Source organism: Klebsiella variicola, from assembly GCF_000828055.2.
In the GTDB taxonomy this organism is placed as follows: domain Bacteria; phylum Pseudomonadota; class Gammaproteobacteria; order Enterobacterales; family Enterobacteriaceae; genus Klebsiella; species Klebsiella variicola.
The window spans coordinates 3,297,160-3,758,532 of sequence record NZ_CP010523.2; the positions used below are offsets into that span (position 1 = coordinate 3,297,160).

General features: G+C 56.8%; 425 protein-coding genes, 3 tRNA genes and 8 pseudogenes (2 of these 436 cut by a window edge). 195 read left to right on the forward strand and 241 right to left on the reverse strand.

Features of this window, described 5'->3' with window-relative positions; translation table 11 throughout:
* Together SP68_RS15525 and SP68_RS15530 are read left to right on the forward strand one after the other, a co-directional pair.
* A protein-coding gene (locus tag SP68_RS15525; RefSeq protein ID WP_022065495.1) for an alkene reductase crosses the window boundary here: on the forward strand, positions 1-792 show its 3' portion. Its footprint begins 318 nt before the window's first position; 792 of the gene's 1,110 nt are visible here — the last part of the coding sequence; its start codon lies beyond the left edge, outside the window; its stop codon occupies positions 790-792.
* A 2-nt stretch (positions 793-794) separates the two neighbouring features.
* Positions 795-1,388: an ester cyclase gene (locus SP68_RS15530; RefSeq protein ID WP_040976070.1), complete on the forward strand. Its 594-nt coding sequence runs from the start codon at positions 795-797 to the stop codon at positions 1,386-1,388.
* A gap of 89 nt (positions 1,389-1,477) precedes the next feature.
* Here SP68_RS15530 and SP68_RS15535 read toward each other — a convergent pair whose 3' ends face one another.
* Positions 1,478-2,227 (reverse strand): SDR family oxidoreductase, encoded by a 750-nt coding sequence (locus tag SP68_RS15535; RefSeq protein WP_040975802.1) that lies wholly within the window; start codon positions 2,225-2,227, stop codon positions 1,478-1,480.
* Positions 2,228-2,394: 167 nt separating this feature from the next.
* Between SP68_RS15535 and SP68_RS15540 the strand changes: the two genes are divergently transcribed.
* From SP68_RS15540 to SP68_RS15565, 7 genes are all read left to right on the forward strand, one after another.
* Entirely contained in the window at positions 2,395-3,300 is a 906-nt protein-coding gene (locus SP68_RS15540) for a LysR family transcriptional regulator (protein ID WP_040975800.1), read from the forward strand.
* A 439-nt stretch (positions 3,301-3,739) separates the two neighbouring features.
* The gene (locus SP68_RS26605; RefSeq protein ID WP_224224395.1) at positions 3,740-3,946 is read left to right on the forward strand and encodes a hypothetical protein; all 207 of its coding nucleotides are present in this window, start codon (positions 3,740-3,742) and stop codon (positions 3,944-3,946) included.
* Between the two features lie 316 nt (positions 3,947-4,262).
* Entirely contained in the window at positions 4,263-6,956 is a 2,694-nt protein-coding gene (mgtA, locus tag SP68_RS15545) for a magnesium-translocating P-type ATPase (RefSeq protein ID WP_012542116.1), read from the forward strand.
* 75 nt (positions 6,957-7,031) lie between these two features.
* Complete coding sequence (locus tag SP68_RS15550; RefSeq protein ID WP_040975798.1) at positions 7,032-7,256, forward strand: hypothetical protein; 225 nt, start codon at positions 7,032-7,034, stop codon at positions 7,254-7,256.
* A 14-nt stretch (positions 7,257-7,270) separates the two neighbouring features.
* Positions 7,271-8,923: a Na/Pi cotransporter family protein gene (locus SP68_RS15555; RefSeq protein WP_040975796.1), complete on the forward strand. Its 1,653-nt coding sequence runs from the start codon at positions 7,271-7,273 to the stop codon at positions 8,921-8,923.
* A 65-nt stretch (positions 8,924-8,988) separates the two neighbouring features.
* Complete coding sequence (locus tag SP68_RS15560; RefSeq protein ID WP_008807658.1) at positions 8,989-9,333, forward strand: SLOG family protein; 345 nt, start codon at positions 8,989-8,991, stop codon at positions 9,331-9,333.
* A gap of 326 nt (positions 9,334-9,659) precedes the next feature.
* Complete coding sequence (locus SP68_RS15565) at positions 9,660-10,793, forward strand: FAD-dependent oxidoreductase (protein WP_040975794.1); 1,134 nt, start codon at positions 9,660-9,662, stop codon at positions 10,791-10,793.
* A 144-nt stretch (positions 10,794-10,937) separates the two neighbouring features.
* Here SP68_RS15565 and SP68_RS15570 read toward each other — a convergent pair whose 3' ends face one another.
* On the reverse strand, positions 10,938-11,525 hold the full coding sequence (locus SP68_RS15570) for a TetR/AcrR family transcriptional regulator C-terminal domain-containing protein (protein WP_012542120.1): 588 nt from the start codon (positions 11,523-11,525) through the stop codon (positions 10,938-10,940).
* 165 nt (positions 11,526-11,690) lie between these two features.
* On the opposite strand from SP68_RS15570, the gene SP68_RS15575 reads away from it, so the two are divergent.
* Complete coding sequence (locus SP68_RS15575) at positions 11,691-13,133, forward strand: DHA2 family efflux MFS transporter permease subunit (RefSeq protein ID WP_040975792.1); 1,443 nt, start codon at positions 11,691-11,693, stop codon at positions 13,131-13,133.
* Between the two features lie 122 nt (positions 13,134-13,255).
* Here the strand turns inward: SP68_RS15575 and SP68_RS15580 are convergent, their stop codons facing one another.
* Positions 13,256-14,041 carry an SDR family oxidoreductase gene (locus SP68_RS15580; RefSeq protein ID WP_012542123.1) on the reverse strand — a complete coding sequence of 262 codons (786 nt, stop codon included), beginning with the start codon at positions 14,039-14,041 and terminating at the stop codon, positions 13,256-13,258.
* 51 nt (positions 14,042-14,092) lie between these two features.
* Positions 14,093-14,989 (reverse strand): GntR family transcriptional regulator, encoded by an 897-nt coding sequence (locus tag SP68_RS15585; protein ID WP_012542124.1) that lies wholly within the window; start codon positions 14,987-14,989, stop codon positions 14,093-14,095.
* Between the two features lie 192 nt (positions 14,990-15,181).
* On the opposite strand from SP68_RS15585, the gene SP68_RS15590 reads away from it, so the two are divergent.
* The 7 genes from SP68_RS15590 to SP68_RS15620 are packed head-to-tail and all read left to right on the forward strand — an operon-like array spanning position 15,182 to position 21,860.
* Positions 15,182-15,994 (forward strand): ABC transporter substrate-binding protein, encoded by an 813-nt coding sequence (locus tag SP68_RS15590; protein WP_040975791.1) that lies wholly within the window; start codon positions 15,182-15,184, stop codon positions 15,992-15,994.
* 27 nt (positions 15,995-16,021) lie between these two features.
* On the forward strand, positions 16,022-16,747 hold the full coding sequence (locus SP68_RS15595) for an amino acid ABC transporter permease (RefSeq protein ID WP_008807665.1): 726 nt from the start codon (positions 16,022-16,024) through the stop codon (positions 16,745-16,747).
* Positions 16,744-17,484, forward strand: coding sequence for an amino acid ABC transporter ATP-binding protein (locus SP68_RS15600; RefSeq protein ID WP_012968502.1), 741 nt, complete (start codon positions 16,744-16,746; stop codon positions 17,482-17,484). Before SP68_RS15595 ends, SP68_RS15600 begins: the two co-directional genes overlap by 4 nt.
* Before the next feature lie 13 nt (positions 17,485-17,497).
* Entirely contained in the window at positions 17,498-18,673 is a 1,176-nt protein-coding gene (locus tag SP68_RS15605; protein ID WP_008807667.1) for a M20 family metallopeptidase, read from the forward strand.
* Positions 18,670-19,770, forward strand: coding sequence for a mandelate racemase/muconate lactonizing enzyme family protein (locus SP68_RS15610; protein ID WP_040975790.1), 1,101 nt, complete (start codon positions 18,670-18,672; stop codon positions 19,768-19,770). Before SP68_RS15605 ends, SP68_RS15610 begins: the two co-directional genes overlap by 4 nt.
* Positions 19,757-20,926 carry a M24 family metallopeptidase gene (locus SP68_RS15615; protein ID WP_040975789.1) on the forward strand — a complete coding sequence of 390 codons (1,170 nt, stop codon included), beginning with the start codon at positions 19,757-19,759 and terminating at the stop codon, positions 20,924-20,926. Before SP68_RS15610 ends, SP68_RS15615 begins: the two co-directional genes overlap by 14 nt.
* 10 nt (positions 20,927-20,936) lie before the next feature.
* The gene (locus SP68_RS15620; RefSeq protein WP_040975788.1) at positions 20,937-21,860 is read left to right on the forward strand and encodes a dihydrodipicolinate synthase family protein; all 924 of its coding nucleotides are present in this window, start codon (positions 20,937-20,939) and stop codon (positions 21,858-21,860) included.
* On the opposite strand, the gene SP68_RS15625 is transcribed toward SP68_RS15620, so the two are convergent.
* A complete protein-coding gene (locus tag SP68_RS15625) occupies positions 21,844-22,941 on the reverse strand; it encodes a glutamine amidotransferase-related protein (RefSeq protein WP_040975787.1) in 1,098 nt (365 codons plus the stop codon). The genes SP68_RS15620 and SP68_RS15625 overlap by 17 nt on opposite strands.
* Before the next feature lie 68 nt (positions 22,942-23,009).
* Between SP68_RS15625 and SP68_RS15630 the strand changes: the two genes are divergently transcribed.
* Together SP68_RS15630 and SP68_RS15640 are read left to right on the forward strand one after the other, a co-directional pair.
* Positions 23,010-24,218 (forward strand): pyridoxal phosphate-dependent aminotransferase, encoded by a 1,209-nt coding sequence (locus SP68_RS15630; protein WP_040975786.1) that lies wholly within the window; start codon positions 23,010-23,012, stop codon positions 24,216-24,218.
* 386 nt (positions 24,219-24,604) lie between these two features.
* Positions 24,605-25,192, forward strand: coding sequence for a TetR/AcrR family transcriptional regulator (locus tag SP68_RS15640; RefSeq protein ID WP_022065835.1), 588 nt, complete (start codon positions 24,605-24,607; stop codon positions 25,190-25,192).
* A gap of 26 nt (positions 25,193-25,218) precedes the next feature.
* Here SP68_RS15640 and SP68_RS15645 read toward each other — a convergent pair whose 3' ends face one another.
* Positions 25,219-25,995, reverse strand: a complete 777-nt coding sequence (locus tag SP68_RS15645; RefSeq protein WP_022065834.1) for a BPL-N domain-containing protein — start codon at positions 25,993-25,995, stop codon at positions 25,219-25,221.
* A gap of 494 nt (positions 25,996-26,489) precedes the next feature.
* Here SP68_RS15645 and umuD point away from each other — a divergent pair, with 494 nt between their 5' ends.
* From umuD to SP68_RS15660, 3 genes are all read left to right on the forward strand, one after another.
* On the forward strand, positions 26,490-26,909 hold the full coding sequence (gene umuD, locus SP68_RS15650) for a translesion error-prone DNA polymerase V autoproteolytic subunit (RefSeq protein WP_008807676.1): 420 nt from the start codon (positions 26,490-26,492) through the stop codon (positions 26,907-26,909).
* Positions 26,910-26,911: 2 nt separating this feature from the next.
* On the forward strand, positions 26,912-28,174 hold the full coding sequence (umuC, locus tag SP68_RS15655) for a translesion error-prone DNA polymerase V subunit UmuC (protein WP_040975785.1): 1,263 nt from the start codon (positions 26,912-26,914) through the stop codon (positions 28,172-28,174).
* 263 nt (positions 28,175-28,437) lie between these two features.
* The gene (locus SP68_RS15660; RefSeq protein ID WP_004203750.1) at positions 28,438-28,680 is read left to right on the forward strand and encodes a DinI family protein; all 243 of its coding nucleotides are present in this window, start codon (positions 28,438-28,440) and stop codon (positions 28,678-28,680) included.
* Between the two features lie 169 nt (positions 28,681-28,849).
* On the opposite strand, the gene SP68_RS15665 is transcribed toward SP68_RS15660, so the two are convergent.
* Positions 28,850-29,986, reverse strand: a complete 1,137-nt coding sequence (locus SP68_RS15665) for a glycosyltransferase family 9 protein (RefSeq protein ID WP_162499985.1) — start codon at positions 29,984-29,986, stop codon at positions 28,850-28,852.
* Here SP68_RS15665 and SP68_RS28930 point away from each other — a divergent pair.
* The 3 genes and pseudogenes from SP68_RS28930 (at position 29,981) to SP68_RS15675 (ending at position 31,300) form a co-directional block, all read left to right on the forward strand.
* Positions 29,981-30,140, forward strand: a pseudogene (locus SP68_RS28930) (hypothetical protein). The gene SP68_RS15665 and the pseudogene SP68_RS28930 overlap by 6 nt on opposite strands.
* A gap of 95 nt (positions 30,141-30,235) precedes the next feature.
* Positions 30,236-30,736 carry a YbaK/prolyl-tRNA synthetase associated domain-containing protein gene (locus SP68_RS15670; RefSeq protein WP_008807680.1) on the forward strand — a complete coding sequence of 167 codons (501 nt, stop codon included), beginning with the start codon at positions 30,236-30,238 and terminating at the stop codon, positions 30,734-30,736.
* A gap of 117 nt (positions 30,737-30,853) precedes the next feature.
* Positions 30,854-31,300, forward strand: a complete 447-nt coding sequence (locus SP68_RS15675) for a DUF441 domain-containing protein (RefSeq protein WP_008807681.1) — start codon at positions 30,854-30,856, stop codon at positions 31,298-31,300.
* Here SP68_RS15675 and SP68_RS15680 read toward each other — a convergent pair.
* Positions 31,284-32,078, reverse strand: coding sequence for an AraC family transcriptional regulator (locus tag SP68_RS15680; protein WP_162499984.1), 795 nt, complete (start codon positions 32,076-32,078; stop codon positions 31,284-31,286). The genes SP68_RS15675 and SP68_RS15680 overlap by 17 nt on opposite strands.
* Before the next feature lie 106 nt (positions 32,079-32,184).
* Here SP68_RS15680 and SP68_RS15685 point away from each other — a divergent pair, with 106 nt between their 5' ends.
* Positions 32,185-33,360, forward strand: coding sequence for a CynX/NimT family MFS transporter (locus SP68_RS15685; protein ID WP_162494479.1), 1,176 nt, complete (start codon positions 32,185-32,187; stop codon positions 33,358-33,360).
* A 31-nt stretch (positions 33,361-33,391) separates the two neighbouring features.
* Here the strand turns inward: SP68_RS15685 and SP68_RS15690 are convergent, their stop codons facing one another.
* Positions 33,392-34,084: a CTP synthase C-terminal region-related (seleno)protein gene (locus SP68_RS15690; RefSeq protein WP_012968515.1), complete on the reverse strand. Its 693-nt coding sequence runs from the start codon at positions 34,082-34,084 to the stop codon at positions 33,392-33,394.
* Positions 34,085-34,229: 145 nt separating this feature from the next.
* Between SP68_RS15690 and SP68_RS15695 the strand changes: the two genes are divergently transcribed.
* Both SP68_RS15695 and SP68_RS15700 read left to right on the forward strand, forming a co-directional pair.
* On the forward strand, positions 34,230-34,739 hold the full coding sequence (locus SP68_RS15695; protein ID WP_040975783.1) for a 2-thiouracil desulfurase family protein: 510 nt from the start codon (positions 34,230-34,232) through the stop codon (positions 34,737-34,739).
* Complete coding sequence (locus SP68_RS15700) at positions 34,726-35,082, forward strand: DUF488 domain-containing protein (protein WP_016160702.1); 357 nt, start codon at positions 34,726-34,728, stop codon at positions 35,080-35,082. The genes SP68_RS15695 and SP68_RS15700 overlap by 14 nt, the downstream gene beginning before the upstream one ends.
* Here SP68_RS15700 and SP68_RS15705 read toward each other — a convergent pair.
* On the reverse strand, positions 35,072-35,311 hold the full coding sequence (locus SP68_RS15705) for a putative hemolysin (RefSeq protein ID WP_040975782.1): 240 nt from the start codon (positions 35,309-35,311) through the stop codon (positions 35,072-35,074). The two genes, SP68_RS15700 and SP68_RS15705, sit on opposite strands and share 11 nt — an antisense overlap.
* A gap of 301 nt (positions 35,312-35,612) precedes the next feature.
* On the opposite strand from SP68_RS15705, the gene SP68_RS15710 reads away from it, so the two are divergent.
* From SP68_RS15710 to SP68_RS27450, 4 genes are all read left to right on the forward strand, one after another.
* The gene (locus SP68_RS15710) at positions 35,613-36,626 is read left to right on the forward strand and encodes a sensor domain-containing diguanylate cyclase (RefSeq protein ID WP_023297404.1); all 1,014 of its coding nucleotides are present in this window, start codon (positions 35,613-35,615) and stop codon (positions 36,624-36,626) included.
* Between the two features lie 57 nt (positions 36,627-36,683).
* A complete protein-coding gene (locus SP68_RS27440; RefSeq protein ID WP_004150782.1) occupies positions 36,684-36,785 on the forward strand; it encodes a YoaK family small membrane protein in 102 nt (33 codons plus the stop codon).
* A 20-nt stretch (positions 36,786-36,805) separates the two neighbouring features.
* Positions 36,806-36,859 (forward strand): hypothetical protein, encoded by a 54-nt coding sequence (locus SP68_RS29115; protein WP_219725096.1) that lies wholly within the window; start codon positions 36,806-36,808, stop codon positions 36,857-36,859.
* Between the two features lie 119 nt (positions 36,860-36,978).
* Entirely contained in the window at positions 36,979-37,104 is a 126-nt protein-coding gene (locus SP68_RS27450) for a hypothetical protein (protein WP_012542130.1), read from the forward strand.
* Between the two features lie 59 nt (positions 37,105-37,163).
* Here SP68_RS27450 and SP68_RS15715 read toward each other — a convergent pair whose 3' ends face one another.
* The 4 genes from SP68_RS15715 to fraE form a co-directional block, all read right to left on the reverse strand.
* Complete coding sequence (locus SP68_RS15715) at positions 37,164-37,427, reverse strand: DUF2534 family protein (RefSeq protein WP_004203731.1); 264 nt, start codon at positions 37,425-37,427, stop codon at positions 37,164-37,166.
* Positions 37,428-37,557: 130 nt separating this feature from the next.
* Positions 37,558-38,196: a leucine efflux protein LeuE gene (leuE, locus tag SP68_RS15720; RefSeq protein ID WP_004203730.1), complete on the reverse strand. Its 639-nt coding sequence runs from the start codon at positions 38,194-38,196 to the stop codon at positions 37,558-37,560.
* An 89-nt stretch (positions 38,197-38,285) separates the two neighbouring features.
* Positions 38,286-39,200, reverse strand: a complete 915-nt coding sequence (gene lpxP / locus SP68_RS15725; RefSeq protein ID WP_008807690.1) for a kdo(2)-lipid IV(A) palmitoleoyltransferase — start codon at positions 39,198-39,200, stop codon at positions 38,286-38,288.
* A gap of 657 nt (positions 39,201-39,857) precedes the next feature.
* Positions 39,858-40,901: a fructose-asparagine asparaginase gene (fraE, locus tag SP68_RS15730; RefSeq protein ID WP_016160699.1), complete on the reverse strand. Its 1,044-nt coding sequence runs from the start codon at positions 40,899-40,901 to the stop codon at positions 39,858-39,860.
* A gap of 308 nt (positions 40,902-41,209) precedes the next feature.
* Here fraE and SP68_RS15735 point away from each other — a divergent pair, with 308 nt between their 5' ends.
* Entirely contained in the window at positions 41,210-42,418 is a 1,209-nt protein-coding gene (locus SP68_RS15735; RefSeq protein WP_040975781.1) for an HD domain-containing phosphohydrolase, read from the forward strand.
* Between the two features lie 73 nt (positions 42,419-42,491).
* Positions 42,492-44,276 carry a sensor domain-containing diguanylate cyclase gene (locus tag SP68_RS15740; RefSeq protein ID WP_012542132.1) on the forward strand — a complete coding sequence of 595 codons (1,785 nt, stop codon included), beginning with the start codon at positions 42,492-42,494 and terminating at the stop codon, positions 44,274-44,276.
* Positions 44,277-44,282: 6 nt separating this feature from the next.
* On the opposite strand, the gene SP68_RS15745 is transcribed toward SP68_RS15740, so the two are convergent.
* Complete coding sequence (locus SP68_RS15745; protein WP_008807694.1) at positions 44,283-45,173, reverse strand: LysR substrate-binding domain-containing protein; 891 nt, start codon at positions 45,171-45,173, stop codon at positions 44,283-44,285.
* Between the two features lie 120 nt (positions 45,174-45,293).
* Between SP68_RS15745 and SP68_RS15750 the strand changes: the two genes are divergently transcribed.
* Positions 45,294-46,796 carry a UbiD family decarboxylase gene (locus SP68_RS15750; RefSeq protein WP_016160696.1) on the forward strand — a complete coding sequence of 501 codons (1,503 nt, stop codon included), beginning with the start codon at positions 45,294-45,296 and terminating at the stop codon, positions 46,794-46,796.
* A gap of 75 nt (positions 46,797-46,871) precedes the next feature.
* Here SP68_RS15750 and SP68_RS15755 read toward each other — a convergent pair whose 3' ends face one another.
* Positions 46,872-47,282: a Spy/CpxP family protein refolding chaperone gene (locus SP68_RS15755; protein WP_012542134.1), complete on the reverse strand. Its 411-nt coding sequence runs from the start codon at positions 47,280-47,282 to the stop codon at positions 46,872-46,874.
* Between the two features lie 129 nt (positions 47,283-47,411).
* Positions 47,412-48,098, reverse strand: a complete 687-nt coding sequence (locus tag SP68_RS15760; protein ID WP_016160694.1) for a KPN_01159 family EAL domain c-di-GMP phosphodiesterase — start codon at positions 48,096-48,098, stop codon at positions 47,412-47,414.
* Positions 48,099-48,565: 467 nt separating this feature from the next.
* On the opposite strand from SP68_RS15760, the gene SP68_RS28430 reads away from it, so the two are divergent.
* Positions 48,566-48,754, forward strand: a complete 189-nt coding sequence (locus SP68_RS28430) for a hypothetical protein (protein ID WP_032691162.1) — start codon at positions 48,566-48,568, stop codon at positions 48,752-48,754.
* Here SP68_RS28430 and SP68_RS15770 read toward each other — a convergent pair.
* Entirely contained in the window at positions 48,733-49,365 is a 633-nt protein-coding gene (locus SP68_RS15770; protein ID WP_040975780.1) for an ECs1377 family protein, read from the reverse strand. The genes SP68_RS28430 and SP68_RS15770 overlap by 22 nt on opposite strands.
* Before the next feature lie 573 nt (positions 49,366-49,938).
* On the opposite strand from SP68_RS15770, the gene SP68_RS15775 reads away from it, so the two are divergent.
* On the forward strand, positions 49,939-50,136 hold the full coding sequence (locus SP68_RS15775; RefSeq protein ID WP_004140506.1) for a hypothetical protein: 198 nt from the start codon (positions 49,939-49,941) through the stop codon (positions 50,134-50,136).
* Positions 50,137-50,194: 58 nt separating this feature from the next.
* On the opposite strand, the gene SP68_RS15780 is transcribed toward SP68_RS15775, so the two are convergent.
* The gene (locus SP68_RS15780) at positions 50,195-50,989 is read right to left on the reverse strand and encodes an AraC family transcriptional regulator (RefSeq protein ID WP_032739974.1); all 795 of its coding nucleotides are present in this window, start codon (positions 50,987-50,989) and stop codon (positions 50,195-50,197) included.
* A gap of 77 nt (positions 50,990-51,066) precedes the next feature.
* Between SP68_RS15780 and SP68_RS15785 the strand changes: the two genes are divergently transcribed.
* Genes SP68_RS15785 through SP68_RS15795 form a run of 3 tightly spaced genes read left to right on the forward strand, consistent with a single transcriptional unit; the run spans position 51,067 to position 54,240 of the window.
* Positions 51,067-53,118: an FUSC family protein gene (locus SP68_RS15785; protein ID WP_032739579.1), complete on the forward strand. Its 2,052-nt coding sequence runs from the start codon at positions 51,067-51,069 to the stop codon at positions 53,116-53,118.
* On the forward strand, positions 53,111-53,323 hold the full coding sequence (locus SP68_RS15790) for a DUF1656 domain-containing protein (RefSeq protein ID WP_008807701.1): 213 nt from the start codon (positions 53,111-53,113) through the stop codon (positions 53,321-53,323). The genes SP68_RS15785 and SP68_RS15790 overlap by 8 nt, the downstream gene beginning before the upstream one ends.
* Entirely contained in the window at positions 53,320-54,240 is a 921-nt protein-coding gene (locus tag SP68_RS15795) for an efflux RND transporter periplasmic adaptor subunit (protein WP_023297397.1), read from the forward strand. Before SP68_RS15790 ends, SP68_RS15795 begins: the two co-directional genes overlap by 4 nt.
* Here SP68_RS15795 and cydB read toward each other — a convergent pair.
* The 6 genes from cydB to SP68_RS15825 all read right to left on the reverse strand — a co-directional run bounded on the left by cydB (position 54,234) and on the right by SP68_RS15825 (position 58,909).
* Positions 54,234-55,244, reverse strand: coding sequence for a cytochrome d ubiquinol oxidase subunit II (gene cydB / locus SP68_RS15800; RefSeq protein ID WP_012542144.1), 1,011 nt, complete (start codon positions 55,242-55,244; stop codon positions 54,234-54,236). The two genes, SP68_RS15795 and cydB, sit on opposite strands and share 7 nt — an antisense overlap.
* The gene (locus SP68_RS15805; protein WP_012542145.1) at positions 55,241-56,647 is read right to left on the reverse strand and encodes a cytochrome ubiquinol oxidase subunit I; all 1,407 of its coding nucleotides are present in this window, start codon (positions 56,645-56,647) and stop codon (positions 55,241-55,243) included. The genes cydB and SP68_RS15805 overlap by 4 nt, the downstream gene beginning before the upstream one ends.
* A gap of 55 nt (positions 56,648-56,702) precedes the next feature.
* Positions 56,703-57,590 (reverse strand): manganese catalase family protein, encoded by an 888-nt coding sequence (locus SP68_RS15810; RefSeq protein WP_012542146.1) that lies wholly within the window; start codon positions 57,588-57,590, stop codon positions 56,703-56,705.
* 16 nt (positions 57,591-57,606) lie between these two features.
* The gene (locus SP68_RS15815) at positions 57,607-58,113 is read right to left on the reverse strand and encodes a ferritin-like domain-containing protein (protein ID WP_008807706.1); all 507 of its coding nucleotides are present in this window, start codon (positions 58,111-58,113) and stop codon (positions 57,607-57,609) included.
* Positions 58,114-58,139: 26 nt separating this feature from the next.
* Complete coding sequence (locus SP68_RS15820; RefSeq protein ID WP_008807707.1) at positions 58,140-58,634, reverse strand: YciE/YciF ferroxidase family protein; 495 nt, start codon at positions 58,632-58,634, stop codon at positions 58,140-58,142.
* A gap of 89 nt (positions 58,635-58,723) precedes the next feature.
* Complete coding sequence (locus SP68_RS15825; protein WP_004150795.1) at positions 58,724-58,909, reverse strand: con-10 family general stress protein; 186 nt, start codon at positions 58,907-58,909, stop codon at positions 58,724-58,726.
* Positions 58,910-59,519: 610 nt separating this feature from the next.
* Here SP68_RS15825 and SP68_RS15830 point away from each other — a divergent pair.
* Positions 59,520-60,713, forward strand: a complete 1,194-nt coding sequence (locus SP68_RS15830; protein WP_008807708.1) for a zinc-dependent alcohol dehydrogenase — start codon at positions 59,520-59,522, stop codon at positions 60,711-60,713.
* Positions 60,714-60,820: 107 nt separating this feature from the next.
* Positions 60,821-61,048, forward strand: coding sequence for a DUF1272 domain-containing protein (locus tag SP68_RS15835; RefSeq protein WP_012542149.1), 228 nt, complete (start codon positions 60,821-60,823; stop codon positions 61,046-61,048).
* A gap of 54 nt (positions 61,049-61,102) precedes the next feature.
* On the opposite strand, the gene SP68_RS15840 is transcribed toward SP68_RS15835, so the two are convergent.
* Both SP68_RS15840 and SP68_RS15845 read right to left on the reverse strand, forming a co-directional pair.
* Positions 61,103-61,648 carry a cysteine hydrolase family protein gene (locus SP68_RS15840; protein ID WP_040975774.1) on the reverse strand — a complete coding sequence of 182 codons (546 nt, stop codon included), beginning with the start codon at positions 61,646-61,648 and terminating at the stop codon, positions 61,103-61,105.
* Positions 61,649-61,941: 293 nt separating this feature from the next.
* Positions 61,942-62,583, reverse strand: a complete 642-nt coding sequence (locus SP68_RS15845; RefSeq protein ID WP_040975772.1) for a GntR family transcriptional regulator — start codon at positions 62,581-62,583, stop codon at positions 61,942-61,944.
* A 172-nt stretch (positions 62,584-62,755) separates the two neighbouring features.
* Here SP68_RS15845 and SP68_RS15850 point away from each other — a divergent pair, with 172 nt between their 5' ends.
* Positions 62,756-63,229: an OsmC family protein gene (locus tag SP68_RS15850; RefSeq protein WP_008807711.1), complete on the forward strand. Its 474-nt coding sequence runs from the start codon at positions 62,756-62,758 to the stop codon at positions 63,227-63,229.
* A 117-nt stretch (positions 63,230-63,346) separates the two neighbouring features.
* Here the strand turns inward: SP68_RS15850 and SP68_RS15855 are convergent, their stop codons facing one another.
* Complete coding sequence (locus tag SP68_RS15855) at positions 63,347-63,928, reverse strand: TetR/AcrR family transcriptional regulator (RefSeq protein WP_040975770.1); 582 nt, start codon at positions 63,926-63,928, stop codon at positions 63,347-63,349.
* 133 nt (positions 63,929-64,061) lie between these two features.
* Here SP68_RS15855 and SP68_RS15860 point away from each other — a divergent pair, with 133 nt between their 5' ends.
* The 4 genes from SP68_RS15860 (at position 64,062) to SP68_RS15875 (ending at position 66,166) form a co-directional block, all read left to right on the forward strand.
* The gene (locus SP68_RS15860) at positions 64,062-64,493 is read left to right on the forward strand and encodes a VOC family protein (RefSeq protein WP_012968543.1); all 432 of its coding nucleotides are present in this window, start codon (positions 64,062-64,064) and stop codon (positions 64,491-64,493) included.
* Positions 64,494-64,747: 254 nt separating this feature from the next.
* A complete protein-coding gene (locus tag SP68_RS15865; protein ID WP_008807712.1) occupies positions 64,748-65,071 on the forward strand; it encodes an antibiotic biosynthesis monooxygenase family protein in 324 nt (107 codons plus the stop codon).
* A complete protein-coding gene (locus SP68_RS15870) occupies positions 65,064-65,456 on the forward strand; it encodes an amino acid-binding protein (protein WP_040975768.1) in 393 nt (130 codons plus the stop codon). The genes SP68_RS15865 and SP68_RS15870 overlap by 8 nt, the downstream gene beginning before the upstream one ends.
* Positions 65,453-66,166, forward strand: a complete 714-nt coding sequence (locus tag SP68_RS15875; protein ID WP_040975766.1) for an ArsR/SmtB family transcription factor — start codon at positions 65,453-65,455, stop codon at positions 66,164-66,166. Before SP68_RS15870 ends, SP68_RS15875 begins: the two co-directional genes overlap by 4 nt.
* 271 nt (positions 66,167-66,437) lie before the next feature.
* Here SP68_RS15875 and SP68_RS26620 read toward each other — a convergent pair.
* Positions 66,438-66,605, reverse strand: a pseudogene (locus SP68_RS26620) (NADP-dependent isocitrate dehydrogenase); the annotation flags it as partial.
* A gap of 543 nt (positions 66,606-67,148) precedes the next feature.
* On the opposite strand from SP68_RS26620, the gene SP68_RS27875 reads away from it, so the two are divergent.
* Positions 67,149-67,382 (forward strand): hypothetical protein, encoded by a 234-nt coding sequence (locus tag SP68_RS27875; RefSeq protein ID WP_136071159.1) that lies wholly within the window; start codon positions 67,149-67,151, stop codon positions 67,380-67,382.
* A gap of 379 nt (positions 67,383-67,761) precedes the next feature.
* Here the strand turns inward: SP68_RS27875 and SP68_RS29220 are convergent.
* The 5 genes and pseudogenes from SP68_RS29220 to SP68_RS26625 all read right to left on the reverse strand — a co-directional run.
* Positions 67,762-67,943, reverse strand: a pseudogene (locus tag SP68_RS29220) (IS110 family RNA-guided transposase); the annotation flags it as partial.
* A complete protein-coding gene (locus tag SP68_RS15880) occupies positions 67,912-68,913 on the reverse strand; it encodes a carbon-nitrogen hydrolase family protein (protein ID WP_040975764.1) in 1,002 nt (333 codons plus the stop codon). The pseudogene SP68_RS29220 and the gene SP68_RS15880, both read right to left, overlap by 32 nt.
* A 111-nt stretch (positions 68,914-69,024) precedes the next feature.
* Positions 69,025-70,047: an AEC family transporter gene (locus SP68_RS15885; protein ID WP_205468306.1), complete on the reverse strand. Its 1,023-nt coding sequence runs from the start codon at positions 70,045-70,047 to the stop codon at positions 69,025-69,027.
* 73 nt (positions 70,048-70,120) lie between these two features.
* A complete protein-coding gene (locus SP68_RS15890; RefSeq protein WP_224224396.1) occupies positions 70,121-72,340 on the reverse strand; it encodes a beta-glucosidase family protein in 2,220 nt (739 codons plus the stop codon).
* A gap of 16 nt (positions 72,341-72,356) precedes the next feature.
* On the reverse strand, positions 72,357-73,709 hold the full coding sequence (locus SP68_RS26625) for a carbohydrate porin (protein WP_071891592.1): 1,353 nt from the start codon (positions 73,707-73,709) through the stop codon (positions 72,357-72,359).
* A 335-nt stretch (positions 73,710-74,044) separates the two neighbouring features.
* On the opposite strand from SP68_RS26625, the gene SP68_RS15895 reads away from it, so the two are divergent.
* Positions 74,045-75,016, forward strand: a complete 972-nt coding sequence (locus SP68_RS15895; RefSeq protein ID WP_048964278.1) for a helix-turn-helix domain-containing protein — start codon at positions 74,045-74,047, stop codon at positions 75,014-75,016.
* A 329-nt stretch (positions 75,017-75,345) separates the two neighbouring features.
* Here the strand turns inward: SP68_RS15895 and SP68_RS15900 are convergent.
* The 32 genes and pseudogenes from SP68_RS15900 to SP68_RS16035 all read right to left on the reverse strand — a co-directional run bounded on the left by SP68_RS15900 (position 75,346) and on the right by SP68_RS16035 (position 107,807).
* Positions 75,346-76,445, reverse strand: a protein-coding gene (locus SP68_RS15900; protein ID WP_136071160.1) for an IS3 family transposase whose coding sequence is annotated in 2 segments (ribosomal slippage) — positions 75,346-76,190 and positions 76,190-76,445 — 1,101 coding nt in all. Because the reading frame shifts where the segments join, the coding sequence is not laid out codon by codon here.
* Positions 76,446-76,668: 223 nt separating this feature from the next.
* A pseudogene (locus SP68_RS26630) lies at positions 76,669-76,836 on the reverse strand (isocitrate/isopropylmalate family dehydrogenase); the annotation flags it as partial.
* A 634-nt stretch (positions 76,837-77,470) separates the two neighbouring features.
* Positions 77,471-78,163 carry an EAL domain-containing protein gene (locus SP68_RS15910; RefSeq protein ID WP_023297392.1) on the reverse strand — a complete coding sequence of 231 codons (693 nt, stop codon included), beginning with the start codon at positions 78,161-78,163 and terminating at the stop codon, positions 77,471-77,473.
* 356 nt (positions 78,164-78,519) lie between these two features.
* Positions 78,520-79,578, reverse strand: coding sequence for a sensor domain-containing diguanylate cyclase (locus SP68_RS15915; protein ID WP_023297391.1), 1,059 nt, complete (start codon positions 79,576-79,578; stop codon positions 78,520-78,522).
* A 422-nt stretch (positions 79,579-80,000) separates the two neighbouring features.
* Entirely contained in the window at positions 80,001-81,425 is a 1,425-nt protein-coding gene (locus tag SP68_RS15920) for a tail fiber domain-containing protein (protein WP_023339907.1), read from the reverse strand.
* A gap of 61 nt (positions 81,426-81,486) precedes the next feature.
* The gene (gpJ, locus tag SP68_RS15925) at positions 81,487-89,970 is read right to left on the reverse strand and encodes a TipJ family phage tail tip protein (protein WP_040975758.1); all 8,484 of its coding nucleotides are present in this window, start codon (positions 89,968-89,970) and stop codon (positions 81,487-81,489) included.
* Between the two features lie 62 nt (positions 89,971-90,032).
* Entirely contained in the window at positions 90,033-90,626 is a 594-nt protein-coding gene (locus SP68_RS15930) for a tail assembly protein (RefSeq protein ID WP_023159867.1), read from the reverse strand.
* 51 nt (positions 90,627-90,677) lie between these two features.
* Positions 90,678-91,025, reverse strand: a complete 348-nt coding sequence (locus SP68_RS15935) for a hypothetical protein (RefSeq protein ID WP_032429394.1) — start codon at positions 91,023-91,025, stop codon at positions 90,678-90,680.
* Positions 91,026-91,057: 32 nt separating this feature from the next.
* Positions 91,058-91,768, reverse strand: a complete 711-nt coding sequence (locus SP68_RS15940) for a C40 family peptidase (RefSeq protein WP_023317958.1) — start codon at positions 91,766-91,768, stop codon at positions 91,058-91,060.
* Position 91,769: 1 nt separating this feature from the next.
* A complete protein-coding gene (locus tag SP68_RS15945) occupies positions 91,770-92,525 on the reverse strand; it encodes a phage minor tail protein L (protein WP_023339905.1) in 756 nt (251 codons plus the stop codon).
* Positions 92,522-92,860, reverse strand: coding sequence for a phage tail protein (locus tag SP68_RS15950; RefSeq protein WP_014228916.1), 339 nt, complete (start codon positions 92,858-92,860; stop codon positions 92,522-92,524). The genes SP68_RS15945 and SP68_RS15950 overlap by 4 nt, the downstream gene beginning before the upstream one ends.
* Positions 92,860-96,195 (reverse strand): phage tail tape measure protein, encoded by a 3,336-nt coding sequence (locus SP68_RS15955; protein WP_040975753.1) that lies wholly within the window; start codon positions 96,193-96,195, stop codon positions 92,860-92,862. The genes SP68_RS15950 and SP68_RS15955 overlap by 1 nt, the downstream gene beginning before the upstream one ends.
* 232 nt (positions 96,196-96,427) lie before the next feature.
* Positions 96,428-96,793 carry a phage tail protein gene (locus tag SP68_RS15960; protein ID WP_014228914.1) on the reverse strand — a complete coding sequence of 122 codons (366 nt, stop codon included), beginning with the start codon at positions 96,791-96,793 and terminating at the stop codon, positions 96,428-96,430.
* Between the two features lie 57 nt (positions 96,794-96,850).
* Positions 96,851-97,312, reverse strand: a complete 462-nt coding sequence (locus SP68_RS15965; RefSeq protein WP_014228913.1) for a major tail shaft subunit — start codon at positions 97,310-97,312, stop codon at positions 96,851-96,853.
* A gap of 31 nt (positions 97,313-97,343) precedes the next feature.
* Positions 97,344-97,736 (reverse strand): HK97-gp10 family putative phage morphogenesis protein, encoded by a 393-nt coding sequence (locus SP68_RS15970; RefSeq protein ID WP_014907811.1) that lies wholly within the window; start codon positions 97,734-97,736, stop codon positions 97,344-97,346.
* 5 nt (positions 97,737-97,741) lie between these two features.
* Positions 97,742-98,130 (reverse strand): annotated as a pseudogene (locus SP68_RS15975) (hypothetical protein).
* Positions 98,111-98,449 (reverse strand): phage head completion protein, encoded by a 339-nt coding sequence (locus SP68_RS15980; protein ID WP_014228910.1) that lies wholly within the window; start codon positions 98,447-98,449, stop codon positions 98,111-98,113. Before SP68_RS15980 ends, SP68_RS15975 begins: the two are co-directional and overlap by 20 nt.
* The gene (locus SP68_RS15985) at positions 98,446-98,763 is read right to left on the reverse strand and encodes a head-tail connector protein (RefSeq protein ID WP_040975750.1); all 318 of its coding nucleotides are present in this window, start codon (positions 98,761-98,763) and stop codon (positions 98,446-98,448) included. The genes SP68_RS15980 and SP68_RS15985 overlap by 4 nt, the downstream gene beginning before the upstream one ends.
* A complete protein-coding gene (locus SP68_RS15990; protein WP_014907814.1) occupies positions 98,744-99,004 on the reverse strand; it encodes a hypothetical protein in 261 nt (86 codons plus the stop codon). Before SP68_RS15990 ends, SP68_RS15985 begins: the two co-directional genes overlap by 20 nt.
* A gap of 58 nt (positions 99,005-99,062) precedes the next feature.
* A complete protein-coding gene (locus SP68_RS15995; RefSeq protein WP_014228907.1) occupies positions 99,063-100,349 on the reverse strand; it encodes a phage major capsid protein in 1,287 nt (428 codons plus the stop codon).
* A 77-nt stretch (positions 100,350-100,426) separates the two neighbouring features.
* The gene (locus SP68_RS16000) at positions 100,427-101,347 is read right to left on the reverse strand and encodes a S49 family peptidase (protein WP_040975743.1); all 921 of its coding nucleotides are present in this window, start codon (positions 101,345-101,347) and stop codon (positions 100,427-100,429) included.
* Positions 101,348-101,383: 36 nt separating this feature from the next.
* The gene (locus SP68_RS16005) at positions 101,384-102,643 is read right to left on the reverse strand and encodes a phage portal protein (protein ID WP_004148010.1); all 1,260 of its coding nucleotides are present in this window, start codon (positions 102,641-102,643) and stop codon (positions 101,384-101,386) included.
* Complete coding sequence (locus SP68_RS26640) at positions 102,643-102,822, reverse strand: hypothetical protein (protein WP_032418045.1); 180 nt, start codon at positions 102,820-102,822, stop codon at positions 102,643-102,645. Before SP68_RS26640 ends, SP68_RS16005 begins: the two co-directional genes overlap by 1 nt.
* Positions 102,816-104,537 (reverse strand): terminase large subunit, encoded by a 1,722-nt coding sequence (locus SP68_RS16010; RefSeq protein ID WP_012542167.1) that lies wholly within the window; start codon positions 104,535-104,537, stop codon positions 102,816-102,818. Before SP68_RS16010 ends, SP68_RS26640 begins: the two co-directional genes overlap by 7 nt.
* Positions 104,537-104,971: a phage terminase small subunit P27 family gene (locus tag SP68_RS16015; RefSeq protein ID WP_012542168.1), complete on the reverse strand. Its 435-nt coding sequence runs from the start codon at positions 104,969-104,971 to the stop codon at positions 104,537-104,539. The genes SP68_RS16010 and SP68_RS16015 overlap by 1 nt, the downstream gene beginning before the upstream one ends.
* A 248-nt stretch (positions 104,972-105,219) precedes the next feature.
* Complete coding sequence (locus SP68_RS16020) at positions 105,220-105,651, reverse strand: hypothetical protein (protein ID WP_023289184.1); 432 nt, start codon at positions 105,649-105,651, stop codon at positions 105,220-105,222.
* Entirely contained in the window at positions 105,648-105,971 is a 324-nt protein-coding gene (locus SP68_RS26645) for a hypothetical protein (protein ID WP_023297386.1), read from the reverse strand. The genes SP68_RS16020 and SP68_RS26645 overlap by 4 nt, the downstream gene beginning before the upstream one ends.
* Complete coding sequence (locus tag SP68_RS26650; protein ID WP_032737090.1) at positions 105,923-106,285, reverse strand: HNH endonuclease; 363 nt, start codon at positions 106,283-106,285, stop codon at positions 105,923-105,925. The genes SP68_RS26645 and SP68_RS26650 overlap by 49 nt, the downstream gene beginning before the upstream one ends.
* Complete coding sequence (locus tag SP68_RS28435) at positions 106,269-106,433, reverse strand: hypothetical protein (RefSeq protein WP_023297385.1); 165 nt, start codon at positions 106,431-106,433, stop codon at positions 106,269-106,271. Before SP68_RS28435 ends, SP68_RS26650 begins: the two co-directional genes overlap by 17 nt.
* Positions 106,434-106,514: 81 nt before the next feature.
* Entirely contained in the window at positions 106,515-106,991 is a 477-nt protein-coding gene (locus SP68_RS16025; protein ID WP_048330562.1) for a DUF2514 domain-containing protein, read from the reverse strand.
* A 32-nt stretch (positions 106,992-107,023) separates the two neighbouring features.
* Complete coding sequence (locus tag SP68_RS16030) at positions 107,024-107,560, reverse strand: lysozyme (protein ID WP_048964999.1); 537 nt, start codon at positions 107,558-107,560, stop codon at positions 107,024-107,026.
* Complete coding sequence (locus tag SP68_RS16035; RefSeq protein WP_023297382.1) at positions 107,538-107,807, reverse strand: HP1 family phage holin; 270 nt, start codon at positions 107,805-107,807, stop codon at positions 107,538-107,540. The genes SP68_RS16030 and SP68_RS16035 overlap by 23 nt, the downstream gene beginning before the upstream one ends.
* 1,025 nt (positions 107,808-108,832) lie before the next feature.
* Here SP68_RS16035 and SP68_RS27890 point away from each other — a divergent pair.
* Together SP68_RS27890 and SP68_RS27895 are read left to right on the forward strand one after the other, a co-directional pair.
* On the forward strand, positions 108,833-109,168 hold the full coding sequence (locus SP68_RS27890) for a hypothetical protein (protein ID WP_064160814.1): 336 nt from the start codon (positions 108,833-108,835) through the stop codon (positions 109,166-109,168).
* 1,125 nt (positions 109,169-110,293) lie between these two features.
* Positions 110,294-110,503, forward strand: coding sequence for a hypothetical protein (locus SP68_RS27895; RefSeq protein WP_129675911.1), 210 nt, complete (start codon positions 110,294-110,296; stop codon positions 110,501-110,503).
* Positions 110,504-110,739: 236 nt separating this feature from the next.
* On the opposite strand, the gene SP68_RS16045 is transcribed toward SP68_RS27895, so the two are convergent.
* The 5 genes from SP68_RS16045 to SP68_RS16065 all read right to left on the reverse strand — a co-directional run bounded on the left by SP68_RS16045 (position 110,740) and on the right by SP68_RS16065 (position 113,558).
* Positions 110,740-111,342 (reverse strand): hypothetical protein, encoded by a 603-nt coding sequence (locus SP68_RS16045; protein ID WP_023297381.1) that lies wholly within the window; start codon positions 111,340-111,342, stop codon positions 110,740-110,742.
* A gap of 16 nt (positions 111,343-111,358) precedes the next feature.
* The gene (locus SP68_RS16050; RefSeq protein ID WP_040975739.1) at positions 111,359-112,390 is read right to left on the reverse strand and encodes a DUF968 domain-containing protein; all 1,032 of its coding nucleotides are present in this window, start codon (positions 112,388-112,390) and stop codon (positions 111,359-111,361) included.
* Positions 112,391-112,589: 199 nt separating this feature from the next.
* Positions 112,590-112,982 carry a LexA family protein gene (locus SP68_RS16060; RefSeq protein WP_040975733.1) on the reverse strand — a complete coding sequence of 131 codons (393 nt, stop codon included), beginning with the start codon at positions 112,980-112,982 and terminating at the stop codon, positions 112,590-112,592.
* A 40-nt stretch (positions 112,983-113,022) separates the two neighbouring features.
* The gene (locus SP68_RS26660; protein ID WP_071583399.1) at positions 113,023-113,262 is read right to left on the reverse strand and encodes a hypothetical protein; all 240 of its coding nucleotides are present in this window, start codon (positions 113,260-113,262) and stop codon (positions 113,023-113,025) included.
* Between the two features lie 62 nt (positions 113,263-113,324).
* Complete coding sequence (locus tag SP68_RS16065) at positions 113,325-113,558, reverse strand: DinI family protein (protein ID WP_040975731.1); 234 nt, start codon at positions 113,556-113,558, stop codon at positions 113,325-113,327.
* A gap of 654 nt (positions 113,559-114,212) precedes the next feature.
* Between SP68_RS16065 and SP68_RS16070 the strand changes: the two genes are divergently transcribed.
* The gene (locus SP68_RS16070; protein ID WP_048333319.1) at positions 114,213-115,574 is read left to right on the forward strand and encodes a YncE family protein; all 1,362 of its coding nucleotides are present in this window, start codon (positions 114,213-114,215) and stop codon (positions 115,572-115,574) included.
* Positions 115,575-115,917: 343 nt separating this feature from the next.
* Here the strand turns inward: SP68_RS16070 and SP68_RS16075 are convergent, their stop codons facing one another.
* The 6 genes from SP68_RS16075 to SP68_RS26670 form a co-directional block, all read right to left on the reverse strand.
* On the reverse strand, positions 115,918-117,681 hold the full coding sequence (locus SP68_RS16075) for a sensor domain-containing phosphodiesterase (RefSeq protein WP_040975727.1): 1,764 nt from the start codon (positions 117,679-117,681) through the stop codon (positions 115,918-115,920).
* A gap of 312 nt (positions 117,682-117,993) precedes the next feature.
* Positions 117,994-118,434, reverse strand: a complete 441-nt coding sequence (locus SP68_RS16080) for a PerC family transcriptional regulator (protein WP_021462584.1) — start codon at positions 118,432-118,434, stop codon at positions 117,994-117,996.
* A gap of 13 nt (positions 118,435-118,447) precedes the next feature.
* A complete protein-coding gene (locus SP68_RS16085; RefSeq protein WP_223168508.1) occupies positions 118,448-118,993 on the reverse strand; it encodes a replication protein P in 546 nt (181 codons plus the stop codon).
* Positions 118,905-119,888 carry a DnaT-like ssDNA-binding domain-containing protein gene (locus tag SP68_RS28935; RefSeq protein ID WP_040975723.1) on the reverse strand — a complete coding sequence of 328 codons (984 nt, stop codon included), beginning with the start codon at positions 119,886-119,888 and terminating at the stop codon, positions 118,905-118,907. Before SP68_RS28935 ends, SP68_RS16085 begins: the two co-directional genes overlap by 89 nt.
* Before the next feature lie 51 nt (positions 119,889-119,939).
* Positions 119,940-120,494, reverse strand: a complete 555-nt coding sequence (locus tag SP68_RS16095; protein WP_023297375.1) for a toxin YdaT family protein — start codon at positions 120,492-120,494, stop codon at positions 119,940-119,942.
* Positions 120,495-120,496: 2 nt separating this feature from the next.
* On the reverse strand, positions 120,497-120,718 hold the full coding sequence (locus SP68_RS26670; protein WP_004147982.1) for a transcriptional regulator: 222 nt from the start codon (positions 120,716-120,718) through the stop codon (positions 120,497-120,499).
* Positions 120,719-120,898: 180 nt separating this feature from the next.
* Between SP68_RS26670 and SP68_RS27905 the strand changes: the two genes are divergently transcribed.
* From SP68_RS27905 to SP68_RS16125, 7 genes are all read left to right on the forward strand, one after another.
* Positions 120,899-121,243, forward strand: coding sequence for a transcriptional regulator (locus tag SP68_RS27905; protein ID WP_223168509.1), 345 nt, complete (start codon positions 120,899-120,901; stop codon positions 121,241-121,243).
* Positions 121,244-121,517: 274 nt separating this feature from the next.
* The gene (locus tag SP68_RS28985; RefSeq protein WP_014228882.1) at positions 121,518-121,640 is read left to right on the forward strand and encodes a hypothetical protein; all 123 of its coding nucleotides are present in this window, start codon (positions 121,518-121,520) and stop codon (positions 121,638-121,640) included.
* A 420-nt stretch (positions 121,641-122,060) separates the two neighbouring features.
* Positions 122,061-122,255 (forward strand): DUF1482 family protein, encoded by a 195-nt coding sequence (locus SP68_RS16105; RefSeq protein ID WP_016160636.1) that lies wholly within the window; start codon positions 122,061-122,063, stop codon positions 122,253-122,255.
* A 42-nt stretch (positions 122,256-122,297) separates the two neighbouring features.
* Positions 122,298-122,642: an Rrf2 family transcriptional regulator gene (locus SP68_RS16110; RefSeq protein WP_014228879.1), complete on the forward strand. Its 345-nt coding sequence runs from the start codon at positions 122,298-122,300 to the stop codon at positions 122,640-122,642.
* Between the two features lie 141 nt (positions 122,643-122,783).
* Entirely contained in the window at positions 122,784-124,922 is a 2,139-nt protein-coding gene (locus tag SP68_RS16115; protein ID WP_016160634.1) for a 3'-5' exonuclease, read from the forward strand.
* A gap of 52 nt (positions 124,923-124,974) precedes the next feature.
* Positions 124,975-125,220 (forward strand): excisionase, encoded by a 246-nt coding sequence (locus SP68_RS16120; RefSeq protein WP_012542206.1) that lies wholly within the window; start codon positions 124,975-124,977, stop codon positions 125,218-125,220.
* Positions 125,201-126,328, forward strand: a complete 1,128-nt coding sequence (locus tag SP68_RS16125) for a site-specific integrase (RefSeq protein ID WP_023297374.1) — start codon at positions 125,201-125,203, stop codon at positions 126,326-126,328. Before SP68_RS16120 ends, SP68_RS16125 begins: the two co-directional genes overlap by 20 nt.
* 117 nt (positions 126,329-126,445) lie before the next feature.
* Here SP68_RS16125 and icd read toward each other — a convergent pair whose 3' ends face one another.
* Complete coding sequence (icd, locus tag SP68_RS16130) at positions 126,446-127,696, reverse strand: NADP-dependent isocitrate dehydrogenase (RefSeq protein ID WP_008806032.1); 1,251 nt, start codon at positions 127,694-127,696, stop codon at positions 126,446-126,448.
* 240 nt (positions 127,697-127,936) lie between these two features.
* Here icd and rluE point away from each other — a divergent pair, with 240 nt between their 5' ends.
* The 5 genes from rluE to purB are packed head-to-tail and all read left to right on the forward strand — an operon-like array spanning position 127,937 to position 132,295.
* Positions 127,937-128,587, forward strand: coding sequence for a 23S rRNA pseudouridine(2457) synthase RluE (rluE, locus tag SP68_RS16135; protein WP_023339894.1), 651 nt, complete (start codon positions 127,937-127,939; stop codon positions 128,585-128,587).
* 16 nt (positions 128,588-128,603) lie between these two features.
* Entirely contained in the window at positions 128,604-129,062 is a 459-nt protein-coding gene (locus SP68_RS16140; RefSeq protein WP_008806030.1) for an NUDIX hydrolase, read from the forward strand.
* 56 nt (positions 129,063-129,118) lie between these two features.
* Positions 129,119-130,225, forward strand: coding sequence for a tRNA 2-thiouridine(34) synthase MnmA (gene mnmA / locus SP68_RS16145; RefSeq protein WP_012542211.1), 1,107 nt, complete (start codon positions 129,119-129,121; stop codon positions 130,223-130,225).
* Between the two features lie 54 nt (positions 130,226-130,279).
* Positions 130,280-130,921 carry a high frequency lysogenization protein HflD gene (gene hflD / locus SP68_RS16150; RefSeq protein WP_004140557.1) on the forward strand — a complete coding sequence of 214 codons (642 nt, stop codon included), beginning with the start codon at positions 130,280-130,282 and terminating at the stop codon, positions 130,919-130,921.
* A gap of 3 nt (positions 130,922-130,924) precedes the next feature.
* Positions 130,925-132,295: an adenylosuccinate lyase gene (purB, locus tag SP68_RS16155; RefSeq protein WP_040975716.1), complete on the forward strand. Its 1,371-nt coding sequence runs from the start codon at positions 130,925-130,927 to the stop codon at positions 132,293-132,295.
* 54 nt (positions 132,296-132,349) lie between these two features.
* Here purB and SP68_RS16160 read toward each other — a convergent pair whose 3' ends face one another.
* A complete protein-coding gene (locus SP68_RS16160; protein WP_022065901.1) occupies positions 132,350-132,712 on the reverse strand; it encodes a cupin domain-containing protein in 363 nt (120 codons plus the stop codon).
* A gap of 83 nt (positions 132,713-132,795) precedes the next feature.
* Entirely contained in the window at positions 132,796-133,602 is an 807-nt protein-coding gene (locus tag SP68_RS16165; protein WP_008806026.1) for an AraC family transcriptional regulator, read from the reverse strand.
* Positions 133,603-133,885: 283 nt separating this feature from the next.
* Here SP68_RS16165 and phoP point away from each other — a divergent pair, with 283 nt between their 5' ends.
* The 3 genes from phoP (at position 133,886) to SP68_RS16180 (ending at position 137,230) form a co-directional block, all read left to right on the forward strand.
* Positions 133,886-134,557, forward strand: a complete 672-nt coding sequence (gene phoP, locus SP68_RS16170) for a two-component system response regulator PhoP (protein ID WP_004150807.1) — start codon at positions 133,886-133,888, stop codon at positions 134,555-134,557.
* Complete coding sequence (gene phoQ, locus SP68_RS16175) at positions 134,557-136,023, forward strand: two-component system sensor histidine kinase PhoQ (RefSeq protein WP_022065903.1); 1,467 nt, start codon at positions 134,557-134,559, stop codon at positions 136,021-136,023. Before phoP ends, phoQ begins: the two co-directional genes overlap by 1 nt.
* Before the next feature lie 85 nt (positions 136,024-136,108).
* Positions 136,109-137,230, forward strand: a complete 1,122-nt coding sequence (locus SP68_RS16180; protein WP_012542214.1) for a ribosomal protein uL16 3-hydroxylase — start codon at positions 136,109-136,111, stop codon at positions 137,228-137,230.
* Between the two features lie 509 nt (positions 137,231-137,739).
* On the opposite strand, the gene pepT is transcribed toward SP68_RS16180, so the two are convergent.
* On the reverse strand, positions 137,740-138,972 hold the full coding sequence (gene pepT, locus SP68_RS16185; RefSeq protein WP_012542216.1) for a peptidase T: 1,233 nt from the start codon (positions 138,970-138,972) through the stop codon (positions 137,740-137,742).
* A gap of 257 nt (positions 138,973-139,229) precedes the next feature.
* Here pepT and potA point away from each other — a divergent pair, with 257 nt between their 5' ends.
* The 4 genes from potA to potD are packed head-to-tail and all read left to right on the forward strand — an operon-like array spanning position 139,230 to position 143,032.
* Positions 139,230-140,366, forward strand: coding sequence for a spermidine/putrescine ABC transporter ATP-binding protein PotA (potA, locus tag SP68_RS16190; protein WP_008806021.1), 1,137 nt, complete (start codon positions 139,230-139,232; stop codon positions 140,364-140,366).
* Positions 140,350-141,207 (forward strand): spermidine/putrescine ABC transporter permease PotB, encoded by an 858-nt coding sequence (gene potB / locus SP68_RS16195; RefSeq protein WP_023322323.1) that lies wholly within the window; start codon positions 140,350-140,352, stop codon positions 141,205-141,207. The genes potA and potB overlap by 17 nt, the downstream gene beginning before the upstream one ends.
* Positions 141,204-141,989 carry a spermidine/putrescine ABC transporter permease PotC gene (potC, locus tag SP68_RS16200; protein ID WP_012968557.1) on the forward strand — a complete coding sequence of 262 codons (786 nt, stop codon included), beginning with the start codon at positions 141,204-141,206 and terminating at the stop codon, positions 141,987-141,989. The genes potB and potC overlap by 4 nt, the downstream gene beginning before the upstream one ends.
* Positions 141,986-143,032 carry a spermidine/putrescine ABC transporter substrate-binding protein PotD gene (potD, locus tag SP68_RS16205; RefSeq protein WP_008806018.1) on the forward strand — a complete coding sequence of 349 codons (1,047 nt, stop codon included), beginning with the start codon at positions 141,986-141,988 and terminating at the stop codon, positions 143,030-143,032. The genes potC and potD overlap by 4 nt, the downstream gene beginning before the upstream one ends.
* A 44-nt stretch (positions 143,033-143,076) precedes the next feature.
* Here potD and SP68_RS16210 read toward each other — a convergent pair whose 3' ends face one another.
* From SP68_RS16210 to pdxA, 9 genes are all read right to left on the reverse strand, one after another.
* A complete protein-coding gene (locus SP68_RS16210) occupies positions 143,077-144,801 on the reverse strand; it encodes an aldehyde dehydrogenase family protein (protein WP_032739561.1) in 1,725 nt (574 codons plus the stop codon).
* Complete coding sequence (locus SP68_RS16215; protein WP_023322319.1) at positions 144,798-146,426, reverse strand: long-chain fatty acid--CoA ligase; 1,629 nt, start codon at positions 146,424-146,426, stop codon at positions 144,798-144,800. The genes SP68_RS16210 and SP68_RS16215 overlap by 4 nt, the downstream gene beginning before the upstream one ends.
* Before the next feature lie 237 nt (positions 146,427-146,663).
* Entirely contained in the window at positions 146,664-148,667 is a 2,004-nt protein-coding gene (gene tkt / locus SP68_RS16220; RefSeq protein ID WP_040975715.1) for a transketolase, read from the reverse strand.
* Between the two features lie 19 nt (positions 148,668-148,686).
* The gene (gene tal / locus SP68_RS16225) at positions 148,687-149,637 is read right to left on the reverse strand and encodes a transaldolase (protein WP_004147958.1); all 951 of its coding nucleotides are present in this window, start codon (positions 149,635-149,637) and stop codon (positions 148,687-148,689) included.
* Between the two features lie 30 nt (positions 149,638-149,667).
* Positions 149,668-150,126: a ribose 5-phosphate isomerase B gene (rpiB, locus tag SP68_RS16230; protein WP_008806013.1), complete on the reverse strand. Its 459-nt coding sequence runs from the start codon at positions 150,124-150,126 to the stop codon at positions 149,668-149,670.
* A 28-nt stretch (positions 150,127-150,154) separates the two neighbouring features.
* Positions 150,155-150,529 (reverse strand): PTS glucitol/sorbitol transporter subunit IIA, encoded by a 375-nt coding sequence (locus tag SP68_RS16235; RefSeq protein ID WP_008806012.1) that lies wholly within the window; start codon positions 150,527-150,529, stop codon positions 150,155-150,157.
* Position 150,530: 1 nt separating this feature from the next.
* Positions 150,531-151,550, reverse strand: coding sequence for a 2-keto-3-deoxygluconate permease (locus tag SP68_RS16240; RefSeq protein ID WP_004204602.1), 1,020 nt, complete (start codon positions 151,548-151,550; stop codon positions 150,531-150,533).
* Positions 151,551-151,642: 92 nt separating this feature from the next.
* Positions 151,643-153,361, reverse strand: a complete 1,719-nt coding sequence (locus SP68_RS16245) for a four-carbon acid sugar kinase family protein (RefSeq protein ID WP_012968563.1) — start codon at positions 153,359-153,361, stop codon at positions 151,643-151,645.
* Between the two features lie 35 nt (positions 153,362-153,396).
* On the reverse strand, positions 153,397-154,404 hold the full coding sequence (gene pdxA / locus SP68_RS16250) for a 4-hydroxythreonine-4-phosphate dehydrogenase PdxA (RefSeq protein ID WP_008806010.1): 1,008 nt from the start codon (positions 154,402-154,404) through the stop codon (positions 153,397-153,399).
* Positions 154,405-154,646: 242 nt separating this feature from the next.
* Here pdxA and SP68_RS16255 point away from each other — a divergent pair, with 242 nt between their 5' ends.
* Together SP68_RS16255 and SP68_RS16260 are read left to right on the forward strand one after the other, a co-directional pair.
* A complete protein-coding gene (locus tag SP68_RS16255) occupies positions 154,647-155,441 on the forward strand; it encodes a triose-phosphate isomerase (protein ID WP_008806009.1) in 795 nt (264 codons plus the stop codon).
* Positions 155,442-155,476: 35 nt separating this feature from the next.
* On the forward strand, positions 155,477-156,439 hold the full coding sequence (locus tag SP68_RS16260; RefSeq protein ID WP_004140612.1) for a sugar-binding transcriptional regulator: 963 nt from the start codon (positions 155,477-155,479) through the stop codon (positions 156,437-156,439).
* A 24-nt stretch (positions 156,440-156,463) separates the two neighbouring features.
* Here the strand turns inward: SP68_RS16260 and SP68_RS16265 are convergent, their stop codons facing one another.
* The 7 genes and pseudogenes from SP68_RS16265 to SP68_RS28440 form a co-directional block, all read right to left on the reverse strand.
* Positions 156,464-156,808 (reverse strand): hypothetical protein, encoded by a 345-nt coding sequence (locus tag SP68_RS16265; RefSeq protein ID WP_012968565.1) that lies wholly within the window; start codon positions 156,806-156,808, stop codon positions 156,464-156,466.
* Positions 156,809-156,898: 90 nt separating this feature from the next.
* The gene (gene cobB / locus SP68_RS16270) at positions 156,899-157,729 is read right to left on the reverse strand and encodes a Sir2 family NAD+-dependent deacetylase (protein WP_008806007.1); all 831 of its coding nucleotides are present in this window, start codon (positions 157,727-157,729) and stop codon (positions 156,899-156,901) included.
* A gap of 14 nt (positions 157,730-157,743) precedes the next feature.
* Positions 157,744-158,655, reverse strand: coding sequence for an N-acetylglucosamine kinase (gene nagK / locus SP68_RS16275; protein ID WP_008806006.1), 912 nt, complete (start codon positions 158,653-158,655; stop codon positions 157,744-157,746).
* 48 nt (positions 158,656-158,703) lie between these two features.
* Positions 158,704-159,948 carry a lipoprotein-releasing ABC transporter permease subunit LolE gene (gene lolE, locus SP68_RS16280; protein WP_008806005.1) on the reverse strand — a complete coding sequence of 415 codons (1,245 nt, stop codon included), beginning with the start codon at positions 159,946-159,948 and terminating at the stop codon, positions 158,704-158,706.
* Entirely contained in the window at positions 159,948-160,649 is a 702-nt protein-coding gene (gene lolD / locus SP68_RS16285) for a lipoprotein-releasing ABC transporter ATP-binding protein LolD (RefSeq protein WP_002900798.1), read from the reverse strand. The genes lolE and lolD overlap by 1 nt, the downstream gene beginning before the upstream one ends.
* Complete coding sequence (lolC, locus tag SP68_RS16290; protein ID WP_046622379.1) at positions 160,642-161,841, reverse strand: lipoprotein-releasing ABC transporter permease subunit LolC; 1,200 nt, start codon at positions 161,839-161,841, stop codon at positions 160,642-160,644. Before lolC ends, lolD begins: the two co-directional genes overlap by 8 nt.
* Positions 161,842-161,983: 142 nt before the next feature.
* Positions 161,984-162,106 (reverse strand): annotated as a pseudogene (locus SP68_RS28440) (hypothetical protein); the annotation flags it as partial.
* A 39-nt stretch (positions 162,107-162,145) separates the two neighbouring features.
* Here SP68_RS28440 and mfd point away from each other — a divergent pair.
* Positions 162,146-165,592 carry a transcription-repair coupling factor gene (gene mfd / locus SP68_RS16295; protein WP_040975714.1) on the forward strand — a complete coding sequence of 1,149 codons (3,447 nt, stop codon included), beginning with the start codon at positions 162,146-162,148 and terminating at the stop codon, positions 165,590-165,592.
* A gap of 163 nt (positions 165,593-165,755) precedes the next feature.
* Complete coding sequence (ldtC, locus tag SP68_RS16300) at positions 165,756-166,715, forward strand: L,D-transpeptidase LdtC (protein WP_012542231.1); 960 nt, start codon at positions 165,756-165,758, stop codon at positions 166,713-166,715.
* Positions 166,716-166,843: 128 nt separating this feature from the next.
* On the opposite strand, the gene bhsA is transcribed toward ldtC, so the two are convergent.
* Positions 166,844-167,101: a multiple stress resistance protein BhsA gene (gene bhsA, locus SP68_RS16305; protein ID WP_022065354.1), complete on the reverse strand. Its 258-nt coding sequence runs from the start codon at positions 167,099-167,101 to the stop codon at positions 166,844-166,846.
* Positions 167,102-167,234: 133 nt separating this feature from the next.
* Between bhsA and SP68_RS28445 the strand changes: the two genes are divergently transcribed.
* The gene (locus SP68_RS28445) at positions 167,235-167,354 is read left to right on the forward strand and encodes a hypothetical protein (RefSeq protein WP_046622381.1); all 120 of its coding nucleotides are present in this window, start codon (positions 167,235-167,237) and stop codon (positions 167,352-167,354) included.
* Complete coding sequence (locus SP68_RS16310) at positions 167,351-167,986, forward strand: TetR/AcrR family transcriptional regulator (RefSeq protein WP_008806001.1); 636 nt, start codon at positions 167,351-167,353, stop codon at positions 167,984-167,986. Before SP68_RS28445 ends, SP68_RS16310 begins: the two co-directional genes overlap by 4 nt.
* Before the next feature lie 52 nt (positions 167,987-168,038).
* On the opposite strand, the gene SP68_RS28450 is transcribed toward SP68_RS16310, so the two are convergent.
* Positions 168,039-168,161, reverse strand: coding sequence for a hypothetical protein (locus SP68_RS28450; protein WP_012542233.1), 123 nt, complete (start codon positions 168,159-168,161; stop codon positions 168,039-168,041).
* 69 nt (positions 168,162-168,230) lie between these two features.
* On the opposite strand from SP68_RS28450, the gene SP68_RS16315 reads away from it, so the two are divergent.
* Positions 168,231-170,420 carry a TonB-dependent siderophore receptor gene (locus tag SP68_RS16315; RefSeq protein ID WP_040975712.1) on the forward strand — a complete coding sequence of 730 codons (2,190 nt, stop codon included), beginning with the start codon at positions 168,231-168,233 and terminating at the stop codon, positions 170,418-170,420.
* 57 nt (positions 170,421-170,477) lie between these two features.
* Here SP68_RS16315 and SP68_RS16320 read toward each other — a convergent pair whose 3' ends face one another.
* The 22 genes from SP68_RS16320 to yceD form a co-directional block, all read right to left on the reverse strand.
* Positions 170,478-171,017, reverse strand: coding sequence for a glycine zipper 2TM domain-containing protein (locus tag SP68_RS16320; RefSeq protein ID WP_008805999.1), 540 nt, complete (start codon positions 171,015-171,017; stop codon positions 170,478-170,480).
* Between the two features lie 192 nt (positions 171,018-171,209).
* On the reverse strand, positions 171,210-172,514 hold the full coding sequence (locus SP68_RS16325) for an NAD(P)/FAD-dependent oxidoreductase (RefSeq protein ID WP_008805997.1): 1,305 nt from the start codon (positions 172,512-172,514) through the stop codon (positions 171,210-171,212).
* 244 nt (positions 172,515-172,758) lie between these two features.
* Positions 172,759-173,301, reverse strand: coding sequence for an alpha/beta hydrolase YcfP (gene ycfP, locus SP68_RS16330; RefSeq protein ID WP_002900775.1), 543 nt, complete (start codon positions 173,299-173,301; stop codon positions 172,759-172,761).
* Positions 173,302-173,336: 35 nt separating this feature from the next.
* A complete protein-coding gene (gene nagZ / locus SP68_RS16335; RefSeq protein WP_162494430.1) occupies positions 173,337-174,347 on the reverse strand; it encodes a beta-N-acetylhexosaminidase in 1,011 nt (336 codons plus the stop codon).
* A 23-nt stretch (positions 174,348-174,370) separates the two neighbouring features.
* A complete protein-coding gene (gene thiK / locus SP68_RS16340; protein WP_022065356.1) occupies positions 174,371-175,198 on the reverse strand; it encodes a thiamine kinase in 828 nt (275 codons plus the stop codon).
* Positions 175,179-175,817, reverse strand: coding sequence for a penicillin-binding protein activator LpoB (lpoB, locus tag SP68_RS16345; protein WP_162499988.1), 639 nt, complete (start codon positions 175,815-175,817; stop codon positions 175,179-175,181). The genes thiK and lpoB overlap by 20 nt, the downstream gene beginning before the upstream one ends.
* A gap of 21 nt (positions 175,818-175,838) precedes the next feature.
* On the reverse strand, positions 175,839-176,213 hold the full coding sequence (locus SP68_RS16350) for a YcfL family putative periplasmic lipoprotein (RefSeq protein WP_002900683.1): 375 nt from the start codon (positions 176,211-176,213) through the stop codon (positions 175,839-175,841).
* 4 nt (positions 176,214-176,217) lie between these two features.
* Complete coding sequence (gene hinT / locus SP68_RS16355) at positions 176,218-176,574, reverse strand: purine nucleoside phosphoramidase (RefSeq protein ID WP_004204571.1); 357 nt, start codon at positions 176,572-176,574, stop codon at positions 176,218-176,220.
* Positions 176,575-176,835: 261 nt separating this feature from the next.
* Positions 176,836-178,269, reverse strand: coding sequence for a PTS glucose transporter subunit IIBC (ptsG, locus tag SP68_RS16360; protein ID WP_008805993.1), 1,434 nt, complete (start codon positions 178,267-178,269; stop codon positions 176,836-176,838).
* 296 nt (positions 178,270-178,565) lie between these two features.
* Complete coding sequence (locus tag SP68_RS16365) at positions 178,566-179,360, reverse strand: metal-dependent hydrolase (RefSeq protein WP_008805992.1); 795 nt, start codon at positions 179,358-179,360, stop codon at positions 178,566-178,568.
* Between the two features lie 10 nt (positions 179,361-179,370).
* A complete protein-coding gene (holB, locus tag SP68_RS16370; protein WP_008805991.1) occupies positions 179,371-180,375 on the reverse strand; it encodes a DNA polymerase III subunit delta' in 1,005 nt (334 codons plus the stop codon).
* On the reverse strand, positions 180,372-181,013 hold the full coding sequence (tmk, locus tag SP68_RS16375) for a dTMP kinase (protein WP_008805990.1): 642 nt from the start codon (positions 181,011-181,013) through the stop codon (positions 180,372-180,374). The genes holB and tmk overlap by 4 nt, the downstream gene beginning before the upstream one ends.
* Positions 181,003-182,025: a cell division protein YceG gene (gene yceG, locus SP68_RS16380; RefSeq protein ID WP_016160617.1), complete on the reverse strand. Its 1,023-nt coding sequence runs from the start codon at positions 182,023-182,025 to the stop codon at positions 181,003-181,005. Before yceG ends, tmk begins: the two co-directional genes overlap by 11 nt.
* Before the next feature lies 1 nt (position 182,026).
* A complete protein-coding gene (pabC, locus tag SP68_RS16385; RefSeq protein WP_012542240.1) occupies positions 182,027-182,836 on the reverse strand; it encodes an aminodeoxychorismate lyase in 810 nt (269 codons plus the stop codon).
* A gap of 125 nt (positions 182,837-182,961) precedes the next feature.
* Entirely contained in the window at positions 182,962-184,203 is a 1,242-nt protein-coding gene (fabF, locus tag SP68_RS16390) for a beta-ketoacyl-ACP synthase II (RefSeq protein ID WP_012542241.1), read from the reverse strand.
* 89 nt (positions 184,204-184,292) lie between these two features.
* Entirely contained in the window at positions 184,293-184,529 is a 237-nt protein-coding gene (gene acpP / locus SP68_RS16395; protein ID WP_000103754.1) for an acyl carrier protein, read from the reverse strand.
* A gap of 210 nt (positions 184,530-184,739) precedes the next feature.
* On the reverse strand, positions 184,740-185,474 hold the full coding sequence (gene fabG, locus SP68_RS16400; RefSeq protein ID WP_002899294.1) for a 3-oxoacyl-ACP reductase FabG: 735 nt from the start codon (positions 185,472-185,474) through the stop codon (positions 184,740-184,742).
* Positions 185,475-185,486: 12 nt separating this feature from the next.
* A complete protein-coding gene (gene fabD / locus SP68_RS16405; RefSeq protein WP_012542242.1) occupies positions 185,487-186,416 on the reverse strand; it encodes an ACP S-malonyltransferase in 930 nt (309 codons plus the stop codon).
* A 15-nt stretch (positions 186,417-186,431) separates the two neighbouring features.
* Positions 186,432-187,385 carry a beta-ketoacyl-ACP synthase III gene (locus tag SP68_RS16410; RefSeq protein WP_040975269.1) on the reverse strand — a complete coding sequence of 318 codons (954 nt, stop codon included), beginning with the start codon at positions 187,383-187,385 and terminating at the stop codon, positions 186,432-186,434.
* Positions 187,386-187,439: 54 nt separating this feature from the next.
* Positions 187,440-188,537, reverse strand: coding sequence for a phosphate acyltransferase PlsX (gene plsX / locus SP68_RS16415; protein WP_012542244.1), 1,098 nt, complete (start codon positions 188,535-188,537; stop codon positions 187,440-187,442).
* Between the two features lie 203 nt (positions 188,538-188,740).
* Positions 188,741-188,914 carry a 50S ribosomal protein L32 gene (gene rpmF / locus SP68_RS16420; protein ID WP_000290724.1) on the reverse strand — a complete coding sequence of 58 codons (174 nt, stop codon included), beginning with the start codon at positions 188,912-188,914 and terminating at the stop codon, positions 188,741-188,743.
* A 16-nt stretch (positions 188,915-188,930) separates the two neighbouring features.
* Positions 188,931-189,452 (reverse strand): 23S rRNA accumulation protein YceD, encoded by a 522-nt coding sequence (gene yceD, locus SP68_RS16425; RefSeq protein ID WP_008805983.1) that lies wholly within the window; start codon positions 189,450-189,452, stop codon positions 188,931-188,933.
* Between the two features lie 141 nt (positions 189,453-189,593).
* Between yceD and SP68_RS16430 the strand changes: the two genes are divergently transcribed.
* Positions 189,594-190,178, forward strand: a complete 585-nt coding sequence (locus SP68_RS16430) for a Maf family protein (protein ID WP_008805982.1) — start codon at positions 189,594-189,596, stop codon at positions 190,176-190,178.
* A 37-nt stretch (positions 190,179-190,215) separates the two neighbouring features.
* On the opposite strand, the gene rluC is transcribed toward SP68_RS16430, so the two are convergent.
* Positions 190,216-191,169, reverse strand: coding sequence for a 23S rRNA pseudouridine(955/2504/2580) synthase RluC (gene rluC / locus SP68_RS16435; RefSeq protein ID WP_012542245.1), 954 nt, complete (start codon positions 191,167-191,169; stop codon positions 190,216-190,218).
* 699 nt (positions 191,170-191,868) lie between these two features.
* On the opposite strand from rluC, the gene rne reads away from it, so the two are divergent.
* Positions 191,869-195,108 (forward strand): ribonuclease E, encoded by a 3,240-nt coding sequence (gene rne, locus SP68_RS16440; protein WP_040975263.1) that lies wholly within the window; start codon positions 191,869-191,871, stop codon positions 195,106-195,108.
* 38 nt (positions 195,109-195,146) lie between these two features.
* Here the strand turns inward: rne and SP68_RS16445 are convergent, their stop codons facing one another.
* Entirely contained in the window at positions 195,147-196,175 is a 1,029-nt protein-coding gene (locus tag SP68_RS16445; RefSeq protein ID WP_162499987.1) for a LysR family transcriptional regulator, read from the reverse strand.
* A gap of 16 nt (positions 196,176-196,191) precedes the next feature.
* Here SP68_RS16445 and SP68_RS16450 point away from each other — a divergent pair, with 16 nt between their 5' ends.
* Entirely contained in the window at positions 196,192-197,406 is a 1,215-nt protein-coding gene (locus SP68_RS16450) for an MFS transporter (protein ID WP_040975261.1), read from the forward strand.
* 53 nt (positions 197,407-197,459) lie between these two features.
* Here SP68_RS16450 and murJ read toward each other — a convergent pair whose 3' ends face one another.
* The 4 genes from murJ to rimJ form a co-directional block, all read right to left on the reverse strand.
* On the reverse strand, positions 197,460-198,995 hold the full coding sequence (murJ, locus tag SP68_RS16455) for a murein biosynthesis integral membrane protein MurJ (protein WP_012968575.1): 1,536 nt from the start codon (positions 198,993-198,995) through the stop codon (positions 197,460-197,462).
* A 111-nt stretch (positions 198,996-199,106) separates the two neighbouring features.
* A complete protein-coding gene (locus tag SP68_RS16460; RefSeq protein WP_155870612.1) occupies positions 199,107-200,018 on the reverse strand; it encodes a Gfo/Idh/MocA family protein in 912 nt (303 codons plus the stop codon).
* Between the two features lie 14 nt (positions 200,019-200,032).
* Complete coding sequence (locus SP68_RS16465; protein WP_012542247.1) at positions 200,033-200,686, reverse strand: YceH family protein; 654 nt, start codon at positions 200,684-200,686, stop codon at positions 200,033-200,035.
* A gap of 9 nt (positions 200,687-200,695) precedes the next feature.
* Positions 200,696-201,280, reverse strand: coding sequence for a ribosomal protein S5-alanine N-acetyltransferase (gene rimJ / locus SP68_RS16470; protein ID WP_008805973.1), 585 nt, complete (start codon positions 201,278-201,280; stop codon positions 200,696-200,698).
* 228 nt (positions 201,281-201,508) lie between these two features.
* Here rimJ and mdtH point away from each other — a divergent pair, with 228 nt between their 5' ends.
* The 7 genes from mdtH to SP68_RS16505 all read left to right on the forward strand — a co-directional run bounded on the left by mdtH (position 201,509) and on the right by SP68_RS16505 (position 206,889).
* Entirely contained in the window at positions 201,509-202,717 is a 1,209-nt protein-coding gene (mdtH, locus tag SP68_RS16475; RefSeq protein ID WP_008805972.1) for a multidrug efflux MFS transporter MdtH, read from the forward strand.
* 115 nt (positions 202,718-202,832) lie between these two features.
* On the forward strand, positions 202,833-203,393 hold the full coding sequence (locus SP68_RS16480; RefSeq protein ID WP_012542249.1) for a lipoprotein: 561 nt from the start codon (positions 202,833-202,835) through the stop codon (positions 203,391-203,393).
* A 125-nt stretch (positions 203,394-203,518) separates the two neighbouring features.
* Complete coding sequence (gene pyrC, locus SP68_RS16485; protein WP_008805970.1) at positions 203,519-204,565, forward strand: dihydroorotase; 1,047 nt, start codon at positions 203,519-203,521, stop codon at positions 204,563-204,565.
* A 73-nt stretch (positions 204,566-204,638) separates the two neighbouring features.
* Complete coding sequence (gene dinI / locus SP68_RS16490) at positions 204,639-204,890, forward strand: DNA damage-inducible protein I (RefSeq protein WP_002898994.1); 252 nt, start codon at positions 204,639-204,641, stop codon at positions 204,888-204,890.
* A gap of 304 nt (positions 204,891-205,194) precedes the next feature.
* Positions 205,195-205,449, forward strand: coding sequence for a biofilm formation regulator BssS (gene bssS, locus SP68_RS16495; RefSeq protein WP_008805969.1), 255 nt, complete (start codon positions 205,195-205,197; stop codon positions 205,447-205,449).
* Between the two features lie 126 nt (positions 205,450-205,575).
* Positions 205,576-206,703, forward strand: a complete 1,128-nt coding sequence (gene solA, locus SP68_RS16500; RefSeq protein WP_040975258.1) for an N-methyl-L-tryptophan oxidase — start codon at positions 205,576-205,578, stop codon at positions 206,701-206,703.
* A gap of 72 nt (positions 206,704-206,775) precedes the next feature.
* Positions 206,776-206,889, forward strand: a complete 114-nt coding sequence (locus SP68_RS16505) for a DUF2770 family protein (RefSeq protein ID WP_002898988.1) — start codon at positions 206,776-206,778, stop codon at positions 206,887-206,889.
* Here the strand turns inward: SP68_RS16505 and trhO are convergent.
* Complete coding sequence (gene trhO, locus SP68_RS16510; protein WP_008805967.1) at positions 206,875-207,939, reverse strand: oxygen-dependent tRNA uridine(34) hydroxylase TrhO; 1,065 nt, start codon at positions 207,937-207,939, stop codon at positions 206,875-206,877. The genes SP68_RS16505 and trhO overlap by 15 nt on opposite strands.
* Before the next feature lie 205 nt (positions 207,940-208,144).
* Between trhO and SP68_RS16515 the strand changes: the two genes are divergently transcribed.
* The 3 genes from SP68_RS16515 to SP68_RS16525 all read left to right on the forward strand — a co-directional run bounded on the left by SP68_RS16515 (position 208,145) and on the right by SP68_RS16525 (position 210,952).
* Positions 208,145-209,065, forward strand: coding sequence for a Kdo(2)-lipid IV(A) acyltransferase (locus SP68_RS16515; protein ID WP_022065198.1), 921 nt, complete (start codon positions 208,145-208,147; stop codon positions 209,063-209,065).
* Positions 209,066-209,235: 170 nt separating this feature from the next.
* Positions 209,236-210,474 carry a multidrug efflux MFS transporter MdtG gene (gene mdtG, locus SP68_RS16520; protein WP_008805966.1) on the forward strand — a complete coding sequence of 413 codons (1,239 nt, stop codon included), beginning with the start codon at positions 209,236-209,238 and terminating at the stop codon, positions 210,472-210,474.
* Positions 210,475-210,565: 91 nt separating this feature from the next.
* Entirely contained in the window at positions 210,566-210,952 is a 387-nt protein-coding gene (locus tag SP68_RS16525) for a MysB family protein (protein WP_012542251.1), read from the forward strand.
* On the opposite strand, the gene SP68_RS16530 is transcribed toward SP68_RS16525, so the two are convergent.
* The 3 genes from SP68_RS16530 to mdoG form a co-directional block, all read right to left on the reverse strand.
* Positions 210,953-211,180 (reverse strand): YceK/YidQ family lipoprotein, encoded by a 228-nt coding sequence (locus SP68_RS16530; RefSeq protein ID WP_008805964.1) that lies wholly within the window; start codon positions 211,178-211,180, stop codon positions 210,953-210,955.
* A 66-nt stretch (positions 211,181-211,246) separates the two neighbouring features.
* Positions 211,247-213,775, reverse strand: a complete 2,529-nt coding sequence (mdoH, locus tag SP68_RS16535; RefSeq protein ID WP_022065197.1) for a glucans biosynthesis glucosyltransferase MdoH — start codon at positions 213,773-213,775, stop codon at positions 211,247-211,249.
* On the reverse strand, positions 213,768-215,321 hold the full coding sequence (mdoG, locus tag SP68_RS16540; RefSeq protein WP_012968580.1) for a glucans biosynthesis protein MdoG: 1,554 nt from the start codon (positions 215,319-215,321) through the stop codon (positions 213,768-213,770). Before mdoG ends, mdoH begins: the two co-directional genes overlap by 8 nt.
* Positions 215,322-215,572: 251 nt before the next feature.
* Between mdoG and mdoC the strand changes: the two genes are divergently transcribed.
* Entirely contained in the window at positions 215,573-216,733 is a 1,161-nt protein-coding gene (mdoC, locus tag SP68_RS16545; RefSeq protein ID WP_012968581.1) for a glucans biosynthesis protein MdoC, read from the forward strand.
* A 34-nt stretch (positions 216,734-216,767) separates the two neighbouring features.
* On the opposite strand, the gene SP68_RS16550 is transcribed toward mdoC, so the two are convergent.
* The 6 genes from SP68_RS16550 to ghrA form a co-directional block, all read right to left on the reverse strand.
* On the reverse strand, positions 216,768-217,361 hold the full coding sequence (locus SP68_RS16550; RefSeq protein WP_012968582.1) for a TetR/AcrR family transcriptional regulator: 594 nt from the start codon (positions 217,359-217,361) through the stop codon (positions 216,768-216,770).
* Between the two features lie 66 nt (positions 217,362-217,427).
* On the reverse strand, positions 217,428-217,955 hold the full coding sequence (gene ymdB, locus SP68_RS16555) for an O-acetyl-ADP-ribose deacetylase (protein ID WP_008805959.1): 528 nt from the start codon (positions 217,953-217,955) through the stop codon (positions 217,428-217,430).
* 152 nt (positions 217,956-218,107) lie between these two features.
* Positions 218,108-218,590 (reverse strand): DUF1097 domain-containing protein, encoded by a 483-nt coding sequence (locus SP68_RS16560; protein ID WP_008805958.1) that lies wholly within the window; start codon positions 218,588-218,590, stop codon positions 218,108-218,110.
* A gap of 103 nt (positions 218,591-218,693) precedes the next feature.
* Positions 218,694-219,248 (reverse strand): TorD/DmsD family molecular chaperone, encoded by a 555-nt coding sequence (locus SP68_RS16565; protein WP_008805957.1) that lies wholly within the window; start codon positions 219,246-219,248, stop codon positions 218,694-218,696.
* Positions 219,249-219,270: 22 nt separating this feature from the next.
* Positions 219,271-220,008, reverse strand: coding sequence for a phosphatase (locus SP68_RS16570; protein WP_008805956.1), 738 nt, complete (start codon positions 220,006-220,008; stop codon positions 219,271-219,273).
* 88 nt (positions 220,009-220,096) lie between these two features.
* Positions 220,097-221,035 (reverse strand): glyoxylate/hydroxypyruvate reductase GhrA, encoded by a 939-nt coding sequence (gene ghrA, locus SP68_RS16575; RefSeq protein WP_022065196.1) that lies wholly within the window; start codon positions 221,033-221,035, stop codon positions 220,097-220,099.
* Positions 221,036-221,303: 268 nt separating this feature from the next.
* Here ghrA and SP68_RS16580 point away from each other — a divergent pair.
* The 3 genes from SP68_RS16580 (at position 221,304) to SP68_RS16590 (ending at position 223,449) form a co-directional block, all read left to right on the forward strand.
* Positions 221,304-221,391, forward strand: a tRNA-Ser gene (locus SP68_RS16580).
* Between the two features lie 527 nt (positions 221,392-221,918).
* Entirely contained in the window at positions 221,919-222,782 is an 864-nt protein-coding gene (locus SP68_RS16585) for an arginase family protein (RefSeq protein WP_012542255.1), read from the forward strand.
* Between the two features lie 94 nt (positions 222,783-222,876).
* Positions 222,877-223,449: a TetR/AcrR family transcriptional regulator gene (locus SP68_RS16590; RefSeq protein WP_004224069.1), complete on the forward strand. Its 573-nt coding sequence runs from the start codon at positions 222,877-222,879 to the stop codon at positions 223,447-223,449.
* 188 nt (positions 223,450-223,637) lie between these two features.
* On the opposite strand, the gene SP68_RS16595 is transcribed toward SP68_RS16590, so the two are convergent.
* The gene (locus SP68_RS16595) at positions 223,638-224,543 is read right to left on the reverse strand and encodes a LysR family transcriptional regulator (protein ID WP_004141420.1); all 906 of its coding nucleotides are present in this window, start codon (positions 224,541-224,543) and stop codon (positions 223,638-223,640) included.
* 114 nt (positions 224,544-224,657) lie between these two features.
* On the opposite strand from SP68_RS16595, the gene SP68_RS16600 reads away from it, so the two are divergent.
* The 3 genes from SP68_RS16600 to SP68_RS16610 all read left to right on the forward strand — a co-directional run bounded on the left by SP68_RS16600 (position 224,658) and on the right by SP68_RS16610 (position 226,446).
* Complete coding sequence (locus SP68_RS16600; protein WP_040975254.1) at positions 224,658-225,518, forward strand: pirin family protein; 861 nt, start codon at positions 224,658-224,660, stop codon at positions 225,516-225,518.
* Between the two features lie 18 nt (positions 225,519-225,536).
* Entirely contained in the window at positions 225,537-226,214 is a 678-nt protein-coding gene (locus SP68_RS16605; RefSeq protein ID WP_002898927.1) for an isochorismatase family protein, read from the forward strand.
* Positions 226,215-226,358: 144 nt separating this feature from the next.
* Positions 226,359-226,446 (forward strand) — tRNA-Ser (locus SP68_RS16610).
* Between the two features lie 813 nt (positions 226,447-227,259).
* On the opposite strand, the gene phoH is transcribed toward SP68_RS16610, so the two are convergent.
* The 4 genes from phoH to efeU form a co-directional block, all read right to left on the reverse strand.
* A complete protein-coding gene (gene phoH, locus SP68_RS16615; protein ID WP_002898923.1) occupies positions 227,260-228,048 on the reverse strand; it encodes a phosphate starvation-inducible protein PhoH in 789 nt (262 codons plus the stop codon).
* 504 nt (positions 228,049-228,552) lie between these two features.
* The gene (efeB, locus tag SP68_RS16620) at positions 228,553-229,836 is read right to left on the reverse strand and encodes an iron uptake transporter deferrochelatase/peroxidase subunit (RefSeq protein WP_040975248.1); all 1,284 of its coding nucleotides are present in this window, start codon (positions 229,834-229,836) and stop codon (positions 228,553-228,555) included.
* A 4-nt stretch (positions 229,837-229,840) separates the two neighbouring features.
* On the reverse strand, positions 229,841-230,968 hold the full coding sequence (gene efeO / locus SP68_RS16625; protein WP_012542259.1) for an iron uptake system protein EfeO: 1,128 nt from the start codon (positions 230,966-230,968) through the stop codon (positions 229,841-229,843).
* A gap of 51 nt (positions 230,969-231,019) precedes the next feature.
* A complete protein-coding gene (gene efeU / locus SP68_RS16630) occupies positions 231,020-231,850 on the reverse strand; it encodes an iron uptake transporter permease EfeU (RefSeq protein ID WP_008805948.1) in 831 nt (276 codons plus the stop codon).
* 270 nt (positions 231,851-232,120) lie between these two features.
* Here efeU and SP68_RS16635 point away from each other — a divergent pair, with 270 nt between their 5' ends.
* Positions 232,121-233,305: a NupC/NupG family nucleoside CNT transporter gene (locus tag SP68_RS16635; RefSeq protein WP_012968585.1), complete on the forward strand. Its 1,185-nt coding sequence runs from the start codon at positions 232,121-232,123 to the stop codon at positions 233,303-233,305.
* Between the two features lie 31 nt (positions 233,306-233,336).
* Here the strand turns inward: SP68_RS16635 and SP68_RS16640 are convergent, their stop codons facing one another.
* Together SP68_RS16640 and putP are read right to left on the reverse strand one after the other, a co-directional pair.
* Positions 233,337-233,771 (reverse strand): DUF3574 domain-containing protein, encoded by a 435-nt coding sequence (locus SP68_RS16640; protein WP_008805946.1) that lies wholly within the window; start codon positions 233,769-233,771, stop codon positions 233,337-233,339.
* Positions 233,772-233,905: 134 nt separating this feature from the next.
* Complete coding sequence (putP, locus tag SP68_RS16645) at positions 233,906-235,414, reverse strand: sodium/proline symporter PutP (protein WP_008805945.1); 1,509 nt, start codon at positions 235,412-235,414, stop codon at positions 233,906-233,908.
* 421 nt (positions 235,415-235,835) lie between these two features.
* Between putP and putA the strand changes: the two genes are divergently transcribed.
* Entirely contained in the window at positions 235,836-239,798 is a 3,963-nt protein-coding gene (gene putA, locus SP68_RS16650; RefSeq protein WP_012968587.1) for a trifunctional transcriptional regulator/proline dehydrogenase/L-glutamate gamma-semialdehyde dehydrogenase, read from the forward strand.
* Between the two features lie 251 nt (positions 239,799-240,049).
* Positions 240,050-240,445: a lysozyme inhibitor LprI family protein gene (locus SP68_RS16655; RefSeq protein ID WP_008805943.1), complete on the forward strand. Its 396-nt coding sequence runs from the start codon at positions 240,050-240,052 to the stop codon at positions 240,443-240,445.
* Here SP68_RS16655 and rutR read toward each other — a convergent pair.
* On the reverse strand, positions 240,442-241,080 hold the full coding sequence (gene rutR, locus SP68_RS16660) for an HTH-type transcriptional regulator RutR (RefSeq protein WP_002898883.1): 639 nt from the start codon (positions 241,078-241,080) through the stop codon (positions 240,442-240,444). The two genes, SP68_RS16655 and rutR, sit on opposite strands and share 4 nt — an antisense overlap.
* A gap of 285 nt (positions 241,081-241,365) precedes the next feature.
* Between rutR and rutA the strand changes: the two genes are divergently transcribed.
* From rutA to rutG, 7 genes are read left to right on the forward strand one after another with little or no spacing between them, the layout of a single operon-like run.
* Positions 241,366-242,457 carry a pyrimidine utilization protein A gene (rutA, locus tag SP68_RS16665; RefSeq protein WP_004204507.1) on the forward strand — a complete coding sequence of 364 codons (1,092 nt, stop codon included), beginning with the start codon at positions 241,366-241,368 and terminating at the stop codon, positions 242,455-242,457.
* Positions 242,457-243,167, forward strand: a complete 711-nt coding sequence (rutB, locus tag SP68_RS16670) for a pyrimidine utilization protein B (RefSeq protein ID WP_008805941.1) — start codon at positions 242,457-242,459, stop codon at positions 243,165-243,167. Before rutA ends, rutB begins: the two co-directional genes overlap by 1 nt.
* Positions 243,160-243,552: a pyrimidine utilization protein C gene (gene rutC, locus SP68_RS16675; RefSeq protein ID WP_012542267.1), complete on the forward strand. Its 393-nt coding sequence runs from the start codon at positions 243,160-243,162 to the stop codon at positions 243,550-243,552. The genes rutB and rutC overlap by 8 nt, the downstream gene beginning before the upstream one ends.
* The gene (rutD, locus tag SP68_RS16680; protein ID WP_040975241.1) at positions 243,549-244,352 is read left to right on the forward strand and encodes a pyrimidine utilization protein D; all 804 of its coding nucleotides are present in this window, start codon (positions 243,549-243,551) and stop codon (positions 244,350-244,352) included. The genes rutC and rutD overlap by 4 nt, the downstream gene beginning before the upstream one ends.
* Positions 244,349-244,939, forward strand: a complete 591-nt coding sequence (locus SP68_RS16685; RefSeq protein WP_040975239.1) for a malonic semialdehyde reductase — start codon at positions 244,349-244,351, stop codon at positions 244,937-244,939. The genes rutD and SP68_RS16685 overlap by 4 nt, the downstream gene beginning before the upstream one ends.
* A 10-nt stretch (positions 244,940-244,949) precedes the next feature.
* Positions 244,950-245,444 carry an NADH-dependent FMN reductase RutF gene (rutF, locus tag SP68_RS16690; protein ID WP_012542270.1) on the forward strand — a complete coding sequence of 165 codons (495 nt, stop codon included), beginning with the start codon at positions 244,950-244,952 and terminating at the stop codon, positions 245,442-245,444.
* Positions 245,445-245,465: 21 nt separating this feature from the next.
* Complete coding sequence (gene rutG, locus SP68_RS16695) at positions 245,466-246,788, forward strand: pyrimidine utilization transport protein G (protein ID WP_040975234.1); 1,323 nt, start codon at positions 245,466-245,468, stop codon at positions 246,786-246,788.
* Between the two features lie 1,703 nt (positions 246,789-248,491).
* On the opposite strand, the gene SP68_RS16705 is transcribed toward rutG, so the two are convergent.
* Both SP68_RS16705 and SP68_RS16710 read right to left on the reverse strand, forming a co-directional pair.
* Complete coding sequence (locus SP68_RS16705) at positions 248,492-249,430, reverse strand: DMT family transporter (protein ID WP_008805936.1); 939 nt, start codon at positions 249,428-249,430, stop codon at positions 248,492-248,494.
* Between the two features lie 162 nt (positions 249,431-249,592).
* Positions 249,593-249,766 (reverse strand): con-10 family general stress protein, encoded by a 174-nt coding sequence (locus SP68_RS16710; protein WP_002898708.1) that lies wholly within the window; start codon positions 249,764-249,766, stop codon positions 249,593-249,595.
* Positions 249,767-249,883: 117 nt separating this feature from the next.
* On the opposite strand from SP68_RS16710, the gene SP68_RS28470 reads away from it, so the two are divergent.
* The 3 genes from SP68_RS28470 (at position 249,884) to SP68_RS16720 (ending at position 251,047) form a co-directional block, all read left to right on the forward strand.
* Positions 249,884-249,985: a hypothetical protein gene (locus tag SP68_RS28470; protein WP_223168430.1), complete on the forward strand. Its 102-nt coding sequence runs from the start codon at positions 249,884-249,886 to the stop codon at positions 249,983-249,985.
* A gap of 217 nt (positions 249,986-250,202) precedes the next feature.
* The gene (wrbA, locus tag SP68_RS16715; protein ID WP_008805935.1) at positions 250,203-250,799 is read left to right on the forward strand and encodes an NAD(P)H:quinone oxidoreductase; all 597 of its coding nucleotides are present in this window, start codon (positions 250,203-250,205) and stop codon (positions 250,797-250,799) included.
* Positions 250,800-250,819: 20 nt separating this feature from the next.
* Positions 250,820-251,047 carry a YccJ family protein gene (locus SP68_RS16720; RefSeq protein ID WP_008805934.1) on the forward strand — a complete coding sequence of 76 codons (228 nt, stop codon included), beginning with the start codon at positions 250,820-250,822 and terminating at the stop codon, positions 251,045-251,047.
* Positions 251,048-251,114: 67 nt separating this feature from the next.
* Here the strand turns inward: SP68_RS16720 and agp are convergent, their stop codons facing one another.
* Positions 251,115-252,362: a bifunctional glucose-1-phosphatase/inositol phosphatase gene (gene agp / locus SP68_RS16725; protein ID WP_016160599.1), complete on the reverse strand. Its 1,248-nt coding sequence runs from the start codon at positions 252,360-252,362 to the stop codon at positions 251,115-251,117.
* 152 nt (positions 252,363-252,514) lie between these two features.
* Here agp and SP68_RS16730 point away from each other — a divergent pair, with 152 nt between their 5' ends.
* Positions 252,515-252,964, forward strand: coding sequence for a winged helix-turn-helix transcriptional regulator (locus SP68_RS16730; protein WP_040975232.1), 450 nt, complete (start codon positions 252,515-252,517; stop codon positions 252,962-252,964).
* Positions 252,965-253,079: 115 nt separating this feature from the next.
* Complete coding sequence (locus tag SP68_RS16735) at positions 253,080-253,868, forward strand: SDR family NAD(P)-dependent oxidoreductase (RefSeq protein WP_040975228.1); 789 nt, start codon at positions 253,080-253,082, stop codon at positions 253,866-253,868.
* Positions 253,869-253,888: 20 nt separating this feature from the next.
* On the opposite strand, the gene SP68_RS16740 is transcribed toward SP68_RS16735, so the two are convergent.
* Complete coding sequence (locus tag SP68_RS16740; protein WP_040975226.1) at positions 253,889-254,110, reverse strand: hypothetical protein; 222 nt, start codon at positions 254,108-254,110, stop codon at positions 253,889-253,891.
* Positions 254,111-254,366: 256 nt separating this feature from the next.
* Here SP68_RS16740 and SP68_RS27475 point away from each other — a divergent pair, with 256 nt between their 5' ends.
* Complete coding sequence (locus SP68_RS27475) at positions 254,367-254,489, forward strand: small membrane protein (protein ID WP_002898600.1); 123 nt, start codon at positions 254,367-254,369, stop codon at positions 254,487-254,489.
* A 119-nt stretch (positions 254,490-254,608) separates the two neighbouring features.
* Here the strand turns inward: SP68_RS27475 and SP68_RS16745 are convergent, their stop codons facing one another.
* Both SP68_RS16745 and SP68_RS16750 read right to left on the reverse strand, forming a co-directional pair.
* Positions 254,609-256,000 carry an APC family permease gene (locus SP68_RS16745; protein ID WP_008805929.1) on the reverse strand — a complete coding sequence of 464 codons (1,392 nt, stop codon included), beginning with the start codon at positions 255,998-256,000 and terminating at the stop codon, positions 254,609-254,611.
* Between the two features lie 353 nt (positions 256,001-256,353).
* Positions 256,354-257,775 carry a glutamine synthetase family protein gene (locus SP68_RS16750; RefSeq protein WP_008805927.1) on the reverse strand — a complete coding sequence of 474 codons (1,422 nt, stop codon included), beginning with the start codon at positions 257,773-257,775 and terminating at the stop codon, positions 256,354-256,356.
* Between the two features lie 225 nt (positions 257,776-258,000).
* On the opposite strand from SP68_RS16750, the gene puuD reads away from it, so the two are divergent.
* The 4 genes from puuD (at position 258,001) to SP68_RS16770 (ending at position 262,427) form a co-directional block, all read left to right on the forward strand.
* Entirely contained in the window at positions 258,001-258,753 is a 753-nt protein-coding gene (gene puuD / locus SP68_RS16755; protein WP_162493279.1) for a gamma-glutamyl-gamma-aminobutyrate hydrolase, read from the forward strand.
* Between the two features lie 25 nt (positions 258,754-258,778).
* Entirely contained in the window at positions 258,779-259,336 is a 558-nt protein-coding gene (gene puuR, locus SP68_RS16760) for an HTH-type transcriptional regulator PuuR (RefSeq protein ID WP_002898590.1), read from the forward strand.
* A 320-nt stretch (positions 259,337-259,656) separates the two neighbouring features.
* On the forward strand, positions 259,657-261,144 hold the full coding sequence (gene puuC, locus SP68_RS16765) for an aldehyde dehydrogenase PuuC (RefSeq protein ID WP_040975216.1): 1,488 nt from the start codon (positions 259,657-259,659) through the stop codon (positions 261,142-261,144).
* 2 nt (positions 261,145-261,146) lie between these two features.
* Positions 261,147-262,427: an NAD(P)/FAD-dependent oxidoreductase gene (locus SP68_RS16770; RefSeq protein WP_008805924.1), complete on the forward strand. Its 1,281-nt coding sequence runs from the start codon at positions 261,147-261,149 to the stop codon at positions 262,425-262,427.
* Here SP68_RS16770 and SP68_RS16775 read toward each other — a convergent pair.
* Positions 262,424-263,386 (reverse strand): LysR substrate-binding domain-containing protein, encoded by a 963-nt coding sequence (locus SP68_RS16775; protein WP_008805923.1) that lies wholly within the window; start codon positions 263,384-263,386, stop codon positions 262,424-262,426. The two genes, SP68_RS16770 and SP68_RS16775, sit on opposite strands and share 4 nt — an antisense overlap.
* 82 nt (positions 263,387-263,468) lie before the next feature.
* Here SP68_RS16775 and SP68_RS16780 point away from each other — a divergent pair, with 82 nt between their 5' ends.
* From SP68_RS16780 to SP68_RS16800, 5 genes are all read left to right on the forward strand, one after another.
* The gene (locus SP68_RS16780; RefSeq protein ID WP_032735168.1) at positions 263,469-264,554 is read left to right on the forward strand and encodes a tartrate dehydrogenase; all 1,086 of its coding nucleotides are present in this window, start codon (positions 263,469-263,471) and stop codon (positions 264,552-264,554) included.
* 586 nt (positions 264,555-265,140) lie between these two features.
* The gene (locus SP68_RS16785) at positions 265,141-266,748 is read left to right on the forward strand and encodes a BCCT family transporter (protein ID WP_040975214.1); all 1,608 of its coding nucleotides are present in this window, start codon (positions 265,141-265,143) and stop codon (positions 266,746-266,748) included.
* A gap of 36 nt (positions 266,749-266,784) precedes the next feature.
* Positions 266,785-267,909 (forward strand): carnitine monooxygenase, oxygenase subunit YeaW, encoded by a 1,125-nt coding sequence (yeaW, locus tag SP68_RS16790; protein WP_008805921.1) that lies wholly within the window; start codon positions 266,785-266,787, stop codon positions 267,907-267,909.
* A gap of 18 nt (positions 267,910-267,927) precedes the next feature.
* Positions 267,928-269,376 carry an NAD-dependent succinate-semialdehyde dehydrogenase gene (locus SP68_RS16795; protein WP_022065456.1) on the forward strand — a complete coding sequence of 483 codons (1,449 nt, stop codon included), beginning with the start codon at positions 267,928-267,930 and terminating at the stop codon, positions 269,374-269,376.
* Between the two features lie 56 nt (positions 269,377-269,432).
* A complete protein-coding gene (locus tag SP68_RS16800; protein WP_040975209.1) occupies positions 269,433-270,398 on the forward strand; it encodes a PDR/VanB family oxidoreductase in 966 nt (321 codons plus the stop codon).
* A gap of 37 nt (positions 270,399-270,435) precedes the next feature.
* On the opposite strand, the gene ptsP is transcribed toward SP68_RS16800, so the two are convergent.
* Positions 270,436-272,937 carry a phosphoenolpyruvate--protein phosphotransferase gene (gene ptsP / locus SP68_RS16805; RefSeq protein WP_040975207.1) on the reverse strand — a complete coding sequence of 834 codons (2,502 nt, stop codon included), beginning with the start codon at positions 272,935-272,937 and terminating at the stop codon, positions 270,436-270,438.
* Positions 272,938-273,245: 308 nt separating this feature from the next.
* Here ptsP and SP68_RS16810 point away from each other — a divergent pair, with 308 nt between their 5' ends.
* Genes SP68_RS16810 through SP68_RS16830 form a run of 5 tightly spaced genes read left to right on the forward strand, consistent with a single transcriptional unit; the run spans position 273,246 to position 278,208 of the window.
* Positions 273,246-274,322 (forward strand): PTS fructose transporter subunit EIIC, encoded by a 1,077-nt coding sequence (locus tag SP68_RS16810; protein ID WP_008805917.1) that lies wholly within the window; start codon positions 273,246-273,248, stop codon positions 274,320-274,322.
* Between the two features lie 20 nt (positions 274,323-274,342).
* Positions 274,343-274,663 (forward strand): PTS fructose-like transporter subunit IIB, encoded by a 321-nt coding sequence (locus tag SP68_RS16815; protein WP_004179264.1) that lies wholly within the window; start codon positions 274,343-274,345, stop codon positions 274,661-274,663.
* A 49-nt stretch (positions 274,664-274,712) separates the two neighbouring features.
* Positions 274,713-277,010 (forward strand): formate C-acetyltransferase, encoded by a 2,298-nt coding sequence (locus tag SP68_RS16820; RefSeq protein ID WP_022065193.1) that lies wholly within the window; start codon positions 274,713-274,715, stop codon positions 277,008-277,010.
* Entirely contained in the window at positions 276,976-277,851 is an 876-nt protein-coding gene (locus SP68_RS16825; RefSeq protein ID WP_008805914.1) for a [formate-C-acetyltransferase]-activating enzyme, read from the forward strand. Before SP68_RS16820 ends, SP68_RS16825 begins: the two co-directional genes overlap by 35 nt.
* Before the next feature lie 15 nt (positions 277,852-277,866).
* Positions 277,867-278,208, forward strand: coding sequence for a PTS fructose-like transporter subunit IIB (locus tag SP68_RS16830; RefSeq protein ID WP_008805913.1), 342 nt, complete (start codon positions 277,867-277,869; stop codon positions 278,206-278,208).
* A gap of 13 nt (positions 278,209-278,221) precedes the next feature.
* Here SP68_RS16830 and SP68_RS16835 read toward each other — a convergent pair whose 3' ends face one another.
* Positions 278,222-278,989, reverse strand: coding sequence for a phytanoyl-CoA dioxygenase family protein (locus SP68_RS16835; RefSeq protein WP_040975203.1), 768 nt, complete (start codon positions 278,987-278,989; stop codon positions 278,222-278,224).
* Between the two features lie 261 nt (positions 278,990-279,250).
* Here SP68_RS16835 and SP68_RS16840 point away from each other — a divergent pair, with 261 nt between their 5' ends.
* Entirely contained in the window at positions 279,251-280,084 is an 834-nt protein-coding gene (locus SP68_RS16840; protein ID WP_008805911.1) for a helix-turn-helix transcriptional regulator, read from the forward strand.
* On the opposite strand, the gene SP68_RS16845 is transcribed toward SP68_RS16840, so the two are convergent.
* The 4 genes from SP68_RS16845 to SP68_RS16860 all read right to left on the reverse strand — a co-directional run bounded on the left by SP68_RS16845 (position 280,081) and on the right by SP68_RS16860 (position 284,887).
* The gene (locus SP68_RS16845) at positions 280,081-281,001 is read right to left on the reverse strand and encodes a GGDEF domain-containing protein (RefSeq protein ID WP_008805910.1); all 921 of its coding nucleotides are present in this window, start codon (positions 280,999-281,001) and stop codon (positions 280,081-280,083) included. The two genes, SP68_RS16840 and SP68_RS16845, sit on opposite strands and share 4 nt — an antisense overlap.
* A gap of 243 nt (positions 281,002-281,244) precedes the next feature.
* Positions 281,245-282,273: an ABC transporter ATP-binding protein gene (locus SP68_RS16850; RefSeq protein ID WP_023297343.1), complete on the reverse strand. Its 1,029-nt coding sequence runs from the start codon at positions 282,271-282,273 to the stop codon at positions 281,245-281,247.
* A 1-nt stretch (position 282,274) separates the two neighbouring features.
* Positions 282,275-283,849 carry an ABC transporter permease gene (locus tag SP68_RS16855; protein ID WP_008805909.1) on the reverse strand — a complete coding sequence of 525 codons (1,575 nt, stop codon included), beginning with the start codon at positions 283,847-283,849 and terminating at the stop codon, positions 282,275-282,277.
* A gap of 21 nt (positions 283,850-283,870) precedes the next feature.
* Positions 283,871-284,887, reverse strand: a complete 1,017-nt coding sequence (locus SP68_RS16860) for an iron ABC transporter substrate-binding protein (RefSeq protein WP_004179245.1) — start codon at positions 284,885-284,887, stop codon at positions 283,871-283,873.
* Positions 284,888-285,290: 403 nt separating this feature from the next.
* On the opposite strand from SP68_RS16860, the pseudogene SP68_RS28940 reads away from it, so the two are divergent.
* Positions 285,291-285,896 (forward strand): annotated as a pseudogene (locus SP68_RS28940) (CSS-motif domain-containing protein); the annotation flags it as partial.
* A 216-nt stretch (positions 285,897-286,112) separates the two neighbouring features.
* Positions 286,113-286,826 (forward strand): annotated as a pseudogene (locus SP68_RS28945) (EAL domain-containing protein); the annotation flags it as partial.
* Positions 286,827-286,864: 38 nt separating this feature from the next.
* Here the strand turns inward: SP68_RS28945 and SP68_RS16870 are convergent.
* The 4 genes from SP68_RS16870 to SP68_RS16885 all read right to left on the reverse strand — a co-directional run bounded on the left by SP68_RS16870 (position 286,865) and on the right by SP68_RS16885 (position 291,852).
* Positions 286,865-287,203: an STAS domain-containing protein gene (locus tag SP68_RS16870; protein WP_022066071.1), complete on the reverse strand. Its 339-nt coding sequence runs from the start codon at positions 287,201-287,203 to the stop codon at positions 286,865-286,867.
* A gap of 64 nt (positions 287,204-287,267) precedes the next feature.
* Positions 287,268-289,694, reverse strand: coding sequence for a glycogen/starch/alpha-glucan phosphorylase (locus SP68_RS16875; protein ID WP_040975200.1), 2,427 nt, complete (start codon positions 289,692-289,694; stop codon positions 287,268-287,270).
* 297 nt (positions 289,695-289,991) lie between these two features.
* Positions 289,992-290,079, reverse strand: a tRNA-Ser gene (locus SP68_RS16880).
* Between the two features lie 147 nt (positions 290,080-290,226).
* Positions 290,227-291,852, reverse strand: a complete 1,626-nt coding sequence (locus SP68_RS16885; protein WP_032739475.1) for an ABC transporter substrate-binding protein — start codon at positions 291,850-291,852, stop codon at positions 290,227-290,229.
* Positions 291,853-292,120: 268 nt separating this feature from the next.
* Here SP68_RS16885 and yccA point away from each other — a divergent pair, with 268 nt between their 5' ends.
* Both yccA and tusE read left to right on the forward strand, forming a co-directional pair.
* Entirely contained in the window at positions 292,121-292,780 is a 660-nt protein-coding gene (yccA, locus tag SP68_RS16890) for an FtsH protease modulator YccA (RefSeq protein WP_002898458.1), read from the forward strand.
* A gap of 88 nt (positions 292,781-292,868) precedes the next feature.
* A complete protein-coding gene (gene tusE / locus SP68_RS16895; RefSeq protein ID WP_002898457.1) occupies positions 292,869-293,198 on the forward strand; it encodes a sulfurtransferase TusE in 330 nt (109 codons plus the stop codon).
* On the opposite strand, the gene yccX is transcribed toward tusE, so the two are convergent.
* Genes yccX through SP68_RS16910 form a run of 3 tightly spaced genes read right to left on the reverse strand, consistent with a single transcriptional unit; the run spans position 293,195 to position 294,885 of the window.
* The gene (yccX, locus tag SP68_RS16900) at positions 293,195-293,476 is read right to left on the reverse strand and encodes an acylphosphatase (RefSeq protein WP_012542291.1); all 282 of its coding nucleotides are present in this window, start codon (positions 293,474-293,476) and stop codon (positions 293,195-293,197) included. The two genes, tusE and yccX, sit on opposite strands and share 4 nt — an antisense overlap.
* A gap of 48 nt (positions 293,477-293,524) precedes the next feature.
* Positions 293,525-294,313, reverse strand: coding sequence for an AraC family transcriptional regulator (locus SP68_RS16905; protein ID WP_008805902.1), 789 nt, complete (start codon positions 294,311-294,313; stop codon positions 293,525-293,527).
* Between the two features lie 17 nt (positions 294,314-294,330).
* On the reverse strand, positions 294,331-294,885 hold the full coding sequence (locus SP68_RS16910) for a YbhB/YbcL family Raf kinase inhibitor-like protein (RefSeq protein WP_008805901.1): 555 nt from the start codon (positions 294,883-294,885) through the stop codon (positions 294,331-294,333).
* Positions 294,886-295,075: 190 nt separating this feature from the next.
* Between SP68_RS16910 and rlmI the strand changes: the two genes are divergently transcribed.
* Both rlmI and hspQ read left to right on the forward strand, forming a co-directional pair.
* Positions 295,076-296,278 carry a 23S rRNA (cytosine(1962)-C(5))-methyltransferase RlmI gene (rlmI, locus tag SP68_RS16915; protein ID WP_040975193.1) on the forward strand — a complete coding sequence of 401 codons (1,203 nt, stop codon included), beginning with the start codon at positions 295,076-295,078 and terminating at the stop codon, positions 296,276-296,278.
* A 59-nt stretch (positions 296,279-296,337) separates the two neighbouring features.
* Positions 296,338-296,655 carry a heat shock protein HspQ gene (gene hspQ / locus SP68_RS16920; RefSeq protein WP_040975191.1) on the forward strand — a complete coding sequence of 106 codons (318 nt, stop codon included), beginning with the start codon at positions 296,338-296,340 and terminating at the stop codon, positions 296,653-296,655.
* A gap of 29 nt (positions 296,656-296,684) precedes the next feature.
* Here hspQ and SP68_RS16925 read toward each other — a convergent pair whose 3' ends face one another.
* Positions 296,685-297,098, reverse strand: a complete 414-nt coding sequence (locus SP68_RS16925; RefSeq protein WP_002898434.1) for a CoA-binding protein — start codon at positions 297,096-297,098, stop codon at positions 296,685-296,687.
* Between the two features lie 153 nt (positions 297,099-297,251).
* On the opposite strand from SP68_RS16925, the gene mgsA reads away from it, so the two are divergent.
* Entirely contained in the window at positions 297,252-297,710 is a 459-nt protein-coding gene (gene mgsA / locus SP68_RS16930; protein ID WP_008805898.1) for a methylglyoxal synthase, read from the forward strand.
* A gap of 11 nt (positions 297,711-297,721) precedes the next feature.
* Here mgsA and helD read toward each other — a convergent pair whose 3' ends face one another.
* Positions 297,722-299,776 (reverse strand): DNA helicase IV, encoded by a 2,055-nt coding sequence (gene helD / locus SP68_RS16935; RefSeq protein ID WP_016160584.1) that lies wholly within the window; start codon positions 299,774-299,776, stop codon positions 297,722-297,724.
* Between the two features lie 124 nt (positions 299,777-299,900).
* Here helD and SP68_RS16940 point away from each other — a divergent pair, with 124 nt between their 5' ends.
* Together SP68_RS16940 and yccS are read left to right on the forward strand one after the other, a co-directional pair.
* On the forward strand, positions 299,901-300,347 hold the full coding sequence (locus tag SP68_RS16940; RefSeq protein ID WP_012542294.1) for a YccF domain-containing protein: 447 nt from the start codon (positions 299,901-299,903) through the stop codon (positions 300,345-300,347).
* Between the two features lie 17 nt (positions 300,348-300,364).
* Positions 300,365-302,500 carry a YccS family putative transporter gene (gene yccS, locus SP68_RS16945; RefSeq protein ID WP_008805895.1) on the forward strand — a complete coding sequence of 712 codons (2,136 nt, stop codon included), beginning with the start codon at positions 300,365-300,367 and terminating at the stop codon, positions 302,498-302,500.
* Positions 302,501-302,513: 13 nt separating this feature from the next.
* Here yccS and SP68_RS16950 read toward each other — a convergent pair whose 3' ends face one another.
* Positions 302,514-303,110, reverse strand: a complete 597-nt coding sequence (locus SP68_RS16950) for a TfoX/Sxy family DNA transformation protein (protein ID WP_012542296.1) — start codon at positions 303,108-303,110, stop codon at positions 302,514-302,516.
* 350 nt (positions 303,111-303,460) lie between these two features.
* Here SP68_RS16950 and sulA point away from each other — a divergent pair, with 350 nt between their 5' ends.
* Together sulA and ompA are read left to right on the forward strand one after the other, a co-directional pair.
* Positions 303,461-303,970 (forward strand): SOS-induced cell division inhibitor SulA, encoded by a 510-nt coding sequence (gene sulA / locus SP68_RS16955; RefSeq protein ID WP_008805893.1) that lies wholly within the window; start codon positions 303,461-303,463, stop codon positions 303,968-303,970.
* Positions 303,971-304,322: 352 nt separating this feature from the next.
* Positions 304,323-305,375, forward strand: coding sequence for a porin OmpA (ompA, locus tag SP68_RS16960; protein ID WP_008805892.1), 1,053 nt, complete (start codon positions 304,323-304,325; stop codon positions 305,373-305,375).
* A 110-nt stretch (positions 305,376-305,485) separates the two neighbouring features.
* Here ompA and matP read toward each other — a convergent pair whose 3' ends face one another.
* Positions 305,486-305,938, reverse strand: coding sequence for a macrodomain Ter protein MatP (gene matP, locus SP68_RS16965; protein ID WP_008805891.1), 453 nt, complete (start codon positions 305,936-305,938; stop codon positions 305,486-305,488).
* Between the two features lie 185 nt (positions 305,939-306,123).
* On the opposite strand from matP, the gene SP68_RS16970 reads away from it, so the two are divergent.
* A complete protein-coding gene (locus SP68_RS16970) occupies positions 306,124-307,881 on the forward strand; it encodes an AAA family ATPase (RefSeq protein WP_012968609.1) in 1,758 nt (585 codons plus the stop codon).
* 69 nt (positions 307,882-307,950) lie between these two features.
* Positions 307,951-308,469, forward strand: a complete 519-nt coding sequence (fabA, locus tag SP68_RS16975; protein WP_012542300.1) for a bifunctional 3-hydroxydecanoyl-ACP dehydratase/trans-2-decenoyl-ACP isomerase — start codon at positions 307,951-307,953, stop codon at positions 308,467-308,469.
* Positions 308,470-308,537: 68 nt separating this feature from the next.
* Here the strand turns inward: fabA and rmf are convergent, their stop codons facing one another.
* The 6 genes from rmf to rlmKL all read right to left on the reverse strand — a co-directional run bounded on the left by rmf (position 308,538) and on the right by rlmKL (position 316,457).
* Positions 308,538-308,705 (reverse strand): ribosome modulation factor, encoded by a 168-nt coding sequence (gene rmf, locus SP68_RS26735; protein ID WP_002898396.1) that lies wholly within the window; start codon positions 308,703-308,705, stop codon positions 308,538-308,540.
* A 253-nt stretch (positions 308,706-308,958) separates the two neighbouring features.
* Positions 308,959-309,522: a membrane integrity-associated transporter subunit PqiC gene (gene pqiC, locus SP68_RS16980; protein WP_008805888.1), complete on the reverse strand. Its 564-nt coding sequence runs from the start codon at positions 309,520-309,522 to the stop codon at positions 308,959-308,961.
* Entirely contained in the window at positions 309,522-311,159 is a 1,638-nt protein-coding gene (gene pqiB, locus SP68_RS16985; RefSeq protein WP_008805887.1) for an intermembrane transport protein PqiB, read from the reverse strand. Before pqiB ends, pqiC begins: the two co-directional genes overlap by 1 nt.
* Positions 311,149-312,417: a membrane integrity-associated transporter subunit PqiA gene (gene pqiA / locus SP68_RS16990; RefSeq protein WP_012542302.1), complete on the reverse strand. Its 1,269-nt coding sequence runs from the start codon at positions 312,415-312,417 to the stop codon at positions 311,149-311,151. The genes pqiB and pqiA overlap by 11 nt, the downstream gene beginning before the upstream one ends.
* A 14-nt stretch (positions 312,418-312,431) precedes the next feature.
* Positions 312,432-314,339, reverse strand: coding sequence for an ABC transporter ATP-binding protein (locus tag SP68_RS16995; RefSeq protein ID WP_012542303.1), 1,908 nt, complete (start codon positions 314,337-314,339; stop codon positions 312,432-312,434).
* A gap of 12 nt (positions 314,340-314,351) precedes the next feature.
* A complete protein-coding gene (rlmKL, locus tag SP68_RS17000) occupies positions 314,352-316,457 on the reverse strand; it encodes a bifunctional 23S rRNA (guanine(2069)-N(7))-methyltransferase RlmK/23S rRNA (guanine(2445)-N(2))-methyltransferase RlmL (RefSeq protein ID WP_040975176.1) in 2,106 nt (701 codons plus the stop codon).
* Positions 316,458-316,556: 99 nt separating this feature from the next.
* On the opposite strand from rlmKL, the gene SP68_RS17005 reads away from it, so the two are divergent.
* Positions 316,557-317,666 carry a YcbX family protein gene (locus SP68_RS17005; protein WP_012968611.1) on the forward strand — a complete coding sequence of 370 codons (1,110 nt, stop codon included), beginning with the start codon at positions 316,557-316,559 and terminating at the stop codon, positions 317,664-317,666.
* Here the strand turns inward: SP68_RS17005 and zapC are convergent.
* The gene (gene zapC, locus SP68_RS17010; RefSeq protein WP_012542305.1) at positions 317,663-318,205 is read right to left on the reverse strand and encodes a cell division protein ZapC; all 543 of its coding nucleotides are present in this window, start codon (positions 318,203-318,205) and stop codon (positions 317,663-317,665) included. The two genes, SP68_RS17005 and zapC, sit on opposite strands and share 4 nt — an antisense overlap.
* Before the next feature lie 169 nt (positions 318,206-318,374).
* Positions 318,375-319,385 (reverse strand): quinone-dependent dihydroorotate dehydrogenase, encoded by a 1,011-nt coding sequence (pyrD, locus tag SP68_RS17015; RefSeq protein ID WP_002898303.1) that lies wholly within the window; start codon positions 319,383-319,385, stop codon positions 318,375-318,377.
* Between the two features lie 248 nt (positions 319,386-319,633).
* On the opposite strand from pyrD, the gene ssuE reads away from it, so the two are divergent.
* The 5 genes from ssuE to ssuB are packed head-to-tail and all read left to right on the forward strand — an operon-like array spanning position 319,634 to position 323,878.
* Complete coding sequence (ssuE, locus tag SP68_RS17020; RefSeq protein WP_008805880.1) at positions 319,634-320,209, forward strand: NADPH-dependent FMN reductase; 576 nt, start codon at positions 319,634-319,636, stop codon at positions 320,207-320,209.
* Positions 320,202-321,164: a sulfonate ABC transporter substrate-binding protein gene (locus SP68_RS17025; protein WP_023297328.1), complete on the forward strand. Its 963-nt coding sequence runs from the start codon at positions 320,202-320,204 to the stop codon at positions 321,162-321,164. Before ssuE ends, SP68_RS17025 begins: the two co-directional genes overlap by 8 nt.
* Positions 321,161-322,306: an FMNH2-dependent alkanesulfonate monooxygenase gene (gene ssuD, locus SP68_RS17030; RefSeq protein WP_008805878.1), complete on the forward strand. Its 1,146-nt coding sequence runs from the start codon at positions 321,161-321,163 to the stop codon at positions 322,304-322,306. Before SP68_RS17025 ends, ssuD begins: the two co-directional genes overlap by 4 nt.
* Before the next feature lie 10 nt (positions 322,307-322,316).
* A complete protein-coding gene (ssuC, locus tag SP68_RS17035) occupies positions 322,317-323,108 on the forward strand; it encodes an aliphatic sulfonate ABC transporter permease SsuC (RefSeq protein ID WP_008805877.1) in 792 nt (263 codons plus the stop codon).
* Positions 323,105-323,878 carry an aliphatic sulfonates ABC transporter ATP-binding protein gene (gene ssuB / locus SP68_RS17040; RefSeq protein ID WP_012542307.1) on the forward strand — a complete coding sequence of 258 codons (774 nt, stop codon included), beginning with the start codon at positions 323,105-323,107 and terminating at the stop codon, positions 323,876-323,878. The genes ssuC and ssuB overlap by 4 nt, the downstream gene beginning before the upstream one ends.
* A gap of 97 nt (positions 323,879-323,975) precedes the next feature.
* Here the strand turns inward: ssuB and pepN are convergent, their stop codons facing one another.
* Positions 323,976-326,591, reverse strand: a complete 2,616-nt coding sequence (gene pepN, locus SP68_RS17045) for an aminopeptidase N (protein WP_008805875.1) — start codon at positions 326,589-326,591, stop codon at positions 323,976-323,978.
* Between the two features lie 325 nt (positions 326,592-326,916).
* On the opposite strand from pepN, the gene pncB reads away from it, so the two are divergent.
* The 4 genes from pncB (at position 326,917) to SP68_RS17065 (ending at position 332,734) form a co-directional block, all read left to right on the forward strand.
* Positions 326,917-328,119 (forward strand): nicotinate phosphoribosyltransferase, encoded by a 1,203-nt coding sequence (pncB, locus tag SP68_RS17050; RefSeq protein WP_040975169.1) that lies wholly within the window; start codon positions 326,917-326,919, stop codon positions 328,117-328,119.
* Positions 328,120-328,284: 165 nt separating this feature from the next.
* Positions 328,285-329,685, forward strand: coding sequence for an asparagine--tRNA ligase (asnS, locus tag SP68_RS17055; RefSeq protein WP_012542310.1), 1,401 nt, complete (start codon positions 328,285-328,287; stop codon positions 329,683-329,685).
* A gap of 591 nt (positions 329,686-330,276) precedes the next feature.
* On the forward strand, positions 330,277-331,356 hold the full coding sequence (gene ompK35, locus SP68_RS17060; RefSeq protein WP_008805872.1) for a porin OmpK35: 1,080 nt from the start codon (positions 330,277-330,279) through the stop codon (positions 331,354-331,356).
* A 187-nt stretch (positions 331,357-331,543) separates the two neighbouring features.
* Complete coding sequence (locus SP68_RS17065; RefSeq protein ID WP_008805871.1) at positions 331,544-332,734, forward strand: amino acid aminotransferase; 1,191 nt, start codon at positions 331,544-331,546, stop codon at positions 332,732-332,734.
* Positions 332,735-332,810: 76 nt separating this feature from the next.
* On the opposite strand, the gene SP68_RS17070 is transcribed toward SP68_RS17065, so the two are convergent.
* The 7 genes from SP68_RS17070 to cmoM form a co-directional block, all read right to left on the reverse strand.
* Positions 332,811-333,458: an MBL fold metallo-hydrolase gene (locus SP68_RS17070; protein ID WP_008805870.1), complete on the reverse strand. Its 648-nt coding sequence runs from the start codon at positions 333,456-333,458 to the stop codon at positions 332,811-332,813.
* 13 nt (positions 333,459-333,471) lie between these two features.
* Entirely contained in the window at positions 333,472-334,023 is a 552-nt protein-coding gene (gene mepK / locus SP68_RS17075; protein WP_004201403.1) for a peptidoglycan L,D-endopeptidase MepK, read from the reverse strand.
* A 303-nt stretch (positions 334,024-334,326) separates the two neighbouring features.
* The gene (gene ldtD, locus SP68_RS17080) at positions 334,327-336,117 is read right to left on the reverse strand and encodes a L,D-transpeptidase (protein WP_040975166.1); all 1,791 of its coding nucleotides are present in this window, start codon (positions 336,115-336,117) and stop codon (positions 334,327-334,329) included.
* A gap of 200 nt (positions 336,118-336,317) precedes the next feature.
* Positions 336,318-340,766: a chromosome partition protein MukB gene (gene mukB, locus SP68_RS17085; protein ID WP_023339852.1), complete on the reverse strand. Its 4,449-nt coding sequence runs from the start codon at positions 340,764-340,766 to the stop codon at positions 336,318-336,320.
* The gene (gene mukE, locus SP68_RS17090) at positions 340,766-341,470 is read right to left on the reverse strand and encodes a chromosome partition protein MukE (protein ID WP_004150840.1); all 705 of its coding nucleotides are present in this window, start codon (positions 341,468-341,470) and stop codon (positions 340,766-340,768) included. Before mukE ends, mukB begins: the two co-directional genes overlap by 1 nt.
* Positions 341,451-342,773, reverse strand: a complete 1,323-nt coding sequence (gene mukF / locus SP68_RS17095) for a chromosome partition protein MukF (protein ID WP_008805866.1) — start codon at positions 342,771-342,773, stop codon at positions 341,451-341,453. The genes mukE and mukF overlap by 20 nt, the downstream gene beginning before the upstream one ends.
* On the reverse strand, positions 342,770-343,570 hold the full coding sequence (gene cmoM, locus SP68_RS17100) for a tRNA uridine 5-oxyacetic acid(34) methyltransferase CmoM (protein ID WP_016160569.1): 801 nt from the start codon (positions 343,568-343,570) through the stop codon (positions 342,770-342,772). Before cmoM ends, mukF begins: the two co-directional genes overlap by 4 nt.
* A gap of 121 nt (positions 343,571-343,691) precedes the next feature.
* On the opposite strand from cmoM, the gene elyC reads away from it, so the two are divergent.
* Positions 343,692-344,471, forward strand: a complete 780-nt coding sequence (elyC, locus tag SP68_RS17105; protein ID WP_008805864.1) for an envelope biogenesis factor ElyC — start codon at positions 343,692-343,694, stop codon at positions 344,469-344,471.
* On the opposite strand, the gene SP68_RS17110 is transcribed toward elyC, so the two are convergent.
* From SP68_RS17110 to SP68_RS17170, 13 genes are all read right to left on the reverse strand, one after another.
* Entirely contained in the window at positions 344,448-345,341 is an 894-nt protein-coding gene (locus SP68_RS17110; RefSeq protein WP_008805863.1) for a YcbJ family phosphotransferase, read from the reverse strand. The genes elyC and SP68_RS17110 overlap by 24 nt on opposite strands.
* Positions 345,342-345,478: 137 nt before the next feature.
* Positions 345,479-346,225 (reverse strand): 3-deoxy-manno-octulosonate cytidylyltransferase, encoded by a 747-nt coding sequence (gene kdsB / locus SP68_RS17115; protein ID WP_040975163.1) that lies wholly within the window; start codon positions 346,223-346,225, stop codon positions 345,479-345,481.
* Complete coding sequence (gene ycaR / locus SP68_RS17120) at positions 346,222-346,404, reverse strand: protein YcaR (RefSeq protein ID WP_012542316.1); 183 nt, start codon at positions 346,402-346,404, stop codon at positions 346,222-346,224. The genes kdsB and ycaR overlap by 4 nt, the downstream gene beginning before the upstream one ends.
* Positions 346,405-346,467: 63 nt before the next feature.
* Positions 346,468-347,697, reverse strand: a complete 1,230-nt coding sequence (locus SP68_RS17125; RefSeq protein WP_040975161.1) for a winged helix-turn-helix domain-containing protein — start codon at positions 347,695-347,697, stop codon at positions 346,468-346,470.
* A 54-nt stretch (positions 347,698-347,751) separates the two neighbouring features.
* Entirely contained in the window at positions 347,752-348,732 is a 981-nt protein-coding gene (lpxK, locus tag SP68_RS17130; RefSeq protein WP_016160566.1) for a tetraacyldisaccharide 4'-kinase, read from the reverse strand.
* Positions 348,729-350,477, reverse strand: a complete 1,749-nt coding sequence (gene msbA, locus SP68_RS17135) for a lipid A ABC transporter ATP-binding protein/permease MsbA (RefSeq protein ID WP_004201387.1) — start codon at positions 350,475-350,477, stop codon at positions 348,729-348,731. Before msbA ends, lpxK begins: the two co-directional genes overlap by 4 nt.
* Before the next feature lie 36 nt (positions 350,478-350,513).
* A complete protein-coding gene (locus SP68_RS17140) occupies positions 350,514-352,778 on the reverse strand; it encodes a ComEC family protein (protein ID WP_040975159.1) in 2,265 nt (754 codons plus the stop codon).
* A gap of 205 nt (positions 352,779-352,983) precedes the next feature.
* Positions 352,984-353,271 carry an integration host factor subunit beta gene (gene ihfB, locus SP68_RS17145; RefSeq protein WP_004100704.1) on the reverse strand — a complete coding sequence of 96 codons (288 nt, stop codon included), beginning with the start codon at positions 353,269-353,271 and terminating at the stop codon, positions 352,984-352,986.
* Between the two features lie 151 nt (positions 353,272-353,422).
* Positions 353,423-355,096 (reverse strand): 30S ribosomal protein S1, encoded by a 1,674-nt coding sequence (rpsA, locus tag SP68_RS17150; protein ID WP_002898162.1) that lies wholly within the window; start codon positions 355,094-355,096, stop codon positions 353,423-353,425.
* Positions 355,097-355,229: 133 nt separating this feature from the next.
* Entirely contained in the window at positions 355,230-355,913 is a 684-nt protein-coding gene (gene cmk / locus SP68_RS17155; RefSeq protein WP_012542319.1) for a (d)CMP kinase, read from the reverse strand.
* A gap of 174 nt (positions 355,914-356,087) precedes the next feature.
* Complete coding sequence (gene aroA / locus SP68_RS17160; protein ID WP_040975152.1) at positions 356,088-357,371, reverse strand: 3-phosphoshikimate 1-carboxyvinyltransferase; 1,284 nt, start codon at positions 357,369-357,371, stop codon at positions 356,088-356,090.
* A gap of 73 nt (positions 357,372-357,444) precedes the next feature.
* A complete protein-coding gene (serC, locus tag SP68_RS17165) occupies positions 357,445-358,533 on the reverse strand; it encodes a 3-phosphoserine/phosphohydroxythreonine transaminase (RefSeq protein ID WP_012542320.1) in 1,089 nt (362 codons plus the stop codon).
* Between the two features lie 188 nt (positions 358,534-358,721).
* On the reverse strand, positions 358,722-359,414 hold the full coding sequence (locus tag SP68_RS17170; RefSeq protein WP_012542321.1) for a DUF421 domain-containing protein: 693 nt from the start codon (positions 359,412-359,414) through the stop codon (positions 358,722-358,724).
* Between the two features lie 116 nt (positions 359,415-359,530).
* On the opposite strand from SP68_RS17170, the gene ycaO reads away from it, so the two are divergent.
* From ycaO to pflA, 4 genes are all read left to right on the forward strand, one after another.
* Positions 359,531-361,291: a 30S ribosomal protein S12 methylthiotransferase accessory factor YcaO gene (gene ycaO / locus SP68_RS17175; protein ID WP_040976049.1), complete on the forward strand. Its 1,761-nt coding sequence runs from the start codon at positions 359,531-359,533 to the stop codon at positions 361,289-361,291.
* A 385-nt stretch (positions 361,292-361,676) separates the two neighbouring features.
* Positions 361,677-362,534 (forward strand): formate transporter FocA, encoded by an 858-nt coding sequence (gene focA, locus SP68_RS17180; RefSeq protein ID WP_008805853.1) that lies wholly within the window; start codon positions 361,677-361,679, stop codon positions 362,532-362,534.
* A 51-nt stretch (positions 362,535-362,585) separates the two neighbouring features.
* Positions 362,586-364,868: a formate C-acetyltransferase gene (pflB, locus tag SP68_RS17185; protein WP_008805852.1), complete on the forward strand. Its 2,283-nt coding sequence runs from the start codon at positions 362,586-362,588 to the stop codon at positions 364,866-364,868.
* Between the two features lie 191 nt (positions 364,869-365,059).
* Positions 365,060-365,800 carry a pyruvate formate lyase 1-activating protein gene (gene pflA, locus SP68_RS17190; protein WP_002898145.1) on the forward strand — a complete coding sequence of 247 codons (741 nt, stop codon included), beginning with the start codon at positions 365,060-365,062 and terminating at the stop codon, positions 365,798-365,800.
* Between the two features lie 165 nt (positions 365,801-365,965).
* On the opposite strand, the gene SP68_RS17195 is transcribed toward pflA, so the two are convergent.
* The 9 genes from SP68_RS17195 to lrp all read right to left on the reverse strand — a co-directional run bounded on the left by SP68_RS17195 (position 365,966) and on the right by lrp (position 379,794).
* Positions 365,966-367,114: an MFS transporter gene (locus SP68_RS17195; protein WP_008805851.1), complete on the reverse strand. Its 1,149-nt coding sequence runs from the start codon at positions 367,112-367,114 to the stop codon at positions 365,966-365,968.
* Positions 367,115-367,389: 275 nt separating this feature from the next.
* Positions 367,390-368,253, reverse strand: coding sequence for a dimethyl sulfoxide reductase anchor subunit family protein (locus SP68_RS17200; protein WP_012968620.1), 864 nt, complete (start codon positions 368,251-368,253; stop codon positions 367,390-367,392).
* 1 nt (position 368,254) lies between these two features.
* The gene (locus SP68_RS17205) at positions 368,255-368,872 is read right to left on the reverse strand and encodes a DMSO/selenate family reductase complex B subunit (RefSeq protein ID WP_004201375.1); all 618 of its coding nucleotides are present in this window, start codon (positions 368,870-368,872) and stop codon (positions 368,255-368,257) included.
* Positions 368,873-368,882: 10 nt separating this feature from the next.
* Positions 368,883-371,321, reverse strand: a complete 2,439-nt coding sequence (dmsA, locus tag SP68_RS17210) for a dimethylsulfoxide reductase subunit A (RefSeq protein ID WP_008805849.1) — start codon at positions 371,319-371,321, stop codon at positions 368,883-368,885.
* A gap of 200 nt (positions 371,322-371,521) precedes the next feature.
* Positions 371,522-372,814, reverse strand: coding sequence for a serine--tRNA ligase (serS, locus tag SP68_RS17215; protein ID WP_008805848.1), 1,293 nt, complete (start codon positions 372,812-372,814; stop codon positions 371,522-371,524).
* Between the two features lie 91 nt (positions 372,815-372,905).
* Entirely contained in the window at positions 372,906-374,249 is a 1,344-nt protein-coding gene (gene rarA, locus SP68_RS17220) for a replication-associated recombination protein RarA (protein ID WP_040975137.1), read from the reverse strand.
* 8 nt (positions 374,250-374,257) lie between these two features.
* On the reverse strand, positions 374,258-374,869 hold the full coding sequence (gene lolA, locus SP68_RS17225; protein ID WP_004201368.1) for an outer membrane lipoprotein periplasmic chaperone LolA: 612 nt from the start codon (positions 374,867-374,869) through the stop codon (positions 374,258-374,260).
* Between the two features lie 122 nt (positions 374,870-374,991).
* On the reverse strand, positions 374,992-379,164 hold the full coding sequence (gene ftsK / locus SP68_RS17230) for a DNA translocase FtsK (protein WP_040975135.1): 4,173 nt from the start codon (positions 379,162-379,164) through the stop codon (positions 374,992-374,994).
* A 135-nt stretch (positions 379,165-379,299) separates the two neighbouring features.
* On the reverse strand, positions 379,300-379,794 hold the full coding sequence (gene lrp / locus SP68_RS17235; protein WP_000228469.1) for a leucine-responsive transcriptional regulator Lrp: 495 nt from the start codon (positions 379,792-379,794) through the stop codon (positions 379,300-379,302).
* 532 nt (positions 379,795-380,326) lie between these two features.
* Between lrp and trxB the strand changes: the two genes are divergently transcribed.
* From trxB to infA, 5 genes are all read left to right on the forward strand, one after another.
* Complete coding sequence (gene trxB, locus SP68_RS17240) at positions 380,327-381,295, forward strand: thioredoxin-disulfide reductase (RefSeq protein WP_012542328.1); 969 nt, start codon at positions 380,327-380,329, stop codon at positions 381,293-381,295.
* Between the two features lie 114 nt (positions 381,296-381,409).
* Complete coding sequence (gene cydD, locus SP68_RS17245; protein ID WP_040975027.1) at positions 381,410-383,176, forward strand: heme ABC transporter permease/ATP-binding protein CydD; 1,767 nt, start codon at positions 381,410-381,412, stop codon at positions 383,174-383,176.
* On the forward strand, positions 383,177-384,898 hold the full coding sequence (cydC, locus tag SP68_RS17250; protein WP_012968624.1) for a heme ABC transporter ATP-binding protein/permease CydC: 1,722 nt from the start codon (positions 383,177-383,179) through the stop codon (positions 384,896-384,898).
* Between the two features lie 39 nt (positions 384,899-384,937).
* Entirely contained in the window at positions 384,938-385,642 is a 705-nt protein-coding gene (gene aat / locus SP68_RS17255) for a leucyl/phenylalanyl-tRNA--protein transferase (RefSeq protein WP_008805841.1), read from the forward strand.
* A gap of 351 nt (positions 385,643-385,993) precedes the next feature.
* Complete coding sequence (infA, locus tag SP68_RS17260; RefSeq protein WP_001040187.1) at positions 385,994-386,212, forward strand: translation initiation factor IF-1; 219 nt, start codon at positions 385,994-385,996, stop codon at positions 386,210-386,212.
* Positions 386,213-386,330: 118 nt separating this feature from the next.
* Here infA and clpA read toward each other — a convergent pair whose 3' ends face one another.
* Positions 386,331-388,610 carry an ATP-dependent Clp protease ATP-binding subunit ClpA gene (gene clpA, locus SP68_RS17265; RefSeq protein ID WP_012542332.1) on the reverse strand — a complete coding sequence of 760 codons (2,280 nt, stop codon included), beginning with the start codon at positions 388,608-388,610 and terminating at the stop codon, positions 386,331-386,333.
* Positions 388,611-388,640: 30 nt separating this feature from the next.
* Positions 388,641-388,958 carry an ATP-dependent Clp protease adapter ClpS gene (gene clpS, locus SP68_RS17270; RefSeq protein ID WP_002896520.1) on the reverse strand — a complete coding sequence of 106 codons (318 nt, stop codon included), beginning with the start codon at positions 388,956-388,958 and terminating at the stop codon, positions 388,641-388,643.
* A 325-nt stretch (positions 388,959-389,283) separates the two neighbouring features.
* On the opposite strand from clpS, the gene cspD reads away from it, so the two are divergent.
* Positions 389,284-389,505, forward strand: coding sequence for a cold shock-like protein CspD (cspD, locus tag SP68_RS17275; RefSeq protein ID WP_002896516.1), 222 nt, complete (start codon positions 389,284-389,286; stop codon positions 389,503-389,505).
* Between the two features lie 66 nt (positions 389,506-389,571).
* Here the strand turns inward: cspD and macB are convergent, their stop codons facing one another.
* The 3 genes from macB to SP68_RS17290 all read right to left on the reverse strand — a co-directional run bounded on the left by macB (position 389,572) and on the right by SP68_RS17290 (position 394,420).
* On the reverse strand, positions 389,572-391,512 hold the full coding sequence (gene macB / locus SP68_RS17280; protein ID WP_040974017.1) for a macrolide ABC transporter ATP-binding protein/permease MacB: 1,941 nt from the start codon (positions 391,510-391,512) through the stop codon (positions 389,572-389,574).
* Positions 391,509-392,624 carry a macrolide transporter subunit MacA gene (gene macA, locus SP68_RS17285; protein WP_008805838.1) on the reverse strand — a complete coding sequence of 372 codons (1,116 nt, stop codon included), beginning with the start codon at positions 392,622-392,624 and terminating at the stop codon, positions 391,509-391,511. The genes macB and macA overlap by 4 nt, the downstream gene beginning before the upstream one ends.
* 137 nt (positions 392,625-392,761) lie before the next feature.
* On the reverse strand, positions 392,762-394,420 hold the full coding sequence (locus SP68_RS17290; RefSeq protein ID WP_032735131.1) for an ATP-dependent endonuclease: 1,659 nt from the start codon (positions 394,418-394,420) through the stop codon (positions 392,762-392,764).
* A gap of 419 nt (positions 394,421-394,839) precedes the next feature.
* On the opposite strand from SP68_RS17290, the gene aqpZ reads away from it, so the two are divergent.
* The 4 genes from aqpZ to hcr all read left to right on the forward strand — a co-directional run bounded on the left by aqpZ (position 394,840) and on the right by hcr (position 399,325).
* Entirely contained in the window at positions 394,840-395,535 is a 696-nt protein-coding gene (gene aqpZ, locus SP68_RS17295; RefSeq protein WP_002896434.1) for an aquaporin Z, read from the forward strand.
* A 115-nt stretch (positions 395,536-395,650) separates the two neighbouring features.
* The gene (locus tag SP68_RS17300) at positions 395,651-396,550 is read left to right on the forward strand and encodes a LysO family transporter (RefSeq protein WP_008805835.1); all 900 of its coding nucleotides are present in this window, start codon (positions 395,651-395,653) and stop codon (positions 396,548-396,550) included.
* 143 nt (positions 396,551-396,693) lie between these two features.
* A complete protein-coding gene (hcp, locus tag SP68_RS17305; protein WP_040976047.1) occupies positions 396,694-398,346 on the forward strand; it encodes a hydroxylamine reductase in 1,653 nt (550 codons plus the stop codon).
* Between the two features lie 10 nt (positions 398,347-398,356).
* Positions 398,357-399,325, forward strand: a complete 969-nt coding sequence (hcr, locus tag SP68_RS17310) for an NADH oxidoreductase (RefSeq protein ID WP_023297313.1) — start codon at positions 398,357-398,359, stop codon at positions 399,323-399,325.
* A 207-nt stretch (positions 399,326-399,532) separates the two neighbouring features.
* Here hcr and SP68_RS17315 read toward each other — a convergent pair whose 3' ends face one another.
* The gene (locus SP68_RS17315; RefSeq protein ID WP_016160554.1) at positions 399,533-399,967 is read right to left on the reverse strand and encodes a DoxX family protein; all 435 of its coding nucleotides are present in this window, start codon (positions 399,965-399,967) and stop codon (positions 399,533-399,535) included.
* 151 nt (positions 399,968-400,118) lie between these two features.
* Between SP68_RS17315 and poxB the strand changes: the two genes are divergently transcribed.
* From poxB to SP68_RS17335, 4 genes are all read left to right on the forward strand, one after another.
* Complete coding sequence (gene poxB / locus SP68_RS17320; protein WP_008805831.1) at positions 400,119-401,837, forward strand: ubiquinone-dependent pyruvate dehydrogenase; 1,719 nt, start codon at positions 400,119-400,121, stop codon at positions 401,835-401,837.
* 38 nt (positions 401,838-401,875) lie between these two features.
* A complete protein-coding gene (gene ltaE / locus SP68_RS17325) occupies positions 401,876-402,877 on the forward strand; it encodes a low-specificity L-threonine aldolase (protein ID WP_023297312.1) in 1,002 nt (333 codons plus the stop codon).
* A 10-nt stretch (positions 402,878-402,887) separates the two neighbouring features.
* Positions 402,888-404,330, forward strand: coding sequence for an SDR family oxidoreductase (locus SP68_RS17330; protein ID WP_040974015.1), 1,443 nt, complete (start codon positions 402,888-402,890; stop codon positions 404,328-404,330).
* 87 nt (positions 404,331-404,417) lie between these two features.
* Positions 404,418-405,431, forward strand: coding sequence for an NAD-dependent epimerase/dehydratase family protein (locus SP68_RS17335; RefSeq protein ID WP_008805828.1), 1,014 nt, complete (start codon positions 404,418-404,420; stop codon positions 405,429-405,431).
* Here SP68_RS17335 and SP68_RS17340 read toward each other — a convergent pair.
* Together SP68_RS17340 and SP68_RS17345 are read right to left on the reverse strand one after the other, a co-directional pair.
* Positions 405,428-406,258 carry an N-acetylmuramoyl-L-alanine amidase gene (locus SP68_RS17340; RefSeq protein WP_008805827.1) on the reverse strand — a complete coding sequence of 277 codons (831 nt, stop codon included), beginning with the start codon at positions 406,256-406,258 and terminating at the stop codon, positions 405,428-405,430. The two genes, SP68_RS17335 and SP68_RS17340, sit on opposite strands and share 4 nt — an antisense overlap.
* A gap of 31 nt (positions 406,259-406,289) precedes the next feature.
* On the reverse strand, positions 406,290-407,429 hold the full coding sequence (locus tag SP68_RS17345) for a GGDEF domain-containing protein (protein ID WP_016160551.1): 1,140 nt from the start codon (positions 407,427-407,429) through the stop codon (positions 406,290-406,292).
* 361 nt (positions 407,430-407,790) lie between these two features.
* On the opposite strand from SP68_RS17345, the gene yahO reads away from it, so the two are divergent.
* From yahO to artJ, 7 genes are all read left to right on the forward strand, one after another.
* Positions 407,791-408,063 (forward strand): DUF1471 family periplasmic protein YahO, encoded by a 273-nt coding sequence (gene yahO, locus SP68_RS17350; RefSeq protein WP_008805825.1) that lies wholly within the window; start codon positions 407,791-407,793, stop codon positions 408,061-408,063.
* A 254-nt stretch (positions 408,064-408,317) separates the two neighbouring features.
* Positions 408,318-408,833 (forward strand): lipoprotein, encoded by a 516-nt coding sequence (locus SP68_RS17355; RefSeq protein WP_012968629.1) that lies wholly within the window; start codon positions 408,318-408,320, stop codon positions 408,831-408,833.
* Between the two features lie 226 nt (positions 408,834-409,059).
* Positions 409,060-409,788, forward strand: coding sequence for an arginine ABC transporter ATP-binding protein ArtP (artP, locus tag SP68_RS17360; protein ID WP_012968630.1), 729 nt, complete (start codon positions 409,060-409,062; stop codon positions 409,786-409,788).
* A gap of 20 nt (positions 409,789-409,808) precedes the next feature.
* Positions 409,809-410,540: an arginine ABC transporter substrate-binding protein ArtI gene (gene artI / locus SP68_RS17365; protein WP_002896390.1), complete on the forward strand. Its 732-nt coding sequence runs from the start codon at positions 409,809-409,811 to the stop codon at positions 410,538-410,540.
* Between the two features lie 6 nt (positions 410,541-410,546).
* The gene (gene artQ / locus SP68_RS17370) at positions 410,547-411,263 is read left to right on the forward strand and encodes an arginine ABC transporter permease ArtQ (RefSeq protein ID WP_002896386.1); all 717 of its coding nucleotides are present in this window, start codon (positions 410,547-410,549) and stop codon (positions 411,261-411,263) included.
* On the forward strand, positions 411,263-411,931 hold the full coding sequence (gene artM / locus SP68_RS17375; RefSeq protein ID WP_008805822.1) for an arginine ABC transporter permease ArtM: 669 nt from the start codon (positions 411,263-411,265) through the stop codon (positions 411,929-411,931). Before artQ ends, artM begins: the two co-directional genes overlap by 1 nt.
* A gap of 184 nt (positions 411,932-412,115) precedes the next feature.
* On the forward strand, positions 412,116-412,847 hold the full coding sequence (gene artJ, locus SP68_RS17380) for an arginine ABC transporter substrate-binding protein ArtJ (RefSeq protein WP_008805821.1): 732 nt from the start codon (positions 412,116-412,118) through the stop codon (positions 412,845-412,847).
* 83 nt (positions 412,848-412,930) lie between these two features.
* Here the strand turns inward: artJ and SP68_RS17385 are convergent, their stop codons facing one another.
* The 12 genes from SP68_RS17385 to SP68_RS17440 form a co-directional block, all read right to left on the reverse strand.
* Positions 412,931-414,403 carry a sensor histidine kinase gene (locus SP68_RS17385; RefSeq protein ID WP_040974012.1) on the reverse strand — a complete coding sequence of 491 codons (1,473 nt, stop codon included), beginning with the start codon at positions 414,401-414,403 and terminating at the stop codon, positions 412,931-412,933.
* Entirely contained in the window at positions 414,400-415,116 is a 717-nt protein-coding gene (locus SP68_RS17390; protein ID WP_012542345.1) for a response regulator transcription factor, read from the reverse strand. The genes SP68_RS17385 and SP68_RS17390 overlap by 4 nt, the downstream gene beginning before the upstream one ends.
* 78 nt (positions 415,117-415,194) lie before the next feature.
* The gene (rlmC, locus tag SP68_RS17395; protein ID WP_023297308.1) at positions 415,195-416,322 is read right to left on the reverse strand and encodes a 23S rRNA (uracil(747)-C(5))-methyltransferase RlmC; all 1,128 of its coding nucleotides are present in this window, start codon (positions 416,320-416,322) and stop codon (positions 415,195-415,197) included.
* Positions 416,323-416,363: 41 nt separating this feature from the next.
* Entirely contained in the window at positions 416,364-416,852 is a 489-nt protein-coding gene (locus SP68_RS17400) for a YbjO family protein (RefSeq protein WP_008805817.1), read from the reverse strand.
* 57 nt (positions 416,853-416,909) lie between these two features.
* Entirely contained in the window at positions 416,910-417,755 is an 846-nt protein-coding gene (potI, locus tag SP68_RS17405) for a putrescine ABC transporter permease PotI (protein WP_002896372.1), read from the reverse strand.
* The gene (potH, locus tag SP68_RS17410) at positions 417,752-418,705 is read right to left on the reverse strand and encodes a putrescine ABC transporter permease PotH (protein WP_008805816.1); all 954 of its coding nucleotides are present in this window, start codon (positions 418,703-418,705) and stop codon (positions 417,752-417,754) included. Before potH ends, potI begins: the two co-directional genes overlap by 4 nt.
* A gap of 10 nt (positions 418,706-418,715) precedes the next feature.
* Positions 418,716-419,849: a putrescine ABC transporter ATP-binding subunit PotG gene (potG, locus tag SP68_RS17415; RefSeq protein WP_012542348.1), complete on the reverse strand. Its 1,134-nt coding sequence runs from the start codon at positions 419,847-419,849 to the stop codon at positions 418,716-418,718.
* Between the two features lie 163 nt (positions 419,850-420,012).
* On the reverse strand, positions 420,013-421,125 hold the full coding sequence (gene potF / locus SP68_RS17420; protein WP_002896368.1) for a spermidine/putrescine ABC transporter substrate-binding protein PotF: 1,113 nt from the start codon (positions 421,123-421,125) through the stop codon (positions 420,013-420,015).
* Between the two features lie 348 nt (positions 421,126-421,473).
* Positions 421,474-421,953 carry a type III secretion system chaperone family protein gene (locus tag SP68_RS17425; RefSeq protein WP_002896365.1) on the reverse strand — a complete coding sequence of 160 codons (480 nt, stop codon included), beginning with the start codon at positions 421,951-421,953 and terminating at the stop codon, positions 421,474-421,476.
* A gap of 88 nt (positions 421,954-422,041) precedes the next feature.
* Positions 422,042-422,944, reverse strand: coding sequence for a 30S ribosomal protein S6--L-glutamate ligase (gene rimK / locus SP68_RS17430; RefSeq protein WP_012542349.1), 903 nt, complete (start codon positions 422,942-422,944; stop codon positions 422,042-422,044).
* Between the two features lie 114 nt (positions 422,945-423,058).
* The gene (gene nfsA, locus SP68_RS17435) at positions 423,059-423,781 is read right to left on the reverse strand and encodes a nitroreductase NfsA (RefSeq protein ID WP_016160548.1); all 723 of its coding nucleotides are present in this window, start codon (positions 423,779-423,781) and stop codon (positions 423,059-423,061) included.
* Entirely contained in the window at positions 423,765-424,052 is a 288-nt protein-coding gene (locus SP68_RS17440; RefSeq protein ID WP_008805812.1) for a YbjC family protein, read from the reverse strand. Before SP68_RS17440 ends, nfsA begins: the two co-directional genes overlap by 17 nt.
* 202 nt (positions 424,053-424,254) lie before the next feature.
* Between SP68_RS17440 and SP68_RS17445 the strand changes: the two genes are divergently transcribed.
* Positions 424,255-424,518, forward strand: a complete 264-nt coding sequence (locus SP68_RS17445; RefSeq protein ID WP_002896352.1) for a GrxA family glutaredoxin — start codon at positions 424,255-424,257, stop codon at positions 424,516-424,518.
* Positions 424,519-424,524: 6 nt separating this feature from the next.
* Here the strand turns inward: SP68_RS17445 and ybjM are convergent, their stop codons facing one another.
* Complete coding sequence (gene ybjM / locus SP68_RS17450; protein WP_008805811.1) at positions 424,525-424,908, reverse strand: inner membrane protein YbjM; 384 nt, start codon at positions 424,906-424,908, stop codon at positions 424,525-424,527.
* 267 nt (positions 424,909-425,175) lie between these two features.
* Here ybjM and SP68_RS17455 point away from each other — a divergent pair, with 267 nt between their 5' ends.
* A complete protein-coding gene (locus SP68_RS17455; RefSeq protein ID WP_008805810.1) occupies positions 425,176-426,861 on the forward strand; it encodes an aspartate:alanine antiporter in 1,686 nt (561 codons plus the stop codon).
* Between the two features lie 179 nt (positions 426,862-427,040).
* Here the strand turns inward: SP68_RS17455 and SP68_RS17460 are convergent, their stop codons facing one another.
* On the reverse strand, positions 427,041-427,604 hold the full coding sequence (locus tag SP68_RS17460; protein ID WP_012542353.1) for a TetR/AcrR family transcriptional regulator: 564 nt from the start codon (positions 427,602-427,604) through the stop codon (positions 427,041-427,043).
* Between the two features lie 82 nt (positions 427,605-427,686).
* Here SP68_RS17460 and SP68_RS17465 point away from each other — a divergent pair, with 82 nt between their 5' ends.
* Positions 427,687-428,889: an MFS transporter gene (locus SP68_RS17465; RefSeq protein WP_008805808.1), complete on the forward strand. Its 1,203-nt coding sequence runs from the start codon at positions 427,687-427,689 to the stop codon at positions 428,887-428,889.
* Positions 428,889-429,701, forward strand: a complete 813-nt coding sequence (locus SP68_RS17470) for a Cof-type HAD-IIB family hydrolase (RefSeq protein ID WP_012968637.1) — start codon at positions 428,889-428,891, stop codon at positions 429,699-429,701. Before SP68_RS17465 ends, SP68_RS17470 begins: the two co-directional genes overlap by 1 nt.
* A 41-nt stretch (positions 429,702-429,742) precedes the next feature.
* Here SP68_RS17470 and kdeA read toward each other — a convergent pair whose 3' ends face one another.
* Positions 429,743-430,975: a multidrug efflux MFS transporter KdeA gene (gene kdeA / locus SP68_RS17475; protein WP_008805806.1), complete on the reverse strand. Its 1,233-nt coding sequence runs from the start codon at positions 430,973-430,975 to the stop codon at positions 429,743-429,745.
* Positions 430,976-431,301: 326 nt separating this feature from the next.
* Here kdeA and ybjG point away from each other — a divergent pair, with 326 nt between their 5' ends.
* Complete coding sequence (gene ybjG, locus SP68_RS17480; protein WP_012542354.1) at positions 431,302-431,895, forward strand: undecaprenyl-diphosphate phosphatase; 594 nt, start codon at positions 431,302-431,304, stop codon at positions 431,893-431,895.
* Positions 431,896-431,997: 102 nt separating this feature from the next.
* Entirely contained in the window at positions 431,998-432,756 is a 759-nt protein-coding gene (gene deoR, locus SP68_RS17485) for a DNA-binding transcriptional repressor DeoR (protein WP_004151717.1), read from the forward strand.
* Between the two features lie 39 nt (positions 432,757-432,795).
* Here the strand turns inward: deoR and dacC are convergent, their stop codons facing one another.
* Positions 432,796-433,998 (reverse strand): serine-type D-Ala-D-Ala carboxypeptidase, encoded by a 1,203-nt coding sequence (gene dacC / locus SP68_RS17490; RefSeq protein WP_004201290.1) that lies wholly within the window; start codon positions 433,996-433,998, stop codon positions 432,796-432,798.
* A gap of 255 nt (positions 433,999-434,253) precedes the next feature.
* Between dacC and SP68_RS17495 the strand changes: the two genes are divergently transcribed.
* A complete protein-coding gene (locus SP68_RS17495) occupies positions 434,254-434,880 on the forward strand; it encodes a glutathione S-transferase family protein (RefSeq protein WP_008805804.1) in 627 nt (208 codons plus the stop codon).
* A gap of 2 nt (positions 434,881-434,882) precedes the next feature.
* Here SP68_RS17495 and SP68_RS17500 read toward each other — a convergent pair whose 3' ends face one another.
* Positions 434,883-435,992: a PQQ-dependent sugar dehydrogenase gene (locus tag SP68_RS17500; RefSeq protein WP_012542355.1), complete on the reverse strand. Its 1,110-nt coding sequence runs from the start codon at positions 435,990-435,992 to the stop codon at positions 434,883-434,885.
* Between the two features lie 115 nt (positions 435,993-436,107).
* On the reverse strand, positions 436,108-436,491 hold the full coding sequence (bssR, locus tag SP68_RS17505; RefSeq protein ID WP_012968643.1) for a biofilm formation regulator BssR: 384 nt from the start codon (positions 436,489-436,491) through the stop codon (positions 436,108-436,110).
* A 377-nt stretch (positions 436,492-436,868) separates the two neighbouring features.
* Here bssR and SP68_RS17510 point away from each other — a divergent pair, with 377 nt between their 5' ends.
* Positions 436,869-438,110, forward strand: coding sequence for an oligosaccharide MFS transporter (locus tag SP68_RS17510; RefSeq protein WP_012968644.1), 1,242 nt, complete (start codon positions 436,869-436,871; stop codon positions 438,108-438,110).
* 27 nt (positions 438,111-438,137) lie between these two features.
* Here SP68_RS17510 and SP68_RS17515 read toward each other — a convergent pair whose 3' ends face one another.
* Entirely contained in the window at positions 438,138-439,040 is a 903-nt protein-coding gene (locus SP68_RS17515) for a Kdo hydroxylase family protein (protein WP_032729750.1), read from the reverse strand.
* A gap of 245 nt (positions 439,041-439,285) precedes the next feature.
* Here SP68_RS17515 and rimO point away from each other — a divergent pair, with 245 nt between their 5' ends.
* Complete coding sequence (rimO, locus tag SP68_RS17520) at positions 439,286-440,611, forward strand: 30S ribosomal protein S12 methylthiotransferase RimO (protein ID WP_008805799.1); 1,326 nt, start codon at positions 439,286-439,288, stop codon at positions 440,609-440,611.
* 510 nt (positions 440,612-441,121) lie between these two features.
* On the opposite strand, the gene gsiD is transcribed toward rimO, so the two are convergent.
* The 5 genes from gsiD to iaaA all read right to left on the reverse strand — a co-directional run bounded on the left by gsiD (position 441,122) and on the right by iaaA (position 447,420).
* Positions 441,122-442,033, reverse strand: coding sequence for a glutathione ABC transporter permease GsiD (gene gsiD, locus SP68_RS17525; protein ID WP_040973999.1), 912 nt, complete (start codon positions 442,031-442,033; stop codon positions 441,122-441,124).
* 1 nt (position 442,034) lies between these two features.
* A complete protein-coding gene (gsiC, locus tag SP68_RS17530) occupies positions 442,035-442,955 on the reverse strand; it encodes a glutathione ABC transporter permease GsiC (protein WP_032753917.1) in 921 nt (306 codons plus the stop codon).
* A 72-nt stretch (positions 442,956-443,027) separates the two neighbouring features.
* Positions 443,028-444,569 (reverse strand): glutathione ABC transporter substrate-binding protein GsiB, encoded by a 1,542-nt coding sequence (gene gsiB, locus SP68_RS17535; protein WP_004176731.1) that lies wholly within the window; start codon positions 444,567-444,569, stop codon positions 443,028-443,030.
* Positions 444,570-444,601: 32 nt separating this feature from the next.
* A complete protein-coding gene (gene gsiA, locus SP68_RS17540) occupies positions 444,602-446,461 on the reverse strand; it encodes a glutathione ABC transporter ATP-binding protein GsiA (RefSeq protein ID WP_040973998.1) in 1,860 nt (619 codons plus the stop codon).
* Positions 446,462-446,478: 17 nt separating this feature from the next.
* Positions 446,479-447,420 carry a beta-aspartyl-peptidase gene (iaaA, locus tag SP68_RS17545; RefSeq protein ID WP_008805796.1) on the reverse strand — a complete coding sequence of 314 codons (942 nt, stop codon included), beginning with the start codon at positions 447,418-447,420 and terminating at the stop codon, positions 446,479-446,481.
* Between the two features lie 235 nt (positions 447,421-447,655).
* Here iaaA and moeA point away from each other — a divergent pair, with 235 nt between their 5' ends.
* From moeA to SP68_RS17575, 6 genes are all read left to right on the forward strand, one after another.
* Positions 447,656-448,891: a molybdopterin molybdotransferase MoeA gene (gene moeA, locus SP68_RS17550; RefSeq protein WP_012542361.1), complete on the forward strand. Its 1,236-nt coding sequence runs from the start codon at positions 447,656-447,658 to the stop codon at positions 448,889-448,891.
* Positions 448,891-449,646 carry a molybdopterin-synthase adenylyltransferase MoeB gene (moeB, locus tag SP68_RS17555; RefSeq protein WP_012968648.1) on the forward strand — a complete coding sequence of 252 codons (756 nt, stop codon included), beginning with the start codon at positions 448,891-448,893 and terminating at the stop codon, positions 449,644-449,646. The genes moeA and moeB overlap by 1 nt, the downstream gene beginning before the upstream one ends.
* 154 nt (positions 449,647-449,800) lie before the next feature.
* Positions 449,801-450,700: a glycyl-radical enzyme activating protein gene (locus SP68_RS17560; protein ID WP_008805793.1), complete on the forward strand. Its 900-nt coding sequence runs from the start codon at positions 449,801-449,803 to the stop codon at positions 450,698-450,700.
* Positions 450,701-450,704: 4 nt separating this feature from the next.
* Complete coding sequence (locus SP68_RS17565) at positions 450,705-453,137, forward strand: formate C-acetyltransferase/glycerol dehydratase family glycyl radical enzyme (RefSeq protein ID WP_008805792.1); 2,433 nt, start codon at positions 450,705-450,707, stop codon at positions 453,135-453,137.
* A gap of 180 nt (positions 453,138-453,317) precedes the next feature.
* Complete coding sequence (locus SP68_RS17570) at positions 453,318-454,133, forward strand: Cof-type HAD-IIB family hydrolase (RefSeq protein ID WP_040973996.1); 816 nt, start codon at positions 453,318-453,320, stop codon at positions 454,131-454,133.
* Between the two features lie 140 nt (positions 454,134-454,273).
* Positions 454,274-455,539: a DUF1479 domain-containing protein gene (locus SP68_RS17575; RefSeq protein WP_008805790.1), complete on the forward strand. Its 1,266-nt coding sequence runs from the start codon at positions 454,274-454,276 to the stop codon at positions 455,537-455,539.
* Here the strand turns inward: SP68_RS17575 and SP68_RS17580 are convergent.
* Positions 455,536-456,609 carry a LacI family DNA-binding transcriptional regulator gene (locus SP68_RS17580; RefSeq protein ID WP_008805789.1) on the reverse strand — a complete coding sequence of 358 codons (1,074 nt, stop codon included), beginning with the start codon at positions 456,607-456,609 and terminating at the stop codon, positions 455,536-455,538. The two genes, SP68_RS17575 and SP68_RS17580, sit on opposite strands and share 4 nt — an antisense overlap.
* A gap of 299 nt (positions 456,610-456,908) precedes the next feature.
* Here SP68_RS17580 and SP68_RS17585 point away from each other — a divergent pair, with 299 nt between their 5' ends.
* A complete protein-coding gene (locus SP68_RS17585; RefSeq protein ID WP_012968650.1) occupies positions 456,909-458,210 on the forward strand; it encodes an MFS transporter in 1,302 nt (433 codons plus the stop codon).
* 15 nt (positions 458,211-458,225) lie between these two features.
* Positions 458,226-460,589, forward strand: a complete 2,364-nt coding sequence (locus SP68_RS17590; RefSeq protein WP_012968651.1) for a glycoside hydrolase family 31 protein — start codon at positions 458,226-458,228, stop codon at positions 460,587-460,589.
* A 376-nt stretch (positions 460,590-460,965) separates the two neighbouring features.
* On the opposite strand, the gene SP68_RS17595 is transcribed toward SP68_RS17590, so the two are convergent.
* Positions 460,966-461,373, reverse strand: partial view of an ABC-F family ATPase gene (locus SP68_RS17595; protein WP_008805786.1) — the 3' portion only. Its footprint extends 1,185 nt past the window's final position; 408 of the gene's 1,593 nt are visible here — the last part of the coding sequence; its start codon lies beyond the right edge, outside the window — the gene reads right to left on this strand; it ends in the stop codon at positions 460,966-460,968.

The following is a 461,373-nucleotide window of genomic DNA, read 5'->3' on the forward strand; positions in this document are numbered from 1 at the left end:
CGGATGTCGCACGCTCGTTTTCATGCGGATGGGCAACCCGTGGCCCCGTCGGCACTGGCGCCGGACGCCCAGGTCTGGGTGGTGGATGAGCAAGGCCGGGGCCAGATGGTGGACTGCCCACCGCCGCGGGCGCTCTCCCGATCGGATATTCAGCGTATTGTCGCCGATTACCGTCAGGCGGCGCGCAATGCGATAGCGGCGGGGTTTGACGGTGTGGAAGTGCACGGCGGCAATGGCTATCTGATCGACCAGTTCCTGCGGCGTACCGCCAACCAGCGTACTGATGAGTACGGCGGTAGCCTGAGCAACCGGATCCGTTTTGCCCAGGAGGTGCTGACCGCCATCGGCGACGTTATTGGCCGCGAGCGGACGGGCATCCGCCTTTCCCCCTTCATTACCCAGCGCGGGATGAACGACCCGCAGGTGATCGACGCCATCCTTGCCCTGGCGGCCTGGTGCGAACAGCAAGGTATCGCCTTTATCCACCTGGCGGAGGCGGACTGGGACGATGCGCCAGCCGTTCCCCAACACTTTCGTGACACGCTGCGCGCGACCTTCAGCGGCACCCTGATCGTGGCCGGCAATTACGATCAGCAAAAGGCGGAACGTATCCTCACCGCCGGTTTCGCCGATCTGGTGGCTTTCGGCCGCCCGTTTATTGCTAATCCTGACCTGCCGCAGCGGCTTCAGCACCGCTGGCCGCTGGCGACCGTCAGCGATCCCGCCACGCTGTTTGGCGGGACAGAGGTGGGCTATACCGACTATCCCTTCTATACGGAGCATAAAGAGTGAAAATGACCCGCAAAATGTTACCTGCCAGCCGTAGTTTCGCTGTTGTCTGCGCGCAGGCCAGACGCGGCATCGCGCTGCGGCGCTGCGCCACAGCGCTGCTGCTTGCCGGGATATCCGGCTCCGCGTTTTCAGCCCCGCAAGGGTTGCTGAAGCCAGCCCAGCTCATCGTTGACAGCGGCCTTCCCCCTGCCACACGCGCCGCCAATGAATATGTCGCCAGGCAATACGCCACGTTCTGGAATACCGGTGATGAAGCGCTGGCCCGGGCGGCGCTGGCGGGGAATTTTATCGATAAAACGCCCCCGGAAGGGCGCCGACAAGGGCCGGAAGGCGCGATCCTCGCCTCCAGAGCGTTTCGTCAGGCGGTGCCGGATTTACGCTGTGATGTCGAACAAATGATTGTGGCCGGTGACCGGGTGGTCTCACACTTACATTTTCATGGCCACTTTACCGGGACCTTCGGCACCCGGAAGGGTAAGGGACAAAATATCGATTTTATCGCCACCGATATCTATCAGATCAGCGGCGGTAAAATTGCCGCCAACTGGCATATTGAAGATAACCTGACGCTGATGAAACAGCTGGGCGCGCAATAAGCTGCCCACCCGAGCGGTGAGTAAGCGATCGCCATAACCACGAGCCCCCCGGTATCCGCCGGGGCAGCTCGCCTGGCGACAGACTGTGCTTAGATTTGCGCCATTCCACCGTCGACATAGATCTCTGCGGCGTTAATAAAGCTCGACTCGTCAGACGCTAAAAATACCACCGTCCTGCCAATCTCCTCCGGCTCGCCCAGCCGCCCGAGCGGTACGCTGGCGGCCAGGGCGTCGAACAAGCCCTGACGGTCCGCCTCCGCGACCAGTCCTCCCAGACCCGGGGTACGCACCGGCCCCGGGCTGACGACATTGATGCGGATCCCGCGATCGTTCACCTCCAGCGCCCAGGAGCGCGCCAGGCTGCGTACCGCCGCTTTACTGGCGCTATAGATGCTGAAGTTCGCCGTCCCTTTGACCGCCGCCGTAGAGCCGGTCAAAATCACCGAGGCGCCGTCGGTGAGCAGCGGCAGCGCTTTCTGGACGGTGAACACCACCCCGCGCACGTTGGTGGCGAATATCCGCTCGATGTGCGCTTCGGTGATGGCGCTGAGCGGCAGCATATCCCCGCCGCCAGCATTGGCGAACAGCACATCCAGGCGGCCGGACTCGTCGGCAATGGTCGCAAATACCGCGTCAAGGTCGCTTAACACGGCGGCGTCGGCGCGGATCCCGCGGGCGGCGGGCCCGATGAATCTTACCGCCACATCCAGCTCCTCCTGTCGGCGGCCGGTGATATACACCTTCGCGCCCTGCTCCGCCAGCGCTTTCGCCGACGCCAGGCCAATCCCGGTGCTGCCGCCGGTCACTAACGCCACTTTATCCGCAAGTTTTTTGCTCATGGTGCATTTCCTTGGTTAGAGTATAAACAGGCCAGGCTCGCGAAAGCGCCCCGCCGGGTATGGAAAGCACTGTAATCGCCTCAAAGAGGCGGAAAAATGGCCTAATCTGAAAAACACTTTTCCCCTCCGTGGATAATGGACGCCCGCTAACCAGGATACTGCGAATAATGGACCGATTTTCAGCCCTCAAAGCCTTCACCCGCGTTGTCGAAGCCGGCAGCTTTACCCGCGCCGCGGACTCGCTGGATATGCCCAACGCCACGCTCAGCAAAACCATCAAGCAACTGGAAGCGCACCTGGGGGTTTCCCTCCTGCAGCGCACCACCCGGCGTATTACCGTGACGCCGGAAGGACGGGAGTACTATGAAAAAGCTCGCTGCCTGCTGGAAGACCTGGAAGAGATCGACGCCTCCTTCAATACCGCCCACAATAAGCCGAAGGGCCATCTACGGATCGCCATCGGTGGGTCGACCGCGTGCGATGTGCTGATCCCGCTGCTGGCGGACTTTATGACCTCCTGGCCGGATATCCGTATCGATTTACAGGTGGCCGATAAACCCGCGGACCTCATCAGCGGCAATATTGACTGCGCCATCCGCGGCGGGCCGATGGATGACTCGACGCTGATCGCCCGTAAAATCGGCGAGGCGACGCTGGTCACCTGCGCCACCCCTGGCTATCTTCAGCGCTGCGGCACACCCGCCTCGCCGGATGAACTCCATCATGGCTACCAGCTCATCAGCTATCTGTCGCCGGCCAGCGGCAGAGCGTTTCCGTTTCGCTTTACGCGTCACGGCGTCAGTACCGAGCTCAAGACAGAGCCCCATCTCGGCATCAATGAGAGCAACGCGCATATTGCCGCCGGCGAGGCGGGCTTAGGCATTGTGCAGACCTTTACCTATTCGCTAAAACCCGCGCTGGCAAGCGGCAAGCTGGTGGAGATCCTCAGCGCCTGGCGCCCGGCCCCCTATCCCTTTCACGTCGTCTATGCCCGGCACCGGCACGTGCCGCCCCGGCTCCGCGTCTTTATTGAATGGCTGGCGGCGGTTTTTCCGGCTGCGGTGCAGGGATAAAGCGCGTTATCTGACGCAGCGCAGAGGGTCGTCCACAATTGAACGCACTGACCGCTATTTTTCCTTTTTACGACCGTCCGAAAAACACCAATGATTAAATCTACGATTTGATGTTTCTACACAAAATATAAACGAAGATTTAAATTGATATGAATGGGTTGACAATAACATTGGCTATGGGTAGATTTCATGGGCCTAAGTTGTGGCCTTTCCTAATCTGACATAAGAGACTAATGGATACTGAATTTAGTAGCGGTCCGAATATGGCCTTAACGGTTATTCGGACAAGTAAACATAAAATCGATTGTGATCACTTCTTCGTTTTGGTGTGTCTCGCCGGAGCCTGATGCTCTCGTGTTGTCCCACCTCGACCAGAGTTTTCACGGTCCCGAGGTGTGTTATGAACTTCAAATCTACCCTTTTTCCTGGTGTCAAAACCATGACATCAACGCTGCGTGTCCGGCCGCCCCGCGATCGGGTGTCGTCTGCGCGCAAAAAACAGCAAAGCTCTATATTCTCTTCGAAAATCAGCGAGTTGAATCAACGCATTACTAACTGGCGCGTCAGTCCTGTCACCGGCCAGCTGGAGCGTCGTTGCCGCTTCTCTGATGGCGAAGACCCACAAAGTCGCCCCTTCGTCGCCTGATTCAGCCGTTACGCCGTAGGCCGTGTCTGCGCGCTATGCCGCAGCCCGTTTTCGTGCGTCACGCTGAGTTAAGTCACTGCTGGTACCTGTTTATTCACTGATGTATTTATACTTGTACATCGGCAGGAATAATCACGTCCAAATAAAACAAAATATAAACTTCACGCCTGTTTATTTTTTAATAGTAAACAGCGGGAAGCCCTGTGCGAAATTAATTAAAACCGATCGCTGATGCGACATCGGGCTATTTTCGGCCGCCCTTAATCCGGGTCTTACCGTAAAAAGCCTGCTGCCGCCCGGCGACAGGAGCAGCACCATGACTGTACAAATCAAGAACCGAAATAAAAAAAGCACGCTGTCTATGCGTGCCGCCCAGGAAGCCCAAAACGGTATCGCAGAAACCCTGGTCAACCTCAACACTACCCGGGAAGGGCTGCAGGAAGCCCAGGCAAATGCCCGGCTGGAGCGGGATGGCCTGAACGAAGTGACTCATGACAAGCCACCGCACGCGCTGATCCAGCTACTGATGGCGTTTAACAACCCGTTTATTTATGTGCTCGCCATTCTCGCCGGGATCAGCTTCTTCACCGACTACTGGCTGCCCACCAGCCATGGCGAAGACGGCGACCTGACGACGGTGATAATCATCGGCACCATGGTTGCCCTCAGCGGACTGGTGCGCTTCTGGCAGGAACACCGCTCTGCCAAATCGGCCGAAGCGCTGAAAGCGATGGTTCGCACCACCGCGACGGTCGTTCGTCGCGAACACGCCGGGCAAAAAGGAACGCCACGTGAAATCCCGATGCGCGAGCTGGTGGTGGGCGATATCGTGCAGCTCTATGCGGGCGACATGATCCCGGCCGACGTCCGTTTGATCGAATCACGCGACCTGTTTATCAGTCAGGCCGTCCTGACCGGCGAAGCGCTGCCGATTGAGAAGTACGACACCCTTGGCGACGTGGCGCAGAAATCCGCGCACGACAAGGCGGTTGACAACGAGAACCTGTTGGATATGCCTAACATCTGCTTCATGGGGACCAACGTTGTCAGCGGCACCGCTCAGGCGGTCGTGGTGGCGACCGGGCCGAGGACCTACTTTGGCTCACTGGCAAAAGCGATTGTCGGCACCCGGGCGCAAACGGCGTTTGACCGCGGGGTGAACAGCGTCAGCTGGCTGTTGATCCGCTTTATGCTAGTGATGGTGCCGGTAGTGTTCCTGATTAACGGCCTGATGAAGGGCGAATGGTGGGATGCCCTGCTGTTTGCTCTGGCCGTCGCCGTAGGTCTGACGCCAGAAATGCTGCCAATGATCGTCAGCGCCAACCTCGCCAAGGGCGCGGTGGCCATGGCGAAGCGTAAAGTCGTGGTTAAGCGCCTTAACGCGATTCAGAACCTGGGCGCGATGGACGTGCTGTGCACCGACAAAACCGGCACCCTGACGCAGGATAAGATCATCCTTGAGCACCACGTCGACACGCACGGTCAGAAAAATCAGTCCGTGCTGGCGCTGGCCTGGCTCAACAGCCACTATCAAAGCGGCATCAAAAACTTGATGGATCAGGCGGTCATTTACTTCTCTGAAAATGAGTCGGGCTTTGTGCAACCTCAGGGGTACAGCAAAGTCGATGAGATGCCGTTCGACTTCGTGCGCCGTCGCCTGTCGATTGTGGTGAAAGACAGCCAGAGCAATCATCTGCTGGTGTGCAAAGGCGCCGTGGAGGAGATGCTGAGCATCGCCACCCACATGGAAGAGAATGGCAAGGTTATCCCCCTCGACGATCAGCGCCGTGACGCCATGCTGGCGATGGCGAACGACTACAACAAAGACGGCTTCCGCGTTCTGGTGGTCGCTACGCGCGACATTCCGAAAGCCGAAGCGAAAAGACTGTACAGCACCGCTGATGAGCACGATCTGATTATCCGCGGCTTCCTCACCTTCCTCGATCCACCTAAGGAGAGCGCGGGTCCGGCGATTGCTGCCCTGATGGATATTGGCGTCGCAGTCAAAGTGCTGACCGGCGATAACGCGATTGTCACTACGCGGATTTGCCGCCAGGTGGGACTGGAGCCAGGCGAACCGGTACTCGGCCCGCAGATTGAGGCGTTGAGCGACACGGCCCTGCAGCAGTTGGTGGAAGAGCGCACGGTGTTCGCCAAGCTAACGCCGCTGCAGAAATCACGCGTGCTGAAGGCGCTGCAGGCCAACGGTCATACGGTGGGCTTTCTCGGTGACGGCATTAACGATGCCCCTGCTCTGCGCGATGCCGACGTGGGTATCTCGGTCGACAGTGGCACCGATATCGCCAAGGAATCGGCCGACATCATCTTGCTGGAAAAGAGCCTGATGGTGCTGGAAGAAGGCGTTATCAAAGGCCGCGAGACCTTTGGCAACATTATGAAATACCTGAACATGACCGCCAGCTCCAACTTCGGCAACGTGTTCTCGGTACTGGTGGCCAGCGCGTTCATTCCGTTCCTGCCGATGCTCGCGATCCAGTTGCTGCTGCAAAACCTGATGTACGACATCTCCCAGCTCGCGCTGCCGTGGGACAAAACGGACAAAGAGTTCCTGAGCAAACCGCGCAAGTGGGATGCAAGAAACATCGGCCGCTTTATGGTCTGGATTGGCCCGACCTCGTCCATTTTTGACATGACGACCTTTGCGCTGATGTGGTTTGTGTTCAGCGCCAACAGCGAACACATGCAGACCCTGTTCCAGTCCGGCTGGTTCGTTGAAGGCCTGCTGTCGCAGACGCTGGTGGTGCACATGCTGCGTACCCAGAAAATTCCGTTCATTCAGAGCACCGCCGCCTGGCCGGTACTGATGATGACCGGTCTGATTATGGCTATTGGAATTTACGTGCCGTTCTCTCCGCTCGGGCCGTTGGTTGGGCTGCAGGCGCTGCCGTGGCAGTACTTCCCGTGGCTGGTCGGCACCCTGCTCGCCTACTGCTGCGTGGCGCAGGGCATGAAAACGTTCTACATCCGTCGCTTCAGGCAGTGGCACTAATTCTGCGTTAAAGACGGTGATTCACGTGCCGCTTCGGCGGCACCTTTCAGGCAGGCCACACAGGCTGGAAGCATTATGGAAAAGCGACATTCCATCATTTTCCTGATTAAAAATAAGTCCATCGCGTTGATTGTCTTATTTTTAATGAAAATAACCCGCACCCTTCGCGTCCGTGCCCTGGCATGGTACGCCGGAGGGAAGATTAACTATCAACACACTAAAGCATTACTGAACCTCGCCAGCGCCATACATCGTTTTTCGATCAGGTTACTGCGTTTTATTTCACTACCCGCCCTGTAGAGGGGGAATTCATAATGTCCGGAACCACTCTGTTAATTCACCTGGCTGGCGCCATCGCATTGCTGCTCTGGGGCAGCCATATGATTTCAACGGCGCTGCAGCGCGGCTTCGGCACGCCGCTGCGCAACTGGATGGGACGCCACCTCACTAACCGCTGGACCGCCCTGCTCTCCGGCATTGGCATTACCGGCATTCTGCAAAGCAGCACGGCGGTCAGTATGATGGCGACGTCATTTACCGCCGCAGGTACGCTAAGCCTTGCCCCCGCGCTTGCGGTGATGCTCGGCGCCAACATCGGCTCCACGCTGGTGGTCCAGCTGATGAGCTTTAACATGGAAATCGCCATTCCGCTGCTTCTGCTGGCCGGGTTTGTGGTTTTCAAGCTACGCGACCATTCCAGCTTTGAAAGCGTGGGCTGCGCCCTGATTGGCCTCGGCCTGATGCTGCTGGCGCTGCATTTACTGGGTGGCACGCTGCAGGACATTGAGGTCACGCCGGTGTTTCATGCCGTGATGCAGGGGCTACAGGGCGATATTTTCATTGCCCTGCTGGTGGCGGCGCTCCTGACGCTCCTGTGCCACTCCAGCGTGGCGATGATTTTGCTGATCGCCTCCCTCGCCGGTACCGGCACGCTGACCCCGGCTACGGCCCTGGTGCTGGTGCTTGGCGCCAACATCGGCGGCGCGTTACCGCCGGTGTTAAACGCCGGGTCCGCGGTGGCCCGCCGCCTGCCGGTTGGCAACCTGATGGTCCGCCTGTCCGGCTGCGCGCTGGCGTTACTGCTTCTGCCGTTGCTGATGGCGATCGCCCGTAAATCCGGGCTGAACACGCCGCAGCTGGTGGTGTGGTTTCATACCGCCTTTAGCGTGGCGCTCGCGCTGCTGTTTATCGGCCTGAACGCGCCAATGGCTCGCTTCCTGGAGCGACTGTTTCCGGAAGAAGAGCGCGTAGGCGACCCGGGTATGCCGATGTATCTCGACGATGCGGGTCTGGAAGTGGCTTATATCGGCCTGTCCAATTCGGTTCGCGAATCGCTGCGCGCCGCCGACATGCTAACCATCATGCTGGACCGACTGCTGGTGCTGTTTGTGACCCAGGAAAAACAGGCTGCCGATGACATCCGCCAGCTGGAGCAGTCGGTCGATCTGCTCAGCGCGGCGGTTCGCGCCTACCTCGCCGACATTGGTCAGGACGGGCTGAATGATGCGGATGCCGATCGTGCCCAGGAGATCCTGATGTTCATCATCAATGTTGAGCACGCGGGCGATATTCTCTCCAGCAATCTGACCCAGCTGGCCACGCGCCGCGCACGCCGGGGAGAACATTTTAACGACTTTGAATTACACCATATTCGCCTGCTGCATGCGGAGCTCCTCACCAGCCTGAACTTAGGAATAGCGGCATTCCTGCGTGAAGACTTGTCTGCTGCCCACCAGCTGGTGCAGCGCAAAGAAACCATCCGCCAGCTGGAGGCCTCCGCCAGCCGCGAGCACTTCAAAAAACTGCGGGAGGACAAGAATGCCTGGGCGGAATCCGGCGACATTTTCCAGCGGGTGCTACGGGACTACCGCCGCGTGCATCACCATATCGCCGCCGTCGCCTACCCTGTCATTGACCGCCTGGGCGATACCTCGCTGCGGTTTATTGAAACGCCGCCGGATGTTTAAAAAACAATAACCGCCAGCGCGCGGACGAGATCCTTTTCAAGGCAAGCAACGTTAAGGTACAAAAAATGCGAGTGTTAATCTGCTCGGGTCGGTTTTATGCCGACACCCATACCATCACCCATGTGCTGGATCTCTATGCCCGTACACAGACGATTAACGTGTTGATTCACGGAGGGCACCAGGCGCTGGGCGGCGCGATAGAAAACTGGGCGCGCGGGATCGACGTTCACGTGATCCGCTACCCGGCAAACTGGGCGCTGCACGGAAAATATGCAGAGACAAGGCGCAATTTGTTTATGCTGGAAGATAGCCGCCCTGACGTACTGCTGGCTTTTCCTGGCGGAGAAGATACGGCGGAGTGCATAAAGATGGCGAAAAACAGAGGGATCCGCGTCATCGACGTCGTTTAACCTGAGTGGGTGAAGTTCGGTGACCATGGCCACAGGCTGGCGTCCGCTGAAGGGGTATTGAATGACGGCCTTGACGATTAACCAGCAATGGTCAATATAGAGAACCTTGCTCGTCTAAGTGTAAGCTGAGCGCAGAGAGGACAGTCAGGCGGGGGGCCCGGCCCCCCAATTGTCCGGGAACATTATGGGCAATACCGCTCAGCATACCCTCAGGCTTCCGTTGGTCCACGGGATGAGATTTCACGTCCACCCCCCTTATTCGCGCGGTATCGAAACCAGGAACAGCCGGACAACGACACCCGCCATACCTTACCTGGAGCGAAAAAATGACCTCATCCATTGCCATCGTCGGAGCAGGACTCGGCGGCCTCATGCTCGCACGTGTTTTACATGTCCACGGCATTTCCTCTGTGGTCTACGAAGCTGAAGCCTCTCCCGAGGCCCGCCCACAAGGTGGCTTGCTGGATATCCACGATCATAATGGCCAGCGGGCGCTGATAGCGGCAGGCCTGTACGATGCCTTCCGGGCCCTTATTCTTCCTGGTGGTCAATCCACGCGCGTACTCGATAAAGAGGGCAACGTATTGTTCGAGCAGCTCGATGATGGTTTGGGCGGCCGACCAGAAGTCTCTCGCGGCGCGCTTCGCACGCTGCTGCTGGAGTCGCTTCCTGCGGACACCGTGCAATGGGGCCGTAAAGTGGCAGATATCGTCCCCCATGATGACGGCACGCATAGTTTGTACTTTACGGATGGCGCCACCACCAGGGTCTCCCTGGTGGTGGGCGCAGATGGTGCCTGGTCGCGTGTCCGCGCTCTGGTCACCGATGCTGTCCCTGCCTATGCGGGATTTTCGTATGTCGAGCGCTGGCTTAGTCACGTTGATACTGATCATCTGGCTTGCGCGCAAGCAGTAGGCCGCGGCTCATTTTTTGCGCTCTCGCCGGGCAAGGGTATCATGGCGCACCGGGAGCCTGGCGGCGTGATCCACGTTTACATTGCTCTGTGCCGGCCCCAGGCCTGGTTTGCTGACGTGACGTCCGCTAATGCACAGGTTGACGTGCAACGCATAGTCGATGAATTCGATGGCTGGGCGCATCCACTGCAAACATTGATTACGGAGGGTGATGGTGAGCCCGTATTGCGCCCTATTCACTTTTTACCTCCCGGACTTCGATGGCCGCGAACAGCAGGCGTAACGCTGTTGGGTGACGCCGCGCATCTTATGCTGCCGTTCGGCGAAGGCGCTAATCTCGCGTTAGAGGATGGCGCTGAGCTGGGACTCGCGATTGCGGCCAATGCAGATAATCCTGAAGCCGCGCTGTCCGCTTATGAAGAACAGATGTTTATCCGCGTCGAAAGTGCGGCCAACGACGCGCAGGCAATGGCAGGCATTCTCTTTGGGGACGAGACACCCGACGCGTTGTTGCATTTTTTTAATCAATATAAAACGGGATCCTGATCCCCCGACGCTGCGGTGATTCTTGCGCCATGAACAAATCACCCTCCCGCCATCGGGAGGTCACCGTTCAGTAATGTCCGGAGAATAACACTCCGGATAAAAAATCATTAAAACGCTGTCGCAATAGCTGAAATCTGGAACGAGTTATTTTAATAACCCCTTCATGATCAAAGACAGACCGAACTCAAAACACGTATCGGGATGCTGGTGGGTAAGCGCATCGATACGACTGATTTCTGTTGAGGGTGTAGACAATCTTTCATCATCATGTCTGTCTGTACGAGACTGCTCCTCCAATACGCATCCCAGGGTATATTCGCTAATAGTGAGTAATATCATTGCGGCTTCGGCCTCAGAAAAGCCGGCCCGCATAAGGTAAGCCACCTTTGGGTAGAACGTTTCCCCTCCTACCCGCGCCGGTGTTGTCCCCGCATGGAGCAGTGCGCCATCCCGATGAGCGAGAAGCGCGCGGCGGAAACTGCGCGCGTTATTTGCCAGCCAGTCTGCCCACTCGGCCGTGTCTTCAGCCAGCGGAAGCGAATGGTGCCTGGCCAAAACAGTTGCGGCCATCTCTTCCAGTAAGCTGGCCTTGTTCCTGAAATGCCAGTACAGCGTTGCGGATTCTACCCCCAGCTTTTGCGCCAGCTTTCGCGTCGTTATCGCTTCCAGCCCAACTTCATCTAAGAGTGCTAATGCAGCATTAATGACCTGATCCCGCTGAATTTTAGCCATGGTGTTCATCCTGTTGTTAATGCATCCAACCGAGCCCGTGGTAGATGAAAAGAGATCTTCTCCTGACCAGGAGCCTACCGGCGCCATTGATGAAAATAAATCTATCACTGATAGAAAAATTGATCAATGATAGATTTTTAACGCATCGCACCTAAAGGTCATCCCATGAATATCAATCGAGATACGCAGGCTAAGAAAACAAACCATGCTGATCCCATCAATGCCATCCCGCCGGTTTTGTGGATGCAAGCCGCCATCATCAGCCTTGGGGCATTCGCTACCATGCTCTCATCCACCATGCTCAGTGCTGCGCTTCCGGCCATGGCAAAGGGCCTTGGGGTGACGGACGCCTCCATCCAGTGGATAGCCACCGCGTACCTCATGGCGCTGGCCGCAGGCGTTCCGGTTAGCGCATGGGCGGTAAAACGGTTTGGCGCCACCCAACTTTGGCTCTATGCACTTATTTTATTTGGTGTTTTCTCGGCAGTTTGCGCGTTATCCCCGAATATCGAGGTGCTGCTCACCGCCAGAATAATGCAAGGTCTGGCAGGCGGGTTACTCGTGCCGGCCGGGCAGACGATCCTGGGTCTGGTGGTCGGTCGTGAGCGCCTCGGGCGGATCATTGGTACGATAGGCGTGGCTATCGTCATTGCTCCCTTACTGGGAACGTCTCTGGGGGCCGTGCTGCTTCAGGTCTGCGGATGGCGAGTCTTGTTTTTTATTAATGTCCCCTTATCTCTCTGTGCCTGGCTTGCGGGATGGAAATTACTCCCTCGCCCGACAATAAAAAATGATAAGCCGCTCTCCCTGGACTGGATGGGGTTAATACTGATTCTTTGTAGCCTTCCCCTGCTCATGGAGGGTATTAAAGGCGTCAGCCTGAATAGTGGTGAAAATAGCGGGAACATTATCTTACTCAGCGTGGGCGCACTGTTTATCGGCTTGTTTATCTTTCGCTCTTTTCGCATTGACTCGCCTTTACTTCATCTCAGCCTTTTCAAACATCGTGGCTTCACATTATCGGCGTTGCTGATGGCTATCGGAGGTGCGGTGAATTTTGGTGGACAGTTCCTGCTCCCGTTGTATTTCCGCGACGTTTGCCATGAAGCACTGGCTGATGTGGGTTTGCTCCTTACCCCGCAGTTAATCGGTTCTGCCATAGGATTCCCGGTCGCCGGTTATTTCTCAGACCGGCTGGGTCCTCGCGTGGTGCTGATCGTTGGCGGCTTGATCTCGGTGTTAGCGACATGGCCGCTGGCCATGATTGATGGAGGCAGTAGCTACCTCCTGGTCGGTAGCGCACTCGCTATCAGAGGGTTCGGTTTAGCCCTTGCGACAGTGCCGGCGATGGCGGCAGGCCTGGCGATGGCGGGTACCCGTCATGTTTCTGATGCAGCACCGATTCTCAACATCCTGCAGCGTGTTGGCGCGATGGCTGGCGCGGCCCTGGTGACGGCGTGCTACGTCAGACTGGCGCATACGCAGGGTAGCTTAGCCGCCTTTCAGCACGCCGGGTGGATACTGATCAGCGGCGCCATACTGCTCACCCTTTCAGCACTTTTCATGGTGAACCATCAGGGATCATCAACGCGGGAAGAAACAAGATAACCGGTCTGGCGTCCTGTCCCGCACCCGGTACGCAATAGTTAACACCTCATTCTGAATGAGCGCGAGAGAGGCGTGAATGCCAGTCAACGACACCAGCGACTGGCATTGCACGCGACTCCCCACTAAACCGAACCAATCAATCCGCCATCGACCCGGATCACCGCCCCGGTAATGTAACTGGCAGGCTGGCTTGCCAAAAAGGCAGCGGTAGCGCCGTACTCATGGGGGTGGCCATAACGTCCCGCCGGAATGCTCAGACGACTCTTCTCCGCGACCGCTTCCGCAGTGGAATGTTCCCGTTTCGCCTTGATAGCATCCAGCTGACCCACCCGGTCGGTAGCAATGCGCCCAGGCACCATCACATTCACCGTGACGCCGTCGGCCGCCACTTCAGCGGCAAGGGTTTTCGACCAGCCGAGTAAGCTCATGCGCAGCGCATTCGACAGGGCGAGACCGGGAATAGGGGCAATCACACCGGACGAGGTGGAGGTAATAATGCGTCCCCAGCCACGGCTGCGCATGGCGGGCAGTAGTTTATCGGTGAGCTGGATTAACGAGGCGACCATCACTGAAAATTGCTGTTGCCAGACGGCGCCGTCCGTCCCCTGTGCCAGCGTGGGCGGTGGGCCACCGGAATTATTGACCAGAATATCGATGTCGCCCCAGTGCTCGCGGATATCGGCGATGACCGTATCAAACTGTTCCGGGACGGCAAAATCCAGCGGCCAGGCGCGGGCGGTACCGCCCAGCTGAGTGATGCGTTCCACCGTTTGCGCCAGCTTCTCTCTGTTGCGGCCTGTCACGGCGACCTTCACGCCTTCCTGCGCCAGCGAGCAGGCGATAGCCTGTCCAAGACCACTTCCCGCACCGCAAACCAGTGCCACACGCTGTTGTATCTGCAAATTCATAAATGCTCCTGATTGTATTTTCAGGAGCATTATGTGCAATAGTGATGCCAGTTATACGCGTGGGCTTTTTACATTGACCTGGTCAAACGCGTATTGCAGGTGTTTTCTCATCAACTCTGCCGCCTGTTCCTGTTTGTTCTCTCGCAGGGCATCAATGATGGCAACGTGCTCTTCGCACCACTCTTTTACGCGACGCTTATTGTGATAGCTACCAAATTCCAGCAGGCGGCGCAGCCGGTTTTGCTGCTGAATAGCCTGTAATACAAACAGGTTGCCGCTGGCCTCTGCCAGCAACTCATGAAACGCCGCATCGGTTTCGAAAATCTCTTTGGCCGGGACCTGCGTAATGTCCGGGTGGGTGATGAGTCTCAGATGCCGGGCGCGCAGACGTTTAAGCATCTGCCGGTCAACATGCAGGTTGGGCGTCAGCAACGCCATCGGTTCAATCATCAGGCGAAAACCGTAGCTATTGCGCAGAGCGATATCGGAGTTCAGGGTTTGCAGAAAGCGCCAGCCATGCCCTGCATTGCGGGCAATCAGGCCATCCTCCGATAGCTTCACCAGTGTACGGGTCAGCACGCCGCGATCAACATCATAGCGCTGGCTGATTTCGGTCTGGGTAAAGGATTCCGGCAGGATACCTGCAATGCGGTCATGGACCAGTTGCTCGTACAACTTCTGGTCATTGCTCTTGGACTGCTCAATCTCCAGCTGATCCAGCTCATTACTGCGTTTAAGGAGGAAAAAACCCTGGTTTGGCCGCGCTTCAACCGCCCCCATTCGGGTCAGTTCCTTGAGCCCGGCACGTACCGGCGTACGCGAAACACCCAACGCATCGGCAAGATGTTGCTCACGTAAATGATGACCTGGATCGAATCTTGCTTCAGATATCAGGTCGAGTATTTGCCGGGCTATCCGGCGACTGCTCGCAGTGGAGTCAGGCTGCATGAATTCACGATTCCCTGAAGTGCATTGTTGTGGTCGATATATACAATATCACGAGCAACAAAACGCAGCAAAGTAAAGCAAGGAGTGCACGCTTAACGTGCAATACGCACCAGAATGAGACGTTTTTTTCACACGCATAATTGTATTTATTGACTCACTAAATTCAATTTAAACCTTAGCCAGGAGACGACTATGTCCAGCAATTCTTTTCTGTTTCGCCATGTGCGTACTTTGATGTTCGCGCTGACCGCCCTGCCGCTGGTCAGCCATGCGGCGGTGGAAACCATCGCCAAGGGTCAACTGACCTATGGAACGGCAGCGACGTTCATGCCTTTTGAATACGTGAAAGCAGGCAAGCTTACCGGCTTCGATATCGACCTGATCAACGCGCTAAGCAAAGAGATCCAACTGACGCCAGCGCCAATGCCGATGGAATTCAAAGGGCTTATTCCGGCGCTGCAGGGTAAACGTCTGGATATCATCAACTCCGCCATGTACGTCAATCCGACCCGTGCCGAGCAGGTTGACTTCGTACCCTATCTGAAAATCGGCAGCCGCGTGGTGGTCCGCAAAGGTAACCCGGCCAACATCACCGGACGTGACCTGAGCCTCTGCGGCAAAAACATCGCCGTGACGCTCGGCGGGATCGAAGAGAGCCAGGCGCGGGCAGACAATCAGCGCTGCGTGGAGGCCCAAAAACCGGCCATCAACGTCATGACGTTCCCCGCCGCCACCGATTCCGCCGTGGCCGTCGCCCAGGGACGTGCCGATGCCGAGTTCCTCTCCACGCCGGGCACCGTCGCCCTGTTTACCGAAAAAGCCGGCATGTTCGAAGCGGTTGGCGCCGAGTTCGAAGCGAATACTCACATCGCCTTTGCCGTGCGTAAAGGCGATACCGCAACCCAGGCCCTGCTGGAGCAAGGTCTGCAGAGCCTCGTCAAAAATGGCACCTACACGCAACTGATTAAGAAGTGGAACTTCCCAGACTCCGTTGCCCTTTTCTAACCCGTTTGCCATTAACCGGAGAACGCTATGTCGATCGATTTAATGTGGCAGTACTTCCTCTCCCCCGAATTTATTCGGGGTGCGTGGATGACGCTACTGATTACCCTCTGCTCACTGTTGTGTGGCGTGGTGCTGGGCCTGGTGTTGGCGCTGTTGCAGGAAGCGCCGTTTCGCGCCGGGAAAGGGCTGGCCTTTTTCTACCTGTGGCTGTTTCGCGGGACGCCGGTGCTGTTCCAGATAATCTTTGTCTACAACGTGCTGCCAGGCTTCGGCTTACGCTTCTCCGCGTTTACCTGTGCAGTGCTGGCCCTTTCGCTCAATGAAGGCGCCTACATGGCGGAAATTCTGCGCTCTGGCCTGCAGGCGGTGAAAAGCGGCCAGCGCACCGCCGGCATGGCGCTGGGGATGACTCACGGCCAGATCATGCGAAAAATCGTTCTGCCTCAGGCCGCACGCATCGTTCTGCCGCCGATGGGTAACCAGATGATCAGCATGCTGAAATCGAGCGCGCTGGTCTCGGTTATCGCCGTTCAGGAACTGCTGCTGGTCGCTAACCAGGCCGCCAGCGCCAGCTTCCGTTACTTCGAAGCGCTTTGCGCTGCGGGCATCTATTACCTGCTGCTCACCAGCCTGTTCATGATCTTCCAGTCGTGGCTGGAACGCGTGCTGGATCCCAGGCAGCGCCGCAGCAAAAGCCAGAAGCGGCTGACTCGCCTGTTTAAATTACCGAAAACCGTCCGGGAGGAACCATGAGTGAGAAACCGCTGCTGGAGATGATCGGCATTGATAAGACTTTTGGTCGCCAGACCGTACTCAAAAACTGCTCTCTGACCGTGCAACGCGGAGAAACCGTGGTGCTGATTGGCCCGTCCGGCTCGGGAAAATCCACCCTGCTACGCTGCGTCAACATGCTCTCGCCCGCCGACAGCGGCGATGTGTTCTTCGCCAGCCAGCACATCAGCCGGGGCGATGTGCCGGCGCACAAACTGCGTCAGCGCATTGGCATGGTGTTCCAGAACTACGAGCTGTTCTCGCACCTGACCGCAGCGGAAAACATCATGCTGGCCCCGATGACGGTGTTGGGAATGAACCGTATTGATGCCCGCAAACTGGCGGACAACCTGCTGGCAAAAGTGCGCATCAACGAACGTGCAGACCATTTTCCGGACGAGCTCTCCGGCGGACAGCAGCAGCGCGTGGCGATTGCCCGGGCGCTGGCGATGAAGCCCGAGCTGATGCTCTACGACGAGCCCACTTCCGCCCTCGACCCGGAGATGATCCGTGAAGTGCTGGAAGTCATGGCGGAGCTTAGCGCAGAAGGCATGACCAGCATGGTGGTGACTCACGAAATGGGCTTCGCCCGTCGGGCCGCTAACAAGATTCTGTTTATGGAAGACGGCGAAATTATCGATCGCGCCAACACCAGCGATTTCTTCGCCGGCCATGTCAGCGACCGCGCGCAGCGCTTCCTGACGCAAATATTACATTAATCACGGAGTTCCTATGTCCAGTTATCAGGTTGACAGCGCTCGTATGAAAAAGGACTTAGCGACGCTGGTTGCCATCAACACGGAGAATCCACCGGGCCATGAGCGCGAAGCCGCCGAATGTCTGGAAGGCTGGCTGCTGACCGCCGGGTTCGATCTCTCCTTTAGCGAATACGCACCGGGGCGGACCAACGTTATCGCCGTCCTGAACAATGGACCGGGGCCGTGTTTCGCCTTTAACACCCACCTTGACACCGTTCCGGCGGGCAGCGGCTGGGCCAGCGATCCCTTCACGCTCACCGAGCGTGACGGACGCCTGTATGGACGCGGCGCCTGCGATGCCAAAGGCCCGCTGGTGGCGATGGTTGAAGCCCTGCGTCTGCTGGCTGCCAACCGTCAGCAGTGGTCCGGCACATTGATGGGGGTGTTCACCGCCGATGAAGAGGTCGCCAGCGAAGGGGCGAAATTCTACGTCCGCGATAATCCACCGGCGATTGATTTCGCGGTGATTGGCGAGCCGACCTCGAATGCCACCTTCTCCGCCCACAAAGGCAGCTTACGTCCTCGCGTGCGGGTTAAAGGCGTCACCGCGCATTCCGGTACGCCGGAGCTGGGGGTTAACGCGATTTACCAGTCAGCGCGCCTGTTAGGGTTGATTGAAGAAGCCCACCACCAGCAGGTGCGTTGCCGCTGCCACGATCTGGTCGGCAACGCCAGCCTGACGGTAACCCGCATCCACGGCGGCCATGCGGACAACGTGGTGCCAGACAGCTGTGAGCTGCTGCTTGACCGTCGCATGGTTCCGGGCGAAGACGAAGAGGTCGTCAAAGCCGAACTGCAGCAACTGCTCGACCACGCATACGCACATGCAGGTGTGGAAGCCGAAATTATCGCCTGGCAGCCCACTACCGGCGGCGCGACGCAAACCGACAGCCGCGAAGCCATTGTCGAGCAAAGCCTTGCTGCCTGTCGCCGTCATGGGCAGAGCGAACCCGGCCCGTTTGGTTTTCAGGGGGGATGTGACCTGGTGCATTTCCGTTCGCTGGGCGCAAAAGGCGTCGTGATTGGCCCCGGTTCGCTGGCCGTGGCTCACAAACCCGATGAATTTGTCCCTGTCGATGAATTTATCGCCGCGGCCTACCTCTATCTCGATATTGCGCTCGCCATGCTGCCGCCGGAGCCCGGTTTATGAAAGCACAGCTCTTTCGGGGAGATCTGCATTACGCCGGTGTGACGCTGCATACCGCTGCCTCTGGTCCGGTAACGGCGCTCGATACGCTCTGGCTGCGTCTGGAAGACCAGGGAGTGATCGGGATTGGCGAAGTGCGGCTCAACATTCGCTACCTGCATGGCTACCGCGAAGAGCAGGTGCTGAACAACCTGCTTCAGATACTTCATCGCTGGGACTGGCGCCAGGCGCCCGCCGCGCGACTCGCCGCGTTAGATGGTGAAGACTGCACGCTCCTGCCGCCATCGCGCATGGTGCTGGATATGGCCTTGCACGACCTGCTGGCGCGTCAGCAAGGGGTAAGCGTTGCCGCCTGGCTGGGGGCGCGGGATGGCCTGCCTGCGTGGCACACCAACCAGACCCTGTTCTGGGGCAGCGAGAGACAGATGCTGGAGCAGGCGCAACGCTATGTCGATCGCGGTTTCACCCAGCTGAAGTTGCGCACAGGCGTGGCGGATTTCGCTATCGACCTGGCCCGTCTGCAACGGCTGCGCCAGCGGTTCGGTCAGCAGATTTCGCTGGCGATTGACGTGAACGGCCAGTGGTCTCTGGCGCAGGCTCACGCGGCATTCCCGTCTCTGCGCGAGCTGAAGCTCAGCTACATCGAACAGCCGTTAAGCCCGGCAAACGACAGCCAGCTTGCGGAGCTGTACGCCTACGGCATCCCGATCATGCTCGACGAAAGCCTCAACAGTGATGCCGCCATCACCCGGCTGATCGCCGCCAAAGGTGCGCTGTGGGGGCATCTCAAACTGGTGAAACTGGGTGGCCTTGCGCCGACGCTGGCCGCCGCCAACCGGCTGCGACTCGCCGACGTGCCATTCATGATTGGCCAGATGAATGAAGGCCATGCTGCCACCGCCGCCGCGCTCCAGCTGTGTCGTGTCGTGCAACCGGCATTTGCCGAGCTGTATGGCGCCGATGGCTTAACGGATGATCCCGTCAGCGGGCTGGAATACCGCAATGGCCTGGTCACCGTCAATGACTCACCCGGTCTGGGCGTGCAGTTTAATGCCGCGCAGGCCCACTTACTCCAGGAGTTTACTCATGCAAGATGTTAACAATGTGATTCAGGGCAGTGAGTCCGCCTTTAGCGCTGATGAATATGCGCAACGCATTCGACGCACCCGCGAACGCTTAAGCCGCGCGGGCGTGGACGTCATGATCGTTACCGGCCCGGAAAACATTTTCTGGCTCACCGGGCAGCAAACACCGGGCTATTACACCTTCCAGGCGCTGTTGCTGCCGGTAGAAGGGGATCCGGTGTTTGTGATTCGCCAGCTCGAATACTTTAACTTTATCGCCAACACCTTTATTTCTGACGCCGCCATCTACCAGGATGGCGATAACCCGGTGGATTTCCTGGTGGGCATGCTGCAACAGCGCGACTGGCTCCACAAACGGATTGGACTGGACAAGCGCGGCTGGTTCCTGCCGGTTGCCGTCTATGAAGCCCTGCAGGCCAGGCTCGGCACCATTGCCGATACCGCGGGCGTCATCGAGCCGCTGCGCGCCGTGAAATCGGCGGCGGAGGTGGAAAAAATCGCCATCGCAGCGCGCTATGTAGACGCGGGCATGCGCGCGGGCATGGCGGCGATTCACCGCGGCGCAGACGAAAACGCGCTGGTCGCGGCGATGATGGGGGCCGCCATTGCCGCCGGTTCCGAATATGTCGGCATGGAACCGCTGGTCTCGACCGGCCCACGCAGCGGCGTGCCGCATGGGACATGGCGTCGTCGGGTGATGCAGGATAACGACCCGGTATTTCTCGAAATGTCAGCGGCTCACGACCGCTACCACGCCGCGATGATGCGCTCCGCCTGGCTGGGGCGGCCGCCCGCTATCGCCATCGAAATGGAAAAAGTGTGTCAGGAAGCCCTGCAGGCCTCCCTTGATGCCATTCGTCCAGGCGCCACCTGCGAAGCGCCGCACCTGGCCTGCCAGAAGGTGATTGATCGCGCCGGGTTCACCGAAAACTTCAAAAAACGCACCGGTTACTCCATCGGTATCGCCTTTGCGCCGGACTGGGGCGAAGGCGGCATTCTCAGTCTGTATCGTGGCGTCACCACTGAGCTGCAGCCAGGAATGACCTTCCACATTCCACCGGCTCTGCGGATCTACGGTCAATTTACCGTCGGCGTCAGTGAAACCGTGGTGGTGACCGAAACCGGATATCGTCAGCTGGGTTCCCTGGCTCGCCCTCTCACACTGCTGTAAGGAAAGAAAAATGAAAGATATCAATGAATGCCGTGAACGCCTGCGCGGTATTTTCAACATCACCGTTACCCCGTTCACCGCCAGCGGGGCGATCGACTTTCCGGCGTTACGTGAAAATATTGAACGCGTGATTGGTCTGGGTTATGACGGTCTGCTGATTGGCGGCACCTACGGTGAATTCCCGGTGATGACCGTCGAAGAACGCCGTGAGCTGTTTCATCAAGTCATGGCCTGTGTGGATGACCGCGTGGCGGTCATGCTGTGCAGCGCCAGCGCCGACCCGCGCGATGCCCGTGAGCTGACGCTGCTGGCAAGCGAGCTGGGCGGCCTGCCGATGGTGACCGCGCCCTTTGTCAGCGAAATCACTGACCAACAGATCGTCAGCTACTTCAAAGAGATGGCTCCCTTATCCAAGACCGGCATCCTGGTGTACAACGCGCCGGGCATCGGCATCACCCTCTCCCCGGCGCTGCTCGAACAACTGGCAGAGATCCCCAACGTGGTCGGCATCAAACAGGGCGATCTCACCCCCACCGCCATCGACCAGATTGCTAACCGCCTGCGTGGGCGTCTGCGCCTGTTCTGTGCATCCGATCTGGCCTTCCTCGGGCCAATGATGGCCGGGTTTGACGGCATCAGCACCACCAACAGCGGCGCGCTGCCGGAGCTAATTATCAATACCTTCCGGGCCGTGGAACGGGGCGATGCCGCCACGGCCCGCGATCTGCATCAGCTGTGGTACGCGTATCGCGCGCTGGCGCGCAAACATGGTCAGCCGCAGCTGGTGAAAGCGGCGATGGCGCTGCGCGGTTTTAACGGCGGCACCGTACGCGCACCGTTAAAACCGATCGACGACGCGGCGCTGGCGGAGCTGACTCACGTCATGTCGGCGCTTGCCAGCGACAGCCGTAGCGGCGTTACGCTTGCGCGTTAAGCGCCGCCCGTAAAAAGGCGACGAACAGCGGATGGGGCGCATCCGGGCGGGACATCAGTTCCGGGTGCCCCTGCACACCATGCCAGAACGGCAGTTCCGGCTGGGAGATGGCCTCCACGATATCGTCCGTTTGCGCACTGACGCTGACCCCGCTGCGATCCAGCGCTGGCAATAAGTCGGTGTTAAAGCAGTAGCGATGGTTGTAGTGCATTTCGCGGATATCACCGGGGATCAACCCGAAGGAAAAAGGGAATACGCCGCAGCGATGACGACCATCGACAAAGGGAACAAAGCTGTGCAGAGCCTCATCCGGAGCCACTTCGGCGGGAATGGCTGATTCGCAACCCGGACGTCGGCGCACGACTGCGGTCATCATGCTCTGCATTCCCAGGCATAACCCCAGCGTGGGCTGTCCGCGGGCAAGCGTATCTTCCGCCACGCGGATTTGTCCCTTGACGGCGGCCATCGAGGAACCGCCTGGCAACACGACGCCCTGGACGTCGTGGAGGTCGTGTAACCCAGGGGACAGACTGACCGGCGCGAAGAAATGGACCTCCAGGTTCAGCCCCAGCGACGCCGCGGCATCACCCAGTGAGCCAAGCGTGGCGGGGTAGACCAGACGGTGGTCTGACTCACGGCCAATCAGTGCGATGCGCAAGGGCGTCCCGGCAGAGGATGGCTCCCCGGCATCCCAGCGACCATAGCGATCGGCGGTGAGGTCTAACACCGTATGTTGCCCGTCGCTGAGCGTCAGGCGCTGGTTGCGGTCATCGCTGAACAGCCGTTGGCCCGGCAGGTCGGCGATAAGCGCTGCCTGCGAGGACGCCAGCACAATGACAGCATCTGACTCAGGCAGGCTGGCGATATCGCGCACCTCTTCACGCAGCGTATCGCTGCGCCAGAGGCCGCTGGTCACGCAGTACCCGGCACGAATGACGTGCTGATGGCTGTCGGGAACATCGCCGGCGAAGTCGGGGCGAAGGCTCCAGAGAGGCAGTCCAAGACGATTAGCCCACAGGCTGGCGGTAATACCGTAGCGAGCGGGCGCAGAGGTGTTATCGAGAATAAAGATCGGTGACACGGCGAGTTTCCTGCTGAGGTTGGGGACCTAATTGTATTAATTGAATCATTAGATACAAAAGAGGATTTATGAATAACAGTCAAATCGCCCGTCGTATGCAATCTGTACGCCCTTCACCGACAGCGGTCATTTCTGACCAGGTACGGGCACTGGAAGCCGCAGGCAAGCCGGTTATCAACCTGGGCGAAGGAGAACTGGATTTTGCTACCCCGGCCCATATCAGCTATGCGGGCATTGAAGCGATCGTGCATCATCAGACTAAGTATACCGCCGTTTCCGGCACCGCCGCGTTAAAGGAGGCCATTGCCGCCAAGTTCGCTCGCGACAATCAGTTGCATTACCGTCCGCAAGAGATCATCGCAGGCAGTGGCGCCAAGCAGCTTATTTTCAATGCTTTTCTGGCCACCCTCGACGCCGGGCAGCAGGTCATCATTCCCGCCCCCTACTGGGTCTCGTATCCGGATATGGTCTCTCTGGCCGATGGCGAACCGGTGATTGTGCCCTGTGATGAACAAAACGGCTGGAAGCTGACGCCGGAACAACTGGCCGCCGCCCTCACCCCATCAACGCGCTGGCTGATCCTCAACTCGCCGGGCAACCCGACGGGGGCGATTTACAGCGAGCAGGAACTGCGTGCCCTGGCTACGGTGCTGGCGGATTACCCACAGGTGCTGGTGATGGCCGACGATATTTACGAGCCGCTGCGCTATGACAATATCCCTTTTACCACTTTTGCCCAGGCCGCCCCGCAGATGGTTTCACGTACCCTGACGGTAAACGGTGTGTCCAAAAGCCACGCCATGACCGGCTGGCGTCTGGGCTATGCGGGAGGGCCGCAATGGCTGATTGCCGCCATGCAGATCCTGCAATCACAAAGCACCTCCAACCCCAGCAGTATTTCGCAGGCTGCGGCGGTCGCAGCGCTTAACCACTCAGCCAATTTCTTCGACGGCTGGCTCAACGTGTTAGATAAACGCCGCCAGCAGGTGCTGGGAATGATTGCCGCCACCGATGGCCTGAGCGCCACCGCTCCCCAGGGGGCATTCTATGTGTTTGCTAACTGCCAGGCGCTCATGGGCCGGATGACCCCTGGCGGCGAAATCCTTCGCAACGACAGCGCGCTGGCGAACTGGCTATTAGAACAAACCCAGGTGGCCGTTTTACACGGCTCCGCGTTTGGAATGCCGGGGTATTTGCGTATTGCGTATGCGATAGAAGATGGCCTGCTAACCCAAGCCTGCCAGCGGATAGCGGGCGCCTGCGCGCAATTGCGTTAAAAGCGTGTGGTGGCGCAGCGGCTACCCACGCGGCGGCAAACCACGCTCGGTCTGAAAAATGCCGTGCTTATCGCCTACCTTGCCGATAAGCACGTTGTCATCATGATAGCTCACCGGGTAATAGCGACGTTCTCTTTCCCGGTTTTCCACTCCACCGTTGCGGCCACTACCGCACGCGGCAGGAATAGCATCCTGCGCATAGCTAATAATAAAGCAACCTCCCTGCAGCTGAATTTATACCAGACCCACAAAATAGATTTTCGTTATTTTGTTAATGCTATAAAAAACACAATGCTAACAGCTATCCCCGAATGTTGAACACGTGCAAGGTTTCAGAAATTATGATATAGTTCGCGCTTTAATGGATAGTGATTAAGGTTGAAATATTGAAAACGGCCAATTTTTCTGAGTTGATAAAAATAGCTGCGCTACAACTGTTCAGAGAAAAAGGGTTTAGCAATGTCTCAACCCGTGATTTGACGCAGAAAATGAATATTTCCAGAAGTCATATCTATCACTATTATCGAGACTGGGAAACGCTCAAGAAATCCACTATTCAGTATATGTTTGAAAATGACATACAAGAATGTCATGCGTTTTTAAACGCGTCAGAAAAAATGAGCGCTAGTGAAAGAGTAAACCTCTATATCAGAACGCTGTTACCCGATGCACCTTCGGCACACTGGCTGCTCTACCTTGAACTATGGCCAATGGCAGCACGCGATGCGGATTATGCTAAATTAGTGCACGATCACTCCCTGCAATGGATCACTATTCTTGAAGGCATCATTAGCGTAGGGATGCAGGAAGGCGAGTTCCTTGCGGAAAACGCCGCTACCTCAGCCAGACAAATAAACACATTAATTGATGGGTATTCCAGCTTGCTGATCCTCGATTATTCAGAAGACAGACGCAGCATTTTTCTTAATGAAATATCTGAGCTTGCCTTTAAAATACTTAAAAAAGATTTCTGAGTGGGTGAAGCAAGGTAGCGTATCAGTTAACCCTTTTTTATATTGAGATAACTTAAAATACGCTGCATTTTACTTTCTGCCGTCGTATTCCCTGGCGCAGCGCTGTCTATCCAGGTCTCATCGGCTTCAGGATGCGGACCTGACAGGATGATGTTTCCCTTACCATACCGGTACTTACCAATGGCGATATCTCCATTCTTGTAGTAAGCGATCGGCTGGAATCCAGTACTTGAGATACTACTGTTGAGATAAGGCCCATCCTGGTAGTAAAAAGGCTCTTGTTTATTATTCCATGTCAGTTGCAGGGTATAATCGCCTTCATCAACGGCCTGCGAACCGGGTCTCCCCACCTCTGATTCTAAAGGCGCATCAATAAGCCCTATCCAGTCTTTGTCGGCAAGATAGGCTCCCATACAAAGACCAAGAAAGGATTTGCCACTTTTCACAAAATTGCGGATAGCCTCTGCCCCTTCATCACCCAGGGCTTGATAAGAGCCGGGTATATCCTGACCGCCGCCAGGTTGAATATAGAGATCGAATTTTTTCAGTGTTTGCGCATTTAATTTCAGCTTTTCTTTTTCGCCAACATAAGAGATGTGCAGAGGCAGGCCTGTCGCGACCAGCGATTTTACCACCATTTCAGAACAGCCTGGGCACCCGGCCTCCCCGCGATAAACAGCGACATTATAACTCTCTGATTGCGAGGGCTTTGCCAGCACCGATGCGGTGAAAAAGGCGAAAGAAAAGGCAACCGTTAGTATTTTTGCTTTTTTAAGTCTGGTGCCCTGGAAAAAAATTTTCATGTCAGTAGATCCCCTGGTTATGTAGTGTCATGGTTAATCACAGCGTATCACTTTTGGATCCCGCAGATGATGACAATAAATTAGAGCGATTGCTCAAATTTATCCTCAACATCAAATTTGTCAAGCCGTTTTAGTTAAAATAAATAATATTTATTTATTCTGTAAGGTAAAGGCGACAATATTTTATAAATATCTTTTAATGAGATATTCTCATATCTTATTGCCTTCTCAATAACATTAAATACCGAAGAGAGGGTGAAAAAAGAGTCGATCATGCTCCATGTAATACAGCGGTCGTCTTACCGGGCAAACGTCAACATTGGCGTACTGGTCGCGCTACACAGCGATGGCAGTTCAGCAACAACACCACATGGCATGTTTTACATAAATCATCATTATATTCATGCAGTTATAAAAACAACGTCACGTGCGCCTTGATCCATCAGCACATTCAATAATACTGTATATAAAAACAGTATTCGAGGATCGATACCATGCAGTTTACTCGGCCAACTGAGATTTCGCCCCCACTCATGCTCCCCCTCTTCTCCGAGAGGGTGCCCTGCGGATTTCCCAGCCCCGCTCAGGATTATGTTGAGGACAGGCTGGATCTCAATAAATTATTGATAAAACATCCGAGTGCTACCTACTTCATCAAAGTCAGCGGAGAGTCTATGCGTGATGCCGGCATCAGTGATGGAGACCTTTTAGTGGTTGACCGCTCACTGTCTGCCGTACATGGTGATATCGTCATTGCGGCTATCGCAGGTGAATTCACCGTGAAAGAACTTCGCACTCATCCTTTTTTACAGCTAGTGCCCCACAATCGCGATTACGCTTCCATTTCGTTTCATAATGCCGAAGAGTTAGAAATATTTGGCGTGGTCATTTTTAGCATTAAAGCGCATAAATAATTATGTTTGCCCTCGTCGATGTCAATAACTTCTATACTTCTTGTGAAACGGTTTTTCGCCCTGATTTAAAGGGGAAGCCTGTTGTGGTCGTGTCCAATAACGATGGTTGCATTATTTCTCGCTCTGCCGAAGCAAAATCCCTCGGTATAAAAAATGGCGAACCTTTCTTTAAAATAAAAAATAACCCTTATTATTCCAGTGTTCATTTTTTCAGTTCTAACTATGCGCTTTATGCCGACCTCAGTGACCGTGTTATGCAAACGCTCACGGCAATGTCTCCGTCAATAGAAATCTACTCCATCGATGAAGCCTTTATTAATTTATCCGGAGTAATGAATTGCGTCCCCTTATCCACCTTCGGCCATGAAATAAGAACTAACGTATTGAAAAATACTGGCTTAACGGTGGGCGTAGGTATTGCGCAAACCAAGACATTAGCCAAGCTCGCTAACCATGCCGCCAAGACATGGCGCGGCACTGGCGGCGTTGTCGACTTATCCAATATTGTGCGCCAACGCAGGCTACTCGCCCTTGTCCCTGTTGAAGAGGTCTGGGGCGTTGGGCGAAAAATGAGTAAAAAACTTAATTTAATGGGTATTAATACCGCTCTGGATCTGGCTGAAAGCTCATTATGGGTCATAAAAAAGCACTTCAATGTGGTGCTGGAAAGGACCGTTCGCGAACTGCGTGGTGAGCCATGTTTTGAGCTACAAGAATTTTCCCCAACAAAACAACAGATTATTTGTAGTCGCTCTTTTGGCAACCGGGTAACGCAGTATTCAGATATGCATCAAGCCATTTGCGCCTATGCTGAGCGAGCAGCAGAAAAATTACGCAGTGAGCATCAATTTTGCCGCTTCGTTAGCGTATTTGTCCGGACGAGTCCGCACGCCGTTAATGAAACATATTATGGCAATCAAGCGTCAATGAGGTTATTAACGCCATCGAATGATACCCGTGACATTATAAATTGTGCCACAAACTGCCTGCAGAGAATTTGGATTGATGGTTATCGATATATGAAAGCCGGTGTTATGCTTGCTGATTTCTTCAGTAATGGCATAGCGCAGCTAAACTTATTTGACGATAACGCTCCGCGCAAAAATAGTGCTGCGTTAATGGACGTTATCGACCAATTAAATCAATCCGGGAAAGGAAAGGTCTGGTTTGCCGGTCAGGGGATCGAAAAATCCTGGGCGATGAAGCGTGAAATGCTTTCCCCGGCTTACACCACCCGATATTCAGACCTACCCGTCGCGAAATGAATGTACGCAGGTAATGACATCGCTTCGGGTGAAGGTCACTGCGTTTACCAGGCCTACGCAATCAGCGATAACGCCTTTGCAGCGCGGAAATCCCCTCCGCTCGTCAGTGAGGCCTGCCTGACCGCCGGCGGACGAGGTGCTGCTTTTGCGCGCAGCCCGTCTACCGCACGAGGTTGCGGATGAGCAGCACCGCGGCATTCGCTTGACACTGTACATTAATACAGTAAAACTATCGCCCGCGATCAGCATACAGAGGACAGAAGATGTTTGTGGAACTGATTTATGACAAGCGCAATTTTGCCGGGCTGCCGGGTGCCAGAGAGACCATTCTTAACGAACTGACCAAACGCATGCAGCGCATTTTCCCGGAAGCGGAAGTGCGGGTGAAGCCGATGATGACGCTGCCGGCGATCAACACCGACGCCAGCAAGCATGAAAAAGAACTGATCAGCCGTACGGTGCAGGAGATGTTTGAAGAAGCGGATATGTGGCTCACTGAAGAGTGATGCCGCCCATCGTTGGCGGTGGCCATCTCTTTAAGAGCTTTCCCGGATGTGTCAGAGCTGCGGGCAACAGTACAATAGCGGCGGTTGCAGACTGGCAATGCAACCTTCGCTCACCTGCTGGCTCTTGCATACGGCCAGCAGGTGAGCCCTACCAGCCCCCCTCATCGCCTCACAGCGTCTCCGGTAGCGCCGCCATTATCCGATCCACCAGCTCGCGATGCTGATGGACCTTCCCGCATTTAACAATGATCTGCCTGGCGTTGTCATAGCCCGGGGCCCACAGCCGGTTATTGAGCAGAACGTCCTTATAGACCGCGATCAGCGGTTTGTTCCACGCCGCCGCCATATGCACCACCGAGGTGTCCGGAGAGATAATCAGCTCCGCCTGGGCAATCAGCGCCATCGCATGGTGCAGCGTGTTAAACGGATTAATCACCACCTCCGGCGGCAGCGAGATGCGGATCTCACGCCGGTGATCGAGCAGAATAACCGCCAGCCCCGGATGGCGAGCCCGCAGCTTGTCGAGCAGTTCGGCCAGCTGCGTCTGGGAGAGACTCCGGTCGGCATGGCCGGCAAAAATATTAATCACTACCGCTTTTCCGCTCAGCGACGCCAGATACTGCGCCACCTCCTGCATAATCGGCCCGGGCACCGCCAGGTCGTAAGTGTCCAGAGCGCGGGTGTCCAGTTGGAGATAGTCGGCGATCAACGCGAACGTCTTCGTTACGTGCCAGCGCTGGCAGTCAAAATCAAAAGAGTGAGAGTAATGTTTAATCGATGGCCATTTATTAAACCCGAGTACTGATTTGGCTTTTATTTGTCGAAAAAGCCGCAGGCGATGCACGGGAATATCGAACAGCGAAGGGTCAATAATAATATCGTACTTATTATTAGCCAGTTCATTAATGACGTCGCGGGGAACGTTATGGTTAAATTTACGCAAAAAATCAGCGGAATTGACCGGCTCAGCCTCATAAATATGGCGGATCCGCGGGTTATAGCGCATCACCTGGCTGTTAGAGGTCGTCAGTAGAAAATCAACGATATAACCTGACTGATGCAGGCATTTTACCAGCGCGGAATCCACCACCACATCGCCGATCGCCCCCTCATTACGCATGAGTAAGACAGTTTTCGCGGACGATAAATCCACCGGCTGACAGCGTCGGCGGTCCCAGAGCGCTTTCGCCACTCCCACCCGCAGGGCATTACGTACTTTCTTAGTAAAGTAATTCCGCCGTCTGTTGAGCTCCCTTATTTTATTAAACTTCTTGCGTGGGGAACCCTGCATGGTTGCATCGTGCATCATCCTAACCTCATTACGGCAATTATTAATATTCTGTGTCGTCCGATAGAGACTGAGCGAAATAAAAAAAGTTCGATTGAAAATGAAAATCATTCTTTTTTTTATTTACAAAACTCATCTGCTGCGCCTGCGAGATTGCACCACAGCACTGTGAAGCAATAATGAGCGAATGGTGAATTTCCCGGCCCACCGTTGGCAGGCTGACGCAACAGCGCTAAGCTGGCGGCTTGATGATGTCAGGAGGACGCTATGCTTGAAGCAGTAGAAGGTAATATCCACCAGCGCCTGTGCGCGCTGCTCGACGAACACCAGGCGCGCTACCGGGTGATGGCGCACGACGCGGTCGGTCAGTGCGAAGCCGTCTCGGCGATCCGCGGCACCGCGCTTGGCCAGGGCGCAAAAGCGCTAGTCTGTAAAGTAAAAGGAAACGGCGTCAACCAGCATGTGCTGGCGATCCTCGCCGCCGATCAGCAGGCCGATCTCGCCAGCCTGGCCCGACATATCGGCGGAAGCAAAGCCTCGCTGGCCAGTCCGGCGGAAGTGGATGCCCTCACCGCCTGCGTGTTCGGCGCCATTCCCCCCTTCAGCTTCCATCCGGCGCTGCGGCTGGTGGCCGACCCGCTGCTGTTTGAGCGCTTTCCACAAATCGCCTTTAACGCCGGACGCCTGGATCGGTCGATCATTCTCGATACCGAGGATTATTTACATATCGCCCGACCGGAGATCGCGACCTTTCGCCGCCTTAGCTAACCGGGCATCCGCCCTGATTTTCGCCGCATGGCGTGAAAATCCTGTTTATTCACGCCACGATGCGTAGAGTAAGCGGGATATTTTTTGGCTTTCTTTTTTTGGCAAGGACCTCTGTACATGTTTGATACCACCCTGTTGATCCTGCTGGGCCTGGCGGCGCTCGGCTTTATCAGCCATAACACCACCGTAGCGATCTCTATCCTCGTGCTGATTATCGTGCGCGTTACACCGCTGAATACCTTCTTTCCCTGGATTGAGAAACAGGGGCTGACTGTCGGGATCATTATTTTAACCATCGGCGTGATGGCGCCTATCGCCAGCGGTACGCTGCCGCCCTCGACGCTGATCCACTCCTTTATGAACTGGAAATCACTGCTGGCGATTGCGGTCGGGGTGTTTGTTTCGTGGCTCGGCGGGCGCGGCGTAGCGCTGATGGGCACCCAGCCGCATCTGGTGGCCGGGCTGCTGGTCGGCACGGTACTCGGCGTCGCCCTGTTTCGCGGCGTCCCGGTCGGACCGCTGATTGCCGCCGGGATCATCTCATTGTTTATTGGGAAGTCGTAGCCAGGCTGCCGTGATAGCGGCCCGGCGTCTGTCCGAGTCCTTTTTTAAACATGGTGATGAAGGCGGTGGTGGAGTCATAGCCCAGCGCCTGAGCCGTTTGCTGCACCGTCTGCCCGCGGATCAGCAGCTGTAGCGCGAGGATCAGCTGCAGCTGATGGCGCCAGCGGCGAAAGCTCAGCCCCGTTTCGCGCACTACCAGGCGGGCCAGATTGCGCTCGCTCATCGCAAACACCGCCGCCCACTGGCTCAGGGTCTGCCAGCGCGCCGGATCCTCGGCCATCATCGTCACCATCTGACGAATTTTCGGGTGGTTTGATACCGGCAGCTGCAGGTGCTCCTGCGGCTGCCGGGGCAGCTCATCAAACAGAACCTGCACCAGCCGGGCCGTGGCAGGGGCGGCCAGCAACTCCCCGCCGCGTTCCGCCAGGGTGAGGATCAGCTCCCGCACCAGCGGAGAAATCTTCAACGTACAGCAGCGGTCCGGCATCGGCGCGGCGCCCGGCTCGATGAACAGGAAACACACCTGGGCGCCGGGGGTGGCGCGGTTACTGTGGAAAAGCTGTCCCGGGACCCACACCGCATACTGCGGCGGCACCATCCACATCGCGTTCTCCACCTCGCAGGTCAAGGCGCCGTGCAGGGCGAGGATCAGCTGCCCCTTACGGTGAGAATGCGCCGGAATATACTGCTCCGCCTCCACCACCCGAATACGAAAGGCAATGGCCGATTCGTGGCCACTGTCCGGTTCATAACCATCCAGACCCAGTCCGATCATCATGTTGTCCGATATTAGCGATAATCTGTCATTTTAGCTTGATTTAAACAGAGGACAAAGTCGCTATCGTAACCCCCTCGTTAGTTACCTTGAGAATGATATGTCTTCTGTGATCTCCTCTACCGGCCGCCGCCCCGCGCTGCTGATTGCCGGTATCTTGCTCATCGCCACCACCCTGCGCGTGGTCTTTACCGGCGCGGCGCCGCTGCTGGACGCGATTCGTAGCGACTATGGCCTGACCACCGCGCAGACCGGGCTGCTCACCACCCTGCCGCTGCTGGCCTTTGGCCTTGTTTCGCCGCTGGCGGCAGGGGTTGCCCGCCGGTTCGGCATGGAACGCAGCCTGCTGCTGGCGATGCTGCTGATCTGCGCCGGCATTGCCCTGCGCTCCCTGCCCTCCGCTGCACTGCTGTTTATCGGCACGGCGGTGATCGGCTGCGGTATTGCGCTGGGTAACGTGCTGCTGCCCGGACTGATTAAACGCGATTTCTCGCAGCATGTCGCGCGGATGACCGGCGCCTATTCCCTGACGATGGGCGGCGCGGCGGCGCTCGGCTCGGCGCTGGTGGTTCCCGTGGCAATGGCCGGATTCGGCTGGCGCGGCGCGCTGTTGCTGCTGATGGTCTTCCCGCTGCTGGCGATCCTCAGCTGGCTGCCGCAGTCCCGGCACCGGGCGGAGGCGCCATTGACCGGCTCAGGCGCCATGCACAACCGGGGGATCTGGCGGTCGGCGCTGGCCTGGCAGGTGACGCTGTTCCTCGGCATCAACTCGCTGGTCTATTACGTGATTATCGGCTGGCTGCCGTCGATTCTACAGAGTATGGGCTATAGCGAAGCGCAGGCCGGCTCGCTGCATGGCCTGCTGCAGCTGGCGACCGCCGCGCCAGGTCTGGCGATACCGTTGATCCTGCATCGGCTGCGCGACCAGCGTGGGATCGCGGTGCTGGTCGCCCTGATGTGCGCCATCAGCGCCGCCGGGCTGTGGCTGCTGCCAGGGCTGGCGATCGGCTGGACGCTGCTGTTCGGCTTTGGCTCCGGAGCTACCATGATCCTCGGCCTGACGTTTATCGGCCTGCGCGCCAGCTCGGCGCACCAGGCCGCGGCGCTGTCAGGGATGGCGCAGAGCGTCGGCTATCTGCTGGCCGCCTGCGGGCCGCCGCTGATGGGTAAGATCCACGATGCCAATGGCGACTGGCATATTCCGCTGCTGGCGGTGGCGCTGATTTCGCTGGTGATGGCGGTCTGCGGCGCCCTCGCCGGACGTGACCGGGAAATCCATTCCTGAAGATGACCGGCAGCGCCCGCTGCCGGTGGGTTTATTGTGCCGCGGCGCGAATCAGCGCCTGGACCAGCGGCGAGGGACGCCCATCCAGCGCGTGGCGTTCATGCTGGAACAACGTGGCGACAAAAAACGGGTGCGTCACCAGCTCGACGGCGCGGATCTCACCCTCTTCATCCCAGCCGGTGACGCGCAGATCGCCCTGTTCCAGCTCTCCGGCAAACGCGCTGTCCACCCCGTACCGGCAGTGGTAGCCCTCTTCAATGCTCTCCCGGCCATAGGCGCGGGCAATCAGCGTATTCGCCCGCAGCTCGACGACGGCGGAGGTCTCCACCAGCGAACAGCTAAGGGGAGCGATCACCATCCGCCCTTCGCTGTCAGTTTCCGCATGACCGGCATCCTGCCAGCCGAGCACGTTACGGGCGTATTCAATCACCGCGTGCTGAAAGCCGCCGCAGGTGCCGAGGAAAGGGATGCCGTTTTCGCGGGCATAGCGGATCGCAGTAAAGGCCCCCTGCGGATGACGATACGGGCTACCGGGAACGACCCAGACGGCATCGTACTCGGCCAGCGCCTCGCCGGAGACGATCGATGGGGTGGCGAGCCAGTCATATTTCACCGGCTGCTCCAGCACGGCGGCAGCATCGTCTATCGCCAGGGGAATGGCCTGATGGGCAACAATATCGGGGTGATAATCGCCGACGAGGGCGAGGCGTAAAGGGGTTTTCATAGCAGGTTCCTTATGTCTGGACGAGACGAGCAGCACAAGGCACGTCAGGATAGCGATCCCTCCAGTGGAACACAATCCTTATTTTCGCCCCACCGCCCCCGCCGGCGGGTAAGGTATACTGGAGCAAGCGTGAAAGGGAGAAAGGATGAAAAGTAAGCTTTTGGTCAGCGCCTGCCTGATGGGATTCCAGGTGCGGTATAACGGTAGCGAGAAGGCACAGCTGGCGGCGACGCTGTCCCGCTGGCAGCAGACGGGGCGGCTGGTGATCCACTGCCCGGAGCTGGCGGCCGGTCTGTCCACGCCCCGTCTGCCGGCGGAGATCGTCGGCGGCGCTGGCGGGGATGTCCTTGCCGGCCGGGCGCGGATCGTGGAAAGCGACGGCCGCGACGTCACGGGACATTACCAGCTGGCCGCCTGGCTGGCGCTCAGTGCCGCCCGGGGAGCGGGCTGTCAGGCAGCGTTACTCACCGATGGCAGCCCTACCTGCGGCAGCCAGTTTGTCTATGACGGCTCCTTTCGCGGACGACGCAAAGCGGGCGCCGGGGTCGCGGCCGATCTGCTGCGCGCTCACGGCATCACGGTATTTTCCGACGGGCAAATCCCGCAGTTGCTCGCCTGGATGGCACAGAGGGAGCAGGATGATGATTCAATGTAAACGGGTGTATGACCCGCAGGAAAGCAGCGACGGCTACCGGGTGCTGGTCGACCGTCTCTGGCCGCGGGGGATTAAAAAAGAGGCGCTGGCCTGTGATGAGTGGTGTAAGGCGTTAACGCCTTCCGCTGAGCTGCGAAAAGCCTTTCACGGCGAGGCGATCGATTTCGCCCACTTCAGCCAGCGCTATCGCCAGGAGCTCGACGCCCACCGTGAAACGGGCCTGCGGCTGGCGGCGCTGGCGCAGCGCCAGCCGTTGACGCTGCTGTACGCTGCGAAGAACACCGAGCAGAATCATGCCCGGGTGCTGGCCGCCTGGCTGGCGGCCCTGCCGGTTACGATTTAGCCGGATGATCCCGGCGCCACAGCGCCCACTCGTCGAGGGTTTCGCCGCTGGGTAGTTTGCACAGGGTGCTAACGCCCTGCGGCGTTTGCACCGGCACCCGGGTACCGCCGGATTGCTGACAGTACACCGACGCGGGATTGGCCATGCCGATGGTTTTCGTCGGCGCGGTGGACTGCGGCTGGGCACAGCCGGCTAATACCAGTGGCAGAATAGCCAGTAACTTTTTCATCGTTCCTCCCTTTCCTGAATGCCCGGGGATTTTAGCCTGAATCTCCACGTTTTCTCCATCTTGCCTGCACTTTTCCCCCGTAGAGTAGCCCCTGTTCTCGAACTGACCAGAGAACAGATCATTCCATAATCAATGAGTTTTTCCCCGTCGCCCCCGACGGGGCTTTTTTTCCTGCCGCGTGGACAAGTATTCCCCAAACAGATGTGATAAATTTAAAAATATCACTGTTTATTCGACGCTGATGTCCGTTTGCAGCCCATTATGCTGGGGTGACGTTTGGCGTGCTGGAGCTGTATTATTCATGTCAGATTTTATTCTTGCCCGGGTGTCGCAAACCCTCGCTGCGGAACAGTCCCTGGAAACCCTGGTGCGCCAGCTGCTGGAGATGCTGGAGGCGGTGACCCGAATGGAGTCCACCTATCTTACCCGCATCGATATCAACGCCCAGCGGCAGCAGGTAATGTTCGCCCATAACAGCAGCGAAATGCAGATCCCGGAAGGATTCTCCGTCCCCTGGGATGAATCCCTGTGCAAACGCGCCCTTGAGGATCAGTGCACGTTTAGCAACGACGTGGCCCATCGCTGGCACTCCTGCATCGCCGCCCAGGAGCTGGGGATCGCCACCTTTTTAAGCATTCCCGTCCGCCTGGCCGATGGCTCGCTGTTCGGTACCCTCTGCGCCACCAGCCGACAGAAGCAACCTTATAATCTCGAAGGTGAACAGGTGATGGGCCTGTTCGCGAAGCTCATTTCCCACTACGTGGAAAAAGACACCCTGGTGCAACAGCTGCAGGCGGCTAACGTCGCGCTGGAGCTGCACTCGTCGACCGATGAGCTCACCCAGCTTCCTAATCGCCGTGCGCTGTTTAAGCAGCTGGCGCTACGCTTTGCCTCCGCCCGCGCCCAGCAGCAGCAGGTCTCGCTGATTTTTATCGATCTCGACGGTTTCAAAGCCATTAACGATCGGTTCGGTCATCCGTGCGGCGACAGCTTTCTGGTACAGGTCGGCGAACGACTCACCGCCGTCGCGCGCCGTGAGGATATCGTTGGCCGCCTTGGCGGCGATGAGTTTTTGATCGTCGGTAGTGCCCAGCAACCTGCCGCGCAGCAGGCGTATGTCACGACCCTGCGCCAGGCCCTGTGCGGCGTCTACTTCCTCGGCGAACAGCGTATCGACTATGAGGGCGCCAGCTTCGGGGTGATCATCTGCGATCCGCAGAGTATCGATGTTGAAGCGGCCTTACGCGCCGCCGATGAGGCGATGTACCAGGATAAGAAGTCCCGCCGTCAGGAGAATTTCATTCATATTGACTAAAGTACCGCGATATCCAGTATCATGCAGGGCATCATTCGTGGGTACAGGGACACTATCATGAAATTGGGTATTCTTTTCCCGGTGGCGATCTTTATCATCGCCGTCGTCTTTCTCGGTTGGTTTTTTGTCGGCGGCTATGCGGCGCCGGGTGGGGCATAATGAAAAAAAGCACCATTATTATGCTGGTTGTCGCCATCGTGGCGGTGGCCGGCAGCCAGTTCGGCTGGTGGTGATCGCGGCGGCGATATTGCGGAGTTATCCTATCCCATCAACAAGTTAACCCTTTACACTCACGTTATCCACCGCGGCATTCTCTGCCCCGGGGAAAGCAGAATAGCGGGAGAAGTAAGGGATGAAAAAACCGATCGTGTTACCGTTGATTATTGCGCTGTGCACGCTGTTATCGGGATGCATTATTGACGATGGGTACCACGCCCATCGCCATCACCACCATCATCACTATCATGACGATGATTAATCCTTCAGGCTGTTGATGGGCCGATAAGACAGGGCGAACCATGGTTCGCCCGTTGACGCTTAATCCTGGCGCTCGTCGCCGAGGAAAATAAAGCCGAGGGGGATAGCGAAGAGCGCGGTAAAGACAATGCTGTAAACCGTCACCATCGCCCCCTGCAGGAAGAACATGGACGTCGTCCACTCTGAGTACGGCATATTGTACTCGCTCACCACGCCCCCGAAGGTCGCCCGCCCCACCACCGCCAGCGCGATAGCAAACACCGCCGCGAGCGACAGACAGTATTTTTTGCAGTTTTTATTGCTGAGGAGTTTTTGCAGAATCATCGGGGCTTCCTTTATGCTGAGCGATAAACGGCTGTATATGTAACACCAATGCAATAAAAAATGAAGGGTTTTTGTTACAGGGCAGAATAAGAGACGGCGGGCCGGTCAGCGGGTAACCGGCCCGAGGGGATCAGGACTGCAGGGTAGCCAGGCGCGCGGCGAACCCAACGAAAACCAGACCAATCAGGCTGTTGCCAAGTTTGGCCAGCTTCTTGCGGGTTTTAACGTAGCGGGTGACAAACGAGCCGGAGAGGATCAAAAAGCTCATATAGCAGAAGCTAATCACCTCGAGGGTCAGCGCCAGAATAAAGAACGCCACGCCGGGCGCTTTGGCGTTGACATCGATAAACTGCACGAAAAACGACACATAGAACAGAATCGCTTTCGGATTGGTCAGACTCAGGGTCAGAGAGCGCTTGAGGATCGCGCTCGCCGGCTCCGCGCTGGCGTCGGCCTGGCCATCGCGCTGGGTCAGCACCGCGTAGAGCATTTTACCCCCCAGCCACAGCAGGTAGATCGCCCCGAGGTAGCGGACGACGTTAAACAGCACCGGCGTGGTCTTAATCAGCGTCGCCACGCCGGCAAAGGCCAGAAACATCAGCACCGCGTCGCCAATAAAGACGCCCGCCGCTGCCAGATAGCCTTTCTTCACGCCGTGGGCAATGCCCGTCTTCAGCACAAAAAACGTATTAGGGCCAGGAACGAGGATGATAAACACCGCCCCGACCAGGTAGGTCAAATAATTCAGAACACCAAACTCAGCGAACACTCTGCACTCCTTCGCGCACGACTAAAACATGATCCGGCTCACGTTACCCCAACTGTCGGGATTTTGAAAGCGCAGCCTGTGCGGGAAGGTTAATAGACGGAAGGTTCACCCAGCGGGCGGGTTTTAAAACGACGGTGCACCCACAGATACTGCTCGGGGGCACGCAAAATCTCGCGCTCGATCACCTTGTTGATATAGCCGGCAGCGATCTGCTTATCTTCACCCGGATAATCATTCATTACTTCGCTAATATGCAGGCTGTAGCCCTGGCGATCCAGCTTGCGCACCATACTGATACTCAGCATTTTCGCACCCGATAAACGAGACAGAACATAGGTGCCGTTGGTGGTCGCCGCCTGTGGGACGGAGAAAAACGGCGCAAACACGCTGCCCTTAGGACCGTAATCCTGGTCGGGAGCAAACCACACCGCTTCACCTGATTTTAAGGCATGCACCAGACCGGTCAGGTTGTTGCGATCGATCATCGCTTTGTTCGAACGCAGGCGACCACGGGTTTGCACCCACTCCATCAGCGGGCTGTTGTGCGGACGATAAGTGGCCATCATTGGACGGCACAACCCCATCGCGCGCCCGCCCAGCTCCAGCGACATAAAGTGCACACCGACCACCATCACCCCTTTGCCGCCGCTAAGCGCATGATTAAGGTTGGCAAATCCTTCGACATCAAACCATTTTTTGACCCGCTCGTCGCTCCAGAACCAGGCCATGCCGGTTTCGATAAGCCCCATTCCCAGCGACATAAAGTTTTGATCGATCAGGGTCTCGCGCGCCGCCGGCGACATGTCCGGGAAGCAGAGCTCAATATTGCGCCGGGCGATATGTTCGCGGCGTTTGAGAAAGCGTCGGGAGAGGCGACCCGCGCTGGTGCCAATAAAATGCAGCAGCGGATAAGGCAGTTGCACGATTAACCAGAGGATGCCGAGCCCAAACCAGGTCAGCCAGTTGCGCGGGTGTAAAAGTTGTTTATTAAATACGCAGGCCATGATTTTTCCTGTAAACATTAATTATGTGGTAACGCTTAAGGAAAACAGAATCCATTTATCATCATTAGGCGGTACGTACAGCAAGTTCGACAATACTAATCCGCTGAAATTCCCTCCGGCAAGTAAAAAACAACTTGCTGACAAAAAAACATAATTGCGGCACAAATGTTACCAAATGTAAACTTAAATCTTATCCTCTTCTTAATATATTCATCGTGCATATCATTTTCACGCTAATCATCAGCGTTACTAACAGGCATAACCGAAACCCGCCGCGAGAACGCCTTGTCTGCCGGGGACTGAGCCCGCTCAGCCACGTGGCCCGCAGCCTGCCCGCGTCCACAAGATCGTCGTCTGTACCGCGAAAGAATTAAAGCACTCCCGCTTCAGAGTGAAACACTTTTTATCCGTCGGCATAAGGAATATTAAAATCGCCTGAAGGGAATAATTAAGAATAGACTTATTTAAAGATGCTTTAAAAATAAGCGTCTTGCCAGTTGTTTGCACTTTAATACCGCCCACACCCGCCGTAAAAAAAATATTTCTTTACGCCTTATACGCATAAAGCGCGGCGTTTAGCGCGGACAGTGACCCGACATCGGGTCACTGTGGGGCAAACCGCAGCGAAGGCGTGAGCGACGCCCTGGCCGCAGAGGATCAGTAGGTGTGGAAATATTGCTGGATCAGCTGTGGATCTTTCGTTTGCGTCAGCGCAGTCATCAACAGAATACGTGCTTTCGCTGGGTTGAGGGAGTCGGACACCAGCCCAGGCTGGCTGTCATCCGGCGGCACGACGCCGCTGCCGGTACGGGAGGCGCGAACCACCACGATGCCCGCCTGCTGCGCTTTTTTGATGCCCGCAGCGCTACGTACCGACACCGACCCCGCCCCGGTTCCGGCGTAGATAATACCGTCGGCATGATGGGCGATCGCCGCGTCGTACATATACTCCGGGTCGTCCTGATAACCATAAATGATCACCACCTTCGGCAGGGTCTTCAGCTGGCGGACATCGAACACCGAGCGCAGGGTGTGAATTTTATCCACGCGCGTCTCGAACTGGGGTTTTCCGCCCACCACGACGCCAAGGTAGCCCTCCTCCGGCGCCCGGAAGGTATCCAGCGAAGTGGCATTGGTTTTGGTGACGAAGCGCGCCGCGCCGATGCGGTCGTTCAGCACCACCATCACCCCGCGACCCCGGGCATCAGGATCGGCGGCGACTGTGACCGCTTCCAGCAGGTTCATCGGCCCGTCGGCGCTGATCGCCGTCGCCGGACGCATCGCCGCGGTAAAGACCACCGGCTTGTTGCTTTTGACCGTCAGATTGAGGAAATAAGGGGTTTCATCGAGGGTGTCCGTGCCGTGGGTGATCACCACGCCATCGACATCATCCCGGGCCAATAACGCATTCACCCGCTTCGAGAGTGCCAGGATAATGTCGCTGGTCATATTCTCACTGCCGATATTCGCCACCTGCTCGCCCTCGACATGAGCGATTTTACTCATTTCCGGCACGGCGTTAATCAGCGTCTGCACCCCAATCGCCCCGGCTTTATAACCCGTTGTCTGGGTATTGCTGGCAGCCGAACCGGCAATCGTCCCGCCGGTGGCTAAAATAACGATATGCGGTAGACGCGTCTCGCTAAATGCCAGACTGCTCATCGTCAGTAACGCAATGGTAAGTAATGCTCTAAAATTCATACAGGTCACTCCCTTCATAGACATTAATCAAACTAACGCTTGCTTAATGCAAAGGGCTTGCCAGAATTTATTTATTTTTTGGGGGGGAAATGGTTAACTATCAGACAATAATAAGGTTCTCGCATCAACATCGCCCAAATCTGGTGCACGGCAGGCTCTGAATCGGGCAGCGCTATGAACCTGATACATTCTGGGTATTAACCTGTTCAGCAGCCAACTACACAACACGCATTGCGATCAGATTATCGACACTTCCGTCACCCGCGAGGTCATTTTTGCCCGCCAGGTAACGCGTACGGAGAACAGAAATGCGTATTGCCCTGAAATCAGCGCTAATGCTGACGACCAGAGTCATTCAGATCATTAACCCTGAACTGCACCGGCATATGCAACGAACGGCCTTAATCGCCCTGACGCTGGCGCAAAGGCTGGGGCTGCCTGCCGAGCGGCAGCAGACCATTTTTTGCGCCGCGCTGCTGCACGATATCGGCGTGCTGGGAGATAAACGCACCATTCATTCGCTGGATGCCATCGATAACATCCACGATCCGCATCAGCGCCAGGGGGCGGCGATGCTGGAAGGGTTAGTGACCTTTCTGCCCATTGTCTCCTTCATTCGCGATCACCATTTTAGCCCGGACCACCGGGGTAGCCGCGAACAGCATATTGTCTATTTCGCCGATGCCTTTGAACGGCTGCTGCCTGCCGGGAGTCACGTGGCCGGCTGGCCCACACGGGCGGTGGTGGAACAGTTCGTCTCCCTGCACCGGGAGATCGATCCGCCGCTGTGCGATATGCTGTGCGAGGTCGCTGAAAATGCGAACTTCTGGCAGCACCTTCATCCCGGCCATATTCAACGGCTGCTGGAAATTATTGGTCCCATCAACACGCTGTATCTGGATATTCATGGTCTGAAAGATATCTGCCTGCTGATTGCCAAAATTGTCGACACCTACAGCAGCTTTACCGCCACCCATAGCATCATGGTGGGGGAAATCGCCCGCCAGCTTGCCCGCTGGATGCAACTGCCGGAGCCCATCTGCCAGCAAATTCAGATTGCCGGCTATCTGCACGATATCGGCAAGATCTCTATCCCGCTCTCCATCCTCGAAAAAGAGGGCGAACTGGATGAGGACGAACTGAACCAGGTGCGCGAGCACAGCTATATGACCGGCGAGATCCTCAGCGACTACAGCGAGCTCGGCGACATCATTAACTGGGCGTCGAATCACCATGAAAAACTGGACGGCAGCGGCTACCCTCTGCATCTCGAAAAAGATCATCTGACCCTCGCCGACCGTATTATCTCTATCGCCGATATTTTCACCGCGCTGACAGAAGATCGCCCTTATCGTAAAGGAATGGCCTGGCAGGAGGCCTTACAGATTATGGAAGCGGATGTTATAAATGGCGCTCTGGATAGCGATGTCTTTCTCGTTTTGCGCCACCATGCGGAAACGCTGCACGCCATCATTCTTCAGACCCTCGAACACCCCCGCAGCGAGCACCGCCCCTGAGGCAGGCCGCCGTCATGGCGGGGGGCGAGTTCTATAATTAAAACAGCTTCATCTGCATGCAAGGAAATACAGGGTGAGAATCGCCACCATCACCAACTGGGCTTACGGGATCACCGTCGGCCTGACGCTGGCATCCGGCAGCGCCATGCTTATGGCCTCCAGCGCCGACCGCGTCGAACGCCAGGCGGTACAACAGCGCCAGGTCTTTGATACCCTCTCCGACGAGGTGGAAAACGACGCCTGGGCGCTGTCTGACCTCGCCCGGCTGTACGTGGTTAAGCCTTCGCCGGAGACGCTTACGCAGTATCAGCAACTGCAGCAGACCGACAAAAGCATTGAGCAGCGGCTGGCCGGACTGAAAGATAACGGCGCCAGCCGCGAGGAGCTGGCGCTACTCCAGGATGGTCTGCGGATCGCCGATGAGCTTCAGGATGAACAGCAGGCGGCCCTGACGCATGTCGCCCGCGGCGATGCGCCAGCGGCCATCGCGGTGCTGTACGGCAAAGCGTATGAGACCGAACTGGAGCGCATGCAGACGCAGATCGATCGCTTCCGTCAGATGCTTGAGCATCGCGCCGCCATCGCTATCGACCAGGCCACCGAGCGCTCGCGGATCTGGCGTACGCTGTCGGAAATCATGGTCGGCCTGACCGCCCTGATGTTTTTGTTTGTCCTCGGCTTCATTCTCAAACGCCGGGTGCTGTACCCGGTGGTCCGTCTGAGCGACGTGGTGCAGCGTCTCGCCTCCCAGGACTATGCGGTGGAGACGCCGCACTTCACCCAGGTGGATGAGATTGGCGATATGGCCCAGGCGATCCGCATTTTTCGCGAGAACGGCCTGGCCCGCCAGCAGCTGGAGCAGCAGCGCGACGCCGACTGGGCGATCCGTGAACTGCTGGCGCGTATGACCCAGCGTCTGCAGGGCTGTGAAACCATAGAGGATGTGATTAAGGTGGCGGAGCTGTTCGCGCCGAACATCGCCCCGACGATCCCCGGTAAACTGTATATTCTGGATACCGATCCGTGGCAGATGCGCTGCGTGGCGCAGTGGCTGTCGCCCGCCGGGGAGACGACGTCCTTTGCTCCCGACGACTGCTGGGCGATACGGCGGGGACTCAGCCATCCGCCGGTGCAGGGTGAGCCCGATATCACCTGCTATCATCTGCCGGAGGCGCACGCCGGCCAGTCGCTCTGCGTACCGCTCATCGCCCAGGGCGAAGCGATCGGTCTGCTGAGCTTTCAGAACGTCACCGCCAGTGACGCCCCTTCCCGGGCTTACCTGGAGCTGATGGCCGAAGCGCTGGGGCTGGCGCTCGCCAATCAGCGTTTACGCAGCGCCCTGCTGGAAAAAGCGTTGTTCGATTCGCTGACCGGCCTGCGTAACCGCCATCATCTTGATGAAGCGCTGCACTCGCAGATGGCGCTGGCGGTCCATACCCACACCCCGCTGAGCTGCCTGATGATCGACATCGATCACTTCAAAGCCATCAATGACCGCTACGGCCATGAAGCCGGGGATCTGGTGATTAAGAGCGTCGCGACCATTGTGCAGCGCGCGGTGCGCGATATCGGCATGGCTTTCCGCTACGGCGGCGAGGAGTTTTTAGTGCTGCTCCCCGGCATTGACGAAGCCGGGGCGCACCAGTGCGCCAGCGAGATCTACACCCAGGTGCACAATATGACGCTGCGCGATGGCCTGACCGAGATAGGCCAGGTGGATGTGTCGATTGGCATCGCCAGCTACCCGCAGCACACCCAAAGCGACAGCCTGCTGCGCGCAGCGGACGCCGCGCTGTACCGGGCGAAAGAGCTGGGCCGTTCAAGGATTGTCAGCTTTGGCCGCCTGAAGACCCGCTAAGCGGGATTATTGCTCAGCGGCATTAAGCAGCGAGATAACTTTCCGCACCACCGCCGAACGGAAATGGCGGTGGTAAACCATGCTCAGCTCACTCTCCGCCAGCCGATCCTGAAGATCGATATACACCACGTTATCAAGGCGTAAGGCCCGCGCCGAGACCGGCACCAGCGCCACCCCCACCCCGGCGGAGACCAGGCTAATCATCGAGGTGACATCGTTAATTCGCTGCACCACCTGCGGCGTAAAACCCGCGACGCGACAGGCGTCAATAAATACCTGCTCCAGTCCGGTGCCCTGCGGATCGTCAAGCGAGATCCAGTTGTCAGTGCGCAACGAGGCCAGATTGAGCGCCCCCACGCCTGCCAGCGGATGCTGTTGATAAAGCGCCAGGCAAAGTTTTTCCCGCACAAATGGCCTGACCACCAGCGCGTCCGGCGGTGACGCCAGCGGCGCGCGGATGATGGCGATATCCAGACGCAGATCCAGCAGCGCTTCGTAGAGCATTTGCACATCCCCCTGCACCAGCGACAGCTCAATCCCCGGCCAGTCAGCGCGCAGCTCGCGCAGGAGCCCCGGCAGTTTGCTGTCATACATCGCACTGGAGACATAGCCCAGATGCAATCGCCCCTGCTCGCCTCGCGCGGTGCGCTGGGCGTCCAGGACCGCCTGATCGGCCATCTCCAGCGCCAGCCGCGTCTTCTGCAAGAAGGCCTCGCCCGCGGCGGTGAGGGTCAGGCGCCGGTTAGCGCGGGAGAAGAGCACCACGCCCAGGCGCTGCTCGAGTTGTTTAATCTGCTGGCTGAGGGCGGGCTGGGCGATATGTAACCGCTCTGCCGCCCGATGCATATGTAATTCTTCAGCAACGACCACAAAATGGCGTAACGCTCGCAAGGACATGGCCGAACTCCGCGAAGTAAATTAATAATAAAAATCTTATCAATAATGCATGAATGATGCAATTGATAACCATTAGCCTGCGAAGCATACTGTGCGCATCGACACGCTAAGGAGAACATCATGACCGCACCGATTCAGGATCTGCGCGACGCTATCGCGCTGCTACAACAGCATGACAATCAGTACCTCGAAACCGATCATCCGGTTGACCCTAACGCTGAGCTGGCCGGCGTCTATCGCCACATCGGCGCGGGCGGCACCGTGAAGCGCCCCACCCGCATCGGCCCGGCGATGATGTTTAACAATATTAAGGGCTATCCGCACTCGCGCATTCTGGTGGGCATGCACGCCAGCCGCCAGCGGGCCGCACTGCTGCTGGGCTGCGAAGCCTCACAGCTGGCGCTGGAGGTAGGCAAAGCGGTGAAAAAACCGGTCGCGCCGGTGGTCGTTCCGGCCAGCAGCGCCCCCTGTCAGGAACAGGTCTTTCTGGCCGACGATCCGGATTTTGATTTGCGCACCCTGCTCCCGGCGCCCACCAACACCCCGATCGACGCCGGTCCCTTCTTCTGCCTGGGCCTGGCGCTGGCCAGCGATCCCGACGACGCCTCGCTCACCGACGTCACCATCCACCGCTTGTGCGTCCAGGGCCGGGATGAGCTGTCGATGTTTCTCGCCGCTGGCCGCCATATCGAAGTGTTTCGCCAGAAAGCCGAGGCCGCCGGCAAACCGCTGCCGATAACCATCAATATGGGACTCGATCCGGCTATCTATATCGGCGCCTGCTTTGAAGCGCCAACCACACCGTTTGGCTATAACGAACTGGGCGTCGCCGGTGCGCTGCGTCAGCGTCCGGTAGAGCTGGTACAGGGCGTCAGCGTCCCGGAGAAAGCCATCGCTCGCGCCGAGATCGTTATCGAAGGGGAACTGCTGCCGGGGGTACGCGTCAGAGAAGATCAGCACACCAACAGCGGCCATGCGATGCCGGAATTTCCTGGTTACTGCGGCGGCGCCAATCCATCGCTGCCGGTGATAAAAGTCAAAGCGGTGACCATGCGAAACAATGCGATTCTGCAGACGCTGGTAGGGCCGGGCGAAGAGCATACCACCCTCGCCGGGCTGCCAACGGAAGCCAGTATCTGGAATGCCGTTGAAGCCGCTATCCCGGGCTTTTTACAAAATGTCTACGCCCACACCGCGGGCGGCGGTAAATTCCTCGGGATCCTGCAGGTGAAAAAACGCCAGCCCGCCGACGAAGGGCGTCAGGGGCAGGCCGCGCTGGTAGCGCTGGCGACCTATTCCGAGCTGAAAAATATCATTCTGGTCGATGAAGATGTCGATATCTTTGACAGCGACGATATCCTGTGGGCCATGACCACCCGTATGCAGGGGGATGTCAGCATCACGACGATCCCCGGCATCCGTGGTCACCAGCTGGATCCTTCCCAGACCCCGGCATACAGCCCGTCGATCCGCGGAGAGGGTATCAGTTGCAAGACGATTTTCGATTGCACGGTGCCGTGGGCGCTAAAATCACACTTCGAACGCGCACCGTTTGCCGATGTCGATCCGCGTCCGTTTGCGCCGGAGTATTTTGCCCGGCTGGAAAAAAACCACGGTCAGTAAAATCAGATGATAGCCGCCGGAGCACGGCGGCATCTTCCGGGCCAGCATCACCTGCAGCGGGTGGCTGACGCAGGGTTAGTTGATCGCGGCGGAGAGGTCTTTTTTCACCTGCTCACGCTGCTCGGGGGTCAGCACCTGGCTCACGTCGAAGTAGTATTTCACACGATAATACCGCACCTGCTGGTCCAGCTGGCCAAAGGCGGCCAGCTGCTGTTTGACCTTAGCGTCATCCCATTTTCCGGAGTGAATAACGTCTGCCAGAGCACCATCCTGATAGCCGCTGATTTTAATCTGGCTTACATTATTTTCGAATCCCTGACGCAGCGCCTGGATTTTGGCGACCTGCTCTTCACTCAGCTTCAGGTGCTGGACGACCGGATCCTGCGAGACAGACGGTATATCGGCGGAGGTCGACGCCTGGCTGGCTGCCGTAAAGCAGGTGGTCAGCGCAATGGCGAGCAGGGTGTTACGCAAGCGAGTATTCACAGTGAATGATCCTTCAGAAAAGAAAATGAGAGGCGATTATCACTGCGCTAATAAAGACTATCTGTAACAAAGGGTTAATTTAAAACTGGATAAAAAAAGGATGGTAAGAAACAGAAATCAGATCCCGGGTCAGCAGCACAGAAAGATATATTCATCCTTCCAGTAACGGCCCTGTCCAATGATATCCCCGGCGGCGCTGATTAACTGTTTTTGCTTTTCGGTTTCAATCCCCTCAACGATCACATGGCTGGTCAGGGTATGAATAGATTGCAACAGCCCGGGAAAAGCGGGGTCGTTTTCTTTATCCCAGAAGTAATCTTTATCCACTTTGACGCAATCGAAGCGGAAGCGCTCCAGCAGCGGGAAGGACGTCCGTCCGCGGCCAAAATCATCCAGCCAGACCGGGCAAAGCGCCGCCAGCGTGCTCAGCGCCGTCAGCTCACGTCCGGCGATAAACTCGTGAAAGTTCTCATTTATTTCCAGAGCAATGTGTTTACAGGAGCGCAGGAAATCACAGAGATAGCGATCCGTCAGAATAAAGTGGCTTAATAAATCATCAATATTCAGCGATATCGGTTTATTATCGACCCGGGCGAAATCAAATACAGAAAGTAACTCGATTTGCCGAATAAATAGAGCAAGCTTATCGCGTTCGGTAAGCGTGGAGAAAGAAAACGTCGACGCAGAGGTGGTATTTTGTGCGGGTGCTATAATATCTTTAGTAAGCAACTCCCACGAGTGGTAGCTGCCGTCATCGCTAATAGCGGGCTCCAGAACGAAGCGATAAGAGGTATTTTTCACGTTTTCTTCAACCATTTAAAAAATACCAAAAATAAGAAAGGGTTAAAGCATGTCATATATTTTCCGCCAACAAAAATAGTTTAAAGTGATCGATAATAATCATTCGATAGTTAAAAACTATCAAGATATAATTTATTGATCGGTAAATTGAATTAATATAAATTAGCCACTGCTGTAACTCCCTCTGAAAAGTCAATTAAAATATTGTTTCAAACCAGCCAGTTACCAGAGTATTCTGCGTAAAGCCTGGTCGTCTCACGCTTTGTGCTGCCAGGTAAAAAAAGAGAGGGGTAATAAAAATGAAAAATACAAGCCGCCAGTTTTAGTCATATCATTATGCCGAATATGAATAACGCTGCGTCCTGAGGCGCCGCTTCGCCTGGCATGCCATGAGTCCTCAACAAAAAAGTGTGACTCAGTCGACAAAACGTCATATTTTCCCGCTATCCTGCAGCGAAGAAGAGTGAAGTGGATGACAGGCAGTGAAAAAAATAAACGTTATTCCGCTGGGGCTGATGCTATTCATGCTCATCGCCAGCGCATGGCTGGGCCCTGCGCCGCGGCACACCGGCAGCATGCAGTGCGTTTGGTTTGACGGGGCAATGGTGAGCTGCCTGCCGAAGCAACGACTGGGCGAAGGCTCGCCGCATCATTTACTGGTCAGACGATAAACCGGTACTCGCCGGGTGGTGTTGAACAGATTATCGCTGGCTTCCACCTCTTCCGTGACAATTCCCATGCCGGACCGGCGCAATTGCGCAATGTCCGCCGCCACCCGCTGACTGCCGAACCAGAACAGCGCATCAAGCGCGGTAACCGGCAAGCCGGCAAGTAACGCATGGCGAAGCCGCTCCCGGGCCGGCTTTATCTCGCGGGCAATCTGCTGGTACGGGGCTGCCGTCGGTCCCTGCGGATCGACGCGACGGATACGGTTTGACAGGTGGTAATGGAAGGACTCCGGAATCGGCTGTAAATCCTGCTTCAGACTGTAGACACAACCGTAACGTTTGCCGTTGAAAACGGCGGCTTTACGATTGAGCTGCAGCTGATCGCGCACGTCGGCGATCAGCTGCGGCGCGCGCACCAGCAGCAGGCGAAAAGGCAATTCGAAGCTGGTGACATAGTCGACATTCAATAGCGCAATGCGCAGACGCTCCTCAGCCCCGGCCTGCTGCTGACGACACTCCAGATAGACCTCACGCCACTGCGCTCTGAGCCGTGGCGACTCACCGGCTTCGGTAAACTGGTATTTTTCAATATCGTAATCAATTTTCCCGGCCACCGCGCATTCCTTTCTGAATCAGTCCGGCGTCATAATAACATCCTCTGGCGCAGTACCCTATGCCGAGCGTCCTCGCGCATCCCCTTCCCGGTTATTTACGATACAGATAACGGGTGATGACCACATCGAGGAGATACAGCAGGAAAATAACGCTGCTTAACCACAATAAACCTGCGAATAAATCAAGTAATTGCATCGTTGCTCCCTCACTGTTAGCCATTGCCGAATGACGCCCCTCACCATAAAGTAGTTAAGTTCTGCCTTAACAGCCACCGAATAAATTTATTTAGTCAAAAGAAAGCCCGGCGCTATTGTACGTTCATTTTACTGTCATCAATTTGTCATCATAAAATGTCTATCATCAACCCGCGCCGCAGGGTTGTCCCGCGCCTCATGGCATCCTGGGGAAACGCGCGGCCACAGGTTTAACAACATGGAATAATATCGCCCCACCGTATCCTTAATGACATTGCATCATCTTATATCAGGCGCCACTGTCATCCTGCTGAATAATCCGGAAAAACGCTTTAAACAATAAACGCCCTGCTGATTGGTTTACCATGGAGAAATAAGATGCCCAGCGAAAAAGCCCGCAGCCTTGACCATTTCTATGAATTACTGGCGACAGGACAGCACCCGAAAATTGAACTCGATTTTGATGTCGCCGCGGACGATTTTTTTAAAATCGCCACCGAGTTTGGCGACATTGGCGCGAGGATCACCCGGGTTAACGAACGATTTATTATTAAGATCAAGCCGCCGAAAGCGTAAGCGCCCCCTGCCGCCTTGTTGGGTGCCACGCCAGCCGTCGCGGCCCGACAAGGTTTTCTTAACGAGCCGCGGTCTGACGCTCGGCAAAATAGTGCGCCGGTGTCGTCCCCATCGTTTTTTTGAACATGGTAATAAAGGCATTTACCGATTCATACCCCAGCTTAGCCGCCACGTTTTGTACCGAAACGCCGCTGGCCAGCTCCTGCAGGGCAATAATCAAATGCAGCTGCTGGCGCCAGCGCCCGAAGGTCAGGCCGGTCTCCCGCAGCATCACCCGGGCCAGCGAGCGCTCACTCAGCGCCAGACGCTTCGCCCACACCGACAGGGTGCTGCGATCGTCAGGATGGCTGACCAGCCGGTCGGCCATCGCCCGAATTTTGGGATGTGCTGAGACGGGCAGATTCAGGCGCTGCGCCGGCATGGTCGCCAGTTCGTCAAGGGTCACTCGGACGAGTCTCCCGGCATGGCTATCCGCCACGTAATCCGCCCCCTCACGAGTGAGTCGCTCCACCAGCTCGTGGATCAGGGGAGAGAGCGCCAAAGTGCAGCAGCTGCCAGGCAGTGCGGCAGCGCCGGGTTCAATAAACAGATAATTGAGGCGCGCGTTCCAGGTGGCGGACACACTGTGCGGAATACCACCCGGGATCCATACCGCGCAGCGAGGTGGCACAATCCACAGGTTATTTTCCGCCCGACAACTCACTGCACCATACAGCACAATAATCAACTGCCCTTTGCGATGGGTATGCACCGGCACTTCCGCTTCATACTCGACAAAATCAAGATGACAGGCGACGGCCGGGCAGGACGCGGCGTCCGGATCGTACAGCGTATTGGCAAAAGGTGATGGCATACGATTGGCCAGATTCAGGTATTTTTTGACAGAATAGAGTATTTCGCCGCAAGCGCAAGCCAGCAATAATCCGCAGCATGAACATTAACCGCTTTCGCCAGGCCTCCTGGCTGCGTGCCGCAGGCGCCGTCGCGCGCCCTTTCATGCCGCAATCGACTTCAGCCGTCCTGCGCAGTGATGCCCAGGCAATACTCTTTTCCGCAAAGAGTTTCGCCGCGGCGATGCTGGCGTACTATCTTGCGCTATCCATCGGTCTGCAAAGGCCTTCGTGGGCCATCATCACTGTCTATATCGTGTCGCAGACCTCGGTGGGCGCATCGCTAAGCCGCAGCGTCTATCGCCTGCTCGGGACCCTCGTCGGCGCGGCGGCCACCGTCTTCATCGTGCCCACCTTCGTTAACCAGCCGATCCTGTGTAGCGCCATGCTGGGCCTGTGGATCGCGGGTTGCCTGTGTCTGTCGCTGCTTGAGCGCACGCCGCGCGGATACGCTTTTTTGCTGGCGGGCTACACCGCGAGCCTGATTGGTTTCCCCGCCGTCTCCGTGCCCGGGACCATCTTTGACCTCGCGGTCATTCGGGTGGAAGAGATCGCCATCGGTATCTTGTGCGCCGGATTGATTCACCGCTTCGTGCTGCCGGTGCGCATCGCCGGGCGGTTTAACAGCACGCTGGCACAGACGCTGGCAACCGCCCGGCAGCGGATCGCCGATACGCTGGCCGGTAAGCCGGTGGCGGCGGAAACCCTGCGGCTGGCGCTGAGCCTGCAGTTTCTGCAGGGCATCAACCACCATCTTCCCTGGGATGACGACCTCTCGGCTCCCCACCGCCAGGCCAGAAAAGCGATCCACGACCGGCTGGCGCGACTGTTAATTGTTAATGGCGAATTGTATGACCGTTTACAGAGGTGCGGGCAGCCACCTGACGACCTGCAGACGCTGCTAACGGAGGCAGAGGTCTGGCTGAGAGGTCCGGAAGCCCACAGAACGGCGCTCTCCGCCGACGGACTACTCTCCCGCTGCGAGCAGCTCATCAACCGGTGCGCCCCTGCGCAGACGCTGAACGAGGCGCTGCGCGTTAGCCTGGTGCGCCACCTGGCGGAAGCCATCCGTCTCCTGCAGCAGAGCGAACGGCTGGCGAAGGCGATTTATCACCGCCGATCGCCAACCCTGCCACCTGACGCCCGCGCGGTAAAGGGCTATGTTTTCCATCGCGATCCGCTTAGCGCTCTGCGGACCGCCTTCGGCGCCTTCGTCATCATCCTCAGCGGCTGCCTGATCTGGATAGGCTCCGCCTGGCCCGATGGCGGCACTGCGGTCTCGATCCTCGGGGTCTGCTGTAGCCTGTTCGCCAGCTTCGATGCGCCGGCGGCGCAGCTGGTGAAATACCTGATCGGCTGCGTGTGGGGCGTGCTGTTCAGCCTGCTGTATAGCTTCGCCCTGCTGCCGCAGGTGAGCGAATTTGTCCTGCTGGCGGCGATGCTCGCCCCGGTCTATCTGCTGGCCGGTTCGCTGCAGGCGCGGCCGCCGACCACCTTTATGGCGATGGGCATCACCCTGACGCTGCCGATATTGTGCGAACTGGGCCCCAGTTATCAGGGGGATTTCGCGACGGCGATGAATACCTCTATCGCGCTGTTTGTCGCCATCGGCTATGCCGCGTTTGGTATGCGCCTGCTGCAAACCGTGCAGGCCGATGCCGCTGTCCATCGTCTGCTGACGCTGTGCCGTCACGATATCCGCCGCGCCGCGCGGGGCCGACTGGCGCACAATGCCCACCGCTGGACCAATCTTATGATCGACCGGACCGCTTTACTGCTGCCGCGGCTACCGCAGAGCGGGCCGGCCGCAGGTCAGCTGCTGGACAAGATGCTGCACGATATTCGTACCGGCCTGGCGGTGATCCACCTGCGCCGTAGCTATCAGCCGATGGATCGCGAAACGGCTACCGCCGTGCAGACGCTGCTTGACGCCCTTAGACAGGAGTCGGACATAGAGGCCCTCGCGCAGCCTGTTGACGCGCTGTTGGCCCACGGTTTACCGGCTGATGCCGCCTCACATGAGCGCGCGGAAGCGCTCATTTCCCTGTATTGCGCCTTACACCGGCCTGAGGAGAGCCAAAAACATGCGTGATCTCGCGATGGGCGGGGTATTTTTCCCCGGCCTGCTGGTTGTCGGCCTTGTCGCCCTGCTCGCGACGCTGCTGCTGCAACCGCTTATTTTCTCCGTCCGGGGCCTGGGCCGCTTGCCCTGCCGCCCGCTGTGGGGGCTTTCCCTCTATATCGTCCTCTTTTTTCTGCTTCTGCAGGAAGTTAACACGCTGGGGTTTGCCGTATGACAGTCTATCTCACACTCCTGGGCCGCTACGCCCTGACCTTAGGCGCCGTTGCCGCCGCCGCGCTACTGGCTTTCATTCTCTGGAAACAGGAGGCGCAAACGCCCTGGACCCGCGATGGTCGGGTACGGGCCGACGTGGTGCAGATCGCTCCCGATGTCTCGGGACCGGTGGCCAGCGTGGCGGTAAAAGACAACCAGTGGGTCAATCGGGGAGATGTGCTCTATTCCATCGATCCGCGCTGGCTGAAGCTGGCGGTCAGTAGCGCCCAGGCGGAGGTGGAAGCCCGACGCCAGGAGATGGCGATGCGCCAGGATGCCGCCAGACGACGGGCGCAGATCCAGGGCGTCATCTCCAGCGAAGATCTGAAACAGACCACCAGCGCGGCCAGCGTCGCGGCCGCTAACTACCAGGGCGCGCTGGCGGCACTGGCGCTGGCGCAACTGAATTTAGCGCATGCCACCGTGCGGACGCCGGTGGCCGGGTACGTCACCCATCTGCGGCTACGCCCGGGCGACTATGCCACCGCCGGGGTGACGAAAGTGGCCATTATTGATGGCCAGCGTTTCTGGGTGGTGGGGTATTTTGAAGAGACCCGCCTGCGCCACATCCACGTTGGCGATACCGCACATATCACGCTGATGGGGTATGATCCGGTCATTACCGGCCATGTCGAGAGTATCGGACACGGGATCGGCGATACCAATGATGAGACCGGTGCCCTGGGCCTGCCGGAGGTCGAGCCGACCTTCAGCTGGGTGCGGCTGGCGCAGCGTGTGCCGGTACGCATCCATATCGATACCCTGCCCGAGGGGGTGGAACGGGTCGCCGGCTTGTCCGCGACTGTCTCGGTCATTCCCGCGCGGTTGGCGCGGCGCGCCGGCAAATCCTCACCTGCCGGCGCGAATCAGGCTCAGTGATAGCCCTCGCTGCCGGAGACTTTGCCGCGAAAGACGTAATAGCTCCAGGCGGTATACATCAGGATCACCGGGATAATGAGCAGCGCCCCCGGCAGCATAAACACCTGGCTGGAGGGCGGCGCGGCGGCATCCCACAGGGAGATATTCGGTGGGATAATGTTCGGCCAGACGCTGATCCCCAACCCGCTGAAGCCGAGGAAAATCAGGCCCAGCGTCAGGATAAAGGGACGAGCGTGGCTGGCGGGGCGCGCGCTCAGGCGCCAGATCCACAGGCTCAGCGCCAACACCAGAATCGGCACCGGCACGAACCAGAAGAAATTGGGTAGCGTAAACCAGCGCTCCGCCACATAGCGCCAGCCCAACGGCGTCCAGACGCTGACCACCGCGATCACCACCATCAGCGCCAGCAGCACCTTGCGGGTCAGCTCACGCATCCGCTGCTGCAGCGCGCCTTCGCTTTTCATGATCAGCCACGTGGTGCCGAGCAGCAGATAGGCCACCACCAGCCCCAGACCGCAGAACAGGTTAAAGGGGGTAAGCCAGTCCAGCGTTGAACCGGCGAAGCGGCGGTCAGCCACCGCAAAGCCGTTGATAAACGCGCCGACGACAATCCCCTGGCTGAAGGTCGCCAGCAGCGAGCCGCCGGCGAAGGCATAATCCCAGAAGGTACGATGCGAGGGAACCGCTTTAAAACGAAACTCAAACGCCACGCCGCGAAAAATCAGGCCGATGAGCATCGCCGTCAGCGGGATGACCAGCGCATCGGTGATCACCGCATAGGCCAGCGGAAAGGCGCCGAACAGCCCCGCCCCGCCGAGTACCAGCCAGGTTTCATTTCCATCCCAGACGGGCGCCACGCTGTTGACCATCACGTCGCGCTCTTCGCCATCATGCACCACGCTGAACAGCATCCCAATACCCAAATCGAAACCATCCATCACGATATACATCAGCGTGGCGAAGACGATGATGACAAACCAAATCACCGAGATATCGATGCTCATGATGCGTTCTCCTCATCACGCACCGGCTCTGCCGCCGAGAGCGGACGCGCCGGGGTGCCGGCGGTTTGCGAGGTCAGCTCCGTCACCGGTTGCGGCCCTTTTTTAATCAGCCGGAAAATGTAGTAATACCCCACGCCAAATACCGCGCAGTAGACCACGATAAACACCAGCAGGCTGATGGCCATCTGCAGCGTGCTGTGCAACGACACCGCATCCCGGGTGCGCAGCAAGCCGTAGATCACCCACGGCTGGCGACCCATCTCGGTGGTCACCCACCCGGCAACCAGGGCAATAAGGCCGGCAGGCCCCATGCAGAGCGCAAACCACTGAAAGGGACGCGAGTGATACAATCGCCGCCGATAGCGCAGCCAGGCGCTGCAGATCCCTAAGGCGATCATCAACACGCCCATCCCAACCATGATGCGAAACGACCAGAAAACGGCGGGTGAATAGGGTCGGTCCTCTTTCGGGAAGTCTTTCAGCGCCGGCACCTGCTTATGCAGACTGTGGGTGAGGATCAGGCTGCCGAGAGCGGGGATCTCGAGGCCATAGCGGGTGCGCTCCTGTTCCATATCCGGCAGGCCAAACAGCAGCAGCGGCGTGGCCTCGCCGGGTCGGTTTTCCCAGTGCCCCTCGATGGCGGCGATCTTCGCTGGCTGATGCTCAAGGGTGTTAAGACCATGCATATCCCCCACCACCGCCTGGATTGGCGCTACCAGCAGCGCCATCCACATCGCCATCGACAGCATTTTGCGGATGGCCGGCGAGTCGTTGCCGCGCAGAAGATGCCACGCGGCAGAGGCCCCGACGAACATGGCGCTGCTGAGAAACGCGGCTATCGCCATATGAAACAAACGATACGGGAACGAGGGGTTAAAGATAATCGCCAGCCAGTCCTGCGGAATGAGATGACCATTTTCGATGGTAAAACCCTGCGGCGTCTGCATCCAGCTGTTGGAGGCGAGGATCCAGAAAGTGGAGACCAGGGTGCCAAGCGCCACCATGCAGGTAGTAAAAAAATGCAGTGCCGGCGGCACTTTATTCCAGCCAAATAGCATCACCCCGAGGAATCCCGCTTCGAGGAAAAAGGCAGTCAGCACTTCGTACAGCAGCAGCGGGCCGGTTATGCTGCCAGCAAACTGGGAAAATCCGCTCCAGTTGGTGCCGAACTGATAGGACATCACTAATCCGGAGACCACGCCCATCCCAAAATTGACGGCGAAAATTTTCAGCCAGAAATTGTAGAGTGAGCGCCAGACGTTATCCCGGGTTCGCAGCCACATCCCCTCAAGCACCACAAGGTAGCTGGCAAGGCCGATGGTGATGGCCGGAAAGAGGATATGGAAGGAAACGGTAAAGGCGAATTGCAATCGGGCCAGATGAAACGCGTCGAATTCAAACATATTCCACACCCATCATTGTGAATCGCCCCGGCCGCAGCCGGGGCTCATGCGAACATCACTTAGCCGATGAGGAAGTGTTTTGCTTACCGGCGCCGAGTTCGGCGCCGGTCAAAGGATCGCCCTGCGGGTCAGACTGCGTTCGCTTCAGCATCGCTTTGCACAGCGCTTCCTGCTCTGGCGTCAGGCCGACAGTAGCGCTGCCATCTCCGCCATCCACGGCCGGCTGCGGATCCTTGACATAATCGAAGTGTTTGTCACTGTTCCAGCTGCCGCGTACTTCTCCACCTTCAGACATATTGTAGTAGGTGTTAGCGTACTCGCTAATGGGCGGCAGTTTGCCCGGTGGATAGTTGTTGCGAATCGACTGCAGCGCCTTCTCAAAAGAGAGCTGATGCGCCGCTTCGCGGGTCATCAGGAACGCCAGCGCGTCTTTCACGCCGGGATCGTCGGTCACGTTGATCAGGCGTTCATAGACGATCTTCGCCCTCGCCTCCGCCGCGACATTCGACCGCAGGTCGGCGGTGGGTTCGCCGATAGTATCAATGTAGGCCGCCGTCCACGGCACGCCCGCCGAGTTGGTCAGCGGGGGACCGCCGCCGTACAGCAGCGAGGTAATGTGGCTGTCATTGCCGTTGGCGGTGAGTGAACGATAAAGTTCCGCCTCGCTCTCGGTGCCCTCAGCCAGAGCTCCTTTGGCGCCTTTATTCAGCATGCCGACCAGGGTGCCAATGATCTCCAGATGGCTCAGCTCCTCTGTCGCGATATCCATTAGCATATCTTTGCGGCCGGGATCGTCATCGCTTAATCCCTGGGTGAAATAACGACACGCGGCGGCCAGCTCGCCCTGAGGGCCGCCAAACTGTTCGAGCAGTAAATTCGCGAGCCCCGGATTGGGTTCAGCAACGCGCACGGTATACTGCAGTTGTTTCACATGACGAAACATAGGCCTGCCTCCTGGGTTATTTTTTCGCTTCTACGCCGTCAGCATCTGAACGCAGGAGAAACTGCTCCGTGGTCTGAGGAATATGTTTGATCAGCCAGTCGGCCATTTCCCGCTCTTCCGCCAGGATAGCCTCAATAGCCGGGATGGAGGCGGTGTCGCCCGCTTTTTCAGCCGCCGCCAGCAGAGAGGTGTAGCAGGCGATCTCAAATTGTTCGAAGACGTACCCGCTGATCGAGCCTTTGACGATTTCATCGGAAGGAAACATTCCGCCGATGGACTGGCCGAGAGCCGCCATTTTACTCATCGAATCTTTAATCACCGAGCGCGAAATGTCGTTGCGGTCGAGGATCTCTTCCAGCACGGTAATTTGCCGTTTGGTCTCATTAATATGCTGTTCAATTCTGGCACGGAGATCCGGATAATTATCGATACGGCCAGCCATCGATTCCAGCATGGATTCTGCCTGCTTTTCCATGGCATGCGCATCGCGTAGCCAGTCATGATAATGTTCAACGTGATTCATGGTCATTTCCTCGTGTCAGGGAGCGTTTATTTTTCCGCTTTTTTATTAATGTTACCTACCGCCAAATCGGTTAATTTAACGTCGGTTTGCTTTTCTTCTTCCAGCGTTTCGGCCAGCAATTTGACCGCTTTTTTATAGCCCAGCTGTTCTGCCAGGGTGACCAGGGTGCCGTAACTGGCAATTTCGTAATGCTCGACCTTTTGCGCAGCGGCAATTAGCGCAGCATCTCGTACCTCATTTTTTTCCGTGCTCTCAACGACTTCATTGGCCTCTTCGATTAATCCTTCCATGGCCACGCATTTCATGCGTTTGATTTTCAGGCCGGATTCCTGCTCAATAATTTGGTCAATACGTTCAATCTGGCCCTGGGTTTCTTCGAGATGAGCATTGAACGCCGCGCTGAGTTTTTCACTGGACGCCGCTCTGGCCAGTTTAGCCAGCCCGCGGGTTAATTGTTTCTCTGCGCTGTAGGTATCTGAGAGCAGGTGGATAAATACATCTTCAATGCTTTTCATATTCATAGAAATACCTTCTGGAGTCAGAAAATAACTGCGAGTCTATACAGACTCGCAGGAGATACTTTCACTTCAGGGTGCAAGGAAAAGGATAATCAGGAATTATCGGACTTGCGGCCACCGCCGTGGCTGTTTTGTCCGCCTTTTTTACCCGCTTCGGACGCACGCTGCGGATCATTTTTAAAGTTCCCGCCGCTGTGCTGACCACCTTTACGACCTGCTTCAGAAGCTTTTTCACGGTCTTCAGCAAAATTACCGGAACCACCACGATGCTCTGCCATATTTCACCTCATGTATATCGGTTATGTCAGTACGATACGAAAATATTCCGTATCACTCGTCGTTCGATATTTAACTCTAGCGGGTAATGCTGGTTAGTCAAATTATTATTCCGTTTTCCCGACGTCTTTCAGCAGTAATTCGGAATAATTCTACAACACACATTAAAAATAACCAGACGGCACATCACCGCTAACTTACTGTGTGCAGGGAAATAATACCTACAGCCCTCGTATTATCGATACAATCGGAGTACTCCTGTTGAGGTATATAACGAAGCGGCGCGGCGAGGCTTCGTCAGCATGAAATTCAGAACTTTTCTAAAGATAACCAATAAAAAAAGCCGCTGGGGGAGCGGCTATCAAATAAAAAAATGGAGCGAATATCATGCCTGATTAAGGCTAGCCTTCTTCATCCGAATATGCAAATAACCCAACAAACCAAACGTGAAATAAGCGAAGCGTAAAATACACCCAACAACTGAAATATCACGCAGTTCCATTACTTGTACTCTACGCTTTATTTTTACGGTGGTTTATCGGTGGCCATCGCGTCAGGTCAATATGCCTTTGCACCTGATGCGGCCAGCCGTTCTCTCCAGGAGAATATGCAATGAAAGCACTCACTTATCATGGTCCCCATCATGTCAGCGTCGACACCATGCCCGACCCGGCCCTTGAAGCGCCGGACGATATTATACTGCGCGTCACCGCGACGGCGATTTGCGGTTCCGATCTTCATCTTTACCGCGGAAAGATCCCCGGCACGCACCACGGCGATATTTTCGGCCATGAATTTATGGGGGAAGTGGTGGAAGCGGGTTCCGAGGTCACCGCGGTCCGCAAAGGCGACCGGGTGGTTATCCCGTTTGTGATCGCCTGCGGAGACTGCTTCTTTTGTCGCCTGCAGCAGTATGCCGCCTGCGAAAGCACCAATAGCGGCCAGGGGGCGACACTCAACCGAAAAGGCATTTCGCCACCGGCGGCCCTGTTTGGCTATAGCGATTTGTACGGCGGCATCCCGGGCGGCCAGGCAGAATATGTACGGGTCCCCAAAGCCAATACCGGTCCATTTAAAGTGCCTGACACCTTACCCGATGAAAAGGTGCTGTTTCTGTCAGATATTCTGCCCACCGCCTGGCAGGCTGTAAAAAACGCCGAGGTCAAACCCGGCAGCAGCGTGGCTATTTTTGGCGCCGGCCCGGTAGGCCTGCTGTGCGCCTCCTGCGCCAGGCTCAATGGCGCAGAGCAGATATTTATCATCGATCATAACGATTACCGACTCGATTTCGCGCAGCAACGCTATGGCGCGATCCCGATAAACTTCGACACCCATGACGACCCGGCGCAGTGGATTATCGATAACACGCCGGGACATCGCGGCGTCGACGCGGTGATTGACGCTGTGGGCTTCGAGGCGAAAGGCAGCCTCACGGAAACCGTCCTCAGCAACCTGAAAATCGAGGGCAGCAGCGGAAAAGCCCTGCGTCAGTGCATCGCCGCCGTGCGTCGCGGCGGTATCGTCAGCGTGCCCGGGGTTTACGCCGGTTTCATTCATGGGTTTATGTTTGGTGATGCCTTTGATAAGGGACTGACCTTCAGGATGGGGCAAACCCACGTCCATGCCTGGCTGCCGGACCTGCTGGCGCTGATTGAGCAAGGGCTGCTCACCCCGGAGGAGATCGTCACTCACCATATGCCGCTGGAGGAGGCCGCGCGCGGCTATCAGATCTTTGAGAAACGCGAAGAGGCATGCCGCAAAGTCATCCTTGTGCCGGGGATGCAACCCGGGAAGGCAACGCTTTGAGGCGGAAGTTAATCCGCCCTCCTCGGCAGCCAGTCCGGGCCGTGATATAAAAACAGCATGCGTTGACCCGCCGTCTCTGATACAGCCGTTAACCACAGGAGAAGTTAATGCTCGAGTTACGCCCGAATTGCGAATGCTGTGATAAAGATCTGCCGCCAGACTCACCCGAGGCGTTTATCTGCTCGTTCGAGTGTACTTTTTGCCGGGACTGCATGACGGCGCGGCTGCACGGTCGTTGCCCAAACTGCGGCGGCGAACTGGTGCGGCGCCCTGTGCGTCCGGAAGAGGCGCTGCGGCGGCACCCCGCCTCCACCCTGCGCCGCCATGCACAGTAAAAGCGGATGAACTGGTGTGGCAAACGGGAGCCATCGAGCTCCCTTTCTTCACCCTTATTTCTCTGCAGAAAAGTGCCACTCTGCGGCGGTCGATAGCGACACAAATGGCCCGGCAAGCGTGATATTGTGATGACCGATAATGTCAGGCGCTGACAACCGTTCGTTATCCATGGTTGAGTGCGCATCCGAGATCAGCACCGTCCGCCATCCCAGCGCCGATGCCGCACGGCAGGTCGTGTCCACGCAGAATTCGGTTTTCATCCCGGCAATAACCAGCTGTTTTACGCCGGACTGGGCGAGCCGATGCGCAAGATCAGTGTGCTGGAAACAGGAGGGGTACCTTTTAATAAAGACGATATCCCGCTCGCCGTTAACACCCATCTCAGGCAGCAGTTGGGTTAATGGACTTTGTGCTGAGAACGGAGAATCGTCCGGCCCGGTATGGCGGGCAAAGAAGACGGGCACCTCAGCCTGTCTCGCTTTTTCAATCAGCAGGCAAACGTTCGCCAGAAGCGCATCGGCCTGATACGGAGAAACCGGGCCATGGAAAAGCCCCTGCTGCATATCGATAATTAAAAGGGCATGCTCAGATGAAATCATGATGGGTCTCCATTCAGTGTGTCACGAACGGAGAGGTCTCTCCCCGTCCACATTGGCGGGGAGTGAGGATCTGTTTGTCAGGAGCCGGTCACAGATACGCCCACACCACCGCTGGTTACGGTCGTGGTGGTGGTGACGGTGGTGGTAGGCTGAACTGACGTAATCATTATCTGACCTTCACTGATTCCTTACCGATAAAACATAAGCACGATTAAAACGGCTCTTTTCTTATAGCATTGAGCAGATACGGATGGCAATTTATGCGCGATCAACGCAGCCGCTTTGCACAACCATTAACGGCTTAAGATATAAGCGCGAAGGATTTCGCCTGCTGAGAGAATATGTTTCACGGTATACGCCCGCGCCTCCTGTGGATGATTTTGCTGGCAGGCCATCAGGATCTGCTGATGCTCATCCTGGAATTTCAGCGTATCCGACAGCAGTCTGTTCTGAAAAAGCTCATATCTTTCAATCTGCTCGCGCAATTCACCGATCATCTTCAGCAGGCGCTGATTATTACACTTCCCATAAAGCAGTTCATGAAACTCCCGGTTATATCTCCCCTGCTGCTCGGGTTCCGAAGCGCTGCTCAGTAGCTGATGCACCAGCGCTGCCCGGGCAAGCGTTTCCGGGTCCATATTCTCCAGGCTATGAAAAATGGCTTCGCCTTCCAGGAGTGCCCGCAACTGATAAATTTCATCGATATCAGCGGCAGTCAGCGTTTTCACCACCGCGCCACGATTTCTGTAAATCTCAACCAGACCTTCGCGCTCAAGCTGCTGTATCGCTTCTCTCATTGGGATACGGCTGACCGCAAACTGACTGGCCAGGTCCCTCTCAACGAGACGGTCGCCATCTCGCAACGACCCCTTGTTGATTAAGGCTTTTAGCTCACCGGCAAGAATATCGGCGGTCGAACGGGAAGCGGTGTTCATTTGGCTCTCTTTACATCACGCATAAATGGTATACCATTATGCCATTCACGGCGGTGTCATGACAACCTTGCGATTCCAACGGCAGCTTCGCTCAGGCAACGCAATAAAACGGGAAGATGCCTCAGCGATGAAAAGCGCATAAATCCCCCCTCCACAGAGAAAAGGCAAATCTATGCAACATGCTTATACCAGCCATATCACATGGACCGGCAATCAGGGCACGGGTACTTCGGGTTACAAGGCTTATGCCCGGACCTGGGATATCGCGGTAAAGGGAAAAGAACCCATTCATTGTTCAAATGATCCATTACTGGGCGGCGATCCCGGCAAAATGAACCCGGAAGATCTCCTGCTCTCTTCTCTTTCAGCCTGTCACATGCTGTGGTACTTACATCTGGCCTCCGATGCCGGCATTACGGTCATGGAATATCAGGACTCGCCGGTGGCAACGGGTGAAGTATTAAAAGGGGGCGCGGGTCGCTTTATTTCTGCCACCCTCAGGCCGAAAATCACCGTATTACCAGGAACCGATCTCGACGCCGCCACGGCCATTCATCAGCAGATCCATCACGTCTGTTTTATCGCCCGATCGGTCAATTTCCCGGTCAGTTACCAGCCTGAATTTATTATCTTTAACGCAGAGTAACGCGTTTCTGGCGCGGTAATCCGGTGCGCTGGCGCGTTGCCGCACGGACAGATCAGATGGCTCCGCGCGGCTACAGCCACGTGGTGCCATCCATCGGTCTGTCAGCGCCCGGGTTAATCAGGAAGCGTGCGAGGCCTTGCCGGTGGATGCCGCTAAGGCTGACAAAACCTGGGTATGGGCATAGCGTAATACTGATTTTATCTCGTTGGCAGAGATATCTGCCAGGCCAAACCCACGGAGCAAAAAAACGCCTTCCACGGCAAGAAGCGCGTGGCGCACGGTAACGTACTCCCCGCTCACCGAACGAAGCGGATCGAGGAGTGATCGGTAAAGACTTCGGACGGGTTCCAGCATGCCGGGAGCATGAACGAGCGCGGTGATAAGAAACGCCGCCATTTGGGTGGATACGTCCTCTTCCGCCAAAGCCTCTTCGATATGCGCGAGTACGAGTTCGATCGGTCCCACCGGAGCGGCAGGAAGACGCTGCCGGACTGCCTCCTGAAAACGGGCCACTTCACGCTCCAGGACAGCGTGGATCAGACCGTCCTTGGAAGAAAAGGTATACACCAGGCCACCTTTACTGATACCGGCACGCTCGGCGACGGCATCTAGGGTGAATAATCGGCCACCCGACTCAAGAATCAGGCTTTCCGCGGCATCCAACACCTTTTCTTTATCGATCTCTTTTTTACGCGTCACAACTTCCCCTTGTCTTTTTCGACTGATCAGTCGCATAATATTTTCGACTGGCCAGTCAGATTAGCACTGCGACCCGGTAGCAACAAGATTGCTACTGCATTTTTCCACTACAACATATTTATAAGGCAATGAAATGGAAGAATTTGTACCATCTGCAGCCATCGCACATTTTGTCATGAAGGTGAAAGACATTGAGTCGAGTTATGCCTTTTACCAGGGGCTCGGACTACGCGGTATCGACAAATTTCCGGAAATGGCAATCATTGAGCTTCGCGGCGGCACCCATCTCCTGTTAGCCGCGAAAGACGATCCCATGGCGGGTGCGCTTCACGCCAGCCGCGTTGGCCAGCGTCCTGATTTTATTAGCGAAAAGATTGATCTGATGATCGCCGGACACACCAGAGCCGATCTCGAAAAATATCGTGCCGAATTAATGGCTAACGGCTACTCCCCTGCGGATATTGCCGAAGCACCGCTGTATGGCCATGATTACTTCTCAATGCTGGATCCTGATGGCCATGGCGTGAGCGTCTATACCAGCCACTGTGGCGATAAGCCAGTATGAGATAACGTCGGGCGGTGATGGCCCTCCTGTCCTGCTTCCCGCCTGTCGCCATCGTCCGCCCTGCCGTAGCTTACTGCAGCCTGACGCTCGTTAACCGTGCGCCAGAGGCCGGTCTGATGTTGAAAAAGGCGTATCGGGTAGTGGTACCCACCGTCAGACCGTTTTTTTTCCTAACAGGCATATTTCGCTACAGACCGAAGCATCCTGCTTGGGCCGTCAGTAGACTGCGGGGAAATTCACCACGGAGCAGACTGATGATTGCAGTACTTTTTGAGGCCGACGCCTTACCAGAAGCACAGGAAAGATATTTACAGCTTGCGGCCGGGCTGACGCCTTTGCTTTCAGACACGCCGGGGTTTATTGCCATTGAGCGCTTTCAGAGCCTGAGTACGCCCGGCAAAATCCTCTCGCTATCCTGGTGGGAAGATGAAGCATCGGTGGCCAACTGGCAGCAAAATGAGCGGCATCTGGCTGCCCAGCGCGAAGGCAAAGCATCGATTTTTTCATACTACAGAATACGCGTCGCCCGCGTGTTCCGGGATTACGCATCGGATCGGGGAGCACAGTCAGATGTATGACATTCACGTGATTCTCAGCAACACGCCGGGCTCGCTTGGCGCAATGGGTTTGGCGCTGGGTAACAACGGCGTGGGGCTCGAAGGCGGTGGCGTATTCACCACGCCTGATGCCGGACATGCGCATTTTCTGGTGGAAGACGCTGAGAAAGCCCGCAGGGTACTGACCGAGGCCGGCTTTGCCGTCAGCAGTGTATGCCGTCCTCTGATCAGAAAGTTACCTCAGGAACGACCAGGGGAACTGGGCGACATCGCAGACACCCTTGCCCGCAATGGCATTAATATTCTGGTACAGTACAGCGACCACCGTAACCGGCTCATTCTCATTACCGATGATGACACCCGGGCAGCGGAAGTGACCAAAAAATGGGCCATACTTTCTGAATGAATCTCCTGAAAACGCAGCAAGACAGTGAGCCAGAGGAGGCGCTGGAAACCGCTATGGCGATGGTGGCCTCCGCCCTCTCTGACCCCTCAAGGGTCAGTATTCTGTGCGCGCTGATGGATGGGCGCGCATGGACGGCAACCGAACTCAGTACGGTTGCCGAGGTGTCTGCCTCCACCACCAGCGGGCATCTTGCCCGACTGCTCAGCAACGGGCTGGTGGTGTGTCTCGCGCAGGGGCGTCACCGCTATTACCGCCTGGCGGGCGCGCATATCGCCGCGCTGCTGGAAAACCTGATGGGCGTCTCTATGCAAGCGCATAAGACGCTTCTCCCCAGCACGCCAGTTAATCTTCGTTACGCTCGCACCTGCTACGACCATTTGGCGGGCGAGTTGGCGGTGAATATTTATGAGTATATGCTGCGGGAAAAATGGCTGGTGGCCGATGGACTGGCCTTGACATCAGCCGGTAAAGCCCAGCTTGAACGCCTTGGCGCAGTACTGAACACCCGCCCGCGACGTAAGCCTTGCTGTCCCTGTCTTGACTGGAGCGAAAGACGTTTTCATCTGGGAGGTGACGCCGGTTCGTCGCTGATGGCACTGTTTGAGCAGAAGGGATGGATAACCCGCACGCCGGGATATCGGGAAGTGCAAGTGACGGATAGCGGCAGAGCGGCGCTGTCCCGGCTGTTTAATCTGAAGGTGAGCGGATAGCCTGAGTTTAGGCTACATCACATTCTCGCCGAACGGCGCCGGTTTAAGCCGGTCGGGCCATCAGTAAGCCCCCTGGCGTTCAATCCATACCCACTTGCGATCTCGCGGTAAACTGAGCTATCCCTGTCACGAGGCGCATGGCTTTGATGGACATTGTGTTGCGGGAAATCGGCCATGGCACCGCACAGCGAGCGTCCGGCAAAATAACGGCCTGAATGCGATAAAAAGCGGGAGCCCATAGGCTACCCTTTTACTTAATCCACCAAGGGGATTACATGTTCGCGATAATCGCGTCGCCAAACTCGCTACATTTCAGCAGTTTAGCGCCTTCCATCAGACGTTCGAAGTCATAGGTCACGGTCTTGGCGGCGATAGCGCCTTCCATGCCTTTGACGATCAGGTCTGCGGTTTCGAACCACTGCATGTGGCGCAGCAGTACATAACAAAAGAACCATTAATCTATTGAATAATATAACTTTACTACCTTTTTACTTAACAATGTATACCCTAACTCAACAAGATTAACTTACTGAATATCCGAAATATCTTGTTTGTTTTGGGGAAATGTTTATCGTGGATGAATATTGAACTAAAGCTAAAATCTCCCCAAAAAATATGAATTGGAGGGTTTATTTTGAAAGCAAATGCAAATTCTATCCAGGATTATCTCCTCGCAACTCTTGAGAATGCTCAAGATCATTTCACTACCCCTCCCCAATTGATGTATATGGTTTACAATATGGATGAAATATTTCAGAATGAGATCCTATCTAAGGAATTAGAAATGCACTCGGCTGCTGGTTTTCTTGCTTTAAACTCCTATGTAATGTTATTAGCCGCGGTACGATAAGCCTTATCTGGCCATATAGTCTCTGTTTTCCCTATATTACGTACAGCTCTTGAATTTTCTTGTTATGCTTTCCTAATAGCTAATGATAATAGTAAGGGTCTGATTTGGTTGAATAGGCATAAGTCTCAATCCATGTTAGATAAATGCCGTAATACTTTTAGTGTAAACAAGGCAGTTAATGGATTAAAAGATAAGTCATCTGAGATGGCTGAATATGTTAAAGCCCACTATAATGCCTGTATCGATTTCGGTGCCCACCCAAACGAGAAATCCATATTTAACCATTTAACAAAAATTGATTCGCCCAATGATATGTTCGATGCATGGGAACTTACTGGTGTTTATGGCCTAATAGTTGGTATGTAAACCATACCCTACTTGCTTGCGTTGAGGTAGGCCAGGCAATTGCATTTCTTATCGCAGCTTCTTCCGAGAACCATCCGTTACTCAATGAACGACTAGATGTTTTTCAAAATTGGATGGCTGAAAAAAACAGAATGGCTGAAGAAATAAATGGCGAGCCCATTGATTACACAGGTCCTATGTACTCTTCAGTTGTGCCACCAACTACCCAAGATCATTAGATTTAAGGTGTTAGCAAAGCATTTCAACTATGTCATTGTAAACATACCCCCTAATGTTACCTGCTATTATGGGTGTCGGAGGTCGGAGGTTAAATCCCTCTAGTTCCGACCAATAAACCCAGAAAAAACCAGCATGTTAAAGGCTGGTTTTTCTGCCTACTCATTTTAGCTTTACCCCGCAGGCACATCTCGTCGTAAATATTACGCATTCGCTTATTTCCGATTTTCCGCACTGCGCGGACATGTAAAGCTTCGATCTCAACTGAGGTGGACCGATTTTACAATTAGCATTTTCGCGCGAATAGTTGAATTTATTCTTCTTCTGGATGTTCGGTATTTTCCCATGCTGCACCTTCAGGCCAAGCATGTACTCCACGGAGCGATTGAGAATTGAAGATTAACTGGGTGACATCTTTTCTGGAATAATGCCCGACTGGATCTGCAGAAATTTTGGCCATGTCACTCAACGCCAAATCAACATCAGCGAACAGTAATCCTTCTTCATTTTCACCCAGCGGAGTGCCCAATTGAGAACCATCTGGCCCGAATATACGCGCCCAGCCGCCTCCTGCTTTCAATAGCTGTTGGCGTTCTTCGGTATCACACATCAAATCTATCATATCCTGACTGACAATCGCGCAAGGCGCAATGACATAGCACTGACCTTCAACCGCATAGGTTCTTGATATCGCAATATTGACCTCACCGCTAACCGCATGAGCGATATCTTTGTAGAGTGAAAAACTCGGCCAGGCGCCAATGTGTAACTGTTCATGTTGGCTGTACATGGCATATTTTGCCAGGGGCTGTAAATGCTCCCAGCAACATAAAGCACCGACTTTTCCCAGAGACGTATTATGTACAGCAATATCGCTACCATCACCCTCGCCAAACACAGTACGCTCCATCATGGAAGGCTTTAGCTTCCGACGCGTAGCGATGGTTTTTCCCTCATCGGTAATAATGGCCTGTGAAATATACAGGCTACCAGCATCCCTTTCGGTAAAACCCATGATCACATGAATTTGATATTCCGCAGCGGCGCGCTCAAGACGTTGATATTGTTCGCTGCCAATAACCAATGCATGCTGACGATATTTAGCGAGAAATGGCATTGCCCACGCGGTTGCCCCTAACCAGACAAACCATGGATAACCCGGCAAGAAATTTTCCGGAAAGGCGATGAGTTTTGCACCGGCCTGCGCGGCCTGCGCAATCAGGCGAATTGACTTTTCAATACTAGCATCAAGATCCATAAAAATCGGTGCGGCCTGCACCGCAGCCACAGTATATCTGGTTACTACTTCAGCCATAAATCACCTCAATCTCTTTTAGATGTTTAACTTATCATCGGATATATTGTTTACTATTGCTGCGCCGCGTTTACTGTATAAATTGATTCTGTTTCCCAACTAAATGGATAATCACCTGGCAATTACCAGAACCAAGGCGATACTAAAAACAGACAACAGAGTAGAGATTAAAACGACCTCAGACGACGTTTTTTTTCCCCGCTGATAATAGTCTGCTAGCATGAAAGGCCCGGTGCCGGTTGGTAATGCAGCCAGTAGTACTGCTGTTTGAGCAACCAACGGGTCTAACCCAAACAATTTGTAGGCAAGAAACCAAGCTAACATAGGCTGCAATATTAGTTTGCAGCCAATAAGAAATCTCGAAATTGTGGGCTGTGGTTCTGAGGATTTTTGCCTAACGGCTAAACACAAGCCCAGAGTAATGAGTGCGCAGGGAGAGGCAGCGGCACTAAGCATATTAAGAAAGTTTTTGATAGGTTCTGGAACTGTGATGGCAAACAAGGAAAATGGAATTGCAGCCATGGGGGCAATCAACAATGGGTTTCGGATCAAGGATTTCGTAACTTTGGTAAACATACTTCCCGAAGTCTGGCCCACGTTTTGGCCGATTTCTATAAGAATAATCGCTATAGCGAAAAATACGCATATTGTCATAACGGCAGCAATTGTGGTGGGCAGTAAGGACTGAGGCCCCAGAATCAACAGTGCCATGGGAAATCCCATGAATCCCACGTTGGGATAACTCGCGTTCAATCCTTCAATCACAGCATCAGTCAGGTTCTGGCCGTTTTTAAATACTGAAATGCTAACGACCAGAGCCATGGTGATCAATCCAGTAAGACCAAATACAGCAATGAAGTCCAGTTGCCAAAGTTCTGACCACTTTGCCTTAGCCACAATATCGAAGAGCATGGCTGGCATCGCTAGCCAGATGACGAAACGGTTAAGTTCACCACCTGCATTAGGCCCAAGGATCTGCGTTTTTCCAGCGCTCCACCCTGCTAAAATCAAACCGAAAATTGGCACTATCGCCAGTAATGAAGACAACACGGACGAAATCATTTGATTTCCTACCCCAGGAACGATGTAAATGTGGGATTCTCTATTAAATGAATTACCTTTGCTGTTCCACATTTCCCCACGATTATGACTTATTGTCCTGATGCCCGATCAGACAGGCTTTTTAAGCCTGTCTGAAAAGAGGACATTAACGACTGACCGGGCTATCACCGAAGGTTTTGGTCGCCATCTCTACCGACTGCGTGAGTGGCAGGTGCGCTGACGAGTCTCCTGCCGCAACCCGGTAATTTCCAGAAGAAATTTTCCAACCACCATCGGGTACGGAGTAATTCGCTAACAAACGCGGATCCACTTGGATACTCACCCGTTGTGACTCACCCGGCTGCAATGCGACTTTCTGCCAACCCAACAGACGTGCCATTTGTTTACCATTAACCGCAGTAAGATAAACTTGAGGAACGGCTTTACCCGCTATTCTTCCTGCGTTGGTCACAGCGACACTGACCACTAACGGCTCATGTTGTTCAATGCGAAGATCACGGTAGGTAAATTGGGTGTAAGAGAGCCCAAATCCGAACGGGAACAAAGGTGACTCTTTCTGACGAGTGAACCATTTATAGCCAACGTCCGCACCTTCACGGTTATAGTCCACATCGACTTTAGCCGCATCCGTGCCAAATCCAGCGATCTCCTGACGAGGCAATTGCTGCAGGCTTTTCGGGAAGGTAATAGGTAAATGACCTGAAGGATTCACCTCTCCCGTTAGCACCCGGGCGATAGCTTCCCCGCCGGCAGAACCGGGATACCAGGCTTCCAGCACCGCAGCCGTTTTATCCAACCAGGGCATCAGAACCGGGCCTCCTGTTTCTAACACCACCACGGTGTGTGGATTGACATGAGCAACGCTGTCTATAAGTGCATCCTGGCCTTCTGGCAGACTCAGATCATAGGCGTCATAGCTTTCCATCATCCACTGTGTGGCAAACACGATAACCACATCAGCATCACGGGCGAGTGCAGCTGCTTCCGCCGGGTTGCGTCCGTCATTGAAGGTTATTTTGCTGTCTGGAAGTGCCTTTTTGAGCGCGTCAAGAGGAGACGATTTCAAATAAACCTGATTGCGTAATTCGGCCATCATGCCCCCCCCGCCGGTATGAATAGAGAGTGCCGGGCCCCCGACCGGAATAACCTGTGCAGACCCCGCACCTGAAATTACCCCGGCATCAGCATGTCCCCCTATCACCAGAATATGACGAGGGATATGGTTTAACGGCAGGACATTTCGCTCATTACGCAGCAGTACCATGCCCTCTTCTGCCGCATGACGTACCTGTTGCTTATGAGATTCATAATCAACAAGCGACTTTATCGGCGGATGTTCAAATAACCCTACGTCGAACATAGAGCGAAGAATGCGCCGGTTCATATCATCCAGCCGCACTCGATACTGTTCAGTGGTCTGAGCTTTATCCCGTAGCAACTTGTCAAAAAAGACATTTCCGAACAACAGATTGTCAACCTGGCTCCCCATCTCAATATCTAAGCCGGTTAACGCAGCAGCGGTGTCATGTACTGCTCCCCAGTCTGACATCACAAATCCTCTATATCCCCATTTATCTTTAAGGGTCTTCTGCAATAAGTCTGGATTTTCACAGGCGTATATTCCGTTCACCCGATTATATCCACACATCACCGCGCCAGGCTGACCTTGTTCGATGGCAATCTGAAACGCCAAAAGGTCGCTTTCGTGCATGGCCGGCTCAGAGATATTTGCAATCATGCCGAAGCGAGCTGACTCCTGATCGTTCATCGCAAAGTGCTTAATCGTAGACATCACGTGCTGGCTCTGAATCCCTTTGATACTCTGCCCAACCATGATACCGGCCAGCAAAGGATCTTCGCCGTAATATTCAAAATTCCTGCCATTGCGTGGATCGCGCGCCAGATTGATACCACCTGCTAGCAGAACATTGAAACCTTTCCTCCATGCCTCATCGCCGATTAATTGCCCGTCCTTGTAGTTAAGTACCGGATCCCAGCTTGCTGCGCTGGAAAGACCGGCGGGCAGCGCCGTGGCACCATCACCAGGACGAACATTCGCCGGGTTGGCTACGCCGAGGCTAGCGTCGGTTACCTGCCATGCAGGAATGCCATATTTTTTTTCCTCGGGGACATAACCTGCAGAGCCGATCGCACCAGCCGGAACGCTAATACCGAAAACAGGCATCGCCATTTCACTGTGTACCCGACGAATCTTTTCATCCAACGTCATTGCCTGCGTCAACGCAGATGCGCGCTGATCGGGGCTGAGTGTCTCGTCCTGCCATGCTGGTAGGGTCGCGGCATGGGAAACGGAGCTGGCGAGAGCAATGCTCATCCCCAGGGCAACATTTTTCATGGTTAACATGCTTTTTCTCTCCCTATTAAAAAGTGATACTGCTGCGCAGGCCTACGACCCAGGCGTCAGGTACATTTTTGACACCGCCTGGTGAATGGTAATATTGCAAATTAGGTTGGAAGGAGATCCAATCTGTAGCCTGCCAGCGATAGAATATTTCAGTCGTCAGTGATCCACTCCCAGGGGGAATATAGGCAGGATTGTCATAATCGCTGATACCCGACAATGAATTGGCTATAGCGCGATTTTTTGACCATCGGCTGTTAATTTTCACCCATGTAGAGGCCAGACCGATCAAATCATCAGGACGGCTTTCGAATGGACCACGATAGTACAATCCACCACCATAAGCGTATTGCAAGACGGTGGTCGATTTATCATTTAGCACGCCATTGGCAAACAGGGTCAGACCTTGTGGTTGATCGCCACTGTGGCCGGTAACCTGTTGCTCAAACCGGGCCCAGGCTGAAAGCTTATTATTATGCTGCTTATATCCTTTATCAGGATTGAGCGCTTCGGCACCGCCACTGGCACCTTCATAAACGTCATATCCGTTGACATTTGAATAAGCCACACCAATAAAATAATTTCCGGCTAAATTATTGCTTCCCCAGCGGGGAGTCCAGCCGATGAGCGTAGGATATATTTCCCCCGTTCCACCTTTAAAGCTAAGTGACTGGGCTCTGGCATTCGTATTATCACTCGGGTTCTTTTGGTATACGCCAGTTCTGATATACAGATCCGGTGTGATATTCCATGTCGTTACAGCACTCCATGATGCTACTGGCCAGCCATACCAGATACTGCTAATTCCTGGCACTGTGCCGCAGTTCATTAATGATTGAAACTCACAAGATGTGGAAAAGAAATCTTCAGCGGGTGACATTTTTCCGACTCTGAGACTAAAATTTTGTCCCAGAATATTTGCTCGTTGAAGATACGTCAGTCGTGCTAATCGGGTTACCGAACCCCCTCCCCAGATTTCTTGTGACTGCTCAGTCAACGTACCTCGCGGATCGTTTAGTCTATTGTTGTTTAATAGATTTTTATTATTTCGGTTGCTAATCGCTACACTGAATACGCCATTCACATTGTCCGTTTTATTGAGATCATAGTTTAATATTGCTACAGTTTGATCAGAGTAGTCCACAGTAGAGTGGCTGTTATAGCCACCACCGATATTAGATGCAGCTTCATTGCTATAATTTAAGAAAAAATCCATTCCATTTTCTGATAATTCATTCCTGTATCCACCCCAGTCACCTAACAACCAGGGTGAATTAAAATCAAATGCATCAGCCGCCATTGAGCTTGCCGAATAAAAAATTGATGCGATACATACTGCTGAAACAAAATGCCTATTGCTTTTTATTTTCATGCCATCTTCACCCTTCCCATCATTAAATTTATTTTTTATTAGTAAATTTAAATCATTGTGATTTAGAACGAAGACATTATTCCAATAGCCAACAACTCGGCAATAATCTGATTTACTGCAAAACTTGCTTCATTTTACTGGTTGCATTGTTGCACTATAAGGATGCATGCATTGCAACCAGATAGTGCAAGTTAGGACAACAGAGTTGAGTGAACATCAAGATTTTGCTTCTGTTTATCGAATTTTTTGTCTTATGTTCCTTTAAGCCCTTTCCATCATAATTCCAGTACGATTCTTGCATAATGCTTTAGGTGAAATTAAGAAACGGAGTAGAAATGCATCAGTACATAACCACCCAGGCACTACCACTCAATCAGCGTTTTGATTTCTGGCGGCAGACGATCTGTGACAAATTCGTTTCTCTAGATGTAGGGATCGACAAAATGGCGGTGGATGGTGGTCTGTTAGCAGAATTAGATCATTTACGGGTAGCTGAAATTGATGTGATGAAACTGGATGCTTGTAAGCAGAATGTTACCCGTAGCAATAGACAGATCCGCAACGATGATCGTGATGAGGAGTATTTTCTATTCAGCCTCCAATTGCAGGGCTGCGGTTATCTGGAGCAAAATGAGCGAATTGTTCGCATACAGCCGGGAAATTTCGTTCTATTGGATACAACCAAACCCTACTGTTTTGGTTTCGAAAATCATTTTAAGAAATTAGTACTGCGCATTCCACGCGTTCAATTGAAACACCATTTAACTTCTCCAGAACAGCTGTGTGCTTGTGCAGTACCAAGCAGTAATACAATGAATATAATTCTGACCCAGTTTCTCACTTCAATTGGAGAAAAGCTGGAAGAAATACCATCTGCTGCGCATTTATCAATATCAAATGCAATTCTTGATATGGTTGCAGGTTCTCTGCAAACTCTTCCTCAGTATAGTGAAATACAGCTAAGCAATATCAAATCCTACCATCTCAAACGTATCAAACAGCATATCAAAACTCATGTGGCTGATTCAGCACTATCCGTGTCTAAAATCGCTACTGAACTTGATATGTCCATTAGTTCTTTATACCGGGTTTTTGAATCTGAACCTATGTCTCTGGTTCAGTACATTTGGTACCAACGTCTTGAGCTTTGTCACCGCGATTTGAGTAACATTGCTTTACGTGATAGAAGCATTGCTCAAATTGCCTTTGACTGGGGTTTTATCAATTGTGCCCATTTCAGTCGTGCATTTAAAAAACAGTATGGGTGCTCGCCAAAAAACTTTCGCGATCGTATGTTTCCACGCTGAGAAAAAATAATGTAATGGTTAAATCGCCACGGATAATCTAGACACGTCGGAGCCGTTGTGGACTGACCTCACAGCAGTAGACAAATTCTGTCCTCTCGTCGAGGCCTGCTCAAGGTCCTACGGACTGGCGCCTCCCAAGTGACTGTGAAGCCTGGCCAGGTTGTAAAACACTACCTTGTCACTCCTGGCCAACGCCTGAAGGAAATCCTCTTCAAGTTAAAGGCCGCCGGCGACATGCTCAGCTCCTAATCATCATCGTGCATCAGTGTCAGCCAAGGCCCTGCCCGAACCGGAAACTGACCCTGGCCCAAATTCAGTGCAGTGCTAAATCAGAGATCTTCGTCTTTCCGGAGACTTCGGATGAATTCAGCCGGAGTCATGTCATTTAATGATGAATGCGTTCTCTCATGATTATATTCCCTGCGCCAGTTGTCGAGTTTGTCCTGCGCATCTTCCAGCGAGAGAAACCAGTGAATGTTCAGGCATTCATCCCGCAGACTGCCGTTAAATGATTCAATAAACGGGTTATCCGTTGGTTTTCCGGGGCGGGAGAAGTCCATTGTGACACCGTGCTCATACGCCCATTTATCCAGACTTTTCGAAATAAACTCGCTGCCATTATCTGTCTGAATACGTACCGGCAGGCGCTTGCCCAGCACCTGCAACCTTTCCATCACACCGACCACATCCTCACCTTTCAGCGACTTTCCGGCATGGATCGCCACACACTCCCGACTAAAATTATCCACTACAGTCAGCGCCCGGAAACGTCGTCCGTTAAACAGGTTATCCGACACGAAATCCATACTCCAGCACTGATCGACACCGGTCAGGACCGGACGTTGCTGACGATGTGCTGCACTGGCATGCCTGCGGGGGCGCTTTCTGCGCAGGTTGAGGCCTTCCAGACAGTAAATCCGGTGTGTTTTCTTGTGGTTAACAGGCCAGCCTTCCCGCCGCAACTGAATATGAATACGCGGGTAACCGTAGCGGATCCGGGTTTCCGCTATTTCCCGGATACGCAGGGTTATCGCCCGATCATCCCGCCGGCTCTGCCAGTGGTAAACGGTTCTGCTCTGCATCAGCAGTCCGCATCCCCGCCGGACACTGATACGGTAAGCCTCCCGCAGAAAATGCACCGCCTGACGCTTCTGAGCCGGCCTCAGAACTTTTGTTTCAGTACCTCCTGCAGCATTTCCTTGTCCAGACTCAGGTCAGCCACCAGTTTCTTCAGCCGCTGATTCTCTTCCTCAAGCTGGCGCAGGCGGCGCAGCTCTGTCACGCCCATGCCGCCAAACTTTTTCTTCCAGTTGTAAAATGTGGCTTCAGAGATGCCCATCTTTCTGCAGACTTCCTCCACCCGAGTGCCGGTTTCGGCCTGTTTCAGCGCAAATGCTATCTGTTCTTCGGTATAGCGGGTCTTTTTCATGGCGATGTGCCTCTCTGTGAGATGGAAGAAAGACCGGAGACTTCAGTTTAGCCTGACACTGTTTTCAGGGAGGAGATCAACTGCAGCAAAGAGTGAGTCATGAGGGATAAAAAAGCAGCGTGATTTTTAATTAGTTGTGGAGAGGAATTTTGGAAAAGATTTTCCAGACGCCAAAAAAGCGGGAGCCCATCGGCTCCCGCTTTTACTTAATCCACCAAGGGGATTACATGTTCGCGATGATCGCGTCACCAAACTCTGAACATTTCAGCAGTTTAGCGCCTTCCATCAGACGTTCGAAGTCATAGGTTACGGTCTTGGCGGCGATAGCGCCTTCCATGCCTTTGACGATCAGGTCTGCGGCTTCGAACCACTGCATGTGGCGCAGCAGTAGTTAACTAATAACGTCATTACTTATTGATTAAAAAAGGAAAATAGGTGTTTTTGATGCGTGGTTAATGTTTTTAGTCTAATCTCTAACCTATTGAAATTCATTAGTATATTTTTAGTTTTGATAACCAGCTTTGAGTCTTTCAGCTCATCTGGATAGTGAATTATTAGCCAATAATACTCACTCCCTGTGAGTCGGGTTAAATATTTCCGGTGTTATAACTCATCATTTGAAAAGAAAATAAAAAAGCCTCGAAATCCGAGGCTTGCATTGGAACCAGCAGCACCATTATATTATTTAATTACTACCTACCATGTAATGATTGCTCTTTTCCATACCATCTTCCCTTTTTTTTCTTCTTTTATATACAGAATTCTTTTCATAATGAAATATAAAATAAGCGAAAACGCAATGATAGCAATATACGTCCCGATACCGAAAGATACCAGAAACATAACCAAGATCCCAAAGAATGCTACCAGTAAAGATGTGCAGATAGATATCAAATTAATTGTCTTGCGTGCGTCTCTTGATACATAACCTTTAATCTTAAAGGCATGGCAACTGTGGCAGCGGTCCTCATTAATTAAATTTGCACCACAAAATGGACATTTATCATCTTTTGTTGTCATTTATTTTAAATCTCAATATAATAGTAATCACTCATCCACAACCTTCCCTGGCAAGCGCAATCAACAACAGAATGTACTTTATTTTTTTGTTCTATTGTCTCAACTCCCTCAACAATCACGAAATTGCAGTATGATTTTACTTTATTTATTACGTTAAAGAATTCGCTCTCACTCTGTATTTCCCAGAAATAATCTTTATCAATTTTTATACATTCAAAATTAAACATATCTATAATTGTTAAGCTTGTTAAGCCGCTCCCAAAATCATCCAGCCATACTGGACACAATTTTGAAAGACACTTTAAGTCAACCATAGAGCATTTAGTATTGAATTCATGAAAATGCTCGTTAATCTCAAAAGCAATGTTTTTTTGGTTTTTTAAGTAATCACCAATATATTTATCGTTCAAAATACAATCGCTAATAAGACTATCAACATTCAACGAAACTGGCTTGGACTTCAATTTTGATGTATCAAGTCTTTCAATTGTCAATATCTGTTTCTTAAACACATCGATTTTTTCTTTATCGCTTAATGAAGTGAAACAAAAACCAACTTCATTAGCAAGATAATCATTGCAATGCTTTTTTTTAACATTTTTCGTGAGAATTTCCCAAGAATGAATAGAACCATCTTTTTTAAAAGATGGTTCTAAAACAAATCTACAGAAATCTATTTCCACACTGTTCTTTATCATTAAAAAAACACCGGAACTAGGAATAATCCTAATCGTGTCATAATTAATAATGAAAGAGAAATAGTTTAAAATGATCGATAACGATCGAACAATAGGCGAAACCTATCATATTTCATAAATTGATCGATTATTCAAATCAAATGACTCAAAAGGGAAAAGCAATTAACACGAGACCGTCATTAATTATAATAAAATCATACAGTTAAGTGGTGCCACTAATTTGGTGGCAGGTATCAAACGTTAGTTGAGATGGTGTCTGTGGTTCCGAATAAATTTATCCGTATTGGTAATGCCGATCATAAACTATCTTTAAAATTTATAAGCATAAACTCATGAGAAAAGAAATCATATCATCTTCAATTATTCGGCATGCAATATCCATTCTTCCCGTTACGTTTAACTTCATATAGCATTTCATCAGCCTCTTTGATCCACTCGATGATTGATTCTTTATTTTCTGCGCAAGAAATACCAATACTGACAGTACAGTAAATATCTTTGTGAGAAGGTAATGAAAGATCTTTAATTTTTTTCTGAATTATATGAACCATAGCTATAACAAGCTTATTATTACTATTGTTAACAATAATAGCCAACTCATCGCCACCAAATCTTGCTGGTACGTCCTTCTCGCCAGCGCAGTCTCGTAATATTGATGATATACGAGATAACACCGCATCACCTACTTCATGCCCATAGGTATCATTAATTTTTTTAAAATTATCAACATCAATGAGCATAAGATAAGAATGCGTTCTCTTTTTACGTGTCGCACGAAAAGCACTTTCCATTTTCTGCTCAAAAAAACGGCGATTTGGCAGATCTAAGCCAGGATCCATCAGAGCCTGTTTTTCCAGTAACTCCCTTCTTTTCCTCAACTTTATAGATAAGTGCCTTGAAACAATACTCAGTAATATGGGATAACAGGTCGCCAAGGGTAAAGAAAGCAATACCGTTCGGGTACTGAATTCTATCGTATATCTGAAATCATTTACTAACCAAACTGTCAGGAAACTAATCATCATCCACATTAATGCTGGTTTTAAAATTTTCCATCCACCAGCAGCATAGCGATCAGCTATTTGAACTGAGATTATGAATAATGATGGAATTGGACTAACTTGCATTACGGCTATCCAGATTCCAGCCCAGAATGAATCAAGTATCATATTCTTCTTTTCAGTACTCAGCATATCCTTCGACATCATGCTTGCAAGATAAGCAACCGATGGCCAGATGAGTGCATTCAGAATTAACAAGGCTGTTGTTATTTTTTGATGTGACTGTTCCTGGAGGACTGAATATATAGGAATAAAGCAAAGAACGACACCAATCTGACGTAAAAAATATACTCGCTTAATGAACGATGTATTTCTATCAGATATGTACTTCTCATCCGGGAAATTTGTCAACATAGAAAGCCTATTATAAATCACTAAGAACTGCCATCACGTCAACCCACTAAATAACAAGATAAAACCTTCCTGCATTACAAAGTTATAACACGAATGTGAAAATTACAAGATTGCACTTCAATTAATGATAAACGTCTCAATAATAACATTTGGCATCCATTTTTTTGAACCTATTCTCACGATTTATATCTGATGCACAGCAATATTTTAGGGCTATATCCTTAAAAATTAATTCCCAGCAGAATTTAGCACTACTTCATTATTAATTTTGGTAGGTTATTAAAAAATAACACAACATCTGACCAGTAAAACTTTACTTGAACTTACTTATCGTTTACTGCAAATTATTCTGTGATGTACACAGCAATTAATGTCGTTTCAGTTGCCCCCGGCAAGTGCCTCCGGGGGATTTTTTATGCTCCTCAACTTTCTAGTGCGTCAACTCGCCTAATCAAATCCTGTACCACGGTCACCAAATCGGCAATGATTGCCGTGTAATCCACATTCATCACTCTGAATTTTTCACCATCGATCTCCTGCTCGATGCCGAGGAAGGTATACAAGTCGTCAACTTTTTCAGCCTGCTGGGCGATAAAGCCACGCCTCCGGCGCGTTTCGCCTTTCATATTGAACTCGCATACTCCCAGCGAGTTAATGCGCCTGCAGGCCCCTTCTTGAGGCTCCATGAACGCATCTTTCAGCCGGACATCTGAGCCGGTGGTCAGGACGTCACCCTTACCGGTGGAGATCGTGCCGCCAGCCCGGAAAATCCATGCATCGGTTCGCCCGAATCCGTCAGCGTACAGAACAAGTCGGTGTTCGGTGCCTACCTGCTCCTCCATGTACATTTGGACGTAAGCGCCATCCACGTCACCATACGCTCCTCGCCCTGCCATCAATGAGCGTACCGGATTGGAGGTCAGTTGCGTTCCGATGGCTGGGTTGGCTGGCATGGTCGATGATGCTGTGATCCTCCCGTCCGTTACCCAAAAACTTTGTACCTGCGCGTTCAGGCGGTTCTGCCTGTCGTGGATAAGGCGAGCGGTATAATCCGCACTGCTGCCGTTGTAGTGGAAGTCAATGTAAGGCGTGCTCATTGACAGCTCGATCGCCTGCGTCAGAACCTTCCCCTTTGACGTGTTATCGATGTTGCCGCCAGCTGATAACCCACCGGGCAAAGTCGTCTGGTTATCGGTCCCAATAACGAGGATGTCATCAAAGGTATCTGACGGTGACACAGTGGTCGCTCTTGAACGCTGAACTCTGAACGGTGTTCCCGAGCCAACGGCAATTGTCCCGCCTTGCCCCTGTTTTTTGAGCAGAGCCAGATCTGAGTTCTTACCGAGAATAAAACCGGCATTATCGCTGGTTATAACCTGCGAGCCGTCGAGTTTGTTTCCTCCGGTGAGTTTTGCCAGCGCGTTAAGATCCGATGCCTTCGCCATCCCGCCTATCGCCGGCACGGTTACCTGCTTTCCTGTGATCGGGTCAGTCAGGGTGATATTGCCGCTGCCGGTCAGGGCCATCGACCAGCCCTCCACCACACTACGCCAGAATGCAAATGCGCTGGCCAGCTGGTTAGCAAACGACGAGGTACTGGCGGTTTCAGCGGTAATAATGCCGTAACTGGCGCCGGAAAATGCGGTGGTGATATTCCGGGTCAGCGTCAGCTGCGTGTCACTGTCCACGGATTTGATCGCATACAGGTCAGCACTACCGCTGCGGTAGACCACCAGAATCGACCCCGGCTGTATCCCCAGCGCCACCTGTGCCCACTTTGTTGTCGCTCCTGTCACCCGCGCCTGAGATGCTGCGCCCGTGACGGTGCCGACTTCATACATCGCCATAATAAAGTTCCTCCTGGATGGTTATCCCTGGAAAAAGAAAAGGCCCCTTGCGGGGCCTCTGTTAGCTGAATGAGTTGCTGTTTGTACGGAACGCCGTGGCGGTGATGTTCTGGATCGAGCAGCTATAGTCAATCGAAGCATCGTTGCCGCGCGCCTTGATAAAGAAGCTGACATTGTTGTTATCAGCCAGCAGATCAGCAGCGAAGCGGAATTCCTGAGTGAAGTCACCAGACTGGAAACCGCCGGCGTTGGCAAAGAAGCGACGTGTTACTTCCTGCCCGCCAATGTTGAACGTGATATCAACGGAATACGACTGCTGAACATTGCCCGCGCCAGTGAGCTGGTAAACCAGTGTGCACGACAGAACAATCGTCATCCCATATCCACGGTTCTGGTATGCCCCGTTACGCTGAACAGTCTGGTTGCGGCGGAAAGCCATATCATCGTAGCGGCGAGCTACTGCGATATCACCGATAAATGACTGAGCTTCCAGGGTGCCTTTGAACTTGCCGCTTGCCGCCTCAATGTGACCACGGAAGATCCCATTGTTGAACTGCGCCCCACCATCCTTGTTGATGCTCCAGCCGCGTGCCCCGTCAACAAAGTCATCCGAGCGGATCTCTTTGCCGATCTTCGCGTTCGTGATGGAACCGTCCGCGATTTTGGTTGAGGTCAGGGAACTGTTTTTGATACGTGCCGTATCGATATACAGTTCATTGCCTTCGGCAATCATCACCGGCACTGCCGTCGCATTGTTACGGTTAAACAGCGAGAAGCGGTCGGCGTAGAGGATCATGTCGCTCGTTTCACCATTGCTGCCCAGCGTAATCCCCGCGCCAACATTCTTCCCGTTAACCGTCTCAACCTTCATCGACCACAGCGAACTCACCGTACCATTCACATCCGCCACGGTTTTGGCGGTGTTCTGAACGGAAGCGCTGAGATCCCCGACACTGGATGTCAGGGTCGTCTGCTGCGTTGCCAGCGCCTCCAGTGCCGTTGCATGCGTCTGCTGGGTACTGGTGATACTGGCCACCGATTTAATCGTGTTGTCCAGCGTCGTCTGGTTTTTGATGTTGGCGGCCGCCTGCGCGTCAATCTGCGACTGAAGCGAGGTATTCAGGCTGACCTGTGTGCTCTGGCTGTCGCTCAGCGTCTTCGCCATGTTATCGACGCGGGAGTTGGCGTTATCCACTTTCGTAGCCAGTGCCGTCTGCTGCTGCGCCTGGGCAGTGATTTTCCCTTCGGCATCCGTTACGCGCGCCGTCAGGCCACTCACGGCGCTCGCCGTCGCGTCAGAGGCATCCTGTGCTGCTTTCGCATCGGTAACATCCGTGATGACCAGATCGTCGATATACAGTGAATAGCCAGGGGTACCGTTGCCGGTGGCGCCACGGGTGGAGATCCAGACCACCGCGCGTGTTCTGCCCGCCCCGTTGTTACTGGCGATACCCGTGAATTTCACCCATTTATCGCGCGCGCCCAGAGATGCTTCGCTGACAGTGACCGCCGCCTGCCAGGCATTTTGCCCGGCAGCATTCTGTGACTGGATACCGACCAGCGTTGTCCACCCGGAGGAGGGCGCCTGATCCGCCGGCATCATGGCCCAGAACTCAAACCGGAACTTCGCGTCCTCACGGACTGACTGCCAGGTGCCAAGCTGTTTATCGCTGTTGCCGCCGTTGTTCTCATCCCGTCTCAACTTCAGGCTCTTATCGCCGGTGAATTTCTGAGACGCCACCACAACGGCGGTGCCGTTCCCGCCCAGCACCTGGCCATCGCTGTAGCTTTCAAACGTACCGTCAACCCACGGATTAGCTCCCTGAGTGCGGATGGTATTGATGGTGCTGGTCAGGGACGTGATGCTCTGCGACTGGCTGGTGATGGTGTTTTCCACCTGGCTGACGCGACCGGTCAGTGAACTCACCGCGGACGTGTCAGCCTTTTTACCCAGCTCAGTATTCATCGTGGTCAGGCTGTTCTGCAGACTGGTGAGCTGCTGCGACTGCGAATCCAGTTTACCCTCGGCAGACGTCATCCGGGTGGTCAGCCCGGTGACAGCGCTTTGCTCTGCTTTCTGACTGACCGCCGCATTTGTGACAGCCAGATCGCCGCTGAGTTTCGTCAGCTGCTGCGCCTGGGTGGTGATAGCCCCTTCCGCAGCGGTGACGCGGGTATTCATCTGAGAGATAGCCCCGGCATTAGCCGCGATATCCTTTTCATCCGTAACATCGAGGACATGGAAATCATCAAAATACATTGCCCCCGCGCTGAGGAAGGTTGTCAGCTGGAAACTGGCCGTCGTGGTCTTCGTGGCTTTCCAGTCAAACGTTACCAGTTGCCAGCCAGAACTAAACGGTCCGTAGTTTGAGCCGACCAGCAGGCCAGTGCTGTCGGCCACACGAAACTTCGTGTTACCCGCATCTTTAATCGTGGTCCCCGGGTCCTGCTTCGCCCATACCCCCATGCGGTAGGTACGGCCCTGCGTGATACTGATTTCCTGTCCGACCAGGTTCGACTGGCCGGCGGACATTTTCAGCGCCTTGTTACCCGAGTGCGGAACCTGTAAATCGGCCACCGTCGCGGTACTGCTCCAGCCGGTAAAGCCCGCCGCGCCGCGCTCAAAACTGCCGTTGACAATGAGGTTGCCCGGCATTTTCCCGCTGGCGTCAATATCCGCTGCCGTCTGGCTCAGGCTGTTACTCAGTTTCGTCAGAGAATCCCCCTGCGCACTGAGTGTTTTGCCCTGCTCCGTGACCTGGTTCTGCAGGGTGTTCATCGCGCTTGCATCCGCTTTTTTGTTCACGTTCGCATTCGTCGTGGCCAGATCGCTGCTGAGTTTTGTCAGCGCGCTGTTAGCTGCCGCGATGTCATTCCCCTGCTGCGTCACCGTGCCCTGCAGCTGCGTCACCGCTGTCGTGTCAGCCTTTTTACTCACCGTATCGTTTGTCGACCGGAGGCTGTTCTCCAGCGAGGTGGTCCGCGTGCCGATGCTGCTGAGCGTATCGCCCTGCTGGCTAACCGTGGTGGTCAGTGAATCCACCGCTTTTGCAGTCGCATCTGCGGTTTTCTGCGCACTGTTCGCCACCGTCACGTTACGCATATGCCAGTCGGCAGCGTACCAGACGGTGCCGAACGGGCTGCTCTGATTAACCTGCAGGAACGGCCGCAGCAAGCTGGTATCGGATGGCACCGTAAAGCGCCAGGTGGTTCGTTTCCACGCGGAGGTGGTCTTAGTGTTGCCCCCGGACGCTTTCGCTCCGATGCCACCGGTGGCGGTAGTAGCCCGACCGATATAGAAGTTAAAGTCAGCACTGCCGGTACCACACGCTACCAGAGCAGACATTTCGAAAACGTCGCCCGGTGTCACGGCGATATTGTTGATTTTTGGCACATGGTCTCGCCCGGCCAGCCGGACGGCATACCTGAACGGGCAGTCAGCCGGCACACCATCGGCGGTGGTCTCCACCACGTCATAACCCATGCGGTCATACGCCGGATCAAATGACGGGTTTGGAATGTAATCATCCCCGGCAGCATTCCCGGCGTTCACCGCCGCCGTCAGGCTGACGATGTTGCTGTTGGCTGCCGTGAGGCCTGCCTCGGTTTTCTCCACTCGTCCGGTTAGCGAGTTCATCGCCGTCTGATCCGCTTTGCTGGCCACGTTCGCGTCTGTCTGCGTCAGCGCATTCCGGAGCTGGGTGATGTTCTGCGAATTGCTGACCACATCGTTGCCAATCTGGCTGACATTCGAGCTGAGCACGCCGGCTGCGTTTGCCAGCGCGGAAACCCCGAGACCGGAGTACATCTCAGCAACCTTGTCTGACAGCTTCAGACCCAGGTTGATATACGCCTGGCCGGTCCACTGATTCACCAGAAACTCAACGGTGTTCCAGCCGGCTTTCAGTTCAAAACTGACGGTATTCCAGCTGGCGTTACCCCAGGCGACCTGAACCCCATTCACAAATATGGCGCCGGTATCATCAAAAACCCTGGCGCCGGGCGCCAGTGTGATGGTGGTATCTGCGGCCACTTTCACCTGGCAGGAATACAGCGCGATCAGATAGCTGCCGGCGGATGTAAAGTCCAGTTTGGCCGCGTCGGCCACCTCATCCACGACCGTTGGCGCCACGGCGCGAACATCGCTGAATGACGGGACTGTCCCGGCGGTAGCCAGCTGCACAGGATAGAGTCGACGGGACCAGCGATTCGGTTGGCCATTGACCAGCTGATTCGACAGGCTGGTGATGCTGTCAGTATTGCTGCGAATATCCTGGCCGTTTTGCTCTACCTGCTGCGTTAAGGCAGTGACCGCAGCCGCTTCGGCTTTCTTCGCCAGCGCGGCATTTGTCGTGCCCAAATCGCTCGTCAGTTTCGTGATGGACTGACCCTGGCTGGTTATCCTGTCACCCTGCTGGGTAACAACAGACTGCAGCCCGCTCAGCGCCTCATTCGTACCAGCCAGGCCCGTTTCCGTCTGGCCAACCCGGTTAGTGAGCGATGTTAACGCGGCGCCCTGCGATGTCAGCGTGGCGCCCTGTTGCTCAACTTTCTGCGTCAGGGACGTCAGCGCGGCCGCATCGGCTTTTTTCCCGAGGCTGGTTTCAAGTCCACCGATACGGCTCGCCTGCGCGTTCTGCTCTGTCGTCAGAGAACTCAGTTCACCAGAAACAGCAGCTTTGTTGTCGTTAAACTGCGTCTGCAGGGACTCTCTGGCCTTAACTTCCGCCGAGATGGCGGTAACGCGCGCGGTTTTTTCCTGGTACAGCAGCCCGGAGGTGACTTTCTCCAGATCGCTCCCATCATAGGAGCCACGCATCTGCGCCGCCAGCGTGCTGCGTGCCTGCGCTTCGGCGGTCAGCGCGTTACTCAGCGTACTGCGCACATCCTGCAGAGCCGCCGTACTGGCGCCGGGTGCTGGCCGGCCAACGGCGATCCAGTCGAATTCGATAAAGTTGCTGGTATCCTGCTGGTTCGTCAGGTCCAGGCGAATACGATCAATGTTCCCTGTCCACGGAATATCACGCACCGTCAGGGTTGCCACCCCATCGGCATATTCCGGCTCAGCAACAATGTATCGCTTCGTGTTATTGAAGTTTTCGCCGGCAGACACCCAGCGGATCTCACCCGCCCAGACGGGTTTGCCGGTTTTACGAAAGCGCAGCATGATGAAACGGTACGCCGCACCATCGACAGCCAGCCCGCCAGGAGAGGTAATGTACGGATCGGTGGCGCTGTCCGCCGGGCGTAACCAGCCATCCTGTGACACACCCGGTACGCCGGCGCTGCCGGTCCAGCCCTCGGTCGTCTGATTGTTGAAATGCCAGATAACCTGCGAGTCGAACTGGATATTAGCGCCGGCAGCGAGGCTGGACATTTCCCGCGCCAGATTTTCATCGGCGGTCTTCATCACCTGAGTCAGGCTCTCGATACTCGCCTCAATCCCCTGCGTTGCCGCCAGCAGTTCATCAGCGGCCTGTGACGCCTTCGCGTTAACATCGGCGATACGATCCGCGGTCTCCTGCTTCACCGCACTGGTCAGCGTGGTGTTGACCTGAGACAGCGACTGCTTCAGGCCATTTTCGGCAGTCTTTATCTGCGCATTCAATGCGGCATCGCCATCGGCCAGCGTTTTGCTGACCCTGGCAATCTCCAGGTCGATGGTGGCGTTGATTTCCGCAGCGGTATCAGTGACTGACTGTCTTACCTGGGTGATGCTGTCGGTCAGCGACTTATTCACAGTTGCGATCTGCTTGTTCGCATCTGCGACGGCGGATTTTGCCTCCTGAACGCCTTTGTTTGCCTGAGCCAGACCAGAATCGAGAGCCTCATTGACCGAGGTGATCTCATCCGTGATGGTTTTATTCACGGTGGAGATCTTCCCGTCAACATCAGCAGTGATGCTTTTCGCCGATGCATCAATATCCTGGCTGACCTGCTTCGCCTGGTCTTCGGCTTCCTTACGCAGAGCTTCAGCGGTCTGCTCCAGTTCCTGCTGCGTATTGCGGATACCTTCCTGCGTTTCGCTAATGGTGCGCTGCGTTTCCTCCCAGGCAGCCGTATCCTTGATCGCGTCGGTCAGGTTTTCGTAGTAGTCATCAAAGTTATCGCTGGCCATCCCCTGGACCCAGCCGGTCCACGGGCTTTCATTGCCAAGACGATCCACAAGGCGCGCCCGGTACCAGAATTCGGCGCCCATACTGAGGCCCATCTGCTGATAGCTTTTCCCCGGATAGGCCACGTCTGATAACGGCATTGGCGCACTGCCGTCCTGATTTTTGCTGTACTGCAGTTCCGTGCGCAGCGTATCCCCGGAGCCGGTCGGGAACTCCCAGCTAACCTGGACCCCATGAACCAGCGAACGGGTTGCCAGCGCCAGCGGTGCCAGCGGCTCGCCGACCTTGCCGGTCAGGGTTTTCTCTTCGGAATACGCCCACCCGCTCGAAATCTCCGCCGCATTGATCGCGCGGACGCGAACCAGGTAACGACCGGCATAAATGCCGCTGACCTCAAACGAGGTGGTCGAGCTGCGCGGTACATTAATCCAGTTCCCGTCGTTACGGCGCCACTGCGCCTCGTAGGCAATAGCACCGTTGACCGCTGACCAGTTAACCTGCATCGTTTCGACGCTGATCCCCTGATTCACGACCGAGCGGGATGTGATGACAATATCGTCAGGAGGTGACTGGTTGCCCGCCGGCAATACGCTAACCGGGCGCTGGTCGATAATAGCGCCGGTATCGATGCGGGGGAATTTATCCGGGTCATGTGCCACGCCGGTGATCGTGAGGGTGGCATCGCTGTTCTCTTTTACCCCTGTAACCCGGTACTGCTGCAGGAAGAGGTCATCAGATTCTACGGCCCAGACGCATTCCCGTTCTGGCGTCTCACTGTACGCCGTTGTGACCGTAATCTGCCGGCGTCCGTTAACGGCCTGGATGGTCCGGCTCTGTGAGATCCCGGATGGCAGGTTTAGCTGGAGGCGGTCGCCAGGTTTGGCATCCACATCACGATCCAGCGTAATCACCCGGCCATTCACCGCGCTGATCCGCCCGCCATTGACCCGTCCGGCCAGCAACTCATCCGCCAGGGCAATGATATAACCGGGTTGAGGAATGCGACCGTCCAGCCCCACATCAAACTCAACGACCCGGTCTTTGTTGTTGGTCAGTATGCCCCACAGCCCCTTACGGTGGGCTTCGCTCTGGCGCGTACAGCCAATCGCGGTCATTTCGAGCTGGTTAAAACTGTAGCGGGAAACCAGTTCCGGGATAAACGCCGGCTCCATTGCATCAGCATAAGCATTATCCGGATCAGACCAGGAAACCAGGGCGTTGGTGTACCGAACCTGGCTGCTGCTGCTCGAATAACGGGGTTTGCCGACAATATTGGCGCGCGTATAGGTAAAATCGACATCACGCGGCATATCAGCCTGCACAACAATCTGCTCACCGTTCCAGCAAGTCATGCCCCGGAAAATGGCGGCAAAGTCTCGCAGCACGGTGTAAGCATCGTTGCGTTCCTGGACGTAGACGTTACAGGTATAGCGCGGCTCCATGCCGTCACCACCGCGCCCGTCAGGAACCAGCTGATCGCAGTACTGTGCAATCTGGTACAGCGTCCATTTCGAAATATTGGCGCTGCTCAGACGATTACCGAGACCAAAACGGTCAGCTGTAACAATGTCGTAATAGATCCAGGCCGGGTTATCCGTCCAGGCCCATTTAAACCCGCCGGTCCAGACGCCGGTATATTCGCGGGTTTCCGGATTGTAGTTATCTGGCACACGAATCACGCGCCCACGCGGCTCACAGGAAATTTGCGGAATGGAGCCATTAAACTGGCTGGAGTCGAACTCGATATAAAGCAGCGCGGTGTTGGGATAACGCAGCTTCGCGTCAATCACTTCGGTATAGCTCTGCAGCGTCATCACGTCGCCAGTTTTGACACTGTTTGCATCCGGAGAGATTTTTCGCAGGCGTAGCGTCCAGGTACTGCCGGCATGGGGCAGATCAATACGATGGCTCCGCTCATAACCGGAGGTGGTTTTACCCGTGACAGCGGTTTCCAGCACCGTCTGCCAGGCGCCACCGTCGGTCTGCAGGTCAATCGCATACTTGACGGTATTGCCCACCACGTCGCCGTCATCTTCCTGTTTCATCAGGGACGGCCATTTCAGGCGGACACGAACGGCAGAAAGCTGGGTATTAGTAAAGGTATGGGTCCAGGCTGTCTTGCTGGAAACTTCCGTTCCCACACTGATTTCATTTTCAGTGCCGGGAATACCCTGAATATAAGTCTGAGCCTGCGTGCCGGGTCGAAATTCCCAGGACACGCCACTGAAGTTTTGCGAACCATCAGCATTTTCAAGCGGGGTGCCATCAAGATAAATATCTTTACCGGTTAAACCACCTGCAAATTCACCCTCACCTAATGCGAGCAGAATTTTGGCTTTCGCAACGGACTGTAAATCATCCGGCTGTTCCGTCGGTGTACGCTGCTTTGAGCCGCCACCCTTGCGCCCTTTAATTATGTTATTTGCCATATTACGCCCATAAAAAAAGCCACCGCAAGGTGGCCTGAATTGGATGGTTTACTGAATAAAACTTATTGCTGGTCTTCTACGTAAATACCGGCAGATATAATGGCGCCGCCAATTCGGCGTTTGCCATAAAGCAAAGGGACCGGGTATCCCTGAGAGGCAGTATTCGTCACGCCCCCAAAGGCGTAGGACGCTTTATTGTCAGCGGATTCTTTTCGTGCCAGGCCAGCTGGCTGTGGAGAAAGCATTTGAACGACGCCGCCGAGCATCATCGCAGCCCCCATTTTATAACCAAATGCTGACACGGGGTTGCCAGGAACAAAGTAAGAGCCGACAGCAGAGGCAACAATAATAACTGCTCCAAGAATTGTTTGAAGCAGTCCCGCCTTTTTACTACCAATTAAAACAGGAACAATTCGGATGACTTCACCACCAACAGGAAATCCTAAATCATCCTTCCCAATATTTTTTTCACCCTTAAATACCGCATAGGTTAGTCCACGCTCTTTGCTGGTAATCATGAATTTTTCGAAGCCTGGTATCGTTGCCGATAATGCCTGCCCTGCTTCATGAACAGTGCTAATTAAACGATAGTGAATTTTCCCAAAAGTTTTACCTAATACTCCAGAAAGTATTATTTTGGTCATTGTTTCTTTCATTTGGCACCTAACAGAAAAAAGCAGCATTTCAAATGCTGCTTTTTATTTAACCTATTTTTGTTTGTCTGCCTTGATTATTAAATCACACTCTTCTTTATTAAGATCGCCACTTTGACCTATACTCCTCTCTATCCTGCAATCACGGGCAAATTTCCTTACGCCCATCCTTGCATATTTATCACCATTGCTTGAAAGGAGTTGATATATAAAGTCATCGTCTGACCTATTATATCGTTGTTGTGCATCCATTAATGCCATCATGAATGCCATGCGTTTTACATAAATATCGACAGTGGCGCTTTCTTTTAATTGCGGATGGCGTGATAAATAATCATCAACTGTTCCCGCAAAAGTTGATGATGCCAGAAGTAATGTGGCTCCGAAGATAGCTTTTTTCATTCCCTATATCCTTTTGCTGTTTCAACAAAAGGTTAACATAGAGAATGATATCGAACGATTTTCATTGTCCTTTCCATCCAGTACCCACCATACGGCACGCGCTTGCTGAGATGGCCATACAGGTGATGCAGCAGCAGGTTCCCTTCCAGCAGAATCCCGGCGTGGTTCCACTTATCCGCCTGCACCTGCATGATTACCATGTCACCCGGTTGCGGTGGACCATCAAACTCACGGAACCCGCATTCATACCAGCAGTCCTGATAAAAATTGTCCGGATACTCCTTTTCCCACCACGGATAATCGACGCGGTAATCGTGCAGCTCGATGCCGTGGGTTTGCCGAAAATAGCTCATCACCAGGCCCCAGCAATCGTAGTGGCCCAGCACGAATGGTCGCTCGAGGAGCGGCAACTCACCACGCGGGTGGATGGTACGGAGATCGCCTTCTGGCCAGCTGATAATATGCCAGGGGAGAAGGGTCGCGTCGCATTGCGCTTTATCCAGTTCGCTCGGCTGGGTGGTGGCATCAGGATGGCTGTGAACAATACCGGTGATCGTTCCCCATTCTTCAACCTCCGCATAATCCTCCGGCGCCAGCACAAAATTATCTTTCGACTCTGTGGCCAGGTTCCGGCAGGGGAAATAACGCTCCGCTCGGCCCCTCTGGGCGACGAGGCCGCAGGCCTCGCGCGGATATTCTGCGGCCGCATGTTCCTGGATGGCCTTAATCGTTTTCTGACGCATATCAGCTCCTGATTAATGAAGTGCCGGGGAACCCGCCAAACGGCAGTTCGCTATTCTCACCATGACGTAATTTGCAGGCCGTGAGCGTTCCGTTGCAGACATCCTGCGACGGGTCATCAACTGGCTGATTGTCCCTGTCAAAATACCGGGTGCCGGCATAGTCGCACCCGTTACCGCTGCGGTATTGATTGCGGATACACCAGGTGCAAATCGCATGCAGCTGGCGAGTGGGGATCATCATCCCCTGCAGGGCAAACGGGCTGGAGAGAGTAAATTCCACCTTCTCATCGTCTTCATAATGCTTTACGTCGATGAAGAAAAGGCGCCGTTTCTCCTGCGTCGGATCAGCTGAGGCATTCCCTTCCGGAAAGTTCTTCGCATCGAGATACTGTTTTTGCGTGTCGTGGATGACAACCCGCGCCAGAGCCAGATCGTCGTAATGAAGACAGAGCGCGGATATCTTTCCGTCGATATTCCCTACCCGCAGCGTTGGCTGCGCGTCGCTGCCAGTGGTGGATGACTCGATCCCTTCGATTTCACATGGCCAAGCTTTATACTCCCGCCCCTGCCACCAGATGCTTTTCGCCGGCAGCTTATCCAGGTCGCCGCCAGCGGCGAGGATTTCGGCTGCAGTATGGGGAACGTTATAGCCGTGGAAATACAAAACCTCATCCAGGCCAAACGCCTGGCCATCGATCTCCAGGAGACGCACCTCATCGCCTGGCTCTAACTTCTGATAATTCGCGTTAAGGCTCATGGTTTAAATGCCTGAATAAAAGTGGCTGAAAGTGAGTAATTTCCGCCGCCCAGCGGCACCGGTTTATATTGTTCGCAGCGGAAAAGCCCCACCTCTTCCAGAGGCGGGGTCCACTGAAACGCGCGGGTGCCGGCATGACGGTCGAAGAACTGCTTAATCGGACGGATATAGTCCTCCGTACCGACAAAACTCAGCTCCCAATCCTGTGATCGGGTGTTAATACCATCGCCGGATACCTGCGTATACCCGTCACCGAACTGCGCCTTCCGGACACGAAAGTTAACGGTCTGCTGGGGATTAACCCGCGGACTCCAGGTGAATATCTCAATAGCCATTAGCGTTGCCCTTTAACTGCATTCCAGACCATCCCGCCAGGGCGCATATCCTGCGCCATCAGCTCCCTGTATTTTTTCTCCACAAACGAGCCGATCTGCTGGCCAAACTGCTCAAAACCAGACGGCGCCTGCGTTGAGGTGTTTCCGCCTTCAATCGTGATATAGACTTTTGGCCCTTCCGACGCGCCGGCGTTCTGACCACCACCGACAGCGCGTACACCCAGCGAACCATCGCCGGCACGCGTCAGTGGCATGATGGCCTCCGGCCCGGCCTCGCCAAATACGCCGGCCCCTTTTGCGAAAGCGAAGAACTGCGGAGAGTCGTAGACCTGGTTGCTGTATGCGCTCAGCGACGGCGAGTCGTAAACGCCGCCTTTGGCGTTGAACTGGAAGTTACTGGCGGCATTCTGGATCGCCGTCCCCGAGCCTGCGCCCGCAGCGCCCGTGACAACGCTGGTCCCGACACCCACCACGCCCATAATGGTTTGCATGACGGAACTGGTGACCAGCGCCTGAGCGGCCATATCAACGAGGTTTTTTATGATCGACTGCGTGAGCGAGGAAAACAGGTCAGCCATGTTCTCCTTAAAGCTTCTCGTCCGCGTCAGCATGCTCGTCAGGAAGTTGCTTGAGCGCTCATGGGCCGTTTCAAATAACCCGACGGCCAGGCTCTGGAATTCTCCCTGTGATCGGTATAACTCCAGTGACGTCTGATACTGCGCATCGGCGGATTCTTTCGTCGCCTTCTGCATCAGCATTTCGTACTGTTCTTTGCTGATCGCGCTGCCCTGGTAGTACGCCTGCAGCAATGCCTGCCGCTGCGCAAGCTGATTGCGCAGCGAGACCAGTGGATCAACTTCGCCGGCGATATCCAGTGCCGGCGCAGCGATTTCATCGGCATGCGCCTGCAGCAGCTCTTTCGCAGTATCTCTGGCCAGCGTTATTCGTGCGGCCTGGTACTCTTTTTCATCAAGAAGGCGGGCTTTGAAAAGCTCAGCCAGGTCCCGGCTGGCTTCCTGCTCTTTTCGCAGAGTTTCCTGGGCGGGGGAATACTGCGCGGCCAGATCCAGTCGCTGTTTCTGGTAATTCTCTGCGTTCATTAACAGCGTGCGCTGCAGGTCAGCATCACTGGCGCCATTTTTCTTCGCCGCTTCCTGCAGCTCCCTGTTACTGTCCTTTTCCTGCAGGTTAATTCTGGCCAGGCTGGACGCATGGGCTTCTTCAATTTGCTGCCGCAGCGTTTTGAACTGGTCGACCTTGGACTTACTGCCTTTCCCCGTGCCGGTACCGCCATCGCCGCCCCAGGGATTTCCATCTCCGGTCTCTTTGGGGGGCGTGCTTAACGCCCCTTTCAGATCGTCCGTAAGGGAGGTTATTTTTCCCGATAAACCCAGCTGAGCCAGTGTTTTTGCATCACTGACACGCTTAATGTTTTCCTCGGTTTTGCGGAGTCCCTCGTTAACGCTATCGAGATCCGCCCGTGCACGCGCCTGGCCTTTTGTTACCCCTTCCAGTTGGCCGAAGGGGTCAAACGCTTTCAGGCTGTCGATACGACTGTCGGCATCCTGAATCTCTTTCATCAGCTGGTTACGCTGCACGACCTGGTTTTCGTACTGATCCTCTAGGTCGAACTGCTTCACATTTAGCTGGTTAAGCGAGAGGCGCATCAGCGCTTCACTGGTTTCGACTACGGCATCTTTTAAATCAATGGCTGACTGCCTGGCCTCCTTTGCTTTCTCATGAAAGTAAAGGAGGCCCGAACCGGCCAGCATCGCGGCGCCGAACGGACCACCGATTAAATTTAATGCACCTCTTGCCAGCCCCACCGCAACGGAGGCCGCGCGAGCTGATATCGACAATTGCCGGTTTGCCGCCGCCAGTTTCAGTTTCGCCTGGCTGGCCAGATTGGTTTGTTCAGTTTCCTGTCGGATGAGGCGGGTAAACTCATCCTGGTAACTGATATTCATCCCGTACTGTTTAGCCGTCCGCTCCATCTGCCGGTAGTGGCCAAACTCAGCGTCGTTCTGTTTCAGGATGGCAGCTGTCGAATCCAGCGTTTTGCGGGCAATATCCGCATCAGCCTGCGCCCGTGCTTTTACCGCCGCCTGGCTTTCCCGCCAGGCCGCGATATTCTCCCGAAGCCCTGCAGTCAGTTTCGTGGATAACACGGGGATCAGGCTGTAAAGCGCCACGCTGGAGACGGTGTTGAAATTGTCTGCCAGGCTGTTCAGTGCCTCCGTGGCAACCTGAATCCCGCTGCGGAGTGGCCCGTTACTGCTCTGGCCGATCTTAATGACCATCCCTTCAAACGCACTGCTCAGCCCCAGCAAATCGCCGTTCAGGTTGTTAACCCTGATGGATGCCTGCTCATGCGCCGTTTTGGTACCGGTCAGGGAAGCGGTTAGCTCATCAAGCTTTGAACGGTTCTGGACCAGGATAGACGCCGCATTCAGGTTCTCCACGCCAAACAGTTTTACGGCCTGGGCCGTGGAGAGATTTTTCCCGGAAAGATTGGTCAGCGCCTGGCTGAGACCAACCACGGACGGCTTGAGGCTCTTGTCCGTGCCCTTTTCCAGATTCAGGATGACGTTACGCAGCGCCGTGCCGGCTTCACCGCCTTTAATTTCACGCTCTGCCAGCACCTGAATCGCGGCATTCAGCTGCTCAAAACCAACGCCGGCCTGTGCGGCTGCGACGCCACCATTTTTAATGGCGGCCGCTGTATCCACAATCTCCGACGACCCGTACTTCGCGCCGGCGGCCAGGACGTTGATATAACGATCCGCCTCCTGTGCGCTCGCCCCGTACTGGTTTAAGGAGAGCGCCAGCGTTCTGGTCGCATCGGGCAGCGTTGTGCCGGCGGCCTGCGCCAGGATAAGCGCGCTGTTCGTAGCCTTCTGCAGTCCATCGGACGTTTTTAAAAGCTCCGGTTTAGCCGACGCCATCAGCTTTAGCGCCTCGGCGGCCTGGCTGGCGCTGTACTCTGTCGTGCGTCCCATTTCCTGCGCAGCCAGATCCAGCGCTTTCATTTCAGCAGTAGTCGCACCGGTGATGGCCTGCAGGTCTGATAATGCCTGTCCATATTGTCTGGACGTGGTGACGATCGTACCGATGGAAATGCCGGCTCCTGCCAGCCCCGCCAGCCGGCTGGCCATCCCGGATATCGACAGACCGACCTTTTTATAGGCGTCCTCCGTCTTTTTCGCGTCCGCCTGGGCATTACGGTTGAACCGTCGTGACTGGTTCTCCGCATCGCCATACGCTCCCAGCAGCTGGGATTTAAAACTGGCTGCGTTCAGGTGCAGCCCGACCGCTAAAGATGCGACGTCTGCCATTACATTAATGCCCTCATGACTGCCGCGCATTCATCATCGACCCGGGATGGCGCAGGTGTGGTTTCGGTAGGTGGCGCGTTTTCATCGACAGGACGGCGGAAAGTGCCTTGTTTCAGGAAGTAGGCTCGCCAGTGGTACAGAGTGTTGGCCGGCAATGCGGCAATTTTGGATGGGTCAGGCTCGCCCCAGCGGTCGGCCAGCCAGAAGATCAGCTCCAGCCAGGGCGAGTCACTCAGTTTTTTTCCGCTTCCTCCAGCTTGCCGATTGCGTGTTGCTTCACTTTTTCCACAGCGGCCAGCAGTTCGGGGTTTTCATGGGCCTTCAGCAGCTCGGCTGCCGTGGGTTTAAATTCATCCGGAATGGCCGTTCCATCCGGCTGAACCAGTGCATCGATGACGATCTGAATGACTTGCTCCGATGCCTCGCGCGCTGCGCCAGCTTTTGCGGTTTCAGCCATTTTCTCTTCGTAGCTGATGAGGTAATCCCCGGTCAGGCGGCGGATGAATACGGTGGCGCCAAATAACTCGGTTTTAATGACGGTTGGCTCCGATTTAAGCAACGCGGATTTCAGCGTGGACAGGTAATCTTTATCTTTCACAGGTAGTCCTTAAAAATAAAAAGCCACCCTAAGGTGGCTGTTTACAGGTTAAGTTAATCAGGCGCCGCCGGAGACAGCCACGGTTCCCCAGGTGATCTTGTTCTGTTTACCCTGAACAGTGATCTGGATGACCTCATTCGCCGGAGCGGCGATTTCATTCATCTGCCAGCCGGACAGCGCCAGGAGCATCGTCGCGGTTCGCTTGTTGGGTAATTCGACGTATAACTGGATGGTCTTGCGGGCCTCTGCTGCGTTCAGCAGCGCGGCAAAATCGGTATTGCCCGGATCATCAATGAAGCCCAGCGACTTTTCAGGCCCGTCAGGCAGATCGCTGATGGACTGTTTCTGCTTATCCAGTAACGTGGTGCAGTCGACAAAGCCCCCCGTCTGCCCCATTGCACCCAGCGCTTTACAGTTAATCAGCGGTTTCAGCGCTGACGTGGCAGCGCCAGGCTCCCCGTATTTCACAATGGTGCCCGCCGGCAACATCGCATATTCAGGCGAAGTTTTATCAGCCATGTTTCTCTCTCTTTTTATACGGCAGCGGATGCTACCTGTTTTCAATGCCGTTTCGGATTTCCACGGTTAACACGCGCAAAACGGTCTGGAGGTTGTAATCCAGGGCGGGTCGGATAAAGGGGTCTGCAACCTGTTTAACCGTGCCAAACTCCTGCGCCAGCGCCTTCATATGGTGCTGCTTGCTGGGGCCGACACGGAGCGTTACAACCGCGTTCCCTTTACCCTTGCGGGTGGAAGAGCGGATTTTGATTGAGTCCCGCATGTGCGGCCCGGCGGACGTTTCGTCAAAGCCGGCATGCTGCTTCATATCTTCCTCGACGACCTTTAGCGCTTCGCGCCCGGCATCCCGCAATACCTTCGTCGCCACTTTTTCGCCCAGGGCCATTAACTGCCGCTCCAGCTCATCCAGCCCTTTAACTTCCATTCGGATCACGAGGAGTCCTCCACGTAGTGAATGATGAAATCGCGGGTCAGGCGATACTGAATGCGACGATTCGTCAGCTGGTTTTTATCCTGGTGGATACCGCCTCGCTCCACATACTGAACCGGGATACCCTCCAGCTGGCCATGAACGACGGACTTCAGTTCCGTCCAGATTTTTTTATCCAGCTGCAGCAGTGAGGTGTAATCATCGAGACGGTACAGATTCACCTGATACGGGCAGATACGATCCCCGTTCGCAACATTCCCGAGACCATCTCCGGGTCAGAGATACGCTGAAAGGTCGCTCCTTCCTGGACCATGTCCGGCAGTAAAAGCGGATACGCATTCATGCCGGTGATGCGCTCCAGCGCACCCTTAATCGCCAGCTCTATCATGCCGCCCGTCAGCCTCCCCCGTGATAATGATCCGGTCTGTTTTGCGGTCGATATTCCGGACGGTATAAACCAGATTTTTCGTCGTGATTTTCCAGTCAATATCAACCAGCACGCCCGGATAGACCGTAAACAGGCAGGTTTCCACCACTTGCTGCTGATCCAGCGTGCGGACTTTTCGCCCCGATACCAGCTCCCGTTTTGCCCACGCTTTTCCCGATTCAACCTGCTTTTCCGGTAGCGGTTCGCCCAGCGGCCCACGACCGGACTGAACGTAGCTAATTGCAATGCGACAGTTCATATCACCCGGTTTCAGGCTCATAGCGTATGCTCCTGCAGGGGGAAAAGAAGATGCCTCACCGCAGCGGTTTCCAGCCACTGTCCGGTATGGCCATTCAGATACGCATCGCTGACCAGAAACTGAATGGCCAGCCGGATATCTTCATCCGCGATAAATCCGCGGACGGTCTCCGGGAGTGCCTTCAGCTCTTCATCACTGGTGACCAGCTTGCAGTAATAATCACGCTCGATGCTCCGCTGCGCGGCGTTCACCATTTGCGTGAGCATGGCGTCATGCTCCGTGAAATCCAGTTCCAGGCGTAGCTGGGTTTTCACATCATCCAATGTCAGTATCAAAATCGCTGTCTCCCGGCTTCGGTTTCAGCGCACGTTCGGCATCCTCCGGCCATACCGCGATACGCCGCTTAACCAGTTCTTCGGCGCGCGATCCTTCAAAGCACGCGATATCTCCACGGGAATAACGGTGGTGCGGCCCAAGGAACACAACGGATTTACGCTCTGCCTGTGCGACCACGGTCGCATGGTTGTCCTGTGTGCCTGTTTCTTCCGGCTCCACTGCTTTATTTTTCGCAGCCATAACATTCTCCTGAAAAGGAAAAGCCCGCATATGCGGGCCGTATTTACTGAGGGATGGGTTAGAACAGGACGCCGGTACCCAGCACCAGGCCTTCCGGATGACGGAAGCCAATATCATGCTCAGTAACAACACGGATTAGCGACTGGTTACGGGAAAACGCAGATACCAGGGTGCCATCGGCATCGATGTAAGAGGCTTCCTTCGAGAAGTCGACTTTCATATTGCCGTCTTCAGCGATAACCACATCATTGAAGTCAGCAAAGTAAATCTCAGTCTCCTTACCCCCGGTCCCCAGATTCGCAGGGATCGCGCTGGTACGCTGAACCGGATATCCTTTAAGTAATCCCTGAGCCATTTCCGGATAGACTTTGTTGCCGTTGCCGTCACGCAGCCCAAACAACTTCATATAGGTACGGTTCGACATGCCCCAGCCGCTGCTGATCATATTGCTGTTGCCGTCCATCGCCATCAAAATGATCTTGTCCAGGTACTCGTCAACCGTGTTCAGGTTGATCGCTGCATCAGCTTCCCACGGCAGCAGGCGGTTCCACTGCGTCGCGCGCGCCTTCATACCAATCGGTGTATCGCCGGTACCGTCATCGCGCATAAAAGCTTTATCCTCACGCACTGAGATGGCGGTCAGAATATCCTGCAGGACCAGTTGCTCGACGTTGAATCCGGCGCGGCCAATCAGTGCATTGGAAATAGGCACCATCGCAATCAGAGTTTTCGCCGTAAGTTTTACATCATCAAAGCGTGTTTCTGATGTCTTGGCGTCTTTGTTTTCTCCTGTGTAGCTTGCCGTTGCTCCACCGGCCACGCGTGGTAGCGTCATATTACCGTTAGGCAGCGGAACGGGACGGGCACCCAGCTTGCGGACGATGGTTCGGTCGCTCAGTAGCTCGATCACCTCACTGTGGAGGTTCTGCGGAATAAGCACACCACCGGACGCCGCTGCGGTGGAAATGGCCATCGATACGGACTGGTCATTCAGCTCTTCTGAAGCGAATTTTGCCGCGTCCTGCAGATTCCCTGCGCCTGCGGCGACAGACATAACCAGTCGGGTCATGCCAGCACCGGTGTACTGTTTCGGCTCCTGCTTAACAATAATGCCGGGGGCCTGCTGAGTCGCTTTCACGGGTTTTGCGACCAGCGCCGCAGCACGTTCGGCGGCTTCCAGGCGTTCAATTTTGGCGCTGATATCAGTGAACTGCTGCTGCAGGTTCGCAAACTCCGTCAGCTGCTCCGCAGTCAGCGTGCTGCCGCTGGCGTCAATGGTTGCCAGGGCCTGAACCTGTTCGTTGATACCCGCACGCTGACGACGCAATTCTTCAATATGTGGCATTTTATTTCTCTCTTTTTAGACATAAAAAAAGCAGCCTGCTGGCTGCTTAAGGTGACGCGGTTTGTGTTTGCGCCGGGTTACATTTTGGTTTGCAGATCCATCGCGGCTGCCTGCATCTGAATGGAGGTTTTTTGACGGGGTTGCTGATACTTTGCCGCGATAGTATTGATCGCCGCCTGGGGGTCAGAGACTTCATCCGCCAGGCCGGCAGACACAGCGCCAGGGCCAAAATACAGCCCCGCCTGCGTATCAATGACGGCCTGCTGCTTCAGGCCACGATATTCGGCCACCGACCCCGTAAACGTCTCGTACATTTCGTCGATCATGCCCTGGAACATACCCAGCGACGCTTCACTCAGTGGTTCATGTTGGGTGCCGTTATTTTTGTTATCTCCCCGGTAAATGGTGGTGAACGTCAGCCCCATTTTTTCTTCCATCTTCGACGTATCGAGGTGCTCCATGATCACACCAATCGACCCCACGCCACTGGTCTGGCTGACGATGATTTTGCTGCAGGCCGATGCGATGAAATACGCGGCGGAGTACGCGCTGTAGTTCACAATCGCCGTGATGGGCTTCGTGTCGCGAGACTGATAAATGTAATCGGCCAGCTCCTTGCACCCCACCGCTGCGCCGCCACCGGAGTTAATATCCAGAACGATTTCGCTGATTGAGGGGTCGTTTAACGCCGCCTGCAGCTGCCCGCGGATCCGCTCGTAGCTGGTCAGCTCGGAGCACATCGCCGTAATCTGCCCCCGGCGTGGAACGAGAATGCCGTGAACGGGGATCACCGCCACCCCGCCGGTGGGCTGGACCTGCTCAGCAGCAGGTGATTTACCCGGATTCAATGCCATCTGAATGGCGGCATCTTCGGTGATTCCCTGAATACGGGGGATGAGCACCGCTTTCACGGAGTCCATTGTTTGCCGCGTCACGTAATGCGGCACGCCAAAGACCATATCTGCCAGGTGCGGCAGGTTAATTAATTTCGTTGTCATGTTGTCTTCCAGGTCATCCCGCGCGGCGGGAAATAATCAGGCTCTGGCCAGAAGGGTTTCGATTTCGGCCAGCTGTTTTGCTGTCGGCGATTTATCGCCAGGAAGGATCTTCGCGCTGTCGACCATATTGAGCGGCGTCAGGTATTTATCCCCGCCGGCAATTGGCGGCAGATTCTCCATACGCCGGATATCGTTAGTGGATAGCCATCCCCACTGGCGGCCCAGCGCATAAGATTCATAGCGTGATTTCTGATCGCCTCGCAGCAGCCCGGAAACATTGAACTCGATGTACAAATCGCGGCGTTCGCTGGGCAGAAGCAGATCGCGCTGCAGCGCACCCTCATGGCGTTTCAGCCAGGCCAGCAGCGTATACATCACGAACTGCAGGCCCTGGTGCTCGATGTTGTTGTTGGTTGCTTTCGCCAGCATCTGCACCATATGTGGCGGGATTTTATAGAGCCGGCAGACCTCTTCCACGCCCCACTGCCGCGACTGTAGCAGCTGCGCCTTTTCGTTATCCTGCGACAGTTGTTTGTAGCTCATACCCTCCTGCAGCAATGCCACAGAGAACATATTGTGAATACCGGAATGGCGCTCGGTCCATTTCGCCAGCAGGCGATCAATAGCATCCTGGCTTTTAATGGTCGCAGCCTCTTTCGGACGCTCTATCACCCCGCTCATCGTTGTCCCGCGCCGGAATGTCGCGGCCGCATGCTCCTCAACCGCCAGATTCAGCCCCAGAACATCGGCGTTCGTCTGAATTGGGGAACTGCCGATATAGCCATCCAGAGAAAAGACCTTCACATGGTGCATCATGCGCATCGGCAGAATTTCGCCGACTTCCGGGAGTTGGTAATACGGCATACCGTCCGGCCCTTTCAGCACTATGACCTTTTTCGGGTTAATGGGGATCAGCTCTTTCGGGTAGCCTTTTCCGTCCCGTTCGATGATTGAGTAGCAATTTCCCTCAAGCCCCAGCAACCCCTGCTGCTGCTCGAAATACTCGAATGAGGTGTCTTTCCTGTTGGGCTGGGAGTGAATCAGGTCATAAACCGGGTGGTCCGTCGCACGCTGGCGCCCGCCATTTTTATCCCGCCGGTAGAGTTCGCACGGCAGCTGCGCGACTGACTCCGCCAGGAGGGTGACACAGGCCCGGACCGCTGAAAGTCCAAGAGCGGTTTCCGGCGTGATTATGATGCCAGTTTTGCTCTGGCTTGAACGAACCCCGCCCAGCATGGCTTCCCAGAAGCTATTACCCGAGTATTGTCGGCCCCTGAACATCTGGGGTAGGAACATTATTTACCTCCGCCATTGCTGATGCCGGAGGAAAAGGCCCGGGTTGTCATATATGACCAGCCCAGACAAATAATCCCTCCTGTTATCAATCCCACTGATGGAGAAATAAGCCAGGCACCTGCGGATAACAATCCAGCACCAGTGAGGCCGACAATAAAACTCAGAACTGAAATTAGCATGCTATATCTTCCTCATCGTATACGGATGTCATCACTGAACTGTTGAGCATGGCGCGCCCCAGCCCCATCATTAAACCAACCGCACCATCTATCTTGTTCTGCCGCCCTTCTTTCCCGGGACGCACAATATCGTCACTTCCGGGAAGGTACTGGCCGACGATATTGGAAATACACCAGTTCATGACAGGGTGTCCGTCATGATGGAATCTCCCCGAGATGAGCGCAGCCTCAATCTCTCTCATAGGATCACTCATATGGGTAAAATTTTGTCTTATCTCGACAGGCTCAAGCCCCTCTTCCTCAAGCATGTGACGTAATGAAGTCGCGCCATAAGGATCAATGGGGCATTGGGCAATTTTTACGGTATTCCGCAGCTTCAGGATCGTTTCAAATATCAGCCTGTAATCAACTTCGCCACCATCGGTCGGGATCAACTTACCCTGCCGGACAAAGGACTGATAACGTTCTGCGGTACTTTTCAGCGCGGTCTCCTGCGAGTAAATGGTTTCTTCTGGTGCCCAGAACAGAGGAGAAACACAGTAAAAATGTGTTATTCCGTCTATTTCACGACGAAAAACTGGAACCACGGCATTGAGGTCAACTTTCGAGGCCAGATCTATACCCAGCCAGCATTCTTCCCCTTCAAAATCTGACAACTTAAGGTTTTTATCGGCTGCATCCATCCATTTTCTCAGGTCGTAATAAGCTGATTTTGCGCTTACCCAGCGATTGAAATGCTTGGTCAGAATCTTGTTTGTCTGCCCGGGCGTCGACATACCCAATAATTGTTTAGCCCGGAGAAAATCTGCTTTTACCGAAATGCCATAGTTGGGGTTTGCCTTGATTAATGCCTCAGGAGTCGTCCAGTCATCATCGTCATCAAGGCCATAAATCAGCCCAAATATGGTTTCATTTTCCTCGCCATTACGGGTTCTCCGCAGGATCTCGACAACCTGAGTACGCTTTTCATAGCAAGGGGATGTAATGTCATAGCCGGCGGTGGTGATGATCAGTGTCATCGGTTGTTCACGAGCCCCCATACCGGTGGTCATGGTAGTGTAAAGCGCATCAGTAGTATGTTCGTGATATTCATCAATGATGGCGCATGATGGCGAATCACCATCCCCCGGGTCACCGATCACAGGAGCAAAAACCGAACCGTCAGGGCGCGTCATTTTTTTTGCCCAAGGTTTTATCGAGAATTTTTGCCGCAATGCCGGCAGCTTTTTCACCATTTGCAGCGCCGGAGAAAATACCTTCCATGCCTGTTTTTCAGTCGTGGCGCCGCAATAGACTTCTGCACCATGCTCGCCATCTGCACAAAACATATAATTTCCTACAGCAGCGGCAATAGCGGATTTCCCGTTCTTCCTGGGCACCTCGATATAGATTTCAGAGAAACGACGCAGGCCTGTCTTCTTGTGTACCCATCCAAACGGTACGCCAAGAGCGAACTTCTGCCAGGCTTCAAATTCAATCCGGAGTTTACGCCGGGCCCATTCCCCTGAGGTATGAGGCATTTTCTGGGCAAAACGAAGAAATCGTTCTGCTTTGTTTTTATCGAAGCGGTAGGGCCAGTGGGGATCCTTTGCTCGTTCGAGGTCGTCCAGATGTCTCTGACAGGCAAGTACCGTTAACTGACACGCCAGAATCTTCCCGCCAACGATATCCCGCGCATACTGGTTCGCCGCATTGACGTTCGGATAGGTAGCCATCAGTCAAACTCATCGAATTCATTCCCGTCATCGTCCGGATCCTTTTGTCCGCTGGTCATGCGAAGACGACTGAGCGGATCTAACCCCAACAGAGAGCCGAGGCGGGCAAGCTGGGAAACCGAGTCATTCCGGACATTAACTGCAGGGTGTTTTTTCAAGCCCCCCATTTCACTTTCTGAGGTCAGTCCGCTGGCCAGCATTTTTTCGGCTTCGAGCATCAGATGAAAAGCATTGCAGTAAGCCAGCAACAAAGGTGCGTCCTCCAGCTCAAACACCCCTCGGTCGATGAGTATTTTGCTTTGCGTCTTCCACATTCTTATTGCCGCCTCCCCCATTAACTCAGCGGGAGGCGCAATACGTGTTAATTTGCTTTTTTGCCCGGTGGGTAAAGTGGGTTTTCGGCCACCACCGGACGATCGAATTCCTCCGGCCATAAACGTTCCTTTGATAGATGAAACCTTCCGGAAAAAAGTTTCTTATTTCTGGCGTGTAAAAATAGACTTCAACGGGCAGTCCCGAAGCGCGAAAGGGGTCAGGGATTTGCTCCCCCCTACCCCTGGCTGCAGCTGCATCTGTCGAGGTGGAGGTCGTCATTCCGGCTGCGCCGGCGGCGAATACGGTTCGCACTGCGTGGGCCGGCGTATCTCAGACGTTCAATGAACACCAGTTGTTATACCGGCGATCAGGATCCTGTCGCGGTAGCGGAGCCTCCATCGGCCTGCAGTACGCTTTCTGGTAGCCGTTCATCTAATGGCTGGTTCTCGAACACCTTCATCCCAAACTGACCGATCCAGGTGCTGACTGAGTTGATGTTCCCTGCGATGAAGTCGGTCACCTCGGCGATCAATCCTTTAACGACGACATCCGTACTCTGACGCCAGTAATTCTCAATCGCGACCAGCAACGGATCGGAACCATTACTGACAGATTGTTCACCTACGCTATACGTTTTTTTCTTCGCGCTATCGGTGATACATCGCAGCTGGCTGGTCTGGACGGCCCCAGCCTCTGCAGCGATGACCTGCATCGTCAACGTAGCCACTTTGTTCCCGTCTGCATCAGCGCTGGATGCATAGAACATGGAAAGCGTCAGATCCGTGCGTTGATACATCATTGCTTACCTCCACGACGATGACGTGAACGGCGACCACCGGGAACCATTGTCTGTTGTTCCTGCACCAGCTCCCCCTCTAAAGGCTCCTGATCCAGTGCAGGTGATGAAACAGGGGCCGGAGCAATATCATGTGCAATCGTCAGTTTCAGCAGTGGGCGGCCGCCCTGGACATGCTCAAAATGGATGCCATGTACGGCTTCATTCATTCGTGACTGACCATCCGTCTCCAGAACGGTCAAAACGCCATCAACGTATTCAATTTTGAAACTCTTCATCGGGTTCTCTCTGTTGCTGTTTTCTTGCTGTGGCAGGTCCAGCACAATGACTCCAGATTAAAGTCATCATCGGTACCGCCATGAGCTTTAGGAATGATGTGGTCGACACTTGAGGCTTTCGTGGCAATACCGTCTCGCCTGCAGTTCTGACAAAGGTATTTATCCCTCTTCATGATACGGGCCCGTTTAATTTCCCACGGTCGACCATAACCACGTTCCTGCCGAGTTTTTCCGGGCTGATAGTTACGCCAGCCATCACCAGCGTGTTGCTGCCGGTGGATCTCACAGTATCCTCCGACATCATTGGTCACAGCCGTGCATCCTCTGTGCCGGCAAGGTCGTTTAGCTCGTGGCGGCATAAACATCCTCGAGCATGAGTTGAGGGAGAAGAGTTAAAGCGGTACTGTCGATGGGAAACTCTGAAACGGGCAGCGATGAGCATGACAATCCGTCACACTCAATCGCCACCAGCTTCTCGTCTACGTATGCAATTTTTAAGTTCTTCATCGCGTTACCTTTTGCGAATAAAAAAGCCCCGCAGATGCGAGGCTATACAGTCGATATCCCCACAAAGGGATAAACACCATCTTATCCCTTGCTGGGGATAGACGTTCTTACTGATTCGTAAATCCGCTCACAGGTCATTCCTGCTGTGTAGCGTTCGTCAGCGATTGCAGCATACCGTCGAGCTTCTTCTGCAAGGTTTCCAAGCATGTCGGCGAGCACTCCGGCGGTGGCGCCGGTTGTTTTGCTTCTGACGGTAGCGGCGAGACTTGCGGTGTGGCTTGCGGCGTCCAGGCGGGTGGCAAGTTTTTTTGCCTGCTGCCGCAGCTGGCTAACAGTATCAGAGAGATTAGCGGCAGCAGTACGCGCTGCAGCTGTTTGCGCTTGAGCATTTTTTACGGCCTCATCGCGGGCGATTAAACGCCCCTGTTCAATCATCCGGGCGGCGGTTTGCGCGTTAACCTCCTGGGACGATTCGGCGCTATCACGTTCTGCCCACCGCTTTTCCCATGCCCGATCGCTCCAGGCTAAACCAGCAACAAAGGCACCAGCAATAATCATTACGGCGATAGCTGGCTTTAAGTAGGCTGCACTCACTGATCAATCCCCCAGCAAGTCAGCGCACTTTCCTGATCACGGCGTGTTACCTGCCCGTAGCAGTTATTAGAGCGCACCCGGCAATCCTTCCCTCCGTCTTTAATCCACCAGCGAATCGCTTCACATGCGCCTTTACGATCACCGGCGTTAATCCGCTGATAGAACGTAGACGGGAAGCATTTACCGGGCCCGATGTTGTATGGACAGAACGAGGCAATGCCTACTTTTTGTGGTGGGGTCAAAGGGACATGGATATTCCGATCCACCCATGCCAGCGCTTTGTCGCGCTCTATCGCGTTTACCTGATCACATTTGGCCTGGGTCAGTTTCATACCCTGAGTGACGGGTTTACCATCTATACGGGTGGCCCCGCGGCAAATTGTCCAGATCCCCTGACTGCCATCGCGATACGCTGTAAGGCTGTTTCCTTCTTTCTCATCAAGGAACTGATCCATCAATGTTGGAGCCGACGCACCAGCAGCAATGAGGGCCAGCATGGTGACGCTGAGCTTATTCCTCAACTTTGACGCCATAGCCATTCAATCTGTCCTCCCTTTCCTTTCGTCGGTAATACCAGTTGACCCCGCAGGTAATGACAGTGCATGCAATACCGACAATGATCGCCCAGTCACTCAGGGTCAGCCCCGCTATTTTGTCGGCCAAAATCCATACCTCTGTTTTGACTGCCCCGGCATATGCCTTAGTGGAAACACCGCAGCCCGTCAGTGCGGTCCCGGTGCCGTATGAAAGTCTGCTATATATGGTGCTCATTCTGGTCATAACCTCACCTCCGTTGATTACGGATGGCGCTTTGTGCGTGAAGGGGTCAGGCTCATCGGGCTGATTTAACAACGAGCCGTATCGATGATGGTTCCCGTGAGCCTGAAATAAGAAAGGCCACGCAAAGCGCAGCCTTCAAATGATGTTTACCTTTTCTTTCTGAAGCGCCCTATTGATGGCGTAAAAAAGCCCGCCTGAAGGCGGGCAGAAAGTAGGCATTCTAGGTAGTAACGAAACGAAGGCACTCCTAATAGTCCGAGCTACCGATTTACCAGGAAGCATTCACTTTTGCCGTTACGTTCTATAAACATAGAAGGGCAACCGCAAAAGTAAACCTGCCATAAATCTTAAATATGTTTAGTGGAAGTGTGGTGCCGGGTGCCTCCCGGTGAGCATTTGGTCAGCCACCATGACTCGCGCATACGGTTTAGCAGATAATAACAATGCTGTTTACGCCCCTCCGCATAGGGGGATTCACCACGCCGACAATCTATGATGCTATCACTCTTATCGTCAATAGCAGGCATTCTGTCAAAGGCATCATTTCTATGCCTTTTGCACAAAGTCACGTTTTTCTTGTAAATGACCAGCACCTGCAGACCTCCAACGCCTCGAGGATAACCAGCAGCACATCCATGAGCATGCCAGCCAGTGCCATGCTACAACCAGCACAACGGCAAACAGCGCCCAGAAACTTATTCGACCGGCCCGGCGCAGATACCCAGAGGAAGGCGTCATACTCGCCTGTGGTGAATTTCGCCAGCGAGCGCGCACCGCCTTTGGCGTTGCTCTCGACTTTGGCATAATCCTTTTCCAGCCCCTACAGATATTGACAGGATGCATAGGATCCACTGATCGGCTCACGCCTGTTAAGGCTCTGAGGATGATATGCACCGGCACAGGTGCATAGATGAAAAAGCCCGCGAATGTGAGCCATACAGGTTACCGAATTGAATAAGTCAATAGTGAACTTTCATGAACATCTAACGTCTTACCGATAAATTCTGCCAAATCAAGGTAATCACATGAACAAATTTCTTCCGGTTCTTGTCATGATTTGCATCTCCGGGTGTGATGATGCTAGATCTTCTCCCCCACCAATTCCTGACGAGCCGCATGCTAAATACGAAAATCAAGCAGGAACATGGCAACTTATCGAAAAAAAGAAAAATGCCAAAGGAGATGTGACCGAGGTTCTGTTGTTTAATACGGCTGATGGTGAGCTATGCAAAATAGCCACTATCGACGACGACGATAGGCCATCCAATTCCGCTCCCGTCCGCTGTTACTCCGCAAATGACTATGAGACAGACCGAGCACCTCCTGATGGTAATTCCGATATACACAATGACAAAGGTTAGTCAGTTCACACAAATTGGTCATAGCCCACCAGGGCCCCGGCGGTGCTCTTTAACGCGCCGTCGGTGCTGCCACCACTGAGTGGCATCTTCCAATCTGGTTCAGGACTCTGCGCGGAATGGCATTGACGTGTCGCGCAGCACAGCTCTACCTAATAGCCCTGACGGGATTGCAGTTACGTAAAAGGCCCGCGAATGCGAGCCTTTTGAGAATTATGCTTACTTCAACTCATTAATAACGAAATCATTTACGCCTGAACCAAAGGTCAATTAAAAACGTTGCGAGAACTACAAGCAATAGCCAGATTACGCCCTCTGCCAACTCAATGAGATCCACTACTCCACCTTCTTATTCTCTGTTCCTCAGGGTGGATTAAGAACCCAATCAATAAAAATGTAAAGGTTTTGCAACTATTGAAGGGGCACAGGAAAAGAAAACCCCGCAGGAGCTGGGTCTCGATACATTTAGTCACATCCCCTTTCCGGCGCTTATCCCCGGAATACGCATATAACGCGGTGTTAGCTCTTTAACGAGGCAAGGAGTGATAACAATAATCGTTATCAACTAAGGAGATAAGTTCACAGTATAACCATACTGAAAATCAATCTGTGGAAGCTCGCCACAAATTCGAGCAGATTATGAACAAAAAAACCACTTAGAGAAGCTGGAGGAAAGTCGGCTACCAAGGCAGTAACGAAAGGAAGGTGTACCTAATAGTCCGAGCTACCGATTTACCAGGAAAGCCTTCGTTTTTACCGTTACGTTCGTTAATCATCGACTGACAGACATAAAGAGCTAAGGTTTTGTCATTACAGTCACTATGTTAAGGCATCAGTGTGGTGCCGGGTGCCTCCCGGTGAGCATGCCCCAGTCGGCATGGCCCGCGCTGCATTTACAGGTTTCTGTAACTGACTGGTCGCCCCTCCGCACAGGGGGATTCACCACATCAATAATTTAGGATGCAAACATTCAAAGTGTCAATATCTGACCATACCGCCAGCGCCTCTGCCATAATATAAGCCAGCAACAGCCCACTTAAATTGTATGCATTCTAATACTTGAAGCTATTGCAAAGCCCTGACTCAATGCAGCACCCACTGATATCAGGTAAATACGAGGTAAGTAAAATGCTGTCTACTGATAACCAAAGAATTTCAGAGATTTTTGAACGTTTGGCAGAAATAGCAGCTAAAACTTCCGAATTAACAAGTAATCCCAATCTATCCCCTGCTCAAAAGCAGGCAGCGTGTGACAGTTACTTTCGCGAACATGATCAGTTAACAACCGAAGCCCTGAAGATCTTCAAAATATTACTAAAAATCCCCGGTGAACGCTGAAGCCTGTGAGATTACGTATGCAACACGACGATATGACAGGGGTATTGATGCAGCGCATCTCGCGAATACCCCTGTCGTATCGCCGGAAAGCAAAAACCCCGCACGGGCGGGGTCTTCGTTATATTCAGATTGTCGCTTTTTGTCGCTGCCGAGTGGCGCAGCTCTGCCAAGCATGAAGGGATTATCTAACTTTCTGGCCCGTTTTCAATACCAAACAGGAAACATAGCACTTTTTGCTAATCCGCATGAATCGCCTTATGAACGGAAAGGAAAGCTTTTGCTCTGAATATTTCAAGGCACCAGCGCACTCTTTTCCGGGCCTCACTGTCTGTTAACCATGGCGCCACCAGCTGTATTTCCCGTGTTATGTCTGAGATTTTTTTGCGGGTGGTGTAATAGTTAACGCCAACGAGATAAACCGGATCACCCGTTTCAAATATCGCCAGTACACATCGTTCAACAAATTCAACATCATCCTCAGTGATCGCAGCGTCAATGGCGACCGTTGCAGGCTTCGGCCACAAAATGGCATGCGCCCTGCTTAATGCCTGTCGCCCGCGATACCCTTCACTTCTTGCCTGCTCGATTGCTGCCGTAAAGCGTTCTAATGCTTTATCTGACCAGTGATCACCCTTCATTCCTCGCCAGCATGAATGTCCTGATGGTTTACGCGGGGCAGCACCTCCTCTCATCCCTTCCCCCCAAACAGTAAGCAGAGATTTTATCCAGGCGGACTGAATGCCACTAAGGGGAGTGAATCGGCCCAGCCAGCTTTTGCGCGGGGCGGCGGCCACTGTTTCTAATCCTGCACGGTGCAGACGGCGTTGACGTGGTGTCATTCTGTTCTTCTCCTTACTACGCCAGAACGCCGAGCGCGTATGCCCGGTCCAGCAATTTAATAATCAATACCGGCTGGGTGCCGTATTCACGCTCAAAAGCGGCAGGGTCATGGTGCAAAGCGCGGTGGTGCTTGCGGCATAATGGGATCGTAAAAACATCGTGGGCCTTGGTGCCTACGCCGCCCTGCCCCCAGCCAATAAGATGGTGTGCATCATCTGCAGGCTGCCCGCAGCACATACACGGCTGTTTTTTCACCCATGAGATAAAGTCAGCTGATAACCATCGGCTCCGCTTAGGTCTCGCGAATAGTGTCGCCGGTGCAACAGGATCGACGTTCACAGGAACCAAAGGTTTGCCCGGCGTTGTTATTGCCGTTGGCCTGATTGCTTTTTCGAGACGGGGAGAAAGAATGCTGGTGGCCGGTACCGACGGAACAATCTCACTCTCCCTGTAAACCGATTTAATGCCATCGTCTTTAATACGCAGGGATCGGCGCGCCATTTCTTCTGTAATTTCATCGCCAATCCCGGCGCCTACCGCCCACCAGCATAGCTCCGCCAGTGACAGTAATCGCTGAGCATCCAGCCCAAGCGCGATGCGGGCAGTGTCGATTATCCAGTCAGCGTTATTAATGCCTGCCAGTTGATCGAGGGTTTGTTCTGTTTGGTTTTTCAGCTCATTATCACAGTGCCAGCATGCGATTATTACACCCGTCGAATGGCGAAACGGGACGAGCTCATGGTGATGGTAATCGGAATGTGTCCACTGACATTTTTTAACCTGCCTACGCAACCATGACTCGAGGGCACTAACACCACCAGCCGCAGTGATAACTGCCTTCTTCATGAAAAATGGTCTGAGCCCCATATCATCCCGCAACGGCTGCCGGGCATCAGGAAGACGCCCGCTGGGTATCTTTTTCATGCTTGCCGGCGGCATTTCAACAAGAACCCGGCCGGCACCGAATAACGGCATTAATTCACTACCCGGCTTAAGCAGCACAATTCCAAGATGGCGTGCAATATCCACGTTAAGCAAAGCTCGCATCAGTCCCTCCACATCTTCTGTATGTAGGTCCTGTCAATCCGTGGCGGCTTCTTCGATTCCGGCAACAGCACGCGGATCTCCCACGATGCAAAGTCTCTGGATAAGCTCTTCTCAACCACACAGTTATTTTTACGGTATCGCTCCACCAGCTCTGTAGCCTCAGCCTCTGAAAGTTGCTCGTGTAAAAACCAACTTTTCTTCATGGCTGATCACCAAACAGTCGCAAAAACTCAATCGCTCTTTCACGCGCGCCGGGTTCTTCAGCGATCATCTCCTGCAACAGCTGCACGGCGAGCATAGGCTCCTTTCGCCCGACGATGGAAATTCCTCTGGAGACACGGCAAGAGAGTTTTATAAAATTTTTTCTCTCTAACGCACGTAGATGCAACAGAACAGCATTAGACGAGCTAACGCCGAGCATATCGGCCAGCTCAGATAGCGTAGGTGGGTAGCCATGCTGATTGATGTAGGCCACCAGCAGATCGAAAACTTCCTGCTGGCGAAAAGTTAGTTTTGAAGACGAAAGCAAACCGGCGCTCGATGAAGGAGCACCAGTCTGATGGGATTTTGATACTTCGGGGGTTTGCGTCATGGTTTCTCTCCGCGACGCAGCAGGTATAGGTTGTTCAGGCCTATGACGGGATTGTAACAGAACCAGGGGGAACCTGGTAACCAACTCCAGACTTAGCCTTTTCAATCATCTGTGAAAAAAGAGAGAGAGTCCCCACGATCTCATCCGGCTGCAAAGGCATAAACGAAACAGTGTCGCCGCGCCGGTACATCAGAGCGCGCTCACACACAGGAAAGGATGTCAGACGAGCAACTATCACCCCATCGTTGCATCTGATAATTGCATAGCCGGTGTTCGGCATTTCTTGTTTTTTACTCACAGCAAAATCCTCAAAATAAACCAGGCAAGCCACTGGACATCAACTTAACAAAACCAGTCATCAGCGCTTTCCCAGGTGTCCTGCAGGATTTCCTCTACACGTTTTTTATCTCCGTCCATTCCACCAAGCACGGTCAACCCATCAGAGCTGGCCCGACGAATCACAAGACTGCAGTTATTAAAGTTTTGATCCAATCGCCGCAGTAGCTCCTTCTCCAGAGCAGGCACAGCACCATCCGGCAATTTTTTTTGGCGATCAATTATGATTTCCACTTTCATAACTAGCTCCTCATGCAAATACTGTATAAATAAACAGTATACTTGTTAGGTGAAATGTTCAAGCGTTTAATGCCACTTTTCGCTAACCCATGCTCATGTTTAGATTGATCTTTTCTCCACAAAGGACGAAATCCGCTATCACAGGGATACAGTCATTTTTGTGGTGATCAACACCGTTGATAAGAAACGTTGCTACCTCTGGCGTACACTCGAATTTATTAAGATGGTCAGTACACAAGTGGCAACACCCGGTCACATGCTTCTGTAATGTTGGTTTAATTGACGAACGTCTTGAAATGGAATGTGCAGGAGACTTCTGCACTGATGATGCAATGCCCTGGGATGAAACCCGCTCACCTGGTAGTCATGCTGGACCTGTCGAGTCGCTTACCTCGCTTTTAAAGTGGCTGAAACTAAATTCCTGAGCGTCCGCACTTGGCACAATGCGATCCCCCTAAACTCAGCTCGCTGAACATCAAACTCCTGGCATTCATATACCACTAAAATAGTAATGATAATCATTTACATCAACGTGATATATTGAGTATGCTCATAACAAGACATATTTCTCATAGCAGAAGGTAATACTCAGTACGTGAGGAATAATCTGTGGCTGCATTGAGATGCAGCATCAATACAGTTTATGGAGATAAGATGAGAACAATTTCAGTCCGTTCAGTGCTGTTGGCCTCCACTATTACAATATCAACCGTCGTAACGGCATACGCCGATAGTCAATGGGCAGCAGCCACCACGACCTTTCCAGGTAGTATTCGTGCCGGATCTCGGGAAGTTCCTGTTAAGCCCGGAGATCACACGGTGATCACGATTAAGAACCTGCCAACAGGTGCGACTGTCACCATGCTGAATGGTGCTGAAGTCCTTACGCCGAAGCCATTGGCTGCCGATGAGAAGGGAAATCTCACTATTCCACTAAATGTTCCGGCCGACGCTGCTACAGGCCTTCATCCACTCACTGTTATCACGCAAAATCCCGCGAGCGTTTCGCAGGTTATGTTGAAATTATCCAAGGTTGTTCCCCCGAAAAACACTGAGGCTTTCAGGCTGCAAACAATTCCCGTCGGTGAGCGGGCTTACCAGTCGGCAGTGTCGGCCGATGGGAAGCTCTTCGTGACTTCTGCACGCGGCCCGAAGGATGGTAGCCGGCTGATGAGACTGAACGCAGGAACGCTGGCTGTCGAAGCGGAGGCGACGCTGCCTAAAGACAAAAAGGGAGAGCAGATTGGAGTATTCGGAGTCGGTGTTGATAATGCCCATAACCATGTATGGACGACGAACACGCTTGCCGAGACGGTGACCGTCTATGACGCAAAGACCCTTTCTGTGGTGAAAGTCTTTCCCGAAGGGTCTGTTGTACATCCACGCGATGTGATTATTGATGAAGCCCACAATCGTGCCTATGTCAGTGCAGCGCTGACCGGATTTATCGAGGTATATGACACAAAATCACTTGAACACATCGGTCAACTTGAGTTCGTAGTGGAACATGGCAAAAACATGTTTAACAATACCGATCTTGCCCTTGACAGTGCAGGAGGGAAACTTTTCGGCGTCAGCCGTGATACGCCATGGGTAGGTTGGATTGATCTCAAAACGGGTAAGAGCACGACGGTGAAAGTGCCTGAGGCGCAGGGGGCAACAGACATCACTCGCGATCCGGCGACTGGCCGTCTTTACGTTGCTTCCCAGGAAACGAACAATGTCGTGGTTCTTGATGCGGACGGTAAGGTTCTCGCAGATACTTATATTGGTGCCGGAGGCGTATCTGTCGTCTGGGATCCAGTGACGTCTCAGGTTTTCGCCGCCACGCGTGCAGGTGGAACCGTTGCTGTTCTGAACAAGGACGGTAAACTGGTCGCTAATATTCCGATGGATGAAACACCAAACCACCTGACTGCCGCGCCTGATGGCGCCGTTTATGTGGTGTCGATGTATGGCGCTGTCGGGGACAAAACTCAAACAGGTTCAGTGACGAAAATCACCCAAAAAAAATAGCGACTTCTTTATTCGCGGGCAGACCGGCCTGACATTATTATTTACCCCCTTCCGCCCGTGGAGCGGGAGGGGGTATCCGGCATACCTGCCCAGTATTCACGTATTCATCCTCGATGCTGATTGATGTCCATTGCGATCCCCAAATGCAACCCGAATCTTTCCGCACGCAAGTCTCTAAGAGGCTGCTTTGAGCGAGAAGCGGAAGCGAGAATATGTCATGATTACCCGGATGCAGGACGAGCATCGGCCTCTGATAATCAATGGAGAGCAGGTCAGGATGACCAGTTCCCTTCTTATTTGTATATTACGGGCAGGCGACCATACGTATTTACTTAATACTCGTTCACTTTAAGGCTTCGTCTCTGCCGTGATACCAGGTTTCAAAAGCATCAGGGGTCATCGGTTTGGCAAAAAAATAGCCCTGAACTTCATCGCAGCCCAGCCTTCTTAAAATATCAACGGTCCTGGCGTCCTCGACTCCTTCGGCCAGAACGATATAGTCGAGCTGCTTGAGGAGTGTGATAACGTTGCGAACAATGATGCGGCTGGCATTGTCGCCAGCAACCTTACTCACAATAGAGCGGTCAAGCTTGATGATGTCCATCGGGATTTGTCGCAGGTAATTAATGTTGCTGTATCCGGAACCAAAATCATCCAGAGATATTTTAAATCCGCGTTGTTTGAGCATGTCCAGGCCGATAAGTGCAGCGGGGCTTTCCAGCATCTTCTCGGTTTCCAGACACTCCACCCCCAGCAGGGCGGGATCCAGACGCGCGTCCAGCATTTTCTGTTCCAGCTCATCGCAGAAATCTGGTCTTGAAAAATCACTGGCAGCCAGATTAATCGACACAGGTAAAGAAACTCCACGGCTTTGCCAGGCACTCAGTTGCACAATCGTGTGATCGATAACCCATGCTGTGAGTTCACGCATCAGGCTGGTCTTTTCGACCAGAGGAATAAACACACCCGGCAACACTTCGCCGTTTTTAGGATGTTGCCATCTAAGCAAAGCTTCGGCTCCCGTCACACGCCCTGTCACCAGTGAGATTTTCGGCTGATAAACCAGATATAAGCCCTGGTTTTCTTGTAGCGCTTGCCTAACTTCAGTAAGAAGGCTGAAATCAGTCTTCTTACGGCTATCCAGTGCGTCATCATAAACTGTAAACCGGCGCCCCTGACTTATCCCTTCATGCAATGCGCTGACTGCACGGCGCAGTATTTCATTCGATGTCAGAGATTTATCGCAAAGCCCGGAGTCACCCATGTGAATATCCAGATCAAGGGGAACTTCAGGGGTAAACCTGGCCTGGATCCCCTGAAGGCTTTGAGAGATATCTTCTAATGTCCGAATTTTTTCCTTATGGGTAAAAAAGGCAAATCGTCCAACTGCCACGGCGTAGAGCGGCCCTTCTAAAGGCAGGCGGATCTGCAGCTCTGCGACCATATTACGAAGTAGATTTTCTACGGCTGTCATACCGAGGGAGCGAGCCATTTCGTAGGCTAATGGCATATCAATACAATCAATAATGACGAGCCTGAATGCGCCTTCAGTTGAAACCTCTATATCCTTCAGCAGTCGCTGCCGGTTTGGTAATAGCGTGACTATATCGAGGTAGCCGACGGAGTGCCACGAGGCCAGAAAATCCGATATAAGTCCTGCAATCTTTTCAAAAAGATCGAGCTGCTCGTCTGAAAGTTCCCTGGGCTGAGTATCGAGGATACACAAGGTACCTATGGGTACTCCATCCTGGGTTTTAAGTGGGCAGCCTGCATAAAAGCGAATGAATGGAGCCTCTTTCACCGCGTGATAGTCACGAAAGGTAGGGTGCTGATGAGTGTCATGACAAATGAATGTCTTACTCTGTTCCTGGGTCTGTACGCAAAATGCCTCGCTCAGGCTGATTTCCGTGACGGCAACATTTTGGGCTGATTTGATGTATTGCTTTTCTTCATCGAGAACAGAAACAAAGCCCATCGGCATGTTCAGCAATTGGCATATTAGATGAGTATATTTTTTTAACGCATCATCCCGGCCCTTGTCAGGATTTTTCAACAAGTCGATTGCCGCAAGTCTTTTACTTTCATCTCTGCTGAGATCGGTCAACATGGCAAGACATCCTCCGGCGCAATAGGCTTCTGGTTATTCCACACTCAAAGGTAGCATGCATCATTCTTCCAATGGCATATGGTAATACATACGCTGTGACCTGCATAAACTTTCACATTAAAATGTTTCCAGTTGATTGTCTCCCGGAAATGTCGCCCCCGGCTGCCCAGTAATCCATTTGCTGGTTGTGTTTGTGTCAGTAATGTCCGCTCCTGGCACTCAGCGGACATCTCAGCTTTGCCTCATCCCGGAATATTTGAACTTAGCTTTAACATCCCGTACCAGATGCTGTTGATTCCATTTTAGGCATAATCAGCACCTCGTCGCATTGCGCAGGCAGCGGTTACGCATTTTGGCAAGCAACCAGAGTTCGTTTGCTGTTGTAGTCATCCCAAGCATCGATGTGTAAACAGTCGCAGCCCGGCGCCACAGCTTTTTGTCTTCCAGCGTCTTCGCCAGGGACAGTGCGTTTTGGACTTTTTTCACATCCTCTTCAGATAATGGTGTTGCAGTCTGCGGCAGGGCAACATCGGGAACCTCAACGCCTGCAACAACCCGGTAGACATACTGGCAACCGTTATGGGTTCGATGGAGTTTTCCCGCGGCATGGAGTTGCCGCAGCAAGTTACCTGCTGTACTGGCTTGCAAGTCGAGCGCATCGCAGACATCCTGCAGGACGCATTCTGGCGTCCGGCTAACGATGGCAAGCACCATCTGTGCTTTGGTTACTTTGGTTTTTGATTGTTTGGCCATGGTCAAAACTCGTTTACTTGGTTAAACCTGCCGCCTTGCGGCGTTTGTACTCTTCCATCAGAATCTGTGCTGGCGTCGGTCCCGCTGGATGTCTCGGTGCTGCCAACTGCTGACGAATTGGCGGAATCGAAAACCCGTTAGCCAGGTGTTTGGTCCATTTCGTAAGTAAGTTTTCTGCCAGTTTTTTCAGCTCTCCCTCCGTCAGGTTCCTCTCAACTCCGGTTCTGCGCATCTCAATGCAAATGTGATAGAGAACATCCTGTTTCCATGGGTATTTGTCGCTGCCCGAGTATCGGTAAGACTCATTCCTCCAGCGCTTGTATTCCGCCATTACAGATTCGGATGTCAGATTGAACGGGTTAGCACCGCTGGCAGATACCAGAGCAACGAATTCAGCCAGATCCGGTGGCCATGTGTTACCCGCGGCGCAGCGCTCCATGCACTGACTGCAGACCAGAGTAATCTGGGCTTCACTCATCGATCCAATCTGGGCAATCCACATATCCGAGGGCGCCGCCCCGTTCTTCTGGGTCCACCGGTTCGAAAATATTTCCCCCATGACTGTCCAAAGCCGCCATGCCGTATCCGCCGCCAGCAAGTCCGTTTTGCTTTTCACAGCGTTCTCTGGCTGCCTGAATTTCCTGAACTGCCCGGGATGCGGTGTTAACTGGTTGAATTCCTGCATGGTCTTTTCCTCCGGTTGCTGGTTGTGGTTTAGATTTGGCTCTGGCACTTATCACGCTGCGGGCAAATTTCTGCTCCCACTGAATCTGAGTGAACACTTTCCCCTCGGATTTCCAGTACGCGGTGAACTCTGCCAACTCTGTCGGCAGGTATGCCGGTTCGGGAAGCGCTATACCCCAGGTAGCAGCCAGTCGCGGCCAGTCTTGTGACGGCAGCCAAAGGTCGTGCATGGTGAATTTTCCGATCGGAATATCCACTCCAGGCAGATACTTAGGTTGCTGGGGAAAATTTCTCTCCTGCGCATAGAGAGTGGGGTTTGATCCTTTTCCCTTCCCTTCCCTTCCTTTTCCGTCAGTGAGCCCTCCTTGAGGATTCACTGAGTCCTCATTGAGTCCTCCTTGATTAGTCACTCTCTTTTCTTCCTCTCCTGCCCTATCCTCAGTGAGTTCTGGCGGAAGAGGTATTTTTGAAGCTGAAGGCCTGTTTATTTTTTGATGCTTAAGGAAACCTTTAATCTGCAAATACCAGACATCATTCACTGAATACTCAGTGAGTAATCCATGAGTAATCAGTTCCTGTATTAGTGGTTCGCAATCGAGCGCGTCCGCAGGGAAGATTTGCATCTTCAACCGTTTTGGCGAACGCTCAAGGCATCCCATGTCGTTGGCGAAGTTGAACAACCCGATAAACAGGAGACGCGCTGGAATTGAACATTCCACCACCTTCTCATCTGTCCAGAATTCAGGTTTAACTGTTCTGATGCGGGCCATCTGAAACCTCTTATTAGCCAGCTGGTGCTGGTGGTCATTGTCAAAACTCGATTAGAAAAACTGCGGCGCTACGGCGCTGATGCTCGCCAGAAGTGGTCCCGCCGCATCTGCAGGAAGCATGTTAAAAAGTGCAATTGCTGCCTCCCGAACTTCACGCTCTAACTTCTGCAACGGAGCACCAAGCAATTTTGCCTGGTGCGCTTCGCTACACTCTTTGATTGCTTGAGCCACCAGCTCGCTTTCAGTCAATCCACGTTTCAATCCGTGTTTGCGCGCAATCTCAATAGGCATCGCATCAGCGATCGCTCCTGAAAGCTGCATGACGTAGCTGGTGTACTTCTCTGATCCGGATTCGTTTTTCAGGTAGCGGTACAGATTCTGTTTATTGACGTTTATTCCGCGACCGTTTTGTTTTCTCCATTGCTCATCCACCAGCTGCGCGATGTGGTCCTGTGCACGTCCAGGTAAAGTCGACTCCCATTCCTGAACGGCAGCAAAAATTGCTCTACTCTTCATCCGAGCCCGGCGTAGACCGGAAAACTGATTTTCTGAGTTCAGTTGCAGGCCCATTACCGGGTTATGTTTTTTAAAAGAGATGGTTTGCATACTTACTCCTTCGGTAATCCATCCGTTGGGTTTGGGTAGAGATCTGGTCTGAGTTCATGCGGAGTAACTTTCCACTCCAATGCCTTACTGACTTTCAGAACCAACTCGCCGGGAACTTTATGTTTGAACCAACCATTTACTGTTTGTGCTCGCCGATTAAGCCGCCGTCCGATTTCCGATTGGCTACACACGGCAAGTAATTTTTTTTGAAGTGATGGCTTCATGCGCTGCTCCACTAAGAACTGTAAATTTGAATTACAGTTTAATCAGTTTATTTCGATAGTGTCAAATCATTCGATATGAGGCCTGAAGAAAAAATCTGTATAATCTTTCTCATGTGTTTGTTTGGGTGGATGAAGATGAACTTTGGTGTTCGACTGCAACGAGTCTTAGATGAGATAGGAATGTCTCAATCAGAACTGGGGCGGAGGATCGGTGCGACATCCCAATCAGTGAATGGCTGGTGTCAGGCTGGAATCCTTCCCAGGAAAGAAATGCTTGAGCAACTTCCTGATATAACAGGAAAACCTTTGTATTGGTTTTTCATGACAGATGAAGACGAAGAGACGCTGCAGCCGCCAAGATCGGAAGATATCTATGTCCTTACCCCGGAGACCAAAAAGCTCATAGAAATTTACGATCAGCTTCCTCAAGTGGAGCAAGAACGATTCGTCGGGTTAATGCAGTTAAGGCTGGAAGAACTCGATGCTTTCATGAACGAATATTTAATGAAACGAAAGAAAGACTAGAACAGCCTTACCCGCCCCTTCATAAGCGCCGCCTTCGGGCGGTTTTTTTGTGCCTGCTCCCCACCTCACATCCAATTCTGAAATTTAAATCATCAGTTTTAATTGACAGATGTAGTTTATATCGATAATACTATCTCCGTCCTATGACGTCATCGAGGCAGGAAGCCCACGAAGTAGCTGCCGGCGGCATACGAAACACCGGATGAGATGACAGCAATATCAATCGCAGCAGGTTCAACGTTCGGCTGCCCGGCCTTAAGGGAAGGAAATGAGTATGGATAAAGCATATGAAGACTATTTTGAAAGCCTCTCTGAAGGTGAGGAGGCGCTGAGTTTCAGCGAGTTTACCGCGGCGCTTTCAGGTAAGCCGGCAGACTGCGCCTCTTCTGAAATGTAATGGAAATCCTGCGCGCTTCGTGGTGGTGAATTGCAGGGTGAAAAAGCTCAATCGTGAAGATCAGCGTCACGACACCACCGACGAAGCGCGTCGAAGTAGTGAAAATAAAAAATCAGGGTTTGCAATGCGGTGAATGCGGCTATGCGCACGCGACACAGTTAAAAAAGTAAACATGGCGGTTATTCACACATTGTGGGGAAAAAGTTGTCGGCGGTAGTTGTTAACTGGCTGCCGTCACCGGGAGGCACCCGGCGCCGCATTGCAAAACCACATCCTAATACTGAGTTAACTGGAGATAACTATGAAGGATTTTGCCCGAGTACCTACCGGGAACCAGGCGACCCGCCTGAACTGGTTCGAGGTGAGACTACGCCAGCTGTGTTACTTGCTGGCGCAGAAAGGAAACCCTGAGGCTGAGGCATGAATACCCTGTTTGCCCTTGTCATCAGCGTTTGTGCTCTCACTGGTGAATGCTCTGATGTTCTGATCGGTGTTTATCCATCAGAGGCCAGTTGCAACAGCAACGCCGATGAACAAAAAGTACAGGGCCAGTGCCTCCCCTACCGAAATGCACAAAACATGGCTGACGACCAACAGCCTGCAGTGAGTTTTTGAATCGAGTTTTGACCAATGGCCGTTACGGCCGGAGAAGTGATTATGGAATTTGGAATGAAACGCGTTCTGGCATCTGTCCAGGCCGCCGCCACTTTGAATAAGCTCTATGACGGCTCGCCCGTTTCACTGACGGCCATCAGTAAAGAGTCAAAGCTGTCTACTTCATACCTTGAGCAGATCTTCAAAAAGCTGCGGGCGGGTAACCTGGTAATTTCACAGCGTGGCCCAGGTGGTGGTTATAGCCCCCGCGGCGATGACATCACCGTTACAGAAGTGATCACTGCGGTATCTAAACTGCCAGCCCATAAAACTTTTGAGCCTATCCTGCGAGCGCTTGACGACGTTCGCGTATCACAGCTGCTGCGGGGCGATTCGCCAGCCCCATAAAGCACAAAACCCGCGCAAGGCGGGTTAAGTACCCGGTCAGCCGACCAAAGCTTTCCGGAATCGAGTTTTGACCAATGACCACCACCAGGGCGGCTGCCATCAGCTGCCGGGTATCTTACAATCCAAAGGAGCCCAAACGCAATGAACAACTACCCGTATCTCATTAAAGCGAAGGCAAAAGCAAACGAAGCGAAAAGTCTCTTCTGCTGGTTCTCTGCTAAATCCGATTCTCGCGCCGAGCGCAAAATCCTGGACATCCTGGAAGACGCTGAAATTAACGTTGGCCGCGGCGCCAGCCATCAGCTGCCGATCCGCACCAACTGGCTCATCGTTGATGACTTACCGGAAGAAGGTGTACTGGATGACACCTGGTGCGATCGCTACGAGCTTGGTGGTGAAGACGGGCTGACATGGCAAAAAATCGTTGCGCCAGCGGCTGCTGAACCACAGCCCTCCAGTAAACCAGAAAACGATATCTCTCCTGCAAATAGCGATGAAGAGGACTATTCGAACAATGAAGAAGCACTCTTCAACCTGGCGGAAATGTCATTCCGCACGCAGCTGCTTGCCCAGTATATGGCCGACGAGCGCCACGTGTATCACATTAGCATTCCTCATCGTAACCGCCTTTCAGCGATGGAAATGGATACGGATAATCACGGTGTGCAGAATCTGCTGCTGACGGCAGAAAATATTCCGGAGCTTAAAAAATATGATATGCCTGGCCTGTGGAAATTTACCAGTGCATTTAAGAGCGTATTTCCTGTGGGGAAACGCCATGAGCTCGGCAAGCAAATTCAGTTCGCCAAATTGTGGCTTGAAACGTCGCACATTGACCGCGGGATCCTTACAAAGGAATGGGCTGCTGGAAACTATATCACCTCAATAAACAAAACCGATGCCGGCGCCAATGCTGGCGGCGGTAACAAAACTGACCGCAATCCGGATTATCAGCATTCGCTGGATACTCTGGATATAGAGATCGCTCTTGCAACGATGCCTATGGATTTTGACATCTATAATTTTCCGGCATCAGTCCACCGCCGCGCGAAGGAAATAGTACAGAAGAAAGAAAGTCCATTTAAAGAATGGTCTGCAGCATTACGGAGCACACCAGGCATCCTTGATTATTCCCGTGCAGCGATTTTTGCACTGATCAGGGAAGCATCCAGTGGAATAACTCCTTTTCCAGATCGGTTGCGTGGCTACATCAACGCGAATCTGACTGAACATAAGCATGATACCCCGAGCGCTGAGACGCTTACCAAGGCGGGACATATTCCATCTGCTGCAGTCACTCTGGATGCAACAAACCAAGTAATCGCCGGAGAGGATAGCAGCGCAAAACTGGAAACACTCTCCTCCGACATTAAAGCAGTTGGTGCCGAACTGGTAAAAGAGGCTCAAAAGCAACGTCCGGACGCTAATCAGGTTCTGGCCGCCGAGCGCGGCGAATATGTTGAAGGGGTTAGCGACCCTACGGATCCGAAGTGGGTAACCGAAGACCTTACCAAGACCAGGCAGCCTGAAGTTTCAAAAATTGGGGACGGAGTATTTTCCATTGAAGGTCTTGTTGACGTTACGGGCAAGGTTAACCAAAAAGAAAAAACAGATGAAGTTGTTCATCAAACGGATTCTGTAGATATTGAATCCGGTCATCATAATAAGGAGGAAGATCAGCCAATTGATTATGTTCACGTTATGGTTGATCTGGAAACCATGGGTAAAAAACATAACGCCCCTATCGTCGCTATTGGTGCGGTTGTTTTTGACCCGGCAACCGGCTCTATTGGAGAAAGTTTCTATAAAGTCGTATGCCTTGAATCCTCCGTGAACTGGGGCGCCGTAATCGATCCATCTACTGTTATCTGGTGGCTTAAGCAGTCCTCCGAAGCACGCTCTGCGATCGTAAATGATGATGCTATCCCGTTGCAGGATGCATTACTCCAGTTCAGAGAATTTGTTTCTGATAATGTCGCTGGTGGGAGCAAAAAGGCGCAGGTATGGGGTAACGGTGCGTCATTCGACAACTCTATTCTGCGTTCTTCTTACGATTGCATTGCTGAAGATTATCCGTGGGAATACTGGAACGATCGGGACGTACGAACAATGGTAGAGCTCGGCCAGGCCATTAGCTTCGACCCCAAAACAACGATCCCGTTTGAAGGGTCTCGTCACAATGCCCTCGCTGATGCTATTCATCAGGCCCGCTATGTATCAGCGGTCTGGCAGCGAATAATTGCCGGCAATCAGGTGCTGCAAAAATTGATGCAAAACTGATTTTGTATTTTCAGATACTGGCCCAGCAATGGGCCATGATGAGGTAAAACATATGCTCCAGATGTTAACCCTTGAAGAGTGGGCAAACGAGAAATACAGAAGCAATCCTCCAAGTGTTTCCACTCTCAGGAATTATGCTAAACAGAATATGTTTTCTCCCCCAGCCAAAAAAGAAGGTCGATTCTGGCGCGTCAGGGAGGATGCTGAGTTGGTCGGTACATTGACCACTCCTGTAGTAAAGAAAAGCGACCCTGTTCTTTTGCAGAGGATTTTGAACGATGGCTGCCAGACCACGTAAAAATAATATATCTATTCCAAATTTATACCCGCTCTTCAGCAGAAAGGTTAATAAAGTATACTGGCGTTATAAGCACCCGATAACTGGTAAGTTTCATAGTCTAGGAACAGACGAAGCAGAGGCCACGGCAATAGCTATTGAAGCAAATAAAAGACTGGCGGAACAACAAACCCGCCAGATAATGGCAATCACTGACAGAATTTCCACCAACTCAGGAAAATCAATATCAACTAACACCTGGCTTGAACGTTACTGGAAGATTCAGCAGGAAAGATTGAAGTCCGGAGATATTAAAGAAAACACTATCAAACAAAAAGCAAAACCAGTATCTCTGCTTAAGGAACGGGTAGGAATGAAATTAATATCCGCTGTCAATGTTCGAGATGTTGCGCAAATTCTTGATGAATATTTAGCGGAGGGACAACCCAGAATGGCTCAGGTCATTCGCTCTGTCCTAATAGATGTTTTTAAAGAAGCTCAGCATGCGGGAGAAGTACCTCCTGGTTATAACCCTGCACTAGCAACTAAACAACCTCGTAGAAAGATCACTCGCCAGCGCCTCACTCTTGAGGAATGGCAAAAGATTTTTGATATAGCCGATGAAAATCACAAATACATGGGGAACGCCATGCTTTTAGCCATAGTAACAGGACAGCGACTAGGTGATATATCCCGTATGAAATTCTCGGACATCTGGGACGATCATCTACACGTTGAGCAAGAGAAAACCGGAAGCAAAATCGCTATACCATTGGCTCTGCGTTGCAACGCAATCAACTGGAGCCTCCGAGATGTAATCAGTCGTTGCCGGGATTATGCAGTAAGCCCTTATTTGGTTCATTTCTTTAGAACCACCTCACAGGCTGAGCGAGGAGCACAGGTGAAACCCAGAACACTGACCATGAATTTCAGCAAGGCAAGAGACAGTGCAGATATTGACTGGGGACAAGGTACACCGGCAACTTTCCATGAACAAAGATCGCTTTCCGAGCGGTTATATAAAGCCCAAGGTATAAACACGAAAGATTTACTTGGACATAAAACTCAACAACAAACGGATAGGTACCATGATGATCGTGGGAAGGGGTGGACAACGGTGGCCTTGTGAGGTTTTTCGGGAGGGGTTTTGATAACTTGTTTTGATAAAATTTTGATAACCGTTCGAAAACTAATAATAAAAACGGGAACCACCAGGTTCCCGTTCTGACATAATCTGGGGGCCAGATTACATGTTCGCGATAATCGCGTCGCCAAACTCTGAACATTTCAGCAGTTTAGCGCCTTCCATCAGACGTTCAAAGTCATAGGTCACGGTCTTGGCGGCGATAGCGCCTTCCATGCCTTTGACGATCAGGTCTGCGGCTTCGAACCACTGCATGTGGCGCAGCATCATCTCTGCGGATAGGATGATGGAGCCCGGGTTCACTTTGTCCTGGCCGGCATACTTCGGCGCAGTACCGTGAGTCGCTTCGAACAGCGCGCACTCGTCACCGATGTTGGCGCCCGGGGCGATACCGATACCGCCAACCTGTGCCGCCAGCGCGTCAGAGATGTAGTCGCCGTTCAGGTTCATACAGGCGATAACGTCGTATTCCGCCGGACGCAGCAGGATCTGCTGCAGGAACGCATCGGCGATCACGTCTTTCACCACGATCTCTTTACCGGTGTTCGGGTTCTTGATTTTCACCCACGGGCCGCCGTCGATCAGCTCGCCGCCGAACTCTTCGCGAGCCAGCTGGTAGCCCCAGTCTTTGAACGCGCCTTCGGTGAACTTCATGATGTTGCCTTTGTGCACCAGGGTGAGGGAATCACGATCGTTGGTGATCGCGTATTCAATCGCGGCGCGAACCAGGCGTTTGGTGCCTTCTTCAGAGCACGGCTTGATGCCGATACCGCAATGTTCCGGGAAGCGAATTTTCTTCACGCCCATCTCATCGCGCAGGAATTTGATGACTTTGTCTGCTTCAGCAGAGTCGGCTTTCCACTCGATACCGGCATAGATATCTTCTGAGTTTTCACGGAAGATAACCATATCGGTCAGTTCAGGGTGCTTAACCGGGCTCGGGGTGCCCTGGTAGTAACGTACCGGACGCAGGCAGACGTAGAGGTCCAGCTCCTGGCGCAGCGCCACGTTCAGAGAACGGATGCCGCCGCCGACTGGGGTGGTCAGAGGACCTTTGATAGCAACGCGGTAGTCACGAATCAGATCGAGGGTTTCAGCTGGCAGCCAGACATCCTGGCCATAGACTTGGGTCGATTTTTCACCGGTGTAAACTTCCATCCAGGAAATTTTACGCTCGCCCTTATAGGCTTTCTCAACGGCGGCATCAACCACTTTCAGCATCGCTGGGGTAACGTCAACGCCGATACCGTCGCCTTCAATGAACGGGATAATCGGATTGTGAGGGACGTTCAGTTTGCCGTTTTGCAGGGTGATTTTTTGACCTTCCGCCGGAACTACTACTTTGCTTTCCATTAACCTCTCCTTCGAGCGCTTCTGGTTCTGCTCTTCCCTCTTCACGCGAGCCTGGTGTTGGCTGAGTCGGCCAGCTCCAGCGTACCGGGTTTTCCCGCTAAGCGGAGCTATCGCGTCCGTGTCGCCTTCCTGCCTGTAGTGCGAATCGGTTTGAGCAATTTTTTGTTAATAATTTGTAATGAGCATGTCAATACTACCTGAATGTTTGCGTCCATGAAAGGCATTCGTAATTAGGCTATAATGCGGCAATTGATAGAGCCTGAAAATACCATGCAGAAAACTTCATTTAGAAAACATCGCGTTGAGCGATTCAGCACACAACAAGTCACCAGACAACGTAAAGAACGCCAGCCAAAAACTGTGATCTTGTTCAATAAACCCTATGATGTGTTGCCGCAATTTACCGACGAAGCCGGGCGCAGCACGCTGAAAGATTTTATCCCCGTGGCGGGCGTCTACGCCGCCGGTCGTCTTGACCGCGACAGCGAAGGGCTGCTGGTGCTGACCAACGATGGCGCGCTGCAGGCGAAGCTAACCCAGCCGGGTAAACGCACCGGCAAGATTTACTACGTCCAGGTGGAAGGCGAACCCACCGCCGAGGCGCTGGCCGCGCTACGCGACGGCGTCACGCTCAACGATGGCCCCACCCTGCCTGCAGGCGTGGAAGTGGTGGAGGAGCCCGCGTGGCTGTGGCCGCGCAACCCGCCTATTCGCGAGCGCAAATCGATCCCCACCCGCTGGCTGAAAATCACCCTTTACGAGGGACGTAACCGCCAGGTGCGCCGGATGACCGCCCACGTCGGCTTCCCCACCCTGCGTCTGATCCGCTACGCCATGGGCGGCTATACGCTTGACGGGCTGGCCAACGGCGAATGGCGTAAAGCCGAATAACTAGAAAGGAAAAGCGATGTTTAAACCTCATGTCACCGTTGCCTGCGTGGTTCACGCCGAGGATAAATTCCTCATCGTCGAAGAGACCATTAACGGCAAAGCGCTGTGGAACCAACCGGCGGGCCACCTGGAGGCCAACGAAACGCTGCTGCAGGCCGCCGAACGCGAACTGTGGGAAGAGACCGGCATTCGCGCCACGCCGCAGCACTTCATCCGCATGCACCAGTGGGTCGCTCCCGATAACACGCCGTTTCTGCGCTTCCTGTTCGCCATCGAACTTAGCGATCTGTGCGCCACCGAACCGCATGACAGCGATATCGATCGCTGCCTGTGGCTCAGTGCTGAGGAAATTCTTAACGCGCCGAATCTGCGCTCGCCGCTGGTTGCCGAAAGCATTCGCTGCTATCTGCAGGACCCGCGCCAGCCGCTGTCGCTGATTGGCGCATTTAACTGGCCGTTCACAGGGGGTGAATGAACGGTGAGCGCGTGCTAGAATACGCCGCCTCGAAGTTCAATGTAGCGAGTATTTCCATGTCAGAAAGCCAGAAAAAAGTGATCGTCGGCATGTCCGGCGGCGTCGACTCCTCGGTCTCCGCGTACCTGTTGCTGCAGCAAGGGTATAAGGTGGAAGGCCTGTTCATGAAGAACTGGGAGGAAGACGACGGCGAGGAATACTGCACCGCCGCCGCCGATCTTGCCGATGCGCAAGCGGTCTGCGATAAGCTGGGCATTGAACTGCACACCGTTAACTTTGCCGCCGAATATTGGGATAACGTCTTTGAGCTCTTCCTGGAAGAGTACAAAGCTGGCCGCACGCCGAACCCGGATATTCTGTGCAATAAAGAGATCAAGTTTAAAGCCTTCCTCGAGTTTGCCGCCGAAGACCTCGGCGCCGACTACATCGCCACCGGGCACTATGTGCGCCGCGCCGATGTCGACGGCAAAAGCCAGCTGCTGCGCGGCCTCGACGGTAACAAAGATCAGAGCTACTTCCTCTATACCCTTAGCCACGAGCAGATTGCCCAGAGCTTGTTCCCGGTGGGTGAGCTGGAAAAACCGCAGGTGCGTAAGATCGCCGAAGAGCTGGATCTGATCACCGCGAAGAAAAAAGATTCCACCGGCATCTGCTTTATCGGCGAACGTAAATTCCGCGATTTCCTTGGCCGCTATCTGCCGGCGCAGCCGGGCAAAATTCTCACCGTCGACGGCGAGGAGATCGGTACCCATCAGGGGCTGATGTACCATACGCTGGGCCAGCGTAAAGGGCTGGGCATCGGCGGCACCAAAGAGGGTAGCGAAGATCCGTGGTACGTGGTGGATAAAGACGTTGAGAATAATATTCTTATCGTCGCCCAGGGCCATGACCACCCGCGCCTGATGTCCGTCGGCCTGATTGCCCAACAGCTGCACTGGGTTGACCGTGAACCGCTGCAGGGCACCCTGCGCTGCACGGTGAAAACCCGCTATCGCCAGACCGATATCCCCTGCACCGTCACCGCGCTGGATGAAGACCGTATCGAAGTTCGCTTTGATGAGCCGGTCGCGGCGGTCACCCCGGGCCAGTCCGCAGTGTTCTATCTGGGTGAAGTGTGCCTCGGCGGCGGAATTATTGAACAACGACTGCCTCTGCAGTCCTGAACGCGCGTTATTTCCGTCGGGACGAACCGCCCCGACGGCTGACAAGGAGTATGTGTGGCGAAGAATTACTATGACATCACGCTGGCGCTGGCTGGCGTTTGCCAGGCGGCACGACTGGTTCAGCAACTGGCGCATCAGGGACATTGCGACAGCGATGCCCTGCATGTGTCGCTGAACAGCATCATCGACCTCGATCCCGAGTCGACGCTGGCGGTGTTCGGTGGCAGTGAAGCCAATCTTCGCCTCGGCCTTGAAACGCTGCTCGGGGTGCTCAATACCAGCAGCCGTCAGGGCCTCAATGCTGAACTGACGCGCTATACCCTGAGCCTGATGGTGCTGGAGCGCAAGCTCGCCGCCAGTAAAGGGGCGATGGACACGCTCGGCAACCGCATCGCCGGCCTGCACCGTCAACTGGAACACTTTGACCTGCAGTCCGAAACGCTGCTCAGCGCCATGGCAGGCATCTATGTTGACGTGATAAGCCCGCTGGGGCCGCGTATTCAGGTGACCGGCTCCCCTGCCGTGCTGCAAAGCCCGCAGGTGCAGGCGAAAGTTCGCTCAGCGCTGCTGGCGGGTATTCGCGCCGCGGTGCTCTGGCATCAGGTGGGCGGCGGACGTCTGCAGCTTATGTTTTCCCGTAATCGTCTGGTTAACCAGGCAAAGCAAATTCTTGCTCATTTAACCCCGGAGTTGTGATCTATGGAATTATCCTCACTGACCGCCGTTTCCCCTGTAGACGGCCGCTACGGCGATAAAGTCAGCGCGCTGCGCGGTATCTTCAGCGAATTCGGTTTGCTGAAATTCCGCGTTCAGGTGGAAGTACGTTGGCTGCAAAAACTGGCCGCCCACGCAGCGATCAAGGAAGTTCCTGCTTTTGCTGCCGACGCAAACGGTTTCCTTGACAAAATCGTCGCCGATTTCAGCGTCGAAGACGCGGAGCGCATCAAAACCATCGAGCGCACCACTAACCACGACGTGAAAGCGGTAGAGTATTTTCTGAAAGAGAAAGTCGCTGACGTCGCCGAGCTGCACGCGGTATCAGAGTTTATTCACTTCGCCTGTACGTCTGAAGACATCAATAACCTCTCCCACGCGCTGATGCTGAAAACCGCCCGCGACGAAGTGGTTCTGCCTTACTGGCGCAAGCTGATTGACGCGGTAAAAGATCTGGCAACCCAGTACCGCGATGTGCCGCTGCTCTCCCGTACCCACGGTCAGCCGGCAACGCCGTCCACCATGGGTAAAGAGATGGCGAACGTCGCCTACCGTATGGAGCGCCAGTACCGTCAGCTGAACCAGGTGGAAATCCTCGGTAAAATCAACGGCGCGGTGGGTAACTACAACGCCCACATCGCGGCCTACCCGGAAGTCGACTGGCATCAGTTCAGCGAAGAGTTCGTCACCTCGCTGGGCATTCAGTGGAACCCGTACACCACCCAGATCGAGCCGCATGACTACATCGCTGAGCTGTTTGACTGCATCGCGCGCTTCAACACCATTCTGATCGACTTCGATCGCGATGTGTGGGGCTACATCGCGCTCAACCACTTCAAACAGAAGACCATCGCCGGGGAAATCGGCTCCTCCACCATGCCGCACAAGGTGAACCCGATTGACTTCGAAAACTCCGAAGGCAACCTCGGCCTGGCCAATGCGGTCATGCAGCACCTGGCCAGCAAACTGCCGGTTTCCCGCTGGCAGCGCGACCTGACCGACTCCACCGTCCTGCGTAACCTCGGCGTGGGAATCGGCTATGCGCTGATCGCCTATCAGTCCACCCTCAAAGGGATCAGTAAGCTGGAGCTGAACCAGGATCACCTGCTGGACGAACTGGATCACAACTGGGAAGTACTGGCTGAGCCGATCCAGACCGTGATGCGCCGTTACGGTATCGAAAAACCGTACGAGAAGCTGAAAGAGCTGACCCGCGGCAAACGCGTTGACGCGGAAGGGATGAAGCAGTTTATTGACAGCCTCGCCCTTCCGGAAGACGAAAAAGTGCGCCTCAAAGCGATGACCCCGGCCAACTATATTGGTCGGGCAACCACCATGGTTGACGAGCTGAAGTAATCGCCCAGCCCCTCTTTCCGGCGGAAAGAGGGGCGTTTTGTCGCCGGAAAGCAATCAGATCCAGACGTCGTTCACCGCCGTCCGCTCGCCGCCCTCATGGCCGGTATTCAGCACGCCACGCGGCTCAATCAGCATGAGCTTCGCTTCCGTCTCCGCCGAGGTCTTATGTTCCACCCCGCACGGCACGACGATCATCTCCCCGGCCTTCACCAGCACATGTCCGTCGCGGAAGTCCACGCGTAATACCCCCTCCACCACCATCAGTGTCTCATCGGTTTCCGGGTGGCTGTGCCAGATAAAATCGCCGGCGATACGCACGATCTTGAACTGATAGTCGTTCATCTCAGCCACCACTTTGGGCTGCCATTGTTCGCTGAACAGGGAAAATTTCTGAGCAAGATTAACGAGTTGATACATGGGCTGTCTCCTTGTGATAAAGGCAGTCAGCATAGTTCGCCTCGCCGCGGTCACGCTTGAACGATTGTGCAACCTGAACCGCGCTAGCCGCGGATCGCCCGCAGCCAGCGGCCCGGAGAGAGACCAAAGCGGCTGATAAACTGGCGCGTCATGTGGCTCTGATCGGCAAACCCCGCGTCGGCGGCAATATCCACCAGACGTTCCCCGGCGCGCATCCGCTGGCGGCAAAAATCAAGCCGGCGCATCATGACGTAACGCCACGGGCTGGTGCCGTACAGCGTTCTGAAATCCCGGCTCAGGCTCCAGCGGTCCCGGCCGCTGACCTGCGATAAGGTGTCGAGGGTCATATCCTGCATAAAACAGGCATGGATATACTCCCGGGCCCTCTCCGCCGCCTGATAGTCAAATGCCTGGCGACGGGAACGCTGCCCGCCGACCACAGCCAGGGTCTGCGCCAGGTCGTACAGAGCATCCTCTTCCTCCAGCGGCTCGAAGGTGTCCGTGACCGCTTTTAACAACGGCTGCGCGGCGCAACGCAGGCGCGGATCCGCCGACAGGCCGCCGGGAATAAACGGCAGTGGCCTGCCGCCGAGTATCTTCTGGATCAGCGCCGGTTCGATATAGACCATGCGGTAGTGAAACCCCGCCTCGGTGCCCGCCTCGCCGTCATGTATTTCGTCCGGGTGAAGCACCATCGTTCCGCCGGGCAGGCTGTGCTGGAGTCCGCCGCGATAGTGAAAGCTCTGCACGCCGGCGATCGTCTGGCCGATAGCATAGGTATCATGCCGGTGGGGCTCATAGCCGTGGCCGCCGAAGAAGGCTTCGATGCGTTCCGTCTGACTGGGCGACTGCGCCAGCCTGACCCAGTCCGCACTTTTCTGCTGAGACATAATGGATAACCTGCGGCGTCATTGAGGGGTGATCCCAGCACTATTACACAAAAAATTAACATCACCAACCCGCGCACTGCCCGCGCTCTGCCGCTGGGCGTTTGCTGAAATTACGCATAGAATGAAGGAGTTCCATGCATTATGCGCAAAGGGCATCGCCGAAGGCTGCCCTGCCTGGCGGTGTTATGCGCCGTTGGTATAAAAAGCTTTATTTAACAGCTGTTTATATTTTGCGTATATAATGAGCGTCAGATTACTATCAACACAGGAAGGGAGAACAGTCATGCGCGTACTCGTGGTTGAGGATAACGCCCTGCTGCGTCACCACCTCAAAGTTCAGCTGCAGGAGCTGGGCCATCAGGTCGATGCGGCGGAAGATGCCAGGGAAGCGGACTACTATCTGGGCGAACATCTCCCGGATATCGCCATCGTCGACCTCGGCCTGCCGGATGAAGACGGACTATCGCTGATCCGCCGCTGGCGCAGCCACGATGTGTCGCTGCCGGTGCTGGTGCTGACCGCCCGCGAAGGGTGGCAGGATAAAGTGGAAGTGCTGAGCGCCGGGGCGGATGATTACGTCACCAAGCCTTTCCATATTGAAGAGGTTGCCGCCCGCATGCAGGCGCTGCTGCGCCGCAACAGCGGCCTGGCCTCACAGGTGATCTCCCTGCCGCCGTTCCAGGTCGACCTCTCCCGGCGCGAGCTGTCAGTCAACGATCAGCCGATCAAGCTGACGGCCTTTGAGTACACCATTATGGAAACCCTGATCCGCAACCGCGGCAAAGTGGTCAGCAAAGATTCCCTGATGCTCCAGCTTTACCCGGATGCCGAACTGCGTGAGAGCCATACCATCGACGTACTGATGGGCCGGCTGCGCAAGAAAATTCAGGCTGAATACCCGCAGGACGTCATCACCACGGTGCGCGGCCAGGGGTATCTGTTCGAACTGCGCTGATGAAGGGACTGTTGCGGCATATCTTCCCCCTGTCATTACGGGTTCGCTTCCTGCTGGCGACCGCCGGGGTCGTACTGGTGCTCTCCCTGGCCTATGGCATGGTGGCGCTGGTGGGCTACAGCGTCAGCTTTGATAAAACCACCTTCCGCCTGCTGCGCGGCGAGAGCAATCTCTTTTATATGCTGGCGAAATGGGAGAACGGCGCTATTGACGTCGATATCCCGGAAAACCTGAATATGGAAAGCCCGACGGTGACCCTTATCTACGATGAGAAGGGTAAACTGCTGTGGGCACAGCGCGATGTCCCCTGGCTGGCGAAACGCATTCAACCGGAATGGCTGAAGCGCAATGGTTTCCATGAGATCGAAGCCGATGTCGACAGCAGCAGCATGCTGCTGCGCAACAACCACGAGATTCAGGAACAGCTGGACGCCATCCGCGAGCAGGGCGACGATTCGGAGATGACCCACTCGGTGGCAATCAACCTCTACCCGGCCACCAGCAAAATGCCCCAGCTCAGCATTGTGGTGGTCGATACCATTCCGGTGGAGCTCAAGCGCAGCTATATGGTGTGGAGCTGGTTTATCTACGTGCTGGCCGCCAACCTGCTGCTGGTGATCCCCCTGCTGTGGGTCGCCGCATGGTGGAGCCTGCGGCCTATCGAGTCGCTGGCGAAAGAGGTACGTGAGCTGGAGGAGCACCACCGCGAAAAGCTCAATCCCAACACCACCCGCGAGCTGACCCGGCTGGTCAGCAACCTTAACCGCCTGGTTCGCAGCGAGCGTGAACGCTATGACAAATACCGCACCACCCTCACCGATCTCACCCACAGCCTGAAAACGCCGCTGGCGGTGATGCAGAGCACCCTGCGCTCGCTGCGCGGCGAGAAGATTAGCGTCGACGAGGCGGAGCCGGTGATGCTGGAGCAGATAAGCCGCATCTCGCAGCAGATTGGTTACTATCTGCATCGCGCCAGCATGCGCAGCGGCGGTACCCTGCTGAGCCGGGAACTGCACCCGATCGCCCCCCTGCTCGACAGCCTGACCTCCGCCCTCAACAAGGTCTATCAGCGTAAAGGGGTCAATATCTCGCTCGACATCTCGCCGGAGATCACTTTTGTCGGCGAGCAGAATGATTTTATGGAAGTGATGGGTAACGTTCTCGATAACGCCTGTAAGTACTGTCTGGAGTTCGTGGAGGTTTCCGTGCGCCAGACCACCGACAGCCATCTGCATATTCTGGTGGAAGACGATGGCCCGGGGATCCCGCAGAGCCAGCGCCGCGCCGTCTTCGACCGCGGCCAGCGGGCAGATACGCTGCGTCCCGGCCAGGGCGTGGGGCTCTCCGTCGCCCGCGAAATCGTCGAACAATATGACGGGGAGATTATCGCCAGCGAAAGCCTGCTCGGCGGCGCCTGCATGGAGGTGGTGTTTGGCCGCCAGCTGATGGAAGATAAACAGGGTTAATCATTGAGTTTTTTAACGGCGCCTGCATCGCCGGGGCGCCGCATCCGTTATAATCCCTGTCAGACACCTGCAGTGGAATATCAATATGGATTATCAATTAACGCTTAACTGGCCCGACTTTATCGAACGCTACTGGCAAAAACGGCCGGTGGTACTGAAGCGCGGCTTCGCCAATTTTATCGACCCCCTAAGCCCGGACGAACTGGCTGGACTGGCCATGGAGAGCGAGGTCGATAGCCGCCTTGTCAGCCATCAGGATGGAAAATGGCAGGTCAGTCACGGTCCCTTCGAAAGCTACGATCACCTGAGTGAAAACAACTGGTCCCTGCTGGTGCAGGCGGTTAACCACTGGCATGAACCCTCAGCGGCGCTGATGCATCCGTTCCGCGCTCTGCCGGACTGGCGTATCGACGATCTGATGATCTCCTTCTCGGTACCCGGGGGCGGCGTCGGTCCGCATCTGGATCAGTATGATGTGTTTATCATTCAGGGCACCGGCCGTCGGCGCTGGCGCGTCGGGGAAAAGGTGCCGATGAAACAGCACTGCCCGCATCCGGACCTGCTGCAGGTTGACCCCTTCGAGGCGATCATCGATGAAGAGATGGAGCCGGGGGATATTCTCTATATTCCGCCAGGATTCCCGCATGAGGGGTACTCGCTGGAAAATTCGCTCAACTATTCGGTCGGCTATCGCGCGCCGAATGCCCGCGAGCTGTTCAGCGGCTTTGCCGACTACGTTCTCCAGCGCGAACTGGGCAGCCAGCGCTACGCCGATCCGGACGTGCCGTCCCGCGACCATCCGGCGGATATTTTACCCGTCGAACTCGACCGCCTGCGCGAGATGATGCTGGGGCTGATTAATCAACCAGAGCACTTTAAACAGTGGTTTGGCGAGTTTATCACCCAGTCGCGTCATGAGCTCGACGTCGCACCGCCGGAGCCGCCGTATCAGCCAGATGAAATTTACGATGCCCTGCAGCAGGGCGACACGCTGGAACGCCTGGGCGGCCTGCGGGTGCTGCGCATTGACGGCGAGGTGTTCGTCAATGGCGAGAAGATCAACTCCCCGCACCGCCCGGCGCTGGACGCCTTAGCCACCCATCTGACGCTGCGCGCCGACCATTTTGGCGATGCGCTGGAAGATCCGTCATTCCTCGCCATGCTGGCAGCGCTGGTCAACAGCGGCTACTGGTTCTTTGGCGACTGAGCCATCATCCTGCCCGGCGGCGCTGCGCTTGCCGGGCCTACAAACAGCACGATTTCCGTAGCTCCTGTATCGGTTTGCAACGGTTTCGACCCGGGAAAAACGTTTGTTCTGTGTTATTTCCGAGCAGATTGCGCTCCCAATATGTATTCTGCGTTATGTTACTCATGAAGTAGGGAGCGCACAGGGGGCGGCCAGTCGCCGCCGCCCCCTGTACCCCCGGGCTCCGGCCAGCAAAATCGCCACTTCGTGGTGCCTTCGACTTATCCCTGCAGGCTTCGGGTCGGGCCGAGGCAGCGTCCGTGCAAAACACGGCCCTCAGCCCGCATCCATGCGGGCTGCCCCTGCCTTCCGGGAACGTCTCAGCGATTTTGAGGCCGCCAACACCGGCAGTTTCAGTCGCGCAAGTGGGTAAATTAGCATCAGATCGCACGAGTCGTAGGCCGGATAAGGCGTTAGCCGCCATCCGGCATCTTGTGCGACAAGCAGAATGACCGGCCTGGTTGCGAAGGCTATTTCCCTTTTCGTGTTGCCGTCAGCTCGGCGATACGCACGATCACCTGCACCGCCTTCTCCATCCCTTCCAGGGTGACAAACTCATGTTTGCCGTGATAGTTGTAGCCGCCGGTAAACAGGTTCGGGCACGGCAGTCCCATAAACGAGAGCTGCGCGCCGTCGGTGCCGCCGCGGATCGGCTTCATCTGCGGTTCAATATCGCAGTCCACCATCGCCTGGCGGGCAATATCGACCACGTGCGGATGGGCGATCACCTGCTCATGCATGTTGTAATAACTATCCTCGATCACCAGCTCGATATAGCAGTCCGGGTGCAGCCCCTTGCCGACCTTTTTGGCGATCTCCATCATCTTGCGTTTACGCGCCTCAAAGTGCTTGCGGTCAAAATCGCGGATGATGTAGTGCATCTCGGCCCGATCCACGCTGCCTTTGATGCTGGTGAGGTGATAAAAGCCTTCATAACCTTCGGTAGTCTCCGGCGCCTCGTCGGCCGGCACTTCGGCATGAATGCGCGCGGCCAGCGACAGCGCATTGACCATCACCCCTTTTGCGGTGCCGGGATGCACGTTATTGCCGACAATCTTAATGGTCACCGAGGCGGCGTTGAAGTTTTCAAACTCCAGTTCCCCCACGCCACCGCCGTCGACGGTATAGGCCCAGCGGGCATCAAAGGCCTCGACATCGAAATGCTTCGCCCCTTTTCCGACCTCTTCATCGGGGGTGAAGGCCACGCGGATATCGCCATGAGGGATGTTTTTCGCCTGCAGGGTCGCCAGCGCGGTCATGATCTCGGCGATGCCGGCCTTGTCGTCCGCCCCCAGCAGCGTTTTCCCGTCGGTGGTGATCAGCGTCTGCCCCAAAAGCTGATGCAGAACCGGGAACATCACCGGGGAGAGCACCTCATCGCCGATACCCAGCGCGATATCGCCGCCGCGATAGTTTTCGACAATCTGCGGATTAACGTTTTTACCGCTGAAATCCGGGGAAGTATCGACGTGAGAGATAAAGCCGATGGCCGGGATATCGCCCTCCACGTTGGCGGGCAGGGTTCCCATTACCGTCCCTTTTTCACTCAGCGTTACCTTGACCAGTCCCATTTCTTCCAGCTGCGCCTGCAACAGGCGTAACAGCTTCCACTGCCCTTCCGTGCTGGGGACCTGACGAACGCCAGGCTTCGACTGCGTGTCCAAAGAAACGTACTGCAAAAAACGCTCAAGCAATTTATCCATGTAGCCACCCTCTTCTTTTGTGACAACATTATTCATAAGCCAGAAAAGACAAATATTGCGTCAGGTCATTCTTAGCCCGTAAAGCGAAATTTAATAACGGAACCGACGTTATGGTGTAAAGGTAGACTATGCAGGCGTATCAAGGATTGGCGATTACCCTTGTTTGCCGTAGAATGCTGGCCCTTATTAAAAACGTGCAACCCCAAAGGTGGTTAATCACAAACCCCGCAGCGGTCGGAAGTTTCCGTTGCGTCTACATGGGACAGAGTCAAAAATTGAATATACAACCGCGTTCGCGTTCGCCGCTGGTGCAACTGGCGGGAATTCGCAAGAGCTTTGATGGTAAAACGGTCATCGATAACCTTAACCTGACCATCAACAATGGTGAGTTTCTCACCCTGCTTGGCCCCTCTGGCTGCGGTAAAACCACCGTTCTGCGCCTTATCGCCGGCCTGGAAAACGTCGACAGCGGACGGATCCATCTCGAAGATCACGATATCACCCATGTCCCGGCGGAAAACCGCCACGTCAATACCGTCTTTCAAAGCTACGCCCTGTTTCCGCATATGACGGTATTCGAGAACGTCGCCTTTGGCCTGCGGATGCAGAAAACCCCGGCGGCGGAAATCACCCCGCGGGTTCTGGATGCCTTAAAGATGGTACAGCTGGAAGACTTTGCCCAGCGCAAACCGCACCAGCTCTCCGGCGGCCAGCAGCAGCGCGTGGCCATCGCCCGCGCGGTGGTTAACAAACCGCGCCTGCTGCTGCTCGATGAATCCCTTTCGGCGCTGGATTACAAGTTGCGCAAGCAGATGCAGAACGAACTGAAAGCGCTGCAGCGTAAGCTCGGGATCACCTTCGTCTTCGTGACCCACGATCAGGAAGAGGCCCTGACCATGTCCGATCGCATCGTGGTCATGCGCGATGGCAAAATCGAACAGGACGGCACCCCGCGAGAGATCTACGAAGAGCCGAAAAACCTGTTCGTCGCCAGCTTTATCGGCGAGATCAATATCTTCGACGCCACCGTGATCGAGCGCCTCGACGAGCAGCGCGTGCGCGCCAGTGTCGAAGGACGGGAGTGCAACATCACCGTCAATTTTGCCGTGGAGGCCGGCCAACGTCTGCACGTCCTGCTGCGCCCGGAAGATCTGCGCGTCGATGAGATCCACCACAACAGCGACGCCGACGGCCTGATCGGCTATGTGCGAGAGCGTAACTATAAGGGGATGACCCTTGAGTCGGTGGTCGAGCTGGAAAACGGCAAAATGGTGATGGTCAGCGAGTTCTTTAACGAAGACGACCCGGATTTCGACCACTCTCTTGACCAGAAAATGTCTATCAATTGGGTGGAGAGCTGGGAGGTGGTGCTGGCCGATGAAGAACTCCAGTAAATTCCAGAATGTGGTGATCGCCACCGTCGTCGGTTGGCTGGTGCTGTTTGTCTTCCTGCCCAACCTGATGATCATCGCCACCAGCTTTCTGACCCGCGACGACGCCAACTTCGTCAAGCTGGTCTTCACGCTGGACAACTACTCGCGGCTGCTGGATCCGCTCTACTACGACGTGCTGCTGCATTCACTGAACATGGCGCTGCTGGCGACCCTCGCCTGCCTGGCGCTGGGCTACCCGTTTGCGTGGTTCCTCGCCCGGCTGCCGCAGAAGGTGCGCCCCCTGCTGCTGTTTCTGCTGATCGTCCCCTTCTGGACCAACTCGTTGATCCGTATTTACGGGCTGAAGATTTTCCTCAGTACCAAAGGCTATCTGAACGAGTTCCTGCTGTGGTTAGGGGTGATCGACACGCCGATACGCATTATGTTCACCCCCTCGGCGGTGATTATCGGCCTGGTGTATATCCTGCTGCCGTTTATGGTGATGCCGCTCTACTCCAGCATTGAGAAACTGGATCGCCCGCTGCTGGAAGCGGCGAAAGATCTCGGTGCCAGCAAGCTGCAGACCTTTATCCGCATTATCATCCCGCTGACCATGCCGGGGATCATCGCCGGCTGTCTGCTGGTGATGTTGCCGGCGATGGGGCTGTTCTACGTTTCCGACCTGATGGGCGGCGCCAAGAACCTGCTGATCGGCAACGTGATCAAGAGTCAGTTCCTGAATATTCGCGACTGGCCGTTCGGCGCGGCAACCAGCATTACCTTAACCCTGGTGATGGGCCTGATGCTGTTGATTTACTGGCGCGCGGCGCGCCTGCTGAATAAAAAGGTGGAGCTGGAATGATCGGTCGACTGCTGCGCGGCGGCTTTATGACCGCCATCTACGCGTATCTCTACATCCCTATTATTATTCTGATCGTTAACTCGTTTAACCGGTCGCGCTTTGGTATCAACTGGCAGGGGTTCACCACCGACTGGTATAGCCTGCTGATGAACAACGATAGCCTGCTGCAGGCCGCCCAGCATTCCCTGACCATGGCGGTGCTGTCGGCAACCTTCGCCACCCTTATCGGCTCGCTGACCGCCGTGGCGCTGTACCGCTACCGCTTTCGCGGCAAGCCGTTCGTTAGCGGCATGCTGTTTGTGGTGATGATGTCGCCCGATATTGTCATGGCCATCTCCCTGCTGGTGCTGTTTATGCTGATCGGTATTCAGCTTGGTTTCTGGTCGCTGCTGTTTTCGCATATCACCTTCTGCCTGCCGTTTGTGGTGGTCACGGTGTTCTCCCGACTGAAAGGCTTTGATGTGCGGATGCTGGAGGCAGCGAAAGATCTGGGCGCCAGCGAGATGACCATCCTGCGCAAAATCATCCTGCCGCTGGCCCTGCCGGCGGTCGCCGCCGGGTGGTTGCTGAGCTTCACGTTGTCGATGGATGACGTGGTGGTCTCTTCGTTCGTGACCGGTCCGGGGTATGAAATTCTGCCGCTGAAGATCTATTCGATGGTCAAGGTTGGCGTTTCGCCTGAGGTGAACGCCCTGGCCACGATTCTGTTGGTTCTGTCGCTGGTGATGGTCATCGCCAGTCAGTTAATTGCACGTGATAAAACTCAGGGGACGTTAAAATGAAAAAATGGTCACGCCACCTGCTCGCAGCCGGCGCTCTGGCAATCGGCATGAGCGCCGCACACGCGGACGATAGCAAAACGCTCTATTTTTATAACTGGACCGAATACGTACCGCCGGGCCTGCTGGAGCAGTTCACCAAAGAGACCGGCATCAAGGTCATCTATTCGACCTACGAGTCGAACGAAACCATGTATGCCAAGCTCAAGACCTATAAAGACGGTGCGTACGATCTGGTCGTCCCGTCGACCTACTTCGTCGACAAGATGCGCAAAGAAGGGATGCTGCAGAAGATCGATAAGAGTAAGCTGACTAACTTCAGCAACCTCGATCCGCAGATGCTGAACAAACCGTTCGATCCGAATAACGACTACTCCATTCCCTATATCTGGGGGGCGACGGCTATCGGCGTCAACAGCGATGCGATTGACCCGAAAACCATTACCAGCTGGGCCGACCTGTGGAAGCCCGAATACAAAAGCAGCCTGCTGCTGACCGACGACGCGCGCGAAGTGTTCCAGATGGCGCTGCGTAAGCTGGGCTATTCCGGCAACACCACCGACCCGAAAGAGATTGAAGCCGCCTATAACGAGCTGAAAAAGTTAATGCCTAACGTCGCGGCGTTTAACTCCGATAACCCGGCGAACCCGTATATGGAAGGCGAAGTGAACCTCGGAATGGTATGGAACGGCTCGGCTTACGTCGCACGCCAGGCCGGTACCCCGCTGGAGGTGATCTGGCCGAAAGAAGGCGGCATCTTCTGGATGGACAGCCTGTCGATCCCGGCGAATGCCAAAAACGTCGACGGCGCGCTGAAGCTGATTAACTTCCTGCTGCGCCCGGATGTCGCCAAACAGGTCGCGGAAACCATCGGCTACCCCACGCCAAACCTGGCGGCACGCAAAATGCTCAGCCCGGCAGTGGCCAACGATAAATCGCTCTACCCGGACGCTGCGACCATTGAGAAAGGCGAATGGCAGAATGACGTCGGCAGCGCCAGCGCCATTTATGAAGAGTATTACCAGAAGCTGAAAGCGGGCCGCTAATCCCGCAGGGCGGAACCGCGGTTCCGCCTTTTTTTGCTCTCACCTTAGCCCCTCAGCCCGCGCCAGAGGATCGCCGGCAGCTTGCGCCAGCGCGGCCGATGATAAAAATCCACCAGCTTCTGCGCCACCGCTTCCTGACCCCGGTGGGTAATAAACCAGGGCGGTAGGGGCATCAGCGTCAGTTCGCCATGCCACAGACTGCGCGGAAACGGCCGAAACGGCGCCTCAATCACCGTGCGCTCGGTTTTCTCCAGCATAAAGCTGTTATGCACCTTGCCCCGCCCGCTCTGAATATCGTCGAGCGTGTGGCCGGGAAACGCGCCCCACGGGCAAGGGGCCAACAGGAAGGCCACCCCGCTCCAGCAGTTGATCGCCACCGTGCCGTAGCGCAGCTCAGCGATTAACGCGTTAAAACGCTTACGTCCAATCGCTTTACGGGTGCGCGGATGGATCACAATATTGGCCCCCAGCGTGCCCTGCAGCCGCTGATTCGCATAGCCGATCGCCTGGCGCAGAAAACTTTCCGCACTGTCGGCCTCAAGACGAGTGACCGACAGCCCCGGGCCAAAGACCTCCTGCTGACAGAGCGCCGGGTCATCGTCGGTGTTCGCCACAATCAACGGCAGCGCGTCGCCACGCGCTATCTCCAGCGGCTGGCGGGCGCGCAGGCGAAAGTCGGTCAGCCTTTTTTCAGCGCCGGGGTAGTAGTCCGGACGGGTGTTCGCGGCGATCAGCCGGTACAGCTGATTCAGCAAGCCCGTCGCTGGCTCCCAGCCCTGCTGCAGGATCAGCACCTGGCTGGCCACGCAGTTAAACCCGCCGTTGTTCATCTTCTGCGTCGCCAGCTGCTGCGCCTGAAAAGCGATATCCGCCTCGCTCCACGGCCCGGGTACGATAATGGTAGGGCTGACGCCGCCCAGCTCCGAAGTCACCCGACGCGGGTTCAGCGGCGTCCTGGCGGCCCGACGCTGGCGAGCCGCTTCACCGTCGCCCCAGACGATGACGTCATGGGTCTCGCGAGAGCCGGTGATATGGATCTCATCGACAGCGGGATGGCTGGTCAGCCATGCTCCCGCCTGGGCGTCGCCGGTGACGATGCGGAGCGCATCCATGGCAATCAGCGGTGCCAGGGCCTGGGCCAGCAGATCGTGCAGATAATCATTCACCGGGTTGAGCTTCAGCAGGCAGACCTGATTTTCAATAAACAGCTTGTGTAGCACATCCAGTGGCGCAATCGAGGCCACATTGCCGGCGCCAAGCACCAGCGCCAGCTTGCCCTGCCGCGCGGCCGGCGGGATGTCGTATGCCCGCGCCGCATAGCGGTCGAGATGGGCCCGGGTGACGCCTGGCTGCATCCATATCTCAGCGCGAACTCCAGACAGCAACAGTCGATCCCAGAGCGTGCCGGGCACCACCCGCAGCGCCAGGCGGCCGTCCGCCAGCGTCCGCAGCGGGATCCGCCGCAGAAAGGTCTTCTCTTCCAGCTGCTCCAGGGTGGCGATGAGCCCGTTGCAGCCGACCATTAGCGCGCAGGGGCCCGCCAGCCACTCCTCCCCCGCCAGCGGATCGCCCGCCGGCAGCCCTTTGGCCGCCGCCGCCGCGGCCACCCACGCCGGGGCAATACCAGCCAGGGCATCCTTGATCTGGCGCAGCAGCGCCAGACGACGGTTCACTGAGGTTTCCGCCCAACGCTGGCGCGCCGCCGACAAGGCGTACAGGGCAGCATCATACTGAGAGCAGGTCGTCAGACCGGGTCGCGCATGGCTCATTTTCCCTCACTCATTAAAATCTCTCCGTAGGCCTGGCGCAGTTGATTTTTGAGCACCTTACCCGTGGCGCTGACCGGTAGCGCGTCGACAAATATCACCCGGTCCGGGATCTGCCACTTTGGCACCCGCGTCTCAAACCAGGTCAGCAGATCGGTCTCTTCCACTTCGCCCCCTTCCGCGCGAACGCACAGCAGCACCGGCCGCTCGTCCCAGCGCGGATGACGGGCGGCGATGGCCGCCGCGCTGCGCACCGCCGGATGCGCGATGGCGATATTCTCCAGCTCAACGGTGGAGATCCACTCGCCACCGGACTTGATAATATCCTTTGCCCGATCGCAGATCACCAGATAACCATTGGCGTCGAGCGTACCGATATCGCCGGTATCAAACCAGCCTCCCGCGGTCAGGGCGCTCGCGTCCTGACCATAGTACTGCTCCACCACCCAGTGCCCTCTGACCTGCAGATACCCCTGACTTTGACCATCCCGGGGCAACGGTTCGCCATCCACGTCCACTACCTGCAGTTCGATGCCGAATATGGGCCGCCCCTGACCGGCGCGCTGCTTTTGCTGCTCCTGTGCCGGGAGCGCGTCATGTTTGCTCAACGGCGTGTTGATGGTGCCGATAGGCGATGTTTCGGTCATTCCCCAGGCGTGGGTCAGTTCAATGCCGTAATCACGCTGAAAGGCCTCGGCCATCGACGGCGGCAGCGCGGAGCCGCCAACCAGTGCACGTTTAAATTCAGGCAGCCGGACCTCTGTCCGGCGCATCGCCGCCAGCAAGCCGGCCCAGATCACCGGCACGCCAAACCCCACCGTTACCTTCTCGGCGGCCAGCAGCTGCAGCAGGCTGTCGCCATCGAGGTGCGGCCCCGGCAGCACCAGCCGCGCGCCGACCATGGCGGCGATAAACGGCGTCCCCCACGCGTTGACATGGAACATCGGCACCACCGGCAACAGGCTGTCCTTCGCCGATATGCCGGCGGCGTCCGGCTGGTTGCCGCTCAGGGCGTGCAGGACCAGCGAACGATGGGTATTCAACACCCCTTTCGGCCGGCCGGTAGTTCCCGAGGTGTAGCAGAGCGAAGCTGGGGTCAGTTCATTGAGCTGCGGCCAGCGATAGTCTACTGTCCCCTGCTGCAACAGATCGTCAAAAAACAGCAATGAGGGCAACTGGCTGAGCGCCGCTTCGCTGCGGGGTTCCATCAGCACGATGTGTTTCACCGTCGGCAGCTGCGGCAGCAGCTGCGCCACCAGTGGCAGAAAGGTCTGGTCAAAAAACAGCACTTCGTCGGCAGCGTCGTTGAGGATATACCGCAGATGGTCAACCGACAGCCGCGGGTTGACAGTGTGTGTCACCCAGCCGCCGGAGGCGACGGCAAAATAGATCTCCAGGTGGCGGCGATTGTTCCATGCCAGGGTAGCGCAGCGGGCGCCTGGCGGCAGCCCCAGCGACGCCAGCGCCGACGCCAGCCGCTGAGCGCGGCTGGCCACCTCCCCCCAGCTGCTGCGCTCCTGCTCACCGCCAGTACTCACCGAGACAATCTCGGTCTCGCTGTGATATTGCGCCGCATGGCCGAGCAGCGCGGCAGTGGTGAGATCCTGATAAATCATCGGTGACGGCATTACGGGGTCTCCTTTACAGACTTCCGGCAGGGAACAGGGTCGCGGCGCGATCGTGCGGGCGCCTATTGAATCTGGTCTACATTTGCCGGTCTGCACAAAAAAACGTACAGAAATCAGCGGTCACGCACAAAATAGAGTAAGAAATGATTCAGGAGGAAAAAGACGAAATCATAACAGGCAGGTCATTGCTCAGGGCGGGTATCGCCCGGCAGCGGGCCGGGCGATAGCAGTGGGGATTTACAGCAGCGCTTTCGCTTTAGCGAGCACGTTGTCGACGGTGAAGCCGAACTCTTCGAACAGCTGCTCAGCCGGCGCAGACTCACCGAAGGTGGTCATGCCAACGATAGCGCCGTTCAGGCCAACGTATTTGAACCAGTAGTCCGCGATACCGGCTTCTACCGCGACGCGGGCAGAAACGGCTTTCGGCAGTACGGATTCACGATAAGCGGCATCCTGCTTGTCGAACGCGTCGGTGGACGGCATGGAGACCACGCGCGCCTTCACGCCTTCGGCAGTCAGTTTGTCCCACGCGGCCACTGCCAGCTCCACTTCGGAACCGGTGGCGATGAAGATCAGCTCCGGCTGGCCGGCACAATCTTTCAGCACGTAACCGCCACGAGCGACGTTTGCCAGCTGCTCTGCGGTACGCTCCTGCTGCGCCAGGTTCTGACGGGAGAGGATCAGCGCGGTCGGGCCGTCCTGACGCTCTACGCCATATTTCCACGCAATCGCGGATTCAACCTGGTCACACGGACGCCAGGTGGACATGTTCGGCGTCACGCGCAGGGAAGCCACCTGCTCTACCGGCTGATGAGTCGGGCCGTCTTCACCCAGACCGATGGAGTCGTGGGTGTAGACCATCACCTGACGCTGTTTCATCAGCGCGGCCATACGTACCGCATTACGCGCGTATTCCACGAACATCAGGAAGGTGGAGGTGTACGGCAGGAAACCGCCGTGCAGCGCGATACCGTTGGCGATAGCGGTCATACCGAATTCACGCACGCCGTAATGAATGTAGTTACCCGCGGTGTCTTCGTTGATCGGCTTAGAACCAGACCACAGGGTCAGGTTGGACGGCGCCAGGTCAGCGGAGCCGCCGAGGAATTCCGGCAGCAGCGGGCCGAAGGCTTCGATAGCATTCTGCGACGCTTTACGGCTGGCGATTTTCGCCGGGTTAGCCTGCAGCTTCGCGATGAACTCGTTAGCTTTGGCGTCGAAGTCAGACGGCATTTCACCTTTCATACGACGGGTGAATTCGGCCGCTTCCTGCGGGAAGGCTTTCGCGTAGGCAGCAAACTTCTCATTCCACGCCGCTTCTTTCGCCTGGCCGGCTTCTTTGGCATCCCACTGCGCATAGATGTCAGACGGGATGTCAAACGGCGCGTGTTTCCAGCCCAGCGCTTCGCGGGTCAGCGCGATTTCTGCGTCGCCCAGCGGTGCGCCGTGGGAGTCGTGGGTACCGGCTTTGTTCGGCGAACCAAAACCAATGATGGTTTTGCACATCAGCAGGGACGGTTTGTCGGTGACCGCACGCGCTTCTTCTACTGCGCGTTTGATGGCGTCAGCGTCGTGACCGTCCACGCCGCGCACCACGTGCCAGCCGTAGGCTTCAAAGCGTTTCGCGGTATCGTCGGTGAACCAGCCTTCAACGTGGCCGTCGATGGAGATGCCGTTGTCATCATAGAAGGCCACCAGTTTGCCCAGCTTCAGGGTCCCGGCCAGGGAGCACACTTCGTGAGAAATGCCTTCCATCATGCAGCCGTCGCCCATGAAGGCGTAGGTGTAGTGGTCGACGATATCGTGGCCCGGACGGTTGAACTGCGCCGCCAGAGTTTTCTCGGCAATAGCCATCCCGACCGCGTTAGCGATACCCTGGCCCAGCGGACCGGTGGTGGTTTCCACGCCCGCGGTGTAGCCGACTTCCGGGTGACCCGGGGTTTTGGAGTGCAGCTGGCGGAAGTTTTTCAGCTCGGATATCGGCAGATCGTAGCCAGTGAGGTGCAGCAGGCTGTAAATCAGCATCGAACCATGGCCATTTGACAACACAAAACGGTCACGGTCAGCCCAGGCCGGATTGTTCGGGTTATGGTTCAGGAAATCACGCCACAGCACTTCGGCAATGTCAGCCATACCCATCGGGGCCCCCGGGTGGCCGGATTTGGCTTTCTGTACAGCGTCCATGCTCAGGGCGCGCAGCGCGTTGGCGCATTGGCAGCGAATGGTTTTTGTCGTCTTCATCAGTCTTTATCCCTGCGGCTTACAGCATCTGCTGAATCTGTTGTTCCAGTTTCACCTGATCGACAGCAAACAGTCGGATCCCTTCCGCTAGTTTTTCCACTGCCATGGGATCCTGATGATGCTGCCAGAGAAACTCCGCCTGCGTCATCGGGCTGGGACGAGTTTCCGTCACGCAGCCGGGGGTCAACTGGCGGGTCAACACTCCTTCGCTGGCCGCCAGCTCGTCCAGCAGTGCTGGAGAGATAGTCAGGCGATCGCAGCCCGCCAGCGCCTGGATCTGCTCAATACGACGGAAGCTGGCGCCCATTACCACCGTGTCATAGCCATGGGATTTGTAATACTGATAAATCTGGCGCACAGAGACCACGCCCGGATCGCTGTCCACCTGATAGGCTGACTGCGGCTGGTGCTTCTGATACCAGTCGTAGATGCGGCCCACAAAGGGCGAGATGAGAAAGACGCCCGCTTCGGCGCATGCCCGGGCCTGAGCGAAAGAGAACAGCAGCGTCAGGTTGCAGTTTATACCGCTCTGCTCCAGCTCTTCGGCAGCGCGAATGCCCTCCCAGGTGGCGGCGAGCTTAATTAGAATCCGCTCGGGACCAATGCCATTTTTTTCATATAACTGGATGAGCTTGCGCGCCTTCGCGACGCACATCCCGCGATCCCAGGCAAAGCGGGCATCCACTTCGGTGGAGATACGCCCGGGCACATGGCGCAGCACCTCGCTGCCGATATCCACTGCCACCTGATCGCAGGCGTTAATCAATTGTGTTTCTGCGCTGCCTCCCTGGCGGCGTGCCTTGCCAATCGCATCGGCAATCAGCGGCTGATACTGCGGCAGCTGCGCGGCCTTCAGCACCAGCGAGGGGTTGGTGGTCGCATCCTGGGGTGCAAACTTTTTAATCGATTCAATATCGCCGGTATCAGCAACAACCGTGGTGTATTTTTTCAGTTCGTCTAACTGGCTCATCATCTGTTCCTTATCTTACGACTGCGGAGATTAATCTCTGGCATGCTGGTGTTCGTAATAATCAATACGTTCCACTTTGGGCGCGGAGCCGCCGCCTTCATATTCGGACTCAAGCCACGCCTGAATAATTTTTTTGCCCAGCTCAGTGCCAATCACCCGCGCGCCGAGGGTAATAATCTGCGCGTTGTTACTTTTACGCGCTCGCTCAGCGGAGAAGGTATCGTGACACTGGGCGGCACGGACCCCGGGGACTTTATTGGCCACAATACTCATCCCAATGCCGGTACCGCAGATCAGAATGCCGCGCTCGTGTTCGCCCTGTTTAATCGACATCGCCACCGCATGGGCAACATCCGGATAAACGGTACTCCCCTGGCGCTTATCGCTGCTGTAATCCGCGACGTTTATTCCCAGCCCATTCAAATAAGCGACGATAGTATCGCGAAAAGCATAGGCGGCATCATCCGCACCAATAGCGATTGTTTTCATGGTTATTTCCTTAATTTAACAGTACGTCTTAATGACAATTCGGGTAAAACGAAATTTGGTCGCCGGGCTGAATAATTTGTGGTGGTTCGCCGTAAAGGTGTACCGTCCCGGGTAATTCAGCGATATCTGCGCCATCAAAATTTAGCGTGATATGGCCAAGCTGTCGTAAATTTGCCGTTGCCACACGGCCTACCGCGGTCACCCGATAATTTTTATCATTTAATTTCATTCGCTGACCGGGCGATAACTCGGCGGTCAGTTCGCTGGCCTGGTGTACGGCGCAATAACTCGCAATATCGTCGGGAACGGCATCGGAGAATAAAATAAGCCGCTGCTCCCGCAAAGAGCACTCAACATATTCCCCGACGGCGGTAATTCGTAATGAATACAACGGCACGCTCATACTATTTGTGTCCTTTGGCGGCAGGGGAAGATAATGTCACGCTCTCTTCACTTTTCGCGTCTTTCAAAGGTTCAGCGGCTGGCGCCCGCTTTTTCAGCCGTTTATCAAACCAGGCGACCAGTATCGGCGCGGTGATCATGGTGATAATGCTCGCCGTCGCCAGCTGCGCGGTGGCGGCATCCACGTACATCGCCAGCGAAGGATCCGCCTGGGCAACCATCGCAGGCGTCAGCGCTGAGCTGGCGGCGGTGGTTCCCAGCGCGGCGCCCAGCGCGCTTTTCTTCTTCAAAAACAGGTTGTAGATAAAGTAGAACACAATCCCGGTGAGCGCGGAGATAATCCCCAACAGGATCCCGGACAGGCCGGCGGTAAACACCGTATTGATGCTGGAGTTGGCGCCGATGGCGAACGACATAATAATGATCACCAGCGGCTGCGCCGCGGCGCATAACTGTTTAAAACGTTCGTCCAGATTGCCCCACAGCATGCCAATCAGCAGCGGGATAAGCATCGACAGCAGCGCGGCGAAGGGAATATTGGCCAGGCCGCTGACGCCCAGCACCATCATGGTGACAAACGGACCATCCTTGATGCAGAACACGGAGATCGCCCCGGCATCACTGGCATCGCCATAGTTGCTGCACAATGCGATATAGAGGGAGCTGTTCGAGCTGGTCAGGCAGGCAATCAGCGCCAGGGTCGATATCCCGAGAAATCCGCTCGGGCCAAACAACGTTCCCGCGGCCCATACCGCCAGGGCCCCGGCCAGACATTTGAGAAACAGCAGCACGGCGCCTTTATAGAGCGGCAAACCGGCCTGACGGATATTGATTGAGGTTCCGCAAATGAGCAAAAATATGCCCATCATGGCGCTGGAACCGACTTTAAATAAAGCGGTGGTTGGGCCGCCAATGCTGAGCACCTGGGGAGCAAAGGTATTAATCAATATTGCCACCAGCAGTGGAATAATGATTAGCCCACCGGGCACCTTATTCATTTTCTCAAGTATATTAATATTCATAGGGTGACTCTTAAATTAAGATTTAACAGAGATAACGACGCAATACTACCCTGACGACCATTACGTCGTTTATTTTTTATTAGATGACTGGGTTATTGCTGTGCTTCTTGATAAATTCGGTCAACAATGATGCCAATAATATCTTCCGGTCCGGTTAACCCTCCTTTTCCGACACAAATTAAGCCGGCATAATCACCACCAATAATCCGCACCATATCGGTTTGCGGGATGACATAGTCAATCATTTCTATTCCGGTCGCGCCCAGCTCTTTTAGGACATTGACCATGGTGTCACCGCCGGTCATATACAATCCTTTAATTTCACCCGACGCACAGTTAAGCACCTCGCGTACAATACTGCCCAATCCGTGGTTAATATTTTGCGCAGCCTCACCGTGGGCCAGACCAAATCTCTGCTCCTCTTCCTGAAGGTTTAGCAACCGCCCGGTCAAGGCGGATTCAAAAACAAAGAGCGCGTTGTGCTGCGCCGGAACGCACTGTCGGGCATGCTGTACCACGCGATTGACTTCAATCTCAGCGGCGTTTTTCCTGTCAACCAACAGCTCGGCATCAACCGGGATATGGCAGACCCGGTCATCCCTGGCGATCAAATACTGGAGCTGTTTTTTGGTTACTGGCGTTGCGCTGCCGGCAACGATCAAAATCGAGCCGCGCTGGCCGTCCGCTGTCAGGCTCGCGGGCGCGCTGCTCCGCGCTTCGCGCATCAGGCCGCGACGAACCGCCAGCCGTTCGGTAAAGGGCCCCGGATCGACGGCCAGCACGTTCCAGTTCAGGGCCACTACCGCCCCGGCGATGGCATCGACATCGTCGACGGTTATCGCATCGACCACTATCACCCGCACGCCGCGTTGCTGTTGCTCCTGCAAATCCTGCTGGATTTGCCCTTCGCCTTTCATCACCGACGTCAGCGCGATATGCCCGACCTGATGATGGGTCTGCGCCGCCAACAGTCCCGGCACCCACGACTCGGTGACCGGGGTACGTACATCGCGAGCCACATCGGTCCGCGACAGGGCTACCGAATCAATCACCGAATAACCGCCGACGAGAATACGCCGTGACTGCGGCATCGCCGGCACCACAACCGCCACCGTCTCCTGCGGCAGTTGTTCCAGCATGGCATCGATTTCAAATCCGATGCCGCCGCGCAGCGTGGTATCAATCCGCTTGGTGAAGTAGTGCGCGCCGCGAGCCTGCAGCTGTTTCACCGCAGCGCTCACTTTGTGCTGGGCCTCCGCTTTCGGCAATGGGCGGCTGTCGCTGCTGACGACCATCGCCGGATACTCGACCTCATTGCGGGAGAAGGATTCGGTATCGAAAAACGCGGCGGTTTTTAAACCGCTACGTGCCAGCAGCACCCCGACGGTGGTCGCCCCGGTCAAATCGTCAGCCACGATCCCAAGCTTTCCGCCTTCCCCTTGTGGCCAGACCATCTCAATGCAGGCAGGCGTCACCCCGGAGACGTAGATCCCTTCGTGTATAAATTCCGCCAGCGGGCCGCTTTTGCCGGTGGGATGCAGGTTAATGGTGGGAATTCCCCGCTTCGGATAGAGTCCGCAGCGCAGCGTGCCGCCGCAGTCGATGACCATTAAACCAATCTCTTCTGCCGGCGGTTCGCCATTTTTGAATACATCAATGGAGGGCCAGCCGGTCAGTTCGCTCAGGCGGTCCACGACCGGGGGACGGATCCCCCCGGTAATGTACGCAATCTTTTTTCCCTGACCCAGCGTGATAGTCAGAGGCCCACCCCAGCCCTTACAGCCCTTGCTAATCAACAGATGTTTTTCCATTTCTCTGTCCTCGTGATTCGCATGAACCTCAGCGATTATTGATGCTTCATTTTCCAGTAACGGGCCGCCACCAGCGTCGACTCCAGCATACTGACAGTACCCGCCTTACCGGTACCGGCGATATCAAACGCCGTCCCATGGTCAACGGAGCTGCGCATAAACGGCAGGCCGAAGGTAATGGTGATTGAACGTTCAAAGTCGAGGGTTTTACAGGCGATATGCCCCTGATCGTGATACAGCGAGAGAATGGCGTCGTAGCGCCCCTGTTTGCCGAGATGGAACACGGAATCGGCCGGTACCGGCCCGATAGCGTTGATCCCCATCTCCTGGGCCGCTTTCACCGCCGGGATCAGATTGTCTGCCTCTTCGTGACCAAAAAGACCGTTGTCGGAACCATGCGGGTTCAGGGCGGCCACGGCAATACGCGGATTGTTGATGTTCAGGGCAGTAAATTCATGATGGATCTGCTGAACGCAGGCCAGCACCCGCGCTTTATTGGCATAGTCACAGGCAGCTTTTAGCGCCATATGGCGGCTCACGAAGAAGACGCGCAGGTTGTGGACGTGGAACATAGTCAAGCCATAATCAGATTGGGTTTCCACCTGATAGATTTCGGTATGGCCCGGGAGCTTACATCCCGCCAGCTTGATGGCTTCCTTATGAATAGGTGCAGTAGAGACCACGTCGATCAGCCCCGCTTTGCCCAGTTCGATCGACTTCATCACATAGTCCAGCGACATTTGCCCCGCCAGCTTCTGCACCTTGCCCCATTCGATGCTGTCGCAGTCGTAGTCGCCGGTTTCCAGGACATCCAGCGTCCCCCAGCTGAAACGGGCCTCCTGAGGATGAGCAATTTTATGGATAGCAAAATCGCAGCCCATGATTTTCATCGCCCGGCTGATAATCGGTACCGAGCCGATCAGGAACGGTTTGCACTCGTCATACACGCTTTTGTCCATCATGGTGGCCACTGTGATCTCTGGGCCGATCCCTGCCGGATCGCCGATGGTAATCGCCACAACGGGTTTTTTCTCTGCTGACATCATGCGCCTCTCTTGTCTCAGTTGATTGTTCATATGTTCATAGTCAAATCATATGCTCAAAACATTACCTGATGAATGAGCCGCCATTAGTGATGAGGATCACATAAAAAAATTCATAGATTTTTTTCATCGAAAAATGTGATCTAACATATGTTCATGTACTGATAAAAAGTTCAACCTCAATACAGGGTATGACACCCACATTTTGCAAGCGTTTGATTTTATTAACAGGAGAAGCAAAGATGACCCCGATATGGTTAGGAACCAGCTGGAAAATGAATAAGCCGCTGTCGCAGGCCATGGCCTGGTGCGAAACGCTGGCAGCGCGGATGCCTGAGGGCTGTCACCCTGCTATTCAGCCCTTCGTCATTCCCCCCTTCACCGCGATCCAACCCGTCAGCCATTTTCTGCAAATGCATCAGTTACCACTTTTGACCGGCGCGCAGAATATGCATGAAGCGGATCAGGGCGCCTGGACCGGGGAAATCTCGGCGGCCATGTTGGCAGAAACCGGCGCCACGCTTGTTGAGCTGGGACATTCAGAACGACGCGCCGCCTTTAATGAAAGCGATGCCGCGATTAATCGAAAAGTACATAGCGCCTTAGGTCATGGCCTGCGCCCACTGATCTGTATTGGCGATAGCGCCGAGGAGAAACGCTGGCAGGTGTCGCGTGAAAGCGTGGTGCGGCAGATGAAGATCGCCCTGTATGGCCTGAGCCACCAGCAAGCGCTGCAGATCCTGATTGCGTATGAACCGGTGTGGGCCATTGGCGAACATGGTACGCCCGCCTCACCGCAGGAGGCGGGCGTCATTCATCAGGCGTTGCGTGAGGCGCTTTGCGAGCGGTTTGGTCATGAGACGGGAATCCGTATCCCACTGCTCTATGGCGGCAGCGTTACACTGCAAAACGCGGTGGAACTGCTGCGCCAGCCGGAGATCAATGGCTTGTTTATCGGCCGCGCGGCCTGGGACGCACAAGGCTATTGCGACATTGTTCAACGCGTTACACAGGAATTTATTTTGCAGGCGCAGTAATATAAGAGGGACACCAGAGATGGAAATTCCAGGCCATGATTGAACAAGACTCAGATTACGCCCTGCTCACTGAAATTGCGGTGGCTTATTACGATCAGGAACAAACGCAGGAAGAGATCGCCAAACGATTCGGCATTTCGCGTATCAAAGTCGGGCGCCTGCTGAAAAAAGCGCGCCAGGAAGGGATTGTTGAGATCAGCGTCAAATACCATCCGGTCTTCAGCTCCCAGATTGAGCAGCAGTTTATTTCGCACTTTGGCATTAAGCGCGCGCTGATTGCCCTGGATCACCATGATGAAGATGAACAGCGCCAGCAGGTGGCGGCCCTGGTCAGTAACTACCTGGCTGGGGTGTTAAAAAACGATATGACCGTCACCGTTGGTCAGGGGCGCAATGTGGCCGCGGTGGCGAATCACGTCGGTGTGTTTCCTGAGCGCCACTGCCGCTTTATCTGCGGCATCGGCGGAACCAAGCGCGACAATCAGCTGATCGACGCCGACCACATCAGCCGGAATCTGGCGCGCAAATTTAACGGCTTCAGCGAAACGCTTTACGCCCCGGCCTATGTGGAAACCCCGGAGCTGCGCGCCGCCTTTATGCAAAACCGCCTGATTAAGGCCACGCTCGAACAGGCCAGCAAAGCTGACGTGGCGATCATTGGCCTCGGCGATATGAATGAAAACAGCTTTATGGTCCAGCTCGGCTGGTTTACGCCGCAGGAAATTGCCACCGCGCGTCAGGAACAGGGGGTGGTGGGCGATCTGGCGGGGTACAGCTTTTTCAATATTCAGGGCAAACCCGTCGATACGGTGATGAATGACCGGGTCATTGGCTTAAGTCTCGAACAGCTGCGGGCCATTCCCTGCGTCATCGCTATCGCCTCCGAAAGTACGAAAGCGACGGCGATCCTGGGGGCATTACGCACCGGGGTTATAGATGTGCTGGCTACCAGCGCCTCGAACGCCCGTTCGGTCATTAATATGCAAAAGGCGCTATAAATAAGCCACGGCGCAGGCGGCGGATCAGCGTCGTCCACCGTCGCGCTGGCCTTTGCCCTTCCCTTTTTCGGCTCGCTGTATCAAAAAATCATCAATGATGCCGACAACCCAGTTGAGAGGTTTCCACAGTACCAGCAGCAGCAGCATGGGGCCGTATATCCGCACACCCCCTGTCGCGATCTGACCGATGCACAGCAGGGCTAAGATATCCAGCAGCAGGCACAATGCGCTGCCAGTGCCGACGAACAGACACAGCAGGAAGAGGATCGGCCGGCTATCGGCGTGTAGCGGTAAAGCGCGCTGGCTCCAGACGCCAACGATAATGGCCGCGATCAACATGATCGCTTCGATAACCAGCGGATTATGCATGGTCTGACTCCTGTCATGACGTTTCATCCTTGTCAGCAGCGCTGCCGGAAGCAGTGGCCAGGGCCCTGGCTACCGGCAGGCGGCTTCAGCTTATAGCGGGTTTTCCTGCAGCAGCTTATCGATAAAGGCAGGCACCACTTCGCTTGCCAGCCCGTAGTGCTTCTCGGCAAACTCGCTGCCCACCTGGCTGGGTTCCAGGTTCAGTTCAACGGTATGGGCGCCGTGCAGCCGCGCCTCGTGCACAAAGCCAGCCGCCGGATAGACATGGCCGGAGGTACCGATGGCGATAAAAATATCCGCGTCGGCCAGCGCGCTGTAGATCTCGTCCATCCCCAGCGGCATCTCGCCAAACCAGACCACGTGCGGACGCAGCGCCGCCGGAAACTGACAGCAGTGGCATTTGTCCTCGGCGGTGACGTCGCCGGTCCACTCCAGCACCTGGCCGCTCCACGAACAGCGCACCTTTAGCAGCTCGCCGTGCATATGGATCACCCGGCGGTTGCCGGCGCGCTCGTGCAGATTATCAATATTCTGGGTGACCAGCAGGAAATGGTCGCCCAGTAGATCTTCCAGACGCGCCAGCGCCAGATGCGCCGCGTTCGGCGCGATCTCCGGGCTCTGCAGCTGGCGACGACGGGCGTTGTAGAACGCCTGCACCAGCGCCGGATCGCGGGCGAAGCCTTCCGGCGTCGCCACATCTTCCACCCGATGCTCTTCCCACAGGCCATCCGCCGCGCGGAAGGTTTTGATCCCCGACTCTGCCGAGATGCCCGCGCCGGTTAACACCACCACTCTCGGTTTTGCCATCGCTTCAGGTTTCATCCTGTCCTCCCTAAAGAAAATCCGCTGACGCAGACGGTCACGCAACCGACGTTTATTGCGACGAAAACGGCTCAATCGATGTAAACGGCGCGACTGCATAGCTACCTCTGTGATTAATGGGTCAGGTGAAGGAAGGCCGCACCGCGCATTCCCCCGGCATCGCCGTGGCGTGCGCGCTCAATGCGCGGAACCCTGGCGACCGGCAGAAGATGGCGCGGCAATCGTTGCGCCAGCCCTTCGCTAATGGCCGTAAAGTTAGATAATCCACCGCCGAGCACCAGTAAATCCGGGTCGACAATGGTCAGTATATTCCCCAGACACACCGCCAGCAGATCGAGATAGCGCTCAACGTGCGCCTGGGCGCGCGGATCGTGCTGCTGCCACTGCGCCACTATCTCCGGCGAGGAGAGCGGTTGCTGGTAAAAATGTTCGTACAGCCAGGCGAAACCACGGCCGGAGAGATAATTTTCAATGCAGCCCAGCTGGCCGCAGCCGCAGCGCAGCAGCGGAAAATCGCGCCCGACCACCTCCAGGGCATCCACCGGCAGGCGAATATGGCCGAACTCGCCGGTGATATAGCTATGTCCGGTAATCGATTTACCGTTCAACACCAGGCCGCCGCCCACGCCGGTGCCGAGGATCAGCCCCATCACCAGCGGGTATTGCGTAAACTCATCGTCCCACGCTTCAGACAGCGCGAAACAGTTGGCGTCATTATCGAGGCGCACATCGCGCCCCAGCCGCGCGCTGAGGTCGGTGCGCAGCGGCCGGCCGCTGGCGGCTGGCACGTTAGCGGCATACAGCGTGCCGTCTGCCGTTTCCGGCATCCCCGGAATACCGATCCCGACCGACCCCTGCTGGTCGAAGCGCTCATCGGCCTCGCGGACCAGCGCCTCCACCGCCTGGAGAAAATCCTCATAACTGCTTTTCGGCGTGGCGACGCGTTTTTCCCACTGCAGTCGCCGCTCCTGATTAAATACGCCCAGCGCTATCTTGCTGCCGCCAATGTCAAATCCATAATACATTTCAGCAATTCCTCTTGTGTCGTCAGCAAAGCCGACGATGACGATAAATTACTGGCCACTCAGCACCCTCGCCGGGTCGATGCGGCTGGCGCGGCGGGCGGGATACCAGCTGGCCAGCAAACTCAGCAACAGTGCTGTCACCAGCACATAAAAGACGTCCAGCCAGTGCAGTTCTGACGGCAGGAAGTCAATAAAATAGATGTCGCCGGAGAGGAATTTATGCCCGATCAGGTATTCGATGCCGTTGATGATTGACGTCAGGTTCAACGCGCAGATCACGCCGATCACTACCCCGAACAGGCTGCCTACCGATCCGGCTAATAAACCATACCACACGAAAATCGCGCGAATTAAGCCGTCTTTTGCGCCAAGCGTGCGCAGCACCGCAATATCGCCGCTTTTGTCTTTGACCGCCATCACCAGCGTCGAGACGATGTTAAAGCAGGCCACGCCGATCACCAGCACCATCGCCAGATACATAATGGCGCGGATCATCTGGATATCGCGATACATATAGCCATAGGTGCCGATCCAGCTCTTGATGTAGACGTAGCTGTTGGTCACCTCGCCGGCGTCGCGCACCAGTTTGTTCGCGTGGAAAACGTCGGTGACCTTGATGGCGATGCCGGTCACGCTGCCGCCCATCTCCAGGTACTGCTGCGCATCCTGCATCGGGATCATGGCAAAACTATGATCGAGCTGGCCGCTCAGCTGTAAAATTCCGGTCACATGCAGCCTGACGCGTTTTGGCTGCAGCAGTTGATGGTCGGCGTCGGCGTTAGGGATCATGATCGACACCCAGTCCCCCTGCTTCACGTGCAGCGCATCGGCGACCCCTTTCCCCAGAATCACCTGCTGTTCGCCGGCCTTGAATCCGGCCCACGCGTTATTCTGCACAAAGGTGGGCAGCGCGCTGAGCCGGGTTTCCTGCTGCGGGTCGACCCCTTTCACCTGGATGGCGCGCATATTGCTGCCGCTCTCCACCAGGCCGGTGAAGTTAATATAGGGCGCTGCCGCGACAATCCCCTTCACCTTCTGCACCTTCGCCAGCGCCTCCTGCCAGTTATTCCACGGCTGGTTCACGGGTTCGATTTCGCCGTGCGGCACCACCGCCAGCACGCGGTTGTTCAGCTCGCGTTCAAAACCGTTCATCGCGCTGAGGCCGACGATCAGCACCGCCACCCCCAGCGCAATGCCGATGGTGGAGATCACCGAGATCAGCGACACCATGCCGCCGCGCCGCCGTCCACGGCTGAAACGTAATGCAATCAGTAACGATAACGGAGACGCCATTACTCGGCCCCCATCAGGGTCAGGTCGGCGGTCAGACGGCCATCACGCATCTCGAGCTGGCGGCTCATGCGTTTCGCCAGCTGCAGGTCGTGGGTCACCACCAGAAACGCGGTGCGCTGCGCGACGTTCAGTTCGCCCAGCAGCTGAAAGATGCTGTCGGCGTTGCGAGCATCAAGGTTACCGGTCGGTTCATCCGCCAGCACCAGCCTCGGTTTATTCACCAGCGCGCGGGCAATCGCCACCCGCTGGCGTTCACCGCCGGAGAGCTCCGACGGACGGTGATGGCTGCGGTGTTCAAGCCCGACTGCCTGCAGCATCGCTTTCGCCTGGCGTTCAATATCCGCTGGCTTCTTTTTGCCAATCAGCAGCGGCATCGCCACGTTTTCCAGCGCGCTAAAGTCCGGCAGCAGATGGTGGAACTGATAGATAAAGCCCAGCTCGCGGTTACGCAGGTCGGCGCGCGCGGCGGTGGAGAGTTTACTCATCGGCTGGCCGGAGAAAATCACGTCGCCAGAGGTGGGCGTATCCAGGCCGCCGAGCAGATGCAGCAACGTACTTTTACCAGAGCCGGAGGTGCCGACAATGGCCATCATCTCGCCTTCACCAATGCTGAAGCTGACATTGTGCAGGACATCGGTTTGCACATTGCCTTCCTGATAGCGTTTGCACAGGTTGTCGCATTGCAGCAGGATCTTATTCATAACGTAAAGCCTCAGCGGGTTGGGTGGCGGCAGCGCGCCAGGAAGGGTACAACGTAGACAACAAGGCCAGCACCATCGCCACCAGGGCGATAACAATAACCTGCAGCGGCTCAATCGCCACCGGCAGCGCCGCGCCGTCAAGGAAGGCGCCGATGACTGGCATTAAATTATTCAACTGGCTGGCGAGCAGCGCGCCAAGCACGGCTCCCAACAGCGCGCCGACGATCCCGGCGCTGGCGCCCTGCACCATAAAGACGGCCATGATCTGCCGCGGCGTCAGCCCTTGAGTTTGCAGGATAGCCACTTCGCCCTGCTTCTCCATCACCATCATCCCCAGCGAGGTAATAATGTTGAAGGCCGCGACGGCGACGATCAGGCTCAGCAGCAGGCCCATCATGTTTTTCTCCATGCGCACCGCCTGGAACAGTTCGCCCTTGCGCTCGCGCCAGTCCTGCCACTGGGTACCCGGCGGCAGCGTCTGCTGACTCAGGGTATCCACTTGCAGCGGTTTATCCAGCCACAGGCGCCAGCCGGTGATATTCCCCAGCGGATAACGCATTAAACGAGAGGCGTCGTCGATGTTGGTCAGCATCTGATAACCATCGACTTCGCTGTTGGCGGCGAAGGTGCCGATAACCGTGAACAGACGCTGGCTCGGCACGCGGCCCATTGGCGTAAACTGACTGGCGGAAGGAACCATCACACGAATTTGATCGCCACGATTAACCCCCAGTTGGCCCGCCAGCTGTTCGCCGAGAATAACGTTATATTTGCCCGCCTGCAGATCGCTCTGTTTGACGTTCACCAGGTACGGAGTCAGGGGATCGTTCTGCGCCGGATCAATGCCCAGCATGACCCCGACCGCCACGCTGCGCGCACTCTGCAGGACGACGTCACCGGTGGTGATCGGCGCCACGCGGGTCACCCCCTGGAGTTTCGCCTCGCGCTCCGGCAGTTGCTGAGGGTTCACCGAGCCCTGTTTGGCGCTAAGAATGGCCTGCGGCATCAGCCCCAGGATATTGTTTTGCAGCTCGCGTTCAAAGCCGTTCATCACCGACAGGACCGTCACCAGCGCCATTACGCCAAGCGTAATGCCGATGGTTGAGAGCCAGGAGACGAATCGACCGAAGCGGTCGGCTGCGCGCCCGCGCATATAGCGCAGGCCGATAAAGAGTGCGGCAGGTTGGTACATGTCATCCATCTGGTTGCTGATAGCCGATGCCCGAGTATATAAGCGAATACGAGCAGCGTAAATGACTGATACCTGACGACTTTATTAGCAATAATCCTAAAAACCAAGCAAATACAATCGGATAGATAAGACCTTGCTGATATATCTTTACGCTTATCCGCAACCCGGATGTTTGTTGAACCAACACCTGATGGCAATTCGGGTTGGCGAATCCAGACCAATCGCGGATAATCTCACTATTGAATATCAGCGAGTTGCCCTCCATATCGGCAGAGCGAATCCCCAAGAGACCATGAAACCGTCTATGCCTGAACAATATCGATACTCATTGCCGGCCAAAGCCGGTGATCTGCGCCAGCTTGGCGAGTTGACCGGCGCGGCCTGCGCTACCCTGGTGGCAGAGATGGCTGAACGCCACAAAGGCCCGGTGGTGCTGGTGGCACCTGACATGCAAAACGCGCTGCGTCTGAACGACGAGATCAGGCAGTTCACCGACAGCATGGTGATGGGGCTGGCTGACTGGGAAACGCTCCCCTACGACAGCTTCTCGCCGCACCAGGATATCATCTCCTCCCGTCTTGCCACCCTTTACCAGTTACCCACCATGCAGCGCGGCGTACTGATCGTCCCGGTCAGCACCCTGATGCAGCGCGTCTGTCCGCACAGCTTCCTTCACGGGCACGCGCTGGTGATGAAAAAGGGCCAGCGCCTGTCGCGCGATGCGCTGCGCGATCAGCTGGAGGGTGCCGGCTACCGCCATGTCGATCAGGTGATGGAGCACGGCGAATATGCCACCCGCGGCGCGCTGCTCGACCTGTTCCCGATGGGCAGCGATCAGCCCTACCGCCTCGATTTCTTTGACGATGAAATCGACAGCCTGCGCCTGTTCGACGTCGACAGCCAGCGCACGCTGGAGGAAGTGGCGGCCATTAACCTGCTGCCGGCGCACGAGTTTCCCACCGACCAGACCGCCATCGAGCTGTTCCGCAGCCAGTGGCGCGACCGTTTTGAGGTGAAGCGCGATGCCGAGCATATCTATCAGCAGGTCAGTAAAGGGACACTGCCTGCCGGTATCGAATACTGGCAGCCGCTGTTCTTCAGCGAGCCGCTGCCGCCGTTATTTAGCTATTTCCCGGCCAGCACCCTGATCGTCAACACCGGCGATCTCGAGGCCAGCGCGGAACGTTTCCAGAATGAAGCCCGCGCCCGCTTCGAAAACCGCGGCGTCGATCCGATGCGCCCGCTCCTGTCGCCGGAACTGCTGTGGCTGCGCAGCGATGAGCTGTTCGGCGAACTGAAAAAATGGCCGCGCGTACAGCTGAAAACCGAGCGCCTGGCGGACAAAGCGGCGAATACCAATCTGGGCTACCAGACGCTGCCGGACCTCGCGGTGCAGGCGCAAAACAAAGCGCCGCTGGATAATCTGCGCCGCTTCCTCGAGTCCTTTACCGGCCCGGTGATCTTCTCCGTGGAAAGCGAGGGTCGCCGTGAAGCGCTGAGCGAAATGCTGGCGCGGATTAAAATTGCGCCAAAACACGTGCTGCGTCTGGAAGAAGCCACCGGCAATGGCCGCTATCTGATGATTGGCGCCGCCGAACACGGGTTTATTGACAGTCAGCGCGGCCTGGCGCTGATTTGCGAAAGCGACCTGCTCGGCGAGCGTGTGGCGCGCCGCCGGCAGGATTCACGCCGCACCATCAACCCTGACATCCTCATTCGCAACCTTGCCGAACTGCATATCGGCCAGCCGGTTGTCCATCTGGAGCACGGCGTGGGCCGCTATGCGGGAATGACCACCCTGGAAGCCGGCGGCATCACCGGCGAATACCTGATGCTGACTTACGCCAACGATGCCAGGCTATACGTTCCGGTATCCTCCCTGCATCTTATCAGCCGTTACGCCGGCGGGGCGGAAGAGAACGCGCCCCTGCACAAGCTGGGCGGCGATGCCTGGACCCGGGCGCGACAAAAAGCGGCTGAGAAAGTACGCGACGTGGCGGCAGAGCTGCTGGATATCTACGCCCAGCGCGCAGCGAAGGCGGGCTTTGCCTTTAAACACGACCGCGAACAGTATCAGCTGTTCTGCGACGGCTTCCCGTTTGAAACCACGCCGGATCAGGCGCAGGCGATTAACGCCGTCCTCAGCGATATGTGCCAGCCGCTGGCCATGGACCGCCTGGTGTGCGGCGATGTGGGCTTCGGTAAGACCGAAGTGGCTATGCGCGCCGCCTTCCTCGCCGTGGAGAACCACAAGCAGGTGGCGGTGCTGGTGCCGACCACCCTGCTGGCTCAGCAACACTATGACAACTTCCGCGATCGTTTCGCCAACTGGCCGGTACGCATCGAAATGCTCTCCCGCTTCCGCAGCGCTAAAGAGCAGGCGCAGATCCTCGAGCAGGCCGCGGAAGGCAAAATCGATATCTTAATCGGCACCCATAAGCTGTTGCAGAGCGAGGTGAAGCTGCGCGATCTGGGGCTGCTGATCGTCGACGAAGAGCACCGCTTTGGCGTTCGTCACAAAGAACGCATCAAAGCAATGCGCGCCGATGTCGATATCCTGACCCTCACCGCCACGCCGATCCCGCGGACGCTGAACATGGCGATGAGCGGGATGCGGGACCTGTCGATCATCGCCACGCCGCCGGCGCGCCGTCTGGCGGTGAAGACCTTCGTTCGCGAATACGACGCCCTGGTGGTGCGCGAGGCGATCCTGCGCGAAACGCTGCGCGGAGGCCAGGTCTACTATCTGTTTAATGACGTCGAAAACATCCAGAAAGCCGCCGACAAGCTGGCGGAGCTGGTGCCGGAGGCGCGGATAGCCATCGGCCACGGCCAGATGCGGGAGCGCGAACTGGAGCGGGTGATGAATGACTTCCATCACCAGCGCTTCAATGTGCTGGTGTGCACCACCATCATCGAAACCGGGATCGACATTCCCACCGCCAACACCATCATCATCGAACGCGCCGACCATTTTGGCCTCGCCCAGCTGCACCAGCTGCGCGGCCGCGTTGGCCGTTCGCATCATCAGGCCTATGCCTGGCTGCTGACGCCGCATCCGAAAGCGATGACCACCGATGCGCAAAAGCGCCTTGAAGCCATTGCGTCGCTGGAAGATCTCGGCGCCGGCTTTGCGCTGGCGACCCACGATCTGGAGATTCGCGGGGCCGGGGAACTGCTCGGCGAAGATCAGAGCGGTCAGATGGAAACCATCGGTTTCTCTCTGTATATGGAGCTGCTGGAGAACGCAGTCGATGCGCTGAAAGCCGGACGCGAACCCTCGCTGGAAGATCTCACCAGCCAGCAGACGGAGGTCGAACTGCGCATGCCTTCCCTGCTGCCTGACGATTTCATCCCTGACGTCAATACGCGACTGTCATTCTATAAGCGCATTGCCAGCGCCAAAAACGAACTCGATCTGGAGGAGATCAAAGTCGAGCTGATCGATCGTTTTGGCCGCCTGCCCGATGCCGCCCGCAACCTGCTGGATATTGCCCGTCTGCGTCAGCAGGCGCAGAAACTGGGGATCCGCAAACTGGAAAGCAACGAAAAAGGCGGCGTGATTGAATTTAACGAGAAAAACAACGTCAATCCGGTGTGGTTGATCGGCCTGCTGCAGAAGCAGCCCCAGCACTTCCGGCTGGACGGGCCGACGCGCCTGAAATTCATGCAGGATCTGGAAGAGCGTAAAACGCGGATGGACTGGGTTCGCCAGTTTATGCGTCAGTTGGAAGAGAACGCCGTCGCCTGACTGGCAGGAGATACGGCCCCCTGGCCGTATCTCCCTTCTTACATACCTGGCAATCTTTACAAACATTTTGCAATCCGCCTGGATTTCCCCACACAGACTCACGCCATAATCTCATCTGCTTTTCATATAAAAATAACCACTTATATATTTTGGAGTTATGGTAATGAGAAACCGTTTCCCCGTTACGCTCTGGCTGGCGCTGGTCGCGCTGGTCGCCGCGCTGGCTCTGCCCGCGCGCGCCAACACCTGGCCCCTTCCCCCGCCGGGCAGCCGGCTGGTAGGTCAGAATACGTTCCACGTGGTGCAGGATAACGGCGGTTCGCTGGAGGCGATTGCCAAAAAGTACAATGTCGGCTTTCTGGCCCTGCTGCAGGCCAATCCCGGGGTTGACCCCTATGTTCCCCGCGCCGGCAGCGTGCTGACCATCCCCCTGCAGACGCTGCTGCCCGATGCGCCGCGCGAAGGGCTGGTGATTAACCTTGCCGAACTGCGCCTCTACTATTACCCGCCGGGTAAGAATGAAGTGACCGTCTACCCGATCGGCATCGGCCAGCTGGGCGGAACCACCATCACGCCGACGATGGTCACGACCGTGTCTGACAAGCGGGCCAATCCGACCTGGACGCCCACCGCTAACATTCGCGCCCGCTATAAGGCAATGGGGATTGAGCTGCCGGCGGTGGTGCCAGCCGGTCCTGACAACCCGATGGGCCATCACGCCATCCGCCTCGCCGCCTATGGCGGAGTCTATCTCCTGCACGGCACCAATGCCGATTTCGGCATCGGCATGCGCGTCAGCTCCGGCTGTATTCGTCTGCGCGACAACGATATCAAGGCGCTGTACAACGCCATTTCGCCAGGCACTAAGGTGAATATCATTAACACGCCGATCAAGGTATCGGTAGAGCCGGATGGCCGCCGTCTGGTTGAAGTCCATCAGCCGCTGTCTGAGCATATCGATGACGACCCGCAGACCTTGCCCATTACGCTTAACGCGACCATGACGGAGTTCAAACAGGCGCCGCAAACCGACGGGACGGTGATGGAGCGCGCGATGAATTACCGCTCGGGCATGCCCATTGACGTCACGCGTCATGCTGCCCCTGGACCGCAGTCGTTGTAGTCTTACGCTGCACAAAACAAAAAACCCGCCTGATGGCGGGTTTTTTGTTGGCAAGGGTCAAACAGGGGTACAACAGGGTCTTACTCATCGCTGTCCGGTGAAGGGGGCCGGGCAACGACGCATCGGGCTTACTTGTAGATAACAGCGGTGCCGTGAAGGGTATTCGGACCGGTTACCGAAGTAATACGGAATGAGGTGGCGCCCATCTCTTCTGCTTTCTGCGCCAGCTGATCTTCCAGCGAGCCCAGGTTGGTCCCGGCAGAAGCAGAGATGGTGCCTACTTTATGCTGACCCGCTGGGGTGGACTGCACCTCTACAGCGGCAAAGCTGGCGAAAGAGAGTGAGCTAAGAACGGCGGCAATAGCCAGAGTATTAACGGTTTTCATGATTATTATACCTGTGCAGATGAATTTTTTAGTAGGGTCGTAAGTATTAACTTAACGATCGATAGGTAAATAGTAATGTGATCTACATCACACGTCAACGCATTTTTATAACGATCGTTTAACTATTTATAAAATGCTTAAATTTCATACGCATATGATTTATTTATTTTTAAACCAACAGCGCTGGCCCCGGCGATCGTTTATTTTTATAATGGCCTTTCACCAAACCAACATAGGTACAACGGCACCATGACAACTGACGTTCAAAGTTGCGCCAAAAAAAGCCGTGGCCGACCGAAGGTGTTCGACAGGGATGCGGCGCTGGACAAAGCCATGACACTCTTCTGGCAGCACGGCTATGAGGCGACCTCGCTCGCCGATCTGGTCGAGGCGACAGGAGCAAAAGCCCCCACCCTGTATGCGGAATTTGTGAATAAAGAAGGCCTGTTCCGCGCAGTGTTGGATCGTTACATTTCGCGCTTTGCCGCGAAGCACGAAGCCGTGCTGTTGGCCGAAGGTAAATCCGTCGATCAGGCGTTGCGCGACTACTTCACGGCGGTCGCCACCTGCTTTACCAGCAAAGAGACGCCGGCCGGCTGCTTTATTATCAATACCTCCGCCGCGCTGGCCGCCTCCTCGACGGATATCGCCAATACCATCAAATCCCGCCATGCGATGCAGGAGCAGGCGCTCACTCAGTTTCTGCAGCAGCGGCAAGCGCAGGGCGAACTCCCCGCGGGCCGCGACGTCGCGCCGCTGGCGCAGTTTCTCAACTGTGTCCTGCAGGGGATGTCGATTAGCGCGCGGGAAGGCGCGGATTTCGACAAGCTGATGCAAATCACCGACACCACTCTCCGTCTCTGGCCGCAGATCCTCGAGTCCTGATGTGCCCTGCCTCCGGCGGTATTCTGCCGCCGGATCCACTCTCCTGTTGGCTTTATCCCCACAAAATAGATTGATTTTTATTACCTTTTCTCGTGCAAGATAAACGCAAATGATATTGATTGCGATATTCATTATGTGCAAAATCCTTTTTTGAGTTTTTCCAGATGTTTCGCATTGTAACTAATGCCGACCCGGCGTCGGCCTATAACAACGACAAAGCAACTTGCTCATAAAAGGAATGGATATGAAAAAGCGCCTCTGGGTGCTCCACCCCCTGCTGCTGGTCAGCTCGCTGCCTGCGCTGGCGGCTCAGTCTGATGAAGACAGCATCATCGTTAGTGCAAACCGCACCCATCGCACCGTGGCCGAAATGGCCCAAACCACCTGGGTCATTGAGGGCCAGGAGATTGAGCAGCAGGTCCAGGGCGGGAAAGAGTTCAAAGACGTGCTGGCGCAGCTGATCCCGGGCATCGATGTCAGCAGCCAGGGGCGCACCAATTACGGGATGAACATGCGCGGGCGCGCCATCGTCGTGCTGATCGACGGCGTCCGGCTCAATTCCTCACGCACCGACAGTCGCCAGCTCGACGCCATCGACCCCTTTAACATCGAACATATCGAAGTGATCTCCGGGGCGACCTCGCTGTACGGCGGAGGCAGTACCGGCGGGCTTATCAACATCGTCACCAAGAAAGGGCAGCAGGATCGCCAGGTCGATCTCGAGGTGGGCAGCAAGAGCGGGTTTGCGAACAGTAACGATCACGATGAGCGCATCGCGGCGGCCGTCAGCGGCGGGACAGACCATGCATCCGGGCGCTTATCGGTAGCCTATCAGCGTTTCGGCGGCTGGTACGATGGCAATAACGATGCGCTGATCCTCGATAACACCCAAACGGGGCTCCAGCACTCTGACCGCCTCGACGTGATGGGGACGGGGACGATTGAGATCGATGACAATCGCCAGTTGCAGCTTGTCACCCAGTATTATAAAAGCCAGGGCGATGATGACTACGGCCTGTGGCTCGGGAAGAACATGTCCGCGGTCACCAGCGGCGGCAAAGCGTACACCACCGACGGGCTCAATTCCGACCGTATCCCCGGCACTGAGCGCCACCTGATCAGCCTCCAGTACTCCGATGCTGACTTCTTCGGCCAGAATCTGGTGAGCCAGGTGTACTATCGCGATGAGTCCCTCACCTTCTATCCGTTCCCGACGCTTACGAAAGGCCAGATCAGTAGCTTCTCCTCGTCGCAGCAGGATACCGATCAGTATGGCGCAAAGCTGACCCTCAACAGCCAGCCGCTGGCGGGATGGGATCTTACCTGGGGTCTCGACGCCGATCATGAGACCTTCAATGCCAACCAGATGTTCTTCGATCTGCAGCAATCGCTGGCGTCCGGCGGGCTGCATAACGAATCGATCTACACCACCGGCCGCTATCCGGGATACAGCATCTCCAACGTCGCGCCGTTCCTGCAGTCCAGCTACGATCTGAACGAGATCTTTACCGTCAGCGGTGGGGTACGCTACCAGTGGACCGAAAACCGGGTTGACGACTTTGTCGGCTACGCCCAGCAACAGGATATCGCCAACGGCAAAGCGCGCTCCGCCGACGCCATCAAAGGCGGCAAAACCGATTACGATAACTTCCTGTTTAACGCCGGGATCGTGGCGCATCTGACCGAGCGTCAGCAGACCTGGTTTAACTTCTCGCAGGGCGTCGAGCTGCCGGACCCCGGTAAATACTACGGCATCGGTAAATACGGCGCGGCGGTCAATGGCCATCTGCCGCTGATCTCCAGCGTCAATGTCGATGACTCGCCGCTGCAGGGGATCAAAGTTAATTCGTATGAGCTGGGCTGGCGCTACACCGGCGATAACCTGCGCACCCAACTGGCGGCGTATTACTCGACCTCGGATAAGACCATCGTCGTCAACCGCACCGACATGACCATCGACGTTCAGTCCGACAAACGGCGTATTTACGGCGTTGAGGGAGCGGTCGATTACTTTATTCCGGACAGCGACTGGAGCGTCGGCGGTAACTTCAACGTGCTGAAATCACAGGTGCAGACCGACGGCCGCTGGCAAAAATGGGATGTCACCCTCGCCTCACCGTCCAAAGCCACCGCCTGGGTGGGTTGGGCGCCGGATCCGTGGAGCCTGCGCGTGCAGAGCCAGCAGGTGTTTGACCTCAGCGACGCCGCCGGTAACAAGCTGGAAGGCTATAACACCGTTGATTTTATTGGCAGTTACGCGCTGCCGGTGGGGAAACTGACCTTCAGTATCGAAAACCTGCTTAACGAAGACTATGTCACCATCTGGGGCCAGCGGGCGCCGCTGCTCTACAGCCCGACCTACGGCAGTTCATCGCTGTACGAATACAAAGGCCGTGGCCGTACCTTCGGTCTGAATTACGCGTTAACCTTCTGATAAAAAAAGCCCCTCAGCCTGAGCGATTGAGGGGCTAATCACTACACAAATCTGTTTTTAGATTTTGTTGTTCAGGACCAGCTGGCCGTTGTTGTCCAGCGGGATCTGGCTGCCAGGATTGTGATCCATACGGATTTTCCCCTGCTGATCGCCTATTTTATAGGTCACATCGTAGCCCAGCATTTTATCGGATTTGTCATACACCGTTTTACAACGCTGCTGGGTGGTAGTGTAGGTATCGTTGTCCTGCATCGCCCCCTGCAGCTGGTTGCCGGCATAGCCGCCGCCCAGCGCACCCACCACCGTCGCTACACTACGTCCGCGACCGCCGCCAAACTGGTGGCCAATCACCCCACCGGCCACCGCGCCGAGTACCGAACCGGCGATACGGTTTTCATCCTGGACCGGACGACGATGGGTCACCGTGACATTGCGGCATTCCTGACGCGGCGTTTTCACGGTTTCTTTAATCGGTGTACTGGAGACCACTTGCGCATACTGCGGGCCGCGATCTAACACGTTGAGACCAGCGACAGCTGCAACGCCCAGCGCGGCAGCCACGCCTATCCCTATACCCGCCAACATAGATTTATTCACGGGAGATCCTCCTTTGTTGCTGTTGATACAATTTTGCAACCGGAGCCGGGAGGGCGCAAATCAGATAGCGGATGAAAAGTGCGAGAATTCGCAGCAAATCAAGGGGATTCAGAGGATTCCGAGCGGGATCGCCGCGGTTTCAGCAGAAGAGCCCGGAGCGCCGTCAGGGCGGCTCCGGGTAAAGACAGCGTATTAGTGCAGCTTAAGACGCGGGCGAATGATGCGGTTGATGCGCCCGACCAGCATCATCAGGCCGGTTTTGAAATAGCCGTGCAGGGCGATCTGGTGCATACGGTACAGGGAGATGTACACGAAGCGCGCAATACGCCCTTCCACCATCATCGAGCCGCGCATCAGGTTACCCATCAGGCTGCCGACGGTGGAGTAATTGGACAGCGACACCAGCGAGCCATGGTCTTTATAGGTATACGCCTTCAGCGGTTTGCCTTTCATCTGCGCCAGGATGTTGTTCAGCGCGCAGGTAGCCATCTGGTGCGCCGCCTGGGCCCGCGGAGGGACAAAGCCGCCTTCCGGACGCGCACAGGAGGCGCAGTCGCCGATGGCGAAAATATCCGCATCGCGGGTGGTCTGCAGCGTCGGCTCGACCACCAGCTGATTGATACGGTTGGTTTCGAGGCCGCCGATCTCTTTCATGAAATCTGGCGCTTTGATCCCGGCCGCCCAGACCATCAGATCCGCTTCAATATATTCGCCATCTTTGGTGTGCAGACCGCCTGCATCCGCGCTGGTGACCATGGTCTGCGTCAGCACCCGTACGCCCAGCTTGGTCAGCTCATTATGCGCCGCCCCGGAAATGCGCGGCGGCAGTGCGGGCAGAATACGCTCGCCCGCCTCGACCAGCGTGACGTTCAGCGCTTCGTTAGTCAGCCCTTTGTAGCCGTAGCTGTGCAGTTGTTTCACCGCATTATGCAGTTCAGCGGAGAGTTCCACGCCGGTGGCGCCGCCGCCGACAATGGCGATGTTCACTTTACCGTTGGCACCCAGGTTGGCGGAGTATTTGAGGAACAGGTTGAGCATTTCCTGATGGAAACGACGCGCCTGATGCGGGTTGTCGAGGAAAATGCAGTTCTCTTTCACGCCAGGGGTGTTGAAGTCATTCGAGGTACTGCCCAACGCCATCACCAGCGTGTCGTACGGCAGTTTACGCTCAGCCACCAGCAGCTCGCCTTTTTCATTACGCAGCTCGCCGAGGGTGATGGTCTTCCCTTCGCGGTTGATATCCACCACCGAGCCCAGCTGGAACTGGAAACCGTGGTTGCGGGCATGGGCCAGATAGCTCAGCGCATCGACACCTTCATCCAGAGAACCGGTGGCCACTTCATGCAGCAGCGGCTTCCACAGATGGCTGTGGTTACGGTCCACCAGGGTGATTTTCGCTTTTTTATGGCGCCCTAACTTTTTCCCCAGCTGAGTTGCCAGTTCCAGTCCGCCAGCGCCGCCACCCACAATTACGATTTTTTTCAATGGCGTAGTCATGTGTACCCCTAAAATTATTAACCAATTGTTAAATAAAAGTTATGATAATAGCCTTTATTTAACAACAAGTTACGTCAATGAAACCATTCAGCACCGTCGAGAATACCATGAACGGTGCATTGGTCATACCAAAATTGATATGCATCAAGTTTTGTCGCGTATTTTTTCAGCGAAACCAATAAGTGTAGGCATAAAAAAACCCGCGCGGTGAACACGGCGCGGGTTTGGCGACAGGGGAAAAGGCTTAACCGAGGGTTTTAAACGCTTTCAGTCGCTGCAGGTGCGGCGAGATGTTTTTAAACTTATGGGTCTGCTCTTCATCCCAGATAATTTCATAATAGTGGTGCAGGAGATCGGCGGAACGCTGGCTGTCCAGCGCTTCGTCCTGCCGGGAGAGCACCACCAGGCAGCGATCGCGATTCTTCTCACGGAAGTTGGTCACACACTTGGTGGCGATGTCAGCATACTCTTCCGGGCGGTCGATTTTGCCTTCCATGTTTTCATGCGGAAACAGGTTTGGATTGAACACCGCCTGGCGGATATCGCACAGAAAACCAATCCGCTCCGCCCAGTAGCCGCCAAGACCGACGCCGCAGATCAGCGGCCGGTCATCGGCGGTAAGCTGCAGCATTTTATCGACCTCTTTCAGCAGATGCTGCATATCGTGCTTGGGGTGGCGCGTGCTATAGCTAATCAACCGCACGTCCGGGTCGATAAACTGCAGCTGCATCACCTTCTCATGGTTACCGGGGCTGTTCGAGTCAAAACCGTGTAAATAGATAATCATCGCATCCTCACCAGACAACAACGCCCCGCAGAGCGTTACGCGGACTTCGCCTCTTGCCAGCGCGCATGAAGCTGCTCCAGCTGGGCACTCACCGTTTTCCAACGGGCTGAATCCCTTAACTCCTGACGGGAAAAGGAACCTTTATGATACAATTTCGTAACACGCTCTGCTTTGATCGGCGACAGGTTATCCAGCACACTGACCGCGCCTTTACGATTATTGCAGACCAGTATCATATCGCAACCGGCGTCAAGCGACGCCTGACCGCGTTCGGCATAGCTGCCCATGATCGCCGCCCCTTCCATCGACAGATCGTCGGAGAAAATCACCCCGTCGAAGCCCAGCTCGCCGCGCAGCACCGTTTTTAACCAGTACGCTGAGCCGCTGGCCGGACGCGGGTCGAGCTCCGGGTAAATCACATGCGCGGGCATGATGGCATCCAGACGCTGTTCGGCGATGAGGCTTTTGAATACCGCCATATCGTGGTCGCGAATCACCGATGCCGGCCGCGGATCGAACGGGGTCTCTTTGTGCGAATCGGCAGTCACCGCCCCGTGCCCCGGGAAGTGTTTACCGGTGGTTTTCATACCCGCGGCGTGCATCCCGTCAATAAAGTGACGCGCCATCGTCAGCGCTTTCTGCGGATCTTCATGATAAGAACGTTCGCCGATCGCGGCGCTGATATGGCCGACGTCCAGCACAGGCGCAAAGCTGATATCAATATCCATGGCGATCATTTCGCTGGCCATCAGCCAGCCGGCCTCGGCGGCCAGTTTGCCCCCCTCTTCCATCCCCAGCAGCGCGGCGAAAGACTGGGCCGCCGGTAAACGGGTAAAGCCTTCGCGGAAACGCTGAACGCGTCCCCCTTCCTGATCGACCGCCACCACCAGATGGTTCCGGGAGGCATCGCGGATCTGGCGCACCAGCTCCCGCAGCTGCGCCGGATCGTGATAATTACGGGTAAAGAGGATCAACCCTCCCACCAGCGGATGCGCCAGAATCTCTCGCTCTTCCGCATCCAGTTCATACCCTTCGACATCCAACATGACTGGGCCCACACTGACCTCTCTTATCCTTTACGTTCGTTGTCTAACTGACACCATATTTCATCTGCCAGCGTGATAAATTGCCGATCGCCGCTCTGCTGCCAGCGCATTTCATACCATCCCGCCATCAGCAGCAATACCCACGGGCGCCAAAGTACAACCTGCCGCCAAAGCTGCTGCGCGTCGATGGCCGCCCGCCGGGCATACGCCGCCACCAGCTGGCGGCGCTGGTGAGGGGAAATCCACACCGCGGCCAGCTCCAGCGCGATATCGCCATCGCCGGCATATTCCCAGTCGATCAGCCTCAGGCCGGACTCGCTGTGGATAATATTGCCGGCATGGACGTCCATATGCAGCGGCGCCAGCCGCAGAGGACGGGGCTCGCCCCGGCGGCGCAGCCGCTGATGCCAGCGCAGCCAGCGCGGCGTGCGCCGTGCCGGATCGCACGTCTGCCAGTACTGGGCCAGCAGCGGTGCGAGGGTAACACGCCAGCCGAATCGCGGTTGCTGATGCACGTCATACAATAAGTCTGACAGCATAGGGCAGGCCGGTAACTCGCTTTTCACCTCCCCTGCGCAATATTCCACCACCATCCAGCAGGGTGAGTAAAACAGCGGGGCTGGCGCCAGCCTGGCAGGCAGTTGGCGGAGCGCGCGATACTGACGGCGGAAATAACAGGAAGCGGCTGATGGGTCGTGCGGCTGGCGCAGCACGTGCCGCTGGTCGCCGTCGCTGATAATCACACTGCCGCCGCTGAGGCCATTCTGGCTCAGCGAGGCGACAGGATGATAGCGGGGGAAGAAGCGCGACAAGAGCTCATCGCGCGTCAGCTTATTGTTGCTGAACAGCACCTTTACCTGACCAGATAATCTCGCCGGTTTGCACCAGCATCAACTGCATCTTCAGTTCAGGCGCGTTGACGTTGCCGGTGGCATTGGAGTAAAGCACATACTGCGCGCCCACGTTGCGGGCGATACCCATGGCTTTGCTGCGGCTGCCGAGGCTGTCCTGCGGCGACAGGCCCAGCTGCTGTTTGGCGACCCCCAGCTGCTGCGCCGAGACCAGCGTAAACTTGCCGTTGCCGGCCAGCGCATTACGCAGCGCGCTAGTGGCTTCTCCCGCATTCAGCGTACCATTGGTGCGGTTGTTCACGCTGTCAACCAGCAGAATACTGCCCGCATTGACGCCGCTGGCCTGCAGCATCTGCCCCACCAGCGGCTGGACCGCGCCGTTCCAGTCATAATGACGCACGCGCGGCGCCGGCTGACCAGACTGCTGATCCTGATGCTCAATGGGCCCCGGCTGCGACGGTACGGCAGGAACCGCCGGCACCGTCGGCACCGTGGGCTGCGGCTGCGCAGGCTGCTGCGGCTGCGGTTTGGCCTCTTCGACCGGCGCAGGCTGCTCACGTAACCCCGCACAGCCTGCGAGGAATATCGCCAGTGCTGTGATTAACGCATAGCGACACATTTTCATCATTATAATTACCCCTTACAGATAAAGATAAAGGCGGGCCTTATGCGCCCCCAGGATATTGGCGCTACCATACAATGTCACCGAAGAGCGTGCCGGAACCACGATGGTGCGCGGCGCGTCCAGCGGATGCATCTCCAGCCCTCGGGCGTCATACCAGAAAAAACGATAGTGCACGGTGACCGGCTGCTGGCGCTCGTTATACAGCGTTGAGGAGGCGGTAGCCTGAATCTCCGTCGCCACCACGGCAGGCTCGCTGGCGCTGATCCCGGCCGCCAGCACGCTCGACTCCATCACCAGCGCCTGCTGGTCAGAAACCGGGATCTCCGGATGTGAACTACACCCGGCCAGCAGTCCCGCCGCCAGGCAAGCGCCCAAAAGGGTCCTGAGCATGGCGTTAGCCTTTATGCGCCAGCATCGGGCCCAGCGGACGACCGCCCAGCAGATGCATGTGGATATGGTAAACTTCCTGGCCGCCGTGGCGGTTGCAATTAACGATCAAACGGTAGCCATCGTCGGCAAGACCTTCATCGCGGGCGATCTTCGCCGCGACGGTCATCATCCGGCCCAGCGCCAGCTCATGTTCGGTGGTGACGTCATTCACGGTAGGAATCAGAACATTCGGGACAATCAGAATGTGGGTGGGTGCCTGCGGGGAGATGTCGCGAAAAGCGGTCACAAGCTCATCCTGATAGACAATATCCGACGGGATCTCCCGGCGAATGATTTTGCTGAAAATCGTTTCTTCTGCCATGACTGATTCCTTATTAGTTTTATCCCATACGCTGGCCTGCTTCTGCAGATAAACGCGGACGCACAGGTTCAGATAAGAGTATGAGCGACATCCTCCCTCTCTTTCAACCTGAAAGCAGTTTTTCTTATTCAACTATAGACTTAGCTGCTGAGGGATTAAGCATTTGCCGGATACTCTTCAGGGTTATCGCCTCAGAAAACCTCACCTCGTAACGTAAAAAAGGCAGCCAATAGGCTGCCTTAGTCTCCCCGATACTACGTCTTAACTGTTACGGATGTACTCATCCATTTCAGTTTTCAGGTTATCGGACTTGGTACCGAAGATGGCCTGTACGCCAGAACCTGCCACTACCACGCCAGCGGCGCCCAGTTTTTTCAGGCCAGCCTGGTCAACTTTCGCTACATCCGCCACGCTAACACGCAGACGAGTAATACATGCGTCGAGGTTGGTGATGTTCTCTTTACCGCCGAAAGCGGCGATCAGAGCCGGAGCCATCTCGCTGGTTGCGCCAGCTTTGCTCTCTTCGGTGGTATCTTCACGACCCGGTGTTTTCAGATCCAGGGCTTTAATCAGCACGCGGAAAATGACGTAGTACACGATCGCATAGCAGATACCGACAATCGGGAACAGCCACAGCTTGCTGCTGTTACCGGACAGGACGATAAAGTCGATCAGGCCGTGAGAGAACGAGGTACCATCACGCATACCCAGCAGGATACAGATCGGGAACGCCAGACCCGCCAGAATGGCATGGATAACGTACAGGATCGGCGCCACGAACATGAAGGAGAACTCGATCGGCTCGGTGATACCGGTCAGGAACGAGGTCAGCGCGGCGGAGATCATGATACCGCCCACTTTGGCGCGGTTTTCCGGTTTAGCAGAGTGCCAAATCGCGATTGCCGCTGCCGGCAGACCGTACATTTTGAACAGGAAGCCGCCAGACAGTTTGCCCGCGGTCGGGTCGCCTGCCATGTAGCGCGGGATATCGCCGTGGAACACCTGACCAGCCGCGTTGGTGTATTCGCCGATCTGCATCTGGAAAGGAACGTTCCAGATGTGGTGCAGACCAAACGGCACCAGGCAACGCTCGATGAAACCGTAGATACCAAACGCTACCACCGGGTTCTGATAAGCAGCCCACTGGGAGAAGGTCTGGATCGCGGAACCGATCGGCGGCCAAATGAAGGAGAGGATCACGCCGGTGAAGATAGCGGCCAGACCAGAGATAATCGGTACAAAGCGCTTGCCCGCAAAGAAGCCCAGGTATTCTGGCAGCTTGATACGATAGAAGCGGTTGAACATGTACGCGGCGATAGCACCGGAGATAATACCGCCAAGCACGCCGGTATCAGCCAGGTGTTTTGCCGCAATCTCTTCAGCAGGTAAATGCAGCACCAGCGGCGCAACCACCGCCATGGTTTTCACCATGATGCCGTAAGCCACGACTGCAGCCAGTGCGGATACACCGTCGTTATTGGTGAAGCCGAGGGCCACACCGATAGCGAAGATCAGCGGCATGTTGGCGAAAACTGAACCGCCTGCTTCTGCCATAACGTGGGAGACCACGGCTGGCAGCCAGCTGAAGTTTGCGGAACCGACGCCCAGCAGGATACCTGCGATAGGCAGTACGGATACCGGCAGCATCAGCGATTTACCGACCTTCTGCAGGTTAGCAAATGCATTCTTAAACATAATTGAGAGTGCTCCTGAGTATTTGGTACTTTTTTACGTTTTCACGCATTGGCCCGGGGGGAGAACCGTGCCGTGGACAGGACATCTAAGCGCCCTTTATTTATTACACAGAGTAAAATAATTAACGGGATGATTGTTTGACGGCTATCACGTTTCAATCAGCCTTACGGTAAAAATTTACATCAGCTTACATAAGTTGTATCCAGATGTTGCCAAAAAACCTTCACCGCCACTTTTGTGGCGGTGAACTTTACTCGCTTTGGTTATTAATTACGAGCCTTAAAATAATAAGCAGATCAAGCAGGTTGTAAGCGGGCGGGGTCAATATGGAACAGAGTGGCAAAATTATCGGTGGTCTGCTGGGCCAGTTGCTCCAGCGACACGCCTTTCAGTACCGCCATGTATTCCGCAACGTCACGGACCAGCGCCGGCTGGTTCTCTTTGCCGCGATGGGGGACTGGCGCCAGGTACGGCGAATCGGTCTCCACCAGCAGGCGATCCAGCGGAACATAGCGCGCCGCATCGCGCAGCTGCTCGGCGTTACGAAAAGTGACGATACCGGAAAACGAGATATAGAACCCCATGTCGAGCAATTTACCCGCTGTCTCCCTGTCCTCAGTGAAACAGTGTAGTACGCCACCGCAATCCGTCACCTTTTCTTCGCGTAAAATGGCCAGGGTATCGGCGCGCGCGTCACGGGTGTGGACGATCACCGGCTTATTCAGCTCGCGGCCAATGCGTATGTGGTCGCGAAACGAGGTTTGCTGCTGGGCTTTGGTTTCCGGGGTATAAAAATAATCCAGACCGGTCTCCCCCATCGCCACAACGCCCTCTTCCGCCGCCAGCGTGCGCAGGGTCTCCACCTCGTAGGCTTCGTCCTGGTTTAACGGATGCACGCCGCAGGAGAAGACGACGTTGTCACGCGTCCCCACCAGCTCACGCATACTGCGGTAGCCGGGCAAGGTCGTGGCGACCGCCAGGCAGAATTTCACATCGCGCGCGGCCGCTTTTGCCAGCACGTCGTCGACGTTTTTGTGCAGAGTTTGATAATCCAGACCATCAAGATGGCAGTGGGAGTCGACTAAAAACATAATGTCTCACTCAGAGGTGGGATACGGGTAAAACCGTCCCGGGTTGCAGGTAATGTTCCCAGCGCAGCAGGCGCTCGGTGAGCAGCAGTTCGCGGTTGACGCCGACGACGTTCAGCAATTGCTCACGGCAGGTACAGACGTCATGGGCGATCGCCTGCAGCCGGGCGGCGGGCAGGCTGTGCGCCAGCTGCTCCAGCAGCGGCCAGACGTCCGGGTTACTCACCAGGGCAATCCCCTGCTGTCGTTTTTGCGCATCGACCAGCAGCGATGCCAGCCAGTGCAGGCGAACCGCCGCCTGTTCATGATTGAGTATCGGCAGCAACGCCAGCCAGTCACCGCTCGCCAGAGTGGCCGCCAGGGCCTGACACAGCTGCTGCCGCGCCGTCCACTGCGGTTCCTGTAATAGTTCGAGCGCCGCGGCCGGCGCGCTGGCGCACAGACGCAACGCGGTCAACAGTGACTCCTGCGGCAGGTTCACCTCTCGCTCCAGCCAGGCCAGGGCATAAGACTCCGACGGCGGCGCCAGGTGGTGCAGGCGACAACGGCTGCGCAGAGTCGTCAGCAGACGCGCCGGCTCCTGGCAGGCGAGGAAGAACCAGGTATTCTCCGGCGGCTCCTCCAGCGTTTTCAGCAACGCGTTGGCGGCGGCATCGGTCAGCAAAGCGGCATCGCTAATCCACACCACTTTCGCCCCACCGAGGCGCGCGCGCTCATAGAGCTTTTCATTGACATCGCGCACCGCATCAATGCCCAGCGCACTCTTGCCCTTTTCGGGGATCAGCGGATAGTAATCGGGATGTGTGCCGGCCTGCATCAGCTGGCAACTATGGCAGTGGCCGCAGCTTTTATGTCCTTCGGGCTGGCGGCACATCAGGAAGCGGCACAGCGCGTAAATCAACGCCTCACCGCCCATCCCGCTCAGAGACTGTAACAGCAAGGCGTGGTGGCCTCGTCCGGCCTGATAGCTTCCGACCAGTTGCTCGAACGACGGGCGCAGCCACGGATACCATTTCATGCCGGTTGCTCCGCCATCCACTGGGCGATCGTGGCGCGAATGTCGCGAGCGACGGCGTCGAGCGGCTGGGTCGCGTCAACCGTACGGATCGACGGGTCTGCAGCGGCCAGCTCAAGGTAGCGCGCGCGGGTGCGATTGAAGAAGTTCATGGACTCCTGCTCAATGCGATCCAGTTCGCCGCGGGCCCGGGCGCGCTGCAGCCCCACTTCCGGCGTGACGTCGAGGTACAGCGTCAGATTGGGGCGGAAATCGCCGAGTACCGCGTCGCGCAGCGTCGCCAGCATCGTACGGTCGATTCCCCGGCCGCCGCCCTGATAAGCCTGAGTCGACAGATCGTGACGATCGCCGATCACCCACTGGCCGCGGGCCAGCGCGGGCTTAATCACGGTCTCCACCAGCTGGACGCGCGCCGCGTAAAACATCAGCACTTCCGCTTTATCATTAATGACCTCATCACCCGTGGACTGGATATCCAGCACCAGGCTACGCAGTTTTTCGGCAAGGACAGTGCCCCCCGGCTCGCGGGTAAACACCATATCGTGAATACCTGCCGACTGCAGCGTCTCCACCACCAGCTGACGTGCGGTGGTCTTCCCGGCGCCCTCCAGCCCCTCGATGACGATATAGTTACTGCGCATTTTTTTCCTTAAGTACTTTCAGATAGTCCTGCACCGCACGGTTATGACTGACCAGGTTTGTGGTAAACGTATGGCCCCCTTTCCCGTCGGCGACAAAATAGAGGTATGACGTTTTCGCCGGATGGGCGGCCGCCTTCAGCGACGCCTCGCCCGGCACTGCGATAGGACCAGGCGGCAGGCCGCTGATGGTATAAGTGTTGTATGCGGTCGGCGTCTCGAGATCCTTACGCGTTAACTTACCAGTATACCCCTCGCCCATCCCGTAGATCACGGTCGGATCGGTCTGTAAGCGCATACCGATGCGCAGGCGATTGATAAATACCGACGCGACGCGGTCGCGCTCTTCCGCCACCGCGGTCTCTTTCTCAATAATCGAGGCCATGGTCAACAGCTGGTTCTGATCGGCATAGGGCAGATTGTCCATCCGTCCTTCCCAGATCTTCGCCACTTCGGCGACCATTTTCTGATGCGCGCGCTTGAGGATGGCGATATCGCTGGTATTGGCGGTGTACATCCAGGTATCCGGCCAGAACCAGCCCTCCACCCAGTCGGCATGCTCAAGACCCAACGCCTTAGCCACCGTCGCGTAGCTATCATCCTCGAGAGTGTGCTTCACGTACGGGGCATCGCGCAGCTGGCGCAGGTAGTCGCTAACGCGCATACCTTCGACAAAGCGCAGCGGAAACTGCGCCTCTTTACCGCTGGCCAGCAGCTGCAGCATCTCGCGCACCGTCATCTGCGGCGTGAAGCGATAGGTCCCGGCTTTGAAGTGAGACAGCTCAGGTTCCACCCGCAGCAGCCACTGGAAAACGCGCGGGCGGTTGATCACCTTCTCGCGATAAAGATCCTGGCCCAGCGCCAGACGGCCGGTACCGGGCTCCAGGGTGAAGATGGTCTCTTCTTTAATCAGCAGCTTGCTGTCCGCCAGCTGGCGTACTTTCCACATGCCTGCCGCCGCGGCGATGCCCAGCACCACCACTAACAGCAGAATAAAACGTAACATTTTCTTCATACTAACCAGACAGCTCACACAAAGGGGCTAAAAAATGGTAAAGCTCGCGCGAGGACCAGACGGTCTCCTCCCAGCGACGAACCGGCACCAGCGGCATCAGCGCATTGCAGATCAGCACTTCATCGGCTTCACGCAATACCTCAGGACGCGCTGTCACTTCGACAACGCGAAACGCCGATGGTGCCAGCTGTGCGATACAGCGCTGCCGCATAATGCCGTTGACCCCGGCGTAATCGAGCCGCGGAGTAAATACATCCCGTCCCTGACGCCAGAATAAATTCGCGGCACAGCATTCCGTAAGCCACCCGTCACTGTCAAGGACCAGCGCCTCATCGGCGTCCGTCTGCTCAAGATGAGAGCGGATCAGTACCTGCTCAAGGCGATTAAGATGCTTCAGTCCGGCAAGCCACGGGTTGCGCCCCAGGGGCACCGGGCTCTGGGTCAGGGTAATGCCCTCCTCCCGCCAGCGCGCATAATGCGCCGGGAATGGAGAGACACTGAGAATGCGGGTGGGCGACACGCAGCCCGCCGTACTGTATCCCCTTCCCCCAACGCCGCGGGTGAGGATCACCTTCAACACGCCCTGCGCGTGCGGCCGCGCCAGACGCTGCATCTCTTCGCTCAGCGTCAGCCAGTCGTGAAATGGTATTTGTAATTTTTCACAGGTTGTCTGCAAACGCTGCAGATGGGCGTCCAGTAGCGCAACCTGCCCCTGCTGGATGCGGGCGGTGGTAAAACAGCCGTCGCCAAACTGGGCGGCGCGATCGTTCGCCGCCAGCGTGTCCTGTTCAACGCCATTTATCAAGAACATAAAGGACTCCTTTTCACTGGTCGGTGAGTGTCTCAGGACACGGAGCAGAGGACAAGCGGAGAAAGCCGAATAAAAAAGGCCCGACGAACGGGCCTTTTGTTAAAGCAGTACCGGGGCAAGCCCTGTCACACTTTTTTGAAGATCAGCGAACCGTTAGTGCCGCCAAAACCGAAGGAGTTGCACAGGGTGTACTCCATACCGGAAACCTGACGCGCTTCGTGTGGCACGAAATCGAGGTCGCAGCCCTCATCCGGGTTGTCGAGGTTGATCGTCGGCGGAACCGCCTGGTCGCGCAGCGCCAGGATAGAGTAGATCGACTCTACGGCCCCTGCCGCGCCCAGCAGGTGCCCGGTCATGGATTTGGTGGAGCTCACCATGACGCGGCTCGCCGCATCACCGAAGACTGACTTAACGGCCTGCGCTTCTGCTTTATCGCCCGCCGGCGTCGAGGTGCCGTGGGCGTTGACGTAGCCAATCTGGCCCGGTTCGATACCCGCATCGCGAATGGCATTCACCATCGCCAGCGCGGCGCCCGCACCATCTTCCGGCGGTGACGTCATGTGGTAAGCATCGCTGCTCATGCCGAAGCCAACGATCTCGGCGTAGATTTTGGCACCGCGTTTTTTAGCATGCTCGTACTCTTCCAGCACCACCATACCCGCGCCGTCGCCCAGCACGAAGCCGTCGCGATCTTTATCCCACGGACGGCTTGCCGCCTGCGGGTTGTCATTGCGCGTGGAGAGCGCACGCGCCGCGCCGAAGCCGCCCACGCCAAGCGGGGTACTGGCTTTTTCCGCACCGCCTGCCACCATCGCATCGGCATCGCCATAGGCGATGATGCGCGCGGCCTGGCCGATGTTGTGCACGCCTGAAGTACACGCGGTCGCGATAGAGATACTTGGCCCACGCAGACCAAACATGATGGTCAGATGCCCGGCCACCATGTTAACAATTGTGGAAGGAACGAAGAATGGGCTGATCTTACGCGGTCCGCCGTTAACCAGCGAACTGTGGTTTTCTTCGATCAAGCCGAGACCGCCAATACCGGAGCCGATAGCGGCGCCAATACGGGTTGCATTCTCTTCCGTCACTTCAAGGCCAGAATCCTGCATGGCCTGAACGCCAGCGACAATTCCATATTGAATGAAGGCATCCATCTTGCGCTGTTCTTTGCGCGAGATAATGTCATCACAGTTAAAATCCTTTACTAAGCCAGCAAATTTCGTTGCATAGGCGCTAGTATCGAAATGGTCGATCAGGCTGATGCCACTCTGACCGGCAAGGAGAGCTTTCCAGGTAGACTCTACGGTATTGCCGACAGGAGACAACATGCCCAGTCCGGTCACAACTACACGACGCTTAGACACGTTTGTCCTCCAGGGAGGGAAAATAGATTCTTGTGGGACAATAAAAAGATAAAACTCAGGCGGTCGAATGACCGCCTGGAGATGTTCACTTACGCCTGGTGGCCGTTGATGTAATCAATGGCAGCCTGAACGGTGGTGATTTTCTCAGCTTCTTCGTCCGGAATCTCAGTATCAAACTCTTCTTCCAGAGCCATTACCAGCTCAACGGTGTCAAGAGAATCAGCGCCCAGGTCTTCAACGAAGGAAGCATTGTTGGTAACTTCTTCCTGCTTAACGCCCAGCTGCTCGCCGATAATTTTCTTAACGCGTTCTTCGATAGTGCTCATACTCTTAAATTTCCTATCAAAACTCGCTTTCGCGATGGTTTTCGTAGTGTATAAAATGTTGAAAAATTTGCAACTAAATCCCGGCAGGTCTTACCACGATTTTGCGCTATTTTGAGGCCGTTTGCCCTAAGAACGCAAATCTTTTCGCACAAAACCGCACAGGGAACCGTGCGAAGTGCGCGGTTCCTGAACGTTTTGCACAAATCTCGGTCAGACCATGTACATTCCGCCGTTGACGTGCAGCGTTTCACCAGTGATGTAACTTGCTTCGTCAGAGGCTAAAAATGCAACCGCGCTGGCGATTTCATTTGGGGTGCCAAGGCGCCCCGCAGGAACTGCCGCCAGCGTACCCGCACGCTGCTCATCGGTCAGCGCACGCGTCATGTCCGTTTCAATAAAGCCCGGAGCAACAACGTTTACAGTAATACCGCGGGACGCAACTTCACGCGCCAGTGATTTACTGAAGCCGATCAGACCCGCTTTCGCCGCAGCGTAGTTGGCCTGACCCGCATTTCCCATGGTACCAACCACAGAACCGATAGTGATAATACGTCCATGACGCTTTTTCATCATAGCGCGCATTACCGCTTTTGACAGACGGAAAACCGATGACAGGTTGGTTTCGATAATATCGTTCCACTCGTCATCTTTCATGCGCATCAACAGATTGTCGCGAGTGATCCCGGCATTATTCACCAGGATATCCACTTCGCCAAACTCTGCGCGCACATTTTCCAGAACAGATTCAATAGATGCCGGGTCGGTCACATTCAACATCAGACCTTTACCGTTGGCGCCTAAATAGTCGCTGATGGCCTGCGCGCCGCTTTCGCTGGTCGCAGTACCGATAACTTTCGCGCCACGAGCGACGAGCGTTTCAGCGATTGCACGGCCAATACCGCGGCTTGCACCGGTAACCAGCGCGATTTTTCCTTCAAAACTCATGGTTTTCCTCTTTTATTGCTCAAGCGCCGCAGACATCGCCGCCGGCTCGTTAAGCGCGGAAGCGGTCAGGGTGTCAACAATACGTTTGGTCAGGCCGGTGAGGACTTTACCCGGGCCAACTTCATACAGATGCGTTACGCCCTGCGCCGCCATAAACTCAACGGTTTTGGTCCACTGGACCGGGCTGTACAGCTGGCGTACCAGCGCGTCGCGAATGGCGTCCGGCGTGGTTTCGCATTTCACGTCGACGTTATTCACTACCGGAATCGTCGGCGCGTTGAAGGTGATTTTCTGCAACTCCAGCGCCAGTTTTTCTGCAGCTGGCTTCATCAGCGCGCAGTGGGACGGCACGCTCACCGGCAGCGGCAGCGCGCGTTTGGCGCCAGCGGCTTTACAAGCGGCGCCAGCGCGTTCAACGGCCTCTTTATGCCCGGCGATAACCACCTGGCCCGGGGAATTGTAGTTCACCGGAGAGACAACCTGCCCTTCGGCCGATTCTTCACAGGCTTTGGCGATAGAAGCGTCATCCAGGCCGATAATCGCGGACATGGCGCCGGTACCTTCCGGTACGGCTTCCTGCATGAATTTCCCGCGCAGTTCAACCAGACGAACGGCATCAGCGAAACCGATAACCCCTGCGCAAACCAGCGCGGAGTATTCGCCGAGGCTGTGGCCCGCCAGCAGGGTCGGCGCTTTGCCGCCCTGCTGCTGCCAGACGCGGTATAGCGCCACGGAGGCGGTCAGCAGCGCCGGCTGAGTCTGCCAGGTTTTATTCAGTTCTTCTGCCGGGCCCTGTTGAGCCAGCGCCCACAGATCGTAACCCAACGCTGCGGACGCTTCACCGAAGGTCTCTTCAATCACCGGCCAGGTGGCAGCCATATCGGCCAGCATGCCTACGGCCTGGGAACCTTGTCCCGGGAACACAAAAGCAAATTGCGTCATGTTTAAATCCTTATACTAAAAACGAACCAGCGCGGAACCCCAGGTGAAACCGCCACCAAAGGCTTCCAGCAGAATCAACTGACCGCGTTGGATACGGCCATCGCGAACGGCTTCATCCAGCGCGCAAGGGACCGACGCCGCGGAGGTGTTGCCATGGCGGTCGAGGGTCACAACGACGTTATCCATCGACATGCCCAGTTTCTTCGCCGTCGCGCTGATAATACGCAGGTTTGCCTGGTGCGGCACCAGCCAGTCCAGCGCTGAACGTTCAAGATTATTCGCTGCCAGCGTCTCATCAACGATGTGCGCCAGCTCGGTGACCGCCACTTTGAAGACTTCATTGCCGGCCATCGTCAGATAGATCGGGTTTTCCGGATCGACGCGATCGACGTTCGGCAGGGTCAGCAGTTCGCCATAGCTGCCGTCAGCATGCAGATGCGTCGAGATAATGCCTGGCTCTTCAGACGCGCCAAGCACTACCGCGCCCGCGCCGTCACCGAAAATAATGATCGTGCCGCGATCGGTGGGATCGCAAGTACGCGCCAGCACATCGGCGCCAATCACCAGCGCATAATCCACCGCGCCGTTCTTCACGTACTGATCGGCGACGCTCAGCGCATAGGTGAAACCGGCGCAGGCGGCCGCGACATCAAACGCCGGGCAACCCTTAACGCCCAGCATAGACTGGATCTGGCATGCCGAACTCGGAAACGCGTGCGTGCCGGAGGTGGTCGCAACGATAATCAGACCAATCTGCTCCGCGGACACGCCCGCCATCGCCAGCGCCTGCTTTGCGGCTTCAAAGCCCATCGTAGCAACTGTTTCATGCGCTGCGGCAATACGACGCTCACGGATACCTGTGCGGGTGACAATCCACTCGTCAGAGGTCTCTACCATTTTTTCCAGGTCGGCGTTTGTACGCACTTGCTCGGGCAGATAGCTGCCGGTACCAATAATCTTCGTATACATGTACGCTCAGTCACTCTTGGGTAATATACCCGCCTCTTTCAACCTGCCGCGGCGTCAATCGTGGCCATTCGTCCCGCTTTGCTGTCGGGAGTTCACGTCACTGTCGCTTTCCGGCAGCGCGAAACCAGCTGGGTATAAAGATTCCAGGCGCGCGGCGATCCGTTGAGGAATTTGCCGCTGCACCGCCTGCACTGCCTGCTCTATCGCGACGCTAAAGGCGCGTTGATTGGCAGCACCATGACTCTTGATCACGGAACCGCGCAATCCTAACAGACAGGCGCCATTATACTGGTCGGGGTTGAGGTGACTGAATCGCCTCGCCAGGCTTTTTTGTAACCAACGTTTTAATAACAGCAGCCACCACGACCGTTTTTTGCCCTCTCCCTGAGATTTCAGCAGCGAAAGGAACATTCTGACAACACCTTCCATGGTTTTTAATGTGACGTTGCCCGTGAATCCATCACAAACCAGCACATCGGTTTTTCCGGTCAACAGTTCATTGGCTTCAAGATAGCCGATGTAGTTGAGGGAAGGCAGCGTTTTCAGCACTGCGGCAGCATCGCGAATGCTGCTGAGGCCTTTCATCTCTTCTTCGCCGATATTCAGCAAGGCGACGCGCGGGTTGGTCATGCCAACCACTTCCTCTGCCAGCACCGCGCCCATGACGGCGAACTGCACCAACATCGTGCTGTCGCAATCGACGTTGGCGCCAAGATCCAGCACCACGGTTTTGCCCTTCTGCTGGTGCGGCAGAACCGTCACCAGCGCCGGCCGCTCAATACCTTCGATCGGTTTGAGCAACAGTTTCGCCAGTCCCATCAGCGCGCCGGTGTTGCCGGCGCTGACGCAGGCTTCCGCCCGCCCTTCTTTCACAAGCTCCAGCGCCACGCGCATTGAGCTTCCGCGACTGCTGCGGATAGCCTGTGCGGGTCGCGCATCACTGGCAATAACTGACTGCGCAGGAATAATCTGCAGACGCGAACGTTGTTCGAAGTCAGCTTTGGCAAGTAATGGCGTGATGGCGTCGGGGTCGCCGACTAAAAGAAGTGTGAGTTGCGAATTAGAGTTCAGTGCCTGCAGTGCTGCAGGCACCGTCACGGATGGGCCAAAATCGCCCCCCATGACATCTAACGCCAGGGTTAGACGTGTCAAGGTATCGTCGCTGCCCGGTTCGGTGATTCCCCAGTTGCCCGGGGAGTCCTCACTAAGCTTCATCACGCTGGCACTCGCGAATGTTCACGCTGCAGACGCAACAATTTGGGCATTGATGCCCCTGGTGATCGGGTTAACCGAATGTCCAAGGACGCACACGCCCGCCATGGCCTGCAACGGGAAATCCTGCGAGTATCGCGTGATTACTTAGCGATAACCTTGCGACCGCGGTAGAAACCGTCGGCAGTGATGTGGTGACGCAGGTGTTTCTCACCAGAAGTTTTGTCTACAGACAGGCTGGTGACTGCGGTCAGCGCGTCATGGGAACGACGCATGCCACGTTTGGAACGGGTTGGTTTATTCTGTTGTACGGCCATGGACCTTACTCCTCAATTACTTACGCTTTAAGCTGGCTAATACGGCAAATGGGTTTGGTTTTTGTGCCTCTTCAGGCAGTTCGCCAAAGACCATGTCCGCGTCGGACACTTCACAGTGTTCAGAATCATGCACCGGAACTACGGGCAGGGAGAGGATAATTTCATCCTCGACCATTGCCTGCAGGTCGATTTCACCGAATTCGTTAACCTCAATCGGCTCATACGCTTCCGGTAGTGCTTCGGCCTGTTCGTCATTTCTGACGGGGCTAAAACAATACGTGGTGTGGACGTGATGAGGGAACGGTTTCCCGCAACGCTGGCATTCGAGGGTTACCGTCACCTTTGCATCGCCAGTAATGACGGCGAGACGCTGGTTATCGATAGCGAACGACATGCTGCATTCCACATCGCTGTCCACGCTGACTACAGAATCGGCTACACGTTCAACCTGATCGCGGGCATAGATGCCTTCGTAATCAAGGCGTTTTTGAGCCGTGCGGACCGGATCAAGAGTCAGGGGTAATTTTACCTTTTGCATAGGGCGCGCATATTAACTTTGTAATGTCATAGAGTCAAAGAAAAAGGCAGCCTCAGGTTGCCTTTTGCCATTTATTCGCACACATTGCGGCGCATAGTTTAAGATGATGCTCTGCGAAGCGCTATATGTGGATGAAAAAATATGTCTGAACTTATCCTCGCGTCAACCTCTCCCTGGCGGCGCATGCTGCTGGAAAAACTGGGGTTACCGTTTGAATGTGCCGCGCCTGACGTTGACGAAACGCCGCTGCCGGAAGAATCCGCGCGTCAGCTTGTCGCCCGACTGGCGCAAGCCAAAGCGCAAAGCCTGGCCTCCCGCTATCCGCACCACCTTATTATAGGCTCCGATCAGGTTTGCGTATTAGACGGTGAAATCACCGGCAAACCGCACACCGAAGAAAATGCCCGCCGGCAGTTGCGAAAGGCCAGCGGGACCATCGTCACCTTTTATACCGGTCTGGCGCTATACAACTCCGCCACCGGCCATCTGCAAACCGAATGCGAGCCCTTTGACGTTCACTTTCGCCATCTCAGCGATAAAGAGATTGAAGGCTACGTCCGCAAAGAGAACCCGCTGCAATGTGCCGGGAGTTTCAAGAGCGAGGGGTTAGGGATTACGCTATTTGAACGACTGGAAGGCCGCGACCCGAACACTCTGGTCGGTTTACCCTTAATCGCGCTCTGTCAGATGCTGCGCCGCGAGAATAACAATCCGCTGTTAGGTTAAAGCAAAAAAAACGGCGGAACTGATTCCGCCGTTGCGCTTATTTGCTCTTACGTAGCACCTGTAAACAGTGCTTCAGCTGGTTATCCAGCGGCGCCTCAACGCGCATCACCTCCCCGCTCCCCGGGTGGGTAAACTTCAGCGCCGCCGCGTGCAGGAACAGGCGGTTTAAGCCGGTACCGGACAGCTGCTTGTCGAACTCGCGGTCGCCATAGCGATCGTCAAAAGCGATAGGATGCCCGGCATACTGGGTATGAACGCGGATCTGATGCGTGCGGCCGGTGACCGGGCTGCAGCGCACCAGCGTGGCGAATTCGTAACGCTCTTCCACTTTAAAGCGCGTCTCCGACGGCTTGCCTTCCTGACTCACGCGAACGATACGCTCCCCACTCTGCAGAATATTCTTCAACAGCGGGGCCTGGACCACTTTGGTATGCGACTGCCACTGGCCGCGCACCAGCGCCAGGTAGTCTTTCTGCATGCCTTTATCGCGCAGCTGCTCGTGCAGCGAACGCAGCGCCGAGCGCTTTTTCGCCACCAGCAGCACGCCGGAGGTATCGCGGTCGAGACGATGCACCAGCTCAAGGAAACGTGCCTCCGGGCGCAGGGCGCGCAGCCCTTCAATCACGCCAAAGCTCAGTCCGCTGCCGCCGTGTACCGCAGTACCGGAAGGTTTGTTGAGTACCAGAATATGATCGTCTTCATAGAGGATCACCTCAGAGAGCGCGGCCACTTTCTGCAGATGCGGCGATACCGCCTCTTCTTCACGCTCCGCCACGCGCACCGGCGGGATACGGACTTCATCACCCGCTTCCAGCTTATACTCCGGCTTCACGCGCTTTTTGTTTACCCGCACCTCGCCTTTACGCAGGATGCGATAAATCATGCTCTTCGGTACACCTTTCAATTGGGTACGCAAAAAGTTGTCGATACGTTGCCCCGCTTCATCAGCAGCAATGGCAACCATTTTTACGGTTGGGGTCTCAGTTTTCATGGTGCGCGATTCTAAATAGCCGGACGCATTAGCGCCACTCATTTTTATATGCTTATATTTATCATTATCCTGTTTTCACGGTTTACCTGACCGCCATTTTGTTTGTTATTAGAACAATCTGTATGGGCAGGTGATAAAACTGTGAGTAACCGGGTGATAAAAGGTGAAAGTCAACTTGCTATAACAAGGTTAGCAATGGAATAATGAGACCGTTTTCCGTATTGCATCTTGTTAGAACAAGACATTAGCGGAATGACCAATTTTGTCTGACCGATCGCCCACGCAGCAATGGCGTAAGACGTTGTGATCTTTCAGACAGTTAGCGGGCTGCGGGTTGCAGTCCTTACCGGTACAGGCTCTATGGATTTCAAGTCGCAGGAAGGCGTCAACTCCGGGACTCCCGGGAGCTCATCTGGATCCTTTGATCGAGGTGAGCAGGTTAAGCCACCATGCCTGCAACGCGAAAGACGACGAGTATAAATGGAATATTCTCTGGTGATACATCCCAGGCTGTTCCCCTGAATAATTGCGCTGTGTTTCCGTTTGAAACACAGGCGACCGACACTCTGCGCCTCTTAAGCGCGCGACAACCGTGAGGTTGGCGACGTGAACCAGACACGAGGCCATCGGTTTTCCCCCGGAAAGGCATTACTCTGCCCGCAGCTTAGTCGTCAATGTAAGAATAATGAGTAAGTTACGATGAAAAGAATGTTAATCAACGCAACTCAGCAGGAAGAGTTGCGCGTCGCCCTTGTTGATGGGCAGCGCCTGTACGACCTGGATATCGAAAGCCCCGGGCACGAACAGAAAAAAGCGAACATCTACAAAGGCAAAATCACCCGCATTGAACCTAGCCTTGAAGCCGCGTTTGTCGATTACGGCGCCGAGCGTCATGGTTTCCTCCCCCTCAAAGAAATCGCCCGCGAATACTTCCCTGCTAACTACAATGCGCACGGTCGTCCTAATATCAAAGACGTGCTGCGCGAAGGTCAGGAAGTTATCGTGCAGATTGATAAAGAAGAACGCGGCAACAAAGGCGCTGCGCTCACCACCTTTATCAGCCTGGCAGGCAGCTATCTGGTCCTGATGCCGAACAACCCGCGCGCGGGAGGCATTTCCCGCCGTATCGAGGGCGACGACCGTACTGAACTGAAAGAAGCGCTGGCGAGCCTGGAGCTTCCGGACGGCATGGGTCTTATCGTTCGCACCGCTGGCGTCGGCAAATCTGCCGAAGCCCTGCAGTGGGACCTGAGCTTCCGCCTGAAGCACTGGGAAGCGATTCAGAAAGCCGCGGAAAGCCGTCCGGCGCCGTTCCTGATCCACCAGGAAAGCAACGTGATTGTCCGCGCATTCCGCGATTATCTGCGCCAGGACATCGGCGAAATCCTGATCGATAACCCGAAAGTGCTCGAGCTGGCGCGCCAGCATATCGCCGCACTGGGTCGTCCGGATTTCAGCAGCAAAATCAAACTGTACACCGGTGAAATCCCGCTGTTCAGCCATTATCAGATTGAATCGCAAATTGAGTCCGCCTTCCAGCGTGAAGTGCGCCTGCCTTCCGGTGGGTCTATCGTTATCGACAGCACCGAAGCGCTGACCGCGATCGATATCAACTCCGCCCGCGCCACCCGCGGCGGCGATATCGAAGAGACAGCCTTCAATACCAACCTTGAAGCGGCTGACGAGATTGCCCGCCAGCTGCGTCTGCGCGACCTCGGCGGCTTGATCGTTATCGACTTTATCGATATGACCCCGGTTCGCCACCAGCGTGCGGTGGAAAACCGTCTGCGTGAAGCCGTTCGTCAGGACCGCGCGCGCATTCAGATTAGCCATATTTCGCGCTTCGGCCTGCTGGAGATGTCTCGCCAGCGCCTGAGCCCGTCGCTGGGCGAATCCAGCCATCACGTCTGCCCGCGCTGCTCCGGCACCGGTACCGTGCGTGATAACGAATCGCTGTCGCTCTCTATTCTGCGTCTGATTGAAGAAGAGGCGCTGAAAGAGAACACCAAAGAAGTCCACGCCATCGTTCCGGTACCGATCGCCTCTTATCTGCTGAACGAAAAACGTGCCGCAGTGAGCGCAATCGAATCCCGTCAGGGCGATGTCCGCGTCATTATCGTGCCAAACGACGAGATGCAGACGCCGCACTACTCCGTCCTGCGCGTGCGCAAAGGTGAAGAGACCTCAACGCTGAGCTATCTGCTGCCGAAGCTGCATGAAGAAGAGATGGCGCTGCCTGGTGACGAGGAGCCAGCAGAACGTAAACGTCCGGAGCAGCCTGCGCTGGCCGCCTTTGTGATGCCTGACGCCCCACCGGCACCGATGCTGGAAGAGCCTGTGGCTGCCCCTGCGGTCGCCGCTGCCCCGGTCGCGGCCGCCGCGCCGGCCCAGCCGGGACTGCTCTCACGCTTCTTCAGCGCGCTGAAAAATATCTTCTCTGGCACTGAAGAAGCCAAGCCGGTTGAAGTTCCGGTCGAGAAGAAAGCGGAAGAAAAACCGGAGCGTCAGCAGGAGCGCCGCAAACCGCGGAGCAACAACCGCCGCGATCGCAACGACCGCAACGATCGCCGTGATAACCGCGACAATCGTGACAACCGCGATAACCGTGACAATCGCGACACCCGCGCGGACAATGCCGAGGGTCGTGAGCCGCGCGAATCGCGTGAAGAAAACCGTCGCAATCGTCGCGAAAAGCAGCCGCAAAACGTAGAAGCGCGTGACGCTCGCCAGACCGTCGGCGATGACGCGGACAAAGCCAAATCCCGCGACGAGCAGCAGCCACGCCGCGAACGCTCCCGCCGCCGCAATGACGATAAACGTCAGGCGCAGCAGGAAGCCAAGGTGCAGACGCGTGAAGAGCCGGAAGTACAGGAGACTGAGCAGGAAGAGCGTGTGCAGACTCTGCCGCGTCGTAAACCGCGTCAGCTCTCCCAGAAAGTACGCATTGAGTCAGCCGTTGCCGAGCAGACTGCCGAGATCGCGCCTGAGACCGTTGTGGCTGAAGTCGCCACCCCGCGCAGCGAGCCGGTGAAAGCCGAACTGCCGGCGGTAGTGGAAAACGTAGTGGAACACGATGAAAACGGCGAATCCCGTGAAGCGAACGGTATGCCGCGCCGCTCTCGTCGTTCCCCGCGTCATCTGCGCGTGAGCGGTCAGCGCCGTCGTCGCTATCGTGACGAACGCTATCCGACCCAGTCGCCTATGCCGCTGACCGTCGCCTGCGCCTCGCCGGAGATGGCTTCCGGTAAAGTCTGGATCCGCTACCCGGTCGTTCGTCCGCAGGACCAGCAGCCGGAAGAGGTTCCGGTTCAGGACACCAGCGCCATTGAAGCCATCGAGGCTGTTGCGACACCGGTTGCCGTGGTTGAAACCGTCACTGCCGCGCCAGTTACCGTCGAGCCGGCGACCATGGAGCCCGTTACCGCTGAGCCGGTGGTCGTCGAACCTGTCGTAGCCGCCGAGCCGGTTATCGTTGATACTCCGGAAATTGTCGAGCCAGCCGCTGTCGAGCCAGCGCCGGTCGAAGCGCCAGCTGTCGAAGCGCCTCAGGCTATTGCGCCAGTGACGATCGACGCCGAGCCGGTCACGGTTGAACCTGAAGTGGTGGAAACGGCGCCTGTCGTTGAAGCGCCAGTGGAAACCATCGTTCCGGCCACGGAAACCGTGGTGGAAGCACCGGTGACCGAAGCCGCCCCAACAGCCCCTGCCGAACCGGTCAAAGCTGAAACGCCGGTAAGCAAACCCGTGGTTGTGGCTGGCGATCGCCATGCTACCGCGCCGATGACCCGGGCGCCTGCTCCGGCCTATGTCCCGGAAGCGCCGCGCCACAGCACCTGGGTGCGCCCGCCGTTCGCTTTTGAAGGTAAAGGCGCCGCCGGTGGTCATAGTGCGACGCGTAAAGCCACCGCAGAACCGACCCGCCCACAGCCCGTCGAATAAGCGTGCTTAATAAAAAAACCGGCCTCTGGCCGGTTTTTTTATGCGCTTTGCGGACGCTGCATCCCGGCCAGATCCGGCATGATCTCCCGCATCAGGTCAAGGAACTTACGCAGGCGTGTCGGATAATAGCGCGCCCAGGGATAAACCAGATGAACCGGTAGCGAGGCGGGACGCCACTGCGGGAACAGCTCAATCAGCCGTCCGGCGGCAATATCCTCCACGACTGTCCAGCTGGACACCATCGCCACCCCCAGTCCCGCCAGCGCGGTATTTCGCGCGACGTACAGGCTGTCAGTGCTCAGGCAGGGGGTGATGGCCGTCGAGACGATTTGCCCACTTTCCAGATGCCGGAGCCGTACCTCATGCTGATAAAAGGTATTAATGGCGATCCACGGCAGGCCGGATAGCGCCTCCAGCGAGGTTAACGGCGGGTACTTCGCCAGGAGTTCAGGGGAAGCCACCACGCAGCGCGGCACTTCCGCCAGCAGCACGGATACCGTGGCCGGATCCACCTCCGCGCCAACGCGGATGGCGCAGTCGATATTATCGCTGAGAAAGTCGACGGTATTATCATTCAGCATCCACTCGACCGACAGTTGCGGATGACGCTGCAGAAATGCGACCAGCGGCGCCAGCAGCTGTTGCTGGCCAAAAGCATGGGGAGCCCGTACCCGCAGCACCCCCACGGGCTGATCGTCGGCAATACGCAGATCATCCTCCAGCGCCAGCCAGGCGTCCACGACCTGACGGGCATGGCGATAACAGCGTTCGCCATCGTCAGTGAGCTTCATCGCATGAGTGGTGCGCAGGATCAACTTCACCCCCAGCAGTCCTTCCAGGGACTGCAGGCGGCGGCTGACGGTTGCCTGGGTGGTATCCATCTGCCCCGCGGCGGCGGAGAGTGAGCCGGCCTCTATAATACGAATATAGGTGCGCATCAGCTCAATGCGGTCTATACGCTCCTGTCTTTTCATTTTTCTTTTGCCTATACGTACTACGTATAACCGTTTTACCACCAGCCCGGCTACCGCGCCAGCTGCATTCAGGGAAAAATAGCGCCATCGCATCTATGAGGTACTGATCATGACACCGACTTCCCTTTCCACCCGCGACGCAGGCTGGATTATCTTCATTCTCGCACTCGGCGCCGGCTTTAGCGTCGCCTCTATCTATTATGCGCAGCCGCTACTGCCGCTGATGGGCGCCAATCTCCATCTGTCGGTAGAAGGGATGGGGCTGGTTCCTACCCTGACGCAGGCTGGCTACGCGCTCGGCATTCTCTTCCTGCTCCCGCTCGGCGACCGTCACGATCGCCGCCGGCTGATCCTGCTGAAGAGCGCAATGCTGGCGATCCTGCTGTTCCTGTGCAGCCTTACCGGCCAGCTCACCTCACTGCTGGTGGTCAGTCTGCTGATCGGTATGGCGGCCACCATGGCGCAGGATATCGTCCCGGCGGCGGCGATCCTCGCTCCGGCAGGCAAGCAGGGAAAAATGGTGGGCACGGTGATGACCGGGCTGCTGCTGGGGATCCTGCTTTCCAGGACGGTCAGCGGCGTAGTGGGCGCCGTATTCGGCTGGCGGGTGATGTATCAGGCGGCTGCAGTCAGCGTGGCGCTGATTGGCCTGGTGATGTGGCGGGTCCTGCCGCGCTTCGCCATTCACTCGACGCTGAGCTATCCGCAGCTGATGGCCTCAATGGCGCATCTGTGGCTGCGTTATCCGGCGTTACGCCGCGCTGCGCTGGCTCAGGGGGCGCTCTCTGTCGCCTTTAGCGCTTTCTGGTCGACGCTGGCGGTGATGCTCTCAGAACACTATCACATGGGGAGCGCAGTAGCGGGTGGCTTTGGTATCGCCGGTGCCGCCGGGGCGCTGGCGGCACCGCTGGCCGGCGGACTGGCCGATAAGTTTGGCGCCGGTAAAGTGACTCAGATGGGCGCGGCGCTGGTCACCCTCTCCTTCGCCCTGATGTTTATGCTGCCGCTGCTCCCTCTGCATGGCCAGCTGGCGCTGATTGCTCTCTCGGCTATTGGCTTCGATCTCGGCCTGCAGTCAAGCCTGGTGGCACATCAGAACCTGGTTTACAGCCTGGAGCCGCAGGCCCGTGGCCGCCTGAACGCTCTGCTGTTCACCGTGGTCTTTATCGGGATGTCGCTGGGGTCGGTGCTGGGCAGCAAGCTGTACGTGCTGGCCGGCTGGAACGGAGTGGTCACCCTCGCCGTCGTCAGCGGGGCAATTGCCCTGGCGATCCGCCTGCTGGAGAGTGCGCGCCTCATCGCAGCCGAACGCCGCACATCATAAAAAAAACCCGCTTCGCCTGAGCGAAGCGGGTTTCCTCTTTCCGTCGCAATGGCTTACGCTGTGCGACGGGCAAACTCTTTTACGCGGAAGCCCAACACCAGCAGCGTAGCGAAATAAGCCACTACTCCGGCGACCACCACCACCAGCAGGCGCATCAGGCGGAACGGCATTGTCCCCTGAGACCACTCCGGCATGAGATGCATGACGCCCAGCAGCGCCGCGGCCATCACCACCACCGCCGCGACCAGACGCAGCAGGAAAGTCAGCCAGCCGGGCTGTGGGGTGAAAATTTTCTGTTTACGCAGTTGCCAGTAGAGCAGCGCGGCGTTCAGGCAGGCCGCCAGCCCTATGGACAGTGACAGGCCCGCGTGCTTGAGCGGGCCGATAAACGCCAGGTTCATCACCTGGGTCATAATCAGGGTGACAATGGCAATCTTCACCGGCGTTTTGATGTCCTGACGGGAATAGAAGCCCGGCGCCAGCACTTTCACCACGATAAGCCCCATCAGCCCCACGGAATAGGCCACCAGCGCGCGCTGGGTCATCGCCGCGTCAAAGGCGCTGAATTTACCGTACTGGAACAGGGCCACGGTCAGCGGTTTAGCGAGGATCCCCAGCGCCACCGCGCTCGGCAGCGCCAGCAGGAAGCAGAGTCGCAGGCCCCAGTCCATCAGGCGGCAATACTCGTCATGGTTACCACTGGCGAAGCTTTTCGACAACGACGGCAGCAGGATGGTGCCAAGGGCCACGCCCAGGACACCTGACGGAAACTCCATCAGACGGTCGGCATAGTACATCCATGACACCGATCCCGACACGAGAAACGAGGCGAAGATGGTATTGATGATGAGGGAGATCTGGCTTACCGACACGCCAAGGATCGCCGGCCCCATCTGCTTCACTACCCGCATCGCGCCAGCATCTTTCAGATTAATTCTGGGCAGAACCAGCATGCCAATCTTCTTCAGGTGCGGCAACTGGTAGGCCAGCTGCAGCACGCCGCCGACCGTCACCGCCCAGGCCAGCGCCAGCACCGGCGGATGGAAGTACGGCGCGGCAAACAGCGCAAAGCTAATCATGCTGACGTTGAGGAACGTCGGGGCAAAGGCCGGCACCGAGAAACGGTTCCAGGTATTGAGGATCGCCCCCACCAGCGAGGCCAGGGAGATCAGCAAAATATAGGGGAAGGTAATGCGCAGCAATTGGGTGGTCAGCGCAAATTTATCGGCGGTATCAGCAAACCCGGGGGCGGTGATGGTGATCACCCACGGCGCCGCCAGCATCCCGATAACGGTGACGATCGCCAGGGCCAGGGTCAGTAATCCGGAGACATACGAGACAAACACCCGGGTGGCATCTTCGCCCTGCTTGCTTTTATATTCGGCAAGGATCGGCACAAACGCCTGCGAGAAGGCGCCTTCGGCAAAAATACGCCGCAGCAGATTAGGCAGTTTGAAGGCGACAAAAAAGGCATCGGTCGCCATCCCGGCACCAAAAATGCGCGCCACAATCGCATCGCGGGCAAAGCCCAGCACGCGCGAAAACATGGTCATCGAACTGACGGCCGCCAGTGATTTTAAAAGATTCATTACGCTGTTATTCCAAACCCTGGAGTAAAACGCCCGCAAATGCGGGCGCTGGAAAGTGGCGATAGTCTACCGGGTTCAATATGAATTACTACTGTCAGTTGTTACAACGGATTATTCGCTGATGGCGTCACGCCAGAGTTTGTCAACCACCCGCTGAGCCAGCAGCGCCTGTTCGCCAGCGGTTTCCGGAACCGTCTGATTTTGCACGCATTCGATGAAATGTCGCGCGCAGCCGACAAAACCGCGCTGCTCGAGGGTGGTTTGCCAGCCCGCCACCGGGCGCTGGACCACGCCAAGACCACACTCCTCCTGCCATTCGCGCATCTCACTCACCGCATATAACCCGCCATCGGTGACCGCCTGCACCCACTCACGCTGGCTTCCGGCACGGCGGTGCATGCTGGTGGTAACCTGCAGCCGGGGCGAACTGAACTGGTGTTCGGCATAGAGCATTTCACCCTGAGGAGTGATCTGCAACGTGCCGCCGCGCAGGCGCGCCTGACCATCAGCCAGCCACAACGCAGTATCCACCACGTGCAGATAGTCATCGAGAAGGGTAAAGCGCAGATCGTTGCCTACGCTGTCGCTACGATGCTTATCCATCCGCAGCGAGGCCGCCTCGCCCAGCCGCCCCTTCAGTTCACGATAGAGTGGCGCAAAGCGGCGATTGAAACCGACCATCAGCGTCAGATGACGCCGGGCAGCCAGCTCGACCAGCGCTTCCGCCTCGCTCAGCTTGTCCGCCAGCGGTTTATCCACACAAACATGAACCCCGGCATTCAACAAGTGATTCACGACTTCATAATGTGAAGCCGTCGACGTATGGACAAAGACCGCATCGCACTGCGCCGCCAGGGCATCCAGCGAATCAGCATACGGGATCCGCCAGGTTTCGCAGATGCGCAACGCCTTCTCTTTTCCCGGCGACCAGGCTGCCTGCAGCGTCCAGCTTTCCGCAGCGCCTAACACCGGCAGCCACGCTTTCTGCGCGATGCCCCCTAAGCCAACCACCCCAATGCGCAGTCTTGTCCCCACGTTTAGTCCCCCAGATGGTGTAACAGCGAGTCAAGGCGCGCTTTCAATTCCGCCACCTCGCCTTCCAGTGCTTCAACCCGGGCACGCAGATCGTCATCGTCTTCCAGCGGCGAGAGTGCTTCCACCGTGGTGATCAGCGTGTCCATGTCATCGCAAAACAGATGCATATAGCGGCTTTCCCGTTTCCCCGGTTCCCGTGGCAGGCGGGCAACAAAAGGACCATCCTCGCGCGTCGCTAACCCTTCCAGCACGCTTTCCACTTCCGCCATATCGCTGAACTCATGCATCCGCTGCGCTCGGCTACGGAGTTCACCCGGCGTCTGGGCGCCGCGCAGCAGTAGCGTCGTCACCACCGCTACTTCGCCGGCGCTGAGTTTCAGATCGCCAAATTCAGAGTTGCAAAAGCGCTGCTCATACTTGGTCACTCGATTGCCGAATCCGCTGACCGTGCGTAAATAGTGGCGCTTCACCAGGGTATCCAGCAGCGTCTGGACCTCACCTTCGCTCAGCGACATCACCGGTTCGCGGTTGGTTTTCTGATTGCAGGCGGTCACCACGGCGTTCACCGACAACGGGTACTGCTCGGGCGTGGTAACCTGCTTTTCCAGCAGACAGCCAATGACGCGCGCTTCGTGCGCGGTTAACTGATATTTCATCCTCTCTCCTTAGCGCCCTGCTGACCAGTCCGGCGTCGTTAGCGCCGTCAGTACATGGTCACGCCACTGCCCGTCAATCAGCAGATAATCTTTGGCGTAACCCTCTTTTTCGAACCCCAACCGCGCCAGCAGCGCGCCGCTGCGCTGATTATGCGGCATATAGTTGGCCATAATGCGATGGATATGCTGCGTGCGCTGCATATAGCGAATCGCGGCGGTCAACGCTTCAAACATCAGCCCCTGCCCTTGCCACTTCTCGCCAATGGAGTAGCCGAGATAACAGGCATGGAATGATCCGCGAACTACGTTGGAGAAATTCGCCACGCCAACGATCTCTTTTTCCTCCGCATCGAGCAGCGCGAAATAAAATGCAGACCCCTGCTTATGAAACTCGCCGATCATTGACAGACGCGCCTGCCACCCGGAGGGATAGCAGTGGCTGTCGTCACGTACCGGCTCCCAGGGTTTTAAGAACACTTTATTCTCGGCGTAATAATCGGCCAGACGCCAGGCGTCACGATCGTGGACCAGGCGCACCACCAGCCGGTCCGTCGTCAAACGCACCTTCGGCACGTTACTGCGATAGCCAAACATTTCCTTTTTAGTCCCCCTGACTTCAATCTTGCTCTCATCACTATACCTGTCCTGCACGATAGTGTGAAAACAGCAACATACCATTTTCTGCGCCATCTCCTCTTTTCGATGAATAGGCTCAATCGAACTTGCTTTTTGATAAAAAAATATTGTCGCAAGGGTGCTGGGAAAAGCAGCAGATTGCCCGCAGAATATCCTCGCTTATCTCTATTTTTCCCTGGAGGGGAAATGTCCCGCGTCTCGCAGGCAAGGAGCCTGGGTAAATATTTCCTGTTAGTCGATAACATGCTGGTCGTGCTGGGCTTTTTTGTCGTTTTTCCGCTGATTTCCATCCGCTTTGTCGATCAGATGGGTTGGGCAGCGCTGATGGTCGGCATTGCGCTCGGCCTGCGCCAGCTGGTGCAGCAGGGATTAGGCATTTTTGGCGGCGCCATTGCCGACCGCTTCGGCGCGAAACCCATGATTGTCACCGGCATGCTGATGCGCGCCGGCGGCTTCGCGGCGATGGCCGTCGCCCATGAGCCCTGGGTGCTCTGGCTCTCCTGTATCTTGTCCGGGTTAGGCGGCACGTTGTTCGATCCGCCACGAGCCGCGCTGGTGGTCAAACTGGTGCGCCCGCATCAGCGCGGCCGCTTTTTCTCCCTCCTGATGATGCAGGACAGCGCCGGCGCGGTGATTGGCGCCCTGCTGGGCAGTTGGCTGCTACAGTATGACTTCCGTCTGGTGTGCAGCGCCGGCGCCGCGCTGTTTATCGCTTGCGCCGCGTTTAACGCCTGGTATCTGCCAGCATGGAAACTGTCCACGGTGAAAACGCCAGTCCGCGAGGGGCTGGGACGGGTGCTGCGGGATAAGCGCTTCGTCACCTATGTCCTGACGTTAACAGGCTATTACATGCTGGCGGTGCAGGTGATGCTGATGCTGCCGATCATGGTGAACGACATCGCCGGTTCGCCGGCCGCCGTGAAGTGGATGTACGCCATCGAAGCCACCATTTCACTGACCCTGCTCTATCCCATTGCCCGCTGGAGCGAGAAACGCTACCGCCTTGAGCACCGGCTGATGGCCGGTCTGCTGGTAATGACGCTGGCGATGCTGCCGATTGGCATGACCAGCAGTTTGCAGCAGTTATTTACCCTGATCTGCCTGTTTTACATCGGTTCGATCATCGCGGAACCCGCCAGGGAGACGCTGGGCGCCTCGCTGGCGGATTCCCGGGCGCGCGGCAGCTATATGGGGTTCAGCCGCCTGGGTCTCGCCTTCGGCGGCGCGCTGGGTTACGCGGGCGGCGGCTGGCTGTTTGATGCCGGCAAAGCCGTGGGCCAGCCCGAACTGCCGTGGCTGATGCTCGGCGCCATTGGGTTTATCACTTTCCTTGCCCTGTGGTGGCAATTCAGTCCAAAACGCTCCGCCTCCGGTATGCTGGAGCCGCGCACCTAAGAGCGTAGGTCCGCGGTTTCTCCTGCCTTTCAGCCTATTCTGCTGGCATGAAGAATGCTGACAGGTCATGATGCTTTGTGTCAGGATGAATGATGGTACGAGCTTGAGGAACCCCATGAAAAAAATATTGATCGCCGCGGCGCTGATTGTCAGCGGTCTGCTGAGCGGCTGTAACCAGTTGACCCAATACACGGTAAGCGAGCAGGAGATAAACCAGGCGCTGCAGAAGCGTAACCATTTCGCCAAAGATATCGGTCTGAAAGGCGTTGCCGATGCCCATATTGAGCTGCAGAACCTGACCAGCGCTATTGGCCGTGAAGAGCCGGGTAAAGTCACGCTGACCGGGGTCGCCAACGTCGATCTGAACTCCCTGTTCGGCACCCAGAAAGCGACGATCGATCTGAAGCTCAAAGCGCTGCCAACCTTTGACAGAGAGAAAGGCGCTATCTTCCTGCAGGAAATGGAGGTGGTCGATGCCAAAGTGGCGCCCGAGAAGCTGCAGTCGGTGATTCAGGCCCTGCTCCCCTATCTGAATCAGTCGCTGCGCAGCTACTTCAGCCAGCAACCGGCCTATGTCCTGCGTGAAGACGCCAGCACCGGCGAAGCGCTGGCGAAGAAATATGCCAAGGGCATAGAGGTGAAACCGGGCGAAATTGTCATCCCCTTTACCAATTAATCTCCAGGGCGCTACGGCGCCCTGAATTTTTTACGGAAATGAGTGCAAAGGAAAACGTTTACGCTTATCCTTAGTGCCCGGCAAAAAACAGCCCTGATGACTGAACCTATTAGCCGGAGCCTTCCATGACAGCACAACCCCAGGTATTGAAAATCCGCCGCCCAGACGACTGGCATATCCATCTGCGTGATGACGATATGCTGAAAACCGTCGTGCCTTACACCAGTGAGTTTTATGGCCGGGCGATCGTGATGCCGAATCTGGTGCCGCCTGTCACCACCGTCGCGGCGGCTATCGCCTATCGCCAGCGCATTATGGACGCCGTCCCGGCCGGGCACGATTTTACCCCGTTGATGACCTGCTATCTGACAGACTCCCTCGACCCGGCGGAGCTGGAGCGCGGCTTTAACGAAGGAGTGTTCACCGCCGCCAAGCTCTACCCGGCCAACGCCACGACCAACTCCAGCCACGGTGTCACCAGCACCGACGCCATTATGCCGGTGCTGGAGCGGATGGAAAAACTGGGCATGCCGCTGCTGGTACATGGGGAAGTCACCCACGCCGAGATTGATATTTTCGATCGTGAAGCGCGCTTTATTGACACGGTGATGGAGCCCCTGCGCCAGCGCCTGCCCGGTCTGAAGGTGGTCTTTGAGCATATTACTACCAAAGATGCCGCCGAATATGTGCGTGACGGTAATGAACTGCTGGCGGCCACTATTACCCCGCAGCACCTGATGTTCAACCGCAACCATATGCTGGTCGGCGGTATTCGTCCTCACCTGTACTGCCTGCCGGTACTCAAACGCAATATTCATCAGCAGGCGCTGCGCGAACTGGTCGCCAGCGGCTTTAGCCGCGCCTTCCTTGGCACCGACTCCGCACCACACGCCCGCCATCGTAAGGAAGCCAGCTGCGGCTGCGCCGGCTGCTTCAACGCCCCGACCGCCCTCGGCAGCTACGCCACCGTGTTTGAAGAAATGAACGCTCTGCAGCACTTTGAAGCCTTCTGCTCGCTGAACGGCCCGCGCTTCTATGGTCTGCCGGTCAATGAAAGCTATGTTGAGCTGGTGCGTGAAGAGACCACGGTCGTTGACAGCATTGCGCTGCCCAATGATAGCCTGGTCCCGTTCCTGGCGGGTGAAACCGTTCGCTGGACGATGAAGCGATAAAAAACGTAGCCCCCTGTTGTCAACGCCCATCGGATACTGTATAAATAACCAGTATCAAAAACAGGGGGCAATTATGCGCATCGAAGTGTCTATCGCCAAAACGACCGCCTTACCCAACGGCGCGCTGGAAGCGCTGAATAACGAACTCTCCCGGCGTATCGCCGAGCAATTCCCGGCCATCGACAGTCAGGTGAGCGTGCGCTACGCCACCGGCAACCAGCTCTCGGTGTTCGGCGCCCTGAAAGAAGACAAAGACCGGATAAGCGAAATCCTGCAGGAAACCTGGGAAAGCGCGGACGACTGGTTTGTCCACGATCTCTCCTGAAGCATGGCGGGATCCAGTTACTCTGGTTTGCTCCCTCATTGTGCTTTTCTTTGCCGGGTCGCCCCGGCTTTTTTCTCCCCGCCTCTTGTTCAGAATATTCCTGATTATTCTGCTTAATATTGGCTAAAATGGCCATTTCCCGCGCTTATCTTGCGTAAAAAAGCGGCGAAAACAAGAAAATCATGCTGCCTTTCATTTAATTTCTCGAGTTTATTCTTGATCCCTGATATAATTAACTTGCTTCAAAAAACATGCATTAAACCTCGAGAATTGTTGTCTTTTAACATATGAATAAGGGGTTATGATGGAAAAAAATAATGAAGTCATTCAGACCCATCCCCTCGTTGGATGGGACATCAGCACCGTTGATAGCTACGATGCGCTGATGTTGCGCCTGCACTACCAGAACCCCACTCAAGAAAACAGTCATGATGCTGAAATTGGCCAGACGCTATGGCTAACGACGGACGTCGCACGTCAATTTATTTCAATCCTGGAAGCAGGCATTGCGAAGATTGAATCTGGCGAATACCAGGAAAACGAGTACCGCCGACATTAACGCGATACGGGGAATGACTAAACAATAGTCTTAACAGGCACCTGCGGGTGCCTGAATTATTTTCGGGCTTGTATAAGCGCAGGGAGTTAATTACCCTGCTAATAAGGCAATTACCCGGAACTCACCATGCAATACGATCTTATCATTATCGGCAGCGGATCGGTCGGCGCTGCCGCTGGCTATTATGCGCGTCGTGCCGGACTCAATGTTCTGATGACCGATGCCCACCAACCTCCCCATCAGCAGGGCAGCCATCATGGCAGTAGCCGTCTTATCCGTCACGCTTATGGCGAAGGTGAAAAGTATGTTCCGCTGGTGCTGCGCGCCCAGCAGCTGTGGGATGAACTGGCTGAAATCAGCGGCGAAGCCGTTTTTGAACGCACCGGCGTCATTAACCTCGGCCCCGCCAGCTCTCCTTTCCTGGCCAACGTCGCCGCCAGCGCCAGGGCGTTCGATCTTGAGGTTGAAGAGTTAGATGCTCAGGCCGTCATGCAGCGCTGGCCGGAGATACGCCTTCCCGACGACTATCGGGCGATTTTCGAACCGGCTTCCGGCGTACTGCGCAGTGAGCTGGCTGTCGAGACCTGGATACGTCTGGCACGGGAAGCTGGCTGCGCGCAGCTATTCAACTGCCCGGTCTCAGCCATTCATCACCATGCAGACGGGGTCACCATTGATACCCTTGACGGTGAATATCACGGCAAGAAATTGCTGATTAGCGCCGGTACCTGGGTCACCCGCCTGCTTCCGGACCTCCCCATCCAGCCGGTACGTAAGGTTTTTGCCTGGTTCCAGGCCGATGGCCGTTACAGCAGCAAGAATCATTTCCCGGCATTCACCGGCGAGCTACCCAACGGCGATCAATACTACGGTTTCCCGGCGGAAGATAACGAGCTAAAGATCGGCAAGCATAACGGCGGTCAGCCTGTCTCCACGCCGCAGGAGCGATCGGCGTTTGGCGCTGTCGCCAGCGATGGTTCCGAATCCTTTCCGTTTTTACGTAACGTCCTGCCCGGGATCGGCGGCTGTCTGCACGGCGCCTCCTGCACCTATGACAACACGGTCGATGAAGATTTTATTATCGATACGCTCCCTGGCAGACCAGACACGCTGCTGATCACCGGTCTGAGCGGCCATGGCTTTAAGTTTGCGCCGGTGCTGGGAGAAATTGCCAGTCAGTTTGCCCAGTTTGCCCAGGGACAGACGTCGACCTTTAACCTGACGCCTTTCTCGCTGGCGCGCTTTAGCTCATAACGGAATGCGGCACGCTTGCCGCCGGAAAAAAAACGGCCTCTGTGTCGAGGCCGTTAGTCATTGAGAACGGTTATGCGTCGCCTGTTTAATATGCTGGTTAACAACGTGCGCGAGCACTTTATGATCTACCTTGCGCTGTGGTTGCTGCTGGCGATCATCGATCTCGTCTGGTTATGGTTTTTCTGACGACTCCGGCTCGGGGATCCCGAGTTTGGTGTTCAGTCGGCCACGCGATTTGTTAAAGATTTTATTGCCGTTTTCGCGTCCGGCGCGCAGTTTGCGCTGCTCCTCTTCCGGCAGCTTATGCTCTTCCATGCACGCTTCGCTACAGCAACCGGCAAACTTCTCAGCGCAGCTCGGGCACTGTATAAACAGCAGATGACAGCCATCATTCAGGCAATTGGTATGGGTATCGCACGGCGCGCCACACTGATGACAGTGCGCGATGACGTCATCGGAGATACGCTCGCCCATCCGCTCATCAAAGACAAAGTTTTTGCCAATAAAACGGACCGGCAGCCCCTGCTCACGTGCGCGGCGGGCGTACTCAATAATCCCGCCCTCGATATGCCAGACCTTATTGAAACCGTTATGCTTCATCCAGGCGCTGGCTTTTTCACAGCGAATACCGCCGGTGCAATACATAACAATTTTCTTGTCTTTGTGGTCCTGCATCATTTCCACGGCTTTCGGCAGTTGGTCGCGGAAGGTATCCGCCGGGATCTCCAGCGCGTTTTCGAAATGACCCACCTCATATTCATAGTGGTTACGCATATCGATAAATACCGCATCCGGATCGTCAAGCATGGCATTGACGTCCGCCGCCTTGAGATAATCCCCAACATTGGAGGCATCGAAAGAGGGATCGTCGATGCCATCGGCGACAATACGGTCACGCACTTTCAGGCGCAGCACCCAGAAAGATTTCCCATCGTCCTCAAGGGCGATATTGAAACGCAGCCCCGCCAGCGCCGGATCGAAGCCATAGAGAAACTCACGCAGGGCTTCAACGTTGCTTTCCGGCACGCTGATTTGCGCGTTGATCCCTTCCCGGGCCAGATAAATACGGCCAAAGACCTTCAGCTGGGTTAAGGCAACCCATAACGCATCGCGAGTGGCTTGTGGGTCGACAATGGTGAAATATTTATAGAATGAGATCGTCGTGCGCGGCTCGGTCTCAGCCAGCATTTGCGCCTTTAACGTCTCATTTGAAATGCGGTTGTGTAACACTGGCATGGTGTACCTGCTCGACATAGAAATGAGGAAATAAACGGCGGGCATGATATAGCAAAGCTAATTAATTTACATCCCTACATTTTACGCTACATTTCTCTCACCCGGTCGCGCCCCGCTTAACAAAACGAGCTGACTGTCGCCGCCTTTGGCTGGCCGGTAAAAAAATGCGATAATATAAGACGTTGCTCACTGATACGGGTATGAAATGACTCATTTGCCTAAATTTTCTCCGGCGCTGTTGCATCCGCGCTATTGGCTGCTGTGGCTGGGTATCGGCCTGCTGTGGCTGGTTGTCCAACTGCCCTATCCGCTGATTTACCGCCTGGGAAATGCCATCGGCCGGCTGGCCATGCGCTTTATGAAGCGTCGGGCGAAGATCGCCTATCGCAACCTTGAGCTCTGCTTCCCCGACAAAAGCGAGCAGGAACGTCACCGAATGGTGGTGATGAACTTTGAATCGGTGGGTATGGGACTGATGGAGACGGGGATGGCCTGGTTCTGGCCGGTTCGTCGTATCGCCCGCTGGACCGACACCATCGGCTTTGAGCATATCCGCGATGTGCAGGCGCAGCAGCGCGGCATTCTGCTAATCGGTATTCACTTCCTGACTCTCGAGATGGGCGCGCGGATGTTCGGCATGAACGAGCCGGGGATTGGCGTCTATCGCCCCAACGACAACCCGGTGATCGACTGGCTGCAGACCTGGGGTCGGCTACGATCCAATAAGGACATGATTGACCGTAAGGATCTGAAAGGGATGATCCGGGCGCTGAAAAAAGGCGACGTGGTCTGGTATGCGCCCGATCACGATTACGGTCCGACCGCCAGCGTCTTCGCCCCACTGTTCGCTGTCGACCAGGCGGCGACCACCTCCGGCACCTGGATGCTGGCGAAAATGTCCAAAGCCTGTATCGTCCCCTTCGTCCCGCGTCGCAAACCGGATGGTAAAGGTTATGAACTGATTATCCTGCCGCCAGAGTGTTCCCCGCCGCTGGACGACGCGGAAACCACGGCCGCCTGGATGAACAAGATTGTTGAGCAGTGCATCATGATGGCCCCGGAACAATATATGTGGCTCCACCGCCGCTTCAAAACCCGCCCCGAGGGCATGCCCTCCCGCTACTGATCCCTTTTCCCGGCCGCGCATGTGGCCGGGAATGCGCTTCTCGCTCATGCTTTAGGCTCTGCTTTAGCTTTAAAAGCTCTCCTCCATTGCGGCATTTATTTCCCAGGCGCATAATTAGCAGGCTCATATTTTCTCTTAATTTGACCTGCCGCGCAGGCCAGTGGAACCCTATGTCCTCTGCTGATACCCCTATTAACTGGAAACAAAATCTGACCGTGACCTGGCTCGGCTGCTTTTTAACGGGCGCCGCCTTCAGTCTGGTTATGCCCTTTCTGCCACTCTATGTCGAACAGCTCGGGGTCACCGGGCATAGCGCGCTGAACATGTGGTCCGGGCTGGTCTTTAGTATCACCTTCCTCTTCTCCGCCATTGCCTCACCGTTCTGGGGCGGTCTTGCTGACCGCAAAGGACGAAAAATTATGCTGCTGCGTTCCGCCCTCGGAATGTCCGTAGTGATGATGCTGATGGGGATGGCACAGAATATCTGGCAGTTTCTGCTGCTACGCGCACTGCTCGGCCTGCTGGGCGGCTTTATTCCCAACGCCAACGCCCTGATTGCCACCCAGATCCCGCGCCACAAAAGCGGCTGGGCGCTGGGCACGCTGTCAACCGGCGCGGTGAGCGGCGCCCTGCTCGGCCCGCTGGCGGGTGGCTTCCTGGCCGACCACTGGGGCCTGCGCACCGTCTTCTTTATGACCGCGGCGGTGCTGTTTATCTGCTTCCTGTTTACCCTGTTTTTAATCCGTGAAAATTTTGTGCCGATCGCCAAAAAAGAGATGCTCAGCGCCAGAGAGGTTTTCTCCTCGCTACAGAATCCCAAGCTGGTGCTCAGCCTGTTTGTGACCTCGCTGATCATCCAGGTGGCCACCGGCTCCATTGCGCCGATTCTGACGCTTTACGTGCGCGATCTCGCGGGCAACGTCAGTAACATCGCCTTTATTAGCGGGATGATCGCCTCGGTGCCGGGAATAGCCGCGCTGATGAGCGCCCCGCGGCTGGGCAGGCTCGGGGATCGTATCGGGCCGGAAAAGATCCTCATCGTCGCGCTAATTATCTCTGTGCTATTGCTGATCCCGATGTCGTTCGTTCAGACCCCACTGCAGCTGGGTATCCTGCGTTTCCTGCTCGGCGCGGCAGACGGGGCACTGCTGCCGGCAGTGCAAACCCTGCTGGTGTATAATTCCACCAGCCAGATCTCCGGGCGTATCTTTAGCTATAACCAGTCGTTCCGCGATATTGGCAACGTCACCGGCCCCCTGATAGGCGCCTCGGTGTCCGCCAACTACGGTTTCCGCGCGGTATTCCTGGTCACCGCGGGCGTGGTGCTCTTTAACGCCATTTATTCTACCCTCAGCCTGCGCCGACCTGCCGCGGAAGCCTCGCAGCCTGACCGCCATTCAGTAAATTAATGTCCAGAGGGGCCCAGCCCCTTGACGCTTTGGCTACCGCCTTCTATAGATTGAATCGTGTTCAATTCATATTCTTCTCAGGAGATTCGCTATGCCAAAGGATTCGATGTTCTATGCCACGCTCGAAGAAGCTATTGATGCAGCACGCGAAGAATTTCTCGCCAATAATCCTGACAGCGATGAAGAGAGCGCTAACGTTGAGCAGCTTAATATTCAAAAGTATGTGCTGCAGGATGGCGATATCGCCTGGCAGGCCGAATTTTTTGCTGACGAAGACGAACAAGGCGAATGTTTACCGATGCTCAGCGGCGAAGCTGCGCAGAGCGTTTTCGACGGGGATTATGATGAGATAGAGCTGCGCCAGGAGTGGCTGGAGGAAAATACCCTCCATGAGTGGGATGAAGGCGAATTCCAGCTCGAGCCCTCGCTGGACACCGAAGAGGGACAGACGGCGGCCGACGAGTGGGACGAGCGCTAATCAGTTATAGGGCCCGTGGCTGGCATCCAGCGGCAGCAGCAGCGTATCGAACACCAGCGAGAACGGCAGGTCCAGAACGGTGAGATAGCGCCATGCCGAGTCGCGAACGTCCCACTGCACGCCCGGGTAATATTGATTGCCATGCCCCTGCCCGGGCACCGTCCGGCTGATAATGCTGCCGCAGCCGCTCAGCAGCAGCGCCATGGCAATGATCGATAATATTCGCATCCACAACCTCGTGTTTCAGATAAAAAAATACCGGCATCGCTGCCGGTATTTTCCTTTACGTACGGCTTATTTCGTTTTCAGCGCCAGCGGGTTAAGCGCTAACTGCTGATAGGCGTTGACCCACGATGAATATTTCTCCGGCGCGGCCCAGACGCGATAGTGCAGACGCGACATGGTCACCGGGTCGCTCAACAGCACCAGTCGACGATCGCGGTTCAGCTTATCCGGCGTTTCGTTCAGCGCCTGCTCAACGTGGCGCTCGCGAGCGATCTCAAGGATATGACCATGACGGTGGCGCGCGGTGGCCATCGCCGTGGCGAGGGCGTTAAACGACGGATTGAATACCGCGTGCATAAAGCCATCGTCCAGTGAACGCTGACGGTTCAGCGTCAGGTACGCGTCGGTATCCTTGAGCACCTGCGGCGGCGAATACTCTTCCGGGATCAGGAACAGCTTCCAGCGCTTGGTGCGCAGGCCCACGGTCGCTCGGCTGGAGATCGCCGACACGAACGGCGACAGGATCAGCGAGACGACGATCGGCGCCAGCCAGAACAGGAAGCGCAGATCCAGCCAGGCCATTCCGACTGCCCATACCAGCCCCAGCAGCAGCTGCGAGCCGTGACGCATAAAGGCTTCTCCCCACGGCGTGGAGTCATCATCACGCTGCGGCGAATTCCACACCACTTCCCAGCCGAGGAAGGCGCTGACCACGAAGACGGTGTGGAACAGCATGCGAACCGGCGCCAGCAGGACCGAGAACAGGACCTCCAGCAGCAGAGAAAGCGTGACGCGGATAAATCCGCCATACTCTTTCGGCCCTTTACACCACACCAGAATAATACTCAGCAGCTTCGGCAGGAACAGCAGCACCATGGTCGAAGCGAACAGCGCGATGGCCAGCTCTGGACGCCACTGCGGCCACACCGGGAACAGCTGACGCGGCTGCAGGAAGTACTGCGGCTCGGTCAGGGCATGCACCACCTGTAGCGCCGTCGACAGGGCAAGGAACATAAACCACAGCGGCGCCGACAGGTACGACATCACGCCGGTGAGGAACACCGCCCGGTGAACCGGGTGCATCCCTCTGACGAGGAACAGGCGGAAGTTCATCAGGTTGCCCTGACACCAGCGACGGTCGCGTTTCAGCTCGTCCAGCAGGTTCGGCGGCAGCTCCTCATAGGAGCCCGGCAGATCGTAGGCAATCCACACCCCCCAGCCGGCACGGCGCATTAGCGCGGCTTCGACGAAGTCGTGCGACAGAATCGACCCGGCAAAGTTACCCTCGCCCGGCAGCGGCGCCAGCGCGCAGTGCTCGATGAACGGCTTCACGCGGATAATGGCGTTGTGTCCCCAGTAGTGGGACTCCCCCAGCTGCCAGAAGTGCAGACCAGCCGTAAACAGCGGACCGTACACCCGGGTGGCAAACTGCTGGCAACGCGCATACAGCGTGTCCATGCCCGAAGCGCGCGGGGATGACTGGATGATCCCGGCGTTCGGGTTCGCTTCCATCAGGCGCACCAGGCTGCTCAGACACTCGCCGGTCATCACCGAGTCTGCGTCCAGCACCACCATATAGCTGTACTGGCTGCCCCAGCGGCGGCAGAAATCATCGATGTTGCCGCTCTTACGCTTCACGCGACGACGGCGACGACGATAGAAAATCTGCCCTTCGCCCTGCACTTCGGCAATCAGCTCCATCCACGCCTTTTGCTCAGCCACACAGATATCGGGGTTATAGCTGTCGCTGAGAATATAGACGTCGAAATGAGCGGCGTTACCGGTCGCTTTCACCGACTCCCAGGTCGCCCGCAACCCGGCGAAAACGCGGTCAACGTCTTCGTTACAGATCGGCATAATAAGCGCCGTACGGTGCGCCGGGTTCAACGCTTCGTCACCAACCGTCGAGGCGGAAATACTGTACTTGTCGCGGCCAATCAACAGCTGCAGAAAGCCCATTAACGCAGTCCAGAAGCCGGCGGAAACCCAGCAGAACAGCACCGCGAAGAGGATCAGAATGCCGCTCTGCAACACGTACGGCAGCAGCTGCATGAACGAGATCCACAGGTTCTGCCCCACCATGTCGGCCGGGTTGATCAGCGCCCAGCCCTGATAAGGCAGAATGGTTTTCATATACCAGGTGGCCACCACGGTCTGCGACAGCGTCAGCAGCAGCAGGATGTAGCGACGAATGGTGCCGACGGTACGCCATTTTTGCTCACTCTCGCGCTCTTCTTGCGTCAGGCGGGAGAGATAGCGCGGCGTGACATCGCGGCCGCGCAGACGATCCCAGAAGCGGCCGACCGGGTTAGTCCGCCACGGGTCCGGGATCATCGAGGAACGCCTGGCTTTCGGCATAGCATGCAGCTGGGTACGACCTTCGTCATCCTTCACCAGTTGATCGCCAGAAAGCGAATCCGGCCAGCTGTGCGCCAGACGCGCCTTCACCGACCCCAGCGGAGAGTCGTCTTCGCGAGCGAAGGTCTGATGTTCGTCATCCAGGGCCTGATGAACGGCCTGCAGGCTGGTGTCCGGCAGCGCCGATTTTTCGGCGTCCGACAGCGGCAATGCGTCAATGTACTTCGTTATCTTATTCATTGGCAGGCAGCTGATAGCTCCAGGTTTCGCTCAACGTGTCATCACCGTTAACCAGTGCGGCACGCATTTCCGTCGTTTTCTTCGGATCTTTGACCTTCAAACGCAGGATCATCCGCCAGCCTTTGGTCACTGGATTGTAACGCACGGTATTTTCAACGATTTCCGCGTTATCGCCGGTGCTCGCCTGAGCAGCGACCGGGGTATCCGCTGGCAGTTTCTTCATATCGGCGCCGGTGAAGTCGACAATGAAGGCAACCGTACCGTCCGGCTGACGGATCAGGTTCGACTGCTTCACGTCGCCGGTAGAGCGGCGGGTCTGCATAACGTAAGCGTTATCTGGCGCATGCAGCTTGTCTTCATCGCGGCTGAAGGTGATGGTGTATTTGAAGTTCATCTCCTTGCCCGGCTCCGGCAGCTGATCCGGCGTCCAGTAAGTCACGATGTTATCGTTCGTTTCATCGTTGGTCGGAATTTCAACCAGCTCGATTTTCCCTTTGCCCCAGTCCCCTTTCGGGGTGATCCAGGCGCTTGGACGCAGGTCATAACGATCGTCGAGATCCTCGAAGCGTGAGAACTGACGGCCGCGCTGCAGCAGGCCGAACCCTTGCGGGTTTTCCATCGCATAGCTGCTGACAGCCAGGTGTTTCGGATTGTTCAGCGGACGCCAGATCCACTCGCCGTTACCGGCCAGGATAGACAGACCATTGGAGTCGTGCAGCGCCGGACGATAGTTGAGCGTCGGAGAAGGCTGGTTGGAACCGAACAGGAACATGCTGGTCAGCGGCGCCACACCCAGTTTGCCGACTTTGTCACGCAGGTAAACTTTGGACTGGACGTCCACGACGGTGTCGCGTCCCGGCATGATGACAAAGCGATAGGCGCCGGTTGCCCGTGGGGAATCCAGCAGCGCATAGATAGTCAGACGCTTGTCAGTGGCTTTTGGACGTTCGATCCAGAACTCACGAAAACGCGGGAACTCTTCGCCGGACGGCAGCGCGGTATCGATAGCCAGACCACGCGCGGACAGACCGTAAACCTGACCCTGACCCAGCACGCGGAAGTAGCTGGCACCGAGCATGCTGACGATTTCATCGTTCTTATCTTTGCTGTTGATCGGATACAGTACTTTGAAGCCGGCGAAACCGAGGTCTTTCACCGTGTCTTTATCGTGCTGGACGTTACCAAAGTTAAAATAGTCCGGACTATATTTAATTTTGCGCACGCTGGTCGCCGTCACTTCATTGATAGTGACCGGCGTGTCGAAGTACATCCCCTGATGGTAAAATTCAAGCTTGAATGGGGTTTTCTGGTTATTCCAGTAAGCTTTATCGTGATTAAACTGAATTTGCTGGTAGTCCGCGTATTTCATGTCGCGGAAAGCGGAGGGCAGGTTACTCTTCGGCGCTTCATAGCCTTTCCCGGCTAACGTTTTGGCCTCTTTTGCAACGTCATCAATGCTAAACGCCCATGCAGATGAAGTACACAGGGACAACATTACGGCTGCGCTTAACCAACGCATTTTCATCATCTGTGGTTTATGTTTCATATAAGTAAGCACTTCCCCCTTTGTGTGCTTAAATCGATCCGATCTATTTTAATGGAAACTCAGGCAATCCGACAACATAATCCCTGCTTTGTTCAGCCTGGCGGCACAGGGAATAAACAGTTCGCTGTCCCGTTTGCACTTTGAGTGCTTATCCTGGAGACAGATACCCCGAGTTCATGTAGGGTTGCTGATAATGTAAGCGTTATCACCTTGAGTGATAAGACGAATTATCTGAGATTGTCGTGAATCGTATGAATAATACTCCGGTACAGCGTGAATATTTCTTCGACAGCATCCGCGCCTGGTTGATGCTGCTGGGGATCCCTTTCCACATTTCGCTGATTTATTCCAGCCACAGCTGGCATGTCAACAGCGCCGAACCCTCGTGGTGGTTGACGCTGTTTAATGACTTCATCCATGCCTTTCGCATGCAGGTCTTTTTCGTCATCTCCGGCTATTTCTCCTACATGCTGTTCCTGCGCTACCCGCTGAAAAAGTGGTGGAAAGTGCGCGTTGAACGGGTCGGTATTCCGATGCTGACCGCCATCCCACTGCTGACGCTGCCGCAATTTATTATGCTGCAATACGTCAACGGCAAGGCGGAAAACTGGCATACCCTTTCGATGTACGACAAATTTAATACCCTGGCCTGGGAGCTCATTTCCCACCTGTGGTTTTTACTGGTTCTGGTGGTGCTGACCTCGCTGGGGGTGGTGCTGTTTAAATGGCTGACGCGCCGTCCGGCTGGCCACGGCCTCGCCTTCAGTGACACTGTCACCATGGGCCAGCTGACGATGATTTTCCTCGCGCTGGGGGTCTTTTATGCGCTGATCCGCCGGTCCTTGTTCCTGCTCTATCCGCCCCTGCTGAGCAATGGTCTGTTTAACTTTGTGGTGATGCAGACGCTGTTCTATCTGCCCTTCTTTGTGCTGGGCGCGCAGACCTTTATTAACCCACGCTTAAAGACCATGTTCACCACTCCGTCGCCGTGGTGCTGCGCCGCAGCGCTGCTCGGGTTTATCGCCTATCGACTGAATCAGCAGTATGGGTCCGGCGACGGCTGGATGTATGAAACCGAATCGGTGATTACTATGGTGTTGGGGCTGTGGATGGTCAATGTGGTCTTTTCGCTCGGCCATCGACTGCTGAACTTCCAGTCAGCGCGCGTGACCTATTTCGTCAATGCCTCGCTGTTTATTTACCTGGTGCACCACCCGCTGACGCTACTGTACGGGGCGTGGATCACCCCGGCCATCAAGTCCAATACCTTAGGCTTTATTGTCGGGCTGGTTTTTGTGGTGGGTATCGCGCTGATCCTGTATGAAATTCATCTGCGCATTCCGCTGCTGCGTTTCCTGTTCTCCGGTAAACCGATGAACAAACCGGCCAAAACCCCGGCTTCGGCCAGCTAATTTGCCGCGGGTGCGGCACGCCAGGCGTGTCGCATTACGCCTGCTCGTCAAAAAGCCGGTCGAAAATCATATTATACAGAGCTTCTAAATCTGCCTTATCGACCGGGGTCGAGGCGCTCAGCTCACAGCGATAGGCGGCCCCCTCGGTCAGAACGGCGATGAGCTCTGATGCGGCATTGCGTCGCGCATCGCTGAGCCCGGGATGGTAGCGCTGCGACAGACGCCCTCCTTCCTCTTTCAAACGCCGATCGGCCTGCACCAGGATCTCGCGCAAGCGTGGGTTACGCGAGGCTTCGGCGTTGATCTCCATCAGCAGATAATTGTCGCTTTTGGTGGCTGCCGACGTCGGGATCCTGCCGGCCAGCACCGCCGCTTTGCGCGCCAGATTATGGTTCTCATCGATCATCTCCCCGACCCTGGCGTGGACGATTTCGCTGACAATCGCTTCGATGATCGCCTCTTTGCTGGCAAAAATACGATACAGCTGACCAACACTCAGGCCCGCCTCGCGGGCAATATCGGCAACGGAAGCGCCATGCAGCCCCTTTTCAGCAAAACACCTTTGCGCAGCGGCAACGATCTCTGCGCGGCGCGCCTGCTGCTTCTGCTGTACTTTTCCTTCTGACACCCTGCTCCCTCCTGCTATCCATCTTTCCCGTCAATACCGGCGGTTATCATAGCCTATTCTGCTGGATCAGGGGTATGACGCCAGCAGGCGGCGATAGATAGCCGCCGTTTCCTCATCAAAACAGACGAACAGGACGCGCTCAAGGGGGTTATAGCGAGTGAGAAACGCGGTGACGGTGCGCACGGCGATCTCCGCCGCTTCCTCTTTTGGATAGCCATACACGCCGGTGCTGATCGCCGGAAACGCAATGGAGCGATAGTTGTTTGCCGCGGCCAGCTGCAGACTGTTTTTGTAAGCATCCGCCAGGGTTTGCGCTTCCATGCGGTCGCCGCCGTGCCAGACCGGGCCCACGGTGTGGATCACCGCGCTGGCGGGAAGATCGCCCGCAATAGTGATCACCGCGTGACCGGGAGGACATTCGCCCTGCTGCTGCAATACCTGTTTGCAAGCCGCCAGCAGCGCCGGGCCGGCCGCCCGGTGGATCGCGCCATCTACCCCGCCGCCGCCCAGCAGCGAGGGGTTTGCCGCATTAACAATCACATCGACTTCAAGCGTCGTAATATCGCCGAGAATTACCTCAGGTTGAACAGCCATTTCTCCTCCTGTCGGCATAGCGCGTGGATACGGCTTTCTGCCGATACTAGGGCATTCCCGCCCCCGGGAGCAAGATTATCCCTCAGCCCTGGCGACGGGAAGCTAAAAAAAACAGGACCCTAAGGGTCCTGTTGAGTCTGCTGTTTCGCCAGTCAGGCGTTGTCATTAGCGAACGATTTATGTTTGCCCGCGCGGGCCGCCAGCCACAGGCCACTATTCTTCATGGCATAGCCAAAAACCAGACCCAACGCCAGGGAGGGCACCACCAGGCGCCAGTCGCCGTCTGCCGCAAAAGTCGCGCAGGCGCCGATAAAGGTGCCCGGTACAAACGACAGCAATGTCTGTCGCGCCTGAATGCACATCAGGAAGGCGACGATACCGGTCATCATATAGCTGAGGATCTGCAGCTGCGGGGCCAGTGCGCTACCGTGGATAATCACTAATGCCCAGACCACGCCGCTCATTACCGTGCACGAGGAGATGGCCAGACCTTTCAGACCGCCCTGCGGGCAGGCGAAATAGGCCGTACAGCCGAGGAAACCGGCCCAGCTCAGCAGGCCGAGAGCGACCGCCACCCATCCCCAAATTCCGGAGAGAATGCCCGTCGTTAATGCGATTGCGAAGAGTATGTTCATGGCGCGTATCCTAGCAGATACGCGCCGGAAGAATGAGATCTAAAACACAGTATATGAATGAACCTAATTTCAGTTGCATTCAAATAGTGATTAAAATCACATATTATTGCTCATCTTCTTCCTGAAGCTCGTCCCACATCGCGGCGATGGCGTCGCGGGTCAATGGCGCCATGGTGCGCCAGAATGGCGTGTGCGCATGGGCTTCGACTTTGCCCAGCATCGTCCCGCACCATGGCAGGATATAGTCAGCAAACAGAAGCTCAAGCGTCTCGCTCTGGTCTTCTGTAGCATGATCCTCCAGCCAGGAGGCGGCCAACAGCAGCGATCCGAGATGATCCGCCGGACCTTCCCCTGTCGGGATACCGTGTTCGCTCATAAAAGCCCGTACTTCTGCTTCCGAGGAACCCTCCACCCACGCGCTACGGTACGGCGGCACGCTGCAGGCTTCACCGACGAACAGCGCATTATAGTCCGTCGCCAGGGACTGCATCTCACAGCTTTTCTGCAGACGCGCCAGCAGTTCATCCTGCTCAAGCGGCCAGCTGGCAGCCAGTTTGCCCTCACGGATCAGGGTAAACAGCGGCACCAGCAGCGGGTCCTGCGGTTGACGGTAATACAGCGAACCCAGCACGCGGCAGAGGATTGAAAACTCGTTCATTCAGTTATTCCAGTTATACAAATTAAAGGTCAGCAAATTCCGGGATCGCCGGCATGCCCCGCGACTCGAGGAAGTTGAGCAGGCGACGCGGAGAAACGTTGAGGATCCTCTCCTCCGGGAAATCGACCGCATCAAGGATCTTGCGGCATTCGGTAAATTCCCCGAGGGTAAAGGCAGTGTGAGAGTCCGAGCCCAGCGCCACCCATCCCCCGGCATCACGCACCGCCGCAGCGATAGCTCGACAGTTATCTTCACTGCCCACGCGCGATGAAATAAAAGAGGAGTTATTAATCTCCAGCGCCACCTGATAGCGGGCCGCCGCTTCGGCAATAGCCGGGATATCCACCGGGAATTTCGGATTACCCGGATGGCTAATCATATGCACCTTACCGCTGGCCATCGCGGCAATCATCGCCTGCGTATGGGTATCACGATCCTGCGGCGGGAACACCGGCTCATGGAATCCGGCAATGATCAGATCAAGCGAGGTTAACATCGGCCCGGAGCAGTCGATCTCACCTTCGATATTTTTAATATTCGACTCAATACCGCGCAGGATCCCCACCCCGTCTACCAGACGGGGCCAGATGCGCATATTAACGAAGTGCCAGTAATGCGGGGCATCCGCCATATCCGGGCCATGGTCGGTGATGGCGAAGAGTTTGATCCCTTTACGCTTTGCTTCCGCAATATAATCGTGCAGGGTGCTGTAGGCGTGGGTGCTGGCGACGGTATGCATGTGCAGGTCAACGGGATACATCACATTCTCCTCTTCTGTTTGCCGCAAGAATAGCAGGAAACCGGGCTATTGATTAGCAAAAACCCCGCCGTGGCGGGGTTCTCTCGTCTTAATAACCGCGCTGGCGGTCAACCTGACCGCTTACCGGTTCCCCTCGCTCAAGCCGGCTAATGGTCTCCGCAATGTAGGTGATAGCTTCCATTGGACGGGTCACTGCCGCCACATGGGGGGTCATGGCCACCCGCGGATGTACCCATAGCGGGCTCTCCTGCGGCAGCGGTTCGCGACTGAAGACATCGAGCATCGCCCCTTTGAGCTTACCGCTGTTCAGCGCCGCCAGCAGATCCTCTTCAACGACATGCACGCCGCGAGCAAGGTTGAGGACATAGCTCTCATCCGGCAACTGCGCCAGCAGCGTTTGGTTAATAATACCGGCGGTTTCGGCGGTATTCGGCAGCAGGTTGATCAGCACGCGAGTGCCCTGCAGGAATTCGCCCAGTTCGGCCTGACCGGCGAAGCTCTGTACCTGTGGCCAGGATTTGCGGCTACGGCTCCAGACGCGAAGCGGGAACCCCCAGGGTTGCAGACTTTCCGCAACCTTCGCCCCCAACACGCCGGCGCCCATAATCCCGACAGTGAATTCGTCGGCGCGATACTCGGGCAGCGGCTGCCAGCGGGAAGCCAGCTTCAGCGCCTGATAGTCATCAAAGCGGCGGAACCAGTGCAGCACCTGGCTCACGGCATACTCCTGCATCTGCCGTCCCATACCGGTATCTTCGAGGCGAAACAGCGGGATCGACAGCGGCAGCATATCCGGATGGTCACGCAGCTTGCTGAGAATAGAATCTACCCCCGCCCCGAGGGCAAACACGGCCTTCAGCGCCCGGCCCTGCAGCATCTCTACCGGTGGATGCCAGACCAGGGCATAGTCCGCCGGCTGGTTGTCACCCGCTTTCCACTCGCGCACCCGCGCCCCGGGTAACTGTTTTTCCAGCTCACGGATCCAGAATGGGGTATCAAAGGTCTGATGGTAAAAAATAATCTCCATAGGGGCTCCTGATAGCAGACGCCTTTGGCCGATTGACGCTGGCGTCTTATTTTACTCATTGTTTTCTATTGGTTTGCCAGCATAACAAATTTCCCCCGAGCGAAAAGGGAAAAGGCACTGGCGACAAAAAAAACGGATTTCGCACGTTTAAGGAGCAAGTTGCTCGAAGTTTGTCTAAACGCGCTTTTTTTGCAAAAAGTTGATTGACGGGCGATACGTATTTCCCTACATTAGCGCCCGTTCCCGACAACAACGGGAAAGACAATATGGTGAGGTGTCCGAGTGGCTGAAGGAGCACGCCTGGAAAGTGTGTATACGGCAACGTATCGGGGGTTCGAATCCCCCCCTCACCGCCATATTTTAAGAAGAGCTCGTACGCAAGTACGGGCTTTTTTTTCGCATGTGGCACTCTCCAGGGGGATGAGAACCCCCGACCGGGGTTCGACAACTGGCAACGCCAGTTGGACAGACCGCGCACGCAGTAAGCGGGCTGCCCCGCAGGGGCGAGCGAAGCGAGTCAATCCCCCCCTCACCGCCATATTTTAAGAAGAGCTCGTACGCAAGTACGGGCTTTTTTTCGTCTGTGGCACCCGCCGGGGGGATGAGAACCCCCGACCAGGGTTCGACAACTGGCAACAGACATTACGCAGTATTGTCAAAGCCAGACTCTTTTTCACACGATTAACAGCGCAGCGAAGATGTTCGCCAACACTATCCCCTCTTCCGCTTTGAGCCACCCGGCATAACGAAAATCATATCGCTCGGGATGGTGTACGTTATGCATTAACGAAAAGTGCTTTGTTACTTGCGTATCGACCGTAATTCAATGTAAAAGTGAATGAACGTTCATTCATTTTAGCGCATGACAACACAGAAGGTACCAATGACTAGCAAAACACTGCGACTTATATTTCCTCAATGGCAAGGCGGTAACAATCCTCCCTACTATCTTGGCTCGCAGCTCCTCTCGTTTCTCTCTCCTGAAGCAAAAGGGCCCGTTGAGATCGTTCCTGTTGAGTTACCAACAACAGAGCCATTGCCAGGGATTAATGGCATCACGGCTAAGCCATCCCTCATCAGGCAACTCAATAATGCTGCCGCACTGATTGAAAAACATGATCCCAATAGCATTGTCATTTTAGGCGGAGACTGCCTGGTTTCGCTGGCGCCTTTCGCCCACCTGCTCGATAAGTTCGGAGACAAACTCGGTGTGCTCTGGATTGACTCGCATCCTGACGTGCAGACGGCTGAACAATATCCAAACGCGCATGCCCATGTGCTTGGTGCGCTAATGGGTACGGGTGATAACGATTTAGTTGCCCATGTAAAAACCAAACTTAATCCGTCAAAAATAATGATTGCCGGTATCCACGCGCCACTTCCTTATGAAGCTGAATACCTCACTCGCCATAACATTACGACGCTAGCACCTGAACAGGTTAAAAGCGGTGCAGATGAAGTCCTGGAGTGGATAGCTAAAGAAAAGATTGCGTATCTGGCGATCCATATCGATCTGGACGTACTCGACCCATCTCTGTTCCGCTCCATTCTTTTTGCAAAACCGGGGCGCGGAAAACACGATTTTGGCGACGTTGCTGAAGGCAAACTGACGATTGAGGATGTACTCAATCTGATAGCGGCAGCGACGACAAAAGCAGTCCCCGTTGGCCTGACAATCGCTGAACATTTGCCCTGGGACATGCTGAATCTCAAGAACATGCTCAGTGAATTACCCCTTCTAAAGTAAGACGAAATCCAGGAGCCAGACGACAGAGTTTAGCTCTGGCTCCTTGCATAAAAGCGCGTTAAAGTCTGGACACCGAATTTACCAAGATGCCGATATGTTAAAAAAAACCGAAACCTACCATAAGTTGATTACGGCTGCTGCTGCCTGCTTTGCGGAAAAAGGCTTTAGTGCGACAAGCGTACGTGAAATCTCTACCCGGGCAGGAATTAGTCAAGGAGCAATGTATACGTATTTCAAAAGTAAGGATGAGCTTGTTAAGGCTATTGTACTGGAAGAACAGAACTCCGCGCTGACTGCCCATAATGCGACCTATGCAGGCTCTTATTTTGATCGCCTTTGTGCACAAGTCACGTCCTGTATTAGCGAGATCGGTTACCCTATCACGCATCAACTTTGGGTTGAAATCATGGCTGAGTCTGCGCGTAATCCAGAACTGCGAAAAACGTATATCTCCAGTGATGACATCATGCGGAAAAGCTTCGCGCGGCTCATCCAGGAGGGTATCGCTGCCGGAGAGTTTCGCCGTGATATTAACCTTGAAGAAATCACGATCATTATTTTTGCCCTTATTGACGGTTTAATCGCTCGTCAGGCAATAAACACGACCTTCTCATTCAAGGATGATCTGCCAATGTTTTTTGACGTTATGGCAAAATTGCTTAAATAATACCAGACGGTCATAGTAAAACGATGTATCGAAAAAACCAGAGGTTGCTTATAACAGCCAACGCTCTCAAGCGGCAAACGACTCACACAGTGAGCAATCTTTCACGAGCCTACGCGATTGCGAAGAGTGCGTGAAAAAGTACGGACGCTTTTCACATATGAGTCCGGCAAAAAACCTCTGCCTACCCATCAATCTTCCTCCATCCGCTGATACTCTTCGCTGAGGTAGTCCACCAGCGCCCTGACGGAGGGCAGCAGCCCGCGCCGTGAAGCAAACACCGCATGGATCACTTCCCGCCGCGGCTGCCACTCATCCAGTACCACCTCTAATTCCCCTGACGCCAGCTGATCGCGCACCATTAATAAAGGAAGCTGTACCACGCCGACGCCGGCCATCGCCGCCTCGCGCAGCGCCAGCATATCGGTGGTCACCATTCGCGGCGTGAAATACACCTCCGCCCTTGCCCCCCCGGGCCCGGTAAGCTGCCATTTATGCTGATGCTTGTTCGCTCCCAGGCTGAGTCCCGGCCAGGCGCTCAGCTCGGACGGCGCCTGCGGGCGTCCGAGCCGGGAAATGAGATCAGGACTGGCCACCAGCCGGTGCCCGCGGTCCGCCAGCACGCGCATCACCAGATCGCTATCCTCGATGGGCCGGGGACGGACGCGGATCGCCACATCAATCCCCTCCCCGACCACATCCACCCGGCGGTTGGTCGCCTCAAGGTGCAGCGTTACCCCGGGATAGCGCGCCATAAATCGCGCCAGCATCGGTCCAATATGGACATGCAGCAAGGTGACCGGACAGGTGATCCTGACGCTACCGCGCGGCTCGGCGCGCAGCGTCTCGACCGCCTGCTGCGCCGCCTCGGCCTCTATCAGCATCGCTTTGCAATGCTGATAAAAGGTCTGCCCGACCTCGGTGACCGCGAACTGACGGGTGGTTCGCTGGATCAAACGGACGCCCAGCCGCTCCTCGAGTTGCGCAATGCGGCGGCTGAGCTTGGATTTCGGCTGGTCAAGCGCTCGCCCCGCCGCGGCGAAACCGCCATGGTCTACCACCTGGACAAACCAGGCGAAGTCATTGAGATCCTGCATCCTTCCTCCATTGTTCCATTTTTGGAACAGTATAGGTCATTTTTGCTCACTACCGCATACGTCGTCCCGGATATAAGCTTATTTACATCAGATACCGATACACAGGAGAAAGCCATGAAACAGATTACAGGAGTCTACACCGCGCCTGCGCAGCATTGGGTAGGCGACGGCTTCCCGGTTCGTTCGATGTTTTCTTATCAGACGCACGGCCAGCAGCTGAGCCCCTTCCTACTGCTCGACTATGCCGGGCCGTACACCTTCCCGGCGGGCAGCGATAAACGCGGCGTCGGTGAGCATCCGCATCGCGGATTCGAAACCGTCACCATCGTCTACGCCGGTGAAGTAGAGCATCGTGACTCCACCGGACGCGGCGGGGTGATTGGCCCGGGCGACGTGCAGTGGATGACGGCGGGCGCCGGGATCCTGCACGAAGAGTTCCACTCGGAGGCCTTCACCCGCAGCGGCGGCGAGCTGAAGATGATCCAGCTGTGGGTCAACCTGCCCGCCAAAGACAAAATGACGACCCCCGGCTATCAGAGCATTACCGCCGGGACGATCCCCACCGTCGCGCTGGCGAATGGCGCCGGACAGGTTCGGGTTATTGCCGGCCAGTATGACGACGTCAGCGGCCCGGCCCATACCTTCTCACCGCTTAACGTGTGGGATCTGCAGCTGAATCAGGGGCGCGACCTCACGCTGCGCCAGCCGGAAGGCTGGAGTACCGCGCTGGTGGTGCTGGAGGGGGAAGTGATCATCAACGGTTCCGAGTCCGCCCGCGAAGGTCAGCTCGCCGTCCTGAGCCAGACAGGAGACGCCCTGCATCTGGAGGCGACCGCCCAGGCAAAAGTTCTGCTGATGGCTGGCGAACCGCTGCAGGAGCCGATTGTGGGCTATGGCCCCTTTGTCATGAATAACAAAACGCAGATCGCAGAAGCCGTTCGCGATTTTAACAGCGGCCGTTTTGGCCAAATCTAACTGATTGAGGTGAATACTATGTCTACTCCCGCTAACTTTAACGGTGCTCGTCCGGTGATTGATGTTAACGATACCGCCATGCTGTTGATTGACCACCAGAGCGGCCTGTTCCAGACCGTCGGCGATATGCCGATGCCAGAGCTGCGCGCTCGCGCCGCCGCGCTGGCCAAGATGGCGTCGCTTGCCGGGATCCCGGTGATCACCACCGCCTCCGTGCCACAGGGGCCGAACGGTCCGCTGATCCCGGAGATTCATGAAAACGCGCCGCATGCGAAATACATCGCCCGTAAAGGTGAGATTAACGCCTGGGATAACCCGGAATTCGTCGCCGCGGTGAAAGCGACCGGTCGTAAGACGCTGATTATCGCCGGGACTATCACCAGTGTCTGCATGGCCTTCCCGGCGATTGCCGCTGTCGCCGATGGGTATAAAGTGTTTGCCGTGATTGACGCTTCCGGCACCTACAGCAAAATGGCGCAGGAAATTACCCTGGCTCGCGTGGTACAGGCTGGCGTAGTGCCGATGGATACCGCCGCCGTCGCCTCTGAGCTGCAGCGCACCTGGAATCGCCCGGACGCCGCAGAATGGGCGGAGGTGTACACCAAAGTCTTCCCGGCCTACCAACTGCTGATCGAAAGCTACAGCAAAGCGCAGGACGTGGTGAAGAATAACGAACAGCTGGATTCTCAGCGCTAAAACCCCGCCCCGCTGTACCGCAGCGGGGTGTTGTTCATTGCGTGAGCGAACGGTAGAGAAAGAAGAAAATATGCTTGACCGTTTTAACGCAACTCCCTATAGTAGCGCCCCGTTGCCCACCCAAGGTGAGCAGCAAGACAATATGGTGAGGTGTCCGAGTGGCTGAAGGAGCACGCCTGGAAAGTGTGTATACGGCAACGTATCGGGGGTTCGAATCCCCCCCTCACCGCCATATTCAAGATGAGAGCCTGTACGCAAGTACGGGCTCTTTTCTTTTATATTCTCCGCTGGGGGGATGAGAACCCCCGACCGGGGTTCGACAACTGGCAACGCCAGTTGGACAGACCGCGAGCCTGCGAGCGGGCTGCCCCGCAGGGGCGAGCGAAGCGAGTCAATCCCCCCCTCACCGCCATATTCAAGATGAGAGCCTGTACGCAAGTACGGGCTCTCATCTTTTATATTCTCCGCTGGGGGGATGAGAACCCCCGACCGGGGTTCGACAACTGGCAACGCCAGTTGGACAGACCGCGAGCCTGCGAGCGGGCTGCCCCGCAGGGGCGAGCGAAGCGAGTCAATCCCCCCCTCACCGCCATATTCGAGATGAGAGCCTGTACGCAAGTACGGGCTCTTTTCTTTTATATTCTCCACTGGGGGGATGAGAACCCCCGACCGGGGTTCGACAACTGGCAACGCCAGTTGGACAGACCGCGAGCCTGCGAGCGGGCTGCCCCGACAAAAACGCCGGGAGCGTTTTTGAACAACGCCTGCGTTGGCCCCGCAGGGGCGAGGCCCATGGATGGGCCGAGTAACGGCGAGCGAAGCGAGTCAATCCCCCCTCACCGCCATATTTTAAGAAGAGCTCGTACGCATGTACGGGCTTTTTTTTCGCTTGTGGCACCGCAGACATCCCCGGGGTCGGCAGCAATGCCTCCCCCGGCTACCAGACCGTACCCGCCAGGTAGCCCGGCTAAGCGCAGCGCCGCCGGGAGGATGCCCAAAAACGACAAAGCCCGGGCTAGCCCGGGCCTTGCTCACAGTATGACGATTAATAATAGGCTTTCAGCGTCCGCTGGCAGAGAGCCGAGCGCACGCAGTCATCGGTGGTGAAACGCACGATGCCGATCATCTCGTCTTCCTCAAAACGCGCCAGCGCATCACTCAGGCCAGACCTCACACCAGAGGGCAAATCGCACTGGGTGATATCGCCATTGACGATGACCGTCACGTTCTCCCCGAGGCGGGTTAAAAACATCTTCATTTGCGCTGCGGTCACGTTCTGGGCCTCGTCCAGAATCACCACCGCATTTTCAAAGGTACGTCCGCGCATATAGGCGAACGGCGCGATTTCCACCTTGCCGATTTCCGGACGCAGGCAGTACTGCATAAAGGAAGCCCCCAACCTTTTCACCAGCACGTCGTAAACCGGTCGGAAATAGGGCGCGAACTTCTCGGCGATATCTCCCGGTAAGAAGCCAAGATCTTCATCGGCCTGCAGAACGGGACGGGTAACAATAATTCTGTCCACATCCTTATGGATCAGCGCTTCAGCTGCCTTCGCCGCACTGATCCAGGTCTTGCCGCATCCGGCTTCGCCGGTGGCGAAAATCAGCTGTTTATTGTCGATGGCATTCAGATAATGCGCCTGAGCTTCATTGCGCGCCTCAATTGGGGAAGTATCACGGCTGTCCCGCGCCATGCCAATTGCTTCTACGCCACTCATTTGCACAAGCGATGTGACCGATTCTTCTTCACGCTGTTTATGGCTACGTGAATCCCGTCTCAGCACACGTTTTGCTTCACGACGAGCTTTGATCACTGCTTTTTGTCTTCCCATGGATAGCACCTTGCGTTGTAGGTTTACATCACACGCGTCAACATCGACGCGACTATGCGCACGAACGATTGAGGTTTGGCTTCCTTGTAAGCCATTGCTTGCCGGTAGAACTGACAACGAGTCGCGGCTACGCGCACCGCGTACCCTGCCAAGGTGGTAATAATTCGAAGCGGAAGGAGAAAGGGTAAGAAAATCGCTGCCGGAAGCGGGGCTTCCGTGCTGAAGAGTACGGTCTGTGGTTTTACGTTGTCCGGTACGGGACCTTACCATTCGCGATCTCCATAGTGAAACGTCACACTGCCGGGAACTACCGCGTATGTAATAAGTACATCAAAAAAGATTCTTAATGCAACTTATTTTTCACAATGACGCAACAAATAGTTCTTAAGCAAGTGTAGGAGACTATCGGTCATTTGTATTACAGAAATATAACACATGGCAGGAAATATAATAAAAAAGAGAAAAACAGCAGAAAACGCCCTGCCCTCACGGACAGGGTCGGTATCAGGCCTGCAGCAGCGACTCTCCCAGATAGTGCTTATCATCCACTACGCCGGGTAAAACAAAGAAGTAGCCCCCGCCGATGGGTTTGACGTACTCCTCCAGTGCCTCGCCGTTAAGCCGTTTCTGCACCGTCAGAAAACCCTTTTCCAGATCGTGCTGATAGCAAACGAATAACAGCCCCATATCCAGTTGTCCGGCGTTAGTGACGCCCAGCGAATAGCTGTAGCCGCGGCGCATCATCAGGCTGGACTGGGTTTCCGGCGTGCGAGGATTGGCCAGACGAATATGGCTATCCAGCGCAATGACTTCGCCGCCAGGATCTTTACTGTAATCCGGGGTATCGTGTTCGTTTTTCATCCCCAGCGGCGCACCGCTGTGCTTGTCGCGGCCAAAGATCGTCTGCTGCTCCTTGAGCGGCGTCCGATCCCAGAACTCCACGTGAAACTGGATAATTCGCGCCGCCTGATAGCTGCCGCCCACGGTCCAGGCCGGCTCGTCCTGATCGGCTGTCACCCACACGACTTTATCCATCAGCGCGCTGTCGTGGCTCGGCGGGTTAGCGGTGCCGTCCTTGAATCCCAGCAGGTTGATCGGGGTCTCTTTGCCTTTACTGCGCGCCGCGCTGTCGGAGATAAACCCTTCCCGCTTCCAGCGCACGCTCAGCAGATCCGGCGTATGTTTGATGACATCGCGCAGGGCGTGGATCACCGTATCCTGAGTATTGGCGCAGATCTGCAGCAGCAGGTCGCCATGACACAGGGCGGCATCCAGTGAATCGTTGGGGAAGCGGGTCATCGGCTGCAGTTTTTTCGGCGCTTTATCCGCCAGGCCAAAACGCTCATCAAACAGTGAATGGCCAACCGAGACGGTCATGGTCAGGTTATCCGGTGCAATCCACGCCCCTAAGATGCCGGAATCCATCGGCGGCAGCCGGGGATTCGGCGTATCCGGCGCCGGGCCGCCCTGGGTTAAAAAGGCGATACGCTGGGTCAGCAGCCGAAACAGACGCTCGAGGTCAGCTTTATCTGACGCCAGCACATCGAACGCCACCAGCATCATCGAAGCCTGCTGCGGCGTCAGGATGCCCGCCTGATGCGGGCCGTAGAAGGGCTGTTTTTCCTGACGGGCGTCGGGTGTGAGCGTCCCGGGGGAACTTTCTGCTTTTGCCGCATGCGCCACCGGGCAGCCGCCGGTGATGGCCAGCGCGCCGCCAAGCGCGCCGATCCCTTTCAGTAAGCGACGACGTGACGGCTCGTTCACGTCGTGGGGTTTCTGTTGTGCCATCGACTTAGTCCAGACCCAGGATCCCGCGCAGCTGAGCCAGATCTTCCGCCAGGGTGGTGATCGGCCCTTTCAGCGCATTACGGTCAGCGGTGGTCAGCTTATCGTAGGTCTCGAAACCGTCTTTGGTGCGATATTTGCTGAGGATGCTGTCCACTTTCTTAAAGTTGGCGTCCACTTTCGCCAGCAGCGCGCTGTTCTCTTTTTGCAGCTGCGGACGCAGCAGGTCGACGATTTTCTGTGCGCCGTCAATGTTGGCCTGGAAGTCCCACAGGTCGGTGTGGCTGTAACGATCTTCTTCGCCGCTGATCTTGCTGGCTGCGACTTCCTCAATTAATCCTGCCGCCCCGCCCACCACTTTTGACGGCGGGAACGCCAGCTCGCTGATGCGTTTTTGCAGCTCCAGCACATCGCTGTTCAGCTGATCGGCATATTTTCCCATGCCCTTGACGCTGTTATCGCCAAACAGCGCCTTTTCCAGACGGTGGAAACCGGTGAATTTCGGATCTTCCGCTTTTTTCTCGAAGTCGTCTTCGCGGGCGTCGATGCTGCCGTCAAGGTCAGAGAACAGCTCGGCAATCGGCTCAATGCGCTCGTAATGCTGGCGCGTCGGGGCGTACAGCGCTTTCGCTTTTTCGATATCGCCCGCTTTCACCGCGTCGGTAAAGGCTTTGGTGCCGCTGACCAGCTGCGCGGTTTCCGCCGTCACATAGGCCTTATAAGCGGTGATCGCGTCGCCGAGGCTCAACACCGCATCCGCTTTCGCCGCGTCTTTGGTTGCTTCGCCGGTGACAATCAGTTTCCCTTTCGGGTTGGTGAGCAGGCCGCAGGTCATATCATATTCGCCTGGCTGCAGGTTAGCGGTGAGCTTTTGGGTAAAGCCCGGCGCGATGTTCTCACGCTCTTCCACCACCATGACCCCTTTCAGAATTTCCCACTCCAGCGCTTTCTGGCTATGGTTCTGAATAATAAACTGGGTTTTACCCGCTTTAACGGTCACCTGCATCGGCTCGCACTGCTTGTCGTTGACGGTGACTTTGACCTGCGGGATATCCGCAGCCTGAGCACCCAATGCAGAGCTGAGCAGCGCGGCCACGGTCGCCCGCAGCGCATTACGGCGAAAATGAATCATCATGATCATCCCTTTCGGTAAGTAGAGTGTCGCTTATAAGCTCGCAGCGCCCGGTCAGGCAGCCCGCGAGGCAGTGGTATTATTCCGCGGCGGCAGGGCAAACAGCACCAGCGCCGGGATCAGATAAAGCAGATAGACCGCCACTTCGCTAACGCTCGGGGTCTCCTGGTAGCCGAAGATCCCTTCAAGCAGTGTGCCGAACAGCGTATGCGTCGACAGCACGTTGCTCAGATCGAAGGCCGTATCCTGGAACAGGTTCCACAGGCCAGCCTCGTGGAAGGCGCGGATCGCCCCCGCGGCCAGGCCAGCGGCCACCAGCAGAATAAACAGGCTGGTCCATTTGAAGAACACGCCGAGGTTAAGGCGGATACCGCCCCAGTAGAGCAGGAAGCCCAGCACGATTGCCGTGGCCAGGCCCAGCAGCGCCCCCAGCGGCGGCCAGATGCCGACATCCTGCTGGAATGCCGCCAGCAGAAAGAAGACCGACTCCAGCCCCTCACGAGCAACGGCGAAAAAGACCATCATCACCAGCGCCCAGCCATGGTGATTACCGCGCTGCAGCGCCTTGTCCACGGCCTGCTCCAGTTGCTGTTTAACGTTGCGCGAGACATTGCGCATCCAGAAGACCATCCACGTCAGGATCACTACCGCGATGACCGCGACGATCCCCTCGAACAACTCCTGTTCGCGCTGAGGAAATTCCCCGGTGGTTTCGTTGATAAAAATGCCTAAGCCAAGACACAGCGCCGCCGCGAGGATCACGCCAATCCACATCACGCCAATCCAGTTGCCGCGCTGGGTGCGTTTCAGATAGCTGGCGATCAGGCTGACAATCAGCGCCGCCTCAAGGCCTTCGCGTAACATAATGAGAAATGGGACAAACATGCCAATACCCTTAAATGTAAAGCACCGTCAACGAATGCAAAAACAGGTAATATTTATGATAGTGATTATCATTACAATACTCAAAAACACAAGCGAAATGTTTAGAGAATGATGACTATCTGTAAATAAATCGCTGGCAAATAATGACTTACGAAAATATTCGCCTGTTATGAGGGAAAAGAATAAGCAAAGGATTTTTTACGCCAGATATTTACCCGTGGCGGCGGCTATGGCTAAATGGCGGCCTTATTGACCTGCGAAAAGAACAACATGACTGCATTTTTTCATTTCCTGCTGGCGCTGGTGGTGATCCTCGCCCTGGCCTGGCTTGTCAGCTACGACAGACAAAATATTCGTATTCGTTACATTCTCCAGTTGATTATTATCGAAATAGCGCTCGCCTTCTTTTTCCTGCACGCAGAAAGCGGCCTGTGGCTGGTGAAAAATATCTCCGGCTTTTTTGCTTCACTGTTAGGCTTTGCCGCCGAAGGGACCAATTTCGTCTTTGGCGGCATGAGCGAAAAAGGGTTAGCCTTTATTTTCCTGGGCGTCCTGTGTCCGATTGTGTTTATTTCCGCGCTGATTGGTATTCTTCAGCACTGGCGGATCCTGCCGATTTTCATTCGTGTCATCGGTACCCTGCTGTCGAAGGTAAACGGCATGGGTAAGCTGGAATCTTTCAACGCCGTCAGTTCGCTGATCCTCGGCCAGTCGGAAAACTTCATCGCCTACAAAGGCGTGCTGGGCGACCTCTCCTCACGGCGTCTGTTCACCATGGCGGCGACGGCCATGTCGACCGTATCGCTGTCGATTGTCGGCGCCTATATGACCATGCTGGATGCCAAATATGTCGTCGCGGCGCTGATCCTGAATATGTTCAGCACCTTTATCGTGCTGTCGGTGATTAACCCGACGCGGCCGGACAGCGAGCAGGAAATAAAACTCGAGAAGCTGCACGAATCGCAGAGTTTCTTTGAAATGCTCGGGGAATATATTCTGGCCGGCTTTAAAGTGGCGATGATTATTCTGGCGATGCTGATCGGCTTTATCGCCCTGATCAGCGCCATTAACGCGCTGTTCGCTACCCTGTTTGGTCTCAGCTTCCAGCAGATCCTCGGCTACGTCTTCTATCCGCTGGCCTGGCTTATCGGTATCCCGCTGAGCGATGCGCTGAACGCCGGCAGCATCATGGCCACCAAACTGGTCGCTAACGAATTTGTGGCGATGATTGAGCTGCAAAAGATTGCCGCCAGCATGACGCCGCGCGGGCTCGGCATTCTCTCGGTCTTCCTGGTGTCGTTTGCCAACTTTGCCTCGATCGGCATTATCGCCGGGGCGATCAAAGGCCTGAATGAACCGCAGGGCAATATCGTCTCCCGCTTCGGCCTACGGCTGGTGTATAGCGCCACGCTGGTGAGCCTGCTTTCCGCCAGCTTCGCCGGGCTGGTGCTGTAAGACAAACGGCGGGGCTGCCCCCGCAGTTTACTCAGAACTGCACGCAGACCGGCTGGTCGACACGCATCACCGACTCCTGCGCGAAGCGTGATTTATAGCCCTGGCGCAGGGCTTCAATACCGGCCTCGCTCTGCGCATCGTTGCCATGGATCACCATCAGCGCCTTACTCTGCTCCCGCACCACCTGACCATTCTGGCCAAGCCACTGGCCGCGGGCATCAAACACCGTCAGCCCATCGCGAAAGCGCGGCGTGACGTCGCGGTCGACAAACTGTTGCCACTCTTCAGCAGTGATGTCTTTCCCCGCCGGGCGGCTCAGGCCGAAATAAAGCGTGGTTTGCACCATGGACCGATCCGCCGGGCAGGCGCCGGGCTTCGGCGCGCGGGTCGACGAACTTCCACCCGCCACGCAGCCGCTGAGTAACCCTGCCAGCACCAGCGCCATTGCACCCTGTCTGAACGTCATCTTTGCTATCCTCATTGTTATTAGTCAGGAAATATCAGCGGATTTTCAAATAATTAGCAAGGGTTATAATATTCCGGCCCGGCAACAGGCAAAAAAAAGCCCGCCAACGGCGGGCTCGTGAGCGTCAGATGACCTTACTCAGCCGTGGCGCGTACCGGCGGCGGCGTATGATAATGGGCATCCGCTTCGGCGAAGCGCTGCTGCATGCTGGCCGACGGCGCTTTATCCAGCAGGCTAAAGACCACAATCCCCAGGCTACCGAAGATAAAGCCCGGAATAATTTCATACAGGCCCAGCCAGCCAAACTGCTTCCAGACGATCACGGTCAGGGCGCCAATCACCATCCCGGCCAGCGCGCCGTTACGGGTCATGCGCGACCACATCACCGAGAACAGCACCACCGGACCAAAGGCGGCGCCGAAGCCAGCCCAGGCGTAGCTCACCAGTCCCAGCACGCGGTTTTCCGGATTGGCCGCCAGGGCAATCGCCACCAGGGCAACCACCAGCACCATCATACGGCCCACCCACACCAGCTCTTTCTGGCCGGCGTTTTTACGCAGGAAGGCTTTATACAAATCTTCGGTGATTGCGCTGGAGCAGACCAGCAACTGACAGCTCAGGGTGGACATCACCGCCGCCAGAATCGCCGACAACAGGATCCCGGCAATCCACGGGTTAAACAGGATTTGCGCCAGTTCGATAAACACGCGCTCGGCATTCTGATTAACCGCGCCCGCCAGGCTCGGGTTGTTATTGAAGTAGGCAATCCCAAAGAAGCCGACCGCCACCGCGCCCGCCAGGCACAGGATCATCCAGGTCATACTGATGCGACGAGCATGAACGATACTGTGGTGCGAATCCGCCGCCATAAAGCGCGCCAGAATATGCGGCTGACCGAAATAGCCCAGCCCCCAGCCCATCAGCGAAATAATTGCCACGAAGTTCAGCCCCTTGAGCATGTCGATATTTTCGATGCTCTTTTGCTTAATGACTTCCAGCGAATCCCCAAAGCCGCCGACGGAAATAATCACGATCACCGGGGTGAGGATCAGGGCAAAAATCATCAGGCTGGCCTGCACGGTGTCGGTCCAGCTGACGGCGAGGAAACCGCCGACGAAGGTATAGATAATCGTCGCCGCCGCCCCGGCCCACAGTGCGGTTTCATAACTCATGCCGAAGGTGCTTTCAAACAGACGGGCCCCCGCCACAATTCCCGATGCACAATAGATGGTAAAGAACAGCAGAATAACCAGCGCTGAAATAATTCTCAGCACCCGGCTTTTATCTTCAAAACGGCCGGTAAAATAATCGGGCAGCGTCAGGGCGTTATTATTCACCTCGGTATGCACGCGCAGGCGCCCGGCTACCAGCTTCCAGTTAATCCACGCCCCCAGCGTTAAGCCAATGGCAATCCAGCTTTCGGAAATCCCGGAGAGAAAAATGGCGCCCGGCAGGCCCATCAGCAGCCAGCCGCTCATATCCGAGGCGCCGGCGGAAAGCGCGGTCACAAATGGCCCCAGACTCCGCCCCCCGAGAATATAATCATCAAAGTTTTTGGTCGAACGCCAGGCTATAAACCCTATTAAAACCATACCAAAAATATAAACAATAAATGTCACCAGCATCGGTGTGCTAATAGCCATGCAAAGTCTCCAGAATTTTTATCGACAGCATCCCGCTTCGTCGTTTTTTTCCACTACCGGAACGGGGTAATGGTGCGTTGTTTAATTGGGCGACCGTATCCTGACGGAAGCTTCGGTTTTTCACAAATGATTTAACACAGCATTTACACGAAAACCCGACAGCGCAAAACGTCATTTTTTTAGAGGTTGCACTCTCTCACGTTTTTAAAGGTTGCACCAAACAAAAGTGTTAACTCACGCATACAAATACCCTATGAGCACGGGGTTAAAATTCTGCTATTTTAGGCATTATTTTTAACAAATCCGCCATTTCACGGCTTGCGTCACAAGCCATAATTAACAAGGTTGCACAAAGTTGCAACATAGTGGATATTTCCATGCAACCGCATAAGCCTAACGATAAATGACAGGAGTTTTGAGCATGGGCACCACCACCATGGGTGTTAAGCTTGACGACGCAACTCGCGAGCGCATTAAGTCCGCCGCGAGCCGTATTGACCGCACGCCGCACTGGCTGATTAAACAGGCCATCTTCAATTATCTGGAAAAGCTGGAAAACGATGAGACGCTGCCTGAGCTGCCGGCGCTTCTGAACGGCGCCGCCAATGAAAGCGATGAAGCGGGTTCACCGGCGGAAGAGCCGTATCAACCGTTCCTCGAATTTGCCGAGCAGATCCTGCCGCAGTCGGTGAGCCGCGCAGCGATCACCGCCGCCTGGCGTCGCCCGGAAACCGACGCGGTGCCGATGCTGCTGGAACAGGCCCGACTGCCGCAGTCGCTGGGCGAACAGGCGCACAAGCTGGCGTATCAGCTGGCGGAAAAACTGCGCAACCAGAAGACCGCCAGCGGCCGCGCCGGCATGGTGCAGAGTCTGCTGCAGGAGTTCTCCCTCTCCTCACAGGAAGGGGTGGCGCTGATGTGCCTGGCGGAAGCCCTGCTGCGTATTCCGGATAAAGCCACCCGCGATGCGCTGATCCGCGACAAAATCAGCAACGGCAACTGGCAGTCGCACATCGGCCGCAGCCCGTCGTTGTTCGTCAACGCCGCCACCTGGGGGCTGCTGTTTACCGGCAAACTGGTGTCGACCCATAACGAGACCAGCCTCTCCCGCTCCCTGAACCGCATCATCGGTAAGAGCGGCGAACCGCTGATCCGCAAGGGCGTGGATATGGCGATGCGCCTGATGGGCGAGCAGTTCGTCACCGGCGAAACCATCGCCGAAGCGCTGGCTAACGCCCGTAAACTGGAAGAAAAAGGTTTCCGCTACTCCTACGATATGCTCGGCGAAGCGGCGCTGACCGCCGCCGACGCTCAGGCCTATATGGTCTCTTATCAGCAGGCGATCCACGCCATCGGCAAAGCCTCCAACGGCCGCGGCATTTATGAAGGGCCGGGCATCTCCATTAAGCTCTCCGCTCTGCACCCGCGCTACAGCCGCGCGCAGTATGACCGGGTGATGGAAGAGCTTTACCCGCGTCTGAAATCGCTGACCCTGCTGGCGCGCCAGTACGACATCGGTATCAACATCGACGCCGAAGAGGCCGATCGTCTGGAGATCTCCCTCGATCTGCTGGAAAAACTGTGCTTCGAACCGGAGCTGGCCGGCTGGAACGGCATCGGCTTTGTTATTCAGGCCTACCAGAAGCGCTGTCCGTTTGTTATTGATTACCTGATTGACCTCGCCACCCGCAGCCGCCGTCGCCTGATGATCCGTCTGGTGAAAGGCGCCTACTGGGATAGCGAAATCAAACGCGCGCAGATGGAAGGCCTCGAAGGCTATCCGGTCTACACTCGCAAGGTCTATACCGACGTCTCCTACCTTGCCTGCGCGAAAAAGCTGCTGGCGGTGCCGAACCTGATTTACCCGCAGTTCGCCACCCACAACGCCCATACCCTGGCGGCTATCTACCAGCTGGCGGGCCAGAACTACTACCCGGGCCAGTATGAGTTCCAGTGCCTGCACGGCATGGGCGAACCGCTGTACGAGCAGGTGGTGGGCAAAGTCGCCGACGGCAAACTGAACCGGCCGTGCCGGATCTACGCCCCGGTGGGCACCCACGAAACGCTGCTGGCGTATCTGGTGCGCCGTCTGCTGGAAAACGGCGCCAATACCTCTTTCGTCAACCGTATCGCGGACAATACCCTGCCGCTGGACGAGCTGGTGGCCGACCCGGTCAGCGCGGTAGAAAAACTGGCGCAGCAGGAAGGCCAGGCCGGCCTGCCGCATCCGAAAATCCCGCTGCCGCGCGATCTCTACGGCAGCGGCCGCAGCAACTCCGCCGGTCTCGATCTGGCGAACGAGCACCGTCTGGCCTCCCTCTCCTCTTCCCTGCTCAACAGCGCCCTGCATAAATGGCAGGCATTGCCGATGCTGGAGCAGCCGGTGGCCGAAGGCGAAATGCAGCCGGTGGTTAACCCGGCAGAGCCGAAAGATATCGTCGGCTACGTCCGCGAAGCCAGCGACGCCGAAGTGCAGCAGGCGCTGACCAGCGCTATCAACAATGCGCCGATCTGGTTCGCCACCCCGCCGCAGGAGCGCGCCGCCATTCTTGAGCGCGCCGCGGTGCTGATGGAAAGCCAGATGCCGACCCTGATGGGGATCCTGGTGCGCGAGGCGGGTAAAACCTTCAGCAACGCCATCGCCGAAGTACGCGAAGCCGTCGACTTCCTGCACTATTATGCCGGCCAGGTGCGCGACGATTTCGATAATGAAACCCACCGCCCGCTGGGCCCGGTGGTCTGTATCAGCCCGTGGAACTTCCCGCTGGCGATCTTCACCGGCCAGATTGCCGCCGCGCTGGCCGCCGGCAATAGCGTGCTGGCGAAACCAGCCGAGCAGACGCCGCTGATCGCCGCCCAGGGCGTGGCGATTCTGCTGGAGGCCGGCGTGCCGCCGGGCGTTATTCAACTGTTGCCGGGCCGCGGGGAAACCGTGGGCGCCGCGCTAACCTCCGATGAGCGCGTACGCGGCGTGATGTTCACCGGCTCCACCGAAGTGGCGACGCTGCTGCAGCGCAATATTGCCAGCCGCCTCGACCCCCAGGGTCGCCCGACGCCGCTGATCGCTGAAACCGGTGGGATGAACGCGATGATCGTCGACTCGTCGGCGCTGACCGAGCAGGTGGTGATCGACGTCCTGGCTTCCGCGTTCGACAGCGCCGGCCAGCGCTGCTCCGCCCTGCGCGTCCTCTGCCTGCAGGAGGAAGTCGCCGACCATACGTTGACCATGCTGCGCGGCGCCATGAGCGAGTGCCGGATGGGTAACCCGGGTCGGCTGACCACCGACATCGGCCCGGTTATCGATGCGGAAGCGAAAGAGAATATTGAACGCCATATTCAGGCGATGCGCGCCAAAGGACGCACCGTCTACCAGGCGGTGCGCGAGAATAGCGAAGACGCAAGCGAATGGCGCCACGGGACCTTTGTGCCGCCGACGCTTATCGAACTCGATAGCTTCGACGAGCTGAAAAAAGAGGTCTTCGGCCCGGTGCTGCACGTGGTGCGCTATAACCGTAACGAGCTGGACAAACTGGTGGAGCAGATTAACGCCTCTGGCTACGGCCTGACGCTCGGCGTGCATACCCGCATCGACGAGACCATCGCCCAGGTCACCGGCAGCGCGAAGGTGGGCAACCTGTACGTCAACCGCAATATGGTTGGCGCGGTGGTCGGCGTGCAGCCGTTCGGCGGCGAAGGGTTGTCCGGTACCGGTCCGAAAGCCGGCGGTCCGCTGTATCTGTACCGTCTGCTCTCCAGCCGTCCGCAGGACGCGGTTGGCGTGACCTTCGCCCGCCAGGATGCGGAGCGCCCGCTGGACGCCCAGCTGAAAACGCTGCTGGAAAAACCGCTGCAGGCGCTGCAGCAGTGGGCGGCGGGCCGTCCTGAGCTGCAGGCGCTGTGCCAGCAGTACAGCGAGCAGGCGCAAAGCGGCACCCAACGCCTGCTGCCGGGGCCAACCGGCGAGCGCAATACCCTGACGCTGATGCCGCGCGAGCGCGTGCTGTGCGTGGCGGATAATGAACAGGATGCGCTGATCCAGCTGGCGGCTGTGCTGGCGGTGGGTTGTGAAGTACTGTGGCCGGACAGCGCCCTGCAGCGCGATCTGGCGAAGAAGCTGCCGCGGGAGGTCAGCGAGCGCATTCGCTTTGCCAAAGCGGAGCAGTTACCTGGCCAGGCCTTCGACGCGGTTATCTACCACGGCGATTCCGACCAGCTGCGCGAGCTGTGCGAGCAGGTGGCGGCGCGCGATGGGGCGATAGTCTCCGTGCAGGGCTTCGCCCGCGGCGAAACCAACCTGCTGCTGGAGCGGCTGTATATTGAGCGCTCGCTGAGCGTTAACACCGCGGCGGCAGGCGGTAACGCCAGCCTGATGACCATCGGCTAAAACAGGCGCCCCCGGTGGCGCTGCGCTTACCGGGGCTACATAACACCGCCAAAGGCACGGAGGACGGCCTGTATTGTAGGTCGGGTAAGCGTAGCGCCACCCGACAACATAACAATACAACGAGGTAGCCCGGATAAGGCGCTGTGCGCCGCCATCCGGGAAATCGGCGCTGTGATCAGCTAATGACAGCCGACGTCAGCTGTGTTTAATTAAGGCTCCCGGACGGGAGCCTTTTTTATGGGAGCAGAACAATGAAACGCACGTTATTTGCCGTGATGGCCCTGCTGGCCAGCGGCGCGGCGCTGGCGGACGAGTGCAGCAACGCCAATACCCAAACCGAAATGAATCAGTGCGCGGCCGCGCAGTATCAGGCGGCCGACAAAAAGCTGAATGACACCTGGCAGCAGGCCCTGCAGCGGGCGGTGGGTAAACAACAAACATTACTGAAGCAGGCGCAGCAGGCATGGATCGCCCTGCGCGACGCCGATTGCGCCTTTCTCGCGTCCGGCGCCGAAGGCGGCAGCATGCAGCCGATGCTGGTAAGCCAGTGCATGACCGATAAGAGCGTGGAGCGGGAGTCTTTCCTCGCCTCGCTGCTGCAGTGCGAGGATGGCGATCAAAGCTGCCCGCTGCCGCCGGCCAATTAACGGACGCGAATGCCTTCGATAATCATCCGCTGGACATTATCGACCGTTTGTTCAAAAAAGGCCGCATCCTGCAGCGTGGCGCCGGTGACCGCCTCCACCTGGGTGGCAAAGTCGGCGTAATGCTGGGTGGTGGCCCAGATCATAAAGATTAAATGCTGCGGATCGACCGGCGCCAGCTTGCCGCGGTCGATCCAGCCGGAGACAATCGCCGATTTTTCATCGACCAGCGCTTTCAGGTCCCCGGTCAGTTCGCCCATCAGCAGCGGCGCCCCCTGCAGCATCTCGAGGCAGAACAGCTTCGAGGCCTGGGGGTGATCGCGGGACACCTCCAGCTTCAGGCGAATATATTCGCGGATCGCCACCAGCGGGCTGATATCCTCGCGAAACGCCTTCAGCGGCGCCAGCCAGATGGCGAGGATCTGCTGCAGGACAGCCACATACAGCGCCTCTTTCGAAGGGTAGTAATAGAGCAGATTGGTTTTCGATACCCCGGCGCGCTCAGCCACCTGCTCCAGTCGCGTACCGTGAATACCAAATTGCGAAAATGCCTCCAGCGCGGCGGCCAGGATGGCCTCCTTTTTGGCGCTGACCGCTTGTGAACGTTTGCCGCTTTTCTTCACCGCGCCCTGTGCCATACATCCTCTCCTTCAGTTGACGCCACCAGCATAGCAAAAGCCCCGCGCCGACACGACCCCGTGCACCCTGATTGCGCATGACTGCCGTTTTTTCGTGCACTGATTTTGACCATCCAGTCCACTTTTTTATCGTCCTTTTTAGCAACTCAAAAGTAACACATTAATAACATTAGCATTTATAAAACTGGCATTGCCTTTGCTTTACCTTTTCTGCGAGGTGGTCCAGGGAGAGGCAGGATGCCGCACCACCGCAACTCCATCTTCCATGACTGCAGAGAGGTAGGTATGAAAATTGGTGTTTTCGTTCCCATTGGCAACAACGGCTGGCTGATCTCCACCCATGCCCCGCAGTATATGCCGACCTTCGAACTGAATAAGGCTATCGTGCAGAAGGCCGAGCACTACCATTTCGACTTCGCGCTCTCCATGATCAAGCTGCGCGGCTTCGGCGGGAAAACCGAGTTCTGGGATCACAACCTGGAGTCCTTCACCCTGATGGCCGGCCTGGCGGCGGTGACCTCGAAGATCCAGATCTACGCCACCGCCGCCACCCTGACGCTGCCGCCGGCGATTGTCGCCCGAATGGCATCCACTATCGACTCCATCTCCGGCGGCCGGTTTGGCGTCAATCTGGTGACCGGCTGGCAAAAACCGGAATATGACCAGATGGGCATGTGGCCGGGAGATGACTATTTCGCCAGCCGCTATGACTATCTCACCGAATACGTTCAGGTGCTCCGTGACCTGTGGGGCACCGGGCGCAGCGATTTCAAAGGTGATTACTTCACCATGAACGACTGCCGGGTCAGCCCGCGCCCTTCACAGCCGATGAAGGTGATCTGCGCCGGGCAGAGCGATGCCGGTATGGCCTTCTCCGCCCAGCACGCGGACTACAACTTCTGCTTTGGCAAAGGAGTCAACACGCCAACGGCCTTTGCCCCAACCGCCGCACGCATGATGCAGGCGGCGGAAAAAACCGGCCGCGACGTGGGGTCCTATGTGCTGTTTATGGTGATCGCCGACGAAACCGACGAGGCGGCGCGCGCCAAATGGGAACATTACAAAGCGGGCGCCGATGAAGAAGCGCTGGCGTGGCTCACCGAGCAGAGTCAGAAAGACACCCGCTCCGGCAGCGATACCAACGTGCGCCAGATGGCCGACCCCACCTCGGCGGTCAACATTAACATGGGCACCCTGGTCGGATCGTATGCCAGCGTCGCGCGGATGCTCGATGAAGTGGCGAGCGTGCCCGGCACCGACGGCGTGCTGCTGACCTTTGATGATTTTCTTGCCGGCATCGACGCCTTTGGCGAACGCATTCAGCCGCTGATGCGCTGCCGGGACCACATTGCTCCTGTTACCCGTGAGGTGGCCTGATGATTACCCTTCCCGCTCGCCCGGAATCCCTGACCTTCGCGCCGCAGCAGAGCGCGCTGATTGTGGTCGATATGCAGAATGCCTACGCCAGTCAGGGCGGTTATCTGGATCTCGCCGGCTTTGACGTCTCCGCCACCCGGCCGGTTATCGACAATATTAATACCGCCGTCGCCGCCGCCCGCGCCGCGGGCATGCTGATTATCTGGTTCCAGAATGGCTGGGATGACCAGTATGTTGAAGCTGGCGGCCCGGGCTCGCCGAACTATCACAAATCCAACGCGCTGAAAACGATGCGTCAGCGTCCGGAGCTGCAGGGCAAGCTGCTGGCGAAAGGCGGCTGGGATTATCAGCTGGTGGATGAGCTGACGCCGCAGGAAGGCGATATCGTGTTGCCGAAACCGCGTTACAGCGGCTTCTTTAACACCCCGCTCGACAGCATTTTACGCAGCCGCGGCATACGCCACCTGGTGTTCACCGGGATCGCCACCAACGTCTGCGTCGAATCGACGCTGCGCGATGGCTTCTTTCTCGAATACTTCGGCATCGTGCTGGAGGATGCCACCCATCAGGCCGGCCCGGCCTTCGCCCAGCAGGCGGCGCTGTTCAATATTGAAACCTTTTTCGGCTGGGTCAGCGACGTCGAGAGCTTCTGCCACGCGCTGTCCCCCGCCACCCCGCTGTCTTTAGCCAAGGAGAAACGTTATGCCTAAACAGGTGATTATTCCGCCAGGCACCACCACGCCGATTGCCCCCTTTGTTCCGGGAACGCTCGCCGACGGGGTGGTCTACGTCTCGGGCACCCTGCCGTTTGATAAGCAAAACAATGTGGTGCACATCGGCGACCCAAAGGCGCAAACCCGCCACGTGCTGGAGACCATCAAGAGCGTTATCGAAACGGCGGGCGGGAGTATGGCGGATGTGACTTTCAACAGCATCTTTATCACCGACTGGACAAATTACGCCGCGATTAACGAGGTCTACGCCGAGTTCTTCCCCGGCGATAAACCGGCCCGCTTCTGCATTCAGTGCGGACTGGTGAAGCCTGATGCGCTGGTGGAAATCGCCAGCGTCGCCCATATCGGCGCCCCGACATGATGAGGCTCAATATTGCTCCAGCCCCATGGCCCGGCGCGCCGGTGGTGGTCCTCAGCGCCGGTTTAGGCGGCGGCGGCGGCTACTGGCTGGCGCAGCGCGCGGCGCTGGAGGCACAGTATCAGCTGGTGAGTTATGACCATAACGGGACCGGGGAAAACGCCGGCCCGCTGCCCGTCGACTACAGCATGGCGACGATGGCCCAGGAGCTGTTCAGCGCCCTGCAGGCGACGGGGATCAACCGCTTTGCGCTGGTGGGCCACGCCCTGGGGGCGCTGATTGGCCTGCAGCTGGCGCTCGATCGCCCCGAGGCGGTGAGCGCCCTGGTGCTGGTCAACGGCTGGCTGACGCTGTCGCCGCACACCCGCCGCTGCTTCCTGGTGCGCGAGCGTCTGCTGCATGCCGGCGGCGCGCAGGCGTGGGTTGAAGCGCAACCACTGTTTCTCTACCCGGCGGAATGGATGGCCGCGCGCCTGCCGCGCCTCGAAGCGGAAGATGCGCTTGCCATCAGCCATTTTCAGGGCAAAGAGAATCTGCTGAAGCGGCTGCAGGCCCTGAAGCAGGCTGATTTTTCACGCCGTGCTGCGGCCATCGCCTGCCCGACGCTGATTGTCAGCGCCGCTGACGACCTGCTGGTCCCGGCCTCCTGCTCCCGCGTGCTGCAGGCGGCGATCCCCGGCAGCCAGCGTGTGGAGATGCCGTGGGGCGGCCATGCCTGTAACGTCACCGACGCCGATACCTTTAATACCATTTTATGCGACGGGCTGGCCGCTATGCTGCCGGTCGCCAGGGAGATCCGATGAACGACGCGATAAACCACACGGCCTGCGAGACGCTGTTTACCCAGGCCCGTACCCACAACGGCTGGCTCGATAAACCGGTGAGCGACGCGCAACTGCAGGCCATCTGGGACCTGATGAAAATGGGGCCCACCTCCGCCAACTGTTCGCCAGCGCGCATCGTGTTCGTCCGCAGCGCGGAAGGCAAAGAGAAGCTCGGCCCAACGCTCTCCAGCGGCAATCTGCAGAAAACCATGCAGGCGCCGGTGACCGCCATCGTGGCATGGGATAGCGCCTTCTACGACCGGCTGCCGACCCTGTTTCCCCACGGTGACGCCCGCAGCTGGTTTACCTCCAGCCCGCAGCTGGCGGAAGAGACCGCGTTTCGCAACAGCTCGCTGCAGGCGGCGTACCTGATTTTCGCCTGCCGCGCGCTGGGCCTCGACACCGGGCCGATGTCCGGTTTTGACCGGGAAAAAGTCGACGCGGCGTTTTTTGCCGACAACGGCTGGAAAAGCAACCTGCTGGTGAACATCGGCTATGGCGACCCCGGCAAGCTGTATGGTCGCCTGCCGCGTCTGTCCTTTGATGAAGCCTGCCTGCTGGCATAAGGAGTTGGCGATGGAGTTAGCGGACAAAGCGAGTTTTCGTGACGCCATGGCCCACGTCGGCGCCGCGGTTAACATTATTACCACCGATGGCCCGGCGGGCCGGGCGGGGTTCACCGCCAGCGCGGTCTGCAGCGTCACCGATACGCCGCCGACCCTGCTGGTCTGCCTGAACCGCTCGGCCTCGGTGTGGCCGGTGTTCAGCGAACACCACACGCTGTGCGTCAATACCCTGGCGGCGGGACAGGAGGCCCTGTCGACGCTGTTTGGCGGTAAAACGGCAATGGACGAGCGTTTTGCCGCCGCCGACTGGCAGACCGGCGCCACCGGCTGTCCGCGGCTGGAGGCGGCGCTGGTCAGCTTTGACTGCCGCATCGACCAGCGCGTCAGCGTCGGGACGCACGACATTCTGTTTTGTCACGTCGTGGCCATTACCCGTCACCCGGAGCCCCGGGGACTGATGTGGTTTGGCCGCGGTTATCACACGCTTATGCGACCCGCTTGTTAACCTTTAACCCGGGATATCATCATGGCACTCTTCGATTTTCCTCGCTGGAAGTTGACCTCCCCCGCCGCTGAGTCCGGCGTTGTCGCCCCCGATGAACGCTTGTCGGCCGGGCAAACGCTGGTGATGGGCGTGCAGCACGCCGTTGCGATGTTCGGTGCGACGGTGCTGATGCCGTTGTTGATGGGGCTCGACCCCAACCTGTCGATTCTGATGTCGGGCGTCGGCACTCTGCTGTTCTTTGTCGTCACCGGCGGACGGGTGCCGAGCTATCTCGGCTCCAGCGCCGCTTTTGTCGGGGTGGTGATCGCCATTACCGGCTTTAACGGCCAGGGGCTGAACCCTCATCTGAGCGTCGCCCTTGGCGGGATCATCGCCTGCGGGCTGGTTTACACCCTGATTGGTCTGGTGGTGATGAAGATCGGCACCCGCTGGATCGAGCGCCTGATGCCGCCGGTTGTGACCGGCGCGGTGGTGATGGCAATCGGCCTGAACCTGGCGCCGATTGCCGTGCGCAGCGTGTCCGCCAGCGCCTTCGACAGCTGGATGGCGGTGTTGACCGTGCTCTGCATCGGCATAGTCGCGGTATTTACCCGCGGGATGCTGCAGCGTCTGCTGATCCTGGTCGGCCTGATCGTCGCCTGCGCACTGTACGCCCTGCTGGCTAACGGCTTTGGCCTTGGCAAGCCGCTGGACTTCTCCCCCCTCGCCCAGGCGGCGTGGTTCGGGCTGCCGCACTTTACCACCCCATCCTTTAACGGTCAGGCGATGATGTTGATTGCGCCGGTCGCGGTGATCCTGGTGGCCGAGAGCCTCGGGCACCTGAAGGCCGTCGCCGGGATGACCGGGCGCAATATGGACCCGTACATGGGGCGCGCCTTCGTCGGCGACGGGCTGGCGACCATGCTCTCCGGCTCGGTGGGCGGCAGCGGGGTCACGACCTATGCGGAGAACATTGGCGTCATGGCGGTGACCAAGGTCTACTCGACGCTGGTCTTTGTCGCCGCGGCGCTGATCGCGATGCTGCTCGGCTTCTCGCCGAAGTTTGGCGCATTAATCCACACCATTCCCGGGCCGGTGATCGGCGGCGCCTCGATCGTGGTCTTTGGCCTGATCGCGGTCGCCGGGGCGCGGATCTGGGTACAAAACCGCGTCGACCTCAGCCAGAACAGCAATTTGATCATGGTGTCGGTGACCCTGGTGCTGGGCGCCGGCGATTTCGCGCTGTCGCTGGGCGGCTTTACGCTGGGCGGAATTGGTACGGCCACCTTCGGGGCGATCCTGCTGCACGCGCTGCTTCATCGCGGGACGCGCGAGGCGAAGGAGGCCAGGGTAACGCCGGTATAAGCCACATTAGCGCGGCGTTGGCGCGTGGGCCTGGGTGGGGTGAGCCTGTAGGCCGGATAAGGCATTTATGCCGCCATCCGGCACCGCCACGGGTACTGAGCCTGACCGCCCGCTGGCGCGGGCCGACTGACCGTCAGGGCTGGATAATTTGATACGGTTATCGGTTTGCAACGGTTTCGCCCCGGCAAAACGGTTGTTCTGTGTTATTTCCGGGCAGATGGCGCTCCCGATAGGTCTTCTGCGTTATGCCTCTCCTGGCGCAGGGAGCGCACAGGGGGCGGCCAGTCGCCGCCGCCCCCTGTACCCCCGGGCTCCGGCCAGCAAAATCGCCACTGCGTGGTGCCTTCGACTTATCCCTGCAGGCTTCGGGTCGGGCCGAGGCAGCGTCCCTGCAAAACACGGCCCTTAGCCCGCATCCATGCGGGCTGCCCCGGCCTTCCGGGAACGTCTCAGCGATTTTGAGGCCGCCAACAACGGCAGTTTCAGCAGCCCCAGGACCCGCGGTGATTTTGGGATGTAGGCCGGGCAAGGCGTGAGCCGCCGCCCGGCATAAAAGCGACTCCGCGCCTGATGCCATCGCCCGGCGGCGCTGCGCTTGCGTGGGCCGACTGACGGCCGGAGCTGGATAATTCGATAAGGTTATCGGTTTGCAACGGTTTCGCCCCGGCAAAACGGCTGTTCTGTGTTATATCCGGCAGATGGCGCTCCCGATAGGTCTTCTGCGTTATGCCTCTCCTGGCGCAGGGAGCGCACAGGGGGCGGCCAGTCGCCGCCGCCCCCTGTACCCCCGGGCTCCGGCCAGCAACATCGCCGCTGCGCGGTGCCTTCGACTTATCCCTGCAGGCTTCGGGTCGGGCCGAGGCAGCGTCCCTGCAAAACACGGCCCTCAGCCCGCATCCATGCGGGCTGCCCCGGCCTTCCGGGAACGTCTCAGCGATGTTGAGGCCGTCAGCACCGGCAGTTTCAGCAGCCCCAGGACCCGCGGTGATTTTGGGATGTAGGCCGGGCAAGGCGTGAGCCGCCGCCCGGCGGCGCGGCGCTTGCGCGGGGCTACCGACAATCCGCCTGTAGGCCGGATAAGGCATTTATGCCGCCATCCGGCACCGCCGCAGGTACGGAGCCTGACCGCCCGCTGGCGCGGGCCGACTGACCGTCAGGGCTGGATAATTTGATACGGTTATCGGTTTGCAACGGTTTCGCCCCGGCAAAACGGTTGTTCTGTGTTATTTCCGGGCAGATGGCGCTCCCGATAGGTCTTCTGCGTTATGCCTCTCCTGGCGCAGGGAGCGCACAGGGGGCGGCCAGTCGCCGCCGCCCCCTGTACCCCCGGGCTCCGGCCAGCAACATCGCCGCTGCGTGGTGCTTTCGACTTATCCCTGCAGGCTTCGGGTCGGGCCGAGGCAGCGTCCCTGCAAAACACGGCCCTCAGCCCGCATCCATGCGGGCTGCCCCGGCCTTCCGGGAACGTCTCAGCGATGTTGAGGCCGCCAACAACGGCAGTTTCAGCAAGAAAGGTGAATAAATTAACGGCAGGTCGCACGAACGTAGGCCGGGCAAGGCGTGAGCCGCCACCCGGCATAAAAGCGACGCCGTGCCTGATGTCATCGCCCGGCAGCGCTGCGCTGGCGCGGGCCTGGAGACAATCAGAGCCGGACGAGTAGGCCAGCCAGGATAAGCGCCGCTGTAGGATCAGAAGCGTAAAATTATGGCTCGCGGCGATCGGCCAGGTCCGTGAGCGGCTGCGCATCGTCGTTTGTGGAAACCTGCGGTGGCGACTTGCGCTTCCACTTCAGCTCGCTCACCAGCACCCCCGCGAGGATCAAGACGCAGCCGAGCAGAGCCAGCAGCGGCAGACGCTCACCGGCCAGCCGGCCAAAAATACCGGCCCATACCGGTTCACCAGTATAGATAAGGGTGGCCCGCGTCGGCGAGACGCTGCGTTGCGCCCAGTTCATGGTCACCTGAATGATCGCGCTGAAAATCCCCAGCCCCAGCGCGACGCCGAGCAGGGCCGGCGTCAACGGCGGAACCGCCTCACCGGCCGGCTTCATGGCGGCGAAAGCCACCAGCGACGCGGTCGCCAGCTGCACGACCGTCACCCGGCGGACATCGACTTTCCCGGCCCAGGCGCTGATAAGGATAATCTCCGCCGCGATCGCCAGCGCGCTCGCCAGAGTAATCATCTCCCCCACGCCAAGCGCCAGCAGATTATTTTCCGGCCCGGCCAGCAGGATCAAACCGATAAACGCCAGCACAATCCCCACGCAGGACATCACCCCCGGCATACGGCCCAGGCACAGCCACTGCAGCAGCGGTACCAGCGGCACATACATCGCCGTGATAAAGGCAGATTTACTGCTGGAGATCGACTGCAGTCCCCAGGTCTGCAGGCCATACCCCAGCGCAATCGCCACGCCAATCGCCACCCCCGCCTTCACCTCCAGCCACGTCAGCCCCCGCAGGGTGCGCAGCGAGAGCAGGCCCACCGCCAGCGCGGCGGTCGCGAAACGCAGACCGACAAAAAACAGCGGCCCGCTGAGGCTCACCGCATACTGCACGGCAAGGAACGTCCCTCCCCAGAACATGGTGATCATGATGAGGAGCGCTTCCTGGCGGGTAATGGAGAATTTTAACGAAGACATAAGACAGCCATGACGATTAACGGGCGACCAGTGTGCAATCCGCCCGGCGGGAGCGCAACCACCGACAGATAAAAAAACCGCCGGCAGATGCCGGCGGCGAGGGCGATGCGGTTGGGTCGGGGAGATTAACACCGCATCAAAGAGAACAGTGCGAGTCGCGCGTTAACTTTCACGACTACCGTGACTGTTTTTACCCCCTTTTTTGCCAGCCTCTGAGGCGCGCTGAGGGTCATTTTTAAAATTCCCCCCGCTATGCTGGCCACCTTTACGTCCTGCTTCTGATGCTCTTTCACGGTCTTCAGCAAAGTTGCCAGAACCGCCACGATGGTTTGCCATTACTGACCTCCATTAGGTTAGACATCATAGTGCATTACGCGGGAGCGGCGACGCCGCTGTCTTACCGCGTATCTATAAGGTTAGTGAATGACTGCCGCTGACGGCGGCAAATGAAATATCCAGAAACAAACCCGGGCGAAAAAAGTCCCCTCGCGGCGTGAACAGGTCCTAACCGACTCTGCTGGCGGAGAAAAAATAGTCGGCAAAAATGTATCCTGATGCTACACCCTTGCCACACCGGCCAAAATAGCAGGCACAACGCTTCCTCCTTCTCTCCCTTTCAGGCCGCGCGGTGCAAGGAAAAGTAAATAATGCTTTGTCATTTTGTTATAAATCAAATAAATGCCCGTTGGATTTGCACTCTCCGGCGGAGGCTTTATCTTTAAAGGTAACCAGCCATTTGGCTGGCTTATAACGCAACCGAGGAGTGATGGAAATGGCTAAAATTCTGGTGCTTTATTATTCCATGTATGGACACATTGAAACCATGGCTCACGCCGTCGCCGATGGGGCAAACCGGGTGGATGGCGTTGAGGTGGTTGTGAAGCGCGTGCCGGAAACCATGCAGGCTGAAGCATTTGCCAAAGCAGGCGGGAAAACGCAAAACGCGCCCGTCGCCACGCCGCAGGAGCTGGCAGAGTATGACGCCATCATCTTTGGTACCCCAACTCGTTTCGGCAACATGTCCGGTCAGATGCGCACCTTCCTCGATCAAACCGGCGGTCTGTGGGCGTCCGGCGCCCTGTACGGCAAGATCGCCAGCGTATTCAGCTCAACCGGCACCGGCGGCGGACAGGAACAAACCATTACCTCGACCTGGACGACGCTGGCCCACCACGGCATGATCATCGTCCCGATCGGCTACGGCGCCCAGGAGCTGTTTGATATTTCCCAGGTCCGCGGCGGTACCCCTTATGGCGCGACCACCATCGCCGGCGGAGACGGCTCGCGTCAGCCGAGCGAGGAAGAGTTAGCCATCGCCCGCTATCAGGGCGAACATGTCGCCAAACTGGCCGTTAAAGTCCACGGCTAATCTTCTGCAGGAGGAGTAACATGCCAACTCAAGAAGCAAAAGCACATCGCGTCGGCGAATGGGCAAGTTTACGTAACACCTCGCCGGAGATCGCCGAGGCGATTTTCGAAGTCGCCCACTACGATGAAAAACTGGCGGAGCAAATCTGGGAGGAAGGCAGCGACGAAGTGCTGGCGCTGGCCTTTGCCAAAACCGATAAAGATGCGCTGTTCTGGGGTGAACAGACGATTGAGCGTAAAAACGTCTAGAACGTTTATTTCCGCCAGGTCTCGCCCTAACCTGCTAAAAAACCCGGATTGCTCCGGGTTTTTTACATTATTTCGCCGCCTCGTTGATCACCTTTTTAAAGGTCTCCAGCGGACAGAATCCCTGATCGTCAACCGGGCAGCCGTTAAGCGCCAGGGTGACCCGCTGCGGCGGGGCCTGCAGGGTTAACGCGTCAGCGTTACGCAGCTGTTCAGTACTTTGATAGACATACTCAATCTTCATCAGATCGCGATTACCGGCGCTGTCATGCCAGCGCTGAAACAGCAGTTTGCCGCCAATGGGCGTGCGCTCGTACTGGCCAGGTAGTTGATAAGGCTTAAAGTCCAGGGCCGTCAGCAGCGAGGCGATATTCGAGTCGTGCCCCACCAGCAGCGTGACTTTCGCCTTGTTGGCCTCCTCGCCCACCAGCGCGTTATCGATATATTTAACCAACGGTTTGGCGACGTTTTGTGCCACCGCTACCGAGGTAAACAGACTATCCTGGTAGCCGTTCTTCAGCTTCGACAGCACCTGCCATTGCTTATCGCTGGTGATTTCCCCCCACGCCACCTGGTCTTTCGGGAAACCTTCATAATATTGCAGGGTGAAGGCGTCCACCAGCGAGTTGCCCACCTTCAGCGGACCGGAAACCCCCGGCTCCTGTTGATAACCGGCGCTAAAGGTATCCTTACCCTCGCTCAGCGAGCAGACCTGCTTCTCTTTGCAGGAGGGCGAGTTACGGTAATCGATCATCGTCTCCAGCAGCTTATAGCTCTCGGTCAGTTGCATCCCCTGACGCTCTTTTTCCATCGCCTGCAGCGCTTTCTCGCGAAACGCGGGGGAGTCGTCGGTAATAACCGGGTTGAAGGTCGGGTCCATGGTGCCCATCTGCGGCTGGTGATGCACTGCAATGCCGCAGCCAGGGAACGCGCCGGTGATAAAGAACTGCGCGGTGGCGACGGTACGCTGCAGGCTGTTGGCATAGGCGTAAACCGCGTTTTCCGGTGGGCACTCGCCGCTGGTCACCAGCTTCTGCTGCGCCAGCCATTCGCGCATATAGTGGCCCATATACACCTCCAGCACGCCGCCTTTGGTGGTCAGCTGGCCGCCCGGCACATCCCACTGCGGCCAGGCCTTGGCGGTGGACTGCTCGAGCACGCTGCCGTTATTGGCCAGCGGCGCACGCAGGTTGTGACGGCTCATGATCAGCACCTGCTGCAGCTGATACCCCTCCGGGGCGGCCGAGTCCTGCGCCTGAGCGCCAGCGGATAACATCACCGCGCCGGCAACGGCGGCGGCAAGTAGACGTTTTTTCATCCCTTCATCCTTAGTCGTTTATTATCATCGCGTTAATTGTGACGGATTTATGACATTTTTCCTGGTAATCGCTCGCAAACTTAGACCGTAGCCGAAAATTTCCCCTGCCGGGCAAAGAGTTTTATAATGAAACAATTAACCTGGAGGCTTTCGTGAAACGTACCCGTCTGGAAAACAGCTGTTGCCCTATCGCCCGCTCCCTCGATGTTATCGGCGACTGGTGGTCGCTGCTGATCGTCCGCGATGCTCTGCGCGGGGTGCGCCGGTTTAGCGAATTCCAGAAAAACCTCGGTATTGCCAAAAACATGCTCGCCGGGCGGCTGAAAATGCTGGTGGATGAAGGCATCCTGCGCCTGCAGCCGGCCTCCGATGGCAGCGCCTGGCAGGAGTATGTCCTGACCGACAAGGGCCGTGCCCTGCAGACGGTGCTGGTCGCCCTCTCCCAGTGGGCAGACGACTATCTTTTTGACCCGAACGAACCGGCGACCCGGCTCATTGACCGCCAGCAGCGTCAGCCCCTGCGTAAGCTGGTCCTGCAGGCGGCGGATGGCCGTGAGCTGGACCCGGCAGACATCACCATCGCTATTCCGCTGAACGACTAAACGCTGCCCGCGGCAGGCAAAAATGAAAAAGTCCGGACAAAATGGTTGCATTATTAAACCTAATATCTCATGCTGAATTTGGTTTAATAATGCAACCTTTTACGAGGCAATTCTCATGACCCAACCATCGCACACTGCTTTTATCACTGGCGCGTCCTCAGGTATCGGCGCGATCTATGCCGAACGACTCGCCGCCCGCGGCTACAATCTGATCCTCGCGGCCCGCCGTGAAGACCGGCTGCAGGCGCTCGCCGACCAGCTGCAGTCACGGTATGCCATCCAGGCCAGCATCCTCAAAGCCGATCTTAGCGAAGAGCACGGGATTGCCGCCGTAGAGCAGCGTCTGCAGCAGGATCCCGCCATCGACCTGTTCATTAACAACGCCGGCACCGCGAAAATGGCGGGTTTTCTCGCCAGTACGCCGCGGGAGCACCAGGCGATTCACACGCTCAACACCACGGCGCTGCTGCGCCTGAGCTATGCCGCGCTGGCCGCTTTCGCCCCCCGACGCCGGGGAACGCTCATTAATATTGCCTCCATCCTCGCGCTGCATACGCTGCCGGGCAGCGCGGTCTACAGCGCCAGTAAAGCCTGGGTGTTGAGCTTCACCCGCGGTCTGCAGGATGAGTTTGCCGACAGCGGCGTGCGTATTCAGGCGGTATTGCCGGCGGCGACCGCCACCGATCTCTGGCCGACCTCCGGCGTGGCGTTGAACGCCCTGCCCACCGGCACGGTGATGACCACAGAAGATCTGGTGGACGCCGCCCTCAGGGGGCTGGAGATGGGGGAAAAGGTCACGTTACCGCCGGTTCATGACCTGACACTGTGGGATACCTACGAGCAGTCCAGACTGGCGCTGTTTACCAGCGCACGAACCGGACAGCCTGCGCCGCGGTATCGCTAAGCGGCACCTTGCGGCGGGCATTACTCCGGTAGCGGAACCGCCGTCAGGGTACAAATGGCCTCGTGCTCGCCGCCGCGGCGATCGGTGATCACCACCTTATCGCCCGCTTTTTTGCCTTCACACGGCTTGAGGACCTGCTCCACGATCTGCTCGCGGCTCGCCTGACGTTCACTTTCAGCCTGGCTGGCAAAGGCAGACAGCGCCAGCACCACGCCCAGCAGGCTGAGGGTTTTCTTATACATGACTGACTCTCAGATCGTTCTCATTCGCGGTCAGCGTAACCCGCTGTACGCCGCACTTCTGTAAAATCACTTAACGGAGTGTTACATCCTTTCAGGTGAAACCCGGGCGGTCACATTCCTGCGGGAAATATTTTATCACAACCCCGCCGCCGGATATTCTCACGATGAGGCGTCATCTTTCAGACATATCCCGATGTTATCTTCAAACAGAGCCCTGTATCTTTTTCCCTTTCTAAACAGAATATTAGGTTGGTCTATGTCGGGTCTTATTCTCTTTATCGTCGCGGTGGCGCTGCTGGGCGTCGCCATCTACAGCCTGGTGTCGTACCTCAAAGAGCGGCGCGCCAGTCAGTTACCTGTCCATAAAAAGAAGAAATAATACCTTCCGTTCCCCGCCGTTTTCTGCTGATTTCTTTACCGTCCTGTACTGTCCCTTACCGAACCAAAAACCAAGGCAGGCCTGTGGGCCTGCCTTCGTTCAACCGCAACATCAAACGTTTATGACTCCCAGGCCTGCTCCGCTTTGGTGGCATCGAACTGCGGCGGCGGTTTACGGAAGCGTCGGGTCAGGTAAGCCAGGTACAGCAGGCCAAGCGCCGCCCACACCAGACCAAGCGTTAGCGAGGTGGCCTCGAGGTTGATCCACAGCACGCCCACCGTCAACGCGCCGACCATCGGCAACAGCAGATAGTGCAGCCGATCCTTCCAGGTTTTGTTATACCCCTTGCGCCGCCAGAAGTGGTTGAACACCGACAGATTTACGAAAGTGAACGCCACCAGCGCGCCGAAGTTGATCAACGCCGTGGCGGTCACCAGGTCGAAGAACAGCGCCGACAACGCAACGATGCCCACCATAATCACGTTCAGCGCCGGGGTACGCCATTTCGGATGCACATAGCCAAAAATGCGCTCCGGGAAGACGTTGTCGCGGCCCATCACGTACAGCAGACGGGAGACGCTGGCATGCGAGGCCAGGCCCGATGCCAGGGTGTTAACAAAGGTGGTGCACAGGAAAATCGACTGGAACAGCTTGCCGCCCACGTACAGCGCAATCTCCGGCAGCGCGGCATCGGGGTCTTTAAAGCGATGAATATCCGGGAAGAACAGCTGCATAAAGAACGACGCGACGATGAAAATAATGCCGCCGTACATCGCGGTGAGAAAAATCGCTTTCGGGATCACCCGTGCGGCGTCAGGGGTCTCTTCCGACAGCGTGGTCACCGCGTCGAAGCCGAGAAACGAGAAGCAGACAATCGTCGCGCCGGTAATAATCGGGATCAGATGCGCATTCTGGCTGATAAACGGCTGCAGCGACCAGACGGTCCCCACCCCCTCGCCTTTGTGCAGCCCCTGCACCACCAGAATGACAAACACCACCATGATCGAAATCTGCACCAGCACGAACAGGGTGTTGAAGTTGGCCACCAGGTTAACGCTTTTCAGGTTCGCGGCGGTCAGAATGGCGACAAAGGTGACCACCCACACCCATGGCGGCACCTCCGGGAACAGCGCCGAGAGATAGATCTTCGCCAGCAGGACGTTGATCATCGGCAGAAACAGATAATCGAGCAGCGACGACCAGCCGACCATAAAACCGACGTGCGGACTGATGGATTTTTGCGCGTAGGTGTAAGCCGAGCCGGCTTCCGGGAACTGACGCACCAGTTTGCCGTAGCTGATGGCGGTGAACAGCACCCCGGCCAGCGCGAGCAGATAAGACGCCGGTACGTGGCCATTACTGATGCCGGAGACGATGCCGAAGGTATCAAACACCGTCATCGGCGTCAGATAGGCCAGCCCCATCATCACCACTTGCCAGAGTTTGAGGGATTTACGCAGGCGTGGTCTGCCCGCCTGAGCGGCGTTATGCGCAGGAAGATTAATAGCCATCGCCCATTCCCCCCTTGCTGTTAACAGTTTGCGGACCCAACGTCCGCGTGACAAACCTGCTTAGCAAAGGGGTAAGGCATAGATAAAAGGGTAAGACGGACCGGTGAGCGGTAGCTGGCTGGCATTCCATGCGGCCTGAGCGGCCTCCCTCTCCCTGCGGATATTTGAACATCTGCATCATCTCATTTCCTCGTCACACACTGTGTCGTTAACTGAAGCCCCGTTGCCGCCTGCGCTCCTTAACGCGACATCCGGGAAATGGCTGGGCTCCCAGCAAAAAGGACGACCAGGCTCCGCTCAGGCCGTATGATGCTACTGATTACCAAACTCATGGGCCCCTCGCGGGGCGACCATCAGGCGTTTTTCAACATCCACTCAATTTCGGTTTCTGTGATAAGACGCTCAAACTGCAGTAATTCATCATGCTTACAGGCATGGAAAACGTGGCAGAAACGCTCACCGAGGCGCTCGCGCAGATGATCGTTCTGCATAAACTCCCACAGCGCATCGCTCTGGCGGATCGGGAACGGCAGGCCCTCTTGTTCCAGACCGTTACCTTCCACCTCTTCCTGCAAAGGCAGCTGGGGGTTATCCAGCCCGTGCAGAATGCCGGCAAAAATCGCCGCCATCACCAGATACGGGTTGGCGTCCGCCCCCGCCACGCGATACTCGACGCGGTGGTTCTGCCGCTCGCCGCACGGAATACGCAAGGCCACGGTGCGGTTGTTATGCCCCCACGAAGCCTGCGTCGGGACGTACATCCCCGGCTGGAAGCGGCGATACGAGTTCACGTTCGGCGCCAGCAGCGCCATCGAGGCCGGCATCAGATCGATCATCCCGGCCAGCGCGCGTTTGAGCAGCACAGAGTCTTCCCCGTCGCCGTCCACCAGCACGTTTTCCCCTTTATTGTTCAGCATGCTGATGTGGATGTGCATCCCGCTGCCCGCATGCTCTTCATAAGGCTTCGCCATAAAAGTGGCGTGCATCTTATGCTTCTCCGCCATTAAACGCACGAGACGTTTTAACGCCAGCGCATCATCGCAGGCATCCAGCACGTTATCGGTATGGTGAAGGTTGATTTCAAACTGGCCCGGCGAGGCTTCCGCCACCGCGCCGTCGGCGGGGATCAGCTGCAGTTTGGCCAGCTCGTCGATGTCATAAAGCACGTCGGCAAAGTGGTTCAGGTTATCGACGGAGTAGACCTGGCTTTGGGTGTTGCGATCGTCGGTGCCCGGCGCGCACGGCGGCTGAAGGTAGCCTTCGGCGTCGCGTTTGCGGTCCAGTAAATAGAACTCCAGCTCTACCGCTACCACGGGGAACAGCCCGCGCTGGCGCAACTGCTGCCAGAGGCGGTTGAGTACGTTCCGCGGCTCAACGTCAAAGGGAGCGCCATCTTCATCAACCATGGTCAGCTGTACCTGGGCTATCGATTGTGGGTCAGCCGCCGAAGGCGTTAAGGTGCCGGGTACCGGAATGCAGCTGCGATCCGGTTCGCCCATATCCTGACCCAGGCCGGCCTCTTCCACCACATTGCCAAGAATATCCATTGCAAACACCGAGGCCGGGAAATAACAGCCTTTCTCCAGTTTGCTCAGGCCGGCAACCGGAATGCGCTTGCCGCGGAAGCAGCCGTTCAGGTCGGTAAGGAGGACATCGACATACTGGGTATCGGGGTAGGTTTCGAGGTAGCGCTTCACTTCTTTCGCGAACGCGCTGACCCGTCTCTCTTCCGTCTGCTGAACAAAGTTCTCAACTTCTACGATATTGGTTTCCATGATTCACCGCCGTTGGTTGGGTTTCGGTCCTGTGCTCAGACCGTTAAATATAATGTCCACCCCATCGACTGTGTATGCAAATAAATTGTTTGTCAAATGTTAAATTAAGTTTGCAAAGGGCTATTTCCACTGCTAGATTGAGAAAATATTGAACGATATGGCCGTTAAACCCGCTATAGCGGTCATAATTTAGTCCACTTTGTGAGGGCGATCATGGAAAATATAATGTACAAGCCAGTTGTTGGCGTCGTGATGTGTAGAAACAGGCTTAAGGGTCACCAGACCCAGACTCTGCAAGAAAAGTACCTGAATGCCATTGTTAACCACGGCGGACTGCCGATCGCCCTGCCGCATGCGCTGGCGGAGCCGGAGCTGCTGAACGCGTTAGTCGATAAACTGGACGGGATTTACCTGCCAGGCAGCCCCAGTAATGTGCAGCCGCACCTTTATGGTGAAAACGGCGATGAGCCTGACGCCGACCCCGGGCGTGATCTTCTGAGCATGGCGCTGATTAACGCCGCGCTCGAAAGGCGCATCCCCATTTTCGCCATCTGTCGTGGACTGCAGGAACTGGTTGTCGCCACCGGCGGGACTCTGTATCGTCGTCTGTTCGAGCAGCCTGAGCTCCTTGAACATCGTGAAGATCCTGAACTGCCCGTCGAGCAGCAGTATGCGCCGTCCCATCAGGTTGAGGTTCAGGAAGGAGGATTGCTGTCGCAATTGATACCGGGCTGCAACACGTTTTGGGTAAACTCGCTACATGGGCAAGGGGCAAAAACCCTGAGTCCGCAGCTGCGCGTGGAGGCGCGAGCGCCGGATGGACTGGTGGAAGCGGTCAGCGTGAACGATCATCCTTTCGCGTTGGGCGTACAGTGGCATCCTGAATGGAACAGTAGCGAATACGCCCTGTCGCGTATGTTGTTTGATGGTTTTATCACCGCCTGTCAGGGCCATCATGCTGAAAAGCGGCGGCGCTGACCACTACCGTTAAGGAAATGCAAATATGAGCGATGACGGACTGGCGCCAGGGAAACGTCTGTCAGAGATCCGCCAACAGCTGGGTCTCTCGCAGCGTCGTGCCGCCGAACTGTCTGGGTTGACACATAGTGCCATCAGCACCATAGAGCAGGACAAAGTCAGTCCTGCCATCAGTACGCTGCAAAAGCTGCTGAAAGTCTATGGGCTGTCGCTCTCGGAATTCTTTTCTGAACCCGAAAAGCCGGACGAACCCCAGGTGGTCATTAATCAGGATGACCTGATTGAGATGGGAAGTCAGGGCGTTTCCATGAAGCTGGTTCATAACGGAAATCCGAACCGTACGCTGGCGATGATTTTTGAAACTTACCAGCCTGGAACCACGACCGGGGAGAGAATTAAGCATCAGGGTGAGGAGATAGGCACCATACTGGAAGGTGAGATCGTGCTGACCATTAACGGTCAGTCGTATCACCTGGTGGCTGGACAGAGCTATGCCATTAATACCGGCATCCCGCACAGCTTCAGCAACACCTCGGCAGGCATCTGCCGCATCATCAGTGCCCACACCCCCACCACATTCTGATTATTTAGCCTGAACGAGGTTCAGGCTTTCTTCAGGCCTGTCGCGGCGGAAAATCTATTTTCGTCGCGGAGAAGAAATCGTAGTAATTACGCCTGCGCCGTACGGAATATTATTTCCTGTTGGCCCCGAAATAATTAACGCCAGTGAATGGCGACTCGCTCCTGAATAATTCGGGTTGTAAACAACCTGTCGCCATTCAGGGGAATAAAACGGTATTCAACTCCGGGGATACATTATGCCCTGCGCCCGGCGCAGTGCCCCCGTGCAGCCTGAAAACGCCGAACTGATTAATGTGCCGATAATGTTTTTAAGGAGTCATGATGAATTTTCAGCACCTGGCTTACTGGCAGGAAAAAGCGAAAAACCTGGCCATTGAAACGCGCTTATTTATTAACGGCGAATATTGCGCCGCGGCCGATAATACCACCTTTGAAACTATCGACCCTGCCGCGCAGCAGACATTAGCGCAGGTCGCCCGCGGTAAAAAAGCCGACGTCGAACGGGCGGTGAAGGCCGCGCGCCAGGCTTTTGATTACGGCGACTGGTCGCAGGCCTCTCCGGCCCGGCGTAAAGCGGTTCTCACTCGCTTTGCTGACCTGATGGAAACCCATTGTGAAGAGCTGGCGCTGCTCGAAACGCTGGATACCGGCAAACCGATCCGCCACAGCCTGCGCGATGATATTCCCGGCGCCGCCCGCGCCATTCGCTGGTACGCCGAGGCGCTGGATAAAGTCTATGGCGAAGTCGCGCCCACTGGCGGCAACGAGCTGGCGATGATCGTTCGTGAACCAATTGGCGTGATTGCCGCGGTGGTGCCGTGGAACTTCCCGCTACTGCTGGCCTGCTGGAAACTCGGTCCGGCGCTGGCGGCGGGCAACAGCGTGATCCTCAAACCCTCAGAAAAATCGCCGCTCACCGCCCTGCGTCTGGCCGGGCTGGCGAAAGAGGCCGGCCTGCCGGACGGCGTGTTGAACGTGGTCAGCGGCTTTGGCCACGAGGCCGGACAGGCGCTGGCCCTGCATCCTGACGTCGAAGTCATCACCTTCACCGGCTCCACCCGTACCGGCAAGCAGCTGCTGAAAGACGCCGGCGACAGCAATATGAAGCGCGTATGGCTGGAAGCGGGCGGCAAGAGCGCCAACATCGTCTTCGCCGACTGCCCGGATCTGCAAAAAGCGGTCAACGCCACCGCCGGCGGCATCTTCTATAACCAGGGCCAGGTGTGTATCGCCGGGACCCGCCTGCTGCTGGAGGAGAGCATCGCCGACGAATTTCTGACATTGCTGAAAGCGCAGGCGCAACACTGGCAGCCGGGTAACCCGCTCGATCCGGACACCACCATGGGCATGTTGATTGATAACGCCCATGCCGACAACGTGCACAGTTTTATCCGCGGTGGCGAAGCCAAAAGCACGCTGTTCCTCGACGGACGGAAAAATCCGTGGCCTGCCGCCGTCGGCCCGACCATTTTCGTTGACGTCGACCCGGCATCGACCCTCAGCCGGGAAGAGATCTTCGGCCCGGTACTGGTGGTCACGCGCTTCAAAAGCGAAGAAGAGGCGCTGCAGCTTGCTAATGACAGTGACTACGGTCTCGGCGCCGCCGTGTGGACCCGCGATCTGTCACGCGCCCACCGCATGAGCCGTCGCCTGAAGGCTGGCTCGGTCTTCGTCAACAACTATAACGATGGTGATATGACCGTTCCGTTCGGCGGCTACAAGCAGAGCGGCAACGGGCGCGATAAATCGCTGCACGCGCTGGAAAAATTCACCGAACTGAAAACCATCTGGATTGCCCTGGAGTCTTGATCATGACTGAACATACCACTAGCTACTACGCCGCCAGCGCCAATAAGTATGAACCGTTCCCGACGCTGGAGGGATCCATCAACTGTGACGTCTGCGTCGTCGGCGGCGGCTACACCGGCCTCTCCTCAGCTCTGCATCTGGCCGAAATGGGCTACGACGTGGTGGTGCTGGAAGGGGCGCGCATCGGCTTCGGCGCCAGCGGCCGCAACGGCGGTCAACTGGTCAACTCCTATAGCCGCGATATCGACGTCATTGAGAAAAACTACGGCCCGGATGCGGCCAAAATGCTCGGCAGCATGATGTTCGAAGGCGGCGATATTATTCGCGAGCGCATCCAGCGGTATCAGATCCAGTGCGATTACCGCCCGGGCGGCCTGTTCGTGGCGATGAACCATAAGCAGCTGGAAACCCTGGAAGAGCAGAAAGCCAACTGGGAACGCTACGGCAACACCCAACTGGAGCTGCTGGACAGAGAGGCCATTCGTCGTGAAGTGGACAGCGACCGCTACGTCGGCGCCCTGCTTGACCACAGCGGCGGCCATATTCACCCGCTGAACCTCGCCATCGGTGAAGCGGACGCCATTCGCCTGAACGGCGGCCGGGTGTATGAGCAGTCGCCGGTCACCCGCATCCAGCACAGCAGCCCGGCGGTGGTCAGCACCGCGCGCGGCCAGGTCACCGCGCGCTACGTGATCGTCGCCGGCAACGCCTATCTTGGCGATAAACTGGAGCCGGAGCTGGCGAAACGCAGCATGCCGTGTGGCACCCAGGTGGTCACTACCGCTCCGCTGTCGGAAGAGGTCGCCCGCTCGCTGATCCCGAAAAACTACTGTGTGGAAGATTGTAACTACCTGCTGGACTACTACCGTCTGACCGGCGACAACCGTCTGCTGTACGGCGGCGGCGTGGTCTACGGCGCGCGCGATCCGGACGACGTGGAGCGGCTGATTATGCCGAAGCTGCTGAAAACCTTCCCGCAGCTGCAGGGGGTGAAAATTGACTACCGCTGGACCGGCAACTTCCTGCTGACCCTGTCGCGGATGCCGCAGTTCGGCCGTCTCGATAACAATATTTACTACATGCAGGGCTACAGCGGCCACGGCGTGACCTGTACCCACCTTGCCGGACGCTTGATTTCAGAGCTGCTGCGCGGCGACGCCGAGCGGTTCGACGCCTTCGCCAAACTGCCGCACTACCCGTTCCCGGGCGGCCGCAGCCTGCGCATTCCTTTTACCGCCATGGGCGCCGCCTACTACAGCCTGCGCGACCGCCTTGGGGTTTAATCGCCTCTGCCGACGGCGCTGGCCGTCGGCTCATGCTGCGGATAGTGCTGCTGAAAGTAGTGGCGCAGAAACTCCACGGTGGTGCGAATTTTAGCCGACGTCGCCAGCCGGGAGACATAGACTGCCCAGACGTTGGCAGGCTGAAAGAATTCCGGCAGCACATGCACCAGATGGCCGCTGGCGATATTCTCCCGGACGTCCCACCATGAACGTAACGCAATCCCCTGCCCGTCCAGACACCACTGATGCACAATTTCACCATGGTTGGACGACAGCGGCCCGGTCACCTTGATCGCATGCTGCCCCTCTTTGCTGTGCAACTGCCAGATGCCAAACGGATGATCGCGTTCTTTAATCACCAGGCAGGGTAAGGCGGCCAGATCGCTCAGCTGTTTCGGCGGTGGATGGCGGGCAAGGAATTGCGGCGAGGCGCAGAGCACGCGGTGGTTGGCCGCCAGCTGGCGGGCAATCAGATTCGGCGCGATATCATCGCCGACGCGAATATCGAGATCCACCCCTTCATTGACTAAATCCACCAGCCGGTCCTGGACATCGAAACGCAGTTCCAGCTGCGGGTACTGAAGGGCCAGCGCCGACAGCGCCGGGGCCACCACCCGGCGACCAAAGCCGAAGCTACTGATAATACGCAGCGTTCCCTGCGGCACCTGGCGTACGTCGGAAAGCTCGTCCATCATCTCATCGACATCCTGCAAAATGCGCTGCGCCCATTCGTAGATCCGCTCCCCCTCCTCGGTAATGGTGACCCGGCGGGTGGTCCGGTGCAGCAACACCACATTCAGGGTTTGCTCCAGCAGCGAAACCCGCTTGCTGACGAACGCCGGTGATACGCCAAGCTCTTCGGCGGCGGCGGCGAACCCGGCCCGGCGAGCGACCAGCATAAAGACGCGTAAATCATTTAGCAGCGGCAGATTATTCATGATCTGTGTTTTATGTTTCACCAGTTAGCGTGATTAATTATGAACCAGTCAATTATAGGATAGGCAGGTGGTCAAACATCATCGCTAAAAAGTGAGAACCGGAATGAAAAAAACCTATCGTATTGCCGCCATCCCGGGTGACGGAATTGGCAAAGAAGTTCTGCCTGAAGGGATTCGCGTGCTGCAAGCCGCCGCACAGCGTTGGGATCTGTCATTGAGCTTCGAGCAGATGGAGTGGGCAAGCTGCGAATATTATGCCCATCACGGCAAGATGATGCCGGACGACTGGCGCGAGCAGCTGCAGGGCTTCGATGCCATCTACTTCGGCGCCGTCGGCTGGCCGGATACCGTTCCCGACCACATTTCGCTGTGGGGGTCGCTGCTGAAGTTCCGCCGTGAGTTTGACCAATACGTCAACCTGCGTCCGGTGCGTCTGTTCCCCGGCGTCCCCTGCCCGCTGGCGGGTAAAAAGGCCGGCGATATCGATTTTTACGTGGTGCGCGAAAATACCGAAGGCGAATATTCCGCCCTCGGCGGGCGCGCCAATGAAGGCACCGATCATGAAGTGGTGATTCAGGAGTCGGTCTTTACCCGCCGCGGCGTGGACCGGATCCTGCGCTACGCCTTCGAACTGGCGCAAAGCCGCCCACGCAAAACGCTGACTTCGGCGACCAAATCCAACGGACTGGCGATCAGCATGCCCTACTGGGATGAGCGGGTGGAAGAGATGGCCAAAAACTATCCGGATATTCGCTGGGACAAGCAGCATATCGATATCCTGTGCGCCCGCTTCGTGCTGCAGCCGGAGCGTTTTGACGTGGTGGTCGGCTCCAATCTGTTCGGCGATATTCTCTCCGATCTCGGCCCGGCCTGTACCGGCACTATCGGTATTGCGCCGTCGGCCAATCTCAATCCGGAGCGCACCTTCCCGTCGCTGTTCGAGCCGGTTCACGGCTCCGCGCCGGATATCTACGGTAAAAATATCGCCAACCCGATCGCCACCATATGGGCCGGGGCGATGATGCTCGATTTCCTCGGCAACGGCGATGCGCGCTATCACGCCGCGCACAACGGCATCCTGGCGGCGATTGAGCAGGTGATTGCCAGCGGGCCGAAAACCCCGGATATGAAAGGCAGCGCGTCAACGCAACAGGTCAGCGACGCCATCTGCAAGGCCATTTTGGCGTAATTACCCCGGCCGCTCCCCGGTGGCGCGGCGCTTACCGGGGCTACAAAAGGCACGATAATGTAAAAACACGGCCCTCAGCCCGCATCCCTGCGGGCTGCCCCGGCCTGCAGGGAACGTCTCAGCGATGTTGAGGCCGCCAACACCGGCAGTTGCAGTAGCCATGGGGACAAGGTAGAGATCTTAAGCTCGCAATGGCACGGACCGTAGGTCGGGTAAGGCGTTAGCCGCCACCCGACAAAAAAACGACACCGCGAGTAGCAAGCACGGGTAAGGCGCAGCCGCTACCCGGGAAGACCTGCGCCAACTTCCCTCTCTTTTCGCTATGCAGAATCCCCCACGATTGACAAGTGGACCGCATCACAGCGGTGAACTTTATTAATTCCTGAAAGGACAGAACCTGCGCCAATTCACCTTTTATTATTTCCGTTCCGTGTTTTATTGCTTCACGAAACGGCCAATTGTTTAATTCATGTAACGAAGAAATAATCCGATTGTTAATAGCTTTTGCTACGAACCTTGACCCTACAGCGTGATAACAACGACAGGCTAAAGCCACCGACGGGCAATCATGCCCAGGAGATCACCCATGTTGAGCAACGTAAAGAAAAAAGATGTGCCGCTGATTGCCATCAGCCTGGCGGCCATTGTTTTCATCGCCGCTAAATTAAGTCTCTTCCCCCACCAAACCGCGCAGGCGGCTGATTCGATTTTTAACGGCGTGACCCGCCTGCTGGGTTCCACGGTACAGGTACTGGTGCTGCTGGCGCTGGGACTGGTGCTCTATCTGGCCACCAGCAAATACGGCAATATCCGTCTCGGCGAAGGCAAAGTCGAATACAGTACCCTCTCATGGCTGTTTATGTTTATCTGCGCCGGGCTCGGCTCCTCCACGCTGTACTGGGGCGTTGCCGAATGGGCTTATTATTACCAGACCCCGGGCCTGAACATTGCTCCGCAATCGCCGAAAGCGCTGGAATACAGCATCCCTTATTCTTTCTTCCACTGGGGGGTTAGCGCCTGGGCGACCTACACTCTCGCTTCGCTGATCATGGCCTATCACTTCCACGTGCGGAAAAATAAAGGCCTCAGCCTCTCCGGGATCATTTCAGCGATCACCGGAGTGAGTCCGCAGGGCTTCTGGGGCCGTCTGGTCGATCTGATGTTCCTGATCGCTACCGTCGGCGCGTTAACCATTTCGCTGGTGGTCACTGCCGCCACCTTCACCCGCGGCCTGTCAGCGCTGACCGGGCTGCCGGATAACTTCACCGTGCAGGCGTTTGTGATCCTGCTCTCCGGCGGTATTTTCTGCATGAGTTCGTGGATTGGCATCAACAACGGCCTGCAGCGCCTGAGCAAAATGGTCGGCTGGGGGGCGTTTCTGCTGCCGTTGGTGGTATTACTGGTTGGTCCGACCGAATTCATCACCAATAACATCATTAACGCCGTCGGCCTGACGACTCAGAACTTCCTGCAGATGAGTCTGTTTACCGATCCCCTCGGCGACGGCGCCTTTACCCGCAACTGGACCGTCTTCTACTGGCTGTGGTGGATCTCCTATACTCCGGGCGTGGCGATGTTCGTCACCCGCGTCTCCCGCGGGCGCAAAATCAAAGAGGTGATATGGGGACTGCTCCTTGGTAGCACCGCCGGCTGCTGGTTCTTCTTTGGGGTGATGGAAAGCTACGCCATGCACCAGTTCGTTAACGGCGTGATTAACGTACCGCAGGTGATGCAGACTCTTGGCGGCGAAACCGCCGTCCAGCAGGTCCTGATGTCGCTGCCGGCAGGTAAGCTGTTCCTCGCCGCCTATCTGTTCGTGATGATTGTTTTCCTCGCCTCGCACATGGATGCGGTGGCCTACACCATGGCGGCGACCAGCACCCGCAACCTGCGCGAAGGCGACGATCCGGATCGCGGCATGCGCCTGTTCTGGTGCGTGGTGATCACCCTCATCCCGCTATCGATTCTGTTTACCGGCGCTTCGCTTGAGACCATGAAAACCACCGTGGTGCTGACCGCCCTACCGTTCCTGGCCATTTTACTGATTAAAACCGGCGGCTTCGTGCGCTGGCTAAAACAGGACTACGCCCACGTGCCGGTCAATCAGATAGAAACCCATACGCCCGAGCCAATGATTAAAGCCGAGACGCTACCGGTTGGCACGGTACTCAAAGGCGACGGCCAGTCGCTGTAAAACCTCTTACTGACAATAATCACAAGGTGACCTTACATGAGCAATTTGAGCCCTGACTTTACTCTGCCGATTAACTTTTGCGCCAATCCGCAGGATGCCTGGACCATTCCGGCCCGTTTTTATACCGACAGCCAGGCGTTTGAACACGAGAAAGAGCGCATCTTCGCCAATAGCTGGATTTGCGTCGCCCACGGCAGCGAGGTCGCCCGGCCGAACGACTACATCACCCGGGAGATCATTGGTGAAAATATCGTTATCGTCCGCGGCCGCGACAACATTCTGCGCGCTTTCTATAACGTCTGCCCGCACCGCGGCCACCAGCTGCTGAGCGGTGAAGGTAAAGCCAAAAACGTGATTACCTGCCCCTATCACGCCTGGGCCTTCAAGCTTGACGGCAATCTCGCCCACGCCCGCAACTGCGAAAACGTGGCGAATTTCGATAGCGAAAAGGCAACGCTGGTGCCGGTTCGCCTGGAAGAGTATGCCGGCTTTGTGTTTATCAATATGAACCCGCAAGCGGAGAGCGTGGAAACGCAGCTGCCGGGCCTGCAGGACAAAGTGCTGGAAGCCTGCCCGGACGTGCATGACCTGAAACTGGCAGCGCGCTTTACCACTCTCACCCCGGCGAACTGGAAAAATATCGTCGATAACTATCTGGAATGTTACCACTGCGGCCCGGCGCACCCGGGCTTCTCGGATTCCGTACAGGTTGACCGTTACTGGCACACCATGCACGGCAAATGGACGCTGCAGTATGGCTTCGCCAAGCCGTCCGAGCAGTCGTTTAAATTCGAAGAAGGTACCGACGCCGCGTTCCACGGTTTCTGGCTATGGCCGTGCACCATGTTCAACGTGACGCCGATCAAGGGCATGATGACCGTGATCTATGAATTCCCGGTGGATGAAGAGACCACTCTGCAGAATTACGACATCTATTTCACCAACGAAGAGCTGACTGACGATCAGAAAGCGCTGATTGAGTGGTATCGCGACGTGTTCCGCCCGGAAGATTTACGCCTGGTGGAAAGCGTGCAGAAGGGGCTGAAGTCCCGCGGCTATCGCGGCCAGGGACGCATTATGGCGGATAACAGCGGCAGCGGTATCTCCGAGCACGGTATCGCCCATTTCCACAATTTGGTGGCCCAGGTGTTCCAGCCGTAATCGTTGAAGGAGTTTGCTATGTCCGTGTTTCACTCAGATCTGTTTCGCCAGCAGGCGCTGATTGCCGGAAGCTGGCGCGACGCCGCCGACGGCACGACGCTTGCCGTCAGCAATCCTTCCACCGGCGCGGCGCTCGGCCAGATCCCTAATATGGGTCGGGCGGAAGCGCAGCAGGCCGTGGATGCCGCCGCGGCCGCGCTGCCGGCCTGGCGCGCATTAACCGCCGCTCAGCGCGCCATGCTATTGAAAAACTGGCACCGCCTGATCCTCGAAAACAAAACCGCGCTGGCGCAGATCATGACCGCCGAGCAGGGCAAGCCGCTGGCGGAGGCCGAAGGCGAAATCGCCTATGCCGCCTCGTTTATCGAGTGGTTTGCCGAACAGGGCAAACGCACCAACGGCGAAATAATCCCCTCCCCTGGCGCGGATAAACGCCTGATGGTGATCCGCCAGGGCGTGGGCGTCTGCGCGGCGATCACCCCGTGGAACTTCCCGGCGGCGATGATCACCCGTAAGGCCGGCCCGGCGCTGGCCGCTGGCTGCACGATGGTGATTAAGCCGGCTAACGAAACGCCGTTTACCGCGCTGGCGATGGCGGAACTGGCGAATCAGGCCGGGATCCCGCAGGGCGTCATTAACGTCGTTACCGGCCAGTCGCGCGAAATTGGCGCGGTGTTCACCGGCGATGAGCGGGTGCGTAAACTCTCCTTTACCGGCTCGACCGAAGTTGGCCGCGTACTGATGCGCCAGTGCGCGGAATCCATCAAAAAGCTCTCTTTAGAGCTCGGCGGTAACGCGCCGTTTATCGTCTTTGACGATGCCGATATCGATAAAGCGGTCGAAGGAGCGCTGATCGCCAAGTTCCGCAACGCCGGGCAAACCTGCGTCTGCGTCAATCGCTTCTATATTCATCGCGCCGTCTACGACCAATTCTGCGATAAATTCGTCGCCCGCGTCGCCGCCCTGAAAGTGGGCGATGGCAACGAGTCCGGTGTGCAGATTGGCCCGCTTATCAACGCCGACGCCGGGCGCAAAGTCCAGTCCCTGCTCGACGACGCCCTGACCCGCGGCGCAACGCTGTTAACCGGCGGTAAAGCGCACCCACTGGGCGGTAATTTCTTCACCCCTACGGTTATCGGCGACGTACAGCCGGGGTCACTGCTGCTGCAGGAAGAGATTTTCGGCCCGGTGGCCGCGCTGGTGAAATTTGACGATGAGCAGCAGGTCATCGAGCAGGCGAATAACACCATCTACGGTCTCGCCTCCTATTTTTACAGCAACGATGCCGCCCGTATCTGGCGCGTCTCCGAGCAGCTGGAATACGGGATGGTCGGCATCAATACCGGGCTGATTTCCAACGAAGTCGCGCCATTTGGCGGAGTGAAGCAGTCCGGCCTTGGCCGCGAAGGGTCGGAACACGGAATCGAAGATTACCTGGAGATGAAGTATCTCTGCCAGGGGTTGTAAATGTCCTCTCCCGGCGGCGGCGCTGGCCACGCCGGGATTTTTGATGGAGTTCAGCGATGTCTGATTATCAAATGTTTGAGGCGATCGTTCGCGATGTTGAACAGATCACCGCCCAGGTGAAGCGTTTTACGCTGGTGTCGCCGACCGGCGCCCCGCTGCCGGGATTCAGCGGCGGCAGCCATATTATCGTCCAGATGCAGGATGGCGAGCAGCGCTACAGTAACGCCTATTCGCTGATGAGCTCGCCGCTGGATACCACCAGCTGGCAGATTGCGGTGCGTCTTGAGTCGCCTTCCAAAGGCGGCTCGCGTTTTATGCACCAGCAGGTGCGCCCGGGCGATACCCTGACGGTGTCAACGCCCAACAACCTGTTCGCCATCGAACCACAGGCGCGAAAACATCTGCTGATCGCCGGCGGTATCGGCATTACGCCATTCTTGTCGCATATTCCGGAACTGGAACAACGGCAGGCCGACTGGCAGCTGCACTACTGTTTCCACGACGCCGACAATAATGCTTTCGTCGATGCGCTCAGCGCCGCGCCGTGGCGAGATCGGGTCAATGTTCATGTATCAGCGCTCGGCAGCCGTCTCGACCTGCCGCGCCTGTTCGCCGACCTCGAGCCCGGAACCCACGTGTATACCTGCGGCCCGGCGGCGCTTAACGAGGCGGTGAAAGCCGCCGCCGAACGCCATCAGGTGCCCGCCAGTCAGCTGCACTTTGAGCAGTTTATCGTTGAGGATAAAGGCGGAGAGGCGTTTACCCTGGTGCTGGCGCGTTCCGGACGCGAATTTACCGTACCGCAGGACATGACCATTTTGCAGGTTATTGAGAATAACAAAGCGGCGAAGGTGGAATGCCTGTGCCGCGAAGGGGTGTGCGGCACCTGCGAAACGATGATTCTGGAAGGGGAAGCGGACCACCGCGATCAGTATTACAGCGAGGAAGAGAAAGCCAGCCAGCAGAGTATGCTGATCTGCTGCTCGCGCGCCAAAAGCGGCCGCCTGGTACTGGATTTGTAAAGCGCACACCGGCCGGCACCGCTGGCCGGTGTGCAGATCACAGTTCCAGCTCGCGGCGCAGCAGGTCGGCAATATCTTCGCTGCTCTCCGCGGAGACCAGAGATTGGCGGAACTCCGCGTGCATAATGCGCCGCGCCAGCCGCGAGAAGATACGCATATGCTGATCGCCCGCCGAGTGCTTGTTCAGCGTCAGCATAATCACAAACTGCGCCTCTTCATCGCCCCATATCACCGGCTGCGCCAGCCGCGCGACGCTGATAGTCGACTGCTCAATATGCTCGGATTTACTGTGCGGAATGGCGAAGCTAAAGCCCAGACCGGTGGAGAACACCGCCTCGCGGGCCCACAGGTCGGCCTCCAGCTTACGCGGATAGCGGCAGCGTCCGGCCAGCAGCAGGTTATCCGTCATCCCTTTCAGCACCTCCTCCTTGCTGCGCCAGTCGCTATTCAGCGTAATGCACTCGGCGCTCACCAGCGGCACATCCTGCTGACGCATGCGGAACTGGGCCAGCAGATGCTCCACTTCCAGTGAGGTACGGCACTGCATGGCCTGATTCAGCAGCTGGCGGCAGGCGCGGCTATCCAGTTGCGCCAGGCGCGATTTGGTCGCCGGGATCGCCGGCGCGCTCATGCTCAATTCATCTAAACCGAGGCCTACCAGCAGCGGTAGCACCGATCCTTTGGCCCCCAGTTCGCCGCACAGACCAATCCATTTCCCCTGCCGATGCACCGCCTGTACCGCATAGTCCAGCGCGCGCAGGAAGGCGGGATTCAGGCTGTTATAATGGCGTGTCACTTTCGCATTATCACGATCGACCGCCAGCAGATACTGCGTTAAGTCGTTGCTGCCGATGCTAAAGAAATTCACCTCTTCACAACACTGATCGATGATAAACATCACCGACGGCACTTCCAGCATGATGCCGAGCGGGATCTTTTCATCAAACGGGATCTGCTCGGCGCGCAGCGACTGTTTGGCCTCCGCCAGTCGCTCTTTCACCCACAGGATCTCTTCCATTGATGAAATCATGGGGATCATAATCTTCAGCGAGCCGTGCGCCGAGGCGCGTAAAATCGCCCGTAGCTGAGTGTGAAACAGCGCCTGATACTCTTCATAGATGCGCACCGCGCGGTAGCCGAGGAACGGATTGTTTTCCGCAGGGATGTTGAGATAGGCCACCGGCTTATCACCGCCGATATCCATAGTCCGCACGATAATGCTGCGCCCGGCAGCGGGTTCCAGCGCCTGGCAGAAGATGTTGTAGAGCTCATCTTCCGACGGCGCGCTCGGGCGATCCATATACAGCATTTCAGTGCGGAACAACCCTACCGACTGCGCGCCCTGGTTGAATGCCGCCACCGCTTCCACCGAATGGGCGATATTGGCGGCGATCTCCACGCGGATACCGTCTTGCGTCTGCCCGGCTTTATCCAGCCATACCTGCTGCTGTTGCCGGATTTGCGCCTGTAGCCAGGCCTCCTGCTGATAGTAGCGCGCTACCGCCGGACTCGGATCCACCACCAGCAGCCCGGCGTTGCCGTCAATCTGCACCTGCGTATCCACCCACGGCAGCAGCGCGGCTAAATCCACGCCCACCAGAGTAGGGATATTGAATGAGCGTGCCAGAATCACGGTATGCGAGGTGGTGCCGCCGCTGCGCAGCAGCAGTCCTTTGAGATGCGTTTTATCCAGTTCCAGAAACTGGCTGGGGGTCAGCTCGTCGGCAAGGCAAATGGCCGCTTCCCGCAGCTGGCCCGGCGCCGGGAAACGGGCTTCGCCGTAGATATGCTGCAATAGCTGGAAACAGACGTCGCGGACATCCAGTACCCGCTCCTGCAGATAGCTGTTGCCGGAATCGCGGAACTGGGCGCAGAAGTGGTCGCCGGTGGCGACAATCGCCTGCGCGCAGCTGAGGCCGGTGAGGATGCCACCAAGCAGGTGCTGGCGCAGCGAGGCATCCGTCGCCAGCGAACGGTGAGCTTCCAGGATGGCGCTGGCGGTGCCGTCATTGTCCAGCAGCCGCAGCTCGATATCTTTCACCAGCAGACGCAGGCCATTATCCAGCGCCGCCTGCTCCTGTTCGGGACTGGCGGCGACGGGCAGTTCGCCCAGCTCGTGCAGATCGCGTGATTTGAGATGAACCAGCGTCCCTCCCGCGCTGCCGGCGCACACCGGGTGGGCATGAAACAGCGTCGGGTTCAGCCGCGAAAGCGACTCTGGCACCGGCTGGACATCCAGCGTTGGCGCAGCGGGCAGCGGCGCGTCGCAGTGGGGAAATTCATCGCGCATAAAAGCCGTTAACGCGGCGAATGCCTCAGCTTCATCTTCGCCGCTGATAAGCAGCTGGCAGGCGTCGCCCTTCAGGGTATTGCTGCCGATAATCGCCAGCGCGCTCTTGGCATTTCCGCCGGTCTCGCGGCGCAAGTTCCGCCACTCAATCGCTGATGAAAAACGGTTACACAGCGTTTCGACCAGACTGGCCGGACGCGCATGCACGCCGTTGGGCAAATCACATGTAAATTCAATGACCAGAGCCATCGCCTTCCTCCAGAGCAATCCATTATTTCCTCAAAAGTAATAAAAGACGGCCCCAGGGACTAGGTGATAAAACTGGCAATTACTGGACTATTGTACACACAATATTTTTTTATGCCCGCCATCACAGTTCCACCCTGTTAGCGCTCATCTCTCCTGTCACTACTAAGATTTGAGGTGGATCGCAATTCTTTTCTCACCTTACAAATATCCAGTAAATGCACTTTTTCTCTACTGTTTAATACCCCGCCCTTTTTCTAATGTTGAGGCATCAATACTGTCACGGGCCCTACAGCGCTCAGGAGCAAGCAATGAACGAACTGGTGCAAATACTAAAAAATACCCGCCAGCATCTGATGACCGGCGTCTCGCACATGATCCCCTTCGTGGTTTCCGGCGGGATCCTGCTGGCGGTCTCCGTCATGTTGTATGGCAAAGGCGCGGTGCCCGATGCCGCCACCGACCCTAATCTGAAGAAACTTTTTGATATCGGCGTCGCCGGGCTGACGCTGATGGTGCCCTTTCTCGCCGCCTACATCGGCTACTCCATTTCTGACCGCGCCGCGCTGGCCCCCTGCGCCATCGGCGCCTGGGTGGGCAACAGCTTTGGCGCCGGTTTCTTCGGCGCGCTGATCGCCGGCATGATTGGCGGCCTGGTGGTCTATTACCTGAAAAAAATCCCCGTACATAAAGTTCTGCGCTCGGTGATGCCGATTTTCATCATTCCCATCGTCGGCACCTTTATCACCGCCGGGATCATGATGTGGGGGCTTGGCGAGCCGGTTGGCGCGCTGACCGCTAACCTGACCGGCTGGCTGCAGGGGATGCGCGAGGGCAGCATCGTGGTGCTGGCCATCATTATGGGTCTGATGCTGGCCTTTGATATGGGCGGCCCGGTGAACAAAGTAGCCTACGCCTTCATGCTGATTTGCGTTTCGCAGGGCGTCTACAGCGTGGTGGCTATCGCTGCCGTCGGTATCGCCGTACCGCCGCTGGGCATGGGGCTGGCGACGCTGATTGGCCGCAAATATTTCACCGCCGAAGAGCGGGAAACCGGCAAAGCCGCTCTGGTGATGGGCTGTGTCGGCGTGACCGAAGGGGCGATTCCCTTTGCCGCCGCGGATCCGCTGCGCGTCATTCCGGCCAATATGATTGGCGCCGCCAGCGGCTGCGTCACCGCCGCGCTGATGGGCGCCCAGTGTTACGCCGGCTGGGGCGGGCTTATCGTGCTGCCGGTGGTCCAGGGCAAGCTCGGGTTTGTTGCCGCGCTGCTGGTCGGCGCCTGCGTCAGCGCTGCCTGCGTCATCCTGCTGAAAGCCTTCGCCAAAAAGAAACCCACTGACGTCGCCGCTGACGATGAACTAGACCTTGATTTCGAAATTAACTAACAGACTGGAAGGAACAGATTATGACCCACATTATCGCTGTCACCGCCTGCCCGTCGGGCGTGGCTCACACCTACATGGCCGCTGAATCGCTGGAAAGCGCCGCCAAAGCCAAAGGCTGGCAGGTCAAGGTTGAAACGCAGGGTTCCATTGGCATTGAAAACGAACTGACGGCGGAGGAGATTGCCGCCGCCGATATGGTCATTCTAACCAAAGATATCGGCATCAAATTCGAAGAGCGTTTTGCCGGGAAAACTATCGTGCGCGTCAATATCAGCGATGCGGTCAAGCGCGCCGACGCCATCATGAACAAGATAGACAGCCACCTTTCCCAGAGCGCCTGAAGCCTTAAAAGGGCGCCTTCGCGCCCTTCGCCACAACATGGAGTTTATCATGACGAATCGTACCCAACGCCTGAAAGCCAGCCTGTTCGCCCAGCCGCGCGAAATCTCCCTTGAGCGCGCATTACTCTACACTGCCAGCCATCGGCAGACGGAGGGCGAGCCGGTGATTATCCGCCGGGCGAAAGCCACCGCGTGGATCCTCGATAAGGTGATGATTTCGATTCGTGAGGATGAACTGATCGCCGGCAACCGCACCGTCAAACCGCGGGCAGGGATTATGTCGCCCGAGATGGACCCCTACTGGCTGCTCAACGAGCTCGACGCCTTCCCGACCCGCCCCCAGGACCGCTTCGCAATAAGCGAAGAAGATAAGCAAATCTACCGCGAAACGCTGTACCCCTACTGGGAAAAGCGTTCAATGAAAGATTTCATCAACGGCCAGATGACCGAAGAGGTCAAGGCCGCCGTCAACACCCAGATATTTAGCGTGAACCAGACCGATAAAGGCCAGGGCCATATCATCATCGACTATCCACGGCTGCTGAATCATGGCCTTGGCGCCCTGGTCGCCGAACTCAAAACGCACTGCGCCCGGCAACCGGAGAACCCCTTTTATCAGGCGGTACTGATCCTGCTGGAAGCTTCCCAGCGCCATATTTTGCGCTACGCCGCGCTGGCCGAGGAGATGGCTGGGCACTGTCAGGACCCGCAGCGTCAGCAGGAGCTGTTAACCATCGCCGCTATTTCGCGCCACAACGCGCAACACCGGCCAACGGACTTTCCCCAGGCCTGCCAGCTGTTCTGGTATATGAATATCATTCTGCAGTACGAATCCAATGCCAGCTCGATTTCGCTGGGGCGTTTTGACCAGTATATGCTGCCGTTTTATCAGGCATCGCTGAATCAGGGTCAGGATCCCGCGTATCTCAAGGAGTTGCTGGAGTCGCTGTGGGTGAAATGCAACGATATCGTCCTGCTACGCTCCTCCAGCAGCGCGCGCTATTTCGCGGGTTTTCCCACCGGCTATACCGCCCTGCTCGGCGGGCTGACGGACACCGGGCGCAGCGCGGTCAACGTGCTGTCATTTTTATGCCTCGACGCCTATCAAAACGTTCAGCTGCCGCAGCCGAATCTGGGCGTGCGGGTCAACGAGCTGATTGATCGCCCGTTCCTGCGTAAAACCGCTGAGACCATTCGCCTGGGTACCGGGATCCCGCAGATTTTCAACGATGAGGTGGTCGTGCCGGCCTTCCTTAACCGCGGCGTGTCGCTGGAAGATGCCCGCGATTACGCGGTGGTCGGCTGCGTGGAGCTCTCTATTCCAGGGCGCACCTACGGCCTGCATGATATCGCCATGTTTAATCTGCTGAAGGTGATGGAAATTGTGCTGCAGGAAAATGAACATCAGCCTGACGTCAGCTGGGACGGCCTTATCTGCCAGATCCGCGACAAAATTCGCCATTACATCAAGCTGATGGTCGAGGGCAGCAACATTTGCGATATCGGCCACCGCGACTGGGCGCCGGTCCCGCTGCTCTCCTCGTTCATTGAAGATTGCGTGCAGCACGGCAAAGATATCACCGCTGGCGGCGCGCGCTATAACTTCTCCGGCGTTCAGGGTATCGGAATCGCTAACCTGAGCGATTCGCTGTACGCCCTGAAGGGTATGGTCTTCGACCAGCAGCGTCTCAGCTTTGACCAACTGATGGCCGTGCTGAAAGCCAATTTCCAGACGCCGGAAGGGGAAAAAATCCGCGCCCGGCTGATTAACCATTTTGACAAATACGGCAACGATATCGACGATGTCGACAATATTAGCGCCGATCTGCTGCGTTTTTACTGCAAAGAAGTCGAGCAGTATCTGAACCCGCGCGGCGGCCATTTTACCCCCGGCTCCTACACCGTCTCCGCGCACGTGCCGCTGGGTTCGGTGGTGGGCGCCACCCCGGACGGGCGACTGGCCGGCGAACAGCTGGCGGACGGCGGCCTGTCGCCGATGGTCGGTCAGGATTCCCAGGGGCCGACGGCAGTGCTGAAATCGGTCAGCAAGCTGGATAACTATCTGCTGTCGAACGGTACGCTGCTGAACGTCAAATTCACTCCGGCAACGCTGGCCGGCGACGGCGGCCTGAACAAACTGGCCGATTTTTTACAGGCCTTCTGCAAGCTCAAGCTGCAGCATATTCAGTTCAACGTGGTCAATGCCGACACCCTGCGTGAAGCGCAGCAGCGGCCGCAGGACTTTGCCGGTCTGGTGGTACGGGTCGCGGGCTACAGCGCCTTCTTTGTTGAGCTGTCGAAGGAGATTCAGGATGACATTATCCGCCGCACCGCGCATCAGCTGTGAGGTCATCGACACGCGCGCCGATCGGGCGCGTATTTTTAACCTCCAGCGCTACTCGCTCAACGATGGCCAGGGGATCCGCACGGTGGTCTTTTTTAAAGGCTGCCCTCATACCTGCCCGTGGTGCGCCAATCCCGAATCAATTTCACCCAGGATTCAGACCCTGCGCCGGGAGAGTAAATGCCTGCGCTGCACCCGCTGCCAGCAGGACGTCGCCGAATGTCCGTCCGGAGCGTGGGAACAGATTGGCCGCGATGTGACGCTGGATAACCTGTTGCAGGAGGTGCTAAAGGATGAGGTCTTCTTTCGCGCCTCCGGCGGCGGCGTCACCCTCTCCGGGGGCGAAGTGCTCATGCAGGCCGGGTTTGCCGCCCGCTTTCTCCAGCGCCTGCGCCAGTGGGGGATCCGCACCGCCATCGAAACCGCGGGCGACGGCGCTTTTGACCGCTTCCTGCCGGTGGCCGAAGCCTGCAATGAAGTGCTGTTTGATTTTAAAATCATGGAACCTGAGCGGGCGCGGTCGCTGCTGCGAATGAATCAGCCACGGGTGCTGGACAATTTTCGCCAGCTGGCGGCGAGAAAAATCAACCTGATCCCGCGGGTGCCGCTGATCCCGGGCTACACACTGAATACCGATAATTTTCGCCAAATTCTGGCGTTCCTCGCCCCTTTCGCGCTAAAAGAAATGCACCTGTTGCCGTTTCATCAATATGGCGAGCCCAAATACCGTCTGCTGGGCAAACCCTGGACGCTGGCCAGCGTGAAAGCGCCTGACGAAGCGGAAATTCAACCATATCGGGTGATGGCCGAAGCGGCCGGTTTCCACGTCACTATCGGCGGTTAACGCCAGGAGGATGTTATGGACTTCAATATTGTCGCCGTCACCGCCTGCGTCAGCGGGGTGGCGCATACCTACATGGCCGCCGAACGACTGGAAAAGGTCGGTCATCATGAAAAATGGCACCTGAAGGTGGAAACCCAGGGGGCGCTCGGCGTAGAAAATCGGATCACCGCGGAAGATATCGCCCGCGCCGAAGTGGTGCTGCTGGTGACGGATATCGAAATCGACGACCCCCAGCGCTTTCGCGGCCTGCGGACGATTAAAACCAGCATCAAGAGCTTCCTGCTGCAGCCGCAGCAGATCGTCGAGGCCGTGAAAAGCATCATGAAAAAGCCGGTCGTCTATGTAGAACTTCCCTGACCGGCGACAGGCCTTATTCTACATCCAGCAGCCACTTTTGCGACGGCGTCAGGCGGCTTGCCGTCTCCGGCGTGAGCCAGCGCCGCTGGTCCTGCTGCGGCGTATCCGCACGATCGATATATAACCCATGCAGTACGCGTCGTCTGCTGCCTTCACGATTACGGGTGCCGCCGTGCCAGGCGTGGGCGTTGTAGATCATCACGCTGCCAGCCGGCGCGGCAAACACAATCTCATCGGGATGGGCCTGTTCCGGGTCGGCCAGCACCTCCTCCGGTAACTCGGGGCGGAGGTGGGTACCAGGAATGATCCGCGGCGCGCCGTTGGCGGCGCTCAAATCGTCTATCGCCCAGATGGTATTCACCAGGTGGACTTTGGGAAAATCCGGGCGCGGCTTTTTCCAGTCGGCGTGCAGCGGCTGGTGGCCGCCGTTATACAGCGCCTCGCGGGCGTTCAGGCTGGAGACTTTAAAATCCCCGTTGAAGATATAGCGACAAGCGGAGAGGATCAGCGGGTGTGACCAGACTTTCTCCCAGATAACCCCCTTATTAATCAGGTTAGCGATCCGCGTCGCCGTCGCCTCCTGATGGTGCTCCATCGCCAGATTATCGCCTTCGCGTTCAACCAGGGTGTCAATGAGCAGGCGCATTTCGCTCAGCCACTGGGCGTCAACGACGTTATGCACGACGGTGTAGCCGAGGGTGTCGAGCTCGTGTTTCATTTGCGCGCTGAGCGTCTGGCTGGCGCCTAACGCATCGAGAAAGTTAGCCGATGATGAGTTCATTTTACGTTCCTTTTTAACGTTCCGATAACACAAACAAACTCTACTGGTCCCTCCGCGGCATGACACGAGGCGAGCGCTACAAAAAACTGGACATACGTACGCGAGCCCACAAAGTGTGATGGACATCAATAATCTCTTTTCCGGCGATGCATGCGCTACAGCTGGCCGGCAATCCGCTGCGCAAAATGGCTAAACTAACGCTGCCGGGAAGGAAAAAATAGATTACCATCAACAGGATAATGCGCATGCTGAGGGCAAAGAATGATTGAAGATCTGCCGGATATACTGCATCGGTTAATCGGTCAAAAAGATCACCTACAGGTGAGATTTCCTGAGCCGGATATCTCCGTGCCTGCCCTCGCCTTCAACGTGCCGTTTCCGCGTCTGGAAATTGTGCTGGAGGGCCAACTGAATGAACAGGGACTGCCGCTGGCCGCCTCGACGTTAACCACGCTGCAGGTACTGTACGTGCAGGCGGGGAAGTGGACGCTGCCGCAGTGGACCGGTCCGGCCACTACCCTGAGCATTCTGTTTGGTCGGCAGAAACTGGGATTCAGTATTCAGCGCTGGGACGGAAAAAGCCTGCACACGGAAAAACAGAGCGTTTCCCGGCTTGGGCCGCGCGTGGGTTCCTACCTGTTGCTGAGCCTGAATGAAGTCAGCCTGCAGCCCGATCCGCTGACCGCGCGACTGGTGATCGCCGCGCTGCTGAGTCATTGTCGTGAACAGCTGGTCGGGCTGGAGATGCGCGTCAGCCGCAGCCGGGATCTGTTTCTCGCCGTCCAGGACTACCTCGAGGAAAATCTCAGTCTACCGCTGACGCGGGAATCGGTAGCCAAACGTTTTCACATCACGCCCAACTATCTATCGCATATTTTTCAGAAATCAGGCTCGGTGGGATTTAATGAGTATCTGACCCGGGTTCGCCTGGAAAAGGCGAAGCAGCTATTGCGCGGCTATGACCTGAAGGTGAAAGAGATTGCGCACAATTGCGGCTTTGTCGACAGCAACTATTTTTGCCGGGTTTTTAAACGCTACACAGAACGCTCGCCATCGGAGTATCGGCGACACTGCCGTAGCGCGCAGCAGGCCTAACCTGCCGCACCGGCAGATGGCGCCCACTCCACGCGGCCGCGGCCGTTATGCTTGGCCTTGTACAGCGCCTCGTCGACTTTACGGATAAACGTCTCCTGCGCTTCGCCTGGCCGCCAGGTTCCGACGCCAATGCTGATCGACAGCGGCGTCTGATGATTGATCAGGATGGTGCGAGCGTTAGCAAGGATCGACTGCGCCAGAGCGTGCAGCTCGGGCTCCGACAGGCCATCGACGATAATGGCGAACTCTTCCCCACCGATCCGCGCCGGCTGGACCTGCTCGCTGGTTAGTTTCGCCAGCTGTTTCCCCAGCGAAAATAACACTTCATCCCCCACCAGGTGGCCCCAGCTATCGTTGATTTTCTTAAAAAAATCGATATCCAGAATCATGAGTCCCAGCGCATGCCCGGACTTCTCGCGAATGGTATCAATGAAAAAACGCCGGTTGGGTAACTGGGTCAGTTCATCCTTCAGGGATTGCGAGCGCGCATCGACGTACAGCAAATTGATTCGCTCAATAATTTTGTAGACCCCCACCACGGTCAGCAGCATCCCGGAGAGGCGCAGCAGATCTTCGCAGTAGTAGCCCATCCAGCGCGGCTGAACCACGATCTCATCCATCACATCAAAGGTGCCGCCGGCAATCCACAACAGCAGCCCATAGCGTACCCAGTTGACGGCAATGTGGCTCATCCGCACCTTCGCCGAGCTCCACAGCATAAACACCAGAAACAACAACGCCAGCAGATCGATATAGAGGCCGGGGTTAGTCAGGATCTCGTGTCGTGTACCGACCGGAGGCGACACCAGGGCGCAGCCGACAGCAACAGCGACGATAACCAGCAGCGCAGGCAGGAGCGTCACCCGGGCCACAGCGGCCGGGCCGGGGCGATTCGCAGGAGTATGGAGTTCAGGCATAGCGGTGTCTCATGGTAACAACAGGGCCGATCGCGAGACAGGATAACAGTTAAGCGTAGCGGGACGAATGAAAAAGCGACGGTTCGGTAAAATGGCGGGAACTGGACTGACCCCGCGGAATTGTTCCAACGTACTACCACTCCATGGCGACGAGGTCAGTGGCGCGGATACTAGCGGCTTCATCCGCCATCTAATTAGCTTTCCGTGCGGCGCCGTCGATAGCCGGCGCCGCCTGCTCAGGGATTAGCCGCTAAACACTCGCGCCTTGCCGCTGACCGTCAGTCTCACCATCGCGCCGGGCTGCCACGCCGGCTGGCTCACGGTTCGCAGGACAATCGGCCGCTCGTGCCCAGCCATCGACAGCGTCAACGTGGAAAGCTGGCCTGAGAAATCGACATCGCGGATAATGGCGGTACTTTCCTGCGGCCCGCTCACACTGACGCTCAGCTGTTCCGGACGCAGCATCACCCTACCTTCGCCAGCAGGATGCAGTGCGTCCGTCGCCAGGTCCCCCAGCGCGCAGCTTGCCCGGCCGGGGCTAAGGCGTGCGGGGAGGATCAGGGCATCGCCAAGAAATAACGCCGTCTCTTCATCCACCGGCTGCGAGTAAACCGTCAGCGGGGTTCCAACCTGGGCGAAGCGCCCCTGACGCATTACCGCCACCTGCGTAGCGAACGACAGCGCCTCGTTCTGGTCATGAGTCACCAGAATCGAGGCGATCCCCGTCTCGGCCAGCAGGTCCGCCGTCGCTTTGCGTGTGCTGGCGCGCAGCCCGGTATCCAGTGCAGAAAACGGCTCATCCAGCAGCATCAGCGCCGGCTGCTGAGCCAGCGCGCGGGCCAGGGCAACACGCTGCTGCTGGCCACCGGAAATTTCGTGTGGCCAGTGACTCGCCAGACCAGGGTCGAGGGCGACCATCTCCATTAGCGCCCCCACGCGGCGACGCTTCTCCTCACGGCTGGCGTCGAGCCCCCAGGCGATATTGTCCGCAACATTAAGATGAGGAAACAGCGCCCCTTCCTGCGGAACATAGCCGATCCGTCGCTGGTGGGCGGGGACAAACACACCGTCGGCAAACAGAGACTTACCGTGCATGACGATCCGCCCGCGATCGGGCGTTTCAAAACCGGCGAGAATGCGCAGCAACGTGGTCTTCCCCGAGCCGGACGGACCAACAATGGCCGTCCGGCTCCCCGGCGCTACGGTCAGATTGAGATTATCGAGGACCAGCGCATCAGCGAAGGATTTCGAAATAGAAGACAATTCCAGCATGTTACAACCCTGCCATTTTTTTCGACTGCATATAAAGAACCGCGGTCAGCGGCAGCGAAATGACGATCATCAACAGCGCGTACGGTGCCGCCGCTACGTAGTCGATCTCACTGGTTAACGCCCAGAAACCGGTCGACAAGGTGCGGGTGCCTAACGGCGAAAGCAGTAGCGTGGCGGTGAGCTCATTGCTGACGCCAAGGAACACCAGCGCGGCACCTGCGGCCGCGCCCGGCGCGGCAAGCCGCATAGTGATACTCCACAGGGCGCGGGCCGGACTGCGTCCGAGACTACGGGCAACGTTTTCCAGCTCCACCGGCGCCTGCGCGATACCGGCGCGCAGGTTAATCAGCGCACGCGGCATAAACATCAACAGATAGGCCAGAAACAGCGTCACTTCGGTCTGGTACACCGGACGGGCGTAGTGGATGGTGACCGTCACCAGCGCCAGCGCGGTGACGATGCCGGGCAGCGAGCTGGTGATGTAATTACACCCCTCCAGCAGGCGGAACAGCGGGCGCGGATAGCGCACGCCGAGCCACGCAATGGGGATCGCGCAAACCGTTGTCAGCAGCGCCCCGCCCGCCCCCAGGAGCAGGGTCTGGCGCAGAGAATGCCAGAGATCGGCATGCAGCCAGTTGTCGATGCCGCCCAGCCATAGCCAGCGGCACAGGACCAGTAAGGGAACCCCCATCGCCAGCATCACCAGCAGCAGAAGCAGTAGCTGCGCGCCAAAAGCGGCCCCTTTACCCAGCACAAGCCGCTTCTGCTCGCGGGCCGCCCCGGCGCCGATACGCGCGTAACGCGCTTTACCGCGTGAGGCGCTCTCAAGCAGCAGGATCGCCAGGCAGCACAAGGCCAGCACGCCTGCCAGCATATTGGCGGCCGGACCGCTGAAGGTCGACTGGAACTGATCGTAAATGGCGGTCGTGAAGGTATCGAAGCGGATCATCACATACAGGCCATATTCCGCCAGCAGATGCAGGGCCACCAGCAGCGCACCGCCGCAGATTGCCAGACGCAGCTGCGGGAGCACCACCCGGAAGAACACTTTCCACGGCGGCGTGCCCAGCGACGCGGCGACATCTTCAAGGGTGGGATCGAGGCGGCGCAGCACGGCCGCCACCGGCATATAAATAAACGGATAGTAGGCGAGCACCGAGAGAAACACCCCGGCGGAGAGGCCATGCAGCGAAGGCACGGCACTGACCCAGGCGTAGCTCTGGACAAAGGCCGGGATCGCCAGCGGGGCTACCGCCAGCGCCGACCACAGCTGCCGACCGGCAAGGGCAGTACGTTCCGTCAGCCAGGCCAGCGTCACGCCGAGCACAATGCTGATGGGGACCGCCAGCACCGTCAGCCACAGGGTATTGCTGAGCAGCTCCCCTACCCGCGGACGAAAGACCAGCGCTTTAATGGTCGGCCAGCCGGTGTCGAACCCAACCGCCACCACAAACCCTAACGGCAACAGCGCCAGCAATGAAAACAGCAGCGCTAACGCCACCATCGGAAATGCAGGACGCCTGCGCTCGGGCAGGCGTCCTGTTTTCTTTCCGAGCGACAAACTCAGAACAGACATAGCAACATCACTTCCTCAGGATCAGAGCAGGCCAGCCTGCGTCATCAGCTCAATGACCTTTTTACTGTTCAGCGAGGAAGGTTCTACCTTCGGTGCATCCAGATCTTTCAGCGGGGTCAGTTTCGGGTTAGAGGCCGCATCTACCCCCACGGCATACTCGAAGGCGTTATTGGTGCGCAGTGCATCCTGCCCCTGCTTGCCGGTGATCCATTTAATAAAGGCCTGCGCCTGCGCCTTATGTTTGCTGGAAGCCAGCACACCGCCTCCGGAAATGCTGACGAAGGCGCCCGGATCCTGGTGTTTGAAGTAATACAGTTGGGTGTTTTTGCTGTTCTCGCCGGTTTTGGACTGATCGACGAAGCGATAGTAGTGGTAGATCACCCCGCCGTCGATCTGTCCGGCGTTGACCGCTTTCATCACCGTGCTGTTGCCTTTATAGGCGACAAAGTTGGTTTTCATCGCCTTCAGCCAGTCGAGAGTCGCCTGCTCACCCTTCAGCGCCAGCATCGCGCTGACGATAGCCTGGAAATCAGCCCCCGATGGCGAAGCCGCCCAGCGCCCTTTCCACTCCGGTTTTGCCAGATCCATCAGGGAATGCGGCAGCTGCGCCTCGCTGATTTTCGCCGGGTTGTAGACAAAAACGGTGCTGCGCGCGGCAATGCCGATCCAGCGCCCATGCTGCGGACGGTACTGCGCCGGAACCTGCTGCAGGGTGGCGGCATCCAGCGGGGCGAAAAGTTTGGCATTATCGACCAGCACCATCGACGGCGAGTTCTCGGTCAGAAACACATCGGCCGGCGACGCGGAGCCTTCCTGAACCAGCTGATTACCCAGCTCACTGTCATCGCCATTGCGCAGCGTGACCTTAATACCGGTCTCTTTGGTGAATCCATCCACCCACGACTTCACCAGATTTTCGTGCTGGGCGTTGTAAACCACAATCCCGTTCTGAGCGTCAGCCGCCATCCCCTGCGGCGCCAGAAACAGAGAAGCGGCAACCAGCGCTGCCGTACGGAGGGGCGATAAGCGAAATTTCATGAACGCATCCTTAATGAAATAGGGCAAAAAACGGTAAATAGCCTGAGCGGAGAGGATTAAATCACAGCAAAAAAAGAATGATAATGAAAACAATTATCATAAACTTAAAAAAGCAAAAAATAGCGCCGGTCGGTTATTAGGGATTAGAAAATGCTTAAAACCATCCATCCCCGAAATTTAGATTAAGAAAACATTAAGCTGCGATTTTTTTATTACCTTCGTGACAGAACAGCCGCCTCTGTACGTTATCCGCGGTCTTTGCCGGCGGGTATTGTGATACTGATCATGTTTTTACATGCTCCGTCATCGCGGAGGTTTTCCCCCTTCTACGATCATTGGATAACGCCTTTTCAGCGGGATGGATGGTTCATTTTATGCTCGCCTCACATAGCACGCGTAATAAATGAAAAAGACAAAAGTGCGAAACGCATGGATTTCCTTTTCCCTGGCGCTGGTGGTATTTCTGGCTGGCGTGTTCGTCATTAACTGGCAACTGTGGCATTCAGACCAGGCCACCCATGCCGCCGCCGCCCGTCAGGCGGCGAAGAAAATCGCCGTTATTCTGGATGAAGCCCGAGCCGCCACGGTGACGGCAATGAACGTTAGCCGCCGCGGTTGCTCCGTGCAGGGTCAGTTCCAGCTCGGGACTGAGGCCGCCCTGCAGCCGCATCTGCGCACGATCGTGCTGGTAAAAGATGGCCAGGTGTGGTGCTCGTCGCTACCCGGCAATCGGGTACTGACGCTCCATCCGGAATCCTTGCCTGATGAGCTGCTGCAACTGCTGCCCGCCAGGATGATGGTTAACAAGCGGCCGGTGCTGATCTATCACACGCGTTCAGCGCAGGTGAGAGTCATTGTCAGTATCAGCGACATCCATTTGCGCGATGCCTTGTATAGCGATGAGGATAACGCCGGGCTGGCGCTCTCGGTCAACCATCAGATGATCGCCAGATATGGCGATGTGGAGCCGCTGAAAGCCAGCCCACATCAGGATATATTTAGCTCACCGGACTACCCGTTTCGCATTATCTATCCCGAGTCGCCTTTTTTTAGCCCCGGCCGCTTATTTCAAAATGGTTTCGGTCTGCTGATTTTCATTTTCTCTGTCTCGCTATTGTTTTATTTCCTGCTGCGCAAATACCTCAATGTCTATACCTCTGAAGAAGAGAACCTGCGCTACGCCATCGCCCAGGGCGATATCGTTCCCTACTATCAACCGCTGGTGAACGGGAAAACCGGGGAGATCTACGGCGTGGAAATTCTCGCCCGCTGGCAATACACCACCGCGCAGTGGCGTTCGCCCGCTGAATTTATTCCACTAGCCGAACGTACCGGCTTAATTATCCCGCTGACCCGCAGCCTGATGGCGCAGGTCGCCGCCCAGATGAGACCCATCTTCAGTAAGCTGCCGGACGGGTTTCATATCGGCGTCAACATCAGCGCATCACATATCAACGCCCCGTCGTTTATCGATGACTGCCTGCACTATCAGCGTGGCTTTGAGGGTAAAGCGGTGAAGCTGATGCTGGAGATCACGGAGCAGGAGCCGCTGTTGCTCAACGACGCGGTCGTGGACAAGCTCAATACGTTACACTCCCGCGGGTTTTCCATCGCGCTGGACGACTTTGGCACCGGCTATTCCGGGCTTTCCTATCTCCACGAGCTGATTTTCGACTATATCAAAATCGATCAGAGTTTTGTCGGCCGGGTAACCGGGGAGGCGCCGTCAAGCAAGCTGCTGGACTGCGTGATAGAGATGGCCCGGACGCTGTCACTGCGCATCATTGCCGAGGGTGTCGAAACCCAGGTCCAGCTGGAGTATCTCAATCGCCAGAATATTCATCTGCTGCAGGGCTACTATTTCTGGAAGCCGATGCCCTACGTCGCGCTGGTGATGCTCCTGCTGAGCAAACCGAAGGCGCGGATTGTCGAAGAATGAGCGGGCGCTCCATAACCCGCGGGCCTGCACCAACGTCATCACTGAGTGAACGTGTTCAGCGCATCCTGTCGAGTCTCCTTAATGGAAAAGATGCGATCCATACGGGTGAGCTTAAACAGGTTTTTAATCGTGTCATTGAGTGAACACAGCGCCAACTCGCCCTGACCGTTGACGCTTTTCAGAATGGAAACCAGCGCGCCAAGGCAGCTACTGTCGATGAAATCGACGTGGCTCAGATCCAGCAGCACGTTTTTGGTATCCGGGTCGATAGCCTCCAGAACCTGCTGCTTAAACGACTGCACGACGGAAGCATCCAGTCGGCGCACAAGAGGTACAATAATTTTTACGCCCTGCTCGGTATGTAATTCAACGTTCATGCTCATCCTCAATAGTGACTGATATCCGTCGACGAGTCCCTTTTTCGGCCGGCGTGTTCTCTCTTTAGCAGGTGATACCCCAAATATCCCGGGCGTAGCCACGTATGGTTCTGTCGCTGGAAAATTCTCCCATCCGACAAATATTGAGTAAGGCCCGACGGTGCCATTGTTCCGGCAGTTCAAAATCGGCCATCGCCTGCCGCTGGGCCTGACAATAACTGTCGAAATCCAGTAAATGACAGTAATGATCGCCCTCAGTCAACATGTGGTGAAGTGGTGCAAACAGCTCACGATCGCTGGTGAATAACCCAGACACGAGGGTATCGACAACACGCGCCATAGCCGGGTTCTGATGATAGAAATTATGGTGATGCCCAAGGCGCCGGCTCTCTTCAATCTCTTCCGCCACGGCGCCAAACAGATAAAAATTATCGCTCCCCACGGCCTCGCGGATTTCGATATTCGCCCCATCATAGGTGCCGATGGTTAACGCGCCGTTCATGGCAAACTTCATATTGCTGGTGCCGGACGCCTCGGTCCCGGCGGTGGAAATTTGCTCGGAGAGGTCTGTGGCCGGAATGATTTTTTCCGCCAGCGAGACTTTGTAATCTTCGAGAAAAACCACTTTAAGCTGTCCGGCGACCTGCGGGTCGCGGTTAATTTTCCGGGCGACGGTATTAATCAACTGAATAATCAGCTTCGCCATCCGATAGCCCGGCGCCGCTTTACCCGCAAACAAATGCGCCTTAGGCGCGATAGTTTTCCCTGTCTCTTTGATATCCAGGTAAAGCGCGATCACATGAAGAATATTGAGCAACTGACGCTTATATTCATGAATACGTTTGACCTGACAATCAAACATCGCCAGCGGATCGAGGACGATGCCATAGCGTTGAGCGACCAGCTGGCTGAGCGCGGTTTTGTTGGCAAATTTAATGGCCCGGATATTATCAATAACAGCAGTATCATCGGCCAGGCTTTCCAGACTGGACAGCAAGGGTAAATCAGTTGGCCACCCTTCCCCCAGCTGTTGGTGCAAAAAAGCGGCCAGGCCGGGGTTAGCCTGCTGCACCCAGCGTCGCGGCGTGACGCCGTTGGTCTGATTAATGAATTTCTCCGGGGTCATAAAATAGAAGTCGGGCACCAGTTGTTTCTTGACCAGTTCCGAATGCAGCCATGCTACCCCGTTCACGCGATGGCTACCGACAATCGCCAGATTGGCCATGCGGATTTGCTTATCGTGATGTTCGTCGATTAAAGACAGCGAAGATAACAGATGATTTTTATCCGGCCAGCGCCGGGCCACCTCTTCAAGGAAACGATGGTTGATCTCAAATATAATTTGCAAATGACGCGGCAGCAGTTTTTCAAACAGCGTCACCGGCCAGGTCTCCAGCGCTTCCGGCATCAACGTATGATTCGTGTAGGCACAGGTGTTTTGCGTTATCTCCCACGCCTGCTCCCAGGGCAGCCGGTGTTCATCGACGAGGATACGCATCAGCTCCACCACCGCTAATGCCGGATGGGTGTCATTCAGCTGAATCGCCACATGCTGCGGCAGGAAAGTAATATCGTCATTAACCTCGGCATAGTCGCGAAATATATCCCGCAGCGTACAGGCCACCAGAAAATACTCTTGCGTCAGCCGCAGCTCTTTTCCGGTCAGCACCTCATCGGATGGATAGAGTATTTTTGAAATATTCTCCGACGCGATTTTATCACTCACCGCCTTGATATAATCACCGCGATTGAAAATATGGATATTAAAGGAGTCAGAGGCCACCGCGCTATAAAGCCGCAGCTTGTTGGTCGTCGTATCCCGGTAACCGGAAACGAAATAGTCATGGGGTATACCGATAATCGTTTTCCAGCCCAGCCACATTGGATTGTAATTGCCATCAACATCTTCGCTGTGTTCAATATAGCCTCCCAGCGGGATCAGGATTTGCTGAGCATGATGTTCGACCAACCACGGGGAGTGCATGGAATGCCAGTCATCCGGATGCTCGATCTGCTGGTCATTTTGAAAGGATTGGCGAAAAAGACCATATTCGTATTTGATGCCATGCCCGGATGCGGCAATATCAAGGGTGGCCATCGAATCGATAAAACAGGCGGCTAAGCGCCCTAATCCTCCGTTACCCAGCGCGGCGTCGGGCTCTTCGTCAAGAAGGTGGTCAAGATCAAACCCCAGGTCATTCACCACCTGGTGCATCTCCGCCAGTAAATTCATATTCAAAAGGTTATTACGCAGCGACTGTCCCAGTAAAAATTCCATCGACAGATAGTAAACACGCTTTTTACGTTCTTCACGTTGCCGCGTCTGGCTCAACAAAAAATGATCCTGTTGAAAATGACGAATGGCCAGCGCCACCGCGTTAAAAATATCGCCATGCGTAGCTTTATTTAAGCTAACACACAATGTGTACTTTAATTGCTGTTCAACCAACGCCCGTAATTCTTTGATATTTTGCGGGTTAATGTCAGGCATGCTGACCTCTCTGGTCTCTGTATCTGCGTAAAAACCATGGCAGGTAAATCATCATTTTTCCAAGTATAGACGAAGATATTTTGCCGAATGGTTTTTATTCCTCAGCACCATTGCCGTTTATAACGAGAGGCTGAATAATTAAAATAACAACCATTTGCAATGGATTGATCGTCACCTTTTCGCCAGCGATAACGCTACAGACATGGCGGGTTTGCGGAGTCGGGAGGTAAAGTGCAGTCAGGACGGCTACAGGTAAAAGCAAAAAGGGGTTACCTTTCGGTAACCCCTTCTTTTATATGGCGGAAGCGCAGAGATTCGAACTCTGGAACCCTTTCGGGTCGCCGGTTTTCAAGACCGGTGCCTTCAACCGCTCGGCCACACTTCCGGTGTGAGGCGCACTATAAACACCTCGGCGGATGCTGTAAAGCACCATTTCGTTCAACTGCCTTAAAAACAAACAATTTTGTGTTATTCGTCTGAATTTCAGGCAGTTCGCACAGAAAATCAGCGCCCCTGACCGCTATCCAGAGGACTATTTTTTAATGTACATGTCTTTGGTGTAGTAATACCCCAGCTTATCCGGCGTGAAACCGCCCACCCTGGGTTTCACTAAATGGGTACGCACATAGTGATAGACCGGAATGGCGGGAACATCCTGCGCCAGCAGATCTTCCGCCTGCTGATAGTATTTGCCCCGGGTCGCTACGTCGGAGGCTTTCGCCGCATTGCGCAGGGCCTCATCGTAAGCCGGGTTGCTGTACTGACTGGTGTTCTCGCTATCCCCGGTACGGAAAGTATTGAGGAAAGTGGCGGCATCGTCATAGTCGGCGATCCAGGCATAGCGGACGGCGTCAAAGTTATGCGTATGCATGGTATCCAGCATCGTCTTCCACTCCTGGTTCTGCAGCTTCACCTCGACGCCGAGGTTTTTCTTCCACATAGAGCTGGCGGCGATGGCGATACGCTGGTGCGACTCATAGGTGTTATACAGCAGGGTAAAGACCAATGGGTGACTGTCATCATACCCCGCCTGCACCAGCAGTTTTTTCGCCTCAGCAATCCGCTTCTCGCGCGGCCAGCTGGCGTAGTCCGGGTTGCGCAGCGTCACGCCACCGATATCCGGCTGGCTGATCACCCAGGCCGGTCGCTGCCCCTGGCCAAGCACTTTTCCGGCAATGATATCTTTATCAAGCGCCATATTCAGCGCGCGCCGCACGCGAGCGTCGTTAAACGGCGGCCGGGTAGTATTGAATTCGTAGTAATAGGTCGCCAGCTGCGGCGAAACGTCCAGCTGATCGCCCATGGTTTTCTGCAACTGCGCAAACTGATTGATCGGCACCGTATAAACAATATCGATCTCCCCCGCTTTGTAGCGGTTGACATCGGCAGCCTCCGAAGAGATGGGCAGGTAAGTCACTTTATTAATAACGGTGTGCGCATTATCCCAGTACTTCGCATTACGTTCAGCCACCAGCCGCTCATTCACCACCCATTGGGTCAGCTTATACGGGCCGCTGGTGACGATATGCTCTGGTCGGGTCCATTTATCGGCAAAACGCTCCACCAGCACTTTGTCGATCGGTACCAGCGAAGGGTGCGCCAGCATCGCCAGGAAAGCGGCATTCGGCTGGTTCAGAGTGACCTGCAGCGTGGAGTCATTCAGCGCTTTCACCCCCAGCGTCTCGGGTCCCTGTTGCCCCAGGGCAATTTCGCGGGCGTTGGCGATATGCATATTGCCGGGATAGCTCGCATAGGGGGAAGCGGTGGCCGGCGAGACCAGCCGTTGCCAGCTCCAGACGATATCCTGCGCCGTGATGGCCGTGCCGTCGGACCAGGTCAGACCGGGGCGTAAATGGAAGGTCCATAACAGGTTGTCCTTGTTTTCCCAGCGCTCCGCCAGCCGGGGCTGGATCGCCCCCGCAGGCGTCACGCTGACCAGTCCTTCAAAGAGATCGCTAATGATGTTGAATTCAATGTCGCTCTCGACTTTATGCGGATCGAGTGAGGCAGGTTCACTGCCGTTATTTCTGACCAGCTCCTGCTTTTCCGCCAGCTGGGTGCCCGGCGGCACCTGCGCCGCCAGCGCCCCGCCGGTTATGACCATCAGACTCATTGCCAGGAGCGTCCGCGTGATGTGATTGTTTTGGTGTAATGTCATTTCCCTTTGCCTTTAACGTACGGAGTTATTCCCCCTTCCACACTTAGTCGCAGAATTTCAATAAAGCAATATATTTCAGCAACCTATAAGATTTCGATCGGCTCACCGAAGCGAAACGCGAAAACATATCGCTTTTCCCAATCCATGTAGAATTTTATGCTGGGCAAAAGCGGCAAAAGCTAAGTAAAGATGGGTAAAAGCATTAGGGCTTCACGCTTGTTTTTCTTATTCTTTATCCCTAATTACATCTGTCATAAGAGAGTGACTCATGGATCGCATAATTACATCATCGCGTGACCGTTCCTCGCTGCTCAGCACGCACAAGGTTCTGCGTAACACCTACTTCCTGCTCAGCCTGACGCTGGCGTTTTCCGCTATCACCGCCACCGCCAGCACGGTGCTGATGCTCCCTTCCCCGGGGCTGATTTTAACCCTCGTGGGGATGTACGGTCTGATGTTCCTGACCTACAAAACGGCGAATAAACCCACCGGGATTATTTCCGCCTTCGCTTTCACTGGGTTCCTCGGCTATATCCTTGGGCCGATGCTGAACGCGTACCTTTCTGCCGGCATGGGCGATTTGATCGGCCTGGCGCTGGGCGGCACCGCACTGGTCTTCTTCTGCTGCTCGGCCTACGTGCTGACGACGCGCAAAGATATGTCCTTCCTCGGCGGAATGCTGATGGCGGGCGTGGTGGTCGTCCTGATTGGTATGGTCGCTAACCTGTTCCTGCAGCTGCCGGCGCTTCATCTGGCGATTAGCGCGGTGTTCATCCTGATCTCTTCGGGTGCCATCCTGTTCGAGACCAGCAACATCATCCGCGGCGGTGAAACCAACTACATCCGCGCCACGGTCAGCCTGTATGTCTCGCTGTACAACATCTTTGTCAGCCTGCTGAGCATCCTGGGCTTCGCCAGCCGGGACTAACCGCTCCCCTGCTTCACCGAGGCCTCGCTTATGCGGGGCCTTTTTTTTTGCTACACTGCGGCCAGTTTCAGGCGGTATGTGAAAAATCATGTTTATTTTTGAAGGCAACGAAATTGAAACGGATAGCGAAGGCTATCTGAAAGATACCACCCAGTGGAGCGAGGCGATGGCGGAAGTCATTGCCGCGCAGGAAGGGATAACGCTCGCCGTTGAACACTGGGAAGTGGTGCGCTTTGTGCGCGAGTTTTACCTTGAGTTCAACACCTCTCCGGCGATCCGCATGCTGGTGAAGGCGATGGCCAACAAGTTTGGCGAAGAGAAAGGCAACAGCCGCTATCTCTATCGCCTGTTCCCGAAAGGCCCCGCCAAACAGGCGACCAAAATCGCCGGGCTGCCGAAGCCGGTGAAGTGCATCTAATAGAGAATCGCGAATTTTTCCCAGCTGCGGGTGGGTTGATGGGGTTCGGTTAACACCCGGTCAACCCGCGCGCTGCGCGGCCCCCCGGCTTTCAGCCAGGCGATGAGTTTCTCCACCTGCTCCGCTTCGCCGCAGGCAAGCACTTCCACCCCGCCGTCGTCCAGATTACGGGCATAGCCGGTCAACCCCAGTTGCAGCGCTTCCCGCTGTGTTGAATAGCGAAATCCCACGCCCTGAACCGAACCGTAAACCCATGCCATCGTGCAGATACTGGCCATTATCATCTCCTTTTCGCTCACACTTTACGCTGAGGATAGCAAATTCGCTCAGCGTACGTGCTTCGGCAGTAAACCATAATGCTGACGGAAGCGCGCGGTAAAGCGCGATCCCGACTGATATCCGCTGTTCTGCGCGATTTCGCCTATTGGCCGCGAGGTGGTCTGCAGCTGCCCCAGGGCGTGAGCCATCCGCACCTCCTCGACGATCTGGCGAAAACTCTGCGATTCCTGCTGCAGCCGACGGCGCAGCGTGGACTCGCCGAGAAAGAGCATTTTCGCCACCCGCGACACGCTCCATGCCTGCGCCGGCGACAGCATGACCAGTTGTCGAACCTGCGCCGACAGATCCTGCTGCCGCTCGACGAGCAGCGGGCCCGCATAGCCCGCCTCGTGCAGGGCCAGCAGCAGGCCCATAGTCTGGTGGAGCTGTAGAGAGGTGGATAATCCCTCCCGCACCGCCTGCAGAACGCTTTGCCACATAAACGCCAGCTCTGTCGTCACCGGGGCGCAGAGCGAGGTCAGACGCCCTGGGGGTGGTTCGCTGAGATAACGGGTCTTAAACGTCGTCAGCAGCTCGGGGGTCAGCGACAGCAGATCGGAGCAAAACAGGCCGTTCTCCGGCTGGTTAATCACCTCCAGCTCAACGTCAGCCGGCAACACAATCAGCTGTTGCGGCGTCGCCAGCACCCGGCTCTCCCCTTGCACAATCACTTTGCTGCCGCGTTTCACCCGACAGAGCGCCGGGGAGAACAGCCGCACCCGATGCAGTCTGCACAGCCGTCGGGTGGTGACCTCTGCCGCGGTTAAGGCGTTATGCTGAAAGTGGATACTCTCCATCGGATCGACCCTTTATTTTAGCGCCCGGCCATCGCCGTCAACTGTACGCTGGCGAGAGCATGGCTGTGTAACAGATAGCCGACCAGCGCCCCGCTGGCCCCGGCATCCACCGGCAGCGTAGGGACATCCAGCGCCCATACCGTAAAGCGGTAGCGATGCGGTTTATCTCCCGCCGGCGGACAGGCGCCGCCGAAACCGGCATAGCCAAAATCGTTGCGGCCCTGTACCGCTCCGCCCGGCAGTGTAGCGCTGTTTTTATCTCCCGCGCCAGCGGGCAGCGAAAAGACGCTGCTGGCGATATTGACCACCGTCCAGTGCCACCAGCCGCTGCCGGTAGGCGCATCGGGATCTCTGACAGTGACCGCGAAGCTTCGCGTCCCCGCCGGGGCATTTTTCCATGCCAGCTGCGGAGAGACATTGCCTCCGGTACAGCCGAAACCGGCAAACCAGTGCTTCCGGGCCAGCGCCTGCCCGTCATGCATATCATCGCTGCTCACGCTAAACGGCGCAGCCATCGCGCCACTACTCACTGCCGCGACCATCGCCACGGCCATGCGGATACCTGTTTTCATCGTCTGCTCCTCGTTGGGGTGAGAAAACAGGGTATGAGAGTCCGCACAAACTGAATGTGCCGAAGCGCCTGCATTTTGTGCCGAAACGCTCACCTGTGCCTGCCGGGCGAAAGATGCTTGCGTGCGCCAGGTGTGCTACTCTACGCGCCATTTTTCGGTGCCGACATTCCCGTTGCTTAAAGGTAGCTCCATGACAGATTCCCTATTCCCCCGCTTAGTGTTAGCCAAAGGACGCGAGAAATCCCTGCTGCGTCGCCATCCGTGGATTTTCTCAGGCGGCGTCGCCCGCATGGAGGGTAAAGCCCGCAGCGGTGAAACCATCGATATTGTTGACCATCAGGGAAAATGGCTGGCCCGCGGCGCTTACTCGCCGTCGTCGCAGATCCGCGCCCGCGTGTGGACCTTCGACCGCAATGAAGCCATCGATAGCGCCTTCTTTGAACGCCGCCTGCAGCAAGCGCAAACCTGGCGGGCATGGCTGGCCGAGCGCGATGGTCTCGACAGCTACCGTCTGATCGCCGGCGAGTCCGATGGGCTGCCGGGCGTCACTATCGACCGCTTTGGCAACTTTTTCGTGCTGCAGTTGCTCAGCGCAGGCGCCGAATACCAGCGGGCCGCCATCATCAGCGCCCTGCAGAACCTGTTCCCGGACTGCGCCATTTACGATCGCAGCGATGTCGCCGTGCGTAAAAAAGAGGGACTGGAGCTGGCCCAGGGGCCGGTGGTGGGCGAGCTGCCCCCGGCGCTGCTGCCGATCACCGAGCACGGCATGAAACTATTGGTTGATATCCAGGGCGGGCACAAAACCGGCTACTACCTCGACCAGCGCGACAGTCGCCTGGCTACTCGCCGCTATGTCGCGGATAAGCGGGTGCTGAACTGCTTCTCTTATACTGGCGGCTTTGCGGTGTCAGCGCTGATGGGCGGCTGCCGCCAGGTCACCAGCGTGGATACCTCTCAGGAAGCGCTGGACGTCGCCCGACAGAACGTCGAGCTCAACAGACTGGATCTGTCCAAAGCGGAATTTGTGCGCGACGACGTGTTCAAACTGCTGCGTAAATACCGCGATCAGGGAGAGAAATTCGACGTGATCGTGATGGATCCGCCGAAATTCGTGGAAAACAAAAGCCAGCTGATGGGCGCCTGCCGCGGTTATAAAGATATCAATATGCTGGCGATCCAGCTGCTGAACCCCGGCGGCGTGCTGCTGACTTTCTCCTGCTCCGGCCTGATGACCACCGATTTATTTCAGAAAATCATCGCCGATGCCGCAATTGATGCCGGGCGTGATGTACAATTTATAGAACAGTTCCGTCAGGCTGCCGACCACCCGGTGATCGCAACCTACCCGGAAGGGCTGTATCTGAAGGGGTTTGCCTGTCGCGTCATGTAACTTGAAAAACGAAACATGAGCCTCATATAGGGAGTATTCATGTTTCCCAGGAGGTGCCTATGATAGCCAGCAAATTCGGTATCGGCCAACAGGTCCGCCATACGCTCTTGGGCTACCTGGGTGTCATCGTCGATGTCGATCCCGAGTATTCACTCGCGGAACCGGAAGAGGATGAGATTGCCGCCAATGACGAACTGCGTGCGGCGCCCTGGTACCATGTGGTGATGGAAGATGATGAGGGTCAGCCGATCCACACCTATCTGGCAGAAGCGCAGCTGAGCAGCGAAACCCGCGACGAACACCCGGAACAGCCGTCCCTCGACGAACTGGCCAAAACGATTCGTCAGCAGCTGCAGGCTCCGCGCCTTCGCAACTAAAACAAAACCCCGCCAGGCGGGGTTTTTTGTTATTTTGCTAATCCCAGTCGCGGTAGCTCAATGGCCGGGCAACGATCCATCACCACGTTCAATCCGGCTTCTCTGGCCAGCACCGCGGCCTGCTCATTGATCACCCCCAGCTGCAGCCACAGCGTTTTCGCGCCGATGGCTATCGCCTCCTGCGCCACGCCCCACGCCGCTTCTGAATTACGGAAGACATCAACCATGTCGACCTTTTCCGGAACGTCGGCGAGCGTCGCATACCCTTGCTGTCCCAGCAGCGTCTTGCCCGCCACCTTCGGCGAAACCGGGATAACGTGATACCCCTGATCCAACAGATACTTCATGACCCGGTAGCTCGGGCGGTCAGGTTTATCGCTGGCGCCAACCAGCGCAATCGTCCGTGTCGACGTCAGGATGCCGGCAATATCGTTCTCTTTCATGGGTTCCTCCTGCTATTTCACCTAAGTGTATGCTAATCCGCAGCAGGCGGCCATCCAGGCTAACCCACAGATTCGACAAAATTTTCACCCCGATGCTTGCAGCGGCAGCCACATTCAGTAATCTGTCTGCAGGTCAAAATGTGGAATGAAAATATGGAACTGACAACTCGTACCCTGTCCGCGCAAAAACATATCGCGCTGGTGGCTCACGATCACTGTAAAGATATGCTGATGAAATGGGTCGCTCGCCATCAGGCGTTGCTGGCGCAACACGTTTTGTATGCCACCGGCACCACCGGTAACCTGGTCTCGCGGGCTACCGGACTGGAGGTCAATGCCATGCTGAGCGGCCCGATGGGCGGTGACCAACAGGTTGGCGCGCTTATTTCAGAAGGCAAAATCGACGTGCTGATCTTCTTCTGGGATCCGCTGAACGCCGTGCCTCACGACCCGGACGTCAAAGCGTTGCTGCGCCTGGCCACCGTCTGGAACATTCCGGTCGCCACTAACGTCTCCACCGCTGACTTTATCATCCAGTCACCGCACTTTAATCAGCCGCTCGATATTCTGATCCCGGATTATCCGCGTTATCTTGCCGAGCGCCTGAAATAACCCACACGTGATTAGGGTTTCCTGGCCACCGGCACATCCAAGGCCTGCAGGATGTCGACAAACGGCGAAGGTTGCGCTTTGTTAAACAACAACCACACCCGATGACGTGCGCGGGTTATCGCCACGTACAGTAGTCGACGCTCCTCCGCATCAGGAAAATCTTCCGGCTGCGGCAGGAGCGCCTGCTCCATGATCGACTCGCGCGCCGGCGCGGGAAACGCATCCTCTCCCTCCTGCAGTCCCAGCACAATCACATAGTCCGCCTGCTGGCCCTTGCTGGCATGAATAGTCATAAAATCAAGCTGCAGATGCGGCCAGCGCGTCGCCGCCTTGTTGAGCGCGTCGGGCTTCAGATGATGGTAACGGGCAAGCAGCAGGATCCGCTGCTCGGGCTTAACGTAGCCGCTCAGTTTATCCAGTAAATCATCCAGCTTATCGTCGGCTAACAGCGTGACGGCCTTTTTATCGCCCGCCGTCAGGCTGTTCAGCGGCTTACTTAACTGATGCGGATTCTGCTGGATAAAGCCATTGGCGATTTCGCCAATGCGGCCGTTAAAGCGATAGGTGGTATCCAACGCACAGCTATCCCCTTCGCCAAAGTAATGATTAAACGCGGTGGTCAGGGAAAGCTGGGCCCCACTGAACCGGTAAATCGCCTGCCAGTCATCTCCGACGGCAAAGAGCGTGGTTTGGCTGTTCTGCCGGCGTAATGCAGCCAGCAGCGAGGCCCGCTGCGGCGAGATATCCTGAAATTCATCCACCAGAATGTGTTTCCATGGGCTGACGAAGCGGCCTTTATCGAGAATATTGACCGCCTGATGGATCAGGCCGGAAAAATCGACCGCATTCTCGGCCTTCAGCGCCGCCTTCCACTCTTTCATCAGAGGCGACATCAGTTTCACCCGTTTACTGAACTGATCGCGTACCGCCTCCGGCGCCCCGGCAATCATCTCTGCCTGGGAGCCGCCGTGCATACGCATCAGGCTGACCCAGCGGTCGAGCCGGCTGGCCATACGCCGCTGCACCTTCTTGTCCTGCCAGAAATCGCCCTCCGGCAGTTGCCAGCCCATCTCCTCTTCCAGCCACAGGCGCCAGCCTTTCGCCTGCGCTTTTTTCTCCTGACACTGCTGCTGCCAGCTTTTCACGAGCAGCGCCTGACGAGCTGCGCTATCGCTTTCCAGTTTGCTGATGGTGGGGACTTTTTTGCTGCCCTGCTGAATAATATGTAGCGCCAGCGAGTGGAAGGTACGCGCGGTGATATCGTCGGATGCAAGACGCTCGCGGATCCGCGCATCCATCTCTTGCGCCGCCTGGCGGCCGAATGCCAGTAACAAAATTTGCTCTGCTGCCGCTTCTCCCCGCGCCAGCAGCCAGCCTGCCCGCGCCACCAGCACCGAGGTTTTGCCGCTGCCCGCGCCCGCCAGCACCAGCAGGGAACGCTCGCCGTTCACCACCGCCCGTGCCTGTGAGGCATTAAGAGGGGACGACTCAACGCCGTCAAAAAAGCCGCGATACTGCTCAAGCATCGCCTCGGTGAAGGCCTGGTTATGGGCCAGGCGTGTCGCTTCAATATCCCCTAACCAGCGCTGACACTCCCGCCACAGCTCCCGACAGTTGTCAAAGGCCTCAAGCCGGCTGGAGGGCATCGGCAAACCAGTCAACGCCTGGCGAATGTTATCCTGCACATCCGCCACCTGCTGACGCGTCAACCATTTGCCTTCCGCACGGGTGCGCTCGATCGTCGCCAGCTGCCGCTTCAGTACGCCAGCGGCGATGTCGCTCATTTCCGCGCTCCACTGCTCCCAGAGCGTTTGTAAATGGTGATAGAAGCGCTGCGTTTCGCTCCACTCGGTACCGTGCAAACGCACGACTTTGCTGTCAGGCAACACAAACTCCAGTTCGCCCCAGACCAGACCGCGCTTACAATGCACTGACAATAACTGATTGAAAGGGATAAGATACTCGTGACGGTCGCCGGAAACCTTTACGCCGGCGTTCAGTAACTGCACCCGATCATAAGGGTGCTGAGCCATGCGTTTGCCCAATGTTGTCGCTTTAAGTTCCATATAATGTCGATTTTCAATCAGGGTGGATTGTTTTTCAGTTTAACCGCCCGGGACCAGGTGCTCCAGCGCAAAAAAACGTTACAATTGTCAGGTCTTATTATCCACAGGGCAAAACCGAGGCTTTATGCGTACCATTCTGAATATTTTGAACTTTATCCTTGGCGGTTTCGCCACCACTCTAGGCTGGCTGCTCGCCACGCTGGTTAGCATCATTCTGGTCGTCACGCTGCCGCTGACCCGCTCCTGCTGGGAAATCACCCGACTCTCCTTATTCCCATACGGTAACGAGGCGATTCATGTGGATGAGCTGGAGCCGGGCCGTAAAAATGGCCTCCTCAACGCCGGCGGCACCGTGCTGAATATTCTGTGGTTCATTTTTTTCGGCTGGTGGTTGTGCCTGATGCATATTTTCAGCGGCATAGCTCAATGTCTGACCATTATTGGCATCCCGGTGGGGATCGCGAACTTTAAAATTGCTGCCATTGCCCTTTGGCCGGTAGGGCGTCGGGTCGTCTCTGTGGAAACCGCGCGTGCCGCACGTGAAGCCAATGCGCGTCGTCGCTTTCAGTAACCGAACGGAACACGGACATGATTAGCCCCCTGCTACGCCGCTATACCTGGAACAGTGCCTGGCTTTATAACGTACGGATCTTTATCGCGCTCTGCGGCACAACGCTGTTTCCCTGGTGGATCGGCGAAGTCAAACTGACCATCCCTCTCACCCTTGGCGTTGTTGCCGCGGCCCTGACCGACCTCGACGACCGGCTGACCGGTCGTCTGCGCAACCTCGCCATTACCCTGGTCTGTTTTTTTATCGCCTCCGCCTCCGTGGAACTGCTGTTTCCGTGGCCGCCGCTGTTTGCCCTCGGCCTGACCGTGTCTACCATCGGCTTTATTTTGCTCGGCGGCCTCGGCCAGCGCTATGCCACCATCGCCTTCGGCGCCCTGCTCATCGCCATCTACACCATGCTCGGCGTCACACTGTACGATCACTGGTATCTACAGCCGTTGTTCCTGCTGGCGGGGGCCGTGTGGTACAACCTGCTGACGCTGTCCGGGCACCTGATTTTTCCGATTCGTCCATTGCAGGACAACCTGGCGCGTAGCTATGAGCAACTGGCTCGCTATCTGGAGCTCAAATCCCGGCTGTTTGATCCTGACCTGGAGGATGAGAGCCAGGCGCCGCTGTACGATCTGGCCCTCGCCAACGGCCAGCTGGTGGCCACGCTCAATCAAACCAAAGTCTCACTGTTGACCCGGCTGCGAGGCGACCGGGGTCAGCGCGGCACCCGCCGTACGCTGCAGTACTACTTCGTGGCCCAGGATATTCACGAACGCGCCAGCTCATCGCATATTCAGTACCAGACTCTGCGCGATCAATTCCGCTACAGCGACGTGATGTTCCGTTTCCAGCGCATGCTCTCGATGCAGGCCCAGGCCTGCCAGAAGCTCTCGCGGGCGATTTTACTGCGCGAACCCTACCAACATGACGCCCATTTTGAACGCGCGTTTATGCATCTCGACGCGGCGCTTGACCGTGTGCGCGCCAGCGGCGCGTCTGACGAGCAGATCAATGCCCTTGGGTTTTTACTCAATAACCTGCGCGCTATCGATGCGCAGCTGGCCACGATTGAATCGGTGCAAACGACCGCGCCTGCCGGGAGCAACACCGAGACGCTGTTGGCCGACGACAGACTCGGCGGGCTGAACGACATCTGGCTGCGTCTGCGGCGCAACATGTCGCCGGAGTCCGCTCTCTTTCGCCACGCGGTACGTATGTCGCTGGTGCTCTGCGCCGGCTATGCCTTTATCCAGTTTACCGGGCTCCAGCATGGCTACTGGATCCTGCTGACCAGCCTGTTTGTCTGTCAGCCGAACTATAACGCCACCCGCCACCGACTGGCGCTGAGGATCATCGGCACGCTGGTGGGGGTGGCGATCGGCCTGCCCGTCCTGCTGCTGGTGCCTTCGATTGAAGGGCAACTGGTGTTGATCGTGCTCACCGGCGTGCTGTTCTTTGCCTTTCGTAACGTGCAGTACGCCCATGCTACCATGTTTATTACGCTGCTGGTGCTGCTGTGCTTTAACCTGCTTGGCGAAGGTTTTGAGGTCGCGCTACCGCGCATTATTGATACCCTGATCGGCTGCGCCATCGCCTGGGCGGCGGTCAGCTTCATCTGGCCGGACTGGAAATTTCGCAATCTGCCGCGCGTCCTGGACCGGGCGATGAACGCAAACTGCCGTTATCTGGATGCCATTCTGGAGCAGTATCACCAGGGCCGCGACAACCGTCTGGCCTATCGTGTCGCCCGCCGTGATGCCTACAACCGTGATGCCGAACTGGCCTCCGTGGTCTCGAATTTGTCGACTGAACCGCGCGCGGATGGCGCCCAGCGCGAGACCGCTTTTCGCTTGCTGTGTCTCAACCATACCTTCACCAGCTACATCTCCGCTCTCGGTGCGCATCGGGAAAAACTGTCCACCCCCGATATTCTTGCCCTGCTGGATGATGCTGTTTGTTATGTTGATGACGCCCTGCACCATACCCCCGCCGATGAACATCGGGTGCAGAAGTCTTTGACCAGCCTGCAAAGCCGGATCCAGCATCTGGAACCGCGCGCGGACAGTAAAGAGCCGCTGGTATTACAGCAGATTGGCTTGTTGCTCGCGCTGCTGCCTGAAATTTGCCGCCTGCAACAACGCGTTCACGCTCAGACAGAATAACGGCGGCTGTCCGCTAGCGGGCTCCAGCCCATTCGAGCAGCTCCTGACGCCGCAGCGTCGGGAGCGCGGCGGCGTGAACGCCGACAATCGCCCCCTCCAGCGCCAGCAAGACGTTGAGCGACAGAGAGGCGTTGTTTTCTCGTAGCCGTTGCCAGGCCTGCTGAGCGCCTACCTCCCGAAGCGTCCTGACATCCGGTATGCCCGCGTGGATCAGCTGCAATTCCATATGAAAGCTGATATTGGGTAAATCCTTCAGACGGCCCGACGCCCGTCGGTGGTTCTTTTCACGCTGCGCACTCTGCCACGACAACAGCGACAGCCGAAAAAGCTGAGTCTCATCGCGCCACAATGCGTCGTCAATTTGATAATACTTCATCGGCACGATGCGCCCATGTCGGCGCAGCGTTAATAAAGGATTGCGATGTTCAACCCGATACGCGGCGCTCTGCTCGCAGGCCCTCAGGTAAATATCGCCCTCTGCCACCATCGCAAACACCGTATCATCAATGGCCAGGCTATAGCCGCCAAAAAGCGGACGAGAATGTAACTGACCCAGCGGCGAGACGCAGGCCTGAAATTGCGGGAACCGCGGACATACTAGTTTTCTCATGATCATTCCTTTGTTAATCATGTAATTAAACTTAAGTTGTTAACGGATCCGCTAAGAGAAAACATAAGGGACTTCCCGAACAGCAGCAAGATGATTTTCGCCGACTTTTCCACCAGAATGCGGTTTTGCGAGACGCTTTCAGAAAATCACTGACGTTGCTGCAATCAACAGGGTGGAAAGAAATCATTAGCCGGCATTAAGGATATCGTTGAGGAGAGGTGCGCATCGCTATAAATCAGACGCGGCGGGAAATGATTAAATTTCAGCCAGCAAAATGGCAAATTGCGGTTGATCTTTTCCCCAGGTAGATATACTGTATATGCATACAGTAACTACAGGCGGGATAGACTATGTTTACTTCAGCTCACGCAAATCGTTCAGCACAGGCTTCTGCTTCTGCAGGCCACTACGCTCATCGTTCTGGCGAACAGACCGCCAATGGGCTGATCAGTGAAATTGTCTATCGTGAAGATCAACCCATGATGACACAGTTACTGCTGCTACCTTTATTACAGCAGCTGGGTCAACAGTCTCGCTGGCAGCTGTGGCTCACGCCGCAACAAAAGCTTAGCCGTGAGTGGGTCCAGTCTGCCGGTCTGCCGCTGTCTAAAGTCATGCAAATTAGCCAGCTGTCACCCTGCCATACCGTAGACTCAATGATCCGCGCGCTGCGCACCGGTAATTATAGTGTGGTTATCTGCTGGCTAACGGAGGAGCTAACCGCGGAAGAGCATGAGCGTCTGGTCAATGCCGCCCAGGAAGGTTGCGCGATGGGATTCATCATGCGCCCGGTGAGAAATCAAGGCACGCTCGGCAGACAACTCAGCGGGCTAAAAATTCACTCAAATTTGTATCATTGAGTGAAATTAGGATTATTCCTGGAATTTTTTTTACCGATGGTAAAGACACAGCGTTTTTCAGGGACTTTTTCGCGCAATGCCTGTCACACGGGGATTTCTGCCTTTTTTCTGCGTACGAAAATCAACCATATTTGTTAAATATTGTGTACACAACCCTTTTTTTTCATATGCCTGACAGAGTTCACACTTGTAAGTTTCGAACTAAGTTGTAGACTTTACATCGCCAGGGGTGATCGGCTTACGCTGCATGTATCAGCATAGTTAACAACAAGTCACGCCCCGGGTGAAGGATTTAACCGTGAGGTCTTTTGTAACTTCATGGCGAATTTTGGATGATAATGAGGCGCAAAAAATGAAAAAGACAGCTATCGCGATTGCAGTGGCACTGGCTGGCTTCGCTACCGTAGCGCAGGCCGCTCCGAAAGATAACACCTGGTATGCAGGTGGTAAACTGGGTTGGTCCCAGTTCCATGACACTGGCTGGTACAACAGCTCTCTGAACAACAATGGTCCAACCCACGAAAGCCAGCTGGGCGCTGGTGCGTTCGGTGGTTACCAGGTTAACCCGTACCTCGGTTTCGAAATGGGTTACGACTGGCTGGGCCGTATGCCGTATAAAGGCGACCAGGTTAATGGCGCATTCAAAGCTCAGGGCGTTCAGCTGACCGCTAAACTGGGTTACCCGATCACTGACGATCTGGACATCTACACCCGTCTGGGCGGCATGGTATGGCGCGCAGACTCCAGCAACAGCATCGCTGGCGACAACCACGACACTGGCGTATCTCCGGTATTTGCTGGCGGCGTAGAGTGGGCTGTGACTCGTGACATCGCTACCCGTCTGGAATACCAGTGGGTTAACAACATCGGCGACGCGGGCACCGTTGGCGTTCGTCCGGACAACGGCATGCTGAGCGTGGGTGTTTCCTACCGTTTCGGTCAGGAAGATGCTGCACCGGTTGTAGCTCCGGCTCCGGCTCCGGCTCCGGAAGTGACTACCAAGCACTTCACCCTGAAGTCTGACGTTCTGTTCAACTTCAACAAAGCAACCCTGAAACCGGAAGGTCAGCAGGCTCTGGATCAGCTGTACACCCAGCTGAGCAACATGGATCCGAAAGACGGTTCTGCAGTTGTTATGGGCTTCACCGACCGTATCGGTTCCGAAGCTTACAACCAGCAGCTGTCTGAGAAACGTGCTCAGTCCGTTGTTGACTACCTGGTTGCTAAAGGCATCCCGGCTGGCAAAATCTCCGCACGCGGTATGGGTAAATCCAACCCGGTTACTGGCAACACCTGTGACAACGTGAAAGCTCGCGCTGCACTGATCGACTGCCTGGCCCCGGATCGTCGTGTAGAGATCGAAGTTAAAGGCTACAAAGAAGTTGTAACTCAGCCAGCGGCTTAAGTTATAACTGATGAAAAAACCCGCCTCGGCGGGTTTTTTTATGCCTTCTCTCCCGCTTTTGCGGTGGTGGGCCCCATATCAGAGTAGCCTCTGACAGGCCGCCGTAAAGACTACTCTTTGCCTAACAGTTCCTGCAGATCGTGTTTCAGGCTCGACATTTTGCTGGCGTACTTCTCTTTATGCTCAGCATCCTCAATCAGCTGCACGATGGTTTCGGACAAGGTTTTACCCCGCCGCTGCGCCAGGCCGGCAAGACGCTGCCAGACGACAAACTCCAGATCGATAGACTTCTTACGCGTGTGCTGATGCTCCGCGTTAAAATGCCGTTTTCGTCGCGCGCGGATGGTCTGCTTCATGCGGTTCATCAGCGCCGGATTCATATGCTGCTCAATCCAGGCATGCACCAGCACAGGTTCATTCTCGAGCGTCAGCAAGTCATCTACCGCAGCTTGCGCAGCGCTGGCCTCAATGTAGCGGGTAATCAGCTCACCTTCCCGGTGCTTCTTTACCAGATATTTCCATTTCCAGCCGCTTTCAAGATTTTCCAGTTGTTGATATTTCATTGCGATCTCAATGTGACCGTGTAACTCATTTCAGGATATCAGTTTTTTCCTGATGTGCTGAATATAAATCATTATTCGTGAGGTGTATGGCCGGGGAATCATCGGGGTAATCATAATCCTCCGTGTGCTCAGTCGCGGCATCAGGTATAATTGCGCGCTTTACATCTAACTAAAAAACAGCGACTTTGACCATTACGAAACTGACCCGAACCGACCTTGCGCCCGATATGGAACCTTATCAGGCGCTGTTTGCCCAAGCTGATCTCTCTCAACCGGCCCCCTCTCTCTCGGGCGATCTGCAGCCGCGTCTGTTCTACGCGCTTGAGCAATTGCTGTGCACGCCGGCAGTCTCCTCCTTCATGCTGGTGAAAGCCCCCGAAGAACCGGAGTATCTGCAATGGCTGACGGCAGAAACCCGTACGCTGCATGAACCTACCGCCCCGCTCTACGGGGTCCGCTATGACGTTGACGGCGCTCGCGTGACGCTCTCCCCGGCGCAACGGGCTGAGGATAATTTTGCCAGCACCGCCCCGGTCGTCGCGGCCGATTGGGTAGAGGCGGAACAGCTGTTTGGCTGCGTACGCCAGTTTAACGGCGACATCACCCTCCAGCCAGGCCTGGTTCATCAGGCCAATGGTGGCGTGCTGGTAATCTCGCTTCGCACACTGCTGGCGCAGCCGCTTCTGTGGGTGCGCCTGAAAAATATGGTGACCCGTCAGCGGTTTGACTGGCTCTCCATCGATGAGTCGCGCCCGCTGCCGGTCAGCATTCCCTCCATGCCGCTGAGCCTGAAAGTCATGCTGGTCGGCGAACGCGAATCGCTGGCGGATTTCCAGGAAATGGAACCAGAGCTTTGCGCTCAGGCGATCTACAGTGAGTATGAAGACACTTTGCAGTTTGCTGACGCCGAGACGCTGAAAGCCTGGTGCCAGTGGGTATGGCAAAATGCCCAGCAGCTGACGCTGCCAGGTCCGGCGGCCGACGCCTGGCCACTGCTGATCGATGAGGGGACGCGCTACACCGGCGATCAGGAGACCCTGCCACTCAGTCCGCTATGGATAGCCCGCCAGCTGCGAGAGGCCGCCGCGTTCTGCGAAGGCGAGGAGATTACTGGCGAAGAAATGCAGACGATGCTGGCACGCCGGGAGTGGCGTGAAGGCTACCTCGCAGAACGAATGCAGGATGAAATCCTGCAGGAACAGATCCTGATTGAAACCGAAGGCGAATGCGTCGGGCAGATCAACGCCCTGTCGGTGATTGAATTCCCCGGCCATCCGCGCGCATTCGGTGAACCTTCGCGCATCAGCTGCGTCGTGCACATTGGTGATGGCGAGTTTATTGATGTCGAACGCAAAGCCGAGCTCGGCGGCAATATTCATGCGAAAGGCATGATGATCATGCAGGCTTTTCTGATGTCCGAGCTGGAGCTGGAGCAGCAGCTTCCGTTCTCCGCTTCGCTGACCTTCGAACAGTCCTACAGTGAAGTGGACGGCGACAGCGCCTCCATGGCTGAACTCTGCGCCTTAATCAGCGCGCTGGCCAATGTGCCGATTAATCAGAGCATTGCGATTACCGGTTCTGTCGACCAGTTTGGTCGCGTGCAGCCGGTCGGCGGTCTGAACGAAAAAATTGAAGGTTTCTTCACTATCTGTCAACAGCGCGGGCTAACCGGTAAACAGGGCGTCATTATCCCTGCGGCCAACGTTCGTCATCTCAGTCTTAGCCATGAGCTCCGTCAGGCCGTTGCCGAAAACCAGTTTGCCATCTGGGCCATTGACGATATTACCGAAGCGCTGCCGATGCTGACCCAACTGATGTGGGACGGTGAAGGGCAGACGCTGCGACAAACCATTCAGGAGCGGATAGCGCAGGCGACCCAGCAAGAGACTCGCCATCGTTTTCCGTGGCCGCTACGCTGGTTAGGTGGGACAAGTTCTAACTGATCGGACTTGTTCAGCTTACACGTGTTAGCTATCCTGCGTCCCGAACTTAAAATAAGGCTTACTGAAAACATGGTAGATAAACGCGAATCCTATACAAAAGAAGATCTTCTTGCCTCTGGTCGTGGTGAACTGTTCGGCGCGAAAGGCCCGCAGTTGCCAGCACCAAACATGCTGATGATGGACCGCGTCATCAAAATGAGCGAAACCGGTGGTAACTATGACAAAGGTTATGTTGAGGCGGAACTCGACATCAACCCGGACCTGTGGTTCTTCGGTTGCCACTTCATCGGCGATCCGGTGATGCCGGGCTGCCTGGGCCTGGATGCGATGTGGCAGCTGGTCGGGTTCTATCTTGGCTGGCTCGGCGGCGAAGGCAAAGGCCGTGCGCTGGGCGTTGGCGAAGTGAAATTCACCGGTCAGGTTCTGCCGACCGCGAAAAAAGTCACCTACCGCATCCACTTCAAGCGCATTGTTAACCGTCGTCTGATTATGGGCCTGGCGGATGGCGAAGTGCTGGTTGACGATCGTCTGATCTATACCGCGAACGATCTGAAAGTCGGCCTGTTCCAGGATACTTCCGCTTTCTGATAATTATCGGCAGCGATTAAAAGGCGAAGCCCCCGCTATGCGGAGGCTTCTTTTTTAAAGAGACAGTGTCAGGCCGTTAGTACCCTGTCCTCCATGGCTTCTCGCCAGCCTCCCAGCCACCATGAGCGTTGATTCAAGCTCTGGTATGGACACATTTCTTTCGATCTCCCCGCGATACCCGCTTGATATCCACGTTGATGTGCCCGTTCCAGGCGATCTCGTTTTTGTCTCTTCATGCCTCGTTTCCCTCATTCTTTGATCTGGTGGAAAAGAAAACAGTGGTCGCAAATTGTGCAGCCACGGGTTACGAATACCGCGAAATGAAGACAACGTCAATGCGCAAAATTCACGCCAGTGTCATATTTGTGACCTATATAAGAGTTCATTTTTTGTTCATTCGGCGCAGCGCTCGGTAACAAACTGACCTGGCAAAAAAAATGCCGCGCGGCTCAGATGAACCACGCGGCATATCACTTTTATGAAATTTACTTATGGCAGACGGTTAAGCTCGCCGGCAATGGCCACCGCCTCCTGGCTCCACGCCTGGGCCAGGGTCTTCACCATCGCGTCATAGCCATCCTGCTGCTGCTTGAGCACGATGTTAAACGGGCGCTTAATCAGCTGTCCCTGATGCTTCAATAGCCACTCGCCGCTGACGATAACCCGCCCGTCGTAGCGCCCGTGAAAGCCATTTACCGCCACATTGAGCGTATCCTGCTCGCTGCCCAAGGGTTGGGACGACACTACCCAGCCCGGCAACTGCTGGCTGAGGTTTGCCACCAGCGTAGTACGCAGCTGCTGGTCCAGCGGGCTGGCCCACAGATTATTATTGGCGATTACATACTGCACATCGGTGGTTTGATAGACCACTCCATTGCCCGCCAGATAATCCGGGATGCTGACCTGCTCAACCCACAGCAGACGTGCCCCCTGGCTGGCGGCGCTCTGCGCGCCGCCTTGCACCACCGGCAACTGGTAATATGTTTTGCTCTCACCGCCGCTACTGCACGCCGTCATCACGCAAACGGCTGCCACCAGTAACCATTTTTTCATTATTTCGCTCCCTTCGGCTGTGGGTCTTTTTTATCCTTCGCCTCAAATACCAGCGCATTGCTCTTATCATTGAGCGTTTTCAGAACCGGCTGCAGCTCACGCAGCACCTGATCCAGACGCTGCATATCGGCCACCATCTTATTGTAGGCCGCGGAGCCCGGCTGGAAGCCCTGCATGCTGCGGTTCAGCTCGCGCAGCGTCGTCTGCATATCGGCAGGTAGCTGCTGCATCGACTGACTGGAGGTGATCTTATTCAGACTATCCAGCGTGGTCTGTACATGCTGCATGGTCTTCTCGCTTTGCGCCAGCGTACTGGTTGCCTGTTCCAGTAGCGGATTGAGCGGCAGGTTATTGATTTTATCCAGCGCATCCATCAGACGCTGCTGGATCTGCGCCAGTCCACCGCTAATGGTCGGGATAATCGGATAGCCGTTAAACTCCTGAATTTTCCCACGCGGCGGCGCTTTCGGATAGAAGTCGAGATCGATATACAGCGCGCCGGTCACCAGGTTACCGGTTTTCAGCGAGCCGCGCAGTCCGCGGTTGATCAGATCGTCAATGTGAGCGCGAATATTCGGATCGCCGCCGAGCTGATTGACCAGACGCTGCGGTTCAACCCGCACTTCCACCGGAATGCGATAGTCATCGTTCAAACGCTGCTTCAGCCCAGGAATAAAGAACGGCACTTTGCCGACGGTTCCCAGACGGATGCCGCGGAACTCCACCGGCGCGCCGGGCTGCAGGCCACGAACCGAGTCTTTGAAGAACATCACGTAATCGATATGCTCGGTAAAGACCGAATCCTGGATGCTCTTCTGATCGTCAAACAGGTGATATTCCGTTTTGTTCGCCACCGGCTCGCCGAGGTCCAGTCCTTCCGGAATATCGAAGCTCACCCCGCCGCCAAACAGCGTCGACAACGAGCCCATCTCGACGCGCATCCCCGCCGCGGTCAAATCAACGGCGATCCCGCTGTCCTTCCAGAAGCGAACGTTAGTGGTCACCAGGCGGTCATTAGGCGCGTTGATGAACAGCTGATAAGTGATATGACGTTTCTGCGCATCAAAGGTGCTGGTTTCCACCGACCCCACGCGATAACCGCGGAACAGCACCGGGTCGCCTGGCGACAGCTGGCCTGCCTTGCTGCTTTCCAGCAAAATCCGGATCCCCTTGGCATCCGGCGAGGCCAGCGGCGGAGAATCCAGCAGCGGATACTGCGCCGGCACCGAACCCTTCGACCCCGGCTGCAGTTCAATATAGGCCCCGGACAATAATGTCCCGAGACCACTGATCCCCTCGCGCCCTACCTGCGGTTTCACCACCCAGAAGACGGAATCGTTATGCAGTAATTTCTGCATGCCGGAATTGAGGCGAGCTTTGATTTCCACGTGGGTTAAATCGTCGGTCAGCGTCGCGCTCTCTACCACCCCAACATCCACGCTGCGGCTCTTGATCCGGGTTTTTCCCCCTTCAATGCCTTCCGCGTTAGTGGTGATCAGCGTGACCTCTGGTCCCTGATGGCTGTAATGATAAAACAGGATCCACGCTCCGATCAGCGCAGTGACGATAGGGAAGATCCACACCGGTGACCAGTTCTTCACCTTCTGCACTTTCGCTTCTCCGCTCTTATTTTCCATGTTGTTGTATTTCCTCATGGCTTGAATCTGGCTCACGATCCCACAGTAAACGGGGATCAAACGTCATCGCTGAAAACATGGTCATCACCACCACCAGCGCAAACATGACCGCGCCGATGGCGGGATAGATATTCATCAACCCTCCCATGCGCACCAGCGCAGAGAGCACGGCGATGACAAAAACGTCAATCATTGACCAGCGGCCAACAAATTCCACCACTTCATAAATCAGATGCATGCGTTCCGAATCGCGCGCGCCGTTGCCGTTAGCATTCCAGCACAGCCAGGCGATAGCGATCATCTTCAGCGTCGGCACCATAATACTGGCGATAAAGATCACCAGCGCCACCGGATAGGAGCCCTCGCTCCACAGTAACACCACCCCGGCCATAATGGTCGACGGCATTTTATCGCCCAGCAGATCGGTGATCATGATCGGCATAATATTGGCGGGAAGATAGAGAATAAATGAGGTCACCAGCAGCGCCAGCGTCCACTGCAGGCTATTTTTACGCCGCGCCGTCCCTTTGCTGTGACAGCGCGGGCAGACGGTCTGGTCGGCCGGTAACACCGCCGTGCAGCAGCCGCAGGAGCGCAGCCCCTGGCGGATCCCGGCTACCCCGACCTTCAGCGGCTGGGTAATCGCCGGCATAGGGGCAATATCATCCCATAGCCAGCGGCGGTCGACGCACTGGAAGGTGCGTAACTGCAGCAGGCAAAACATGCACCAGGGAATAAAGCTCAGGCCGATGCCGATATCGCCGTAGGCCATCAGTTTGACGAAGCTCACCAGCACGCCGGCAAGAAAGATCTCCGCCATGCCCCAGGTCTTGAGGTGAAACAAAATGCGCGCCAGAAACGCCTTCAGCCCAGCGGGCATCCTGACCCGATTGACCAGCAGCAAAATGGTGACCAGACAAAAGGCCGGTACCAGTTGTACAAAGAGCAAAAAGAAGGTGCCGAGGCTGGCGTAATCCTCGGTAAACAGCACGTTGGGAATTTCCAGCAGCGCTATTTCGCTGCTGATGCCACCCACTTTCATATAGATAAAAGGAAACAGGTTGGCCAGCAGCAGCATAAACAGCGCGACCAGCGCGTAAGCCGTGGGACGCTGGCGAGGCGCGTCCCACGTGGTGGTTAACGTTGTACCGCAGCGCGGGCAGGCGGCTTTCTGGCGATGCTCAAGCTGCGGCAAAGCCACCAGCAAATCACATTGGGGACATAAAATATGTCGCGCAGCATGATGGTGATCGCACATGACAACTCCTCGGCTCAGGCGCCGTTCTTTAATCCTTCGAGATATTCCCAGCGTTCAAAGGCGGCTTCCAGCGCCTGCTCCGCTTCGGCCAGCTGCGCCAGCACTTGCTGCGTACGATCGTGCGATTGGCCAAAGAAGTCAGGATCGGCTACCTGCTCCTGCAGCGTTTGCAGTTCGGCCTCAAGCGTTTCCAGCTTCTGCGGCAGTTGCTCCAGCTCGCGCTGCAGGTTATAGCTTAGTTTGTTCCCGCCGCGTTTGACAGTTTCTGCTTTTGGCTGAGCGACTTCCGTCGTTTTTTTAACGATCGTCTGCTTTTGCGCCAAAGACTGGGCCTGCTGACCGCGGGCGTCGTGATAACCGCCGACGTACTGACCAATATGGCCGCCGCCTTCGAAGATCCAGCACTCGGTCACGGTATTGTCGACAAACTGACGATCGTGGCTGACCAGCATCACGGTGCCCTGATAGCCATCGATCAGCTCTTCCAGCAGCTCCAGCGTTTCGACATCAAGGTCGTTTGTCGGTTCATCGAGAATCAATAAGTTACTGGGTTTCAGGAACAGTCGCGCCAGCAGCAGACGGTTACGCTCCCCGCCGGACAGCGCGCGGACTGGCGTCATCGCCCGTTTCGGATGGAACAGGAAGTCCTGCAGATAGCCCAGCACGTGCCGCGGCTTACCGTTAACCATCACCTCTTGCTTACCTTCGGCGAGGTTATCCATCACCGTCCGGTCCGGATCCAGCTCTGCACGGTGCTGGTCGAAGTAGGCGACTTCCAGCTTGGTGCCAACGTGGATCCGCCCGCTGTCGGCCTGCAACTGGCCAAGCATCAGCTTCAGCAGCGTGGTTTTCCCGCAGCCATTGGGGCCGATCAGGGCAATCTTATCGCCGCGCTGGATTTGCGCGGAGAAATCTTTCACCAGCACTTTGCCGTCAACCTGATAGTTGACGTTCTCCATTTCGAAAACGATTTTGCCGGAGCGCGAAGCCTCTTCCACCTGCATCTTCGCACTGCCCATCACTTCCCGGCGCTCGCCGCGCTCGCGACGCATCGCTTTCAGGGCACGAACGCGGCCTTCGTTGCGGGTACGACGCGCTTTAATCCCCTGGCGGATCCACACCTCTTCCTGGGCCAGCTTGCGGTCGAATTCAGCATTCTGCAGCTCTTCAACCCGCAGCGCTTCTTCTTTATCCAGCAGATACTGATCGTAATTGCCCGGATAGGTCACGAGCTTGCCGCGATCGAGATCGACGATGCGCGTCGCCATGTTGCGGATGAAGGAGCGGTCGTGCGAAATAAAGATAATGGTGCCTTTAAAGCTTTTCAGGAACCCTTCCAGCCAGTCGATAGTTTCGATATCGAGGTGGTTCGTCGGTTCATCCAGCAACAGCACGCGCGGCCCGCTGACCAGGGCACGGCCCAGCGCCGCTTTACGCAACCAGCCGCCGGAAAGCGAAGCCAGCTGCGCGTCGGCGTTAAGACCAAGCTGCTCGATCACTTCATTGATGCGGCTATCCAGCTGCCACAGGCCCAGGTTATCCAACTGTTCCTGCAGACGGGCCAGTTCATTTAAATTTTTGTCGCTCGGGTCGGTCATCACCTGATGCGAAACATCATGGTAGGCCTTCAGGTAAGCGGCCTGTTCGGCGATCCCTTCGGCGACGAAATCGTACACCGTACCGGCAACGTTGCGCGGCGGATCCTGCTGCAGACGCGCGACGATCAGATCCTGTTCATAAATAATACGCCCGTCATCCAGCCCCTGTTCACGGTTAAGGATCTTCATCAGGGTCGATTTACCGGCGCCGTTGCGCCCAACCAGACAGACGCGTTCGTTATCTTCGATATGCAGTTCAGCATTATCCAGCAGCGGCGCATCGCTGAATGAAAGCCAGGCGCCGTGCATACTAATCAGTGACATTCTTTATTCCTTTCAGGCTGCAGTAATCAGCCAGCAGTTGTGGATCTGACGGTTGCGGGCAAAATCCTGCGACAGCGTTTTTTGCGAAATCTCTTGCGCCTTCAGGCCAAGCGCCGCCAGCCCGTCATGATCCATACGGAAACCGCGTTTGTTGTTCGAGAACATAATGGTGCCGCCTTTACGCAGCAGACGTTTCAGATCGGTCATCAGGCGAATATGATCGCGCTGCACGTCAAAGGCATCTTCCATTCGTTTGGAGTTAGAGAAAGTCGGCGGATCGATAAAGATCAGATCGAACTGCTCGGTGCTTTCCCGCAGCCAGCCCAGCACGTCAGCCTGCATCAGGCGATGCGCACGACCGGTCAGGCCATTGAGACGCAGGTTGCGCTCCGCCCACTCCAGATAGGTACGCGACATATCCACCGTGGTCGTAGAGCGCGCGCCGCCCAGACCGGCGTGGACGCTGGCGCTGCCGGTATAGGAGAACAGGTTAAGGAAATCCTTACCCTTGCTCATCTGGCCGAGCATACGACGGGCGATACGGTGGTCAAGGAACAGACCGGTGTCGAGATAGTCGGTAAGGTTAACCCACAGACGCGCGTTATACTCCCGTACCTCGATAAAGTCGCCCTTCTCCGCCATCTTCTGGTACTGATTTTTCCCCTTCTGCCGCTCGCGGGTCTTCAGCACCAGTTTATTCGGCGCGATCCCTAACACAGCGATAGTCGCGGCGATAATATCAAACAGACGCTGGCGCGCTTTGTGCGCATCGACGGTTTTCGGCGGCGCATACTCCTGGACCACCACCCAGTCACCGTAGCGATCGATCGCCACGTTATATTCCGGCAGATCGGCATCGTACAGGCGATAGCATTCAATGCCTTCCTGACGGGCCCACTTTTCAAATTTCTTCAGATTCTTACGCAGACGGTTGGCAAAATCTTCCGCCAGCATCGCCGGCTTGCCGCCTTCGCTTTCCGCCAGGTGATAGTTTTTCTGTATGCAGTCCAGCGGGCCGTTCTTCGCTTTGAACTGTTTATCGGCACGCAGCTGCAGGCAGCTCAGCAGTTCCGGCGAGGCGCTGAACACCGACAGGTTCCAGCCGCCAAACTGACTTTTCATGATCCGGCCCAGCAGGCTGTGCAGGGCAATCAGCGCCGGCTCGCTTTCCAGGCGCTCGCCGTACGGCGGGTTGCTGATCACGGTGCCGTACGGGCCTTTCGGCAGCGGGTTATTCAGCTGGGCGACGTCTTTTACTGCAAAATCGATCAGCTCGCCGATGCCGGCGCGACGGGCGTTGCGGCGCGCGCGCTCAATGACGCGCTCGTCGACGTCAGAGCCATAGAAGCGCGACCCATAGGCCGCCAGCCCCTGGCGGGCGCGGGTTTGCGCTTCCGCCTTCACCTCTTTCCAGATAGCGTCATCGTGCTGCGCCCAACCGCCAAAGCCCCAGTGGCCGCGGTGCAGACCCGGCGCACGATCGGTCGCCAGCATCGCCGCTTCAATCAGCAGGGTACCGGAGCCGCACATCGGATCGAGCAGTGGCGTACCCGGTACCCAACCAGAGCGCATGACGATCGCCGCCGCGAGGTTTTCTTTGATCGGCGCCATACCGGTACCATCGCGGTAGCCGCGCAGATGCAACCCTTCCCCGCTCAGATCCAGGGAGATATGCGCCGTCTCTTTGTTCAGCCAGACGTTGATCCGCAGATCGGGCGACTCACGATCGACATTCGGGCGCGGCAGGTTTTTACGCGTGAAGCTGTCGACGATGGCGTCTTTAACTTTTAATGCGCCATACTGGCTGTTGCGGATCTCGTCATTGAGGCCGCTAAAATGTACCGCGAAGGTGGCGCCAGGGTTGAACATCTCCGTCCACGGAATGGCCTGTACGCCGAGGTACAGATCCAGATCGCTGTATACGCGACACTCGCCCAGCGGCAGCATGATGCGCGAAGCCAGCCGGCTCCACATCAGGCTTTGATACAGCAGGCGCGTATCCCCCTGAAAATGGACCCCGCCCTGGACGACCTGGCAGTCCGTCGCGCCAAGTCCTTCCAGTTCAGTTTTTAACAGCTCTTCCAGCCCACGAGCCGTACTGGCAAACAGAGAATTCATATCGTCACTTTTACTTAAAGAAAATTGGTGCGCATTATAGCCAATATGTGCCCTATGTCATAAAGTTATAGGCTTATTTTTGGAACCCGGAGGCAGCGTATGGTAACGCTCTCGCGACTTTTTATTCATCCCGTTAAATCCATGCGCGGCATGGGCCTGACCCACGCCTTTGCTGATATCAGCGGCCTGGCCTTCGATCGCCTGTTTATGGTCACCGAAACCGACGGGACCTTTATTACCGCCCGTCAGTTTCCGCAAATGGTAAAATTTATTCCGGCGCCGCTGCATGATGGCCTTCACCTGACCGCGCCGGACGGCAGCAGCGCCGTGGTGCGTTTTAGCGATTTCGCCCTGCAGGCCGAGCCCACCGAAGTCTGGGGCAACCATTTCACCGCCCTTATCGCACCCGCCGCCGTTAACCAGTGGCTCAGCGGCTTTTTCAAGCGCGATGTCCAGCTGCGCTGGCTGGGGCCGCAGTTAACCCGCCGGGTGAAGCGCCACGATGCGGTACCGCTCTCCTTCGCCGACGGCTACCCGTACCTGCTGGCTAACGAGGCCTCGCTGCGCGATCTGCAGCAACGCTGCCCGGCCAGCGTAAGCATAGAACAGTTTCGTCCTAACCTCGTGGTCACCGGCGCGGCCGCCTGGGATGAAGATAGCTGGAAAGTGATCCGCGTCGGCGAAGTGGTGTTTGACGTCGCTAAGCCATGCAGCCGCTGCATTTTTACCACCGTCAGTCCAGAGCGCGGGCAGAAGCATCCCACCGGGGAGCCGCTGGAAACCTTAAAGCGTTTTCGTACTGCGCTGGACAATGGCGATGTCGATTTTGGCCAGAACCTGATTGCCCGCAACAGCGGGGTGATCCGGGTGGGTGATGAAGTCGAAATCCTCGCCCGCGGCCCGGCGAAAGCCTACGGCGCCGGCGAGAGCGACGATACTCCGGCCCCGGAAGCGCAGCAGCAAGCTACGGTTGCCATCGAATGGCAGGGTCAACAGTTTAGCGGGAATAACCAGCAGGTGCTGCTGGAGCAACTGGAGCAACAGGGCATTCGCGTACCCTATTCGTGTCGGGCAGGGATCTGCGGCAGCTGCCGCATTCGGCTGGAAGAGGGCGAAGTCAGCGCGTTAAAGAAAAATGCGGTCGCCGGGGACGGCACCATTCTCGCCTGCAGCTGCGTACCGAAAACGGCGCTGCGCCTGGCGCCTTAAACCGCCTGTCCCAGGCTGTAGCTGACCGCGCTCTGCGCCGGCTGCAGCCTGTCGTTCATGATTTTAATAACGTCGCCTAACTGCATCACGCGCCCGGCAAGGGTGAGACCCGGCTGGGCCAGCAGACAAAGCGCGGCGTTATCTCCCGGCTCCACCACCAGCAAATTCACCTGCTCCCCGGTATCGCTCAGCCAGACGCAGGCGGCGTCGCCGCCGCTCGGCTGCCACTGGTGGGGATGAGCGATAAAGTGCCAGCTTTTCGGCATCTGCGGTTTGAGAAAACGGATCGCGGTTAACGCATTGAGGACTAATTCCGCTCGCTGTTCTTTCGACAGTTCGAGATCGCGACATTTTTCTTCAAAGGAGAAATAGAGCGCGGCGTCATCGACGCAGAATCCCGACGGCGCAAAGGCATCCGGGGTCAGCATTCGCCGGGCGAAGCGCGAGCGAAATAACATGCCATTGGCCAAATCGAGCATCATACGGTCGTGCTCTTCATCGTAATACCAACGCCAGTTATCGTCAGGTTTAATGCGCATTTTTCCCCCTGTCCCCTTTCATACGCCTCTGCAAAGTTGTTGCGACTTGCCGCAGAATATTTTCTAAAATTAAGAAAAGTCTAAAATGTTTAAATAAGCAACAGTGAGGGAATATAAAACAACCAGGGCCGGAAATAAAGCCCTGGGTGGGTTTCAGCGGAGGAAAAGATTAGATGTGGGTAACAATTTCTTTAATCAGCGGCGGACCTTTAAAAATAAATCCGGAATAGATCTGCACCAACGATGCTCCGGCGGCTATCTTTTCTCGCGCAGCAATCACCGAATCAATACCGCCCACGCCGATGATAGGCAAACGACCATTCAGCTCAGCGGAGAGCATACGGATAATTTCAGTGCTCTTTAATTGTAATGGACGACCGCTAAGCCCACCGGTCTCATCACAATGTTTCATTCCCTGAACCAGAGAACGATCGAGGGTGGTATTGGTTGCAATTACCCCATCAATATTATGACGCACGAGGCTATCGGCAACCTGGATCAATTCCTCTGGTAAAAGATCCGGCGCGATCTTCACGGCGACCGGAACATATTTCTGATGCTTTTGCTGCAGCTCAAGCTGCTTATTTTTAATACCGGAGAGTAAATCATCGAGCGCTTCACCGTATTGCAGCGTACGCAGCCCCGGGGTATTCGGTGAGGAGATATTAATGGCGATATACCCGGCGTAAGGATAGACTTTTTCCATACAAATCAGGTAATCATCTTTACCGTGCTCCACCGGCGTATCTTTATTTTTGCCGATATTGATGCCCAGCACGCCGTCAAAATGCGCCTTTTTCACGTTCTCAACCAGGTTATCAACGCCATGGTTATTAAAGCCCATGCGGTTGATCAACCCCTCGGCATCCACCAGACGGAAGATCCTCGGTTTATCGTTGCCCGGCTGCGGACGCGGGGTGACGGTGCCGATCTCAATCGAACCAAAACCCATCGCGCCCAGCGCGTCAATGCATTCCCCATTTTTATCCAGCCCGGCCGCCAGACCCAGCGGATTTTTAAAGGTCAGCCCCATGCAGGTAACGGGCCTGGCCGGTACCTTCTGGCGAACCAGCATTTCCAGCGGCGTCCCGGTGACACGGCGTAATTGTTGAAAGGTAACTTCATGAGCGCGCTCAGGATCGAGCTGAAAAAGGGCTTTACGAACGAAGGGGTAGTACATGAACTCTCCTGGATTCCCGGTGTGCAAACCGGGGGCGTATTATGTGCGATCCGCAGCTGAAAGGGAATTGACCTGCGACAAAAAATCACCCATCAGCGCAAACGATTACCTCTCCCCGCGCCGTTATGCGCTTTTCGGCTATCTAACGGTGGATAAATCATTTAGGGAAATAATGGTGCTCTGTCACACTCACTGCAAATGTTATCAATTATAGATAAATGCAAACATTTAGTTATAAGGAGAGAGAGATGCGCGTCATTACGCTTGCGGGCAGCCCGCGTTACCCTTCCCGTTCCAGCGCCCTGCTGGAATATGCCAGAGAGACGCTCACCGCCGCCGATATCGAAGTCTGCCACTGGCATCTGCAGAACTTTGCCCCGGAAGACCTCCTGTACGCTCGCTTTGACAACCCGGCGCTACAAACGCTCAATGAGCAACTGGCCGGGGCCGACGGTCTGATTATCGCCACGCCGGTGTATAAAGCCTCGTTTTCCGGCGCCCTGAAAACCCTGCTCGATCTGCTTCCTGAGCGCGCGCTGGAGGGCAAAATCGTGCTACCGCTGGCCACTGGCGGCACCATCGCCCACATGCTGGCGGTGGACTACGCTCTGAAACCCGTCCTGAATGCCCTGAAGGCCCAGGAGATCCTCCATGGCGTCTTCGCCGATGACAGCCAGGTCACGGATTACCAGCATAAGCCGCAGTTCACCCCTAACCTGCAGCGGCGCCTGGATGAGTCACTGGAGACCTTCTGGCAGGCGCTGCATCGTCCCAGCAGCCGCGCCCCGTCGTTAACGTCTCTGCGTGGGGTGGAACATGTTTAATCCTCTCCGCGCGCTGACCCTCGGCGGACTGCTGTTGTTCTCCGCGCTGGGCCACGCCGCCCCGGCGGCGCCCGATGCCCTGCGCATTGGTTATCAGAAAGGCAGCGTCAGCATGGTGCTGGCGAAGAGCCATCAGCTGCTGGAGCAGCGCTATCCGGGCACCCATATCTCGTGGATTGAATTCCCGGCCGGTCCGCAGATGCTGGAGGCGCTGAACGTCGGCAGCATTGACATCGGCAGTACTGGCGACATTCCGCCTATCTTTGCTCAGGCGGCGGGCGCCGATCTGGTCTATATCGGTTCGGAGCCGCCCAAGCCCAAAGCGGAAGTCATCCTGGTGGCGCAAGGCAGTCCTATTCACAACGTTGCCGAATTAAAAGGGAAAAAGGTCGCTTTCCAGAAAGGTTCCAGCTCCCACAATCTGCTGCTGCGCGCCCTGCAGCTGGCGGGCCTGAAATTTAGCGATATTCAGCCGGTTTACCTTGCCCCCGCCGATGCGCGCGCCGCCTTCCAGCAGGGTAATGTCGACGCCTGGGCCATCTGGGATCCGTACTACTCCGCCGCGCTGCTGCAGGGCGGCGCCCGGGTACTCACTGACGGAACCGATCTGAAACAGACGGGATCGTTCTATCTTGCTTCCCGCCCCTACGCTGAACGCAATGGCGCTTTCATTGAAGGCGTACTCGATACCTTTACTCAGGCCGATGCCCTGACCCATAGCCAGCGCGCGCAAAGCATTACGCTGCTGGCGAAAACGATGGGATTACCGGAAGCGGTGATCGCCAGCTATCTGGACCATCGTCCCCCCACCTCAGTAACCCCGGTGAGTGCCGAAACCGCCGCTCGCCAGCAGCAGACGGCCGACCTGTTCTATGAGAACAAGCTGGTGCCGAAAAAAGTTGATATCCGGGCCCGTATCTGGCAGCCCGTTGCCGCACAAGGAGCGAAATCATGAGTCTGAATATGTTCTGGTTTTTACCGACCCATGGTGATGGTCGTTATCTGGGCACCGAAGAGGGCGCCCGTCCGGTCGATTACGGCTATCTGCAGCAAATCGCGCAGACGGCGGATCGGCTGGGGTTCACCGGCGTGCTGATCCCGACCGGACGCTCATGTGAAGATGCCTGGCTGGTTGCGGCCTCGATGATCCCGGTGACGCAGCGGCTGAAATTTCTTGTCGCCCTCAGGCCTAGCGTGGTGTCGCCGACGGTAGCCGCCCGCCAGGCGGCGACCCTGGACCGACTGTCAAACGGCCGGGCGCTGTTCAATCTGGTCACCGGCAGCGATCCCGCCGAGCTGGCCGGCGACGGCGTCTTCCTCGACCACACCGAGCGCTATGAGGCCTCAGCTGAATTTACCCACATCTGGCGCAAGCTGATGGAGGGAGAAACCGTCACCTTTAACGGCAAGCATCAGCGCGTTCGCGACGCTAAGCTGCTGTTCCCGCCGCTCCAGCAGCCCCGTCCACCGCTCTATTTCGGCGGATCGTCTGACGTCGCGCAGGATCTGGCCGCCGAGCAGGTCGATCTCTATCTCACCTGGGGTGAACCGCCGAAGCAGGTGGCAGAGAAGATTGCTCAGGTCCGGGAGAAAGCGGCCCGGCATGGGCGCCGGGTGCGTTTTGGCATCCGTCTGCACGTGATCGTGCGGGAAACCAACGAGGAAGCCTGGCAGGCGGCGGACAGCCTTATCTCCCACCTTGATGATGAAACGATCGCCCGCGCCCAGGCGGCCTTCGCCAGAACCGACTCCGTCGGTCAAAAGCGAATGGCGGCGCTGCACAACGGTCGACGCGATCAGCTCGAGATCAGCCCCAACCTGTGGGCCGGCGTCGGCTTAGCGCGCGGCGGCGCCGGTACTGCGCTGGTGGGCGATGCCGCCACCGTTGCCGAACGAATCAATGAATACGCTGCGCTGGGTATTGATAGCTTTATCTTCTCCGGCTATCCGCATCTGGAAGAGGCGTATCGGGTCGGCGAGCTGTTGTTCCCCCTGCTCGACGTCGCCGTGCCGTCTATCCCGCAGCCGCAAAACCTGCGCCTGCAGGGGGAAGCGGTCGCCAACGAGTTTATCCCGCGTAAAGTGGCGCAAAGCTGAGGAGACACTGATGGCAAAATCAACCCATCCCCTGTTGTTACGCCTCGCCCCCTGGCTGCTGCCAGTGGGGACGGTCATTGTCTGGCAGCTGGCCTCGTCCGTCGGCTGGCTCTCGACGCGGGTGCTTCCCTCGCCGGAGGGGGTATTGAAAGCGTTCTGGACGCTCTCGGCCAGCGGTGAGCTGTGGCAGCATCTGGCCATCAGCTCGTGGCGGGCGCTGGTCGGCTTCGCCATCGGCGGCTCCATCGGGCTGGTGCTCGGCCTGATCAGCGGCCTGTCACGCTGGGGCGAGCGTCTGCTGGACACCTCGATCCAGATGCTGCGCAATGTCCCGCATCTGGCGCTGATCCCGCTGGTAATTCTGTGGTTCGGCATCGACGAGACCGCCAAGATCTTCCTTGTGTCGCTGGGCACCCTGTTCCCGATCTATATCAACACCTGGCATGGGATCCGTAATATCGACCGTGGGCTGGTAGAGATGGCGCGCAGCTATGGTTTATCCGGCTTCGCGCTGTTCCGTCACGTGATTTTACCCGGCGCCCTGCCCTCAATTATGGTCGGCGTGCGTTTCGCTCTTGGCCTGATGTGGCTGACGCTTATTGTCGCTGAAACCATCTCGGCGAATGCCGGTATCGGTTATCTGGCGATGAATGCGCGTGAATTTCTACAAACCGACGTGGTGGTGGTCGCCATCATTCTTTACGCCATCCTTGGCAAACTGGCCGATGTCTGCGCCCAGCTGCTGGAACGGCTCTGGCTGCGCTGGAACCCGGCGTATCATCTTCAGGAGGCTAACGCATGAACACTGCCCGTCTGACCCCAGGTATCCCGCTGCTGCTGAACGGGGTGACGAAACGCTATGGCGATAACACTATTCTTAACGAGCTGGATCTGCATATTCCCAGCGGCCAGTTTGTGGCGGTGGTGGGCCGCAGCGGCGGCGGCAAGAGTACCCTGCTGCGCCTGCTGGCGGGTCTGGAAAAACCGAACGCTGGCGAGCTGCTGGCGGGCGCGACACCCCTGGCGGCGATCCAGGACGACACCCGGATGATGTTTCAGGATGCGCGCCTGCTGCCGTGGAAAACGGTGATTGATAACGTCGGGCTGGGGTTAAAAGGCGCCTGGCGCGACGCCGCCCTACAGGCATTGGCCAGCGTCGGACTCGAGAGCCGTGCGCAGGAGTGGCCGGCGGCGCTGTCAGGTGGGCAAAAGCAGCGCGTTGCGCTGGCCCGCGCGCTGATCCATCGCCCGCGCCTGCTGCTGCTGGACGAGCCGCTGGGAGCGCTGGACGCCCTCACCCGTCTGGAGATGCAGGAGCTGATCGTCTCTCTGTGGCAGGAGCATGGTTTTACGGTCCTGCTGGTGACGCACGACGTCAGTGAAGCGGTGGCCATGGCCGACCGGGTGCTGTTAATTGAAGAGAAGAAAATTGGCCTCGATTTGAACGTGGATATTCCGCGACCGCGGCGCACCGGGTCGGCGAAGCTGGCCGAGCTGGAGGCAGAGGTGCTGGATCGGGTGATGAAACGCGGCGACAGCGAGCGTGCGCCGCGTTTGTTTAGTCATGGCTAACTAACGTCCCCGGCCCGCGCTTCGCTCGGCCGGGCTACCAAATCGCACAGCGCTGTAGCCCCGGTAAGCGAGAGCGCAACCGGGGATTTTGCCACCGTTACGCCAGCGCCTTACTGATTTTCTCGAACAGATCGCCGGAGAGATTCTCCAGCCCCTTCAACTGCTCCAGCGCAGCGCGCATCAGCGCCTGTCGCTTCTCATCATAACGCTTCAGACGAATCAACGGCTCAATCAGTCGCGACGCCACCTGCGGGTTGCGCTGGTTAAGTTCGGTCAGCATCTCCACCAGGAACTGGTAGCCGCTGCCGTCTTCAGCATGGAACGCCGCCGGGTTGCTGCTGGCGAAAGCACCGATTAACGACCGCACACGGTTCGGGTTGCTCATGCTGAATGAACGGTGATTCAGCAGACCACGCACTGTTTCCACCACATTGGCCGCCGGGCTGGTGGACTGCAGGATAAACCACTTATCCATCACCAGACCGTCCTGATGCCATTTATCGTCATACTCCTGCATCAGCGCATCGCGGCTCGGCAGCTCGGCGGCAACCGCTGCCGACAAGGCGGCCAGCGCGTCGGTCATGTTATCCGCCTGGTGATACTGCGCCGACACCAGCTTATCGCCCAGCGTTGGCTCCGCAAACGCCAGATAGCGCAGGCAGGTATTGCGCAGGGCACGCTTACCAATATCGGCGTGCTCCACACGGTAGCTGTCGAGTTTATTGGCGTGATAAACCGCGAGGAATTCGTCCGCCAGTTCGTTCGCCAGAGTGCGGGTGAGCGCTTCGCGCACGGTGGCGATGGCGATCGGATCGATAATGGCGAACATCTCGGCGATTTCGTTGGCCGACGGCAGGGTTAAGATCTCGGCGGCCAGCGCCGGGTCAATCTTCTCGTCCAGCAGGATGGCGCGGAAGGCGTCCGCCACGTGTACCGGCAGCGACAGCGGCTGTCCCTGCTGATGACGGTTGACGTTCAGCTTGATGTAGGTCGCCAGCAGGCTCTGCGCCGCATCCCAGCGCGAGAAATCATTCCGCGCATGGCGCATCAGGAAGGTGAGCTGCTGATCGCTCCACTTATATTCCAGTTTCACTGGTGCTGAAAATTCGCACAGCAGCGCCGGCACCGGCTGGAAATAGACGTTATCGAAGACGAAAGTCTGCTCGGCCTGAGTTACATTGAGCACCGGGTGCAGCGGATGGCCGCCCTTCTGCAGGGGGATCACCTTGCCTTCGTTATCGTACAGCTCAATGGCAAACGGGATATGCAACGGCTGCTTCTCGGCCTGCTCGGCGGTCGGCGGCGTACGCTGGCTGATGGTCAGCGTGTACTGCTCGGTTTCCGGATTGTAGTCGTCATGCACGGTGACGATTGGCGTACCGGACTGGCTGTACCAGCGGCGGAAGTGTGACAGATCGACGTTAGAGGCATCCTCCATCGCCTGGACGAAATCATCGCAGGTCGCGGCGCTGCCGTCATGGCGTTCAAAGTACAGCTGCATCCCTTTCTGGAAGTTTTCTTCACCCAGCAGGGTGTGCAGCATGCGGATCACTTCGGCACCCTTTTCATAAACCGTCAGGGTGTAGAAGTTGTTCATTTCGATAACCATATCCGGGCGGATCGGGTGCGCCATCGGGCTGGCGTCTTCGGCAAACTGCAGCCCGCGCATGGTGCGCACATTGTTGATGCGGTTAACCGCCCGTGAGCCGAGGTCGGAGCTGAACTCCTGATCGCGGAACACGGTCAGCCCTTCTTTCAGGCTGAGCTGGAACCAGTCGCGGCAGGTGACGCGGTTGCCGGTCCAGTTATGGAAATACTCATGACCAATCACCCGCTCGATATCAAGATAGTCTTTATCGGTGGCGGTATCGGTACGGGCCAGGACATATTTGGAGTTAAAGACGTTGAGTCCTTTGTTCTCCATCGCGCCCATATTAAAGAAGTCGACGGCGACAATCATATAGATGTCGAGGTCGTACTCGAGGCCAAAGCGCTCCTCATCCCATTTCATGGAATTTTTCAGCGAGGTCATTGCCCACGGCGCGCGGTCGAGATTGCCGCGATCGACGTACAGCTCCAGCGCCACTTCACGACCGGAGCGAGTGGTAAAGGTGTCACGCAGGACGTCAAAATCACCGGCCACCAGCGCAAACAGGTAGCACGGTTTCGGGAACGGATCCTGCCACTGTACCCAGTGACGGCCATTCTCCAGCTCTCCCTGCGCCATGCGGTTGCCGTTGGAGAGCAGGAACGGGTATTTCGCTTTGTCGGCGATGATTTTGGTGGTAAACCGCGCCAGCACGTCCGGGCGGTCCAGGTACCAGGTAATATGGCGGAAACCTTCCGCTTCGCACTGAGTACACAGCGCTTCGCCTGACTGATACAAGCCTTCCAGCGCGGTGTTCGCCGCCGGGCTGATCTCATTGACGATGGTCAGGGTGAAATGCTCCGGCAGACCGCCGATCACCAGCTGATTGTTTTCTTCTTTATAGTCACTCCACGGCTGGCCGTTCACTTGCAGCGCGATCAGGGTCAGATCTTCGCCGTCGAGGCGCAATGGCACATCAGACGCAGCCGCGTGGCGGGAGACCTTGCTCTCGGCCGTAACGACGGTTTTTGCGGCATCCAGGTCAAAGGTCAAATCGATATCGCTAATCAGATACTCCGGCGCACGATAGTCGTGGCGGTATTTGGCTTGGGGCTGTTGTGTCATAAAAAACCTTTCGCATCTTGGGTAAAGTGTCGTCCCAGTCTATTCCCGTTGTGTCAATCGCGCTATGCAGAATCTTCATCTTTTCAATGTGAAACACGAAAACCGCTACATTTTGTTAACACGCGCGGCACGAAATGCCCTCGACCCGACGCAAAGCTTGTGGTGTGATCCATGTTCAATATATTAAACTAGGCCTCGCAAATGACCGTCAGCGTCGCCATCGCTCGCCATCGCGGGACAGAGCCGGGTAATAAAGGTATACTCCGCCTCCTTTTTCGCGTTGGTTTGGATGGAACGCTCCAGTGAGAGGATGCTACTGCGCACCATGACACAATTCACTTCTCCTGTACTGCACTCGCTGCTTGATACGGATGCCTACAAGCTGCACATGCAGCAGGCTGTCTTCCACCGCTACGGCGATGTGCATGTGGCGGCGGAGTTTCGCTGCCGCGGAGACGACCTTCTCGGCATTTATGCCGACGCGATCCGCGAGCAGGTGGAGTCCATGCGCGACCTGAGACTGCGGGATGATGAATATCACTGGTTGTCCACCCTTCCCTTTTTCCGCCAGGATTATCTCGACTGGCTGCGCGATTTTCGCTATGACCCGCGCCAGGTCACGGTCAGCAATGACAACGGCAAGCTGAACATTCGCCTTACCGGCCCGTGGCGTGAAGCCATCATGTGGGAAGTCCCGCTGCTGGCGGTGATAAGCGAGCTGGTCCATCGCTATCGTTCACCAGAGATGGGCGTCGATCAGGCGCTGAACACGCTGGAACATAAGCTAGGCGACTTCGCCAGCATGACCGCTGGCCTCGATATGCGCGCCTTCCGCCTGATGGACTTCGGCACCCGCCGTCGTTTTTCACGCGAAGTGCAAGAGGCCATTGTGCAACGTCTGCAGCAGGAGCCGTGGTTTGTCGGCACCAGCAATTACGATCTGGCTCGTCGTTTACATTTAACCCCGATGGGCACCCAGGCGCACGAATGGTTCCAGGCCCACCAGCAGATCAGCCCGAACCTCGCCAGCAGCCAGCGGGCGGCCCTTGCCGCCTGGCTGGAAGAGTATCCCGACCAGCTGGGCATCGCGCTGACCGACTGCATCACCATGGATGCGTTCCTGCGCGATTTTGGTCCGGAATTCGCTACCCGCTATCAGGGTTTGCGCCATGACTCCGGCGACCCGGTGGAATGGGGTGAAAAAGCCATCGCCCATTATCAGAAGCTGGGCATCGATCCGCTGAGCAAAGTGCTGGTCTTCTCCGATAATCTCGATCTCGCCAAAGCGGTCGATTTGTATCGCCACTTCGTCTCGCGGGTGAAATTGAGCTTTGGTATCGGCACCCGTTTAACCTGCGATCTGCCGCAGGTTAAACCGCTCAATATCGTGATTAAGCTGGTGGAATGTAACGGCAAACCGGTGGCGAAACTCTCCGACAGCCCGGGGAAAACCATCTGCCACGATAAGGCCTTCGTCCGCGCCCTGCGCGAGGCGTTTGACCTGCCGCCGATTAAAAAGGCGAGCTAATTCCCCTAAGGAGCCTTTCAGGCTCCTTTTTCTTTATTATTTATTGCCGAATTATCCGCTTATGATGCGAAATCTACTTGTCTGATGGAAGATGACAGGTAACATAGATATCCCCCCGCTGTAGGGGGAAGAGACTTTTTTATTGGACTACATAGAGAGATTATTATGAGCGTTGTGCCTGTAGCCGACGTACTCCAGGGCCGCGTTGCCGTTGACAGCGAAGTCACGGTCCGCGGATGGGTGCGTACCCGCCGAGATTCTAAAGCTGGCTTTTCATTCCTCGCCGTCTATGACGGTTCCTGCTTTGATCCTGTACAGGCCGTTATTAATAATTCTCTGCCCAATTACAATCAGGAAGTGCTGCGTCTGACCACCGGTTGCTCGGTGATTGTCACCGGTAAAGTCGTGGCTTCCCAGGGCCAGGGTCAAAGCTTTGAGATCCAGGCGACCAGCGTGGAAGTCACCGGCTGGGTGGAAGACCCGGACACCTACCCGATGGCGGCCAAGCGCCACAGCATCGAGTATCTGCGTGAAGTAGCGCACCTGCGTCCGCGCACCAATCTGATTGGCGCGGTAGCTCGCGTGCGTCATACCCTGGCGCAGGCGCTGCACCGTTTCTTCGACGAACAGGGCTTCTTCTGGGTTTCCACCCCGCTGATCACCGCTTCCGATACCGAAGGCGCCGGCGAAATGTTCCGCGTGTCGACGCTGGATCTGGAAAACCTGCCGCGTAACGATCAGGGCAAAGTCGACTTCGATAAAGACTTCTTTGGTAAAGAGTCGTTCCTGACCGTATCCGGCCAGCTGAACGGCGAGACCTACGCCTGTGCGCTGTCGAAAATCTACACCTTCGGCCCAACCTTCCGCGCCGAAAACTCCAACACCAGCCGCCACCTGGCGGAGTTCTGGATGCTGGAGCCGGAAGTCGCCTTCGCGAGCCTGAACGATGTTGCTGGTCTGGCGGAAGCGATGCTCAAGTACGTCTTTAAGGCGGTACTGGAAGAGCGTGCGGATGACATGCAGTTCTTCGCCGAGCGCGTAGACAAAGACGCTATCGACCGTCTGCAGCGTTTCGTCTCCGCTGATTTTGCTCAGGTGGATTACACCGATGCCGTCACTATCCTGGAAAACTGCGGCAAGCAGTTTGAGAACCCGGTTTACTGGGGCGTGGATCTCTCCTCCGAGCACGAGCGTTATCTGGCTGAAGAACACTTCAAAGCGCCGGTCGTGGTGAAAAACTATCCGAAAGACATTAAGGCCTTCTACATGCGCCTTAACGAAGACGGTAAAACCGTCGCGGCAATGGACGTGCTGGCGCCGGGCATCGGCGAGATCATCGGTGGTTCCCAGCGTGAGGAGCGTCTCGACGTGCTGGACGCGCGTATGGCAGAGATGGGGCTCAACAAAGAAGACTACTGGTGGTATCGCGACCTGCGCCGCTACGGCACCGTACCGCACTCCGGCTTCGGTCTGGGCTTCGAACGTCTGATCGCTTACGTCACCGGCGTGCAGAACGTCCGCGATGTCATTCCGTTCCCGCGTACCCCGCGCAACGCGACATTCTAAATTTTTCTGACATAAACCTGAAAGGCCAGCGCAAGCTGGCCTTTTTTTATGTCAATTACTGTTAGCAAAATTCAACAAACTTAAACATCAAGGCCTGGAAATCACATTTATGTTACGCACTGTTTCGGTGCACACCGGTGATGCAGATCGCACTTTATGTTCATATCAGAGCAAAACCCCTGATAAATTTGCTCATTTTTTAACCATGCGCCGCACGTCTTGCCAAGACAGAGGCTGAATAAAAAGAAGACGAATTCAACACATAAAATGAACGAATTGCCGCTTATCCAAATTAATCATAAATAATTCATATAGATAGATAAGCAATGACGTTTTACCTCATCAGGTGGAACGGAATTTTGATTAAGTTCACAAAGTCCCCCAGAATACACATTTAGTTACATGATTTTTCGTTTTGTTACTCATATGAGATATTCGTAGCATTTTCCGGCTAGCGAAACGTTGTCGCGGATGGAAAGATGCCTTCAGACACCAAACTCTCATCAATGGTTCTGTAAGTTTTTATTGACAGAACTTATTGACGGCAGTGGCACGTGTTCATATAAAAAATATTAATGAGGGTAATAAATAATGATGAAGCGCAATATTCTGGCAGTGGTGATCCCTGCCCTGCTGGTAGCCGGTGCAGCCAACGCTGCAGAAATCTATAACAAAAACGGCAACAAACTGGACTTCTATGGGAAAATGGTCGGCGAGCACGTCTGGACCACCAATGGCGACACCAGCAGCGACGATACCACCTATGCCCGTATCGGCCTGAAAGGCGAAACTCAGATCAACGATCAGCTGACCGGTTACGGCCAGTGGGAATACAACATGGATGCGTCCAATGTTGAAGGTTCCCAGCCGACGAAAACCCGTCTGGCGTTCGCGGGTCTGAAAGCGGGCGAATACGGTTCATTCGACTACGGCCGTAACTACGGCGCGATCTACGATGTCGAAGCAGCAACCGATATGCTGGTTGAATGGGGCGGCGACGGCTGGAACTACACCGACAACTACATGACCGGCCGTACCAACGGCGTGGCAACCTACCGTAACTCTGACTTCTTTGGTCTGGTTGACGGTCTGAGCTTCGCGCTGCAGTACCAGGGTAAAAACGACCACGACCGTGCGGTTCGCAAGCAGAATGGCGACGGCTTCAGCACCGCAGCCACCTACGCGTTCGACAACGGTATCGCACTGTCTGCAGGCTACTCCGGCTCCAACCGTAGCGTCGATCAGAAAGCTGACGGCAATGGCGACAAAGCCGAAGCCTGGGCAACCTCTGCAAAATATGACGCCAACAACGTCTATGCAGCGGTCATGTACTCTCAGACCTACAACATGACTCCGGAAGAAGATAACCACTTCGCGGGCAAAACCCAGAACTTTGAAGCTGTCGTACAGTATCAGTTCGACTTCGGCCTGCGTCCGTCCATCGGTTACGTGCAGACCAAAGGTAAAGACCTGCAGTCACGTGCTGGCTTCTCCGGCGGCGATGCGGATCTGGTTAAATACATCGAAGTGGGTACCTGGTACTACTTCAACAAGAACATGAACGTCTACGCTGCGTATAAATTCAACCAGCTGGACGACAACGATTACACCAAAGCGGCTGGCGTAGCCACCGACGACCAGGCGGCCGTGGGTATCGTTTACCAGTTCTAATCTGCAGTACACCCCTTCGTGATATGCCTTCAAAGCAGGACTTCGGTCCTGCTTTTCTGTATTCGTGAGGCAAAGATCGTATCTTTCGAAAACCTTCTCGCTTTTTGTCGCAAACGGTTGGCAATTCGTTATTCTCCCGTTAACCTGATAGCGGATTTCCCTTCAGTAATCACAATGGAACCTCGTCATGTTTGAGAACATTACCGCCGCCCCAGCCGACCCGATTTTAGGTCTGGCCGATCTGTTTCGTGCCGATGACCGCCCTGAAAAAATTAACCTCGGAATTGGTGTTTACAAGGATGAAACCGGTAAAACACCCGTTCTGACCAGCGTCAAGAAAGCAGAGCAGTACCTGCTGGAAAATGAAACGACTAAAAACTATCTGGGCATCGATGGTATTCCTGAATTTGGTCGCTGCACCCAGGAGCTGCTGTTCGGTAAAGGCAATGCGATTATCGCTGATAAACGCGCCCGCACTGCGCAGACCCCTGGCGGTACTGGCGCTCTGCGTGTCGCGGCTGACTTCCTCGCCAAAAACACCGACGTGAAACGCGTGTGGGTGAGCAACCCAAGCTGGCCGAACCACAAGAGCGTGTTTACCTCTGCCGGGCTGGAAGTGCGCGAATATACCTACTACGACGCCGCTAACCATGCGCTGGACTTTGAGGGTCTGCTGGCCAGCCTGACCGAAGCCCAGGCCGGCGACGTGGTGCTGTTCCACGGCTGCTGCCACAACCCGACCGGTATCGATCCGACACTCGACCAGTGGCAGCAGCTGGCTCAGCTGTCAGTGGAAAAAGGCTGGCTCCCGCTGTTTGATTTCGCCTACCAGGGCTTTGCCCGCGGTCTGGAAGAAGATGCTGAAGGTCTGCGCGCCTTTGCTGCGCTGCACAAAGAGCTGCTGGTCGCCAGCTCCTACTCGAAAAACTTTGGCCTGTACAACGAGCGCGTCGGCGCCTGCACGCTGGTCGCCGCCGATCAGGAGACCGTTGACCGCGCATTCAGTCAGATGAAATCGGTGATCCGCGCCAACTACTCCAACCCGCCTGCGCATGGCGCCTCCGTGGTCGCCACCATTCTGAGCAACGATGCGCTGCGTGCGATCTGGGAGCAGGAGCTGACCGATATGCGCCAGCGCATCCAGCGTATGCGCCTGCTGTTCGTCAACACCCTGCAGGAGAAAGGCGCGAGCCGCGACTTCAGCTTTATCAGCCAGCAGAACGGCATGTTCTCATTCAGCGGCCTGACTAAAGAACAGGTGCTGCGCCTTCGTGAAGAGTTCGCCATCTATGCGGTTGCTTCCGGACGTATCAACGTGGCCGGGATGACGCCTGACAATATGGCGCCGCTGTGCGAAGCCATCGTCGCAGTACTGTAAGCGACAGCGTGCTCTAAGCGAGATAAAAGAAAAAGGCCGCAAATGCGGCCTTTTTTATGTGTTCGCGTCATGTCTGTTACCAGACCGGCATCTCATCCTGCAGGAACGGGTTGTTACGGCGTTCCTCACCCAGCGTCGACAGCGGACCATGGCCGGGAATAAAGGTCACGTCATCGCCCAGCGGCAACAGCTTATCCTTAATGGCCGCAATCAGCTGTCCATGGTCGCCGCGTGGAAAATCGCTGCGCCCCACCCCGCCTTTAAAAATCACGTCTCCGGAAATGAGCAATCGGGAAGCGTCATCAAAGAAGACCACGTGACCCGGCGTATGGCCCGGACAGTGCAGTACCTGCAGCGCCACATTCCCTACATTGACCACATCGCCTTCATTGAGCCAGCGATCCGGACGCAGCGGCTGGCAATCCTCCAGGCCGAACATCCGGCTTTGCGCCGGCAATCCTTCCAGCCAGAACTCATCTTCTTTTTCCGGACCAATAACCGGTACGCCATAATGCTGCGCCAGTTCCGCAGCGGCGCCGACGTGATCGAGATGGCCATGCGTCAGCAGGATCTGCATCAGCGTGACGCCCGCCTCCGCCACCACCGCTTTGATACGTTCAGCATCGCCGCCAGGATCGACCAGCGCCGCCAGGCGGGTTTGTTCGCACCAGATGAGAGAACAGTTCTGCGCGAACGCGGTAACCGGAATAATACGATAGTTCATGACGCTCCTTTCGTTACCAGTGCCTTACGGGACCGGTATCAATATGCACAAAGTTACTACGTGGGTAATATCCTACACCACCTGCGCGCATAGATAACGCCGCTTTGCGAATATTGCTTAACGAAATACCTTCAATATGGAAATCCATTGCCTGCCCCTTGGTGTGATAGCTGTGTTTTGCCACACCACGGCTTCGTGCGCGAAGCTCATCATTGGTATCGAGGGAACGATAACCAGAAATAAGCTGGACAGGTTTGTTGGTGCCAAGCAATCCCTGCAACCGATAAAGATGATCGAACAGATTTGGATCGATGGACTTAATTTTATTCGCGCGGTAATCACGGAAAAAATGATTAAGTCTTGCTAATTCATCCTGAATATAGCCTCTGCCATCGAAAAACTCCGCCTTGAGCGATTCACCGGTATGCAGGTTATTCAGCGTCAAAATACGCGGGCGGGGGGTCGAGAGGGTGGCAAATGCCGGCGCAGGGAGAATGGCGGCAGCACCCAGCGCAGCACCACCCAACGCCAGCAATCTGCGGCGATTAGCGTCAAATTTGTCCATGATAATCAGGTCTACAGTCAATGAATCGTTATATACTTTTTCCGCATCGCGCGAGGCTAACCGCCAGCTCGCCATCGCTCGCCACAGCCGTGATGCTGTCCGGCAAAGGAGAGCGTTCGCGCTGACCGCGCTACGCATTGAGCGGAATGATATGTATATGCACTTCTGGCGCACGAAAGGCACCTTACCGGGCATTATTGCCAACGTCAAGGCAGCCTCACCCCAGGAAAATCGGGCGCTGCAGAGGAGCAGCGCCCTTTTTTACCCAGTGCTAGGACAACAAAATCCATTGAACTACTTCATTTACCTGATTAATTGTTCCGCTTTCGTCAGAATTTGTGCACTGGATCGCGCGGTGAGATCGTAATTGTAAATATCTGTTCGATATTGTGTACGTCCATCAGCGTCCACAAAAGCCGTTAAGTAATATAAATTCACCGGTATATTTTGCCGAATATTGACATAGCGCGTGTCCCCTTGCTTCAGGGCATCGGAAATACGCGTGTCGTTCCAGCCCGCGTCCTGCAGCAACATATTGGCCAGCTCCGAGGCCTTATTGACGCGTACGCAGCCGGAGCTGAGCGCGCGAACATCTTTCTGGAACAGATTATGGTTCGGCGTATCGTGCAGATAAATAGCATCTGAACTCGGCATATTAAACTTGTAGCGGCCCAGTGAGTTACGCGCTCCAGGCGCCTGCTGAAAACGGAACGGTAAATTATTCTCGGTGATGGTCGACCAGTCGACCCGATAAGGATCGATGGTCTCTTTACTGTTCCAGCCGCGCATCACGGTGTAGCCATGCTGCTCCAGATAGCCTGGATTGTTACGCACCTTCGGCAGGATATCTTTGCGCGCCAGCGTCGGCGGCACGTTCCACGGTGGATTGACCACCACGTTGTTCAGCGCGCTGCTCATCATTGGCGTTTTGCGGTCCGGACGCCCGACGATCACCCGCGAGGCCAGCACCTGGCTGCCATCCTGGTAATAGACCAGCGAGAAAGCGGGAATATTCACCATAATGCCGGTCGACAGTTTGCCCGGCAGCAGGCGTAAACGTTGAATATTCAAGGCCAGCACCCCCGCACGCTGCGCGGAAGAGACGTTGAGCCAGTCGCGGGTGGACTGGCCAATGACGCCATCCGCACCCAGCCCCTGCATGGCCTGAAAGCGCTTAACCCCCTCCACCAGCTGGCGATCGTACACGCCGCGCGCCGCGGGTTTGCTCTTTTTCTTCGCCGACGGGCTCACCACATCGCCGGGCAGAACGATATTGGCGGTATTGTCCAGCATCCCGGTACGCTGGAGGATCTCGCGCAGGGCACCGATATCATTGCTCCATTCGCCGGGGCGCAGCGAGCCGCTACCGGTCATCTGCGGCCACGGGCGAGAATCAGCCACCAGCGCCAACAACGACTGGTGCATGGCCTCATACTGCGGATGATGCGGCGCCAGGCCAGCGATAAACGCCGGCAGGGAGCCATTGTCCAGCGCCAGCTGCCACTGGTTAATCACCGATAGCGGCGGGGTCGCCATCTTGTACGGCGTCGAGCTATATAGCCAGCGGGTCCCCTGGGTGGGGATGCCGCTGATAAAGTGCAGATAGCCCATCATGGCATCCGACAACACCACATCGCGCGCCATGCCGCTGACGGCGGGATCGGTCAGCAGGCTGACCCAGGTGGTAAACTGCGGCTGAAAACCGGCGATGGCGATCTCCGCCAGCTGCTGCTGGAACGCCTGCACCGCCTCGCGGTTCTCCCACATCGGTTTCATATCCCTGGCGGCGTACAGCGACACCAGCGGATTGATAAAGACAGGTTTGTACCCTGCCGGCAACAGCGCCTCGATCTGGGCGCGACTGTTTGCGGCCGCCTCCATCGACAGCGGCTGCTCACCGGCCAGCTTCGCGACCGCCGGCGATTGCCCATCGCTTTGCGTCAGCGCGACGGAAAGCTCTCCAGGCGTAGCGGAGCTATCACCAGGTACGACTTCAGGCTCTGCGGCCTGGACATTGAACAGCGGAGCAAATGCCAGTGCCAGGCTCAGGCTGAGCGCTGACAATGGACCACCATACCGTTTCTTTAGCAACATCCCTTGCCCCCTGTTGTCACACATTGCCGCCCACAAATTAGTGGGCTTTATCACAGTATATAAAGACGAAAAGGCTTTTGCCTTACCTAATGTAAAGAAGCTTAAAGATTATACCACCCAGGCATACCAGGCTGGATAGCAAAAAGGGCAACTTAACGTTGCCCTTTTCAGCGCTTAGCCGCCAGAATTTAGCCGCAGCCTCAGGAGGCGTCGGCCGTTCCCGGCAGTGCTTCCGGTACCGGCGCGGCAAAACCGCGCAGGCCGACAACGTGTACGTGTTCGTGATTATTAAACACTTTACGCACCAGTTTATAGGTCGTGCCTTTTTCCGGGCTGATATTCTCCGGCGCCGCGATAATCAGCTGCATCTCCAGACGTTCGCACAGCTCGAACAACGTGGCGATGGAGCGGGCGTCGAGACGCGCCGCTTCATCGAGGAACAGCAGACGGCAAGGCGAGATATCCTTGCCGCGCAGGCGACGAGACTCATCTTCCCAGCTCTGCACCACCATTACCAGAATCGACATCCCGGTACCGATCGCTTCCCCGGTCGACAGCGCGCCGGACTCCGCGCGCAGCCAGCCGTCGGAGCCGCGGTTAACTTCCACTTCCATCTCCAGATAGTTGCGGTAGTCGAGTAGCTCTTCGCCGATGGTTTGCGGCGTGCGCTGCCCCATGTCGATCTGCGGGTTCAGGCGCTGATACAGCTTGGCCAGCGCTTCCGAGAAGGTCAGGCGATTGCTGTTAAACAGATCCTGATGTTGCTCATGCTGTTCAGACAGGACATCCAGCAGCGTCGAGTGGGTCTCGCGCACGTTGACGTTCAGACGCACGCTGTTGACCTGGCCGAACGACACGCTCTGCAGCCCCTGGTTGAGCATCCGGATACGGTTCTGCTCACGCTGAATGGTTTTGCGAATAATGTTCGCCACGCTGCGGGAACTGATCGCCAGCTTCTGTTCGCGGTTGGTCAGCTCTTCGGTCAGACGACTGAGCTCGATCTCCATCTGCTCGATCGCTTCCACCGGGTCATCGGTACGAATAATATCCTGACGGATACGCTCGCGCAGATGCTGATAGACGGCGACGAAGAACTGGATTTTGCGCTCCGGACGTTTCGGATCTTCCGAAATACGCAGCACGTCGCGCAGATGTTCGTTATCGGCGACCGCCAGACGCAGCGCACCGAGCGCCTTATCCGACATCGAACGCAGTTCGTCGGCAGAGAGATAGGCCAGTTCGCGGCGATGCAGACGACGTTCGACGCCATTGTCTTTCACCAGACGCATCACCGCGCACCAGCCCGCCTTGGCGCTGACAACCTGCTCACGCATTTCGCAGTAATCGCGTTCCAGCTTGCGCAGTTTACGGGTCAGGTTGTCCATTTCCGCTTCGCAGAAGGTCAACGCTTTTTCCAGCTGATTGCGACGGGAGCGGTTGTTGCTCAGCTGCGTGTGCAGCTCGTCACGACGCTGACGCGCGCGCTCTTCCGCCCCGGCATCGGCACGCACGCCGATATCCTGCAGCTCTTTATACAGATCGTTGAGCAGCTCTTTTTTGGTGTCATACGAGCTCTTCAGCGACGCCAGCACCTGGTTGTACTGGTTCAACTGCGCAACGTGGCTACGCATCGCTTCGCGCGCGCGGCTACGCTCAGATTCCGCTTGTTGCAGACGCTGGCGCAGCTTCTCGTTGAGATCGCTGTTGCCACTGAGCATCTCCGCCGAATCGGAGTAGCTGAAGTGGGCCCGGCGCTGCACGACTTCCGCCAGCGCAAAGGCCTGCTGACGCGCATCGCGCTGGGTTTGCTGCGCATAGGCGTAATCTTCTTTCAGCTGCTCAAACTGCTCCGGATCGCTCTGCAATACCGAGACGATCGGCTCCAGCTTCGCCAGCTGATTGCCATGCTGCTGAATAAAGCGCACTGCCTCCTGCGCTTCGTCCAGACGTTCCTGGATCTCGTCCACGCGGTCAGCCAGCGTATCATCCGCCAGCAGGTTCAGGCGCGGCAGCAGGCGGTTGAGCGCCGACACGCCCTCTTTCGCCTGCTCATACTGCACGCGGTTCTGTTGGTTATCGCTCTCATGGGCGTTCAGCGCACGCTCCAGCTCGCCGCGGCGGCTGTTAAGCTTGCGGATCTCTTCTTCCGGATCGTCCTCGAAAGCCACCGCCAGATGGCTGCCAATGAAGCGGCTGAAAGCCTGGTGAAGACGCTGGGTTTTCTGCACGTCGAACGACAGGGTCGCGAAACGCTCGGAGAGACTCTCACGCTCAGCATGCAGTGTTTCGATGCGATTTTCGCGCGCCGCGCGACCAAACAGCGGCAGCGTTGGGAAACGTGAATAACGCCACTGGCGGTCGGCAATCTTCACCACCACCGCTTTTTCCAGCTCGTCAACGCTGAACACGCTGTCGTCGAAGGACTGCGGATCGCCTTCGATCAGATACAGGTCTTCCGGACAATCTTCCAGCCCTTCGAGCTGCTCCGCCACCTGCGACAGATCCGGCACCACGATCGCATGGCGCGATGGGCCATACAGCGCGGAGAAGTACGGCGCATCTTCGAGGCTAACGTCGTCATAAATTTCCGACAACAGGACGCCGCCAAAGCGCTCCGCCAGCGCGTTCAGACGCGGGTCTTCAGAGCCGCCCGGCTGACTGAGTCGCTCGATCTCTTCGTCGATGGCACGCTTGCGGGCGCCGACCTCGTCACGTTCAACGATAGCCTCGCGCTCGCGCTCCAGCAGCTGCTGCAGGTATTCGGTGACCTCCTGGCCGGACTCAAACTGTTCGCCGCTCTGCTCGCACAGCTGGTTGAGGCTGTTTTGCGCCGCCAGCCAGATCGGCGCCCGGCGCATCAGCGTCTGGGTGCGCGACTGCAGTTGCTCCAGCTCCTGACGCAAGGTCATGCGCTGTTCCTGAGCGTTAGAGACGCTGTCGGCCAGCGACGCGATGCGCGCTTCCAGCTCCTGATGCAGCGTTTCCAGATCGTCGATATCGTAGCGTTTGCCCTGGCGTTTGCAGAACTCAGCCAGCTGACGCTCGGCGTCCTGCTGCTCGCGCAGACGCTGTTCCAGCTCGTTGAGACGACTGCGCAGCCCCTGCGCCTGCTCGGCCTGATGGCGCTGGTTAACGCCGTCGCGCAGCAATTCGCGCGCCACGTCCCAGGCTTCATTACGCGCCAGCGGGCCGTTAATCGCCGCCACCAGCTGGTACGCCTGTTCGAACTGGCTGTGCGCGGTTTGCGCCACGCTCATTTTCTGTTCCAGCGACAGCATTTTCTCCGTCGCTTCCTGCTCTTTCGCCTGGAAGGTTTCCAGCCACTCGTCGGCGCTCTCAGGCGTCAGATCCGGCAGATGGCACAGCGCCTTCGCGCGCTCCAGCGCCTGCAGCGCCTGGTTATACTGAATGGCGCGGGTCTGCTGGACGTCGAGCGCCTGCTGATAGTCGGCGAGCTGGTTTTTCAGCTCATCCACTTCCAGTTCGGCGGCTTCGGCGCGGGCTTCGTTCTCTTCCTGCTGGTCGGCGGCTTCCGCCACCACTTCATTCTGTTCTTCCAGACGGATCTGCAGCTCGTCGAGATCCGCTTCGTAGCGCTCAATTTTTTCCTGCTGACGCAGGGCGGTCTGCACCAGGTTCAGGTGATCGCTGGCGGCCTGGTAATCGGCTTCCAGATCGCCCTCCGCGCCGTTGTGCTCCTGCAGCTCGCGCGCCATCTCGACGTGCTTATACTGCTCGGCCGCCAACTGCGAACGCGAGGTAAAGAGATCGCGACGATACTCCAGCGCCTTATCCAGGTGAATGCGCCGCTCGTTGGCGTGACGCATATAGTCCGCCGCCACGTAGTTGGTGGCTTCGCTGATCAGGTGTTTAAACAGATCGCGGTCAGACTGGGTTACGCGAATGGCTTCCAGCGTCATGCGGTTTTCCCGCAGCGCCGCTTCCATATCCTGGAACGCTTTACGCACGCCGCTGTTTTCCGGCAGCAGGTAGTCGCGCAGCGAGCGGGTAATGGTGCTGGAGATCCCGCCGTACAGCGAGGCCTCAATCAGGCGGTAGTATTTGCTACGATCGGAGGCGGAACGCAGACGACGCGCCACCACGCCCAGATCGAACATTAGCGAGTGATATTCGGTGATCGAGTTGAACTGTTTAAACTGGACGCCTTCCATCGCCTCGAGTTTGTCTTTCAGCTCATTGAGACTGACCACGCGCGCCTGACGATCGTTCAGCGTTTCGGTCAACAGCTGGGTCGGCAGGATAGAGGTCGGCAGTCCCTGAATGGCGAACGGCTTAATATCGACTTTACGATCGCGTCCGGCGACCTGTTGTAGGCGCACGCCGACCACCACGCGCTGGTGGCGGGAGTTGATCACATCGAGTACCGAGTAACACACCCCGGCGCGCAGCTTACCGTGCAGGCCTTTATCGCGTGAGCCGCTGGTGGCCCCCGCTTCGGTGGTGTTACGGAAGTGCAGCAGGGTTAAATCCGGGATCAGCGCCGTGACGAAAGCCGCCATGGTCGTGGACTTACCCGCGCCGTTCCCCCCGGAGAGGGTGGTCACCAGTTCATCAAGATCAAAGGTCCGGGCAAAGAAACCGTTCCAGTTAACCAGCGTTAGCGAGCGAAACTTACCGCGTTCAATCATTACTCTTCCTCCCCGCTATCCGGCTGGTTTTCTTCATTCTCATCATTGAGCTGCAGGTGATTTTCCAGAGCCATCGCTTCCCCGTCGCGGATCAGGCGGCGCTGCGCCTCGCGCGGGTCGTCGCCGGCGCGCACATCGGCGCCAAAGCGGAATACCGATTCGGTAATGCGAAACTTGCTGCTGTCATGGCCCATAAACCACACCATCCCCAGGCGGCGCAGGCGGTTAAGCGACGCGCGCATTTTTTCCTGCAGCTTCTGGCGGTCCAGATCCGAACCGGTGGAACGATTGTTCACCAGCTTCAGCAGCCTGGATTCATCCGCCAGGGTCAGCAGTTCGTCATAGAGCTCCTGCTGGGTGAAAATCCCTTCGTTTGCCAGGCGCTCCGGGCTGAGATAGAGATAGCAAAGAATTTTGCCCACCATCATATCCAGCTCCGACAGCACCGAGCGCGAAATCAGCGTGGTGGAGCGCGGGCGCAGATAGAAGAACCCTTCCGGAGCGCGGATCAACTCGACGTTATAGCGAGCGTAAAATTCTTCCAGGTAATCCTGGAAATCCATCAAAAATGCGTGATTATCCAGCTCGTCGAGACCGATATGACGGCCCGCGCGCAGGGCGCTGTCCAGCGCCGGAAATAACGGATTGGCCAACGCCTGCGCCAGCTTAACCGGCATCACTTGTTCAATATTTGTCAATGACATGCGCCTGTACCTTGGCTCCGTAATCATTAATCGGCTGCCATTTTGCCGGCAGTCCGGTGAAATCTGCCTGGGCGACGCCCAGCTGTACCGCCTGATCCACGACGATCCGCGCCACGTCGAAGTGACGTCCGCGCGGATACTGCGCCAGGAACTCCCGCGCCACCAGGCCGAGGTCCAGCGGTATTCCCTTCTCTTTATAGACCGCCAGCTGCGCTTCGATCAGCGCCGCCAGCTGCTCGCGAATTTCGTTAAACTCTTCAAATTCGAGATCCGCCGGCAGTTCGCCGGTGACCTCTTCATCGCGCAGCGCCATCTCTTCATCGCGCATATCCAGCAGACGGTCGGCGTTGGCGTAAGTCAGCGCCCACGGTTCATCAAAATAGGTCTGTACCGACTGGCGCAGACGCTGGGCGAAGACGCGGTTCTTATCCATATCGATAGCGGTACGGATAAACTTGTGCACATGGCGGTCGTAGCCGATCCACAGGTCAATCGCCTGCTGACCCCAGCTGACGATGCGGTCGAGTTTGCTTTGCAGGTCGAATACCAGCCGGTCGACAAAATGCAAATCGTCGCGCGCCATGGTCGAATCCTGAATGCGCAGCAGATTCGCCTGCAGTTTATCCCCCGCCGCATCCAGCGTATCCTGCAGTTCGCGCAGGGTGCCAGAGGTTTCCGACAGCAGCAGTTCACAGCTGGAAATCGCCGCGCGCCAGTCTTTATTTAACAACTGTGCGATATCGTCTTTCACCAGCTGCTGCTGCTCATCCATAATGCGCTGCGTCAGGTCGATGCTGTCGAAAATTTCCGCCACGGAATATTTCAGCGGAGCGAAAACATTGCGATGCCAGTGGAACTCATCCCCGCCCTCTTCTGCCGCATCCGCCGCACGCTTCAGCTCGCCGGCGACGATCGACAGCTGCATCGAGAGACGCAGCGTCGAGAATTCACGCTGACGGATATAGTAATCGGTGATCCCGATCCCCAACGGCGTCAGGCGATAGATCGCATTGCCTTCGGTAATTTCGCTGGTAAAGCGGTTCAGCAGACGCTGGCGCACCAAATCGTTGATCGCATTATTGGCGCGCTGGCTGATGGTTTCGCTGGTCTGCTCAAACGCATCACTGACGTGGCGGAACGCATCCACCAGTTCTCCCTCGCTCATTTCCCCTTCCAGCCGTTCGCCGTTCAGCGTGGCGACCGCCAGCAGAAAAGAGAGTCTGTCGACCGGCAGCGAGATAGAAAAATCATTTTTCCTGGCCCAGGCAACCAGTTCGGGGACTGTCTGGGAAAATTCACTCATACTTTATCCTTGCATCTGCGGCTATGAGCCTGGCTCTTAAGCGCGGTGACATGAATATAACGGCCCAGGCTGAGATACGGCTCCTGACGACAGTAGCGCGTTTCCAGCTCCAGCAGCGCCGCATAGCTGTCATGCTGTTGGCGTTTTTCACGCAGATAATCATGAAACACCCGCACGCCGGTTTTGCTGACAATCTGCCAGCCAATCTCTTCCAGCCAGTGATAAACCTGCTGCGGCTCACGCGGATAATCCGGCGACAGCGTGCGTTTTTTCTTTTTTGGCATGCCCAATTGTACGTAATCGAAATTACCAGCCACCATATTGTGCATCAGCAGGCCGTTAGCATTGTAGAACATCAACGACAGCCCACCGCCAGGACGCAGTGTCGACCACAGCGTACGCAGCACCTCCTGGGGCTCCGCCACCCACTCCAGCACCGCATGAAACAGTACCAGATCAACCGGGCTTTCCAAATGCTGCGCAATATCCTGAGCCGCGCATTGTACAAAATGCATGTTGTCGATCACACCTTTATCGACGGCCGCCTGGCGGGCGCGCGCCACCATTTCAGCGGAGAGATCGCACAGCGTCACGTGATGGCCCAGTTGCGCCACTTTAATGGCTGTTTGCCCTTCGCCGCCGCCGGCATCCAGCACCCTCAGCGGTCCCGGCCCCAGCTGCGCCAGCAGCGGTTCCAGATCCTGCCAGAGGATCGCCTGGCGCAGCTGACCTTTTGTGGTGCCGTAAATATTGCGCGAAAACTTTTCAGCAATGTCATCGAAATTGCGATCCTGCACGGGCGACTCCACAAGCCAACACAAAACCGCTATTTTGTCATACCCACGCCGAGAATGAAGCGATCTGTTATAAGATCCGAACATAACTTTGGTTATATGGTTAAAAAAGGAACCATCTGGCATGCTTTTCACGCTAAAAAAGATCGTCGGCGGTCTGCTGTTGCCGCTTCCCGCCCTGCTGTTGCTGATCGGGATCGGGATCGCGCTGTTATGGTTCAGCCGCTTTCAACGTACCGGCAAGCTATGCGTGAGCCTCGGCTGGCTGCTGCTGGCGCTGCTGAGCCTGCAACCGGTGGCCGACAGCCTGTTGAAACCGATTGAAGATAGCTACCCCACCTGGCGCGGCGAGCAGCCGGTGAGCTACGTGGTGGTGTTGGGCGGCGGCTATACCTGGAATCCGGAGTGGGCGCCAAGCTCTAATCTTATCAATAACAGCCTGCCGCGCCTGACGGAGGGCATTCGCCTGTGGCAGGCGAATCCCGGATCGAAAATGATCTTTACCGGCGCGGCGGCAAAAACCAACCCCGTCAGCACGGCGGAGGCCGGGGCGAGAGTCGCGGAGAGCCTCGGCGTACCACGCAGCGATATCATCGTGCTCGATCGGCCGAAAGATACAGAAGAGGAAGCGCAGGCGGTGAAGCGCGCCATCGGCGATGCGCCCTTCCTGCTGGTCACTTCGGCGTCCCACCTGCCACGGGCGATGATTTTCTTTCGTCATGCCGGTCTGGATCCCCTGCCCGCGCCGGCAAATCAGTTAGCGGTGACCTCGCCGCTTAATCCGTGGGAGCGAGCCATCCCCTCCCCGGTATGGCTGATGCACAGCGACCGGGTCGGCTATGAAACCCTCGGTCGTGTCTGGCAATGGCTGAAAGGTGGCTCAGGCGAGCCAGGGCAGGAGTGATTTTGTCGCGAGGTCGAAACGGGCGCGGTCAAAGCGCCCGGTATTGACCAGATTATCCACCTCATCCCACAGCAGATAGAGCCAGCGCCGCCAGACAAAGGCCTCGGAAACTGGTGCCTGCTGCAGGTAGCGCCACAGCAACTGTTCCGCCTGGCCGCCTTCTGCAAGGCGGAACAGTTCATACTCGCGTGGCGCCCACAGCATCATCCCCGGGCCCACCATCGCCAGCAGCTGATCGCTGCGTGGGTCTTTCAGCATACTGCGCAAGGTGAAATTACCGTGTACCAGCACGGCATTGTCATTGAAATCGCGAAACAGCTCCGGAAGGCACTCGCGGGAGCGGAACAAAATACGCTTATCCTGCATCGTCAGGCCGGTATCCTGATACAGGTTCAGGGTGCTCCACAGCATCTCTACCCGCTGGCGGTACCAGTTCGACCACAGATTGTCCTGGGTATTGTCGACCATTCCTACGCAGCCGCCGCTGTCCTGACGATGCCAGGCGAGCAGCGCCTCGACGATTTGCTCCTGCAGTTGCTCCCAGCGCGCTGGTGTGCGCGTGGGGGCCTCCACCGGAACGCCGCGCAAGCGCTCAAGCAGCAGCACATCCGGCCCGGGATGCTCTTCATGCGTCATCACGCCGTAAACCACCGGCATGCGCACTGTACCACTGCGCGCGAGGGTGGAGATCTTCCATGCCAGTTGCCGCGCCACACCGGGCGTGGTGAAACTGCGCGCCAGCAGCGGCATCGGGTTTCCCTGCGCGTCGTACAGGGACCACAGCGCCGTAGCGGGTTTTTCACTGACACACTCCACCCGGCTCAGCTTTTCGCCAAGCAGGTGACTGAGTTCGGTTCGCAACTGTTCCATTGTCGATTACCCCTATGAACACTACTGGTTTCATAATGAGCGCCCGCACCTGGGTTGTCATCGAATAAGATCAAAAAGGGACAAAAAAAGCGAAAAACCGGCGGGGATATCCCCCCCTGCAAGGAGGGGACAGGGGATTAACGCAGTTCAGCGCGGACGCGCTCCAGATCTTCCGGGGTATCCACACCGGTGCCGGGCACTTCTGCCGCCACGGCAACATGGATTTTCTCGCCATACCACAGCACCCGCAGCTGCTCGAGCATTTCAATCTGCTCCAGCGGGCTCGGCGCCCAGCTGACATAGCGGCGAATAAAGCCAGCGCGATAGCCATAAATGCCGATGTGACGCAGCAGGGAATCACCGATGTTCTCGCGGGAGTGGGCAAAGCGATCGCGATCCCAGGGTATGGTGGCACGGGAGAAATAAAGCGCATAACCTTGCGCATCCATCACCACTTTCACCGCATTTGGATTAAACGCCTCTTCCGCATCGTGGATCGGTACCGCCAGCGTCGCCATTCCACTGCTGCTGGACGCCAGATTCTCCGCCACCTGGCGGACGATCGCCGGGGGGATCATCGGCTCATCGCCCTGAATATTGACGATAATAGTGTCATCGCTGAACGCGCACTTCTCCACCACTTCCGCCAGCCGTTCGGTGCCGGACTGGTGATCGGCGCGGGTCATGCAAACTTCACCACCCGCCGCTTCAACGGCGCTGGCCACGTCCGGATGATCGGTGGCGACAATAATGCGATCCGCGCCGGATTCGCGCGCGCGCTCCAGCACATGGACAATCATCGGTTTGCCGTTAATGTCCTGCAGTGGTTTTCCCGGCAGGCGCGTAGAGGCGAAACGCGCAGGAATAATAACCACGAAACTCATGAGTGACTCTCTTCAACCGTCAGCGCTCGGGCCTCTGTCTCCAGCAGCACAGGAATACCATCGCGCAGCGGAAACGCCAGACTATCAAGTTTGCAAATAAGTTCTTGCTTATCCTGACTGTAATACAGCTTACCGTTACAGACCGGGCAGGCGATGATTTCAAGTAAACGGTGATCCATGTTTCCTCCTGATGGACCGGATAGATTTCACAGCAGCATATCACAGGAAGGTCGGCGCCGGGATCAATCGGCGTTGATTTCCCACCCCTGCTCCTGGCCGACAAACAGCCCTTCCGGCAAGCGTCGGCACAGGATCCGCTCCGCCGATTGCCAGCGCGCGAAGTCGTTAATCGCCCGGCGCAGCCCCTGCTCAAGGCCTCGGGTGATCTTCACACCCTCCTCCAGCCACAGGGAGAAGATCTCCAGCTCCTGGCTTTTGCGATGTATTTTACTGTCCATCCGCCCAACCAGTTTTCCCTGGTGCAGCAGGGGCAGTACGAAGTAGCCATACTGCCGCTTCGGCGCTGGGGTATAGCACTCCAGGCGATAGCTGAAGTTGAAGAGTTGCTCCGCGCGTTTCCGATCCCAGACCACCGGGTCAAAAGGAGAGAGCACGGCGCTATGGCTGGCGATCAGCTTACCACCAGGCGCTGACTCAAGCTGCGCCAGCGCGTCGCGATGCAACCACATCTCGCCGAGTGCTTCCACGTTAACCGGCACCACCAGGCCCTCTTCCTGCCAGGCAGCCAGCAGACCCGGTAGCGACGGCTGGCGCAAGCGATAGTAATCGGCCAGCCACTGGGGACGAAAGATACCGAGGCTGCGGGCGCTGTTGCGCAGCATGATGGCCTCTGCGTCTTCGCGGGACAGCGCGTCGCGTTCGTCATCCCAGTCCGGCATCACCCGCTGGGTTAAATCATACACGCGGTGAAAATTGCGTCGTTCCACCACCATCACTTCGCCGGCGGTAAACAGCCCTTCCAGATGGCGCTTATGCGGTTTCCACTCCCACCAGCCGCTGGCGCCTTTGCGCGGGTGGATAAAATCCGCCGAGCGAACCGGGCCGTTTTGCCCGATATGCGCCAGCAGCTCTGCAATACTCCCGGCATGCTCCTCCATCCACGCGCGATGGTATTTCCAGCCCATATTGTCGGGATTCAACATGCGATAGCGCACCAGGGCGAAATCGCTGCGCGGTAGAAAGCAGGCTTCATGCGCCCAGTATTCCATTAGCTCGCCGCTGCGCAACGACTCATCCAGCCAGTGCTGCGGATAGCTGCCGAGGCGGCTGAACAGCACCAGATAGGGGCTGCGGGCCACCACGTTGATGGTATCGATTTGCAGCAGCGACATCTGCTGGATGGTGGAAAGAATGTCTTTCGGGCGAGCGCGACGTCGGGGCTTCTTTAACAACCCCTGCGCCGCGAGATGGAGGTGGCGCGCCTCATTAAGCGATAATTGCAATACCGACATGCAGGTTCTCCGTCAGGAATTCCAGCACAGCGGCGAGCAAAGCCGGCGCGTCAGTTAACGTTGCGCCAACGTCGCTAAGTCCGCAAGCAACCGCTGTGCGCGTTCATCGGCCATTATGGCGTCGACCGGTAAATACCACCAGTTTGCGGCGGCGAAATCGCGACATTTCACCGCGTCTTTCTCGGTCATCAGCAGCGTCTGCCCGGTGGTTACCAGGGCGGCGACATCGGCCTGGCTCAGCGCCTGATGGTCTGCCAGCGCCACGGTTTTGACCGGCTGGACGCCACAGCTTTCAAGGGTGGCGAAAAAGCGCGGCGGATGGCCGATGCCGGCCATCGCCACTACGTTCGTGAAAGTCGAGACATCGCGACGTTCGCCGGTAAGCAGGTTAACCGCCATCCCGGGACGCAGTTGCATCGGGATCTCCCCCGGACGCGCCACGCCACCGTTAACGATAACCGCATCAACGCTTTGCAAGCGCGACGCCCGCTCGCGCATCGGCCCGGCAGGCAGCCACCAACCGTTGCCAAAGCGGCGTACGCCGTCGATAACGACAATTTCTCTGTCCCGCGCCAGCTTATAGTGCTGCAACCCGTCGTCGGTCACGATAATCTGCAGATCGTGCGCGCTGAGCAGCGCTTTCACCGCGTCGCTGCGCAGCGGAGAAACCGCCACCGGCGCGCCGGTACGCTGATGAATTAACACCGGCTCATCACCCGCCTGCGCCGTACTGGTCCGGTCAGTTAATACCAGTGGGTAGCGGTCGGCTTTACCGCCGTAGCCGCGAGAGACCACCCCCACGCGAATACCGCGCTGCTGCAACTGCTCCACCAGCCAGATCACCACCGGCGTTTTACCATTGCCGCCGGCGGTCAGGTTACCGACCACCACCACCGGCACCGGCGCGCGCCAGGCTTTTTGCCACCCCAGCTGATAGCTGAGGCGAATCACCGCGCTCACCAGGCCATACAGCCAGGAGAGCGGCAGCAGCAGGCGCCACAGCGGCGATTCCCCGGACCAGATGCGCGCGATCATTCGCCGAATTGCATCTTATGCAGCTGGGCGTACACGCCCTTATGCTCCAGCAGATCGTGGTGCGTTCCGCGTTCCACGATCCGCCCATCTTCAACCACCACGATTTCATCAGCCTGCTCAATGGTCGACAGACGGTGGGCGATAACCAGCGAGGTGCGGTTTTTCTGCAGCTCATCCAGCGCCGCCTGAATGGCTCGCTCGGACTCAGTATCCAGCGCCGAGGTGGCTTCATCAAGGATCAGGATCGGGCTGTTACGCAGCAGCGCACGGGCGATAGCAATACGCTGGCGCTGGCCACCGGACAGCATTACGCCATTTTCACCAATGATCGTATCCAGACCATTGTCCATCTTGTTGATGAAATCCATGGCGTAGGCCATTCGCGCGGCCTCTTCAATCTGCTCGCGGCTGTACTCTTCGGTACGGGCATAGGCGATGTTGTTGGCGACAGTATCGTTGAACAGATGCACGTTCTGTGAAACGAGTGCCACCTGGTCGCGCAGCGAGCTCAGCTTGTACTCGCGCAGGTCGTGACCATCCAGCAGGATCTGGCCGTCGTCAACATCGTAGAAGCGGGTGATCAGGCTGGCAATGGTCGATTTACCCGACCCTGAGCGCCCCACCAGCGCGACGGTTTTCCCTTCCGGGATATCGAGATTGATATTGCGCAGCGCGGCCACTTCGCGGCCCGGATAGGTGAACGTGACGTTCTCAAACTTGAGATTGCCTTTGGCCCGCTCAATGACCCGCGTACCTTCATCTTTTTCCTGCTCGGAATCGAGGATCGCAAACAGCGTCTGGCACGCCGCCATCCCACGCTGGAACTGGGCATTGACGTTGGTCAGCGACTTCAGCGGGCGCATCAGCGCAATCATTGAGGAGAAGACCACGGTAATGGTCCCGGCGGTCAGGGTGTCCATTACGCTCGGGAAGCTGGCGGCATACAGGACAAAGGCCAGCGCCAGCGACGCGATAAGCTGAATGATCGGGTCGGAGATAGACGAGGCAGAAACCATCTTCATCCCCTGCAGACGCATTTTATTGCTGACCTTATCAAAACGTTTGGTTTCCACCTCCTGGCCACCAAACATCAGCACCTCTTTATGCCCTTTCAGCATCTGCTCAGCGCTGGTGGTGACCTGCCCCATCGTGTTCTGCATATTCTTACTGATATTACGAAAACGCTTGGAGACCACGCGGATTGCTACCGACACGATCGGCGCCAGTACGATCAGGATCAGCGACAGCTGCCAGCTGTAATAGAACATCATCACGAACAGGCCGATAATCGATGCCCCTTCGCGGACCACGGTGATCAGCGCGCTGGAGGAAGATGAGGCGACCTGCTCAGAATCATAGGTAATGCGTGACAGCAGCGTCCCGGTAGACTGCTTGTCAAAGAAGGCCACCGGCATGCCCATCATGTGGCCGAACAGGCGACGACGCATGGTCATCACGACTTTGCCGGAAACCCAGGAGATACAATAGCTCGAGATGTAGCTGGTGATCCCACGCAGCACCATCAGCCCGATAACCACCAGCGGCATCCATAGCAGCACTGAGCGATCCGTTTTACCAAAACCATCATCCAATAACGGTTTAAGAAGCGATAACATGAAGGTGTCACTGCCCGCGTTAAGCACTAACGCCACCGCCGCGACGATTAGCCCGGCTTTAAACGGTGCAATAATCGGCCAAAGTCGGCGGAAGGTCTGCCACGTGGAGAGATCTTTATCGTTCTGCATTCAATAAACCAGCTTGTGTTGAAATAGCCGCATATTCTACCCGTTATCGGCGGGCGCGCCAAACCACTGATGATACCAACGTGGTAAAAGTTGATCCCGTAAGCTATGGATTTGCCACCCTTCTGCGGAAAAAACCACCGTTATCTGTCCCTGCTGCGGCGTGGCGAACCAGCGATACCCCCGCTGGCGATAGCGCTGAACCACCTTGTACGAGGGCATCCGCCACGCATTGTAGCGCGAAGCGGATGCCAGCGCGGCCTCACCCTCTACCCGGTGGACCAGCAATTCGCTGGAGGAGGTGTTGCTACCGTGGTGGGGAACCTGGATAAGTGTAGACGTCAGATGCTGCCAGTAACGGCTGATCATCGCCTGCTCCGCCTGACGTTCTATATCGCCGGTGAGCAGGATGCTGGAGCGACCATCATCGATGCGCACCACGCAGGAGTGATTATTACCCTTTGCCGTGCTGCCCGGCAGCGGCCACAGGGCCTGGAAGTTGAGTCCCTGCCATTGCCAGCGCTCGCCGCGATGACACGGCAGATGACGCGCCCAGCCTAAAGGGCTGCGCACCCACGCCTGCGGCCATGCCTGTAGCACTGAATTAAGGCCGCCGCGATGATCCAGATGCTCGTGGCTTAGCACAATGCCCTGCAGCTGCAGATGATGCCAGCGCAGCCACGGGATAATCACCTGCTGACCGCTGTCGCCCTGCGGCCATGCTGGCCCGGTATCATAGAGGAGCGCCTTGCCGTGACGTTCGATAACCATCGCCAGCCCCTGCCCGACATCCAGCATCGTCACCCGCCATTCGTCCGCGGGAAACGGCCTCCAGAAGGGCCGCATCAGCAGGAACAGCACGCTCAGACACAGGGCCGGGAAATGCCGCCAGCTCTGAAAACGCCAGCCCATCACCAGCAGCCACGGCAGGCTACTGATCCAGAGCCAGCGGGCGTCCAGCGGCAGCCAGCCGTCCGGTAAACGTCGTAATCCCCAAAACAGCAGCGCCAGCACGCGATCGGCCGCCAGCAAGAGCAACGACTCCACCATCCCCGGTCCCGTGAGATGCAGCAGCATCGCGCCGAGAATAAGCGGCACCGCCAGCAGGGTCACTAAGGGTACCGCCAGCAAATTGGCGGCCATGGACGTCAGGCTGACGCCATGGAAGAGCAGGAGCTGGAGCGGCATCAGCAACAGCGTCACGCCAGCCTGCAAATGAACGAGGGCGAACAGTGTCTTCCATGGCCAGCGCCAGCGGCCGGCAGGCAGCGGTACCCACTGAAACCAGAAGATCAACCCCGCCACGGCGAAAGCGGATAGCCACAGGCTTTGCGACAGCACCGCCAGCGGGTCGGTAACGAGTATCGCCCCCAGACAGCAGAGCCACACCTGCCACGCCGTCCAGCGTTGGCCCGACAAGCGTAAGGCGCAGCATACGCCCAACCCTACGCAGGTGCGCAGCGCCGGCGGCTGCATGCCGGTCAGCCAGGTATAGCCGACGGCGCCGGCCAGCCCGGCCAGCAGCGGCAACCGCCAGCCGATCCAGCGGCCCGGGAGAATATACTGCACGCCGCGCAGCAGGAGCACGATAAGGGAAGCCGCGAGGGCGATATGGAGACCAGAGATGGCCATCAGATGGGAGGTGCCCGTGTTCTGCATCAGGACCTTAATCGCCGTCGGCAGGGTCAGTCGCTCCCCCATCCCTAATCCCAGCATCACCGCACGCCAGGGATAAGGCTCCAGACGCCGGGTCAACGACGCCAGGTAGCGGGCGCGCAGGCTGCAGCGGGGATCCAGCGCGGAAGCTGCAACAATCCCCCCGCTCAGCGGCCGGTGCTGCGCCAGCGCATAACGCTGGCTGTCGAAGCCCCCGTCGTTGAGCTGCCCGTGCACCGGGCGCAGGCGCAGCGTCATCAACCAGTGCTGACCCGCACAGGCGGGCGCAGGTGTAAGTTCCCCGTACAGCGTCACGCCCACCGGGGGAAACAGGTAGCGGCCCGCCAGGCGCACAATCTGACCACGGTGCAGGGCCTGGCCATCCGTCTCGCTGAGGATCACTTCCGCCTGCCGGATGGCGCCGGTAAGGTGCCGGGTCGGCCACAGCGCCTGATGCGCGCTCAATACTCCCCAGATCATCAGCAGAAGCGTCATCGCCACACAAGCCATGGCCGTTCCGCGCAGGCGGGTCAGCAACAGCGCCGCAAGGCACGCGCTCGCCAGAACGTGCGGGCCCGGCAAGACGGGTAGCCAGAGTAGCGGCAGCATCGCGATGCTGGCGCATCCGGCAAGCCATGGTAGACGCATAAACACCTCCCTGTGAGCAGGCAGTGTTACGCAAAGCGACGGTGGCGTCCCGCCGCCGAATTCAGGCGTGCGTAGCGCCTTCCAGACAATCGTATCTGTTGCAGTCAGGCACGGTTTTTTTGCGAAGCTGGAGGTAAATCGCGGACACAAAAAAAGCACCCGCAGGTGCTTTTTTTATCATCAGGCAGGTTGCACGTCGTGCAACTTACTCTTCATAAATATTGGCGCGGTCACGTAATTCTTTCCCGGGCTTAAAGTGCGGAACGTACTTACCTTCCAGTTCGACTTTATCACCAGTTTTCGGGTTACGTCCGGTGCGAGGTGCTCGATAGTGCAGAGAGAAGCTGCCGAAACCGCGGATTTCAATGCGCTCACCTTGAGCAAGCGTTGAGGCCATATGTTCCAGCATTTCTTTAACAGCATCTTCCACCGCTTTCGCCGGAATGTGAGATTGCTGGCTGGCAAGTCTTTCAATCAATTCTGACTTGGTCATTATTCCTCCGGTTTCCTTCAAGGCAAAAATTAGCTAACAGCTTAAACAAGGGCGGCCGTAGCCGCCCTTTGTGCTTGATTACAGGACGAATCCTGCAATCTGTCAAGTAAACTCGTCACTATTCAGGTTGTTATTGCCTGAATGACAAAGATTACTCGCCTTTCGCTGCTTTGAACGCTTCAGCCATAGCGTTGTTGGAGAAGTTCGCGTCTTCCTGCTTGTTCACGGTAGCGATAGCGTCTTTTTCTTCCGCTTCGTCTTTCGCACGTACAGACAGGCTCACTACGCGGTTCTTACGATCCACGCCGGTGAATTTCGCTTCAACTTCGTCGCCAACGCTCAGAACCAGAGTTGCGTCTTCAACGCGGTCACGGGATGCTTCAGAAGCACGCAGGTAACCTTCTACGCCGTCAGCCAGTTCTACGGTTGCGCCTTTAGCGTCAACTGCAGTGACTTTACCAACAACGATAGCGCCTTTCTTGTTCAGAGCAACGTAGTTGTTGAACGGATCTTCCGCGAGCTGTTTAACGCCCAGGGAGATACGCTCACGCTCTGCGTCAACCTGCAGAACAACTGCTGCGATTTCGTCGCCTTTTTTGTATTCACGAACTGCTTCTTCGCCTGCAACGTTCCAGGAGATGTCAGACAGGTGAACCAGGCCGTCGATGCCGCCGTCCAGGCCGATGAAGATACCGAAGTCAGTGATAGACTTGATTTTACCTTCAACACGGTCGCCCTTGTTGTGGGTTTCCGCGAACTGCTGCCATGGGTTAGATTTGCACTGCTTCAGACCCAGGGAGATACGACGACGCTCTTCGTCGATATCCAGAACCATCACTTCCACAACGTCGCCAACGTTAACAACTTTGGACGGGTGGATGTTTTTGTTGGTCCAATCCATTTCGGAAACGTGAACCAGGCCTTCGACGCCTTCTTCGATTTCAACGAAGCAGCCGTAGTCGGTCAGGTTGGTCACGCGACCGGTCAGTTTGGTACCTTCCGGATAACGTTTAGCGATAGCTACCCACGGATCTTCGCCCAGCTGTTTCAGGCCCAGGGATACACGGGTACGCTCGCGGTCGAACTTCAGCACTTTAACAGTGATTTCGTCGCCAACGTTTACGATTTCGCTCGGATGCTTAACGCGTTTCCAGGCCATATCGGTGATGTGCAGCAGGCCGTCAACGCCGCCCAGATCAACGAATGCACCGTAGTCAGTGAGGTTCTTAACGATACCTTTGACTTCCATGCCTTCCTGCAGGTTTTCCAGCAGCTGATCGCGCTCTGCGCTGTTTTCGGATTCGATAACGGCACGACGAGAAACAACAACGTTGTTACGCTTCTGGTCCAGCTTGATGACTTTGAACTCAAGCTCTTTGCCTTCCAGGTGCAGCGTGTCGCGCACCGGACGAACGTCTACCAGGGAACCCGGCAGGAACGCACGAATACCGTTCAGCTCAACAGTGAAGCCACCTTTAACTTTGCCGTTGATAACACCGGTAACAGTTTCAGCGTCTTCGTAAGCTTTTTCCAGCGTGATCCAAGCTTCGTGACGTTTAGCTTTCTCACGGGACAGCAGAGTTTCACCGAAGCCGTCTTCTACTGCATCCAGAGCAACGTCAACTTCGTCACCAACCTGGATTTCCAGCTCGCCCTGGGCGTTTTTGAACTGCTCAGCCGGGATGGCGGACTCAGATTTCAGACCGGCGTCAACCAGTACTACGTCTTTGTCGATAGCAACAACAACACCACGAACGATGGAACCCGGGCGGGTTTCGATTTCTTTTAAGGATTCTTCAAACAGTTGAGCAAAAGATTCAGTCATGTTTAATCTTCAGGTTAATATTAACGTCCACCTGGCTCCGTGCCGGATGGGGTTGTTTCACATACCCGCTGACCATCCATTGCCGCGGGGTACTGCTATAATTCGGAGGCTTCGGCGCGCTACCGGTTAAGGCTCACGCAACGGCCAATTTTTCGCGCGCATATTGTAGCGCTTTTTCAATCACTTGCTCAATGTTTAGTTCTGTTGAATCGAGAACTAATGCATCGGCAGCCGGGACAAGCGGCGCCACGGCGCGATTTCGGTCGCGATCGTCACGCTCTTTTATCTCGGACAAAAGACGTTCAAAGTTAACATCAAAGCCCTTTTCCTGCAACTGCCGCATGCGGCGATGCGCCCGCTCATCGGCCGAGGCATCGAGGAAAATTTTCACCGGCGCGTCCGGGAAAACCACCGTGCCCATATCGCGCCCGTCGGCGATGAGCCCCGGCAGTTCACGGAAAGCACGCTGGCGGCGCAGCAGCGCTTCGCGAACGCGGGGGAAAGCGGCCACTTTCGAGGCGGCATTGGCGACCTCCTGAGTGCGAATTTCGCCGCTGACATCTTCCCCTTCCAGCACCACTTCCAGGGTGCCGTCAGTAGAAATAAAGCGCACGTCAAGATGGGCCGCCAGGGGCACCAGCGCCTCTTCGGACTCTACGTCAACATGATGATGCAGCGCCGCCAGCGCCAGAACGCGGTAGATCGCGCCTGAATCTAACAGATGCCAGCCCAGCGCTTCCGCCATTGCCTTGCACAACGTACCTTTACCCGCACCGCCAGGCCCATCAATGGTGATTACCGGAATATTCGCCGTCATCTTTTTCTCCTTCAGCAAGGCGCATGGAATATAAACGCCGCGCATTATACGCATCAATACGCCGGAAAGTGAGCATTGCTTGTAAATTACGGACTACAGGAAATGAAAAGCAGAAGTTTTGCGCAATTATAGCGGGCTGACAGGACATCAGCCCGCGGGATGACAAAGTTTTACTCAGGCGAGGGTACTGATCCGCGCCAGTTGCTCAAAATAGTCCGGGAACGTTTTGGCCGTACATTTGGGATCAAGGATGGTCACCGGCGTATCAGACAGCGCCACCAGCGAGAAGCACATCGCCATCCGGTGGTCGTTATAGGTGCCGATTTCAGCATATTTCAACTTTTCCGGCGGGGTGATGCGAATATAATCTTCACCCTCTTCTACCTCGGCGCCCACTTTACGCAACTCGGTCGCCATGGCGAACAGACGGTCCGTCTCTTTGACCCGCCAGTTGTAGATATTGCGCAGCGTAGTGGTCCCTTGCGCGAACAGCGCGGCGGTAGCGATGGTCATCGCCGCGTCCGGGATATGGTTCATATCCATATCGATAGCCTTGAGCTCGCCGCGGGTGCAGGCGATAAAATCGTCGCCCCAGGTCACGGTAGCGCCCATTTTCTCCAGGACGTCGGCGAAACGGATATCGCCCTGCACACTGCCGCGGCCGATACCGGTGACTTTTACCGTGCCGCCCTTAATGGCGCCAGCGGCGAGGAAATACGAGGCCGAGGAAGCATCGCCTTCCACCAGGTAATCCCCTGGCGACTGATACTGCTGCTTGCCGCGCACCACAAAACGCTGATAAGACTGATTGTCCACCTCAACGCCGAAGGTTTTCATCAGGTGCAGCGTAATGTCGATATAGGGTTTCGACACCAGATCGCCCTTAATGGCGATCACGGTATCCTGCGGCGCCAGCGGCGCGGTCATCAGCAGCGCGGTCAGGAACTGACTGGAGACGCTGCCGTCAACCTCGACGTTCCCGCCCTGAAAACCGCCGCGCAGGCGCAGCGGTGGATAATTTTCCTGCTCAAGATAGTCGATCTGAGCGCCGCCCTGACGCAGGGCATCCACCAGATGGCCGATCGGGCGCTCTTTCATCCGCGGTTCGCCGGTCAGCACAATATCGTTGCTGCCAAGGCACAGGGCCGCCGCCAGCGGACGCATCGCGGTTCCGGCGTTGCCGAGGAACAGCTCCAGCGCCGCAGCAGCGCGCAGCGGGCCGCCGTTGCCGGTCACTTCGCAGCGGGTGCGGTCGGCAGATAGGGTATATTGAACCCCCAGCGCACTCAGGGCATTCAGCATATGGCGCACATCGTCGCTGTCCAGCAGGTTGGTCAGCACCGTCGTGCCGCGGGCCAGAGCGGCCAGCAGCAGCGCGCGGTTGGAGACGCTTTTCGAACCTGGCAGGTTCACGGTGCCCTCTACGCGTGCGATGGGTTGTAACGTCAGGGATTCCATCAAACTTCACTCTCAAACAAACAGAATAAAAACCCCGCAGACAGGCCGCGGGGAGGAAGAAAGAAACAGGCGATTAACCGTGGCGGCGTTCGAAGTCCAGCATAAAGTCGGTTAACGCCTTCACGCCGTCCAGCGGCATCGCATTGTAGATGGAGGCGCGCATGCCGCCCACCACGCGGTGGCCCTTCAGCGCGTGCAGCCCGGCGGCAAACGACTCTTCGAGGAACAGTTTGTCCAGTGCGCTGTCCGCCAGCTGGAACGGCACGTTCATGCGTGAGCGGTTGGCTTGCGCCACATCGTTACGGTAGAACCCGCTGTTATCGATAACGCCATAAAGCAGTTCGGCTTTCTGCTGGTTGATTTTATCCATCGCAGCGACGCCGCCCTGCTGTTTCAGCCACTTAAACACCAGACCAGCCAGATACCAGGCGAACGTCGGCGGCGTGTTAAACATCGAGTCGTTCTCGCTTAACACGGTATAGTCGAGGATCGACGGACAGGCCACGCTGGCTTTGCCCAGCAGATCTTCACGCACGATGACCAGCGTCAGCCCTGCCGGGCCAATATTTTTCTGCGCGCCGGCGTAGATTACACCGAAGCGGTTGACGTCAATTTCGCGGGACAGAATGGTGGAGGAGAAATCAGCAGCGACGATGACGTCGTCGCCGAAATTCGGCGTATCATCAATCGCGATACCGTCAATGGTTTCGTTCGGGCAGTAATGCAGATAGGCCGCGCCCGGCGTCAGCTGCCACTCGCTCATCGGCGTAACAGCTCGCTTGCCATCGACAGTGATTTTCGCGTCGATAACGTTCGGCGCGCAGTATTTCTTCGCCTCTTTGACCGCGCTGGCGGCCCAGTAGCCGGCGTCCACATAGTCAGCGACGTTTTTATCGCCGAGGATGTTCAGCGGGATCCCCGCGAACTGGCCGCGGCCGCCGCCGTGGCAGAACAAAACTTTATAGTTGGAAGGGATATTCAGCAGAGAGCGGAAGTCCTGTTCTGCCTCTTCTGCCACCTGGATAAACTCCTTACCACGGTGACTGATCTCCATGACCGACGTACCCAGACCGTGCCAGTCGCACAGTTCTTGCTGAGCCAGTTTGAGTACTTCCGCCGGCAGCATTGCCGGGCCCGAACTGAAGTTATAGACCTGAGCCATTTCCCCTCACCACGTTGCTATGTTGTTTTGCCCGCGAACCGCCGCGGGCATAAGTTATTCCTGTGGCTATCGGTTTTATCATTCAGTGACACGGTCCGCAATGGCTAAAACTCGCCGACGGTAAAACGCGGCCACCGTCACACAACAGAATCTATCGGCTTGACGTAATAAAACCGACATATTTGCTGTCAGGTGAGTCGTTTCGCTCGGCTGGCCTTCGACCATTCTGCATTTGCGCAGCGGGAACATATTCGCTTTTCTCCCGCCTGCATCGCCATCACGATGCTGCAGCGTACGCAGGCATAGATCCCCTCCTGCGGAATCGTGGTGTAACGCGCGGTACAGTGGGTAGGCAGGATAGACAACCCCGCTCTGACCTCTTCATCCGGATAATAAAACACGCTGATCTGCCCGTTGGTTTCAAGGATCGCCAGCCGGACCTGGCCAAGCTGCTCGACGCTGTTGACCCGCAGCTCCATAAAGAATTCGAATTCGGTCATGTTTTCCGCATGCAGCTTCTCCCACGCCAACTGCCCCTCCTCGACCACCACGATAGGTTTACCTTCCAGGAGATCCTCCAGCTTTTCGCTGTGCCCCATCAGCCACATGATGCCGCGATACAGCAGCGCCAGCGTGATGAAGACCACCAGCACCGGCAGTAGCGGTACATCGTCATAAAACGCCACGTCCCCTGCCGCCGAACCGAGGGTCAGAATAATCAACACCTCGAACAGCGACATCTGCCGCACGCCGCGCCGTCCGGTAATCTTGAGGAAAATAAAGACCAGAACGAAGGTATAGAGGCTGCGCAACGCCACCTCGGCAAGAAACTCCACCGGCACTTTATCGAGCGCCATCCGCTGCCAGTCAAAGGCTTTCATCTATCATCTCCCTGTGGGTCATAAGTTGCCTCTAAGCATAGCCAGATGATGGAGATAGCACCTGTCAGATAAAAGCCGTATCATTGCGCGCTTTCCGTACGACAAAAGTGATCGCCATGACCCAAACGTTTATTCCCGGCAAAGATGCCGCCCTGGAAGATTCCATCGCTCGCTTCCAGCAGAAATTGCTCGACCTCGGATTTGATATCGAAGAGGCCTCGTGGCTGAACCCGGTGCCGCACGTGTGGTCCGTTCACATTCGCGATAAAGAATGCGCGCTGTGCTTTACCAATGGTAAAGGCGCCACCAAAAAGGCAGCCCTGGCCTCCGCGCTGGGCGAATATTTCGAGCGCCTGTCCACCAACTATTTCTTCGCTGACTTCTGGTTAGGCGACACTATCGCTAATGGCCCGTTTGTTCACTACCCGAACGAAAAGTGGTTCCCGCTGACCGAAAACGACGATGTCCCGGAAGGTCTGCTGGATGCCCGTCTGCTCGCGTTCTACGATCCGGACGATCAGCTGACCGCCAGCATGCTGGTGGATCTGCAGTCGGGGAACGATGAGCGCGGCGTATGCGGCCTGCCCTTTACCCGCCAGTCCGACGGCGAAACCGTCTATATTCCGATGAATATCGTTGGCAACTTGTACGTATCCAACGGTATGTCTGCAGGGAATACCCCGAATGAAGCACGTGTGCAGGGCCTGTCAGAGGTCTTTGAACGTCACATAAAAAACCGCATCATCGCAGAGAGCATCAGTCTGCCGGAGATCCCGGCGGAAGTCATGGCGCGCTATCCTGGCGTCGTGGAGTCGATCGTAAAACTTGAAGCCGAAGGCTTCCCGATTTTCGCCTACGATGGTTCGCTGGGCGGCAAATACCCGGTTATCTGCGTCGTGCTGTTTAACCCGACTAACGGCACCTGCTTCGCTTCCTTTGGCGCCCACCCGGACTTCGGCGTGGCGCTGGAGCGTACGGTCACAGAACTGCTGCAGGGTCGCAGCCTGAAAGACCTTGATGTCTTTACGCCGCCGACCTTTGATGACGAAGAAGTCGCCGAGCACGCGAACCTCGAAACCCACTTCATCGACTCCAGCGGCCTGATCTCCTGGGATATGTTCAAGCAGGATGCCGACTATCCGTTCGTTGACTGGAGTTTCTCCGGCACCACCGAAGAAGAGTTCGCCACCCTGATGGCCATCTTCAAGGCCGAAGATAAAGAAGTGTACATTGCCGACTACGAGCATCTGGGCGTTTACGCCTGCCGTATCATCGTTCCGGGCATGTCGGATATTTATCCGGCAGAAGACCTGTGGCTGGCAAACAACAGCATGGGCGCCCATCTGCGGGACACCATTCTGTCTCTGCCGGGCAGCGAGTGGGAAAAAGAAGATTATCTGGCGCTCATCGAACAAATGGATGACGAAGGCCTGGATGATTTCACCCGCGTTCGCGAACTGCTGGGCCTTGCCACCGGGAAAGACAACGGCTGGTATACCCTGCGCGTCGGCGAGCTGAAAGCGATGCTGGCCCTGGCTGGCGGCGATCTGGAACAGGCGCTGATCTGGACCGAATGGACCATGGAATTCAATGCCTCTGTCTTCAGCCCTGAGCGCGCAAACTACTATCGCTGCCTGCAGACCCTGCTGCTGCTGAGCCAGGAAGAGGAGCGTCAGCCGCTGCAGTATCTGAACGCCTTCATCCGTATGTATGGCGCCGATGCGGTCGAAGCCGCCAGCGCTGCGCTGAGCGGCGAAGCCCCGTTCTATGGCCTTCAGGCTGTCGACAGCGATCTGCAAGCCTTCCCGGCTCATCAGTCGCTGCTGAAAGCGTATGAAAAGCTGCAGCGGGCGAAAGCGGCGTTCTGGGCAAAATAAGCCCCCATTACGCCAACATGCTTGCCAACAACGGAGCCCGATGCGGCTCCGTTATTTTAACCTGGCGAGGGAGCCACTATAGTTTGTAGTTGTAAAGTTAATTAATAGTAAATATCGCACTTATATCATTTACCAATTGTTAATTTAAAATAAAATACTCCATTTTAATTAACTCAAATACTGGGGCAAAAACGAAAAAATTCAACATAACTTATAAATTTTAAAATTTATTTTCCACAAAAAAATCAAATAGTTAAGCATCAAACAAGCAAAAACCCCACACTAAAAAGGCATATAGTTCCGGTGAGATATGATCTATATCAATTTCCCTTCTATAATGCTTTGTTAGTATCTCACCGCCAACTTATATAAAGAGAGAGTTAGTGTGAAAGCTGACAACCCTTTTGATCTTTTGCTCCCTGCCGCGATGGCGAAAGTCGCCGAAGAAGCAGGTGTCTATAAAGCAACGAAGCATCCGATGAAGACCTTTTATCTGGCGATCACCGCTGGCGTTTTCATCTCCATCGCTTTCGTATTCTATATCACCGCGACCACCGGCACTGCCGCGATGCCTTTTGGGATTGCCAAGCTTATCGGTGGGGTCTGTTTTTCCCTGGGTCTGATTCTGTGCGTTATCTGCGGCGCTGACCTCTTTACCTCTACTGTGCTGATCGTGGTGGCGAAAGCCAGCGGTCGAATCACCTGGGGGCAACTGGCAAAAAACTGGCTCAACGTCTATTTTGGTAACCTGGTGGGCGCACTGCTGTTTGTGCTGCTGATGTGGTTATCAGGCGAATATATGACTGCCAACGGCGGTTGGGGGCTAAACGTCCTGCAGACCGCTGACCACAAATTGCACCATACTTTTGTGGAGGCCGTGAGCTTGGGTATCCTCGCTAACCTGATGGTTTGTCTCGCCGTATGGATGAGCTATTCCGGTCGTAGCCTGATGGATAAAGCGATGATCATGGTCCTGCCGGTAGCGATGTTTGTTGCCAGCGGCTTTGAGCACAGCATCGCCAACATGTTTATGATCCCGATGGGTATCGTAATCCGCAATTTTGCGAGCCCGGAATTCTGGACCGCTATCGGTTCAACTCCGGAAAGTTTCTCACACTTGACCGTTATGAACTTCATCACTGATAACCTGATTCCGGTGACTATCGGGAACATTATCGGCGGAGGTTTGCTGGTCGGGTTGACATACTGGGTCATTTACCTGCGTGGCAACGACCATCACTAAGGGTTGTTTCAGGCAGTAAATAAAAAATCCACTTAAGAAGGTAGGTGTTACATGTCCGAGCTTAATGAAAAGTTAGCCACAGCCTGGGAAGGTTTTGCGAAAGGTGACTGGCAGAATGAAGTCAACGTCCGTGACTTTATTCAGAAAAACTACACCCCATATGAAGGCGACGAATCCTTCCTGGCTGGCGCAACTGAAGCGACCACCAAGCTGTGGGACACCGTAATGGAAGGTGTAAAACAGGAAAACCGCACTCACGCGCCTGTTGATTTTGACACTGCCCTGGCTTCCACCATCACCTCTCACGACGCTGGCTATATCGAGAAAGGTCTGGAAAAAATCGTTGGTCTGCAGACCGAAGCGCCGCTGAAACGTGCGATCATCCCGTTCGGTGGTATTAAAATGGTTGAAGGTTCCTGCAAAGCGTACAATCGCGAGCTGGATCCGATGCTGAAAAAAATCTTTACCGAGTATCGTAAAACCCACAACCAGGGCGTATTTGATGTTTACACCAAAGACATCCTGAACTGCCGTAAATCCGGCGTGCTGACCGGTCTGCCGGATGCTTACGGCCGCGGTCGTATCATCGGTGACTACCGTCGCGTTGCGCTGTACGGTATCGACTTCCTGATGAAAGACAAATACGCTCAGTTCCAGTCTCTGCAAGAAAAACTGGAAAGCGGCGAAGATCTGGAAGCGACCATCCGTCTGCGTGAAGAGATCTCTGAACAACACCGTGCACTGGGTCAGATCAAAGAGATGGCGGCTAAATATGGCTACGACATCTCCGGTCCGGCAACGACTGCTCAGGAAGCTATCCAGTGGACCTACTTCGGTTACCTGGCTGCCGTGAAATCTCAGAACGGCGCAGCAATGTCCTTCGGTCGTACCTCCAGCTTCCTGGATATCTACATCGAACGTGACCTGCAGGCCGGTAAAATCACCGAGCAAGACGCGCAGGAAATGGTTGACCACCTGGTCATGAAACTGCGTATGGTTCGCTTCCTGCGTACCCCGGAATATGATGAACTGTTCTCCGGCGACCCGATTTGGGCAACAGAATCCATCGGCGGTATGGGTGTTGACGGCCGTACTCTGGTCACCAAAAACAGCTTCCGCTTCCTGAACACCCTGTACACCATGGGGCCGTCTCCGGAGCCGAACATTACTATCCTGTGGTCTGAAAAACTGCCACTGAGCTTCAAGAAATTCGCGGCTAAAGTGTCCATCGATACCTCTTCTCTGCAGTATGAGAACGATGACCTGATGCGTCCGGACTTCAACAACGACGACTACGCTATCGCATGCTGCGTAAGCCCGATGGTTGTTGGTAAGCAAATGCAGTTCTTCGGTGCTCGTGCTAACCTCGCGAAAACCATGCTGTACGCTATCAACGGCGGCGTGGATGAAAAACTGAAAATGCAGGTAGGTCCGAAATCTGAACCGATCAAAGGCGACGTCCTGAACTTCGACGAAGTCATGGATCGCATGGATCACTTCATGGACTGGCTGGCGAAACAGTATGTCACCGCGCTGAACATCATCCACTACATGCACGACAAGTACAGCTACGAAGCCTCTCTGATGGCGCTGCACGACCGTGACGTTATCCGCACCATGGCGTGTGGTATCGCTGGTCTGTCCGTTGCTGCTGACTCCCTGTCTGCTATCAAATATGCGAAAGTTAAACCGATTCGTGACGAAGACGGTCTGGCTATCGACTTCGAAATCGAAGGCGAATACCCGCAGTTTGGTAACAACGATGCTCGCGTCGACGACATGGCCGTTGACCTGGTTGAACGTTTCATGAAGAAAATTCAGAAACTGCACACCTACCGCAACGCTATCCCGACTCAGTCTGTTCTGACCATCACCTCTAACGTGGTATATGGTAAGAAAACCGGTAACACCCCAGACGGTCGTCGCGCTGGCGCGCCGTTCGGACCAGGTGCTAACCCGATGCACGGTCGTGACCAGAAAGGTGCTGTTGCCTCACTGACTTCCGTTGCTAAACTGCCGTTTGCTTACGCGAAAGATGGTATCTCTTACACCTTCTCTATCGTGCCGAACGCGCTGGGTAAAGATGACGAAGTTCGTAAGACCAACCTGGCCGGTCTGATGGATGGTTACTTCCACCACGAAGCGTCCATCGAAGGTGGCCAGCACCTGAACGTGAACGTCATGAACCGCGAAATGCTGCTCGACGCGATGGAAAACCCGGAAAAATATCCGCAGCTGACCATCCGCGTATCTGGCTACGCCGTACGTTTTAACTCCCTGACCAAAGAACAGCAGCAGGACGTTATTACCCGTACCTTCACTCAGACCATGTAATTCCCAGTCTGACTGAAAAAGCGTACAATAAAGGCCCCACATCAGTGGGGCCTTTTTAACAAGTGATCCCCGCCCCAGCCTGCTTTGCCAGTTATCTATACTTTGGGTACCTGTCAAAACAGACTCGACGCAGCCGCTGAGCTGTGCACCAACACGGCCCCGGATGGGCCACATCTGGAGAAAACACCGCAATGTCAGTTATTGGTCGCATTCACTCCTTTGAATCCTGTGGCACCGTTGATGGCCCGGGCATCCGCTTTATTACCTTTTTCCAGGGCTGCCTGATGCGCTGCCTGTACTGCCATAACCGTGACACCTGGGATACCCACGGCGGCAAAGAAATCACCGTTGAAGAGTTAATGAAAGAGGTAGTGACCTATCGTCACTTTATGAATGCCTCCGGCGGCGGCGTCACGGCATCAGGCGGCGAAGCGATCCTGCAGGCGGAGTTTGTTCGCGACTGGTTCCGCGCCTGTAAAAAGGAAGGTATTCATACCTGTCTCGATACCAACGGCTTTGTCCGTCGCTACGATCCGGTTATCGACGAACTGCTGGAGGTGACTGACCTGGTCATGCTGGATCTTAAGCAGATGAACGATGAGATCCACCAGAACCTGGTCGGCGTTTCCAACCACCGCACCCTCGAGTTTGCCCAGTATCTGGCGAAAAAGAATATCAATGTCTGGATCCGCTACGTCGTGGTTCCGGGCTGGTCAGACGATGATGACTCCGCGCACCGCCTGGGCGAATTTACCCGCGATATGGGCAACGTCGAGAAAATTGAACTGCTGCCCTACCATGAGCTGGGCAAACACAAATGGGTAGCGATGGGCGAAGAGTACAAGCTGGACGGCGTTCATCCGCCGAAAAAAGAGACCATGGAGCGGGTGAAAGGCATTCTTGAGCAGTATGGTCACAAGGTGATGTACTAAGAGCCTCATCAGGGTCGGTGGTGCGCTTACGCCGGCCCGAAGCGACACTGGAAATCATTCCAGCCCCGCCGTTGATCCTCATGAAAAGCGCAATGCCGTCTCTCTGCAGTGGAAAACATGCGATAGAAACAGATGACGTGCAGCCTTCGCTGCACGTCAGAATGGTTATGCGTGCGCCACCGGCGTCGGATGATGCCCGGCTTTACGCAGCAGGGTCAGCAGATAGATAAACGACACGCTGGCGATCATGATAAACAGCAGATTGTCTGAGAAATTCTGCATCAGCATTGCTGTCAGGGTCGGGCCCAGCAGACTGCCGATGGTATAACTCATCAGCAGCGCCTGATTCATCGCCACCAGTTGGTGATGTTCGACTTTTTCGCAGGCCCAGGCCATCGCCACCGGATACAGCGTGAAACCGGATGCCCCAAGCACAAACAGCGCCGGGGCCATTGCCGCCTGACTCAGCATCGCCATACAGCCCAGAATGACCACAAAGACCTGCACCCGCAGCACCAGCAGACGGCCATAGCGGTCAGCCAGGCGCCCTACCGGCCACTGGCCGAGGATCCCCGCGCTCACCATCACCGCCATCCAGAAGCCAATGCCGGCGTCGCTCACACCCTGATGGTTCAGCCACAGCGGCATCAGGCCATACAGAGAACCGAGGACAATCCCCGAGATAATACAGCCATTGACCCCGTGGCGCGCCTGGCGCAGCTTCAGCATTGGCCAGATACGTACCGTTTCGTGCGGCTCTTCAGCCTGTCCCATAATACGGGTGAACAGCAGCGGCAGGATCGCCGCCAGCGCCAGGCCAGTCACCCACGGCAGGACGCTCATTAAATCGGTAGGTAACTTACTGACCATCAGCTGGCCCAGTACGGTACCGACATAATAGACCATCATGTACGCCGCCAGCAGACGGCCGCGGCTGCGGGAAGTCCCGCTGCAGACCAGCGCGCTTTCCACCACCACCCAAATCATCGCGCAGCCTACGCCAGCGATAAACCGCCAGCTCAGCCACGTCCAGAAGCCAACGGTGATCCCCAGCCCTACGCAGCCGACGGCGAAAATTAACGACGCGAGATAATAGCTGCGGTTAAACCCAAGGCGCTTAATCACCCAACCAGCCAGCAACGTACCGGCCAGGTTGCCGGTAAAATAGGATGACCCCACCATGCCGACCTGCCAGGTTGGCATATTTTCATGGGCGAGCCAGAGCGGGACGAGCGTATTCAGCACCGCTATCGCCAGGGTCAATAAAAGCAGGCCACAGAGCAGCATTTGCACTGGCCGGGTGTAGATGGTCATGGGTAAAAAACCGTGAGGAATGTTCAGATCGCGAGCGCATCATGCCACCGCTAAAAACATTGTCAATCCACCTGAAATCAGGCGTGATGCGGTTTTGCAGGCTACGATAGAAGTTTTTTATCCACAGAATGGGTAAAGGTGAGGCAACAGATAATACACTGTTGTTTTTCTTAATTTATTAATAAATGTCGACGTTGATTTCAGTTGAAAAATTTCATCTATCGACAGCACGTTTTCATCATGCCGGCGTATGACCGCCGGCATGATGACGCCGATTAACTGGCGATAGCCATCCCCACGGTCATATGCAGACCATAGAATACGCCGCGGCCAATCATCTCTCCCGCCAGCACCAGAACAAACGCCAGGCTAAGCAGCGAGACCGCCGGCTTGCGGCCGCGGATCTGCGGCACGCACCAGCAGGCCAGGGCCAGCGCCAGCAGCACCATACGCCAGGCCATAAGCAACCCGTAATCCGGCACCAGAGCGGAGGCCTGCTGGATTGAACTGTGAATAGTAGCGAGTTCACTCCCCTGCATCAGGACCACGACAATACTCGCCAGCAGCGCCAACAAAGTGACCACCGGCAGCAAGCGCAGCGCCCAGCCGTCAACGCCTGCCACGCGCAGCAGCAGGTAGCCCAGCAGCGGACCGCCGATAAACAGCGTCAGGAAGAAGCTCAGCGGCGTCCAGACGGTGTACCAGGTCGGCACCGTGTCGATGGTGTTGTATACCCGCACCATCATCCAGACGAAGATCACACCCAGCACCATGGTGACTATCAGCCACAGGCTACGCAGGCCGGCAGGCAGTTTTTTACACACGGCCAGTAGCCAGCCAATCCCGCCGACGGCGAAGAAGATCGCCCCGCTGGCTATCTCATTACTCAGCGACGAGGCTCCCACGCGATTCAGCGAGTTAAAGGCCCGTAGCGGCGAACCGAGGTGCATTGTCGAGGCGATAAACCCGATCCCCATCAATACCCACAGGCCAAACATACTCCCCACCACGCGCTGCTCCTGCTCGCGAGAAAGATTGCCCGTCATCAGCGCCAGGGCCATGACGATAAACCCGCCCGCGACGCACTGGCCGAAGACAGTAAAGATCATCAGCGGCCATTCATGCCATCCGTTTCCCATCTCACACCTCCTTCGGATTCGCCAGGTAACCGGTGGTATCGCCACACGGCCGGGCATTGGCGTTAGGTTTAATAACGATACTCGGCCTGGTAAAGTGCGCCGACGGCAGCGGGGCTACCGCGGCCAGCTGGCCATGCTTAGCGCGCAGCTCGGCAATCGGCCCGAAATCAAGCGCCCGCAGCGGGCAGGACTCGACGCAGATCGGCTTTTTCCCCTCGGCGACGCGCTCATGGCAACCGTCGCACTTGGTCATGTGGCCCTTGTCGGCGTTGTACTGCGGGGCGCCGTACGGGCAGGCCATATGGCAGTAACGGCAGCCAATGCACACCTCTTCGTTGACCACGACAAAACCATCTTCACGCTTGTGCATTGCCCCGCTCGGACAGACCTTGGTGCAGGCCGGATCTTCGCAGTGGTTACAGGCGATGGAGAGGTAATAAGCAAAAACGTTCTGATTCCAGACACCGTTATCCTCCTGCCAGTCGCCACCGGCATACTCATAGATGCGGCGGAAGCTGACCTCCGGGGTCAGGTTCTTGTAATCCTTACAGGCCAGTTCGCAGGTCTTGCAACCGGTGCAACGGGCGGAATCAATAAAAAATCCATACTGAGTTGTCATCGGTTACTCCTTACAGCTTCTCAACCTGGACGAGGTTGGTATGCGACGGGTTCCCCTTCGCCAGCGGCGACGGACGCTGGGTGGTCAGCACGTTAATGCTGCCCGCCTGATCCACCCGTGAAGCGTCCGGGTTATACCAGGCCCCTTCCCCCAGCGCGACAACGCCCGGCATCATGCGCGGCGTCACCTTCGCTTCAATATGCACTTCTCCGCGGTCGTTGAAGATGCGAATGCGATCGCCGTTGGCAATGCCGCGTTGCTTCGCGTCGATCGGGTTAATCCACATCTCCTGCCGACAGGCGGCCTTCAGTACATCGACGTTGCCGTAAGTTGAGTGAACGCGCGATTTATAGTGGAAGCCGGTCAGCTGTAGCGGGTATTTCGCCGTCAATGGATCGTTGTAGTTTTCGAAGCCCGGGGTGTAGATCGGCAGTGGATCGATAACATCCCCTTCCGGCAGCTCCCAGGTGGCCGCGATTTTCGCCAGCGCCTGCGAGTAGATTTCGATCTTGCCCGACGGCGTGGTCAGCGGATTGGCCTGCGGATCCTCGCGGAAGGCTTTGTAGGCCACATGGTGTCCTTGCGGATCGCGCTGCTTATAAATGCCCTGCTGGCGGAAGGTGTCGAAATCTGGTAGGTCAGGGATCGCTTTCTGCGACTGTTCATACAGATGGCGCATCCAGCCTTCCTGGGTACGGCCTTCGGTAAACTGCTGCTCCACACCGAGGCGTTTTGCCAGCTCGGTGGTCATCTCATAGATAGTTTTGCATTCGAAACGCGGCTTGATGGCCTGATCGGCAAAGATGATGTAGGACATGTTGCCGCAGGAGGCATCCAGCGCGAAATCCATCTGCTCGGAGGCGGTGCAGTCCGGCAGCAGAATATCGGCGTATTTCGCGGACGAGGTCATATGGCAATCGATGACTACGATCATCTCGCACTTCTTGTCGTCCTGCAGGATCTCGTGGGTACGGTTGATCTCTGAGTGCTGGTTAATCAGGCAATTGCCCGCATAGTTCCAGATCATTTTGATCGGCACGTCGAGCTTATCTTTGCCACGAACGCCGTCGCGCAGCGCGGTCATTTCCGGACCACGCTCGATAGCGTCGGTCCACATAAACATCGAGATACTGGTCTGAACCGGATTCTCCAGCGTCGGCATGCGCTCAAAGGGCAGGCTGTAAGAGCCCTCGCGCGCGCCGCTGTTGCCGCCGTTGATCCCGACGTTACCCGTCAGGATAGCGAGCATCGAGATAGCCCGGGTGGCGATTTCGCCGTTGGCGTGACGCTGCGGCCCCCAACCCTGGCTGATATAGGCCGGTTTGGCGGTGGCAATTTCGCGCGCCAGTTTAACAATGCGTTCGCGCGGAATACCGGTAATCGTCGAGGCCCACTCCGGCGTTTTGGCGATACCGTCCGTGCCCTGGCCAAGAATGTAAGCTTTGTAGTGACCATTGGCTGGCGCACCGGCGGGCAGCGTTTTCTCGTCGTATCCCACGCAGTATTTATCGAGGAACGGCTGATCGACCAGATTCTCGGTGATCATCACCCACGCCAGACCCGATACCAGCGCCGCATCGGTGCCGGGGCGAATCGGGATCCATTCATCTTCACGCCCGGCGCCGGTGTCGGTATAGCGCGGATCGATGATGATCATCCGGGCATTGGATTTCTGCCGCGCCTGTTCAAGGTAGTATGTCACCCCGCCGCCGCTCATCCGCGTTTCGCCGGGGTTATTGCCGAACAGCACCACCAGCTGGCTGTTTTCAATATCCGATGGACTATTGCCGTCGGCCCAGCCGCCGTAGGTATAATTGAGGCCCTCGGCAATCTGCGCCGAAGAGTAATCGCCATAGTGGTTCAGATAACCGCCGCAGCAGTTCATCAGACGGGCAATCAGCGTTTTTCCTGGCGGCCAGGAACGAGTCAGCGTGCCGCCGAGCGTACCGGTGCCGTAGTTCAGATAGATGGATTCGTTGCCGTATTCTTTAATCAGCCGCTGCATATTGCTGGCGATAGTATCGAACGCCTCTTCCCAGCTGATTTGCTCGAATTTCCCTTCCCCGCGTTTGCCAACGCGCTTCATCGGGTACTTCAGGCGATCCGGGTTATAGACGCGGCGGCGCATCGAACGCCCGCGCAGGCAGGCGCGGACCTGGTGCAAACCGTCATAGTTATCGTCACCGGTATTATCGGTTTCGACGTATTTAATCGCGCCATCCACCACGTGCATGCGCAGCGGGCAGCGGCTGCCGCAGTTGACGGTACAGGCACTCCAGACCACCTTCTCGTTGGCGGGTGCCGGCGTATCGGCGGCATGCGCCAGTCGGGTAAAGGGTAATGTTAGTGCGTTGCTGGCCAGCGCCAGGCCGCCTATTGCCGTGGTTTTCATCAGACCACGGCGGCTTACCTCAGCAGCCAGTAAAGCATCGGGGGCTTTAATTTTCATGGATACTCGCTTTGGTTGCTCACAATAAACTGACAAGCGCTATATAGTCATATATATATTGCTTTGAAATATTATTGGTTTTTTATGCTGATTTAATCCAAAGGGAGTATCACTGCATTCGTAGAATGGATTATTGCCCGGTATCAATAAGGGCGTAAAAAAAGCGCCCGCAGGCGCTTTTAAAAGAGAGGAAGAAAAAATTACCCGATATATTCGAGGCCACGCATATACGGGCGCAGAATTTCCGGGATCTCAATACGGCCATCGGCCTGCTGATAGTTTTCCATCAGCGCCACCAGGGTACGACCTACCGCCAGACCAGAACCATTCAGAGTATGAACGAGGCGAGTCTTCTTGTCGGACTTGCTGCGGCAGCGGGCCTGCATACGACGCGCCTGGAAATCCCAGACGTTAGAGCAGGAAGAGATTTCACGGTAGGTGTTCTGCGCCGGAACCCACACTTCCAGGTCGTAGGTTTTGCAGGCGCTGAAGCCCATATCGCCGGTGCACAGCGCGACCTTACGGTACGGCAGACCCAGCAGCTGCAGCACTTTCTCGGCGTGACCGGTCATCTCTTCCAGCGCGGCCATGGAGTCTTCCGGACGCACGATCTGCACCATTTCAACTTTGTCGAACTGGTGCATGCGGATCAGACCGCGGGTGTCGCGACCATAGGAACCGGCTTCAGAGCGGAAGCACGGCGTATGGGCGGTCATTTTGATCGGCAGGTCGTCTTCGTCGATGATTTCATCGCGTACCAGGTTGGTCAGCGGCACTTCCGCCGTCGGGATCAGCGCGTAGTTGCTGCTGTCGGCTTCTTCTTCCAGCGGACGAGTATGGAACAGGTCGCCAGCGAATTTCGGCAACTGGCCGGTGCCATACAGCGTGTCCTGGTTCACCAGGTACGGGACATAGTTTTCGCTATAGCCATGCTGTTCGGTGTGCAGATCCAGCATGAACTGCGCCAGGGCGCGGTGCAGACGGGCCAGCTGGCCTTTCATCACCACAAAACGCGAACCAGTCAGCTTAACGGCGGCGGCAAAATCCAGCCCCCCGTGCATTTCCCCCAGCGTCACGTGATCGCGCACTTCAAAATCGAACTGGCGCGGCGTGCCCCAGCGGCTGACTTCAACGTTGTCGTTTTCGTCACGGCCAACCGGCACATCATCATGAGGAATATTCGGGATCGCCAGCGCGATATCGCGAATTTCCGCCAGCAGCGTTTCCAGCTCGGACTTTGCAGCATCCAACTGTTCGCCGAGTTTGTTCACTTCCAGGCGTAATGGCTCGATGTCTTCCCCGCGCGCTTTCGCCTGGCCAATGGATTTCGATCGGGAGTTACGCTCCGCCTGCAGGTTTTCCGTTTGCACCTGCAGAACTTTACGACGCTCTTCAAGCGCGCGAAGTTTATCTACATCCAGCTTAAAGCCCCGGCGTGCCAGTTTTTCTGCGACTGCGTCTGGCTCGGTACGCAGCAGATTGGGATCGAGCATGCTTATCCTGTGCTTATCGAATTAAATAAAGAAAAGTGGCCGCAGACTACGACCACGGAAATAGAGTAATAACCTTACCGCAACGCCTCAATTAGCGGTAGCGTTTTATCGGGCTATTTTGATCCTGTTCAGCGAGCCAGGCGAGCTTTTCGCCAATTTTGCCCTCAAGCCCCCGGTTTGTCGGGTGATAATAGCGCGTTTGCGCCATTTCCTGCGGGAAGTACTGCTCGCCGGCGGCGTAGGCGTTGGGTTCGTCATGAGCGTAACGATACTCCTGTCCGTAACCCATCTCTTTCATCAGCTTCGTCGGCGCATTGCGCAGATGCACCGGAACGTCGTAGTCAGGACGATCCCGCGCGTCGGACAGCGCCGCTTTAAAGGCGGTGTAGACGGCGTTGCTTTTCGGCGCGCAGGCCAGATAGACAATGGCCTGGGCAATCGCCCGTTCGCCTTCCGCCGGCCCGACGCGGGTAAAGCAATCCCACGCCGAAATGGCGACCTGCATCGCCCGTGGGTCGGCGTTGCCGACATCTTCCGAGGCTATCGCCAGACAGCGGCGGGCAACGTACAGCGGATCGCCGCCGGCGGTGATGATCCGCGCATACCAGTAAAGTGCCGCATCCGGCGCGCTACCGCGCACCGACTTATGCAGAGCAGAAATCAAATCGTAGAACCGGTCGCCTTTGTTATCAAAGCGCGCGCTGCGCTCGCCAGCGATCTCGGTCAGCAGTTCCGCCTTCAGCACCCGCTTGCCCGAGTCATCGCTCTCGGCCATATCAGCCATCATTTCCAGGGTATTCAGCGCCCGCCTCGCGTCGCCGTTCACCAGTTCGGCGATGGCCTTGCGGGTCTCTTCCGGCAGAATAATATCCTGCCCGCCGTAGCCGCGGGACTTATCGTTCATCGTCTGGTCAAGCACCCGCTCGATATCGTCGGTGGTCAGCGATTTCAGTAAGTAGACGCGGGCGCGGGAGAGCAGCGCTGAATTAAGCTCAAAGGAGGGGTTTTCGGTCGTCGCGCCAATAAAAGTGATGGTGCCGTCTTCAATATGGGGCAGAAAGGCATCCTGCTGGCTTTTGTTGAAACGATGCACTTCGTCAACAAACAGGATGGTCCGTCGGCCGGCGTTGCGGTTTTGCCGCGCGCGCTCAATGGCTTCGCGGATCTCTTTGACCCCTGAGGTCACCGCCGAGATCCGTTCGACATCGGCGCTGGCGTAGCGGGCAATCACTTCCGCGAGGGTGGTCTTGCCGGTGCCCGGCGGCCCCCAGAGGATCATTGAATGCAGGTGCCCGGCTTCAATCGCCCGCGGCAGGGGTTTACCCGGCGCCAGCAGATGCTGCTGGCCAATATACTGCGCTAAATTTTCTGGCCGCATGCGAGCGGCCAGAGGTTGAAACGCGTTGTCGGAAAAATCGAGCGACAGATTGCTCACTTTCGCCTCTACTTACGTTGATCGTCCACCGTCACCCCTTTCGGCGGCGTAAAGGTGAACTTAGATGCGTCGACGGCGCCGTTCTGCTGCGACTTCAGCTGATAGCTGCTGCGCTGGTCATCCTGCTCGACGGCGCTGAACTGATGGATGGTGCCGTCCCGACCGACGTTGATCGTGAACTGCTTCAGGTTACCGCTGCCGCTTTTCGGCGTCAGCACAAAATCATCGCCGTTTTGTTTGATATTGTACTGCTGCCAGTCACTGGACTGGTTGCGGGCAATCAGCATAAACGGCGTGTTGCTGGTAGCATCTTTCAGCCAGGTCGCCGTAGCCTGCTCAACGAACGGGTTGTAGAACCACAGCGTTTTGCCATCCGAGACAAGAACGCTTTCATCTGGCTGGGTCATATGCCAGTTAAACAGGTTCGGACGTTTTACCCACAGGTCGCCCTGTCCGTCCTGGACGGCGTTACCACTGCCGTCGGTGACTTTCTGCGTGAAGCTGGCATGGAAACTGCTCACTTTATCAAGACGGCTTTTTAAGTCACTGGCCGCATCTGCCCAGACCTGGCTGACGACCATACCAGACAGTAATGCACAGGTGATTGCGAGTTTTTTCATTGTTATTCCTTAATGTGCGTCACTCCCGACGCGGGAGCCTCTTCTGTCCCTAATGTAGGACCGCCGACGGCGGCGGAACAGAAGAATTGGCTGATTTTGCGCTTATTTACCCAACTTTGCACTCATTCAAAGGGCGGCGGCGCCAGCACTTCGCGGTTACCGTTATGGCCCTGTTCGCTGACGATCCCCTGCGCTTCCATCTGTTCGATAATGCGTGCTGCCCGGTTATAGCCAATGCGGAACTGACGCTGGACCCCGGAAATCGACGCTTTGCGCTTCTCAGTCACAAAACTGACCGCCTGATCGAACAGCGGGTCCAGCTCTTCCCCGCCATCAAAGCCGCCACCACCGCCTTCGCTTTCGCTGTCGGAGGTAATGCCATCGACGTACTGCGGACGGCCGCGGGCTTTCCAGTCCTGAACCACAGCGTGGACTTCCTGGTCGCGTACAAACGCCCCGTGGACGCGCACCGGCGTGGTAGAGTTCGGTCCGGAGTAAAGCATATCCCCCATACCCAGCAGCGATTCCGCGCCGCCCTGATCGAGAATGGTACGCGAGTCAATTTTACTCGACACGGTAAAGGCGATGCGCGTCGGAATGTTGGCCTTAATCAGGCCGGTAATAACATCTACCGACGGACGCTGCGTCGCCAGCACCAGGTGGATCCCCGCCGCACGCGCTTTTTGCGCCAGACGGGCAATCAGCTCTTCCACCTTCTTGCCGACGGTCATCATCAGGTCGGCGAACTCGTCCACCAGCACCACGATATACGGCAGTTTTTCCAGCACCGGATGTACGGCATCCATGCTGTCGCCCGGCTTCCAGTACGGATCCGGAATCGGACGCCCCATGCGCGCGGCCTCGGCGATCTTCTCGTTATAGCCCGCCAGGTTACGCACGCCCAGCGCTGACATCAGCTTGTAGCGGCGCTCCATCTCGTTGACGCTCCAGCGCAGCGCATTGGCGGCGTCTTTCATGTCGGTGACCACTTCCGTCAGCAGATGCGGAATACCTTCGTAGACCGACAGCTCGAGCATTTTCGGGTCGATCATGATGAAACGCACATCTTCCGGCTGCGCTTTGTAGAGCATGCTGAGGATCATGGCGTTCACACCGACTGACTTACCGGAACCGGTAGTACCGGCAACCAGCAGGTGCGGCATTTTCGCCAGGTCAGCTACCACCGGGTCGCCAGCGATATCTTTACCCAGCACCACGGTCAGCGGCGATGGGTTATCGCGGAACTTGGCGTTGTCGAGCACTTCACGCAGATAGACGGTCTGACGCTTTTTATTCGGCAGCTCAAGACCGACATACGGTTTACCCGGGATCACTTCCACCACGCGCACGGCAACCGTCGACAGCGAACGCGCCAGATCGCGTGACAGGTTAGAGATTCGCGCCGCTTTGACGCCAGGCGCCAGATTCAGTTCGAAGCGGGTGATCACCGGCCCCGGCGAGTAGTTCACCACATCCGCTTTAATGCGGAAATCGGCCAGACGTGCTTCCACCAGTCGCGCCATCTGCTCGAGAGCAAAGGTATCCACCGGCTCGACTTCACTGGGCGGCGGCGTGAGCAGATCCAGCGACGGCAACGGCGTGGTCGGTCTTTGCAGCGGACGGCTATCGCCATTGCGCATCAGCAGCGGGTGGATCAGGCTCTCCTGCGGCGCGGGCGCGGCAGGCTGATGCCCCTGCGGGGCAACCGGCTGTTGCTGCTGCACGGGCTGAGGTGCAGTCTGGTAAGGCTGTGGCGGCACTGGCTGAGGGTGTACCGGCTGGTGCTGCGCAGGTTGATAACCCTGCTGCGGAGCGGCAGCCGGTTGTTGCGGCTGTACTTCCGGTGTCGGCGTAAACAGCGGCTCGCTCGGACCCTCATTGACCAGCGTTTTCATCGGCGAGAATTCATAATCCGCCGGCGAGAACGGATTAGCGCCCGGCGGCTGCTCAGCGGCGTAGCGCTGCTGCTGGGTGGCGGCAAACTGGCGCGCCAGTTCCGCTTCCGCCGCAGTGTCGGCGTCATCGTCATCAGTCGCGTTATCGTCTTCCCAGCGATGGCCATAGCGCTGCTGCTGGGTGGCGGCGAACTGGCGAGCCAGTTCATCCTGCTCCATAGCATCCGCTTCCTCATCCGAGAGCAGCTCATCGTCATAATGGGGGTCGCGCTCCGCCTGGCGCGCACGCTGTTCCGCCTCCCGTTGCGACGGTAGCTTGATGCCGTAGGAGGCCAGCTCCCGACGCGTCGGGACACGAACGCGGTTTGGTCGCGGTAGTTTTGGACCAATGCCCTCTTTCACCTGGACCCGCGGTCCGCTGGACGCCGGGCTGAACAATGGCGCAGCCGCAGCGGATGCGGCCGTCGCCGAGGTTGTTGCCGCCGCGCCGCCGCTGGCGGCCGTTGCCTGATGCACCCCTGCCGCGACCGCAGAGACCACGGTTGTCTCCACTGGCGGTTTAGACGAGGAGGCTGGCGGCGTCAGCGGTTTAGTGGCAATCGGACTTTCAGGCTCAGGAATTGGCTGATACCAGGAGGCCAGCAGCTCGCGTTCACGTGCCCGCTTCTCTTCGACTTCTTCGAAGTAATATAGCGGAGGACGTTTCACCTCTTCCGGCGCAACCTCTGGTTCTGGCTCCGGTGACGGCACTGGCGCGCTTTGCGGCTGATACGCCTGCGGCGCAGGCTGAGCGGCATGCGGATCGTAAGTCGGCTGCTGATACGGCGCCTGCTCTGGCTGATACGCCTGCGGCGCAGGTTGTCCGGCATGCGGATCGTAAGTCGGCTGCTGATACGGCGCCGGCTCTGGCTGATACGCCTGCGGCGCAGGCTGAGCGGCATACGGATCGTAAGTCGGCTGCTGATACGGCGCCGGCTCTGGCTGATACCCTTGCGGCGCAGGCTGAGCGGCATACGGATCGTAAGTCGGCTGCTGATACGGCGCCGGCTCTGGCTGATACGCCTGCGGCGCCGGCTGACCGGCATACGGATCGTAAGTCGGCTGCTGATACGGCGCCGGCTCTGGCTGATACGCCTGCGGCGCAGGCTGAGCAGCATGCGAAGCATAAGCCGGCTGCTGATACGGCGCCGGCTCTGGCTGGTACGCCTGCGGCGCCGGCTGACCAGCATGCGGATCGTAAACCGGCTGCTGATACGGCGCCGGCTCTGGCTGGTACGCCTGCGGCGGGTAACCCGCTTCCGGCTGATAAGCAGGCGCAGCGCCCTGATGGCCAGCCGCGGATTCAGCCCACGCCTGTGGCGCGGCAGTGGCCGCCGCCGCTGCGCCCACGGGCTCAGCGATACTATGACCATTCAGCAACGGATCGTAAGGGTCGAAATCTCCAGGGCGCGCGGCGCTGGCGCCGGAGAACAGCACATCATCCTCTGTGGGACGTGCCGCGCTGGCGCCGGAAAACAGTACATCGTCGGCGGCGACAGGCGCACCGCTGGCGCTGTATTGCACCGCCTCTTCACCGTCATCCATCCGTTTGCCGGAGAAAAGCGCCGCGTCGGTTTTACGCCCCATGGGGTTGGTAAACTTCTCGGCCAGACGCTTACGTCGCGCCAGCGCGCTGCGTAAAATACGGGCACGACGCGACTCCTGAGGGGTTGCCGCCTCTTCGTCGTCGTACTCTTCATCGTCATCTTCGTATTCGCCTTCATCGACCCAGGTATCATCGCGACGGGTACGGTTGCTGGCAAAGGTGAGTACCGACAGGATCCCGCCGCCCAGTTTTTCCGCAATGCTGACCCACGACCAACCGGTGAACAGCGTCAGGCCAGCCGCCCAGATGCATAACAGGGCGATGGTGCCGCCGCTGCTGTGCAGCAGCGGTTGCAGCGTGGTGCTCAGCAGGCTGCCGATCACTCCGCCCGAGGCAAAGTACCAGATATCATCGGCGTTAATGGCTGCCAGACCACAGGAGGTCAGGATCAGGGCTAACGCGCCAATGAGGCGCAGGGAAACGGCGAAATAATCAATGTATTCGTCGTTTTCCTGATGCCGCCAGGCAAACCAGCATCCGCCAATAATGATGACCGGGATGGTGTAGGCCATGACGCCAAAAATGAAAAAGAGGGTATCGGCAAGCCACGCACCGGGGGCGCCGCCTAAATTATGAATAGGCTCATGCCACGCCGTCTGCGACCAGCTTGGATCCGAGGGGTTAAAGCTCAGTAGTGCCGCCATCAGCCAGATGGCGAAGAGGGAGCAAAGGATGAGCATCGCCTCAAGGAGTCGGCGCCCGCTGCTGAGTTTGGTTAGTTTGACTTCTTTGTCTTCGGTGTATTCCTGGCTCAAGAAAGGCTCTCCAGGTATCAGGCTGTTTCCTGCCTGCTGCTAAAACGGACAACAGCGCCGGGTCTCCCCGGCACTGTTGCTGTATGGATTAACAGGAGTGTAATCAAACTACGTCGATTTTGCACCTGTTCCGTGTTAGCGCGTCTTAATAACCAGACGATTACTTTGCTTGACTTCTTCCATCACCACGTAGGTACGGGTGTCGTTTACGCCCGGCAGGCGCAGCAAGGTCTCGCCCAGTAATTTACGATACGCTGACATATCCGGTACGCGGGTTTTCAACAGGTAGTCGAAATCACCGGAAACCAGATGACACTCTTGAATTTCTTCAAGTTTTTGCACTGCGGCGTTAAATTGCTCAAACACATCCGGTGCGCCACGATTCAGAGTAATCTCAACAAATACCAGAAGTGATGCATCCAGATAATGCGGGTTGAGCAGCGCCGTATAGCCCTGAATAAAACCCTGTCTTTCAAGACGACGCACGCGCTCAAGGCAAGGCGTCGGAGAAAGTCCCACCCGTTTAGAAAGCTCGACGTTAGAAATTCGCCCATCTTTTTGCAATTCATTCAGGATGTTACGATCAATGCGGTCGAGATCTTTGCCAGGGCGCTTCTTGCTATCTACCATTATTATTGTCTCTCTGTATTCCTTCCCTACTCCTGTTCCGGCTCTGTGCCTTCACTGCCAGAGCCCATCCTGTTATTACCCGTACGACAATGGGTAACCCAGGGGTACGTGAGAAGCCCGTTGCCTGACGGCAGTCACCGACATCACGCATGGCATCTGTCCACACCATGCGTAGATTTCGTTAACCCGGATAAAAATGGCATTTGCGTGCATGAAAATTCGCCGCACGCTAAATACTGCTTTTATTCTTCCATGAATGTTTTCGCAAAAGCACAGGGGATTGTCAAAGCAAAACATCGATTTTTAGTACAAGATGCCAGATATTCATCATCCCCCCTGGTTGATTCTCATTTTTTCGTCTTATAATTGTCCCGCTGACAGTAGAAATAGTTATATTCTTTGCCGGTAAAATCGCCAATTCATCGGTCGCTTCTATTGCACACATCGTTAACAAAATCGCTGCGCTCTTTTTTTACGACAACAAATTCCCTACAATCTCTGCCCAATGTATGCCAATTATTATGGGGATCTCATGGGCACAGCCAAACACAGTAAACTGCTTATCCTTGGTTCTGGACCTGCGGGATACACCGCGGCGGTCTATGCCGCACGCGCCAACCTGCAGCCGGTGCTGATCACCGGGATGGAAAAAGGCGGTCAGCTGACCACCACGACGGAAGTGGAAAACTGGCCGGGCGATCCTAACGATCTCACCGGCCCGCTGCTGATGGAGCGCATGCACGAACATGCCGCGAAATTTGAAACGGAAATTATTTTCGACCACATCAGCCGCGTCGATCTGCAAAACCGTCCGTTCCGTCTGACAGGCGATAGCGGTGAGTACACCTGTGATGCGCTGATCATTGCCACCGGCGCATCGGCGCGCTACCTCGGTCTGCCATCGGAAGAGGCGTTTAAAGGCCGTGGCGTTTCAGCTTGCGCCACCTGTGACGGATTCTTCTATCGCAATCAGAAAGTGGCGGTGATCGGCGGCGGTAACACCGCGGTTGAAGAGGCTCTGTATCTGTCCAATATTGCCTCTGAGGTGCATCTGATCCACCGTCGCGACGCCTTCCGCGCGGAAAAAATCCTCATCAAACGTCTGATGGATAAAGTGGCGAGCGGCAACATCGTGCTGCATACCGACCGCACCCTCGAAGAGGTGACCGGCGACCAGATGGGCGTCAGCGGCCTGCGCCTGCGCGATACCAAAAACAGCGACAACGTCGAGTCTCTGGAAGTGGCAGGCTTGTTCGTTGCCATTGGCCACAGCCCGAACACTGCCATCTTTGAAGGTCAGCTGGAACTGGAAAACGGCTATATCAAAGTGCAGTCCGGGATCCACGGCAACGCCACGCAAACCAGTATCCCGGGCGTATTTGCCGCTGGCGATGTCATGGACCATATCTATCGTCAGGCGATCACCTCCGCTGGCACCGGCTGCATGGCGGCGCTGGACGCCGAGCGTTACCTGGACGGTTTGGCCGACGCTTGCAAATAATCTTTACAAGTCAGTAACAAAGGTAAAGAAGGCGACGAAAAGTCGCCTTTATTTTTGCCGCGATGTAACATTGCCGTGCCCAATATTCCCATAACGATACCTGCAAAGCGCGCAATGAATAAAACCCGTCAACAAGAGTTAACCCGCTGGTTAAAACAGCAAAGTATTATCTCCCGTCGCTGGTTGATGATTTCCCGCCTGCTTGGCGTGGCAAGCGGTCTGCTGATCGTGGCGCAGGCTTGGTTCCTGGCGCGGATCCTGCACCGGATGGTAATGGAAAATATTCCGGCAACCGCCCTGCTGCTGCCGCTGACGCTGCTGGTGCTGGTCTTTGTGCTGCGCGCCTGGGTGGTCTGGCTGCGTGAGCGGGTCGGTTTTCAGGCCGGGCAGCATATCCGCTATGAAATTCGCCGTCAGGTTCTCGACCGCCTCCAGCAGGCGGGCCCCGCCTGGATCCAGGGCAAACCGGCCGGCAGTTGGGCAACGCTTATCCTTGAGCAGATCGATGATATGCACGATTATTATGCGCGCTACCTGCCCCAGATGACGCTGGCGGCCTGCGTGCCGCTGCTGATCGTTATCACTATTTTCCCGATTAACTGGGCCGCCGCGTTGATCCTCCTCGGCACCGCCCCGCTGATCCCGCTTTTCATGGCGCTGGTCGGGATGGGCGCCGCCGATGCCAACCGGCGTAACTTCCAGGCGCTGGCCCGCCTGAGCGGCCATTTCCTCGACCGCCTGCGCGGCATGGAAACCCTGCGTATTTTTCACCGCGGTCAGGCAGAAATCGATAATATTCGCGACGCCTCGCAGGATTTTCGCCAACGCACCATGGAAGTCCTGCGTCTGGCCTTCCTCTCCTCCGGGGTGCTGGAGTTTTTCACCTCCCTCTCCATTGCGCTGGTGGCGGTCTATTTTGGCTTCTCTTACCTTGGTGAGCTGAACTTCGGCCACTATGGCGCGGGCGTCACGCTGATGGCAGGCTTCCTGACGCTGATCCTCGCTCCGGAATTTTTCCAGCCGTTACGTGACCTGGGCACTTTCTACCATGCCAAAGCCCAGGCCGTGGGCGCCGCAGACAGCCTGAAAACGTTTATGGAAACCCCATTGACCCAGCTGAAGCGCGGCGAAAAAACCTTAAATGATAACGATCTGATTGGCGTGGAAGCGCGCGATCTGGTGATCAAATCTCCGGAAGGTAAAGTCCTGGCCGGGCCGCTTAACTTTTCACTGCCTGCTGGCGCACGCGTTGTGCTGGTGGGTCAGAGCGGCTCCGGGAAAAGTTCGCTGCTGAACACACTGCTCGGCTTTTTGCCCTACGAGGGCTCGCTGAAGGTGAACGGCGCAGAGCTGCACGAACTGGACGCCGATCGCTGGCGCCGCCTGTTAAGCTGGGTGGGACAGAATCCTCAACTACCTGCCGCCACGCTGCGGGAAAATGTGCTGCTGGCATGGCCCGAAGCCAGCGATGTCCAGCTTCGACTGGCGCTGGACAAGGCCTGGGTCAGTGAGTTTATCGCCCTGTTGCCGGACGGGATCCATACCGCCGTGGGCGATCAGGCGGGTCGTCTGTCGGTAGGTCAGGCGCAGCGTATCGCGGTTGCTCGCGCGCTGTTGGTGCCCTGCCGCCTGCTGTTGCTGGATGAACCCGCCGCCAGCCTCGACGCCCATAGCGAACAACGGGTGATGCAGGCCCTGACCCATGCCTCCACCGAGCAAACCACGCTGCTGGTCACCCACCAGCTCGAGGGACTGGCTGACTGGGATTCCGTCTGGGTCATGCAGGACGGACAGATTATCGAGCAAGGCGACTACGCCACGCTGGCCCGTGCCGGTGGGGTCTTCTCGGCGCTGCTGGCCCATCGTCAGGAGGAGATTTAAATGCGCGCACTTTTACCCTATCTGGCGCTCTATAAACGCCATAAATGGATGCTGCTGCTCGGCGTCGTGCTGGCCATCGTGACTCTGCTGGCCAGCATCGGCCTGCTGACGCTCTCCGGCTGGTTCCTCTCCGCCTCAGCGGTGGTGGGTGTCGCCGGGATCTACAGTTTTAACTATATGCTGCCTGCCGCGGGCGTCCGCGGCGCGGCGATTATCCGTACCGCCGGGCGCTACTTCGAGCGTCTGGTCAGTCATGACGCGACCTTCCGCGTGCTGCAGCATCTGCGCGTCTTCACCTTCAGCAAACTACTCCCCCTCTCTCCCGCGGGGCTGGCGCGCTTTCGCCAGGGTGAACTGCTCAACCGGGTGGTGGCCGATGTCGATACCCTGGATCATCTCTACCTGCGGGTGATTTCACCGCTGGTCGGCGCGCTGGTGGTGATTGTAGTGGTCACCTGCGGATTAAGCCTGCTCGACGTTACCCTTGCGCTGACGCTCGGCGGCATTATGCTGGTCACCCTGCTGGTTATGCCGCCGCTGTTCTATCGCGCAGGTAAACCAGCCGGCGAAAGTATGACGCAGTTGCGCGGCCAGTATCGCCAACAGCTCACTGCCTGGCTACAGGGCCAGGCAGAGCTGATGGTGTTTAACGCCAGCGACCGCTACCGCGCGCAAATGGAAAAGACCGAGCTCAGCTGGCAGGACGCACAGCGCCGTCAGGCCGAGCTGACCGCGCTTTCGCAGGCAGTAATGCTGTTAATCGGCGGCATCGCCGTGGTGGCCATGCTCTGGCTGGCGTCCGCCGGCATCGGGGGTAACAGCCAGCCAGGGGCGCTGATCGCGCTGTTTGTTTTCTGCGCCCTGGCGGCCTTCGAAGCCCTGGCGCCAGTCACTGGCGCTTTCCAGCATTTAGGTCAGGTGATCGCCTCCGCACGGCGGATTTCGCAGATCACCGACCAGCAGCCGGAGGTCACTTTCGTCGAGGGTGAAGCCAGCGTGCCTGCGCAGGTGGCCTTAACCTTCAGGCAGGTTACCTTCCGCTATCCGCACCAGCCCTCCCCCGCCCTGGAGAATATCTCCCTGCAGATTGCCGCCGGAGAGCATATCGCCATTCTTGGCCGGACCGGCTGCGGAAAGTCGACGCTGTTGCAACTCCTCACCCGGGCCTGGGATCCAACGCAGGGAGAGATTTTGCTCAACGACCAGCCGCTGTCCCAGCTCAGCGAAGCCACCCTGCGCCAGACGATGAGCGTGGTGCCGCAGCGCGTCCACCTGTTCAGCGCTACGCTGCGCGACAACCTGCTGCTGGCGGCGCCAGACGCTGACGATACCGCGCTCTGCGCGACCCTCGAGAAAGTGGGGCTGGAAAAACTGCTGGAAGATGGCGGACTGAACAGCTGGCTGGGGGAAGGCGGGCGCCAGCTATCCGGCGGCGAACTGCGCCGGCTGGCGATTGCCCGCGCACTGCTCCACGATGCGCCGCTGATGCTGCTCGATGAGCCGACAGAAGGCCTGGATGCGGCCACCGAAAGCCAGATCCTGCATCTTCTGGCGGAAGTGATGCGCGAGAAAACCGTGCTGATGGTGACTCACCGCCTGCGGGGCCTGGCGCGTTTTAATCAGATAATAGTCATGGACAACGGCCAGATAATTGAGCAAGGTAGTCACGCGGATCTGCTCGCTAAACAGGGCCGGTACTTCCAGTTTAAACAGCGTCTGTAGGCTATTATCTAATTTTTGCTGATGCGTATTGAGGTTAAAATGCGTCTGGTTCAGCTCTCCCGGCATTCTATCGCCTTCCCTTCCCCGGAAGGCGCCCTCCGTGAACCTAACGGCCTGCTGGCGCTCGGCGGCGATCTGAGCCCGGCACGTCTGCTGATGGCCTATCAGCGCGGTATCTTTCCATGGTTTTCTCCGGGCGACCCGATCCTCTGGTGGTCGCCCGATCCCCGGGCGGTGCTCTGGCCGGAACAGTTTCATCTCAGCCGCAGCATGAAGCGTTTTCATCAGCGTTCGCCTTATCGCGTCACGCTGAATCATGCCTTTGGTGAGGTCATTGAAGGCTGCGCCAGCGATCGTGACGAAGGCACCTGGATAACCAGCAGTATCGTTCGCGCCTATCACCAACTCCATGAGCTGGGCCATGCCCATTCCATTGAAGTCTGGCAAGAGAATACGCTGGTAGGTGGAATGTACGGCGTGGCGCAGGGGGCGCTGTTTTGCGGCGAATCGATGTTCAGCCGGGCAGAAAATGCCTCCAAAACCGCGCTGCTGGTATTCTGTCAGGCTTTTACGCAGAGTGGTGGTAAATTAATCGACTGCCAGGTACTGAACAACCATACCGCCTCATTAGGCGCGGTGGATATTCCCCGCCGCGATTATCTTGACTACCTGTCAGTATTACGCGGCTACCGCCTGCCCGAGCTATTTTGGGTGCCGCGGGTGCTATTTCCGGGCGCGCAATAAAAATGTTTTCAGCACATTTTGCGTCAGGATGGTATAATTGCGCGGTAGAGTAGCTTCTGCCTGTTGCCCCGCCGCCGTTTGGGAATAATAAGAGTCAGATAACGCCCATCGTTCTGTCACTCCCCTTTACGTTTGCGCCTGTCACGCGGCATAGCCGTGTGTGTTCCGGGCAATGCGCCAAAACTACTTCGGCGATTCATACCCGTCATATATCCGTTGCCGGTGTGCTGACTGCGCACCTTGCGGCAAGGCGAATGATTCAGGGTAGATACGTAAAACTTTACTTACATGATGAACTTCGGCATTATCTTGCCGGTTCAAAACTACGGTAGTGATACCCCAGAGGACTAGATGGCCAAAGAAGACAATATTGAAATGCAGGGCACCGTACTTGAAACGTTGCCTAACACTATGTTCCGCGTAGAACTGGAAAACGGTCACGTGGTAACTGCGCATATTTCCGGTAAAATGCGTAAAAACTACATCCGCATTCTGACGGGCGACAAAGTGACTGTTGAGCTGACCCCGTACGACCTGAGCAAAGGCCGCATTGTCTTCCGTAGTCGCTGATTGTTTTCGCCCTTAAGGCGTCAGATGCTGAAGGCCGGGATAATTCCCGGTCTTTTCATATCTGCCGCCGGCAAAAAAAAACCGGCCCAGGGCCGGTTTTTACGTTGAAGACATCGCTTTAGTGGGCGGCTTCCGGTTTGTGCTTCTGCGCGCTCTGGAAATCGTAGGTCAGCGCATTCTTCGCGCTGTCCAGAGACACTGTCACCTGGCCACCATCGACCAGCGAGCCGAACAGCAGCTCGTTCGCCAGCGGCTTTTTCAGGTTGTCCTGAATGACGCGTCCCATTGGACGTGCACCCATCGCCCGGTCGTAACCTTTCTCCGCCAGCCAGTCGCGCGCTTCCTGACTGACTTCCAGGGAGACGCCTTTCTGGTCCAGCTGGACCTGCAGCTCGACGATAAACTTGTCGACAACCTGATGGATCACCGTGGTAGAGAGATGATCGAACCAGATAATGTTGTCGAGGCGGTTACGGAACTCCGGCGTAAAGATCTTCTTGATCTCATCCATTGCATCCGGACTGTTGTCCTGCTGAATAAGGCCAATCGATTTACGCTCAGTTTCCCGCACCCCGGCGTTAGTGGTCATCACCAGCACCACGTTGCGGAAGTCCGCTTTACGCCCGTTGTTATCGGTCAGCGTACCGTTATCCATCACCTGCAGCAGCAGGTTAAACACATCCGGATGCGCTTTTTCGATCTCATCAAGCAGCAGCACTGCGTGCGGATGTTTAATCACCGCATCGGTCAGCAGCCCGCCCTGATCGAAGCCAACGTAGCCCGGAGGCGCCCCGATTAAACGGCTGACGGTATGACGTTCCATATATTCGGACATGTCAAAACGCAGCAGCTCAATACCCAGCGCCTTCGCCAGTTGCACGGTCACTTCGGTTTTCCCGACCCCGGTAGGCCCGGCGAACAGGAATGACCCAACCGGCTTGTGCTCATGGCCCAGCCCGGCGCGCGCCATTTTGATGGCTTCGGTCAGCGCCTCAATGGCTTTATCCTGACCGAAGACCAGCATTTTCAGACGGTCGCCAAGGTTTTTCAGCGTATCGCGATCGCTCTGGGAGACACTCTTCTCAGGGATCCGCGCAATGCGCGCCACCACTGACTCGATATCCGCCACATTGACCGTTTTCTTACGCTTGCTGACCGGCATTAAGCGCGCCCGCGCGCCCGCTTCGTCAATGACGTCAATTGCCTTATCCGGCAGATGACGATCGTTAATGTATTTTACCGCCAGCTCAACCGCCGCACGCACCGCCTTAGCGGTATAACGCACGTCATGGTGCGCTTCGTACTTCGGCTTCAGGCCGTTGATAATCTGCACCGTCTCTTCCACCGACGGTTCGGTGATATCGATCTTCTGGAAACGACGGGCCAGCGCACGATCTTTCTCAAAGATGTTGCTGAACTCCTGGTAGGTGGTGGAGCCGATCACCCGGATCTTGCCGCTGGAAAGCAGCGGTTTAATCAGGTTAGCCGCATCGACCTGGCCGCCAGAAGCCGCCCCCGCACCGATAATGGTGTGGATTTCATCAATAAACAGGATGCTGTTGGTATCCTGCTCCAGCTGTTTAAGCAACGCTTTGAAGCGTTTTTCAAAATCGCCACGATATTTGGTCCCTGCCAGCAAAGAGCCAATGTCGAGCGAGTAGATGGTGCAGTCGGCCATCACTTCCGGCACATCGCCCTGCACAATGCGCCAGGCAAGGCCTTCGGCGATCGCAGTTTTACCGACGCCGGATTCACCCACCAGCAGTGGGTTATTTTTACGGCGACGGCACAGGACCTGAATCGCACGCTCCAGCTCTTTTTCACGGCCGATCAGGGGATCAATGCCGCCGACGCGAGCAAGCTGATTGAGGTTGGTGGTGAAGTTTTCCATACGTTCCTCCCCGCCGGCTTGCTCTTCATTGCCAGGCTGGCTTCCGCTGTTATCGGAAGACTGGCTCGGCTCGTCTTTGCGTGTACCATGAGAAATGAAGTTCACCACATCGAGTCGGCTGACTTCATGTTTACGCAGCAGGTAAGCGGCCTGCGACTCCTGCTCGCTGAAAATGGCCACCAGTACGTTGGCGCCGGTCACTTCGCTGCGGCCAGAAGATTGCACGTGGAAGACGGCGCGCTGCAGCACACGCTGGAAGCTCAGCGTCGGCTGGGTGTCGCGCTCTTCTTCCGTGGCTGGCAGGACGGGTGTGGTTTGTTCGATGAAGGCTTCAAGTTCCTGACGCAATGCCACCAGGTCCACTGAACACGCTTCCAGGGCCTCACGGGCCGAGGGGTTGCTTAGCAGAGCCAGCAGCAAGTGCTCGACGGTCATAAACTCATGACGGTGCTCGCGCGCTCTGGCGAAAGCCATATTTAAACTGAGTTCCAGTTCTTGATTGAGCATAGGCACCTCCCCCAATTTTCATGCCTGTATTCAGGCTTTTTCCAGCGTACACAGCAATGGATGCTCGTTCTCCCTCGCGTACTGATTCACCATAGCGACTTTGGTCTCCGCCACTTCCGCGGTAAACACGCCACAAATCGCCTTACCTTCATAGTGAACCGTGAGCATCAGTTGCGTTGCACGTTCAACATCATAAGAAAAGAATTTTTGTAACACGTCAATAACAAACTCCATTGGAGTGTAGTCATCATTGACCAATATCACTTTATACATAGATGGCGGTTTAATCGCATCACGAACTTCGTCGTCAACCAGGTGCTCGAAGTCCAGCCAATCTCTCTTACTCATCGTCAGTGTTCATCATCGGTTGCTGTTGCCAACAGGCGGAGGCCTGTCGATGACCAGAGGTTATGCTCATCACAAATCTACAACAGATCATAGATAACTATCATCTATCGCTTCTATCCGCGACGGCTGTCACATTCCCCGGCAATAGCGTTAACTGCTTCAAATTTTGACGCATTTTTCGCCGTTCCCCCTCCTCAATCGCTTGACGCGTTTTCGTATTTCTCTAAATTGTAGTGGCGAGAGTTGGCGAGCAATTGAACAACTCGTCACTCCACCACCGGTTCATTCCATCTTACTTATAAAGATTTACGAAGGATGTCGAAGTATGGAAATGGGTACTGTTAAGTGGTTCAACAATGCCAAAGGGTTCGGTTTTATCTGCCCTGAGGGCGGCGGCGAAGACATTTTCGCCCATTACTCCACCATCCAGATGGATGGTTACAGAACGCTAAAAGCCGGACAAGCCGTTCGGTTTGATGTTCACCAGGGGCCAAAAGGCAACCACGCCAGCGTGATCGTCCCTGTGGAAGCGGAAACGGCTGCATAACTCTTTTGCTTCATTGTGTACATCCTGCTAATAAAATGCCAGTCCTTCTGACTGGCATTTTTATTTCTATTCGCGTGCCAGCGCATCCACCGGATCGAGCCGTGCCGCGTTGCGCGCTGGCAGCCAACCAAACAGCACCCCGGTCAACGTCGAACAGAGAAAAGCCGTTAGCAGAGCCAGCGGGGAAAAACCGATCTCCCAGCCGGGCAGAAACAGCTGCAGAATAAATGCGATCATCAGCGATAACGTGACCCCCAGCGCGCCACCGACCAGGCAAACCAGCACCGCTTCGATGAGAAACTGCTGCAGTACATCGCTGGCCCGCGCGCCAACCGCCATGCGGATGCCGATTTCGCGCGTCCGTTCGGTCACCGACACCAGCATAATATTCATTACACCAATACCGCCAACCACCAGGGCAATCACCGCCACCAATGTCAGGAACAGCTGTAAGGTATGTGTGGTCCTTTCTGCGGTTTTCAAGATGCTGTCCATATTCCAGGTGAATACATCTTTTTTACCATGCCGCAGCTCCAGTAGACGCAGCAGCTGTTTCTCCGCGGTTTCACTGTCATAACCTTCATGAACGCGTACCGTAATGGAGTTCAGCCACGACTGGCCCATCACTCTTCCCGCCATGGTGGTGTAAGGCAACCAGACGCGGAGAATTTTACTGCTGCCAAACATTGACTGTTTTTCATCCGCGACGCCGATCACCGTGGCCGGCATATTGCCCACCAGAATCACCTCGCCCACCACTTTCGCTTTATTGGGAAACAGCTGGCGACGGGTATTGCTGTCGAGCACTACCACCTGCGCCCGACTGTTGAGCTGCAGTTCATTAAAGGTATTGCCTTCGCTGAAGGTCATGCCGTAAACATTAAAGTACTGCGGCCCGACCCCCTCCGCGCTGGCGGCAACGTCAATATTGTTGGCGCGCAGGCGCAGGCTTTTCGATACCGCCGGCGTGGCGGAACGCACCCATGGCTGTTTCTGGATCGCCAGCAAATCGTCATACTTCAGCGCCTGTTGATAACGCGGGTCGTCATCGCCAAAATCCTTTCCGGGATAGACATCGATGGTATTGGTGCCGATGGCGCGAATATCCGCCAGCACCATCTGTTTGGCGGCATCACCGACCACCACGATCGATACCACCGACGCAATGCCGATAATAATGCCGAGCATAGTCAGCAGGGTACGCATTTTATTCGCCGCCATCGCCCGCCACGCCATAACCAGCGCTTCGCGAAAGCCACTGGTAAACTGACGCCACGCCGAGGGTTCCGGCTGCTGACGGGCGCGCAGCCCACCGCCCTGGCGGCTGCCGGGCGGATTGCGGACGATCTTGCCATCGCGGATCTCAATGATCCGTTCCGCCTGGGCCGCGACCTGCGGATCGTGGGTGACAATGATGACCGTATGGCCCTGAGCTTTGAGCTGATGCAGGATCGCCATCACCTCTTCGCCGGAATGGCTGTCCAGCGCGCCGGTCGGTTCATCCGCCAGAATCACTTCCCCGCCGTTCATCAGCGCACGGGCGATACTCACCCGCTGCTGCTGGCCGCCGGACAGTTGCGACGGCTGATAGTCAGCCCGATCGCCAAGCCCCAGACGCACCAGCAGATCATGGGCGCGCGCCAGGCGTGCCCGTCGCTCGCTGCCGGCATACACCGCAGGCACTTCAACGTTCTGCGCGGCGGTAAGATGTGACAGCAAGTGGTAGCGTTGAAAGATAAAACCAAAGTGTTCCCGCCGCAGCCGAGCCAGCGCATCGCCATTCAACTGCGCGATATCGGTTCCCGCCACCCGGTAGGTGCCGCTGGTCGGTTTGTCGAGACAGCCGAGAATATTCATCAGCGTCGATTTGCCCGAGCCGGAGGCACCCACGATCGCCACCATCTCCCCCGCATTGATGCTGAGGGTGATCCCCTTCAGTACCTCAACGCTGCCGTCGCCGGAAGGGTAGCTGCGACGAATATCACGCAGCTCAAGCAGCGCCGTCATTTTGCCGCCCCGCTCGCGCTCTCGCCGACGATCACTTCATCTCCCTCATCCAGCCCCTGCACCACCGCGACGTCGGTATCGTTGCGGGCGCCAATGGCAACCTCACGCTCTTTTACCTCGCCGGTGCGCAACAACCGGACGTGATAGCGGTTATCACCCACCGCGTCACCCAGGGCGCTCAGCGGGATGGTAATCACGTTTTTCACCTCGGCCAGCTGGATATGCACCTGCGCGGTCATGTCGAGACGCAGGATGCCCTGCGGATTCGGCACCTCGAAGCGGGCATAGTAGAAGATGGCATCATTGACTTTTTCCGGCGTCGGCAAAATGTCTTTCAGCGTGCCTTCATAGCGAGTCAGCGGATCCCCCAGCACGGTAAACCACGCCTTTTGCCCCGGTCTGAGGTGGATGACATCCGCTTCAGAGACCTGCGCTTTGACCAGCATGGTGCTGAGATCCGCCAGCGTCAGAATGTTCGGCGCCTGCTGGGCGGCGATCACCGTCTGTCCCTGCAGGGTGGTAATTTGCGTCACTTCGCCAGCCATCGGCGCCAGGATCCGCGTGTAGTCGAGGTTGGTCTTCGCGGTGTCGAGCGTCGCCTGGTTACGCTTAATTTGCGCTTCAATAGTGCCGATCTGCGCTTGTTTCACCGCCAGATCGGTGGCCGCGGTATCAAGGTCCTGTCGCGAGACCAGCTGGCGCTGCGCCAGCTGCTGCTGACGGGCCAGAGTCACCTGCGCCAGTTTGCTCTCCGCGCGCGCCTGATTGAGCTGGGCACGCAGTTCCATCAGCGTCGCTTCAACCTCTTTAATTTGGTTTTGCGCCTGCTCCGGATCGATAACCCCCAGCAACTGGTCCTTTTTGACCTTATCGCCGATATTGACGTGCAGCGTTTTCAGCTGTCCGCTGACCTGGGCGCCGACGTCAACTTTCCGCAGGGCATCCAGCTTACCGGTGGCCAGCACGCTCTGCTGGAGGTCACCTTTGCGCACCACCAGCGTCTGGTAGTTCGGCAGCGGCGCATTCAGGATCCGCCATCCCCAGACGGCCAGACCCAGCACAACGATCGCTAACAACCACCAGATTGTCCTGCGTTTTCCCTTCACTTTCATTATCCGATTCCTGCTGTTTCCCTGCCGCTCCAGACGGTGATTCTATCCAAACCCGTCGACAACAGAACACCCATTTTTAACGTTGCTTACGTTTTGTTTAGCTACCGGAGAGCTTTGCGCCAGCCCTACGGCGCAGGTTAATCTGCACGACCACGAGCCAGCCACAGTACCCGCGAGAACATTTTCTTTAACAGCGTCGGCACCGCGTCCACCCCGCGTCGGCCGGCCTCCATCGCCACCTCAATCGCCAGGTCGGGCTTGGATGAACGATGGATGGCCTTGGTGATCACCCGCCTCATATTCATAGGGACATTATCCGGGATCTGCGCCACCCGGTGATAAACGTCATCAAATCCCTGGCGATACATAAAGTGCTCCATATCCATCGCGGGCAGGCTCGTCAAATGGTCACGCTCCAGCTCGCGATCGTTATTCAGCAGGCCGAGCACGGTGGCGGCATATTTTTTCCCCGCCTCATCGCCATCCACCAGCACGTGCCACTGGATCCCCATCCGGCGGGCAAATTTGATCAGTGGTTTAAGGCCTGACTGGGCGAACTCGATCACCTTCACGCCCTCGGCATCAAAATGATGGCCACACTGGCGGGCCAGTTCGTTGATAACCCAGGTCTCCGTCTCCCCTTCCACCAGCAGCCAACAGCGGGCGAAGAGCGATGAGGCGCGATTGAAGCGAATATGGAAGGCGATACGCCGGCTGTCTTCGGCATTCATTCCGCCGGGTCCCAGCCGCCATGCCGACACCCTCGACGACTCACGAACCAGTCGACAGACCTGCTCCACCGGCGTCAGGGACAACAGCTCCCCGGAGTTGGTGGTGGTCACGCGCTGCAGCGGCAATAAATTCAGCAGGTGCCAGGCGACAGAGAGCATAATCGGATGCAAACGCGTCTCCGGATCTTCAATCAGCAACAGCGGCCGCGCGTCGCGATCGAGGCGCACCGTCCCTTTTGCCTGCAGGAGGGTGGAAAACAGCCCCAGCAGAATCACCCGATGGCTGCGCCCGCCGGGTTTATCGATCATCCGGTTGATAATATCCAGATAGCGCCAGCTGCGCTGCTCATCATGGGAGCGCCGCCGCATCAGACGATGCCGCGTCTGGGCGCTGCTTTGCTCGGCAAAGTAATGCTCCAGCAGCTGCACCATGGCCGACAACCCCTCGCGGATCTGACCGTCCGATAAATTTTGCGGATGGCTGACCAGCTCCCGGGAGAGAAAATCGAGCTGGCGGGCGGTGATCTCTATCTGCGGCGAATGCGGTACCGTCCCGTTATGGATACGCCGCATAAAGCGCGCGTCGCGCAGGCGCAGCACCGGCATCAGACGCACCAGGTGTCTGGCCAGATCATCAATATCCTCAACCTCCAGCGCTTCGCCTTCGCCATCGATAAAGCTCCGCAGGGTCATCACGCTGTCGTCATCGGCGAGCTCGCCTTCCAGACGATAGAACACCCGATGATAACCATCGTCACAAGGTACCCAGCAGCGCTGAAGCGGACGAAAACGCCGGACCCGATGGCGCCCCGGTTCGGTTTCACGGAAGGTCAGGATAATATGCAAATGGTGCTCGCGCCCCTGGATGTCGCCCGGGGGAAACCAGAAGTCATCGCGTACAAAGTGATAAAGATCGAACTCAGGGGACAAAAGCAGGGTCAGCGCATCAAGCAGACTGGACTTCCCCCACGCGTTCTCCCCGATCAGGACGTTATTTTGCTCCAGCATCAACGACAAACGATTGATACCGCGAAAACCGACGATTTCTACGCGCTCAAGAAGCATATCCCCTCCGCTAAACCACCACTCTCCTTCAGTAATCAACAGTATAGCGAGGGCGACGGCAAGATGACACTCTGCTTAATCGCATCCGTGGCTCATATTCAGCGGATTAAATATATTCATAAAATTACTTACTTATCGCCTATTACCGGCTGTTGATTATTCATCAAACAAAATAGTTTTATTTCAGGCGTTATGATCTACACTATTGATAATCTTCCACGGATAAAGGAAAGACTACACTGGCAAACGGAATCCCTTCACCTTGCCCTAAATCAAATAATATCAATATATTTAACTGGCTCTGGGATGGCGATTATCTCTAGAATAACGCCGCTTTATTTTTATCGTCATCCCTTATCACGATAAATAAAGACCGGCACGGTCCGCTCGTGCGCGTATACAATTTAATTGAGGTGGTTATGTTCAGAAAATTAGCAGCAGAATGCTTCGGCACTTTCTGGCTTGTATTTGGTGGCTGCGGTAGCGCCGTGCTTGCCGCAGCCTTCCCTGAGCTCGGTATTGGTTTTGCCGGCGTCGCGCTGGCATTTGGCTTAACGGTATTAACCATGGCATTTGCGGTCGGCCATATTTCCGGGGGGCATTTCAACCCGGCGGTGACCCTGGGCCTGTGGGCCGGCGGCCGTTTCCCGGCGAAAGAAGTCATTGGCTATATTATCGCTCAGGTGGTCGGCGGCATTATTGCCGCGGCGGTGCTTTACGTGGTGGCCAGCGGTAAAGCCGGCTTTGATGCCGCCGCCAGCGGATTTGCCTCCAATGGCTATGGCGAACACTCCCCGGGCGGCTTCTCCATGCTGTCGGCTATCGTCATTGAAATTGTCCTGACCTGTGGCTTCCTGCTGGTTATCCATGGCGCGACCGATAAACATGCCCCGGCGGGCTTTGCCCCCATCGCTATCGGCCTGGCGCTGACCCTCATCCATTTGATCAGCATTCCGGTTACCAACACCTCGGTCAACCCGGCGCGCAGCACCGCGGTAGCGATTTTCCAGGGCGGCTGGGCTCTGCAGCAGCTGTGGCTGTTCTGGGTCATGCCGATCGTCGGCGGGATCCTCGGCGGCGTGCTGTATCGCACCCTGCTGGAAAAACGTGATTAATCCTTTGTAAAGCCCGGGTTTCCGGGCTTTTTCTTTCTGGTGGCAGCTTTACTCGGCCCGGTGATTTGGGTAGTGTCATGGGCGCTATTCTCATTATGCAAGGGCTGCATCGTTCATGTTATCGGGACTCTTCATCATTCTGTTGCCGCTGGTTGTCGGCTATCTGGTGCCACTTCGTCAACCCTCCGCGCTAAAACTGATTAACCGGATGCTCAGCTGGATTGTCTATGTCATCCTTTTCTTTATGGGGATCAGCCTGGCATTCCTCGACAATCTGGCAAGCAACCTGCTGGCCATATTGCATTACGCTGCAGTGAGCGTGGTCATCATTTTACTGTGTAATATTGCCGCCCTGTTGTGGCTGGAAAGTAAAATGCCATGGCGCAGTCAGCATCGGCAGGAGAAATTACCTTCGCGCCTGGCCATGGCCCTGGAATCGCTGCAGCTGTGCGGCGTGGTCGTGCTCGGTTTTCTGCTCGGCCTGACCGGCCTGTCTTTTTTACAGCACGCGACCGAAGCCAGCGAATATACGCTGATCTTTCTCCTGTTCCTCGTCGGTATTCAATTACGCAATAATGGAATGAGTCTGCGACAAATAGTCCTTAACCGTCGGGGAATGATCGTCGCCATGGTGGTTATGGCCAGTTCATTACTTGGCGGGATACTTAACGCCTTTATTCTCGGTCTGCCGTTAAAGACCGGTCTGGCGATGGCGAGCGGTTTCGGCTGGTATTCGCTCTCCGGTATTTTACTCACTGAATCCTTTGGCCCGGTGATCGGCAGCGCGGCGTTCTTTAACGATCTGTGTCGCGAGCTGCTGGCTATCATGTTAATTCCGGGCCTTGTTCGCCGCAGCCGCTCCACAGCGCTGGGGCTGTGCGGCGCCACTTCGATGGACTTCACCTTACCGGTACTCCAGCGTTCCGGCGGCGTCGAGATTGTTCCTGCCGCTATCGTGCACGGTTTTCTGCTTAGCCTGCTGGTCCCGATCCTGATCGCCTTTTTTACCGCCTGAATACCCGCTGGCGGCAGACTTACTGCCGCCAAATTTGCGCTAAATCAATCTCCCTTTAAGTTGTATCAGAAATGCCTTTTCACCTTGTGCCATGCGGCATAACCTTAAACATGTATATTAAATATAACTTTAAAGGTGTGACCATGTTTTGTGTGCAATGTGAACAAACCATTCGTACCCCAGCCGGCAACGGCTGCTCTTACGCGCAGGGGATGTGCGGTAAAACAGCGGAAACCTCCGATCTGCAGGATCTGCTGATTGCATCACTGCAAGGCCTGTCCGCCTGGGCGCTCAAGGCCCGCGAATATGGCATTATCGATCATGAGGTCGACAGCTTTGCCCCCCGCGCCTTCTTCTCCACCCTGACCAACGTCAACTTCGATTCTCCGCGTATCGTCGGCTACGCCCGCCAGGCGATTGCCCTGCGTGAAGCGCTGAAAGCGCAGTGCCAGAACCTCGACGCCAGCGCCGCGGTTGATAACCCGGTAGCCGATTTACACCTGGTCAGCGACGATCTGGGTGACCTGCAGCGTCAGGCGGCAGACTATGCCCCAAATAAAGATAAAGCCGCCATCGGCGAGAATATTCTCGGTCTGCGTCTGCTGTGCCTGTACGGCCTGAAAGGCGCGGCGGCCTATATGGAGCACGCCCACGTACTCGGCCAGTACGACAACGCGATTTATGCCCAGTACCATAAAATCATGGCATGGCTGGGAACCTGGCCGGCGGATATGAACGCGCTGCTGGAATGTTCGATGGAAATCGGCCAGATGAACTTCCAGGTGATGAGCATCCTTGACGCTGGTGAAACCACTAAATATGGCCACCCGACGCCGACTCAGGTGAACGTTAAAGCCACCGAAGGGAAGTGCATCCTGATCTCCGGCCATGATCTGAAAGATCTGTATAACCTGCTTGAGCAGACGGAAGGCACCGGCGTTAACGTCTATACCCACGGCGAAATGCTGCCGGCGCACGGCTATCCGGAGCTGCGTAAATTCAAACATCTGATCGGCAACTACGGCAGCGGCTGGCAAAACCAGCAAGTGGAATTCGCCCGCTTCCCGGGTCCTATCGTGATGACCTCGAACTGCATCATCGACCCCACCGTCGGCGCCTACGACGACCGCATCTGGACCCGCAGCATCGTCGGCTGGCCGGGCGTGAACCATCTGGAAGGTGAAGACTTCGCCCCGGTTATCACCCAGGCACAGCAGATGGCGGGCTTCCCGTACAGCGAAATCCCGCATCTGATCACCGTCGGCTTTGGCCGTCAGACCCTGCTTGGCGCGGCGGATACGCTGATCGATCTGGTCAGCCGTGAAAAACTGCACCATATCTTCCTCGTCGGCGGCTGCGACGGCGCCCGCGGGGAGCGTAACTACTTCACCGATTTCGCCACCAGCGTGCCGGATGACTGCCTGATCCTGACCCTGGCCTGCGGTAAATACCGCTTTAACAAGCTGGACTTCGGCGATATCGAAGGTCTGCCGCGTCTGGTCGACGCCGGGCAGTGCAACGATGCCTACTCGGCAATTATTCTCGCGGTTACGCTGGCGGAAAAACTGGGCTGCGGTGTTAACGACCTACCGCTGTCGCTGGTGCTCTCCTGGTTCGAACAGAAAGCGATCGTCATCCTGCTGACGCTGCTGTCGCTGGGGGTGAAAAACATCGTCACCGGCCCGACGGCGCCTGGCTTCTTCACCCCGGATCTGCTGGCGATCCTCAATGAGAAGTTTGGACTGCGTTCCGTGACCACCGTGGAACAAGATATGCAGCAGTTGCTGAGCGCTTAAGGAGTCCCTGATGACCATGCCAACCTCCCAGTGCCCGTGGCGGATGCAGGTTCACCACATTCACCAGGAAACCCCGGACGTGTGGACCCTTTCGCTGCTGTGCCACGATTACTATCCGTACCGCGCCGGCCAGTATGCCCTGGTCAGCGTGTGTCACTCGGCGGAAACGCTGCGCGCCTATACCCTTTCCTCCACGCCGGGGGTCAGCGAGTACATTACGCTGACCGTTCGCCGTATTGACGAGGGCGCGGGTTCGCAGTGGTTGACCCGCGAGGTCAAACGCGGCGATTACCTTTGGCTGTCCGATGCGATGGGCGAGTTTACCTGCGACGATAAAGCGGAAGATAAATTCCTGCTGCTGGCCGCCGGCTGCGGCGTAACGCCGATAATGTCGATGCGTCGCTGGCTGGCGAAGTATCGACCGCAGGCCGACGTGCAGGTGATCTATAGCGTGCGTTCGCCGGAGGATGTGATCTTTGCCGAGGAGTGGCGCCAGTATCCGGTCACCCTGGTGGCAGAGCACCATGCCACTCATGGCTTTGTCGCCGGCCGTCTGACCCGGGAGCTGCTGCAGAGCGTGCCGGATTTAGCCAGCCGCACCGTGATGACCTGCGGCCCGGCGCCTTATATGGAGAAGGTCGAGCAGGATGTTGCCGCCCTGGGCGTCACCCGCTTCTTTAAGGAGAAGTTCTTCACCCCGGTGGCGGAAGCCGCGACCAGTGGACTGAAATTTACCAAACTGCAGCCGGCGCGCGAGTTTTACGCGCCGGTGGGCACCACACTGCTTGATGCGCTAGAGAGCAATAAAGTGCCGGTGACCGTCGCCTGCCGCGCCGGCGTCTGCGGCTGCTGTAAAACCAAAGTGGTTTCCGGGAAGTACAGCGTCACCAGCACCATGACGTTAACCGACGCCGAAATCGCCGACGGCTATGTGCTGGCCTGCTCCTGCCATCCGCAGAGCGATCTGGTTCTCGCCTGAGGTCAAAATCCCCGGTGGCGCTACCGCTTACCGGGGCTACAGCGCTGTGCGATTGGGTAGCCCGGAGAAAGCGCAATGCGCCGACTCCGGGAAAATCCCGGGCGACAATAAACGCTCAGGCGACATGAGATAAACATTTTCTCAGACTGAAAAAGTTGCAAACCGGCAACAGTATCGACTTTACGCCCCAGGACGAATGAGGCATTTTTACCGCCAGGCCGACTGGCCGGCCAGCGAATAACGCCCTGCGCCGAGTAGCGCAATCGCCAGCGCGCCAACAAAGAAATAGACCAGGTTCTCGATCGCCCACGCCCCCACCGCATCAAGCGCAAACGTCTTGCCGAGACCGACCATCAGCCACGCCACCACCATGGTGAACGCCAGCACCAGCGCCGCCGGGCGGGTCAGGACGCCGAGAATTAACAAGCAGGGAGCGACCACTTCCCCCACCAGCACACCGTAGGCGATGAACCCCGGCAACCCCTTCGCCACCAGCATGCCGCTGATCCCGCCCACGCCGTCCAGCAGCTTGTGCAGACCGTGAAACAGCATTAACCCGCCGACGGCGAGTCGTAACAAGAGTTTACCGGCGTCGTCATGCGACAGCGTTTTATTTACTGCGTTTAACATTCCCTTAACCATCTGATGTGCTTCCTGTTTTACAACCTGTGAGGTCCCTGAGTATGCACAATTTTTCAGCAATAAAACCAGCAAAAAATAAGGGACAATCAGCAACGTAACCTGCAGTTTCATCTAAGCTTGAAGGCGTTATCACAAAAAGGAGATGGAGATCATGAAACAAACCGTGGCCGCATACATTGCCAAAACGCTGGAACAGGCCGGCGTGAAACGTATCTGGGGCGTCACCGGAGATTCCCTCAATGGATTGAGCGATAGTCTGAACCGCATGGGCACCATCGACTGGATGCCCACCCGGCACGAAGAGGTGGCTGCTTTCGCCGCTGGCGCCGAGGCGCAGCTGACCGGCGAACTGGCGGTCTGCGCCGGCTCCTGCGGGCCGGGCAACCTGCATCTGATTAACGGTCTGTTTGACTGTCATCGTAACCATGTGCCGGTGCTGGCCATTGCCGCCCACATCCCCTCCAGCGAAATCGGCAGCGGCTATTTTCAGGAGACCCATCCTCAGGAGCTGTTCCGCGAATGCAGCCACTACTGCGAGCTGGTCTCCACCCCGGAACAAATTCCGCAGGTGCTGGCCATCGCCATGCGTAAAGCGGTGATTAACCGCGGCGTCTCGGTGGTGGTGCTGCCCGGCGACGTGGCGCTGAAGGCCGCCCCGGAGAGCGCCAGCAGCCACTGGTATCATGCGCCGTTGCCGACGGTCACTCCGGCGGAAGAAGAACTGCGCAAGCTGGCGCAGCTTATTCGCTACTCCAGCAATATCGCGCTCATGTGCGGCAGCGGCTGCGCCGGCGCTCATCAGGAGCTGGTGGAGTTCGCGGCCAAAATTAAAGCCCCCATCGTCCACGCCCTGCGCGGCAAAGAGCACGTGGAGTACGACAATCCGTACGATGTCGGCATGACCGGGCTGATTGGCTTCTCTTCTGGCTTCCACACCATGATGAACGCCGATACCCTGATCCTGCTGGGCACCCAGTTCCCCTATCGCGCCTTCTATCCAACCGACGCCAAAATTATTCAGATCGACATTAACCCCGGCAGCATCGGCGCCCACAGTAAGGTCGATATGGCGCTGGTGGGCGATATTAAATCGACGCTAAAAGCGCTGCTGCCGCTGCTGGAAGAGAAAACCGATCGCCACTTCCTGGATAAAGCGCTGGAGCACTATCGTGACGCGCGAAAAGGACTCGACGACCTGGCGAAGCCCAGCGATAAAGCCATTCACCCGCAGTATCTGGCGCAGCAGATCAGTCATTTTGCCGATGAAGACGCCATTTTCACCTGCGATGTCGGCACCCCCACCGTCTGGGCGGCACGCTATCTCAAAATGAACGGCAAACGCCGCCTGCTGGGCTCGTTCAACCACGGCTCAATGGCCAACGCCATGCCGCAGGCCATCGGCGCCCAGGCCACCGCTCCGGAACGGCAGGTAGTGGCCATGTGCGGCGACGGCGGGTTCAGCATGCTGATGGGCGATTTTCTGTCGCTGGCGCAGATGAAGCTGCCGGTGAAAATTGTCATCTTTAACAACAGTGTGCTGGGGTTCGTGGCGATGGAGATGAAGGCCGGGGGCTACCTCACCGACGGTACAGAGCTGCACGATACTAACTTCGCCCGCATCGCCGAAGCCTGCGGTATCAAAGGTATTCGCGTTGAAAAAGCCTCCGAGGTGGATGAAGCGCTGCAGACCGCCTTCCGCACCGACGGTCCGGTGCTGGTCGACGTCGTGGTCGCCAAAGAGGAGCTGGCTATCCCGCCGCAGATCAAGCTGGAGCAGGCCAAAGGCTTTAGCCTGTATATGCTGCGGGCGATCATCAGCGGGCGCGGCGATGAGGTCATCGAACTGGCGAAAACCAACTGGCTCAGGTAAAACAGAAGCAATACGTTGAACCAGACCAAGGAAAAGCCGTGATCGATTTACGCAGTGATACCGTTACCCGTCCCGGGCGCGCCATGCTGGAGGCCATGATGGCCGCCCCGGTCGGGGACGATGTGTATGGCGACGACCCTACCGTCAATGAACTGCAGCGCTATGCCGCCGACCTCGCCGGCAAAGAGGCGGCGCTGTTTCTGCCCACCGGCACCCAGGCCAACCTCGTTGGCCTGCTCAGCCACTGCCAGCGCGGCGAAGAGTATATCGTCGGCCAGGGGGCGCATAACTATCTGTACGAAGCCGGCGGTGCGGCAGTACTCGGCAGTATTCAGCCACAGCCGATTGACGCCGCAGCCGATGGTTCGCTGCCGCTGGATAAAGTGGCGGCGAAAATCAAACCCGACGATATCCATTTTGCCCCCACCCGCCTGCTGAGCCTGGAAAACACCCACAACGGTAAGGTGCTGCCGCGCGACTATCTGCAGGAAGCCTGGGCGTTTACCCGCCAGCGCGACCTGGCGCTGCACGTCGACGGCGCGCGTATCTTTAACGCCGTCGTGGCCTACGGCTGCGAACTGCGTGATATCGCTCAGTACTGCGACTCCTTCACCATCTGCCTGTCAAAGGGGCTTGGCACCCCGGTAGGCTCGCTATTGCTGGGCAGCGAGGCGTACATTCGCCGTGCTATCCGCTGGCGGAAAATGGTCGGCGGCGGCATGCGCCAGGCGGGCATACTGGCCGCTGCCGGGCTGTACGCGCTGAAAAATAACGTACAGCGCCTGCAGGAGGATCATGACAACGCCGCGTGGATGGCGGAGCAGCTTCGCGCCATCGGCGCCGACGTCACCCGCCATGATACTAACATGCTGTTTGTGCGCGTTGGCGAAGCGCAGGCCCCGGCGCTCGGCGAGTTTATGCAGGCGCGCGGCGTGTTGATTAACGCCTCGCCTGTTGTCCGTCTGGTCACTCACCTGGATGTCAACCGTCAGCAGCTGAGCGAGGTGGTCGCTCACTGGCAGGCTTTTTTACAGCGCTAAGGAGTCAGGCGTGTCGCAATCGGTTCTGGTGCTCGGCGCCAGCGGCTATATTGGCCAGCATTTGGTGCGCGAGTTAAGCGCGCGGGGTTATCCAGTGCTGGCGGCGGCACGCCACATCGACCGACTGCAAACGCTCGATTTGCCAGGCGTTACCTGCCGGTCAGTCGATCTTAATCAGCCGCAGGCTCTGCCTGCACTGCTCGCCGGCATCGATACCCTTTATTATCTGGTCCACGGCATGGGCGAAGGCGGCGATTTTATCGCCCATGAGCGCCGGGTAGCCACGCATGTGCGCGATGCCCTGCGTCAGTCGTCAGTGCGCCAGGTGATATTTCTCAGTTCGCTGCAGGCCCCGGCGCAGGAACAATCTGACCATCTGCGCGCCCGCCAGGTGACCGGTGAGGTCCTGCGTGAGTCGGGTGTGCCGGTGACCGAACTGCGGGCCGGGATTATCGTCGGCGCCGGCTCTGCCGCCTTCGAGGTGATGCGCGATATGGTTTATAACCTGCCCGTGCTGACCCCTCCGCGCTGGGTTCGTTCACGTACCACCCCTGTCGCGCTGGAAAACCTGCTCGTTGACCTGGTTGAGCTGCTGAATCATCCGTCCAACGCGCATCGCGTCTTCGAAGCCGCCGGTCCGGAGGTGTTAAGCTATCAGCAGCAGTTTATCCACTTTATGGCCGTCAGCGGTAAACATCGCCCGCTCATTCCCATTCCCCTGCCGACGCGCTGGATCTCAGTGTGGTTTCTTAACGTTATCACCTCGGTGCCGCCTACCATCGCCAGGGCGCTGATTCAGGGGCTGAAGCACGATCTGATCGCCGACGACCGGGCGCTGCGAGCGCTGATCCCGCAAACGCTGATCCCCTTCGATCAGGCGGTTCGCCGCACGCTGAAAGAAGAAGAGCAGCTGGTAAACTCCAGCGACTGGGGCTACGACGCCCAGGCTTTCGCCCGCTGGCGACCGGAGTACGGCTACTTTCCGAAACAGGCTGGCTGCACCGTCACCACCCAGGCGAGCCGCCAGGCCTTGTGGCAGGTCGTTAACCAAATCGGTGGTAAAGAGGGGTATTTTTTCGGCAATCTGCTGTGGAAAACCCGCGGTGCGATGGACCTGCTGGTCGGCCATCGGTTAGCCAAAGGACGGCCGCAGCGCGACTATCTGCAAACCGGCGATACGGTCGACAGCTGGAAGGTAATTATCGTGGAGGAAGAAAAACAGCTCACCCTGCTGTTCGGTATGAAAGCGCCGGGGCTGGGCCGGTTAAGCTTTACGATAAACGATAAAGGCGACCATCGCGAACTGGACGTGCGCGCCTGGTGGCACCCGCACGGTATGCCCGGACTGATCTACTGGCTGCTGATGATCCCGGCGCACCTGTTTATTTTCCGCGGTATGGCGCAACGCATCGCCCGGCTGGCCGAACAAATCTCAGGCAGAGACCAAGGATAAGCATTATTCTTTCATGATTCTCATTGCATAGTCGGGAGAATCACGGAAAAATGCGCACGAAATTCTTTTCTGGGACAGTAGAGTGATATGAAGGTACTGGTTACCGGTGCGACCAGCGGATTAGGCCGCAACGCAGTGGAATATCTGCGCAATAAGGGCATCAGCGTGAGAGCCACCGGGCGCAACGAAGCGATGGGTAAGCTTCTGAGCAAAATGGGGGCAGAATTCATCCCGGCCGATTTAACCGAGCTGGTCTCTTCGCAGGCTAAAGTGATGCTCGCCGGTATCGATACCCTGTGGCACTGCTCCAGCTTTACCTCGCCCTGGGGCACCCAGCAGGCTTTCGATCTCGCTAACGTCCGCGCCACCCGCCGTCTGGGCGAATGGTCTGTGGCATGGGGGGTGCGCAATTTCGTCCATATCTCTTCGCCATCGCTCTATTTCGATTATCACCACCATCGCGATATCCAGGAAGATTTCCGCCCGCATCGCTTCGCCAACGAGTTTGCCCGCAGCAAGGCGGCCAGCGAGGAGGTGATCAACCTGCTGGCGCAGGCCAACCCGCACACCCGTTTTACCATTCTGCGTCCGCAGAGCTTGTTCGGGCCGCACGATAAAGTCTTTATTCCCCGGCTGGCGCAAATGATGCAGCATTATGGCAGCGTCCTGTTGCCGCGGGGCGGCAGCGCGCTGGTCGACATGACCTATTATGAAAACGCCGTGCATGCGATGTGGCTGGCGAGCCAGTCGGCCTGCGATCATCTTCCTTCCGCCCGCGCGTGGAATATCAGCAACGGCGAACCGCGCACCTTGCGAAGCATCGTGCAGAAACTGATCGACGAGCTGGGCATCAAGTGCCGGATCCGCTCAGTTCCCTACCCGATGCTGGATATTATTGCCCGCAGCATGGAACGTTTTGGCGATAAAACAGCCAAAGAGCCCGCCTTTACCCACTACGGCGTTTCCAAACTTAACTTTGATTTTACGCTCGACATCACCCGCGCGCAGGATGAACTGGGCTATCAGCCGGTGGTGACGCTTGACGACGGCATTGTGCGTACCGCCGCCTGGCTACGCGACCACGGTAAACTTCACCGCTAACCCTGGCCATATTTTTCTAACAGCGCCTCGGCTATCGCTTCAGTTTGCGCATCCGCTACGCCATCCCAGCGCTGCGGACGGAAGTGCATCTGGAAGGCGATAATCACCCGCTTCTTCTGCGCGGGGGTCATCTCCGGCGTCACCTGATAGCCGTAGCGCGCGAGTAAATCCAGCACCACCTCTGGGTCAACGGGATCGCTGGCCGGCCGTCCGTTCAGATAAAAGGCCACTCGCTGCTCGTCAGGCCAGGCGCCAATCCCCTGCTGCGCCAGCTGTTGCCAGGGAAACAGCGGCCCCGGATCGTCTTTACGCTGCGGCGCGATATCGGCATGGGCCACCACGTTCTGCGGCGCGATGTGGTAGCGGGTGATAATATCGCGCGCCAGCGGGATCAGGGCCGCTATCTGTTCCGGATGGAAGGGGGTAAAGCTTTTGACGCCCGCCGTCTTCTGCCAGCCGCGGTTCTCCAGCTCAATGCCGATGGACGTATCATTGATACGCGTACTGCCGCGCCAGTAGCTCACCCCGGCGTGCCAGGCTAAATCCTCTTCCGGCACCAGCTGCCAGATCCGCGGTTTATGCTGATAACGCGGCGGCTGCTCGGGGATTAAATAGTGGGAGCTGACCTCTTTATCGGTCAACGTCGCCAGAGAAACATCAAAATTGTCTGCCGTATAGTGGATCACCAGCACTTTTATTCGCGGATAGGCCGCCTGCGCCGGATGGCGAGTGTCCAGCTGGTATCCATCGCGATCGATAATTCCCTTTTCCCCGGCACAGCCGGTTAACAGCAGCGCCAGCAGGGCGACCTGCGCAATCCGTTTCATCCCCTTTCCCTCGCCCGGCAGTGGAGCCGGGTTAATAAGACCATTGATTACGTCCTTTATTTTTAGCCTGGTACAACGCACTGTCCGCCCGGGCGATCAGCGTCTCCATCGGGACCGTGCCGTCGGAAGCCACCACGCCCATGCTGACGGTCACTACCGCCGCCACTGCAGAGGCTTCATGCGGCAAGGCCGCGTCGTGGATTTTCTGCTGAATGCGCTCGGCAATGACGGTGGCGTGCGCTAAGGAAACCCCCGGCAGCGACACGACAAACTCCTCGCCGCCGTAGCGGGCCACCAAATCGTCCTCAGCCCGCACCGCCATTTTAAGCACCTGCGCGACAGACGATAAGCAGTCATCGCCGGCCTGATGGCCGTAATGGTCGTTATAACGCTTAAAGTAATCGACATCGATCATGATCAGCGCTAACGGCGCTTTTTGCTCCCAGAGCTGCGCCAGAAAAGCATTCAGTGCCCGGCGATTGGCCGTTCCGGTTAAGGCATCCCGGTTAGCGATACTTTCCAGCCGCTGGATAAGCTGCATATTTTCCTGATGCGTATCCCAGGCTTCATCATACCAGCGCTGCAGAATACGCCGTCCATAAAGCAAAATCGCGGTGAAAATAGCCCATAAGGTCAAAAAACGAAATTCACCGTCATAGTGAATCTGCACCCCTGCCAGCAAGGCGGTCACCCACATTGGGAGCATAAAGGCGATAATGCCGGGCCAGTGGTGATAGAGCGCGGTGAGGCCGGTGGTCATTAAAATCACCAGCAGCGGCCAGGCGAAGGGCAAGGTCCAGAAAAAGATAAAACAGTAATTACTCAGGGACCAGCACAGGCTGAGCGCCAGCAGCAGCCCGGTGATGATATTCAGCGTATATCGCCCCTGCGCCAGTCGCGGCGTGACGGCAATAATCACTAAAATGGCCGAAATAATAATAACCGCGATCAGCGCCACTTCGATATAAGGAATAACCGCCCGGTGCGTCAGTAACTTCTTATCAAAATAGGTAAAGATAAAATTGCGGAAGAAAATCATTAACGCAAAAGCGATATTGACAAAGGCCAGCCAGGGCATACTCATGGACAGCGCATGGCGCTGAACATTATCTTTGGTGGCCCACAACGCGGCTCGCTGCTGCCGGGCCTGCTCTCGCTTATTTGTTAACATCTTATCTCCCTGGTGACCTGCATGACCATGGGTGCAGCCCCTGCTGTTCTATATGATAAACCATGTTACCGGGAATGTCTGTCAGCGTCCCGGCCCCTTCTCCTGCGTGCGCCTCAGCTAATTTTCAGCTAACCACAGTAAAAAAAGGTCTTGCGTCGCCTCAATGTTCATTCCGCAAAAAAAAGCAAGCATTATCAATGAGAACCTCGTCATCTTTTCTTTAAAAAAGCGTTAACTAATCGTCATAAAATTGCAGTATTTTGCTTGAAAAAAAAGCGGCGTTAGTACAATCTGAAATCGCTCATTGGTGAGTTAAAACAAGAGCATGATGATAGCAAAATAAACAATGGAGTCTAAAAATATGAAATATGCAGCTTTAGTGGCAGGTGCAGCATTGTTTTTAACGGCGAACGCCTTCTCCGCTGAGATTTTAACGAAAGAAGCCTTTAATAAGGTCCATACGCAATATACCAAAATCGGCACCATTTCCTCTACCGGCCAGACTGCGCCGAGCGATGCCCGTGAAGAGCTGATTAAAAAGGCCGATGAAAAAGGCGCGGACGTTATCGTGCTCTCTTCCGGTAATACCGATAAAAAACTGCACGTCTCCGCTAACATCTATAAGAAGAAGTAATTAATCTTATATCTCAAGAAACATTATCCTATTGTCCGGGTAATGTTTCTTGTTTGCCCAAAAAGTCTGTTTATTTTTAAACGGCGCCTGGTTTTTCCTGCCTGAATATCATTCGGTGATGCGCATTGTCGACTTCCTGCCTTAAGGCCGTTGTCACATCAAGGTCTTAGCTCTTTGCGTCAAGTACAATCCGCACGCTATACGCTATGCTTTAACGGAAACTGAAAACGTAGTTCGCTTATAAGGAAATCATCATGCGCTACAAACTTCTTGCTGTACTTCTCCCTTGCGCGCTGGCGCTCAGCGCCTGTACGACCGTCACCCCGGCCTATAAAGATAATGGTACCCGCAGCGGCCCCTGTGTCGAAGGCGGCCCTGACGACGTAGCGCAAAAATTCTATGACACTCAGATCCAGAACCGCACTCAGGATCCGGCGGCGCTGCGCCCCTATCTGAGCGACGGACTGGCGCAGTTACTCAATGACGCCCGCCAGGATCCGGCCAACAGCAAACTGCTGCAGGCTAACCCGTTCTCCAGCAGCAGCACCCCAGCAGACAGCGCCGTGGTCGCCAGCGCCTCCACCATCCCGAACCGTGATGCGCGCAATATTCCGCTGCGCGTCGAACTAAAACAGGGCACCCAGAGCTGGAAAGATGAAGTGCTGATGATCCAGGAAGGCCAGTGCTGGGCTGTCGATGACGTCCGCTATCTCGGCAACAACAGCCATGCGCCAGCCGGGACGCTGCGACAGAGTCTGGAGAAACGCTGATTCCGGAGTTGAAGCCACCCCGCTGAAACGATAACCCCGGTAAAATGTCGGTATTCGCCCCAGGAATGCCGACATTTGCGCCCCCCTCACCCACCAGGCAATATTTTGTGCTAACTTTAAAGCTAAACGTGGTTTAGATTTAACTTTTAACGCATAAATATTGCATAACTATTCTGCCAAAGGTAGTATTTGCGGCCTCAATAGCTATTCGTATCAGACTGCCCAGATGAGTATTAAACTAAACGGCATTAATTGCTTCTACGGCGCACACCAGGCGCTGTTCGACATCACGCTGGATTGCCCGCAGGGGGAAACGCTGGTGCTGCTCGGCCCCAGCGGTGCCGGGAAGAGCTCGCTGCTGCGCGTACTCAACCTGCTGGAGATGCCGCGGTCCGGTTCGTTATCCATCGCCGGCAACCAATTCGACTTCACCAAAGCGCCGTCCGATAAAGCGATTCGCGAGCTGCGTCAGAACGTCGGCATGGTCTTCCAGCAATACAACCTGTGGCCGCACCTGACGGTACAGCAGAACCTGATCGAAGCCCCCTGCCGCGTACTGGGGTTAAGCAAGGATCAGGCGCTGGCTCGCGCAGAGAAACTGCTGGAGCGTCTGCGTCTGAAGCCTTACAGCGATCGCTACCCGCTGCATTTATCCGGCGGCCAGCAGCAGCGTGTGGCTATCGCCCGCGCGCTGATGATGGAGCCGCAGGTCCTGCTGTTCGATGAGCCTACCGCGGCGCTTGACCCGGAAATCACGGCTCAGATCGTCAGCATCATTCGCGAGCTGGCTGAAACCGGCATCACCCAGGTTATCGTCACCCACGAAGTTGAAGTGGCGCGCAAGACGGCCAGCCGGGTGGTGTATATGGAAAATGGCCATATCGTCGAGCAAGGGGATGCCTCCTGCTTCACGCATCCGCAAACTGACGCGTTTAAAAACTATCTTTCACATTGATGTTTTTCGGGGAAATGACGATGAAAAAAGTACTGATTGCCGCCCTGCTCGCAGGCATGAGCCTCTCCGCTTCCGCCGCGCAGACCATTCGTTTCGCCACCGAGGCCTCCTACCCTCCGTTTGAGCTGGTGGACGCCAACAACCAGATCGTCGGTTTCGATGTCGATCTGGCGAACGCGCTGTGTAAAGAGATCGATGCCACTTGTACCTTTACCAACCAGGCCTTTGACAGCCTGATCCCGGGACTGAAATTCCGCCGTTTCGACGCGGTCATGGCCGGGATGGACATCACGCCGGAGCGTGAAAAGCAGGTGCTGTTCTCTACCCCGTATTATGACAACTCGGCGCTGTTCGTCGGTCAGCAGGGTAAGTTCACCAGCATTGACCAGCTGAAGGGCAAAAAAGTGGGCGTGCAGAACGGCACCACCCACCAGAAATTCATCACCGATAAACATCCGGAAATCACTACCGTTCCTTACGACAGCTACCAGAATGCGAAGCTGGATCTGCAGAATGGTCGTATTGACGCGGTCTTTGGCGATACCGCCGTGGTCACCGAATGGCTGAAGAGCAATCCGAAGCTGGCGGCCGTGGGCGATAAAGTGACCGACAAAGCCTATTTCGGCACCGGGCTGGGCATTGCCGTACGTCAGGGCAACACCGACCTGCAGCAGAAATTTAACGCTGCGCTGGAAAAAGTGAAGAAAGACGGCACTTACCAGACCATCTATAACAAATGGTTCCAGAAGTAAGACTGAATGAACGAAATTTTTCCATTAGCAAGCGCCGCCGGGATGACCGTCGGCCTTGCCGTTTGCGCGCTCGTCATCGGCCTGGTCCTGGCGATGCTCTTTGCGGTACTGGAGTCAGTGAAATGGCGCCCGGTAGCCTGGCTTGCAACCGGCATTGTGACCATCCTGCGCGGACTACCGGAAATTCTGGTGGTGCTGTTTATCTATTTCGGCTCTTCCCAGCTGCTGCTGACGCTCTCTGACGGTTTTACCATCCCGCTCGGGTTCACGCAGATCCCGGTGCAGATGCAGATTGAGAACTTTGACGTCAGTCCGTTCCTCTGCGGGGCGATCGCCCTGTCGCTGCTGTATGCCGCCTACGCCTCGCAAACGCTGCGCGGCGCGCTGAAAGCCGTTCCGCAGGGTCAGTGGGAGTCCGGCCAGGCGCTGGGGCTGTCGAAAGCGGCTATATTCTTCCGTCTGGTGATGCCGCAGATGTGGCGCCATGCTCTGCCTGGCCTCGGTAACCAGTGGCTGGTGCTGCTGAAGGACACCGCGCTGGTGAGCCTGATCAGCGTCAACGATCTGATGCTGCAGACCAAAAGCATCGCCACCCGCACTCAGGAACCCTTTAACTGGTATATCATTGCGGCGGCAATCTATCTCGTCATCACCCTGTTGAGTCAATACATCCTTAAGCGGATTGACCAGCGTGCGACGCGCTTCGAACGGAGACCAGGCTGATGCTCGACTACTTACCCGAACTGCTGAAAGGGCTTCATACCAGCCTGACGCTGACCGTGGCGTCGATTATCGTGGCGCTGATCCTGTCGCTGATTTTTACCATTATCCTGACGCTGAAGACGCCGGGGCTGGTGTGGATAGTCCGCGGCTATATCACCCTGTTTACCGGTACGCCGCTGCTGGTGCAGATCTTCCTGATTTACTACGGCCCCGGACAGTTTCCTTCGCTGCAGGATTATCCGTGGCTGTGGCATCTTATCTCTGAACCGTGGCTGTGCGCTCTGATCGCCCTGTCGCTCAATAGCGCCGCCTACACCACTCAGTTGTTTTATGGCGCCATCCGGGCGATCCCCGACGGGCAATGGCAGTCGTGCAGCGCACTGGGGATGAGTAAAAAGGATACCCTGGCGATCCTGCTGCCGTATGCCTTTAAGCGTGCGCTGTCGTCCTATTCCAACGAAGTGGTGCTGGTTTTCAAGAGTACCTCTCTGGCCTACACCATCACCCTGATGGAAGTAATGGGCCACGGCCAGCTGCTGTACGGACGCACCTACGACGTGATGGTGTTCGGCGCCGCCGGGATTATCTATCTCATCGTCAACGGACTGCTGACGCTGCTGATGCGCCTGGTGGAACGTAAAGCGCTGGCCTTCGAGCGACGTAACTAGCGCCTGAGCCTTATTGCATAAAAAGCAGACAACAAGACGGACAAGTATAACACCTGTCCGTCTTTTTTTATGCCATTAAAAATATTTAATCATATTTATTGCATATAAATTCATTTAATGGCATTGTCACTCTATGCCGCAGACACGGCGAATAATCATAAGATTGACAGACGGGAGTTCCACGATGAAAAAGTTAGTTCTGGCTGCACTGCTCACCACGTTCACCTTCGGCGCTGCCGCCGCAGAGAAAATCAGCTTCGGCGTGTCCGCAACCTATCCGCCGTTTGAATCGATGGATGCCAATAATCAGATTGTTGGTTTCGATCTCGACCTGGCCAAAGCGCTGTGCAAACAAATGCAGGCAGAATGTACCTTTACCAACCACGCTTTTGACAGCCTGATCCCGGCACTGAAGTTCAAGAAATATGATGCGGTGATTTCCGGAATGGATATTACGCCGGAACGCAGCAAGCAGGTGGCCTTCACCGACCCGTACTACGCCAACTCGGCGCTGGTGATCGCCAAAAAAGACGCGTTCCATTCCTTCGATGACCTGAAAGGCAAACGGATCGGCATGGAAAACGGCACCACCCACCAGAAATATCTGCAGGATAAACATCCTGAGGTGAAGACCGTCGCCTATGACAGCTACCAGAATGCGATTATCGATCTGAAAAATGGCCGTATCGACGGCGTGTTCGGCGATACCGCAGTGGTCAACGAGTGGCTGAAAACCAACCCGCAGTTGGGCGCAGCCACGCCGAAAGTGACGGATCCGCAATACTTCGGCACTGGACTCGGCATCGCCGTGCGCCCGGATAACAAGGCGCTGCTGGAGAAACTGAACGCCGCGCTGAAAGCGATTAAGGCCGACGGTACCTACCAGAAAATCAGCAACCAATGGTTCCCGGAGTAAATTTTTTGCCGGGTGGCACTGCGCTTACCCGGCCTACTCTTCCCCCGTAGCCGGGTAAGGCGTATCCGCCATCCGGCAATGTCTTAAAGTGGCACGAAGAACCTGAACCGCGCCCCGCTTACCGACTCCACCAGTCTGATACCGCCCCCGTGCAACTCCAGCATTCGTTTCACAATCAGTAGCCCTAACCCGCCGCGATCCTCCCGCGATGCCTGGGTAGACAACGCCGACGGCCGCTGGAACAGATCGTCGCGCAGCGCGGCATCGACGCCCGTTCCGTTGTCGGCCACTTCCACCTGGAGCTGTTGTTCCTCCTGCCAGACCGCCAGACGGATCTCCCCGCCGACGGGCGTATGCCGCATCGCGTTATCGAGCAGGTTGGTCACCACCCTCTCAATCATCGACACATCGGCGTTAATCAGCGGCAGCGGTCCCGGCACATCAATACGCAGGTTCACCTCGCGCGTGCGGGCAGTTAATTCAAACTTCTGCGCGACATCGGAGATCAGCTCCCCCATCGCAAAACGCTCGCGCTGCGGCTTAATGCTCCCGTGCTCCAGTCGCGCCAGCTCAAACAGCTGCTGCGAGAGATGGCGCACTTTGTTGCCCTGACGCAGGGCGATGGTGAGATATTGCCTGCGCTCCTCGGCGGTCAGCCGTTCATCCTTCAGCGTCAGCGTTTCCAGATACCCCAGCAGCGAGGTGAGCGGCGTACGCAAATCATGGGAGATATTGGCCACAAATTCGCGGCGCTGGCGGTCGCTGTCGGCCAGCCGATCCCACTGGCCGGCTATCTGCTGCGCAAGGTCAATAAAGCGATTCTCGAGCACCGCCACCTCGTTACCAGGCAGGGGCTCCGGCGTGCGGGCCGCCAGAGTTTTGATGGCGCTGATGCTGTCCTGGCCGCTCGCCGCGACCTGGGCGGTGAGCTGGCGGACCGGCCGGGTGACCCAGAACCATGCCAGCCCCCCTGTCAGAAGGCCAAACAGGGCCACCAGCAGCAGCGTCCACAGAACAATGCTCCACAGCGTTTTTTGCCAGGCGTCGGCCGCCAGCTGATTAAAGGTCTCTCCCTGCAAAATGATATACAGGTAGCCGCGCAGCTGCCCGTCGACGCGCAGCGGAGCGGCGCTGAAGACTTTTCGTCCGTCGAGACTACGTGGATCGTCGCCATACACCGGCGACGCACTGCCGGTGAGAAAAGCCTGCACTGGCGCCATATCGATACGCTGGCGCTGGATATGTCCCGGCGGCGCCGCATCGGCCAGCAGGTCGCCATCCGGCGACAGCAGATAGAGCTCCACGCTGGGGTTAAAGGTCATCAGGCGGTCGAACAACGACTTCAGGGTTTGCCGGTTGACCCCACCGTGGGCGTCCAGCAGCGGCTCGCGGGCGACAATCTGCTGAGCCAGCCCGGCGGAGAGGCGCTGCACCATGGCGTTGCCATACTGCGCGCTGCTGTGTAACTGAACGGCGCATACCGCCGCCGCGCACAGCATCAGCAGGGAGACCACCACCAGCGCCAACCGCTGGCTGAGGCTCAGGCGGCGGATCACGGGGCGACCTCTTGCGACATCGGGGCGAATTTATAGCCTTTACCCCAGACGGTAAGAATGATGTCCGGCTCCGCCGGGTCACGTTCGATTTTGCTGCGCAGGCGGTTGATATGGGTATTAACCGTGTGCTCATAGCCCTCGTGCTGATATCCCCAGACCTGCTCCAGCAGCGCCAGCCGCGAAAACACCTCACCGGGATGGCGGGCGAAGTAATAGAGCAGATCGAATTCGCGCGGCGTAAGGTCCACCACCTCGCCGCGCAGCTTCACTTCGCGCGACAGCGGATCGATGCTCAGGCCATGGCAGGACAGGCGCCCGGCGTCCATCAGCAGGTTCTGCCCCATCGCCTCCTGGCGACGAAACAGCGCTTTGACGCGGGCGATAAGCTCCAGCAGTGAAAAGGGCTTCGCCAGATAATCATCGGCGCCCATCTCCAGGCCCAGCACGCGGTGCATTTCGCTGGTGCGAGCGCTGATGATAATTACTGGCAGGTAACGGGTCATCTGACGGATACGCCGGCAGATCTCCAGGCCATCGACGCCAGGCAGCATCAAATCAAGGATCACCGCATCCCAGACCTGCTTTTCCAGCTGGACAAGGGCCTGGTCGCCGTCGGCTTCATGCACAATCTGATAGCCCTCATCCTGAAGATTGAGCCGCAGCAGCGTGGCAATATCCTCGTCATCTTCCACCAGCAGAATGGTTTTGGCCATTAGATTCCCCCCACCAATAACAAAACATGCAGCGCCAAGCTTACCTGATTTCAGCGGCGCAAAGCCTTCACATTTTGTTTAAACTTCGCGGACCAGCAGGGTCAGCACTTCGTAGTGCGCGGTGTGAGGGAACATATCAAACAGCTGGACCCGCTCGACGCGATAGCCGCGAAGACGGGCAATATCGGTCGCCATGGTGCGAGCGTTACAGCTGGAATAGATGATATAGGGCGGTGCCATGCGGCTTAAATAGTCGCACAGTTCGGCGCCAATGCCACGGCGCGGCGGGTTGACCAACACCAGCTGCGGGATATCCGCTTCATGAGTGGCGAACTGCGTCGAGTCCAGCGCCTGAAAATGCAGATTGCTGAGCCCCAGTTGCGCGGCTGACTGTCTGGCGCAGGCGATCGCTTCCGGAGCGATCTCGATACCGGTCAGGCGCATCGCCGGCGTCGCGCAGTGCAGGCCAAATCCCCCGACGCCGCAAAACAGATCCCACATATGCTGGACCGGCAGCGCGCGCACCCAGTCGCGGGCGGTGGCATACAGCCGACTGGCTACCGCCGGGTTGGTCTGAAAGAAACTTTGCGGGCGGATCCACAGCGGCACCTCGTTAAAGACCTCCCCCAGCGCCTGCTGTTCGGTGAAGAAGATCTCCTGCTCGCCTTCCATGATTGCCATATGCACCGGCTGGATATTCGCCGTGATCACCTTGAGCTGCGGGAGCTGCGCCTGCAGCCACGGCAGCGCGGCGCGCAGCTGGGCCACCTTGGCCTCTGAGCGCAGCACGAAGCGCAGCATCATCTCCCCCTGCTGGCTGGCGGTTAGCAGCAGATATTTCAGCTCCCCGCGCTTGCGCGCGACGTTATAGGGCGTTAACCCGGCGCGGGCGATAAAGGGCTTCAGGACGGCAAACACCGGCGCAAACTCGGCGGGATAGAGCGGGCAGTCGGTGAGATCCACCGGGGTGCCATCGCGATGCAGCATCCCCAGCAGCGGACGCTCAACGCTGCCGCTGACCACCATCTTGGCCTTGTTACGAAAGGCCGTCTCTGGCCCGCTGACCGGCTCGCCCCAGGCAGCGACCGGGATCGCCGCCAGCAGTGTGCGCAGATCGGCCATTTTATCGGCGAGCTGTTGCGGGACCGGCCGCTCCAGCCATTGACAGGAGCGGCAGCGGCCGGCGTCGTAGAGTGCGCAATGCATAATTGACCTTCAAAAATCCAGGGGCGGGGATTGTATCACCGTTATTGCAGGCGGAAAAACCGACGGCAGTTCGCCGGCACAAACAGCAGCGTCAGAACCAGCAGATCCGGCAGTTTTTGCATCACCAGCGAGTGGAAGATCTCCCGTTTGGATTCGCCGGGAATGCTGAACAGTTCCGGATACCCGTAGCCCAGCGACGCCGCCCACAGGTAGCCGGCGGCGATAATCTGCGTCAGCAGATAGACCCAGCGCGCCCAGTTGCGCCCTTTCACCAGCGAGAAGGCGCACCAGATTTCGACAAATACCAGCGCCAGGCTGCCGAGGAAGACCAGCGTCAGGTTCCAGGTCTGGACGCTGCGGTGTATGAATTCGTTCAGCCCCTGCAGACCCAACAGATTGAGGATCATCAGCAGGTCCAGAGCGCGGATCAAAATAATAGCAAAGGCCGCCACCTGCACCAGCGCAGGGACGTTAAGGCGGGCATGCGATGAGCGAGTTTTCGTAAACAATCCCAACGTAATGTCTTCCATGAAAACGGCGCCACAGGGTGGCGCCGACCGGAGGCTGCTGTACCGATTTTAGGTGGTTCAGCCTTGTCTTGCACGCTGGATATCGCGCACTCGCTGCTTTTCTGCGCGGGCCATCAAATACCAGGCGATAAAACCAACAATACCGACCACGCCAAGGATGAGCGTCGCCAGGGCGTTAATCTCCGGGTTGACCCCCATGCGCACGCTGGAGAAGACCAGCATCGGTAACGTCGTGGCCCCGGGACCGGAGACAAAGCTGGCGATCACCAGGTCATCCAGCGACAGCGTGAACGCCAGCAGCCAGCCGGAGATCACCGCTGGCATAATCATCGGCAGCGTGATGACGAAAAAGACCTTCAGCGGCGCGGCGCCCAGATCCATCGCCGCCTCTTCGATCGAGTGGTCCAGTTCACGCAGCCGCGAGGAGATCACCACCGCCACATAGGCGGTACAGAAGGTGACGTGCGCCAGCCAGATGGTCAACATCCCGCGATCCGACGGCCAGCCAATGGCATGTCCCAGCGCCACGAACAGCAGCAGCAGCGAGAGACCGGTGATCACGTCCGGCATAACCAGCGGCGCGGTGATCATAAATGCGAAGCCATTAGACCCGCGAAAGCGTCCAAAACGCACCATCACCACCGCGGCGATGGTACCGAGGATCGCCGCCGCCGTCGCCGCGCAGGCGGCGATGGTCAGGCTCAACCCTACCGCGCTCATCATCGCATCATCGTGGAACAGTTCGCTATACCAGCGCGTCGACCACCCGGCCCAGACCGTTACCAGCTTCGAGCTGTTGAACGAGTAGATCACCAGCATCAGCATCGGGGCATAGAGGAAGGTGAACCCGAGCACGAGGATCAGAATGCGCCACGGCGAGCGTACTACCGGCAAGTCGTTCATCCCTGCTCTCCCATCTGTTTTTGCTGGTGCTTGTGGAACCACATGATCGGCACGATCAGCAGCAGCAGCATGACAATCGCCACCGCCGAGGCGACCGGCCAGTCGCGGTTGTTAAAGAACTCCTGCCACAGCACGCGGCCAATCATAATGCTGTCCGGCCCGCCCAGCAGTTCCGGGATCACGAACTCCCCCACCGCCGGGATAAACACCAGCATCGAACCGGCGATAATGCCGCCTTTGGTGAGCGGGACGATCACCTGGAAGAAGGTCTTCAGCGGCCGGGCGCCGAGATCCAGCGAGGCCTCCACCAGCGAATAGTCGATGCGGGTCAGCGCGGTGTAGATCGGCAGCACCATAAACGGCAGATAGGCATACACAATACCGATATACACCGCCAGGTTGGTGTGCAGGATCTCCAGCGGCTGATCGATAACCCCTAACCACAGCAGGAAGTTATTCAACACGCCGTTGCTTTTCAGCAGCCCCATCCAGGCATAAACGCGGATTAAGAATGACGTCCACGACGGCAGGATCACCAGCAGCAGCAGAATATTGCGCGTCGACGGCTTGCTGTGCGCCACCGCCCAGGCCAGGGGATAGCCCAGCAGCAGGCAGCAGATCGTCGATATGCCCGCCACCTGCAGCGACTGGAGATAAGCTTCGAAATAGAGCGGATCGTCAGTCAACTGCAGGAAGTTGGCAAAGTTGAGGGTCAGCGTCAGCTGGCCATCCGCCCACTCCATCAGCTCGGTGTAGGGAGGGATCGCCCGCGCCATCTCGGCAAGACTTATCTTGAACACGATCAGGAACGGCAGCATGAACAACAGGATCAGCCACAGATAGGGCAGCGCAATCACCAGCTTGCGGCCATGCGCCATCTGCAGGCGCGCCGCCCACAGCCCGAAGCCGCCCGGTTTTTTCGCCCCTGACGGGGATTCAACGGTACTCATCGCCCTCTCCTTACACCGTCAGCACTACGCAGCTATCCGCATCCCAGCATAAACGCACCTCGTCACCCCAGGTGGGCGTTCCTTTCCGATGGCGGTGTTCATTCTGCAACTGGGCGCTGATCATCTGCCCGCTTTGCAGGCGCACATGATAGATAGAGAGATCCCCGAGATAGGCGATATGAATCACCTCGCCGACGGCAAAATTGTAGCCGTCCGCCGGTGGTTCATCGCACAGCATGATCTTCTCCGGGCGCAGCGCCACCCAGACCGGCACGTTGTCCACCACCGACGCGTCGGGGTCGACCTTCAGCGGGTGCACCAGTCCTGGCGAACTCAACACCAGGCCATCCTCCAGACGCTCCTTCACCAGCCCTTCAAAGACGTTCACCGAGCCGATGAACTCGGCGCTATAGCGGGTGGTCGGGTGCTCGTAAATCTCTTCCGGTTCGCCAATCTGCACAAACTTGCCGCGGTTCATGATGGCGATACGGCCCGCCATCGTCATCGCCTCTTCCTGGTCGTGAGTCACCATCACGCAGGTCACGCCAACGCGTTCGAGAATATCCACTACCTCCAGCTGCATGCGATCGCGCAGCTTTTTGTCCAGCGCGCCCATCGGCTCATCGAGTAGCAGCAGCTTCGGCCGTTTCGCCAGGCTACGCGCCAGCGCGACGCGCTGGCGCTGGCCGCCAGAGAGCTGGTGCGGCTTGCGTTTGGCATATTCCTGCATATGCACTAGAGCCAGCATCTCCTGCACCCGGGCGGTGATTTCCGCCTTAGGCAGACGATCCTGCTTCAGACCGAAGGCGATATTCTGCTCAACGGTCATATGGGGAAACAGGGCGTAGGACTGGAACATCATATTGATAGGCCGCTGATAGGGCGGCACGCGCGCCAGATCCACGCCGTCGAGCATAATCTGCCCGGCGGTCGGTTGTTCAAAGCCCGCCAGCATACGCAGCAGGGTCGATTTCCCGCAGCCTGATGCGCCCAGCAGAGCAAAAATTTCGCCTTTATAGATAGTGAGACTGACGTCGTCGACCGCGTGCTGGCCATCGAACGACTTGGTTAAGTTACGGATTTCCAGTAGCGGGGTCAGCGCTTTGGGGGCTTTCGCCTGTGGGCGGGGCATTACGTCGTTCAATCGGGTGCTCTCCGGCAAAAAAACGATCACCATATGGTCCGGTGCCATACTTCGTGCTTAACAGTGCAATTGCACCATCCTGGTGCTTCTGCTCGCCGGGCGCGCTGCCATTTCCCGGCGAGTGCAGATCTGATTCGGCCCGTGTTCGACGGGCCGTCAGAGATTATTTGCCGCTCTTCACTTTGGTCCACGCGCGAGTGCGCACGCGGTCAATCTTCGGATCCTGCACCTTCAGCGTGAACAGTTTGGCGAACACATCCGCTGGCGGATAAATCGCCGGGTTGTTACGGATCGTCTCGCTGACCAGCGGTGTGGAGGCCTTGTTGCCGTTGGCGTAGAACACCTGGTCGCTGATTTTAGCGATCACATCCGGGCGCATCAGATAGTTAAGGAACTGATAGGCTTCATCTTTATTCTTGGCGTCGGCCGGCATGGCAAAGACATCAAAGAACGCCAGCGCGCCTTCCTTCGGAATAAAGTAGGAGACGTTGACGCCATTTTTCGCCTCTTTCGCGCGGTTGGCCGCCTGCCAGACATCCCCTGCCCAGCCGATCGCCACGCAGATGTCGCCGTTGGCAAGGTCATTAATATATTGCGAAGAGTGGAAGTAGCGAATGTTCGGCCGCAGCTTCAGCAGCAGATCGGTCGCCGGGCCGGTATAATCATCCGCTTTGCTGCTGTTCGGATCCTTGCCGAGGTAGTTCAGCACGGTGGCGAAAATCTCTTCCGGCGCGTCGAGGAAGGAGACGCCGCAGCTTTTCAGTTTTTCAAGGTTCTCCGGCTTCAGCACCAGATCCCAGCTGTCCACCGGCGCATCTTTACCGAGGACGGCTTTCACCTTATCCACGTTGTAGCCAATGCCCGTCGTCGCCCACAGGTAAGGCATGGCGTATTTATTCTCAGGGTCATGCTTGGCGACCAGCTTCAACACTTCGGGATCAAGGTTCTTCCAGTTGGGCAGCTTGCTCTTGTCCAGCGGCTGGAACACGCCCGCCGCCAGCTGGCGCTCAAGGAAGCTTGCCGACGGTACCACCAGGTCGAAACCGGTGCTGCCGGCCATTAATTTGCCTTCCAGTACTTCGTTGGAATCAAAAACGTCATACACGACTTTAATCCCGGTCTCTTTTTCAAAATTCGCTACCGTGTCCGGCGCAATATAATCAGACCAGTTATAAACATGCAGGGTTTTTTGTTCGGCGGCGAGCGAACCGGCAGAGACGGCCATCAGCGCACCCGTAACCAGACCTGTTAACCATTTTTTACCAAAGGCGGTCATATCTCTTATCCTTCTCAACGCCCGTTAATTTACGGGCTCAAATATACGCATTTCAACGCATGCAAGAATCATGCATATTTTTTCATTGCCTGAGAAAAGGAGAGCGGATCTCTCCCGGAGTGGTTGCTCGCAACTGGAAGCATCGCCAGAATAACTGTAGCCAGAATAAGAGGCTATAGCCCAAGTAAAAAAACGCCTTTTATCAAATTTTTATGCAATAACGGTCTACGTGATAAGCCAAAACGGCCTGAATGGCGGTGAATAATGCTTTAAGAGAAGGGTAAACGCAGAATAAAAGCGGGTAATACGCAGCCGCTGCGGTAGTGGCTGCGCTAATTTTAGGCAGGTTTAGTGAAGAAAATGGTATTGCACGTTTTCCGCCGCGGGCTCTTCTTCTTCGCCTTTGTACAGCAGCTGGTTGGCGCCGGCTTCGAGGATCACCATTGAGATCTGCTCTTCGCTTTGGCGGAAGAACCAGGCGAACTGCTCCATGGTCACCCCCGGGCCGATAGACAACGACTGACAGACCACCAGCTTGGGCAAGTTATCGTCCTGAATATCGATAAACGCCTTCACAGTTAACGAACTGGCGTTGATAGCCGAGAGATCCGCCGACAGCGCCAGCAGAGCGGACGGCTTCACCTCCGCGAGGGCGGAAAAGAGCACCACGTTGTCTACCAGGTCAATTTTGGCATCAAAAATACCGTCGAAATTCTGCATATGCGGCAGATGCAATGCCTGGCAGGAATCGCACTCAAAAAAGCTGATGCCGATCTCATCCAGCCAGCGGCGTAGCGTATCCAGACCTGGAACGACCAGTGAATCCATAGTGCCTGTGACCCCTTACAATGAAAAAACGACGCCATAGCTTACGCAAAAAAAGCGCCGCATACCATGACAGACTTGCATCCAGCGGCTAGCCGCCTATTTTCAAACAGAATTCCGGCGTCGCCTGGCGCTCGATCCAGGCGATCATCCGGCTGGCGATGTCCACGCCGGTGGTGGTTTCCACCCCTTCCAGCCCCGGCGAGGCATTCACCTCCATCACCAGCGGCCCGCGGGTGGCGCGTAAAATATCGACACCGGCGACATCGAGCCCAAGGGTTTGCGTCGCCTTGATGGCAATCGCCCGCTCCTCGTCGCTAATCTGCGCCACCGTGGCCATGCCGCCGCGGTGCAGGTTAGAACGAAAGTCGCCCTCTTTAGCCCGCCGTTCGATCGCCGCCACCACCTCATTGCCGACCACCAGGCAGCGAATATCGCAGCCTTTCGCCTCGGCAATATATTCCTGCACCAGAATATGCGCATTCAGCCCGCGAAAGGCGTCGATCACGCTCTCCGCCGCCTGACGGGTCTCCGCCAGCACCACGCCGATCCCCTGGGTGCCTTCCACCAGCTTCACCACCAGCGGTGCCCCGCCCACCATGGCGATCAGGTCGCTGGTGTCATCGGGGGAGTGAGCGATGCCGGTCAGCGGCAAATCGATGCCCTGGCGCGCCAGCAGCTGCAGCGAGCGCAGCTTATCGCGAGCGCGGGTGATGGCGACCGACTCATTCAGCGGATAGCTTCCCAATAGTTCAAACTGACGCAAAGCCGCGGTGCCATAGTAGGTGATCGCCGAGCCAATCCGCGGGATCACCGCATCAAAATGCGGTAGCTGACGCCCTTTGTAGTGGATGGACGATGCCACCGGACTGACATTCATATAACAGGAAAGCGGATCGAGGATCTCGACCTGATGCCCGCGCTGTTGCGCCGCTTCGCGCAGGCGTCGACATGAATAAAGCGTTCCATCCCGGGATAATATGGCAATTTTCATCCTGCACCTCTGCAAAAAGACCCGCTCTGGCGGGCCTCAGCTATCGAACACACTTTCACCTTTCCTGCGGCCGGCGGCGGAGATCACCTGGCCGGAGCAGCAGTGTACACGTAATCAGCGTGTTGCCCACCCCTGCTTATGCAGATAGTCGAGAATAAACGGACGACTCTCTTTCACGATAGTGCGACGGATATGATCGCTCCAGGTATCGCGGCGGGCGTTGCTGCCGCGCGACAGATAATAGTGCGCCAGCTGGTCGTCATAGTCCGCCAGCAGCGCGTTATCCAGCGGCTGATAGCGGTTCTCATGCACCAGCATGGCGGCCGGCATCCGCGGCTTGATGTCCGGGTTATCCGCCGGCCAGCCAAGGCAAAGACCGAACAGCGGCAGGACGTGCTGCGGCAGCGCCAGCAGCTCGGTCACCGCCTCGATGCTATTACGCAACCCGCCGATATAGACGCCGCCCAGCCCGAGGGACTCGGCGGCAATCAGCGCGTTTTGCGCCAGCAGCGCCGTATCGACGACGCCGATCAGCAGCTGTTCAGCCAGCCCCAGCTGCGCCTGTGGGCAAATCTGCAGGTGGCGGTTAAAGTCGGCGCAGAAAACCCAAAACTCCGCCGCCTGGGCGACGTGCTGCTGGCCGCCGGTCAGCGGGACCAGTTGCTCACGCAGCGCGGGGTCGGTAATACGGATGATGGAGGTGCACTGTAAAAAACTCGAGGTAGATGCCGCTTGCGCGCTGGCGATAATCTCTGCGCGCTGTTCGTCGCTCACGGGGGCATCGGTGAAGTGGCGGATGGAACGATGGCTGCGCAGCAGCTCAATGGTCGGCGTCATTACGTTTTTCTCTGTCAGACAAGGATTCAGGCTTTGGAGAGTGCGTTAACTGCGGGGCCACGATCTGCGCCATCCGCCACATAACGACGATGGCGGCGGGGATCATCAGCACGATCCCGGCAAAGAGCATCACCAGCGCCGCGGTCGGGCTGGCAATGGGCGCAGGCAGCTGGACATACTGGTTAAGCGAGAGCCAGGCGAGGGTTAACAGCCCCATCCCGAGGATCTCAACCAGCAGAATGCTTTTCGGCAACGGGGCAAATTTTCGCATCACGCCTCTCCGGTTGATAAGCGCGGCGCATCAGACAATCTCACTACGCCGCCGGGTCAGTATACGGGTTTTGATAGTACGACATTTATCAAACATAGCCGTAAACCATCGAAGCAAAAGGCAGAACCTTCTTTCCCTCACCGGTCAATGCAGGCATCATAAGCGCCATTCGCCATCCGGCTGAGGTTTAAGGAGAGAAGCAATGTTTACCGTTATTTTTGGTCGTCCAGGCTGCCCTTACTGCGTTCGCGCCAAAGAGCTGGCAGAAAAACTGACCAACGAGCGTGATGATTTTAACTACCGTTACGTGGATATTCACGCCGAAGGCATCAGCAAAGCTGACCTGGAAAAGACCGTCGGCAAACCGGTTGAAACCGTGCCGCAGATCTTCGTCGACCAGAAACACATCGGCGGTTGCACCGATTTCGAAGCCTGGGCGAAAGAGAACCTTGGCCTGTTTGCCTGAGTCAATTTATTTGCTCGATGAGTGACTGCGCCAGGTATCAAGCCAGGCGCAGATAAACAAAAAGCACAACGCCCCGAGCGCGCACCAGAACACCGCGCTCAGTACCCACGCCATCTCCTGCCAGAACGTTCTGTGCGTCACGAAGAACAGCCGCATCGTCACCATACAGACCGGCGCCGCCAGCATCGCACCCAGCAAAGGACGCAGTACCCGCTGTCCGGGAGAGAGGCAGCTCGCCGCCGCCCCTGGCAGCAAAAAGAAGAGCAGGCCCAGCTCCGGGTTGCCGCTGGCGCGAAAGGCCCCTTTCATATGTAATAGCAGCGATAAGCACACCACAATGAACAGAACGAAGCCGCAGATAATACCGGCCCAACTACGCTCAGACTTCACCGTATCCTCCTGATGTTGCCTCTAACTCACGTCCACGTCGCCCAGTCAGATAAAGCATTTCGGCAATCCATGCCAATAACTCCCCTACCAGCCTAAAAACGATTGTCACTAGCCGCCGCATCCAGGAAGGATTAAACTAGCGGGTATATTTTTGCTGGTTATAACAGGGTGCCAGAATAGGTTCGCCACAACGCGAACGCCTGAGCAACCTTAGACCAAATAACCATTTCCTTCAACAACTTACTAGTAAATGAGAAGTTGGCTTTCGTGAATATAAACGTCGCAGATTTGTTAAACGGGAATTACATCCTGTTATTATTCGTTGTACTTGCATTAGGACTATGCCTGGGAAAACTGCGTCTCGGCTCAGTACAACTTGGTAATTCCATTGGCGTTTTAGTCGTTTCTCTCTTATTAGGTCAACAGCATTTCGCGATTAACACTGATGCCCTTAATCTCGGCTTTATGCTGTTTATTTTTTGCGTCGGCGTGGAAGCCGGGCCCAACTTTTTTTCCATTTTTTTCCGCGACGGCAAAAACTACCTGATGCTGGCGCTGGTGATGGTCGGCAGCGCGATGCTGATCGCCACCGTGCTGGGCAAAGTGTTCGGCTGGGATATTGGTCTTACCGCCGGTATGCTGGCGGGCGCCATGACCTCCACCCCGGTGCTGGTGGGCGCGGGCGACACCCTGCGCCATTTCGGACTGCCCAGCGATCAGCTGGCGCAGTCGCTTGACCATCTGAGCCTCGGCTATGCCCTGACCTACCTGGTCGGCCTGGTGAGTCTGATCGTCGGCGCCCGCTATATGCCCAAGCTGCAGCATCAGGATCTGCAGACCAGCGCCCAGCAAATCGCCCGCGAGCGCGGCCTCGATACCGATTCAAAACGTAAAGTGTACCTGCCGGTGATCCGCGCCTACCGCGTTGGCCCGGAGCTGGTGGCCTGGGCGGATGGCAAAAATCTGCGCGAGCTGGGTATTTATCGCCAGACCGGCTGCTATATCGAACGCATCCGCCGCAACGGCATTCTGGCCAACCCGGACGGCGACGCGGTGCTGCAGATGGGCGACGATATTGCGCTGGTGGGTTATCCGGACGCGCACGCTCGCCTCGACCCGAGCTTCCGTAACGGCAAAGAGGTATTCGACCGCGATCTGCTCGACATGCGCATCGTCACCGAAGAGATTGTGGTCAAAAACCACAACGCCGTCGGCCGCCGCCTGGCGCAGCTGAAGCTCACCGACCACGGCTGTTTCTTAAACCGGGTGATCCGCAGCCAGATTGAAATGCCTATCGACGATAACGTGGTGCTGAACAAAGGCGACGTGCTGCAGGTCAGCGGCGACGCCCGCCGCGTAAAAACCGTGGCCGACCGCATCGGCTTCATCTCCATTCACAGCCAGGTGACCGACCTGCTGGCCTTCTGCGCCTTCTTTATCGTCGGCCTGATGATCGGCATGATCACCTTCCAGTTCAGCTCTTTTAGCTTCGGCATCGGCAACGCCGCCGGCCTGCTGTTCGCCGGCATTATGCTTGGCTTCCTGCGCGCCAACCACCCAACCTTCGGCTATATCCCGCAGGGGGCGCTGAACATGGTGAAAGAGTTTGGCCTGATGGTGTTTATGGCCGGGGTCGGACTCAGCGCCGGGGCCGGGATCAATAACGGTCTGGGCGCCGTCGGCGGTCAGATGCTGGCGGCAGGGCTTATTGTCAGCCTGTTGCCGGTAGTGATCTGCTTCCTGTTCGGCGCCTATGTGCTGCGCATGAACCGGGCAATGCTGTTTGGCGCCATGATGGGCGCCCGCACCTGCGCCCCGGCAATGGAGATCATCAGCGATACCGCGCGCAGCAACATTCCGGCGCTCGGCTACGCAGGCACCTACGCCATCGCCAACGTGCTGCTTACCCTTGCCGGGACGCTCATCGTGATCATCTGGCCAGGGCTACAATAAATTTTTGAGAAAAAAGCCGTCACAGGCAGAACTTTTTCTCAGGGCATCAGTCATAAGTAATGCCACTGCTTTTCTTTGATGTCCCCATTTTGTGGAGCCCATCAACCCCGCCACTTCGGTTCAAGGTTGATGGGTTTTTTGTTGCCTGAATTTATCCCTCACGCATGTCTCGCACCGCCTCAGCGCCCCTCTTCCTGCGCCCTCTCCCCCGCCAGCTGCCCAACCAGCAGCCGGATTGCCGCCTTCGACAGCGGCGCGCGGTCGGTGACAAAGTGCAAAGTCATTCCTTCAATAAAGGCGTCGAGGCCGCGGGCGGTATCGGGGGCGAACCATTGCTCCAGCGTCTGCTGGCTGCGCCGCATCCAGTTCTGCATCACCCCCTTTAGCGCCGGCTGACTGCTGCAGAACGCGTACAGCTGATACATCAGCTCCATATTGCGCGCCGTGGTCACCTGGGCGCTGAAGATCAGCTCCGCGATGGCATCGCAGGCTTGTTCCCGGTTCGTTACCCCGGCAAAGCATTGCTGATACTGCGCCGACATCTCGGCGGTAAACAGGCTGAACGCCTCCTCAACCAGCGCCTCGATGCCGCTGAAATAATAGGTCAACGACCCCAGCGGCACATTCGCGCAGAGGGCGATTTTGCGGTGCGTCACAGCCTGGACGCCGTGCGCCGCGATGGTGTCCAGCGTCGCCTGCAGGATGCGCTCGCGGCGCTGCGGATCGTTCGGTCTACGGGCCATGATTTTCCTCTTCCGGTTTATGTACAAATGTACACATGCTTGCTACTGTTGTCTTCACTCTTCTCCTTTAAGGCGTTTACGGATGACGACGCAAACCTCGCGCAGAGCGCTCCAGCTTCGGCTGTGGGCGCTGTTTATGTTCTTTTTCATCCCCGGCTTATTAATGGCCTCATGGGCTACCCGCACGCCGGCGATCCGCGATCAGCTGATGCTTTCTACGGCAGAAATGGGCGTGGTGCTGTTTGGTCTGTCGGTGGGGTCGATGAGCGGTATTCTCTGCTCGGCGTGGCTGGTGAAGCGCTTTGGTACCCGCAAGGTCATCCGCACCACCATGTCCTTCGCCGTACTCGGCATGCTGGTGCTCAGCCTGGCCCTGTGGGTCTCTTCCGCCCCGCTGTTCGCCTTCGGCCTGGCCATCTTTGGCGCCAGCTTTGGCTCCGCCGAAGTCGCTATTAACGTCGAAGGCGCGGCCATCGAGCGAGAGATGAATAAAACGGTGCTGCCGATGATGCATGGCTTCTACAGCTTTGGCACCCTGTTCGGCGCCGGGGTGGGCATGGCAGTGACCGGATTCGGCCTGCCTGCCGCCCCGCATATCCTGGCGGCCGCGCTGGTGGCTATTCTGCCCATCGCCATTGCCATCCGCGCCATTCCCGATGGCACCGGTAAAAACGCCGCCGAAGCCGCCCACGGTGAGGCGAAAGGTCTGCCGGTATGGCGCGACGCGCAGCTACTGCTGATCGGGGTCATCGTCCTGGCGATGGCATTTGCCGAAGGCTCGGCCAACGACTGGCTGCCGCTGCTGATGGTGGACGGCCACGGCTTTAGCCCCACCTCCGGCTCGCTGATCTATGCCGGCTTCACCCTCGGCATGACGCTGGGCCGCTTTACCGGCGGCTGGTTTATCGATCGCTACAGCCGGGTGACGGTGGTCCGCGGCAGCGCGGTGATGGGCGCCCTGGGTATTGGCCTGATCATCTTCGTCGATAACCCCTGGGTGGCGGGCATCTCGGTACTGCTGTGGGGCATCGGCGCCTCGCTCGGCTTCCCGCTGACCATCTCCGCCGCCAGCGATACCGGGCCGGACGCGCCCAAGCGCGTCAGCGTGGTGGCGATCACCGGTTATCTTGCTTTCCTCGTCGGGCCGCCGCTGCTGGGCTTCCTCGGCGAACACTTCGGCCTGCGCAGCGCCATGATGGTGGTGCTGGGTCTGGTGATGGTGGCGGCACTGGTCGCCCGCGCGGTGGCTAAGCCACAATCTGAACCCGTTATGGAGAACAGCTAATGAGCATCAAACTGATTGCGGTGGATATGGACGGCACCTTTTTAAGCGATGCCAAAACTTACAACCGGCCGCGCTTCCTCGCCCAGTACCAGCGAATGCGTGAACAGAATATTCGCTTCGTGGTCGCCAGCGGCAACCAGTATTATCAGCTGATCTCCTTTTTCCCGGAGATCGCCCATCAGATCGCCTTTGTGGCGGAAAACGGCGGCTGGGTGGTGAGCGGCAATGAAGACGTCTTCAACTGCCAGCTGCCGCTCCACCATTTCAACGCCGTGGTCGATCATCTGCAGACCCTGCCGAATATCGAAATCATCGCCTGCGGGAAGCGCAGCGCCTACACTCTCAACCGCTATAACGACGCGCTGAAGAATGTGGCGGCGAAGTATTATCACCGCCTCGAACTGGTGGATGATTTTAACCACCTTGATGATGCGATCCTCAAATTTGGTCTCAACGTACCGGACAGCCTGATCCCGGAAATTCAGCCGAAGCTGCACGCGGCGCTGGGGGATATGGTCACCGCGGTGGCCACCGGCTACGGCAGTATTGACTTAATTATGCCTGGGGTGCACAAAGCCAACGGCTTGCGCATTTTGCAGCAGCGCTGGGGCATTGAGGATCATGAGGTGGTGGCGTTCGGCGATAGCGGCAATGATATCGAGATGCTGCAGCACGCCGGATTTGGCTTTGCCATGGCCAACGCCCGGGAAGACGTCAAAGCCGTCGCCAGCCATCACGCGCCGCACAACAATGAAGAAGGCGTGCTGCAGATTATTGATAAGGTGTTAAATCGCGAAGCGCCGTTCGCCTGATAAGACCCCGGATGCCTTTGTGCATCCGGGTTTGCCACCGGTTACGCCTGCTGCGAATTGCCGACGCTTTTATCTTTCAGGAAGTAGATCATCAGCCCCAGCCACAGTACTCCGCCCAGCAGGTTAAACAGGCTGAACAAGCCGTTGCCCCCCAGCTCATAAGCATGTTTGCTGAGCTCAATGCCGACGGTGAAGATCAGCATCTGCAGCATTCCCATCGCCGCCGAGACCGTGCCTTTGCTCATCTCGCTGGCGAACAGCGTTAAGCGCACGAGCCCGGCATTCGCGAGGCCAATTCCGAAGGCGTAAAAGCTCAGGCCGGCGGTCATCCACAGATAAGCGTGGGAAGAGACCACGGTCGCCGCCGCGGAGAGGATCAGACCAAACATGATCGGCCAGCCGCCCATGATAATCAGCGAGCGCACGGTACGGCGCGAAGTCAGGCGCGCCAGCACCAGGTTACCGGCAATCAGCGCGCCGAAAATCGGCACCTGCAGCATGCCATACTCATAGCTGGTGGCCTGTTCGCCGCTGATAATAATCACCGGCGACTGGGCAATCCACGCCAGCAACGGCAGGCTGACGAAGCCTGTCGCCAGCGCACCGGCGACGAAGCGCAGGTTTTTCAGCACCAGGCGATAATCGCGGCCCAGCTCTTTAACCGACAGCTTTTCGCCCAACCGCGTCGCGGTTTCCGGCATCGCCCGCTGCAGCCCGACGAATGAGATGGCCGCCAGCACGGCGAACAGGACGAACATCATCTCCCATGGCAGCACGTGCACCCAGGCGGCGCCCACCAGCGGCCCCAGCAGCGGAGCAATCAGCGCCACGTTGGCCATCAGGGCGGTGATTTTGATACACACCGCCTCCTCAAAAGACTCCTGGATCGCCGCATAGCCTACCGCGCCGATAAAGCACAGGCTGATCCCCTGCAGGAAGCGCAGCAGGGTAAACTGCTCAATGGTCTGCGCCAGCAGCGTCGCCAGGCAGGTGACGATAAACCACACCACCCCGGTCAACATCACCGGGCGGCGGCCAATACGGTCCGACAGCGGCCCCAGCAGCCACTGTAAAAACATGCCGCCGGCCAGATAGGCGGTCATCGAGGTAGGTACCCATTCGTTGCCCACCTGAAACTCCTGAACCACGGCCAGCATACCCGGCTGGATCATATCGTTGCCGATATAGGTGGAAAACTCGTACAGCACCAGACATAGCGGGAACAGCAACGCCTGCCTTCCGAGGCGGCGGCCTGAAAGCGAATAATTTTGCATGAAATCTCTTATCTATCAAAAATCGCGCAAAGTGTAATGAAACTCCCGGCGCGGAGATAGTGAATTGTGGGTGACACCGCACAATATTGCGAATTGCGCGCCGCCGTCCGCACTCTCCCCCTGCTATTCAGCCTGCGTATATATTCCGTTTATGTTTCAGCAATGTGACAAACGATATACTGGCGCTTTTCAGGCGGTTAGCATTGAAATCCATTTGCAAGATTTCTTAACAACCTGATCTTTAAGACAATGCTGCTTTATCTCCACACCGCTTTTTTTTAGGGTAGGCGGCTTATTTGCTATCGGACCAACGAGCCTGGAAGTCTATGCTGGAAAATATTAACTACGCGCTGTTCGCCCTGATCAACGCGACGCCGGCCTCGCCGCAGTGGGCCATTGAGGTGGCGATCCTGATCGCCAAAGATCTGATTCTGATCGTGCCCTTGCTGGTAGTGACATTATGGCTGTGGGGGCCTGCCCAGCGGCAGATGGTGTTTAAGCTGATGCTGGCGCTGATGATTAGCCTGACCGTGTCGTGGGCGATCGGCCACCTCTATCCGCACGATCGGCCGTTTGTCGCCGGCGTAGGCTATAACTTCCTGCATCACGCGGCGGACGACTCCTTCCCCAGCGATCATGGCACCGTCAGCTTTACCTTTGCCCTGGCTTTTCTGTTCTGGCACCGCCTGTGGTCCGGCGCGCTGCTGATGGCCATCGCCGCCGCCATCGCCTGGTCCCGCGTCTATCTCGGCGTGCACTGGCCGCTGGATATGGTCGGTGGTCTGCTGGCCGGAATGTGCGGCTGCCTTGGCGCGGCGCTGATCTGGCATACGTTCGGCCCGGCGCTGTATCGCCAGCTGCAGCGACTGTATCGTCTCTGCTTCTCCCTGCCGATCCGCAAAGGCTGGGTACGCGGCTAAACGCCAGCCGTCGCTGCGGCCACCGCGTGACTAACCCGTAAGCGACAGGTAAAATCCCGCTAACGCCCTGCCCCCGCAGGGCGATTTTAGCGCAGAGGGAATATGGAAACTCGCCGTGACGAACGTATCAGTCAGCTCATTCAGGCACTCAAACGCAGCGATAAGCTACATCTGAAAGAAGCCGCCTCCCTGCTTGGGGTCTCGGAAATGACCATTCGTCGCGACCTCAATGGCCATAGCGGCCCGGTTGTGCTGCTCGGCGGATACATTGTGCTGGAGCCGCGCAGCGCCACCCATTACCTGCTCAGCGATCAAAAAACCCGGCTGGTCGAGGAAAAGCGCCGCGCCGCTCGCCATGCGGCCGCGCTGCTGGAGGCCCATCAGATGGCTTTCTTCGACTGCGGGACCACCACGCCGTGGATCATTGACGCCATCGATGATGCCCTGCCCTTCACCGGCGTCTGTTACTCCCTGAATACCTTCCTGGCCCTGCAGGAGAAACCGCAGTGTCGCGCGGTCCTGTGCGGTGGGGAATTTCACGCCAGCAACGCGATTTTTATGCCGCTGAGCCTTGAGGATACCCTCAGCCATCTGAGCCCCGACATCGCCTTTTACTCGGCGGCAGGCATTGACTGCGAGCAGGGGGCGACCTGCTATAACCTGGAGGAGCTGCCGGTCAAGCACTGGGCGATGCGTCACGCGCGCTACCACGTGCTGGTGGTCGACCACAGCAAGTTTGGCAAAGTGCGTCCGGCGCGCATGGGGGCGTTAGCGAAATTTGACGTGATCGCCAGCGATATCTGCCCGGATGATGAGCTGGTCGCGCTGGCGAAGGCGCAGCAGATCTCCCTGCTGTATTGAGGCGTCACTGACCGCGCCCCGCCGGGCGCGGTCATGGCATCAGGAGAACCAGCTGCCGAACCAGCCGTGGAGTTTCATCAGTACGAAGTCGATCATCCGGCTGAAGAAACCGCCCTCTTTCACCGGCTCCATGACGATCAGCGGGCGCTGCTCGATGGTTTTATCATTCAGCTTAAAGTCGATAGTCCCGACCACCTGCCCCTTCTCCAGCGGCGCGGTAAGCTGCGGCTGATTTAAGGTGTAGCTGGCTTTCAGGTTTTTCAGCTGGCCCTTCGGCAGGGTGATAGAGCCCGCCTCGCCGGCTCCCAGTTTCGCTTCGCTGCTGTCGCCAAACCATACGCGCTGGGTAACGAAGGTGGCATCCGGTTTAATCGGCGTCACGGTTTCATAGAAGCGGAAGCCCCAGGTCAGCAGTTTTTCTGACTCGTTAAAGCGAATGCGGTCAGTTTTGGTCCCCAGTACCACGGCGATCAGACGCATATCACCCTGGGTGGCTGAGGAGACCAGGTTATAGCCGGCCCCGGCGGTGGTCCCGGTTTTCACACCATCGGCGTTGAGGTTGGTGCTCCACAGCAGACGGTTGCGGTTCGGCTGGCGAATTTTATTGAAGGTGAACTCTTTCTCTTTATGTACCGCGTACTCTTCCGGCACATCGTGGATCATCGCTTTGGTCAGCAGCGCCATATCGCGGGCGGTACTGAACTGACCCGGCGCATCAAGGCCGTGGACGGTCATAAAGGTGGTGTTGGTCAGCCCCATTTTTTTGGCATAGCCGTTCATCAGGCTGACGAATGCATCCTGGCTGCCCGCCACGTAGTCGGCAATGGCAATACTGGCGTCGTTACCGGACTGAATAATGACCCCTTTGTTCAGATCTTCCACCGAGACCTGCATGCCAGGCTTGAGGAACATCACCGATGAGCCGCGCAGCGCCGGGTTGCCGGTCGCCCAGGCATCACGTCCGACGGTCACCATATCGGTGAGCTTGATTTTTCCCGCTTTTATCGCCTGCCCCACCACGTAGCTGGTCATGATCTTCGTCAGACTGGCCGGGTCGAGTTTTTCATCGGCATTGCCTTCGCTGAGCACCTTCCCGCTGGCGTAGTCCATCAGGATCCAGGCGCGAGCGTCAATCGAAGGGGCGTCGGGGAGTTGTTCTGCAGCCTGCACCGCAGGTGCGACAAGAAATAACAGCGCGCAACCTGCAGCGAGGCCGCGAAGGGAAAAAGCGTCATGCATCATAAGAGCCACCCAAGTATCCTTTCCAAACAAAATATGCCGCACCACTCTGACCGCGCCGCAGCAACCGGTGAGTAAAGCGTACAAATGACCTTAAAGAAACAGCGAGTTGGTAAAGTTTTTAAAGTTTACGCAATAACGTGCCGCTGTGCTTTAATCAGAACAACTTTTTTGATCGTGATTGCCTAAATATTAACTTTATCCCAACATGATCGCCGATCGCGCTGCAACGGCAGTGAAACAAACTCAGGAGCGAAAATGATTACACTGTGGGGACGTAATAACTCGACCAACGTGAAGAAAGTACGCTGGGTGCTGGAGGAGTTGGATCTTCCTTATGAGCAGATCCTCGCCGGGCTGGAGTTTGGTCTCAATCATGACCCGGAATATCTGGCGATGAACCCGAACGGGCTGGTGCCGCTGTTAAAAGACGATGCTACCGGGGTGGTGTTGTGGGAATCAAATACCATTATTCGCTACCTTGCCGCCCAGTACGGCGTCGATCGCCTGTGGCTGGCCGCACCGGCGCAGCGCGCGCAAGGGGAAAAGTGGATGGACTGGTCCAACGGCACGCTCTCTCCCGCCCATCGCCCGGTGTTAATGGGCCTGGTCAGGACGCCGCCGGAGCAGCGCGATCCGGCGGTCATCGCCGCGGGGATCGGCGCCTGTGAATCGCTGTTTGCCATGCTTGATGACGAACTGGCGAAAACGCCATGGCTCTCTGGCGAGCACTTCGGCCTTGGCGATATTGCCGTTGCCCCCTTCGTCTACAATCTGCTGACGATCCTCGATACCTGGCAACCGCGGCCCCATCTGCAGCGCTGGTATCAGCAGATTAGCCAGCGCCCCGCCTGGCACGCGGTCGTGAAGATCCCGGTCACCTGAGGTTAACCCTCCGGACTCAAGCGCAACAGTTCGCCGTTAGACTCGTCGGTTAATACGTACAGATAGCCGTCGGGTCCCACGCGGACGTCGCGGATACGCTTCCCGCGCGCCTCCAGTAACCTCCCCTCCTCGCGGACCTGATTACCGTCCACCGATAAGACAATAAGCGACGTCTCCTTCAGCGCGCCGATAAACAGCTTATGCTGCCACTGGGGAAAAGTCTGCGCCGCGTAAAAGGCCATCCCGCTCACCCCTGGGGAGACCGGCCAGACATACAGGGGAGGCTCGGTACCCGGGGCCGTCTTGCCCTTGGCCTCCGGGATCGGCAGGCCGCTGTAGTTAATGCCATGCGTCGCCAGCGGCCAGCCGTAGTTTTTCCCCGCCTGCGGGATGTTAATTTCATCCCCGCCGCGGGGGCCGTGCTCATTGAGCCACAGCGCGTCGCTCCATGGGTTCATCGCCATGCCCTGCGGATTGCGAATACCGTAGGCCCAGATCTCTGGCCTGGCGTCAGCCCGGCCGACAAAGGGATTATCCGGTGGAACGTCCCCGCTCTCCGTCAGGCGGACCACTTTCCCCTGCAGCTTGCTGAGCTCCTGGGCGGTGGCGCGCTGATTGTTCTCTCCCAGACCGATAAACAGATACCCTTTGCCGTCGAACACCAGCCGGCCACCGAAATGATTGCCCACGGAGAGCTTCGGCTGCTGGCGAAACACCACGGTAAAGTTCGACAGCTGCGTGGCATCCTCACTTAACCGCCCGTAGCCTACCGCGGTGCCCGCTTTGCCGCTGGCGTCGCTTTCCGCATAGCTCAGCCAAACCCGCCGCGACTGCGCAAAATCCGGTGCCAGCGCCACATCCAGTAAGCCGCCCTGGCCGTTGGCCCACACCTGCGGCACGCCGGATATCGGCGCCGACAGGCCTTTACCTGGCTGCCAGCGCTTGAGCTCGCCGCCGCGCAAAGTAATCAACATGCCCTGATCGTCAGGGAGAAACGCCAGGCCCCACGGATGGGCCAGCCGGTTTTGCAATACCTCCACCCGCACCGCGGCCTGGCTCAGGGCTGGCAGCGCTAAGGCGCTCAATATCAACAGCAGCGGGATCGGACGCATGGCATTCTCCTTTAGTCAGCTCTGCGCTAAAGGGTAGCCAGCGGGGAAATTTGCGCGGGGATTTTTACATAACCTTTAACAGGGGAAGCGTCCACTTCCCCTGAGTTTCAGCCGATCAGGCATGAGTGATTGGCGACAATTTATTCAATTTATGAATATTTGAAGTCAATCCTGTCAGACAGCGTTCTAGCTTCTCTACGTTAACAGCGATGTACAGCGGACAATCATGATGCCCGCTCATCAGGCATACTGCAGCGGCGGCGAGGGACTCGCCCGCCAGGCGAAGGGCCTCCTTCTCCTCCGGTGAAACGACATTCTGCAGGCGCGGGGCCTGCGCACGCATTTCACGGCAAAGCTCAAACAAGTTATCACGCAGATGGTCATTTTCGCTGACTGACATGTAGCCTTTAGCCTTTCGCAGCTGCAGATAGGCATCAATATCGATATTGGCATTGATGAGCTTCTGCAAAAGGTGGCGATATTGTCTGTCAACGGTCATCACAGTTCCTCCTCTGTCGTCCTTTACCCTTCTCATGATACGGTTATTTTTTGTGCAAAATGATGCGCCAGGTCAATTATTCCCAAGCCTGTAACACCCTTTACAATGTGACAACCTTACCGCTTTGTAGGATATATACCAAATATAATGGTATACGATCACAATTAATTTCAAAAGAAATCAAATCGCGATTATTACCATTAAAAGGCGGAAATAGTGCTGCTAAGATCACACTACACCACAAATGCTATTGCGCGATCGCCAGCCAGAATGCCATAACAAATCATTAATGTAATACGTATAACATTTCATAAAAACAGCGAACGCTGCCCGCGGATCGCTGATAATCTCTCTGCCCGTTTGCAAGGAACTGAAACATGACGCCCGGTAAAAGAAACTACCTCCTGTTGAGTCTTTTCGATTTCCTCTACCTGTTCGCCTGGTCGTCGACCATGGCTTTCTTCGTCATCTGGACCACCCAGCATCTTGGCATCAGCGCCACGAAGACTGGCCTGCTGTACTCGGTCAACGCTTTTATCGCCCTGCTGATGCAACCTTTCTTCGGCTTTATCTCCGACAAGTTCGGCCTGAAAAAACGGCTTATCTGGCTGCTGGTCGCCCTGCTCCTGCCGGTGGGCCCCTTCTTTATCTATGTTTACGCGCCGCTGCTGGTGCACAATTTCTGGTTCGGCGCGCTGCTGGGGGGGATCTATCTGGGGATCATCTTTAACTCCGGCTGCGGGGTGATCGACTCTTACATCGATAAGATTTCCCGTCGCTACCAGTTCGAATACGGTCGGGTGCGGATGTGGGGCTCGTTAGGCTGGGCAGCGGCGGCCTGGATTGTGGGTAAATATATCGACAGCAATCCTAATCTGGCCTTCTGGCTCGCCAGCCTCGCCATCGTCATCGCCGCCATCTGCTTTATGCTGACCAAAATTGAATTAACCGACGCTGATGTGGCGCGAAGCGAATCGCTGAAGGTCTCCCATGCCCTCGAGCTGGCGAAGAATGGTCAGTTCTGGATGCTGCTGCTCTTTACCCTGTTCGTCACGCAAATTTATGACACCTACGATCAGCAGTTTGCCCAGTATTTCTCGCTGCAGTTCCCGACGCCGGAGGAAGGCAACCGCTGGTATGGGATCCTCGCCTCCATTCAGGTGTGCGGCGAAACGCTGTTCTTATGCCTGATGCCGTGGTTTGTTAACCGGACCGGCGCCAAATGGGCGCTGATCATCGCCGGGTTGATCATGTCGGTACGTATTGTCGGGTCAGCCGTGCCCCTCGGTCCGGTGTGGATTGGCGCGGTGAAAATGATGCATGCCCTGGAGAAACCGTTAATTCTGGTATCGGTCTTTAAATTCATCGCTGCCAACTTCGACCACAAGCTCTCTTCGACGGTCTATTTGCTGGTGCTGTTTGTCGCCTCGATCGCCACCGCCATCTACTCTCCGCTGGCAGGCTATCTGTACGATACCATTGGCTTCGCCGATACCTATCTGATCCTCGGCGGTATCGCCGGGCTCTTTACGCTGATCTCCATTTTCACCCTGAAGGATAAGCGCGAGCCGAAAAAGCCCAGCGCCAGGCCTTCCGGGGCCGTTACGCCGGCGCAATAATCCTCTGCCCGGTAGCCACGCCGGGCGCTACACGTTGCGCGCGACTAACGGCTTTTGCAGGAGCGTTTCCAGCACCCGCAGCGGCGAGAGCTGCGGGTGACTCATCGCTTTCACCGGCAACAGAAAGGTCTGCTCAAGCAGATACTGGCCGCGCATCGCGGCGTGCGGGGTCTGATCGGAAAAGCAGATCCAGGTACTGCCGGCGGCAAAGTCGATCTCCTGCTGCACCCCCTGTCGCTGGTACTCAGGGGTGCTTTTCATCGCATCGTGCAGGGCCAGCATCAGATGATCGTAATGGCTACGCCGACTTTTGGTGATCCCCAGCGCTGCCAGCAGCCAGGCGCCTGACGGCGACCAGGGTTTCAGCCGCGGCAGAAAGCGTGCCGCGAGGGTATCGAAATGCTCCCCTGTCCGCCAGGTTCGCGGTTCGCCGCGGGGATGAATATTGCAAAAGATGCGCAGAATACGATCACCCTTGACCGGGCGCGACGGGAATGCGTCCACATGCAAGCGCGAATCGTCTTTGCGCCAGGAGGTCGTTTCACGCCAGGCGGTAATGGGATGCAGACGCAGACTGGTTTGCGGATGGTGCAGCGACTCGCCATAGCCTGGCAATAACGCGTCGATCAGCTGCAGCGTCATCTGGTGGTAACGCGCCATCAGCCGGGCGATGGCAGCCGTTTTCTGCTTATCCGCCACGCCTCTGAGTATGCGGGTGTCGGGTTGATAGCTGATATTCTTGCGCCGCGGCGCGACCAGCTCAGGGGTCAGCAATGCCTGCTCCGTGGCGGTTAATGAAAACGCCAGCTGCGGCAGATAGAGCACATTTCCCTGCTCAAGGGAGTGTTGGATCTGCGGCGGTTGCGGGGGGATCTCCAGATTACTGAATGGCAGGGTGGCTATCGCCACCGGGGAGCCTGTTGGTGTCATTTCCTTGCCTCTTCTCCTCGCGGTCATCGAGGTATTTAGTAAAGAAATTGTTATCATTTTGTAGATTACAACGTAAATGACGGGCGTTTTTATCAGGAATGGCGGTTTTGACCCGGTGCTGAAGCCCACGCGCTCCTCACCCGAGCGCTTTTTCACCATTAACCGCGACGGAGCTATACTCTTTTTCGCAAAGATCTGTAGAATTCCTGCCCTGACCATTCCAATAATTGAACACTTTTTAAGCTATGAGCAATGTCACGCACCAGCCGAAAATCGGCTTCGTCTCCCTGGGCTGCCCGAAAAATCTCGTGGACTCAGAGCGTATCCTGACCGAACTGCGCACCGAAGGTTATGACGTCGTCCCCACCTACGACAACGCCGATATGGTCATCGTTAACACCTGCGGCTTTATCGATAGCGCTGTGCAGGAATCGCTGGAAGCGATCGGCGAAGCGTTAAAAGAGAACGGCAAGGTGATCGTCACCGGCTGCCTCGGCGCGAAAGAGGATCAGATCCGCGAAGTTCACCCGAAGGTGCTGGAGATCACCGGCCCGCACAGCTATGAGCAGGTGCTGGAGCACGTCCACCACTACTCGCCGAAGCCGAAGCACAACCCGTTCCTCAGCCTGGTGCCGGAACAGGGCGTTAAGCTGACGCCGCGTCACTACGCCTACTTAAAAATTTCTGAAGGCTGCAACCATCGCTGCACCTTCTGCATCATCCCGTCCATGCGTGGCGATCTGGTGAGCCGTCCGATTGGCGAAGTGCTGGCGGAAGCCAAACGCCTCGCTGACGCCGGCGTGAAAGAGCTGCTGGTGATTTCTCAGGACACCTCCGCCTACGGCGTCGATGTCAAGCACCGTACCGGTTTCCACAACGGCATGCCGGTGAAGACCAGCATGGTCAGCCTGTGCGAAGAGCTGGCGAAGCTCGGCATCTGGGTGCGCCTGCATTATGTTTACCCGTATCCGCACGTCGACGATGTGATCCCGCTGATGGCGGAAGGCAAAATTCTGCCGTACCTCGATATTCCGCTGCAGCACGCCAGCCCGCGTATTCTGAAGCTGATGAAGCGTCCTGGCTCTGCAGACCGCCAGCTGGCGCGCATTAAGCAGTGGCGTGAAATTTGCCCGGATCTGACCCTGCGCTCTACCTTTATCGTGGGCTTCCCGGGCGAAACGGAAGAAGATTTCCAGATGCTGCTCGACTTCCTGAAAGAGGCGCGTCTCGACCGCGTCGGCTGCTTCAAGTACAGCCCGGTTGAAGGCGCCACCGCCAACGAACTGGCGGATCAGGTGCCGGAAGAGGTGAAAGAGGAGCGCTGGAACCGCTTTATGCAGCTGCAGCAGCAGATCTCTGCCGAGCGTCTGCAGGAGAAAGTGGGCCGCGAAATCCTGGTGCTGGTGGATGAAGTTGACGAAGAAGGCGCCATTGGCCGCAGCATGGCCGACGCCCCGGAAATCGACGGCGCGGTCTACCTGAACGGCGAAACCCGCGTTAAGCCGGGCGACGTGGTGCGGGTGAAAGTCGAGCATGCCGACGAATACGACCTGTGGGGTACCCGGGTCTAGTCCAGCTTCCCGGATAGCGGCTTATCGCATTCCCCAGCCTACGGGGTCCTCCCGTAGGCTCACCCCCCAGGTCCGCGCAAGCGCAGCGCCGCCGGGTAATTTATCAGTCATCAAGCCTTTATATTGCCGGGTGGCGGCTAACGCCTTACCCGGCCTACAGTTCGTGCGACCTGTCGCTAATTTATTCACCAGTCTTGCTGAAACTGCCGGTGCTGGCGGCCTCAACATCGCTGAGACGTTCCCGGAAGGCCGGGGCAGCCCGCATGGATGCGGGCTGAGGGCCGTGTTTTGCAGGGACGCTGCCTCGGCCCGACCCGAAGCCTGCAGGGATAAGTCGAAGGCACCACGCAGTGGCGATGTTGCTGGCCGGAGCCCGGGGGTACAAGGGGCGGCGGCGACTGGCCGCCCCCTGTGCGCTCCCTGCGCCATGCCAGGCATAACGCAGAAGATTAACCGGGAGCGCAATGTGCGCTGAAGCCGCAGCACCGCACGGCGGTGCTTTCCCTCACCCTACCCCTTTAACTTCGGATCCAGCGCATCGCGCAGGCCATCGCCCAGCAGATTAAACGCCAGCACGGTCACAAAAATCGCCACCGCCGGAAACAGCGCTACGTGCGGGGACATCACCATATCCGCCCGCGCCTCGTTGAGCATCGCGCCCCACTCCGGGGTGGGCGGCTGCGCGCCGAGGCCGAGAAACGACAGACTGGCCGCCGAAATAATCGACACCCCAATACGCATCGTGAAGTAAACCACGATCGATGACACCGTCCCCGGCAGGATGTGGTTGAACAGAATGCTGGCGTCGCTGGCGCCGATGCTGCGCGCCGATTCAATAAAGGTCTGCTGCTTTAACACCAGCGTATTGCCGCGCACCAGACGAGCAAACGCCGGGATCGAGAAGATCGCCACGGCGATGATCACGTTGGCCATCCCGCTGCCCATGACAGCGACCACCGCGATCGCCAGCAGGATCCCCGGAAAGGCGAACAGCACGTCGCAAAGTCGCATAATGAGCCGGTCCCACCAGCCCTCATAGTAGCCGGCCAGCAGCCCAAGCACCGTGCCGATAGCCGCGCCAATCAGCACCGCCAGTACCCCGGCAGCCAGCGAGATCTGCGCCCCGACCAGCACCCGGCTGAAAATATCGCGCCCCAGCGAGTCGACACCGAACCAGTGCACCAGCGAGGGCCCCTCGTTAAGCCGGTCATAATCGAAATAATTTTCCGCATCGTACGGCGCTATCCATGGCGCAACGATGGCTACCGCAATCAGCAACAGCACGAAAATACCAGCGCCCATCGCCACCGGCTGGCGACGAAAGCGCCGCCAGAACTCATGCCATGGGGTATGGATCTCGCCGGGTCTGATACCCGGCATGGCGTTCAGCGCCGCCTGCCTTCTCCAGTTGAGCAATCGCACCTTACTTATACCTGATAGCCGGGTTAATGGCCGCGTACAGCACATCCACCACTAAATTGATAAGAATAAACTCCAGCGAAAAGAGCAGGACTTCCGCCTGAATTACCGGGTAATCGCGCATCTCTACCGAATCGACCAACAGGCGCCCAAGTCCCGGCCAGTTAAACACCTTTTCCACGACGATCGACCCACCGAGCAGAAAGCCGAACTGTAGCCCCATCATGGTCACCACCGGGATCATCGCATTGCGCAGGCCATGCTTGAGCACCACCCACGTTTCGCTCACCCCTTTCGCCCGCGCGGTACGCATATAGTCTTCATGCAACACATCAACGAACGACGCGCGGGTAAAGCGCGCCATGACCGCCGCTACCGCCGCGCCAAGGGTCAACGACGGCAAAATATAGTGCCGCCAGCTGTCGGCCCCCACCGTCGGCAGCCAGCCCAGCTCAACCGAAAACACCTGCATCAGCAGCATGCCGAGAGCAAAAGCCGGAAACGAAATGCCGCTCACCGCCAGCGCCATTCCCAGACGGTCGGGCCAGCGATTGCGCCACACCGCGGCCGCGATCCCCGCCGCCATCCCGAACAGTACCGCCCAGCTCATGCTGGCCAGCGTCAGCCACAGCGTGGGCATAAAGCGGCTGGCTATTTCACTGGAAACGGGACGCCGCGAGGCCATGGAAATGCCAAAATCGCCGCGCAGCACGTTGGTGATGTAGTGCCAGAACTGGACATGCAGCGGCTGGTCAAGCCCCAGCTGCTGGCGCACCATCGCCACCACCTGGGCATCGGCCTCCGGTCCGGCAATCAGCCGCGCCGGGTCACCGGGCAGCATATGGACGAACAGAAACACCAGTACTGCGACGATAAGCAGGGTGGGGATCAGCCCCAGCAGGCGCTTAATCACATAGTAGAGCATCATACCTCCGCAACCCGCCCCGCGGAAAAACCGCCCCCCGCGCGCTGGCGCCGGAGAGCATCATCCCATCCTTCACGGTGTTAAATCTGCCTGTTCAAAACTAAAGCCAGTATCCGGCTGGATATAGAAACCGGTGAGGTTCTTGCTGTGGGCGGAGACCAGTTTCTCGACCACCAGCGGTACCCACGGCGACTCTTTCCAGATAATATCCTGCGCCTCTTTATAGAGTTTGGTTTTCTCTTGCGGGTCGGTGGTTTTCAGCGCCTCGCTCAGCGCGTTATCCACCTGCGGGTTGCTGTAAAACGCGGTATTAAACAGCGTCGGCGGCCAGTTTTGCGAGGCGAACAGCGGCGACAACGCCCAGTCGGCTTCACCGGTGGAGGCGGACCAGCCGGTATAGAACATCCGTACACCGCTCTCTTTCTGCCCTTTACCTTCCACTTCCGCCGCCCGCTGACCAGCGTCCATCGCCGTCACCTGCGCCTTAATCCCCACCTGCGCCAGCTGCTGCTGGGTGAACTGCAGTACTTTCTGCGCGGTGCTGTGATTATGTGATGACCATAGCGTGGTGCTGAAACCGTTAGGGTAGCCAGCCTCTTTCAGCAACTGGCGAGCTTTCGCCGGATCGTAGGGCCAGGCGGTGTAAGTCTGGGCGTAGGCAATCGACGGCGGCACCACCCCGGTCGCCGGGGTGGCGTATCCGGCAAACGCCACCTTGACCAGCGCCTGACGGTTAATCGCATAGTTGATGGCTTCACGCACCTTCGGATTATCGAACGGCTTCTGCGTCACGTTCATGCTGATGTAGCGCTGCATGATCGACGGGCTGGCCACCAGCTCCAGTTTGCTGTTTTTTGCCAGCAGCGGCGCCTGTTCGTAAGGGATCGGGAAAGCAAACTGCGCTTCGCCGGTCTGCAGCATCGCCGCCCGGGTGTTGTTATCCACCACCGGACGCCAGGTGATGGAGTCCAGCTTCGGCAGGCCTGGCTGCCAGTAACCATCGAACTTGCTGACCTTCACGAAATCTGTCTGGTTCCAGGTGTCGAGCTTATACGGCCCGGTACCCACCGGATGGAAGCCAATATCCTTGCCATATTTTTTCAGCGCCGCCGGCGAAATCATCGCCGTCGCCGGATGGGCGAGAATGTTAATAAATGCCGAGAAGGGCTGCTTCAGGGTAATTTTGACCGTGGTCGGATCGACCGCCTCGGTGCTGGCGATATTTTTATACAGGTTATAGCGCTTGAGATGGTTATCCGGGTTACTCGCGCGGTCGAGGTTAGCCTTGACCGCCTCGGCGTTAAAGTCGGTGCCATCCTGGAATTTCACCCCGCTGTGCAGCTTGATGGTGTACACCAGGCCGTCCGGTGACACGGTATAGCTCTCGGCAAGAACATTTTGTAGCTTCATCTCTTTATCAAGGCCGAACAGGCCTTGATAAAAGGACTTCGCCACCGCCTGCGACAGGGTATCGTTGGCATCATAGGGATCGAGCGTCGTAAAGTTAGACCCGACCGCCACGACCACATCTTTGGCGGCAAAGGCAGGGGCGCTCGCCAGGGCCGCCGCGATACTCAGCGCCAGCCACCATTTGCGTGAAACAGGTTGTGTCATCGTATTCTCCTGAAAAGGTGCGTTATGTGTTGTTATGCTCTGCCCAGCACATCGGCGGATTCGCGGGCGACAAAGTGGTCCGGCCCAACCTGCTGCAATGGCACGCTGGCCATCTCCTCGCCCCGCTTATAGATATTGCCCGGGACGTCATCAGACAGCAGGACTCGCTGCGGATGACGGTAGGCCGGGTCGGCCACCGGTACGGCGGCCATTAGCTTACGGGTATAGGGGTGCTGCGGGTTTTCAAACACCGCACGGCGCGGGCCTATTTCGACAATGCGACCGCGATACATCACCGCCACGCGGTGGCTGATGCGCTCCACCACCGCCATATCATGGGAAATAAACAGAAACGCGATACCCATCTCGCGCTGCAGGTCGAGCATCAGATTGATAATCTGCGCCCGAATGGAGACATCCAGGGCCGACACCGACTCATCGGCTATCACCACCTTCGGATTCAGCGCCAGCGCGCGGGCAATGCAGATCCGCTGCCGCTGGCCGCCGGAAAAGGCATGGGGGTAACGCCAGGCATGCTCCGGCTGAAGCCCCACGCGCTTCAGTAGCCAGGAAACCCGCTCACGCGCGGCTTCACCATGCAGCAGGCCATGCACCCGCAGCGGCTCCATGATCGAGTCACCGACCGTCTGACGCGGGTCAAGCGAAGCGTAAGGATCCTGAAAAATAAACTGAATATTACGGCGCAGGGATTGCAGCTTGCTACCGGAGAGCGTATCAATCCGTTGGCCGTCGAAGGTAATGGTGCCACCCTGGGTTTCGACCAGTCTCAGCAGCGCCCGGCCGGTGGTCGACTTGCCGCAGCCGGACTCTCCCACCAGCGACAGGGTCTCTCCCGGCCAGAGATCAAAACTGATCTTCTCCACCGCATGCACTTCGCGCGTCACGCGATTGAGCAGCCCGCCGCGCACCGGAAAACGGGCCACCAGGTCGCGCACCTGCAGGATAGGCTCCCCCGCCGCCACCGTGTCTGGCGTTTCGGTCTCCGCCTGCGGCTGACCGGGAAGCGAAAAACGGCGCGGCAGATCCTGACCCCGCATCTCCCCCAGCCGCGGAACCGCCGCCAGCAGCGACTGAGTATAAGGGTGCTGCGGCGAACGAAAGATCTCCTCAACGCTGCCGGTCTCTACCGCCTCACCGCGATACATCACCAGCACCCGATCGGCGATATCGGCCACGACGCCCATATCGTGGGTAATAAAGATCACCCCCATCGCCATCTCCTTTTGCAGGACGGCAATGAGTTGCAAAATTTGCGCCTGGATGGTGACATCCAGCGCTGTGGTCGGCTCATCGGCTATCAACACCGCCGGCCGACAGGAGAGCGCCATGGCGATCATCACCCGCTGGCGCATGCCGCCGGAGAGCTGGTGCGGATAGCGTGAGAGCATCTCTTCCGCCTGGGGAATACGCACCTGGTCGAGCATCTTTTTCGCCGCGCGCAGCGCCTCTTCGCGCCCCAGCCCCTGGTGCAGGCGCAGGGATTCGGCGATTTGTTCGCCGATGGTAAAAACCGGATTCAGCGAGGTCATCGGCTCCTGAACAATCATGGCCAGATCCGCGCCGCGCACCCGGCGCATCTCGGCGTCCGTTTGCTCATTGAGCGCGATCACCTGCCGGTTACGCCGCCGCAGCCACAGCCCCTCGCTGCTCACTTCGCTGCTGGCGGCGTCAAGCAAACGCATCAGCGCCAGCGCGGTCACCGATTTTCCCGAACCGGACTCACCCACTATCGCCAGCGTCTCGCCGCGACGCAGGCTGAAGGATAGCTGACGCACGGCCTGCACCTCTGGCGCATCCTGTTGGCGAAAGGCCACGTTCAGGTTGCGCACTACCAGCACTTCGCAGGTATCGGTTTCGTGAGTTTGCGACACTCTCCCTCTCCCTTCTTCTATTCGCGATAAATGCCAATGGTCGGCGTATCGCCGGCATAGCACCAGGCGCGGTACATGCCTTCACTGTTAAACGGTAAAACGACGTTACCTTCGCGATCGACGGCAATCAGCCCGCCGCTACCGCCGAGAGCCGGCAGTTTCTCCATCACCACCCGCTCGCAGGCGGTGTAGAGACTCAACTGACCATACTCCATCAGGGCGGCGATATCGTAGGCCGCCAGGGTGCGCATAAAAACTTCGCCGGTGCCGGTGCAGGAGACCGCCACGCTGGCATTGTTGGCATAGCATCCCGCGCCCGGCAGCGGGCTGTCGCCGACGCGTCCGGGCAGTTTGTTGGTCATGCCGCCGGTGGAGGTTGCCGCCGCCAGATTGCCAGCCAGGTCGAGCGCCACCGCGCCGACGGTGCCCATTTTCTGGCGTTCATCGAGCGGGGCGGCGTGGTGGTCGAGGATAATCTCCCCGCCCGCTTTCGCCTCCTGCAGCTGCAGCAGGCGCTCGGGCGTGGAGAAGAGATCGTTTTCCACGCGTTCCATCCCCCGGGAGAAGGCGAAATTTTCCGCGCCCTCGCCAATCAGCAGCACGTGCGGACTCTCCTCCAGTACCAGACGCGCCGCCAGCACCGGATTACGCAAATGTTTGACCCCGGCCACCGCGCCCGCCTGCAGGCTGTAGCCATCCATTACGCAGGCGTCCAGCTCGTGGGTTTGATCGTGGGTAAATACCGCGCCCATCCCGGCATTAAACAGCGGGCACTCTTCCAGCAGCCGAACGGCCTCGGTCACGGTATCCAGCGCACTGGCGCCCGCAGCCAACATCTTCTGCCCGCTTTCGACGATAGTCGACAGCGCCGCCACATACTCTCGCTCCCGCTCCGGCGTCATCTGCGCGCGAGAAATCGCCCCTGCGCCGCCGTGAATTGCTATAACCGCCTTGCCCATTTCGCCAGTCCTTAACGATGAAGTGGATCGCCCCTGCCCCGTCGTACCGCGGCGCGGCGCCGGTCACGTCAGGAATAAGGGTATTGATATCATTATATTGCTGAATGTCTTATACAATTTTTGAATATAGAAAGAGCGGCGGGCGATGTAAAGCCTCGTACCCAGGTGGCATACAGCCCGCGCCGCTTTTCTGCCATAATAGGCGTTTTCGCTGTTTTGCCCGCAGGAGTGACCCATGGATTTTACCGCCGGACTGATGCCGCTCGACACAGCCCTCGCCCAGATGCTCGATCGTATTACGCCGCTGAACGCGACGGAAACTGTACCGCTGTTGCAGGCCTTCTCGCGTGTGACCGCCCATGACATCGTCTCCCCGCTGGATGTGCCCGGCTTTGATAACGCCGCGATGGATGGCTATGCCGTCCGGCTAAGCGACCTTCGCGACGGCGCGGCGCTGCCGGTCGCCGGTAAGGCCTTTGCCGGCCAACCGTTTCACGAGACCTGGCCCACCGGCACCTGTATCCGCATCATGACCGGCGCGCCGGTGCCTGCGGGCTGCGACGCGGTGGTCATGCAGGAAGAGACCGAACAGACCGACGCCGGCGTGCACTTTACCGCGCCGGTGAAAGCCGGGCAGCACATTCGCCGTCGCGGAGAAGATATCGCCCACGGCGCGGTGGTCTTCCCGGCGGGGACGCCCCTGACGGTGGCCGAGCTGCCGGTGCTGGCCTCGCTGGGCATTGCCGAGGTCGAGGTGGTGCGCAAGGTCCGCGTCGCGGTCTTCTCAACCGGCGATGAGCTGCAGCTGCCGGGTCAACCGCTCGGCGACGGCCAGATTTACGATACCAACCGCCTGGCGGTGCACCTGATGCTGCAGCAGCTGGGCTACGAGGTCATTAACCTCGGCATTATTCCTGACGACCCGGCGAAGCTGCGTGACGCGTTTATCGCCGCCGACCAGCAGGCCGACGTGGTCATCAGCTCCGGTGGCGTCTCGGTGGGCGAAGCCGACTACACCAAAACCATTCTTGAAGAGCTGGGGGAGATCGGCTTCTGGAAACTGGCGATCAAGCCGGGGAAACCCTTCGCCTTCGGCAAACTCAGTAGCAGCTGGTTCTGCGGCCTGCCGGGTAACCCGGTTTCCGCCACCGTCACCTTCTGTCAGTTGGTGCAGCCGCTGCTGGCGAAACTCTCGGGCAAGCACGGCCCGCTTCAGGCAACCCGCCTGCGGGTACGCGCCGCCACGCGACTGAAGAAGTCGCCGGGCCGTCTCGACTTCCAGCGCGGTATTCTGCAGCGCAACCCCGACGGCGAGCTGGTGGTGACCACCACCGGCCATCAGGGCTCGCACATTTTCAGCTCATTCAGCCTCGGTAACTGCTTTATCGTACTGGAGCGCGAACGCGGCCACGTCGAAGCGGGCGAATGGGTCGAAGTCGAGCCCTTTAATCATCTGTTTGGGGGGCTGTAATGGCCGTTGAGCTGAGCGACGAGGAGATGCTGCGCTATAACCGGCAGATCATCTTGCGCGGTTTTGATTTCGACGGTCAGGAGCGGCTAAAAGCCGCTCGCGTACTGGTGGTCGGCCTCGGCGGGCTCGGCTGCGCCGCCGCTCAATATCTGGCGGCGGCCGGCGTGGGTCAGCTCACCCTGCTCGATTTCGACACCGTCTCGCTGTCCAACCTCCAGCGCCAGACGCTGCACAGCGACGCGACCATCGGCCAACCGAAGGTGGATTCTGCCCGCGAGGCGCTGGCGCGCATTAACCCGCACGTCCGGCTGGTCCCGCTCAATGCCTTGCTGGATGAGACCGCGCTGGCGGGGCAGATTGCCGATCACGATCTGGTGCTGGACTGCACCGACAACGTCGCCATTCGTAACCAGCTCAACGCCGGCTGTTTCCAGCACACCACCCCGCTGGTCTCCGGGGCGGCGATCCGCATGGAGGGGCAAATCAGCGTCTTCACGTATCAGGATGGCGAACCCTGCTACCGCTGCCTGAGCCGTCTGTTCGGCGAAAATGCCCTCACCTGCGTCGAAGCCGGAGTAATGGCCCCGCTGGTGGGCACTATCGGTTCACTGCAGGCGATGGAGGCCATTAAACTGCTGACCGGCTACGGCACCCCTGCCAGCGGAAAAATCGTGATGTACGACGCCATGACCTGCCAGTTTCGTGAAATGAAGCTGATGCGTCATCCGCAGTGCGAGGTATGCGGCTCGCACTAACCCCCACACCGGCGACGAGGGTCGTCGGTGGTTTTGTGACCTCTCTCGTTTTTTTATCCCCAGGAGCTTAGCCCCATCCCGCTTGTTGATTTGCGTCAATATAACTTTCATTCGAAAGTGTTTTTATATTCATACGCAAACAAGAGGATAAGCCATGATCTTCAACATCCAGCGCTACTCCACCCATGACGGCCCAGGGATCCGTACCGTCGTCTTCCTGAAAGGCTGCTCGCTGGGCTGCCGCTGGTGCCAGAACCCGGAAAGCCGCGCCCGCAGCGAAGATCTGCTGTATGACTCGCGGCTGTGCCTGGCCGGCTGCGATCTGTGCCAGCAGGCGGCGCCGGAGGTTATCACCCGTACCCTCGATGGTTTGATCATTGATCGGCAAAACGTTAACGACAAGCATATTACTGCGCTGCGTGACTGCTGCCCCACCACCGCGCTAACGGTCTGCGGCGAGGAGAAAAACGTCGAAGCGATCATGGCGACGGTGCTGCGTGATAAACCGTTCTACGATCGCAGCGGCGGCGGCATCACCCTTTCCGGCGGCGAACCCTTTATGAACCCGACGCTGGCGCAGGCGCTTTTCGAAGCCAGCCATCAGGCAGGTATTCACACCGCCGTGGAAACCTGCCTGCACGTGCCGTGGAAATACATTGAACCGGCTTTACCCTTTGTCGACCTGTTTCTCGCCGACCTGAAACACGTCGACGAGGCCGTTTTCCAGCAGTGGACCGACGGCAGCGCCCGCCGGGTGCTGGATAACCTGCAGCGACTGGCGCAGGCAGGGAAAAAAATGATTATTCGCGTGCCGCTGATCCAGGGATTCAACGCCAGTGAAGCCGACATTGCCGCGATCACCGATTTTGCCGCCGACCGCCTGCAGGTCAGCGAGATCCATTTCCTGCCGTACCACACGCTGGGAATGAACAAATACCAGTTACTCAGTCAGCCCTACACCGCACCGGACAAACCGCTGGATGCTCCTGAGCTGCTCGCCTTCGCGCAGGATTATGCGCGGAGCAAGGGGCTAACGGCGATCTTACGAGGATAACCTTATGACGACTCTCAAACTCAATACCCTCAGCGCCCGCATCCAGGCCCATAAAATGGCACTGGTGCATATTGTCAAACCGCCGGTCTGTACCGAACGCGCCCGCCACTACACCGAGATGTATCAGCAGCATCTTGATAAGCCAATCCCGGTGCGTCGCGCCCTGGCGCTGGCGCATCACCTTGCCGAGCGCACCATCTGGATCAAGCACGACGAACTGATCGTCGGCAACCAGGCCAGCGAAGTGCGCGCTGCGCCGATTTTCCCGGAATACACCGTCAGCTGGATTGAGAAAGAGATCGACGATCTTGCCGACCGCCCCGGCGCCGGCTTCTCGGTCAGCGAAGAGAACAAACGCGTGCTGCATGAAGTGTGCCCATGGTGGCGCGGGCAGACCGTACAGGACCGCTGCTACGGTATGTTTACCGATGAGCAGAAGGCGCTCCTCGCCACCGGTATTATCAAGGCGGAAGGCAACATGACTTCCGGTGACGCCCACCTGGCGGTCAACTTCCCGTTACTGCTGGAGAAAGGCCTCGACGGCATGCGCGCCAAGGTTGCTGAACGCCGGTCGCGCATTAACCTGACGGTACTGGAAGACCTGCACGGCGAGCAGTTCCTGAAAGCGATTGATATCGTTCTGGAAGCGGTCAGCGACCACAGCAAACGCTTCGCCGCGCTGGCGCGCGAGATGGCGACAGCAGAATCCCGTGAATCACGCCGCCACGAACTGCTGACGATAGCCGAAAACTGCGACATCATCGCCCATGAGCCGCCGAAAACCTTCTGGCAGGCGCTGCAGCTGTGCTACTTCATTCAGCTTATCCTGCAGATTGAATCCAATGGCCACTCGGTCTCCTTTGGCCGTATGGACCAGTACCTCTATCCGTACTACCGTCGCGACGTTGAACTGCAGCAGTCGCTGGATCGCGAACAGGCCATTGAGCTGCTGCACAGCTGCTGGCTGAAGCTGCTGGAGGTCAACAAAATTCGCTCCGGCTCGCACTCCAAGGCCTCTGCCGGCAGCCCGCTGTACCAGAACGTCACCATTGGCGGCCAGAACCTGGTCGACGGCCAGCCGCAGGACGCCGTCAACCCGCTGTCGTATGCCATCCTGGAATCCTGTGGTCGTCTGCGCTCTACCCAGCCGAACCTCAGCGTGCGTTACCATGCCGGGATGAGCAACGACTTCCTCGACGCCTGCGTCCAGGTTATCCGCTGCGGCTTCGGCATGCCGGCGTTTAATAACGACGAAATCGTCATCCCGGAATTTATCAAACTCGGCATCGAGCCGCAGGACGCCTACGATTACGCCGCCATCGGCTGCATCGAAACCGCGGTTGGCGGCAAATGGGGCTACCGCTGCACCGGCATGAGCTTTATCAACTTCGCGCGGGTGATGCTGGCGACGCTGGAAGGTGGCCGCGATGCCACCAGCGGTCAGGTATTCCTGCCCCAGGAGCATGCCCTGTCGAAAGGCAACTTCGCTAATTTCGACCAGGTGCTGGCAGACTGGGATAACCAGATCCGCTACTACACCCGTAAATCCATTGAGATTGAGTACGTGGTCGATACCATGCTGGAGGAAAACGTCCACGATATTCTCTGTTCGGCGCTGGTGGATGACTGTATCGAACGGGCGAAAAGCATCAAGCAAGGCGGCGCGAAATATGACTGGGTTTCTGGCCTGCAGGTGGGTATCGCCAACCTCGGCAACAGCCTGGCGGCGGTGAAAAAACTGGTCTTCGATCAGGGCGCCATCGGCCAGCAGGAACTGGCGAAGGCGCTGGCGGAAGATTTCGACGGTCTGACCCACGAGCAACTGCGCCAACGGTTGATCAACGGCGCGCCGAAGTACGGTAACGATGATGACAGCGTCGACGAGTTGCTGGCGCGGGCCTACCAGACCTATATCGACGAGCTGAAGCAGTATCACAACCCGCGCTATGGCCGCGGCCCAATCGGCGGCAACTATTACGCCGGCACGTCGTCTATCTCCGCCAACGTTCCGTTCGGCGCCCAGACGATGGCGACACCGGATGGCCGTAAAGCGCACACCCCGCTGGCGGAAGGGGCCAGCCCGGCCTCCGGTACCGACCATCTGGGGCCGACAGCGGTCATCAGTTCGGTGGGCAAACTCCCCACCGGCGCGATCCTCGGCGGCGTGCTGCTTAACCAGAAGCTGAATCCGTCCACCCTGGAGAATGAGTCCGACAAGCAGAAGCTGATGGTGCTGCTGCGCACCTTCTTCGAGGTGCACAAAGGCTGGCATATCCAGTACAACATCGTGTCCCGCGACACGCTGCTGGAGGCGAAGAAACACCCTGACCAGTACCGCGATTTAGTGGTCCGCGTCGCCGGATACTCGGCGTTCTTCACCGCCCTGTCGCCGGATACCCAGGACGATATCATCGCCCGAACCGAACATACGCTGTAACCCTTCGTGCCCGCTGGCGCTATGCTTAGCGGGCCTACCCTGTTCTGCAGGCCGGGTAAGGCAACGTTGCCACCCGGCATTTTCTGCGCTGAGTGAACTTTCATTCGAAATAAATTTGTGCTCCCCATCACATTGTAATTAGAATGTTACTGGTCGAAGTTAAGCCAGGAGCATCCCCTTATGACCGTTAAAGTTATCGTCACCGATATGGACGGAACTTTTCTCAATGACGCCAAAACCTACGATCGCTCACGGTTTCTGGCGCAATTCGCCCAGCTGCAGCAGCGCGGCATTGAATTTGTTGTCGCCAGCGGCAACCAGTACTATCAGTTGATCTCCTTCTTCCCGGAGATCCGCGAGCAGATTTCGTTCGTCGCCGAAAACGGCGCGCTGGTCTTTGAGCATGGTAAGCAGCTGTTCCACGGCGAACTGACCCGCCACGAATCGCAGGTGGTGATCGGCGAATTACTTAACGATCCGCAGCTGAACTTCGTCGCCTGCGGCCTGCAGAGCGCGTATGTGAGCGATAAAGCTCCGGACGCCTTCGTCGACCTGATGTCAAAGCACTACCACCGTCTGCAGCGGGTAAGCGATTACCACCGCATCGACGACACGCTGTTCAAATTCTCCCTCAACCTGCCGGACAGCGAGATCCCACAGCTGATCGATAAACTGCACGTGTCGCTCGACGGGATCATGAAGCCGGTCACCAGCGGCTTTGGCTTTGTCGATTTGATTATCCCCGGCCTGCATAAAGCCAACGGCATCAGCCGCCTGCTCAAACGCTGGAACCTTTCGCCGCAGCAGTGCGTGGCCATCGGCGACAGCGGCAACGACGCCGAAATGCTGAAGCTGGTGAAATACGCTTTCGCCATGGGTAACGCCGCCGACACCATCAAGGCTATCGCCGGCTACGCCACTGACGATAATAACCATGACGGCGCGCTGAACGTCATTCAGGCCGTCCTCGATAATACCGCTCCCTTCAACGCGTGACCCTTCGCCGGGGCATCGCGCCCCGGTTTTTCCATTTTGTGCGCCGTAGCAAGATTTTAAACTTGCATTAACTCCATTTTAACTTAAATTAACGTTTGTAATATTTAATACTTTCGAATGAAAGATACAGCGAGGTTATTATGGCTGCTCTCCCGACCCACGAAACATTACCTGCCGACCACAAAGCGGCAATTCGCCAGATGAAACAGGCCTTACGGGCACAAATTGGCGATGTCCAGGCAGTGTTCGATAAACTCTCGGCGCGTATCAGCGAGCGCCTGGACGAGATTAATGCCCTGAAAGCCACAGGCCAGGAGGTCTGGCCGACGATCCCGTTCAGCGATATCGCCGAAGGAAAAGTGAGCGATGAGCAGCGCGCGGCGATTAAGCGCCGGGGCTGCGCAGTGATCAAAGGACACTACCCGCGCGAACAGGCGCTGGCCTGGGACAACGCGATGCTGGAATACCTCGATCTGAACCATTTCGATGATGTTTACAAAGGACCTGGCGACAGCTTCTTCGGTTCGCTGGAGGCTTCGCGTCCGGAAATCTATCCGATCTACTGGTCCCCCTCGCAAATGCAGGCGCGACAGAGTGATGAAATGGCGGCGGTGCAATCCTTCCTCAATCGCCTGTGGCGCTTTGAACAGAATGGCAAGCGCTGGTTCGATCCGGATGTCAGCGTGATTTACCCTGACCGTATCCGCCGCCGCCCGCCGGGAACCACGTCAAAGGGGCTGGGGGCGCATACCGATTCTGGCGCGCTGGAGCGCTGGCTGCTTCCCGCCTATCAGCAGGTTTTCGCCAACGTCTTTAATGGCAATATCGACGCCTACGATCCGTGGGACGCCGCGCACCGTACCGAAGTGGAAGAGTACACCGTCGACAACACCACCAAATGCTCGGTGTTCCGCACCTTCCAGGGCTGGACCGCGCTGTCGGACATGATCCCGGGTCAGGGGCTGCTACACGTGGTGCCGATCCCGGAGGCGATGGCTTATGTGCTGCTGCGCCCCCTGCTCGACGATGTGCCGGAAGATGAGCTGTGCGGCGTCGCGCCGGGCAGAGTGCTGCCGATCTCTGAGCAATGGCACCCACTCTTAATTAAAGCGTTAAGCTCGATTCCGGCGCTGAACGCTGGCGATTCCGTCTGGTGGCACTGCGATGTTATTCACTCAGTGGCGCCGGTGGAAAATCAACAGGGCTGGGGCAACGTGATGTACATCCCGGCCGCGCCGATGTGCGAAAAGAACCTCGCCTACGCGCAGAAAGTGAAAATTGCTCTGGAAAAAGGGGCCTCGCCGGGGGATTTCCCGCGCGAGGACTATGAGGCCAGCTGGCAGGGGCGCTTCACCCTGGAAGATCTGAATATTCACGGGAAACGGGCGCTGGGTATCCCGGTTTAATCGTCATACAGCCCCTGCGGCTCCACGGCGGTATGGCCTTTGCCCGGCCGGATCCGCCGTACCGAATCACGTACCACCAGCGTGCCGTGCAACAGTAGCGAGCCGTGCGGCGCCTCCGGGCGCAGCAGGCGCTGCTGCAGGAGATGCACCGCCTCGCTGCCCAGCTCATCTCGCGGCACATGCACCGCGGTCAACGGCACCTCCTGGATCGCCGCCAGATTAAACCCGTCGATACTCATTACCGAAACATCCTGCGGCACCCGCAGGCCTCGTTTTTGCAGGGCGCTGACGGTGCCGGCGGCCATAAAATCACCGCCCACCAGGAAGGCGGTGGGCATCGGGCGCCCCTGTAAAGCGTCAAGCCAGGCCCCTACCTGCTCTTCCGTCTCTCTGGCGCTAAAGTTGGCGACGCTGATGAGATCCCGGCTGGCGGTAAAGCGCAGATTGCGCGCGCGCCATGCTTCCTGGATCCCGCCCAGCCGCAGCTCCATGGTATAGCGGCGCAGGCACATCACGTTCATCACCGCCCGATGGCCCATATCAAACAGATAGCGGGCGGCGCACTGGCCAATCAGACGATGGTCGGGGGCAATGGACGGCAGCCGCATCCCTTCATCCCGACAGTTGATCAATACGCAGGGTTTGCCCACATCCGCCGCCAGGCCATGAATATGCGGATCGTCGATCCCCAGCAGCACCGCGGCCTGGGTCTCCGCTTCGTTCATGCGGGCAAGAAACAGATTGGCGTCGCTGTCGTTCTCGTCCAGTGCGCAGTAGCGCAGGCGCACTTCATGCGCCGCCAGCGCGTTATTGATGCTCTGGATCACCCGGTAGTAGAAGATATCCGATCGCTCATCGAAGGCGCGCTGTGGAGCAAACACCAGCAGATTATTGAGCAGCAGACGCCCGGCGGCCAGTCCCTGCATGACCCCCAGCTCGCGGGCGCACTCCAGCACCGCCCGGCGCGCCTTATCGCTGGTATTCGCCTTTCCGGCCAGGACGCGCGAAACGGTGCTGGCCGACAGCCCGGTGCGGGCGGCGATTTCGGCGACGCGCAGCTTTTTATCCATTTTGTGATCCAGCTCCGATTGGAAAATGAAAGAATTTTCATAATCACCAAAGCGCTTCCTGTAAGCAAATGACAGAGCGAAATTTGAGATCTCGGTCATTTCATGAAAAAAGTTGCATAAATAGCACTTTGCCCGACGTTTTTTCTCCCTTAGCCTGAATTGGTCCAACATCTCCCATACTAGTTATACCAATGATGTTGAGATAAAAAATAGACTATTCAAATAGTTAAAAAAAACTATGTGACCACTCAGGGAAAGAGGCCGTCACTTTCCCCCTACAACGTCTTGTGGAGTGTGCTATGAGTCAAGGCCTCAACAATGATATCGCGGTCAGTAAAACGCGCCGGGTGGTAAAAAACCTGCGCTGGTGGGTGCTGGTCCTGTTTTTACTCGGCGTCACCGTCAACTACATCACACGTAACTCGCTGGGGATTATCGCCCCGGAACTGAAAGCGACGCTCGGTATTACCACCGAACAATATTCCTGGATCGTCGGCGCGTTTCAGCTGGCTTACACGATTTTCCAGCCGCTCTGTGGCTGGCTTATCGACGTCATCGGCCTGAAGCTCGGGTTTATGATCTGCGCTACCCTGTGGGCGCTGGCCTGTATCGCCCACGCCGGGGCTGGCAGCTGGCTGCACCTGGCTATGTTGCGCTTCTTTATGGGCGGCGCCGAGGCGGCCGCCACGCCGGCGAACGCCAAAACCATCGGCGAGTGGTTCCCGAAATCTGAACGGCCAATCGCCGCCGGCTGGGCTGGCGTCGGCTTCTCTATCGGCGCAATGCTGGCCCCGCCGATTATCTACTTCGCCCACGCCTCCTTCGGCTGGCAGGGGGCGTTTATGTTTACCGGCGCGCTGGCGCTGCTGTGGGTAGTGCTGTGGTGGGCTTTCTATCAGAACCCGGAAAAGCACCCGAACCTCAGCAAAAGCGAGCTGGAGTACATCAAGCAGGATAACGAAGCCCCGCCGGTGAAACAGCCCTTCTTTACCGCGCTCAAAACCGTCTCGAAGAATAAACGTTTCTATGGGATCGCCATCCCCGCCTTTATGGCCGAGCCTGCCTGGGCGGTACTGAGCTTCTGGGTGCCGCTGTACCTGGCGAAAGAGCACGGCATGGATCTGAAGCAGATCGCGATGTTCGCCTGGCTGCCGTTCCTCGCCGCCGATCTTGGCAGCGTGGTCAGCGGCTATCTCACCCGCCTGTACGTTCGCTGGTTCGGCTGCACGCGAGTCAACTCGGTTATCGCCAGCTCGGTAACCGGCGCGTTTCTGATGATCTCGCTGGCCCTGGTCGCCATTACTCGCGATCCCTATATCACCATCATCCTGATCTCCATTGGTGGTTTCGGCCATCAGATCATCTCCTGCATGCTCAGCGCGCTGGTGGTGGAGTCTTTCGACAAGGGACAAATGGCGACGGTCAACGGTATGCGCGGCTCCGCGGCGTGGATCGCCAGCTTCCTGTTCTCATTATTAATCGGGGTGACCGCCGACAAAATTGGCTTCAACCCGCTGTTTATCGCCATGGGGTTCTTTGACCTGATTGGCGCCGTTTTCCTGGTGGCATTTATTGCTGAACGTCGCGCCAAGCGCGCCTGAGAGTGGATGTAAAATATGAAGACGTTGAAACACTGGAGTTTGCACCAACAGCTGGAGCATCACGTTGAATTGACCGTTGATGGTCAGCACACTTTGTGTCTGTACGTGCTGGAAGAGAATTTATTCCGCGTCTTGCTGAAGCGCCAGGGCCAACTGGCGCTGGATCGCACCTGGAGTATCGCCCCGCAGCAGGATGTGCCGTGGGAAGGCCGCGCGCGGGATGACCTCAGCGGTTTTAGCCTCCCGGCCTGGCAGATGACCAAAGAAGATGACGCGCTGACCATCGCCACCCGCCAGCTGCGCGTCACCGTCCACCAGCCGCTATGGCTGGAGTGGAGCTATCGCGACGACGCCGGCGAGTGGCAGACGCTCGCCAGTGACCGCCCCACCAGCGCCTATCTGGCAAACGCTCACGGCGACGGCGTCGCCCATTATCTGAGCCGCCGCAAAGATGAGCGTTTCTACGGGCTGGGTGAAAAAGCCGGCGACCTGCAGCGTAACGGCAAACGCTATGAAATGCGTAACCTCGATGCCATGGGCTACAACGCCGTCAGCACCGACCCGCTGTATAAACATATTCCGTTTACCATCACCCAGCGCAGCGATATCAGCTACGGCCTGTTCTATGACAACCTGAGCAGCTGCTGGCTGGATCTGGGCAATGAAATCGACAACTACCACACCGCCTATCGCCGCTGGCAGGCGGAGGCCGGCGATATCGATTATTACCTGTTTACCGGTAAACAGGTGCTGGATGTGACCAAAGCCTTCGTCCGCCTGACCGGTAAAACCCTGTTCGGGCCAAAATGGAGCCTCGGCTACAGCGGCTCCACCATGCACTACACCGACGCGCCGGATGCGCAAAATCAGCTGATGAACTTCATCCGCCTGTGCGAGCAGCACGCGATCCCTTGCGACTCGTTCCAGCTCTCTTCCGGCTATACCTCGATCAACGGCAAGCGCTACGTCTTTAACTGGAACTACGACAAGGTGCCGCAGCCAAAAGTGATGAGCCAGTCGTTCCATGATGCCGGGCTGAAGCTGGCCGCCAATATCAAACCCTGCCTGCTGCAGGATCATCCGCGCTATGGCGAAGTGGCGGAGCGCGGTCTTTTTATTCGCGATTCGCAAACCGACGCGCCGGAGCGCTCCAGCTTCTGGGATGATGAAGGGTCGCATCTCGACTTCACCAACCCGCACACCGTGGCCTGGTGGCAGGAAGGCGTGACCACCCAGCTACTGGAGATGGGTATCGATTCGACCTGGAACGATAATAACGAGTATGAGGTGTGGGACGGCGAGGCGCGCTGCTACGGCTTTGGCCGCGAAATCGCCATTAAACATATTCGCCCGGTGATGCCGTTGCTGATGATGCGCGCCTCCATGGAAGCCCAGCAGCGCTTTGCGCCGCAAAAGCGCCCGTATCTGATCTCCCGCTCCGGCTGCGCCGGGATGCAGCGCTACGTCCAGACCTGGAGCGGCGACAACCGCACCAACTGGGATACGCTGCGCTATAACATCCGCATGGGGCTGGGCATGAGCCTTTCCGGGCTGTTTAACGTCGGCCACGACGTCGGCGGTTTCTCCGGCGATAAACCCGAGCCGGAGCTGTTCGTGCGCTGGGTACAAAACGGCGTGATGCATCCGCGCTTTACCATTCATTCGTGGAATGACGACCAGACGGTCAATGAAGCCTGGATGTACCCGGAAATCACCCCGGCGATCCGCTCAGCCATCGAGCTGCGCTACCGTCTGCTGCCCTATTTGTACACCCTGTTATGGCAGGCGCATGCCGATGACGAACCGATGCTGCGCCCGACCTTCCTCGATCACCAGCACGATACCCAGACCTTCGCCGAGTGCGATGACTTCCTGCTGGGTCGCGATCTGCTGGTGGCCAGCGTGGTCGAGCCCGGCGCCCGTCAACGCCAGCTGTGGCTGCCCGATAATCAGGACGGCTGGTACGATTTTTACAGCCACCAGTGGTTCGCCGGCGGCCAGTGGGTGACGCTGGACGCGCCGCTGGAAAAACTGCCGCTGCTGGTCCGCGCCGGCGCCGGTCTGCCGCTTAGTGAACGTATCAGCCACGTCGATGCGCAAAAAGACGATCGTCGCGAACTGCAGTTGTTCCCGCTGAAAGGTACCGGCTCAACCCGCGGTCTGCTGTTTGAAGACGACGGCGAAAGCTGGGGCTATAAAGAGGGGGATGCGCTATGGCTGGAGTGGGAAATGATCTGCAGCGCCAACAGCATAAACCTGAATATCAACGCTCGCGGCAGCTACCGTCCGGCGTGGAAAGCGCTGAAGCTGTCATTACCGGCGGGAGAAAAGCGCAAGCTGCTGGTGAATGGCGTTGAAGGGACCGAGTGGAGGCGCTAAGCGATATGCCGGGCGGCGGCTTACGCCTTGCCCGGCCTGGATTTTATGATGTTCCCGGATTGCGCTACGCTAATCCGGGCTACAAACGGGTGGCCTCAAAATCCCCGGTGGCGCTACCGCTTACCGGGGCTACAGCACTGTGCGGTTTGGTAGCCCGGGTAACGGACAGTTTCAGTAACCATGGGTACAAGATAGCGCTCTTAAGCTCACAATGGCACGGACCGTAGGCCGGATAAGGCGCAGCCGCCATCCGGCGCGAAAGTGGCTCTTTACCCGCAGTTATTGCCCGGCGGCGCTACGCTTGCGCGGGCCTACAGATCACATGCCAGGCGTAGCCCGGGTAAGGCGTAGCCGCTACCCGGGTAACGGACAGGGATTACTCGATACCTTTGCTGCGCAGGTAGTCTTCGTAGTTACCGCTGAAATCGATCACGCGTTCTGGGGTGATCTCCAGGACGCGGGTCGCCAGCGAGCTGACGAACTCGCGGTCGTGAGAAACGAAGATCAGGGTGCCCTGATACATCTCCAGCGCCATGTTCAGCGATTCGATCGATTCCATATCCAGGTGGTTGGTCGGTTCGTCCATGATCAGGATGTTTGGCTTCTGCATCATCAGCTTACCGAACAGCATGCGCCCTTTCTCACCACCAGAAAGGACTTTCGCCGGCTTTTTGATATCGTCCTGGCTAAACAACAGACGGCCGAGGATACTGCGTACCGCCTGCTCGTCGTCGCTTTCCTGCTTCCACTGGCTCATCCACTCGAAGACCGTCAGGTCGTTTTC

Coding starts and splice junctions, on each gene's coding strand:
- SP68_RS15530 (WP_040976070.1), top strand. CDS start 795: ATGACCCGCAAAATGTTACCTGCCAGCCGTAGTTTCGCTGTTGTCTGC.
- SP68_RS15535 (WP_040975802.1), bottom strand. CDS start 2,227: ATGAGCAAAAAACTTGCGGATAAAGTGGCGTTAGTGACCGGCGGCAGC.
- SP68_RS15540 (WP_040975800.1), top strand. CDS start 2,395: ATGGACCGATTTTCAGCCCTCAAAGCCTTCACCCGCGTTGTCGAAGCC.
- SP68_RS26605 (WP_224224395.1), top strand. CDS start 3,740: ATGACATCAACGCTGCGTGTCCGGCCGCCCCGCGATCGGGTGTCGTCT.
- mgtA (WP_012542116.1), top strand. CDS start 4,263: ATGACTGTACAAATCAAGAACCGAAATAAAAAAAGCACGCTGTCTATG.
- SP68_RS15550 (WP_040975798.1), top strand. CDS start 7,032: ATGGAAAAGCGACATTCCATCATTTTCCTGATTAAAAATAAGTCCATC.
- SP68_RS15555 (WP_040975796.1), top strand. CDS start 7,271: ATGTCCGGAACCACTCTGTTAATTCACCTGGCTGGCGCCATCGCATTG.
- SP68_RS15560 (WP_008807658.1), top strand. CDS start 8,989: ATGCGAGTGTTAATCTGCTCGGGTCGGTTTTATGCCGACACCCATACC.
- SP68_RS15565 (WP_040975794.1), top strand. CDS start 9,660: ATGACCTCATCCATTGCCATCGTCGGAGCAGGACTCGGCGGCCTCATG.
- SP68_RS15570 (WP_012542120.1), bottom strand. CDS start 11,525: ATGGCTAAAATTCAGCGGGATCAGGTCATTAATGCTGCATTAGCACTC.
- SP68_RS15575 (WP_040975792.1), top strand. CDS start 11,691: ATGAATATCAATCGAGATACGCAGGCTAAGAAAACAAACCATGCTGAT.
- SP68_RS15580 (WP_012542123.1), bottom strand. CDS start 14,041: ATGAATTTGCAGATACAACAGCGTGTGGCACTGGTTTGCGGTGCGGGA.
- SP68_RS15585 (WP_012542124.1), bottom strand. CDS start 14,989: ATGCAGCCTGACTCCACTGCGAGCAGTCGCCGGATAGCCCGGCAAATA.
- SP68_RS15590 (WP_040975791.1), top strand. CDS start 15,182: ATGTCCAGCAATTCTTTTCTGTTTCGCCATGTGCGTACTTTGATGTTC.
- SP68_RS15595 (WP_008807665.1), top strand. CDS start 16,022: ATGTCGATCGATTTAATGTGGCAGTACTTCCTCTCCCCCGAATTTATT.
- SP68_RS15600 (WP_012968502.1), top strand. CDS start 16,744: ATGAGTGAGAAACCGCTGCTGGAGATGATCGGCATTGATAAGACTTTT.
- SP68_RS15605 (WP_008807667.1), top strand. CDS start 17,498: ATGTCCAGTTATCAGGTTGACAGCGCTCGTATGAAAAAGGACTTAGCG.
- SP68_RS15610 (WP_040975790.1), top strand. CDS start 18,670: ATGAAAGCACAGCTCTTTCGGGGAGATCTGCATTACGCCGGTGTGACG.
- SP68_RS15615 (WP_040975789.1), top strand. CDS start 19,757: ATGCAAGATGTTAACAATGTGATTCAGGGCAGTGAGTCCGCCTTTAGC.
- SP68_RS15620 (WP_040975788.1), top strand. CDS start 20,937: ATGAAAGATATCAATGAATGCCGTGAACGCCTGCGCGGTATTTTCAAC.
- SP68_RS15630 (WP_040975786.1), top strand. CDS start 23,010: ATGAATAACAGTCAAATCGCCCGTCGTATGCAATCTGTACGCCCTTCA.
- SP68_RS15645 (WP_022065834.1), bottom strand. CDS start 25,995: ATGAAAATTTTTTTCCAGGGCACCAGACTTAAAAAAGCAAAAATACTA.
- umuD (WP_008807676.1), top strand. CDS start 26,490: ATGCAGTTTACTCGGCCAACTGAGATTTCGCCCCCACTCATGCTCCCC.
- umuC (WP_040975785.1), top strand. CDS start 26,912: ATGTTTGCCCTCGTCGATGTCAATAACTTCTATACTTCTTGTGAAACG.
- SP68_RS15660 (WP_004203750.1), top strand. CDS start 28,438: ATGTTTGTGGAACTGATTTATGACAAGCGCAATTTTGCCGGGCTGCCG.
- SP68_RS15665 (WP_162499985.1), bottom strand. CDS start 29,986: ATGCACGATGCAACCATGCAGGGTTCCCCACGCAAGAAGTTTAATAAA.
- SP68_RS15670 (WP_008807680.1), top strand. CDS start 30,236: ATGCTTGAAGCAGTAGAAGGTAATATCCACCAGCGCCTGTGCGCGCTG.
- SP68_RS15675 (WP_008807681.1), top strand. CDS start 30,854: ATGTTTGATACCACCCTGTTGATCCTGCTGGGCCTGGCGGCGCTCGGC.
- SP68_RS15680 (WP_162499984.1), bottom strand. CDS start 32,078: ATGATGATCGGACTGGGTCTGGATGGTTATGAACCGGACAGTGGCCAC.
- SP68_RS15690 (WP_012968515.1), bottom strand. CDS start 34,084: ATGAAAACCCCTTTACGCCTCGCCCTCGTCGGCGATTATCACCCCGAT.
- SP68_RS15695 (WP_040975783.1), top strand. CDS start 34,230: ATGAAAAGTAAGCTTTTGGTCAGCGCCTGCCTGATGGGATTCCAGGTG.
- SP68_RS15700 (WP_016160702.1), top strand. CDS start 34,726: ATGATTCAATGTAAACGGGTGTATGACCCGCAGGAAAGCAGCGACGGC.
- SP68_RS15705 (WP_040975782.1), bottom strand. CDS start 35,311: ATGAAAAAGTTACTGGCTATTCTGCCACTGGTATTAGCCGGCTGTGCC.
- SP68_RS15710 (WP_023297404.1), top strand. CDS start 35,613: ATGTCAGATTTTATTCTTGCCCGGGTGTCGCAAACCCTCGCTGCGGAA.
- SP68_RS27440 (WP_004150782.1), top strand. CDS start 36,684: ATGAAATTGGGTATTCTTTTCCCGGTGGCGATCTTTATCATCGCCGTC.
- SP68_RS27450 (WP_012542130.1), top strand. CDS start 36,979: ATGAAAAAACCGATCGTGTTACCGTTGATTATTGCGCTGTGCACGCTG.
- SP68_RS15715 (WP_004203731.1), bottom strand. CDS start 37,427: ATGATTCTGCAAAAACTCCTCAGCAATAAAAACTGCAAAAAATACTGT.
- lpxP (WP_008807690.1), bottom strand. CDS start 39,200: ATGGCCTGCGTATTTAATAAACAACTTTTACACCCGCGCAACTGGCTG.
- fraE (WP_016160699.1), bottom strand. CDS start 40,901: ATGAATTTTAGAGCATTACTTACCATTGCGTTACTGACGATGAGCAGT.
- SP68_RS15735 (WP_040975781.1), top strand. CDS start 41,210: ATGCGTATTGCCCTGAAATCAGCGCTAATGCTGACGACCAGAGTCATT.
- SP68_RS15745 (WP_008807694.1), bottom strand. CDS start 45,173: ATGTCCTTGCGAGCGTTACGCCATTTTGTGGTCGTTGCTGAAGAATTA.
- SP68_RS15750 (WP_016160696.1), top strand. CDS start 45,294: ATGACCGCACCGATTCAGGATCTGCGCGACGCTATCGCGCTGCTACAA.
- SP68_RS15760 (WP_016160694.1), bottom strand. CDS start 48,098: ATGGTTGAAGAAAACGTGAAAAATACCTCTTATCGCTTCGTTCTGGAG.
- SP68_RS15775 (WP_004140506.1), top strand. CDS start 49,939: ATGCCCAGCGAAAAAGCCCGCAGCCTTGACCATTTCTATGAATTACTG.
- SP68_RS15780 (WP_032739974.1), bottom strand. CDS start 50,989: ATGCCATCACCTTTTGCCAATACGCTGTACGATCCGGACGCCGCGTCC.
- SP68_RS15785 (WP_032739579.1), top strand. CDS start 51,067: ATGAACATTAACCGCTTTCGCCAGGCCTCCTGGCTGCGTGCCGCAGGC.
- SP68_RS15790 (WP_008807701.1), top strand. CDS start 53,111: ATGCGTGATCTCGCGATGGGCGGGGTATTTTTCCCCGGCCTGCTGGTT.
- SP68_RS15795 (WP_023297397.1), top strand. CDS start 53,320: ATGACAGTCTATCTCACACTCCTGGGCCGCTACGCCCTGACCTTAGGC.
- cydB (WP_012542144.1), bottom strand. CDS start 55,244: ATGAGCATCGATATCTCGGTGATTTGGTTTGTCATCATCGTCTTCGCC.
- SP68_RS15805 (WP_012542145.1), bottom strand. CDS start 56,647: ATGTTTGAATTCGACGCGTTTCATCTGGCCCGATTGCAATTCGCCTTT.
- SP68_RS15810 (WP_012542146.1), bottom strand. CDS start 57,590: ATGTTTCGTCATGTGAAACAACTGCAGTATACCGTGCGCGTTGCTGAA.
- SP68_RS15815 (WP_008807706.1), bottom strand. CDS start 58,113: ATGAATCACGTTGAACATTATCATGACTGGCTACGCGATGCGCATGCC.
- SP68_RS15820 (WP_008807707.1), bottom strand. CDS start 58,634: ATGAATATGAAAAGCATTGAAGATGTATTTATCCACCTGCTCTCAGAT.
- SP68_RS15825 (WP_004150795.1), bottom strand. CDS start 58,909: ATGGCAGAGCATCGTGGTGGTTCCGGTAATTTTGCTGAAGACCGTGAA.
- SP68_RS15830 (WP_008807708.1), top strand. CDS start 59,520: ATGAAAGCACTCACTTATCATGGTCCCCATCATGTCAGCGTCGACACC.
- SP68_RS15835 (WP_012542149.1), top strand. CDS start 60,821: ATGCTCGAGTTACGCCCGAATTGCGAATGCTGTGATAAAGATCTGCCG.
- SP68_RS15840 (WP_040975774.1), bottom strand. CDS start 61,648: ATGATTTCATCTGAGCATGCCCTTTTAATTATCGATATGCAGCAGGGG.
- SP68_RS15845 (WP_040975772.1), bottom strand. CDS start 62,583: ATGAACACCGCTTCCCGTTCGACCGCCGATATTCTTGCCGGTGAGCTA.
- SP68_RS15850 (WP_008807711.1), top strand. CDS start 62,756: ATGCAACATGCTTATACCAGCCATATCACATGGACCGGCAATCAGGGC.
- SP68_RS15860 (WP_012968543.1), top strand. CDS start 64,062: ATGGAAGAATTTGTACCATCTGCAGCCATCGCACATTTTGTCATGAAG.
- SP68_RS15865 (WP_008807712.1), top strand. CDS start 64,748: ATGATTGCAGTACTTTTTGAGGCCGACGCCTTACCAGAAGCACAGGAA.
- SP68_RS15870 (WP_040975768.1), top strand. CDS start 65,064: ATGTATGACATTCACGTGATTCTCAGCAACACGCCGGGCTCGCTTGGC.
- SP68_RS15875 (WP_040975766.1), top strand. CDS start 65,453: ATGAATCTCCTGAAAACGCAGCAAGACAGTGAGCCAGAGGAGGCGCTG.
- SP68_RS27875 (WP_136071159.1), top strand. CDS start 67,149: ATGTTAGATAAATGCCGTAATACTTTTAGTGTAAACAAGGCAGTTAAT.
- SP68_RS15880 (WP_040975764.1), bottom strand. CDS start 68,913: ATGGCTGAAGTAGTAACCAGATATACTGTGGCTGCGGTGCAGGCCGCA.
- SP68_RS15885 (WP_205468306.1), bottom strand. CDS start 70,047: ATGTGGAACAGCAAAGGTAATTCATTTAATAGAGAATCCCACATTTAC.
- SP68_RS15890 (WP_224224396.1), bottom strand. CDS start 72,340: ATGTTAACCATGAAAAATGTTGCCCTGGGGATGAGCATTGCTCTCGCC.
- SP68_RS26625 (WP_071891592.1), bottom strand. CDS start 73,709: ATGAAAATAAAAAGCAATAGGCATTTTGTTTCAGCAGTATGTATCGCA.
- SP68_RS15895 (WP_048964278.1), top strand. CDS start 74,045: ATGCATCAGTACATAACCACCCAGGCACTACCACTCAATCAGCGTTTT.
- SP68_RS15910 (WP_023297392.1), bottom strand. CDS start 78,163: ATGATAAAGAACAGTGTGGAAATAGATTTCTGTAGATTTGTTTTAGAA.
- SP68_RS15915 (WP_023297391.1), bottom strand. CDS start 79,578: ATGTTGACAAATTTCCCGGATGAGAAGTACATATCTGATAGAAATACA.
- SP68_RS15920 (WP_023339907.1), bottom strand. CDS start 81,425: ATGGCGATGTATGAAGTCGGCACCGTCACGGGCGCAGCATCTCAGGCG.
- gpJ (WP_040975758.1), bottom strand. CDS start 89,970: ATGGCAAATAACATAATTAAAGGGCGCAAGGGTGGCGGCTCAAAGCAG.
- SP68_RS15930 (WP_023159867.1), bottom strand. CDS start 90,626: ATGAAAGAAACAATGACCAAAATAATACTTTCTGGAGTATTAGGTAAA.
- SP68_RS15935 (WP_032429394.1), bottom strand. CDS start 91,025: ATGAAAAAAGCTATCTTCGGAGCCACATTACTTCTGGCATCATCAACT.
- SP68_RS15940 (WP_023317958.1), bottom strand. CDS start 91,768: ATGCGTCAGAAAACGATTAAGGCCATCCAGGAACATGCGGCCGCAGAA.
- SP68_RS15945 (WP_023339905.1), bottom strand. CDS start 92,525: ATGAGCCTTAACGCGAATTATCAGAAGTTAGAGCCAGGCGATGAGGTG.
- SP68_RS15950 (WP_014228916.1), bottom strand. CDS start 92,860: ATGGCTATTGAGATATTCACCTGGAGTCCGCGGGTTAATCCCCAGCAG.
- SP68_RS15955 (WP_040975753.1), bottom strand. CDS start 96,195: ATGGCAGACGTCGCATCTTTAGCGGTCGGGCTGCACCTGAACGCAGCC.
- SP68_RS15965 (WP_014228913.1), bottom strand. CDS start 97,312: ATGGCTGATAAAACTTCGCCTGAATATGCGATGTTGCCGGCGGGCACC.
- SP68_RS15970 (WP_014907811.1), bottom strand. CDS start 97,736: ATGGAAGTTAAAGGGCTGGATGAGCTGGAGCGGCAGTTAATGGCCCTG.
- SP68_RS15980 (WP_014228910.1), bottom strand. CDS start 98,449: ATGAGCCTGAAACCGGGTGATATGAACTGTCGCATTGCAATTAGCTAC.
- SP68_RS15990 (WP_014907814.1), bottom strand. CDS start 99,004: ATGGCTGCGAAAAATAAAGCAGTGGAGCCGGAAGAAACAGGCACACAG.
- SP68_RS15995 (WP_014228907.1), bottom strand. CDS start 100,349: ATGCCACATATTGAAGAATTGCGTCGTCAGCGTGCGGGTATCAACGAA.
- SP68_RS16000 (WP_040975743.1), bottom strand. CDS start 101,347: ATGACAACGAAATTAATTAACCTGCCGCACCTGGCAGATATGGTCTTT.
- SP68_RS16005 (WP_004148010.1), bottom strand. CDS start 102,643: ATGTTCCTACCCCAGATGTTCAGGGGCCGACAATACTCGGGTAATAGC.
- SP68_RS26640 (WP_032418045.1), bottom strand. CDS start 102,822: ATGCTAATTTCAGTTCTGAGTTTTATTGTCGGCCTCACTGGTGCTGGA.
- SP68_RS16010 (WP_012542167.1), bottom strand. CDS start 104,537: ATGGCTACCTATCCGAACGTCAATGCGGCGAACCAGTATGCGCGGGAT.
- SP68_RS16015 (WP_012542168.1), bottom strand. CDS start 104,971: ATGGCCGGAGGAATTCGATCGTCCGGTGGTGGCCGAAAACCCACTTTA.
- SP68_RS16020 (WP_023289184.1), bottom strand. CDS start 105,651: ATGATGTATCAACGCACGGATCTGACGCTTTCCATGTTCTATGCATCC.
- SP68_RS26650 (WP_032737090.1), bottom strand. CDS start 106,285: ATGCCGCCACGAGCTAAACGACCTTGCCGGCACAGAGGATGCACGGCT.
- SP68_RS28435 (WP_023297385.1), bottom strand. CDS start 106,433: ATGAAGAACTTAAAAATTGCATACGTAGACGAGAAGCTGGTGGCGATT.
- SP68_RS16025 (WP_048330562.1), bottom strand. CDS start 106,991: ATGATTATTGCTGGTGCCTTTGTTGCTGGTTTAGCCTGGAGCGATCGG.
- SP68_RS16030 (WP_048964999.1), bottom strand. CDS start 107,560: ATGGCGTCAAAGTTGAGGAATAAGCTCAGCGTCACCATGCTGGCCCTC.
- SP68_RS16035 (WP_023297382.1), bottom strand. CDS start 107,807: ATGACCAGAATGAGCACCATATATAGCAGACTTTCATACGGCACCGGG.
- SP68_RS27890 (WP_064160814.1), top strand. CDS start 108,833: ATGAACAAATTTCTTCCGGTTCTTGTCATGATTTGCATCTCCGGGTGT.
- SP68_RS27895 (WP_129675911.1), top strand. CDS start 110,294: ATGCTGTCTACTGATAACCAAAGAATTTCAGAGATTTTTGAACGTTTG.
- SP68_RS16045 (WP_023297381.1), bottom strand. CDS start 111,342: ATGACACCACGTCAACGCCGTCTGCACCGTGCAGGATTAGAAACAGTG.
- SP68_RS16050 (WP_040975739.1), bottom strand. CDS start 112,390: ATGCGAGCTTTGCTTAACGTGGATATTGCACGCCATCTTGGAATTGTG.
- SP68_RS16060 (WP_040975733.1), bottom strand. CDS start 112,982: ATGACGCAAACCCCCGAAGTATCAAAATCCCATCAGACTGGTGCTCCT.
- SP68_RS26660 (WP_071583399.1), bottom strand. CDS start 113,262: ATGCCGAACACCGGCTATGCAATTATCAGATGCAACGATGGGGTGATA.
- SP68_RS16065 (WP_040975731.1), bottom strand. CDS start 113,558: ATGAAAGTGGAAATCATAATTGATCGCCAAAAAAAATTGCCGGATGGT.
- SP68_RS16070 (WP_048333319.1), top strand. CDS start 114,213: ATGAGAACAATTTCAGTCCGTTCAGTGCTGTTGGCCTCCACTATTACA.
- SP68_RS16075 (WP_040975727.1), bottom strand. CDS start 117,681: ATGTTGACCGATCTCAGCAGAGATGAAAGTAAAAGACTTGCGGCAATC.
- SP68_RS16080 (WP_021462584.1), bottom strand. CDS start 118,434: ATGGCCAAACAATCAAAAACCAAAGTAACCAAAGCACAGATGGTGCTT.
- SP68_RS16085 (WP_223168508.1), bottom strand. CDS start 118,993: ATGGGGGAAATATTTTCGAACCGGTGGACCCAGAAGAACGGGGCGGCG.
- SP68_RS28935 (WP_040975723.1), bottom strand. CDS start 119,888: ATGGCCCGCATCAGAACAGTTAAACCTGAATTCTGGACAGATGAGAAG.
- SP68_RS16095 (WP_023297375.1), bottom strand. CDS start 120,494: ATGCAAACCATCTCTTTTAAAAAACATAACCCGGTAATGGGCCTGCAA.
- SP68_RS26670 (WP_004147982.1), bottom strand. CDS start 120,718: ATGAAGCCATCACTTCAAAAAAAATTACTTGCCGTGTGTAGCCAATCG.
- SP68_RS27905 (WP_223168509.1), top strand. CDS start 120,899: ATGTCTCAATCAGAACTGGGGCGGAGGATCGGTGCGACATCCCAATCA.
- SP68_RS28985 (WP_014228882.1), top strand. CDS start 121,518: ATGGATAAAGCATATGAAGACTATTTTGAAAGCCTCTCTGAAGGTGAG.
- SP68_RS16105 (WP_016160636.1), top strand. CDS start 122,061: ATGAATACCCTGTTTGCCCTTGTCATCAGCGTTTGTGCTCTCACTGGT.
- SP68_RS16110 (WP_014228879.1), top strand. CDS start 122,298: ATGGAATTTGGAATGAAACGCGTTCTGGCATCTGTCCAGGCCGCCGCC.
- SP68_RS16115 (WP_016160634.1), top strand. CDS start 122,784: ATGAACAACTACCCGTATCTCATTAAAGCGAAGGCAAAAGCAAACGAA.
- SP68_RS16120 (WP_012542206.1), top strand. CDS start 124,975: ATGCTCCAGATGTTAACCCTTGAAGAGTGGGCAAACGAGAAATACAGA.
- SP68_RS16125 (WP_023297374.1), top strand. CDS start 125,201: ATGGCTGCCAGACCACGTAAAAATAATATATCTATTCCAAATTTATAC.
- icd (WP_008806032.1), bottom strand. CDS start 127,696: ATGGAAAGCAAAGTAGTAGTTCCGGCGGAAGGTCAAAAAATCACCCTG.
- rluE (WP_023339894.1), top strand. CDS start 127,937: ATGCGGCAATTGATAGAGCCTGAAAATACCATGCAGAAAACTTCATTT.
- SP68_RS16140 (WP_008806030.1), top strand. CDS start 128,604: ATGTTTAAACCTCATGTCACCGTTGCCTGCGTGGTTCACGCCGAGGAT.
- mnmA (WP_012542211.1), top strand. CDS start 129,119: ATGTCAGAAAGCCAGAAAAAAGTGATCGTCGGCATGTCCGGCGGCGTC.
- purB (WP_040975716.1), top strand. CDS start 130,925: ATGGAATTATCCTCACTGACCGCCGTTTCCCCTGTAGACGGCCGCTAC.
- SP68_RS16160 (WP_022065901.1), bottom strand. CDS start 132,712: ATGTATCAACTCGTTAATCTTGCTCAGAAATTTTCCCTGTTCAGCGAA.
- SP68_RS16165 (WP_008806026.1), bottom strand. CDS start 133,602: ATGTCTCAGCAGAAAAGTGCGGACTGGGTCAGGCTGGCGCAGTCGCCC.
- phoP (WP_004150807.1), top strand. CDS start 133,886: ATGCGCGTACTCGTGGTTGAGGATAACGCCCTGCTGCGTCACCACCTC.
- phoQ (WP_022065903.1), top strand. CDS start 134,557: ATGAAGGGACTGTTGCGGCATATCTTCCCCCTGTCATTACGGGTTCGC.
- SP68_RS16180 (WP_012542214.1), top strand. CDS start 136,109: ATGGATTATCAATTAACGCTTAACTGGCCCGACTTTATCGAACGCTAC.
- pepT (WP_012542216.1), bottom strand. CDS start 138,972: ATGGATAAATTGCTTGAGCGTTTTTTGCAGTACGTTTCTTTGGACACG.
- potA (WP_008806021.1), top strand. CDS start 139,230: ATGGGACAGAGTCAAAAATTGAATATACAACCGCGTTCGCGTTCGCCG.
- potB (WP_023322323.1), top strand. CDS start 140,350: ATGAAGAACTCCAGTAAATTCCAGAATGTGGTGATCGCCACCGTCGTC.
- potC (WP_012968557.1), top strand. CDS start 141,204: ATGATCGGTCGACTGCTGCGCGGCGGCTTTATGACCGCCATCTACGCG.
- potD (WP_008806018.1), top strand. CDS start 141,986: ATGAAAAAATGGTCACGCCACCTGCTCGCAGCCGGCGCTCTGGCAATC.
- SP68_RS16210 (WP_032739561.1), bottom strand. CDS start 144,801: ATGAGCCATGCGCGACCCGGTCTGACGACCTGCTCTCAGTATGATGCT.
- SP68_RS16215 (WP_023322319.1), bottom strand. CDS start 146,426: ATGCCGTCACCGATGATTTATCAGGATCTCACCACTGCCGCGCTGCTC.
- tkt (WP_040975715.1), bottom strand. CDS start 148,667: ATGAAGACGACAAAAACCATTCGCTGCCAATGCGCCAACGCGCTGCGC.
- tal (WP_004147958.1), bottom strand. CDS start 149,637: ATGAGCCAGTTAGACGAACTGAAAAAATACACCACGGTTGTTGCTGAT.
- rpiB (WP_008806013.1), bottom strand. CDS start 150,126: ATGAAAACAATCGCTATTGGTGCGGATGATGCCGCCTATGCTTTTCGC.
- SP68_RS16235 (WP_008806012.1), bottom strand. CDS start 150,529: ATGAGCGTGCCGTTGTATTCATTACGAATTACCGCCGTCGGGGAATAT.
- SP68_RS16240 (WP_004204602.1), bottom strand. CDS start 151,550: ATGAATATTAATATACTTGAGAAAATGAATAAGGTGCCCGGTGGGCTA.
- SP68_RS16245 (WP_012968563.1), bottom strand. CDS start 153,361: ATGGAAAAACATCTGTTGATTAGCAAGGGCTGTAAGGGCTGGGGTGGG.
- pdxA (WP_008806010.1), bottom strand. CDS start 154,404: ATGTCAGCAGAGAAAAAACCCGTTGTGGCGATTACCATCGGCGATCCG.
- SP68_RS16255 (WP_008806009.1), top strand. CDS start 154,647: ATGACCCCGATATGGTTAGGAACCAGCTGGAAAATGAATAAGCCGCTG.
- SP68_RS16260 (WP_004140612.1), top strand. CDS start 155,477: ATGATTGAACAAGACTCAGATTACGCCCTGCTCACTGAAATTGCGGTG.
- SP68_RS16265 (WP_012968565.1), bottom strand. CDS start 156,808: ATGCATAATCCGCTGGTTATCGAAGCGATCATGTTGATCGCGGCCATT.
- cobB (WP_008806007.1), bottom strand. CDS start 157,729: ATGCAGTCGCGCCGTTTACATCGATTGAGCCGTTTTCGTCGCAATAAA.
- nagK (WP_008806006.1), bottom strand. CDS start 158,655: ATGTATTATGGATTTGACATTGGCGGCAGCAAGATAGCGCTGGGCGTA.
- lolE (WP_008806005.1), bottom strand. CDS start 159,948: ATGGCGTCTCCGTTATCGTTACTGATTGCATTACGTTTCAGCCGTGGA.
- lolD (WP_002900798.1), bottom strand. CDS start 160,649: ATGAATAAGATCCTGCTGCAATGCGACAACCTGTGCAAACGCTATCAG.
- lolC (WP_046622379.1), bottom strand. CDS start 161,841: ATGTACCAACCTGCCGCACTCTTTATCGGCCTGCGCTATATGCGCGGG.
- mfd (WP_040975714.1), top strand. CDS start 162,146: ATGCCTGAACAATATCGATACTCATTGCCGGCCAAAGCCGGTGATCTG.
- ldtC (WP_012542231.1), top strand. CDS start 165,756: ATGAGAAACCGTTTCCCCGTTACGCTCTGGCTGGCGCTGGTCGCGCTG.
- bhsA (WP_022065354.1), bottom strand. CDS start 167,101: ATGAAAACCGTTAATACTCTGGCTATTGCCGCCGTTCTTAGCTCACTC.
- SP68_RS28445 (WP_046622381.1), top strand. CDS start 167,235: ATGCTTAAATTTCATACGCATATGATTTATTTATTTTTAAACCAACAG.
- SP68_RS16310 (WP_008806001.1), top strand. CDS start 167,351: ATGACAACTGACGTTCAAAGTTGCGCCAAAAAAAGCCGTGGCCGACCG.
- SP68_RS28450 (WP_012542233.1), bottom strand. CDS start 168,161: ATGCGAAACATCTGGAAAAACTCAAAAAAGGATTTTGCACATAATGAA.
- SP68_RS16315 (WP_040975712.1), top strand. CDS start 168,231: ATGAAAAAGCGCCTCTGGGTGCTCCACCCCCTGCTGCTGGTCAGCTCG.
- SP68_RS16325 (WP_008805997.1), bottom strand. CDS start 172,514: ATGACTACGCCATTGAAAAAAATCGTAATTGTGGGTGGCGGCGCTGGC.
- ycfP (WP_002900775.1), bottom strand. CDS start 173,301: ATGATTATCTATTTACACGGTTTTGACTCGAACAGCCCCGGTAACCAT.
- nagZ (WP_162494430.1), bottom strand. CDS start 174,347: ATGTTGGATGTCGAAGGGTATGAACTGGATGCGGAAGAGCGAGAGATT.
- lpoB (WP_162499988.1), bottom strand. CDS start 175,817: ATGTGTCGCTATGCGTTAATCACAGCACTGGCGATATTCCTCGCAGGC.
- SP68_RS16350 (WP_002900683.1), bottom strand. CDS start 176,213: ATGCTCAGGACCCTTTTGGGCGCTTGCCTGGCGGCGGGACTGCTGGCC.
- hinT (WP_004204571.1), bottom strand. CDS start 176,574: ATGGCAGAAGAAACGATTTTCAGCAAAATCATTCGCCGGGAGATCCCG.
- ptsG (WP_008805993.1), bottom strand. CDS start 178,269: ATGTTTAAGAATGCATTTGCTAACCTGCAGAAGGTCGGTAAATCGCTG.
- SP68_RS16365 (WP_008805992.1), bottom strand. CDS start 179,360: ATGTTTTTAGTCGACTCCCACTGCCATCTTGATGGTCTGGATTATCAA.
- holB (WP_008805991.1), bottom strand. CDS start 180,375: ATGAAATGGTATCCGTGGCTGCGCCCGTCGTTCGAGCAACTGGTCGGA.
- tmk (WP_008805990.1), bottom strand. CDS start 181,013: ATGCGCAGTAACTATATCGTCATCGAGGGGCTGGAGGGCGCCGGGAAG.
- yceG (WP_016160617.1), bottom strand. CDS start 182,025: ATGAAGAAAATGTTACGTTTTATTCTGCTGTTAGTGGTGGTGCTGGGC.
- pabC (WP_012542240.1), bottom strand. CDS start 182,836: ATGTTCTTGATAAATGGCGTTGAACAGGACACGCTGGCGGCGAACGAT.
- acpP (WP_000103754.1), bottom strand. CDS start 184,529: ATGAGCACTATCGAAGAACGCGTTAAGAAAATTATCGGCGAGCAGCTG.
- fabG (WP_002899294.1), bottom strand. CDS start 185,474: ATGAGTTTTGAAGGAAAAATCGCGCTGGTTACCGGTGCAAGCCGCGGT.
- fabD (WP_012542242.1), bottom strand. CDS start 186,416: ATGACGCAATTTGCTTTTGTGTTCCCGGGACAAGGTTCCCAGGCCGTA.
- SP68_RS16410 (WP_040975269.1), bottom strand. CDS start 187,385: ATGTATACGAAGATTATTGGTACCGGCAGCTATCTGCCCGAGCAAGTG.
- rpmF (WP_000290724.1), bottom strand. CDS start 188,914: ATGGCCGTACAACAGAATAAACCAACCCGTTCCAAACGTGGCATGCGT.
- yceD (WP_008805983.1), bottom strand. CDS start 189,452: ATGCAAAAGGTAAAATTACCCCTGACTCTTGATCCGGTCCGCACGGCT.
- SP68_RS16430 (WP_008805982.1), top strand. CDS start 189,594: ATGTCTGAACTTATCCTCGCGTCAACCTCTCCCTGGCGGCGCATGCTG.
- rluC (WP_012542245.1), bottom strand. CDS start 191,169: ATGAAAACTGAGACCCCAACCGTAAAAATGGTTGCCATTGCTGCTGAT.
- rne (WP_040975263.1), top strand. CDS start 191,869: ATGAAAAGAATGTTAATCAACGCAACTCAGCAGGAAGAGTTGCGCGTC.
- SP68_RS16445 (WP_162499987.1), bottom strand. CDS start 196,175: ATGCGATGGCGCTATTTTTCCCTGAATGCAGCTGGCGCGGTAGCCGGG.
- SP68_RS16450 (WP_040975261.1), top strand. CDS start 196,192: ATGACACCGACTTCCCTTTCCACCCGCGACGCAGGCTGGATTATCTTC.
- murJ (WP_012968575.1), bottom strand. CDS start 198,995: ATGAATCTTTTAAAATCACTGGCGGCCGTCAGTTCGATGACCATGTTT.
- SP68_RS16465 (WP_012542247.1), bottom strand. CDS start 200,686: ATGAAATATCAGTTAACCGCGCACGAAGCGCGCGTCATTGGCTGTCTG.
- rimJ (WP_008805973.1), bottom strand. CDS start 201,280: ATGTTTGGCTATCGCAGTAACGTGCCGAAGGTGCGTTTGACGACGGAC.
- mdtH (WP_008805972.1), top strand. CDS start 201,509: ATGTCCCGCGTCTCGCAGGCAAGGAGCCTGGGTAAATATTTCCTGTTA.
- SP68_RS16480 (WP_012542249.1), top strand. CDS start 202,833: ATGAAAAAAATATTGATCGCCGCGGCGCTGATTGTCAGCGGTCTGCTG.
- pyrC (WP_008805970.1), top strand. CDS start 203,519: ATGACAGCACAACCCCAGGTATTGAAAATCCGCCGCCCAGACGACTGG.
- dinI (WP_002898994.1), top strand. CDS start 204,639: ATGCGCATCGAAGTGTCTATCGCCAAAACGACCGCCTTACCCAACGGC.
- bssS (WP_008805969.1), top strand. CDS start 205,195: ATGGAAAAAAATAATGAAGTCATTCAGACCCATCCCCTCGTTGGATGG.
- solA (WP_040975258.1), top strand. CDS start 205,576: ATGCAATACGATCTTATCATTATCGGCAGCGGATCGGTCGGCGCTGCC.
- SP68_RS16505 (WP_002898988.1), top strand. CDS start 206,776: ATGCGTCGCCTGTTTAATATGCTGGTTAACAACGTGCGCGAGCACTTT.
- trhO (WP_008805967.1), bottom strand. CDS start 207,939: ATGCCAGTGTTACACAACCGCATTTCAAATGAGACGTTAAAGGCGCAA.
- SP68_RS16515 (WP_022065198.1), top strand. CDS start 208,145: ATGACTCATTTGCCTAAATTTTCTCCGGCGCTGTTGCATCCGCGCTAT.
- mdtG (WP_008805966.1), top strand. CDS start 209,236: ATGTCCTCTGCTGATACCCCTATTAACTGGAAACAAAATCTGACCGTG.
- SP68_RS16525 (WP_012542251.1), top strand. CDS start 210,566: ATGCCAAAGGATTCGATGTTCTATGCCACGCTCGAAGAAGCTATTGAT.
- SP68_RS16530 (WP_008805964.1), bottom strand. CDS start 211,180: ATGCGAATATTATCGATCATTGCCATGGCGCTGCTGCTGAGCGGCTGC.
- mdoH (WP_022065197.1), bottom strand. CDS start 213,775: ATGAATAAGATAACGAAGTACATTGACGCATTGCCGCTGTCGGACGCC.
- mdoG (WP_012968580.1), bottom strand. CDS start 215,321: ATGAAACATAAACCACAGATGATGAAAATGCGTTGGTTAAGCGCAGCC.
- mdoC (WP_012968581.1), top strand. CDS start 215,573: ATGAATAATACTCCGGTACAGCGTGAATATTTCTTCGACAGCATCCGC.
- ymdB (WP_008805959.1), bottom strand. CDS start 217,955: ATGGCTGTTCAACCTGAGGTAATTCTCGGCGATATTACGACGCTTGAA.
- SP68_RS16560 (WP_008805958.1), bottom strand. CDS start 218,590: ATGAACATACTCTTCGCAATCGCATTAACGACGGGCATTCTCTCCGGA.
- SP68_RS16565 (WP_008805957.1), bottom strand. CDS start 219,248: ATGAACGAGTTTTCAATCCTCTGCCGCGTGCTGGGTTCGCTGTATTAC.
- SP68_RS16570 (WP_008805956.1), bottom strand. CDS start 220,008: ATGTATCCCGTTGACCTGCACATGCATACCGTCGCCAGCACCCACGCC.
- ghrA (WP_022065196.1), bottom strand. CDS start 221,035: ATGGAGATTATTTTTTACCATCAGACCTTTGATACCCCATTCTGGATC.
- SP68_RS16585 (WP_012542255.1), top strand. CDS start 221,919: ATGACTAGCAAAACACTGCGACTTATATTTCCTCAATGGCAAGGCGGT.
- SP68_RS16590 (WP_004224069.1), top strand. CDS start 222,877: ATGTTAAAAAAAACCGAAACCTACCATAAGTTGATTACGGCTGCTGCT.
- SP68_RS16595 (WP_004141420.1), bottom strand. CDS start 224,543: ATGCAGGATCTCAATGACTTCGCCTGGTTTGTCCAGGTGGTAGACCAT.
- SP68_RS16600 (WP_040975254.1), top strand. CDS start 224,658: ATGAAACAGATTACAGGAGTCTACACCGCGCCTGCGCAGCATTGGGTA.
- SP68_RS16605 (WP_002898927.1), top strand. CDS start 225,537: ATGTCTACTCCCGCTAACTTTAACGGTGCTCGTCCGGTGATTGATGTT.
- phoH (WP_002898923.1), bottom strand. CDS start 228,048: ATGGGAAGACAAAAAGCAGTGATCAAAGCTCGTCGTGAAGCAAAACGT.
- efeB (WP_040975248.1), bottom strand. CDS start 229,836: ATGGCACAACAGAAACCCCACGACGTGAACGAGCCGTCACGTCGTCGC.
- efeO (WP_012542259.1), bottom strand. CDS start 230,968: ATGATGATTCATTTTCGCCGTAATGCGCTGCGGGCGACCGTGGCCGCG.
- efeU (WP_008805948.1), bottom strand. CDS start 231,850: ATGTTTGTCCCATTTCTCATTATGTTACGCGAAGGCCTTGAGGCGGCG.
- SP68_RS16635 (WP_012968585.1), top strand. CDS start 232,121: ATGACTGCATTTTTTCATTTCCTGCTGGCGCTGGTGGTGATCCTCGCC.
- SP68_RS16640 (WP_008805946.1), bottom strand. CDS start 233,771: ATGACGTTCAGACAGGGTGCAATGGCGCTGGTGCTGGCAGGGTTACTC.
- putP (WP_008805945.1), bottom strand. CDS start 235,414: ATGGCTATTAGCACACCGATGCTGGTGACATTTATTGTTTATATTTTT.
- putA (WP_012968587.1), top strand. CDS start 235,836: ATGGGCACCACCACCATGGGTGTTAAGCTTGACGACGCAACTCGCGAG.
- SP68_RS16655 (WP_008805943.1), top strand. CDS start 240,050: ATGAAACGCACGTTATTTGCCGTGATGGCCCTGCTGGCCAGCGGCGCG.
- rutR (WP_002898883.1), bottom strand. CDS start 241,080: ATGGCACAGGGCGCGGTGAAGAAAAGCGGCAAACGTTCACAAGCGGTC.
- rutA (WP_004204507.1), top strand. CDS start 241,366: ATGAAAATTGGTGTTTTCGTTCCCATTGGCAACAACGGCTGGCTGATC.
- rutB (WP_008805941.1), top strand. CDS start 242,457: ATGATTACCCTTCCCGCTCGCCCGGAATCCCTGACCTTCGCGCCGCAG.
- rutC (WP_012542267.1), top strand. CDS start 243,160: ATGCCTAAACAGGTGATTATTCCGCCAGGCACCACCACGCCGATTGCC.
- rutD (WP_040975241.1), top strand. CDS start 243,549: ATGATGAGGCTCAATATTGCTCCAGCCCCATGGCCCGGCGCGCCGGTG.
- SP68_RS16685 (WP_040975239.1), top strand. CDS start 244,349: ATGAACGACGCGATAAACCACACGGCCTGCGAGACGCTGTTTACCCAG.
- rutF (WP_012542270.1), top strand. CDS start 244,950: ATGGAGTTAGCGGACAAAGCGAGTTTTCGTGACGCCATGGCCCACGTC.
- rutG (WP_040975234.1), top strand. CDS start 245,466: ATGGCACTCTTCGATTTTCCTCGCTGGAAGTTGACCTCCCCCGCCGCT.
- SP68_RS16705 (WP_008805936.1), bottom strand. CDS start 249,430: ATGTCTTCGTTAAAATTCTCCATTACCCGCCAGGAAGCGCTCCTCATC.
- SP68_RS16710 (WP_002898708.1), bottom strand. CDS start 249,766: ATGGCAAACCATCGTGGCGGTTCTGGCAACTTTGCTGAAGACCGTGAA.
- wrbA (WP_008805935.1), top strand. CDS start 250,203: ATGGCTAAAATTCTGGTGCTTTATTATTCCATGTATGGACACATTGAA.
- SP68_RS16720 (WP_008805934.1), top strand. CDS start 250,820: ATGCCAACTCAAGAAGCAAAAGCACATCGCGTCGGCGAATGGGCAAGT.
- agp (WP_016160599.1), bottom strand. CDS start 252,362: ATGAAAAAACGTCTACTTGCCGCCGCCGTTGCCGGCGCGGTGATGTTA.
- SP68_RS16735 (WP_040975228.1), top strand. CDS start 253,080: ATGACCCAACCATCGCACACTGCTTTTATCACTGGCGCGTCCTCAGGT.
- SP68_RS16740 (WP_040975226.1), bottom strand. CDS start 254,110: ATGTATAAGAAAACCCTCAGCCTGCTGGGCGTGGTGCTGGCGCTGTCT.
- SP68_RS27475 (WP_002898600.1), top strand. CDS start 254,367: ATGTCGGGTCTTATTCTCTTTATCGTCGCGGTGGCGCTGCTGGGCGTC.
- SP68_RS16745 (WP_008805929.1), bottom strand. CDS start 256,000: ATGGCTATTAATCTTCCTGCGCATAACGCCGCTCAGGCGGGCAGACCA.
- SP68_RS16750 (WP_008805927.1), bottom strand. CDS start 257,775: ATGGAAACCAATATCGTAGAAGTTGAGAACTTTGTTCAGCAGACGGAA.
- puuD (WP_162493279.1), top strand. CDS start 258,001: ATGTACAAGCCAGTTGTTGGCGTCGTGATGTGTAGAAACAGGCTTAAG.
- puuR (WP_002898590.1), top strand. CDS start 258,779: ATGAGCGATGACGGACTGGCGCCAGGGAAACGTCTGTCAGAGATCCGC.
- puuC (WP_040975216.1), top strand. CDS start 259,657: ATGAATTTTCAGCACCTGGCTTACTGGCAGGAAAAAGCGAAAAACCTG.
- SP68_RS16770 (WP_008805924.1), top strand. CDS start 261,147: ATGACTGAACATACCACTAGCTACTACGCCGCCAGCGCCAATAAGTAT.
- SP68_RS16780 (WP_032735168.1), top strand. CDS start 263,469: ATGAAAAAAACCTATCGTATTGCCGCCATCCCGGGTGACGGAATTGGC.
- SP68_RS16785 (WP_040975214.1), top strand. CDS start 265,141: ATGTTGAGCAACGTAAAGAAAAAAGATGTGCCGCTGATTGCCATCAGC.
- yeaW (WP_008805921.1), top strand. CDS start 266,785: ATGAGCAATTTGAGCCCTGACTTTACTCTGCCGATTAACTTTTGCGCC.
- SP68_RS16795 (WP_022065456.1), top strand. CDS start 267,928: ATGTCCGTGTTTCACTCAGATCTGTTTCGCCAGCAGGCGCTGATTGCC.
- SP68_RS16800 (WP_040975209.1), top strand. CDS start 269,433: ATGTCTGATTATCAAATGTTTGAGGCGATCGTTCGCGATGTTGAACAG.
- ptsP (WP_040975207.1), bottom strand. CDS start 272,937: ATGGCTCTGGTCATTGAATTTACATGTGATTTGCCCAACGGCGTGCAT.
- SP68_RS16810 (WP_008805917.1), top strand. CDS start 273,246: ATGAACGAACTGGTGCAAATACTAAAAAATACCCGCCAGCATCTGATG.
- SP68_RS16815 (WP_004179264.1), top strand. CDS start 274,343: ATGACCCACATTATCGCTGTCACCGCCTGCCCGTCGGGCGTGGCTCAC.
- SP68_RS16820 (WP_022065193.1), top strand. CDS start 274,713: ATGACGAATCGTACCCAACGCCTGAAAGCCAGCCTGTTCGCCCAGCCG.
- SP68_RS16825 (WP_008805914.1), top strand. CDS start 276,976: ATGACATTATCCGCCGCACCGCGCATCAGCTGTGAGGTCATCGACACG.
- SP68_RS16830 (WP_008805913.1), top strand. CDS start 277,867: ATGGACTTCAATATTGTCGCCGTCACCGCCTGCGTCAGCGGGGTGGCG.
- SP68_RS16835 (WP_040975203.1), bottom strand. CDS start 278,989: ATGAACTCATCATCGGCTAACTTTCTCGATGCGTTAGGCGCCAGCCAG.
- SP68_RS16840 (WP_008805911.1), top strand. CDS start 279,251: ATGATTGAAGATCTGCCGGATATACTGCATCGGTTAATCGGTCAAAAA.
- SP68_RS16845 (WP_008805910.1), bottom strand. CDS start 281,001: ATGCCTGAACTCCATACTCCTGCGAATCGCCCCGGCCCGGCCGCTGTG.
- SP68_RS16850 (WP_023297343.1), bottom strand. CDS start 282,273: ATGCTGGAATTGTCTTCTATTTCGAAATCCTTCGCTGATGCGCTGGTC.
- SP68_RS16855 (WP_008805909.1), bottom strand. CDS start 283,849: ATGTCTGTTCTGAGTTTGTCGCTCGGAAAGAAAACAGGACGCCTGCCC.
- SP68_RS16860 (WP_004179245.1), bottom strand. CDS start 284,887: ATGAAATTTCGCTTATCGCCCCTCCGTACGGCAGCGCTGGTTGCCGCT.
- SP68_RS16870 (WP_022066071.1), bottom strand. CDS start 287,203: ATGAACGTTGAATTACATACCGAGCAGGGCGTAAAAATTATTGTACCT.
- SP68_RS16875 (WP_040975200.1), bottom strand. CDS start 289,694: ATGCCTGACATTAACCCGCAAAATATCAAAGAATTACGGGCGTTGGTT.
- SP68_RS16885 (WP_032739475.1), bottom strand. CDS start 291,852: ATGACATTACACCAAAACAATCACATCACGCGGACGCTCCTGGCAATG.
- yccA (WP_002898458.1), top strand. CDS start 292,121: ATGGATCGCATAATTACATCATCGCGTGACCGTTCCTCGCTGCTCAGC.
- tusE (WP_002898457.1), top strand. CDS start 292,869: ATGTTTATTTTTGAAGGCAACGAAATTGAAACGGATAGCGAAGGCTAT.
- yccX (WP_012542291.1), bottom strand. CDS start 293,476: ATGGCCAGTATCTGCACGATGGCATGGGTTTACGGTTCGGTTCAGGGC.
- SP68_RS16905 (WP_008805902.1), bottom strand. CDS start 294,313: ATGGAGAGTATCCACTTTCAGCATAACGCCTTAACCGCGGCAGAGGTC.
- SP68_RS16910 (WP_008805901.1), bottom strand. CDS start 294,885: ATGAAAACAGGTATCCGCATGGCCGTGGCGATGGTCGCGGCAGTGAGT.
- rlmI (WP_040975193.1), top strand. CDS start 295,076: ATGACAGATTCCCTATTCCCCCGCTTAGTGTTAGCCAAAGGACGCGAG.
- hspQ (WP_040975191.1), top strand. CDS start 296,338: ATGATAGCCAGCAAATTCGGTATCGGCCAACAGGTCCGCCATACGCTC.
- SP68_RS16925 (WP_002898434.1), bottom strand. CDS start 297,098: ATGAAAGAGAACGATATTGCCGGCATCCTGACGTCGACACGGACGATT.
- mgsA (WP_008805898.1), top strand. CDS start 297,252: ATGGAACTGACAACTCGTACCCTGTCCGCGCAAAAACATATCGCGCTG.
- helD (WP_016160584.1), bottom strand. CDS start 299,776: ATGGAACTTAAAGCGACAACATTGGGCAAACGCATGGCTCAGCACCCT.
- SP68_RS16940 (WP_012542294.1), top strand. CDS start 299,901: ATGCGTACCATTCTGAATATTTTGAACTTTATCCTTGGCGGTTTCGCC.
- yccS (WP_008805895.1), top strand. CDS start 300,365: ATGATTAGCCCCCTGCTACGCCGCTATACCTGGAACAGTGCCTGGCTT.
- SP68_RS16950 (WP_012542296.1), bottom strand. CDS start 303,110: ATGAGAAAACTAGTATGTCCGCGGTTCCCGCAATTTCAGGCCTGCGTC.
- sulA (WP_008805893.1), top strand. CDS start 303,461: ATGTTTACTTCAGCTCACGCAAATCGTTCAGCACAGGCTTCTGCTTCT.
- ompA (WP_008805892.1), top strand. CDS start 304,323: ATGAAAAAGACAGCTATCGCGATTGCAGTGGCACTGGCTGGCTTCGCT.
- matP (WP_008805891.1), bottom strand. CDS start 305,938: ATGAAATATCAACAACTGGAAAATCTTGAAAGCGGCTGGAAATGGAAA.
- fabA (WP_012542300.1), top strand. CDS start 307,951: ATGGTAGATAAACGCGAATCCTATACAAAAGAAGATCTTCTTGCCTCT.
- rmf (WP_002898396.1), bottom strand. CDS start 308,705: ATGAAGAGACAAAAACGAGATCGCCTGGAACGGGCACATCAACGTGGA.
- pqiC (WP_008805888.1), bottom strand. CDS start 309,522: ATGAAAAAATGGTTACTGGTGGCAGCCGTTTGCGTGATGACGGCGTGC.
- pqiB (WP_008805887.1), bottom strand. CDS start 311,159: ATGGAAAATAAGAGCGGAGAAGCGAAAGTGCAGAAGGTGAAGAACTGG.
- pqiA (WP_012542302.1), bottom strand. CDS start 312,417: ATGTGCGATCACCATCATGCTGCGCGACATATTTTATGTCCCCAATGT.
- SP68_RS16995 (WP_012542303.1), bottom strand. CDS start 314,339: ATGTCACTGATTAGTATGCACGGCGCCTGGCTTTCATTCAGCGATGCG.
- rlmKL (WP_040975176.1), bottom strand. CDS start 316,457: ATGAATTCTCTGTTTGCCAGTACGGCTCGTGGGCTGGAAGAGCTGTTA.
- SP68_RS17005 (WP_012968611.1), top strand. CDS start 316,557: ATGGTAACGCTCTCGCGACTTTTTATTCATCCCGTTAAATCCATGCGC.
- zapC (WP_012542305.1), bottom strand. CDS start 318,205: ATGCGCATTAAACCTGACGATAACTGGCGTTGGTATTACGATGAAGAG.
- pyrD (WP_002898303.1), bottom strand. CDS start 319,385: ATGTACTACCCCTTCGTTCGTAAAGCCCTTTTTCAGCTCGATCCTGAG.
- ssuE (WP_008805880.1), top strand. CDS start 319,634: ATGCGCGTCATTACGCTTGCGGGCAGCCCGCGTTACCCTTCCCGTTCC.
- SP68_RS17025 (WP_023297328.1), top strand. CDS start 320,202: ATGTTTAATCCTCTCCGCGCGCTGACCCTCGGCGGACTGCTGTTGTTC.
- ssuD (WP_008805878.1), top strand. CDS start 321,161: ATGAGTCTGAATATGTTCTGGTTTTTACCGACCCATGGTGATGGTCGT.
- ssuC (WP_008805877.1), top strand. CDS start 322,317: ATGGCAAAATCAACCCATCCCCTGTTGTTACGCCTCGCCCCCTGGCTG.
- ssuB (WP_012542307.1), top strand. CDS start 323,105: ATGAACACTGCCCGTCTGACCCCAGGTATCCCGCTGCTGCTGAACGGG.
- pepN (WP_008805875.1), bottom strand. CDS start 326,591: ATGACACAACAGCCCCAAGCCAAATACCGCCACGACTATCGTGCGCCG.
- pncB (WP_040975169.1), top strand. CDS start 326,917: ATGACACAATTCACTTCTCCTGTACTGCACTCGCTGCTTGATACGGAT.
- asnS (WP_012542310.1), top strand. CDS start 328,285: ATGAGCGTTGTGCCTGTAGCCGACGTACTCCAGGGCCGCGTTGCCGTT.
- ompK35 (WP_008805872.1), top strand. CDS start 330,277: ATGATGAAGCGCAATATTCTGGCAGTGGTGATCCCTGCCCTGCTGGTA.
- SP68_RS17065 (WP_008805871.1), top strand. CDS start 331,544: ATGTTTGAGAACATTACCGCCGCCCCAGCCGACCCGATTTTAGGTCTG.
- SP68_RS17070 (WP_008805870.1), bottom strand. CDS start 333,458: ATGAACTATCGTATTATTCCGGTTACCGCGTTCGCGCAGAACTGTTCT.
- mepK (WP_004201403.1), bottom strand. CDS start 334,023: ATGGACAAATTTGACGCTAATCGCCGCAGATTGCTGGCGTTGGGTGGT.
- ldtD (WP_040975166.1), bottom strand. CDS start 336,117: ATGTTGCTAAAGAAACGGTATGGTGGTCCATTGTCAGCGCTCAGCCTG.
- mukB (WP_023339852.1), bottom strand. CDS start 340,766: ATGATTGAACGCGGTAAGTTTCGCTCGCTAACGCTGGTTAACTGGAAC.
- mukE (WP_004150840.1), bottom strand. CDS start 341,470: ATGTCATTGACAAATATTGAACAAGTGATGCCGGTTAAGCTGGCGCAG.
- mukF (WP_008805866.1), bottom strand. CDS start 342,773: ATGAGTGAATTTTCCCAGACAGTCCCCGAACTGGTTGCCTGGGCCAGG.
- elyC (WP_008805864.1), top strand. CDS start 343,692: ATGCTTTTCACGCTAAAAAAGATCGTCGGCGGTCTGCTGTTGCCGCTT.
- SP68_RS17110 (WP_008805863.1), bottom strand. CDS start 345,341: ATGGAACAGTTGCGAACCGAACTCAGTCACCTGCTTGGCGAAAAGCTG.
- kdsB (WP_040975163.1), bottom strand. CDS start 346,225: ATGAGTTTCGTGGTTATTATTCCTGCGCGTTTCGCCTCTACGCGCCTG.
- ycaR (WP_012542316.1), bottom strand. CDS start 346,404: ATGGATCACCGTTTACTTGAAATCATCGCCTGCCCGGTCTGTAACGGT.
- SP68_RS17125 (WP_040975161.1), bottom strand. CDS start 347,697: ATGTCGGTATTGCAATTATCGCTTAATGAGGCGCGCCACCTCCATCTC.
- lpxK (WP_016160566.1), bottom strand. CDS start 348,732: ATGATCGCGCGCATCTGGTCCGGGGAATCGCCGCTGTGGCGCCTGCTG.
- msbA (WP_004201387.1), bottom strand. CDS start 350,477: ATGCAGAACGATAAAGATCTCTCCACGTGGCAGACCTTCCGCCGACTT.
- SP68_RS17140 (WP_040975159.1), bottom strand. CDS start 352,778: ATGCGTCTACCATGGCTTGCCGGATGCGCCAGCATCGCGATGCTGCCG.
- ihfB (WP_004100704.1), bottom strand. CDS start 353,271: ATGACCAAGTCAGAATTGATTGAAAGACTTGCCAGCCAGCAATCTCAC.
- rpsA (WP_002898162.1), bottom strand. CDS start 355,096: ATGACTGAATCTTTTGCTCAACTGTTTGAAGAATCCTTAAAAGAAATC.
- cmk (WP_012542319.1), bottom strand. CDS start 355,913: ATGACGGCGAATATTCCGGTAATCACCATTGATGGGCCTGGCGGTGCG.
- aroA (WP_040975152.1), bottom strand. CDS start 357,371: ATGGAATCCCTGACGTTACAACCCATCGCACGCGTAGAGGGCACCGTG.
- serC (WP_012542320.1), bottom strand. CDS start 358,533: ATGGCTCAGGTCTATAACTTCAGTTCGGGCCCGGCAATGCTGCCGGCG.
- SP68_RS17170 (WP_012542321.1), bottom strand. CDS start 359,414: ATGAAAGCCTTTGACTGGCAGCGGATGGCGCTCGATAAAGTGCCGGTG.
- ycaO (WP_040976049.1), top strand. CDS start 359,531: ATGACCCAAACGTTTATTCCCGGCAAAGATGCCGCCCTGGAAGATTCC.
- pflB (WP_008805852.1), top strand. CDS start 362,586: ATGTCCGAGCTTAATGAAAAGTTAGCCACAGCCTGGGAAGGTTTTGCG.
- pflA (WP_002898145.1), top strand. CDS start 365,060: ATGTCAGTTATTGGTCGCATTCACTCCTTTGAATCCTGTGGCACCGTT.
- SP68_RS17195 (WP_008805851.1), bottom strand. CDS start 367,114: ATGACCATCTACACCCGGCCAGTGCAAATGCTGCTCTGTGGCCTGCTT.
- SP68_RS17200 (WP_012968620.1), bottom strand. CDS start 368,253: ATGGGAAACGGATGGCATGAATGGCCGCTGATGATCTTTACTGTCTTC.
- SP68_RS17205 (WP_004201375.1), bottom strand. CDS start 368,872: ATGACAACTCAGTATGGATTTTTTATTGATTCCGCCCGTTGCACCGGT.
- dmsA (WP_008805849.1), bottom strand. CDS start 371,321: ATGAAAATTAAAGCCCCCGATGCTTTACTGGCTGCTGAGGTAAGCCGC.
- serS (WP_008805848.1), bottom strand. CDS start 372,814: ATGCTCGATCCCAATCTGCTGCGTACCGAGCCAGACGCAGTCGCAGAA.
- lolA (WP_004201368.1), bottom strand. CDS start 374,869: ATGAAAAAACTCGCAATCACCTGTGCATTACTGTCTGGTATGGTCGTC.
- lrp (WP_000228469.1), bottom strand. CDS start 379,794: ATGGTAGATAGCAAGAAGCGCCCTGGCAAAGATCTCGACCGCATTGAT.
- trxB (WP_012542328.1), top strand. CDS start 380,327: ATGGGCACAGCCAAACACAGTAAACTGCTTATCCTTGGTTCTGGACCT.
- cydD (WP_040975027.1), top strand. CDS start 381,410: ATGAATAAAACCCGTCAACAAGAGTTAACCCGCTGGTTAAAACAGCAA.
- cydC (WP_012968624.1), top strand. CDS start 383,177: ATGCGCGCACTTTTACCCTATCTGGCGCTCTATAAACGCCATAAATGG.
- aat (WP_008805841.1), top strand. CDS start 384,938: ATGCGTCTGGTTCAGCTCTCCCGGCATTCTATCGCCTTCCCTTCCCCG.
- infA (WP_001040187.1), top strand. CDS start 385,994: ATGGCCAAAGAAGACAATATTGAAATGCAGGGCACCGTACTTGAAACG.
- clpA (WP_012542332.1), bottom strand. CDS start 388,610: ATGCTCAATCAAGAACTGGAACTCAGTTTAAATATGGCTTTCGCCAGA.
- clpS (WP_002896520.1), bottom strand. CDS start 388,958: ATGAGTAAGAGAGATTGGCTGGACTTCGAGCACCTGGTTGACGACGAA.
- cspD (WP_002896516.1), top strand. CDS start 389,284: ATGGAAATGGGTACTGTTAAGTGGTTCAACAATGCCAAAGGGTTCGGT.
- macB (WP_040974017.1), bottom strand. CDS start 391,512: ATGACGGCGCTGCTTGAGCTGCGTGATATTCGTCGCAGCTACCCTTCC.
- macA (WP_008805838.1), bottom strand. CDS start 392,624: ATGAAAGTGAAGGGAAAACGCAGGACAATCTGGTGGTTGTTAGCGATC.
- SP68_RS17290 (WP_032735131.1), bottom strand. CDS start 394,420: ATGCTTCTTGAGCGCGTAGAAATCGTCGGTTTTCGCGGTATCAATCGT.
- aqpZ (WP_002896434.1), top strand. CDS start 394,840: ATGTTCAGAAAATTAGCAGCAGAATGCTTCGGCACTTTCTGGCTTGTA.
- SP68_RS17300 (WP_008805835.1), top strand. CDS start 395,651: ATGTTATCGGGACTCTTCATCATTCTGTTGCCGCTGGTTGTCGGCTAT.
- hcp (WP_040976047.1), top strand. CDS start 396,694: ATGTTTTGTGTGCAATGTGAACAAACCATTCGTACCCCAGCCGGCAAC.
- hcr (WP_023297313.1), top strand. CDS start 398,357: ATGACCATGCCAACCTCCCAGTGCCCGTGGCGGATGCAGGTTCACCAC.
- SP68_RS17315 (WP_016160554.1), bottom strand. CDS start 399,967: ATGGTTAAGGGAATGTTAAACGCAGTAAATAAAACGCTGTCGCATGAC.
- poxB (WP_008805831.1), top strand. CDS start 400,119: ATGAAACAAACCGTGGCCGCATACATTGCCAAAACGCTGGAACAGGCC.
- SP68_RS17335 (WP_008805828.1), top strand. CDS start 404,418: ATGAAGGTACTGGTTACCGGTGCGACCAGCGGATTAGGCCGCAACGCA.
- SP68_RS17340 (WP_008805827.1), bottom strand. CDS start 406,258: ATGAAACGGATTGCGCAGGTCGCCCTGCTGGCGCTGCTGTTAACCGGC.
- SP68_RS17345 (WP_016160551.1), bottom strand. CDS start 407,429: ATGTTAACAAATAAGCGAGAGCAGGCCCGGCAGCAGCGAGCCGCGTTG.
- yahO (WP_008805825.1), top strand. CDS start 407,791: ATGAAATATGCAGCTTTAGTGGCAGGTGCAGCATTGTTTTTAACGGCG.
- SP68_RS17355 (WP_012968629.1), top strand. CDS start 408,318: ATGCGCTACAAACTTCTTGCTGTACTTCTCCCTTGCGCGCTGGCGCTC.
- artP (WP_012968630.1), top strand. CDS start 409,060: ATGAGTATTAAACTAAACGGCATTAATTGCTTCTACGGCGCACACCAG.
- artI (WP_002896390.1), top strand. CDS start 409,809: ATGAAAAAAGTACTGATTGCCGCCCTGCTCGCAGGCATGAGCCTCTCC.
- artQ (WP_002896386.1), top strand. CDS start 410,547: ATGAACGAAATTTTTCCATTAGCAAGCGCCGCCGGGATGACCGTCGGC.
- artM (WP_008805822.1), top strand. CDS start 411,263: ATGCTCGACTACTTACCCGAACTGCTGAAAGGGCTTCATACCAGCCTG.
- artJ (WP_008805821.1), top strand. CDS start 412,116: ATGAAAAAGTTAGTTCTGGCTGCACTGCTCACCACGTTCACCTTCGGC.
- SP68_RS17390 (WP_012542345.1), bottom strand. CDS start 415,116: ATGGCCAAAACCATTCTGCTGGTGGAAGATGACGAGGATATTGCCACG.
- rlmC (WP_023297308.1), bottom strand. CDS start 416,322: ATGCATTGCGCACTCTACGACGCCGGCCGCTGCCGCTCCTGTCAATGG.
- SP68_RS17400 (WP_008805817.1), bottom strand. CDS start 416,852: ATGGAAGACATTACGTTGGGATTGTTTACGAAAACTCGCTCATCGCAT.
- potI (WP_002896372.1), bottom strand. CDS start 417,755: ATGAACGACTTGCCGGTAGTACGCTCGCCGTGGCGCATTCTGATCCTC.
- potH (WP_008805816.1), bottom strand. CDS start 418,705: ATGAGTACCGTTGAATCCCCGTCAGGGGCGAAAAAACCGGGCGGCTTC.
- potF (WP_002896368.1), bottom strand. CDS start 421,125: ATGACCGCCTTTGGTAAAAAATGGTTAACAGGTCTGGTTACGGGTGCG.
- SP68_RS17425 (WP_002896365.1), bottom strand. CDS start 421,953: ATGGATTCACTGGTCGTTCCAGGTCTGGATACGCTACGCCGCTGGCTG.
- rimK (WP_012542349.1), bottom strand. CDS start 422,944: ATGAAAATTGCCATATTATCCCGGGATGGAACGCTTTATTCATGTCGA.
- nfsA (WP_016160548.1), bottom strand. CDS start 423,781: ATGACGCCGACCATTGAGCTGCTGCGCAGCCATCGTTCCATCCGCCAC.
- SP68_RS17440 (WP_008805812.1), bottom strand. CDS start 424,052: ATGCGAAAATTTGCCCCGTTGCCGAAAAGCATTCTGCTGGTTGAGATC.
- SP68_RS17445 (WP_002896352.1), top strand. CDS start 424,255: ATGTTTACCGTTATTTTTGGTCGTCCAGGCTGCCCTTACTGCGTTCGC.
- SP68_RS17460 (WP_012542353.1), bottom strand. CDS start 427,604: ATGGCCCGTAGACCGAACGATCCGCAGCGCCGCGAGCGCATCCTGCAG.
- SP68_RS17465 (WP_008805808.1), top strand. CDS start 427,687: ATGACGACGCAAACCTCGCGCAGAGCGCTCCAGCTTCGGCTGTGGGCG.
- SP68_RS17470 (WP_012968637.1), top strand. CDS start 428,889: ATGAGCATCAAACTGATTGCGGTGGATATGGACGGCACCTTTTTAAGC.
- kdeA (WP_008805806.1), bottom strand. CDS start 430,975: ATGCAAAATTATTCGCTTTCAGGCCGCCGCCTCGGAAGGCAGGCGTTG.
- ybjG (WP_012542354.1), top strand. CDS start 431,302: ATGCTGGAAAATATTAACTACGCGCTGTTCGCCCTGATCAACGCGACG.
- deoR (WP_004151717.1), top strand. CDS start 431,998: ATGGAAACTCGCCGTGACGAACGTATCAGTCAGCTCATTCAGGCACTC.
- dacC (WP_004201290.1), bottom strand. CDS start 433,998: ATGATGCATGACGCTTTTTCCCTTCGCGGCCTCGCTGCAGGTTGCGCG.
- SP68_RS17495 (WP_008805804.1), top strand. CDS start 434,254: ATGATTACACTGTGGGGACGTAATAACTCGACCAACGTGAAGAAAGTA.
- SP68_RS17500 (WP_012542355.1), bottom strand. CDS start 435,992: ATGCGTCCGATCCCGCTGCTGTTGATATTGAGCGCCTTAGCGCTGCCA.
- bssR (WP_012968643.1), bottom strand. CDS start 436,491: ATGACCGTTGACAGACAATATCGCCACCTTTTGCAGAAGCTCATCAAT.
- SP68_RS17510 (WP_012968644.1), top strand. CDS start 436,869: ATGACGCCCGGTAAAAGAAACTACCTCCTGTTGAGTCTTTTCGATTTC.
- SP68_RS17515 (WP_032729750.1), bottom strand. CDS start 439,040: ATGACACCAACAGGCTCCCCGGTGGCGATAGCCACCCTGCCATTCAGT.
- rimO (WP_008805799.1), top strand. CDS start 439,286: ATGAGCAATGTCACGCACCAGCCGAAAATCGGCTTCGTCTCCCTGGGC.
- gsiC (WP_032753917.1), bottom strand. CDS start 442,955: ATGCTCTACTATGTGATTAAGCGCCTGCTGGGGCTGATCCCCACCCTG.
- gsiB (WP_004176731.1), bottom strand. CDS start 444,569: ATGACACAACCTGTTTCACGCAAATGGTGGCTGGCGCTGAGTATCGCG.
- iaaA (WP_008805796.1), bottom strand. CDS start 447,420: ATGGGCAAGGCGGTTATAGCAATTCACGGCGGCGCAGGGGCGATTTCT.
- moeA (WP_012542361.1), top strand. CDS start 447,656: ATGGATTTTACCGCCGGACTGATGCCGCTCGACACAGCCCTCGCCCAG.
- moeB (WP_012968648.1), top strand. CDS start 448,891: ATGGCCGTTGAGCTGAGCGACGAGGAGATGCTGCGCTATAACCGGCAG.
- SP68_RS17560 (WP_008805793.1), top strand. CDS start 449,801: ATGATCTTCAACATCCAGCGCTACTCCACCCATGACGGCCCAGGGATC.
- SP68_RS17565 (WP_008805792.1), top strand. CDS start 450,705: ATGACGACTCTCAAACTCAATACCCTCAGCGCCCGCATCCAGGCCCAT.
- SP68_RS17570 (WP_040973996.1), top strand. CDS start 453,318: ATGACCGTTAAAGTTATCGTCACCGATATGGACGGAACTTTTCTCAAT.
- SP68_RS17575 (WP_008805790.1), top strand. CDS start 454,274: ATGGCTGCTCTCCCGACCCACGAAACATTACCTGCCGACCACAAAGCG.
- SP68_RS17580 (WP_008805789.1), bottom strand. CDS start 456,609: ATGGATAAAAAGCTGCGCGTCGCCGAAATCGCCGCCCGCACCGGGCTG.
- SP68_RS17585 (WP_012968650.1), top strand. CDS start 456,909: ATGAGTCAAGGCCTCAACAATGATATCGCGGTCAGTAAAACGCGCCGG.
- SP68_RS17590 (WP_012968651.1), top strand. CDS start 458,226: ATGAAGACGTTGAAACACTGGAGTTTGCACCAACAGCTGGAGCATCAC.